This is a genomic window from Streptomyces nodosus (assembly GCF_008704995.1).
Classification (GTDB): Bacteria; Actinomycetota; Actinomycetes; order Streptomycetales; family Streptomycetaceae; genus Streptomyces; species Streptomyces nodosus.
Genome location: NZ_CP023747.1, coordinates 6,987,683 through 7,444,658, shown reverse-complemented (window position 1 = coordinate 7,444,658; position 456,976 = coordinate 6,987,683). Strand labels below are relative to the sequence as shown.

General features: G+C 71.4%; 412 protein-coding genes, 1 tRNA gene, 7 pseudogenes and 4 riboswitches (2 of these 424 cut by a window edge). Of the genes and pseudogenes, 207 read left to right on the top strand and 213 right to left on the bottom strand.

Translation table 11 applies throughout. From position 1 onward, the window contains the following. The 3 genes from CP978_RS33140 to CP978_RS33130 form a co-directional block, all read left to right on the top strand. On the top strand, positions 1-150 hold the 3' portion of the coding sequence (locus tag CP978_RS33140) for an FUSC family protein (protein WP_158508377.1). 1,035 nt of this gene lie to the left of the window's left edge; the window shows 150 of its 1,185 coding nt (coding positions 1,036-1,185); its start codon lies off the left edge, out of view; it ends in the stop codon at positions 148-150. Between the two features lie 304 nt (positions 151-454). After that, the gene (locus tag CP978_RS33135; RefSeq protein WP_052454443.1) at positions 455-871 is read left to right on the top strand and encodes an SsgA family sporulation/cell division regulator; all 417 of its coding nucleotides are present in this window, start codon (positions 455-457) and stop codon (positions 869-871) included. A gap of 242 nt (positions 872-1,113) precedes the next feature. After that, positions 1,114-2,571, top strand: coding sequence for an MFS transporter (locus tag CP978_RS33130; protein ID WP_079162440.1), 1,458 nt, complete (start codon positions 1,114-1,116; stop codon positions 2,569-2,571). 109 nt (positions 2,572-2,680) lie between these two features. Here the strand turns inward: CP978_RS33130 and CP978_RS33125 are convergent. The 6 genes from CP978_RS33125 to paaI form a co-directional block, all read right to left on the bottom strand. Further along, positions 2,681-2,753, bottom strand: a tRNA-Arg gene (locus tag CP978_RS33125). Positions 2,754-2,882: 129 nt separating this feature from the next. Next, entirely contained in the window at positions 2,883-3,857 is a 975-nt protein-coding gene (locus CP978_RS33120) for a quinone oxidoreductase family protein (protein ID WP_043447188.1), read from the bottom strand. Between the two features lie 172 nt (positions 3,858-4,029). Next, positions 4,030-4,542 (bottom strand): DinB family protein, encoded by a 513-nt coding sequence (locus CP978_RS33115; RefSeq protein ID WP_063839148.1) that lies wholly within the window; start codon positions 4,540-4,542, stop codon positions 4,030-4,032. 229 nt (positions 4,543-4,771) lie between these two features. Next, positions 4,772-5,146 (bottom strand): hypothetical protein, encoded by a 375-nt coding sequence (locus CP978_RS33110; protein ID WP_043447186.1) that lies wholly within the window; start codon positions 5,144-5,146, stop codon positions 4,772-4,774. A gap of 372 nt (positions 5,147-5,518) precedes the next feature. Beyond that, complete coding sequence (gene paaK, locus CP978_RS33105) at positions 5,519-6,865, bottom strand: phenylacetate--CoA ligase PaaK (protein ID WP_043447181.1); 1,347 nt, start codon at positions 6,863-6,865, stop codon at positions 5,519-5,521. Then, positions 6,862-7,356 carry a hydroxyphenylacetyl-CoA thioesterase PaaI gene (gene paaI / locus CP978_RS33100; RefSeq protein ID WP_043447178.1) on the bottom strand — a complete coding sequence of 165 codons (495 nt, stop codon included), beginning with the start codon at positions 7,354-7,356 and terminating at the stop codon, positions 6,862-6,864. The genes paaK and paaI overlap by 4 nt, the downstream gene beginning before the upstream one ends. Before the next feature lie 89 nt (positions 7,357-7,445). Here paaI and paaN point away from each other — a divergent pair, with 89 nt between their 5' ends. The 10 genes from paaN (at position 7,446) to paaE (ending at position 16,792) form a co-directional block, all read left to right on the top strand. Further along, the gene (gene paaN / locus CP978_RS33095; RefSeq protein ID WP_043447176.1) at positions 7,446-9,158 is read left to right on the top strand and encodes a phenylacetic acid degradation protein PaaN; all 1,713 of its coding nucleotides are present in this window, start codon (positions 7,446-7,448) and stop codon (positions 9,156-9,158) included. Continuing rightward, the gene (locus CP978_RS33090) at positions 9,151-10,404 is read left to right on the top strand and encodes a thiolase family protein (protein ID WP_043447174.1); all 1,254 of its coding nucleotides are present in this window, start codon (positions 9,151-9,153) and stop codon (positions 10,402-10,404) included. Before paaN ends, CP978_RS33090 begins: the two co-directional genes overlap by 8 nt. After that, positions 10,401-11,162 carry an enoyl-CoA hydratase/isomerase family protein gene (locus CP978_RS33085; RefSeq protein ID WP_043447172.1) on the top strand — a complete coding sequence of 254 codons (762 nt, stop codon included), beginning with the start codon at positions 10,401-10,403 and terminating at the stop codon, positions 11,160-11,162. The genes CP978_RS33090 and CP978_RS33085 overlap by 4 nt, the downstream gene beginning before the upstream one ends. Beyond that, positions 11,159-12,019, top strand: coding sequence for a 3-hydroxyacyl-CoA dehydrogenase family protein (locus CP978_RS33080; RefSeq protein WP_043447170.1), 861 nt, complete (start codon positions 11,159-11,161; stop codon positions 12,017-12,019). Before CP978_RS33085 ends, CP978_RS33080 begins: the two co-directional genes overlap by 4 nt. Further along, positions 12,010-12,843 (top strand): enoyl-CoA hydratase/isomerase family protein, encoded by an 834-nt coding sequence (locus CP978_RS33075; protein WP_043447168.1) that lies wholly within the window; start codon positions 12,010-12,012, stop codon positions 12,841-12,843. The genes CP978_RS33080 and CP978_RS33075 overlap by 10 nt, the downstream gene beginning before the upstream one ends. Positions 12,844-12,973: 130 nt before the next feature. Further along, a complete protein-coding gene (gene paaA, locus CP978_RS33070; protein WP_043447166.1) occupies positions 12,974-13,987 on the top strand; it encodes a 1,2-phenylacetyl-CoA epoxidase subunit PaaA in 1,014 nt (337 codons plus the stop codon). After that, positions 13,984-14,286 (top strand): 1,2-phenylacetyl-CoA epoxidase subunit PaaB, encoded by a 303-nt coding sequence (gene paaB / locus CP978_RS33065; protein ID WP_043447164.1) that lies wholly within the window; start codon positions 13,984-13,986, stop codon positions 14,284-14,286. The genes paaA and paaB overlap by 4 nt, the downstream gene beginning before the upstream one ends. 12 nt (positions 14,287-14,298) lie before the next feature. Further along, on the top strand, positions 14,299-15,165 hold the full coding sequence (gene paaC / locus CP978_RS33060) for a 1,2-phenylacetyl-CoA epoxidase subunit PaaC (protein WP_043447163.1): 867 nt from the start codon (positions 14,299-14,301) through the stop codon (positions 15,163-15,165). Then, entirely contained in the window at positions 15,159-15,671 is a 513-nt protein-coding gene (gene paaD, locus CP978_RS33055; RefSeq protein WP_043447160.1) for a 1,2-phenylacetyl-CoA epoxidase subunit PaaD, read from the top strand. The genes paaC and paaD overlap by 7 nt, the downstream gene beginning before the upstream one ends. After that, on the top strand, positions 15,671-16,792 hold the full coding sequence (gene paaE / locus CP978_RS33050) for a 1,2-phenylacetyl-CoA epoxidase subunit PaaE (protein ID WP_043447159.1): 1,122 nt from the start codon (positions 15,671-15,673) through the stop codon (positions 16,790-16,792). Before paaD ends, paaE begins: the two co-directional genes overlap by 1 nt. A 102-nt stretch (positions 16,793-16,894) precedes the next feature. Here paaE and CP978_RS33045 read toward each other — a convergent pair whose 3' ends face one another. Further along, positions 16,895-18,157: an amidohydrolase gene (locus CP978_RS33045; protein WP_079162602.1), complete on the bottom strand. Its 1,263-nt coding sequence runs from the start codon at positions 18,155-18,157 to the stop codon at positions 16,895-16,897. 567 nt (positions 18,158-18,724) lie between these two features. Between CP978_RS33045 and CP978_RS33040 the strand changes: the two genes are divergently transcribed. Continuing rightward, positions 18,725-19,543 carry a CAP domain-containing protein gene (locus tag CP978_RS33040; protein WP_043447156.1) on the top strand — a complete coding sequence of 273 codons (819 nt, stop codon included), beginning with the start codon at positions 18,725-18,727 and terminating at the stop codon, positions 19,541-19,543. A gap of 33 nt (positions 19,544-19,576) precedes the next feature. Here CP978_RS33040 and CP978_RS33035 read toward each other — a convergent pair whose 3' ends face one another. Together CP978_RS33035 and CP978_RS33030 are read right to left on the bottom strand one after the other, a co-directional pair. Next, positions 19,577-20,911 carry an MFS transporter gene (locus CP978_RS33035; protein WP_052454441.1) on the bottom strand — a complete coding sequence of 445 codons (1,335 nt, stop codon included), beginning with the start codon at positions 20,909-20,911 and terminating at the stop codon, positions 19,577-19,579. Between the two features lie 220 nt (positions 20,912-21,131). After that, positions 21,132-22,073: a LysR family transcriptional regulator gene (locus CP978_RS33030; protein WP_052454440.1), complete on the bottom strand. Its 942-nt coding sequence runs from the start codon at positions 22,071-22,073 to the stop codon at positions 21,132-21,134. Positions 22,074-22,196: 123 nt separating this feature from the next. On the opposite strand from CP978_RS33030, the gene CP978_RS33025 reads away from it, so the two are divergent. After that, on the top strand, positions 22,197-23,108 hold the full coding sequence (locus CP978_RS33025) for a pseudouridine-5'-phosphate glycosidase (RefSeq protein ID WP_043447154.1): 912 nt from the start codon (positions 22,197-22,199) through the stop codon (positions 23,106-23,108). 164 nt (positions 23,109-23,272) lie between these two features. Here the strand turns inward: CP978_RS33025 and CP978_RS33020 are convergent, their stop codons facing one another. The 5 genes from CP978_RS33020 to CP978_RS33000 all read right to left on the bottom strand — a co-directional run bounded on the left by CP978_RS33020 (position 23,273) and on the right by CP978_RS33000 (position 28,576). After that, positions 23,273-23,872 carry a phosphoribosylanthranilate isomerase gene (locus CP978_RS33020; RefSeq protein WP_043447152.1) on the bottom strand — a complete coding sequence of 200 codons (600 nt, stop codon included), beginning with the start codon at positions 23,870-23,872 and terminating at the stop codon, positions 23,273-23,275. 152 nt (positions 23,873-24,024) lie between these two features. Beyond that, positions 24,025-25,464, bottom strand: a complete 1,440-nt coding sequence (gene uriT, locus CP978_RS33015) for a uridine transporter UriT (protein WP_043447150.1) — start codon at positions 25,462-25,464, stop codon at positions 24,025-24,027. Between the two features lie 29 nt (positions 25,465-25,493). Beyond that, the gene (locus CP978_RS33010; protein ID WP_043447148.1) at positions 25,494-26,378 is read right to left on the bottom strand and encodes a carbohydrate kinase family protein; all 885 of its coding nucleotides are present in this window, start codon (positions 26,376-26,378) and stop codon (positions 25,494-25,496) included. Between the two features lie 438 nt (positions 26,379-26,816). Beyond that, entirely contained in the window at positions 26,817-27,605 is a 789-nt protein-coding gene (locus CP978_RS33005; protein ID WP_043447147.1) for a class II aldolase/adducin family protein, read from the bottom strand. After that, positions 27,602-28,576 (bottom strand): C-terminal binding protein, encoded by a 975-nt coding sequence (locus CP978_RS33000; protein ID WP_043447145.1) that lies wholly within the window; start codon positions 28,574-28,576, stop codon positions 27,602-27,604. Before CP978_RS33000 ends, CP978_RS33005 begins: the two co-directional genes overlap by 4 nt. Positions 28,577-28,762: 186 nt before the next feature. Between CP978_RS33000 and CP978_RS32995 the strand changes: the two genes are divergently transcribed. The 4 genes from CP978_RS32995 (at position 28,763) to CP978_RS32980 (ending at position 33,965) form a co-directional block, all read left to right on the top strand. Continuing rightward, the gene (locus tag CP978_RS32995) at positions 28,763-29,701 is read left to right on the top strand and encodes an Lrp/AsnC family transcriptional regulator (protein WP_227745577.1); all 939 of its coding nucleotides are present in this window, start codon (positions 28,763-28,765) and stop codon (positions 29,699-29,701) included. Between the two features lie 172 nt (positions 29,702-29,873). After that, the gene (locus CP978_RS32990; protein WP_107070486.1) at positions 29,874-31,529 is read left to right on the top strand and encodes an amidohydrolase; all 1,656 of its coding nucleotides are present in this window, start codon (positions 29,874-29,876) and stop codon (positions 31,527-31,529) included. A 93-nt stretch (positions 31,530-31,622) separates the two neighbouring features. Beyond that, complete coding sequence (locus CP978_RS32985; protein ID WP_052454438.1) at positions 31,623-32,960, top strand: MFS transporter; 1,338 nt, start codon at positions 31,623-31,625, stop codon at positions 32,958-32,960. A gap of 240 nt (positions 32,961-33,200) precedes the next feature. Continuing rightward, positions 33,201-33,965 carry a PIG-L deacetylase family protein gene (locus tag CP978_RS32980; protein ID WP_184750553.1) on the top strand — a complete coding sequence of 255 codons (765 nt, stop codon included), beginning with the start codon at positions 33,201-33,203 and terminating at the stop codon, positions 33,963-33,965. Between the two features lie 31 nt (positions 33,966-33,996). Here the strand turns inward: CP978_RS32980 and CP978_RS32975 are convergent, their stop codons facing one another. The 3 genes from CP978_RS32975 to CP978_RS32970 form a co-directional block, all read right to left on the bottom strand. Continuing rightward, positions 33,997-34,881 (bottom strand): polysaccharide deacetylase family protein, encoded by an 885-nt coding sequence (locus CP978_RS32975; RefSeq protein ID WP_043447139.1) that lies wholly within the window; start codon positions 34,879-34,881, stop codon positions 33,997-33,999. A gap of 83 nt (positions 34,882-34,964) precedes the next feature. Beyond that, complete coding sequence (locus CP978_RS35120) at positions 34,965-35,135, bottom strand: hypothetical protein (RefSeq protein ID WP_158508376.1); 171 nt, start codon at positions 35,133-35,135, stop codon at positions 34,965-34,967. A 76-nt stretch (positions 35,136-35,211) separates the two neighbouring features. Next, on the bottom strand, positions 35,212-35,625 hold the full coding sequence (locus CP978_RS32970) for a Fur family transcriptional regulator (RefSeq protein ID WP_043447135.1): 414 nt from the start codon (positions 35,623-35,625) through the stop codon (positions 35,212-35,214). 348 nt (positions 35,626-35,973) lie between these two features. Here CP978_RS32970 and katG point away from each other — a divergent pair, with 348 nt between their 5' ends. Then, entirely contained in the window at positions 35,974-38,205 is a 2,232-nt protein-coding gene (gene katG / locus CP978_RS32965; RefSeq protein ID WP_043447134.1) for a catalase/peroxidase HPI, read from the top strand. A gap of 98 nt (positions 38,206-38,303) precedes the next feature. Here katG and CP978_RS32960 read toward each other — a convergent pair whose 3' ends face one another. After that, positions 38,304-39,674 carry an APC family permease gene (locus tag CP978_RS32960; RefSeq protein WP_043447133.1) on the bottom strand — a complete coding sequence of 457 codons (1,371 nt, stop codon included), beginning with the start codon at positions 39,672-39,674 and terminating at the stop codon, positions 38,304-38,306. A gap of 38 nt (positions 39,675-39,712) precedes the next feature. Further along, positions 39,713-40,582, bottom strand: a complete 870-nt coding sequence (locus CP978_RS32955) for a carbon-nitrogen hydrolase family protein (RefSeq protein ID WP_079162439.1) — start codon at positions 40,580-40,582, stop codon at positions 39,713-39,715. Positions 40,583-40,661: 79 nt separating this feature from the next. On the opposite strand from CP978_RS32955, the gene CP978_RS32950 reads away from it, so the two are divergent. Next, complete coding sequence (locus tag CP978_RS32950; protein ID WP_052454437.1) at positions 40,662-41,420, top strand: FadR/GntR family transcriptional regulator; 759 nt, start codon at positions 40,662-40,664, stop codon at positions 41,418-41,420. 117 nt (positions 41,421-41,537) lie between these two features. Here CP978_RS32950 and CP978_RS32945 read toward each other — a convergent pair whose 3' ends face one another. After that, positions 41,538-42,737 carry a PP2C family protein-serine/threonine phosphatase gene (locus tag CP978_RS32945; protein ID WP_079162438.1) on the bottom strand — a complete coding sequence of 400 codons (1,200 nt, stop codon included), beginning with the start codon at positions 42,735-42,737 and terminating at the stop codon, positions 41,538-41,540. Positions 42,738-43,324: 587 nt separating this feature from the next. Between CP978_RS32945 and CP978_RS32940 the strand changes: the two genes are divergently transcribed. From CP978_RS32940 to CP978_RS32925, 4 genes are all read left to right on the top strand, one after another. Then, positions 43,325-43,609, top strand: a complete 285-nt coding sequence (locus CP978_RS32940; protein ID WP_043447132.1) for a hypothetical protein — start codon at positions 43,325-43,327, stop codon at positions 43,607-43,609. 196 nt (positions 43,610-43,805) lie between these two features. Then, entirely contained in the window at positions 43,806-44,957 is a 1,152-nt protein-coding gene (locus CP978_RS32935; protein WP_043447131.1) for a S1 family peptidase, read from the top strand. Between the two features lie 280 nt (positions 44,958-45,237). Continuing rightward, entirely contained in the window at positions 45,238-45,441 is a 204-nt protein-coding gene (locus CP978_RS32930; RefSeq protein WP_043447130.1) for a hypothetical protein, read from the top strand. A gap of 280 nt (positions 45,442-45,721) precedes the next feature. Next, the gene (locus CP978_RS32925; protein WP_174498704.1) at positions 45,722-46,525 is read left to right on the top strand and encodes a hypothetical protein; all 804 of its coding nucleotides are present in this window, start codon (positions 45,722-45,724) and stop codon (positions 46,523-46,525) included. A 90-nt stretch (positions 46,526-46,615) separates the two neighbouring features. On the opposite strand, the gene ypfJ is transcribed toward CP978_RS32925, so the two are convergent. From ypfJ to CP978_RS32900, 6 genes and pseudogenes are all read right to left on the bottom strand, one after another. Next, positions 46,616-47,494, bottom strand: a complete 879-nt coding sequence (gene ypfJ, locus CP978_RS32920) for a KPN_02809 family neutral zinc metallopeptidase (RefSeq protein ID WP_150478354.1) — start codon at positions 47,492-47,494, stop codon at positions 46,616-46,618. A gap of 222 nt (positions 47,495-47,716) precedes the next feature. After that, positions 47,717-48,496: a D-Ala-D-Ala carboxypeptidase family metallohydrolase gene (locus CP978_RS32915; protein WP_043447128.1), complete on the bottom strand. Its 780-nt coding sequence runs from the start codon at positions 48,494-48,496 to the stop codon at positions 47,717-47,719. Positions 48,497-48,644: 148 nt separating this feature from the next. Next, positions 48,645-49,028, bottom strand: coding sequence for a peptidoglycan-binding domain-containing protein (locus tag CP978_RS35975; RefSeq protein ID WP_242647139.1), 384 nt, complete (start codon positions 49,026-49,028; stop codon positions 48,645-48,647). 45 nt (positions 49,029-49,073) lie between these two features. Beyond that, positions 49,074-49,949, bottom strand: a pseudogene (locus CP978_RS32910) (lysozyme); the annotation flags it as partial. Positions 49,950-50,441: 492 nt separating this feature from the next. Beyond that, entirely contained in the window at positions 50,442-50,720 is a 279-nt protein-coding gene (locus CP978_RS32905) for a hypothetical protein (protein ID WP_179946878.1), read from the bottom strand. 415 nt (positions 50,721-51,135) lie between these two features. Continuing rightward, positions 51,136-52,071 (bottom strand): LysR family transcriptional regulator, encoded by a 936-nt coding sequence (locus CP978_RS32900; protein ID WP_043447122.1) that lies wholly within the window; start codon positions 52,069-52,071, stop codon positions 51,136-51,138. A 97-nt stretch (positions 52,072-52,168) separates the two neighbouring features. Here CP978_RS32900 and mdlC point away from each other — a divergent pair, with 97 nt between their 5' ends. The 3 genes from mdlC to CP978_RS32885 are packed head-to-tail and all read left to right on the top strand — an operon-like array spanning position 52,169 to position 56,515. Beyond that, positions 52,169-53,749 carry a benzoylformate decarboxylase gene (gene mdlC, locus CP978_RS32895; RefSeq protein ID WP_043447121.1) on the top strand — a complete coding sequence of 527 codons (1,581 nt, stop codon included), beginning with the start codon at positions 52,169-52,171 and terminating at the stop codon, positions 53,747-53,749. Between the two features lie 14 nt (positions 53,750-53,763). Then, complete coding sequence (locus tag CP978_RS32890; RefSeq protein WP_043447119.1) at positions 53,764-55,218, top strand: benzaldehyde dehydrogenase; 1,455 nt, start codon at positions 53,764-53,766, stop codon at positions 55,216-55,218. Positions 55,219-55,261: 43 nt separating this feature from the next. Further along, positions 55,262-56,515 (top strand): MFS transporter, encoded by a 1,254-nt coding sequence (locus CP978_RS32885; protein ID WP_043447117.1) that lies wholly within the window; start codon positions 55,262-55,264, stop codon positions 56,513-56,515. Positions 56,516-56,642: 127 nt separating this feature from the next. On the opposite strand, the gene CP978_RS32880 is transcribed toward CP978_RS32885, so the two are convergent. Continuing rightward, complete coding sequence (locus tag CP978_RS32880; protein WP_052454436.1) at positions 56,643-58,349, bottom strand: glucuronyl esterase domain-containing protein; 1,707 nt, start codon at positions 58,347-58,349, stop codon at positions 56,643-56,645. 337 nt (positions 58,350-58,686) lie between these two features. After that, positions 58,687-59,409, bottom strand: coding sequence for an FAD binding domain-containing protein (locus tag CP978_RS32875; RefSeq protein WP_043447116.1), 723 nt, complete (start codon positions 59,407-59,409; stop codon positions 58,687-58,689). A 253-nt stretch (positions 59,410-59,662) separates the two neighbouring features. Between CP978_RS32875 and CP978_RS32870 the strand changes: the two genes are divergently transcribed. Beyond that, positions 59,663-60,310, top strand: a complete 648-nt coding sequence (locus tag CP978_RS32870; RefSeq protein ID WP_043447114.1) for a biliverdin-producing heme oxygenase — start codon at positions 59,663-59,665, stop codon at positions 60,308-60,310. 287 nt (positions 60,311-60,597) lie between these two features. On the opposite strand, the gene CP978_RS32865 is transcribed toward CP978_RS32870, so the two are convergent. Both CP978_RS32865 and CP978_RS32860 read right to left on the bottom strand, forming a co-directional pair. Next, positions 60,598-62,136 (bottom strand): HtaA domain-containing protein, encoded by a 1,539-nt coding sequence (locus tag CP978_RS32865; protein ID WP_043447111.1) that lies wholly within the window; start codon positions 62,134-62,136, stop codon positions 60,598-60,600. Positions 62,137-62,211: 75 nt separating this feature from the next. Continuing rightward, complete coding sequence (locus CP978_RS32860; RefSeq protein WP_150478352.1) at positions 62,212-63,675, bottom strand: HtaA domain-containing protein; 1,464 nt, start codon at positions 63,673-63,675, stop codon at positions 62,212-62,214. A 125-nt stretch (positions 63,676-63,800) separates the two neighbouring features. Here CP978_RS32860 and CP978_RS32855 point away from each other — a divergent pair, with 125 nt between their 5' ends. The 6 genes from CP978_RS32855 to CP978_RS32825 all read left to right on the top strand — a co-directional run bounded on the left by CP978_RS32855 (position 63,801) and on the right by CP978_RS32825 (position 70,621). Continuing rightward, positions 63,801-64,781: a heme/hemin ABC transporter substrate-binding protein gene (locus tag CP978_RS32855; RefSeq protein WP_043447109.1), complete on the top strand. Its 981-nt coding sequence runs from the start codon at positions 63,801-63,803 to the stop codon at positions 64,779-64,781. Then, positions 64,778-65,908, top strand: coding sequence for a FecCD family ABC transporter permease (locus CP978_RS32850; RefSeq protein WP_079162437.1), 1,131 nt, complete (start codon positions 64,778-64,780; stop codon positions 65,906-65,908). Before CP978_RS32855 ends, CP978_RS32850 begins: the two co-directional genes overlap by 4 nt. Beyond that, positions 65,905-66,723, top strand: a complete 819-nt coding sequence (locus CP978_RS32845; protein ID WP_043447105.1) for a heme ABC transporter ATP-binding protein — start codon at positions 65,905-65,907, stop codon at positions 66,721-66,723. The genes CP978_RS32850 and CP978_RS32845 overlap by 4 nt, the downstream gene beginning before the upstream one ends. 1,301 nt (positions 66,724-68,024) lie before the next feature. Beyond that, positions 68,025-68,837 (top strand): hypothetical protein, encoded by an 813-nt coding sequence (locus CP978_RS32835; protein WP_043447099.1) that lies wholly within the window; start codon positions 68,025-68,027, stop codon positions 68,835-68,837. 148 nt (positions 68,838-68,985) lie between these two features. Further along, on the top strand, positions 68,986-69,726 hold the full coding sequence (locus CP978_RS32830) for a class F sortase (protein WP_043447097.1): 741 nt from the start codon (positions 68,986-68,988) through the stop codon (positions 69,724-69,726). Between the two features lie 178 nt (positions 69,727-69,904). Next, positions 69,905-70,621, top strand: coding sequence for a hypothetical protein (locus CP978_RS32825; protein WP_043447094.1), 717 nt, complete (start codon positions 69,905-69,907; stop codon positions 70,619-70,621). A 118-nt stretch (positions 70,622-70,739) separates the two neighbouring features. Here the strand turns inward: CP978_RS32825 and CP978_RS32820 are convergent, their stop codons facing one another. Next, positions 70,740-71,993: an MFS transporter gene (locus tag CP978_RS32820; protein WP_052454435.1), complete on the bottom strand. Its 1,254-nt coding sequence runs from the start codon at positions 71,991-71,993 to the stop codon at positions 70,740-70,742. A gap of 130 nt (positions 71,994-72,123) precedes the next feature. On the opposite strand from CP978_RS32820, the gene CP978_RS32815 reads away from it, so the two are divergent. Then, positions 72,124-72,402 (top strand): hypothetical protein, encoded by a 279-nt coding sequence (locus CP978_RS32815; RefSeq protein WP_052454434.1) that lies wholly within the window; start codon positions 72,124-72,126, stop codon positions 72,400-72,402. A 149-nt stretch (positions 72,403-72,551) separates the two neighbouring features. Next, complete coding sequence (locus tag CP978_RS32810) at positions 72,552-72,860, top strand: hypothetical protein (RefSeq protein ID WP_063839097.1); 309 nt, start codon at positions 72,552-72,554, stop codon at positions 72,858-72,860. Positions 72,861-72,925: 65 nt separating this feature from the next. Here CP978_RS32810 and CP978_RS32805 read toward each other — a convergent pair whose 3' ends face one another. Beyond that, entirely contained in the window at positions 72,926-73,795 is an 870-nt protein-coding gene (locus CP978_RS32805; protein WP_043447091.1) for an alpha/beta fold hydrolase, read from the bottom strand. A gap of 230 nt (positions 73,796-74,025) precedes the next feature. Between CP978_RS32805 and CP978_RS32800 the strand changes: the two genes are divergently transcribed. The 4 genes from CP978_RS32800 to CP978_RS32785 all read left to right on the top strand — a co-directional run bounded on the left by CP978_RS32800 (position 74,026) and on the right by CP978_RS32785 (position 78,023). Next, positions 74,026-74,538 carry a CGNR zinc finger domain-containing protein gene (locus CP978_RS32800; RefSeq protein ID WP_043447089.1) on the top strand — a complete coding sequence of 171 codons (513 nt, stop codon included), beginning with the start codon at positions 74,026-74,028 and terminating at the stop codon, positions 74,536-74,538. 128 nt (positions 74,539-74,666) lie between these two features. After that, positions 74,667-76,388: an MOSC and FAD-binding oxidoreductase domain-containing protein gene (locus CP978_RS32795; RefSeq protein ID WP_043447086.1), complete on the top strand. Its 1,722-nt coding sequence runs from the start codon at positions 74,667-74,669 to the stop codon at positions 76,386-76,388. 69 nt (positions 76,389-76,457) lie between these two features. Further along, entirely contained in the window at positions 76,458-77,186 is a 729-nt protein-coding gene (locus CP978_RS32790) for a L,D-transpeptidase family protein (RefSeq protein ID WP_079162601.1), read from the top strand. Positions 77,187-77,270: 84 nt separating this feature from the next. Then, positions 77,271-78,023, top strand: coding sequence for a hypothetical protein (locus CP978_RS32785; protein ID WP_043447083.1), 753 nt, complete (start codon positions 77,271-77,273; stop codon positions 78,021-78,023). Between the two features lie 127 nt (positions 78,024-78,150). Here the strand turns inward: CP978_RS32785 and CP978_RS32780 are convergent, their stop codons facing one another. Further along, a complete protein-coding gene (locus CP978_RS32780; protein WP_079162436.1) occupies positions 78,151-79,272 on the bottom strand; it encodes an alpha/beta hydrolase in 1,122 nt (373 codons plus the stop codon). Between the two features lie 216 nt (positions 79,273-79,488). On the opposite strand from CP978_RS32780, the gene CP978_RS32775 reads away from it, so the two are divergent. Together CP978_RS32775 and CP978_RS32770 are read left to right on the top strand one after the other, a co-directional pair. Continuing rightward, the gene (locus CP978_RS32775) at positions 79,489-81,780 is read left to right on the top strand and encodes an FUSC family protein (RefSeq protein ID WP_174498703.1); all 2,292 of its coding nucleotides are present in this window, start codon (positions 79,489-79,491) and stop codon (positions 81,778-81,780) included. A 182-nt stretch (positions 81,781-81,962) separates the two neighbouring features. Then, on the top strand, positions 81,963-83,408 hold the full coding sequence (locus CP978_RS32770; protein ID WP_043447078.1) for a glyceraldehyde-3-phosphate dehydrogenase: 1,446 nt from the start codon (positions 81,963-81,965) through the stop codon (positions 83,406-83,408). A gap of 91 nt (positions 83,409-83,499) precedes the next feature. Here CP978_RS32770 and CP978_RS32765 read toward each other — a convergent pair whose 3' ends face one another. The 3 genes from CP978_RS32765 to CP978_RS32755 all read right to left on the bottom strand — a co-directional run bounded on the left by CP978_RS32765 (position 83,500) and on the right by CP978_RS32755 (position 85,562). Beyond that, a complete protein-coding gene (locus CP978_RS32765; protein WP_043447076.1) occupies positions 83,500-84,381 on the bottom strand; it encodes a GNAT family N-acetyltransferase in 882 nt (293 codons plus the stop codon). Positions 84,382-84,573: 192 nt separating this feature from the next. After that, complete coding sequence (locus CP978_RS32760) at positions 84,574-84,942, bottom strand: ArsR/SmtB family transcription factor (RefSeq protein WP_043447073.1); 369 nt, start codon at positions 84,940-84,942, stop codon at positions 84,574-84,576. Positions 84,943-85,187: 245 nt separating this feature from the next. Beyond that, complete coding sequence (locus CP978_RS32755) at positions 85,188-85,562, bottom strand: roadblock/LC7 domain-containing protein (protein WP_043447070.1); 375 nt, start codon at positions 85,560-85,562, stop codon at positions 85,188-85,190. A gap of 278 nt (positions 85,563-85,840) precedes the next feature. On the opposite strand from CP978_RS32755, the gene CP978_RS32750 reads away from it, so the two are divergent. Then, positions 85,841-86,677 carry a YhjD/YihY/BrkB family envelope integrity protein gene (locus CP978_RS32750; RefSeq protein WP_052454432.1) on the top strand — a complete coding sequence of 279 codons (837 nt, stop codon included), beginning with the start codon at positions 85,841-85,843 and terminating at the stop codon, positions 86,675-86,677. Positions 86,678-86,858: 181 nt separating this feature from the next. Next, positions 86,859-87,221 (top strand): DUF488 domain-containing protein, encoded by a 363-nt coding sequence (locus CP978_RS32745; protein ID WP_043447067.1) that lies wholly within the window; start codon positions 86,859-86,861, stop codon positions 87,219-87,221. Positions 87,222-87,353: 132 nt separating this feature from the next. Here CP978_RS32745 and CP978_RS32740 read toward each other — a convergent pair whose 3' ends face one another. Continuing rightward, a complete protein-coding gene (locus tag CP978_RS32740) occupies positions 87,354-88,211 on the bottom strand; it encodes an aldo/keto reductase (RefSeq protein WP_043447065.1) in 858 nt (285 codons plus the stop codon). Between the two features lie 428 nt (positions 88,212-88,639). Between CP978_RS32740 and tgmA the strand changes: the two genes are divergently transcribed. From tgmA to CP978_RS32725, 3 genes are all read left to right on the top strand, one after another. Continuing rightward, positions 88,640-88,831 (top strand): putative ATP-grasp-modified RiPP, encoded by a 192-nt coding sequence (gene tgmA, locus CP978_RS32735; RefSeq protein ID WP_043447063.1) that lies wholly within the window; start codon positions 88,640-88,642, stop codon positions 88,829-88,831. Positions 88,832-88,847: 16 nt separating this feature from the next. Beyond that, entirely contained in the window at positions 88,848-89,825 is a 978-nt protein-coding gene (gene tgmB, locus CP978_RS32730) for an ATP-grasp ribosomal peptide maturase (protein ID WP_043447061.1), read from the top strand. A gap of 303 nt (positions 89,826-90,128) precedes the next feature. After that, positions 90,129-90,920, top strand: a complete 792-nt coding sequence (locus tag CP978_RS32725) for a DUF4232 domain-containing protein (protein ID WP_376697984.1) — start codon at positions 90,129-90,131, stop codon at positions 90,918-90,920. Between the two features lie 53 nt (positions 90,921-90,973). Here the strand turns inward: CP978_RS32725 and CP978_RS32720 are convergent, their stop codons facing one another. From CP978_RS32720 to CP978_RS32700, 5 genes are all read right to left on the bottom strand, one after another. Then, the gene (locus tag CP978_RS32720; RefSeq protein ID WP_150478351.1) at positions 90,974-93,778 is read right to left on the bottom strand and encodes a DUF5682 family protein; all 2,805 of its coding nucleotides are present in this window, start codon (positions 93,776-93,778) and stop codon (positions 90,974-90,976) included. Continuing rightward, complete coding sequence (locus CP978_RS32715) at positions 93,775-94,887, bottom strand: ATP-binding protein (protein WP_043447053.1); 1,113 nt, start codon at positions 94,885-94,887, stop codon at positions 93,775-93,777. The genes CP978_RS32720 and CP978_RS32715 overlap by 4 nt, the downstream gene beginning before the upstream one ends. Before the next feature lie 131 nt (positions 94,888-95,018). Then, positions 95,019-96,473, bottom strand: a complete 1,455-nt coding sequence (locus CP978_RS32710) for a vWA domain-containing protein (protein ID WP_043447049.1) — start codon at positions 96,471-96,473, stop codon at positions 95,019-95,021. Beyond that, positions 96,470-97,888 (bottom strand): hypothetical protein, encoded by a 1,419-nt coding sequence (locus CP978_RS32705; protein WP_043447046.1) that lies wholly within the window; start codon positions 97,886-97,888, stop codon positions 96,470-96,472. The genes CP978_RS32710 and CP978_RS32705 overlap by 4 nt, the downstream gene beginning before the upstream one ends. Continuing rightward, positions 97,858-98,358, bottom strand: a complete 501-nt coding sequence (locus CP978_RS32700) for a hypothetical protein (protein ID WP_043447044.1) — start codon at positions 98,356-98,358, stop codon at positions 97,858-97,860. Before CP978_RS32700 ends, CP978_RS32705 begins: the two co-directional genes overlap by 31 nt. A 1,023-nt stretch (positions 98,359-99,381) precedes the next feature. Between CP978_RS32700 and CP978_RS32695 the strand changes: the two genes are divergently transcribed. From CP978_RS32695 to CP978_RS32685, 3 genes are all read left to right on the top strand, one after another. Continuing rightward, positions 99,382-100,110: a hypothetical protein gene (locus CP978_RS32695; RefSeq protein ID WP_043447041.1), complete on the top strand. Its 729-nt coding sequence runs from the start codon at positions 99,382-99,384 to the stop codon at positions 100,108-100,110. A gap of 354 nt (positions 100,111-100,464) precedes the next feature. Further along, positions 100,465-100,851, top strand: coding sequence for a hypothetical protein (locus tag CP978_RS32690; RefSeq protein ID WP_311775058.1), 387 nt, complete (start codon positions 100,465-100,467; stop codon positions 100,849-100,851). 37 nt (positions 100,852-100,888) lie between these two features. Continuing rightward, on the top strand, positions 100,889-101,713 hold the full coding sequence (locus tag CP978_RS32685; RefSeq protein WP_043447036.1) for an LLM class F420-dependent oxidoreductase: 825 nt from the start codon (positions 100,889-100,891) through the stop codon (positions 101,711-101,713). A gap of 74 nt (positions 101,714-101,787) precedes the next feature. Here the strand turns inward: CP978_RS32685 and CP978_RS32680 are convergent, their stop codons facing one another. From CP978_RS32680 to CP978_RS32670, 3 genes are all read right to left on the bottom strand, one after another. Further along, complete coding sequence (locus CP978_RS32680; protein WP_043447034.1) at positions 101,788-101,994, bottom strand: DUF6417 family protein; 207 nt, start codon at positions 101,992-101,994, stop codon at positions 101,788-101,790. A gap of 70 nt (positions 101,995-102,064) precedes the next feature. Next, entirely contained in the window at positions 102,065-103,129 is a 1,065-nt protein-coding gene (gene lplAB, locus CP978_RS32675) for a lipoate-protein ligase LplAB (protein WP_043447032.1), read from the bottom strand. Positions 103,130-103,271: 142 nt separating this feature from the next. Next, on the bottom strand, positions 103,272-104,336 hold the full coding sequence (locus CP978_RS32670) for an NAD(+)/NADH kinase (protein WP_043447028.1): 1,065 nt from the start codon (positions 104,334-104,336) through the stop codon (positions 103,272-103,274). A gap of 179 nt (positions 104,337-104,515) precedes the next feature. Here CP978_RS32670 and CP978_RS32665 point away from each other — a divergent pair, with 179 nt between their 5' ends. Next, positions 104,516-105,610: a DNA polymerase III subunit beta family protein gene (locus CP978_RS32665; RefSeq protein ID WP_043447026.1), complete on the top strand. Its 1,095-nt coding sequence runs from the start codon at positions 104,516-104,518 to the stop codon at positions 105,608-105,610. Positions 105,611-105,617: 7 nt separating this feature from the next. Here the strand turns inward: CP978_RS32665 and CP978_RS35115 are convergent, their stop codons facing one another. After that, entirely contained in the window at positions 105,618-105,773 is a 156-nt protein-coding gene (locus CP978_RS35115; RefSeq protein ID WP_167748022.1) for a DUF6131 family protein, read from the bottom strand. A 406-nt stretch (positions 105,774-106,179) separates the two neighbouring features. On the opposite strand from CP978_RS35115, the gene CP978_RS35110 reads away from it, so the two are divergent. After that, positions 106,180-106,350, top strand: a complete 171-nt coding sequence (locus tag CP978_RS35110) for a hypothetical protein (RefSeq protein WP_167748021.1) — start codon at positions 106,180-106,182, stop codon at positions 106,348-106,350. A 90-nt stretch (positions 106,351-106,440) separates the two neighbouring features. Here the strand turns inward: CP978_RS35110 and CP978_RS35970 are convergent, their stop codons facing one another. Beyond that, a complete protein-coding gene (locus tag CP978_RS35970) occupies positions 106,441-106,935 on the bottom strand; it encodes an ATP-binding protein (protein ID WP_227745574.1) in 495 nt (164 codons plus the stop codon). A gap of 301 nt (positions 106,936-107,236) precedes the next feature. On the opposite strand from CP978_RS35970, the gene CP978_RS32655 reads away from it, so the two are divergent. The 3 genes from CP978_RS32655 (at position 107,237) to CP978_RS32645 (ending at position 109,268) form a co-directional block, all read left to right on the top strand. Further along, on the top strand, positions 107,237-108,109 hold the full coding sequence (locus CP978_RS32655; RefSeq protein WP_043447024.1) for a helix-turn-helix domain-containing protein: 873 nt from the start codon (positions 107,237-107,239) through the stop codon (positions 108,107-108,109). Continuing rightward, a complete protein-coding gene (locus CP978_RS32650; protein ID WP_043447022.1) occupies positions 108,106-108,357 on the top strand; it encodes a DUF397 domain-containing protein in 252 nt (83 codons plus the stop codon). Before CP978_RS32655 ends, CP978_RS32650 begins: the two co-directional genes overlap by 4 nt. A gap of 83 nt (positions 108,358-108,440) precedes the next feature. Continuing rightward, the gene (locus CP978_RS32645) at positions 108,441-109,268 is read left to right on the top strand and encodes an SAM-dependent methyltransferase (RefSeq protein WP_043450119.1); all 828 of its coding nucleotides are present in this window, start codon (positions 108,441-108,443) and stop codon (positions 109,266-109,268) included. Positions 109,269-109,397: 129 nt separating this feature from the next. Here the strand turns inward: CP978_RS32645 and CP978_RS32640 are convergent, their stop codons facing one another. Then, positions 109,398-110,207, bottom strand: coding sequence for a hypothetical protein (locus tag CP978_RS32640; RefSeq protein WP_227745573.1), 810 nt, complete (start codon positions 110,205-110,207; stop codon positions 109,398-109,400). Between the two features lie 406 nt (positions 110,208-110,613). Next, positions 110,614-111,345, bottom strand: coding sequence for a hypothetical protein (locus CP978_RS32635; RefSeq protein WP_179946877.1), 732 nt, complete (start codon positions 111,343-111,345; stop codon positions 110,614-110,616). Positions 111,346-111,792: 447 nt separating this feature from the next. Between CP978_RS32635 and CP978_RS32630 the strand changes: the two genes are divergently transcribed. From CP978_RS32630 to CP978_RS32615, 4 genes are all read left to right on the top strand, one after another. Next, positions 111,793-112,038: a ferredoxin gene (locus CP978_RS32630; RefSeq protein WP_043447019.1), complete on the top strand. Its 246-nt coding sequence runs from the start codon at positions 111,793-111,795 to the stop codon at positions 112,036-112,038. Further along, the gene (locus CP978_RS32625; protein WP_043447017.1) at positions 112,028-113,422 is read left to right on the top strand and encodes an NAD(P)/FAD-dependent oxidoreductase; all 1,395 of its coding nucleotides are present in this window, start codon (positions 112,028-112,030) and stop codon (positions 113,420-113,422) included. Before CP978_RS32630 ends, CP978_RS32625 begins: the two co-directional genes overlap by 11 nt. A 54-nt stretch (positions 113,423-113,476) precedes the next feature. Next, positions 113,477-114,712 (top strand): cytochrome P450, encoded by a 1,236-nt coding sequence (locus tag CP978_RS32620; RefSeq protein WP_043447015.1) that lies wholly within the window; start codon positions 113,477-113,479, stop codon positions 114,710-114,712. 149 nt (positions 114,713-114,861) lie between these two features. After that, positions 114,862-115,740 (top strand): universal stress protein, encoded by an 879-nt coding sequence (locus CP978_RS32615; protein ID WP_043447013.1) that lies wholly within the window; start codon positions 114,862-114,864, stop codon positions 115,738-115,740. Positions 115,741-115,782: 42 nt separating this feature from the next. Here the strand turns inward: CP978_RS32615 and ppk2 are convergent, their stop codons facing one another. Then, the gene (gene ppk2 / locus CP978_RS32610) at positions 115,783-116,589 is read right to left on the bottom strand and encodes a polyphosphate kinase 2 (protein ID WP_043447011.1); all 807 of its coding nucleotides are present in this window, start codon (positions 116,587-116,589) and stop codon (positions 115,783-115,785) included. 293 nt (positions 116,590-116,882) lie between these two features. Between ppk2 and CP978_RS36165 the strand changes: the two genes are divergently transcribed. Next, complete coding sequence (locus CP978_RS36165) at positions 116,883-117,008, top strand: hypothetical protein (protein ID WP_260421139.1); 126 nt, start codon at positions 116,883-116,885, stop codon at positions 117,006-117,008. A gap of 154 nt (positions 117,009-117,162) precedes the next feature. On the opposite strand, the gene CP978_RS32605 is transcribed toward CP978_RS36165, so the two are convergent. Continuing rightward, on the bottom strand, positions 117,163-117,564 hold the full coding sequence (locus CP978_RS32605) for a hypothetical protein (RefSeq protein WP_043447008.1): 402 nt from the start codon (positions 117,562-117,564) through the stop codon (positions 117,163-117,165). A gap of 183 nt (positions 117,565-117,747) precedes the next feature. On the opposite strand from CP978_RS32605, the gene CP978_RS32600 reads away from it, so the two are divergent. The 3 genes from CP978_RS32600 (at position 117,748) to CP978_RS32590 (ending at position 125,493) form a co-directional block, all read left to right on the top strand. Next, complete coding sequence (locus CP978_RS32600) at positions 117,748-122,154, top strand: cation-translocating P-type ATPase (RefSeq protein WP_150478350.1); 4,407 nt, start codon at positions 117,748-117,750, stop codon at positions 122,152-122,154. 335 nt (positions 122,155-122,489) lie between these two features. Continuing rightward, on the top strand, positions 122,490-123,953 hold the full coding sequence (locus tag CP978_RS35965; RefSeq protein WP_242647087.1) for a C40 family peptidase: 1,464 nt from the start codon (positions 122,490-122,492) through the stop codon (positions 123,951-123,953). A 175-nt stretch (positions 123,954-124,128) separates the two neighbouring features. Next, complete coding sequence (locus CP978_RS32590) at positions 124,129-125,493, top strand: FAD-dependent oxidoreductase (protein WP_043446999.1); 1,365 nt, start codon at positions 124,129-124,131, stop codon at positions 125,491-125,493. Positions 125,494-125,545: 52 nt separating this feature from the next. On the opposite strand, the gene CP978_RS32585 is transcribed toward CP978_RS32590, so the two are convergent. Further along, a complete protein-coding gene (locus CP978_RS32585; protein WP_150478407.1) occupies positions 125,546-127,699 on the bottom strand; it encodes an RICIN domain-containing protein in 2,154 nt (717 codons plus the stop codon). Between the two features lie 289 nt (positions 127,700-127,988). Between CP978_RS32585 and CP978_RS32580 the strand changes: the two genes are divergently transcribed. The 4 genes from CP978_RS32580 (at position 127,989) to CP978_RS32565 (ending at position 132,263) form a co-directional block, all read left to right on the top strand. After that, positions 127,989-129,224, top strand: coding sequence for a cytochrome P450 (locus tag CP978_RS32580; protein WP_043446996.1), 1,236 nt, complete (start codon positions 127,989-127,991; stop codon positions 129,222-129,224). Positions 129,225-129,299: 75 nt separating this feature from the next. Continuing rightward, the gene (locus CP978_RS32575; protein WP_043446992.1) at positions 129,300-130,244 is read left to right on the top strand and encodes an ABC transporter ATP-binding protein; all 945 of its coding nucleotides are present in this window, start codon (positions 129,300-129,302) and stop codon (positions 130,242-130,244) included. Beyond that, complete coding sequence (locus CP978_RS32570; RefSeq protein ID WP_043446989.1) at positions 130,241-131,056, top strand: ABC transporter permease; 816 nt, start codon at positions 130,241-130,243, stop codon at positions 131,054-131,056. The genes CP978_RS32575 and CP978_RS32570 overlap by 4 nt, the downstream gene beginning before the upstream one ends. Positions 131,057-131,240: 184 nt before the next feature. Then, complete coding sequence (locus CP978_RS32565; protein WP_043446987.1) at positions 131,241-132,263, top strand: LLM class flavin-dependent oxidoreductase; 1,023 nt, start codon at positions 131,241-131,243, stop codon at positions 132,261-132,263. Between the two features lie 20 nt (positions 132,264-132,283). Here the strand turns inward: CP978_RS32565 and efeB (CP978_RS32560) are convergent, their stop codons facing one another. Both efeB (CP978_RS32560) and efeU read right to left on the bottom strand, forming a co-directional pair. Beyond that, a complete protein-coding gene (gene efeB / locus CP978_RS32560) occupies positions 132,284-133,564 on the bottom strand; it encodes an iron uptake transporter deferrochelatase/peroxidase subunit (protein WP_043450104.1) in 1,281 nt (426 codons plus the stop codon). Positions 133,565-133,608: 44 nt separating this feature from the next. Continuing rightward, the gene (efeU, locus tag CP978_RS32555) at positions 133,609-135,660 is read right to left on the bottom strand and encodes an iron uptake transporter permease EfeU (protein WP_043446984.1); all 2,052 of its coding nucleotides are present in this window, start codon (positions 135,658-135,660) and stop codon (positions 133,609-133,611) included. Between the two features lie 258 nt (positions 135,661-135,918). Here efeU and CP978_RS32550 point away from each other — a divergent pair, with 258 nt between their 5' ends. The 3 genes from CP978_RS32550 (at position 135,919) to CP978_RS32540 (ending at position 139,787) form a co-directional block, all read left to right on the top strand. Then, positions 135,919-136,869 carry a TauD/TfdA dioxygenase family protein gene (locus tag CP978_RS32550; RefSeq protein WP_043446981.1) on the top strand — a complete coding sequence of 317 codons (951 nt, stop codon included), beginning with the start codon at positions 135,919-135,921 and terminating at the stop codon, positions 136,867-136,869. A 117-nt stretch (positions 136,870-136,986) separates the two neighbouring features. Further along, entirely contained in the window at positions 136,987-138,915 is a 1,929-nt protein-coding gene (locus CP978_RS32545; RefSeq protein WP_043446978.1) for an AMP-dependent synthetase/ligase, read from the top strand. A gap of 95 nt (positions 138,916-139,010) precedes the next feature. Beyond that, positions 139,011-139,787 (top strand): dienelactone hydrolase family protein, encoded by a 777-nt coding sequence (locus tag CP978_RS32540; RefSeq protein WP_043446975.1) that lies wholly within the window; start codon positions 139,011-139,013, stop codon positions 139,785-139,787. A 339-nt stretch (positions 139,788-140,126) separates the two neighbouring features. Here CP978_RS32540 and CP978_RS32535 read toward each other — a convergent pair whose 3' ends face one another. Next, positions 140,127-140,996, bottom strand: coding sequence for a universal stress protein (locus CP978_RS32535; protein WP_043446973.1), 870 nt, complete (start codon positions 140,994-140,996; stop codon positions 140,127-140,129). A gap of 157 nt (positions 140,997-141,153) precedes the next feature. On the opposite strand from CP978_RS32535, the gene CP978_RS32530 reads away from it, so the two are divergent. Both CP978_RS32530 and CP978_RS32525 read left to right on the top strand, forming a co-directional pair. Then, entirely contained in the window at positions 141,154-142,113 is a 960-nt protein-coding gene (locus tag CP978_RS32530; RefSeq protein ID WP_043446970.1) for a threonine ammonia-lyase, read from the top strand. A 214-nt stretch (positions 142,114-142,327) separates the two neighbouring features. Continuing rightward, positions 142,328-142,651: a hypothetical protein gene (locus CP978_RS32525; protein ID WP_052454427.1), complete on the top strand. Its 324-nt coding sequence runs from the start codon at positions 142,328-142,330 to the stop codon at positions 142,649-142,651. 103 nt (positions 142,652-142,754) lie between these two features. Here the strand turns inward: CP978_RS32525 and CP978_RS32520 are convergent, their stop codons facing one another. Beyond that, a complete protein-coding gene (locus tag CP978_RS32520) occupies positions 142,755-143,738 on the bottom strand; it encodes an aldo/keto reductase (protein WP_043446967.1) in 984 nt (327 codons plus the stop codon). Positions 143,739-143,981: 243 nt separating this feature from the next. Here CP978_RS32520 and CP978_RS32515 point away from each other — a divergent pair, with 243 nt between their 5' ends. Next, positions 143,982-144,818, top strand: coding sequence for an ATP-grasp domain-containing protein (locus CP978_RS32515; RefSeq protein WP_043446964.1), 837 nt, complete (start codon positions 143,982-143,984; stop codon positions 144,816-144,818). 30 nt (positions 144,819-144,848) lie between these two features. Here CP978_RS32515 and CP978_RS32510 read toward each other — a convergent pair whose 3' ends face one another. Next, complete coding sequence (locus CP978_RS32510; protein ID WP_043450101.1) at positions 144,849-145,238, bottom strand: hypothetical protein; 390 nt, start codon at positions 145,236-145,238, stop codon at positions 144,849-144,851. 213 nt (positions 145,239-145,451) lie between these two features. On the opposite strand from CP978_RS32510, the gene CP978_RS32505 reads away from it, so the two are divergent. From CP978_RS32505 to CP978_RS32495, 3 genes are all read left to right on the top strand, one after another. After that, on the top strand, positions 145,452-146,375 hold the full coding sequence (locus CP978_RS32505; RefSeq protein WP_043446960.1) for a MurR/RpiR family transcriptional regulator: 924 nt from the start codon (positions 145,452-145,454) through the stop codon (positions 146,373-146,375). 248 nt (positions 146,376-146,623) lie between these two features. Next, positions 146,624-147,010 (top strand): hypothetical protein, encoded by a 387-nt coding sequence (locus CP978_RS32500; protein WP_043450098.1) that lies wholly within the window; start codon positions 146,624-146,626, stop codon positions 147,008-147,010. A 136-nt stretch (positions 147,011-147,146) separates the two neighbouring features. Beyond that, positions 147,147-147,437, top strand: a complete 291-nt coding sequence (locus CP978_RS32495; protein ID WP_043446957.1) for a DUF1232 domain-containing protein — start codon at positions 147,147-147,149, stop codon at positions 147,435-147,437. A 6-nt stretch (positions 147,438-147,443) separates the two neighbouring features. Here CP978_RS32495 and CP978_RS32490 read toward each other — a convergent pair whose 3' ends face one another. Beyond that, entirely contained in the window at positions 147,444-149,786 is a 2,343-nt protein-coding gene (locus CP978_RS32490) for a glycoside hydrolase family 65 protein (protein WP_043446953.1), read from the bottom strand. Further along, positions 149,783-150,523 (bottom strand): HAD family hydrolase, encoded by a 741-nt coding sequence (locus CP978_RS32485; RefSeq protein WP_043446949.1) that lies wholly within the window; start codon positions 150,521-150,523, stop codon positions 149,783-149,785. Before CP978_RS32485 ends, CP978_RS32490 begins: the two co-directional genes overlap by 4 nt. 146 nt (positions 150,524-150,669) lie before the next feature. Here CP978_RS32485 and CP978_RS32480 point away from each other — a divergent pair, with 146 nt between their 5' ends. Continuing rightward, complete coding sequence (locus tag CP978_RS32480; RefSeq protein ID WP_079162434.1) at positions 150,670-151,383, top strand: nucleoside/nucleotide kinase family protein; 714 nt, start codon at positions 150,670-150,672, stop codon at positions 151,381-151,383. A gap of 138 nt (positions 151,384-151,521) precedes the next feature. Beyond that, a complete protein-coding gene (locus CP978_RS32475; protein WP_043446944.1) occupies positions 151,522-152,694 on the top strand; it encodes a permease in 1,173 nt (390 codons plus the stop codon). A 58-nt stretch (positions 152,695-152,752) separates the two neighbouring features. Here CP978_RS32475 and CP978_RS32470 read toward each other — a convergent pair whose 3' ends face one another. Continuing rightward, positions 152,753-153,139, bottom strand: a complete 387-nt coding sequence (locus CP978_RS32470; protein WP_043446942.1) for a PPOX class F420-dependent oxidoreductase — start codon at positions 153,137-153,139, stop codon at positions 152,753-152,755. Positions 153,140-153,298: 159 nt separating this feature from the next. On the opposite strand from CP978_RS32470, the gene CP978_RS32465 reads away from it, so the two are divergent. Continuing rightward, positions 153,299-154,678, top strand: a complete 1,380-nt coding sequence (locus CP978_RS32465) for a S1 family peptidase (RefSeq protein ID WP_043446940.1) — start codon at positions 153,299-153,301, stop codon at positions 154,676-154,678. 46 nt (positions 154,679-154,724) lie between these two features. On the opposite strand, the gene CP978_RS32460 is transcribed toward CP978_RS32465, so the two are convergent. From CP978_RS32460 to CP978_RS32445, 4 genes are all read right to left on the bottom strand, one after another. Then, positions 154,725-154,910 (bottom strand): hypothetical protein, encoded by a 186-nt coding sequence (locus CP978_RS32460; RefSeq protein WP_043446936.1) that lies wholly within the window; start codon positions 154,908-154,910, stop codon positions 154,725-154,727. 198 nt (positions 154,911-155,108) lie between these two features. Next, positions 155,109-155,804 carry a L,D-transpeptidase family protein gene (locus CP978_RS32455; RefSeq protein ID WP_043446933.1) on the bottom strand — a complete coding sequence of 232 codons (696 nt, stop codon included), beginning with the start codon at positions 155,802-155,804 and terminating at the stop codon, positions 155,109-155,111. 238 nt (positions 155,805-156,042) lie between these two features. Next, positions 156,043-157,419, bottom strand: coding sequence for a sensor histidine kinase (locus tag CP978_RS32450; RefSeq protein ID WP_043446930.1), 1,377 nt, complete (start codon positions 157,417-157,419; stop codon positions 156,043-156,045). A 3-nt stretch (positions 157,420-157,422) separates the two neighbouring features. Then, the gene (locus tag CP978_RS32445; protein ID WP_043446927.1) at positions 157,423-158,100 is read right to left on the bottom strand and encodes a response regulator transcription factor; all 678 of its coding nucleotides are present in this window, start codon (positions 158,098-158,100) and stop codon (positions 157,423-157,425) included. 194 nt (positions 158,101-158,294) lie between these two features. Between CP978_RS32445 and CP978_RS32440 the strand changes: the two genes are divergently transcribed. Further along, positions 158,295-158,564, top strand: coding sequence for a hypothetical protein (locus CP978_RS32440; protein WP_107070483.1), 270 nt, complete (start codon positions 158,295-158,297; stop codon positions 158,562-158,564). A gap of 114 nt (positions 158,565-158,678) precedes the next feature. Here the strand turns inward: CP978_RS32440 and CP978_RS32435 are convergent, their stop codons facing one another. The 6 genes from CP978_RS32435 to CP978_RS32410 all read right to left on the bottom strand — a co-directional run bounded on the left by CP978_RS32435 (position 158,679) and on the right by CP978_RS32410 (position 167,628). Beyond that, entirely contained in the window at positions 158,679-160,043 is a 1,365-nt protein-coding gene (locus CP978_RS32435; RefSeq protein WP_107070482.1) for a GH1 family beta-glucosidase, read from the bottom strand. A gap of 29 nt (positions 160,044-160,072) precedes the next feature. Then, positions 160,073-160,945 (bottom strand): carbohydrate ABC transporter permease, encoded by an 873-nt coding sequence (locus CP978_RS32430; RefSeq protein ID WP_079162433.1) that lies wholly within the window; start codon positions 160,943-160,945, stop codon positions 160,073-160,075. Beyond that, positions 160,938-161,936: a carbohydrate ABC transporter permease gene (locus CP978_RS32425; RefSeq protein ID WP_043446921.1), complete on the bottom strand. Its 999-nt coding sequence runs from the start codon at positions 161,934-161,936 to the stop codon at positions 160,938-160,940. Before CP978_RS32425 ends, CP978_RS32430 begins: the two co-directional genes overlap by 8 nt. 14 nt (positions 161,937-161,950) lie before the next feature. Beyond that, positions 161,951-163,264, bottom strand: coding sequence for an ABC transporter substrate-binding protein (locus CP978_RS32420; RefSeq protein ID WP_043446920.1), 1,314 nt, complete (start codon positions 163,262-163,264; stop codon positions 161,951-161,953). A 261-nt stretch (positions 163,265-163,525) separates the two neighbouring features. Continuing rightward, a complete protein-coding gene (locus CP978_RS32415) occupies positions 163,526-164,659 on the bottom strand; it encodes a glycosyltransferase (RefSeq protein ID WP_043446918.1) in 1,134 nt (377 codons plus the stop codon). Continuing rightward, on the bottom strand, positions 164,656-167,628 hold the full coding sequence (locus CP978_RS32410) for a bifunctional glycosyltransferase/CDP-glycerol:glycerophosphate glycerophosphotransferase (RefSeq protein WP_079162597.1): 2,973 nt from the start codon (positions 167,626-167,628) through the stop codon (positions 164,656-164,658). The genes CP978_RS32415 and CP978_RS32410 overlap by 4 nt, the downstream gene beginning before the upstream one ends. Before the next feature lie 198 nt (positions 167,629-167,826). Between CP978_RS32410 and CP978_RS32405 the strand changes: the two genes are divergently transcribed. Continuing rightward, positions 167,827-168,489 (top strand): maltokinase N-terminal cap-like domain-containing protein, encoded by a 663-nt coding sequence (locus tag CP978_RS32405; protein ID WP_043446917.1) that lies wholly within the window; start codon positions 167,827-167,829, stop codon positions 168,487-168,489. Between the two features lie 78 nt (positions 168,490-168,567). Here CP978_RS32405 and CP978_RS32400 read toward each other — a convergent pair whose 3' ends face one another. The 7 genes and pseudogenes from CP978_RS32400 to CP978_RS32370 form a co-directional block, all read right to left on the bottom strand. Beyond that, complete coding sequence (locus CP978_RS32400) at positions 168,568-169,377, bottom strand: SDR family NAD(P)-dependent oxidoreductase (protein WP_043446915.1); 810 nt, start codon at positions 169,375-169,377, stop codon at positions 168,568-168,570. Positions 169,378-169,532: 155 nt separating this feature from the next. Further along, positions 169,533-170,501, bottom strand: coding sequence for an aldo/keto reductase (locus CP978_RS32395; RefSeq protein ID WP_043446914.1), 969 nt, complete (start codon positions 170,499-170,501; stop codon positions 169,533-169,535). A 168-nt stretch (positions 170,502-170,669) separates the two neighbouring features. After that, on the bottom strand, positions 170,670-171,584 hold the full coding sequence (locus tag CP978_RS32390; RefSeq protein WP_043446912.1) for an SDR family oxidoreductase: 915 nt from the start codon (positions 171,582-171,584) through the stop codon (positions 170,670-170,672). 185 nt (positions 171,585-171,769) lie between these two features. Further along, the gene (locus CP978_RS32385) at positions 171,770-172,399 is read right to left on the bottom strand and encodes an MBL fold metallo-hydrolase (RefSeq protein ID WP_043446911.1); all 630 of its coding nucleotides are present in this window, start codon (positions 172,397-172,399) and stop codon (positions 171,770-171,772) included. Further along, positions 172,399-173,487 (bottom strand): S-(hydroxymethyl)mycothiol dehydrogenase, encoded by a 1,089-nt coding sequence (locus tag CP978_RS32380; protein WP_043446909.1) that lies wholly within the window; start codon positions 173,485-173,487, stop codon positions 172,399-172,401. Before CP978_RS32380 ends, CP978_RS32385 begins: the two co-directional genes overlap by 1 nt. Before the next feature lie 295 nt (positions 173,488-173,782). After that, positions 173,783-174,310 carry a MarR family winged helix-turn-helix transcriptional regulator gene (locus tag CP978_RS32375; protein ID WP_079162432.1) on the bottom strand — a complete coding sequence of 176 codons (528 nt, stop codon included), beginning with the start codon at positions 174,308-174,310 and terminating at the stop codon, positions 173,783-173,785. 45 nt (positions 174,311-174,355) lie between these two features. Next, a pseudogene (locus CP978_RS32370) lies at positions 174,356-175,570 on the bottom strand (MFS transporter); the annotation flags it as partial. Positions 175,571-175,577: 7 nt separating this feature from the next. Here CP978_RS32370 and CP978_RS32365 point away from each other — a divergent pair. The 5 genes and pseudogenes from CP978_RS32365 to CP978_RS32345 all read left to right on the top strand — a co-directional run. Beyond that, positions 175,578-175,836, top strand: a pseudogene (locus CP978_RS32365) (VOC family protein); the annotation flags it as partial. A gap of 153 nt (positions 175,837-175,989) precedes the next feature. Beyond that, a complete protein-coding gene (locus tag CP978_RS35100; RefSeq protein WP_158508375.1) occupies positions 175,990-176,316 on the top strand; it encodes a helix-turn-helix domain-containing protein in 327 nt (108 codons plus the stop codon). Beyond that, a complete protein-coding gene (locus CP978_RS36495; protein ID WP_227745571.1) occupies positions 176,252-176,683 on the top strand; it encodes a recombinase family protein in 432 nt (143 codons plus the stop codon). The genes CP978_RS35100 and CP978_RS36495 overlap by 65 nt, the downstream gene beginning before the upstream one ends. 343 nt (positions 176,684-177,026) lie before the next feature. Continuing rightward, complete coding sequence (locus CP978_RS32350; protein ID WP_052454424.1) at positions 177,027-178,817, top strand: zinc ribbon domain-containing protein; 1,791 nt, start codon at positions 177,027-177,029, stop codon at positions 178,815-178,817. Positions 178,818-178,849: 32 nt separating this feature from the next. Next, positions 178,850-179,314, top strand: a pseudogene (locus CP978_RS32345) (VOC family protein); the annotation flags it as partial. A gap of 77 nt (positions 179,315-179,391) precedes the next feature. Here the strand turns inward: CP978_RS32345 and CP978_RS32340 are convergent. Then, on the bottom strand, positions 179,392-180,261 hold the full coding sequence (locus CP978_RS32340) for a recombinase family protein (RefSeq protein WP_043450088.1): 870 nt from the start codon (positions 180,259-180,261) through the stop codon (positions 179,392-179,394). Positions 180,262-180,422: 161 nt separating this feature from the next. Next, positions 180,423-181,070: a TetR/AcrR family transcriptional regulator gene (locus CP978_RS32335; RefSeq protein ID WP_043446905.1), complete on the bottom strand. Its 648-nt coding sequence runs from the start codon at positions 181,068-181,070 to the stop codon at positions 180,423-180,425. A 153-nt stretch (positions 181,071-181,223) separates the two neighbouring features. On the opposite strand from CP978_RS32335, the gene abc-f reads away from it, so the two are divergent. From abc-f to CP978_RS32320, 3 genes are all read left to right on the top strand, one after another. Beyond that, complete coding sequence (gene abc-f, locus CP978_RS32330; protein ID WP_063839095.1) at positions 181,224-182,843, top strand: ribosomal protection-like ABC-F family protein; 1,620 nt, start codon at positions 181,224-181,226, stop codon at positions 182,841-182,843. 46 nt (positions 182,844-182,889) lie between these two features. Further along, on the top strand, positions 182,890-183,582 hold the full coding sequence (locus CP978_RS32325; RefSeq protein WP_052454423.1) for a CatB-related O-acetyltransferase: 693 nt from the start codon (positions 182,890-182,892) through the stop codon (positions 183,580-183,582). Positions 183,583-183,667: 85 nt separating this feature from the next. Further along, a complete protein-coding gene (locus CP978_RS32320; protein ID WP_043446903.1) occupies positions 183,668-184,969 on the top strand; it encodes an erythromycin esterase family protein in 1,302 nt (433 codons plus the stop codon). A 205-nt stretch (positions 184,970-185,174) separates the two neighbouring features. On the opposite strand, the gene CP978_RS32315 is transcribed toward CP978_RS32320, so the two are convergent. From CP978_RS32315 to CP978_RS32285, 7 genes are all read right to left on the bottom strand, one after another. After that, positions 185,175-188,162, bottom strand: a complete 2,988-nt coding sequence (locus tag CP978_RS32315; protein WP_043446902.1) for a Tn3 family transposase — start codon at positions 188,160-188,162, stop codon at positions 185,175-185,177. Positions 188,163-188,413: 251 nt separating this feature from the next. Next, positions 188,414-188,680 carry a hypothetical protein gene (locus CP978_RS32310; RefSeq protein ID WP_043446901.1) on the bottom strand — a complete coding sequence of 89 codons (267 nt, stop codon included), beginning with the start codon at positions 188,678-188,680 and terminating at the stop codon, positions 188,414-188,416. A gap of 164 nt (positions 188,681-188,844) precedes the next feature. Further along, positions 188,845-190,854 carry an elongation factor G gene (locus tag CP978_RS32305; RefSeq protein ID WP_043446900.1) on the bottom strand — a complete coding sequence of 670 codons (2,010 nt, stop codon included), beginning with the start codon at positions 190,852-190,854 and terminating at the stop codon, positions 188,845-188,847. A gap of 131 nt (positions 190,855-190,985) precedes the next feature. Further along, the gene (locus CP978_RS32300) at positions 190,986-193,436 is read right to left on the bottom strand and encodes a SpoIIE family protein phosphatase (RefSeq protein ID WP_043446899.1); all 2,451 of its coding nucleotides are present in this window, start codon (positions 193,434-193,436) and stop codon (positions 190,986-190,988) included. Positions 193,437-193,782: 346 nt separating this feature from the next. Then, complete coding sequence (locus CP978_RS32295) at positions 193,783-195,060, bottom strand: S1 family peptidase (protein WP_052454422.1); 1,278 nt, start codon at positions 195,058-195,060, stop codon at positions 193,783-193,785. Positions 195,061-195,280: 220 nt separating this feature from the next. Beyond that, entirely contained in the window at positions 195,281-196,810 is a 1,530-nt protein-coding gene (locus CP978_RS32290) for a glycoside hydrolase family 43 protein (protein WP_043446897.1), read from the bottom strand. A 224-nt stretch (positions 196,811-197,034) separates the two neighbouring features. Continuing rightward, a complete protein-coding gene (locus CP978_RS32285) occupies positions 197,035-197,517 on the bottom strand; it encodes a VOC family protein (RefSeq protein WP_043446896.1) in 483 nt (160 codons plus the stop codon). Between the two features lie 254 nt (positions 197,518-197,771). Here CP978_RS32285 and CP978_RS32280 point away from each other — a divergent pair, with 254 nt between their 5' ends. Both CP978_RS32280 and CP978_RS32275 read left to right on the top strand, forming a co-directional pair. Further along, complete coding sequence (locus tag CP978_RS32280) at positions 197,772-198,410, top strand: ATP-dependent Clp protease proteolytic subunit (protein ID WP_043446894.1); 639 nt, start codon at positions 197,772-197,774, stop codon at positions 198,408-198,410. A gap of 1 nt (position 198,411) precedes the next feature. Beyond that, the gene (locus tag CP978_RS32275; RefSeq protein ID WP_043446892.1) at positions 198,412-199,014 is read left to right on the top strand and encodes a ClpP family protease; all 603 of its coding nucleotides are present in this window, start codon (positions 198,412-198,414) and stop codon (positions 199,012-199,014) included. Positions 199,015-199,171: 157 nt separating this feature from the next. Here the strand turns inward: CP978_RS32275 and CP978_RS32270 are convergent, their stop codons facing one another. Continuing rightward, positions 199,172-199,612: a helix-turn-helix domain-containing protein gene (locus tag CP978_RS32270; RefSeq protein WP_043446891.1), complete on the bottom strand. Its 441-nt coding sequence runs from the start codon at positions 199,610-199,612 to the stop codon at positions 199,172-199,174. Positions 199,613-199,698: 86 nt separating this feature from the next. Beyond that, positions 199,699-200,109, bottom strand: a complete 411-nt coding sequence (locus tag CP978_RS32265) for a hypothetical protein (protein WP_043446889.1) — start codon at positions 200,107-200,109, stop codon at positions 199,699-199,701. 427 nt (positions 200,110-200,536) lie between these two features. On the opposite strand from CP978_RS32265, the gene CP978_RS32260 reads away from it, so the two are divergent. Then, on the top strand, positions 200,537-200,926 hold the full coding sequence (locus CP978_RS32260; protein ID WP_043446887.1) for a nuclear transport factor 2 family protein: 390 nt from the start codon (positions 200,537-200,539) through the stop codon (positions 200,924-200,926). A 93-nt stretch (positions 200,927-201,019) separates the two neighbouring features. Here the strand turns inward: CP978_RS32260 and CP978_RS32255 are convergent, their stop codons facing one another. Further along, a complete protein-coding gene (locus tag CP978_RS32255; protein ID WP_043446884.1) occupies positions 201,020-203,518 on the bottom strand; it encodes an ATP-dependent Clp protease ATP-binding subunit in 2,499 nt (832 codons plus the stop codon). 529 nt (positions 203,519-204,047) lie between these two features. Beyond that, positions 204,048-205,037 (bottom strand): L-glyceraldehyde 3-phosphate reductase, encoded by a 990-nt coding sequence (mgrA, locus tag CP978_RS32250; RefSeq protein WP_043446881.1) that lies wholly within the window; start codon positions 205,035-205,037, stop codon positions 204,048-204,050. Between the two features lie 108 nt (positions 205,038-205,145). Here mgrA and CP978_RS32245 point away from each other — a divergent pair, with 108 nt between their 5' ends. Together CP978_RS32245 and CP978_RS32240 are read left to right on the top strand one after the other, a co-directional pair. Then, positions 205,146-206,045 carry a LysR family transcriptional regulator gene (locus CP978_RS32245; RefSeq protein ID WP_043446879.1) on the top strand — a complete coding sequence of 300 codons (900 nt, stop codon included), beginning with the start codon at positions 205,146-205,148 and terminating at the stop codon, positions 206,043-206,045. Positions 206,046-206,124: 79 nt separating this feature from the next. Further along, the gene (locus tag CP978_RS32240) at positions 206,125-206,640 is read left to right on the top strand and encodes a mycothiol transferase (protein ID WP_043446876.1); all 516 of its coding nucleotides are present in this window, start codon (positions 206,125-206,127) and stop codon (positions 206,638-206,640) included. Here the strand turns inward: CP978_RS32240 and CP978_RS32235 are convergent. From CP978_RS32235 to CP978_RS32220, 4 genes are all read right to left on the bottom strand, one after another. After that, the gene (locus tag CP978_RS32235; protein ID WP_043446873.1) at positions 206,622-207,692 is read right to left on the bottom strand and encodes an adenosine deaminase; all 1,071 of its coding nucleotides are present in this window, start codon (positions 207,690-207,692) and stop codon (positions 206,622-206,624) included. The two genes, CP978_RS32240 and CP978_RS32235, sit on opposite strands and share 19 nt — an antisense overlap. A 74-nt stretch (positions 207,693-207,766) precedes the next feature. Continuing rightward, positions 207,767-208,159 carry a VOC family protein gene (locus CP978_RS32230; protein WP_043446870.1) on the bottom strand — a complete coding sequence of 131 codons (393 nt, stop codon included), beginning with the start codon at positions 208,157-208,159 and terminating at the stop codon, positions 207,767-207,769. 155 nt (positions 208,160-208,314) lie between these two features. Continuing rightward, positions 208,315-209,244 (bottom strand): M56 family metallopeptidase, encoded by a 930-nt coding sequence (locus tag CP978_RS32225; protein WP_150478406.1) that lies wholly within the window; start codon positions 209,242-209,244, stop codon positions 208,315-208,317. Beyond that, on the bottom strand, positions 209,244-209,615 hold the full coding sequence (locus CP978_RS32220) for a BlaI/MecI/CopY family transcriptional regulator (protein ID WP_043446865.1): 372 nt from the start codon (positions 209,613-209,615) through the stop codon (positions 209,244-209,246). The genes CP978_RS32225 and CP978_RS32220 overlap by 1 nt, the downstream gene beginning before the upstream one ends. Before the next feature lie 186 nt (positions 209,616-209,801). On the opposite strand from CP978_RS32220, the gene CP978_RS32215 reads away from it, so the two are divergent. Then, positions 209,802-210,485, top strand: a complete 684-nt coding sequence (locus tag CP978_RS32215; RefSeq protein WP_052454421.1) for a phosphatase PAP2 family protein — start codon at positions 209,802-209,804, stop codon at positions 210,483-210,485. Between the two features lie 95 nt (positions 210,486-210,580). Here CP978_RS32215 and CP978_RS32210 read toward each other — a convergent pair whose 3' ends face one another. Next, the gene (locus CP978_RS32210; protein WP_043450074.1) at positions 210,581-210,937 is read right to left on the bottom strand and encodes a YciI family protein; all 357 of its coding nucleotides are present in this window, start codon (positions 210,935-210,937) and stop codon (positions 210,581-210,583) included. 99 nt (positions 210,938-211,036) lie between these two features. Here CP978_RS32210 and CP978_RS32205 point away from each other — a divergent pair, with 99 nt between their 5' ends. After that, the gene (locus tag CP978_RS32205; protein ID WP_043446863.1) at positions 211,037-212,086 is read left to right on the top strand and encodes an acyl-CoA dehydrogenase family protein; all 1,050 of its coding nucleotides are present in this window, start codon (positions 211,037-211,039) and stop codon (positions 212,084-212,086) included. A gap of 6 nt (positions 212,087-212,092) precedes the next feature. Further along, positions 212,093-212,530 carry a glutaredoxin domain-containing protein gene (locus tag CP978_RS32200; RefSeq protein ID WP_043446860.1) on the top strand — a complete coding sequence of 146 codons (438 nt, stop codon included), beginning with the start codon at positions 212,093-212,095 and terminating at the stop codon, positions 212,528-212,530. Positions 212,531-212,609: 79 nt separating this feature from the next. Here the strand turns inward: CP978_RS32200 and CP978_RS32195 are convergent, their stop codons facing one another. Both CP978_RS32195 and CP978_RS32190 read right to left on the bottom strand, forming a co-directional pair. Next, a complete protein-coding gene (locus CP978_RS32195) occupies positions 212,610-213,476 on the bottom strand; it encodes an RNA polymerase sigma-70 factor (RefSeq protein WP_043446858.1) in 867 nt (288 codons plus the stop codon). Continuing rightward, a complete protein-coding gene (locus tag CP978_RS32190) occupies positions 213,473-214,051 on the bottom strand; it encodes a carboxymuconolactone decarboxylase family protein (protein ID WP_043446855.1) in 579 nt (192 codons plus the stop codon). The genes CP978_RS32195 and CP978_RS32190 overlap by 4 nt, the downstream gene beginning before the upstream one ends. Positions 214,052-214,234: 183 nt before the next feature. Between CP978_RS32190 and CP978_RS32185 the strand changes: the two genes are divergently transcribed. Continuing rightward, positions 214,235-215,224 (top strand): phosphotransferase family protein, encoded by a 990-nt coding sequence (locus CP978_RS32185; protein WP_227745570.1) that lies wholly within the window; start codon positions 214,235-214,237, stop codon positions 215,222-215,224. A gap of 311 nt (positions 215,225-215,535) precedes the next feature. Here the strand turns inward: CP978_RS32185 and CP978_RS32180 are convergent, their stop codons facing one another. From CP978_RS32180 to CP978_RS32165, 5 genes are all read right to left on the bottom strand, one after another. After that, positions 215,536-216,972: a glycoside hydrolase family 6 protein gene (locus CP978_RS32180; protein ID WP_227745569.1), complete on the bottom strand. Its 1,437-nt coding sequence runs from the start codon at positions 216,970-216,972 to the stop codon at positions 215,536-215,538. A 176-nt stretch (positions 216,973-217,148) separates the two neighbouring features. Then, positions 217,149-218,348 carry a glutathionylspermidine synthase family protein gene (locus CP978_RS32175; RefSeq protein WP_052454420.1) on the bottom strand — a complete coding sequence of 400 codons (1,200 nt, stop codon included), beginning with the start codon at positions 218,346-218,348 and terminating at the stop codon, positions 217,149-217,151. 3 nt (positions 218,349-218,351) lie between these two features. Beyond that, positions 218,352-218,711, bottom strand: a complete 360-nt coding sequence (locus CP978_RS32170) for a hypothetical protein (protein ID WP_144401523.1) — start codon at positions 218,709-218,711, stop codon at positions 218,352-218,354. Positions 218,712-219,236: 525 nt separating this feature from the next. Continuing rightward, a complete protein-coding gene (locus CP978_RS35095) occupies positions 219,237-219,380 on the bottom strand; it encodes a hypothetical protein (protein ID WP_158508374.1) in 144 nt (47 codons plus the stop codon). Next, positions 219,377-219,913 carry a GNAT family N-acetyltransferase gene (locus tag CP978_RS32165; protein ID WP_079162426.1) on the bottom strand — a complete coding sequence of 179 codons (537 nt, stop codon included), beginning with the start codon at positions 219,911-219,913 and terminating at the stop codon, positions 219,377-219,379. The genes CP978_RS35095 and CP978_RS32165 overlap by 4 nt, the downstream gene beginning before the upstream one ends. A gap of 287 nt (positions 219,914-220,200) precedes the next feature. On the opposite strand from CP978_RS32165, the gene CP978_RS32160 reads away from it, so the two are divergent. Then, on the top strand, positions 220,201-220,464 hold the full coding sequence (locus tag CP978_RS32160) for a GlsB/YeaQ/YmgE family stress response membrane protein (protein WP_043450065.1): 264 nt from the start codon (positions 220,201-220,203) through the stop codon (positions 220,462-220,464). 120 nt (positions 220,465-220,584) lie between these two features. Here CP978_RS32160 and CP978_RS32155 read toward each other — a convergent pair whose 3' ends face one another. The 3 genes from CP978_RS32155 to CP978_RS32145 all read right to left on the bottom strand — a co-directional run bounded on the left by CP978_RS32155 (position 220,585) and on the right by CP978_RS32145 (position 223,155). Continuing rightward, on the bottom strand, positions 220,585-221,358 hold the full coding sequence (locus tag CP978_RS32155; RefSeq protein WP_043446847.1) for a GNAT family N-acetyltransferase: 774 nt from the start codon (positions 221,356-221,358) through the stop codon (positions 220,585-220,587). Positions 221,359-221,429: 71 nt separating this feature from the next. Then, entirely contained in the window at positions 221,430-222,284 is an 855-nt protein-coding gene (locus tag CP978_RS32150) for a GNAT family N-acetyltransferase (RefSeq protein ID WP_043446845.1), read from the bottom strand. Positions 222,285-222,495: 211 nt separating this feature from the next. After that, positions 222,496-223,155 (bottom strand): chaplin, encoded by a 660-nt coding sequence (locus CP978_RS32145; protein WP_043446841.1) that lies wholly within the window; start codon positions 223,153-223,155, stop codon positions 222,496-222,498. 316 nt (positions 223,156-223,471) lie between these two features. On the opposite strand from CP978_RS32145, the gene CP978_RS32140 reads away from it, so the two are divergent. After that, the gene (locus tag CP978_RS32140; protein ID WP_043446839.1) at positions 223,472-225,040 is read left to right on the top strand and encodes an alpha/beta hydrolase; all 1,569 of its coding nucleotides are present in this window, start codon (positions 223,472-223,474) and stop codon (positions 225,038-225,040) included. 34 nt (positions 225,041-225,074) lie between these two features. On the opposite strand, the gene asnB is transcribed toward CP978_RS32140, so the two are convergent. After that, complete coding sequence (gene asnB, locus CP978_RS32135) at positions 225,075-226,916, bottom strand: asparagine synthase (glutamine-hydrolyzing) (RefSeq protein WP_043446836.1); 1,842 nt, start codon at positions 226,914-226,916, stop codon at positions 225,075-225,077. 284 nt (positions 226,917-227,200) lie between these two features. Here asnB and CP978_RS32130 point away from each other — a divergent pair, with 284 nt between their 5' ends. Further along, positions 227,201-228,298, top strand: coding sequence for a baeRF3 domain-containing protein (locus tag CP978_RS32130; protein WP_043446833.1), 1,098 nt, complete (start codon positions 227,201-227,203; stop codon positions 228,296-228,298). A 488-nt stretch (positions 228,299-228,786) separates the two neighbouring features. On the opposite strand, the gene CP978_RS32125 is transcribed toward CP978_RS32130, so the two are convergent. Beyond that, entirely contained in the window at positions 228,787-230,286 is a 1,500-nt protein-coding gene (locus tag CP978_RS32125; RefSeq protein WP_043446831.1) for a DNA-binding protein NsdB, read from the bottom strand. Between the two features lie 232 nt (positions 230,287-230,518). Between CP978_RS32125 and CP978_RS32120 the strand changes: the two genes are divergently transcribed. Together CP978_RS32120 and CP978_RS32115 are read left to right on the top strand one after the other, a co-directional pair. Beyond that, complete coding sequence (locus CP978_RS32120; RefSeq protein ID WP_150478349.1) at positions 230,519-231,658, top strand: aminoglycoside phosphotransferase family protein; 1,140 nt, start codon at positions 230,519-230,521, stop codon at positions 231,656-231,658. A gap of 287 nt (positions 231,659-231,945) precedes the next feature. Beyond that, a complete protein-coding gene (locus tag CP978_RS32115) occupies positions 231,946-233,919 on the top strand; it encodes an N-acetylmuramoyl-L-alanine amidase (RefSeq protein ID WP_043446828.1) in 1,974 nt (657 codons plus the stop codon). Positions 233,920-234,001: 82 nt separating this feature from the next. Here the strand turns inward: CP978_RS32115 and CP978_RS32110 are convergent, their stop codons facing one another. The 4 genes from CP978_RS32110 to CP978_RS32095 form a co-directional block, all read right to left on the bottom strand. Continuing rightward, positions 234,002-234,499, bottom strand: coding sequence for a hypothetical protein (locus CP978_RS32110; RefSeq protein WP_043446826.1), 498 nt, complete (start codon positions 234,497-234,499; stop codon positions 234,002-234,004). A gap of 147 nt (positions 234,500-234,646) precedes the next feature. Further along, on the bottom strand, positions 234,647-235,564 hold the full coding sequence (locus CP978_RS32105; RefSeq protein WP_043446823.1) for a universal stress protein: 918 nt from the start codon (positions 235,562-235,564) through the stop codon (positions 234,647-234,649). A gap of 126 nt (positions 235,565-235,690) precedes the next feature. After that, on the bottom strand, positions 235,691-235,933 hold the full coding sequence (locus CP978_RS32100; protein ID WP_043446820.1) for a DUF397 domain-containing protein: 243 nt from the start codon (positions 235,931-235,933) through the stop codon (positions 235,691-235,693). 164 nt (positions 235,934-236,097) lie between these two features. After that, the gene (locus CP978_RS32095; RefSeq protein WP_043446817.1) at positions 236,098-237,147 is read right to left on the bottom strand and encodes a GAF domain-containing protein; all 1,050 of its coding nucleotides are present in this window, start codon (positions 237,145-237,147) and stop codon (positions 236,098-236,100) included. Positions 237,148-237,961: 814 nt separating this feature from the next. On the opposite strand from CP978_RS32095, the gene CP978_RS32090 reads away from it, so the two are divergent. The 7 genes from CP978_RS32090 to CP978_RS32060 all read left to right on the top strand — a co-directional run bounded on the left by CP978_RS32090 (position 237,962) and on the right by CP978_RS32060 (position 246,843). Beyond that, a complete protein-coding gene (locus tag CP978_RS32090) occupies positions 237,962-239,902 on the top strand; it encodes a beta-ketoacyl synthase N-terminal-like domain-containing protein (protein WP_043446815.1) in 1,941 nt (646 codons plus the stop codon). Beyond that, positions 239,899-241,437: an amino acid adenylation domain-containing protein gene (locus CP978_RS32085; RefSeq protein WP_043446812.1), complete on the top strand. Its 1,539-nt coding sequence runs from the start codon at positions 239,899-239,901 to the stop codon at positions 241,435-241,437. Before CP978_RS32090 ends, CP978_RS32085 begins: the two co-directional genes overlap by 4 nt. A 66-nt stretch (positions 241,438-241,503) precedes the next feature. After that, the gene (locus CP978_RS32080) at positions 241,504-242,688 is read left to right on the top strand and encodes an FAD-dependent oxidoreductase (protein ID WP_043446809.1); all 1,185 of its coding nucleotides are present in this window, start codon (positions 241,504-241,506) and stop codon (positions 242,686-242,688) included. A 230-nt stretch (positions 242,689-242,918) separates the two neighbouring features. After that, positions 242,919-245,453, top strand: a complete 2,535-nt coding sequence (locus tag CP978_RS32075) for a sensor histidine kinase (protein WP_170307435.1) — start codon at positions 242,919-242,921, stop codon at positions 245,451-245,453. Positions 245,454-245,467: 14 nt separating this feature from the next. Then, positions 245,468-245,899, top strand: a complete 432-nt coding sequence (locus CP978_RS32070) for a roadblock/LC7 domain-containing protein (protein WP_158508371.1) — start codon at positions 245,468-245,470, stop codon at positions 245,897-245,899. Then, positions 245,892-246,266 (top strand): DUF742 domain-containing protein, encoded by a 375-nt coding sequence (locus CP978_RS32065; RefSeq protein ID WP_043446803.1) that lies wholly within the window; start codon positions 245,892-245,894, stop codon positions 246,264-246,266. Before CP978_RS32070 ends, CP978_RS32065 begins: the two co-directional genes overlap by 8 nt. After that, entirely contained in the window at positions 246,247-246,843 is a 597-nt protein-coding gene (locus tag CP978_RS32060; RefSeq protein ID WP_043446799.1) for a GTP-binding protein, read from the top strand. Before CP978_RS32065 ends, CP978_RS32060 begins: the two co-directional genes overlap by 20 nt. Positions 246,844-246,872: 29 nt before the next feature. On the opposite strand, the gene CP978_RS32055 is transcribed toward CP978_RS32060, so the two are convergent. Further along, positions 246,873-248,384, bottom strand: coding sequence for an acyl-CoA synthetase (locus tag CP978_RS32055; protein ID WP_043446796.1), 1,512 nt, complete (start codon positions 248,382-248,384; stop codon positions 246,873-246,875). Positions 248,385-248,483: 99 nt separating this feature from the next. Beyond that, on the bottom strand, positions 248,484-250,070 hold the full coding sequence (locus CP978_RS32050) for a phytoene desaturase family protein (protein WP_043446794.1): 1,587 nt from the start codon (positions 250,068-250,070) through the stop codon (positions 248,484-248,486). A 232-nt stretch (positions 250,071-250,302) separates the two neighbouring features. On the opposite strand from CP978_RS32050, the gene CP978_RS32045 reads away from it, so the two are divergent. Both CP978_RS32045 and CP978_RS32040 read left to right on the top strand, forming a co-directional pair. Further along, positions 250,303-251,445 carry a PP2C family protein-serine/threonine phosphatase gene (locus CP978_RS32045; RefSeq protein WP_227745667.1) on the top strand — a complete coding sequence of 381 codons (1,143 nt, stop codon included), beginning with the start codon at positions 250,303-250,305 and terminating at the stop codon, positions 251,443-251,445. 139 nt (positions 251,446-251,584) lie between these two features. Beyond that, on the top strand, positions 251,585-252,598 hold the full coding sequence (locus tag CP978_RS32040) for a Gfo/Idh/MocA family protein (RefSeq protein ID WP_043450061.1): 1,014 nt from the start codon (positions 251,585-251,587) through the stop codon (positions 252,596-252,598). Positions 252,599-252,716: 118 nt separating this feature from the next. On the opposite strand, the gene secD is transcribed toward CP978_RS32040, so the two are convergent. The 4 genes from secD to CP978_RS32020 form a co-directional block, all read right to left on the bottom strand. Continuing rightward, the gene (secD, locus tag CP978_RS32035) at positions 252,717-255,008 is read right to left on the bottom strand and encodes a protein translocase subunit SecD (protein ID WP_174498702.1); all 2,292 of its coding nucleotides are present in this window, start codon (positions 255,006-255,008) and stop codon (positions 252,717-252,719) included. 66 nt (positions 255,009-255,074) lie between these two features. Next, the gene (locus tag CP978_RS32030; protein WP_043446789.1) at positions 255,075-255,494 is read right to left on the bottom strand and encodes a hypothetical protein; all 420 of its coding nucleotides are present in this window, start codon (positions 255,492-255,494) and stop codon (positions 255,075-255,077) included. Positions 255,495-255,625: 131 nt separating this feature from the next. After that, a complete protein-coding gene (locus CP978_RS32025) occupies positions 255,626-256,285 on the bottom strand; it encodes a response regulator (RefSeq protein WP_043446785.1) in 660 nt (219 codons plus the stop codon). Beyond that, on the bottom strand, positions 256,278-257,240 hold the full coding sequence (locus tag CP978_RS32020) for a HAMP domain-containing sensor histidine kinase (protein WP_043446783.1): 963 nt from the start codon (positions 257,238-257,240) through the stop codon (positions 256,278-256,280). The genes CP978_RS32025 and CP978_RS32020 overlap by 8 nt, the downstream gene beginning before the upstream one ends. Before the next feature lie 346 nt (positions 257,241-257,586). Here CP978_RS32020 and CP978_RS32015 point away from each other — a divergent pair, with 346 nt between their 5' ends. The 4 genes from CP978_RS32015 to CP978_RS32000 all read left to right on the top strand — a co-directional run bounded on the left by CP978_RS32015 (position 257,587) and on the right by CP978_RS32000 (position 259,943). Continuing rightward, positions 257,587-257,910, top strand: a complete 324-nt coding sequence (locus CP978_RS32015; RefSeq protein ID WP_043446781.1) for a TraR/DksA family transcriptional regulator — start codon at positions 257,587-257,589, stop codon at positions 257,908-257,910. Between the two features lie 52 nt (positions 257,911-257,962). After that, positions 257,963-258,337, top strand: a complete 375-nt coding sequence (locus CP978_RS32010) for a TraR/DksA family transcriptional regulator (protein WP_043446779.1) — start codon at positions 257,963-257,965, stop codon at positions 258,335-258,337. Then, positions 258,334-259,161, top strand: coding sequence for a rod shape-determining protein (locus tag CP978_RS32005; protein ID WP_043446777.1), 828 nt, complete (start codon positions 258,334-258,336; stop codon positions 259,159-259,161). Before CP978_RS32010 ends, CP978_RS32005 begins: the two co-directional genes overlap by 4 nt. A 158-nt stretch (positions 259,162-259,319) precedes the next feature. Further along, positions 259,320-259,943 (top strand): Rv1733c family protein, encoded by a 624-nt coding sequence (locus CP978_RS32000; RefSeq protein ID WP_043446774.1) that lies wholly within the window; start codon positions 259,320-259,322, stop codon positions 259,941-259,943. Positions 259,944-260,107: 164 nt separating this feature from the next. Here the strand turns inward: CP978_RS32000 and CP978_RS31995 are convergent, their stop codons facing one another. After that, the gene (locus tag CP978_RS31995; RefSeq protein WP_043450057.1) at positions 260,108-260,860 is read right to left on the bottom strand and encodes a DUF4142 domain-containing protein; all 753 of its coding nucleotides are present in this window, start codon (positions 260,858-260,860) and stop codon (positions 260,108-260,110) included. 324 nt (positions 260,861-261,184) lie between these two features. Here CP978_RS31995 and CP978_RS31990 point away from each other — a divergent pair, with 324 nt between their 5' ends. Beyond that, positions 261,185-261,757 carry an NADPH-dependent FMN reductase gene (locus tag CP978_RS31990; protein ID WP_043446772.1) on the top strand — a complete coding sequence of 191 codons (573 nt, stop codon included), beginning with the start codon at positions 261,185-261,187 and terminating at the stop codon, positions 261,755-261,757. A 109-nt stretch (positions 261,758-261,866) separates the two neighbouring features. Continuing rightward, the gene (locus CP978_RS31985) at positions 261,867-262,541 is read left to right on the top strand and encodes an HAD family hydrolase (RefSeq protein WP_043446769.1); all 675 of its coding nucleotides are present in this window, start codon (positions 261,867-261,869) and stop codon (positions 262,539-262,541) included. Between the two features lie 34 nt (positions 262,542-262,575). Here the strand turns inward: CP978_RS31985 and CP978_RS31980 are convergent, their stop codons facing one another. Together CP978_RS31980 and CP978_RS31975 are read right to left on the bottom strand one after the other, a co-directional pair. Continuing rightward, the gene (locus CP978_RS31980; protein ID WP_043446766.1) at positions 262,576-263,340 is read right to left on the bottom strand and encodes a glucose 1-dehydrogenase; all 765 of its coding nucleotides are present in this window, start codon (positions 263,338-263,340) and stop codon (positions 262,576-262,578) included. 86 nt (positions 263,341-263,426) lie between these two features. Further along, entirely contained in the window at positions 263,427-264,200 is a 774-nt protein-coding gene (locus CP978_RS31975) for an SDR family NAD(P)-dependent oxidoreductase (RefSeq protein ID WP_043446764.1), read from the bottom strand. 247 nt (positions 264,201-264,447) lie between these two features. On the opposite strand from CP978_RS31975, the gene CP978_RS31970 reads away from it, so the two are divergent. Further along, the gene (locus CP978_RS31970) at positions 264,448-265,116 is read left to right on the top strand and encodes a TetR family transcriptional regulator (RefSeq protein WP_052454417.1); all 669 of its coding nucleotides are present in this window, start codon (positions 264,448-264,450) and stop codon (positions 265,114-265,116) included. A 45-nt stretch (positions 265,117-265,161) separates the two neighbouring features. Here the strand turns inward: CP978_RS31970 and CP978_RS31965 are convergent, their stop codons facing one another. From CP978_RS31965 to CP978_RS31950, 4 genes are all read right to left on the bottom strand, one after another. Beyond that, positions 265,162-265,818 carry a DUF5134 domain-containing protein gene (locus CP978_RS31965; protein WP_043446760.1) on the bottom strand — a complete coding sequence of 219 codons (657 nt, stop codon included), beginning with the start codon at positions 265,816-265,818 and terminating at the stop codon, positions 265,162-265,164. Continuing rightward, entirely contained in the window at positions 265,815-267,311 is a 1,497-nt protein-coding gene (locus CP978_RS31960) for a PepSY-associated TM helix domain-containing protein (RefSeq protein WP_079162424.1), read from the bottom strand. Before CP978_RS31960 ends, CP978_RS31965 begins: the two co-directional genes overlap by 4 nt. A 197-nt stretch (positions 267,312-267,508) precedes the next feature. Next, positions 267,509-268,108, bottom strand: coding sequence for a sigma-70 family RNA polymerase sigma factor (locus CP978_RS31955; RefSeq protein WP_043446758.1), 600 nt, complete (start codon positions 268,106-268,108; stop codon positions 267,509-267,511). A 177-nt stretch (positions 268,109-268,285) separates the two neighbouring features. Next, positions 268,286-269,050, bottom strand: a complete 765-nt coding sequence (locus tag CP978_RS31950; RefSeq protein WP_043450049.1) for a hypothetical protein — start codon at positions 269,048-269,050, stop codon at positions 268,286-268,288. Between the two features lie 298 nt (positions 269,051-269,348). Here CP978_RS31950 and dhaK point away from each other — a divergent pair, with 298 nt between their 5' ends. The 4 genes from dhaK (at position 269,349) to CP978_RS31930 (ending at position 272,665) form a co-directional block, all read left to right on the top strand. Further along, positions 269,349-270,341 (top strand): dihydroxyacetone kinase subunit DhaK, encoded by a 993-nt coding sequence (gene dhaK / locus CP978_RS31945; protein WP_043446756.1) that lies wholly within the window; start codon positions 269,349-269,351, stop codon positions 270,339-270,341. A gap of 35 nt (positions 270,342-270,376) precedes the next feature. After that, positions 270,377-270,973, top strand: coding sequence for a dihydroxyacetone kinase subunit DhaL (dhaL, locus tag CP978_RS31940; protein ID WP_043450047.1), 597 nt, complete (start codon positions 270,377-270,379; stop codon positions 270,971-270,973). After that, entirely contained in the window at positions 270,970-271,386 is a 417-nt protein-coding gene (locus CP978_RS31935; protein WP_043446754.1) for a PTS sugar transporter subunit IIA domain-containing protein, read from the top strand. Before dhaL ends, CP978_RS31935 begins: the two co-directional genes overlap by 4 nt. Before the next feature lie 262 nt (positions 271,387-271,648). After that, entirely contained in the window at positions 271,649-272,665 is a 1,017-nt protein-coding gene (locus CP978_RS31930; RefSeq protein ID WP_079162422.1) for a fibronectin type III domain-containing protein, read from the top strand. A 125-nt stretch (positions 272,666-272,790) separates the two neighbouring features. On the opposite strand, the gene CP978_RS31925 is transcribed toward CP978_RS31930, so the two are convergent. Further along, the gene (locus CP978_RS31925) at positions 272,791-273,567 is read right to left on the bottom strand and encodes a putative protein N(5)-glutamine methyltransferase (RefSeq protein WP_043446748.1); all 777 of its coding nucleotides are present in this window, start codon (positions 273,565-273,567) and stop codon (positions 272,791-272,793) included. 265 nt (positions 273,568-273,832) lie between these two features. On the opposite strand from CP978_RS31925, the gene CP978_RS31920 reads away from it, so the two are divergent. The 3 genes from CP978_RS31920 to CP978_RS31910 all read left to right on the top strand — a co-directional run bounded on the left by CP978_RS31920 (position 273,833) and on the right by CP978_RS31910 (position 276,343). Next, a complete protein-coding gene (locus CP978_RS31920) occupies positions 273,833-274,345 on the top strand; it encodes a MarR family winged helix-turn-helix transcriptional regulator (RefSeq protein ID WP_376697983.1) in 513 nt (170 codons plus the stop codon). 321 nt (positions 274,346-274,666) lie between these two features. Next, the gene (locus CP978_RS31915) at positions 274,667-275,251 is read left to right on the top strand and encodes an Rv1733c family protein (protein WP_043446745.1); all 585 of its coding nucleotides are present in this window, start codon (positions 274,667-274,669) and stop codon (positions 275,249-275,251) included. Positions 275,252-275,377: 126 nt separating this feature from the next. Then, entirely contained in the window at positions 275,378-276,343 is a 966-nt protein-coding gene (locus CP978_RS31910; protein ID WP_043446742.1) for an acetylxylan esterase, read from the top strand. A 108-nt stretch (positions 276,344-276,451) separates the two neighbouring features. Here CP978_RS31910 and CP978_RS31905 read toward each other — a convergent pair whose 3' ends face one another. Continuing rightward, on the bottom strand, positions 276,452-277,174 hold the full coding sequence (locus CP978_RS31905) for a class I SAM-dependent methyltransferase (protein WP_043446737.1): 723 nt from the start codon (positions 277,172-277,174) through the stop codon (positions 276,452-276,454). A gap of 305 nt (positions 277,175-277,479) precedes the next feature. Here CP978_RS31905 and rho point away from each other — a divergent pair, with 305 nt between their 5' ends. After that, complete coding sequence (rho, locus tag CP978_RS31900; protein WP_043446733.1) at positions 277,480-278,619, top strand: transcription termination factor Rho; 1,140 nt, start codon at positions 277,480-277,482, stop codon at positions 278,617-278,619. Between the two features lie 173 nt (positions 278,620-278,792). Further along, positions 278,793-279,617 (top strand): annotated as a pseudogene (locus CP978_RS31895) (D-alanyl-D-alanine carboxypeptidase family protein); the annotation flags it as partial. An 83-nt stretch (positions 279,618-279,700) separates the two neighbouring features. On the opposite strand, the gene CP978_RS35960 reads toward CP978_RS31895, so the two are convergent. The 15 genes from CP978_RS35960 to CP978_RS31825 form a co-directional block, all read right to left on the bottom strand. Continuing rightward, a complete protein-coding gene (locus CP978_RS35960; RefSeq protein WP_043446731.1) occupies positions 279,701-281,059 on the bottom strand; it encodes a glycosyltransferase family 87 protein in 1,359 nt (452 codons plus the stop codon). Further along, the gene (gene mptB, locus CP978_RS35090; RefSeq protein WP_043446729.1) at positions 281,056-282,444 is read right to left on the bottom strand and encodes a polyprenol phosphomannose-dependent alpha 1,6 mannosyltransferase MptB; all 1,389 of its coding nucleotides are present in this window, start codon (positions 282,442-282,444) and stop codon (positions 281,056-281,058) included. The genes CP978_RS35960 and mptB overlap by 4 nt, the downstream gene beginning before the upstream one ends. A 137-nt stretch (positions 282,445-282,581) precedes the next feature. Beyond that, on the bottom strand, positions 282,582-283,523 hold the full coding sequence (locus CP978_RS31885) for a glutaminase (protein WP_043446726.1): 942 nt from the start codon (positions 283,521-283,523) through the stop codon (positions 282,582-282,584). 151 nt (positions 283,524-283,674) lie between these two features. Beyond that, entirely contained in the window at positions 283,675-285,087 is a 1,413-nt protein-coding gene (aspA, locus tag CP978_RS31880; RefSeq protein ID WP_043446724.1) for an aspartate ammonia-lyase, read from the bottom strand. An 88-nt stretch (positions 285,088-285,175) separates the two neighbouring features. Continuing rightward, on the bottom strand, positions 285,176-286,189 hold the full coding sequence (locus CP978_RS31875) for an asparaginase (RefSeq protein ID WP_043446721.1): 1,014 nt from the start codon (positions 286,187-286,189) through the stop codon (positions 285,176-285,178). Continuing rightward, positions 286,186-287,646 carry an amino acid permease gene (locus CP978_RS31870; RefSeq protein ID WP_043446718.1) on the bottom strand — a complete coding sequence of 487 codons (1,461 nt, stop codon included), beginning with the start codon at positions 287,644-287,646 and terminating at the stop codon, positions 286,186-286,188. The genes CP978_RS31875 and CP978_RS31870 overlap by 4 nt, the downstream gene beginning before the upstream one ends. Further along, positions 287,643-288,320 carry a FadR/GntR family transcriptional regulator gene (locus CP978_RS31865; RefSeq protein ID WP_043446715.1) on the bottom strand — a complete coding sequence of 226 codons (678 nt, stop codon included), beginning with the start codon at positions 288,318-288,320 and terminating at the stop codon, positions 287,643-287,645. The genes CP978_RS31870 and CP978_RS31865 overlap by 4 nt, the downstream gene beginning before the upstream one ends. A gap of 198 nt (positions 288,321-288,518) precedes the next feature. Then, on the bottom strand, positions 288,519-289,352 hold the full coding sequence (locus tag CP978_RS31860) for an undecaprenyl-diphosphate phosphatase (RefSeq protein ID WP_043446712.1): 834 nt from the start codon (positions 289,350-289,352) through the stop codon (positions 288,519-288,521). 92 nt (positions 289,353-289,444) lie between these two features. Then, the gene (gene crcB / locus CP978_RS31855; protein ID WP_043446710.1) at positions 289,445-289,819 is read right to left on the bottom strand and encodes a fluoride efflux transporter CrcB; all 375 of its coding nucleotides are present in this window, start codon (positions 289,817-289,819) and stop codon (positions 289,445-289,447) included. Beyond that, positions 289,816-290,190, bottom strand: a complete 375-nt coding sequence (locus tag CP978_RS31850) for a DUF190 domain-containing protein (protein ID WP_043446707.1) — start codon at positions 290,188-290,190, stop codon at positions 289,816-289,818. Before CP978_RS31850 ends, crcB (CP978_RS31855) begins: the two co-directional genes overlap by 4 nt. Before the next feature lie 34 nt (positions 290,191-290,224). Continuing rightward, a complete protein-coding gene (crcB, locus tag CP978_RS31845) occupies positions 290,225-290,701 on the bottom strand; it encodes a fluoride efflux transporter CrcB (protein WP_079162421.1) in 477 nt (158 codons plus the stop codon). 246 nt (positions 290,702-290,947) lie between these two features. Beyond that, complete coding sequence (locus tag CP978_RS31840) at positions 290,948-291,343, bottom strand: SseB family protein (protein ID WP_043446704.1); 396 nt, start codon at positions 291,341-291,343, stop codon at positions 290,948-290,950. A gap of 139 nt (positions 291,344-291,482) precedes the next feature. Further along, positions 291,483-293,330 carry a phospholipase C gene (locus CP978_RS31835; RefSeq protein ID WP_043446701.1) on the bottom strand — a complete coding sequence of 616 codons (1,848 nt, stop codon included), beginning with the start codon at positions 293,328-293,330 and terminating at the stop codon, positions 291,483-291,485. Between the two features lie 165 nt (positions 293,331-293,495). Next, positions 293,496-294,728 (bottom strand): iron uptake transporter deferrochelatase/peroxidase subunit, encoded by a 1,233-nt coding sequence (gene efeB / locus CP978_RS31830; RefSeq protein ID WP_150478346.1) that lies wholly within the window; start codon positions 294,726-294,728, stop codon positions 293,496-293,498. After that, on the bottom strand, positions 294,725-295,930 hold the full coding sequence (locus CP978_RS31825) for an EfeM/EfeO family lipoprotein (protein WP_043446698.1): 1,206 nt from the start codon (positions 295,928-295,930) through the stop codon (positions 294,725-294,727). The genes efeB (CP978_RS31830) and CP978_RS31825 overlap by 4 nt, the downstream gene beginning before the upstream one ends. A gap of 259 nt (positions 295,931-296,189) precedes the next feature. On the opposite strand from CP978_RS31825, the gene ku reads away from it, so the two are divergent. The 3 genes from ku to CP978_RS31810 all read left to right on the top strand — a co-directional run bounded on the left by ku (position 296,190) and on the right by CP978_RS31810 (position 298,574). Beyond that, entirely contained in the window at positions 296,190-297,158 is a 969-nt protein-coding gene (ku, locus tag CP978_RS31820; RefSeq protein ID WP_043446696.1) for a non-homologous end joining protein Ku, read from the top strand. Positions 297,159-297,177: 19 nt separating this feature from the next. Continuing rightward, entirely contained in the window at positions 297,178-297,609 is a 432-nt protein-coding gene (locus CP978_RS31815) for an ANTAR domain-containing protein (RefSeq protein ID WP_311775057.1), read from the top strand. Between the two features lie 326 nt (positions 297,610-297,935). Then, positions 297,936-298,574, top strand: a complete 639-nt coding sequence (locus tag CP978_RS31810) for a vitamin K epoxide reductase family protein (protein ID WP_227745557.1) — start codon at positions 297,936-297,938, stop codon at positions 298,572-298,574. Positions 298,575-298,652: 78 nt separating this feature from the next. Here CP978_RS31810 and CP978_RS31805 read toward each other — a convergent pair whose 3' ends face one another. After that, positions 298,653-300,377, bottom strand: a complete 1,725-nt coding sequence (locus CP978_RS31805) for a GAF domain-containing sensor histidine kinase (protein WP_043446694.1) — start codon at positions 300,375-300,377, stop codon at positions 298,653-298,655. A 317-nt stretch (positions 300,378-300,694) separates the two neighbouring features. On the opposite strand from CP978_RS31805, the gene CP978_RS31800 reads away from it, so the two are divergent. Together CP978_RS31800 and CP978_RS31795 are read left to right on the top strand one after the other, a co-directional pair. Continuing rightward, entirely contained in the window at positions 300,695-301,420 is a 726-nt protein-coding gene (locus CP978_RS31800; protein WP_043446691.1) for a CBS domain-containing protein, read from the top strand. Between the two features lie 189 nt (positions 301,421-301,609). After that, a complete protein-coding gene (locus CP978_RS31795) occupies positions 301,610-302,119 on the top strand; it encodes a pyridoxamine 5'-phosphate oxidase family protein (RefSeq protein ID WP_052454416.1) in 510 nt (169 codons plus the stop codon). Between the two features lie 13 nt (positions 302,120-302,132). Here CP978_RS31795 and CP978_RS31790 read toward each other — a convergent pair whose 3' ends face one another. Next, positions 302,133-303,047 carry a universal stress protein gene (locus tag CP978_RS31790; protein WP_043446689.1) on the bottom strand — a complete coding sequence of 305 codons (915 nt, stop codon included), beginning with the start codon at positions 303,045-303,047 and terminating at the stop codon, positions 302,133-302,135. Positions 303,048-303,317: 270 nt separating this feature from the next. Between CP978_RS31790 and CP978_RS31785 the strand changes: the two genes are divergently transcribed. The 4 genes from CP978_RS31785 to CP978_RS31770 all read left to right on the top strand — a co-directional run bounded on the left by CP978_RS31785 (position 303,318) and on the right by CP978_RS31770 (position 307,575). Beyond that, positions 303,318-304,082, top strand: a complete 765-nt coding sequence (locus CP978_RS31785; RefSeq protein ID WP_174498701.1) for a DUF4142 domain-containing protein — start codon at positions 303,318-303,320, stop codon at positions 304,080-304,082. Between the two features lie 234 nt (positions 304,083-304,316). Beyond that, complete coding sequence (locus CP978_RS31780) at positions 304,317-305,609, top strand: type I glutamate--ammonia ligase (protein WP_043450025.1); 1,293 nt, start codon at positions 304,317-304,319, stop codon at positions 305,607-305,609. Then, positions 305,599-306,750, top strand: a complete 1,152-nt coding sequence (locus CP978_RS31775; protein WP_043446686.1) for an amidohydrolase family protein — start codon at positions 305,599-305,601, stop codon at positions 306,748-306,750. The genes CP978_RS31780 and CP978_RS31775 overlap by 11 nt, the downstream gene beginning before the upstream one ends. 78 nt (positions 306,751-306,828) lie before the next feature. After that, entirely contained in the window at positions 306,829-307,575 is a 747-nt protein-coding gene (locus tag CP978_RS31770) for a GntR family transcriptional regulator (RefSeq protein ID WP_052454415.1), read from the top strand. 82 nt (positions 307,576-307,657) lie between these two features. Here the strand turns inward: CP978_RS31770 and CP978_RS31765 are convergent, their stop codons facing one another. Continuing rightward, entirely contained in the window at positions 307,658-309,064 is a 1,407-nt protein-coding gene (locus tag CP978_RS31765) for a short-chain fatty acyl-CoA regulator family protein (RefSeq protein ID WP_043446684.1), read from the bottom strand. Between the two features lie 379 nt (positions 309,065-309,443). Between CP978_RS31765 and aceA the strand changes: the two genes are divergently transcribed. The 3 genes from aceA (at position 309,444) to thiI (ending at position 314,321) form a co-directional block, all read left to right on the top strand. Further along, the gene (gene aceA / locus CP978_RS31760; protein WP_043450020.1) at positions 309,444-310,727 is read left to right on the top strand and encodes an isocitrate lyase; all 1,284 of its coding nucleotides are present in this window, start codon (positions 309,444-309,446) and stop codon (positions 310,725-310,727) included. A gap of 46 nt (positions 310,728-310,773) precedes the next feature. Then, positions 310,774-312,366, top strand: a complete 1,593-nt coding sequence (gene aceB, locus CP978_RS31755; RefSeq protein WP_043446681.1) for a malate synthase A — start codon at positions 310,774-310,776, stop codon at positions 312,364-312,366. Positions 312,367-312,499: 133 nt separating this feature from the next. Beyond that, positions 312,500-312,722, top strand: a riboswitch (cobalamin riboswitch). A gap of 324 nt (positions 312,723-313,046) precedes the next feature. Further along, on the top strand, positions 313,047-314,321 hold the full coding sequence (thiI, locus tag CP978_RS31750) for a tRNA uracil 4-sulfurtransferase ThiI (protein WP_052454414.1): 1,275 nt from the start codon (positions 313,047-313,049) through the stop codon (positions 314,319-314,321). A 92-nt stretch (positions 314,322-314,413) separates the two neighbouring features. Here thiI and CP978_RS31745 read toward each other — a convergent pair whose 3' ends face one another. The 11 genes from CP978_RS31745 to CP978_RS31695 all read right to left on the bottom strand — a co-directional run bounded on the left by CP978_RS31745 (position 314,414) and on the right by CP978_RS31695 (position 328,182). Beyond that, positions 314,414-314,761: a hypothetical protein gene (locus CP978_RS31745; RefSeq protein WP_043446679.1), complete on the bottom strand. Its 348-nt coding sequence runs from the start codon at positions 314,759-314,761 to the stop codon at positions 314,414-314,416. A 220-nt stretch (positions 314,762-314,981) separates the two neighbouring features. Further along, on the bottom strand, positions 314,982-315,773 hold the full coding sequence (locus tag CP978_RS31740; RefSeq protein ID WP_043446677.1) for an enoyl-CoA hydratase: 792 nt from the start codon (positions 315,771-315,773) through the stop codon (positions 314,982-314,984). Continuing rightward, complete coding sequence (mmsB, locus tag CP978_RS31735; protein ID WP_043446675.1) at positions 315,770-316,669, bottom strand: 3-hydroxyisobutyrate dehydrogenase; 900 nt, start codon at positions 316,667-316,669, stop codon at positions 315,770-315,772. The genes CP978_RS31740 and mmsB overlap by 4 nt, the downstream gene beginning before the upstream one ends. Next, positions 316,666-317,742 (bottom strand): enoyl-CoA hydratase/isomerase family protein, encoded by a 1,077-nt coding sequence (locus tag CP978_RS31730; RefSeq protein ID WP_043446673.1) that lies wholly within the window; start codon positions 317,740-317,742, stop codon positions 316,666-316,668. Before CP978_RS31730 ends, mmsB begins: the two co-directional genes overlap by 4 nt. Then, on the bottom strand, positions 317,739-318,887 hold the full coding sequence (locus tag CP978_RS31725; RefSeq protein ID WP_043446671.1) for an acyl-CoA dehydrogenase family protein: 1,149 nt from the start codon (positions 318,885-318,887) through the stop codon (positions 317,739-317,741). The genes CP978_RS31730 and CP978_RS31725 overlap by 4 nt, the downstream gene beginning before the upstream one ends. A gap of 6 nt (positions 318,888-318,893) precedes the next feature. Continuing rightward, positions 318,894-320,417, bottom strand: a complete 1,524-nt coding sequence (locus tag CP978_RS31720) for a CoA-acylating methylmalonate-semialdehyde dehydrogenase (RefSeq protein ID WP_043446669.1) — start codon at positions 320,415-320,417, stop codon at positions 318,894-318,896. Between the two features lie 200 nt (positions 320,418-320,617). Then, a riboswitch (cobalamin riboswitch) is annotated at positions 320,618-320,791 on the bottom strand. Positions 320,792-320,830: 39 nt separating this feature from the next. Further along, positions 320,831-321,655 carry an ECF transporter S component gene (locus CP978_RS31715; RefSeq protein ID WP_043446666.1) on the bottom strand — a complete coding sequence of 275 codons (825 nt, stop codon included), beginning with the start codon at positions 321,653-321,655 and terminating at the stop codon, positions 320,831-320,833. Then, on the bottom strand, positions 321,652-323,292 hold the full coding sequence (locus tag CP978_RS31710; RefSeq protein WP_043446664.1) for an ABC transporter ATP-binding protein: 1,641 nt from the start codon (positions 323,290-323,292) through the stop codon (positions 321,652-321,654). The genes CP978_RS31715 and CP978_RS31710 overlap by 4 nt, the downstream gene beginning before the upstream one ends. Then, positions 323,289-324,449: an energy-coupling factor transporter transmembrane component T gene (locus tag CP978_RS31705; RefSeq protein ID WP_107070479.1), complete on the bottom strand. Its 1,161-nt coding sequence runs from the start codon at positions 324,447-324,449 to the stop codon at positions 323,289-323,291. The genes CP978_RS31710 and CP978_RS31705 overlap by 4 nt, the downstream gene beginning before the upstream one ends. Then, positions 324,446-325,408 carry a hypothetical protein gene (locus tag CP978_RS31700; protein ID WP_150478345.1) on the bottom strand — a complete coding sequence of 321 codons (963 nt, stop codon included), beginning with the start codon at positions 325,406-325,408 and terminating at the stop codon, positions 324,446-324,448. The genes CP978_RS31705 and CP978_RS31700 overlap by 4 nt, the downstream gene beginning before the upstream one ends. Further along, entirely contained in the window at positions 325,405-328,182 is a 2,778-nt protein-coding gene (locus CP978_RS31695; protein ID WP_107070478.1) for a prenyltransferase/squalene oxidase repeat-containing protein, read from the bottom strand. Before CP978_RS31695 ends, CP978_RS31700 begins: the two co-directional genes overlap by 4 nt. 120 nt (positions 328,183-328,302) lie before the next feature. Continuing rightward, a riboswitch (cobalamin riboswitch) is annotated at positions 328,303-328,436 on the bottom strand. A 93-nt stretch (positions 328,437-328,529) separates the two neighbouring features. Next, a riboswitch (cobalamin riboswitch) is annotated at positions 328,530-328,604 on the top strand. Positions 328,605-328,728: 124 nt separating this feature from the next. On the opposite strand from CP978_RS31695, the gene CP978_RS31690 reads away from it, so the two are divergent. Together CP978_RS31690 and CP978_RS31685 are read left to right on the top strand one after the other, a co-directional pair. After that, positions 328,729-330,150: a prenyltransferase/squalene oxidase repeat-containing protein gene (locus tag CP978_RS31690; RefSeq protein WP_043446658.1), complete on the top strand. Its 1,422-nt coding sequence runs from the start codon at positions 328,729-328,731 to the stop codon at positions 330,148-330,150. Positions 330,151-330,288: 138 nt separating this feature from the next. Further along, positions 330,289-331,209: a cobalamin-binding protein gene (locus CP978_RS31685; protein ID WP_043446656.1), complete on the top strand. Its 921-nt coding sequence runs from the start codon at positions 330,289-330,291 to the stop codon at positions 331,207-331,209. 87 nt (positions 331,210-331,296) lie between these two features. Here the strand turns inward: CP978_RS31685 and CP978_RS31680 are convergent, their stop codons facing one another. Further along, entirely contained in the window at positions 331,297-331,962 is a 666-nt protein-coding gene (locus CP978_RS31680) for a nitroreductase (RefSeq protein ID WP_043446653.1), read from the bottom strand. 430 nt (positions 331,963-332,392) lie between these two features. On the opposite strand from CP978_RS31680, the gene CP978_RS31675 reads away from it, so the two are divergent. Next, entirely contained in the window at positions 332,393-334,717 is a 2,325-nt protein-coding gene (locus tag CP978_RS31675; protein WP_052454413.1) for a glycoside hydrolase family 2, read from the top strand. A gap of 42 nt (positions 334,718-334,759) precedes the next feature. Next, complete coding sequence (locus tag CP978_RS31670) at positions 334,760-336,604, top strand: glycoside hydrolase family 76 protein (RefSeq protein ID WP_043446650.1); 1,845 nt, start codon at positions 334,760-334,762, stop codon at positions 336,602-336,604. Between the two features lie 86 nt (positions 336,605-336,690). Here the strand turns inward: CP978_RS31670 and CP978_RS31665 are convergent, their stop codons facing one another. The 7 genes from CP978_RS31665 to CP978_RS31635 form a co-directional block, all read right to left on the bottom strand. Then, the gene (locus CP978_RS31665) at positions 336,691-337,938 is read right to left on the bottom strand and encodes an MFS transporter (protein WP_052454412.1); all 1,248 of its coding nucleotides are present in this window, start codon (positions 337,936-337,938) and stop codon (positions 336,691-336,693) included. Between the two features lie 299 nt (positions 337,939-338,237). Beyond that, the gene (locus tag CP978_RS31660; RefSeq protein ID WP_043446647.1) at positions 338,238-340,169 is read right to left on the bottom strand and encodes a helix-turn-helix domain-containing protein; all 1,932 of its coding nucleotides are present in this window, start codon (positions 340,167-340,169) and stop codon (positions 338,238-338,240) included. Between the two features lie 83 nt (positions 340,170-340,252). Then, entirely contained in the window at positions 340,253-341,053 is an 801-nt protein-coding gene (locus tag CP978_RS31655) for a 3-hydroxybutyrate dehydrogenase (protein ID WP_043446644.1), read from the bottom strand. 54 nt (positions 341,054-341,107) lie between these two features. Then, positions 341,108-341,587, bottom strand: coding sequence for an NUDIX hydrolase (locus CP978_RS31650; protein WP_043446641.1), 480 nt, complete (start codon positions 341,585-341,587; stop codon positions 341,108-341,110). Positions 341,588-341,596: 9 nt separating this feature from the next. Further along, positions 341,597-343,246, bottom strand: coding sequence for an apolipoprotein N-acyltransferase (gene lnt / locus CP978_RS31645; protein ID WP_052454411.1), 1,650 nt, complete (start codon positions 343,244-343,246; stop codon positions 341,597-341,599). Positions 343,247-343,345: 99 nt separating this feature from the next. After that, on the bottom strand, positions 343,346-343,879 hold the full coding sequence (locus CP978_RS31640; RefSeq protein WP_043446637.1) for a hypothetical protein: 534 nt from the start codon (positions 343,877-343,879) through the stop codon (positions 343,346-343,348). A 100-nt stretch (positions 343,880-343,979) separates the two neighbouring features. Beyond that, complete coding sequence (locus CP978_RS31635) at positions 343,980-344,765, bottom strand: glutamate racemase (protein WP_043446634.1); 786 nt, start codon at positions 344,763-344,765, stop codon at positions 343,980-343,982. 39 nt (positions 344,766-344,804) lie between these two features. On the opposite strand from CP978_RS31635, the gene CP978_RS31630 reads away from it, so the two are divergent. Next, positions 344,805-345,998 (top strand): glycosyltransferase, encoded by a 1,194-nt coding sequence (locus CP978_RS31630; RefSeq protein ID WP_043446632.1) that lies wholly within the window; start codon positions 344,805-344,807, stop codon positions 345,996-345,998. Between the two features lie 87 nt (positions 345,999-346,085). Here CP978_RS31630 and CP978_RS31625 read toward each other — a convergent pair whose 3' ends face one another. Then, on the bottom strand, positions 346,086-347,363 hold the full coding sequence (locus tag CP978_RS31625; RefSeq protein ID WP_150478344.1) for a TerD family protein: 1,278 nt from the start codon (positions 347,361-347,363) through the stop codon (positions 346,086-346,088). A gap of 298 nt (positions 347,364-347,661) precedes the next feature. Here CP978_RS31625 and CP978_RS31620 point away from each other — a divergent pair, with 298 nt between their 5' ends. The 5 genes from CP978_RS31620 (at position 347,662) to CP978_RS31600 (ending at position 353,734) form a co-directional block, all read left to right on the top strand. Next, positions 347,662-348,102 (top strand): DUF6643 family protein, encoded by a 441-nt coding sequence (locus tag CP978_RS31620; protein WP_043446624.1) that lies wholly within the window; start codon positions 347,662-347,664, stop codon positions 348,100-348,102. Positions 348,103-348,150: 48 nt separating this feature from the next. Then, positions 348,151-348,978 (top strand): MOSC domain-containing protein, encoded by an 828-nt coding sequence (locus CP978_RS31615; protein ID WP_043446621.1) that lies wholly within the window; start codon positions 348,151-348,153, stop codon positions 348,976-348,978. A gap of 507 nt (positions 348,979-349,485) precedes the next feature. Continuing rightward, a complete protein-coding gene (locus tag CP978_RS31610) occupies positions 349,486-350,091 on the top strand; it encodes an Rv1733c family protein (RefSeq protein WP_043446619.1) in 606 nt (201 codons plus the stop codon). A gap of 122 nt (positions 350,092-350,213) precedes the next feature. Next, a complete protein-coding gene (locus CP978_RS31605; protein WP_043446615.1) occupies positions 350,214-352,655 on the top strand; it encodes a right-handed parallel beta-helix repeat-containing protein in 2,442 nt (813 codons plus the stop codon). Between the two features lie 236 nt (positions 352,656-352,891). Continuing rightward, entirely contained in the window at positions 352,892-353,734 is an 843-nt protein-coding gene (locus tag CP978_RS31600) for a DeoR/GlpR family DNA-binding transcription regulator (protein WP_043446612.1), read from the top strand. Between the two features lie 36 nt (positions 353,735-353,770). Here CP978_RS31600 and cds1 read toward each other — a convergent pair whose 3' ends face one another. Beyond that, entirely contained in the window at positions 353,771-354,895 is a 1,125-nt protein-coding gene (gene cds1, locus CP978_RS31595) for an L-cysteine desulfhydrase Cds1 (protein WP_043446609.1), read from the bottom strand. 395 nt (positions 354,896-355,290) lie between these two features. On the opposite strand from cds1, the gene CP978_RS31590 reads away from it, so the two are divergent. Together CP978_RS31590 and CP978_RS31585 are read left to right on the top strand one after the other, a co-directional pair. Next, positions 355,291-355,614, top strand: a complete 324-nt coding sequence (locus tag CP978_RS31590) for a hypothetical protein (protein WP_043446607.1) — start codon at positions 355,291-355,293, stop codon at positions 355,612-355,614. Between the two features lie 242 nt (positions 355,615-355,856). Then, the gene (locus CP978_RS31585) at positions 355,857-356,378 is read left to right on the top strand and encodes an ATP-binding protein (protein WP_079162419.1); all 522 of its coding nucleotides are present in this window, start codon (positions 355,857-355,859) and stop codon (positions 356,376-356,378) included. Positions 356,379-356,463: 85 nt separating this feature from the next. Here CP978_RS31585 and CP978_RS31580 read toward each other — a convergent pair whose 3' ends face one another. Further along, positions 356,464-356,745, bottom strand: coding sequence for an SHOCT domain-containing protein (locus CP978_RS31580; RefSeq protein WP_043446603.1), 282 nt, complete (start codon positions 356,743-356,745; stop codon positions 356,464-356,466). Positions 356,746-356,918: 173 nt separating this feature from the next. Beyond that, a complete protein-coding gene (locus CP978_RS31575; RefSeq protein ID WP_043446601.1) occupies positions 356,919-357,779 on the bottom strand; it encodes a MurR/RpiR family transcriptional regulator in 861 nt (286 codons plus the stop codon). 152 nt (positions 357,780-357,931) lie between these two features. On the opposite strand from CP978_RS31575, the gene CP978_RS31570 reads away from it, so the two are divergent. Further along, complete coding sequence (locus tag CP978_RS31570) at positions 357,932-358,768, top strand: EamA family transporter (RefSeq protein WP_043446599.1); 837 nt, start codon at positions 357,932-357,934, stop codon at positions 358,766-358,768. A 34-nt stretch (positions 358,769-358,802) separates the two neighbouring features. Here CP978_RS31570 and CP978_RS31565 read toward each other — a convergent pair whose 3' ends face one another. Together CP978_RS31565 and CP978_RS31560 are read right to left on the bottom strand one after the other, a co-directional pair. Continuing rightward, a complete protein-coding gene (locus CP978_RS31565; RefSeq protein ID WP_043446597.1) occupies positions 358,803-360,041 on the bottom strand; it encodes an ROK family protein in 1,239 nt (412 codons plus the stop codon). After that, positions 360,038-360,727 carry an alpha-ketoglutarate-dependent dioxygenase AlkB family protein gene (locus CP978_RS31560; protein ID WP_043446595.1) on the bottom strand — a complete coding sequence of 230 codons (690 nt, stop codon included), beginning with the start codon at positions 360,725-360,727 and terminating at the stop codon, positions 360,038-360,040. Before CP978_RS31560 ends, CP978_RS31565 begins: the two co-directional genes overlap by 4 nt. Before the next feature lie 94 nt (positions 360,728-360,821). Here CP978_RS31560 and CP978_RS31555 point away from each other — a divergent pair, with 94 nt between their 5' ends. Further along, entirely contained in the window at positions 360,822-361,994 is a 1,173-nt protein-coding gene (locus tag CP978_RS31555) for a methyltransferase (RefSeq protein ID WP_174498700.1), read from the top strand. A gap of 82 nt (positions 361,995-362,076) precedes the next feature. Here CP978_RS31555 and CP978_RS31550 read toward each other — a convergent pair whose 3' ends face one another. Further along, positions 362,077-362,961: a class II fructose-bisphosphate aldolase gene (locus CP978_RS31550; protein WP_043446592.1), complete on the bottom strand. Its 885-nt coding sequence runs from the start codon at positions 362,959-362,961 to the stop codon at positions 362,077-362,079. A gap of 12 nt (positions 362,962-362,973) precedes the next feature. After that, positions 362,974-363,873 (bottom strand): SIS domain-containing protein, encoded by a 900-nt coding sequence (locus CP978_RS31545; protein ID WP_043446589.1) that lies wholly within the window; start codon positions 363,871-363,873, stop codon positions 362,974-362,976. A 148-nt stretch (positions 363,874-364,021) separates the two neighbouring features. Here CP978_RS31545 and CP978_RS31540 point away from each other — a divergent pair, with 148 nt between their 5' ends. The 3 genes from CP978_RS31540 (at position 364,022) to CP978_RS31530 (ending at position 367,911) form a co-directional block, all read left to right on the top strand. Continuing rightward, complete coding sequence (locus CP978_RS31540) at positions 364,022-364,801, top strand: DeoR/GlpR family DNA-binding transcription regulator (RefSeq protein WP_043446587.1); 780 nt, start codon at positions 364,022-364,024, stop codon at positions 364,799-364,801. A gap of 96 nt (positions 364,802-364,897) precedes the next feature. Further along, entirely contained in the window at positions 364,898-366,742 is a 1,845-nt protein-coding gene (locus CP978_RS31535; RefSeq protein ID WP_052454410.1) for a glycoside hydrolase family 15 protein, read from the top strand. A gap of 62 nt (positions 366,743-366,804) precedes the next feature. Beyond that, entirely contained in the window at positions 366,805-367,911 is a 1,107-nt protein-coding gene (locus tag CP978_RS31530) for a GlxA family transcriptional regulator (protein WP_079162592.1), read from the top strand. On the opposite strand, the gene CP978_RS31525 is transcribed toward CP978_RS31530, so the two are convergent. After that, positions 367,845-368,483 carry an HD domain-containing protein gene (locus CP978_RS31525; RefSeq protein ID WP_107070585.1) on the bottom strand — a complete coding sequence of 213 codons (639 nt, stop codon included), beginning with the start codon at positions 368,481-368,483 and terminating at the stop codon, positions 367,845-367,847. The genes CP978_RS31530 and CP978_RS31525 overlap by 67 nt on opposite strands. A 344-nt stretch (positions 368,484-368,827) precedes the next feature. On the opposite strand from CP978_RS31525, the gene CP978_RS31520 reads away from it, so the two are divergent. After that, the gene (locus CP978_RS31520; protein ID WP_043446579.1) at positions 368,828-370,021 is read left to right on the top strand and encodes an MFS transporter; all 1,194 of its coding nucleotides are present in this window, start codon (positions 368,828-368,830) and stop codon (positions 370,019-370,021) included. Between the two features lie 147 nt (positions 370,022-370,168). On the opposite strand, the gene CP978_RS31515 is transcribed toward CP978_RS31520, so the two are convergent. From CP978_RS31515 to CP978_RS31505, 3 genes are all read right to left on the bottom strand, one after another. Further along, entirely contained in the window at positions 370,169-370,834 is a 666-nt protein-coding gene (locus CP978_RS31515) for a response regulator transcription factor (protein ID WP_043446575.1), read from the bottom strand. Beyond that, a complete protein-coding gene (locus tag CP978_RS31510; protein WP_107070477.1) occupies positions 370,831-372,087 on the bottom strand; it encodes a sensor histidine kinase in 1,257 nt (418 codons plus the stop codon). The genes CP978_RS31515 and CP978_RS31510 overlap by 4 nt, the downstream gene beginning before the upstream one ends. A gap of 121 nt (positions 372,088-372,208) precedes the next feature. Continuing rightward, the gene (locus tag CP978_RS31505; protein WP_043449995.1) at positions 372,209-372,901 is read right to left on the bottom strand and encodes a TetR/AcrR family transcriptional regulator; all 693 of its coding nucleotides are present in this window, start codon (positions 372,899-372,901) and stop codon (positions 372,209-372,211) included. 316 nt (positions 372,902-373,217) lie between these two features. On the opposite strand from CP978_RS31505, the gene CP978_RS31500 reads away from it, so the two are divergent. Beyond that, on the top strand, positions 373,218-373,667 hold the full coding sequence (locus CP978_RS31500; protein ID WP_043446570.1) for a nitroreductase family deazaflavin-dependent oxidoreductase: 450 nt from the start codon (positions 373,218-373,220) through the stop codon (positions 373,665-373,667). On the opposite strand, the gene CP978_RS31495 is transcribed toward CP978_RS31500, so the two are convergent. Then, a complete protein-coding gene (locus CP978_RS31495) occupies positions 373,657-374,889 on the bottom strand; it encodes a geranylgeranyl reductase family protein (protein WP_043446568.1) in 1,233 nt (410 codons plus the stop codon). The two genes, CP978_RS31500 and CP978_RS31495, sit on opposite strands and share 11 nt — an antisense overlap. A gap of 182 nt (positions 374,890-375,071) precedes the next feature. Here CP978_RS31495 and CP978_RS31490 point away from each other — a divergent pair, with 182 nt between their 5' ends. Then, positions 375,072-376,427: a dipeptidase gene (locus CP978_RS31490; protein WP_043446565.1), complete on the top strand. Its 1,356-nt coding sequence runs from the start codon at positions 375,072-375,074 to the stop codon at positions 376,425-376,427. Positions 376,428-376,604: 177 nt separating this feature from the next. Next, entirely contained in the window at positions 376,605-377,657 is a 1,053-nt protein-coding gene (locus tag CP978_RS31485; protein WP_107070584.1) for a protein kinase family protein, read from the top strand. 76 nt (positions 377,658-377,733) lie between these two features. On the opposite strand, the gene CP978_RS31480 is transcribed toward CP978_RS31485, so the two are convergent. Next, complete coding sequence (locus tag CP978_RS31480; RefSeq protein ID WP_043449992.1) at positions 377,734-378,777, bottom strand: NUDIX hydrolase; 1,044 nt, start codon at positions 378,775-378,777, stop codon at positions 377,734-377,736. A gap of 120 nt (positions 378,778-378,897) precedes the next feature. On the opposite strand from CP978_RS31480, the gene CP978_RS31475 reads away from it, so the two are divergent. Continuing rightward, complete coding sequence (locus CP978_RS31475) at positions 378,898-379,338, top strand: hypothetical protein (protein ID WP_144401521.1); 441 nt, start codon at positions 378,898-378,900, stop codon at positions 379,336-379,338. A gap of 252 nt (positions 379,339-379,590) precedes the next feature. Continuing rightward, positions 379,591-380,130, top strand: coding sequence for a phosphoribosyltransferase family protein (locus CP978_RS31470; RefSeq protein ID WP_052454409.1), 540 nt, complete (start codon positions 379,591-379,593; stop codon positions 380,128-380,130). A 225-nt stretch (positions 380,131-380,355) separates the two neighbouring features. Here the strand turns inward: CP978_RS31470 and CP978_RS31465 are convergent, their stop codons facing one another. Further along, a complete protein-coding gene (locus CP978_RS31465; protein WP_043446558.1) occupies positions 380,356-381,189 on the bottom strand; it encodes an IS5 family transposase in 834 nt (277 codons plus the stop codon). Positions 381,190-381,491: 302 nt separating this feature from the next. Between CP978_RS31465 and CP978_RS31460 the strand changes: the two genes are divergently transcribed. The 3 genes from CP978_RS31460 (at position 381,492) to CP978_RS31445 (ending at position 383,727) form a co-directional block, all read left to right on the top strand. Further along, a complete protein-coding gene (locus CP978_RS31460; protein ID WP_043446557.1) occupies positions 381,492-381,986 on the top strand; it encodes an IS5/IS1182 family transposase in 495 nt (164 codons plus the stop codon). Between the two features lie 62 nt (positions 381,987-382,048). Next, on the top strand, positions 382,049-382,648 hold the full coding sequence (locus CP978_RS31455) for an SMI1/KNR4 family protein (protein ID WP_043446554.1): 600 nt from the start codon (positions 382,049-382,051) through the stop codon (positions 382,646-382,648). Positions 382,649-383,028: 380 nt separating this feature from the next. After that, the gene (locus CP978_RS31445) at positions 383,029-383,727 is read left to right on the top strand and encodes a vWA domain-containing protein (RefSeq protein WP_043446551.1); all 699 of its coding nucleotides are present in this window, start codon (positions 383,029-383,031) and stop codon (positions 383,725-383,727) included. Positions 383,728-383,783: 56 nt separating this feature from the next. On the opposite strand, the gene CP978_RS31440 is transcribed toward CP978_RS31445, so the two are convergent. Then, positions 383,784-383,978 (bottom strand): hypothetical protein, encoded by a 195-nt coding sequence (locus tag CP978_RS31440; RefSeq protein ID WP_043446549.1) that lies wholly within the window; start codon positions 383,976-383,978, stop codon positions 383,784-383,786. Positions 383,979-384,156: 178 nt separating this feature from the next. Here CP978_RS31440 and CP978_RS31435 point away from each other — a divergent pair, with 178 nt between their 5' ends. Then, a complete protein-coding gene (locus CP978_RS31435; RefSeq protein ID WP_150478343.1) occupies positions 384,157-384,699 on the top strand; it encodes a DUF1707 SHOCT-like domain-containing protein in 543 nt (180 codons plus the stop codon). Between the two features lie 129 nt (positions 384,700-384,828). After that, positions 384,829-385,566, top strand: coding sequence for a phosphotransferase family protein (locus tag CP978_RS31430; protein ID WP_043446546.1), 738 nt, complete (start codon positions 384,829-384,831; stop codon positions 385,564-385,566). A gap of 88 nt (positions 385,567-385,654) precedes the next feature. Here CP978_RS31430 and CP978_RS31425 read toward each other — a convergent pair whose 3' ends face one another. Beyond that, positions 385,655-386,194 carry an SMI1/KNR4 family protein gene (locus CP978_RS31425; RefSeq protein WP_144401520.1) on the bottom strand — a complete coding sequence of 180 codons (540 nt, stop codon included), beginning with the start codon at positions 386,192-386,194 and terminating at the stop codon, positions 385,655-385,657. A gap of 164 nt (positions 386,195-386,358) precedes the next feature. On the opposite strand from CP978_RS31425, the gene CP978_RS31420 reads away from it, so the two are divergent. After that, on the top strand, positions 386,359-386,769 hold the full coding sequence (locus CP978_RS31420) for a VOC family protein (RefSeq protein ID WP_043446543.1): 411 nt from the start codon (positions 386,359-386,361) through the stop codon (positions 386,767-386,769). Positions 386,770-386,877: 108 nt separating this feature from the next. Here CP978_RS31420 and CP978_RS31415 read toward each other — a convergent pair whose 3' ends face one another. Next, positions 386,878-387,831: an ROK family protein gene (locus CP978_RS31415; RefSeq protein WP_043446540.1), complete on the bottom strand. Its 954-nt coding sequence runs from the start codon at positions 387,829-387,831 to the stop codon at positions 386,878-386,880. A 216-nt stretch (positions 387,832-388,047) separates the two neighbouring features. Between CP978_RS31415 and CP978_RS31410 the strand changes: the two genes are divergently transcribed. Then, positions 388,048-389,112, top strand: a complete 1,065-nt coding sequence (locus tag CP978_RS31410; protein ID WP_043446537.1) for a LacI family DNA-binding transcriptional regulator — start codon at positions 388,048-388,050, stop codon at positions 389,110-389,112. Positions 389,113-389,392: 280 nt separating this feature from the next. On the opposite strand, the gene CP978_RS31405 is transcribed toward CP978_RS31410, so the two are convergent. From CP978_RS31405 to CP978_RS31390, 4 genes are all read right to left on the bottom strand, one after another. After that, on the bottom strand, positions 389,393-390,355 hold the full coding sequence (locus CP978_RS31405; RefSeq protein ID WP_043446534.1) for an electron transfer flavoprotein subunit alpha/FixB family protein: 963 nt from the start codon (positions 390,353-390,355) through the stop codon (positions 389,393-389,395). A 56-nt stretch (positions 390,356-390,411) separates the two neighbouring features. Then, a complete protein-coding gene (locus CP978_RS31400) occupies positions 390,412-391,197 on the bottom strand; it encodes an electron transfer flavoprotein subunit beta/FixA family protein (protein WP_043446532.1) in 786 nt (261 codons plus the stop codon). 194 nt (positions 391,198-391,391) lie between these two features. After that, a complete protein-coding gene (locus CP978_RS31395; protein ID WP_043446529.1) occupies positions 391,392-391,901 on the bottom strand; it encodes a flavin reductase family protein in 510 nt (169 codons plus the stop codon). Between the two features lie 284 nt (positions 391,902-392,185). After that, a complete protein-coding gene (locus CP978_RS31390; RefSeq protein WP_079162591.1) occupies positions 392,186-392,545 on the bottom strand; it encodes a TlpA family protein disulfide reductase in 360 nt (119 codons plus the stop codon). A gap of 327 nt (positions 392,546-392,872) precedes the next feature. Here CP978_RS31390 and CP978_RS31385 point away from each other — a divergent pair, with 327 nt between their 5' ends. Next, positions 392,873-393,601, top strand: a complete 729-nt coding sequence (locus CP978_RS31385; protein WP_043446522.1) for a lysophospholipid acyltransferase family protein — start codon at positions 392,873-392,875, stop codon at positions 393,599-393,601. A 6-nt stretch (positions 393,602-393,607) separates the two neighbouring features. On the opposite strand, the gene CP978_RS31380 is transcribed toward CP978_RS31385, so the two are convergent. The 5 genes from CP978_RS31380 to CP978_RS31360 all read right to left on the bottom strand — a co-directional run bounded on the left by CP978_RS31380 (position 393,608) and on the right by CP978_RS31360 (position 398,249). Next, positions 393,608-394,300 (bottom strand): B3/B4 domain-containing protein, encoded by a 693-nt coding sequence (locus CP978_RS31380; RefSeq protein ID WP_043446518.1) that lies wholly within the window; start codon positions 394,298-394,300, stop codon positions 393,608-393,610. Positions 394,301-394,308: 8 nt separating this feature from the next. Then, positions 394,309-394,902, bottom strand: a complete 594-nt coding sequence (locus CP978_RS31375; protein WP_043446515.1) for a transglutaminase domain-containing protein — start codon at positions 394,900-394,902, stop codon at positions 394,309-394,311. A gap of 94 nt (positions 394,903-394,996) precedes the next feature. After that, positions 394,997-396,067, bottom strand: a complete 1,071-nt coding sequence (locus CP978_RS31370) for a threonine aldolase family protein (RefSeq protein ID WP_043446512.1) — start codon at positions 396,065-396,067, stop codon at positions 394,997-394,999. Next, positions 396,064-396,816 carry an SDR family NAD(P)-dependent oxidoreductase gene (locus CP978_RS31365; RefSeq protein WP_043449985.1) on the bottom strand — a complete coding sequence of 251 codons (753 nt, stop codon included), beginning with the start codon at positions 396,814-396,816 and terminating at the stop codon, positions 396,064-396,066. The genes CP978_RS31370 and CP978_RS31365 overlap by 4 nt, the downstream gene beginning before the upstream one ends. Positions 396,817-396,851: 35 nt before the next feature. Continuing rightward, a complete protein-coding gene (locus CP978_RS31360; protein ID WP_043446510.1) occupies positions 396,852-398,249 on the bottom strand; it encodes a DUF6421 family protein in 1,398 nt (465 codons plus the stop codon). Between the two features lie 444 nt (positions 398,250-398,693). On the opposite strand from CP978_RS31360, the gene CP978_RS31355 reads away from it, so the two are divergent. After that, the gene (locus CP978_RS31355; RefSeq protein ID WP_043446509.1) at positions 398,694-399,377 is read left to right on the top strand and encodes a glycerophosphodiester phosphodiesterase; all 684 of its coding nucleotides are present in this window, start codon (positions 398,694-398,696) and stop codon (positions 399,375-399,377) included. A gap of 62 nt (positions 399,378-399,439) precedes the next feature. Here the strand turns inward: CP978_RS31355 and CP978_RS31350 are convergent, their stop codons facing one another. Next, positions 399,440-399,985 carry a GNAT family N-acetyltransferase gene (locus CP978_RS31350; protein WP_043446507.1) on the bottom strand — a complete coding sequence of 182 codons (546 nt, stop codon included), beginning with the start codon at positions 399,983-399,985 and terminating at the stop codon, positions 399,440-399,442. Between the two features lie 59 nt (positions 399,986-400,044). On the opposite strand from CP978_RS31350, the gene CP978_RS31345 reads away from it, so the two are divergent. Next, positions 400,045-400,437: a VOC family protein gene (locus CP978_RS31345; RefSeq protein WP_043446506.1), complete on the top strand. Its 393-nt coding sequence runs from the start codon at positions 400,045-400,047 to the stop codon at positions 400,435-400,437. 50 nt (positions 400,438-400,487) lie between these two features. Here the strand turns inward: CP978_RS31345 and CP978_RS31340 are convergent, their stop codons facing one another. Both CP978_RS31340 and CP978_RS31335 read right to left on the bottom strand, forming a co-directional pair. Next, a complete protein-coding gene (locus CP978_RS31340; RefSeq protein ID WP_043446504.1) occupies positions 400,488-401,138 on the bottom strand; it encodes a MarR family winged helix-turn-helix transcriptional regulator in 651 nt (216 codons plus the stop codon). A gap of 35 nt (positions 401,139-401,173) precedes the next feature. Beyond that, a complete protein-coding gene (locus CP978_RS31335; RefSeq protein ID WP_043446501.1) occupies positions 401,174-402,811 on the bottom strand; it encodes an FUSC family protein in 1,638 nt (545 codons plus the stop codon). A 166-nt stretch (positions 402,812-402,977) separates the two neighbouring features. Between CP978_RS31335 and CP978_RS31330 the strand changes: the two genes are divergently transcribed. Beyond that, complete coding sequence (locus CP978_RS31330) at positions 402,978-403,526, top strand: DUF5134 domain-containing protein (RefSeq protein WP_043446498.1); 549 nt, start codon at positions 402,978-402,980, stop codon at positions 403,524-403,526. 119 nt (positions 403,527-403,645) lie between these two features. Then, a complete protein-coding gene (locus tag CP978_RS31325; RefSeq protein WP_043446494.1) occupies positions 403,646-404,581 on the top strand; it encodes a M56 family metallopeptidase in 936 nt (311 codons plus the stop codon). A gap of 45 nt (positions 404,582-404,626) precedes the next feature. Here the strand turns inward: CP978_RS31325 and CP978_RS31320 are convergent, their stop codons facing one another. Then, positions 404,627-404,872 (bottom strand): DUF2630 family protein, encoded by a 246-nt coding sequence (locus tag CP978_RS31320; RefSeq protein ID WP_043446492.1) that lies wholly within the window; start codon positions 404,870-404,872, stop codon positions 404,627-404,629. A gap of 224 nt (positions 404,873-405,096) precedes the next feature. Between CP978_RS31320 and CP978_RS31315 the strand changes: the two genes are divergently transcribed. Beyond that, the gene (locus CP978_RS31315; protein ID WP_043446490.1) at positions 405,097-405,780 is read left to right on the top strand and encodes a TetR/AcrR family transcriptional regulator; all 684 of its coding nucleotides are present in this window, start codon (positions 405,097-405,099) and stop codon (positions 405,778-405,780) included. Positions 405,781-405,832: 52 nt separating this feature from the next. On the opposite strand, the gene CP978_RS31310 is transcribed toward CP978_RS31315, so the two are convergent. After that, positions 405,833-406,297, bottom strand: coding sequence for a DUF6214 family protein (locus tag CP978_RS31310; RefSeq protein ID WP_043446487.1), 465 nt, complete (start codon positions 406,295-406,297; stop codon positions 405,833-405,835). A gap of 220 nt (positions 406,298-406,517) precedes the next feature. On the opposite strand from CP978_RS31310, the gene CP978_RS31305 reads away from it, so the two are divergent. From CP978_RS31305 to CP978_RS31285, 5 genes are all read left to right on the top strand, one after another. Then, complete coding sequence (locus CP978_RS31305) at positions 406,518-407,861, top strand: FAD-dependent oxidoreductase (RefSeq protein WP_043446485.1); 1,344 nt, start codon at positions 406,518-406,520, stop codon at positions 407,859-407,861. A 127-nt stretch (positions 407,862-407,988) separates the two neighbouring features. Beyond that, positions 407,989-408,276 (top strand): metal-sensitive transcriptional regulator, encoded by a 288-nt coding sequence (locus CP978_RS31300; RefSeq protein ID WP_043446481.1) that lies wholly within the window; start codon positions 407,989-407,991, stop codon positions 408,274-408,276. Positions 408,277-408,863: 587 nt separating this feature from the next. Then, positions 408,864-409,541 (top strand): uracil-DNA glycosylase, encoded by a 678-nt coding sequence (locus CP978_RS31295; protein ID WP_043446478.1) that lies wholly within the window; start codon positions 408,864-408,866, stop codon positions 409,539-409,541. 20 nt (positions 409,542-409,561) lie between these two features. Further along, positions 409,562-410,566, top strand: coding sequence for an N-acetylglucosamine kinase (locus tag CP978_RS31290; protein WP_052454650.1), 1,005 nt, complete (start codon positions 409,562-409,564; stop codon positions 410,564-410,566). Between the two features lie 167 nt (positions 410,567-410,733). Further along, positions 410,734-411,657 carry a sirohydrochlorin chelatase gene (locus CP978_RS31285; protein WP_107070476.1) on the top strand — a complete coding sequence of 308 codons (924 nt, stop codon included), beginning with the start codon at positions 410,734-410,736 and terminating at the stop codon, positions 411,655-411,657. A gap of 236 nt (positions 411,658-411,893) precedes the next feature. Here CP978_RS31285 and CP978_RS31280 read toward each other — a convergent pair whose 3' ends face one another. Beyond that, on the bottom strand, positions 411,894-412,922 hold the full coding sequence (locus CP978_RS31280; protein WP_043446472.1) for a lactonase family protein: 1,029 nt from the start codon (positions 412,920-412,922) through the stop codon (positions 411,894-411,896). Between the two features lie 132 nt (positions 412,923-413,054). Beyond that, positions 413,055-414,542 (bottom strand): FUSC family protein, encoded by a 1,488-nt coding sequence (locus tag CP978_RS31275; RefSeq protein ID WP_043449979.1) that lies wholly within the window; start codon positions 414,540-414,542, stop codon positions 413,055-413,057. A gap of 248 nt (positions 414,543-414,790) precedes the next feature. Between CP978_RS31275 and CP978_RS31270 the strand changes: the two genes are divergently transcribed. After that, positions 414,791-415,267 carry an Lrp/AsnC family transcriptional regulator gene (locus CP978_RS31270; RefSeq protein ID WP_043446469.1) on the top strand — a complete coding sequence of 159 codons (477 nt, stop codon included), beginning with the start codon at positions 414,791-414,793 and terminating at the stop codon, positions 415,265-415,267. Between the two features lie 64 nt (positions 415,268-415,331). Here the strand turns inward: CP978_RS31270 and CP978_RS31265 are convergent, their stop codons facing one another. Further along, positions 415,332-416,084, bottom strand: coding sequence for a LysR family substrate-binding domain-containing protein (locus CP978_RS31265; protein WP_043446466.1), 753 nt, complete (start codon positions 416,082-416,084; stop codon positions 415,332-415,334). A 58-nt stretch (positions 416,085-416,142) separates the two neighbouring features. On the opposite strand from CP978_RS31265, the gene CP978_RS31260 reads away from it, so the two are divergent. The 3 genes from CP978_RS31260 (at position 416,143) to CP978_RS31250 (ending at position 418,273) form a co-directional block, all read left to right on the top strand. Next, a complete protein-coding gene (locus CP978_RS31260) occupies positions 416,143-416,532 on the top strand; it encodes a DUF5997 family protein (protein WP_043446464.1) in 390 nt (129 codons plus the stop codon). Between the two features lie 43 nt (positions 416,533-416,575). After that, positions 416,576-417,316 (top strand): class I SAM-dependent DNA methyltransferase, encoded by a 741-nt coding sequence (locus tag CP978_RS31255; RefSeq protein WP_150478342.1) that lies wholly within the window; start codon positions 416,576-416,578, stop codon positions 417,314-417,316. Positions 417,317-417,460: 144 nt separating this feature from the next. Next, a complete protein-coding gene (locus CP978_RS31250) occupies positions 417,461-418,273 on the top strand; it encodes a hypothetical protein (RefSeq protein ID WP_174498699.1) in 813 nt (270 codons plus the stop codon). Between the two features lie 63 nt (positions 418,274-418,336). Here the strand turns inward: CP978_RS31250 and CP978_RS31245 are convergent, their stop codons facing one another. Together CP978_RS31245 and CP978_RS31240 are read right to left on the bottom strand one after the other, a co-directional pair. Continuing rightward, positions 418,337-418,540 carry a hypothetical protein gene (locus tag CP978_RS31245; RefSeq protein WP_043446461.1) on the bottom strand — a complete coding sequence of 68 codons (204 nt, stop codon included), beginning with the start codon at positions 418,538-418,540 and terminating at the stop codon, positions 418,337-418,339. Between the two features lie 762 nt (positions 418,541-419,302). Next, the gene (locus CP978_RS31240) at positions 419,303-421,216 is read right to left on the bottom strand and encodes a helix-turn-helix domain-containing protein (RefSeq protein ID WP_043446457.1); all 1,914 of its coding nucleotides are present in this window, start codon (positions 421,214-421,216) and stop codon (positions 419,303-419,305) included. Between the two features lie 203 nt (positions 421,217-421,419). Between CP978_RS31240 and CP978_RS31235 the strand changes: the two genes are divergently transcribed. Both CP978_RS31235 and CP978_RS31230 read left to right on the top strand, forming a co-directional pair. Further along, positions 421,420-421,962 carry a helix-turn-helix domain-containing protein gene (locus CP978_RS31235; protein WP_227745554.1) on the top strand — a complete coding sequence of 181 codons (543 nt, stop codon included), beginning with the start codon at positions 421,420-421,422 and terminating at the stop codon, positions 421,960-421,962. Positions 421,963-422,034: 72 nt separating this feature from the next. Then, positions 422,035-422,724, top strand: coding sequence for a hypothetical protein (locus CP978_RS31230; RefSeq protein ID WP_227745552.1), 690 nt, complete (start codon positions 422,035-422,037; stop codon positions 422,722-422,724). A 51-nt stretch (positions 422,725-422,775) separates the two neighbouring features. On the opposite strand, the gene CP978_RS31225 is transcribed toward CP978_RS31230, so the two are convergent. The 4 genes from CP978_RS31225 to CP978_RS31210 all read right to left on the bottom strand — a co-directional run bounded on the left by CP978_RS31225 (position 422,776) and on the right by CP978_RS31210 (position 428,099). Beyond that, a complete protein-coding gene (locus CP978_RS31225) occupies positions 422,776-423,963 on the bottom strand; it encodes a cytochrome P450 family protein (protein WP_043446453.1) in 1,188 nt (395 codons plus the stop codon). Continuing rightward, positions 423,942-424,181 carry a transposase gene (locus CP978_RS31220; protein ID WP_227745551.1) on the bottom strand — a complete coding sequence of 80 codons (240 nt, stop codon included), beginning with the start codon at positions 424,179-424,181 and terminating at the stop codon, positions 423,942-423,944. The genes CP978_RS31225 and CP978_RS31220 overlap by 22 nt, the downstream gene beginning before the upstream one ends. Before the next feature lie 144 nt (positions 424,182-424,325). Continuing rightward, positions 424,326-424,829 carry a GNAT family N-acetyltransferase gene (locus CP978_RS31215; protein WP_043446448.1) on the bottom strand — a complete coding sequence of 168 codons (504 nt, stop codon included), beginning with the start codon at positions 424,827-424,829 and terminating at the stop codon, positions 424,326-424,328. 279 nt (positions 424,830-425,108) lie between these two features. Continuing rightward, the gene (locus tag CP978_RS31210) at positions 425,109-428,099 is read right to left on the bottom strand and encodes a DEAD/DEAH box helicase (protein WP_227745550.1); all 2,991 of its coding nucleotides are present in this window, start codon (positions 428,097-428,099) and stop codon (positions 425,109-425,111) included. Between the two features lie 158 nt (positions 428,100-428,257). Between CP978_RS31210 and CP978_RS31205 the strand changes: the two genes are divergently transcribed. Further along, a complete protein-coding gene (locus tag CP978_RS31205; protein WP_079162416.1) occupies positions 428,258-430,846 on the top strand; it encodes a DEAD/DEAH box helicase in 2,589 nt (862 codons plus the stop codon). A gap of 194 nt (positions 430,847-431,040) precedes the next feature. On the opposite strand, the gene CP978_RS31195 is transcribed toward CP978_RS31205, so the two are convergent. Then, positions 431,041-431,463, bottom strand: coding sequence for a YjbQ family protein (locus CP978_RS31195; RefSeq protein ID WP_043446444.1), 423 nt, complete (start codon positions 431,461-431,463; stop codon positions 431,041-431,043). A gap of 122 nt (positions 431,464-431,585) precedes the next feature. Here CP978_RS31195 and CP978_RS36490 point away from each other — a divergent pair, with 122 nt between their 5' ends. From CP978_RS36490 to CP978_RS31165, 7 genes and pseudogenes are all read left to right on the top strand, one after another. Further along, complete coding sequence (locus CP978_RS36490) at positions 431,586-431,672, top strand: putative leader peptide (protein WP_359862571.1); 87 nt, start codon at positions 431,586-431,588, stop codon at positions 431,670-431,672. A 121-nt stretch (positions 431,673-431,793) separates the two neighbouring features. Further along, positions 431,794-432,672 carry an ABC transporter permease gene (locus CP978_RS31190; protein WP_043446440.1) on the top strand — a complete coding sequence of 293 codons (879 nt, stop codon included), beginning with the start codon at positions 431,794-431,796 and terminating at the stop codon, positions 432,670-432,672. Then, positions 432,645-433,400, top strand: coding sequence for an ABC transporter ATP-binding protein (locus CP978_RS31185; RefSeq protein ID WP_043446438.1), 756 nt, complete (start codon positions 432,645-432,647; stop codon positions 433,398-433,400). Before CP978_RS31190 ends, CP978_RS31185 begins: the two co-directional genes overlap by 28 nt. 72 nt (positions 433,401-433,472) lie before the next feature. Continuing rightward, entirely contained in the window at positions 433,473-434,516 is a 1,044-nt protein-coding gene (locus CP978_RS31180) for an ABC transporter substrate-binding protein (protein ID WP_043446435.1), read from the top strand. Position 434,517: 1 nt separating this feature from the next. Further along, a pseudogene (locus CP978_RS31175) lies at positions 434,518-434,664 on the top strand (alkanesulfonate monooxygenase); the annotation flags it as partial. A gap of 31 nt (positions 434,665-434,695) precedes the next feature. Next, positions 434,696-434,911, top strand: a pseudogene (locus CP978_RS31170) (alkanesulfonate monooxygenase); the annotation flags it as partial. 42 nt (positions 434,912-434,953) lie between these two features. Further along, positions 434,954-436,066 carry an NAD(P)-binding domain-containing protein gene (locus CP978_RS31165; protein ID WP_079162415.1) on the top strand — a complete coding sequence of 371 codons (1,113 nt, stop codon included), beginning with the start codon at positions 434,954-434,956 and terminating at the stop codon, positions 436,064-436,066. Positions 436,067-436,147: 81 nt separating this feature from the next. Here the strand turns inward: CP978_RS31165 and mltG are convergent, their stop codons facing one another. Together mltG and CP978_RS31155 are read right to left on the bottom strand one after the other, a co-directional pair. Next, positions 436,148-436,990: an endolytic transglycosylase MltG gene (mltG, locus tag CP978_RS31160; RefSeq protein WP_043446430.1), complete on the bottom strand. Its 843-nt coding sequence runs from the start codon at positions 436,988-436,990 to the stop codon at positions 436,148-436,150. A gap of 43 nt (positions 436,991-437,033) precedes the next feature. Beyond that, entirely contained in the window at positions 437,034-438,836 is a 1,803-nt protein-coding gene (locus tag CP978_RS31155; RefSeq protein ID WP_043446427.1) for an ABC transporter ATP-binding protein, read from the bottom strand. A gap of 141 nt (positions 438,837-438,977) precedes the next feature. On the opposite strand from CP978_RS31155, the gene CP978_RS31150 reads away from it, so the two are divergent. Next, complete coding sequence (locus CP978_RS31150) at positions 438,978-439,466, top strand: MarR family winged helix-turn-helix transcriptional regulator (protein ID WP_043446424.1); 489 nt, start codon at positions 438,978-438,980, stop codon at positions 439,464-439,466. A gap of 34 nt (positions 439,467-439,500) precedes the next feature. On the opposite strand, the gene CP978_RS31145 is transcribed toward CP978_RS31150, so the two are convergent. Beyond that, positions 439,501-440,091: a L,D-transpeptidase family protein gene (locus tag CP978_RS31145; RefSeq protein WP_311775055.1), complete on the bottom strand. Its 591-nt coding sequence runs from the start codon at positions 440,089-440,091 to the stop codon at positions 439,501-439,503. 406 nt (positions 440,092-440,497) lie between these two features. On the opposite strand from CP978_RS31145, the gene CP978_RS31140 reads away from it, so the two are divergent. The 3 genes from CP978_RS31140 (at position 440,498) to CP978_RS31130 (ending at position 444,918) form a co-directional block, all read left to right on the top strand. After that, complete coding sequence (locus CP978_RS31140; protein WP_043446422.1) at positions 440,498-442,360, top strand: ABC transporter transmembrane domain-containing protein; 1,863 nt, start codon at positions 440,498-440,500, stop codon at positions 442,358-442,360. After that, positions 442,357-444,174: an ABC transporter ATP-binding protein gene (locus tag CP978_RS31135; RefSeq protein WP_043446419.1), complete on the top strand. Its 1,818-nt coding sequence runs from the start codon at positions 442,357-442,359 to the stop codon at positions 444,172-444,174. The genes CP978_RS31140 and CP978_RS31135 overlap by 4 nt, the downstream gene beginning before the upstream one ends. 273 nt (positions 444,175-444,447) lie before the next feature. Further along, positions 444,448-444,918, top strand: a complete 471-nt coding sequence (locus CP978_RS31130; protein ID WP_043446416.1) for a DUF5709 domain-containing protein — start codon at positions 444,448-444,450, stop codon at positions 444,916-444,918. Positions 444,919-445,070: 152 nt separating this feature from the next. Here the strand turns inward: CP978_RS31130 and CP978_RS31125 are convergent, their stop codons facing one another. Next, the gene (locus CP978_RS31125) at positions 445,071-445,865 is read right to left on the bottom strand and encodes a metal-dependent hydrolase (protein ID WP_043446413.1); all 795 of its coding nucleotides are present in this window, start codon (positions 445,863-445,865) and stop codon (positions 445,071-445,073) included. A gap of 145 nt (positions 445,866-446,010) precedes the next feature. Here CP978_RS31125 and CP978_RS31120 point away from each other — a divergent pair, with 145 nt between their 5' ends. Further along, the gene (locus CP978_RS31120; protein WP_043446410.1) at positions 446,011-448,524 is read left to right on the top strand and encodes a DEAD/DEAH box helicase; all 2,514 of its coding nucleotides are present in this window, start codon (positions 446,011-446,013) and stop codon (positions 448,522-448,524) included. Between the two features lie 19 nt (positions 448,525-448,543). Continuing rightward, positions 448,544-449,416, top strand: coding sequence for an acyl-CoA thioesterase (locus tag CP978_RS31115; RefSeq protein ID WP_043446403.1), 873 nt, complete (start codon positions 448,544-448,546; stop codon positions 449,414-449,416). A 482-nt stretch (positions 449,417-449,898) separates the two neighbouring features. Here CP978_RS31115 and CP978_RS31110 read toward each other — a convergent pair whose 3' ends face one another. Continuing rightward, the gene (locus tag CP978_RS31110) at positions 449,899-450,312 is read right to left on the bottom strand and encodes a roadblock/LC7 domain-containing protein (RefSeq protein WP_043446400.1); all 414 of its coding nucleotides are present in this window, start codon (positions 450,310-450,312) and stop codon (positions 449,899-449,901) included. Positions 450,313-450,404: 92 nt separating this feature from the next. Here CP978_RS31110 and CP978_RS31105 point away from each other — a divergent pair, with 92 nt between their 5' ends. After that, positions 450,405-450,833 carry a PPOX class F420-dependent oxidoreductase gene (locus CP978_RS31105; protein ID WP_043446397.1) on the top strand — a complete coding sequence of 143 codons (429 nt, stop codon included), beginning with the start codon at positions 450,405-450,407 and terminating at the stop codon, positions 450,831-450,833. A 166-nt stretch (positions 450,834-450,999) separates the two neighbouring features. Beyond that, a complete protein-coding gene (locus CP978_RS31100; protein WP_043449966.1) occupies positions 451,000-451,599 on the top strand; it encodes a class I SAM-dependent methyltransferase in 600 nt (199 codons plus the stop codon). Positions 451,600-451,721: 122 nt separating this feature from the next. Here the strand turns inward: CP978_RS31100 and CP978_RS31090 are convergent, their stop codons facing one another. Next, the gene (locus CP978_RS31090; protein WP_043446394.1) at positions 451,722-452,636 is read right to left on the bottom strand and encodes an oxygenase MpaB family protein; all 915 of its coding nucleotides are present in this window, start codon (positions 452,634-452,636) and stop codon (positions 451,722-451,724) included. A 93-nt stretch (positions 452,637-452,729) separates the two neighbouring features. On the opposite strand from CP978_RS31090, the gene CP978_RS31085 reads away from it, so the two are divergent. Continuing rightward, a complete protein-coding gene (locus CP978_RS31085) occupies positions 452,730-453,026 on the top strand; it encodes a hypothetical protein (protein WP_043446391.1) in 297 nt (98 codons plus the stop codon). 189 nt (positions 453,027-453,215) lie between these two features. Here the strand turns inward: CP978_RS31085 and CP978_RS31080 are convergent, their stop codons facing one another. Together CP978_RS31080 and xylA are read right to left on the bottom strand one after the other, a co-directional pair. Further along, positions 453,216-453,398, bottom strand: a complete 183-nt coding sequence (locus CP978_RS31080) for a hypothetical protein (protein ID WP_043446386.1) — start codon at positions 453,396-453,398, stop codon at positions 453,216-453,218. A 265-nt stretch (positions 453,399-453,663) separates the two neighbouring features. Further along, complete coding sequence (gene xylA, locus CP978_RS31075; RefSeq protein ID WP_043446384.1) at positions 453,664-454,830, bottom strand: xylose isomerase; 1,167 nt, start codon at positions 454,828-454,830, stop codon at positions 453,664-453,666. A 195-nt stretch (positions 454,831-455,025) separates the two neighbouring features. Here xylA and xylB point away from each other — a divergent pair, with 195 nt between their 5' ends. Then, a complete protein-coding gene (gene xylB, locus CP978_RS31070) occupies positions 455,026-456,468 on the top strand; it encodes a xylulokinase (RefSeq protein ID WP_043446383.1) in 1,443 nt (480 codons plus the stop codon). Between the two features lie 17 nt (positions 456,469-456,485). After that, on the top strand, positions 456,486-456,976 hold the start of the coding sequence (locus CP978_RS31065) for an ROK family transcriptional regulator (protein WP_043446381.1). It continues 724 nt past the right edge of the window; 491 of the gene's 1,215 nt are visible here — the first part of the coding sequence; it begins with the start codon at positions 456,486-456,488; its stop codon lies off the right edge, out of view.

The following is a 456,976-nucleotide window of genomic DNA, read 5'->3' as shown; positions in this document are numbered from 1 at the left end:
ATGACCGGCCTGATCGGCGAGGGCAGCCTCACCAAGCCGGGCGCATGGCACCTCTATGGATCGCTCATGACCGACATGGAACGGCTGCTGGCCGACCTCGACCATGAACACGCCCGCCGGGCAATGCGATTGGCGTTCACCCCCGGATGAGCGTGGGCGTAGGGCCGTTAGGGAAGGCCGCCGCAGAGGACCGCTACAGCCGGGCTCCGCGCCCGGGCTCCCCGTACCGGCCCGCACATCGACGGCGGCGCAACCCAGCGGACCGTTCACTCCTCAGGGCTCCCCCGGCCCCGGCACTCCCAGCCACGGATGCCAAGTCCCGTGCAGATCAAGGAGAAAGACAGACCATGAAGCACGTCTTCGGCCATCGCACCTTCACCGCGGCTCCGGCCGCCGTTCCCCCGCAGCGGGTCGCGTCGCCTGAGGGCGTCGCCGACCCCGTGCACACCCGGCCATGAAAAGCTGCGTGGACCACATGCTCGACATGGAGCTCGTGTCCCCCCTCGGCGTAAGGGTCGTGGTACCGACCCAACTGCTCTACAGAACACAGGATCCGCTCGCCGTGGAACTCCTCTTCCACAACAGCGTCCACGGTCTGACCCCATGGATCTTCGCCCGAGACCTGCTCACCGAGGGAACACGAACACCCAGCGGGAGCGGCGATGTACGGATCTGGCCGACCGGATCCAGGCCGACCTCGCTGCTGCATCTGCTGCTGTCCTCACCGCACGGCTCCGCCCATCTCACCGCCCCGCTCCCCGCGGTCGAGCGCTGGCTGTGCCGCACCTATCGGCTGGTGCCTCCCGGCAGCGAGTCCGACGCGCTGGACCTGGACACCGACCTCGGTCGATTCCTGGACGGCGGACGCTGACGCCTGGGCGGACGGCGCACACCGTCCCAGGTGTCATCGGGCGGCCCGCACGCGACATCCCGTCACCGACGGGGAGGGCGGTGGCCCCGAACCCGGGCACCACCGGAAAATCGTTGGCCCGTCCGCACGGCGCCGGATAGCTTGTGCGCCCATGATCATTGGCGTTCTTCAGGCGCTCGTCCAGTGGCTCCTCCGCGACAGCCCCGGCACCGCGGGTGCCGGCGCGCGGCGGGCGAGCCACCATGGCTGAACACCCCCCGGCACGGTCCGAGGCACCCTACGGAGCGGCCGAGGAGCGGTTGTTCTCCCGGACCCATCGGGCCGCCACCGCCAGTTTCTCCGCGGTCATGTTCCTCACCGGGTTCGCCGCGCTCGCCGTGGTGCCCACCCTGCCGACCGCGGCCCGGGACCTGGACGGGGTGTCCCTGTTCCCGTTGGTCGCGGGCTGTTTTGTGGCGGCGAGCCTGCTGGGCGGGGTCGTGGGCGGTCACTGGGCGGACCGTTCCGGGGCACGCAGGCCACTGGCGGCGGGCATGACGCTGACCGTGGTCACCCTGGTCGTCTCCGCCGCCAGCACCTCCATCTGGCAGTTGGCGGCCGGGCGCTTCCTGGACGGGCTGGCCGCCGGCATGGTCGCGGTGTCCGTCAACACCGCCATCGGTCAGGCGTATCCCGAACGTCTGCGGCCCCGTGCACTGGCCCTGATGAGCGCCTGCTGGGTCGTTCCGTCACTGACCGGCCCCCCGTTGGCCGGGCTGGTGTCCGAGTGGTGGTCGTGGCGGGTGGTGTTCTACGGTCTGGCCGCCCTGACCCTGCTGCCTGCGCTGGCCCTGGTGGTGGTACTGCGCGGCCCGTCCTGGAAGGGAGTCCCCGAGGTACCGGACGGCCCTCCGTCTCGCCCGCCGTTGCTGCTCGCCACGGCGGTGAGCCTGGGCGCATCGCTCGGTCAGTACGGTGTGTCGGGCTGGGACGGCCGACGTCTGCTGTTCGCGGCCGGAGGGCTGCTGCTTCTCGTCCTCTGTGCGCCACGGCTTCTTCCGCCGGGTACCTGGAGGGCGTTTCCCGGGCTGCCGGCCACCGTGCTGCTGCGCGGCCTCTCCTCCGGCGTCTATTTCACCATCGAGGCGTTCGTGCCCTTGATGCTGATCGCCGAACGGGGTGTGGCGGCGACGGTGACGGGCCTTGCGTTCACCGGTGCCGCCGTGCTGTGGGCAGCCGCCTCCTGGGTGCAGGGGCGCCTGGAACACCGGCCCCGGCACCAGTTGGTCGCCGTGGGATCGCTGATCATGACGACGGCCGTCGCGCTCGCCGTGGCCGGGACCCTGCCCGGTGTGCCGGCGCTCACCGCCGCGGCGGCCATGCTCGTCGCGGCCGTGGGGATGGGGCTGTTGAACCCGTCCCTGACCGTGCTGTCGCTCTCGCACAGTCCCCTCGGGCGGCAGGGTTATGCGAGCAGTGCGATGCAGACCAATCAGAACATCGGTCAGATCATGGTGATGGCGCTGTCCTCCGCCGCGCTCAACGCCTGCCTGGGGGCCGGGACATCCGCGCCGGCCGGCTACGGTGCCGCCTTCGGACTGCTGCTCGTTCCCAGTCTTCTGATCGCTCTGCTCGCCGGGCGCACCCGCACCACCGGAACGGGACCACGAACCTCCGACCGGCCACACGCAGCGATCCCGGTCGGCGGCGAAGCGGGGTGAGGGAGGGAGTCATGGCACCAGCCGGACGAGCGGCGGTCGCACCCTCGGATGTCCGATGCGCCGATGTGAAAAACCCCGCCCCCTGGTGTGTCAGGGGGCGGGGTCGTCATGGAGCGCCGGGCAGGCCTTGCACCTGCATCTCCCCGCAGGAAGCGGGACGTCTTTCCTTGGACCACCAACGCCTGGCAGAGCAACCGGAGTTCGGCTGGCCCGCTCAAGATCGAGCATAGCCCATCCGGCGGCGTCCGACGAACGGCGTCCCGTGGTACCCGATCCCGTACGCCGGACCGTGGCGCTCTCGCGTCAGCAGGTCAGGGGCCGATCACCACGCGTCCCCGTGCCCGGTTCGCCACCGCCAGATAGGCGTCCTTACCGCTGTCCAGGCCATGGCGCTGGGCGACGGCCGGGGGCCGGAACTGACCCGACTCGAAGTACGGCGCCAACCGGCCGAGGCGGGCGTCGCTCTGGACGACGTCCAGCCGGCGGCTGTCGCACCCCAGGATGCGGGTCTCGTTGTGGTAGAGGTCGAGGAGGTCGATCTCCACGGTGCGGGTGCCCACGGCGCTGATCACCACAAGGCGTCCGCGGTGCGCGAGTGAGGCGAGGGCGGTGGGGGTGGTCACTCCGCCCACCGTGTCGAACACCACGTCCGCGCCCTTGCCTCTGGTCAGTTCCCTGACCTGCTCCCCGATGCCCCGAGGATCGCCGCCGAGTTCGACGAAGCCGTCGATGACCGATGCGGCGGGCGTCCCGTCGGCCGGCTGCGCCCGGTCCAGTCCGATCACCCGGGCTCCCAGGCCATGGGCGGTCTGAGCCACCGCGCCGCCCACACCGCCGGACACACCGACCACCGCCAGGGTCTCCCCCGGGGCCAGCTGCGCCGTTTCGACCGTGCCGAGCCATGCGGTGACGAAGTTGACCCCGGAGACCGCGGCCTCCTCGAAGCTCAGCCGTTCGGGCTTGCGCACCAGTGCGGCCACGGGAAGCGAGAGCAGTTCGGCATGGGAACCGTCGCGGGTGAATCCGATGTCGCCTCCGGTTCCCCACACTTCGGCACCGATCCAGTCACCGGGACCGTCGATCACGACACCGGAGAAGTCTCGGCCGGGGACCCGCGGAAGCACGGTTCCCTCCATCTGCCCGGCCACGTTCTTCAGATCGGAGGGATTGACGGAGGCGGCCTTGACGGCGATGACGGCCTCGCCCTCCCGGGCCGAGGGGTCCGGGAGTTCGGCGAGTGACAGAACGTGAGGGTCGCCGAAATGGTCAAAACGCAGAGCGCGCATGACGGAGCCGGCCTTTCTTCAGCACTCGCGGAGGACGGGCATCGAGTTCGGTCGATGCGATGGCGAGGTTCCGAAAGCCAACGTAGTACCCCATGTCCTGATGGGGCGTCATTTTTAAGAGGGTGTGCCGCGCCCTGGAACAGCCGATGGAATCCCTCGGCCCGACGGCCCGCTACTCGCCCGTCGTGCCGTCGACGGCTTCGCGGAGAAGGTCCGCGTGACCCACATGGCGGGCGTACTCCTCGATCACGTGCTCGAGGACGAACCGCACATCGGTGTCGCCGAACGCCCGGTTCGGCACGATGCGCGCGAGGTCCTCCGTGACCTTCGTGAACAGCTGCCGAGATTCCTCACAGGCCTTCAGATAGTCGTCGTAGACCTCACTGGCCGGTGTGGGATCGGACTCGTCGAACCATTCCTCGTCGTCGGCGGTGACATAGGTCCGGTAAGGGTGGAAATTCGCGGTCGTGGCCGCCAGCGTCCGCTGGAACCAGGCACGCTCGACCACCTGAAGGTGACGCATCAGGCCGAGCAGGGTCAACGCCGATGAGCCCAGGGGCCGTTGCCTCAGTTGCGCTTCCGAGAGGCCTTCGCACTTCCATAGAAAGGTGGCCCGGTGATAGTCGAGGTTCGAGGCGATCACCTCCAGCCATGTTCCCGACAGCCTGCGCTCGGGGCGCACCACTTTCTCGACCACACTCTCGGTCACGCCGGAATTCTCCTCGTTCGCCGTCGTCGCGCTCTTCCCGGATTCCCGGACTCCCGGGAACTCACCGTCGACAAAGGGAACGTACCCGTAAGAGCCCGCGGTGACAACGCGTTACTTTCGTCGTCACCGGTTGCCCCCGGCCCTGTTCGTGGCCGCAGCGGGCGGATGCGCCGCCGCGGTGTGCGGCGGCGCATCTCACCTGGGATCAGCGGAAGACGCCGTAGTCGAAGCCGCGCGGGCCTTCGATCACCTTGATCCAGACGCCATGGGTCTGGCGGTAGAAGTGGTGGCCGTCGTAGCGGTAGTGATGGCCGTGGTCATAGCTGGACCAGATGATGCCGGTGCGGTACCACGTGCGGTGGCCGTCCCAGCGGTGGTTGCTGTCCCACCGGTGTGCGTCGCGTCCGCCGCGGTGGTCGCCCGGCTTGGAGTGACCGTTGGAGTGGGAGACGCTCACCGCTCGCTCGGCTGCGGGGTTCGGCGCCGCCGAGGCTGCTCCGGCCACGCTCAGCAGCGCGCCGCCGGCGACTGCCGTGGTGGCGACCGCGATGGCGATCCGCCGTCCGAGGATGCGCTTCATGATGGTTTCCTCCTTGATCTTCCTGGGATCCGCTGGGATGAGGGGTCCCGGGTTGTGCCCGGGTTGACCGGGCATGCCCGACATTACACAGCAGTTGGTTTAAGTTTGAACTTCTCATGCGTGAGTTATTTCACCCGGGCGAATGAGGCAAAAGGAGGAATAGACCCCCGGCGGGTGGCCGCCCGGCGCTGCTTCGCGCCGGGACATGACTGTGCCGTCGGGGCCGTGGTCATGAAAGACCGCGGCCCCGACGGCACACAGGTGACGACCGTGGCCCCGACGGGGAGCCACGGTCGTGTCCGGGGCGGCCCCAACCATGGGGAAGCCGTACCGGCGCCTTGCTCAACATGCCCTTGCGTCAAGGGCTTCGGGTCATCCCCGGCGCAGATCCCTGATGCGGCGGATCTTGCCCACCGAGCGTTCCAGGCTCTCCGGCTCCACCACGCACACCTCGACGCTGACGCCCACTCCGTCCTTCACGCCCTTGGCGATGGTCCTGGCGGCCGCCTCCCGCTGCTGCTGACCGGTGCCGGGGCGGGCCTCGACATGGACCGTCATGTGATCCATACGGCCGCGCACCGTCAGCTGGATCTGGAAGTGCGGGGCGACCTCCGGCACCCGCAGCACGATCTCCTCGATCTGGCTCGGGAAGATGTTGACACCCCGCAGGATGATCATGTCGTCGCTGCGGCCGGTGATCTTCTCTATACGGCGGAAGGCGGGCCGTGCGGTGCCGGGCAGCAGGCGGGTGAGGTCCCGCGTGCGGTAACGGATGATCGGGAGGGCTTCCTTGGTCAGCGAGGTGAAGACCAGCTCTCCGCTGTCGCCCTCGGGCAGAAGCTCGGCCGTGAGCGGGTCGACGACCTCGGGGTAGAAGTGGTCCTCCCAGACATGCAGCCCGTCCTTGGTCTCCACGCACTCCTGCGCCACACCGGGGCCCATGACCTCGGACAGGCCATAGATGTCGACGGCGTGGATGTCCATGCGCTCCTCGATCTCGCGGCGCATCGCCTCCGTCCAGGGCTCGGCGCCGAAGATGCCCACCTTCAGGGAGCCGGCCCGCGGGTCCACCCCCTGGCGCTCGAACTCGTCGAGCAGGGTCAGCATGTAGGAGGGCGTGACCATGATGATCTCGGGCTCGAAGTCCTGGATGATCTGCACCTGACGTGCCGTCATGCCGCCCGAGGCGGGGATCACCGTGCATCCGGCCCGTTCGGCGCCGTAGTGCGCGCCGAGGCCGCCGGTGAACAGGCCGTAGCCGTAGGAGATATGGACCTTGTGGCCCGGCCGGCCGCCCGCCGCGCGAATGGAGCGGGCTATGACGTCGGCCCACATGGACAGGTCGTTGTCGGTGTAGCCGACCACGGTGGGGCGGCCGGTGGTGCCGCTGGAGGCATGGATGCGCCGGACCTCGGACATCGGGACGGCGAACATGCCGAAGGGGTAGGTGTCGCGCAGATCGGCCTTGGTGGTGAAGGGGAACCGGGCCAGATCCTCGAGGGAGCGGCAGTCGCCGGGCGTCACTCCGGCCTCGTCGAACTTCCTGCGGTACAGCTCGACGTTGTCGTAGGCGTGTCGCAGCGTCGCCTGGAGGCGGCCGAGCTGCAGCTCCCGGAGCTGCTCGCGCGTCAGGCGCTCGCCGTCGTCCAGCAGCTCGTCCGGGAGCGGCTGTCCCAGCCGGGGTCCCCGGCCCGCGGGGACCGTCAGTGCGCTGCTCATTGCGACTCCTTGTTCTTCTCGCTTCGTATGCTGCGGCTGCGTCCGCGGAACTCCGCGATCACCTCTCCCGCCTGTCCCCCGCCCTCGCCACCGTCGCCCTCGACGGCCCGCGCTTCACCTGGATCGCCCGTGATCCTCCGGACGGTGACGTCGTAGATCCCGCTGCGGCCGTACCGGGTGCGCTCGCAGGCCGTCGCCACCAGGACGTCGCCCTCGCGGGCCGGGGCGACGAAGACGATGTCGGCGGCGGCCGCGACGGTCACCGGACCGTGGCTGTTGCAGGCGCAGGCGAACGCGGTGTCGGCGAGCAGGAAGAGAAAGCCACCGTGGGCGATCCGATGCCCGTTGACCATGTCCGGCGTCACGGTCATCCGGAGCACGGCGGTCCCCTCACCATGATGCACCAGTTCGATGCCGAGACTCCGGGAAGCCCGGTCCGCGGCGAACATCGTTTCGACCGGACCGGCATCCACGTCAGTGGCCTGCGTCACGTTTTCCACCACCTTGTGTACCGACCGAACATTCGGTTAGCGTGGCTAAGAAATCAAGCATCACCACTGCCTGTCAAGAGGTGGACCGCATGCCACACCCCACTCCCGAGCCCCCCGACTTCTTCGCTCGCCACCGTGCACTGCTGGACAAGGCGGTCGCCGCCACCGTGAGCCGGGACCACTGGACCCCGTATCCCGAGTCGCCCAGCAAGTCGGTGTACGGCGAGGAGGCCCCGGGGCTCGGCGAGGCCGCCTTCCGGGATCAGCTGGGAAAGCCGTTCGTCCTGCCCGGGCACCCCTCCGACGGGACGGTGCGGGCCACCGAGACCTCCCCCTACGGCTTCCCGCTCGGGATCAGCTACCCCCGGGTGACGCCCGAGCACGCCGTGGCGGCGGCCGGAGCGGCCACGGGTCCCTGGCGCGAGGCGGGCCCCGATGTGCGCGCCGGAGTCGCCGTCGAGATCCTGTCCCGGCTGAACGCGGCCAGCTTCGAGAACGCCCACGCCGTGCAGCACACCACCGGCCAGGCCTTCGTCATGGCCTTCCAGGCCGGCGGCCCGCATGCGCAGGACCGCGGTCTGGAAGCCGTCGCGTACGCCTGGGCCGAACAGAAGCGGCACCCCGCGTCGGCCCGCTGGACCAAGCCGCAGCGCAAGGGCGACGCACTGGCGATGGACAAGAAGTTCACCCCGGTCGGACGCGGTGTCTCGCTGCTGATCGCCTGCAACACCTTCCCGACGTGGAACAGCTATCCGGGCCTGTTCGCCAGCCTGGTCACCGGAAATCCCGTGGTGGTCAAGCCGCACCCGGGCGCCGTGCTGCCGCTGGCGCTCACCGTGCGGACCGCCCGAGAGGTCCTCGCCGAAGCGGGCTTCGCCCCCGATCTCGTCCTGCTCGCCGCGGAGGAACCGGGCGAGCGGACCGCGAGCCTCCTCGCGCTCCACCCCGAGGTCCGCATCATCGACTTCACCGGCTCCACGGAGTTCGGCGACTGGCTGGAGACCAACGCCCGCCAGGCCGCCGTCTACACCGAGAAGGCGGGCCTCAACACGGTCGTCCTGGACTCCACCGCCGACTACCGCGGGCTGCTGGGCAACCTCGCGTTCTCGCTGTCCCTGTACAGCGGGCAGATGTGCACCACCCCGCAGAACCTGCTGATCCCCCGGGAGGGCATCGCCACCGACCAGGGGGTCAGGACCGCCGAGGAGTTCGCCGCGGATCTGGGCGCCGCGCTGGACAAGCTGCTCGGTGACCCGGCCCGGGCGGCCGGCACGCTGGGCGCCCTCGTCAACGACGGGGTGCGCGACCGCCTGGAGAAGGCGGCCGCACTGGGCGACACGGTCCGTCCCTCGCAGCCGGTCGAGCATCCCGAACACCCGGCGGCCACCGTCCGCACCCCCCTGGTCGTGCGGCTGGACGCGGGCACGGACGAAGAGACGTACACCCGCGAGTGGTTCGGACCCGTCTCCTTCGTCATCGCCACCGACTCCACCGAGCACAGCCTGCGGATCTTCCGCGAGACGGTGCGCGCCCACGGCGCACTGACCGCCGCCGTGCACTCCACCAGCGAGGACGTGCTGGCGGCGGCCGAGTCGGCGGCCCTGGACGCGGGGGTGCATCTGTCGGAGAACCTCACGGGCGGGGTCTTCGTCAACCAGTCCGCCGCCTTCAGCGACTTCCACGGCAGCGCCGCCAACCCCGCGGCCAGCGCCACCCTGTCCGATCCCGCGTTCGTCACGGGCCGCTTCGCGACGCTGCAGTCGCGCCGCCCCGTCGTCATGCCGGAGGCCACCCATGCCTGACGAGGTCTATCTGATCGACGGGGCCCGTACCCCGCAGGGCCGCTACGGCGGCGCCCTGGCGTCCGTACGCCCCGACGATCTGGCGGCACTGGTGGTCGCCGAGGCCGTCCGCCGCTCCGCGATCCCGGCCGAGGCCGTGGACGAGGTCGTCCTGGGCGCGGCCAACCAGGCGGGCGAGGACAACCGCGACGTCGCGCGTATGGCCGTCCTCCTGGCCGGACTTCCGCACACCGTGCCCGGTTACACGGTCAACCGGCTGTGCGCCTCGGGCCTGACCGCGGTCGCCTCCGCGGCCCAGGCGATCCGGTCCGGCGAGGCCGATCTGGTCGTCGCGGGCGGCGTGGAGTCGATGACCCGCGCCCCCTGGGTCATGGCGAAGCCGGGCACCCCCTGGTCCAAGCCGGGCGAGGTGCACGACACCTCGCTGGGCTGGCGCTTCACCAACCCCCGCTTCACCGCCGCCGATCGCGCGGTGCCCGCCGGGGCGGGCCCGGAGGCCGTGCGGACGACCCTGTCGATGGGTGAGACGGCCGAGGAGGTCGCCGCCCTCGACGGCATCACCCGCGCCGACTCCGACGCCTTCGCACTGCGCAGCCACCGCCGTGCCGTCGCCGCCCAGGAGGCCGGTCACTTCGACCGTGAGATCGTCCCGGTCCCCGTGAAGGACGGTGCGGTGGAGCGCGACGAGGGGCCGCGCCCGTCCACGACGCCGGAGAAGCTGGGCTCCCTGCGTACCATCTTCCGCAAGGACGGCATCGTCACCGCGGGCTCCTCCTCTCCGCTGTCCGACGGGGCCGCGGCCCTGGTGGTGGCGAGCGCGGCGGCCGTGGAGCGGTACGGGCTCGTACCGCGGGCCCGCATCGTGACCTCCGCCTCGGCCGGGGTGCAGCCCCATCTCATGGGTCTCGGCCCGGTTCCCGCCACCGAGAAGGCGCTGGCCCGGGCCGGCTGGGAGGTCGCCGATCTGGACGCCGTCGAGCTCAACGAGGCCTTCGCCGCACAGGCGCTGGCCGTGATCCGTCGGCTCAAGCTCGACGAGGACAAGGTCAACGCCGACGGTGGCGCCATCGCGCTCGGCCATCCGCTGGGCTGCTCCGGTGCCCGCATCCTCCTCACCCTGCTCGGCCGTCTGGAGCGCGAGGACGCCCGCCGGGGCCTGGCGACGCTGTGTGTGGGCGTGGGCCAGGGCGTGGCGATGCTGGTGGAGCGGGTGGAGCCCGCCGGCGGGCGGGGAGCAGGCGCATGAGCGGACCTGCGTACGAGACGCTGCTGGTCGAGGAGCGGGACGACCGGGTCGTGGTGACCCTGCACCGCCCCGAGGCACGCAATGCGATCAGCGGGCTCATGATCCGTGAGCTGCATGCGGTCTGCGATCTGCTGGAGCGCGATCCGAAGCTGCTGCTGCTCACCGGCCATGGCGCGGTCTTCGCGGGCGGTGCCGACATCGGGGAGCTGCTGCGGCGTGGCCGGGACGAGGCGCTGCGGGGGATCAACAGCCGTCTGTTCGAGCGGGTGCGCAGACTTCCCCTGCCGACCGTGGCCGCCGTCGACGGCTGGGCCCTGGGCGGCGGTGCCGAGCTGTCCTACGCCTGTGACATCCGTATCGCCGGTCCCGACGCGGTCTTCGGCAACCCGGAGCCGGGGCTGGGCATCCTGGCGGGGGCCGGCGCCTGCTGGCGGCTTCCGGAGCTGGTGGGCGAGTCGGTCGCCAAGCAGGTGCTGCTCGCCGGGCGGAATCTGGACGCTCGGGCGGCCCTGGCCGCGGGGCTCGTCATCGATGTGGTGCCCGCGGAGAAGCTGCTCGAGGAGGCGCATGCGCTGCTGGACCGCATGGCGCGTTCCTCGGCCCCGGCGCTGCGCCTGACGAAGCTGGTCGTCGACGCGCCGGGTGTGCACCCCCTGGCCGACGATCTGGCGCAGGCCGTGCTCTTCGAGGGCCAGGACAAGAAGGACCGTATGACGCGCTTCCTGGAGAAGAAGGAGAAGGGGAGGAGCCGGATATGAGTACTCCGACCGCGCCCGCGCTCGTCGGTGTGATCGGCGGCGGCCGGATGGGGGCCGGTATCGCGCAGTCGTTCGCGACGGCCGGCTCCTCCGTGACCGTCGTGGAGAGCGGCCGGGAGGCCTCGGCCGCCGCGCTGGGCCGGATCGCCACCGGTCTGGAGCGGGCCGCCGAACGCGGAAAGCTCGGCGAGCCCCCCGAGCGGGTGCTGGCCCGGGTCTCGACCGTGGAGTCCGTGGACGGTCTGCGGCCGGGCACCGATCTGGTCGTCGAGGCGGTTCCCGAGGACGCGGCTCTCAAGGCCGGGGTGCTCGCCGCGGCCGAGCAGGCGGTGGACGGGACGACCGTGCTGGCCACCAACACCAGTTCGCTCTCGGTCGCCGAACTGGCCTCGGCGCTGAAGGTGCCGTCGCGTTTCCTGGGCATGCACTTCTTCAACCCGGTGCCCGCCTCGGAGCTGGTCGAGATCGTGGTCGCGCCGGACACCTCGCCGCAGGCCGTGGAGTCCGCCCTGGCCTGGACCCGGGTGCTCGGCAAGAAGGACGTCGTCGTCAGGGACTCCCCGGGGTTCGCCAGCAGCCGGCTCGGGCTGGCGCTCGGTCTGGAGGCGATCCGCATGGTCGAGGACGGGGTCGCGGAGCCGGAGGCGATCGACGACGCGATGCGCCTCGGGTACAAGCACCCGATGGGCCCGTTGCGCCTCACCGACCTGGTCGGGCTGGATGTGCGGCTGGCCATCGCCGAGTATCTGCACGCGACGCTCGGGGAGCGCTTCGCCCCGCCGCAGCTGCTGCGGGACAAGGTCGCCCGGGGCGAGCTGGGCCGCAAGTCGGGGCAGGGGTTCTATACATGGCAGTGATCCCGCCGGGAACGGCCGCGTCCGACGAGGCGGGGCGCTCGGTCGGCTACACCGTCGACAGCGGTGTGGCGGTCCTCGAACTGCGCAGGCCCGCCGCGGGCAACGCGCTCGACGCGTCCCTGCGGTCCGGGCTGCTGGCCGCCGTGCGCCGGGTGGCCGGCGACGGGGATCCCGTCCGCTCGGTGCTGCTGACCGCTCAGGGCCGGAACTTCTGTGTCGGACAGGACCTCAAGGAACACGCCGAGGCCCTGGAGCTCGGTCCTGAGCAGGCGTTCGCAGTGGTGCGCGACGAGTACAACCCGCTGGTCGAGGCGCTCCACGCGCTGCGCCTTCCGGTGGTCGTGGCGATCGAGGGCGCGTGCGTGGGGGCGGGGCTGGGGCTGGCGCTCTGCGCCGACCTGCGGATCGCGTCGGCCGGTGCGCGTTTCTCGACCGCGTTCACCGGGATCGGGCTGGCCGCGGACAGCGGTCTCAGTCTGTCGCTGTCGCAGGCGGTCGGCCCGTCCCGGGCCGCCGCCCTGCTGCTGCTCGGCGACCGCTTCGACGCCGGGAGCGCCGAGCGGTGGGGGCTGGTGCACCGGGTCGTGCCGGACGGGCAGGCGAAGGACGAGGGGCTGGCGCTGGCCCGTCGGCTGGCGACCGGACCCACCAGCGCGTACGGCGAGGTCAAGGCGTTGCTGCGGGACGCGGCCGCCGGGGCGGGGCTGAGCGCGGTACTGGAGCGGGAGGCGGCGGCGCAGGAACGTCTCGGTGCCGGCCGGGATCACCGTGCCGCGGTGCGTTCCTTCCTCGCCAAGGAGAAGCCCTCCTTCGAGGGTCACTGAACGCAGGGGCGGCCGTCGGCACCGGCGGCCGCCGGCCGGCTCACCGGCCCCCGGGGCAGGGGGTTGCCGGAGCCGGGAAAATCCGGGAGACTAGGTACCGAACGAACGGTCGGTTGGGAAGCTGGTATCGATGACCACGTCACACGGCGCAGCGTCGGACGACGACAGCGCGGAGCCGCGGCTCCAGGAGCAGTTCGACGCGACGATCGCGAGGGACCAGCGGATCGAGCCCCGGGACTGGATGCCCGAGGGCTACCGCAGGACGCTGATCCGGCAGATCGCGCAGCACGCCCACTCGGAGATCATCGGCATGCAGCCCGAGGGCGAATGGATCACCAGGGCCCCGTCGCTGCGCCGCAAGGCCATCCTCTTCGCCAAGGTGCAGGACGAGGCCGGACACGGCCTGTATCTGTACTCGGCGGCCGAGACCCTGGGTGCCGACCGCGCGGATCTCACCGAGCGCCTCATCGAGGGCCGGCAGAAGTACTCCTCGATCTTCAATTACCCGACGCCGACGTTCGCCGACGTCGGGGTGATCGGCTGGTTCGTCGACGGCGCTGCCATCTGCAACCAAGTGCCGTTGTGCCGCAGTTCGTACGGGCCCTACGCCCGCTCGATGGTGCGGATCTGCAAGGAGGAGTCGTTCCACCAGCGGCAGGGCTATGAGCTGCTGCTGACGATGATGCGCGGCACCGACGCCCAGCGGGAGATGGTGCAGGACGCGGTGAACCGCTGGTGGTGGCCGTCCCTGATGATGTTCGGCCCGCCCGACAAGGACTCCCCCAACTCCGCGACCTCGATGGCCTGGAAGATCAAGCGGCACAGCAACGACGAGCTGCGCCAGCGCTTCGTCGACATGACCGTCCCGCAGGCCGCCAAGCTCGGGGTGACCCTGCCCGACCCGGAGCTGCGCTGGAACGAGGAGCGCGGCCGCCATGACTTCGGCACCCCCGACTGGTCCGAGCTCAAGCGCGTGATCAGCGGCGAGGGCCCTTGCAACGAGGAGCGCGTCGCACGGCGGCGGGCCGCCCATGAGGACGGCGCCTGGGTGCGCGAGGCGGCCACAGCCCACGCGGCCAAGCAGGCCGCCCGGTCCGGGCACACCCGGGTGAGCCAGAAGCTTCAGGAAGGAACGGCGGCATGAGCAACACCGAGGGCAGGAAGAACGGCTGGCCGCTGTACGAGGTGTTCATCCGCGGCAAGCGCGGTCTGAACCACGTCCATGTCGGCTCGCTGCACGCCCCCGACGACGCCCTGGCGCTGAGCCATGCCCGGGATCTGTACACCCGGCGCAACGAAGGCGTGAGCATCTGGGTGGTGCGCTCGGAGCACATAGCCGCCTCCACACGTGACGAGAAGGACCCCTTCTTCGCGCCCAGCGCCGACAAGGTCTACCGCCACCCCACCTTCTACGACATCCCCGACGATGTCCCCCACATCTAGGAGCAGGACGACATGAGCGACGTCACCGACGACCACCTCAACCTGTCCCTGGCCCTGGAGCACGGGGACTCGGACGCCCGCTGGGCCTTCGGAACCGGTTTCGAGGATCCGCTGCACGGTGTCGACACCGCCGTGCCGGACACGGTCGACCCCGCCGAGCTGGCGGCCCACTGCCTCGCTCTCGGTGACGACGCCCTGGTCGAGGCCCAGCGTCTGGCCCAGTGGTGCACCCTCGCCCCCGAGCTGGAGGAGGAGGTGGCCCTGGCCAACATCGGCCTCGATCTGCTGGGCCAGGCGCGGATGCTGTACGCGCGCGCCGGGCAGGTGGACGGCACGGGCCGGAGCGAGGACCGGTACGCCTACTTCCGTGACGCGGCGGACTTCCGCAATGTCCGGCTCGCCGAACTGCCCAACGGGGACTTCGCGTTCTCCATCACCCGGCTGCTGGTCCTGTCCTGCTGGCGCCTGGCCGTCTTCCAGCGGCTCGCCGCCGCCGCGCAGGACCCGGTACTGAAGGCCATCGCGGGCAAGGGCGTCAATGAGCTGGCCTACCACCGCCAGTTCGCGGCGGACTGGACGGTGCGCCTGGGCGACGGCACGGAGGAGTCCCACCGGCGGATGCGGGCGGCTCTGACGGCCGTCGCCCCGTACCTGGCCGAACTCTTCGAGTCCCGGCCGGGCTTCGGCGTCGATCCGGCGGACGTCCGGGAGGAGACCCTCGCGGTGCTGCGGCAGGTCCTGGACGCCGCGGGACTGGAGCCGCCGGAGGCCGAGACGCTGCCCGGAGGGGGCAGGACCGGCGACCACACCGAGCATCTGGCCCCGCTGCTGGCCGAGTTGCAGAGCGTGGCCCGCGCCCACCCGGAGGCGACATGGTGACCACCCTGGACGAGCGGCGCGCCCGGCACGCGGCCGAGCAGGTGCCGGACCCGGAGCTGCCGATGCTCACCCTGGCCGATCTCGGTGTCCTGCGCGGCATCGACATGACGCCGGACGGCACGGTCGTCGCGCGTCTCACCCCCACCTACTCCGGCTGTCCCGCGATGGCCGAGATGCGCGCCGATGTGTCCGCGCGGCTGCGTGCGGCCGGCTTCCCCCGGGTGGAGATCCGCACCGTCCTCGACCCGCCGTGGACGACGGACTGGATCACCGCCGAGGGCCGCCGCAAGCTGACCGAGGCCGGCATCGCACCCCCCGGCAGCGCGCCCCGGCGCACCGGCGGACCCGTGCCGCTGGAGCTGTCCGCCACGCGGCGCACGGTGGCGTGCCCCCGCTGCGGGTCGTCGGACACCGAGGAGACCTCCCGCTTCGCCGCCACCTCCTGCAAGGCACTGTGGCGCTGCCGCAGCTGTCTTGAGCCGTTCGAGTACGTCAAGGAGATCTGATGGCCCCGACCACCCCGTCGGCGGACACCCCCGGGTCCGCCGCCCCCGCACGCACGCGACGCCGCCCGGTCTTCCACCCGCTGAGGGTCGCCGCCGTGCAGCCGCTGTGCGAGGACGCGGCCGCCGTCAGCTTCGAGATACCCGAGGAGCTGGCGGAGGAGTTCGCCTACCGGCCCGGTCAGTCCCTCACCCTGCGCCGCCGGGTCGAGGGGCGCGACGAGCGCCGCTCGTACTCCATCTGCTCCCCCGTCGGCGCCCGGCCGCGCATAGGGGTGCGGATCGTGCCCGGCGGTCTCTTCTCCTCCTGGCTGGTCGAGGACGTACGCCCCGGGGACACGGTCGAGGTGATGGCCCCCACCGGCGCCTTCACCCCCGACCTCGGTGAACCGGGCCACCATGTGCTGATCGCCGCCGGCTCCGGCATCACCCCGATGATGTCCATAGCCGAATCCGTGCTGGCCGCGGACATCCGCTCCCAGGTCACTCTCTTCTACGGCAACCGCCGCACCGACACGGTGATGTTCGCCGACGAGCTCGCGGATCTGAAGGACCTCTACCGCACGCGTTTCCAGCTGGGGCACATCCTGTCCCGCGAACCGCGTGAGGCCGAACTCCTGTCGGGGCGCCTGGACACCGAGCGTCTCACCGCACTCGTCGACGGGCTGGTCGATGTGCGGGGCGCGGACCACTGGTGGCTGTGCGGTCCGCACGGGATGGTCCGCGACGCGCAGAAACTCCTCGCCGAGCTGGGCGTCCCGGCGGAACGCGTCCATCAGGAACTGTTCTTCGCCGACGACGAGACGATCCGCACGGTGCGCCACGAGGACGCCACCGCCGACGGCCCGGTCAGTCAGGTCACCATCACCCTCGACGGCCGCTCCACCACCTCCCCGCTCTCCCGCGAGACGACGATCCTGGACGGGGCGACACGGGTGCGCCCGGACATGCCCTTCGCCTGCAAGGGCGGGGTGTGCGGCACCTGCCGTGCCCTGGTCACCGACGGCAAGGCCGATATGCGCCGCAACTACGCGCTGGAACCCTCCGAGGTCGACGCCGGCTATGTGCTCACCTGCCAGTCGTTCGCCGTGTCCGACGCCCTGACGGTCGACTTCGACAGCTGAGCCGGGCGCCGCCCGTACGGCCCCACCTGGAGCGGGGCCGTGGGCACCTGCACCGCGGTGCAGCCGTTCCCTGCCGGTGTGCCCTGGTTCCCCGTCGGGAAGTCACGGTGACGCCGGTCGTGGAGCGGGTTCGAGCCAGGCGAGGGCCGCGGACGTCAGCGCGGTGACGCCGTCGGTGAGGGTGGGCCGCATGACGGGCGCGAAGAACGGTGAGTGGTTCTGCGGGATGTCGCGGTTCCTGGTGCCCGCGGCCTCGGCCTCGGCATGGACGTCGGGGTCGACGCCGCCGAGCAGCCAGTAACAGACGGGGACGTTCGCGCTGGTGCCGAAGACGCCGACGTCCTCGCTGCCGGACGACGCCCCGGGGTCGGTCAGCCTCTCATGGCCGATCACCTCACCGATGGCGGCCAGGGTGCGGACGCACGCGTCCTCGTCGTTGACCATCGGCGGGAAGGTGTGCAGGGTGCTGATCTCGGGCTCCTGCTGCGCCCCGGCGGCTACCGCCTCACCGCGTACGATCCGCTCCACCGCGCCCAGGACGGTCTCGCGGACCTCCGGGGTGTAGGTGCGGATGTTGAGCTGGAGTTCGGCCTCGTCCGGGATGATGTTGTCCTTGGTGCCGGCCCGAAGGGCACCGACGGTGACCACGGCCCGGTCCATGGAGGCGATCTCGCGGGAGACCACGGTCTGCAGCCGCATCACGGTGGCGGCCGCCATCACCACCGGGTCGATCGCCGCTTCCGGCATCGACGCATGTGCCCCACGCCCGAACATGCGCACCTTGAGCGCGTCCGTGGCGGCGAAGGCCAGACCGGGGTGGCAGGCGACGGTGCCGGCCGGGATCGCCATCACATGCTGGCCGAGGACGACGACGGGAGTCCCGAAGCGGGCGTACAGACCGTCGTCGACCATGGCCCGGGCGCCCCGGCCGAGCTCCTCGGCGGGCTGGAACACGGCCAGGACGGTGCCTGACCACCGGTCGCGGGCGCGGGCGAGGAGTGCCATGGTGCCGAGCAGGCAGGTGACATGTACGTCATGGCCGCAGGCGTGCATCACGCCCTCGTTCCTGGAGGCGTAGGGCAGTCCGGTCCGCTCGGTGACGGGCAGTGCGTCGAAGTCCGCGCGCAGCAGCACGGTCGGGCCCCGGCCGCTCGCCAGCCTGGCCACGACACCGGTCCGTCCGACGCCTTCGGTGGTCTCGTACCCCAGGTCCCTTGCGCGACGGGAGACTTCGGCGGCGGTGCGATGCTCCTCGAAGGACAGCTCGGGGTGGGCGTGCAGGTCCTGGTAAAGCGCTTCGAGGTCCTGGATCAGGGTGGCATCCAGTCCGGCCAGGACCTGTCGGGCCGTGTCGTGGGCGGACATCATGGGTGCTCCCTTCCTCCGTCGATCCGGTGGAGGGGCCGTCTCCACCGACGTAACCACACCCGTGGTGACTCGGCAGCCCGGCTGGTGCGGCGGCAGCTGTGGGGGGGGTCGGACGGACGCCGGCGGCGCCGAGCACGCCCGCGGATGCGGACGGTTCCGGTGACATCTGTCACATGGACTTCGGCGACTAGGCGCACGCGATAGTAGACGCGACCTCGGCGACATTAGGGGATTTGTCAGTTTGATGTGGGGCGTGCACAGTGCCCGGCTCGATCGCTCTCCCTTCGCCCGGCGTTTTCGCCCGCGCGGGAGCAGCACAAGGGTTTCTGACGGGACGACGGACGCCGCACAAGACGCGGGAGGCCGCCCCAGCATGCCTCCAGGCACAGGGCAAGGGCCGTCCATGCCTACGAGACCGGGTAGTACTAAGGGCCTTTGCCCTCCATGTGAAGCCCTCCCAAGAATGGCGCTCGACAGGACGTCTCCGCAGCTCAGGAGCCACGTCGGCGCGGAGCGAGCCATATCAGGGGCTCTCGACGACCAGCGAGTGAGGTCACATCACACATGGGAAAGCATCGGAAACAGGGGCACTACCGACGGATATTGATCGCTGTCGTCACCTTGGGTGCGGTGGGCGTGCCGTCCGTCGCCCTCGCCTGCACCGACTGGCACGGCAGCGGAGAAAGTCACCCCCACAGCGCTGGAGCGAAGGCGGCCGAGCACCGGTGGAACAGCGGCGACCGGTGGCACGACTGGCACGGCCACGGGAGCGAGAAGCCGACCTCGGCGCCGTCCAAGACGCCGACCGCCGCTGCGAGCACCCCGAAGGCCACGACGCCGAAGCCGCCCCGGACCACAGCGCCGAAGCCCAGGGCCACGGCGCCTTCGAGCACGACGCGGAGCACGGCTCCCGCGCCGAAGGCCGACGCAACCCCCAGCCCTTCGCCGACCACCGCCTCACCGTCCCCCACCTCGCCGAGCACCCCGAAGCCCAACGCCACCGCGTCCGGGGCCGTCGAGCGGGTCGTGGATCTCGTCAACGCCGAGCGCGGCAAGGCCGGTTGCTCCCCCCTGAAGCTGAACGCGACCCTGTCCAAGGCGGCACAGGCGCACAGCGAGGACATGGCGGCTCATCGGAACATGTCGCACACCGGGTCCGACGGGTCCTCCCCCGGCGACCGCATCACGCGGGCCGGTTACTCCTGGAGCTCCTACGGCGAGAACGTCGCCTATGGTTACGCCACCCCGGAACAGGTCATGGCGGGCTGGATGTCCAGCCCCGGCCACAAGGCGAACATCCTCAACTGCGGGTTCAAGGAGATCGGCGTGGGACTCGCCCAGCCCGGCAGCTACTGGACCCAGGACTTCGGCACGGCACGGTGAGCGGCGGCAGGGCGACGGGGGCGCCCTGCTCGCTCAGCTCCCTTTCCGTACGGGGTCGGGGGTGCGGCGACCGTCGATCGCACAGCTCGTCAGACCGACGAGGAGCAGCGCGGCGGCGGTCGCCGCGGACATCAGGAACCCGGTCCTCGCTCCATGGGCCTGGCTGATGCTTCCGCCGAGGGCGGTCCACAGTGCCTGACCGACGATGAGGGCGCAGGCGAGCGTGGTCATGACCGTGGCGGTCCTGCCTCGAGGGGTACGGCGGCTCGCGATGCTGAAGAGTGTGACGATCACGCCGCCGATCCCGCATCCCGCGCACGCCAGTGCCACGGTGACCGTCGCCACCGAGGACGCCCGGACGAGCAGGCCCGAGGCCGCGAGGACGATCGCGCCGAACACCAGCCAGCGCGCCCGCAGGGAGAAGCGCTCCGGGACGAAGGCGATCAGAATCGCGACGGCGACCGAGCCCACACTCATACCGCCGTAGACGATGCCGGTCGACAGTTCCCTGCCGTGAGCCCGCATGAACACGGTGAGCGCTGTGAGGGTCGAACCGAAGAACGCGCCGACCAGGAACATCCCCAGGGGCAGGATCATGATCCGGAGGCGGAGGACGCTCCGGGCGTCCTCGGCCGTCTCCTTGCCGGCCGTGTCGCGGGGCTTCGGCAGTGCCGCCGTCCGGTGGAGGGCGAAGGCCACCACGAACACGGCGGCGATCAGGGCCGCGACGAGAAGCGGCGCACCGGCGCCGAAGGCCGTGGCCAGCAGTCCGATCACCACGGGCCCCAGTACGAACGCGGACTCGTCCGCCACGGACTCATAGCTCATCACCAGCGACAGGATTCCGTCGCGCCGGTGGGCGGCCGGAGTCCCGGCGGTCACCAGGGTGATCAGACGTGTGCGGGAGAGCGGCGCGACCTGCGGGGCGCTCGCGCCGACGAGGAAACCGACGGCACCCACCCAGACGATCGACACCGACGCGTACGTCATCAGCACGAATCCGACCAGGCCGGCGATATTGACGGCCGCGCAGGTCAGCAGCACCCGGCGTTGTCCGTAGCGGTCGGCGAACGCGCCGACCGCGGGCCCGAGGACCGCTGTGCCGATTCCGGTCGCCGCCGACACCGCACCGCTCTGGGCGACCGAGCCCCGGACGTCCGAGACCAGCGTGAGCGTACCGACCACGGTCATGGCGAAGGGCAGCCGACTCATGAACGCGAGCGGGAAGAAACCGAATCCGACCAGGTCCAGCAGGGAGCGGACCCTGGACGACGGCGCCTGGTCGGGTGCGGGATCCCGGCGGGGCGAGGCCGGCCCGGTCGTCGTGAGGCCGTCGCGCTCCGCGGCTTTCGGCAGGGAAGTGCTCACGTTCGACTCTCTCTCGGCGTATCGGCCATCGGGAGGGTCGCGCTGACCTGCCCCGCTCAGCCGGCCGGGAGCGGACACTCCCCGGGCGACCGGACAGCGGCCCCGTACGACGCTAGGAGCCGGGTCCGTTCGGCATCAACAACCGAAAGGCGAACGAATCATAGGCTGCGTCTATCGCACCGCCGAACTGCCGCTCGTCGGCGGTACGCCCGGATCGTCGTCACGAGGCGGGGCCGCTGTGCGGCCCGGTGGTGGCCGACCGCGTTCGTTCGAGCTTTCCGGCCTCGTCCACGATCAGCTCGCAGAGCGCTCTCACATAGGGGCGGGGGTCGTCGGCGCGCCACTGCATCTCCAACGGGAGAGTCGCCGGCTTCTCCAGGGGCACGGCACGCAGGTCGTCCGAGAGATGTCCGACGGTGGACCCGGGAACGAGCGAGAAGGCCCTGGCCTCCGACAGGAGATACAGCCGGGAGCCGACGATGCGCGGCGGGCTCACCAGCACCATCGGATTGAGCCCCCGCTCGACACACACGGTCCGGACGTAGTCGTAGTACTTCGGGTTCTGTTCACGCGGCCACAGGAGCAGCGGCAGATCGTCCAGTTCCTCGAGCGATGTCCGGGCGGCGTCGGCGGACGGGTGGTTGCGGCTCAGCGCGACAAAGACCTCCTCGTCGGCGATCACCTCCGTGCGAAGCCCGTCGACCGGGTCGAGGAACCGGCCCAGTCCGATGTCCCCGTGCCCCGCGGCCAGTTGGGAGGAGACGGCTCCGGTCTCGACGGCGATGTCCTCGATGACCAGCTCGGGCAGTTCCTTCTCGGCCCGGCTGATCACCGCCGGCAGCAGCCGGTTCACCACGCTGGGTGTCGCGACGACGCGGATCGTCTTCATCCTGGATTCCTCGTACAGCCGCACCCTGCTGACCAGGCCCTCGGCCTGGGAGAGCAGCTTGCGCCCCTCCTCGGCCATCGCTTCCCCGGCCGAGGTGAGCGACACCGAACGCCGGGTGCGGTCGAAGAGCGAAAGACCGAGCGCCCGTTCGAGCCTGCCGACCTCCTGGCTCACGGTGGGCTGGGAGATGTGCAGGGCCTCGGCCGCCCGCCCGAAGTGCAGATGCTCGGCCACCGTCACAAAGATCTCGACCTGCCGCAGCGTGATTTTCATAGGTCAAGCCTATGGGATGGGTCCGAACTGATTGTGGTTCCCGGGGGATGGAGTTCGTAGCGTGAGGGAATCGGCCCCTGTGGAGGCCGGCAGAGTCACTTCGGAAGAAGGAAGTCACAGCAGATGAGTGCACCCGCGATCCGTGTTTCCGACGAGGTTCAGGAGGCCGTACGCCAAGGTCGTCCCGTTGTGGCACTGGAGTCGACGATCTTCACCCATGGTCTGCCCCGGCCGCGCAACCTGGAGGTCGCGCTGGAGGCGGAGGAGTCGCTGCGCGCCCAGGGCGTCGTACCGGCGACGATCGGCGTGTTCGCCGGGCGGCCGACGGTCGGTCTGAGCACCGAGGAGATCACCAAGCTCTCCGAGGAGGACGACGTCGCCAAGGTCAGCCTGCGCGATCTGCCCGTGGTGAGCACGCTCGGCCTGCACGGCGGCACCACGGTGGCCGCCACGGCGTTCCTGGCGCACCGTGCCGGGATCAAGGTGTTCTCCACCGGTGGCCTGGGTGGTGTGCACCACGGCGCCGCGCAGACGTTCGACGAGTCCGCCGACATGACCACGCTGGCGCAGACGCCGGTGCTGGTGGTCAGCGCGGGCGTGAAGTCGATCCTGGACGTCGCCGCGACCCTCGAACGGTTCGAGACCCTGAACATCCCCGTACTGGGCTTCGGCACCACCAAGTACCCGGGCTTCTATGTCAGCGACTCCGGGCATGAGATCGCCTACTCGGTCTCCACCCCCGAGGAGGCCGCCGCGGTGCTCACCTCCCGTGACGCTCTGGAACTCCCGCAGGCGGTACTGATCGCGAATCCGGTGGCCGAGGACAAGCAGCTGCCGCCCGCCGAGCTCGATGCGATCCTCGCGCGCGCCTGGGAGCAGGCGGAGCAGGCCGGCATCAGCGGCAACGACACCACCCCGTTCCTGCTGGACTTCATCCAGCGCGACACGGGCGGCCGCAGCCTCGAGGTCAATATCGCCGTCTACCGCGGCAATGTCGCGCTCGGCGGCCGGATCGCCGCCGCTCTCACCCGCTGAGTCGTCCCGCGATCACCCTGTGGGCCCGTCCGGCCTGACCGGACGGGCCCACAGGCGTTCCTGCCCGACTTACGCGGAGTCCGCCGCCAGCCGGACGGCACCACGTCGGCGGCCGGATCGCGGCTGTGCGGTGGGGGTGGCGCCGTGCCGCACCCACCGCGCCGTCAGGCGTTGCGTGCGGCCGCCACGAACCGGCGGATCAGGTCGGCGCTCTTGACGCCTTTCGAGGACTCGACCCCGCTGGAGACATCGACGCCCTTGGGGGCCGCCGACCGTACGGCCCCGGCCACGTTCGCGGGATCCAGGCCGCCGGCCAGGAGCCAGAATCCGCGCGGGGGCCGGTCCAGCAGCAGATCGGTGTCGAAGCGCGTGCCGTTCCCGGGCAGCGGTGCGTCGATGAGCAGGCGGTCCAGGGGGTCGGTCAGCGCCCGCGCGAGATAGACGTCCCAGGACAGGGCGCGAATGGTGCGGAACCCTTCGGCGCGGAGCCGCTCGAAGTCCTCGTCCTCCTCGTCCCCGTGGAGCTGGATCGTCGTGAGGCGAGCGGACGAGGCAGTCGCCAGCACCTCCTCGACGGGCTGCCCGCGGAACACACCGACGGTCTCCACCGTGCCGGGCACCCGTGCCGCCAGCGCGCATGCCGCCTGGGCCTCGATCAGCCGTGGGCTTCCGGGGGCGAAGACGAAACCGACGGCGTCCGCTCCGGCCTCGACGGCGGCGTCCACGGTCTCCGCGGTGCGCAAGCCGCAGATCTTGACGTACATCGAACCCTGTGCCCTCTCCTCGACGGCCCGCTCCTCGATCCGGTGGGCCTGCTGTCCACTGCCCCGCTCGTCACGACGGGGGCGCCCGGACCACTGGATCCCGGGCGCCCCCGTCCTCGACTGTCCGAAAGGCCGCCCGGGCCGGTGGTCCGTCAGCTCTTCGTCTCCGCGTCGACCGGGCGGGGAATGAGCAACGACATCAGAAACGCGAGCGCCATGATAACGGCGCCGACGAGCATGGCCCATGTGTATCCGGCATGGCTGCTCCGGCCGTTGGGGCCGATGGCGGCCTCGACGGCCGGCAGGACGGCGAAACTCAGCCCCGCGCCGAGCCCGAAGCCCGCGGAGTTCAGGCCCGGCAGAAAACCCGGGTTGCCGGGCGGGGACAGCACGACACCGAGACCGTTGAGCATGATGTTGGCCATTCCCGCGTAGACCACTCCGAGGAGCAGGGTCCCACCGACGAGGAAGGTCAGACTCCGGGTTCCGAACAGGGCGAGCCCCACGATGCCGACGACGCTGCCGGCCAGCCCGATCCGCAGGATCGCGCGATAGCCGACGACGGGCGCGAGCCGTCCCGCGAAGGGCGCGACGATCCAGCCGAGCAGCGCGTAGGGGGTCAGCAGGAGCAGCGAGGCGGCATCGGCCCCCAGCCCGAACCCCGCCCTGGTGTCCTGGGCGATCGACATGGCGATGCCGTTGACGGTCGCGATCACCCCGGCCAGGGTGAGGACGGTGGTGGCCACGGTGGCCCAGGTCGCACGGCGCTTCAGCAGGGCCGGTGAGGCCAGGGGGTGTTCGACGGTGTTCTCGATGCGCCAGAAGGCGACGGCGGCGATCAGACCGCCGAGCAGCAGCCCTCCCATGAGCATCCGGTCGGCACCGCTGCCCTTGCCCATCTCGTTGACCGCCGACTGGAAGAGGAAGACGACCGCGGCGAGGGACAGTCCTCCGTACCAGTCCATGCGGGTCCCTCGGGAGGGGCGGCTCTCCGGGACGCCACGGTGGCAGCAGGCGACGGCGAGCACCCCGACCGCGGCGATCACCCAGAACACGGAACGGAAACCGAACGCGGTCCCGAGTGTGCCCCCGCCGATCGCGTCGATACCGGCGATGCCGCCGTTGACCGCGGTGACGACTCCCATCAGGGTCCCGTAGCGCCGTGGGTCGCGGACCTCGTCCCGCAGGATCATCAGGCACACCGGCACCACCGCGCCCGTGACTCCCTGGATCGCCCGGGCGATGACCAGGACCGTCATCGTGGGTGCGAGCGCGGCCAGGACCGCCCCGACGACCATGACGATCATCATTCCGAGCAGGACCCTGCGCCGGCCGACGATGTCGCTCAGCCGCGGCAGGAACAGCCCGAAGACGGCTGTGCTGGTATAGAACGCGGTCTGGGAGAGCCCGACGGCGACCTGGTCCGTATGGAGTTCTCTCGCCATGACGACCAGCACCGGACTGAGCATGCTGGCATTGAGCTGGAAGGCCGTGCAGGCCGCGAGGAGAGCGATCATGAGTGCCGCGACGGACCTGGGTCTGTGCGGCGTTTCGACGGTCGCCTCGACCGTGTCGTGGAGCACTCGCGTCATCGGGGTCCCGTCCTTGACGTCGGATGCGACTAGTCGCAGGCGGGCTTCGCCGTGGAGCCCGGGGCGGAAAGGACCCGTGCGGCTGTGCCGTGACCGCTGACGCAGGCCTCGTACAGGTCCTTGGTCCTGAGGAACGTGGACAGGAAACCGGCGGCGAAGGCGTCACCCGCGCCGGTCAGGTCGCGGATGTGCTCCACCGGTGGCACCGGTACGACGACGGGTTCGCCGTGCGGGACGTGGACGACGGTGGGATGCGGACCGGCTTTCGCCACTACGACTGTTTTGGCGACCCTCTCACGGTTCGGGCCGGGTGCGCCGCCGGCCGAGAGCCCGAGGAATTCGGCCTCGCTCTCATTGGCGATCAGGAAATCCGGTTCCAGATCCGCCATGAGGTCCAGAAATCGACGGACCCCATAACCCGCCAGCATTCCGGTCGAGGAGGCGTCCACCGAGACGAGAACACCGCGCTTCTTCGCTCGCCGGATCACATCGACAGCCGTGGCTCCGACCGGTTCGCCGTCGAACGAGTAGGCGGGAACATGGAGCAGTTCCAGTCCTTCGAGCCATGGGTCCGGCACCTCGTCGAGCATGGTCGAGGCGCCGCGGTGCGGCAGCATGGTCCTTTCGGCGTTCTCATCGATGAGGATCACGATGGTGCCGGTGCTTCCGCGGCGCTGGACGCGGACGTCCACGCCTTCTGCCGCAAGGCCGGCCACCAGGGTGTCGCCGAGGCTGTCGTCCCCGACACATCCGATGAACCGGGTGGGTCCGAGGGCCGCCGCGCACGCTGCGACATTGGCGCCGCTGCCGCCGCGGGTATGGAAGATCTCAGCCGCCGTGTCCGTGCCGTGTTGAAGCGGCTCCGCGAGCCAGACAACGACGTCTTCGACGAGATCGCCGATGATCCCGAGCACGATAAGCCTCCTTGGCCCCTGAGCGTCGGCCGTTCAGCTGGAGAGAGCGGAAGTGCCGGCCGGCCTCGTGTGGAATGGTTGCCCCACGGTACGAATCCTGACCTGCGGAAACCATAATCAGATCCAGCACGTCTGATCGGCTTTGCCTATGAGGCACGACGGACCGGTCCGGCTGTCATGGCGCAGCCGGTTTCGAGCCCGGCCGGAACCGTGGAACAACGGCGCCGGGAGAAATTCGACGGGTCGCATTCGATTCGACGGACGAGGGCGCAGCCTCGGCCCAAGCACGGTTTTCCACCTTACGGAACGTGCGGGTGACTCAGGGTGTGACAACGCCCGCCCTCGCCTTCGGGGACACCGGGGCGGGGGCGGGCGGTCGAGGTCGTCATACGGTCCGGGGCAGTCCCGAGTGATCGGGGTCGACCCCCGTGATCCAGGTCAGTCGCGGTGGTCCGGGGCGATCCGGTCGGCCAGGCGGAGCAGGGCGGACCAGGCGAGCTCGACGGCGTCGTCGTCCTGGAAGTCGGCCTCGGCGGTGCCGGTCAGCTGCTGGGCGGTGTACTCGCACACCTCGGCGGACGGCACGGTCAGCGGTGCGCCGCCGGCCTGCGCGGTCACCTGGATCTCGCAGGCCTTCTCCAGGTAGTACATCCGCAGGAACGCCTGCCCGGGGGTCTCGCCGACGGTGAGCAGACCGTGGTTGCGCAGGATCAGCGCGGGGTGGCCGCCCAGATCGGCGACCAGGCGCCGCTGCTCGTCGAGGTTGAGGGCGACGCCCTCGTAGTCGTGGTAGCCGACCCGGTCGTAGAACTCCATGGACATCTGGTTGAGCGGGAGCAGCCCGGCCTCCTGGGCGGCCACCGCGCAGCCGGCCCTGGTGTGGGTGTGCAGCACGCACCGGGCGTCGGCGCGGGCGGCGTGGATGGCGCTGTGGATGACGAAGCCGGCCGGGTTGACCTTGTGGGGCGTCTCCTCGACGGGGTTGCCGGACAGGTCGATCTTGACCAGGTTGGAGGCGGTGATCTCCTCGAAGAGCAGGCCGTAGGGGTTGATCAGGAAGTGGTGGTCGGGCCCCGGGAGCCGCACCGAGATATGGGTGAAGATCAGGTCGGTCATCCGGAAGTGGGCGACCAGCCGGTAGACGGCGGCCAGTTCGCGACGCAGACGCCGCTCCTCCTCGGCGTCGCAGGAGCCGGTGGCGGCGGGGGCGGCGAGCAGGTCGGTCATGCGGGCACTCCTTCGGGTACGGGGGTGAGGGGCCGGCCGGTGCGGTACCAGGCGACCAGGTTGGCGGCGGGCCGCTCGACGTACGCCCGGTTGGCGGCGTCGCTGAGGTAGGCGCTGTGCGGCGAGAGCAGCAGCCGGGGGTGGGTGCGCAGCGGGTCGCCGTCGGCGGGCGGTTCCTCGGGCAGCACATCCAGGGCCGCGCCGGTGAGCCGGCCCTCGTCCAGGGCCTCCAGCAGGGCGGCGTGGTCGAGGAGTCCGCCGCGGGAGACGTTCACCAGGAAGGCGCCGTGCGGCATCCGGGCCAGTTCCCGGCGGTCGATCAGACCCCGGGTGGACGCGGTGAGCGGCAGGTGCAGCGAGAGCACATCGCTGTTCTCGATCAGGCCGTCCAGGTCAAGGGACTCGACATGGGCGGGCCAGCGGCCGGTGCGGCCCCGCGGGTCGAACCCGGCGACCCTGCCGAAGACCGGCCGGGCGAAGTCGGCCAGTCGGCTGCCGATGCGGCCCATCCCGACGATGCCGAGGGTCAACTCGCTCGTGCGCCGGGGCAGTTCCCGCCGGGTGAACTCCTGGTTCCAGCCTCCGCCGCGCACCGTCGCATCGGCCTGGGGCAGCCGGCGCACCAGGGCGAGGGCGCTGGCGAGGGCGTGGACGGCGACCTCCTCGGTGGCGGCGTCGGGAAGGTTGCACACCCATACGCCGCGGGCCCGCGTCGCCTCGATGTCCACTTGGTCGTACCCGGCGGACAGAGTGGCGATGATCCGCACCGAGGGGAGCCGGTCGAGCAGCGCGGCGTCCACCGGGGCGTAGCCGACGAGCAGGCCGACGGCGTCGGCGGCGGCCCGGACGATGGAGTCGGCGTCGGGGGCGTCGGCGATCCGGACCTCGAAGCCCGCCTCGGTGAGCAGGGTGATCCCGGGCGTCGGATCGAGGTCCTCGAGATCGGTGAAGACGGCTACGGGTCTGGGCATGCACGGGCTCCACAGATGAATCGGATGCGGTGACGGGGTGCAACTTACGTTTCGCCTGCCACCTTGTCCATGCCTGCCCGCGGAGCGGAACCGGCGGGGGCCGGCCCGGGTCTGCCGGTGGCGCAGAATGGCCGGGTCCGGTGGCATGAGATGGCCACCGGTGGCCATGGGAGAGGAAGTCACGGGGTGGATCTGGACGGCACGGGCCTGGACGACATCGACCGTGAGGTCGTGCGCGAGCTGCAGGCGGACGGCAGGCTGCAGTACGAGTCGCTGGCACAGCGGGTGGGCCTGTCGCGGCCTGCCGTGCGGGCCCGGGTGCAGCGGCTGCTGGATTCGGGGGCGCTGCGCGTGGTGGCCATCGTGCACCCGGCCGTCCAGGGCATCACCGCGTCCGGCCATGTCTCGATCGACGTCCGCGGTGAGGCCGCCCCGGTGGCGCGGGCGATCGCGGCGCTGCCGCAGGCACCCTTCGTCACCCTGACCGCAGGGCGCCGCCCGGTGGTGGCGGAGCTGCGTGCGGCGGACTTCCCGGCGCTGACCGAGGTGATGGACACGGTGCGCTCGCTGCCCGGGGTCCAGGAGGTGCAGGCACAGGTGTACACCCGGGTGGTCAAGGATCCGTATCTGATGCCCGCCGCGCCGGCCGATGTGACGCCGGACGAGGTGGACCAGCGACTGCTGGACGAGTTGCAGCTGGACGGCAGGCTGCCGTTCGCCGATCTCGCCGAGCGGGTGGGGCTGTCCCCGGGGGCGACCCGGGCGAGAACCCTGCGACTGATGGACAGCGGGGTCGCCCGGGTGGTGGCGCTGGTACGGCCGGAGCTGCTGGGGCTGGGTTTCCTGTGCGGTTTCGCGGTGCGGCTCGACGGCACCGCGTCGGGCGCGGCCGAGCGGATCGCCGCCTCACCCCGGGTGTCCTATCTCTCCGCGTGCATGGGGTCGGCGGATCTGGTGGGCACGGTGACCGCGGAGTCGCTGGACGCCGTGACCCGCACACTGGAGTCCATCCGCACCTGCGCCGGAGTGCGTTCGCTGGAGAGCTGGTTCCATCTGGAGCTGGTCAAGGAGCGCTACGACCTGGGCCGGAAGGTGCCGGGCGACGCCTCGGCCGGACTGCCCTGACCCGCCCCTCACTCACGAGCAGGCGAACGAATCGTCCGCAGGCGACCAAGGAGACAACCGAAAAGTTCTTTACGTCGAACACTGGCAATCGAAACGATTGCACCCTAGTGTCTGCGCCAACGGATCGACCGTTCTCGCCATGTCGCGCGGTCGAAACGACAATCTCCCCGCAATGGAAGCAGGCATCCCCATGCACCACAACGACCGCACGCTGCTGGTGGCCGGCGCCGCCGTGGTCGCGCCCGACGGCTCACGGGCCGAGGCGCTGGCCGTGCGCGGCGGCCGGGTCCTGCACATCGGCACCGTGGCCGACGCCCGTGCCGCCCTCGGCCATATCGACGAGGAGCTGGCGCTGGACGGCGGAGTCGTGCACCCCGGTTTCGTCGACGCCCACTGCCACCCGGTGATGTACGGGCAGGCGCTCGCCTGGGTGGATGTCCGCCCCGAGCGGGTGCCGGACATCGACACCCTGGTGCGGGTGCTCACCGAGGCCGCGCGCGAGCTGCCCGCCGGGGTGCCGCTGCGTGCCTTCGGCTATGAGCACCGCCGTCTCGCCGAGCGCCGCCACCCCACCTGCCACGATCTCGACCGGGTCACCGAGGACCGCGAGGTCTATGTGATGAACGCCTCCGGTCACGGCGGTGTCGTCAACTCCGCCTCGCTGCGGCTGCACGGCATCACCGCCGGCACCGCCGAACCGGAGGGCGGCCGGATCGGGCGCTTCGCCGGCGGCGAGCCCAACGGCGAGCTGTGGGACGCCGCCTGCGATCTGATCACCGGCCCCCATGGCATCAAGATCGGCAACCATGGCCCCAACTTCCACCTCGACGAGCCCGAGGCCGTCCTCGCCGACCAGCTGCGGCACGCCCAGGACGTCTTCCTGGCCGCCGGGGTCACCACGGTCGGCGACGCCCAGGCCTCGCGCCGCGAGGTGGAGGCCTATCTGCGGCTGCGCGACGCGGGCGACCTGCGGATGCGCGTCTCGGCGTACCTCACCTCCGCGCTGCTGGACACCGCCCTCGACCTCGGGCTGGTCAGGGCGCTCGGCGACGACCGCTTCCGGGTGCAGGGCGTGAAGTTCTACGCAGACGGCACCCTCGGCGGCTGGACCGCCTACTTCCCCGAGGGCTATGCCGCCGACTGCTGCCACCACGGGCAGCTCTACCACACCGCCGAGGAGTACGCCGAGCTGGTCGGCCGCGCCCACCGGGCCGGACTGCAGACCGCCACCCACGCCCAGTCCCCGCACGCCATCGGCATGGTCCTGGACGCCGTGGAGAAGGCCCAGGCGGACCTGCCCCGCCCGGGCATCCGGCACCGTATCGAGCACTGCGGCCTGCCCACCGACGACCAGATCCAGCGGATGGCCGATCTGGGCGTCGTCCCCGTGATGCAGCCCCAGCACCATCTGCGCACCGGCGACGGCACCCTGGCCGCGGTGGGCGAGCTCGGCCACCGCTACAACCCGGCCGGGCGCTGCGCCGAGGCCGGTGTCCCCGTGGTGTTCAGCTCCGACGCGCCGGTCGCCCCGCCCGCCCCGCTGGAGGCGGTGTACGCCGGCGCGACCCGCCGTACCGTCCTCGGCACCGTCCTCGGCGACGAGTCGCTGCGGCTGCCGGTCGCCGCCGGGCTGCACGCCCACACCGCGGCCGCGGCCCGTGCCCTGCACCTGGAGCAGTCGGCCGGCACCCTGGCCGTCGGCGCCTGGGCCGACTTCACCGTCCTCGACGCCGATCCGGCACACACCCCCGCCGAGGATCTGCGTGACATCGCGGTCCGCGAGACCTGGGTGGGCGGACGCCGCGCCTGGGCCGCCGCCGGCCGCTGACCCGTCCCCTCCCCGTTCCCCCGTCCCCGTCCCCGTCTCCTTTCCAGCCCCCGTCCCCTTCCCGGCCCCGCCCCAGACTGCCCGGAGTGACCCATGACGGCTCCTGCCACCGGCTCCGCCAACCCTCGAAGAGCGGCGCTCGCCGCGCTCGTCGGCACCTCGATCGAGTGGTACGACTTCTACGCCTTCGCCACCGCCGCCGCGATCGTCTTCAACGATGTGTTCTTCCCGGCGGACATGCCCCCGCTGCTGCGCACCCTCTCCTCCTTCGGCACCTTCGCCGTCGGTTTTCTGCTGCGGCCGCTCGGCGGCATCGTCTTCGGACACATCGGCGACCGCATCGGGCGTAAGAAGACGCTGGTCACCACGCTGCTGATGATGGGCATCGCATCCTTCTGCATCGGTCTGCTGCCCACCTACGCGCAGATAGGCGCCGCGGCACCCGCGCTGCTGATCGTGCTGCGCCTGGTGCAGGGCATCGCGATCGGCGGCGAGTGGGGCGGTGCGGTGCTGGTGGCGGTGGAGAGCGCCCCCAAGGGCAAGGCCACCTTCTTCGGCTCCTTCGCCCAGCTCGGTTCCTCGGTCGGCGCGCTGCTGTCCACGGGCGCCTTCAGTCTGATGAACCTGTTCGGCAGCTCCGCCTTCCACAGCTGGGGCTGGCGGGTGCCGTTCCTGCTGTCCGCGGTGCTGGTGGGCGTCGGCCTGGTCGTCCGGCTGCGGCTGGAGGAGTCCCCGGCCATGGCCGGGATCGAGAAGCAGCGGCAGCCCGAGGACAAGCTGCCGATCGTGGAGGTGCTGCAGAAGGACTGGCGCACCGTGCTGTTCGGCGTCCTCGGACTGGCCACCGCGACCGGCGGCTACTACCTGGTGACCAGCTATCTGCTGGCATACGCCGACGACCATGCGCATGTCTCGCAGTCGATGCTGCTCAACGGCCTCACCCTGGCGGCCTTCCTGGAGCTGGTGGTCACCCCGTGGCTGTCCCTGCTGGGCGACCGGATCGGGGCCCACACCGTGGTGATCGCCGGACTCGCGGGCGTGGTGGTGCTGGCGGTGCCGCAGTTCCTGGTGGTGCACACCGGCAGCACTCTGCTGATCTGGGGTGCGATGCTCGCCATGCGCTTCGTGATGTCGGCGCTCTACGGGCCGATGGCGGCGATCCTGGCGGAGGGCTTCGACGCCCGGGTCCGCTACACCGGGATCTCGCTGTCGTACCAGCTCTGCAATCTGGTCTTCGGCGGGTTCTCCCCGATCATCGCGGCGTCGCTCTCGGCTGCCGCCGGGGGCAGCTACTGGCCGGTGGCGGCACTGCTGATGGTGGTGTCGCTGATCGGCATCGTCAGCATCTCCCGGCTGCGGGCCCGCCGGTCCGCCCTGCTGACGGCCGGCACCGACCACGGTCTCACCGGCCGGGTGACGACGACCGTCTGACCTGCCCGCCCTGCCACCGGTCCCCGGGACTCCCTGCACGCACGGGGAGACCCGGGGACCGCCCGTGTACCGGGCCGTGCCCCTGCGAACTGCGCCGTCGCGCAGCGGGGGGCGTACGGTCTCGCTCCGCGCCTGGCGCATGCATGGGATTGACTGCGCCGGCCGCACCGTGCTCGGTTGGCGGGGCCCCGCCCGGGAAAGGGAGTCCTGGTCGCATCTCCGCCTGCCCGGGAGGTAGTCGTGCCGTTGCCCAGTCTGCTCGCGGTCTTCGCGCATCCGGACGACGAAGCGCTGGCCGCGGGCGGGGTTCTCGCCCGGCACGCCGCCTCCGGGGCGCGCACAGCCGTGGTCACCGCCACCTGGGCGCCGGACAGCCCCCGAGCCGTCGAACTGGTCGACGCGGTACGGATTCTGGGGGCGGGCGAGCCTCGGATGCTCGGGTACGCCGACCTCCGGGTCCCCCGGTCCGCGCCCGGGCGGCCGCGCTGGTGCGATGCGCCGCTCGATGAACTGGTCGAAGGTGTCGTCGGGCAGCTCAGGGAGTTCCGCCCGGAGATCGTCCTCACCCATGACGCGTACGGCGGTCTGACCGGTCACCCCGATCACCGCCACACCCACCGTGTGACCCTGCTCGCCGTGGCGGCCGCCGGGCTCGGGGGGCTCTATCCGCAGGCAGGAGCCCCGTGGCAGCCGGACGCCCTCTACTTCGCCACCCACCCCCACTCGGGTGTCACGGAACTCGGGCCGCTGCTGACCCGGGTGGGCAAATCGGTGTTGAGCGTGCCCGAGGAGATGGTCACGGCGAGGGTCGATGTGCGGCCGTGGCTCGACCGGAAATGGGCCGCCGTCCTCGCGCACCGCGGCGAGGTGGCCCGGGAGCGTCCGCTGCCCGGTCTGCTGTCCCGGCTGCCGGCCGAGACCCGGGAACGGATCATCGGCACCGAGTACTTCATCCGCGTCGGTCTCGGGGCCTCCGAGGACGGGACGAAGCAACTGGCCCTCTGACGAGGGCGCTTGCCGCGTCCGGCCCACGGGCTCATCCGGCCGGGGGCTGGATGTAGTCCTCCAGGCGTGCGACCGTGAAGTCCTGTTCCTGTATGCGCCGGAGCAGCTGGGCGAACATCTCCGTCATCGTGGTGCCCTTGAGCTCCTGGGGGCCCCGGAAGTGGGCGAGGATGATGTCACCCGGGCGCAGCTTCTTGTCCGGATCCTGGTACTGCATGTTCTTGATCTGCATGGACTCCCGCCACCAGACGATCGCCGCGGGCCCGCACTCCCGCACCGCGGTCCTGGTGTTGTGGTCGTAGGCGCCGTAGGGCGGGCGGAACAGCAGGGGTGCGGTGCCGTACCGCTCGGTGAGCACCTTCTGGTTGCCGCACACCTCTTCTTTCTGGCCCGCCTCCGAGAGGGTGTTCATGACGGGGTGGTGCAGGGTGTGATTCTGGATGTGATGGCCCATCTCGGCGAGCGTCCTGAAGTACCCGTAGTCCGACTTGATGGAGTCGTCGGTGAGGAACATGGTGATAGGTATCTCCAGGTCCCGCATCATCTCGATGAACTCGGGGTCCTTCTCCGCTCCGTCGTCGATGGTGATGAAGACGACCTTCTGCGAGGTCGGTATGTGCGAGAAGACCGGGACCGGTCCGGTGGCGGAGAGCTTGAGGGGCTTGTCGGCCGGCGGTTCCGGGGTCTCGGGCAGCGGCGTCAGGCCCCACTTCTTCCAGAGGGCGGCGGTGTCGGCGCTCGGCGCGGCGGTGCCGGGAGTCCCGGTGGTGCCGTCGGAGGGGGCGGAGGGGGACGCGGTGGCGGCCGTACCCGTTCCACTGCCCCCGTCCGCCCCGCAGCCACCGGCGGTCAGGGCCACGACGACCGCTCCCGCGAGTGCCCCGTAGAACCTGCCGGACCTGCTGTGCCGCTTCATCGCGCCGCTCTCCCCTGAGTGCCGTGCCGTCCTCGACTCCGCCTGGAACGGTACGTGATCATGCAGGGAGGGCGGCCGAGGGGTCACAGCCAGGTGCCGCAGCGGCGGACGAACCAGGTCTTCACCAGCTGGGTGAGCGTGCAGTACGCGAGCAACGTGCCGATCAGCCAGGGGAAGTAGCTCATCGGCAGCGGCTCCAGGCCGAGGGAGGCGCCGACCTGCCGTCGGAGGGGACGCGGCCCACGTCCATGCACGCCGACACCTCGTCACATCGGCGCCCGCACCCCCCACACCCGGAACCCCGACTCCCCCGCCGTACAGCCCGATCGTCTACCCGGCGCAGGAGGGGCACAGTCCGCGATAGACGACGTCGACCTCGGACACCGTGAAACCGAACCGCTCCCCCGCCGGCAGGCCGGCGAGCGGGTCGCCCGTGGGGTGGACGTCGCGGATGAGGCCACAGCCGGAGCACACCAGATGCTGGTGCGGCTGGTGCGCGTTGGGGTCGTAGCGCTTGGCGCGACGGTCGGTGGAGACCTCGGTTACCTCGCCGAGGGACACCATCTCGCCCAGGGTGTTGTAGACGGTCGCCCGGGAGATCTCGGGCAGCAGCGCAGCCGCCCGGGCATGCACCTCGTCGGCCGTGAGATGCATGTGCTCGCCGTCGAGGACCTCCGCGACGACGCGTCGCTGGGAGGTCAGCCGCCAGCCGCGCTCCCGCAGTCGCCCCAGCAGGTCACTCATGTCGGTTCACCCGTTCATCTCCCGTGTGCGATGGGCGAGCTACGGCAGACGCCTGATCCGGCCGGAGCAGGGTTTGGTGCACTTCTTGACTTGGATCGGGTCCATCGTAGGATCGTTTCCGGCGACAGCCAAGGGACGGGAAGACTCCGATCAGGCGGGAGCGGGAGACATGACAGCACCACCGCCGCACCCCCTCCCCGCCACCAGGGCCCTCCGGCCGATCGCATCCGACGCCCGCCGGTTCCCCCGGCCGGCGGGACCGGCGTCGTCCGCCGGGATGCCTGCCCCCGCCGTTCCACCGTCCGCAGTCTCTGAGCACCGTGTTCCGCCTGGTCCGGAAGGATTCCCATGTCTGAGAACCATGACCCAGTCGTCGCCGACACGACATCGCAGGACGGAGGCGGCTGCCCGGTCGCGCACGGGCGCGCGCCGCACCCGACGCAGGGCGGCGGGAACCGTCAGTGGTGGCCGGAGCGCCTCGATCTGAAGATCCTCGCGAAGAACCCCGCGGTGGCCAACCCCCACGGTGCGGACTTCGACTACGCCGCGGCTTTCTCGTCCCTCGATCTGCCGGCCGTGAAGCGGGACATCGCGGAGGTCCTCACCACCTCCCAGGACTGGTGGCCCGCCGACTTCGGCCACTACGGCCCGCTCATCATCCGCATGGCCTGGCACAGCGCCGGCACCTACCGGATCAGTGACGGCCGCGGGGGCGCGGGCGCGGGCCAGCAGCGCTTCGCCCCGCTCAACAGCTGGCCGGACAACGCCAACCTCGACAAGGCCCGCCGTCTGCTGTGGCCGGTCAAGAAGAAGTACGGCCGGAGCCTGTCCTGGGCCGACCTCTTGATCCTGGCCGGCAATGTCGCCCTGGAGAGCATGGGCTTCAAGACCTTCGGCTTCGGCGGCGGCCGTGAGGACGTCTGGGAGTCGGAGGAGGACGTGTACTGGGGCCCCGAGACCACCTGGCTGGGCGACGAGCGCTACACCGGGGACCGTGAGCTGGAGAACCCCCTCGGCGCGGTCCAGATGGGCCTGATCTACGTCAACCCCGAGGGCCCCAACGGCAATCCGGACCCGATCGCCTCGGCCCGCGACATCCGCGAGACGTTCCGCCGGATGGCGATGAACGACGAGGAGACGGTCGCCCTGATCGCCGGCGGCCACACCTTCGGCAAGACCCACGGTGCCGGCCCGGCGGAGAACGTCGGCCCCGACCCCGAGGGAGCCCCGCTGGAGCAGCAGGGCCTGGGCTGGAAGAACTCCTACGCCACCGGCAAGGGCGGCGACGCGATCACCAGCGGTCTCGAGGTGATCTGGACCAACACCCCGACGACCTGGGACAACAGCTTCTTCGAGATCCTGTTCGGCTATGAGTGGGAGCTGTTCGAGAGCCCCGCGGGCGCCCACCAGTGGCGGCCCAAGGACGGCACCGGCGCGGGGACCGTCCCGGACGCCCATGACCCGTCGAAGAGCCACGCCCCGTCGATGCTGACGACGGACCTGGCGCTGCGGTTCGACCCGGCCTATGAGCAGATCTCCCGGCGCTTCCTGGAGAACCCGGACGAGTTCGCGGACGCGTTCGCCCGAGCCTGGTTCAAGCTGACCCACCGCGACATGGGCCCGGTCGTGCGCTACCTCGGCCCGGAGGTGCCCTCCGAGACCCTGCTGTGGCAGGACCCGCTGCCCGAGGCGGACCATGAACCGGTCGGCGCCGAGGACGTCTCCGCCCTCAGGAGCCGGATCCTGGACTCGGGTCTTTCGGTGTCCCAGCTCGTGTCCACCGCCTGGGCGTCGGCGGCCTCCTTCCGCGGCAGCGACAAGCGCGGCGGCGCCAACGGTGCCCGGGTCCGCCTCGAGCCGCAGAGCGGCTGGGAGGTCAACGACCCCGACGAGCTGGCGCCGGTGCTGCGCACCCTGGAGGGGATCCAGGAGTCCTTCAACGCCGGGCAGAGCGGCGGCAAGCGGATCTCGCTCGCCGATCTGATCGTGCTGGCCGGCGGCGTGGGCGTCGAACGGGCCGCAAAGGAGGCGGGATTCGACGTCGAGGTGCCCTTCACACCGGGCCGGGTGGACGCCACGCAGGAGCAGACGGACGTGGAGTCGTTCGCCGCGCTCGAGCCGACCGCCGACGGGTTCCGCAACTACCTGGGCAAGGGCAACCGGCTGCCGGCCGAGTATCTGCTGCTGGACCGGGCGAACCTGCTGAACCTGAGCGCGCCCGAGACGACCGTCCTGGTCGGCGGGCTGCGGGTGCTGGGCGCGAACCACGGGCGGTCCAAGCTCGGTGTCCTCACCGCGACGCCGGGGGTGCTGACCAACGACTTCTTCGTCAATCTGCTCGACCTGGGGACGACCTGGACGGCGACGTCCGAGGACCGGACCACCTTCGAGGGACGCGACGCGGCCACCGGCGAGGTCAAGTGGACCGGCAGCCGTGCCGACCTCGTCTTCGGCTCGAACTCCGAACTGCGGGCGCTCGCCGAGGTCTATGCGAGCGACGACGCCGAGGAGAAGTTCGTGCACGACTTCGTCGACGCCTGGGACAAGGTCATGAACCTCGACCGGTTCGACCTGGCCTGAGCGTGAGGTCCGGGCCCGTCACAAGGACCGGCCCGGACCCCGCCGCCCGGCATGACTCGGCCCCGGCCCCCTGTGCAGGGGCCGGGGCCGGGTCGTCGTCAGCGGACCGGCTGGGGTTCGGCCGCGGGCGGCGCGCCCTCGTCGAAGGTCATCTCCGGCGGGGCCTTGCGGAAGCCCCGGGTGAGGTACACGAGGTAGCAGACGCCGAGGGCCAGCCAGCACAGGCCGAGAGTGATGGCCTTGCCGTCGAGGTGGACCAGCAGCCACAGGTCGACCACGGCGCCGACCGCGGGCAGCAGGACATAGGACCACAGGGCGGGGCGGCGGCCCGCGCGGCGCTCCCGGACGAAGGTGGCGATGACCGAGAAGTTGACGAAGGTGAAGGCGGTGAAGGCACCGAAGTTGATGAAGGACGTGGAGGTCGCGACGCTCAGCCGCAGCGCGATCAGGCCGACCGCCCCGGCCAGCAGGATGTTCACCGCGGGGGTGTGGTACTTCGGGTGCAGTCGGCCGAAGACCTTCCGCGGCAGCACCGAGTCTCGGCCCATCGCATAGAGCAGCCGTGAGGTGCTGGCCTGCGCGGCGATGCCGGAGGCGAACTGCGCGACGATCAGGCCCGCCAGGAACATGGAGGAGAACAGATCGCCGCCGACGGTCTTGGCGATCTCGAACGCCGCGGAGCTGGAATCGGTGAAGTGGTAACCGGGGTGTGCCAGCTGGGTGGTGTAGGCGACCGCGACGAAGATGCCGCCGCCGATCACCGCGATGAGCAGGATGGCGCGGGGCAGGGTGCGCTGCGGCTGCACCGTCTCCTCGGTCAGGGTGGTGACCGCGTCGAAGCCGAGGAAGGAGTAGGCCGCGATGGCGGCTCCCGCGGAGATGCCCGCGAGGGTGGTCGCATGGTTGGCGAAGGGCGTGGCGCTGACCAGTCCGGTCGCTCCGTCGTGCTGGAAGACATGCCGCAGACACAGCAGGGCGAACAGGCCGACGACCAGGATCTGGAAGATCATCAGCAGGTCGTTCACCCGCTCCGCCGTCTTGATGCCCCTGATGTTGAGCGCGGTGGTGAGCGCGATGAACCCTACGATCCACACCCAGAACGGCACCGAGGGGAACTCCGCCTGGAGATAGGCCCCGCCGATGAGCCAGATGACCATGGGCAGGAAGAAGTAGTCCAGCAGGGTGGCCCAGCCGACGAGGAAGCCGACCCGGGAGTCGATGGAGCGGCGCACATAGGTGTAGGCGGACCCGGCGACGGGGTGGGCCTTGGCCATCTTCCCGTAGCTGTGCGCGGTGAAGATCATGGCGCCCAGGGCCAGCAGATAGGCCGTCGGGACCGCGCCATGGGTGCTGTCGGCGACGACGCCGTAGGTGCCCAGCACGATGATCGGGGTCATATAGGCCAGCCCGAAGAGCACGACCGATCTCAGGGTCAGGCTGCGGGTGAGGGTGGGTGCGGGGTTGGGCATGGGCGTTCCTTGTGCCGTGGGGACGGGGAGGGCTCGGGTCAGTCGGCGATGCGCCAGCGCCTGGGGTCCAGGCGGCCGTCGTAGAGCGGGAGGTCGAGGGGGACGTCACCGTCGGTGAAGTGGCTCCACATGCGGTTGAGGCCGGCGGTGCCGTAGGTGCGTACCCGGGTGACGTCGTCCAGGTCGATGACGTCGGTCAGTACAGCGGGCCCGGAGTCGGGTGACTGGACGCGGATATGTCCCTCGGGATCGACCACCAGGCTGCGGCCGGTGCCCAGCGGGCCCGCGGTGTTCACACTGACGACATGGACCTGGTTGACGATGGCGTTGGCCTGGGCGAGGACGACCTCCTGGGCGCGGTCCACCGAGGTGGTCATCACCGGGTTGACGATCACCTCGGCGCCCATCCAGGCCAGATGGCGGCTCACCTCCGGGAACCAGGCGTCGTAGCAGATCGCGAAGCCGATGCGTCCGGCCTCCGGAAGGTCCACGACGACGAAGCGGTCCCCGGCGGTGTAGGGCTCGTACGGCCGCCAGGGGAACAGCTTGCGGTAGTGCGCGGCCAGTTGTCCCTGCGGGGAGAACACGAGTGCGGTGTTGAAGAGCTCGCCGTCCGCACCGCGCTCGCACACCGTGCCCGGAACCAGCCATACCCCCAGGTCACCCGCGAGTTCGGCCAGCGCCTTCGTACGCGGACCCTCCAGCGGTTCCGCCGCGGCGCGCAGCTGCTCCTCCGACCGGTCGGCCGGCCCGTCGGTACCGCACAGATGCAGCTCCGGATAGACGACCAGCCGCGTCTGCGGGAAGCGTGCCAGCACCCCCTGGACGTCGTCGGCGAATCCGGACAGGGGGTCCGTGGCCAGGCGGGGAGGGGCCTGGACCAGGGCGAGGGGAAGGGGTCGGGACATGCGCAGGAAATTAACTCAAGATGAGCACTTTAACAATGGGCTCATTCTGATCAATTTTGACGGCCGCTACATTGTGCGCATGGCTGGCACTCTGCACGGACCCGTCCCGGATGGCACCGAGGAGACCGTCCTCTCCCTCAACTCGCCCAAGCTGAACGGCATTCGGCGACTCACCGCGCTGGACACGGTGCGCGCCCGCATCGACCTGGCGGTCGAGCTGGGCCTGCTCTCCCCCGGCGAACGACTGCCGTCGAACGCCGCCATCGCCGAGGCGCTCGACGTCGGGGAGATCACCGTGCGTCGCGCACTCAGCTCGCTGTGTGAGGACGGGGTCCTGGAACGCAGGCGCGGCCGCAACGGGGGCACCCTGGTGGCCGAGCACCCGGCGCGGGGGACGGTCGACGCGGCCGAGGTGTACCGCGCCCAGACCGCCGAGGTGCACCATCTGATCGACGAGAGGGTGGTCGTGGAGTGCGGGATCGCCCACCTCGCGGTCCGTGGCGCGACCCCCGCGGCCCTCGCGGAGCTCGATCGGCTCGTGGAGGCCATGGACCGGGCGGAGAGCTGGGCCGAGTTCCACTCCTGCGACGAGCGCTTCCATCTCGCGGTGGCCCGCGCCACCGGTCTCGACAGCACCATGGACACCTATGGGGCCGTGCTGCGCAGGCTCTATGCGTATTTCCTGCCCTACCCCCTCGCGGCCCTGCGTGACTCCAACGACGAGCACCGGGCGCTGGTCGAGGCGGTACGCGCGGGCGACGCCGCAGGGGCCGCCGACATCGCGCGCCGGCATGTGGAGACGCTGCACCGCACGATGTTCGTGGGCCTGACCGGCTGAACCCCGAGGGCCGGCACATCCGCCGGGGCGCCCCGGCAGGAGCCTCGCCCCGCGCAGGCGCGCGCCACGCGTGCTGCCACCGGACCTGTAGGTGCTGCCACCGGACGCCACGGGGAGTCAGCCGCCCGCCATGGGACCGCCGGCCCCGGTCGGGGCGCCGCGCCCGAGCGCACCGGACTGGACCGCGTGCTCCAGCCGGTGGCTGGGGTGGGGGATGGCGATACGGCGGATGGCGATGATGGCGACGTCGTCACCGAGGTGCCCGCCGGTGTGGGCGAGCAGATTGCGCTCGACATGGTGGAGCAGCGCCTCGGGAGGGTGCCCGGCCCATCGGGCGGCGCGTTCCGAGAAGGGGTAGAAGGCGCCGTCGCGGTCGCGGGCCTCGACCGCACCGTCGGTGTACAGGAGCAGGGTGTCCCCGGGGCCGAAGGAGAGCACATCCACGGGGTACCCACCGGAGCCCTGCAGGCCGACGCCGAGGGGAGGCGCGGGGTGCAGGTCGGCCTCGGTCACCTGGCCGTCCGGGCCCAGCAGCACGGGCGCCAGATGGCCGCAACTGGTCATCCGGACCAGGGGCTCGTCGTCGGGTATCTCCAGCAGGAGGGCGGTGACGAAGCGTTCCTCCGCCTCGTCGTCCGGCTCGAAGTCGGCCAGATAGCGGGCCATGCTCCGTTCCAGGGCGCCCGCCAGCTCCGGCAGCGACGCATGCTGATGGGCGGCCTCACGGAAGGCGCCGAGCAGCAGCGCGGCCTCGCCCAGGGCGGACAGCCCCTTGCCCCGCACATCGCCGATCATCACCCGGGCGCCGCTGTCGGTGCGGGCGGCGGCGTACAGATCGCCGCCTATCTCCGCCTCGTCCTCGGCCGCGAGATAGACGCTGGCGAGCTGCAAGGTGCCGAGCCGGCTCGGCAACGGCCACATCAGGACATGCTGAGCGGCCTCCGCCACCGAACGGACCTGGGCCAGTTGGCGGGTGCGCCGGTCACGCACCACGCACAGGACCACGACCAGTACGGTCAGCACCGCAAGGGCGATCATCTGCACGATCACGGGCCGCGTGAGCAGGGTGCCGAAGTGCCAGCCGCTGAGCGCCTGGCCCGCGACGGCCATGACTCCCATGCCGCCCGTCGTCCACGGTCCCTCGAACCATGCGGTGAGCGCGGGAGCGACGACCAGCAGCGGGCCGAGGATGATGTCGGTCGGCGCCAGGATGTCCGAGGCCGTGATCAGGACGATCAGCGCAGCCGGGACCAGAAGCAGGAGGTGACTCGATTGCCACGGCTGCCCAAAGGCGGCGGAGCCTTGCCTGGAGCCCATGTCTTCCACAGTGCACCCTCCTCGGACCGGCGTGCGAGCCCTCCGGGGCAACGAACCCGGAAACATCACAGCAGGTGGGGGCGCCGGCACCGGTCGTGATGGCGGGGCGTACGACCGCTACGGTGCGCCATGCCGGGGGCACCGTCGGCAGCCCTGGCGCCGGGCACGGTGCCGCCCGGACGCCGCAGCACGAGGCGGGCGACATGGCTGAGGTGCTGGTTTCCCACACGGGCACGGGCTGACCACCGGCGTCGGCGAGTTCACCGAGCAGCTGCGGCGGGCCGGACATACGGCGAAGACACCCGGGTCACGGGCGGCCGCGACGCCGGGGTCGTCCTGGAGGGCGAGGAACGGCTCCCACGGACTGGAGCCGGCTCCGCCGGGACCCGCACGCTGCCGTCGCCCTGGGGCCGTTACGGCAGAAGCCGGACGAGTCGGGCGGGGTCCGGCCGCCGACCCGGCGTACCTGCCTGCGCGCCCACGCCCAGTTATTGCACAATTACGCAACCGAGCAAGCGCATGCCGGTCGATCCCTGTCGGGTCCGTGCGGACCGGACCGTATCGATCGGCCAGGATGGAGGATTCCCGTGCCGCAGGAGCGATTTCCGTCGACGGGCAGCACCAATCTGCGCATAGGCGCCGCGGTGGCCCGGATCGAGGGCCTCTACGCGGCTCTGCGCACCGCGGGACCCGGCATCCGCCGGGACCGACTTCTGGCCGAACTGGAGGAGGCCGCCCGGCGACTGGCCGCGATGACCGGTGCGGCGGCCCAGGGGCACGGCACGCCCCCCGCGCAGTCGCGACGCGGGCGCCGTCGTGCGCTGGCAGCCCGAGGTGCCGCCTGGATCATCGCGCGCACCGGCCGGCGCTGAGGGGCGGCTCCAGGACCGGAGGAGAGCGCTCCGCCCCCGACCCATAAGCCCGCCTTTGCGCCTGGCCGGAATCGATCGAATTGGCATGGACCTGATCGCGCAGTCTCGCTAGGCTTCCGCCCGACCCGGGTGAGAGCGCTCTCAGGTCGTGGTTGTTCCACCCCCACCTTTGCTGGAACGACGAAGGGCACCCCCTGTGAGACCCACTCGACTCCACCATCTCGCCATGGCCGCGCTCGTACTGATCGGCGGCTGGGCCGCGATGGGCGCCACGCCGGCCGGAGCGGCGACCCCCGCCGCCACCCCCACCGCTGCTCCCGGTCTGCTTCAGGCCATGCAGCGGGACCTGGGACTGACCGCCGACCAGGCGGAGGCCCGGCTGGCGGCGGAGCGCACCGCCACGACCGTGGAACCGAAGGCCCGCAAGGCCGCGGGATCCGCCTACGGCGGTTCCTGGTTCGACGCCGAGGCCGGACGGCTGACCGTGGCCGTCACCTCCGACGCCTCCGACTCCACCCTGCGCGCCGTCCGGTCCGCAGGCGCCGCGGTGCGCACCGTGGAACACAGCGAGCGACAGCTCGACGCGGTCAAGACCCGCCTGGACCGCTCGTCGGCACCCCAGGGAGTGAGCGGCTGGCACGTCGACCCGGCGGCCAACACGGTGGTCGTGGACGTCGTCCGCACCGCTTCCTCCGACAACGATGTCCGGCGCTTCCTCGCCCAGGCCCGTGAGGCCGGACCCGTCACCGTCCGCAAGGTCGCCTCGGCGCCGGAGACCTTCGCCGCGGGCACGGTCGGCGGCGACCCCTACTACACCGGCAACGTCCGCTGCTCCATCGGCTTCTCGGTGTACGGCGGCTTCGTCACCGCCGGCCACTGCGGCCAGCCCGGCGCGGGGGTGAGCGGCTGGGACGGCTCCTACATCGGCACCTTCCAGGGTTCGTCGTTCCCCGACAACGACTACGCCTGGGTCAGCGTCGGCAGCGGCTGGTGGACGGTTCCGGTGGTGCTCGGCTGGGGCACCGTGTCCGACCAGCTGGTGCGCGGCTCCGCCGTGGCCCCCGTCGGCGCCTCCATCTGCCGCTCCGGCTCGACGACGCACTGGCACTGCGGCACGGTCCTCGCGCACAACGAGACCGTCGTCTACAGCCAGGGCGCCGTGCACGAGCTGACGAAGACCAGCGTCTGCGCCGAACCGGGCGACTCCGGCGGCTCCTTCATCAGCGGTGACCAGGCTCAGGGTGTCACCTCGGGCGGCTGGGGCAACTGCTCCGGCGGCGGCGAGACCTGGTTCCAGCCGATCAACGAGATCCTCAACCGCTACGGGCTGACCCTGCACACGGCCTGACACGGCGGACCGTTCCCGCCTCGGCGCATCGCAGTTCCGGGTCCCGGCCCGGAACTGCGAACAGGCCGTTGCCGGGCGCGGGTTCCGCGGACGCGCGCAACGACGCCGCCCGCCGGGGGACTTGGCACGGGTCCGGTGGTGGCGGTGGAACGCCGGGGCCGGCGTCGAGGCGACAACGCCGGCCGTCGGTCGCGGCGTTAGGGAGCGGACCGGTGGGGCATACTCCCCCGACGGGCGTGCCGAGGTACGGCCCGGTACACCGCACCCCGAAGGAGAACCCATGCCGTGGTGGGCAATCGTCCCGGTCGTCTCGATGATCACCGGGCCCGCCGCTCTGTACATCCTGACTCGCCGCAAGCGCCGGGCGGAGGACGCCGAGGAGCGCTACGAGGAGCTCTCGCGCAGGTACACCGCGCTGCTCGAGGAGTCCACCAGGTCCGGCGAACTGCCCGAGGGCCGGGGGCGCCGCCCGGATCACCGCTGAGTCCCGCTCCCGCACACGAGGAGCGGGATTCGCGCTCCGGCCGCTCTCCTCCCTCACCGAGGAGCGGCCGGTCGGCCCCCGCACTCCCCCGGTTTCTTCCCGTCACCGGTCTCTTCCCACCCTCGCGCCTGACGCCCCGGCAGGGCTCGTCCGGGGCTTCCTTGCCGGGTTCCGGCAATGTGCGCCGCATGACTGTGTCCGGCCACAGGTAAGGCGGGCGGCCCCTCCCGGACGGCAGGATCAATGTCTGCCGGATGAGGAACGAGCTGGGGGAACCGCGATGCGCAGACTGCGTCGACTTCCCTCCGCGCCGGAACCGCACCTGATGGCGCATCTGCGGACCACGGTGTGGGGACCCGCGGAGTTCGTCGGCCTGCCGCCGCGGTGGCTGGTCGTGGAGGGGATGATCGCCGGAACGCTCGGGGCCGGGGCGATCATCGGCACCGCGCTCCTCGGCGCCTGGACCGGGACGCCCTGGCTGACCGACGGGAAGGCCGGTCTCGGCTGCGCGGTCCTGCTGGTCCTCTATCTCTCCCTGGTCGGGGCGGGACGCGCGCTGATCGGCATCGTCGCCCTGCTCGCCGTGTGTCTCGCGGTCCATGCCCCGGAGGCGTCCGCGAGCATCGTGCTGGCGCACCGGGGAGTGGTACGGCCCTCGGTGGTCCTGTCGGTCCAGGACGGTGGGGAGACGGCCGACGGGCACGGTCTCTATCTCTGCTCGGTGGCGGACCGGCACGGCGCACCGGTCAAGGTCCGCATCCGGCGGGGCTGTCTGCGGACCACCCGTCCGGGGGACGCGCTCCCGCTGCTGTGCGACCCGGAGGGGCGGGTGGCCCCGCGCAGTGCGGAGTCCGGCAGATCACTGGCCGCGCCGCTCCGTGCGCTGGGCGCCTGGGGCGCCTCACTGGTCGGCGCCTGTGTGGTCGCGGTGGTGCGCTCGCTCCGTCTCTCGCACACCGCCGCCGCCCCGTCCGCCGCCGCGCCCTGGGCGCCCGAGCCGGACGATCTACCGACCCCGGCCGTCGCCCGTCAGCCGTCGCGATGTCTGTCGGGGAGCCGGGGCCCGGGTTCGGGCCCCGGCTGACGACGAACGAGGCGGCAGGGGACGCTGCCGGACCGACCCGGCAGGGGCCTCACCGAGAGGGGCCACCCCCGGACTGCCTGCCGTACTCGGTCAGATGGCGCCGGAGAAGGTGTCGCACCGGGCCGAGGAGCCCGTGCTGTACCCGGTGGTGAACCAGTGCACCCGCTGCTGCGAGCTGCCGTGGGTCCAGCCTTCCGGGTCGACACGGCCCTGGGCGCGCTCCTGGATGCGGTCGTCACCGACGGCCGCCGCGGCCTCGAGGGCTTCCTGGATGTCGGCATCCGTGAACGGCCGCTCGTAGAAGCCGGTGGTGACGGCGTTCTTCGCCCAGACCCCGGCGTAGCAGTCGGCCTGCAGCTCCAGCCGGACCGATGCGCTCTCGGCCCCCTTGCGGTCCCCGCCGACACGGTTCATGGTGCCCAGCAGATTCTGTACATGGTGACCGTACTCATGGGCGATGACATAGGCCCGGGCGAAGGGTCCGCCCTTGGCGCCGAACTTCTCCTCCAGTTCGTCGAAGAACCCGAGGTCGAGATAGACGTTGTGGTCGGCCGGGCAGTAGAACGGGCCCATGGCGGAGGAGCCTTGGCCGCATCCGGTGCTCCAGGTGCCGGAGACCAGGTGCGTCTTTGCCTTGGTGTACGTCTGCCGCTGCTGCTCGGGGAGGGCCTCCTGCCAGTAGCTCTGGATGCTGCTGACCACGCCCACCACTCGGCACTTCTCCCACTGGTTGGCGTCGGTGCCCTTGCGGCACTTCGCCTTCAGATCCTCCCCCTGCTGCTGGGTGGTGGTGTGGGAGCCGCCGCCGCTGAGCAGGTTCGTGGGGTTGACTCCCAGAAGCAGCGCGACGATCAGGACGACGACGCCGACCGCGCCACCGCCGATCGCAAGCCCCCCTCCGGAAAAGCTGCTGCTGCCGTGGTCTTCGACCTGGGAAGCATCAAGATCCACATCGTCGCGGAATTCCATCGGTCCTTCGTCTCCCGGGAGTTGGTGCGGGCTTCATTGTGCCCGGTGAGGGCGCCGTTTCGGCGTCGCACCCGATGTGACGTCGGCCGTGTCCGTGGCGAAGGCGCCGGTGCGGCGGTCGTGGCTCGTCGACGCGGCCCCGGGAACGCGGAGGCGGACGAAGCGGTGCCCGCCCGCGCCATGACGGCGAGGACGGGCACCGGTCGGCCGGAGAGGGGCGGATCAGGCCACGCCGCTCTCCCACCACCAGGAGCCGGAGCCGTAGGAGGGGTACTGCACACGGCTGTCGACGTGCTGCCACGAGTTCGAGTACGCCTCGAGCCCGGAGAAGCCGCAGGTCTCGGCGATCCGGTAGGTCTGCAGGGTGGAGTGTCCCGAGACCACGATGTCCGCGGCCACACCGTAGAGGTGCATGCTGTTGGACGCGCCGCCCGAGGCAGCGTTGTGCGAGATGCTGCGGAAGCCGGAGTTGATGGTGATCGCGCTGTTGCCCGCCTTCTTGCGCACCGCCTCCAGCTTGTACATCAGCCGGCGGACGTTCTCCTTGACCGTCGCGGCGGCGACCTTGCCGTTGTTGAAGGCGGCGCCGTCCTTGGAGTAGAACTCGCTCCAGTTGAAGTGGGCGGTCGACCCGTCGCTCGCCTCCAGGCTGTTGAGGGCGCTCTGGGTCTGCGGGCCGACGACGCCGTCCGCGCCCAGCCCGTAGGCGGACTGGAAGCGGGTCACGGCGGCGGCCGTGGCCGGGCCGAAGGCGCCGTCCCAGGCGACGTACGTCTGCTGGGCGCTCGCGGCGGCCCAACCGCCGACGCGGATCTGCAGTTCCACCACATCGGAGCCGGAGGAACCCTGCTGGAGGGTGCGGCTCCAGCCGTAGGCGGAGGCCGAGCCCGCCGAGGCGAGATTGACGACGGACGCCACGCCGAGCGCGGCCGTCACACCTGCGGCGCTCCGGAACAGGGTGCGGCGGTCGATGCCTCGGGCGGAGGGTCGTGACTCGTTCATGAATTCTCCTCTTTCTTTCCCGGCGTGCCGGGCGGAGCAGTTCCTGCCCTGCCCGGACACGCCGAGGGGCTTCGAAGAAAAGCAGTACCGGCCGGGTGTGGGGGGTGCGCTGCCGCGGACGGTCGGGCGGACGGCGCCCTGGTGACGGTCAGGCGACCAGGGCCTGCCAGGTGTTGGCTCCGACGATGCCGTCCACGGCGAGGCGATGGCCGGACTGGAAGGAGCGCACCGCGGTGTCGGTGGCGGGCCCGAAGTCACCGTCCACGCCCAGCGCCGAACCGTGCGCGTTCAGCTGGCTCTGCACCGCCTTGACCGCGGAACCGGTCGATCCCTGCCGCACCGTGACGATGAGTGCCTGCCAGGTGGCGGGGCCGACGATGCCGTCCACGCCGAGGCCGTGCGCGGACTGGAAGGAGCGCACCGCGCTGTCGGTGCCCGCCCCGAAGGCGCCGTCCACGGTCAACGACGAACCGTGCGCGTTCAGCAGATGCTGCACGGTCTTGACCCGCTCACCGCTGGCGCCCTGCTTCACGGTGGGCCAACTGCCCGTCGACGGAGGGGTGTAGCCGCCGTTGCGGGCGAAGTTCTGCAGATCGGTGAGCGTGCCGTTGAAGGTGTCCTGGTCACCGGGGAAGGTCCCGGAGTCGGCGTACTGCCAGATCGTCTGGGCGGACCAGCCGGCTGGCAGCGTGCCCGGGCTGCTGGAGTAACGGGCCACCCACAGGGGGTTGGTGGCACCGAAGCTGCTGTTGTTGCCGGTGCAGGTGGTCCACCAGTCGGTGGTGGTGTAGATCGTGGGATAGCGTCCGGTCCTGGTGCGGACCTGGTTGCTGAAGTCCCGTATCCAGGTCACCATCGCGCTCTGGCTCAGCCCGTAGCAGGTGGCGCCGTAGGGGTTGTACTCGATGTCCAGGGCGGGGGGCAGGGTCTTGCCGTCCGCGCTCCAGCCGCCGCCGTGGCTGACGAAATAGTCGGCCTGCACCGCGCCGCTGGAGTTGCCGGGCAGGGCGAAGTGGTAGGCGCCGCGGATCAGCCCGGCGTTGTAGGAGCCGTCGTACTGCTGGGAGTAGTAGGGATTGGTGTACGTCGTGCCCTCGGTGGCCTTGACATAGGCGAAGGCGGCACCGTTGTTCTTGACGGTGGTCCAGTTGACGTTGCCCTGATAGCCGCTCACATCCAGGCCGGCCGGGCCGGTGCTGACGGCGGCGAGCGCCGAGGCGGACGGTGAGCCCGTGCCGAGGCGCTGGAGACCGGAGCCGGCGTGGTCCTGCTCCGGGTGTGTCATCCGGACGGGCTTCACCCCGTCGTCGGCGGCGGTCGCGGAGGCGGCGTCGGGCAGCAGGAGCATCAGGGACAGGGCGGCGGCCAGCAGTCCGGCGGCGCGGGTGAGCGCCAGGCCGGGGCGCCTGCCGGTGCCACCGGATCTGAACCGCGCGAAAGAGGTTGCAGTCATCGTGCTCTCCCAGGTGGGGGTTGGGGTTCGGCGAGTAGCTGCGTCAGACGATTCGGAAAGGTGTGGGGACGGGGGCGCCGGTGGGGAGCCGGCGTGCGGGCGGTCAGGCGTGGGGAGACGGGGAATGCTGCTGCGGAGCGGGCGTCAGGGACTCATGTGGATGCACACGAGCCTGAAGATGAACTGTGCATGACAACTTGACCCGCCAGGGCCGCGAGGATCCGACGGCTGGACGACAGGACACATCAACCCCTCTGGGGACGAGGGAGGTTGACGCGCGTAAACCGTAAGGGGTGCCTCGGCGTGTCCGCAACGCCCGAGGGCCGGTGACTCGCACCGGTGGCACACGAACCCCGCACACGACCGGGGGCCGAAGGGACGCTCTCGCGTCCCTTCGGCCCCCGGCGGGGTTGACGGCGATGCCGTCTATGACGACAGGAAGCACCCGATGCGAACGAACCGCCGCATCATCGACGCTTCCGCCACGACGGACTAGCGGCGACCGAAGAAGTGACCGTGGTGCCCGTAACGGCCGTGGTGGTGACCCCAGCCGAAGTGGTGACGGTGGTGGTGGCCGTAGTACCAGCCGTGGTGCCGACCCCCGTCGCGGCCGAAGCCGCCGTACAGGCCGCGGTCATGGTCGTGGTCGACCCTGACGGCGCTGGAACGGTGGCTGTCCTGAGCCAGGGCCGGCATGGCGGCAGCCCCGACCAGGGCACCCGTCGCCACGCAGGTGGCGATCAGGCGGGCCGTGGTGCGAAACACAGACATGTAGCTGTCCCCTCACATTCATGCGCACCCACCCAGGGTCGGGGCCGGTGCGCGATCCGAGTTCTCGACTGGATGCCGAGGTCCGCCACTGTGACCCCGGCCCGCGACACCGGACCGGAAAACAGATCCGCGTTACAAAACACCGACATATCCGTAACGCTCACTTGTATAGGCCATGTATATGGAAAGGGGGGCAATCCATAGGTACATCCGGACTCAGATGGTCTCCGATCAGGGCAAAGGCGACGGACGGCGCCCGGTCCCGGAGAGGCTCGCCGTCCCGGCTCCCCCCGAAAGGCTCAACGCCTACGTAACAAAGACGGGTCCTGCATTCGGGGGATCCCCGCCGACGTCGGCGGAAGCGTCGCGGAGCACTCCACCCGCAACGCGGCACGGTCGACCCGGGGGTGCGGCGCTACCGCGCACCGTAGGCCGGGAGCTGGGCCGGGCTGACCCGCTCCCCCAGCACCTCGGCCATGAAGTGGACCAGCCAGCGCTGTGCGGGGCTGCGCGAGGACTCATGGCGCGCATAGAGCGCCACCTCGATCGGTTCGCTCTCGAACGGCAGCCGCACCAGGCGTAGTTGGTGGGAGGCGGCGAAGACCTCCCCGACATAGCCGGGGACGATGGCGATCAGATCGGTCTGCTCCAGCAGATAGGGCAGCATCGAGAAGCGGGTGGCGTCCACCACGACCCGGTCCAGCAGCCCGTGCGCGGCCAGTACGGCCCGCGGCACGACATGCCCGCTGGGCCCGAAGACGGTCGCATGATGCTCGGCGGCCAGGCCCTCCGGGGTGACCGAGTCGCCGCGGACACGCGGATGACCGGCGGCGACCATGCCGACATAGCGCTCCTGGAAGAGCGGGATCCGCACGGTCCGGTGGGAGGTCAGCACCGGGGTGGCCACGAACGCGTCGACCTCGCCACGGCGCAGCTGTTGCTCGGCGTCGTCCACGTCGAGGGGACGGACGATGAACGAGACCCGCGGTGCCCGCTCGCGCGCCGCCGCCAGGAGGCGGGGCAGCAGGGTCACCTCTCCCAGGTCGGACAGGGCGAGGGTGAAGCGGCTCTGCATGCTCCCAGGGTCGAAGTCGTCGGCCCGGCCGATCGCCCCGTCGATCTCCGCCAGCGCGCGCTGCAGCGGCTCGTACAGCCGCACCGCACCCGCGGTCGGCGTCAGCCCTCGTCCGGTGCGCCGGAACAGTTGGTCGTCGAAGTGCCGGCGAAGCTTCGCCAGGCTGTAGCTCACCGTGGGTTGCGTGAGATGGAGCGTCTCGGCCGTGGTGGTGACGCTGCCGGTCTCGTAGAGGAGCACGAAGACCCGGGCCAGATTGAGGTCGAAGTTCCTCATATCGAGGGACTCTATATCGCTGGGTCACAACATCTATTGGCGTCCATGTCACGAGCATGCCTAGTGTGGCGCACATCACTCCGGGAAAGGAACGTCTGTGCCATCCGTGCGTCGCGTCGCCCATGAATTCTTGGAGCGCCAGGGGCTCACCACCGTCTTCGGCAACCCCGGTTCCAATGAGTTGCCCTTCCTCGCGGACCTCCCCGACGGCTTCCGCTATGTGCTCGGTCTCCATGAGGGTGCCGTGGTCGCCATGGCCGACAGCTATGCCCAGGCGACCGGCCGTCCCGTGCTGGTCAACCTGCACGCCGCCTCCGGCTCCGGGAACGCGATGGGCGCGCTGACCAACGCCATGGCCTCCCGGACCCCGCTGGTCATCGTGGCAGGCCAGCAGGTACGGTCCGCCGTCGGCCCGGAGGCCAATCTGGCCAATGTCGACCCCTCGGCGCTGATGAAACCTCTCGTCGGCTGGGCCGCCGAGCCGGCCTGCGCCCAGGACGTGCCACGGGCCCTCGCACAGGCCGTCTTCGAGGCGCGACTGCAGCGGCGCCCGACGTATCTCTCCGTCCCGTACGACGACTGGGCGGCAGCGACCGACGACAACGGCCCCGCGGTGCTCGACCGGCAGGTCCAGCGCGCCTCCGCACCCGCCACGGAGCAGGGGCGCCGACTGGTCGAACGGGTCCGCTCCGCGCGGCGGCCCGTGCTGGTGCTCGGCGGTGACATCGACTCGGCGGACCTCTTCGACGACGCCGTCCGGCTGGCGGAGCGTCTGGGCGGTCCGGTGTGGGCGGCGCCGTCGCTGTTCCGGCTGCCCTTCCCCAATCGCCATCCGCTCTTCCGCGGGGTCCTGCCCGCCGGTATCGCACCCGTCTGTGAGGCCTTCGAGGGCCATGACCTGGTGCTGGTGCTCGGGGCTCCGGTGTTCCGCTACCACGAGCACCTGCCCGGCCGCTATCTGCCGGAGGGCACCCGGCTGATCCAGGTGACCGAGGACGCGAGCGCCGCCGCACGGGCGCCGATGGGCGAGGCACTGGTCGCCGACCCCGGGGCGGTCGTCGATCTGCTGGTGAAGGCGCTCGACGCCCCCACGGCGCCCGGCGGCGCATATCGTCCGGCGAGCGAGCCGCTGACCGCCGAAGGGCCGTGTCTGCACCCCGAGGAGGTCTTCGCCGCGCTGCGCGACGAACTCCCCGCGGACACGACGTATGTGGTCGAGTCGACCTCGACCAACTCCTCCTGGTGGCGCCAGATGGACCTGCGCCGGCCCGGCTCCTACTACTTCCCGGCGGCCGGTGGGCTCGGTTTCGGGCTGCCGGGCGCGGTCGGGGTCGCGATGGCCCAGCCGGACCGGCCGGTCGTCGGAGTGATCGGGGACGGCTCGGCCAACTACGGGATCACCGCCCTGTGGACGGCCGCCCGGCAGCATGTCCCGCTGACCGTGGTGCTGCTGCGCAACGGGACGTACGGGGCGCTGCGCTGGTTCGGCGGTCTTCTCGGTGTGCCGGACGCCCCCGGCATGGACATCCCCGGCATCGACTTCACCCGCATCGCGGAGGGCTATGGCGTCCGCGCCCACCACGCCGCCGGGGCCGGGGAGTTGCGGGCCCTGCTCGCCGAGCGCCCGGACGGTCCCCGGCTCATCCAGGTGGACACCGCGCTCACCACCCCCTCCTGAAGAAAGGGAAACCGATGGCACTCCTGGACAACGGCGTCTGGAGCAAGAGGTTCTTCAGCGGAGGCTGGACGGACTCCGCCCTCGACCACCCGGTGGTCGAGCCGGCGACCGGGGACCTGCTGGGCACGGTCGGCCTGGCGACGGCCGAGGACGTGAACCGGGCCGCCGCCCGGGCCGCCGAGGCACAGCGTGACTGGGCGGCGGCCTCCCCGCAGCGGCGTGCCGCCGTGCTGCGTCGCGCGGGCGAGCTCTTCACCGAGCATGCCGCGGAGATCGAGGACTGGCTGGTGCGGGAGGCCGGTTCGGTACGGGCCAAGGCGGGCTTCGAGGTGGGACTCGCCCTGGGCGAGTGCTTCGAGTGCGCGGCGCTGCCGACACACCCTCAGGGGGAGGTGCTCACCTCCGAGGACGCCCGCTGGTCGCTCTCCCGTCGCCGCCCCGCGGGCGTGGTGAGCGTGATCGCGCCGTTCAACTTCCCCTTGATCCTGGGCCTGCGCTCCGTGGCGCCCGCGCTGGCCCTGGGCAATGCGGTGCTGCTCAAGCCGGACCCGCGCACCGCGGTGAGCGGGGGCGTCGTCATCGCGCGGGTCTTCGAGGAGGCCGGGCTGCCCCCGGGCGTCCTTCATCTGCTGCCGGGCGACGCCTCGGTGGGGCAGGCCGTGATCGAGGCGCCCGAGGTCCGGGTGGTGTCCTTCACCGGCTCCACCCCGGTCGGGCGGGCCATCGGCGAGCAGGCCGGACGTCTGCTGAAGCGGGTCCACCTCGAACTGGGCGGGAACAACGCACTGGTCGTGCTGCCCGGCGCCGATGTGCCCAAGGCGGCCTCCGCCGGGGCGTTCGGCTCCTATCTGCACCAGGGCCAGATCTGCATGACGACCGGCCGCCATATCGTCCATGAGTCGCTGCTGGAGGAGTACACCGCCGCGCTCGCCGCGAAGGCCGAGGCGCTGCCGGTGGGTGACCCCGCACGCGAGGACGTGGCGCTCGGCCCGCTCATCGACCGGCGTCAGCTGGAACGGGTGCACGCCATCGTCACCGAGAGCGTGGCGGCGGGCGCGACGGTCGCCGCGGGCGGTGAGATCAGCGGCAGCGGCTACCGGGCCACCGTGCTGTCCGGGCTGAGCACCGACATGCCGGCCTGGCGGGAGGAGATCTTCGGTCCGGTCGCCCCCGTCATCGGCTTCTCGACCGTCGAGGAGGCCGCCCGGATCGTCAACGACTGCGAGTACGGGCTGTCCGTCGGCATCCTCGGGGACGTCGGGACGGCGATGAAGCTGGCCGACCGGATCGACTCCGGCAAGGTCCACATCAACGAGCAGACCGTCAGCGACGAGCCCAACGCGCCCTTCGGCGGCGTCAAGGCCTCCGGCACCGGATCCCGGTTCGGCGGCGCCGCGGCCAATATCGACGCCTTCACCGAGACCCAGTGGGTCACGGTGCGCCCGGACATCGCCGACTACCCGTTCTGACCCCGCCGCTCTCCCACACCTGTCCCCTGGGGGGAATGTCACGATGACACCCGTCACCTCGCGCAGCACTCCGGCGACCCGCACCGCCGGACGCGACGCCTGGACCGTGATCCTGTGCTGGATCACGGTCATGCTGGAGGGCTACGACCTCGTGGTCCTCGGCGCCATCATCCCGACCCTGCTCAAGACCCGTCACCTCGGCATGACCGCGGGTGACGCGACCACCGTCGCCACGCTCTCCCTCGTCGGTGTGGCCATCGGCGCGGTCTGCGTCGGCCCGCTCGCCGACCGGCTGGGGCGGCGTCTGCTGCTCATCGGATCGGTGGTGCTGTTCTCGGTCTTCACCATCCTGGTGCCGCTGGCCGGCTCCGTGGCGATGTTCGCCGTCCTCCGCCTGATCGCCGGAGTGGGCCTCGGCGCCTGTATGCCGGTCTCGCTCACGATGATGGCGGAGCACATGCCGGCCGCCCGGCGCGCGCGGGCCAGCACACTGACGATGACCGGCTATCACACCGGGGCCGTGATCACCTCGCTGCTCGCCCTGCAGGTGACCGACAACTGGCAGATCCTGTTCTATGTGCTCGGCGTCGCCGGCCTCCTCGTCGCCGTCGTCCAGTGGTTCCGGCTGCCGGAGTCGGAGGCGTTCGTCCGCGCCAAGGAGGAACAGGACTCCCCGCGCGCCCCGTTCACCGAGCTGCTCAAGCCGGCCTATCTGCGCGCGGGCATCGGCGTCTGGGTCGCCTCCTTCATGGGGCTGCTGCTGGTCTACGGCCTCAACACCTGGCTGCCCAAGCTGATGAACGACGCCGGTTACCCCGTCCCCACGGCCGTCACCCAGCTGCTGATCCTCAACGTCGGCGGTGTCGCCGGTCTGGTCGTCGGCGGCTTCGTCGCCGACCGGCGGGGCATCAAGGGCACCACCCTCGGCTGGTTCGGGGTCTCGGTGGTCATGCTGGCGTGTCTGAGCGTCAAGATGGAGAACGACCTCCTGCTCGACCTGGTCGTCTTCCTCACCGGGGTGTTCGTCTTCTCGGCCCAGGTGCTGGTATACGCCTATGTCACGAACTTCTACCCGGCCGCCGTGCGCGGCACCGCGCTGGGATCCGCCTCGGGCATCGGCCGGATCGGCTCGATCGTCGGCCCGTCGATCACCGGCGCCCTGGTCACCGCCGGGATCGGCCATCCCTGGGGCTTCTACTTCTTCGCCCTGGTCGCGGCGTTCGCCTTCCTGTCCGTCCTCACCCTGCCCCGCCGGGCGGAGCCGACACCGGTGGAGGCCGTCGCACCCGCCGTCTGACACCCTCCCCGACGACCGTCACCACGGTGCGGCGGTACGGGTTCCCGGCCGGGAACCCGTACCGCCGTGGTGCCTTACCCTCTGTTTCCCCTCGCGCAGGTGCGTGAGGGGCCGCGTGCGCCGGGGATCAGCGGCCGGCGCAGGTGAGGTTGGCCGGTGCGGTGCTGGAGCTGCCGGTGACCGTGAAGCCGAAGGTGGTGATGCCGTTGGCCGCGAGGGTGCCGTTCCAGTCGGCGTTGCGCACCGTGACGGATCCGCTGGTCCCGGTGTTCACCCCGTTCCAGACGCTGCTGAGGGACTGCCCCGAGGCCAGGGACATGCCGACCGACCAGCCGTTGAGTGTGCCGGTGCCGTTGTTGCGGACCGTCACCTCGCCCTGGTAGCCACCGGCCCAGCTGTTGACGTTCTGGAAGGCGGCCGTGCAGGTGCCGTTGGTGCCACCGCCGCCCGTACCACCGCCCGTTCCGCCACCTGTACCGCCGCCCGTGCCGTTGCCCGGGTCACCCGTGCCACCGCCCGTACCGTTGCCGGGGTCGCCCGAGGTGCCGCCCGTGCCGCTGCCGCCGTCGCTCAGGGTGGGGGTCGTCCAGTCCCTCCAGGTCGACAGGTTGCCCGACTTGCTGGGGGCGATCCGGATCACACCGGAGCCGTTGCCCGTGCCCAGCAGGAACTTCTGGAGGTTCTGCTGCAACGGGGTCTTCCACTCGGACCTGACGGCGCAGTGGGTCCCGTCCTGCACATCGGACCAGTAGGTGATGTTGCTGCCCGCGCCGAGCGCCTTGTAGACCTCGGCCCCGCCCAGGGCCGCCACACTGCCCGACCTGGCGGCCAGCCAGTCCACATGAGGGTTCTCCATGATGAACAGTCCGCGCGGCGCGACCATGCCCACGATCTCATGGGTGTCCACCGGAAGGCCGTTCGGATTGCCCGTGTAGGAGCTGAACGCGTCACCCAGCCACGGCTGTTCCGAGTAGGCGCTGCTCAGCGGCTGGGCACCGCTCTCCCCGGGGATACCGCGGAGGACGGGAACGCCCGCGCTGCCCGACTCGATCGGCATGGTCAGCGCGACGCGCTGGTCGAACGCCCCGGCCACGATGGCACCCTTGCCGAACCGGGAGCATCCGGTGACTCCGGTGGCGCTCGCCTTGAGGATGGTGCCGCCCGACTGCTCGATGACATCGATGATGCGGCTCACGCCCCAGGACCAGGCCATCAGCAGGCCCGTGCTGCTCGACGATCCGTACACGCTGTAGAAGGCACCCTGCTTGTTGGTGCGTGCGGTGCCCTCCTTGCCCACCGTGTAGGGGTCGTAGTTGATGACGGCGACACCGGCGGCCTTGATGGTGGCGGTGTCCGCGCCGAGCCCGCCCAGGACGATGACGGCCGGGAAGGGGCCGCTGCCGCTCGGCAGGCTCACACTCGCCGAGAAGCTGGAGCTCTTGCCCTGGTCGGACACGTTCACCGTGATGTTGGTGGAGGAGACCGTCCCGGTGACACTGGCCGGCTTCCCGGGCTTCTGACCGTAGACGGTCTTCTCCGCCAGATTCCTGATCTCCGCCCGGCGGCACCGCCAGTCGGACTTGGTGGAGACACGGGTGCCGTTCAGCTTCTTGAAGGGGTCCGGCAGCAGGGAGTTGGAGGAGCCACCCGGGTTGGACACCGCACAGTCGGCACCGTCGTCCTCGACGCCGGCGGCCTGCACCTGGGCGACGGAGACCTGCCGGTCGGTGGCGCCCGCCTGCGGGATCAGAAAGGGGGTCGCCAGGCTCGCGGCGGCCACCAGGGCGGTGGCCGCCCAGGCCCGGGGCCGGAATCTGTACCGATGGAAGCGCATGAAAACCTCCGGAGAAACGGGCGCGGCCGACCGGGCCGGACGGACCGTGCCCGGTCGGCGGGGAGTCAGGGTATGGGAGCGCTCCCAGTCACCCTAGGAAGCGGTCCAGAGCATGACAACAGCGAGGGGAAGGCCGCCTCAGGTTGGCCGTTCTGACACTCTTTTCGATACTCCCGACGCCCACCCAAGCCCGGCGGATCACCGGAAACCGACCATGGCGGCCGTGGTCCGCGACTCCGGGCAATAGTGGAACTCGGCCACTTTCGGAGAGTTGGGCGAAACTTTCGCCGCCCTCCGGGGTGCGCGACCCCGGAGGGCGGACGGACCGACGGTGCGATCAGCGGTCGGCCGAGCGGGTCAGCAGGTCACTCACTTGCCGGTGGACCACCGCCCAGGCGGTCGCGTCCAGCGTCCCGATCGCCGTGTCGCGCAGTTCATGGAGAACCTGTTCGGCGTCCCGGTCGCACCGGGTTCCCCCGCTGAGCACCTCATAGCCCTCACGGACGGCGACCTGAAGGCGGCGCCGCTCACCGTCGTCGGCATGCACGGCGGCGGCGACCACGAACGGCGGCGGCCCGCCCGCCTCGCCCTCCAGCTTGCGGTATCCACTGGCGATCGGCTCCCGCCAGCGGAGGGAGAGCAGGAGGTGACGTTTCGCCACGACCTCGGCCAGATCGGTCTCATAGACCGCGTCCGGCCCCAGCACCGTCGCCCGGGCGTCCAGGACCAGCGCCGCGGGCAGCAGACAGCGCAGCGAGCTGCCCACGAGATTGCCGCCGACGGTGGCCGTCCGGCGCACCGCCCCGGTGCCTATGGTGGCGGCCGCCCGGCGCAGCACCTCCGGCACGCGCTCGTCGATCCGGTTCAGCACCACGGCCGCGCCCAGCACCCCGGGCTCGATCGCGTTGGCTTCCGGCAGATTGCGCAGCGACATGGCCTGTTCGGGGAAACCGTCGCGTTGCCAGGTGGCCCAGACCAGCGTCGCCCCGCCGATGGGCACCGCCCCCTCGGTCAGGCATTCCTGTGCTTCGGACACGGACCCGGGCAGACGCAACAGCACGGCAGTCGACCTGCTTTCTTGGAAGGCGGGCAGTGTGGGGAACGCGGTACCGCAGCCGTACGGCCGCCGACACGGGCGGCATTTTTCCTACGCACACAGGGGCGCGTACAGGGCTCACTCTCGATGTCGTGCGCCCCTCGGGGAACCGTTCCCCGTTGTTGCCGACATCATGTCGGTATCCAGTTGACTTAGGTAAGCCTAACCGTACAAACTTTGAACGGCCTTCGTCTTCCTCTTCAGCACTGGAGTGCTCATGGAGTCGTTCTCGACACTCATCCGCACCGCGTCTCACGAGCAGCACACCGAGGCGGAGACCTCGACCTTCATGAGCGCGTTGCTGGGCGGCAGGCTGGGAGTGGACGCATACGCGCGCTACACCGAGCAGTTGTGGTTCGTCTACGAGGCCCTGGAGGCCGATGCCGATCGGCTGGCGTCGGATCCGGTGGCCGGGCCCTTCATCCGTCCGGAGCTGTTCCGGCTGGCCGCGCTGGAGCAGGACCTGGCCCATCTGCGGGGCCCGGACTGGCGATCGGGGCTGACCGCGCTGCCCGCGACCCAGGCGTACGCCGCGCGGGTGCGGGAGTGCGCCGAGCAGTGGCCGGCGGGCTATGTCGCCCACCACTACACCCGCTACCTCGGCGATCTGTCCGGCGGCCAGATCATCCGGGACCGGGCCGAGAGGACCTGGGGCTTCGCCAAGAAGGGGGAGGGCGTTCGCTTTTACGTCTTCGAGGGGATCGCCAACCCGGCGGCCTTCAAGCGTGACTACCGGGAACTGCTCGACGCGGTACCGGCGGAGGAGCTGGAGAAGCAGCGCATCGTGGGGGAATGCAAGCGCGCGTTCACGCTGAACACCGAGGTGTTCCGGGCCCTGGGCGAGGAGTTCCCGCTGTCGGCCTGACCCGCGTCGAGGGCCGCCCCCGGAGAGACTTCCAGGGGCGGCCCTCTCTTGTGTTCCCCGGGGCGGCCTCCTGTGTTCCCCGGCCCGCCCGGAGACTCGGCAGGAGTGTCCTGCGGCGGGGTGGCCGACCGGACCCGGCGCGGCCCGGCCGAGCACTGCTGTCACCACACGGCGGCGGGCCCGTGCCGACCGCTCGGGGTCGCCACGGGCCCGCCGCCCGGCGGGAGTTGCCCCGCCTCGTTCCGGTCATGGACCCGGCCGGGACGGGCGACCGTCCCGGCGACGGATCACGCCTCCGTCCGCCGCCTGCGCATCGCGAACACCGCTGCCGCGCCCGCCGCCACGGTCGCCGCGGCCGCCGCGCCCAGGGCTCCCGCCGGTATGCCGGCACCGGTGGAGGCGAGGCTGCCGCCGATGCCGCCCGTGACGGAGCCGGTGACGCCACCGCTCGTCGAGCCGGACGTGCCGTACCCGTCGCCCGACCCGCCGCCGGACGTGCCTCTGGAGCCGCCCGCCGTGCCCGATCCGCCGTTCCCTGAGGGGAGTTCCGCCCCCTCGGTGAGCGCGACGGACAGATTCACGGTGTCGAGTTCGGTGCCCTCCTGGTAGAAACCGCTGAATGCCTCGGCCCCGGCCGCGGTCAGGGTCGCCTTGACGTCCTTCAGGGTGATGACGTCGTTCGCGGCGGTCAGATCGGACGTGCCGGACTTCAGGTCGGCCAGCACCACGTCCTGCGACTTCTCCCCCAGGCTCGCCACATCGGCGGTCAGCTCGCCGGTGGCGCCGTGGAAGCTCGCCTTCAGATCGGAGAGGGTGAGGTCGAGGGCGTACGTGCCGTTGCTCTCATGGCCCTTGAAGTTCACCGCGCCCTTGAAGGAGGCGGCGAGGGTGTCGGCGTCCGTGTCGTAGGAGCCGGTGGCGTCGACGAAGGTGAAGGCACCGTTGCCCGCGGCCTGGGTCGCCCCGCCGGACACGGTGATCTTCCCCTGGGCGACACCGCTCACCACATAGCTGCGGAAGGATTCCTTCACACCCCAGCCGAGGGTGCCGTCCACGATGTCCCCCTTGGTCGCCGCGTGGGTCTCGGAGGGGGACGGGGAGGCACTCGCCGAGGACGAGTCGCTCGGGGAGGCGGTCGGCTCCGCGGTCTCGCTCGGGCGCTCCGTCGGGGTCGCGGTGGCCGAATCCGTGGGCTCCGGGGTCGACGAATCCGTGGGCTCCGGTGAGGTCGTCCCGGTCGGCTCGGGGCTCGACGGCTGCGAGGACGTCGTCTGCTCGACCGTCAGCGGGTCACCGGCCGCATTGGCGTAGCTCGCGCTGCCGAGGGCGTCCCCCGCCTCCGGTGTCAGCGTGGTCGCCATGTCCTTCATGTCGCGGGTGACGGTGACCTTCGCGAGCGGCACATCGTCCTTGGTCGTGCCGTCCTTGGTGACATCGGCGGTGATCTCGCCGAGCGCGCTGTCGAACTTCAGGTCGGACAGGGTGATGTCGAAGCCGTGCGCCGTGGAGACGATGTTCAGGCTGCCCCGGAAGCCCAGGGAGAGGGTGTGGGCGGTGGAGTCATAGCTGCCGGCGCCCTCCACGAAGGTGAAGGCGCCGTTGTTCTCCGCCTGCGAGGCACCGCCCGCGGGCGTGAAGGTGCCGGCCGCGTAGGTGGCCACATAGGTGCGGTACGACTGCTTGATCCCCCAGGTCAGCTCATAGCCGCTGAGCGGGACCGCGGCGGCGGAGGCGGAGGGTGCGGTGGCGAGCGCGGTGGCGCCCAGGGCGGCGGCCGTCGCCACGGCGGCGGCCAGAGCGAGCGGTCTGCGCGAGATGGCGGACATGACGGTGGTTCTCCTTGGTGTGGGGTCCGCCCGGAGGTCGGGCGGACGGGGGGAAGGTTCAGGGGTGAGGGCGGGTCAGTCCTCGTGGGGTTCGCCGGCCGCTGTGCCGGCGCGGCGCCTGCGGACGGCGACCCCGAGTCCCGCGGCCACGGCCAGCAGGGCGCCCGCCCCGAGGGCGAGCGGCAGGACGGGGGCGCCGTCGTCCGTGGTGGGGCTCGCGACCGGCTCGGCCGAGGCGGTCTTCGGCGACGCCGAAGCGGGCGCGGGCGACTCGTCGGTGTCGGCCACGCTGCCCAGGTCGGGCAGGGCGGGCAGTTCGGCGTCGTCGGTGAGCGCGACGGCGAGGGAGACCGGGTCCATCTCGGTGCCCGCCGGGTACATCCCGGCGAAGGCACGGACGCCGTCACGGGTGAGCTTCGTGGGTGCCTCGGTCACCTGGACGAGGCCCTTGTGCGCGGTGAGGTCCTTCGCCGCGAAGGTCACCAACGGCACCTTCCTGCCGTGGAAGTCGCCGCTCTGCACATCGGCGTACAGCGTGCCCTCGCCGTCCGTGACGGTGACCCGGATGCCGCTGAGCCCGAGGTCCAGGTCATGGGCGCCGGTGAAGCGCACCTCGCCCGCGAAGCGCGCGTGCAGTTCGCCCTTCTGGTAGGTGCCTTCGCCCTCGGGGAAGCGGAACAGCGCGCCTCCGTCCCGGGCGCCGGAGGACAGGGTCCATGTGCCGCGGGCGATGTCCCCGGTGACATATTCACGGAAGGTGCGGCGCACACCCCAGTCGACGGCACCGTCCTCGATCGCTCCGCCCGAAGCGTCCTTCTTCTCCTCCTTCTTCTCCTTCTTCGCCTTCTGCTCCGGTGAACTGGGCTTCGAGGGCGTGGGCGAGGGCTTCGCCGTGGCCGCCGGCTGGACGTCCGCGGCCAGGCTCACCGGGTCCAGCGCTGTCCCCGCGGTGTAGTACCCCGCGAAGGAGCCGGCGCCCTGCGCGGTCAGCGTGGCGGGCAGATTGTTCAGGACGACCGAGTTGCCGTCGCCCCGCATGTCGATACCGCCCAGCGATAGGGTGGCGAAGGGGACCTGAGAGGACGTCGTGACCGCCCCGCTGTCCTTCGCCTTGCTGCTGATGTCCACATAGAGCGTGCCGGTGGAGCCGGTGATACGGACGGTGGGACGGCTGAGGGTGAGGTCCAGCTGATAGCTGCCGTCGTCCTGGCGGTGGCCGACGAAGCGCACCCCGCCCGCGAAGGACGCCTGGAAGACGCCCGTCGCACCGTCGTAGGTGCCCCTCGCCGAGGGGAAGCGGAACTGGCTGCTGCCCACGGTGCCCGCGCCCCCCATGAGGGAGTAACTCCCCTTGGCTATGGGCCCGGTGACATAACTCTGGAACGACGACTTGATGCCCCAGTCGAGCCGGCCGCCCTGCACGGTGCGGTTCGAGGCGTAGGCGGCCGACGCCGGGAGCAGGGCTCCCGCGACGGCCGCGCACAGCACGGCGAGCACCGTGCACAAGACGGTGACCAGGGCACGAGGGCGCGCGGGCATGGAAGGTCCTCCGGATACGGCTGCCGGTAGCGAATAAAGGTAAGGCTAACCTAAGCTTTGCCCGGGCAGATGCCCCACAGTGGATCGAGAGGAACGAACGGAACGTGCCACGCTTGCGCACACGAATGGCGGGAGCACTGTTGTCCGTGCTCGCCCTGACCCTGACCGCGACCGGATGCGGAGGCTCCGCGAAGACGTCCGCGGAGGCCGCCACCACGACCGTCGTGGACCGGGTCGAGCCGCTGACCGACGCCCCCCGGCCCCGCCTCCCGGTCACCGTGGACTCGGCGGACGGCACCAGGGTGACGGTCCGGAAGGCCGACCGTGTCGTGCCCCTCTCCGGCAGCCTCAGCGAGATCGTGTTCACGCTCGGACTCGGCGACCGGGTGGTGGCCCGTGACATCACCGCCACCTTCGAACAGGCGGAGAAGCTCCCGGTCGTCACCCGCAACCACGATGTCTCCGCGGAGAGCGTCCTCTCCCTCAGGCCGGACCTGGTCCTCGCCGAGGAGACCAGCGGACCCTCGGAGGCCATGGAGCAGATCCGCGCCGCGGGCGTCCCGGTCCTGGTGATCGCCCCGGCCCTGGGCCTCGAGGACGTGGGCCCCCGCATCCGGGCGGTGGCCGGCGCCCTCGGTGTGCCGGCCGCGGGGAAGGAGCTGACGGACCGCTCCGAGCAGCGGATCGCCGTCGTACGCAAGGAGGTTCCGCACGACGGCGACCGGCCGCGGGTGGCGTTCCTGTATCTGCGCGGCTCCGCCTCCTTCTATCTCATCGGCGGCAAGGGCTCGGGCGCCACCTCCCTGCTGGAGGCCGCCGGGGCGGTCGACGCCGGCGCCGACTCGGGCCTGACCAAGGACTTCACGGCCATCACCGCCGAGGCACTGGTGAAGGCCGCCCCCGACGCGATCCTCGTCATGTCCAAGGGCCTGGAGTCGGTCGGCGGCGTCGACGGGCTGGTGAAGATTCCCGGTGTGGCCCAGACCCCGGCCGGGATGGAACGCCGGGTGGTGTCCATCGAGGACGGTGTGCTGCTCAACTACGGGCCGCGCACCGACCAGGTGCTGAGGCGACTGGTGGAGCAGCTGTACGGAGCCGACAAGTGACCGTGTCCGACAAGACCGTCGGCGAGCCGGCCGGCGCACCCGCCGACAAGGCCCCCGACCGGGCGGCCGAGGCCGGGCTCTCCGTCCCGCCGCGCCACAGGAACGGCACCGCCCGGCTGCTGATCGGGGGTCTGGTCCTCGCTCTGCTCGTCCTGGTGCCGGTCGCCGCCGGAACCGGCGCCTATCCCGTCCCGGTGGGCGATGTGCTCACCACCGTGCAGCATCACCTCGGTCTGGGCGGATCGTCCCTGGACCGGGTCACCGAGTCCGTCCTGTGGAACGTGCGCTTCCCGCGCATCGTGCTCGCCCTGCTCGTCGGCGCCTCGCTGGGGTGCGCGGGCGCCCTGATGCAGGGCGTGTTCGGCAATCCGCTCGCCGAACCCGGGGTCATCGGGGTCTCCTCGGGCGCGGCGGTCGGCGCGGTCGCGGCGATCGCCCTCGGCCTGGACTTCCTCGGCACCTGGACCGTCTCGGTCCTCGCGTTCGTCGCCGGGCTCGGCACCGTGCTGCTGGTGTACGCGGCGTCCCGCTCCGGAGGCCGTACGGAGGTGGTGACGCTGATCCTCACCGGGATCGCGGTGAACGCCTTCGCGGGCGCGCTGATCGGGCTGTTCCTGTTCTTCGCGGACACGGCCGCGGTCAATCAGATCGCCTTCTGGCAACTCGGCTCGCTCTCCCAGGCGACCTGGCCGAAGGTGCTCGCGGTGCTGCCCTGTGCCGCGCTCGGGCTGGCGCTGGCCCCCTGGTACGCGCGCCGGCTGGACCTGCTGGCGCTCGGTGAGCGGCCCGCCCGGCATCTGGGTGTGGAGGTGGAGCGGTTGCGGATGGTGCTCGTCCTGGTCATCGCGCTGCTCACCGCGGCGGCGGTGAGTGTGTCCGGCATCATCGGCTTCGTGGGGCTGGTGGTGCCGCATCTGCTGCGCATGGTGGCCGGCCCCGGTCACCGTCTGCTGCTCCCGGGCAGTGCGCTGCTCGGCGCGCTGGTGCTGCTGGCGGCCGATCTGGCGGCCCGGACCGCCGCCGCCCCGGCCGAACTTCCGCTGGGTGTGCTGACCGCGCTGGTCGGCAGCCCGTTCTTCTTCTGGCTGCTGCGCCGCACCCGGCGCAGGCAGGGAGGCTGGGCATGAGACTGCCGCGTTCACGTTCCGTGCCCCCGCCCCGGCCGCTGCCCGGCGAGGTGCTGGCCGAGACCGAGTCCCTGCATGTCCGCCTCGGCGCCCGCGAGGTGCTCAGAGGGGTCGGCATCACCGTCCGGGCGGGCGAGGTACTGGCCCTGGTCGGCCCCAACGGGGCCGGGAAGTCGACCCTGTTGGGCGCCCTGGCCGCCGATCTCCCGGCCTCCGAAGGGGTCGTACGCATCCATGGGCGTCCGACCCGGGAGTGGTCGGCGCCCGAACTCGCCCTGCGCCGCGCCGTCCTGCCCCAGAGCGCGACGCTCTCCTTCCCCTTCACGGTGGAGGAGGTGGTCCGGATGGGCCGGGCACCGCACTCCGCCACGCCCGCCGAGGACGAGGCGGTGGTGGCCGAGGCCATGGCACGGACCGAGGTGACCGGTTTCGCCGTACGACCGTTCTCCGCGCTCAGCGGTGGCGAGCGGGCCCGGGTGGCGCTCGCCCGGGTGCTGGCCCAGCAGGCTCCGCTGCTGCTGCTCGACGAGCCCACCGCCGCGCTCGATCTGCGTCATCAGGAACTGGTGCTGCGGCTGTGCCGTGACCGGGCGCGAGCCGGGGACGCGGTGGTGGTGGTGCTGCACGACCTGGGCCTGGCGGCCGCGTACGCGCATCGGGTCGCGATCCTGCACGGCGGTCGGGTCGCCGCCGACGGGGCACCGTCCGAAATCTTCTCCGCGCGCCTTCTCACTGAGGTCTACGACCAGCCCGTCGAGGTGTTCCGGCACCCCCGCACCGGCGCGCTGCTGGTGGCCCCGGACCGCAGGTCGTGAACCGCCCCGCCCCTGTCTCCTGTCGGACGCGCGGCAGGGGGCACGCTCGTCAGGGGCCGATCTGCCCGCGTCCTTCGCGGGTCCGCCGGTGACGGGTGTCGCCATGCACCGGTTCGCCGATGCGAAGTGTGGGGGGAGAGTGCCACAGCCGCCCTCTACCGGCGAGGTGCCGCCCGATGTGCAGGTCTCCCCTGTGCACGATCCCCCGGCGAACCGGATGGTTCACCGGAGGCGCCCGGCGTGCTGCCCCGGCACACCAGGGCCGTCATCGGTGGCCACGGGCAATGAACCGCGTGCCGAGGGGTGCGCTCTCCGTCTCCCGGTGTACCCGGTGCGGCAGCGGCACCATGTGGCCGGACCCGTCCGACGTCATACGCGGTCCGGACCGATTCCTACAAGGCTGAGCCGGGCGCAGTCCCCTGCCCACCCCTGCCGGGTAGACGGCCGACGAGTGCGCGCAGCGGACGCATCGCCGTCTCCAGGTCACTGCTGATCTGCTCGGCGTCGCGACGTGTCTGTGCGGGCACATCGCCGAGCTCCTTGACGAGCTGCGCGTATATGGGGACCTCTTGAAACACTTACGACCTTCCGATGTCGGTGCCCGCGGCGCGGGACGGCAGCGGTTGCAGATTCTAGGTGCCCGCGCCGACATATGCGCCTCCTCCCCCCGGCGCGACCAGGCAGTTCTCCCGATCCGGCGGCGCTCCTGACGGTCCGGCACCCCTGCGGATCGCCCGCTTTCGGCGCAGGGTGCCGACGTCGGCCTCGACAACGGCCGTGCATCCGCGAACTCCCTTACGGAAAGTCCCACTTGGGGCCCGCCGGGCTCACGGGACAGGGCGCGTCGAACGTGTTCGCCTCGTGCCCCTCTCTCCCTTCCCGTTTTGCAACTGCTGCACGAAACGCCCATCTCTTCGGTAACAACGGCCGTCGCCGGGTCTGCTGGTCGTTCGTCAGTTCGCCCGCTCGAACAGGGGCGGAGTCGCCGTCGATCTGCTCCGGAATCGGCTTCCCGGAGAACCTGATATGACGTCATCGCCCTTGCGGGAACGGCTGATCGGCGTTTTCGGTGTCGCTCGGGACACGGTGTTCGCGGTGCTCGGTGCTGGCTGTTCGGGGGGCTGCCGACCGGGTGGATTTTCAGCCTGGAGACACTCCAAAAGAGTAGCGGCGGGCTCCGTTGTCGTGTCCTGCGGTGGTCGGAGGCGGTGATCGGGTTGAGGGTGATCACGTTGCTACTGCGACTCCGCTGTGCCGGCGAGGTGCCGGCCTTCGCGGTGGCGGCGAAAGGACACCCCCTGATGCGAGTGACCCGGACCATGTTCGCCTCCGCGGCGGTTGCCGCGGCCTTCGCGCTTGCCGCTCCCGCCGCGCATGCCGTGACGATGGCCGACCATCGGGCTTCGGAGGCCGCTGCTTCCCACGACGGCAAGGAGCACGACAAGCACAAGGACAGGAGAGCCGACGACGAAGGCTGGGCCGCGGGAGACGAGGACGAGGAAGGCGACCCCGGCCGCGAGCGCAAGCACCACCACAAGCACCACAAGCACCACGACGGCCCGCGCGGCGGCATCAGGGCCGGCGGCGGCGCCCTCGCCATGACCAAGGCCGACGACGACGAAGGCTGGGCCGCAGGAGACGAGGACCAAGACAGCGACGCCGGCCGCGAGCACAAGCACCACGACGGCCCGCGCGGCGGCGTCAAGGCCGGCGGCGGCGCCCTCGCCATGACCAAGGCCGACGACGACGAAGGCTGGGCCGCGGGAGACGAGGACGAGGAAGGCGACCCCGGCCGCGAGCGCAAGCACCACCACAAGCACCACAAGCACCACGACGGCCCGCGCGGCGGCATCAGGGCCGGCGGCGGCGCCCTCGCCATGACCAAGGCCGACGACGACGAAGGCTGGGCCGCAGGAGACGAGGACCAAGACAGCGACGCCGGCCGCGAGCACAAGCACCACGACGGCCCGCGCGGCGGCGTCAAGGCCGGCGGGGGTGGGCTGGCGCAGTCCGGCAACGGTCTCGCCGCGGGCTCGGCGCTGCTGCTCGGCGGTCTGGGCACAGGTGCGTACATGCTGCGCCGTCGGGGGACGTCGGCCGCAGTGGGTTCCTGATCGGTGCTTGCTCGCCGGTCGCTGAACGGTCGCGGCCGCTGTTGCTCCGGGACGGGCGACAGCGACCGCGGCCGCAGCCCTGCTGCCGGCCTCGGTCCGGCCTGCTGTAGTCCGACCACCGCCCCAGTCGACGAACAGGCAGTGTGTGATGACCCTCTCTCAGTCCGCATCGCCCGATGAACCGCACAGCAGATCTGTGTCCCGTGGCGCCGGCCGCGCGCTGCTGTGGCCGGCCGCAGCGGTGGCACTGGGCTCGCTGCTCATCCACCATTCACTGGCAAGTCCGCAGGACTCCAAGCCACCCACCCGGTCGGCCGCCGTCGCCCCGTCCCCGGCCCCGGTCCCGGCCCTCGCCGCGCCTCCGGCCCTCGACCCGACGGGGGCGGCCTCCGGGGCGACGAGGACTCCCCCGGCCCTGGTGGTTCCGCGGCCGACGCCGACGCGGATGGTGATTCCGCAGATCGGGGTCGACGCACCGTTCACCGCTCTCTCCCTGGCGGCCTCGGGTCACTTGAACGCGCCGCCCGTGAACAACAAGAATCTCGTCGGCTGGTTCAAGGACGGCGCCGCACCGGGGGAACGGGGAACGTCGATCGTGGTGGGCCATGTCGACACCAAGACCGGTCCTGCGGTGTTCGTACTGCTGCGCACCCTCAAGCCGGGCAACACGGTGGACATCACACGGGCGGACGGCAAGGTCGCCCGTTTCAGCGTCGACTCCGTCGAGACGTACGACAAGGCCACATTTCCCGACGACCGTGTCTATGCGAACGCCCCGACCCCTCAGCTGAGGCTCATCACCTGCGGTGGGGCCTACAACCGCAGCGCCCATGAGTATGAGGCCAATGTGGTGGTGTTCGCCCATCTCATGTCACTCAAACGTTCCTGAGACGCTGTGCGACCTGCTGCGGAGAGGGTGGACCGAAGCTCAAGTCGAGCAAAAGTCATGACTCGAGAGAAACTTCGGACTCCACTCATTCGTAGTATCTCTATGCCGGGCTGCCCACAACGGTTCCCGATGACTGGGCCGGCATCCCCATGCCGGCCCGCGGAGAAAGGTCCACACCATGCCGGAAAGCACGACCGCCACCACCGAACTGACGTCTCAGTACGCTGCTCAGGTGACCGGCGATCTCGAACGCAATATCAAGGAACAGGAACGCGTCGGCCAGGAGATCGCCGCTCTGCAGGAGGAGTTGGTCACCCTGCAGCACGATCACTCGGTGTTGGTCAATGTTCTGCAGGCGCTGGGTGTTTCACCGGCACCGGTGCCCGCTGCGGCCGTCCCCGACCGGGCCAGCGTGCCCACGCCTCGGAAGAAGACCTCCGACGAGCCGGTCGCCGAGAAGCAGTCGCGCACGAAGAAGGTCACCGGCGCCCCGGCTGACACGACCCCTGAGAAGCCGGCCGCGAAGGAGCCGTCGGCCAGGAAGCCCTCGACGAAGAAGCCGGGCACGAGGACCACGGGCAAGGCGGCCAAGGGCGCGGTCAAGGACGCGCCCGCGAAGGGGGGTCTGCCCACGCTGGTCGAGCTCGTCCGCGGCCATCTCACCGAGCAGAGGGAACCGCGCTCCGCGGCGGAGGTCGCCACCGCACTGGGCCAGGCCCACCCCGAGCGCAACGTCAAGGCCACGGTGGTACGCACCACCCTCGAAGGACTGGTGGCGAGGAACCAGGCGCAGCGGACCAAGCAGGGCACCTCGGTCTTCTACACCACCCCCACCGCGGCCGAGCAGAAGGCCCCGTCGGCCGAGGACGAGGCCCGGTCCGAGCAGGCCGAGTAACCGGCGCTCGCCCGGGACCGGCCCCCACGCCGGTCGTCCGGGGCTCAACCGATGGAGGCTCCGGGCCGGGTGTTGCCGGTGGTGGCGTACCGGCGCACATCGGCCCGGCCGTCGGCGTTCAGGACTGGGACGCGTTCGGAGCAAGTCCCTTCCGGCGACGCCCGTGCGAGGCGACCTGGCCCCCTTGCCGGCGGTGTTGCGCCCAACGGACCGCAGGCGGCGCCGCCAGGCCGGTCAGGGTGAACAGGGCTCCCACGACGTACCAACCGGGTCGGCCCCAGGTGATGCAGAGCGAGATCAGCAGCCAGGGCCCCACGGCCTCGGCCAGCCCGGCTCCCAGGCCGAACACGCCGAGGTACTGCCCGGTGGCGTGCTGCGGGGCGAGAGCGAAGGACACCTCGAAACCTGCCGCGGAATGCCACAGCTCGCCGACGGTATGGATCACCACCGCGACCATGAGCAGTGTCGCGGCCGGCGGGGCGGGAATCCCCGCGGCCAGCGAGATCAGCGAGCAGGAGGCCAGGAAGGCCACACCGGACCGGCGGTAGGCCGCTCCGCCGGCCGAGGGGGAGTCCACGGCGCGACTGGCCCGCACCTGGAACACCACGACGATGACGGTGCTGGTGACCATGGTGCCCGACACGAGCCAGCGTGGTGCGCTGGTGGCCGCGAACAGCCACAGCGGCAGGGCCACGGTGAGCACCTTGAACTGGACGGCCATGACGCCGTCGATGAGAGTGAGCACAAGGTAGGGCCGGTCCCGGAGCGCGATCCAGCGAGGGCCGCCGGCGGTGGCCATGGGCGCGATCGACGGCAGAAGCACCAGAACGGCCGCGGAGGCCGCGAGAGCCGCCGCATTGCCGATGACCATGAGCTGGTAGGCGGTGTGGGTGCCGACCTGGACGACCCAGCCTGCCAGCAGTGCGCCGAGGGAGATGCCGACATTGGTCACGGCACGGAGATAGGCCCGGAACTCCTGGGGCCGCTCACCTCCGTAATGCCTGATCAGTGGGGAACGCGCGGCCAGTCCCGCCGCCTTCGCGCCGGTGGCGACGCAGACCGCGAGGACGAACGTGCCGAAGCTGTCGGCCAGGACGAACCCGGCGGTGGCCAGCGCCTGGACGACCAGGGTGGTGGCATAGACACCCCGGGCTCCGCGCCGGTCCGCGAGATGACCGACGGCGATGCCCAGCGCCAGCGAGACAAGACCGGCGATACCGAGTCCCAACCCCACCTGACCTGCCGGGAGACGGACCGCCTGAGTGAAGTACAGCACCCCGGCGGTGAGATAGAGGCCGCTGCCGATGGTGTAGACGAAGTTCGAGACGGCGATGACGCGTTGCGGTCCGGCGGCCGGCAGCAGTGGGGTCATGACATGGCTCCGCGTTCTGGGCGTCAAGGGGCGGGGATGCAGGAGGCGGCAGTAAGAGCCAATGCAGCATGTTGCCTACTACCCGCAATTGCAAGTCGCTTGCAATAACTGGCCGACTTAGGATCCCGTTGTGCATGACGACGACAGAGAGCCCGTGTTCAAGCGGAGCAAGTGGGGAACGAACCGCTACGTCTACAACCCCCGAAACCCGGTGGGCCGCGCCTTGATCGTGCTGAGCCTCGGCTTCGCCGCCCTGGTGTTGCTCCTCATGCACAACCACGCCGGGCCCTTCGCCCCCACGCCGCACCCCACCGAGACCTGGAGCCGGCCCCCGGACATGTCACCCTGGATACCGCCGGTGGACGTTCCATCACCCCAACCGTCGACCGAACTCACGGAAGGCCCCTGAGGGGCGGGAGAGGAGAACCACCGTGCGGTTGCGCGATGTCACCCCGGACGACGTCGACGCCTATCACTCCGGGTCCCAAGTCACCCCCTCAGGGCCGGACACTGCCAAGATGAGTACGCGTACTCAGTCGCATCTGCCTCGGGGGCGGCATGGTGGACTGCATGCGGCGTCTTTCGGTGTGGGTGGATCTCGGGATCGCGGTGGCCCTTCTTCCGGTGTCAGCGATGCTTGTCGTCTGGCTCGGAGTGCATGTGTTGTTCTCCGGTGACGACTTCGGATCCTCCGGCATACAGACCGCCCAAGCCGCACGTCGCGGAGCATGGATCAGCGGTTGCGCGGCGGTGTTGGCAGGTGGCGGGTTGATGGGGCTGCGGTTGTGGATCGCCGGGGCGCTTCACCTGGTCGTCCTCGGTGCGGCGGCCGTCCTGTTCGCCGCAGCGGCGGCACAGCACGGCTGAACACAACGGCACCCGCCAAAGCGCCGAGCGGGGGGCTCCTTCCGGGGACGGGCCGGCCCCGCGCGTCAGGTGAGGGTGCGGCCCAGGAAGTCGCGGATGTGGTCCGTGATGGTGCCGAGGTGGCTCTCCAGGGCGAAGTGGCCGGATTCGAGCAGATGGATCTCGGCACCGGGCAGGTCCCGGCCGAACGCCTCCGCGCCTGCGGGGCCGAAGATCTCGTCGTTGGCGCCCCAGACCGCCAGCAGCGGAACCCGGGAATCGCGGAAGTACTGCTGGACCTGCGGATAGAGGTCCACATTGGTCGGGTAGTCGCGGAAGAGCGTGAGCTGGATCTCGTCATTGCCCGGCCGGTCCAGCAGTGCCTGGTCGTGGACCCAGTTGTCGGGGCTGACCAGGCTGGGGTCGGCAACTCCGTTCAGATACTGCCACCGGGTGCTCCCGACGGTCAGGGCGTCCCGCATCGGCGCCTCGGTGTCGGGGCCGGGCGTCCGGGCGTAGGCGAACACCACGTCCCAGAAGGGTTTGACGAAGCCCTCGACATAGGCGTTGCCGTTCTGGGTGACGATCGCGGTGATGCGCTCCGGGGCCTGGAGCGCGAGCCGCCAGCCGATGGGCGCGCCGTAGTCCTGCACATACATCGCGAAGCGGTCGACGCCCTGTTGCCGGAGCAGACCTGAGGTGATCCGGGTGAGGGCCTCGAAGGAGTAGGGGAAGTCCTGCGGGGCGGGCATCGCCGACTGACCGAAGCCGATGTGGTCGGGGGCGACGACGTGGTACCGGTCGGCCAGCGCCGGGATCAGATGACGGAACATGTGCGAGCTCGTCGGGAAGCCGTGGAGCAGTACCACATGGGGCGCCCGGGGATCGCCGGCCTCCCGGTAGAAGACATCGAGGCCGTCGACGGTGGCGGTGCGGTGATGGACCGTGGGGATCACGCCTCTAACCCTTCTAGAGTAGATGAGTGGTTATGAAGACAGTCGACCACACCCCACCTAACCAGTCAAGGCGATTTTGACGGTTAGCGGCAGCGTACGTCGATCTCCCCCTTCAGCCTCCGCCCGTGGGGGCCCGTCGGCGAGCGCAGCCGGCCTCGCCGGCTCGCGGCAGCGGTCGATCCCCGCAGGTAACCTGTCAAGCGAGGCAGCACGGTTAGAGGGGCGCGACGATGACCGATCGGGAGCGGCAGGAAGCGCTGCTGGACCTGCTCAACACCACACCGGTGATCGCCGGGGTGGCCCAGGACCTGCTGGCGGATCCGGAAGCCGCCAGCTCCTGGCAGCGGGCACACGGCGGCAGCGGCGGCACGGACGAGCACCGGCACCTCCGGCAGGCCCGCGACGCCCTCCAGGAGGTGGTGCGCGGCCAACGGCCCGTGGCATCGCTGGCCCCGCTGGTCGAGGGCGTCGTCTCCCGCCCGCAGCTCTCCCCCTCGGGGGTGTCCTGGGAGCTCGACCTCCCGAAGGAGCGCCGGATGGCGGTGGAGGCGGTGCTGACCTGGAGCGCGCTCCAGAAGACCATGCCCGGCAGGCTGCGGCCGTGCGCCAATCCGGAGTGCCGTCTCTTCCTTCTCGACCGCAGCAAACCCAACAGGGCCCGCTGGTGCTCGATGGCGGCCTGCGGCAACAGGATGAAGGCCAGGCGTCACTATCAGCGCACCCGGGACGGCGCGGCCGGGTGAGCCCGATCACGGAATCGCGGCGGCACCGGCCACGCACTAGCATCGGTCGGAGCACACGGGTCACAGCACGCCGGTCACCACGTCTCGAGGGACCGCCCCCGGTCAGCCATCCATGCGGGAGAATCGCCATGGCGACGCTGCTGTCCGTCAATGTGGGGATGCCCAAGGACGTCCCCTGGCAGGGCAGGACGGTCCACACCGGTGTCTGGAAGGCCCCCGTGCACGGCCCCCGGATGGTGCGGCGGCTGAACATCGACGGGGACGGCCAGGGCGACCTGGCCGGGCACGGGGGCGAGATGCGCGCCGTCCTCGTGTACCAGGTGCAGTCCTATCGGTACTGGCGGGACCGACTCGGCCGCGACGACCTCACCTTCGGCGTCTTCGGGGAGAACTTCACCGTCGACGGGCTGCCCGACGACGACGTGTGCATCGGCGACCGGTACCGCATCGGCGAAGCCGAGTTCGAGGTCACCCAGCCCCGTGTCACCTGCTATCGCGTGGGCATGCGCCTGGGCGAACCCGCCATGGCCTCCCTGCTGGTGGCCCACCACCGGCCGGGCTTCTACCTACGGGTCGTCACCGAGGGACAGGTCCAGGCCGGTGACGAGATCACCCTCACCCGAAGGGGACCGGAGGAACTCAGCGTCGCCGAGATCGACGCGCTGCTCTATCTGCCCGGCCGCGACCCCGAGAAGCTGCGCCGGGCGCTCAACATCCCCGCCCTCAGCCCGGGTTGGCAGCAGTCGTTCCGCGAACTCACCGGCGACCGCCGCCCTCGCACGGAGCCGGGCCGGCCGGGCTTCAGGGCACTGCGCGTCACCCGCATCGTCCCGGAGACCCCGGAAGTCTCCTCCCTGTACCTCGACTCCACCGACGGCACACCACTGCCCGAGGCACGGCCCGGCCAGTATCTTTCCCTCCGGGTCGCCATGGCGGACGGCACCCCCGCGGTGCGGAGCTACTCCCTGTCCTCCGCGCCCGGGGCCGGCAGCTATCGCATCAGTGTGAAGCGTGAGCCCCACGGCCGGGTCAGCGGCTATCTCCACACCAGGCTCCGTCCCGGGGACCTGGTGGAGACCGCCGGCCCTCGCGGAACGTTCGTCCTGGAGGACGGCACCCGCCCCGTCGTCCTCGTCTCCGCGGGCATCGGCGCCACCCCCGTGCTGGCCATGCTCCACCGGCTCGCCGCGGTACGGGACCCACGCCCGGTGTGGTGGATCCACACGGCCCATGACCGCGCCCACCACCCCTTCGCCGAGGAGTCCCGGGCACTCCTGGCACAACTCCCCCACGCCCACACGTACATCAACTACACCGCGGCCGACGACATCGCCCTCCGGCCCGGCGGAGCCCCCGTCCACCGGGGCCGTCTGACCGCCGATTCACCGGCCGTCGTGAGCGTCCCGGCCGACGCCGATGTCTATCTGTGCGGGCCGCCCGCCTTCATGGACGACCTCGGCCGGTATCTGCGCGATCACGGGGTGAGGCCCGAACGGATCCGCACCGAGGCGTTCGGCGCCCTCCCCGCCATCACCCCCGGTGTCGCGGCCACCGCCCCGGTCCGGCCGCATCAGCCGGCGGGCCCCGCCGGCACCGGCCCCCGGGTCACCTTCGCCCGCAGCGGGATCACCACCCCCTGGGCGCCCGCCCGCGCCTCACTGCTCGAGCTCGCCGAAGCCTGTGACATCCCCACCCGCTGGTCCTGCCGCACCGGTGTCTGCCACACCTGTGTCACCCCTCTCGTCTCCGGCGACGTCGTCTACACCACCGAGCCCCTCGAACCCCCGGAGCCCGGCACCGTCCTCGTCTGCTGCAGCCGGCCGACCACCGAGGTCGTCCTCGACCTCTAGGGAGTGGGCGGTCCCCCGGTGCCGGGGGCAGTCCCCGCTCGGCGGAGGCGGGCTGCGACGATGGAGCCCATGCGACAAGACGGTATGAGGCGGGCGGCGGCCGTGGCGGGCTGTGCCGCCCTGGCCATGACCCTGGTGGCGTGCGGCAGTTCGGGCCGGGGGGAAGCCGCCGGCAAGGGCGACCGGGCGGACCATGCACCACCGCGGAACGCGGGCCTGAAGCGGGTCCCCGGTGTCGGCGACCGGTGGTGGCGACAGGTACCGGCCGATTCCCGTCAGGTGGTCGCCGTCTACGGCGCGGGCAAGGACTCCCCCGACGCCACCGTCGAGCTCTACACCCGGCACGGCTCCCTCTGGAAGCGAACGGCCTCCTGGGCGGCGCACAACGGCAAAAAGGGCTGGACGACGGACCATCACGAGGACGACAAGCGCAGTCCGGTGGGAGTGTTCACACTGACCGACGCGGGCGGTGTGCTGGACCCCCCGCCGACCCGGATGCCGTACACCAAGTCGGCGTCGTTCCAGGCCCCCCACACCTGGAAGAAGGCGTACTGGCACGACTTCGACTATGTCATCGCCATCGACTACAACCGGGTCAAGGGCACTTCGCCCAATGACCCGACCCGGCCTCAGGGCCAGTCGAAGGGCGGCAGCATCTGGCTGCACATGGACCACGGCAGCGGCACCTCGGCGTGCGTGAGTCTGTCCGAATCGGCGATGCGGTATCTCTTGCGCACCCTCGACCCCGGGCAGCACCCGGTCGTGGTCATGGGAGACAGGGCGGATCTGAAGGCCTGATCCGGGGTTCCGGCACGATACCGATCCGGTCTCCGCCGTGCCGGGGGATGGAGCGCGGAGGTACGGCTCCCCCATACTGCCGGCATGGTCACCGTCAGCCGTACGATGGTCGTCGCGGCCGTACCGCGCGCCTGGTTCATGGGGATCGCCGCCCGGCTCGTGGGTCTGGCGGAAGAGAGCCGGGCCGAGGGAGAGCGGATACTGCTGCCGGACGGCCGGGTCGTGCCGGACATCCGGCTGGTGACGGGGCGGCATCTGCGGCCGGGAGCCGTGTACGACGCTTCCAGCGCGGACGAGAAGGTCCGCGTCACCCTCAGGGAATGGGACGGACGGCGCGGAGCCCGGCTCGAACAGTCGATCACCGCCGTGGACACCCACCTCGCCCTCGACATCGCGTGGCAGAGCCTCGAACGGCCGCAGCTCGTCGAGGTGAGCGGCGAGACCCGGCAGGAAGGCGGCCTCACGCTGTCCAGGGCGACGGGCCGGGCCAGGCTGAGGCTCGACGACTGGTGGACGGCGGCGGACACCGGCAAGGCGCCCGCCTCCACCCCCGTCCGGGCCCGGGTGGACCATGCGTGGGCGCGGGCGGAGTTCGGGGCCGCGCCCCGGCCGCACGACGCGGACGGCCGCTGGGAGATACACGTCACGATGACCGTACGGGGCCGCCGGCTGCTGCGGCCGATCGGCGCCCTCGTGCTTCCCCTGGCCCGGCGGCCGATACGACGGGCGCTGGTCCGGGCCCTGGACGACCTGGCCGAGCGGTGGAACGAGCAGCTCCCGCGCCATATGGGGCGGGACCCCGAGCAGGTGGTGGCGGCGCTCCTCGCCGGTCCCTGAACCGGCGGCCGGGTGGTACCCGGTGTCACGGTGTCGTACGGCCGACGCGTCCGTCCGGCAGCCGGACGGGGCGCCTCGCGCCGGGCCGGACCCGGGGATCCCGGGTCCGGCCCCGCACCCCGTGGTCTCAGCCGTGCAGGGCCCGGCGCAGGGCCTCGTCGGCCTGGGCGACCGCGGACTTGGCGGCCTGCGAGTCGGCGAGCCCGTTGAGCATGAGGAAGTCATGGATCATGCGCGGGTAGTGGGTGAAGGTGACGGGCACCCCGGAGGCGCGCAGCTTCTCCGCGTACGCGCGGCCCTCGTCGGACAGGACGTCGCTGTCGGTGATGACCAACGCCCTGGGCAGGCCCCGCAGTTGGGCCTCGGTGGCGCGCAGCGGGGAGGCGGTGGGCCGGGTACGGACCGCGGTGTCGGGGGCGTACTCGTCCCAGAACCACTTCATGCCCGCGGCGGTGAGCCAGCACCCGGTGGCGAAGCGCCGGTAGGACTCGGTGGTGAACGAGGCGTCGGTGACCGGGTAGAACAGCACCTGCTGGGCCAGCTTGGGCCCGCCGCGCTCCTTGGCCATCAGGGTCACCGCGGCGACCATGTTGCCGCCGACGCTGTCACCCGCCACGGCCAGCCGGGAGCCGTCGACGCCGATCTCACGGCCGTGCCGGGCGACCCACTGGGTGGCGGTGTAGGCCTGCTCGTTGGCGACCGGATACCGGGCCTCGGGCGACCGGGTGTAGTCGACGAAGACCACCGCGGCCCTGGCGCCGACGGCTATCTGCCGTACCAGCCGGTCATGGGTGGAGGCGTCGCCCAGCACCCAGCCGCCGCCGTGGAAGTACATCACCGCGGGCAGCGGACCGCTCACACCGTGCGGTCGGACGATGCGGATCGAGACGGATCCGGTGGGGCCGCCGGGGACGGTGCGGGTGGTGATGTCGGCGGGGAGCTTGGAGACCGGGTAGGCGGCCTGGAGGTTCAGCAGGGACTGACGGGCGGCGGCCGGGGTGAGGATCTGTATCGGCGGGCCGCCGGCGGCGGCGAGTTTGTCGAGGAATGCCTGGGCGACGGGTTCGAGGTCCACCGCGGGGTCGCCGCAGACCGCCTTGGGGGCGGCGGCGTCCGCCGGGGCGGCCAGTGCCGGGCCCGCCGCGACGAGCGCGACGGCGGCCAGCAGCACGGAGACACGGTGCAGGGGTATGTGGCGGGGGGCGGGGGCGGTCGTGCGGGGGGAGCGGGAACGACGGATGGCGTTCATGGACGTCCTTCGTGCGAGAGGTGGCTTCCTCCCCGAGCCTTTCCGTGCCGTCCGTCGCACGGCCCGCCGGACTGCGCCGCGGGGGTGGCCCCGTACCTCCGCCCGGGTGGCCGGCCCGGCGGTGCGGTTTGCGGGGCGTGCCGTCCGGTGCCGTCCCGTCGACGCCCCGGCGGGGCCCGCGCCGTCACCGGCCCGGTGTTCGGCCCGGCTCGTGCGATGCTGGAGCGGGAATCGGACCACGGGAGAGAGCACGGCACGGTGAGGGTCGCGGGTCGACAGGCGCGGGCGGAGTTGCGGGACCGCATCGCGGCGTCGGACCCCGGACTGCTGCGCCTGACGGCCGGGCTGCGCACCGTGGCCGCCATCGCGCTCGCCCTGGCGGTGCTGGGCCTGCTGCGGGCCGATGTGCCCCATCTGGTGGCGGCGGCCATGTCGGCCATGGTCGCGACCTTCGCCATCCGGGAGAAGCAGCCGTCCCGGCAGGCCGTGACCCTGGCGCTGGGCCTGCCCGTGGCGCTGGTCTCGGTGTCGTTGGGCGCGCTCCTGAACCCCCATCTGGTGGCCGGGGACGTCTTCTTCATCCTGCTGATCTTCAGCGCCGTCTACAGCCGCCGCTTCGGCGACCGAGGTACGGCGCTGGGGCTGATCGGCTTCCAGATGTACTTCCTCTCCCTGTTCGTCGGCGCGACCCCGCCCGCGCTGCCGGGTCTGTACGCTGCGATCGCCCTCGCCTTCCTGTCCAGCGCGGTGGTGCGCTTCGCGCTGGTCCCGCAGAAACCGGCGGGCATCCTGGACCGGTTGCGCCGGTCCTTCCGGGCCCGGCTCGCACAGCTGATCCAGGCGCAGACGGCGTTGGTCGACGCCGGCCCGGAAGACCGGGAGAAGGCGCTGGAGGCGGTCCGCCGCAGGACCGCGGCGCTGCACGAGTCCGCGATGATGATCCAGGGACGGCTGGAGCAGGGCACCGCCGACGAGACGACGGCCCGGCTCATCCAGCGTCGCATCGCCGACGCCGAGATCGCCGGTGAACGGCTGGGGCTCCTGCTGCTGACCGCGCGCAGCGCCGAGCGGGCCGACACCCTCACCCTGCATCTGCCCGGGGCCCCGCTGCCCTCGGGCGGCCCGCTGGCGGAGCCGGACGAGATCACCGCCAGGCTGCGCCGTGACCTCGAGGCGCTGCGGCTGATGGTGCTGCGGCCGGTCGCACAGCACGCGGGGGGCTCGCTGTCCCGGGTCCGCAACCGGCTGCTCGGCTACCGGGAGGAGGAGAATCTTCCGGACGCGCCCACCGCCGTCCAGGACGTCTTCCGGGGGCTCGGTGAGGCCTCGCACGCGGTCCTGGGCCTGCGGATCGCGCTGGGCGGAACCGAGGACGAGTCGGACGAGGGCCCCGCGACCACCCGCTCGCGTGAGGAGCTGGACGCGGAGAACGCCGCCATCAGCGCCGACGAGGAGGCGCACCCGGGCGAGGAGGAACGCACCGGTCTCGACCGCCCCACCACCCGTGCGGCCGTACAGGTGGCCGTGGGCTCGGCGCTCGCCATCGTCGGCGGTGAGTTCCTGTCCAGTCACCGCTGGTACTGGGCGGTGCTGACCTGCTGGATCGTGTTCATCAACACCGCGTCCACCGGGGAGATCCTGGTCAAGGGCTACCGCCGGCTGCTGGGAACCGTCCTCGGGGTGGCCTCCGGGATCGGGCTCGCGGGGCTGGTGGGGCATCACACCTGGACGGCGTTCGCCCTGGTGCTGCTGTTCATCTTCGCCATGTTCTACACGGCTCCGCTGTCCTACACCCTGATGTCGTTCTTCGTCACCGCGATGCTGGGCCTGCTGTACACCCTCCTCAACTCCTACAGCCCCGCCGTGCTGGTGCTGCGCATCCAGGAGACGGCTCTGGGGGCGGCCTGCGGGATCGTCGCGGGGGCACTGGTGCTGCCGGTCCGTACCGATCGCCGTACGAACGAACTCCTGGTCAGTGTGGTGTCCCGGCTGGCCCGGGTCACCGAGTCCGCGGTGGACCAGCTCAGCGGCGGGCCCTGGGCCGACCTCCTCGACCAGGCGCGCGAGCTGGACCGGGCGCTGGGTGATCTGCGTACCTCCACCCGCCCCCTGACCCATCCGATCACTCCCCTGCGGGCCCGCCGCAACACCGTCCTCCATGTGGTCGCGCTGCTGGAGACCTGCGCCTATCACGCGCGTTCGCTGGCGGCGACCGCCGAACTGCTGCCGGAGCAGCCCTCGATCGCGGCGGATCCCCGGCTGCGCGGAGCGGGGCGCCGCATCGTCGGGAACATCGAGGCGATCGCCGCGCATGTCACGGACGAGCAGAGCACCGCCCGGATCGAGACCGGGCCCAGCATCGCGTCCCTGCTGAAGCCGGGTCCTCTGGGAGCGCCGCGGTACGACCGGGTCACCGACCGGGTGCTGCGGCATCTGCAGCGTCTGGACGAGGCGGTGGCCGGTCTGGCCCGTACGCTCGGCGTCCCCGTCGACGCTGCCGAGCGGTGACAGGGGCCGACGGGACCGGCAGGCGACACGGCGCGGCGAATCCGCTGCTGCCCGCAGGGGGTTGGCCGGGTGCCGCTGCGCCGTGTCCCGGATGAGGGTGTCCCGCGGCGACGACGCCGCCTGAAGAGCCGAAAGAGCCACGGGTTAGCATATGAGCACCGCCTAGCTCGAAAGATGCGCCTGTGACTGTCAACGAGGACTCGTTCACCAACTGGAAGAACCGCGAGGAGATCGCGGAGTCGATGATCCCGATCATCGGGAAGCTGCATCGGGAGCGGGACGTCACGGTCCTGCTCCACAGCCGCTCCTTGGTGAACAAGTCGGTGGTCAGCATCCTCAAGACCCACCGATTCGCCCGGCAGATAGCCGGCGAGGAGCTCTCGGTCACCGAGACGTTCCCGTTCCTTCAGGCTCTCACCACGCTCGACCTCGGCCCCTCCCAGATCGACATCGGGATGCTCGCGGCGACCTACAAGGCCGACGACCAGGGTCTGTCGGTGGCGGACTTCACCGCCCGGGCGGTCGCCGGCGCCACGGGCCCCGACAAGATCGAGCGCCGGGAGCCGCGCGACGTCGTCCTCTACGGTTTCGGCCGCATCGGCCGGCTGCTCGCCCGGCTGCTCATCGAGAAGTCCGGCTCCGGCAACGGGCTGCGGCTGCGCGCCATCGTCGTCCGCAAGGGCGCGGGCCAGGACATCGTCAAGCGCGCCTCGCTGCTGCGCCGTGACTCCATCCACGGCCAGTTCCACGGCACGATCACCGTCGACGAGGCGAACAACAAGATCATCGCCAATGGCAACGAGATCGCGATGATCTACGCCGACGACCCGGCGGCGGTGGACTACACGGCGTACGGCATCAAGGACGCCATCCTCATCGACAACACCGGCAGGTGGCGCGACCGCGAGGGCCTGTCGAACCACCTCCGCCCGGGCATCGCCAAGGTCGTGCTGACCGCTCCCGGCAAGGGTGACGTCCCCAACATCGTCCATGGCGTCAACCATGACTCGATCAAGCCGGACGAGCAGATCCTGTCCTGCGCCTCCTGCACCACCAACGCGATCGTCCCGCCGCTGAAGGCGATGGCGGACGAGTACGGCGTCCTGCGCGGCCATGTGGAGACGGTCCACTCGTTCACCAACGACCAGAACCTGCTGGACAACTACCACAAGTCCGACCGCCGTGGCCGCTCGGCGCCGCTCAACATGGTCATCACGGAGACCGGTGCCGCGTCCGCCGTCGCCAAGGCCCTGCCCGACCTCGAGGCGACGATCACCGGCAGCTCGATCCGGGTCCCGGTGCCGGACGTCTCGATCGCGATCCTCAATCTGCAGCTGGCGCGCGAGACCACCCGCGAGGACGTTCTCGACCACCTTCGCCAGGTGTCGCTGACCTCGCCGCTGAAGCGCCAGATCGACTTCACCACCGCCCCCGACGCGGTCTCCAGCGACTTCATCGGCTCACGGCACGCCTCGATCGTCGACGCGGGCGCCACCAAGGTCGAGGGCGACAACGCGATCCTCTACCTCTGGTACGACAACGAGTTCGGCTACTCCTGCCAGGTCGTCCGGGTCGTCCAGTATGTCTCCGGGGTGGAGTACCCGACCTTCCCGGCCCCGGCCGCCTGATCCCGGCCCACGGCCCTTCGGCTCCGCTCTCCCGCCCTGCCGGTGGGAGGGCGGAGCCGTTCTGCCGCCCGGCACATCCGTCCGTTCGGCTCTACAGGTCGAGCCGGTGCCGGTGTGCCGTGTGCGTGGGTGTGTAGCCGAGGCTGTCGTTGATGTGTCTCATATAGGTGTTGCTGTCGGCGGTGTCGGTCAGGAGGCCGCCGAGGTCAGGACAGCGCCCGTGGGTCTGCCGGATCGACTCGGCCTTCATCCATCGGCCGAGGCCGTGTCCGCGGTGCTCGGGCAGCACACCGGTGCCGTAGTGCTGGGCATCACCCGTGCCGTTGCCGGGGACGACGAGTTCGGTGAACCCGGCGATCGAGCCGTCGGAGGTGTCGACGGCGACGACGGTGTGCAACTGGTCGCCGCGCTCGGCGATGGCCTTCGCCGCGGCCCGGACCCGGTCCACGTCCCAGGTCACGGTGGTGTGGTCGGTGTCGTCCATGGGCATGTCGTCCATGGCGCGGCGGGCGGCGGCGAAGGTCCGGGCGAGGTCGTCGGGGACGGTGCCCTGCCATGACGCCAGCCGGTAGCCGGGATGCGGACGCTCGACGATCCCGGCGAGGGCGGCGGTGTCCACGTCGGCCAGTGACAAGCGGGCGAACCTCAGGGTGAGGACCTTGCGGAAACGGCGGGCCGCAAGGAAGTGGTCGCCGGGCGACCCGGCCTCGGCCTGCGCCACGACACAGCGTCGGGCGTCGTCCCGGGCGGCGGCCACGGCGGCGTCGAGGAGCCGGGTGCCGGCCTTCTTGCGTCGCTCCACGGGATGGACATGGAGGGCCAGTTCGGCCAGGTGACCCTGTCCGGGATCGGTGAACAGACGCAGAAAGGCCGTCCCGACGGGGACTGAATCGGCGTCCGACGCCAGCCAGGCGAGACGTCGGTGGTACGGCCCGCGAGAGGGGTCGGTCAGCGGGGTGATGCGAAGCGACAAGGTGTCTCCGTCGTGAGGAGGTGGCAAAGGTCGGTACGCGGGCTCAGCTGCCGGGCACTCCTACGCATGTGCTCCACACCTCCTCGTCGACGGCGCCGGTCCCTGACACGCCGGCGGCTGGGCGAACCTAGCCGACCCTTCGGTCCTCCGGCAAAGGATTTTCACCGTCCCCTGCTGGTGCCGCGACAGGCGCTAGGAACGGCCCGGGTCGGCCGGGGTCAGGGCCGGCTGACGGTCGGCCTGGCGCAGTTCGGCCAGCAACTCGGTCTGTCCGGCGAGCAGTTCGGTCAGGATCCGGCGGGCCGCCCGCAGCAGGTCCGCGACATCGCCACCGGCGAGCGCATAGCTGACTGTGGAGCCCTCCCGGATGGACACCACGATCCCGGACCGGCGCAGCACCGCCAACTGCTGCGAGAGGCTGGACGGTTCGATCTCGATCTCGCCGAGCAGATCGCGTACCGGGACGGGGCCGCTCTGCAACAGCTCCAGGACCCGGATGCGCACCGGGTGCCCGAGCATCCGGAAGAACTCTGCCTTGGCCTGGTAAAGGGGGACCTGCATGGTGAATCGCTCGCTCCCTGCCATGTCTGACGGGCTGTGTTCCGGGCGCGGCGGCCCCCACCTGGTGCCGCGGCAGGCGACGTTCGCCCCGTCGCGACGCCCGGCACCTGCCGCCGCGTGTGCTGTCGCGGACCGATCCTGGCGGCTCCGGCTCCGCACACCCACGGGATTGCCCTGATCTGGATGTGTCCAGATGAAGAACTCTTCAAGTCGTGGGTGTGCGAAAGCACGGGGAACGCGGCTGTCTACACCTCGAGTTCGGCCTCGATGCGCTTGAGCTGGTGGCGGGCCATGGCCAGGTTGGACTTGCCCCGGTCGAGGACGAGATAGAGGAACAGTCCGTTGCCGCTGCGGCTCTTGAGCGGCCGGAGGATGTGGTACTGGCTGCCGAGCGTGATCAGCATGTCCTCGATCTCACCCGTGAGACCGAGGTGCTCCATGGTCCGGGTCTTGGCCCGGATGACGTCCGTGTTGCCCGCCGAGGCGACGGTGAGATCGAGGTCCTTGCCTCCCCCCAGGGTGCCCAGCGCCATGCCGCTGGTGTAGTCGACCAGAGCGGCCCCCAGCGCGCCCTCGATCGAGGTCATCGTCTCCTTCAGAGAGATCTCCACATTGGCCATACCCGTGTCTCCTCCTGGTCACGGCGGGGCCCGGGCGTCTTCCGACCGGGCGGTGACAGGGACCCTATGTACTGGGTGGGGCGAGCAGCCGGGTTGTTCCGAGACTGGTCGAGGGAGCTGTCAAATGCCGAAGAGGACCGGACTTTTGATCACTTTCATATGATGAAGTGACCGTTCTTCCGGTGCGGTGTCCCGCCCCGCGGACGAGCCGGGACCGGCCGGGTGACACGGGCGGCGGGGAGGTTTCACTCGCCGGCGGTACGGGAACCGGGGGACCCATGACGGGTTCCTCAGGCCCGCCCCGGGACGAACGACCCCAGCACCGCGGACTGCGGTCCCGCTGGTACGACTCGGCCGCCGGACGGCTCTGGCAGCACGGCAGCGAACTGGAACTGCTGCACCGCTCCATGGGATTCGCCGCGCTGGCCCTGGTCACCCTCGCGCCGCTGCTGATCGTCGTCGCGGCGGCCGCCCCTTTCCCGCACCGGGGCTTCGACACCTGGGTGACCGACGGCATGAGCCTCTCGGGACGTCCCGCCGAAGCTGTGGACCGCCTGTTCGCCACACCCCGCACGACCCTCAGCGCCACCAGCGCCTTCAGCGTGCTCGCCCTGGCCCTCTTCGGCCTCACCTTCGCCTCCAGCGTGCAGACGGGGTACGAGAAGATCTGGCATCTGCCGGCGGGCCGCTGGCACACCGTATGGCGCCGTACCGTATGGCTGGCGGCGCTGACCGCCTATCTCTTCGCCGAGGTGCAGAGCGGCACCGTGCTGGGGAGCGGGACGGTCCAGTCCGTCGTCCGCATCCTGCTGACCATCCTGTTCGGGGTGCTGTTCTTCTGGTGGGGCCAGCACTTCCTGCTCGGGAGCAGGGTGCCCTGGTCGGCGCTGCTGCCGGGTGCGGTGGCCACCATGCTGGGGCTGGTCGGTCTGCGCTGGTTCTCCTATCAGGTGTTCTCCCCGCTCATCGTGGACAACGCCGTCACCTACGGCACCGTGGGCACCGTCCTCATCGTGCAGTCCTGGCTCATCGGGGTGGGTTTCGTGGTGTTCGGAGGCTCCCTGCTGGGCCGTCATCTCCATGACGTCCACGCGGCGCGGCGGCGAGCGCGGTGATCAGGGTTGATCGGCGGGAGCATGAGGCCCGGTGCCGCCGGCCGGGTCCCGCGGCCGACCGGATGCCGAGGGCGATCCCCGATAGACTGGAGGGACCCGAGGACTCGCCCGGCACACGGGCGAAAGGCAGCCGTCCACCGGCTCCGCGCCGGGGCGGCCGAGGAATCCGGAGGGCCGTGTCATGGGCGCGCAGATCATCTGTCGCAGGGTCTACGACGAGAGCTCACCGCGGGACGGCAGGCGGGTGCTCGTCGACCGGGTCTGGCCACGGGGGATGCGCAAGGAGGAGGCGCATCTGGACGAGTGGCTGCGGGATGTCGCCCCGTCCACCGCGCTGCGCCGCTGGTACGGCCATGAGCCGGACCGGTTCGCCGAGTTCCGCCGGCGCTATCTCGCCGAGCTGCGCGACGCGGGGCACCGGGAGGCGGCCGGTCATCTGCGGGAACTCGCCGCTCATGACCGGCTCACGCTGCTGACCGCCACCAAGGACGTGGACCACAGCCAGGCCGCCGTACTGGCGGAGTGGCTGAGCAAGAAGCAGTGACCCCCGGGCTCCTGGGAGCCCGGGGGCCGAGTCGCCCGAACGGCGGTCACGCGACCGTCCGGCCAGGTCAGGGTGGCCGGACGGGATCGGGCGGCCGGGTCCCGGGGTGCCGGGTCCCGGCCGGCGGCCGGGTCAGAGGGCGTCCAGCTCGGCGAACTCCTCGGCGGTGAGCTCCAGTTCCGCGGCGGCCGCCGAGTCGCGGATGGTCTCCGGCCGGCTGGAGCCGGGGATCGGGACGACCACCGGGGACTTGGCGAGCATCCAGGCCAGGCAGACCTGCTGCGGGCTGACCCCGTGGGCCTCGGCGATCCTCGCGAACGGGGCGTAGGTGGAGCCCAGCTCACCCGCCCGGGAGATGCCGCCCAGCGGGCTCCAGGGCAGGAAGGCGATGCCCAGCTCGTCACAGAGCCGGAGCTCCGGCTCGCTGGAGCGGAAGGCCGGCGAGAACTGGTTCTGGACCGAGACCAGCCGGCCGCCGAGGATCTCCCCGGCCTGGCGGATCTGCTCCGGGTCGGCGTTGGAGATGCCTGCCATACGGATCTTGCCCTCGTCGAGGAGGTCCCGCACCGCGCCGACGGACTCCGCGTAGGGGACGGCGGGGTCGGGGCGGTGGAACTGGTAGAGCCCGATGGCCTCCACGCCCAGGCGGCGCAGGGAGGCTTCGCAGGCCGCCCTGATGTGCTCGGGGGAGCCGTCCAGCGTCCAGCTGCCGTCGCCGGGGCGCAGATGACCGCCCTTGGTGGCGACCAGGACCTCCGCGCCGCGCTCGTGGGAGGCGAGCGCCTTGGCGATCAGGATCTCGTTGTGGCCGACCTCGTCGGCGTGCAGGTGGTAGGCGTCAGCGGTGTCGATCAGCGTCACGCCCGCGTCGAGGGCCGCGTGGATGGTGGAGAGGGAGCGTTCCTCCTCGGGCCGCCCCTCGATCGACATGGGCATACCGCCCAGGCCGATCGCGCTGACCTCGACGTCACCGATGCGGCGAGTGTGCATGTGCTCGTGACCTCTTTCGGCTTTCGCACGGAAACGGTGCCCGGCCGGCCCGAAGGGGTGTCCCTCGACGGCGTCGGCCCGGCCTCCAGCCTGACTCTCCTCGGCCAGAAGGTCCAATACAGGAATCCGAACGCATTCAGAAGCGGGCTGTCTGAATGCGGTGGGCTCCTTCCGGATGCCGAGCGGTGATCGGATCCGCGGGGCCGGATCGCACGTCTCTTCCTGTGGAGCGCGAGGGAACGGAGGAGCCACCCGGGGTGCCGTACGGGCACAGAACCCCCGAACCCCCTCACGGTCACGCAACGTGAGGCAACCATTCACGAGTTCGATTCGTATAACTCCCTGGAAGCACAGCGGCCCTGCAGGCGGTGGTAACGCCGGAGCGTGACCATCCACTTGCTTGAGGAAGCACCGAACAAGGAGAGACGATGCGCCCGTTCGCACTCAACTATGCTCGCCAGGCCGAGGAGTCGGAGGTCAGCGCCCCCTACAGCTATGACTCCAGAAGGCAGTTGAACGTGCTCCCTGACGGACGGATCGCGGCCCGCGACTACGCCGTGTTGCGCGAATGGGGTGCCACGACCTCCACAGCGGGCTCGAAGACGCACTTCGACGACTGAGGACTGGCCGCTGACGATGACCGTGCTGATCCTCACCTGTGAACAGGATGTGACCGCGGACATGGTGGTGGCCGAGCTGGACGGAGCCGGTGTCCCGGTGGTCCGGCTCGATCCCGCGGACCTTCCCGGCAAGGTCGCCCTTTCGGGCGAGTATGTGCACGGCGCCTTCCGCGGGCATCTGTCCGCGGCCGGCCGCCTGGTGAGCACGAGCGGGCTGCGGTCCGTCTGGGTGCGCAGGCCCGGGGTGCCGGCCGCACGGGCCGACGAGTCCTCCGCCTGGCTCACCGAGGAGGCCTCACAGGCCCTGTACGGGATGCTGCACGCCACCGGTGCCCGCTGGATGAACCGCCCCGACGCGGCCCGCCGGGCCCGCCGGAAGCCCTGGCAGCTCCATGTCGCCCAGCTCAGCGGCCTGCCGGTCCCCGCCACCCTGATCACGACCTTCCCCCAGGCCGCCCGGGACTTCGCCGAGCGCTTCCCCGATCTGGTGGTCAAACCCGTCTCGGGCACCCACCCGCAGGATCCGCCCCGGGCGGTGCCCACCAGCCGTATCCCTCCGGACGCCGACTTCACCGCCGTGGCGTTCGGGCCGACCCTGCTGCAACGGCGGATCGCCAAGCGCGCCGACATCCGCCTCACCGCCGTCGGCGACCGGCTCCTGGCCGCCCGCAAACCGGCCGCTCCGGACGCCGCCGACATCGATGTCCGCTTCGCCCCTTCCATCGGCCCCTGGCAGGCGGTCGAGGTCCCCGCGCGTATCGCCACGGCGGTGCACGCCTATCTGCGCCGGACCGAACTGGCCTACGGCGCCTTCGACTTCGTGGAGGACGCCGACGGGGTCTGGTGGTTCCTCGAGTGCAACCAGTCGGGCCAGTTCGGATTCGTGGAGCTGGACACCGGTCAGCCGATCGCCCGCACCCTCGCACAGTGGCTGGCGCATCAGGAGCCGGAACCGAAGAAACGTCTTTTCGGTACCGCGCGGACGGCCCCGTGATCCGGAACCCGGGCCGCCGCCCGGACCACGGCGAGCAGGGAGGGGAGCCGCTGCCGGCGTCCTGTGACCCGCCTGTGACGAAAGATGTGGCGCGCGTCACGGCAGCACACGGTCCCTCACTGATCGACTCTGCGCATGCGCTGCGCCCCTTTAACCCCCCTGACCCTGCCCGCGGCCCTTGCGGGCCTGTTGCTTCTCACCGCGTGCGGATCGCAGACGGCCGACGCACGCGGCGACGGCCCGGCGCGGACCCGGGTGTCCGGCTCCCCCGCCGATGCCTGCGGGGCACGACCGTCCCTCACCATGGCCACACCCGACGCCCCGGAGGCCTCCGGGGACGGCGAGGTGAGGATCACCGACATGGGCGACAAGGTCCGCGGCTGCACCCGGTTCGAGGTGACCAACCGGCAGAGCGAGCCCTTCACCTTCACCATCATCTTCACCTTCCTCGGGGAGTCCGGAGGGGCGCTGGAGAACGTCGAGCGGACGGTCGCGTCGGTCGGGCCCGGGAAGACGGTGCGGCGCACCGTCATCTGGCCCGCACTGCACCCGGACGCGGGCAGCGCGCAGGTGAGAGTCCTCCAGGTCAGAAGCGTCCCCGCCGCTGAGGCGCCCTCCTCCAAAGGCCCCTGCCCACGCTCGGGGGTGCGGGTGTACGCCGATGACGGCGATGCCGCGATGGGACTGCGCGTCGTGGGGCTCCATCTGGAGAACTGCGGCACCGGCGTCGTCCACCTCAACGGCTATCCGCGGCTTCAGCTCCTGGACGAGGACCACAAGCCCGTCGAGGGGGTGGCGATCCTGCGCGGCGGCGCTTCCATCGCCTCCGGCACCGGGGCCGACGGCACGCCCGAGGCAGTGGACGTCGAACCCGGAGAGCGCGCTCATGCGACTCTGGTGTGGCGCAACACGGTCACCGGTTTCGACGGGGCGGTGAACGCCCCCTATGTCAGGGTGTGGGCGAACACCGGCGCCGCCCCGGTGACCGTGGTCCCGGAGCTCGACCTCGGTACGACGGGCAAACTGGGCGTCGGTCCCTGGAAGAAGGACGAGGACAGCGAGGCCGGCGCCCCGGGGAGGACCGGCACACCCTGATCCGCCGCCTCACGCGACGGCGGACCAGGGGCACGGGACGGGGCCCGCGGCGTTCAGGAGGCGGCGAGCAGCCGCTCCAGCGCCACCGCGGTGTCCGGATGGCGGCCTAGCAGCGCGGCGCCCCCGGGGCCGGTATCCTCCGGCTCCCATGTGCCGTCGCAGCCCAGCAGGCCCGCCACCGCATCGCAGGTGTCCGGGTGGGCGTGCAGCAGCGCGAGGCCGCGGGGGCCGCCCCCGCGCCGCGCCGGATGCCCGGCCTCCGGCACCGGCCGGGCTCGCCACGGGGGCACCCAGGCGTCCAGCGCCGCGAGCCGTCCCGGGAAGATCCGCCCGGCCTCACGGATCAGCAGCGGAGCCAGATCGGCGCCGCCGGCACGCAGGGTGCCGATCAGGGTCGGCAGCCAGGGCAGCAGCACCGGGTCCGGCAACCGTCCGAAGGCATGGGAGACGGCTTCCACGACGAAGTCGGTCAGTGACGGCACCGGCTCCAGCGCGTGGACGAATCCGCTGAGGTAGCGCGGATAGGCGGGCAGCACCAGGGGGCTGTCCAGCAACGCGTCGCAGCGCGCCCGCAGTTCCGCGCGGGACAGCAGGCCCAGATGTGCCTGCGCCGCCCACAGCAGCGCCGTCTTCGAGGGCTCCTCCGGGTGCGACTGCGCGACCGCCAGCTCCAGTTGGGTCCGGTCGCAGCCCAGGGAGAGCGCCAGGCTCTCCATGCCGAACAGAAAGCCCAGCGTCGCCGCGACCTGGCGGACGGTCGCGTCGTCGTCGGCGAACGCCGTCGGCAGCAGGGTGCAGTAGTGCGCGTACCCGGTCTTGGTGAAGGACTCGATCCACTGCGGCAGCACCGGCTCACTGGTCCGGTAGTACGTCAGCAGCCGGCGTACCCGGCGCAGCACTTCGGGTGCGCCGTCGACGCTGCGCTCGCCGCCCAGCACCTCCAGGGCACGGTTGCCCAGTTCATCGGCGAGGCGGCGGCTGCGCAGATAGAGGGTCGCGTCCTCGACGGCCTCCAGGACGTCGGCCGTCGTCGCCCGTGGTCCGTACGCGGTGCGCCGCAGGCGCTGCTCCAGAACCTGCTCGATGCTGACGCCTTCGTAGCCCAGTTCGATGAGCGCGCGCTGATGGGTGCCGAGTGCCAGGTCCCAGGACTCCTGGATCGGACGCTCACCGAGCCGTCGCTCGCCCATGATCGGCCGGGCGGCGCCCTGCGGCATCAGACGGCGCAGCATCCACAGCACATCGGAGCATCGCTCCAGTTCCGGTCGGCCGGACATGTCCAGCAAGGCGCGCTGCACGCCCCGCTGTTGCAGCTTGAGGCCGAGCGGTGCCAGCCGGTCGTGCACATCGCGGGCCAGCGGGGGCAGTGCGTCATAACCGACCTGGCCGATCCGGTCGCCGCCCATCATGATCTCCACCAGGCGGCGCACGTCCCGGCGTCCGGGCACGGTGTCCTTCTCGATGCAGGTGACGGCCGCGTCCTGGAAGTCGTACGGCGTGGGTCTGGCCCGGTCACGCATGCCGGCCAGCAGGATCGACGTCTCGAACACCGCGATGGCGTCGGCGGTGGAGGCGAGATAGCCGTTGCGGCGCGCGGCGCGCACGATCTCCACGGACCAGCCGAGCAGCTCCTCCTCGTCCAGCCGGTCGAGGACGGGGGGCCGCTGAAGGAATCCGGACAGCTCGTCCGAGGGCGGGACGTCCGGCTCGGGTACGGCCGGGACCGGGGGCTTCCTGGTTCCCGGCGGCTTCTTGGCCCCGGCCTGCCCGGCCAGGCGGTACGGCCGGACGCCGGTGCGTCTGAGGTTCTTCGCCCAGACCGTCGCGGCGATCGACACCGAGCCGGCGGCCAGGCCGAACTGCGCCTCGATCGCCGCATGGCTGGACGGGATCAGGCCGTGCTGCCACACGGTCCCGGTGCGCGGGCCGATCTCGAAGGTGTCCGCGCCATGGACCCCGAACTCCGCGACGTGGCTGACCGCGTGGAAGGCGCCGCAGACATAGAGACAGTCCTCGGGATCGGTCCCGGTGGCGGTCAGATGCTCACGGATCCGGGTCCACATATGGCGTTCCCGGTCCTCGTCGATCCGCAGCCGCCGCGCATCTCCGGGGGCCAGGCGCCGGAACAGGCTGCCGATCAGGAACATGACCTGCCGGTAGCTGTCATGGCCGCTGTCGCCGAGAGGCAGCTCGACATACTGGTGCCACCATTCCGACCAGTGGCGCACCCGGCCGTGCCGCAGCAGATGCTCCTCCAACTCGGCGAAGCGCGGGCGCAGATCGCCGATCTCCACGCCGACGGCGTCGCCGTGCAGCGCGGCCTCCTCCTCGGCCGGCGGTGCGTCGGGATCCGCCGGCTCCGCGGTCTCCTCCGCGCGCGCGTCCCACTGGAAGACATGGTCCGAGGAGCGGTCGACGAGGACCAGCTCGACGCCGGGCGTGTCCAGGGCGTAGGCGATCGCCTGGTACTCGGCGGACGCCTCGGTGATCGGTGCGACCACCGACAGCGGCGACCAGTCGGCCGGGAAGCCCTCGACATCGGTCGCGAACGCCTGCACCGCCACCGGGAGTCTGCAGTTGCGCAGTTCGGACAGGAGCGGTGCCATGTCCTCGCACAGCTCCAGATACACGGTCTTCGGTTGCTTCTCCCGCAGCCGGCGCGCCATCGCGGTCGCCGAGGCCGGCGAGTGGTGGCAGACCGGGAAGATCTCCAGTGGTTCCCGCACCGCGCGGTCGACGTCGTCGACCAGGCCCAGCAGAATGCCTTCGAGCGCGTCGGGCCCGTCGGCGAAGGCCGCGGCGGCCTCCTGCAACTGGGTACGCAGCGCGGTGAACGTCTCCTCGTGCGGGGCGCTCATGACAGGGTGGCGATCGCGTCGCGGCCGCCCTCGAGGAACTCCGGCCAGGATCCCCCGGCCTCCTTGCTGCGCGGCTCGACGACGCCGTGCAGGTACTTGTTGAGGATGGCCAGGTCCTCGGGGTCGCGGCGCGCCAGCGAGCCCACGAGCGAGGAGGCGAGTGTCCGGGCGGTCAGGGTGCGCGCGCCAAAGAAGTTGCTGTGCAGGATCGCGTCCTCCAGCACGCCGATCTGCTCGGCGGTGGACAGCGCGGACTCCAGCCTCTCGTCGTCGCTGCCGGCCGCGGCGGCGGAGGCGCGCAGATCGGCGAAGCTCTGCAGCAGCACATCCAGCAGTGTCGGCGGTACGTCCAGTTCGATCCGGTGGCGGCGCAGCAGTTCCTCGGTGCGGAAGCGGACGATCTCCGCCTCGCTCTTCTTGTTGGTCACCACCGGGATGCGTACGAAGTTGAAGCGGCGCTTGAGTGCCGAGGACAGATCGTTGACGCCCCGGTCACGGCTGTTGGCGGTGGCGATGACGGAGAACCCGGGCTTGGCGAACACGATGTTGTCGCTGTCCAGTTCCGGGACGGAGATGTACTTCTCCGAGAGGATCGAGATCAGCGCGTCCTGGACGTCACTGGTGGAACGGGTGAGTTCCTCGAAGCGGCCGATCGAGCCCTGCTCCATCGCGGTCATGATCGGGGAAGGGATCATCGACTCCCGCGACTGGCCCTTGGCGATCACCATCGACACGTTCCAGGAGTATTTGATGTGGTCCTCGGTGGTGCCGGCCGTGCCCTGCACCACAAGCGTGGAGTTGCGGGAGATCGCGGCGGACAGCAGCTCGGCCAGCCAGCTCTTGCCGGTGCCGGGGTCCCCTATGAGCAGCAGTCCACGGTCGGAGGCGAGGGTCACGATGGAGCGCTCGACGAAGCTGCGGTCACCGAACCACTTCTGGGAGATCTCCCGGTCGATCCCGTCGGCACGCTCGGAGCCCAGGATGAACAGTCGGACCATCTTCGGGGACAGACGCCAGGAGAAGGGCTTGGGGCCGTCGTCGACGGACTCCAGCCAGTCCAGCTCCTCGGCGTACTTGATCTCGGCGGGGGCGCGCAACAGGTCGGACATATCGGGCCTTTCCAGGTAAATGAGGGAGCACGAAGCTCAGCGAGGGAGCAGAAGGGGGTGTGGAGCAGAGAGGGACGCCCCGGCACGAAGCGAGTGACCGGCTTCGGCATGGGGTGCCTGAAGCCGCGTCCCTAGGTCAGAAACGTCTTGAGCTCATGGACCAGCTTGCGGATATGGCCGGAGATCACCGGCGTTCCGAGGTCCTTGAAGCGCTCCCGGAACCATGGGTTGACGCTGCCGCGGCCGGAGCTGGTGACCGAACCGACGGGGATGAATCTGGCCCCGGAGCGATGGATGGCCGCCATGCTCTCGAACAGCGGCTCGGCGCGCCATTCATAGAAGTCGGAGATCCAGACCACCACGGTGTTCCGCGGTTCGGCGATCTTCGGCTGGGCCAGGGCCATGGCGACCGTGCCGTCGGTGCCGCCGCCGAGGTCGGTCCGCAGCAGGGTCTCGAAGGGGTCGTGCACCCAGGGGGTGAGGTCGAGGGCCTGGGTGTCGTAGGCGACCAGATGCACGTCCACCTTCGGCAGCCCGGCGAAGATCGACGCCAGGATCGTGCAGTTGACCATGGAGTCGACCATCGAGCCCGACTGGTCCACGACCACGATCAGCCGCTGGGGTGTCGTCCTGCGAGCGGTGTGGCGGTAGTAGAGGCGGTCCACATACAGCCGCTCCTCCTCCGGGCTCCAGTTGGTGAGGTTCTTCCAGATCGTGCGGTCGAGGTCCAGATTGCGGAAGACCCGCTTGGGCGGCACCGAGCGGTCGATCGCGCCCACGGACGCCTTCTCGACCTGTGTGCGCAGCACATCGGCGACCTCGTCGACGAAGCGGCGTATCAGGGCCTTGGCGTTGGCCAGGGCGACACCCGACAGGTTGTTCTTGTCGCGCAGCAGTTGCTCGATCAGTGACATGCTCGGGGTGAGCCGGGCGGCGAGCCCGGGGTCGGCGAGCACCTCGCGCAGCCGCATCCGGCGGACGAGGTCGGCCTCGATGGCTCCGAGTTCGGGCCCGATCGCCGGGATGAGGCGGCTGAGGTCGGGGGTCGGGCCGCGGCCTCCCGTGCCGGTGGGGCTCACTCCGCCGGCCCTCGCACCGGGGCGGCCGCCGCGCAACTCACCGGGTGCGCAGCCGAGCGCGCGCTCCAGCCAGCCGGCGTCGGACTGCCAGCGGGCCAGTTGCCCGGCGGTGACCGTGCCGGAGCCGGAGGCGAACACATTGAGCAGCACCTTCGACACCAGTGCGGCGCGCCTGACTTCGGCGGCGCGATCGCGTGCGCCGTCCTCGTCCGCGCCGGTACCGGGCTCGGCCTCGGGAACCATCAGGCCGTCGAACTCGGCGGCCAGCTCGGGGTGGCGTTGTACCAGGGAGTCGATGGCGGTGTCCGGGTCCAGCAGCGCGGGCGGCAGACCGATGTCCTCGACGACGGCGAGACTCGCGGACTCGAGCGTCGTCTGCTCCTCCTGATCGAAGAGGCGGGCGAGCAGTCGCCAGTACAGCACCTGGCGGCGGTTCACCTCCGGATCCGCCTCGGGGTTCCCTTCGACGGTGTGCCCGGTGGGGTGAGCGGTGGTGTGATCGGTCATTTCCGCAGCAGCCTTCCGGCGCGCTCGCCCAGCACCTTCATGGCGTCGGTGGCGGCCTTCTCGGCCCTGGCACCGGCCTTGTCGGTCGTGCCTCCGGCCCAGGCACCGGCCTGGATGGTGACGCGCTTCTTCCGTACGGTCGTCTCCACGGCGAGGGGCTGGACGGTGAACACCCCGGCGTCCCAGCGCAGCAGGCCGATGCAGGCACTGGACGCCGCGACGCCCTCGGGGGTGAGCGGTCCTGCGGCCGGAACGCGGTCCGTGTCGACGGCGATGGAGTGGCCGGCGACGGTGAAGCCGACCGTGGAGTCGTCCTTCTGGACGGTGTAGCCCTCCACGAAGACGGGCACCGCGATGCGCGCGGGGTGCCGGTCCAGCGGTGCGGTCGGCGGGGCGCTCGCGGTGGGCAGGGCGACGCGGGCGGTGGTGAAGGCGTCGGCGGGCTCGCTCGGGCGTGCGTGTTCGTCGCTCCAGACGAGATCGCCCTCGGCGGTGAGGGGCATGTCGGTGATGTCCATCGACCGTCCTTCGCCGACGACCGTCAGCAGCGACATGTGCGGGCGCAGCAGTTGCCAGACGCCCGCCCCGACGACGGTGTCGGGTTTGGGCACCGAGACCCCGGCGCGCACCAGGAGGGGCGCGGCGCCGTCGGCGGGCTCGAACACCGCGTGGACCTGGGCCTGTACGGCGGTCGCATGTTCCTGCACATCGACGCCGAGGGGCAGCAGCCGGCCGGTGGCGGCGCCGGTCATCGCCGGCTCGGCGGCGCCCGGCAGGGTCAGCAGCATCGCTCTGGACCACAGATCTCCCCAGCGACGCCCGGGGACACGCTCCAGGGAGGCGCCGGGGCAGGAGGCCGCCAGTTCGGCGGAGAAGCCGTCGAGCAGGGTGGCGAGGCGACGCAGCGCCGGCTGCGGGAGCATCGAGGAGACGATCTGGGCCGCTCCCGAGACCAGGTCGTGGTCGATGCCCTGCCATCCCGCGCGGGCGAGATCGCAGAGCCAGGAGCGGGCTGCGGCCTGCAGATTCACGGCTTCCCCTGCCGTGGCCTGCGGTGCCGTGGATGCGCCGGGGGTCCGGCCGGTCGCCTCGTCGACGCGGGCCATGAGCGCGTCGTGGACGGAGCCCAGCAGGGCGGTGCGGGCGGCCGCGAGGGCGAGGAGGTGGTCCTCGTCCGCGGCTCCGGCCGCGGCCTTCTCCGCCGCCTCGGCGACCCGGGAGGCCAACGGGGTGCCCGTCAGGGCGTCGGCGAACCCGGTCAGTTCGGCGGCCCGGTCCGGACGGGGGCGCAGCAGGCCGTCGGCGAGGACCTGGTCGAAGGCGTCGACGGCCGTCAGCGCCTCGTCGAGTCCGGCCGGGGGTTCGAGGAGCGGATCGGTGCGCATCACGCCGCCGCCCTGGTCGGCGGGAACCACTGCATCTCCGGCAGGGGCGCGGTCGTCGGGGCGAGTTGGAGGTAGGCCAGATGGCGCAGGAACCGGCTGAAGACGGCTGCGGCGGCCTGGCCGTCCGCCTTGGCCGGCCGGGTGAGGGCCATCTCGGTGACGATGCCGTCCGCGCTCGGCACTCCCCCGGTCTCGACCCGGAGACCACGGGCGACACGCTCGGCGCCGTACTGCAGCACGGCCTCGCCGATCAGCGCCCGGATGTGATTGCAGAACGTGCCCCGCGCACCCCCGCAGGGCCGGTTGTTGTTGGTGCTGCACGCGAAGGCATAGGTGCCGGCGGCGACCGACGAGACATAGACCCGCTCGATGTCGGAGCCACTGGACACCACACCCTGCAGCCGTCCGTCGGCCAGCTCGACGAACGGAACCTTCGCGAGCTTGCGCGGCCGCGCGGGTGGTGTCACCCGTGCGACGCTCGACTTCTCCCAGTGCGACAACGCACGATCTCCTTTGCAGGCAGGGGGTTTCCACGCCGGATCGGCGGGACACGGCTGAACATAGTGGGGACCACTGACAACGCGTCCCGGCGGAACGCCCGCCCGGCTGCCGACCGTTCCGACGCCCTTGTGGCGTACGGGGGACGACGATGTGCCGACGCGCCCGTCCCGGCGCCCGTGAGGCCGGCAGCGCATCAACCCGACCGCCCGGCGGGCGAAGTGACGCGCCGAAAGGCTCCCAGCGGGCCGCTGCGGTGCTCGTCCCCACACCCGCCACCCGGCCGACCGGCCTGGTGCTCGGTCCGGCGCCCGGCCGACCACAGGCTCCTTCCGCCCCGCCGGCCGCGCGTTCGGTGCGGCGGAGGCCGTCGGCCCGCGCGGTGCGGCTCCGGTGCGACCGGTGCGACCGCCCGGATCCGCACGGACCGTCGGCCCCGGCGAATCTTCGGTCCGTGATCCGGCGACGCGGTGCTCCGGCCCGCCCGGCCCTCCGCGTCCCGCCTCCCTGTCCGCCCTGTCGGCTGATGCGCCCGCGTCAGGTGCGTCGCGGTCCCTCAAGGGGCCCTCCGGCCTCCGTGCCCGGTACGACCGGTCCCCCGCCGCTGCGACCGACTCCCTCCGACGCCGCCGATCCGCCGAAAGGTGCCCGGGACGCCCCTGGCCGCCTGACCGCGCAGCGTTCTTCCGGCCGGCTCGGGGAGTTCGGCGTCGCCGCGCGTGGACCCCTCCCTCGCCTTCCCCGCGACGACCGCGGCACGGCGCTTCCCCTGGATGCCTCGGCGACCGGTGCCCGTATCCCCCGGGGGTACCGGCCACCCGGACGGCTCAGCCGGGCGGATATGCGGGCAGGGCGGTGATCGCCGCCGGAAACGTGTCTCGGCCGCCGCCGAGGCGTGCAAACCGCCGGGCGATCTTCAACCGGTTCGCACACCCTGGTCCCGGGGCCAGCCGGGCCGGTCATCCGATCCCGCGGGCACACCTCCCATCCCGCGTCCCAGAACGCCAGACCAAGGAAGTACGGCAATGACAGTGACGACGCACGCGCTTATACCTGCCCTGGAAGACGCCCGGGCGGCCCACGCCGCAGTCATCGACAAATTCCGGGCGGACCTGACCGTCACCCCCACCGGCCCGCACCGTCGGACGCTGGAGCGCCATCTCGCCGACATCGAGGAGTACATGGGCCGCATCGACAACCATGTACGCGCCGTCCGTCCCCGCCGGCTGCTGGGCGACGCCACCGCGATCGTCCGCACGATCACTTCGGCCGCCGTCCGCGCGGCGCGCATCCCCCTGGAGGTCGGCACGGTGATCGCGGAGGGCGTTCTGCACGCCCGGCACCCGGTCACCGAGCGGCGGCTGTTGAGAAACATCCAGGGCGAGTACGCGATCGCCGCCCAGGCGCTGGCGGCCTGCCGGGTCGGGGAGAGCGTCGCCGCGCTCGCCGACGACGAGCGGGGCATGGAACTGATGGCCTCGCTGCGCCAGCGGGACGAGAAGCTGCTGAGGGCGCTGGAGAGCACCCTCGAACAACTCGCCCAGGCCCTGGTCGAGGCGACGGCCGAGAACATCCCCACCCCGGCGCGGTATCTGACCGACCAAGGACACGATCAGCGCTGGCCGGACGACCGTCCGTCGGCGGGCGGCCCGATCGGCCCGCACCCGACGGGCAGCGGACTGCGGGCGGCGGCCTCGGCGGTATGGGCGGGATCGATGGCCGCCGCCCAGCAGCGCATGGACACCACCGGCTGACCGCTCCGGCCTCGCGACCGCCCCGAACGCCCTCCCCGGGTGTCCCGCTCCGCCGCGCAGGCCCTGAGGGGCCGAGGAGCCGTGCCGACACCCCGCACGCGAGAGGGCCGGGCATCACCCCGGCCGTCTCGCGGCGTCGCTCTCTACAGAATGTGCTCCGCCGTACAAGAAGTTCCTCCGCACCAATGACTTTGCTCCATATGACTGGTGCATCCTCCGGCACAGTCGTAGCGTCGTGACAGATATCGGGCCGGTGCGCCCGGATCGGGCGACAAGTGGTCGGGAGCGGATATGCAGGGACACACTATGAAATCGGCGGTCACGCTCTGTGCGGCCGCGGCGTTCGCGGCAGTCATGGCAACTGCCTCCGCCGCACCGGCGGCGTCGCCTCCCTCGACGGCACAGCGCCCCGTGCTGGTCGACTGCACCTGGCAGCCGCAGGAACACCCCACCGACTTCATGCTCGCTTGCGGCGACGGGAACAGCCGCCTCTCCTCGCTCCACTGGTCCGTCTGGGGCCCGGAGTCTGCGGTGGCCACGGGGATAAACACGGTCAACGACTGCAAGCCGTACTGCGCGGCCGGCAGGTTCCACGACTACCCGGTCGTCGTGCGGCTCGACAACCCCAGGCCCTGGAAGGGGCATTCCCCGCTGCGGCAGTACACCGTGATGAACCTGATCTACACCCACGACAGCCCGGAGGGGTCCGGGCGGACGGTGAGCTACCCCCTGTGGAGCTGAGCGTCCCCGGCCCCGCCCCAGGTCCGACGGAGTCGCCGTGAAATTCGGAATCTCGACCTTCATCACCGATCAGGGCATCCGCCCGGTCCCGCTCGGCAAGGCGCTGGAGGCGCGGGCCTTCGACTCTCTGTTCATCGCCGAGCACTCGCACATCCCGGTCGACCGCGAGTCCCCCTACCCGGGCGGAGGTGAGCTGCCGGAGATCTACTACCGCACCCTCGACCCCTTCGTCGCCCTGAGCGCGATCGGTGTGGTGACCGAGCGGCTGCTGCTGGCCACCGGGATCGCGCTGATCCCGGAGCGGGACCCCTTGATGACGGCCAAGGAGGTGGCCACGCTCGATCTGCTCTCGGGGGGCCGGGCGATCCTCGGGGTCGGCATCGGCTGGAACCGTGAGGAGATGCGCAACCACGGCACCGATCCGTCGACCCGTGGGCGGCTCACCGACGAGCGGCTGGGCGCCATCACCCAGCTGTGGACCACGGAGAAGGCCGAGTTCCACGGCGACTTCGTGGATTTCGACCCCGTCTACTCCTGGCCCAAGCCGGTCCAGCGCCCCCACCCTCCGATCTATGTCGGCGGAGGCGAGGGCGCCTTTGCGCGGGTGGTGCGGTACGGCGACGCATGGCTGGCCAACGGAGTGCCGCCGGAGCAGCTCGGTCCGCAGATCGAGCGGCTGCGCTCCCTCGCCGGGCGGGATGTGCCGGTGACGGTGTACGGGGTCCCCGGCGACCAAGGGCAGGTCGAGGGCTATCTCGCCCTGGGCGTGGAGCGAGTGCTGTTCTCTCTGCCGACGGTGCCGGAGGGCGAGACGCTGGAGGAACTCGACCGGCTGGCCGAGGTGGCCGCCCGCTACCGCTGAGACCCCGCGTGGTCATGGGGTGATGTGCGGTGCCGGGGAGCGCCGGTGGCCGTCCGCCCCGAGGGGTGTGGAGGTCAGTTCTCCGAGGGGATGCGGGCCGCGATCTCCCGCGCCAGCCGCCCCGCCTCGACGGACATCGGGCCGCCTTCCTCGGCGATCGTCGACAGCAGCCGCAGCAGATCGTGCGCCTCGTCCCGGCTCAGCAGGGCCAGCCGCTCGGTCGTGCGCTCGGCGGGTACGAACGCGATGCCGTCGAGTTCGATGTGGCGGTAGTCGTCCATGGCATGGGCAACGTACCCGGCCCCGCGCCGGTCACGCCCGTACGAGCCCCCCTTTGCCCGGTGCCGGGGCTCAGGGAACGCGGGCGGTCCATTCCGGGGAGGAGAACTTGGCCGCCGCCAGCTCCTCGGCGCGCTCGCGCTCCTGACCGGTGAGACCGCCGGCGGTCAGGCCGTGGCGCGCACGGAACGAGCGGATCATACGGTCGATGACGGCCTCACGGGAGAGGCCGGTCTGCCGCCTCAGCGGGTCGACGCGCTTTCCGGCGCTGCGGGTGCCCTTGTCGGACAGCTTCTCCTGGCCGATGCGCAGCACCTGGACCATCTTGTCGGCGTCGATGTCGTAGGACATGGTCACATGGTGAAGGACCGCGCCCGGACCGCCGTCCGGGCCGACCATGCGCTTCTGCGCGGCCCCCGCGATCTTGCCGGCATCGGTGGCGATGTCGTTGAGGGGCTGGTACCAGGCCTTGATCCCCATGTCGTCGAGGGCCTCCAGGACCCAGTCGTCGAGGTAGGCGTAGGAGTCGGCGAACGACAGCCCGGACACCAGGGAGGCAGGCACGGAGAGCGAGTAGGTGATGGTGTTGCCGGGTTCCACGAACATGGCCCCGCCGCCGGAGATGCGGCGCACCACGGTCATCCCGTGGTGCCGGGCGGCCTCCGTGTCGACCTCGTTCCGCAGCGACTGGAAGCTCCCGATGACGACCGCCGGGCCTCCCCACTCCCAGACACGGAGGGTGGGCGGCCGGTGCCCCGCGGCGACCTCAGTGGTGATGACCTCGTCGAGCGCCATATGGAGGGCGGGCGACTGGGGCTGTTCATGGATGAGCTGCCAGTCGTAGTCGGACCAGTCCGTCGCCCGGGCGAGGGCGCGGCGCACGGCGACGGCGACGCCTTCCGGGGTGATGCCGTACATGACGGTGCCCTCGGGAAGCCCCGCCTCGATGCGCCGGGCGAGCTCGGCGGCATCCGTGTCCACGCCGGCGCCCTCCAGGGCCCGGTCGACGGCGAGCAGTGCCTCATCGGGTTCGAGGAAGAAGTCCCCGGCGACCCGGACGTCGCGCAGCACGCCGTCGCGGTCGTCCAGATCGACCACCACCAGCTTGCCGCCGGGAACCTTGTACTCGCCGTGCATACCGAACTCCCTTGGTCCTTCCGGTCGGGTGCCGGACAGCGGTCAGCCGCGGGCCGGGCCCGTACGGCCGTAGCGCCGTGCGAAACGCACGTCTCCGCAACGAGACCGGGGCCCGGGGCATTCCCCGGGCCGGGCCGTGCCGTCAGGGGGACGGCGGGGGCAGCTGGAGGTGGCCCATGTCGTCGGGGAACGGGCTCGCGGGCCGGAACATCGGTGAGGCCTCGCCGTCCAGTGCCGTCGCGGGGGCGTCCGTGAGCCTCATACGGTCCCGCAGCCGGCCGTAGAAATTGGCGGGGGCGAGCCTGACCAGGCGCAGCGGGCGGGGTGACGCGGCCACCCCGATCCAGTCCCCGGGATCGAGGATCCCGCGCGGCTGCCCGTCGACGCTGACCACGGCGCGCCCGGAATGGGGCAGCACACACAGCGCGACCGGCTCGTCCGCGGCGGCGATCACCGTGCGGTTGAAGGCCATGTGCGGGGCCACGGGGGTGAAGACCAGAGCGCGCATCCGGGGCGAGAGCACCGGTCCCCCGGCCGCGAAACTGTAGGCGGTCGAGCCGGTCGGCGTGGCCACGATGACTCCGTCGGCCGAGTAGGAGGCCAGCAGCCGGCCGGCGATATAGACACCCACACTGACCTGGTGGTCCCGGGCCAGCTTCTCCACCACGACGTCGTTGAGCGCGGTGACGTCCAGGGCGAGCCCCCAGGAGTCCTCCCCCGCCCCCTGCGACGGGGCCCGCTGCTCGGGCCGCGGGAGCGCCGGCCCGCGCCCGTAGCACAGCACCTCCTCCATATGGGTGGGTATCTCCAGCAGCTTGGAGGCCCGCATCATCAGCACCATGCGTTCCTCGCAGGCGGACTTCCCCGCCTGTACGGCGTCCAGCGCCCGCTCCACCTCGGCGACCGGGGTCTCGGTCAGAAAGCCGACTCTGCCCACGTCGACGCCGAGGACCCGGCTGTCGCTGTGCGCCGCGATGCGTGCACCGCGCAGAAAGGTGCCGTCGCCGCCGAGGGTCACGATGAGGTCGGGGTTGCCCGCGGATCGCGCCTCCTCATGGGCGCTGAGACGGCTGCCCTGGCCCTGCCACACATCGATGTCGACACAGCCGATGCCGTGCCGCGTGCACCAGTCGCGCACGATCCGGGCTCCGGACACCGCTTCCGGGCGGCCTCCGTGCACCACCAGCCCCAAGCGATCGATCGACATATGGACCTCCCCGGCCGCCGTCACGTCTGGAGGACTCGACATCCATCGTCACAGCTGTGGAAGGCGCCTGCCACGGGGACCGCGGCCGGGCCGGTCCCTGCCGAGCGCCCGCGGGTCGCCGTCGCGTGGTTGACCCTCGACATGGTCGAGGGCCCAGAGTTCCTGATGTGGAGAGCGAGATGCGCAGTATCGGGGAGATGGCCCGGGACAGCGGACTGGGCGTGAGTGCGCTCCGGTTCTACGACCGTGCCGGGGTCCTGATCCCCGCCTGGGTGGATCCGGTGAGCGGCTACCGCTGGTACGAGCCCGAACAGCTCGACGAGGCACGGCTGTTGGCCCGGTTGCGGCGGGCCGCCATGCCGTTGGCGGACATCCGGCTGGTGCTGGCCGGCTGGTCCGGCACCGACACGGATCTGGTGCGCACGCTGCTTCAGGCGCATCTGCGCCGTCTCGAACGGGGGTTGTCCGACGCCCGCCGTGAGGTCTCCACGCTCCGAGCCCTACTCGACTTGAGGGAGAAGAACCCCATGACATCGCTTCGCACCCCCGCCCTCGGGCTGTCCGTCCCCGCGTCCGCGCTGGCCGCCGCGTTGGACGCGGTGCGGTTCGCGGTCACCGAGGACCCCGAACTGCCCATGCTCGGCGGTGTCCTGTTCGACATCGAGGGCGAGGCACTGCACGTCGTGGCCACCGACCGCTATCGGATGGCGGTGGCCCGAGCGGTCGCGACCGGGCACGAGGGATCCCGTGTCCAGGCCCTGGTGCCCGCCCCGCTCGTGGATGCGATGCGGGCCCTGCTCACCGGCGAGGGACCGGTCCGGCTCGCCGTGGACGGCGACCGGATGACATTGGAGGCCGGGGACCGTCAGGTGGCCGGCCCGTGCCTGGACCACGACTTCCCCGACTATCGCCGGCTCCTCCGACTGCCCGCGGGCCGCCGGGCAGCCGTCGATGTGCCCGCCCTCCGGAACGAGCTGGAGACCGGGCCCGTCCGCAGGGTCGAGGCGCCGGAGAAGGGTGGGACGTCCGGCGATGTGAGCGTGCTCTCGGTGAAGGACGACGGCACGGTGGGCGTCCGCGAGGACCGCGAGGGCGGTGACCAGGACCAGAACCGCGTCGGCGTCGACCGTGCGTTTCTGCTCCAGGCGTTGGCCGCCGGTGGCCGGGACCGGCTGATCCTGGAACTCGGCGCCCCGACGGCCCCCGTCGCGATCCGCCGCCCGGACGACGAGGACACGTTCTCGGTCCTGATGCCGGTGCGTCTGGAGGACTGAGGCCGCCTCACCAGTAATGGCGCCGCCCGAAGACCGCGCGCCCCATGGAGCCGAGGAGAAACAGGACCGCTCCTACGACGACCAGGACGACCCCGATGGTCCACAGGACGGCGATATGCGCGATGAGCCCCACGATCAGCAGGACGACCCCTAGGATGATCATGATGTCCTCCCGACGGCGGCCGTGGCGGTGACCGCTCGGAGTGCGAACAGTCGATGAGGCGGACAGCGGGGAACTCGCGGAGGGCGTGCTCCGGCCGGGTGGATCGTTGTCCCATACATTCGGACAGCGAGTTCCCGGCCGGGGCCGCCCCAAACCCGTCCCACGGCGGCGATTCCAGAGGTTTCGCCGCCGAAAAGACCAGGTCAAAAGCGCCAGGCAAGGTCGGGCGGAGTAAAGTCGACAAGAAGACGTGCAGTCACAGCCCATTCCTGTCCGGGCGCGGAGCGCGGCGTCCGCTCACCCGCCGGTGGGCCACCCGATCGGCGACCCGCCGGGGTCCGACCGGCTCACCGATCGGGGCGAAACGCTCGCACACCGCCGCACCGGCCGGAGGAGATGTCCGTCCATGGCTCTTTTCCTTTTTCTGATCCTCGTGGCGATCGTCCTGGGCCTTGTCGGCGCGGTGATGAAGGGGCTCGCCTACCTCCTGATCATCGGCATCGTGGTCCTCGCGGCCGACCTCGTCCTGGTCGGCATGCGCTGGTCCCGACGCTCGCGCCGGCACGCCGCCCACTGAGCGCCGACGCCCCACCGGGGCATCCGGAGAGCCGGGGACCGAGGGGCCGCCGGTACGGCACCGGTGGGCCCCTCACCCACTCTCGGCGGCTCATCGGCGGGAAGGGATCCCGCTCCGGACCCCCCTGCCCGGAGCGGGCAGGGCTGGGCAGGTCAGGGTCGCCCATACGGCGTTCCCCCCGGTGACCGTCGACCGGTCGACCCCCCAGGAGTCCGCGATCTCCCGCACCAGCACCAGGCCCCGGCCGCATTCGTCCTCGGCCCCCGGCAGACTCCGCGGCAGGTCCCGTCCCCGGACGTCCTGATCGTGCACCTCCAGCCGGATGCCGGCATCCGCGATCCGCTGGACACCGCACAGGATGTGCGCGCTGAGCGTATGGATCACGGCGTTGGTGACCAGTTCCGAGACCAGGAGGACGGCGTCGGAGATGACCTCGGCGGGCAGTCGCCATGCGGTCAGCCACGCGTTCACGGAACGTCGGGCCACCCGGGCACTGGACCGGTGCGCGGGAAGCTCCAGCCGGTGGGCCCGGTGGGTGACCGCGCGGTCCAGGAGGTGGGGGGAGGAAGTCGTGTGGGGGGACACGGCGTTCGCCTTCCATGGGGCGGCAGACTGGGAAGGTGAGCACCGGACCGGTCTGAGTGAGACCTTCTGGCGTGGCCTGCAATTCGAACGCCAGGACGCATCAACTCCCTTGTTTTCCTGGAGAGTTGGCGTCGGCGTCTTCGCACCGGCGGTGGGGTCGCTCACACAAGTAACTATGCTCACAGTCGAGTTCACGCTGCAACCGCGCTCCCTGATAATTTCAGAATGACGGTGCGCGTCTGGCAACTTCACCAAGTCGCTGTCAAACTCGTTGTGTTGACGGTCCCTCAGGAGGTAGGGCGTGAGCGAGACTCGTTCGGGTTCCGGCACCAGTGCACCCACGGTTCTGCGCATGATCCTCGGCAGGCGGCTGCAGGAGATGCGGCAGGGCGCCGGGGTGTCGCTGGAGGACGCCGCCAAGGCCTTACGGGTGAAGTCGCTGACCGTCCGCCGCCTGGAGAAGGCGGAGGTCGGACTCAAGCCTCTCTATGTGGAGAAGCTGCTGGAGACCTACGGGGCCGGCCGTCAGGAGATCGACGAGTTCGTGGCCATGGCGGAGCAGGCCAATGAACCGGGCTGGTGGCATGCGTACCGCGATGTGCTGCCCAACTGGTTCACCGCCTATGTGAGCCTGGAGTCGGGCGCGAAGACCCTGCGGACGTACGAGCCGCACTATGTCACAGGGCTGCTGCAGACCCCTGCCTACGCACGCGCCGTGCTGCGCGGGGGCTTCCCGAACGAGGACGACCCCGGCCTGGAGCGCCGGGTGAATCTGCGGCTGCGGCGGCAGAGTCTGCTGGAGGCACCGGACGCGCCCACGCTGTGGGTGGTGATGGAGGAGGCCGTCCTGCACCGGGTGGTGGGCGGCCCAAAGGTGATGCGGGAGCAGATCGACCGGCTCCTGGAGGTATCGGAGCTGGCCCATGTCAGCCTCGACATCGTCCCGTTCACGGCGGGGGCCCATCTGGGTGCCTGCGCGCCGTTCACCTACTTCCGGTTCGAGGAGCCGGAGCTGCCGGACATCGTGTACAGCGAGATCCTCTCCGCCTCCATGTATCTGGACCAGCGCTCCGACGTCGCCGCGCATCTGGAGGCGCACAACCGCATGTCCCTGCTGACCTCGTCCATGGACAGCAAGGCACTCTTGCACCGCATGCGCAAGGAGTACTCATGAGCATCCTCGACGGCCTTGTCTACAACGGTATGCCCGCGGCGGACCTGGGCGATCAGGGCTGGGAGTGTCCGTGGAGCGGCCCCAACGGGGGCCAGTGCGTGGAGACCAAGCAACTGGCGGACGGCCGGGTGGCGGTGCGGCAGTCGACCGATCCCGCGGGTCCCGCGCTGATCTATACGCCGGAGGAGATCGCCGCGTTCGTCGCGGGGGTCAAGATGGGCCTCGCCGACCATCTGGCGGCCGGCTGAGCCTCCGGGGCCGGGGATTCGGGTCGGTCCAGGCCGCAGCCTGCCCCCCCCCACGACCGATGTACACCACCGAAAGGGAGATGATGAGCAACTCAAACGCCGCCCGGGACATCGACACCAGCAGGCCGCACTCGGCCCGCATGTACGACTACTACCTGGGCGGCAAGGACCACTTCGAGGTCGACAAGCAGGCGGCCGAGACGGTCGCGGACGCCTATCCCGGCATCTTTGTGTGCGCCCGTGAGAACCGCGCCTTCATGCACCGTGCCACCCGGGTCCTCGCCCGGGAGCACGGCATCCGTCAGTGGCTGGACATCGGCACCGGTATCCCCACCGAGCCGAACCTGCACCAGGTGGCCCAGTCGGTGGTTCCCGAGGCCCGGGTGGTCTACGCCGACAACGATCCTCTGGTACTCAAGTACGCCGAGCGGCTGATGCGCAGTACGCCCCAGGGCCGCACCACCTATATCGAGGCCGACGTCAACGCGCCCCGGACTCTGCTGGAGGCGCCCGAACTGGCGGAGGTCCTGGACCTGAGCCGGCCGGTGGCGCTGTCCCTGAACGCCCTGATGCACTTCGTCACCGACGCCCAGGACCCGTACGGCATCGTGCGCCGGCTGCTGGACTTCCTGCCCTCGGGCAGCGCTCTGGCGCTGAGCCACTGCACACCCGACTTCGACCCGGGGACCTGGGAGAAGGTCACCGCCATCTACACCGGTGCCGGGACGCCCGTACAGTTCCGCCCCCGGGACGATGTCGCCCGCTTCTTCGACGGACTCGAACTGCTCGACCCCGGGGTCACCGTCGGCCACCGCTGGCGCCCCGACGCGGGTCAGGGCGCCTCCGGCTCGGCCAAGGCGCCGACCGACGCCGAGGTCAGCCTGTGGACCGGAGTGGGCATCAAGCCGTAACGGCCGCACGACACCGGTGGGACCGGGAACGGGCCGAAGGCGGCGGACGCCGGAGGTCCGTGATCCCGGGCCCGTGGTCCCGGGACCGTGCGGCGTCCCGGTGGGGGCGACTCCGCCGCGGTACGCGCCTCAGCGCGCCTTCCAGGGGTCCCCGAGCCGGTCCTTCCGGAGCGGTACCCCCACCGGACCTGCCGCGCCCGCCCCGGTGCGGGCCCGCGGCACCGGGGCGGGCGCCGGCACCCGAGCGGCGCTCCGTCCTCGGGAGGCCGACCGCATCAGCAGGGCGGCCGCCGACCGCCGCACCCTGGCGCCCTGCCCATGTAACAGCCCCAGGACGACGGCCGCCCCCACCGCTATCAGATGCTCACGGCCGGCCAGATTGGGCACCGCGACGGACTCCCACACCATCGAGCCACCCGTCAGCGTGAACACGACGGGGGCCCGCCGGACGACGGCGAGATAGGTGAACAGGCCCACCACCGCGGCGGACGGTCCGGTGTCCAGCACCTGCCCGGCCTCGGGCGGCAGACCGATCCCCCACCGGCCGGGCCCGAGCGCGATCATCACCCGTACCGTCAGCGTGCCGGCCAGCGTGGCCGCGTACGCCACGGCCAGCGTCCGGCCCCGGCCCAGTGTCAGTTCGGCCAGGGCGAAGGCGAGGAACAGCTGGGTGATGCCCGCCCACACCGGGAGGTCGAGGGCGGGTACGTACAGCGACACCGGGGTGCGCAGCAGCGCCAGCCACAGCGGCAGATCGGCCGTGACACCGCCCAGCAGCCGCACCGCCGCCTCCCCCGTCGGCCGCTGGGCGATCGCATGGAAGAAGATCACTCCGAAGGCCGCCGTACAGGCCAGGGTGAGACCGGACAGCCCGCGGCGCAGCAGCCTCCGCACCGGATCGACGACGATGCCGTGCCACTCCCCCCGCAGGGTGCGCACGATGAAGCGCGCCGGCCGGACGCCCGGTACACCCGCACGCCCCGGCTCCCCCCGGTGCGCGGTGATCGGCGGTCCGTCCTGCCCTGTTCCCCACCCCGCCGGGCGGCTGTCCCCGGCTCTGCCAAGACGGCTCTCCACCTGTTGACGCAAGATCCCCCCACATTTTGGTAGAACACACAATCGTAGGGACAGAAACGCACCTCGGGCAGGTTGAGCCCGGCCGGCCCACCCCGCGCCGAAGCTCCTCGGCCGGTACGCCACGCCGGTGACACGAGGGCGTGCGGCCAAGCCTTAGTCTGGACCCGGGCACACCGGTCAGGGGTACCCAGACCGGAACCCCGGCCCGATTCCGGCGGGCCGGGGTTCTCGCTCTCACCTCTCTCGTCTCACGGGGGGCCTGTCCGGATCACTTGCCGGACTGACCGCCGCCGCCACCGCCCTCTTCGAAGCCGCCGCTCTCGAAGAAGGCCCCGCCACGGCGGTGGTGGTGACCGATCACACGGAAGCTGGCCACCACTCCGTGCTTGACCTTCACACCGCCGGGGATGTGGCGCAGGACGCGGATCCCGTTGGCCGAGCTGTGCGGGCCGACGGTGGCGACCGGAGCGCCGTTGTCGCAGGTGGCACCGTTGAAGACCTCGATGTGCCGCTTGCTGTCGTTGCGGACGTTGAAGCTGTTGGCCCCGAGTCCGCTGACCACGGTGATGCAGCCGTCGGGGACGGCGGCGTAGTCGCGCTCGTTGACGTGGATCCTGCCGCCTCCGAAGTCGTCGAAGTCGTCGTCGAAGCCTCCGAAGCCGCCACCGAAGCCACCGAAGCCGCCGCCGAAGCCGCCACCGAAGCCGCCCTGGCCGCCGCCGAAGCCGCCCTTGCCACCGAAGCCGCCCTGGCCGCCGCCGAAGCCACCCTCGCCACCGCGGCCCTCGCCGCCACGGCCCTCGCCGCCGCGGCCCTCATTTCCCTTGTTGTTGTCGATGTCGCCGCCCTGCTGGGCGGCGACGGGGGCGGCGGCGGCCTGCCCGGCCACCGGAGCCGCCTGCGCCGGCTCGGAAGCGGCGGAGGCGTACGTGATACCCGAGGCCACCAAGGCCGCGCCGGCCGCAATTGCGGCGGTTACAGCGATGGAACGCGTTGCCATGTCACTTCTCCTGTCTCAGACACGTCGGCTGTGAGCCGATGCGAGATTGAACGTACAGACGATCTCGATCTCCGTCATGTCGGACATGCGGACAATATGAAGAAGACTACGTTTGGAGTAATCGGGAGATCGGCTGACGCCTTGTCACCGCGCCGAGCGCCTCCACGGGAAGTCGAAGTCCTCTCTGTTGTGGGTGAGTTGAGGGGAGCACCCGGAGCGAGGGGCCGTCGGGACACGGAAGGCCGCGCCCACGGCGCCGGAGCCTTCGGAAGGCAACGGCCCGTCGCCGGCCTCGCCGGCGCTCCCCCGTCACTCCTCCGGCCCGGCTCGGCGTGCGCGGCCCCGTACGGCGTCCGAAGCTGGCGAGGGCCGGATGACCGCCGTCCGAAGTGCCCGCCGAGGAGGCGGTGTCCCGACGGACCTGGCCGCCGAAGGGGCGGAGCGTCGATGAGAGTTGTCGTCGATCTCAACAAGTGCCAGGGATACGCCCAGTGCGCGTTTCTCGCTCCGGACGTCTTCGCACTGCACGGCGAGGAGTCGCTGGTCTACGACCCCTGTGCCGGGGACGAGCAGCGGGCGCAGTTGGCGCGTGCCGTCGCCGCCTGCCCGGTGGGCGCCATCACCGCCGACGGCACGGACGACGGGGCCGCGCCGTCGGCCGGGCCCGTGCGGGGGACGTCCGATGACCGTTGAAGGGTTCTTCGAACGGCTCCGCACCGAGGGCCGGATCGTGATCGTGGGTGCCTCGCTCGCGGGTCTGACAGCCGCCGAGACCCTGCGCGCGGAGGGCTTCACCGGCTCGCTGACCATGATCGGTGACGAGCCCTACGAGCCCTACGACCGGCCCCCGTTGTCCAAGGCGGTGCTGTTGGGCAAGGCGTCCCCGCACCGCACCGATCTGCCCCGGCGCCGGGAGCTCGACGCCGACTGGCGCCTGGGGGTCGCGGCGGCCGGGCTCGACCTGGGGGCCCGGCGGGTACGGCTGGCCGACGGCGACGAGGTGGAGTACGACCGGCTGCTGATCGCGACCGGGGTACGGGCCAGACCGTGGCCGAACGAGACGGAGGCTCAGCTGGACGGGGTCTTTGTGCTGCGGACCCGTGACGACGCGGTGGCGCTGCACCGGAGGTTGGGGGCGGCGCCCCGCCGGGTGTTCGTGATCGGCGCCGGATTCACCGGCTCGGAGATCGCCTCCGCCTGCCGGTACCAGGACCTCGCGGTCACGGTGGCCGAGCGGGCGAACGCGCCGCTGGTGGGCGCCCTGGGCGGGGTGGTCGGTGCGGTGGCGGCGGAGTTGCAGCGGGAGAACGGCGTGGACCTGCGCACCGGCGTCACGGTGACCGCCCTGGAGGGCGACACCTCGGGCCGGGTGCGGGCCGCCCATCTGTCCGACGGTGGAGTGGTCGAGACGGATGTGGTGGTCGTCTCGCTCGGCGCGACCCGCAACACCGAGTGGCTGACCGGATCCGGGCTCGGCGCGGGCCCCCGGGGCGTCGCCTGCGACGCGGGCTGCCGGGCCTTCGACTTCCGGGGCATCGTGACCGACGACGTCTTTGTCGCCGGTGATGTGGCACGCTCCCCGCACCCGCTGTTCAACTACCAGTTCCTGTCCCTGGAGCACTGGGGCAACGCGGTCAGCCAGGCCGAGGTGGCCGCGCACAACATGATCAGCCCCAGTGCCGATCGCCGTCCGCACATCTGGGTGCCCGCCTTCTGGTCCTCGCAGTTCGGGGTGAACATCAAATCCGTCGGCGTCCCGACCATGGGTGACCAGATCATGATCACTCAGGGGTCGCTGGCCGAGCGCAGATTCGTCGGGGCGTACGGCTACCAGGGCCGGGTCATCGCCGCCGTGAGCTTCGACAACACCCGGTGGCTGCAGTTCTACCAGCAGCTGATCGAGACGGCCGCGCCCTTCCCGCTGGAGTACTCGACGGTGGACCGCCGGCCCGAGGGCCGTCGGCCGATCCCGGCCGACTTCCCCGATCCCTCGCTGCCGACCCACGGCCCGACCGTGACCCTCAGCGGATACTCCCCCGTCGACCGGCGTCTGGTCTTCACCCCGGCCCGCCACTGACCGCCGGTGCTCCGCCGCCCCGTCCCTCGGACCGTCACGACCCAAGGACCCGTCATGACGCACGCCTCGCTCCTGCGCCGGATCACCGACTACTCCAGTCGGGCCGACCCGTATCCGCTGTACGAGGAGCTCCGCAGAACGCCCGTGCTGCACGAGGAGGACGGCGGCCCGTACGCCGTCAGCTCGTACTGGGACATCCTCAGCCTGCTGCACGATCCGCGGATCAGCTCCGACGCCGGCAACCTCGCCGCCGCGGGGAGCGACGAGCTGGGCGAGGCGGAGGAGACGGGGCTGCCGCCGAGTTTCATCCGGCTCGACCCTCCGGAGCACGACCGGCTGCGCCGGATCGCCAACCGTCCCTTCGGCCCGCCGCACAGCCCGCACCGGATCGACGCGATGCGCGACGACCTCACCGAGATCGTCTCCGGGCTGATCGACGGCTTCGGGGACGCGAAGCGGATCGATCTCGTCGACCGGTTCGCCTACCCGTTCCCGGTGACCGTGATCTGCCGGCTGCTCGGGGTGCCCCGTGAGGACCAGCCGCGCTTCCGCGCCTGGGTCGACCCGATCGTGGCCGGTCTCGACCCGGACCCGGGCGGACACGACGAGGAGCGCCTTCGCGCCGCGCAGGAGGCACGGGTCCAGCTGGGGATGTATCTGGCCGGTCTGGTCGAGCAGCGGCGCAAGGAACCCCGTGAGGACATGCTGTCCCGGCTGGCGACGGACCGTGGCCCGGACGGCCTCATGACGACGATGGAAGTGCTCACCACGGCGGTGCTGCTGCTGATCGCGGGTCATGAGACCACGGTCAATCTGATCACCAACGGCATGCTGACCCTGCTGCGCCACCCGGAGTTCCTGCGGGCGCTGCGCGAGGACCCTGGCCTGTCCGTGGGCATCGTGGAGGAGCTGCTGCGCTACGAGCCGCCGGTGCAGTTCATCCCGCGGCGCACCTGTATCGCGGACATCGAACTGCGCGGGGTCACCATCCCCAAGGGCTCGAGGATCTGGCTCGTCCTGGCCGCGGGCAACAGGGACCCGGAGCGCTTCACGGACCCGGACCGGTTCGATCCGTACCGGAGGGACATCCAGCACCTCGGCTTCGGCAGCGGCATCCACATCTGTTTCGGCGCTCCGCTGGCGCGACTGGAGACCCAGATCGCGCTCGCCGAACTGGCGGGGCGGCTGGACAACCCCCGTCTGGTGGACGATCCCCCGCCTTATCGGCAGAACGCGGTGCTGCGCGGCCCGCGCCATCTGAGCGTCGCCTTCGACTCGGTGCGTCCCTAGTGCTGTGACGCGGCTGGCTCGCGCCGCGACAGGGCCGGTCGGCCCGAGCCGAGGACATGCGGCCCCTGCGGCCGTGGAGCGGGCGGCGGCATCCTGGCATCACTTCTTCCGCACCGCACAACCCCCTCACCAGCTCAGGAGGCAGAACGATGGTCCGCACCGTTGTCGTTGGAATCGACGGATCGCCGGAGAGCCGGGCCGCCGCCGACTGGGCGGCTCGGGAGGCGAGGCTGCGCGGGCTGCCGCTCGAGGTGGTGCATGTCTGGGAGCCCGTACCCGGCCCCCTGGCGCAGGCACCGATGCTCGGCGCCGAGACGCACCAGCACTGGACCCAGCGGATTCCCCGGGAGACGGCCGAAGCGCTGCGGGCGCGTCACCCCGAGGTCGAGATCACCGAGGAACAGCGCTCCGGCCGGCCCGCCGAGGTGCTGACGGATGCGGCGAAGGACGCCGAGCTGCTGGTCCTGGGCTCGCGCGGGATGAGCGGGTTCGGCGGTTTCCTGGTCGGCTCCGTGGGCCTGGCGGTGATCGCACACGCCGAGGTGCCGGTGGTCCTGGTCCGTGCCCCGGAGGAGGGCGCCGCAGCGGGGGCCGCGGAGCCGGCCGGCCCGGTGCTGCTCGGGCTCGACATCGCCGCCCCCGACGAGGCGGTGCTCTCCTTCGCCTTCGAGGAGGCCGCCCGCCGGAAGACCTCCCTGAAGGTCCTGCACTCCTGGAACCTGCCGTCCTACTACGCCTACAGCCTCGCCGCGGGCGTGGACCCGTACGACGAGATCGCGCGGCAGCAGTCCGAGGCGCTGACCGAGGTGCTGGCCTCGTGGCGGCAGAAGTTCCCGGGCGTGGAGGTCGTCGCCGAGTCCGGGATGGGCAGCGCCGCCGCCCATCTCGTCGAAGCCTCACGCGAGGCGTCGCTGGTCGTGGTCGGCCGCCGGGTCCGTCGTGGTGTCCTCGGCGCCCATGTCGGCTCCGTCACCCATGCGGTGCTGCATCACGCCGAGGCGCCCGTCGCCGTCGTCGCGCACGGCTGACGGGGCGCTCCGTGGCCGGACCGGTCACCGGTCCGGCCCTCGTCACAGCAGGCTCGCCGCGTGGTCGGGGACATAGGTCTGGAGATCGCGCGGCGGGCGTTCGTAGCCGGTCGACGGGGGCCGGGCCGGAAGATCCAGCACGGGCGGGGCCACCTCGTGGTAGGGCACGGTGCTCAGCAGATGGGCGATCATGTTGAGCCTGGCCCGGCGCTTGTCGTCGCTCTCCACGATGTACCACGGGGCCTCCGAGACATCGGTGTGCACCAGCATCTCGTCCTTGGCCCGTGAGTAGGCCTCCCAGCGGGTGATGGAGTCCAGGTCCATCGGCGAGAGCTTCCAGCGGCGCAGCGGATCCTCCAGCCGGCGGCGGAAACGCTCCTGCTGCACGGCGTCGCTGACCGAGAACCAGTACTTGCGCAGCAGGATCCCGTCCTCCACCAGCATCCGTTCGAAGATCGGGCACTGCCGGAGGAAGAGCTGGTACTCCTCCTTGGTGCAGAAGCCCATGACGTGCTCGACCCCGGCCCGGTTGTACCAGCTGCGGTCGAACAGCACGATCTCCCCGGCCGCCGGGAGGTGCTCGGCATACCGCTGGAAGTACCACTGGGTGCGTTCGCGCTCGGTCGGCTTGGGGAGCGCCGCGATCCTCGCCACCCGCGGATTGAGGTGTTCCGTCACCCGCTTGATGGTGCCGCCCTTGCCCGCCGCGTCCCGGCCCTCGAAGATCACGACCAGCCGGGCCCCCTCGGTGCGCACCCACTCCTGGAGCTTCACCAACTCCATCTGCAGGCGCAGCAGTTCCTGCTCGTACGCCTTGCGCGGCAGGGTCTCCGCGTCATTGCCGGTCATGCCGCCTCCACGGGTCGCCGAGGCGTGGGCGTCCCTGCCCTCTCCACCCCGGGATCGAGCACCAGGACGCAACCGTACTGACCGACGCCGCGCCGCGCACGTCCTTGTGCCCGCCCGTGATTCCGGAGCGGCCGGGACCACCGGGCCGCCCGGTTCATCGACAGTTCACCCGAGATGTGCGAGACGTACCGCCGCACGGCACCCGTCGCGCAGGAAAGGGGCGCATCGTCGGAAAGCGAACCCCCCGCATCCTGAACAGAAAGTCGACCCCCATGGGCCAGATCCTCGTATCCGTGGCGACCAAGATCGGCATCGCCCTCGCCGAGGCGATCGTTCTGCGTCTGGTGATGGAGCTGTGGACCGCGTACGCGCGGCGCACCACCGTCGCCGGCGCCACCGTCGCCCCGAACGCCGCCTGACGCGGGACCCTCGCACCGCCCGGCGCTCACACCCCGGTCCGTCCGCCGCACCACACCGCGGCGGCCGGTGACCACGCGACACCGCGGCCCCACCGGCTCCCGGCACAGGGACGCCCGTCGGCGCGGTCACCGGCGGACGTCTCGGGTGTGATCGCTAGCTGCCGGTCCCACCCTCCTGTTCGGCCGGTGCCGGGGCGCCGGCCTGGCGCGCTCTTCGGCCACGCAGCACATAGGTGGCACCCGCGACGGCCAGAGCGACCGGCCATTCCAGGGCCCCGGCCACGGCCATCGCGCCGATGCCGCCGTAGAACACCAGATCCTTGGTCACCGGTGCGCCCGGCACCCGTGACGTCGCCCGTGACGTCGCCGCCTTGGCCGAATGGGTCACGTCCTTGGCCGTGCTGGTCACATCACCCATGGTCATGTACGGGATCGTCAGCGAGGGGTGCAGCTTCCGCGTGTGAAGGTGCAGACCCGCACCCTCGTGCGTCTGGATGTCCTCGAGCTCCTTCGTGGGAGCTCCCTGCTGCTGCGTGGTCTCGGCTGTGCTGCCCATCCCCCGGCCTCCTCTCACGGAGTCGGTTGTGCTTCTTCGATTCTTGCGCGCGTCCGACGGCGTGCGCCCTGTACTCCTGGGATACCCGGCATTTCCGTCTTTACGGATATCGGATTCAAACCCATGGGACGGGGCTACTCGTACAGCCGGAGTGGAGGATCGCGGAAAAGCGGGTGATGCGCAGTGGCACTGCCGGGACGCGATCTGCTGCGTGCCCTCGCGTCATCCGCCACCGCACCGCGGAACGACACGGAACCACGGGTACGGCACTTCCAGGGCCGTGCCCATATCGCTGTAAGGGGTCTGCGGCTGGGGCAGCTCTCCCCGGCCGAGGCGGCGAAGCTGGCCGAGGACGTGGAGCGGCGGCTCGCCGAGGTGCCGGGGGTGGCCTGGGTCGCGGTGAACACCGTGCTCGGGTATGCCGTCGTCGCCACCGAGGCCCCCACCGGCACCGAGGACATCGCCGCCGCCCTGATCGATGCGGTCGAGGCCGTGGAGAAGGAGCACGGCGTCGAGCGTCCGCTGCCCGACCACCCCCTCTCCGGAGGGCCGGTCCGGCGCGCGGCGCTGGCCGTGGCCGCGCACCTGGCGGCCGTGCCCCTGGCCGCCGCCGGCGCCCTGGCCAGGCGGGCGCCCCTGCCCCCCTCGCTCGCGTCGCTCGCCACGATCGTCGACTGCCAGCCACGGCTGAGGGCCCTGGTGCAGCGGGCGGTGGGCGACGACAACGCGGGGCTGCTCATCGCCGGGCTGACGGCGCTGGGCCAGGCGGGCTCCGGTGGTCTCCTGGGGGCCGGTGTGGACGCCGTCCGGCACGCCCTGCGGGTGAGGGAGGCGAGGGCGGAGAGCGCCGCCTGGGCCGCCGCCGAGCCGCGCCTGACCGGCAGTGCCGCCGCCGGGGCCCACGGTGCCGCGCCGGCCGTGCCACCCCGCGAGCCGCCGCTGAAGCGGGGGCCGGTCGAGCGCTACGCCGACCAGGCGCTCCTGGTCGGGGCGGCGTCCTTCGCCGGGTCCCTTCTCATCACCCGGCGTTTGAGGAAGGCCGTGGGCGGCGCGCTCGCGGCGGTCCCCAAGGCCCCGCTGCTGGCCCGTGAGGCGTTCGCCTGCACCCTCGGCCGGGGTCTGGCCCGCCGGGGAGTCCTGGTGCCGAACCCCGACGCGCTCCGCACGCTGGACCGGATCGGCGTGGTGCTCCTCGACACGGACGTGCTGGCCACCGGTTCCCATCTGCTGGCCGATCTCATCACCCTCGACGCCGAGGACGTGCCCGCGGGGGAGCTGGCCGCGCGGGCCCATCGGCTCTTCGACGACTCCGCGCCCGAGCGGCTCTCCCAGGACGGCGCATGGGCTCTGGGGCCGGTCGAGCTTCTGCCCTCGGCGGCCGGGGGCGCGGCGGCCCGGGCCCGGGAACGGCTGCGACGGGACGGCGCCCGGCTGGTGCTGGGACTGTCGCACGGGCCCCGGCTGCTCGCCGTGATCAGTGTGATGCCGCGGTTGCACGACACCGCCGGCGCCTTCGTTCCCGCGGCGCACGCCGCGGGACTGACCGTGGTGGTCACCGGTGCGCACATCACCGACCCGACCGTGCGGGAGGCCGACGGGGTACGGGACACGGGCGAGCCGCTGGCCGACTGCGTACGGGGCCTGCAGAGCGGCGGCGAGGGCGTGCTGCTGATCTCCCGGGACCGGCCCGCGCTCCGGGCGGCCGACATCGGCGTGGGCGTCCCGGCCCCGGACGGTACCCAACCCTGGGGCGCCGACCTGCATCTTCCGGACGGCGACCCGGCGGCGGCCGTCCTGGTCGTGGGGGCCTGCCGCGGTGCGCGGGAGTCCGCGCACCGCGGGGTACGGCTCGCCGAGGCGTCCGCCGCCGTGGGCGCGACGGCGGCGCTGGCCGGGGAGTCGCGGCGGCCCGCGGCACGCGGAGTGATGTCCTTCAATGTGGCCGCCGCCCTCGGTCTCGCCACCGGGGTCTGGTCGGCGACACGGCTGCTGCGCCGCCCCCTGCCGCTGAACGCCGTCTCCCGTCATCCCTGGCCCGCGATGGACCCGGCCACGGTGCTCGCCGGGACCGGGGGCAGAGCCGAGGGGCTGACGACCGCGGAGGCACGGGCACGCGGCTCGTCCCTCGACGAACAGGCACCCACCCCCTCGCTGGTCCGCTCCTGTTTCAGCGAGCTGGCCAATCCGCTCACGCCCGTGCTCGGCGCGGGGGCGGCCATGTCGGCGGCGCTGGGCACCGTCCTCGACGCGGTGGTGATCGTGGCGGTCGCCGGGTTGTCCGGGTTCCTCGGCGGCTTCCAGCGGCACCGGACCGACCGGGCGATGGCGCGGCTGTGGCGTGAGTCGGCCGTGATGGCCCGGGTGCTGCGGGACGGCCGGGAGACCACGGTGCCCGCGGTGAACCTGGTCGTGGGCGATGTGGTGGCCCTGGGCGGCGGCGATGTGGTGCCGGCCGACGCGCGTCTGCTGGAGGCACGCCATCTGGAGGTGGACGAGTCGGCGCTCACCGGCGAGTCGCTCCCGGTGGCCAAGGACGTCGCCCCGGTGCTGGTGTCGGACGTCGCGGACCGCACCTCCATGGTCTACGAGGGCACCACCGTCGCGGCCGGCCGGGGCCGCGCCGTGGTCGTCGCGGTCGGCACCGCGACCGAGGCGAGCCGGGCCGCGGCGGTCGGCCGGGGTGCCGCACCCGCCGTCGGGGTGGAGCGCAGACTGGCCCGGATCACCGGCGGCACCCTGCCCGTGGCGCTGGGTTCGGCCGCCGCGGTGACGGTGGCCGGAGCCCTGCGCGGGCGGCCGGTCCGGGACACCGTGGGGGCGGGCGTGGGGCTGGCCGTGGCCAGCGTTCCCGAGGGGCTGCCCTTCCTGGTGTCGGCGGCCCAACTGGCCTCTGCCAGACGGTTGTCGGCGCGGGGCGCGCTGGTCAGGGATCCTCGTACCATCGAGGCGGCCGGCCGCACCGATGTGCTGTGCTTCGACAAGACGGGCACGCTCACCCATGGACGTATCTCTCTGGTCGCGGTCGCCGCGGACGGGGAGAGCAGGCCCGTCGAGTCCCTGCACGAGGAGCAACGCGCCGTCCTCGCCGCCGGGTTGAGGGCGACGCCCATTCCACAGCAGGGCGCACGGCTCGAACACGCCACGGACGGCGCGGTCACCGGCGGCGCCGAGGAGGCCGGCGTGGAGCGGTCGACGGAGACGTCCGCCTGGTGCTATGTCTCCAGTCTGCCGTTCGAGCCGAGCCGCGGCTTCCACGCCACCCTCGGCCGGATGGAGGGGCGGCTGCTGGTGTCGGTGAAGGGGGCGCCGGAGGAGGTCGTCGAGCGCTGCGCGACCCGCGAGGGCCTGCCCCTGGACGAGGAGGGCCGCGCGGACGTGCTGGCCGCGGGCGAGAAGCTGGCGGCCGAGGGCCACCGGATCCTCGCGGTCGCCGAACTCCGGGACGCCACCGTGGAGAAGCTCACCGACAAGGCCGTACGCGACCTGGACTTTCTGGGCTTCCTCGCGTTCGCCGACCGGGTGCGTGCCACCGCCGCCGACGCGGTGCGCAGGATGGCCGCCGCCGGGGTGCACATCGTGATGATCACCGGAGACCATCCGGGCACCGCGGGCAAGACAGCCGCCGAACTCGGCGTGCTCGACGGCAAGGGGGTGGTCACCGGCGCCGAACTCGACGAACTGGACGACCAGGCCCTCGACGAACTGCTGCCCGGTGTCGGGGTGGTGGCGCGGGGCACCCCCGTCCACAAGGTCCGTGTCGTGCAGGCCTTCCAACGCCTGGGCAGGACCGTGGCGATGACCGGCGACGGCGCCAACGACGCGCCCGCGATCCGGCTCGCGGACATCGGTATCGCGTTCGGTACGCGGGCCACTCCGGCCGCACGCGCGGCGGCCGATCTGGTCGTCACGGACGACCGGCTGGAGACGGTGCTCGCCGCGCTCGTGGAGGGCCGCGCCATGTGGGCCTCGGTGCGGCAGGCCCTGGCGATCCTGGTGGGCGGCAATCTCGGTGAGATCGCCTTCACCCTGCTCGGCGCGGCCACCACCGGCACCTCGCCGTTGACGGCCCGTCAGCTGCTGTTGGTCAATCTGTTCACGGACCTGGTGCCGGCCATGGCGGTCGCCCTGCGCCCGCCCCGCCCCGAGGCCGCCGAGCGCACGCTCCACGAGGGGCCCGAGGTCTCGCTCGGCACGGCGCTGACGGAGGAGATGCTCTGCCGTGCCGTGAGCACGGCGCTGGGCGCCACGGCCGGCTGGCTGGCCGCCCGGCTCACCGGCGGCACCGCCCGGGCCCGTACCGTGGCCCTGGTCGCGCTCGTGGGCACCCAGCTGGGCCAGACCCTGCTGGCCGGCGGCCGGAGCGCGGCGATCATCGGCTCCGCCACGGGTTCCCTGGCCGCGCTGGCGGCCCTGGTGCAGACCCCGGTGCTCAGCGAGTTCTTCGGCTGCACCCCCCTGGGTCCGGTCGCCTGGGGCATCGCGCTGTCGGCGGCGACCGCGGCCACCCTCAGCTCGCTCTTCCTCCCGGCGCTCATCAGCCGGGTACGCGCCGCGCTGCCGTTGCCGCAAGCGGCCGCCGCCACGGCGTAGTTGCGGGGGCGCCGAGGTGCGTGACCGGCGTCCGCCGAGAAAAGTCACCCCGTGTATCGGACATTTGACGCTTCGATCTTCACTCGAGCCTCACATGTTGGCTAGGTTGTCGGGCAGGCCGCACGACTTTCTCCGGCGAACCTCGCCGGGTCGCACGGCCTCCGCCGAGTCCGGTGCCCGACCAGCACCGGTGGAGCCGGGGGAAACCGACCGACCACGGGGTGAAGCGGCCCGGCTGCCCACCGGGGCACGGGCCGTGGGGCATGCCTTCCGGAACCGTCCGTCCGGGCCCGCCGGTCGACCAGGCAGGCGGTGCACGGAAGGAGCACGTCCCCATGGCGCCGGAGCGAACCTCGCGCCCCGGAGGCCCCGGCCTCCCCGGACCGCGCGACCGGGACCCCATGGCGAACGCCGGCCGTCCGCCGGGGGACGACGCGCCGAGCCAGGCCGAGGTACGGCAGCGGGTCCACGACCTCTACAACCGGGCCGAGACCGACAGCGGCACCTTCAACGCCACCCGCGCGGCGAGCGCCCGGGAGCGCGTCGCCCCCGCGTCCGGCCGGGAGGGCGCCGATCCCGCGCTGGACGGTGTGACCAGACAGTGGTTCGACGCGGCACGCGCGAACCTGGGCCCGATCCTTCCCGCGACGCTGCCCGCCGACCGCCTGCCGGGCGGGCCGTCCGGGGCGGCACGGCCCGGGGATCCGGCGAGGCGGCCGGGGGACGAGCCCGGCGCGCTTCCCCGGGGAACGGCCGACCGCGCCCGCCCGGAGCTGACCGCCGGGCCGTCCGGTGGGACACCGGCCCTGGAGCGGGGCACCGGACCCGCCGCCGCCCTGCCCGCCGTGCCGAACGGCGGGTCCGGGGTCCGTGACCCCGAGCCCGCCCGGCCCGCGTCCGCCGCCCAGCGGGGACCGTCCGCGTTGCGGGACGCCAAGAAGCAGGGCCGGCAGAAGCTGACCGCCGCCCGCGCGATGCTGGCCGCGCACGCGGCACGGCAGGGGACCGTGTCCTCAGCGCCCGAGTTCGGGACCGCCGGGGCCCCCGCGTCCGCTGTGGACCGGACACCCGGCCTGCCGGGCGAGCCGGATCGGTGGCGGCAGCCGACCGCCCTCGACCCGGACATCCCGGTCTCCGCGCTCACCTCCGCCGCTGCGGTCACCGCGGAGGCGGCGCCCGGCGCTCCCGGCGGTTTCCTCGACACCGGGACCTTCGGTGGCGTCGGCCGGTTCGACCCGGCGGTGGACACCGGCGTCCTCGGCACCGCGTCCGGGGACACGGGCGCCTTCGCCCGCCCCGACGTGTTCGGCGCCACCGGGACCGGCATCGGCACCTCCGTCGATGCCTCCGTCGGTGCCTCGGTCGGTTCTTCCAGCAGTTCCTCCGACGGCGTCTTCGCCGGTGCCGCCGGCGCCGGCACGGCACCGGCCTCGGGATATGACAGCAAGGCGGCGCAGGCGCTGGCCTTCGCCCGTGCGCAGATCGGTCTGCCCTGCCTCTGGGGTGCCGCGGGGCCGGGCTCGTACGACGCCTCGGGCCTGGTCCAGGCCGCCTGGAGGGCCGCCGGGGTCGTCCTCCCCCGGAGTGCGCAGGACCAGGCGGCCACCGGAACGGCGGTGTCCCCGACCGACCTCCGGCCCGGGGATCTGATCTTCTTCCACGACCCCGTCGACCATGTGGGCCTCTACACGGGCGACACCCAGATGATCCACGCGCCCGGCCCCGGGGCGTCCATCCGTGAGGAGTCGATCCTCTTCGCCGGGAATACCGCGATCCACAGCGCGGCACGCCCCGCATGACCGCCGGGAACCGCCCTCCGAGGGGGCTCGCAGAGGGAGCTCACCCCAAGCGACGCTTCGTCGACCCATAAGACGACCTTATGAGGCCATAGAGCAGACCCGCATACCAGGTAAGGTCCGCCTTAGTTTAAGGTTCCCGACGAGTCGTCTGTCGTCCCTCGAAGGGAACCTGAACATGCCCCGCCCCCTGCGGGTAGCCATCGTCGGAGCCGGTCCCGCCGGAATCTACGCCGCCGACGCCCTGCTGAAGTCCGCGGTGGCCACCGAACCCGGTGTGTCCATCGACCTCTTCGAGCGGATGCCGGCCCCGTTCGGCCTCATCCGCTACGGCGTCGCTCCGGACCACCCGCGCATCAAGGGCATCGTCACGGCCCTGCACCAGGTGCTCGACAAACCGCAGATCCGTCTCTTCGGCAATGTCGACTACCCGACCGACATCAGCCTGGACGACCTGCGCGCGTTCTATGACGCCGTGATCTTCGCCACGGGCGCGACCGCCGACCGGGCCCTGGACATACCGGGCATCGGCCTGGACGGCTCCTACGGCGCGGCGGACTTCGTCTCCTGGTACGACGGACACCCCGACGTGCCCCGTACCTGGCCGCTGACGGCGAAGAAGGTCGCCGTCCTCGGCGTCGGCAATGTCGCGCTCGATGTGGCCCGCGTCCTGGCCAAGACGGCGGACGAGCTGCTGCCCACCGAGATCCCGCCGAATGTGTACGACGGCCTGAAGGACAACCAGGCCCTGGAGGTCCATGTCTTCGGCCGCCGCGGCCCGGCACAGGCGAAGTTCAGCCCGATGGAGCTGAGGGAGCTGGACCACTCCCCCAGCATCGAGGTCGTCGTCGATCCCGAGGACATCGACTACGACGAGGGCTCGATCGCCACGCGACGCGGCAACAAGCAGGCCGACATGGTCGCCAAGACGCTGGAGAACTGGGCCATCCGGGACGTCGGCGACCGGCCCCACAAGGTGTTCCTGCACTTCTTCGAGTCGCCCGTGGAGATCCTCGGCGAGGACGGCGAGGTCGTCGGGCTGCGCACCGAGCGCACGGCCCTGGACGGCACCGGCGGGGTCCAGGGCACCGGGGCGTTCCGCGACTGGGACGTCACCGCGGTCTACCGCGCCGTGGGCTATCTGTCCGACTCCCTGCCGAAGCTGCCCTGGGACCTCGCGTCCGGGACGGTGCCCGACGCGGGCGGACGGGTCGTCGAGGAGAGCGGCGGGCATCTGCAGTCGACGTATGTGACCGGCTGGATCCGGCGCGGTCCCGTGGGTCTGATCGGCCACACCAAGGGCGACGCCAACGAGACGGTGGCCCATCTGCTGGACGACCGTGCGAACGGGCGCCTCCACACGCCGGTCTCCCCCGCGCCCGAGGCCGTGGACGCCTTCCTGGCCGAGCGGAACGTCCGCTTCACCACCTGGGAGGGCTGGCACCGCCTCGACGCCGCGGAGAAGGCGCTCGGCGCGGAGCAGGGCCGGGAACGCGTGAAGATCGTCGAGCGTGAGGAGATGCTCGGGGCGAGCGGCGCGTAGCCGCCGTGCGGGCCCGTCGGCCAGGACTCCTGACCGGCGGGCCCTTTCCGGGTCAGGGGTAGGCCACCAGGTTCGCCACGTTCGTGGCCGAGTTCGACGGTCCGCCGCGGTCGTTGATGACATGCCGGATCGTTCCGGTGCCGCCGAGGGACACCGTCACCATGTCGTGGAACTGGACGCCCGGGGCGGCCGGCACCTCGAAGGCGTGCTCGGCGGTCACAGCGGGGTTGACGTTGAAGTAGCAGTAGCTGCCGAGCCCGTACGCCTGGTGCGTGGTCACCGAGTCGGCGACCTTGTAGGCCGCGTAGCCCTGGGTGGAACCGTTCGTCCACGCCGCCTGGTTGGGCGGGTCGTACGGCATCTCGTTCTGATAGAAGTAGGTGCGCCCGCCGTTGGCGTTCCAGATGGTCTGATGCTTCTGGAAGTGCTCCACGAACAGGCCGTACATGGTGACGTCGGCGCCGTTGACGACAAGGCCGGTGTCCGCGGTGTTGGTCGTCCAGCCGACCCCGCTGCCGTGGTCGGCACGCCAGATCCACATATGGTCGCCGATGACGTCACGGCTGTTGACCACCAGGCTCGTGGTCGCCCGGCCGGCCCCGGCGCCGCCGATGCGGAAGTAGACGTCGTGCAGGGATGTCGGGTTCCCGGCGTGGGACGCCGACGCTCCGGAGGGTCCGACCTCCATCAGGGTGCGGGAGTTGGTGGTGCCCGCGTCGAACAGCAGACCCGCGACGCTGACGCCGTCCACGTCCGCGACGGTCATCGCGGTGACGCCGTTGTCGGGGACCAGGGTGGCCAGGCCCAGTCCGAGCACCACGGTGTCGGGGCGGGTCACCTTCAGGGTCTGGTCCAGGTGGTAGACGCCGGGAGTCACCAGGAGGTTCTTGCCCGCGGCCAGGGCGGCGTTCATCTCGGCGGCCGTCGACCCGGGCTTGACGACCTGGAAGCGGTCGAGGGGCAGCGAGGTGCCCGCCGGGCTGCCGGACGCCCAGCTGGTCCCCGTGGAGTTGCTGCGCACGGACGGCACGAACACCTTGTAGGCGCCCGCCTCGTCGACGTAGAGGAAGGGCTTCTCCCGGGTGACCGGGCTGCGGTCGACCGTGGTGTACGGAGGGTTGGGGAAGCTGGTCGCCGGCACTCCCTGGCTGCCGACGAAGACCATGTTCCAGTTGGAGCCGGTCCAGCTGCCGAGCTGTGAGTTACGGGTCAGCCACTGCTGCTGGCTGCCGGACCGCACCTGTCCGTCGATCTTGCTGTCGGCCAGATAGCCGCCGCTGGACCAGCCGCCGTCGTCCAGGGCGAGGTTGCCGCGCAGATGCACCCGGCGGTACGCGGCGGCCTGGGACACCGCCCAGCGGTCCGTGCCGCCCTTCGGGCTGACCGAGAGGTTCTCGGCGCCGCGCCAGAAGTTCTGTGTGGCGTTGCCCTGGAACCAGTCGGCCTCCGCGTGCACCGCGCCGTTGATCGTCACGGCGTCCGGGGACAGACCGAGCCCGAGCACCTGGGTGTAGAAGCCGACATTGACGTCGTTGCTGTAGACGCCCGGCTTGAACAGCACGGCGTAGCGCTGGGAGCCGAACTGGTTGGTCTCCTGCTGGCGGAAGATCGAGTCCAGCCTGCTCTGGATCGTCGAGGATGCCATGGAGGGGTCGAACACGACCACATCGGGGCCGAGGTCCACTCCGTCGGGCGGGGTGCTGGTCACGGGGGTCACCTGGAAGCGCTGGGCGGGGGTTCCGTTGCAGGTGTACTGGGTGAGCTGCACACTGTCCGCGGTCGCGGCCCCGGGGACGTCGAGGCACTTGCCGCTGTGGCGGTTGACGAAGTGGTAGGCGCCGCCGCCCTCGTCGACCGGCAGCCACTGCTGGTTGTCACCGCCGCCGTAGGTCCACAGCTGGAGCGGCGCCCCGTCGGCGGAGGACACATCGGTCACGTCGACGACCTTGGCGGCGTCGTTGTGGTTGTTGATGCGCACGTATCCGCCGCCGGTGGCGGTGAAACTCCACTGCTGGGCCGTGGTGGCGTTGCAGGTGTACTGCTGGACCGCGGTGCCGTCGGCGGTGCCGGCCGCGCGGGCGTCCAGGCACCTGCCGCTGCCGCTGTTGACGACGCCGGCCCAGCCGGCGGGCAGCGCCGCGGCGGCCGCGGCGGCGGTGGGTCCGGAGGCGAGGGTGAGCGTCGAGGCGGCGGTGGCCAGCGCCAGCGCGGCCGCCGTGCGACGACGGCCGAGGCGGCGGCCCGCTCTGAGATGACGGAGAAGCACGGTTCCTCCTGGGCCGAGCCGATGTCGGCCGGGTGGGGGGTGTCGGTGGAACGGCAGTTATTTCAGGTCGAGATTCAAGGAGTGAAGTAAGCATGACAAGGCTTTGGTACAGACCAGTGGGCGACACGGGGCGCGGGGCGGCTCGGCACCGGGCCGGACGCCCGGGCCCGGACTCCGGCCGGAGCAGTCCCGCGCGACAGGCGGTGAGGCGCATAAGAGGCTGGAGTGCATGACCGAGGAGAGCACCGCACTCACCGGCCGGGAACCCCCACCGGTACGGGACTGGCTCGCGCACGAGCTGGACGGAACGGTCTTCGACCCGGTTCTCTCGGAGCTGATGTCCGAGGGTCCGCTGACCCGCATCCGTCTTCCGCACGGCGAGGGCTGGGCCTGGCTGGCGACCCGCTACGAGGACGTCAGAACGATCACGAACGATCCCCGGTTCAGCCGGGCGGAGGTGGTCGGACGTCAGGTGACCCGGCTCGCCCCGCACTTCAAGCCGAGGCCCGGGTCGCTCGCCTTCGCCGACCAGCCGGACCACAACCGGCTGCGCCGCGCGGTGGCGGGCGCGTTCACCGTGAGCGCGATGAAACGGCTGCGGCCCCGTGCCCAGCGGATCCTCGACCCCCTGGTGGAGGAACTGGTCCGGCAGGGCCCGCCCGCCGATCTGATCGAGCGGGTCCTCGAACCGTTTCCGCTCCGGGTGGTCAGCGAGGTCATGGGGGTGCCCGCGGACGACCGGGAACAGGTGCACGGCTGGACGCGGCAGATCATCTCCACCTCCGGCGGCGCCCAGGCCGCCGAGCGCGCCAAGGCGGGGATGTACGGATGGATCACGGAGGCGATCCGGGCGCGCCGCGGCAGCGCCGGCGAGGATGTGCTGTCCCTGCTGGGGGCCGCGGTGGGACGGGGCGAGATCAGCGAGGAGGAGGCGGTCGGGCTCGCGGGCCCGCTGCAGATCGGCGGGGAGGCCGTCACCCACAACTGCGGCCAGATGCTGTTTCTGCTGCTCACCCGCCCCGGTCTGTTCCGGCTCCTCCAGTCGTCGCGCGGTACGCCCGAGTCCTGGGACACCGCGCTGGACGAGCTGCTGCGCTGGATCCCGCACCGCACCGCGGTCGGTCTGGCGCGTGTCGCACTCCAGGACGTCGAACTGCACGGACTGTGCATCCGGGCCGGCGACGCCGTCCATGTCTCGTATCTGGCCGCCAACCGCGATCCGGAGGTCTTCCCCGGACCCGATCTCATCGATGTGGGCCGTGACCCCAACCCGCATCTCTCGTTCGGCAACGGCCCCCACCACTGCACCGGCGCGGTGCTCGCCCGGCTGCAGCTCGAACTCCTGCTGCACACCCTGCTCGACCGTCTGCCGGGACTGCGGCTCGACGTCCCCGCCGAGCGCGTGCCCTGGCGCCGCCAGACCATGATCCGCGGCCCGCAGGCGCTGCCCGTCACCTGGGGGTGACGCGGCGGACGGTCCCGGCCCGGGGCGCGTCCGTCCGCGTACGGCCTCAGATTCCCCTCTGCGCAAGGAAACGTCATGATCGAGGCCCATCAGCTCACCAAACGCTACGGCGAGCGCGTCGCCGTCGACCGTCTCGGCTTCACCGTGCGCCCCGGTGTCGTGACCGGATTCCTCGGTCCGAACGGGGCCGGGAAATCCACCACGATGCGGATGCTCCTCGGCCTGGACGCGCCGACCTCCGGCTGGGGCCGGGTGAACGGCAGAAGCTACGCCGACCACCGGGCGCCGCTGCACGAGGTGGGCGCGATGCTGGAGGCGCGTTCCGTGCACACCGGGCGCAGCGCGTACCACCATCTGCTGGCCCTCGCCGCGACCACCGGGATCTCCAGGCGACGGGTGAACGAGGTGCTCGACCTGGTCGGGCTGAGCGCGGTGGCCAAGAAGCGGGTCGGCGGCTTCTCCCTGGGCATGGGTCAGCGGCTGGGCATCGCGGGCGCCCTGCTGGGGGACCCGGCGACGGTGATCCTCGACGAGCCCGCCAACGGTCTCGACCCGGAAGGGATCCTGTGGATCCGCAATCTGCTCAAGTCCCTGGCCGCCGAGGGCCGGACGGTCCTGGTGTCCTCGCATCTGATGTCGGAGATGGCGCTGACGGCCGAGCATCTGATCGTGATCGGCCGGGGGCGGCTGATCGCGGACACCTCGGTGGCGGAGTTCATCGCGCGGGCCGCCCGGGACGTGGTGCGGGTGCGCAGCGACGAGGCGGACCGGATGCGCGGTCTGCTGACCGGCCCGGACGTGGTGGTCACCGCCCAGGAGCCGGGTGTGCTGCAGGTGACCGGGCTGAGCAGTGAGCGGATCGGGCGGATCGCCGCCCTGCACGGGGTCGCGCTGGCCGAACTGACGCCGCAGCAGGCGTCGTTGGAGGAGGCGTTCATGGAACTGACCCGGGACTCCCTGGAGTACCAGGCACCGGAGCCGGGACTGGTCGGGGCGGCCGGGAGAGGACTGGCGGCATGACGACGGCATCGGCGATCCCCGACTCGGAGCGGGGCGAGGTCACCCAGCTGCGGGTGATCCGTTCCGAGTGGATCAAACTGCGGTCCCTGCGCTCCACCCTGTTCACGCTGCTCGCCGCCGTGGTCGCGATGGTCGGGCTGGGCTGTGTGTTCAGCTATGTCACCGCGGCCCGCTGGAACAGTCTGCCACCCGAGGAGAGGCTCGCCTTCGATCCGACGCTGGTCAGTCTGCGCGGCCTGTATCTGGCCCAGTTGGCGGTGGGCGTGCTCGGTGTCCTGGTGGTCAGCGGCGAGTATGCGAGCGGGATGATCCGCTCCTCGCTGGCCGCGGTGCCACGCCGCCTTCCGGTGCTGTGGGCCAAGACCCTGGTGTACGGGGCGGTGGCCTGGGTGCTGATGACGATCGCCTCGCTGGCGGCCTTCCTCGGAGGGCAGGCGGCGCTGTCCGGCCATGGTCTGGGAACGTCGCTGTCCGCGCCCGATGTGCCGCGCGCGGTGCTGGGAGCGGGGCTGTATCTGACCGTGGTGGGGCTGATCGGGGTGGCGTTCGGTGCCCTGGTCCGCAGCACGGCGGGCGGGATCGCCACCGTCTTCGGGCTGCTGCTGGTGCTTCCGGCGCTCGCCCAGGCCCTGCCGTCCTCCTGGCTCGCCAAGGTCAACCCCTATCTGCCGAGCACGGCGGGACAGGGGCTGATCCACATCCATCAGGAGCCCCACACCCTCGCGCCCTGGACCGGGTTCGCACTGTTCTGTCTGTACACGCTGGTGGCACTGGCCGCCGCCGGGGTGGCCCTGACCCGACGCGACGCCTGACACCGGCTCACTCCTCGCTCGGGCTCCGGGTGCGCGCCCGGAGCCCGCCCCGGCGCACCACGCTTCGCCTCCGTCCCCTGGCCGTCCGGTACACACTCCCGTCACGCTCCTGTGACGGTCTGCTGCGAGAATCGAACGCAGCATCGGCGTACCGCAGACACGCCGTGGATCCTGGAGGAGCGCTGTGCCGCCGGCCTCGAAACCGCTGCAGAAGCTGGGCTTTCTGACCATCGGCCTGTTCGACGAGGCCGATCCGCGCCGGGGGCACGAGTCGACGCTCGAACTCCTCGAACTGGGCGAGCGGCTCGGATTCGACAGCGCATGGGTGCGTCAGCGTCATCTGCAGTTCGGGATCTCCTCGCCCCTCGCCGTCCTCGCCGCCGCGTCCCAGCGCACCCGGCGGATCGAGCTCGGCACGGCCGTGATCCCTCTCGGCTGGGAGAACCCGCTGCGGCTCGCCGAGGATCTGGCGACCGTGGACATCCTCTCCGGGGGCCGCCTCAACCCGGGGGTCAGTGTCGGCCCGCCGACGCACTACGAGCATCTCAAGGAGGCGCTCTACCCCGGCACCGCCGACCTCGAGGACTTCGGCCATGGCCGGGTGCAGCGGCTGCTGGACCTGGTGCGCGGCGAGCCGGCCAGCGGCTTCCGCGGGGTCGAGGGCTTCGAGGTGTACTCCGACCGGGTCCAGCCCCACTCCCCGGGGCTGGGCGGGCGTCTGTGGTACGGCGCCGGCGGTCTGCGCTCGGCCCGGTGGGCGGGCGAACACGGGATGAACCTGCTGACCAGCAGCGTGGTCCGCGCGGAGGAGTCCGAGGACTTCGCCGAGGTGCAGCTCTCCCAGATCCGGGCGTTCCGGTCCCGGCACCCCGACGGCGAGCGCGCCCGGGTCTCCCAGGGGCTGGTCGTCATCCCGACCGACGGCGCCTCGGCCGGGCAGCGCGCCAGGTACGAGGAGTTCGTGGCACGGCGGATGCCGCGTACCGCGGCGCCCCAGGGGCCGGCGCGGATGCTGTTCGCGCCGGATCTGGTGGGGCCGTCCGAGCGGATCGCCGAACAGCTGTCCGCGCATGCCGCGTTCCGTGAGGTCGACGAGGTGGCGTTCGCGCTGCCGTTCACCTTCGCGCACGAGGACTATGTGCAGATCCTCACGGACATCGCGACCGTGCTGGGGCCCGCCCTCGGCTGGCGGCCGCCGGCCGGCTGAGACCCGGCCGAGGGCTGCCGTCAGGCGGTCAGCAGACCGCGTCCCAGCCAGTCCGAGGAGTCCTTCACCCCGGGCAGGGCGAAGAAGTAGCCGCCTCCGGTCGGGGAGATGTAGTCGACCAGGGGCTCGTCGACGAGCCGGGTCTGGGTGGCCTCGAACTGGCGCTGCACATCCTGCTGGTAGCAGCAGAAGACGAGCCCCATGTCGAGGTTGCCGACGGTGTCGACGCCCCGGTCGTAGTTGTAACCCCGGCGCAGGATGCGGGAGTCGTCGGTGGCGGCGGTACGGGGGTTGGCGAGGCGGATATGGGCGTCGAGCGGGATCGCCGTGCCGTGCGGGTCCTTGGCGTACCGGGGGACGTCGGTCTCCCGGGAGCCGTCCAGCGGTGCGCCGGTGTCCTTGCGGCGGCCGAACATCTTCTCCTGCTCGCTGAGCGAGACCCGGTCCCAGAACTCGACGAGCATACGGATGATCCGGATGACCTGATAGCTGCCGCCGGCCGCCCAGGCGGGCTCGTCCTGTCCGCGGTCCACCCAGACGAGCTGGTCCATCTCGCGGGCCGAGCCGACGTCGGGGTTGGCGATGCCGTCCTTGAAGCCGAGCAGATTGCGCTGGGCGCCGGTGGGGCGGGGGGTGTTCTGGAAGCCGTCGACGCGCCATCTGATCTGCAGGGCGCCCCGGGTGTGCCGGGCGATGTCGCGCAGTGCGTGCAGCACGGTGTCCTGACGGGCGGCGCAGATCTGCAGCGACAGATCGCCGTGGCACTCGACGGCCCGGAGGTTGTCGTCGGGGAAGGTACGCATCGGGGTGAGCCGGCGCGGTCTGGCCCCGGTGAGGCCGTAGCGGTCGTCGAAGAGGGAGGCGCCGACACCGACCGTGACGGTGAGCCCGCCGGCGGGGACCTCGGGGCCCAGGATGCCGCTGTCGGAGGGCGGTGCACCGACGCCCAGGTCCACCGGGGTGCCGCCGGAGGTGAGGAAACGGGCCCGCTCGGTGACGGTCCGCAGCAGATCGGTGAGTTCCTTGCGGTTCTCGGCGATGACGTCGAAGGAGACGAAGGCGGCCTCGGCCGGGGCGGGGGTGATGATGCCCGCCTGGTGGACGCCGTGGAAGGGAACCTTCGGGGCGTCGCCGTCGTCCGCGGCACGGGCCTCGGTGGCGCCGGTCTGGCTGAGGGCGAGGCCGCCGCCGGCCAGGACCGCACCGGCGGCCCCGGCGCCCAGGGCCGTCTTCATGAAGGAGCGACGGCCGGCTCCCGCGGGGCAGCCGCCCTGTGTGACGGGCGGTTCGGCGGACGGCATGCGGTGGTTCCCTCCGGTGTGTGCGTGCTGGGCGTGCGGTGCGGTCATCGGGCGGACTTCCGGATCTCCAGAAGGTCCGGGACGGGGGCGAGGTCTTCGAGGAGCTGCCCGGTGGCACCGTTCAGGCGGGCCCGGGTGGTCGCGTCAAGGCGGTCCACGGGGGTCCAGGAGCCGCCGTGGTGGGCCGCGTCGAGCAGTTGTTGCAGCCGGGCGATGTCCGCGTCGACGGTGGGGAGCAGCCGCGGGGCGCGGCTGGTCAGCAACGGCCTGAGCACGGTGAGGAGTTCGCGGGTTCCGGCCAGGTTGGCGTCCGCGGTGGCCAGTTCGGTGCCGCTGCCCTGGTCGGTGTCGCCGGTCAGCTCGAACTGGAGGGTGTTCTCCAGGATCTCGTGGGCGCGCAGCGGCAGGTCGCCCGGGTCGAAGTGCTGGGTGGGGAAGGCGGTGCGCAGTCCCGCCGCCGCGTCGGCGAGCTGCCGGGCGGGGGCCTTCAGCTGCTGTGCGGACTGTCCGTGCCACAGCCCGTACTCGATGCGGTGGAAGCCGGTGAAGTCCCGGTCGGCGACGCCGCCGGGCAGTCCGTCGGCCCGGCCGTTGATCTTCTTGTCGAAGTCCTCGAAGGTGCCGTAGGCCGCGCCCAGCGAGGAGTAGGTGCGGTGGGCGGTCAGCCAGTCGGTGCGCGCGGCGTCGAGGTGGCCGGAGGCGATGTCGTCACTGAGCCCGCGGGTCTGGGTGACCAGGACGGCCAGGCCCCGGTCGACGTACGCCTGGTACGTCTTCAGGGGACCGGTGAGGTCGCTCTCGGAGACCGGGACGACCGCCGTGGCGCCGGCGGCGCCGGAGACCCGGATCGCCCGGGAGGTGACGGCCCGTCCGCCGGTGGGGACGCAGCGCCAGGCGTAGCTTCCGCCGGCGACGGTGGCGACGAGGTCGCGGGTGGTGCCGGGGGCCAGCCCCTCGATCTCGCCGTAGACCGCATCGGTGGCCGGGTCGACGAGGTACACCTCGGAGGTCTTGTCGCCGGTGTTGTGCATCCGGAAGGTCTGCCGGCCGGGCGCGGGCGCGGTGAACCCCTTGCCGCACTCGGTCTCGGAGACGGCCACGGTCTGGGAGCCGGCCGGCCCGGCGCCGCCGAGGGCGACGATCAGTCCCGCGAGGACGGCGGGGACGGCGACGACGGCCACCGGGACCACCCAGGCGGGGCGGCGGCGCGCACCGGCGGCCGGCTCGGTCCCGGCGCCCTTCGCGGGCTTCGGGGCGGATCCGCGACGGGCCGCCGGGGTGCGGTCACCGCGGACGCCCCGGACGAACAGCGTCATCACCACGACGAGATAGAGGGCGTAGGCGACGACCTGCAGCCAGGTCATGGTCGGTGTCAGATTGAACACGCCCTGGACCAGGGTGCTGTACCAGGAGCCGGCGTCGATGCTGCCGCCGAGGTCCACGGCGTACGCCGTGCCGCCGGGCAGCACCCCGCCCTCCTGGAGGTCGCGCAGTCCGTAGCCGAGCACTCCGGCGGCGATCACGATGAGCACGACGCCGGTGGCGGTGAAGAATCTGGTCAGGTTGATCTTCAGCACCCGGCGGTAGAGGCCCCAGCACAGGGCGGCGGCGAGCACCAGGCCGATCGCCGCGCCGATCATCGGTCCGGTGGACTCTCCGGCCGCGCGGGCCGTGGTCCACAGGAACAGGGCGGTCTCCAGGCCCTCGCGGCCCACCGCGAGGAACGAGGTGATGATCAGCATGCCCGCACCCATCGCGAGCGCGCCGGTGACCTTCTCCTTGATCTCGCCGGACAGATGGCGCGCCGAGCGGCGCATCCAGAACACCATCGCGGTGACGAACGCGACGGCGATCACGCTGAGGGAGCCGCCGAACGCCTCCTGGGCGGTGGCGGACAGCGACGCGGCGGTGAAGGTCAGCACCGCGCCGAAGCTCATGGCGAGGGCGACGGCGGCCAGTACGCCGGTCCACACCTGGGGCAGTCGGGACTTGGCGTCCGCCCGTACGAGGGTCGCGACCAGGATGGAGACGATGAGTCCGCCTTCGAGCCCCTCTCTCAGTCCGATGAGAAAGCTCGGAAACGCGTCATCCCACATTGCGGCCCTTCCCCGGTATGCCCCCCGCCGACGGTCGCGCAGGTTAGCGAAGGCATGCCTTACTTGTGCCGAACCATCATGACTACAGGTGTGTAGTCATCCGCCCATGGAACTGCAAGGAAACGGCAAAAGCACCGGTAAAGCGCCCTCGTCCCCGTGCTGTACCGGCATCCGCGGGGGAGCCGTGTGATCTTTCGCACGGTCCCCGGCCGGGCATGCTCGCCCCGAGGGTCCGCAGGCACGACGGACGGAGGCGGTATGACGGCGGACAGCGGTACGAAGGTCGAGGTGCGGCCCGTCGCGGGACGCATCGGCGCGGAGATCACCGGGGTCGATCTGGCCGGCGATCCGGACGACGCGGCGGTGGCCGCGATCCGGACGGCACTGCTGCGCTGGAAGGTGGTGTTCTTCCGGGACCAGAAGCTGGACCACGCCGCCCATGTCGCGCTCGCACGGCGGTTCGGCCGGCCCGTCGCCCCCACCAGGCGCGGCAGCGTCTCACCGCCGGACTTTCCCGAGGTCGAGACCACGGCCGACCGGCTGGAGCTGGGCGGGCGCTACGGCATGGAGCACGACGAGTGGCTGCGGCGCAGACGCCATTCGCTGCTGCGGGGCTGGCACTGCGACCACGGCGCCCGCGTCGACCCGCCCGCGGCCACCATCCTGCGCGCCGAGTCCGTGCCGCCGTACGGCGGGGACACCCAGTGGTCCAATCTGGCGGCCGCCTACGCGGGTCTCTCGGAGCCCGTACGGGCCTTCGTCGACGGACTGCGCGCCGAACACCGGCTGGGCGTGGGCTATCAGCCCCGGCCCGGCGACGACGCCTATCTGCGTCATCTTCTCGGCCACCAGGTGGCGACGGACCATCCGCTGGTGCGGGTGCTGCCCGAGACGGGCGAACGCGTGCTGTTCGTCAACGGCTACTACCTCGAGCAGATCCTCGGCCTCTCCCGCGCCGAGAGCGGGCATCTGCTGCAGATGCTGCTGGAACAGGCCACCCGTCCCGAGTACACGGTCCGCTTCCGCTGGGAACCCGGCAGCGTCGCCTTCTGGGACAACCGGGCCACCGTCCATCTCGCCCCGGCGGATCTGGTCACCCCCGAGCATCCCCGGATCATGCACCGTGTGATGATCGCCGGGGACATCCCGGTGGGTCCGGACGGGAGGCCCTCGGCCCCCCTCACCGGCCCCGGAGCCGGCCAGTGGTGACATCGGGCGCCTCCTTGGCCGTTTCCGGTCCCCCGGGCGGCGGGCTGAGCTAGATTCGAGCCGCCGACCCGCATCCATCGGCACACCACCGCAGGAAAGACTCTGAGGGCGGCTCTCATGCACGACTTCACCAGCTACGGGCCTGCCGCCCCGGAGCAGGCGAGCCCGCCCGCCATCACGGGCGGGCTCGCCGACACTCTCTTCGACACGGCGCGCCGCGACCCCGGTCTGCCCCAGATCGCCCGCCGCACCGGGCCGGGCGACGGGGCCTGGAGCACCGTGACGGCGGGCGAGCTGCGGGACGAGGTGGTCGCCCTGGCCAAGGGGCTCGTCGCCTCGGGGATCCGCCCCGGCGACCGGGTGGCCGTCATGGCGCGCACCCGGTACGAGTGGACCGTCTTCAGCTGCGCGCAGTGGGCGGTCGGGGCCGAGGTCGTGCCCGTCCATCCGGCGTCCTCGCACGAGCAGGTCGAGTGGATCCTCAAGGACTCGGGCAGTGTGGCCGTCCTCGTCGAGGACGAACACGGGGCGATGACCGTCGGATCGGCGTGCGGCGCGTTGCCGCAGCTGCGGCACGTCTGGCAGCTGGACTCCGGGGCGCTGGAGGCGCTGGTGGAGCGCGGCCGTTCGGTTCCGGACGCGGCGGTGGACTCACTGCGCCGGATCGTACCGCCCGACTCGACCGCGGTGATCGCCTACACCTCGGGCACCGGGGGACGCCCCCGCGGCTGCCTGCTCAGCCACCGCGGTCTGGCGGCCTCCTGCGACACCCTGCTGGCCGGCTGGCGGCACACCGCCGCCCCGCCCGGCGAACAGCCCGCCCTCCTCGTCGTGCTGCCCCTCTCTCATGTGTACGGGCTGATGGTGCAGGGGCTGTGCCTGCGGGGCGGCCTGCTGATGGGCCATGAACCGGAACTGCGCGCGGACACCCTGGCCACCGCCCTGGAGACGTTCCGTCCCACCTACCTCCATGCGGTTCCGTCCGTCTTCGAGAAGCTCTACAAGACGTTTCTGCGCACGGCCCAGCAGTCGGGACGGGGCGCCCAGTTCGAGCGGGCGGTGCGCACGGCGCAGGACCACGCCCTGGCGGTCGAGCAGCAGCGGCTGGACATGGGCCCGGGCCCCGCCCTCGATCTGAAGCTGCAACACTCCGTGTACGACAAGACGGTGTACCGCAAGCTGCGTGCCGCGCTGGGCGGGCGGCTGTGCGGCGCCGTGTCCGGGGGCTCACCCCTGAACCGCGAACTCGGACTGTTCTTCGCCGGCATCGGGATCCCGGTGCACGACGGGTACGGGCTCACCGAGACCGGCGGGGCCATCACCGCACAGCCGGTCGGGCGGGAGAAGTCCGGCACCGTGGGGAGGCCCCTGCCCGGCGTCGACCTCCGGGTGGCACCGGACGGGGAGATCCTGGTGCACGGCCCCTCGGTCTTCGGGGGGTATCTGAACGACGCGGACGGCACCGAGGCGGTGCTGCGAGGCGGCTGGCTGGCCACGGGCGACCTGGGGGAGCTGGACCCCGAGGGATATCTGTCCCTCACGGGCCGCAAGAAGGACATCATCGTCACCAGCGGCGGCAGAAGTGTGGCCCCGGCCGCCCTGGAGGAGCGACTGCGGATGCATCCGCTCATCCATCAGGCGGTGGTCGTGGGCGACGACCGGCCCTGTGTGGGCGCGCTGGTCACCCTCGACCCGGAGTTCCTGGCGCACTGGCGCGGCGCCCAGGCCGCGCGCGGGGACCTGCCGGGACGCGAGGCGCGCGAGGAGAACGCGCTGCGGCAGGAGATCGCCCGGGCCGTCGCCGCCGTCAACGCCACGGTGTCGCGCTCCGAGTCCATCCGGGTCTTCCGGGTGCTGTCGGAGCCCTTCGCCGTCTCCAACGGGCTGCTGACACCTTCGATGAAGCTGCGCAGGGACCTCATCGCGCACCGGTATGCCGCCGAGATCGACGCCATGTACCAGTCGGCCCGCGTTCCCGGGCAGCGGGGGACGGAGGACCCGGCCACCTGGGACGACTCCGACGACGTGTTCCGCCGCACCAGATGAACCGGATGCGGTGTCGGCGGGCCGGCGTTGCGATGATGACGGCCGAAGGGCCGGCCGACCGCCCGGCCCGACGTCGAGAGGCAGGAGAACAGCGCATGAGCTCCATCCGTGGGACGTCCGTGGACATCCCCACCCAGGACGGCACGGCCGATGCCTACCTGGTGTACCCGGACGACCACAGCCCCCACCCCGCGGTTCTGCTCTACATGGACGCCTTCGGGCTGCGCCCGCATCTGAAGAAGATGGCCGACCGGCTGGCCGAGCACGGCTACACCGTCCTGGTGCCCAACGTCTTCTACCGGCACGGTCGGTCACCCGTGGTCGACCTGCCCGAGTTCATCGACCCTTCGGCGCGGCCGGACCTCTTCCAGCAGATCATGCCGATGATGCAGGAACTGACCCCGGAACGGGTCGAACGTGACTCCGAGGCCTGGCTGCGTCTGCTCGCCGACTGCCCCCAGGCCGCTAAGGGGCCGGTCGGAGTGACCGGTTACTGCATGGGCGCCCGGCTGGCCCTGCGCACCGCCGGCGCCCACCCGGACCGGGTCGCCGCGGTGGCCGGCTTCCACGGCGGGCAGCTGGCGACCGACGCCCCGGACAGTCCCCACCGGGTGGTGGACCGCATCACCGCGGAGGCCTACTTCGGCCACGCGGACCAGGACCGCTCGATGCCGCCGGAGCAGATGCAGCGGCTGGAGCAGGCGCTCACCGACGCGGGGGTGCGCCACCGCTGCGAGGTCTACCCCGGGGCGCAGCACGGCTACACCCAGTCCGACACCGCCAGCTACGACGCCGAGGCGGCGGAACGCCATTGGCGGGAACTGCTGGCGCTCCTCGAGCGCACTCTCGGGGGCGCACGGACCGCGTCGTAGTCCCCTGGACCGAGGCGTCTCCGGCCCGCCCGGACGGGCGGGCCGGGGACCCGTTCGTCCCGCCCGGACCGCGATGCGCCGACGCCCGGCCCCTCGCACACGGGCCGGCGAACGAGCCGAGACCGGGTGACGCGTCAGGCCCGTTCCCGGCTCCCGCCGGGCCGAAATCCGGCCCGCCACACGCCGACCGGTACACGCGGGCCGGCGCGCCCGTGACCGGCGCGCGGGCCCCGGCCCGCCCGGCCCCCACCGGGCCGCTGTACGGCCCGGCGTGCACGGGCGGGTGCGTGGGCCGCGGGCGGCTTCGTTCCGGTGGGCCGGGCGGGACCGGCGTCGCGGTCAGGCGGGCGGTACGACCGCCACCGGGCAGGGGGCGTGGTGCACCAGGGCGTGGGCCACCGAGCCGATCCGCGGCCCCACCGGCCGGGAGGAGTGCCGCCCCACCACCACGAGTTGGGCCCGGTCGGCCGCGGAGAGCAGCACCTGGCCCGCGCTGCCCATCTCCACCTGGGTGGTGACCGGCACCCCCGGATGGCGTTCCCGCCAGGGCCGCAGCGCCTCGTCGAGGGCCTCCTTCTCGTACGGTTCGAGGCCGCCGATCTCGTCGAGCAGCTTCAGCGAGGCGGGGCTGTAGGCGAAGACGGGCGGCAGGGTCCAGGCCCGTACCGCACGGACGGACGCTCCCCGGGCGGCGGCGGTGGCGAAGGCGAACTCCAGCGCGGGCGCGCTGTCCTCCGGCGTCCCGTGCTGGCCGACGACGATCTCACGTCCCGCCGCCTCCGCCGACGCCCGGTCGTCGGAGCGGACCAGCACCACGGGCCGCACGGACTCGGCGATCACCTGCCGCCCCACGGAGCCGAGCAGAAACCCCATCACGGCGCCGTATCCGCGGGAGCCCAGCACCAGTTCCTCGGCCTCGGTGGCCTCGGCGACCAGGGTCGCGACGGGTGGCCCCTCCAGGGCCTCACAGGCCACGCCGAGCCCCGGGTGCCGATCGGCGAGTGTGCGCCGGACCTCCTCCACGGTCTCGCCGGCCCAGCCCGCCACACTCTCCCGGTCGGCGGCCGGGGCCATCTCGTAGGGCTGCCACTGCCAGGCGTGCACGAGCCGCAGCGGCAGGTCCCGGCGTACCGCTTCGCGGGCCGCCCAGGCCGCGGCGGCCACGCTCTCGGGCGATCCGTCCACTCCCACGGTGATGGGGCGCGTCATACGTCTGCCTCCCTGTTCGTGCTCCGGTGATCACAGGCTACCGACCGGCCCGCCGGCCGGCCCCGGGCCCTTGCAGCGAGGCCCGCGGCTGCCGGAGGGTGGGGACGGCGTGACAGCCGTGTCGTGCTGAACGGAACTGTTCTGGGAGGTAGGGGCGTTGATCGGGATCGCGGACATTCGGGCGGCCGGGGAGCGGATCGCCGGGCATATCGTGCGGACACCCACGGTGGAGAGCCCGGGCCTCTCCGCGCTGCTCGGTGTGCCGGTGACCGCCAAGCTGGAACTGCTCCAGCGGACCGGGTCCTTCAAGGCGCGCGGTGCCACGGCACGGCTGCTGGCGCTGAGCGAGGGAGAGCGGGCGGCCGGGGTGGTGGCCGTCAGCGGCGGCAACCATGGGATCGCGCTCGCCGTGATGGCCGCCGCGCTGGAGGTGAAGGCGACGGTGGTGATGCCCAGGACGGCGCCCGCACGGTCCGTGGAGCTGGTGGAGGCCACGGGTGCGACGCTGCGGCTCACGGACGGGATGGACGAGGCGTTCGCGCTCACCGGGCGGCTGCGGGACGAGGGCCTGACCCTGGTGCATCCCTTCGACGATGCGGTGCTGGTCGCGGGGCAGGGCACCGTGGGTCTGGAACTCGCCGAGGACGCGGGCGAGTTGACGGACGTACTGGTGAGCGTCGGCGGTGGCGGGCTGATCTCCGGGGTGGCGGCGGCCCTGCACGCGCTGCGGCCCGGGGTCCGGGTCTGGGGTGTGGAGACCGAGGGCGCCGAGGCCATGTCCCGGGCGCTGGCGGCGGGCGGGCCGCTGCCGGTGGAGCTGTCCTCGGTGGTGACCACGCTCAGCGCGCCGTCCGTCTCCCGGCTGACGTACGACCATGTGTCGGCCCTCGTCACCGAGGTCCTGGTGGTCCCGGACGCGGAGGCGGTGCGCGGCAGCCTCGAACTCGCCGAGCACGCCAAGGTGTGGGCCGAGCCCGCGGCGGGCTGTCTGCTGCCCGCGGCCCGCCGGGTGCGCGAGCGGGTCGGCGACGGGGCCCGGCTGGGTCTGGTGGTGTGCGGAGGCAATACCACGGTGGCGGACCTCATGGGGTGGGCGGAGCGGTTCGGACCGAGGTGAGCGATCTCGCCCGCCTCCTGCTCCCCTGCGGAAGAGGCCACTTACCGCCACATCGGGGGTGAAGGTCGTCACATCGCCCGGGGTCCAACTCCGGACAACGGAGGGCATCACGGCAAGGTGGATGCGCATGTCGGTACCCTCGGCAACAATGCGGGGTGAAGATCATGCTCGCGGGCGGGAGGTTTCCGCCCGTGTTCCGAAAGGCTGACCGACCATGACGCGCTCTCGGCTGAGTTCCGGCGCCGCCGAAGTGCTGCGTCTGATCACGGATCCGCGCGTACCGGTCTTCCTGATGGTGCATGCCAACGGGCGGCGCCGCTGGGGCTGTCTGCGGCCCCGCGGCCGTCATATGGCGCTGCCCACCGACGAGTGCGACGCACTGTACGCGGCCGGGCATCTGGTGCTCGGCGATCCGGTGGTGGACCGGTCCAAGACCACCTACCGGGTGCGGGCCGCCGGCCCCGGGACGCCGCGCGGCCGGACCGCCGGATCGGGCACCTCCCGCACCTCACGCTCCGCCCACGGTCTGACGGCCTGACGGATCCACCGGCCCGGCCCACCGGCGGGGCGAAGGGCCGAGGTGCTGCCGCCGGAGGTGACCGGTCGGGGGCGTCCCGCCGACCGGCCGACTTCCGGGGAACCTACCAGCGTCCCTCGACCTGCTCCTTGATCCGCCGGTCGTAGAGGTCCTGGATCGCGTCGAGGGTCCCCTGCGGCAGCGCGGGCAGCTTGGCGACCGCCGCGTTGGCGCGTGCCTGGTCCGCGGAGCGGGCACCGGGGATCACCGTGGTGACGCCGGGCTGCTGGACGATCCAGGCCAGCGCCAGCTGTGCCGGGGTGAAGCCCTCCGGGGCGAGCGCGGCGAACTCCGCGGCCGCCTCCACTCCGGTGGCGAAGTCGACGCCGGAGAAGGTCTCCCCCTGGTCGAATGCCTCGCCGTGCCGGTTGAACGAGCGGTGGTCGTTCGCGGCGAAGACCGTGTCCTTGGTGTACTTGCCCGACAGCAGTCCGGAGGCCAGCGGCACCCGGGCGATGATGCCCACCCCGGCCTCCCGCGCGGCCGGGAGGACCTCCCGCAGCGGCTTCATGCGGAACGGGTTGAGGATGATCTGCACGCTCGCCACATTCGGGCGCGCGATCGCGGTCAGCGCCTCCTCGCAGGTCTCCACGCTGACGCCGTAGGCGGCGATACGGCCCTCCTCGACCAGGGTGTCGAGGGCGTCGTACACCTCGTCGGAGGAGTAGACGGGCGTCGGCGGGCAGTGCAGCTGGACCAGATCGATGCGGTCGACACCCAGGTTGCGCCGTGAACGGTCGTTCCAGGCACGGAAGTTGTCCAGGACGTAGTTCTGCGGGAGCTGGTCGACCCGGCGGCCCATCTTGGTCGCCACCAGCACATGGAGATCGGGCCTGCCGAGCAGGAAGGCGGCGATGGTCTGCTCGCTGCGCCCGTCCCCGTACACATCGGCGGTGTCGAAGAAGGTCACCCCCGACTCGGCGGCCGCCTCCAGCACCTTGTGGGCGTCCTTGTCGTCGACGTCGCCCCAGTCCGCGCCCAGTTGCCAGGTGCCCAGGCCGACGACCGACGCATGCTGTCCCGACCTGCTGAATTCTCGCTCTTCCATGTGATCAGTCTGTCATCCCCACCCGCCCGTCACACGGCACACCTCGACGTGCGCGCCGCACCCCGGTGTGCGTGCCCCGCCCGGCCGGGGCACGCACACCCCGGCCGCCGACGGACCGCGCCACCGGCTTCGTTATCCTCCACGCGACCAGGTTCCGCCGTGCACCCCATGGCCGGTCTCCGGCAGGATCGTTCGAGCCCGGACCATGGATCCGGTGGCCAGGCCACCGACCGAGGAGAAGAGATGCCCGTCCGTCCCCGTCTGCTGTATGTGACCGACCTCGCCTACCCGGCCCGCGGGCGGCGCTACTGCGACGAGGACATCGACCTCACCTCCCGGCTGCGCGCGGACTTCGACCTCGCCCTGTGCCATCCGCTGGACGCGGAGCCGCTGATGGACGGCTTCGACGCCGTGGTGGTGCGCAACAGCGGGCCCGTGCTCCGTCACCAGGCGCAGTACGACGCCTTCCGCGCCCGGGCCGCGGCGCGAGGCACCCGTGTGTACAACTCGCTGACCGGCCGGGGCGACATGGCAGGCAAGCAGTACCTGCTGGATCTGACCGCGGCGGGGCATCCCGTGATACCCACCGCGGACCGGCCCGGGGACCTGGACCGGCTGCCCGACACCGACACCTACGCGGTCAAGCCCAGGGCCGGAGCGGACTCCATCGGCCTGCGCTATGTGCCCCGGGACGAGCTGAAGGATCTGGACTGGGACGGCATCCTGGTCCAGCCGCGCATCGACTTCCGCTACGAGGTGTCGTTCTACTACGTCGACGACGCCTTCCAGTACGCCCTCCACGCCCCCGACCCCGAGCGGCGCTGGGTCCTGGAACCCTATGACTCCACGGAGGCGGACCTGGCGTTCGCGCGGCGCTTCGTCGACTGGAACACCCTGGACCACGGCATCCAGCGGGTGGACGCCTGCCGTACCCGGGACGGCGGGCTACTGCTGGTCGAGCTGGAGGACCTCAACCCCTATCTCTCCCTCGACCTGGTCCCGGACCGCACCCGGGACGCCTTCGTCTCCGCGATGACGGCCTCGCTCCACCGGTGCCTTGAGGCCCGGCCCGGCGCCTGACGCCTCCGGAAGCCCTCTCCACCCGTGTTCTCAGGTCCGCGGGCGGCTCTCCAGTCGCAGCTCCACATCGACCTCCTGGTCTCCCGCGACCACGCCCAGCTGGCGGACCAGGAACATCTCGTCCAGGGCGTGTCGCAGGCGCTCCACCGCAAGGGGCTCACCCTGCAGTTCCGCCTTCACCGGACCCGACAGCGGCGGTGACGACGCCATGGGCCCGGCCGTGCCGTGCGCGACCGAGGTGTCGAAGGTCCCGGCCCAGATGGTGGGGCGGGCTCCGGCGGACTCGTGCGGTGTCTCGTCGGCGGCGCGGTCCGAACCGAAGCGCCGGCAGAGCTCGGCGAACAGGCTCCCGGCATCCGCGGCGGAACAGTCACTGACCACCACCTCTACGGGCAGTGTGTGCGACAGGGGCGTGTTCACGGCCACTCCTCTCCTCGGACGACCGGCACGGGCGTACCCGTCCGCGCCACCCCCGTGCACGACGGTACGGCCGGAGCGACGGGCCCGCCTGTCGGGGCGCGGCCCGTTGCCCGCCCCTCGTACCGGGCGGCCGAGAACCCCTGGCCGGTGCGGGTCCGTGGGCTATGTTGAAATTTCCGGGTCATCTCCCGGGCACATGGAGAAGGAGGTCCGGTGCCATCGCCGCAGCAGGCCCGCGCGCAGGCATCCGCGATCACGGCCGGCAGAACCGTCCCGGTGACGGTCGCCTCGCCGGCATCCCGGCTCAGAGAGATGTTCGACGGTCAACGGCTGTCGCCCGGGCATCGCCGGATCGCCCAGTTCCTGATCGAGCACATCACCGAGGCGGCGTACCTGTCCATCACGGACCTGGCCGAGCGGGCGGGCGTCAGCCAGCCCTCGGTGACCCGCTTCGCCGCGGCCGTCGGCTTCAGCGGCTACCCCGCGCTGCGGGAGAAGCTCCAGTCGATCGCCCTGGGCACCCGGGGCAGCAGCCCCGGCACGCCGGCCGAGGAGCGCTGCAACGAACTGCAGGCGGCCGTGGACCATGAGATCCAGAACCTGGAGAACCTGCGGCGGGACTTCGCCGACCCCGACCAGGTGATCCGCCTCGGCCGGGCACTGTCCCGGTCGGCGCCGCTGACGGTGCTGGGCCTGAGGATCTCCGGTTCGCTCGCCGAGTACTTCGCCTACGGGGCCCGGCGCATCCACCCGGATGTGCGGCTGGTGACGCGGGGCGGCAGCGTCGCCTATGACGCCCTGCTCCAGTCACGGGAGGCGGGCGGCAGCTGGGTCCTGGCGTTCGGGATGCCGCGGCACGCCCAGGAGACCCTGAACGTGGTGCGGGTCGCCCGCGAGGCGGGGCTCAAGGTCGCGCTGATCACGGATCTGGGGCTGGGGCCGCTCGCCGAGGAGGCCGATGTCGTCTTCGCCACGGGCACCGGCTCCCGTCTGGTCTTCGACTCGTACGCCGCCCCCGGGCTGATGGCCGCGGCGCTGCTCCAGGCCATGACCGACGCGGATCCGGGGCGGACCCAGGCCCGCCTCGAGGAGTACGAGCAGATCGCCGACCAGCACCGGTTCTTCCTCAAGGACTGACCGCCCGGCCGGAGTTGCCGCTCCCGGGAGCCGCGACCATTCGTACGCGATGCCGCCCTTTCACCAGCGCGGAACCCCGCTCACACCGGATCTTCACCCCGATGTGCTGCTGAAACTTTTCATGCCCTTGCCCTGCGCATAGGTATATATAAATACTTCTTCCGGGTGGTGTCCCGAGGCCCGACTCCGGGCCTCAGCAGCCCCGTTGCCTCACCACCCCGAGCCGACATGACCCGGAAGTGAACATCATGGCCTTGACGACGTACTCGCCGATCAGCGCGGACTGGCCGTGCCAGGTCAAAACGCCCGGCAGCTACGACTGGGAGCGCTCGGCGGCCAAGTGGCTGCGCGAACTGGTGCCCGCCCGCTACGCCAGCTATCCGATCCTGATCCGGCACCCCGTCCTGCTCGCCCGGCATGCGCAGATCCAGGTACAGCACGAGGTCAGGGTCGCCCGGACCGCGCTGCAGACGGCCCGGGCCGAGCTGCCCGCGCTGGGTCTGCCCGAGTCGGTCATCGAGCACACCATCAGGCTGTACGCCGCCGAGGTCATGCAGCTCCAGCACATCGCCCGCAGCATACGGGCGGTCAGCCAGGCCCTGCTGGAGAGCAGCACCGCACGCGCCGGCCACTGACGGCCCGCGGCGGGACCGGGGCGGCACCGTCGCCTGCACCGCGCCCGTGCGGGGCATTCCGGTCGCTCCGGGCACGATCCACCGCGGAGCCGGGCATCCGTAGGATGAGAACGACCCCGAATGCCCGGAGCTGTGCATGGACTCCACGACCTGGACCGTGATCGCCGTCGCCGCGGTCTGCGCGACCGCGGTCCTCGGTGTGGCGCTCGCCCTGCTGCTGCGGCTGGTCCGCACCCGGCGCGCCCTGCGCCGCGCCGGACTGCCGACCGGCCCCCGCTGGATCTTCTGGGGCGCGGTCCTGTATCTGCTGCTGCCGGCCGACCTGCTGCCCGATCCGGTCTATCTGGACGATATCGGCGTCCTGCTGCTCGCCCTCAGAACGATGCGGTCCGCCCTGCCGGTGAAGGAGCCCGGACCCGGCGGCTGACCCGGGTCACGCCCGGTCGGGGCGGCGGTGCGGTGGCTGGTCGGGGGCCGGGCGGGGTCTCCTCGGCGGGATGTCGAGGGTGTGCGGCTTGTCCGCGTCGAGCACCAGCGCTACGCCGTGGTGGTGGATGGTCAGCGGTTCCCCCGTCAGCAGGGTGTAGGTGGCCGTGCCGCGGCCGATCTCCACCCGCAGCCGGCGGCCCCGCAGTTGCAGGGTGAAGGCGAGACCGCCCAGCCGCTCCGGCAGACACGGGGCGAAGCCGATGCTCTCCCCGTGGTGGCGCAGCCCCCCGAAGCCCGCCACCAGCGCCATCCAGGTACCGGCGAGGGACGCGATGTGCAGACCGTCCCGGGTGTTGTGCTCCAGGTCCTCCAGATCCATCAGCGCGGCCTCGCGCAGATAGTCGTGGGCGAGCCCCAGATGGCCCGTCTCCGCCGCGACGACCGCCTGGCAGCACGCGGACAGCGAGGAGTCCCGCACGGTGAGGGGCTCGTAGTAGGCGAAGTTGCGCGCCTTGTGCTCCGCGTCGAAGTGGGGGCCGCAGGTGTACATCGCCAGCACCAGGTCGGCCTGTTTGATCACCTGCTTGCGGTAGAGGTCGAAGTACGGGAAGTGCAGCATCAGCGGGTACTGGTCGGGACGGGTCGCGGCGAAGTCCCAGCGCTGGTAGCGGGTGAACCCGGCATGCTGTTCATGCACGCCCAGATCGTGGTTGTAGGGGATGTGCATCGCCTCGGCGGCGTCCCGCCATGCCGCCGTCTCCTCCTCGCCCACGGCCAGTTCCGCGGCCCGCCGCGGATGGCGTTCCACGGCGTCGGCCGCGGCCAGCAGGTTCGCCCGGGCCATCAGATTGGTGTAGGTGTTGTCGTCCGCGACCGCGCTGTACTCATCGGGGCCGGTCATCCCGTCGAGGTGGAAGGCGCCGTGCTGGTCGTGATGGCCGAGCGAACGCCACAATCGGGCCGTCTCCACCAGCAGTTCGACCCCGGTGTCACGCTCGAAGCCCTCGTCCCCGGTGGCCGCCGTGTACCGCACCACGGCGTCCGCGATGTCGGCGTTCACATGGAACGCGGCGGTGCCGGCCGGCCAGTACGCAGAGCCCTCCGCCCCCTCGATGGTGCGCCAGGGGAACGCGGCCCCGCGCAGCCCCAGTTGGACGGCGCGCGCCCGGGCGGCGGGCAGGGTGTTCTGCCGCCACCGCAGGGCCTCGGCGACCGCGTCGGGCGAGGTGTAGGTGAGCAGGGGCAGCACGAACATCTCGGTGTCCCAGAACGCATGGCCGTCGTAGCCGGAGCCGGTCAGCCCCTTGGCGGGGATCGCCCGCTGCTCGGCCCGCGCCCCGGCCTGCAGCACATGGAAGAGGGCGAAGCGGACCGCCTGCTGGATCTGCTCGTCGCCCTCCACCTCGACGTCCGAGCGCGCCCAGAAGGCGTCCAGATAGGCGCGCTGCTCGGCGGCGAGACCGGCCCAGCCCACGCTGCCGGCGGCGGCCAGCGCGGCGTCGACCTGGTCGCTCATCGCGGGCAGCGAACGGGTGCCGGACCATCCGTGGGAGACGACCTTCTCCACCCGCAGCCGCTCCCCCGCCGCCAGGGTCGAGGTGACGGTGAGGCGGGCCAGGTCCCCGGCCGCCTCGCTCTCGGTGGTGGTCGGGTCGGGCCCCTCGACGACATGGCCGGCGGCGGCGCCGACCCTCAGACCGCTTCTGCGGGTGCGGTGCACCAGCCGCAGCCGACCGCTCTTGGCGAAGTGCTCCTCCGCCTCCAGCGGCGCCTCGAGCACCACCGCGGCACGCGGATCGCCGTCGTGTCCCGGCAGCTGCTCGTTGGCGACCAGCTCCGACTGCACGACGATCCGCGCCGGTCCGCCGACGGCCTCGACCTCGTAGGCGACCGCGGCGACGGCACGCTGGGTGAAGGAGACCAGCCGGGTGGAGCGCACCCGGACCGTGGTGCCCGCCGGTGAGGTCCACTCGCACGTCCGGGTGAGCGTGCCGGCGCGCAGATCGAGGACGCGTTCATGGGAGCGCAGCCGGCCGTAGCGCAGATCGAAGGGCTCGTCGTCCACCAGCAGGCGGATGATCTTGCCGTTGGTGACATTGATGACGGTCTGCCCGGACTCCGGGTAGCCGTATCCCGCCTCGGCGTAGGGCAGCGGATGGATCTCGTGGACGCCGTTGAGATAGGTGCCCGGCAGCCCGTGCGGTTCCCCCTCGTCGAGGTTGCCGCGCCAGCCGACGTGCCCGTTGGACAGCGCGAACACCGACTCGCTCTGCGGGAGGACGTCCAGATGGAGCCCCCGCTCGCGCAGCGCCCAGGGCTCGACGGGGTACGAGGTCTGGGTGATCACGCCCGCTCCCCCAGTTCCGCGAGGTCCTGCACCACGATGTCGGCGCCGTGGGCGCGCAGGGCCTCCGCCTGTCCGGTGCGGTCCACGCCGACCACATAACCGAAATGGCCCGAGCGCCCGGCGTCCATGCCCGCGAGCGCGTCCTCGAAGACCGCGGCGGCCTTCGGTTCGACACCGAGGTCCCGGGCGGCGGCCAGGAAGGTGTCGGGCCGCGGCTTGCCCGGCAGCCGCCGTTCGGCGGCGACGATCCCGTCGATGCGTACGTCGAAGAGGTGCTCGGCACCCACGGAGCGCAGGATGTCACGGCAGTTGGCGCTCGAGGAGACGACGGCCGTCCGCAGTCCTGCGGCGCGCACGGCCTCGACATAGCGGACGGTGCCGTCGTACGCCTCGACGCCCCGGGTGCGGATCAGTTCCAGGAGCGTGTCGTTCTTGCGGTTGCCGAGGCCGTGGACGGTCTCCCGGCCGGGTGGGTCGCCGGGCTCGCCCTCGGGCAGACGGATGCCCCGGGAGGCGAGGAAGGTGCGCACCCCGTCGGCGCGGGGGCGCCCGTCGACATATTCGTCGTAGTCGGCGACCGCGTCGAAGCGGCGGTAGGCGTCCCCGTCCCGTCGGCGCAGAAAGTCGTCGAACGTCTGCTTCCACGCGGCCGCGTGGACGACGGCGGTTCTGGTGATGACCCCGTCGAGGTCGAAGAGGCAGGCCTGGATACCGTCCGGAAGACCGAGCTCTGTCATAGGAGCCACTTTCCCCGAAATGCGCCGCGCAGAGGGTGGCGATCGCCACATTCCGTCCTCGCTCCCCGGCGACGGCACCGGGCGCCGTCCGTGGACCGCCCCGTGACGGCGCCCCGTTCTCGCGGTCCGGCGCGGCCTCTGGTCCAATGACGGGAACCCACACACCTGACCGGCGGGCGGCTCACCCCATGACCTTCGACCATCTCCTGAAGCGAGCGGCGGCCCTGGCGCGCCCCGATCGGCGCGTGATCCTCGGCATCGCGGGCGCTCCCGGCGCGGGCAAGACGACGCTCGCCGGGCATCTGGTGCGGCGGCTGAACGGCGAGGGACCGCCCTGGGTGGCGCGGGTGCCGATGGACGGCTTCCATCTGGCCGACTCCGAACTCGACCGGCTCGGCCGCCGGGACCGCAAGGGCGCGCCCGACACCTTCGACGCGGCGGGGTATGCGGCGCTGCTGCGGCGACTGCGCGACGAGGACGAGGAGACCGTCTATGCGCCGGGTTTCGAGCGGGTGCTGGAACAGCCGCTCGCGGGGGCCGTACCGGTGCCGCCGACGGCCCGGCTGATCGTGACCGAGGGCAACTACCTGTTGCTGGAGACGGGCGCCTGGGCGCGGGTGCGGCCCGAGCTGGACGAGGTGTGGTTCTGCGAGATCGACGAACGGGAGCGCGTGGCGCGGCTGGTGGCCCGCCACAGGGAGTTCGGCAAGGACCATGACACGGCGGTGGCGTGGGTGCTGGGCACGGACCAGCGCAACGCGGACCTGGTGGCGTCGACCCGGCACCGGGCTGACCTCGTGCTGCCCGCGACCGCGCTGCCGGTGCGCGGTGAACCGCCGGCCACGAAGGCACGCACCTGAGAGCCGCACGCTCGCGCGCACCGAACCGGCTCCGGGCACCACAACCCGGCATTCACGATGAATGCGGCATAGCCCCTTAATGCCACCCAGGGGCATAAAGTGTGCACGCTTCGGGCCGTCGTGGAGAGGGGCACCCGCATGTGGCACGGGATCCGGCACGCGCTGGCCATCGCCGGGTCGATGACCTGGGAGATCACCTGGGCGCTGATCCTGGGCTTCGCCCTGTCCGCCGTGGTGCAGGCGGTGGTGCGCCGGTCGACGGTCGTACGGCTGCTGGGCGACGACCGGCCGCGGACGCTCGCCCTGGCCGCGGGGCTGGGCATGGCCTCCTCCTCGTGCTCCTACGCGGCGGTCGCGCTGGCGCGTTCTCTGTTCCGCAAGGGCGCCGACTTCACCGCGGCGATGGCCTTCGAGATCGCCTCCACCAATCTGGTGGTCGAACTGGGCGTGATCCTGGCGCTGTTGATGGGGTGGCAGTTCACCCTCGCGGAGTTCGTGGGCGGACCACTGATGATCGTGGTCCTGGCCGTGCTCTTCCGGGTCCTGTTGCGCGAGGGGCTGCTGCGCCGGGCCCGCGAACAGGCCGAGCGGGGACTGGCGGGCTCGATGGAGGGGCACGCGGCGATGGACATGTCGCTGGGCGGCGAGGGCGGTCTGTTCCGCCGACTGCTCTCCCGCGCGGGCCTCACCTCCGTGTCGCACATCTTCGTCATGGAGTGGGCGGCGATCCTGCGCGATCTGGTGGCCGGTCTGCTGATCGCCGGCGCGATCGCCGCCTGGGTGCCGGACGCGTTCTGGCGTACGTTCTTCCTGGCCGACGACCCGCTCGCGGCCAAGCTGATCGGGCCGCTGGTCGGGCCACTGGTGGCGATCGCCACCTTCGTCTGCTCGATCGGCAATGTGCCGCTGGCGGTGGTGCTGTGGAAGGGCGGCATCAGCTTCGGCGGGGTGATCGCCTTCATCTTCGCGGACCTGCTGATCCTGCCGATCCTCACCATCTACCGGAAGTACTACGGGGCCCGGATGTCCCTGTTCCTGCTGGGCACCTTCTATGCGGCCATGGCGGTCGCGGGCTATGTCGTCGAATTCGTCTTCGGCGGACTGGGTCTGGTGCCGGACCAGGCCCGCGCCAGGATCCCCGGGGAGGGTGTCCGCTGGAACTACACGACCTGGTTCAACATCGCCTTTCTGCTGCTCGCCGCGGTCCTGCTCGTACGCTTCCTGCGCACCGGCGGCCTGAGGATGCTGCGGACGATGGGCGGTGCGCCCGGCCGGGAGGAGCACGCCGGGGCGGGCGGGCAGCACCACTGACCGGCCCGGGCCCGCCACGGGCCCGAGCGGCCGGACCGAGCCCCTCGGGCCCGCCGCTTCAGGGCGTGGGCGTCAGGCGGATGCCGACAGTGCCCTTCACCCCGCGGCGCAACCGGCTGCCGAGCAGGGTGAGCCGTCCGATCAGGCCGTACTTGCGGGCGATCAGCGCGCGATAGCGGACCGTGGTGGCCGGGTCGCAGATCTCGGCGGTGGCCGGCACCTGGTCGCCGGTCGGATGTCCGCGCAGGTCGCAGGGGCCGATGAGCACCTCCGCGCGGGCTCGGATCCGTTTCACCTTCCAGGAGTCCGCGGCGGTCCAGGCACCGAGTGCGTCGCCGTCCCGCACCACCCAGACCGGGGTGGCGACGGCGGTGCCGTTTCGTCGGTAACTGGTGATCAGGAGATAGGCGCCGGTCGCGAGCCGGTCCAGCAGGGCTTCGTCCATGCGCGGCAAGTCTAGGGCGCGTTTCGCCCTCGCCCGCGGCGTGAGGTGCGCGGCGCACCGGTGAACGCCGTGGCGCGGGCGCACGTATGGAGGGAGGGCGCTCGAGACCGCAGTGCCTCGCGGCGGTGACGCCGCGCTGTTCGGGGTCGGGAGCCAGGGATGGGGCATGCACGACGACGGATCGTCCGGCGGGGGACGCGCATCGCGGCGATCGGCGGTGTGCTGCTGGGCGGTCTGATGGTCACCCAGGCCCTGGCGAGCGAACCCTCCGGCGGCCGGGGTTCCGGGGACAGCTCCGCGCGGGCCGCGTCCCGGACCGCAGCGGACCTGGTGTCGAAGCTGGGTACCGCACGGACCGCGGGCAGTTGGATCGCCGACGACGGCACCCCCATGGTCGCCGTGACCGACCAGGCGGCGGCCGACCGGGTGACGGCGGCCGGGGCCCGCCCCGCCATGGTGCACCACAGCATGGACCGGCTGAAGTCGGCCACGGCCGAACTGAGTTCGGCGCCGAGAGTGGCGGGGACCGCATGGGCCCTCGACTATGCGGCGAACGAGGTGGTGGTGCGCGCCGACCGCACCGTCTCCGCGTCCGACTGGTCCCGGATGACGGAACTCGCCCGGGGCATCGGCGCGTTCGTACGGATGGAACGCGTCCAGGGCACCTTCACGACCAGGCTGGACGGCGCCCGGCCCGTCTTCTCCACGGGCGGCCGCTGCTCGGCCGGTTTCAATGTGAGCGACGGCCGCAGCGAGTTCGTCCTGACCGCCGGACACTGCGGGCCCGACGGCACGCTCTGGTTCTCGGACGCCGAGGGCCGCACATCGCTGGGCCGGACGGTGGCCTCGGAGTTCCCCGGCGCCGGCGACTTCTCGCTCATCCGCTACGAGAACGAGCGGGACGCCCCCGGCGAGAACATCGTGGCCATCGGGGACGGGCGCGGGGTGCGCATCACGGGCTCGGCCGATCCGGTGGTCGGGGAGCGGGTCTTCCGCAGCGGAAGCACCACCGGTCTGCATGACGGTGTGGTCACCGCGCTCAACGCCACGGTCAACTACCCCGAGGGCGCGGTCACCGGCCTCATCGAGACCACGGTGTGCGCCGAAGCGGGCGACAGCGGCGGCCCGTTGTTCTCCGAGGGCGTCGCGCTCGGTGTGACCTCGGGCGGCAGCGGGGACTGCCGGTCGGGCGGTACCACGTTCTTCCAGCCGGTGACGAAGGCGATGTCGGACCTCGGGGTCCGGCTCGTCGGACAGCCGGAGACATCGGAGGGCAGCGGCGGCGGCCCCGCGTCGTCCGCCCCGGCCCCCCAGGGTGCGGCCATGGCCCCCGGGTCGGCGGCTCCGGGCGCGATCCAGGAGGTCGGCACCACCGGGAGGTTCGACGGTCTTCTGTCCTGGTTCACCGACTCGCGGAACGTGCTGCCGGGCCTGCTGATCGCCGCGGGCAGCCTGGTCGCGCTGGCCGCCACCCTCCGCTTCCGCTCGGCGCAGGAACGCGAGGCCTATCGCCGGACCTACTCCGCCACCTGGAGCTGAGCCGCGGCACAGGGGCCGAAGAGGATCAGGGCGAGCGGGCCGCCCGTCACGCCGCCTTCGTGGGGTCCGGGGAGGCCTCCGCCCATTCCAGGACGAGCCGCTGGTACTCCCGACGCTCCTGGCTGCTCAGCCTTCCGCCGCTCCGGAACCACAGGGCCCGGATCTCCTCGTTCACCTCGTCGGCGGAGCGTTCCGCGGCGGGTTCAGGAGTGGTGGACATGTCGTGAAGCATACGGGGCCCGCCGTGAAGGCGATGTGAGCAATCAGGCGCCAACCGGCATTCCGGACCGTGAAGCTGATCACGTCCCGGCGAACCGGACACATCGCCCTCCGTACACGTCCGCGTGCGGCCCGCACGGGTGTCCGTGCGGGCCACACGCACCGGCCCCGCCGCACGCTCCGGCCGCCGGGAGGACGGCCGAAGGGGCCGTCAGGTGCCCGGTTTACGGCCGTAGACGAAGACACGGTCGCCGGTCTTCAGCAGCGACCAGTACTTCTTGGCGTCGGTCTTGGTCATATTGACGCAGCCGTGCGAGCCGGGCGGGTTCCACATGCTGAGGTTCGCGGAGTGGAAGGCCTGGCCGCCGTCGAAGAACTGGCTGTACGGCATGGGCACGTGATAGATGCTCGACACATGGTCGATGTGCCGCCAGTAGATCTTCTTCAGACCGGTGCGGGTCTCGTAGTGGTCGCGGCCGGTGCGCACCGGTACGGGACCGTAGACGAGCCGGGAGCCGTCCTGGATCCAGCTGAGCTGGAGGGTCAGGTTGACGCAGGCGATACGGCCCTTGTTCACAGGGCATTTCCCGTCCTTGCCGGGCTTCTTCCCGACGGCCTTCTGCTTGATCATCAGGTCGACCACGCCCCAGGTGACGGGGCCCGCGTAGCCGATGGCCGGAGTGATGCCGTGCTTGTTCTGGAACGCCCGGATCGCCTTGCAGTCGGCGGCGGACTGCTTGCCGTCGACCGGGCGGCCCAGGAACTTCTCGATCTTCTTCTGGTACGGGCCGGTCTTCGTGGTGCAGCTCGCGGCGCCCGCGGGCGCCGTGCCGAGCGCGAGCGTGAGCGGAGTCACCAGCGCGGTCACGGCGAGCGCGGCGACTCCTCGTCTGCGTAAGTCCCCCATGGCGGGCCTCTCGTCCTCGGGTCCGCGCCCCGGCGCGGGGCACGTCCCTGTCCATCCGCGTTTCCTGTCGGATAGACCCGCCGCGGGCCCCGCTGGTTGTAGCGCGGGACACACTGCGACCAGACGGTGACATTCCGCTTCCGGACGCCGGGCACAAGGGCCCCGCGGCACCTCGGTCCGGGGCATGCGCATGCCGTCTCCACCGGTCCGGAGGGCGCCCCGTACGGCCGGAACCCTCTCATAGCTCCATGGCCGGCACACCGACCACGACCCGGGCCCCGGGACCGTTGTCCTCGATGTGCACACGGCCATGGTGGGCGGCGATCAGATCGTGGACGATCGACAGTCCGAGGCCGCTGCCGCCGGTGTCCCGGGCCCGCGCCCCGTCCAGGCGGGTGAAGCGGTCGAAGACGCGGCTGCGGTCGGCCGCCGGGATCCCGGGACCGTCGTCGGCGACCACCAGGACCGCCGTGCCGTCGTGGACGCGCAGGCTCACCTCGATCCGCTCGACGGCGTACCGCAGGGCGTTGTCCAGCAGATTGCGCACCACGCGGGCCAGCGCCTCCCCGTCCCCGTACACCCGGGCCGCGCTGACGGCGCGCCGGTCGATGACGAGGGAGGTGCGCAGCCGGGCATGGCGGACCTCGCGGAAGACGATCTCGTCCAGGTCCACCGGGCCTTTGCGCATCCGGGGCCGGGCGTCCAGGCGGGCCGTCCGGACGAGGTCGTCGACCAGCCGGGACAGCCGCTCGCTCTCCTCGATCAGCGCCGGGCCGCGGGCCTGCCAGTCGGCGGAACCGGGGTGCCGGACGGCCACCTCCAGCTGGGTGTGCAGGCTGCTCAGCGGCGAGCGCAGCTCATGGGCGGCGTCCGCGACGAACTGCCGTTGGAGCCGTGCCGAGGTGTCCAGACGGGCGAGCAGGTCGTTGAGGGTGCGCGCCAGCCGGCCGAGGGCGTCGTCGGCCGGTGGGACGTCGAGCCGGCGACCCAGATCGGAGGCGGTGATCTCGGCGGTCTGGGCGCGCAGGGCGTCCACGGGCCGCAGCGCCCGCCCGGTGAGCAGCCAGACCACACCGGTGAGCAGGGCGACCGCCGGCGGCACGCCGATGACCAGGACCGCGGTGAGCTGGGCCAGGTTGTGGTGCACCGCCTGGGTGGGGACCGCGACATACACGGTGACGGGATCGTCGGCGGCTCCCGCGAGCAGGCCGACCGCGCGCCAGCTGCCGCCCCCGCTCAGCGGCAGCCCGTGCACGGTGTGCCCCTGGGGTGCTCCGGTGGTGATCGGGGTGAAGGCGAACAGCGCGGGCTCGCCCGCGAGGTTCTGCGAGCTGGAGCGCACCGCGCCCGCGCGGTCGACGACCTGGACGGCGGTGTCGCCTTCCCCCGAGGCCGGGAGGACATGGGCGAGGCTGCCGCTGTCCACATTGCCGGCGATCACCTGGGCCCGCTGGAGCGCGGTCTGGTCCAGCCCGGAGAGCAGGCTCATCCGCAGCCACACCACCAGCAGGCAGGCGGCGCCCACCAGGGCCGCCGCGATCATCAGGGCCGCCGCGGCGGTCAGTCTCAGCCGCAGGGAGCGCCGCGCCCAGCACGCGGGAACGGGAATGCGCACCCGTCACCTCCCACTGCCCTGCAACCGGTATCCGGCGCCGCGCACGGTCTCGATCGTCTGGCGGCCGAAGGGGGCGTCGATCTTGCGCCGCAGATAGCCGATGTAGACCTCGACGACATTGGTGTCGCCGTCGAAGTTCTCCTCCCAGACGTGGTCGAGGATGTCGGTCTTGCTGACCACCTCGTCGGCGTGCCGCAGCAGGAACTCCAGCAGGGTGAACTCCCTGGCGGTCAGGGAGATCTCCTGGTCGGCCCGGTGGCAGCGACGGCGTGCCGGGTCCAGGGCGAGGTCTCCGGCCTCCAGCACCGCGGGCCGGGCGGGCGCCCCGCGGCGCAGCAGCGCCCGCAGATGGGCGACCAGCACCACATAGGAGAACGGCTTGCTCAGATAGTCGTCGGCGCCCAGGTCGAGGGCGTCCGCCTCGTCGTACTCGCCGTCCTTGGCGGTGAGGATGAGGACCGGCGTCCAGACACTGGCGGCCCGCAGGCGCTTGAGCATCTCGTAGCCGGAGATGCCCGGGATCATCAGATCCAGCACGATCGCGTCGTGCGGCTCGTGCACGGCTCTCCACAGGCCGTCGACGCCGTCGTGGGCGACATCGGCGACGAAGCCCTCCGCGGCAAGCCCGTGGGCGATCGCCGCGGCGAGCCCCCGTTCGTCCTCGATCACCAGCACTCGCATGGCTCGGCCCCTCTCCGTCCACCCTACGAAGAGACCGGCACGCCCGCGCGCCGAGCCCGTCCGCAAGGGCCGCACCGGGGCTGCCGCGGCGGTTTGTGCTGCTCTCAGCCTCTTCTCAGCGGTCCTGCCGCAGGCTGACATCACCAACGGGACACAGGTGGGCTTCCCCGCCCGCCGGACGAAGGAGAGACGCGATGACGAGCATCCGACGCAGGATCGCGCTGATCGTCGGCACGATGCTGCTGGCCGGCGCGGCGGGCAGCGGTGTCGCGATGGCCAGTACTCCTACCGTGGCACCCCCCACCGTCGCAGCCGCGTCCGTCCAGACGCACGGCGGCCACGGGGGCCATGGCTGGGGCCACGGAGGTCACGGCCACGGTTGGGGTCATGGTGGTTGGGGTCATGGCTGGGGCCACGGCGGCTACGGCTGGGGCCACGGTCACGGCGGCCACGGCAGGTGGTGACGGCGTCCGACCGTAACGGGCCGGTCCGCATCCCCGGGATGCGGACCGGCCGTTGCCGTGGGGGCGGTGGGTGCGGGCTGCTCAAGTCCGCGCCCACCGCGGGTCCTTCACGGCTCAGGCGGCCTCGCGGGCCTGGCCCCGGTGGGCGCGGACGATGTCCGCGTACCGGTGTCCGCTGCCCTTGACGGTGCGGACCTGGGTGTCGTAGTCGACATGGACGAGGCCGAAGCGCTTGTCGTAGCCGTACGCCCACTCGAAGTTGTCGAGCAGTGACCAGGCGAAGTAGCCGGCCAGCGGGGCGCCCTTGCGGGCCGCCGAGGCGCAGGCGGCGAGGTGCCCGATCAGATAGTCCTGGCGTTCGGGGTCGTCCACGGTGCCGTCGGGGCGTACCACGTCGGGGAAGGACGAGCCGTTCTCGGTGACATACAGCCTGCGGGGGCCGTACTCGTGGGTCAGGCGCAGCAGCAGGGTCTCGATGCCGTTCGCGTCGATCTCCCAGTCCATGCCGGTGCGGGGCACTCCGGGGCGGCGCACCGAACGGGCGTGCGGGGCGGGGCCGTCCGGGTCGTCGGTGACGGTGTCGGGGAAGTAGTAGTTCAGGCCCAGCCAGTCCAGTGGTGCGGCGATGGTCTCCAGGTCGCCGGGGCGTTCGGGGAGTTCGACGCCGTAGACCTCGCGCATGTCGGCCGGGAAGCCGCGGCCGTGGACCGGGTCGAGCCACCAGCGGTTGACATGGCCGTCCATGCGGAGGGCCGCGGCCTGGTCCTCGGGCCGGTCGGAGGCGGCGTGCACGGTGTTGAGGTTGTTGACGATGCCGACCTCGGCCCCGGGGGCGGCGGCGCGGATCGCCTGGGCGGCGAGGCCGTGGCCGAGGAGCAGATGGTAGGAGGCGCGGACCGCGGCGGTCAGATCGGTGAGGCCGGGGGCCATGACGCCCTCGAGGTGGCCGATCCAGGCCGAGCACAGGGGCTCGTTGAGGGTGGCCCAGTGGGTGACCCGGTCGCCCAGGCGTGCGGCGACGGCCGACGCATAGGCGGCGAAGTGCTCGGCGGTGGCCCGCTCGGGCCAGCCGCCGCGGTCCTGGAGCACCTGGGGCAGGTCCCAGTGGTAGAGGGTGACGGAGGGCTTGATGCCCGCGTCCAGCAGGGCGTCGATCAACTGGTCGTAGAAGTCGAGGCCCTTGGGGTTCACGGGGCCGTCGCCGCCCGGTACCACCCGGGGCCAGGCGACGGACAACCGGTAGGCGTTGGTGCCCAGTTGCTTCATCAGCCCGAGGTCCTCGGGCCAGCGGTGGTAGTGGTCGCAGGCGATGTCCCCGTGGTCGTCGCCCGCGATCTTTCCCGGGGTGTGCGAGAAGGTGTCCCAGATCGACGGCGAACGACCGTCCTCGGCGACGGCTCCCTCGATCTGGTACGCCGATGTGGCCGTGCCCCACAGGAAGTCGTGCGGCAGTGCGGCGAGGTCGATGCGCTCGGACACAGAAGTCCTTTCGGAATGGGGGGTGTCGGTCACTTCACGGCTCCGGCGGTGAGCCCGGCGACGAGATAGCGCTGCAGCAGCAGGAAGCCCGCGACCACCGGGACGCTCACCACGAGCGAGGCGGCCATGATCTGGTTCCAGTAGACGTCGTTGAGCGTGGAGTAGCCCTGGAGGCCCACGGCGAGGGTGCGGGTGGTGTCGTTGGTCATCACGGAGGCGAACAGCACCTCGCCCCAGGCGGTCATGAAGGCGTAGACGGCGACCGCGACGATGCCGGGGGTGGCGGCCGGCACGACGATCCTCAGCAGTGCGCCGATCGGTCCGCAGCCGTCCACCAGGGCCGCCTCGTCCAGGTCCCGGGGCACCGAGTCGAAGTACCCGATGAGCATCCAGATCGAGAACGGCAGCGAGAAGGTGAGGTAGGTCAGGATCAGTCCGCCGCGCGAGCCGAACAGGGCGATGCCGGTGGCGTTGCCGATGTTGACGTAGAGCAGGAACAGCGGGAGCAGGAAGAGGATCCCGGGGAACATCTGGGTGGACAGCACGGTGACCGTGAACACGCGCTTGCCGCGGAAGTTGTAGCGGCTGACCGCGTAGGCGGAGAAGACCGCGATCACCACCGAGCAGAGGGTCGCCGCGCCCGCCACGATCAGCGAGTTGACGAAGTACCTCGCCAGCGGCACCGTCGACCAGATGTCGATGTAGGGCCGGACGGTGAGGCCGCTCGGCAGCCAGCGGAACTTCCCGGTCACGTCCGCGAGCGGCTTGAGGGAGCTGGAGACCATCACATAGACGGGCACCAGCACAAAGCCGGCGAGCAGGGTGAGGAAGATCCGCCGGGACCAGAGGAAGGACCGCGGCGGGGCCATCGGCGAACGGGGCGCCTGCCCGGTGCTAGACATCGGCCGTCTTCCTTCCTCGGGAGGTCAGCAGCAGATAGACACCCGTGACGACGAGCAGGAACAGCAGCAGCAGGACGGACATGGCGGATCCGGTGCCGAAGTTCCAGGTGACGAACGAGGCCTGGTAGATGTGCACCGAGATGAGGTCCGCGGCTTCCGGGGCGGCCTTGCCGAACAGGACGAACGGGGTGTTGAAGTCGTTGAACGTCCACAGGAACAGGACCAGGACCAGTACCTGGTTGACGGAGCGCAGGGACGGCAGGGTGATCCGGCGGATCTGCTGCCACATCCCGGCGCCGTCCAGGGCGGCGGCCTCGTACAGCTCCCGGGGGATGTTCTGCAGCCCGGCCATCACGATCAGGAAGGCGAACGGCCAGCCCTTCCACACCGACACCACGAGCAGCGCGATGAAGCTGTTGTCGCCGATGAGCCAGAAGGACGGCTTGTCGGTGAGGTGCAGCTGGTCGTGCAGGACGTGGTTCACCAGGCCGTTGTCGTGCTGAAACATGAACACCCAGGTGATGACGGCCGCGTACACGGGCAGTGCGTACGGGACCAGGAACAGGGCCCGCAGCAGGCCCCGGCCGCGGAAGGTGTCCTGCATACAGATCGCGGCCGTCGTGCCGATCAGCCAGCACAGGCCGACCGAGAGCAGGGTGAAGCAGACGGTGACGAAGAAGGAGTGGAGCAGCGCCTCACCGACGGGCGCGTCGAAATCCACCGACATCCGGTAGTTGCCGAGTCCGGACCAGGGCGCGGCGCCCCAGTCGCGGATGTAGAACTGGGTGAGCTCCTTGAAGCTCATCACGATGCCGATCACCATCGGCACCAGGTGGACGAGGAGTTCGAGCACCAGGGCGGGCAGGAGCAGCAGATAGGGCAGTCCGATGCGGCGGATCCGCCCGGTGCGGCGCGGTTCGCGCGCCGCACCGGGAGAACCCTTCCGCGCCGTCCGCTCGCCGGGATCGGCGGAGGCGGTCGTGGAGGTCATGACGGGGTCCGCGCTCACTTCGCCGGCATCTGCTGCTGGGCCTTCTGGAGCCTGGCCTTCACCGAGTCGGTGGTCACCGCGCGGCCTCCGGCGGCGTCGCTGAACAGCTCCTTGACGGCGGTGCCGACCACCGTCTCGAACTGGGACTCGTCGGGGACCTGGGGCAGCGCCGCCGCACTGGTGGCGAGGGTCTCCTTGAGGACGACGTTGGACGCGTCGGTGAACGCGGGGTCCTCCTGCGCGGACTTGACCGGCGGGATGGAGGTGTAGGCCTTGTTGAGGATCTTCTGTTCCTCGTCGCTGGTCATGAACTTCACGAAGTCGGTGGCGCCGTCGAGGTTGTGGGAGTTCTTGAAGACGGCCAGGTTGATGCCCGCGACCATCGAGTTGACCTGGGTGCCGGTGCCGGGGGTGCCGGACTGCACGGGTATGGGCGCGATGCCGTACTGGTCCTCGCTCATGCCCTGGGCCTTGAGGTTGGAGGCCGCGGACTGCCACATCAGCATGGCCTGCTTGCCCTTGGCGAAGTCGCTCACGGACTGGTTCTGCGCGTTCTCCGCGTCACCCGTCGGGATGACCTTGTCCTTGGCCATCAGGTCGACGTACTGCTTGACGGCCGCGACCACCTTGTCGTTGGTGAAGTCGGGCTTGCCGTCGGCGGTGAAGAAGTCGGCGTCGTGCTGCTTGGCGAAGACGAAGACCTGGTGGATGTTCTCCGACAGATTGGAGCCCTCGGCGCCGAGGACGGCGATGTTCTTGGGGATCTTCTTGCCGTCGGCGACCAGTTCGGCCCAGGTGGCGGGCGGCTTGGAGATACCCGCATCGGCAAAGATCTTCTTGTTGTAGTACAGCGCATAGGCCATCGAGTACAGCGGCACGGCGGCCGGGTCCTGGCCCTCGGTGCCCGTCGAGCCCAGCGCCGAGTCGACGAAGCGGTCCTTGCCGCCGATCTTGTCGAAGTTCTTGGCGTCCCAGGGCAGCAGCGCCCCGGTGGCCTGGAGCGAGGAGCTCCAGGTGTTGCCGATGTTCAGCACATCGGGGCCCTGGCCGGAGGTGGTCGCGGTGAGGATCCGGTTCAGCAGGTCCGACCAGGGGACGACCTCCAGCTTCACCTTGATCCCGGTCTGCTTCTCGAACTTGTCGAGCTCGGGCTGGAGGACCTTCTTGTCGATCTCGATGCTGGCGCCCTGGTTGGAGGCCCAGTAGGTGAGCGTCTTCGGCGAGTCGTTGGACCCGCCCCCCGTCGACGAACCGCCTCCGCAGGCCGAGACGGCAAGAGCGAAAGACATGGTGACGGCGCCTACGGCCGCGGCTCGGATTCTGCGCATGGCTCCTGGTGTCCCTTTCCGGGAGTCGAAAAACCCGAGGAGACCCGCGGCAGCGGCACCCGTGCGGCTCCCATGGCTCCTCATGGCTTAATTTAGGACGTGAGTTAAACCTCAACACGCAGGCACGTCAAGGGTTCCGGCATCTCTCGCGGAAGTCGGTCACAAGTCTTGACGCTTCCGTTTCACAGCCGAATCGTCCACCGGCCGAAGAGCGTTCCCCCGTCGCGGCGGCGTTCACTTCTCGAACGGAGAGGCGTGGCCTCAGCGCTCCAGGAAGGCGAACAGCTCCTCCCACCGATCGGTGATCACCTCGGGGGCGAAGCGCAGCACATTGCGCCGCGCCCGCTCCCCCATGGTGTCGCGGAGGTTCTCGTCGGCCATCAACCGCACCAGATGAGCGGCGAGTTCGGTGGTGTTGCCGTGCCGGGCCAGCAGCCCGTCCTCGCCGTCCTCGACGATCTCGCGCACCCCCGGGGAGCAGTCGAACGCGACGCACGGCACCCCGCAGGCCATGGCCTCCAGCAGGACCAGGGGAAAGCCCTCGCCCCGGGAGGACTGCACCAGCAGGGAGCACCGGGCGAGCGCCCCGGTCACATCGTCGGTCTGTCCCGCCCACTCCACGGAGTCGTCCAGACCGAGTCGTGTGCACTGCCGCCGGAGCTCCTCCTCGTGGTCACCGGCACCGTGGATCCGCAGCAGCCAGCCCGGTTGCCGGGGAGCGGCCTCGGCCCAGACGTCCAGCAGCAGATCGACCCCCTTGGCATGGCTGAGCCGCCCGATGCTGGCCACCACCTTCTCGGTGCGCGGCGAGGGGACGCCGGGCAGCACCGGCAGCGGATTGGGCAGGAAACCCACGTTGTTCAGGCCCTGACCCGCCCAGAGGTCGGCGTCCTGACGGGTCAGCAGCAGCAGCCGGTCCACATCCCGGAAGTACGTCCGTACGCGCGCGAAGCGCGAGGAGCGGCGGGAGGCGTCGAAGGACTCATGGCTCATGCCGATGACCGAGTGACCGGCGGTGTCCGCGAGAGCCACCCACTCCATCGCCCAGACCTGGGTCACGATGATCACCGCCCCGGGCCGGGCGGCACGGAACATCCGCGACATGCGCGCGGCGGCGGCACGCCGGCGCGCCTGCTGCCGCCGGACGACCGGGTCGAGCCGGCCGGGCAGGAGATGCGGTCCCCGACGGCCGGGGGGACGCCGTGCGTGGAGGGTCACCGTCTCGAAGGGAGGGTCCTCACCGAGGTCCATCGGCATCTCGGGCGGGCAGATCCCGATGATCCGGACCCGATGGCCCCGCTCCGCGAACAGCCGGGCCATCTGGGTCTGCCAGCGGCCCACGCCACCGAGCTCGTTGACCTCGTTGGCGACGAAGAAGATCTCACGCCGTGTCATCGGGTCCCTCCTCCGGGGCCGAAGAAGCGGTCCACGATGCGCGTGGTGGCGTCACCGCGGTCGTACTCGGCGTACCGGTCCACGAACTCCTTGAGCCTCGTCTCGTACCGGGCGGCCAGCCCCGGCAGGTCGGCCAGTGCCGCGAAGAGTTCGTCCTCGGTGTGCGCGACCGGGCCCGGGGCCTCGTCGGGCAGGTCGAAGTAGGTGCCGCGCAGATCACGGGAGTACTCCTCCCAGTCGTAGGCGTAGAAGACCATCGGCCGGCGCAGCAGCGCATAGTCGAACATCACCGAGGAGTAGTCGGTGATCAGGGCGTCGGAGAGCAGCAGCAGCGGGGTGATGTCCGGTTCGCCGGTCACATCCGTCACGCGGTCCGTCACCGACGGCGGGAGGGCGACCCGGTTCAGATAGTGGGAGCGCACCAGCAGCGTGTACCGGTCCCCGAAGCGGTCGGCGAAGCGTTCCACGTCGAAGGGGAAGGCGAAGGTCTTCACGGCGCCGCCGGCGCGGGCGCGGAAGGTGGGCGCGTACAGCACCACGGGGCGGTCCGGGCGGATGCCGAGCCGTTCGGTGAGCCTGCTCGCTTCCGGTTCGGCCGCCCGGGGGTCGCGGGCCGCCCGGACCAGGGGGTCGTTGCGGGGGTAACCGGTGCGCAGCAGTTTCCGCTCGGGAATGCGGTAGGCCCGCGCCAGGGTGCGCACATCGTGTTCGCTGCGCACGACGAAGTGGTCGAAGCGGTCCAGGGCCTGCTGGTAGGTGCGCTGTTCCTGTTCGGACATCACCCGGTGGCCGGGCTCGTCGAAGCCCATCTTCTTCAGGGCCGAGCCGTGCCAGGTCTGGATGTAGGTGGTCTCCGGGCGCTTGGCGAGCCTGAGGGGGAAGCCCTGGTTGTCGATCCAGTACTCGGCCTGGGCGAGCGCCCTGAGGTAGCGCCAGGACCAGCGGCGGACGAGTTCGGCGTCGTCCGGGAAGCCCTCGGTGCGCGTTCCCGCGTGGGACCAGATGGCGGTCACGGGGACCCGGCGGCGGCGCAGTTCCTCGTAGATGGCCCGGGGGCTGTCGCTGTACTGCTTGCCGAGGTGGCTCTCGAAGACGACGGTGCCCCTGCGGACGGGCAGCAGACGCAGCATCCGGTGGTAGCCCTGGACCTTGCGGGTGCCGGAGGTCAGGTCCTTCTTGACGGCCCGCAGCCTGCGGTAGGTGCTCTTGGCGGTCCTGGCGGCGGTGCCGTGCAGATTGCGGTCCACCAGGGCGCGTCCGCGGCGGGCGGCGGTGCCGTGCTGGGTGAGCCGGAAGGCGAGGTGGCCCTTGGCGGACACCTGGGGTTCGAGCCGGTCGGCCACCAGCCGGGTGAGCAGGGGACGTACGGGCACGGAGCCGGCGTTCTCCAGGTCGACCCGGCCGGCCGTGATCCGGGTGGTGGTGCGCTGTCCGTCCGCCGTCAGATGCAGCCGCACGTCCCATACCTCGTCGATGACGCCCAGCGGCCGGAAGCGGCCGGACAGCGGGGCCGTGGCGCGCCAGGTAACGGTGTCGCCGCGGTGCCGCAGGGTCCGCACCGGGAACCGGAAGGTGCGCAGGCTGCGGCGGCGGGCCCGGAACTCCAGCTCGGCGGTGAGCCGGGCGTCCGGGGCGATGCTGCCCAGCGGATTGACCACCGCGCCCTCGAGCAGCACCTGGCCGCCGCGTACGGCGCAACCGGTGAGCAGATTGCGCAGGAACATCCCGGTGAGCGCTCTGCCGTGGTAACCGAGGGCGGTGACGTCCATGACGTCGCGCGCCCGGGGATCGTCCAGATGCCGGTCGCACCAGTAGACGCGGCCGTCGCGCTCGGCCAGCGGTGCGGAGATCTTGGTGCGGTTGATGAGGGTGTCCACGGCCGACATCAGATGGTCCCAGTCCTCCCGCATCAGCAGATAGGCGCAGATGGCGTGCACCCGGTCCAGCCGGGCGTACGCCTCCTCCGGGAAGTCCTGGAGATAGCCGCGGGCCAGTGCGGCGAAGCGGTGCCGGTAGCCGTCGTCGAGGAAGGGCAGATCGCGCAGATAGAGGACCAGGTCGTGCTTGAGGAACTTGATGTCCTTGTGCAGCTTGAGTTCGTCCAGGCCGCGCCGGTCCAGCACGGCGTCGATATGGCGGTGGATCTCCAGCCGGTCGCTGAAGTTGTTGATCTCATGGCGGCGGTTGCTGATCGATTTGGCTGTGCTCCTCTCCGCCACATGCCAGAAGTAGACCGTGTTGGGGATCAGGGTGATCCGCTGCGCGGCGAGATAGGCCTGCGCCGAGAACAGCAGGTCCTCGTAGTGGATGCCGCGGGGGAAGGTGAGCCCGTGCTCGGTGAGGAAGGCGCGGCGGTAGCACTTGTTGGTGGACAGCGTGTCGAAGACGAAGAGGTCCGGCAGTTCCGCGACGGACTCCACGGTGCGTGTGGACCGGTACAGCCAGGGGTACCAGGGGGTCCTCTTGCCGTGCCGGCTGTCGGTGTGCACCCGGACGCAGAGGCCGGAGACCAGATCGGCGCCGGTGCGGTCGGCCGCCTCCAGCAGGTTGCGGCAGGCGTTGGGTTCGAGGGTGTCGTCGCTGTCCAGGAACATGACATAGCGGCCGCGGGCCAGGGCCATGCCCCGGTTGCGGGGCTCTCCGCAGCCGCCGCTGTTCTGGTCCAGCCGGATCGCCCGCACCCGGCCGGGGTGGCGGGCCTGGAGTTCTCGCGCGACCTCGTAGGACCGGTCGGTCGAACAGTCGTCGGCGATGATCACTTCCACCCGGCGCAGCGTCTGGTCGAGGACGGAGCGTACGGCGGCCGGGAGGCGCGGGGCGTCGTTGTAGACGATGACGACGACGCTGATGTCCGGCTCCGCGTGCGGGGTGGGCGCCGTGTCCCCGGCAGGCCGTGGGTCGGCGCCCGGCTGTCCGTCGGCGGGGGTGAGGGCGCTGCGGGCGGTGGCCTTTTCGGAAAAGTCGTTCATCGCATGATCCAGTGGGGAGGGGTGGAGGATCCCCTTCCCGGTGGGCCGCCGGTGTACCTCCGGCGCGTCCGAGCAGACGCATTCCTTCACCTGTTCGTCTGACCCGGGGCCGGTTGACGTTCCGTCAGCCGTGGTGGACGCCGGCACCTTCCACCGGCCCGAGGGGAATCTCACGGCGACGGCGCACGTTCACCCGGCATGGCGATCATCCACAGGACCACCTTGACCCCCACCAAACTGGAGCTCCTCACCGCCTGGCTTCCCTCCCGGCCCTGGTATCCCGGTACGGACGGCGCGCCGGTGCTGTCCAGGAACGGCGGGTTCCGGCTGGACGACCCGCAGGGTGAGGTCGGAATCGAGTTCCTGGTGGTCACCGATGTGTCCGGTGGAGAGCCGGTCTCCTGCCTAGTGCCGCTCAGCTACCGCGGCGCGCCCCTCGAGGGAGCCGAGGAGGCGCTCATCGGCACCTCCGAGCACGGGGTACTGGGGCGGCGGTGGATCTACGACGGTGCACACGACCCGGTCCTGGTCGCCGAGTTGCTCGCGCTGCTGCAGAACCGTGCCGAACCCCAGGCGCAGAGCCTGAGCGACACCCCCGACCCGACCGTCGTGGTCCACTTCGACGGCACCGGCACGGAGGTCGTGGCCGGGGCGGTGCCGGCGGCCGTGGCCGAGGGGCCCGACGGCACCCGGGTCACGCTGGAGGGCGACCGGCGGCCGACCCTCCGGGTCACACGGGTACTGCGGCCCGCCGACGGTCCCCCGTCCGACGCCTCCGGCCATGTCACCGCGGGCTGGCGTGCCCCCGACGGCGGCGAACTGCGCGCGGTGTTCGCCTCGCTGGTCACCACCGGATCCTGAGCCGGGGCCGGGCCGCCGCGCATGCCCTCGGCGGGGCACGGCGGCCCGGGTGAGGCGGGCTCCGGCCGTCGACGGGGGCTACAGCGGCTCGGGGCGAGTGGCCTGCTGCCGTACCGCCTGCCGGAAGGCGGTGTTCACGGCGAGCAGACCGCCGTCCACGCACAGGGTGGTGCCCGTGATCCACGCGGCGTCCCGGGAGGCGAGGAAGGCGACGGCGGCCGCGATGTCCTCCGGTTCGCCGACCCGGCCCAGCGGATACAGCTCCCCCGCGGCGGCGAGTTCCGCCTCACGGCCCTCCCAGGCGGTGGTGCGGACCGTGCCGGGCGCCACCAGATTGACGCGGACGCCGCGCGGGGCGGCATGCCCGGCGAGGGTGCAGGTGAGCGACATCAGGCCCGCCTTGGCCGCGCTGTAGGCGTGGTTGCCGAAGTCCTGGATGCCGTTCACGGAGCCGATGTTGACGATGGCTCCGCGTCCCGAGGCCACCAGGTGCGGGAGGGCCGCGCGGCTGCAGCGGTAGGCGCCGGACAGGGTGAGGTCGATGTCCCGCGCCCACACCTCGTCCGGGTCGTCCTCGAAGAGCGGGGTGTCCGGGGTGCAGCCGTACGCGTTGTTGACGAGCACGTCCAGCGCGCCGAAGGCGCCCACGGCGTGGGCGACGGCCGCCTCCACCGACGTACGGTCCGCGACGTCGCAGCGGAAGGCCTCGGCCCACGCCCCGGACCCACGCACCGCCGCCGCGGTCTTCTCGGCCTGCGCGAGGTCCACATCGGTGACAAGCACCCGCGCGCCCTCCTGCGCGAACCGCCGCGCGGTCGCCGCGCCGATGCCGCGCGCCGCACCGGTGATCAGAACCCCGTACCCCTGAAACCGCGTCATCCGCTCCATGTCACCGACGCTAACAGCGCGGTCCCTCGGTGACATCGGTCCGTTCGCGGTCTCCTCGGGTGAGGCGCGGGTGACCGGGAACTCCTGGTCCTCGGCGGGCGGTTCGGGGCGGCGGGGCGTGGACGACCGCCCCGCCGCCCGTCCCCGGCGCGGGGTCAGTGGCCGCTGATCGGGTGCGGCCGATAGGACTCCTCCAGCGTCCGGACCTCCTTGTCGGTGAGCGCCAGGCCGACCGCCGCCACCGCGTCGTCGATGTGACCCGGCTTGGTGACCCCGACGATGGGCGCGGCCATCGTGCTCTTCCGCAGCAGCCAGGCGAGGGCAATCCGGGCACGGGGGACGCCCCGTTCGGCGGCGACCGCGGCCACCGCCTCGACCGTGGCGCGGTCGCCCTCCTGGTAGAGCCGCCCGCCGAACTCGTCGGTGCGGCTGCGTTCGGTGATCTCGTCCCAGTCCCGGGTGAGGCGACCGCGGGCCAGCGGGCTCCAGGGCAGCACCCCGACGCCCTGGTCCGCGCAGAGCGGCAGCATCTCGCGCTCCTCCTCGCGGTAGAGGAGGTTGTAGTGGTTCTGCATCGAGACGAACCGCGTCCAGCCGTTCAGCCGGGCCGTGTACTGGGCCTTGGAGAACTGCCAGGCGTACATCGAACTCGCCCCGATGTAGCGGGCCTTGCCGGCCTTGACCACATCGTGCAGGGCCTCCATGGTCTCCTCGACCGGGGTGACGGGGTCCCAGCGGTGGATCTGGTAGAGGTCGACATGGTCGGTGCCGAGCCGGCGCAGACTGTGGTCGATCTCCGTCATGATCACCTTGCGGGACAGCCCGCCGCCGTTGGGCCCGGACCGCATCCGGCCGTGCACCTTGGTCGCCAGCACGATCTCGTCACGGCGGGCATACTCGGCGAGCGCCCGTCCGACGATCTCCTCGCTGGTACCGTCCGAATAGACGTTCGCCGTGTCGAAGAAGGTGATGCCGGCCTCCAGGGCCCGGCGGATCAAGGGACGGGACGCCTCCTCGTCGAGGGTCCAGGTGTGGTTGCCGCGGTCGGGGATGCCGAAACTCATACAGCCCAGGCAGATCCGGGACACGTCGAGACCCGTCGAACCGAGCTTCACGTACTCCATGCGCCTCCTGCTTTCCCTCGGGGCGGGGCAGGACGCCGCGGACCGCACGAGCACGGCGCGACGGCGCCGTCTCCCCCGACGACGTGATCGCTGCCCACCCTAAGGCCCCGGCCGCCGCATCGGGCCGTGTCCGCCCCGCGGGTACCGGCATCCGGACGCCCCGTCACCTCACCGGTAGCCGCTCACGTCCGCCGGTCGCCCGGGGTCCTGGACCTCGACCAGATAACGCCAGGCATCGGGCCGGCTGCCGTCCCGGTCCGTGAAGCCGTACTCCCGTGCGAGCTGCCCGCTGGAGAGGGAGCCCCCGTTCCAGCGGGACACCCCGGGGTCCGCGGCGAGCGCGGCGACGGCGCGGCCGACGAAGTACGGGCTCTCGGAGATGGCGAAGTGCGGCTCGCGCTCCAGGGCGTCGCGCCAGTTCCCCTCCGCCACCCCGAACAGGTCGAGCATCAGCTCGGACCGCATCCAGCCGGGGGTCAGCGCGAGGGCGGTGGCCCCGCGCGGCCCGAGTTCCTGCCCGAGCGCGAACGCCATGCGCAGCACCGCCGCCTTGGCCAGGTCGTAGAAGAAGGAGACCCGGTAGGTGTCGCGGTTGTACTCGGCCGTGCCGTCGGTCATCTCGACGACCAGACCGCCGGGTCGGCGCAGCAGCAGGGGCAGCGCATGGTGGCTGGTGATGGCGTGGGTGTCCACGGCGAGCCGCAGCAGACGCAGCCCGCCGTCGAGGTCGTGCTCCCACACCGGGGTGTCCCATGCGAAGAGCTTCTCGCCGCCCCAGATGTCGTTGACGAGGACGTCCAGGCGCCCCTGCTCGTCGTCGACCCGGTCCACCAGGGCACGCACCTCGGCGGGGACCAGATGGTCGGTGGGTACGGCGATGCCGTGTCCGCCCGCCGCGGTCACCAATTCTGCGGTGTCCTCGACGGTCTCGGGCCGGTCGTACTCGGAGCGCCGTTCGCGGGTGCTGCGCCCGGTCACATAGACCGTGGCTCCGGCCGCGCCCAGCTCCACGGCGATCCCCCGACCCGCGCCCCGGGTCGCCCCGGCGACCAGGGCGACCTTGCCCTCCAACGACCTCGACATATGTCCGACCTCCGCGCTCGTGGAACCCCTCCGAGGAGGATGGCGCGGAAGCCGGACATCTTCTGTCGTGTTTTCCGCCCGTCGTCCGATGACGCTCCCTCAGGTGCGTCATCGGGCGTGCCTCGGGGCGCCTTCAGACGTCGCTCGAGACGTCGCTTCGGGCGGTGGTCCGGTGCGGGGCCGGATCAGTGGCCGCGGGCGATCCACTCCTCCAGGTGGGGTGCCTCGGCGCCGATGGTGGTGGTGTCGCCGTGTCCCGTGCGAACCACCGTGTCGGGCGGCAGGGTCAGCAGCCGTTCACGGATCGACTCGACGATCGTCGGGAAGTGGGAGTACGAGCGTCCGGTGGCGCCCGGACCGCCCTGGAAAAGGGTGTCGCCGGTGAACACCGTGCCGAGTCCCGCGTCGTAGAGGCAGACCGCGCCGGGTGCGTGGCCGGGGGTGTGCAGGACCGTGAGGTCGGTGCCCGCCGCCTCGATGACCTGGCCGTCGGCCAGCCAGTGGTCGGGGAGGCGGTCGGGGTGGGTCATCTTCCACAGCGGCAGATCGTCCGGGTGCAGCCAGATCGCCGCGCCCGTCCGGTCGGCGAGCGCGGGGGCCGCGTCGATGTGGTCGTTGTGGGCATGGGTGCAGATGATGGCCCGCAGCCGGCGGTCGCCGACGGCCTCGGCGATCGCGTCGGCGTCATGGGCAGCATCGATGACGACGGCCTCGTGGTCGTCGCCGACGATCCAGACGTTGTTGTCGACGTCCCAGGTGCCGCCGTCCAGGGAGAAGGTGCCGGAGGTGACCAGATGGTCGATGCGCGCGGTCATCACAGCATCACCACCGAACGCAGCACATCGCCGTGGTGCATCCGCTCGAAGGCCTTCTCGACCTCGTCGAGGGCGATGGTCTCGGTCACGAACTTCTCCAGCGGCAGCCGCCCCTGCAGATGCAGGTCGATCAGCATGGGGAAGTCGCGGGAGGGCAGACAGTCGCCGTACCAGGAGGACTTCAGGGCGCCGCCGCGACCGAAGACGTCGAGCAGCGGCAGCTCCAGCTTCATCTCGGGGGTGGGAACGCCGACCAGGACGACGGTGCCGGCCAGGTCGCGGGCGTAGAAGGCCTGCCGGTAGGTCTCCGGGCGGCCGACCGCCTCGATGACCACATCGGCGCCGAAGCCGCCGGTCAGCTCGCGGATCGCCTCGACGGGGTCGTTCTCCTTGGAGTTGACGGTGTGGGTCGCGCCCAGTTCCTTGGCCGTGGAGAGCTTGCGGTCGTCGATGTCCACGGCGATGATCTTCGCCGCGCCCGCCAGGGCCGATCCGGCGATCGCCGCGTCGCCGACGCCGCCGCAGCCGATGACCGCGACCGAGTCGCCCCGGCCGACGCCTCCGGTGTTGATGGCGGCGCCGATGCCCGCCATCACACCGCAGCCGAGGAGGCCCGCGACGGCCGGGGCGGCCGACGGGTCGACCTTGGTGCACTGCCCGGCCGCCACCAGCGTCTTCTCCGCGAAGGCGCCGATACCGAGGGCCGGGGAGAGTTCCTGGCCGGTGGAGGCGAGCGTCATCTTCTGCTTGGCGTTGTGGGTGTCGAAGCAGTACCAGGGGCGTCCGCGTCGGCAGGCCCGGCACATGCCGCACACCGCGCGCCAGTTGAGGATCACGAAGTCGCCTGGGGCGACGTCGCCGACACCCTCGCCCACCGACTCGACGATCCCGGCCGCCTCATGGCCGAGCAGGAACGGGAACTCGTCGTTGATGCCGCCCTGTTTGTAATGCAGGTCGGTGTGACAGACGCCGCAGGCCTGGATCCGTACCACCGCCTCACCGGGCCCCGGGTCCGGTACGACGATGGTCTCGACCCGGACCGGCTCATCCTTGCCTGGGGCGATCACGCCGCGTACTTCCTGCGCCATGGTGCTGCTGCCTTCCGTAGGTGTGGCGGGCGCCTCGGGCGCCTCGTCGGGGCCATGGTGGCCCTCGCACATGATCCCCGTGCGACGGGCACTTCGTCCGCAGGTGTCGCGCGCGCCGGACGACGGTCCGGCTTCCGGCGGGGGTGCGCGCGGAGCGCACCCGGGTGGGCCCCATGACACCGTGACCGTAGGCCGAACGCCTCCGACCCGCAAGATCACCGTGAGTGCCGCGGTGGCGGCGACGCGTGCCGGGCGGGAGCGGCGGGCCGGGGCCGCCCGTCGGCGGAGCGGCGGGTCAGGCCTCGGGGAGCGCGTCCGCGAGGGAACCCGGGGCGGCCTCGGCCTCCGTCTCGGCGTAGGCGAGGAAGTCGTCGACCATACGGTGGAAGAGGACGGCCAACTGCCCCAGGTCCTCGGGCGACCATGCGGCCAGCGCCGCCTGCATCCCACGGACGCCCGCGTCCCGGATCCGTTTGCTGGCCCCCTGGCCGAGCGGGGTGAGCTCGATGCGCTGGGCGCGGCGGTCGTCCGGGTCGGGGACCCGGGAGACATACCCCGCCTTCTCCAACTGCTGCACCTGCCGGGTCACATGGGAGGCCTCCACGCCGAGCCGGTGGGCCAGCTCCCCCGGGCGCAGCGGCTCCGAGTCGGAGATCTGCCGCAGCAGCACCACCGCCGCGCGGTCCAGCGGCACCCCGGCCAGTGCCATCAGCCGGTCGTGCTGCCGGGTGCGCGTGCTCAGATAGCTGACGCGATAAAGCGCTCGCTCGATCTCGCTCACTTCCGGCGAGGCGGGGTCTGAGGACGGCTGTGGAGTGCGCATACTCACCAGCCTATCATATCGTTGCCTGACTCAAGTAACTTTCTGTCACCCTCGCGGGAACGGGACCGCCGGGGCGGGCGACACCCGGACCCCGCCCCGCCGGGAGGAGCGCAGCGCGGCGAGCCCGATGAAGACCATGGACGACACTCCGGCCAGCGCGAAGGCGGTGAAGCCCCAGTCGCCGTGGTGCGTGGCGAGCAGCTGTCCGCCGAGCCAGGGGCCGAAGACGGCGCCGAAGCGGCCCATGCCGGAGGTCCAGCCGACGGCGGTGGCACGGTTGGCCGGGGGCGAGCCGATGGACACCGTGGCGTAGATCATGGTCTGTGCGCTGTTGAGGAACACCCCGGTGAGAAAGACGACCAGGAAGGTCACGCCCAGCGGCATCCGTGCGCTGAGCAGGAAGACCCCGGCGGCGGTGAGTGCGAACCAGATGGCGGAGATACGCGGGGCGCCGAAGCGGTCCGAGGCGCGGCCGGCGATCAGCATGCCCACGATGCCGCCGAGGTTGAAGAGCACCACGAAGGTCAGGGCGGAGCCGAGGTTGTAGCCCTCGTTGCGCATCAGGGTGGGCAGCCAGGTGGCGACGCCGTAGACGAGCAGCAGTCCGCCGAAGGAGGCCAGCCAGTACAGCAGGGTCTGGACCCACTCGCGGCCGCGGAACAGTTCGGCCAGGGCGTTCCAGCGGTCGCCCGGGGCGGTCCGGCCCGCGGCTGCGGGCAGTTCGATCTCATAGCGGTCGGCCAGGGCGCGGGCCTCCTCGGCACGGCCCTTGGCGACCAGGAAACTCAGCGACTCGGGCAGGGCCTTGGCGAGCACCGGGGCGAAGAGCAGCGGAAGGACGCACACCCAGAACGCGGCGCGCCAGCCGGCCGGTTCCACCAGCCACTTGGCCACATAGGCGGAGAGGATGCCGCCCGCATGGTGGGCGGTCATCAGCGCGCCGACGGTGAGGGCGACGCGGCCGCCCCGGGCGTAGTCGGAGACCATGCTGATCGCCGTGGGCAGCAGTCCGCCGAGGCCGACGCCGGCCAGGGTGCGGCCGAGGCCGAAGACCGCGACGCCGCCCGAGAGCGCGCACACCGCGGAGGCCAGGGAGAACAGCGTCAGACAGACGACCATCAGCTTCTTGCGGCCGATGCGGTCGGCCACCGTGCCTGCCGTCAGGGCGCCCACCAGCATGCCGAAGGTGGCATAGCTGCCGAGGTCGCCGGCCTGGCCGGGAGTGATCCCGAGGGCCTTCTGCTCCAGCATGTGGGGCAGGGAACCGGACGCCACCGTCGCCTTCTTCACCGACTATCTGGGACTCACGGTGAACGGGCGGCACGGTGACACGGTCTATCTGCGGACCTTCGACGACTATGAGCACCACAAGCCTGGCCGTCACCGCCCGCGACCGGCCCGGACTCGGCCGGCTCGCCCTGCGCGCCTCAGGCGAGGAGGCCCTCCACCGCCGAGTGAGGGCGATCGAGGAGGCGGGCGGTACGGGCCGCTGGGTCGAGGACGAGCCCGGCATCGGCAGGCTCTTCAACTGTTGCGTGCTTCGCTTATGGATCCTGGTTGATGCTGCGTAGCAGGGTTGTCGTGGATTTGTAGACAGCCTGATGGCGTGTCATGCGATGGTGTGGGGTTCATGCTGGTTCGGGCTGTCTGGTGATGCGGCGGTCGTAGGGTCCGTGGTCATGGAGCTTCTTCGTTTGGCGGTGGCCGCGCGCAGGGTGGGTGTGCACCCGGGGACACTGCGGCTGTGGGCGAACGAGGGCAAGGTTGCGGCGGTGTGGGTGGGCCGGGAACGGCGTTTTTCCGTTGAGGCGTTGGACGCGTTGGCGGGGAGTGCGGCGTCGGTCGAGCGGCGTGAGGCGCTGTATGTTCGGGTTTCGGGTACCAGTGGGCAGGAGTCGTCGCTGGCTGCGCAGGAGGCGGAGCTGCGGGCCTCGGCTTCGGGTGTGGTGGTCGCGGTGGTCCGGGACCGGGGCCTCGGGGTTGCGGGAGTCGCGTCCGGGGCTTGACCGGCTGCTGAAGCGGGCTGCGGCGGGGGAGTTCACTCATGTACGGGTCACGCATCGTGACCGCCTGGCCCGGTTCGGTGCGGCTTGGCTGATCGAGGTGCTGGCTCATCGCGGGGTGGCGGTCGAGGTCCTGCATGCCAGGGGTACGGCCGGGGGGATGGAAGAGTTGCTGGACGACTTCATGTCCCTGGTGGCCACCTTCGCTGGACGGATGTACGGGCTGCGCTCGCGGGAGGCGCGGCGGCGGTTGCTGGCCGAGGCCGGCGAGAGAATGGGCGCTTCTGGGTCCGGTAGGGGCATCGGAGGTCCAGGAGGCCCTGCTGCGCCCGAAGCCGAAGCTGTGCGGGCGGGGGGTGGCTGTGGCTAGGTTGACGGCGACGGCGACGTGTACCGCTTTCCGGGCCGTCGTCGAGGACGGCGGGCACAGGGTCGGGCAGCGGGTGCTGTACGAACGGGTGGGTTTCCTGGCCGGCTTGTGCCGGGACCTCACCGCCCGGCTGGTCGCGGCCCGGTGGGACGAGACATCGCTGGAGGTGCTGGCCGCTGGGGTGGACGAGCGGGGCAAGGCGCTGCCGGCCAAGGGCTGGATGGCACTGCGCCGCCTGGGCTGGAACACTCCTGGCCCGGCTTCTGCTCCTGCTCCTGCTCCTGCTCCTGCTCCTGCTCCTGCTCCTGCTCCTGCTCCTGCTGAGTGTGCTGGGGCTGGTGGGATGGTGGTGTATGTGTCGGACCGGGTGCGGCGGGCTGGTGAGGAGCAGGCTGCCCGCGCGCTGCGTCTGGCCCTGCATCATCGGGCCGTGGTCGGGGCGCTGCTGGCGACGTGGCCCGCCGATCCCTCCCGGCGTACCCGGGCGGAGTGGACGACCCTGCGGGAGGTGCTGCCCGCCGGGACGAGTGCGGCTGAGATCCGTAACCGGACCCGGCAGATCCGCGACTTCGCCCGCGCTCATGACGGGTGCCTGCCCGCGGGCCTGTGCGAGCTGGAGGAGCCCCCGGCGGTGGCCGCTGTGGTACTGCTGGCGGCGATGGACCGCCAGCAGACCTCCCTGGAACGCGTGGGCGATGCAGGGGCCCGGCTGCGGGTGAAGCTCCCGCTCTGTGCCGCGCCCGCCTCCCGCCGCGACTGGGCCTGGCACGTCATCGACCTGCGTCTGCCGGTCACCGTCGAGGCGGACGCGGCCCTGCACTCCCCGACCCTGCGCCCCACCCGCACCGGGCGTATCGCGGTGGACCTGCCGCACTCACGGCCGGTGGCCACCGGCGAAGCCACCGGACATACCGTGGCGGTCGGTTTCGACTGGGGAGTGAACACCCTGCTGACCGGCACGGTGGGCCGCCTGACCGGGGGCGGCGCCACGGCACGGGTCCTCACGGACGGCCGTCCCCTGATCTACGACGCCACCGCGATCAGCGCGAAACTGCACCGGCTGCGCACCCACCGCGAACACCTTGCAGCCAAACGCGACCACTACCGGGCACTGACGACCGGCCTGGGCACCGCGCACCGCGCCCGGGACGAACTCCTTGACCGGACGGCGTCGCTGGAGCGCGAGCATGCACGGGTCTGCGCCCGCATCCGCCACCTCAATGACGCGCTGGCCTGGTCCGCCGCCCGCTGGGCCGTCGACCAGGCAGCCGCGCTCGGCGCGTCCGTGATCTACCTCGAAGACCTGGCCACCCTGGAAACCCGCGGCAGGCGCCGGGGCAACGCCCGGCTGTCCGGGCAGATCCGCGGCACCCTCGCCGAAGCGATCCGGCACCTGGCCGCCAAGAGGGGCCTGACCGTCGCCGCGGTTCCCGCGCGCGGCACCTCCGCCCTGTGCCCACGGTGCCTGGCAACACTGGGCCACCACCCCGCCCCCGACCGGCTCGGCGAACGCGGATGGAAATGGGCTCACTGCACCGGCTGCGACCTGTCCCTGGACCGCGACCACGCCGCCGCCCGACGCATCGTCTCCCGCGGCCTGCTCGCCCAAACCCACACCCTCACCCAGCGTGCCACCGGCACCCGCACCATCCACACCACCGTCGACGGCCCCGTCACCGTGGCGCGCCGACCGAAGAAGACCACCCGCCGCATGCGCCACGCCCACCGCGCACAAACCCTCCCCGTCCAGCCGGCCGGACCAAAGACCACCCCGGCCAAAGCCCGCCCCACACCGACCCGCCGACCGAAGACCACCCGCCGTACGCCAGAAGTACGTACGGTCCCCGCCACCACCCCCACCGGGGCGGTAAAGCGTCCGGCGGGGCATGACACCCAGACACCCACCCCCTTCCCGGGGCAGGCGCCAGGTCATGGAGCACCCGCCCCCCGCCGCCCGGAACAACCCCTTCCAGGCAGCGGGAGACGGCTCTCACACGAAACCTGTCGACAGCGCACCCGCGCCGCCGAGCGGACCGGCTTCCACCACACGCACGCCACCGAAGTCCACCCCCTCACCCCGAGGTTCGGACCCCACCGTGACGGCACACGGCCACGCCGCGCCCGAAAAGCCTGAAACCCTCAGGCACACACAGAGTTTCCGAGACGCTCTATGTCACCACCGACCCCGACGGGCACGAGCACGCGCTCTACTGGGAGAGCGAGCACTACCGGGCCCCCGACGCTCTCAGACCCGCGCTGAAGAACCAGCCGCAGGCCAAGCCCGACCGGGGCGTGGGCGTGCGCCGCCTGGACCACATCAACTTCCTGGCCTCCGATGTGCTCGCCAACGCCGAGTTCCAGCAACAGATGCTGGGCGCCCGGCCCACCGAGCAGATCCGGCTGGACAGCGGCAGGATCGCGGCCCGCTGGCTGACCTTCACCGACAAGTCCTACGACGTCGTCTACACCGAGGACTGGACGGGCTCCAGCGGTCGGCTGCACCACATCGCCTTCGCCACCGACACCCGCGAGGACATCCTGCGCGCCGCCGATCTCGCCATCGACACCGGCGTGTTCATCGAGACCGGACCCCACAAGCACGCCATCCAGCAGACGTTCTTCCTGTACGTCACGATTGTCAACAATTTTGTCCTCCATATTGGCCCTGGAGTCCTAGCTCAGACACCAGCCGCAAACTAGCCGGATGATCACGTGCTCGCCGCTGTGGCGGCCTGTTCGTCGTGCTCCCGCAGCATCCGCATGACGGTGGCAGGCGAGGGGTGCTGGCCCTTCTTCTTCCCGGTGGTGATGACGAGCCGGGCCGCGATGTCGCGCAGGCTCATTTCTTGGTCGCGCAGGTGGAGGGCCATGGACAGCATGTCGTCGTCGGTGACGCCAGCGCCGCCGATGGTCTTGCCGCGCTTACGGGCGGACTCGTGGCCTTCGAGGGTGCGGTCGCGGATGTACTCACGCTCCATCCCGGACATGGCCGCGAGCACCGTGAAGACGATGCCGGAGGGGTCGTGCGAGCCTTTCAGCTCACCGGTGAGGAACTCCAGGCCGACGTCGCTCGCCTTCAGCTCCTCGGCGAGCATGGCGAGTTCGATGCCGCGGCCGAGCCGTTTGTGTTCGCGGACGACGAGGGTCACGGCGACGCCGGAGGAGCGGATCTCCCCGGCGAGCTTCACGGCGGCCTCCAGCTCGGGGCGCTTGGTGGCGCGGGTGGAGATCTTCTCGGAGAAGACCCGGGTGACCCCGGCCTCGCCGAGCGAGTCGAGTTGTGCGTCGAGGGACTGCCGGGCGGTCGATGCGCGGGCGTAGCCGAGGCGGACGTGGCCGACCGGTTCGGCGCCGGCGCGCACGGGCCCGGGCAGTTCGGTCCACGCCGAGCCTGGCTTACGTACGGCGGGAGTCGGCACGCTCAGGGCCTTGGCGAGTTGGGGCACGAGGCGGAAGCGGGCTGTGTGGTACTGGATGGCCACCTTGCCTTTGCCGGTCTGGCACGGGGAGCCCGCCGGGGCGGCGCAGGTGGACATCGGGCAGTCGTGCGATTCCACGCGCTTGAAGTCGTCGCTCACGACCCCGGACTGTTTCATGAGGGTGTTTCAGGTGTCCAGTTGTTTGCAACAACTCATGAAACATGATCGCCGCAGGTGACCGACGTCCCGGCTGGGTGTTTCATGAGCGACCGCCTACGAAACGAACTACTGCAAGCAGTGCGGAGCCGGCGAAGTCTTGCTCAGACACTGCATGCTGATGGGGGCTCGGCGAAGGCGCCGGCGGCTGCGGCGAGGGCGGCGGTTCTGGCTGCATGGCCGGGCAGTTGCGGGTCGGATGTCGTGCGGAGGAGCACCAGTTGGTGGTACAGCGGTGCGGTGGCCGCGATGAGCAGTTGCCGGGCGTCAGTGTGCGGCGGTAGTTCGCCGTGCCGGACGGCCCGGCTGACGATGATTTCGCAGCGGGCGTACCGGTCCTCCCAGAGCCGCTGTTGGGCCTCGGCGGCTTTCTCGGAGCGGAACGAGGCGGCGATCAGTGCTGCCATGATCGGTGGCTGTGCAGTCAGGGCTGTGTGGATCTCCTGGTTCAGTGCTGCCAGGTCGCTTTCCAATGAGCCGGTGTCCGGTGGCTGCCAGTCGTCATCGGACGCCGCGTCGAGAACGTCGGCGAGCAGGCCGCCGACGTCCCCCCAGCGCCGGTACACCGTTGTGCGGTGCACGCCGGCGCGGGCGGCGACGGCGTCGGTGGTGAGCCCGTCATAACCGTGTTCGCCAAGTTCGGCGACGACTGCGTCGAGCACCTGCTGACGAATACGGGCGGTGCGACCCCCGGGTCGGCGGCGGGTCGGCGGCGGAGGGGTGGCTTCCGGTCCTGGGTCTGTGGGAGTCATCGCTGAATACCTTTGCTCGGGCGTCGTCGCTATGGCAAGATCTTAAAGCAGCAGTTGTCGCACTAGTGGAGTGATCGATGCTCTTCCGAAGCGTTCGCCCGGCCGCGCAACCCTCGACGGCCGCCTCGTTCTCGAATGCTTTGGAGTCTCTGCATGCCCACACAGTTCACTGCACTCGCCATCAGCAAGTCCTTCGACGGCAGGCTCGTTCTTGACTCGGTGACCTGCTCGCTCGCCGCGGGCGAGCGCACCGGGGTCATCGGTGAGAACGGATCGGGCAAGACAACCTTGCTGCGCCTGTTCGCCGGGCGTGAACGGCCCGACCAGGGCGAGGTGGTCGTCCAGGCCACCGGCGGGGTCGGCTACTTCGCCCAGGACGAGCAACTGGCGGCGCAGGCGACGGTCCAGCAGGTCATCGACCGGGGGCTGAGCGATCTGCGTGCGGTCGAGCAGCGAATGCGCCGTCTGGAGACCGCGATGGCCGACGGTGACGAGTCCGGCATGGCCGAATACGGCGAACTGCTCACGGTCTTCGAGGTGCGCGGCGGCTTCGACGCCGACGCCCGCGTGGAACGTGCCCTGTACGGACTGGGCCTGGGGCTGGTGGGCCGTGACCGTACGGTGGGCAGCTTGTCCGGCGGAGAACGGGTCAGGTTACGACTGGCGGCCTGCCTGGCGGCGGCGCCGGAGGTGCTACTGCTGGACGAGCCGACCAACCATCTCGACGACGGTGCCCTGAGCTGGCTGGAAGAGCACCTGCGCGCACGGCGGGGCACCACCGTGACGGTCTCCCACGACCGCGTCTTCCTCGAACGGGTTGCGACCAGCCTGTTGGAGGTGGACGGCGACACGCGTCGCGTGGTGCGGTACGGCAACGGCTACACCGGTTACCTCGCCGAGAAGGCGGCTGCCCGGCAGCGCTGGGCCCAGGCGTACGACCAGTGGCGGGCCGACATCGACCGGCTCCGCGAGGCAGCCGCGACCACCGCCCGCCAGGTGGCCCCCGGCCGTCCGATGAAGGACGGCAACAAGTTGGCCTACAACCGGGCAGGCGGCCGCGTGCAGCAATCGCTGGCCAGCCGGGTGCGCAACGCCGAGGAACGGCTGCGCCGCCTCCTTGCCGACCCGGTTCCGCCCCCGCCGGAGCCACTGCGCTTCACCCCCGTACTGCGGACCCGCCGCCTACAGGGCGTCGTACTCGACGCCGCCGACATCGCCGTCACGGATCGGCTTGCCCGTACCTGCCTGTCCGTCACGGCGGGCCAGCGCCTGCTGATCACAGGACCGAACGGAGCGGGCAAGAGCACCCTGCTGCGCGTCCTGGCCGGGGACATCACTCCCGACAGCGGAAGCGTCACCTGCCGCGGCAGGATCGGCTACCTCCCCCAAGAACCGCGGCCTGAGGAACCGGCCGAGACCGTGCTGGCCGCCTTCGCCCGTGGCCGGACAGGAGAGGCCGCCGGACACGCCGGACAACTACTGTCCCTCGGTCTGTTCGACCGCGAACAGCTCGCGGTGCCAGTCGGCCGGCTGTCCACCGGGCAGCTGCAGCGTCTGGCCCTGGCGCGATTACTCAGTGCGCCATCGGATGTCCTGTTGCTCGACGAACCTACCAACCATCTCTCGCCCGCCCTCGCCGAGGAGCTGGAAACCGCTCTGAGCGGGTACGACGGCACGCTCGTCATCGTCAGCCATGACCGCGGGCTGCGTCGGCACTGGCGGGGCGCCCATCTGGCCTTACAGGCGACAGATACGTCCGCCGCCACGTGCTGAGGTCCTCCGGCCCCGCAGACATCGCTCAGGAAGGATGAAATTCGTAATGCCGCCTGTTCCCGCCGACCCGACCGTGGTGCACCCGATGCCCGAGCAGCCGCGAGTGGTGCTGCTGAAACCGCTGATCACCTCGCCGCTGATAGAGGTCGGAGACTTCTCCTACTACGACGACCCCGATGACCCGACCGCCTTCGAGACCCGCAACGTGCTGTACCACTACGGGCCGGAAAAGCTGGTCATCGGCAAGTTCTGCGCACTGGGCGAGGGCGTGCGGTTCATCATGAACGGCGCCAACCACCGCATGGACGGCCCCTCCACGTTCCCCTTCCCGATCATGGGCGGTTCCTGGGCCGAACACTTCGACCTCATCACCGGCCTGCCCGGACGAGGCGACACCGCGGTGGGCCATGACGTCTGGTTCGGCTACCGGGCCACGGTGATGCCCGGCGTCCGCATCGGCCACGGAGCGATCATCGCCTCCGGCTCCGTCGTCGTCGACGACGTCCCCGACTACGGCATCGTCGGCGGCAACCCCGCCCGCCTCATCCGCCGCCGCTACAGCGAAACCGACATCAACCGCCTCCTCGCCCTGGCCTGGTGGGACTGGCCGCTCCAGCACATCACCGAACACATCCGCACGATCATGTCCGGCAGCATCGACGACCTGGAGAACGCGGCACCCGGGCACGTGGAAACCGAACATCTGGACCCAACAACCCCCAGCGCCACGGACCGTTGAACGAACCCGGCCCAGGACGACCTGCGCGGTAACCCGCCCCCTATCCACGATCCACCATTCCAGCACCGAGAATCGAGCTGTCAGCATGCCTGCTTCGCTCCACCACAACCCGATCGCCAACTGGCTTCGCACCCACGCCGTCCCCCTCGACCACCTCGATCCCGAGGCACCACTCGACGATCTGGAGCCGCTGCGCGCCATCATCGGCGACGCACGTGTCGTCGCGATCGGCGAAAGTTCCCACTTCATCAACGAGTTCGCAGCCATGCGAGAGCGCATCCTGCGGTTCCTGGCCGAGCGCTGCGGATTCACCGTCCTGGCCTTCGAGTACGGCTTCAGCGAAGGCTTCCCCCTTGACGCGTGGGCCCAGGGTGAAGGAACGGACGACGACCTGTCGGCGCACCTCGCCGGGACAATCCCCGTGGGAGTCGACGAGCCGCTGCGCTGGATACGCCGGCACAACCGAACCACCTCAACACCGGTGCGCTTCACAGGCATTGACATCCCGGCGGCCGGTGGGTCCTTGCTTCCCGCCCTGGCCCCGGTCGCCGACTACCTGCGCCGGATCGATCCCGAAACCCTGCCGGTCGTCCAGGAGGCGATACGGATCGCCGAATCGTTCGCCGGTGGCTCCGCGGCCGTCGCCGCGCCCGCGTGGGGACGTCTGGCCACCGCCGAACAGGACGCCCTCAGCGCGACCCTGACGCGCCTGCTCATCCGGTTCCGCTCCGTCGAACCGCTGTATGTCTCCCGCGGCGACCAGCACAGCTACGACATCGCCGTGCGCCGACTCGAAGGCGCCTGCCACGCCGACTACACCTTCCGCGCCATGGCCGACCTCTTCGCCGGCAAAGGGCTGACCGCCGACACCTCAGCCCGCGACGTCTACATGGCCGAGTCGGTCCTGTGGCACCTGGGACGCTTCGAACCCGGGACCCGCGTCGTGCTGGCGGCTCACAACGCCCACATCCAGAAGACACCGGTGGCCTTCAACGGTCACCTCACGGGACTCCCCATGGGACAGCACCTGCACCGCACGCTCGGCGATGACTACTTCGCCCTAGGCCTGGTGAGCACCACCGGACATACCGCGGACATGCCCCGCGACGAGAACACGCCCTTCGGCTTCACCATCGACGCCACCGCGCTGGAGCAGGCCGAACCGGGAAGCATCGAAGCCGCCTTCGCCGACGCCGAACTCGGGCTCAGCATCGCCGATCTCCACCAGGCACGCCGGCACGAGGCAGATCGAAACACCGACCTTGCCCCGGGCCCCGACCGCATCCGGATCCAAAGCGCCTACCTCCACACCCCCATCCTTGAGGCGTTCGACGCCATCCTCCACACCTCGACCTCCACCGTTGCCGACGACCTCAAAAACATGTGACAAGGGCCAATGGCCCGGGCGGTGAGGCCGAGCCAATACACCCGGACCCAGCGCCGGAACCATCCCTCACCGTCCCGGGTGCCGAGTCCGCCGCCGTCTGGTCGGCAGTCCTGGGGGTGCCCGGCGATGTGCTCACCGTGACCGGCCCACGGTGCCCGCCGCGCGGATTCGTTCATCTAGGGGTCGGTGAGGTCGGCGAAGTCCTTCATCGCATCTCCGTGCTCGATCGGTCGGCGGCCTCCGCCGGGGTTCGGGGGCGGGGCATGGTGGCCGGCCCCAGGTCGATGCGCTTGCTCATGTCCAGGCGGAAGGTGCCGTACGGGTTGACGTTCGACCAGAACAGCGCGGTCAGGCCGCGTCGGTCCTCGTCACTCAACTTCTTCGCCCACACCGGTTCGGCCAGGACCTGCTGCATAAGCAGGGTGTTGACGTGCACGAGCGCGGACTGGAGCAGGTGCAGGGCGAGCATCGACGTCTCAGCGTGCTCCTTGTCTGGGCCGGTCAGGGCGCCGTCCTTGCCGTAGTGGAGCACGGTGTTCGCGCTGTTCCAGTTCTCCACGACCTGGAGCCCGCCGTGGATCTCGCGGCGCAGGCCGGGACTGGCCAGGTAGTCGCAGGCGAAGATCGTGCGCACGGCGCGGCCGAGTTCTTCGAGGGCCTGGTAGGTGGGGTGCTTGGGGCCACCGCGGGTGAAGCGCCGCAGTACCTGCTCTGCCTCCGCTGTCCCGAGCCGGAGCACGGTCGCGTACTTCACCATCTGGTCGTACTGCTGCTCGATCAGCTCCCAGCGGATCGGCCGCGTCAGCGAGGCGCCGAGCGCGGGCCAGCCGGGCGGGGCGTCGTCCGGGCGGTACAGGCGGATGCTGCCGATATTCTTCAGCCTCGGCAGCAGGCGGAAGTTGAGCAGTTCGGTAAAGGCGAACCCGACGACGCTCGCACCGTGGGTGTCGACGTAGTTCGACTCGATCTCGGCGTCCGTGCAGTACCGCAGCAGGCCCTCGATCATCGCGGCGACCTCGGACGACGAACAGCTCTTGAGCTGGGAGAAGATGCAGACGTTCTTCCGCTCGACGTGCCAGTAGATCATCACGCCGTTGCCGCCGTAGCGGGCGTGGTACTCGGTCATGAAGTTCGAGGACCAGGACCCGAATTTCTTCGAGTCTGACGCGCACGCGGTGCCGCGGCCCCACCATGCCGTGTCTCGGGCGGCCAAGGTGGAGTTCACCAGCCTGGTGACGGCGGCCCGCAGGTTGTCGACCGTGATGAAGTGCCGCCGGACGTGCCGCAGCGCGGCCTCACTCTCGCCGTGCTCGCCGGTCGCCACGATCGCGCGGATGCCCATGTTCGTGCCCAGGGCAAAGAGGGCCAGCAACAGGCGGCGCTGGAGAACGTCACGCTCGATGCGCTCGTACGCGGCCACCGAGGAGAACTCCTCGGTGAATCCGGTGAGAAAGTCGGCGTTCTTCAGCACGTCCAGGAGGTCCAGGACGCCCCAGCGGCGTGCAACCTCGTCCTTGAGGTCCGCCAGGCCGGTGGGCTCGGCCAGCAGCTCCAGTTTCGGAACGGTGATCCACGGCTCGCCCTTGCGAATGGTGACCTTCACCCCACCCGCGCTGCCGTCCGCGAGCGAGGCGGAGAACCGGTCCAGGCCCGCGGTCATGCGCTTCTTCAGGTCCGCGATGAACGCCCTTGGGTTCAGCGGCTGACGGATCGCGGCGTAGTGCACAGCGCGGGTGGCCTCGAAGTCGCCGGGCAGGTCGTCCTCAGGGTTTCGCCAGCGGGCGGCACCCCCGATGTAGATCTCGCGGCGGCGAACCGCGTCCCACAGCGCGACCAGGACGCACAGCTCGTAGGGGATTCGCTCGACCTTGCCCTTGTCGTCGACGACCGCCTCGCGCCATTCCTTGCGCACCACACCGTCCATGGGTGCCTCATCGCCGACGTCGTAGAAGCGGGTCTTGCCGTCGATGTCGGCGTACTTCTTCAGCAGCTTCATCGCGTCCATCACCGGCCGGTAGGCGGTGTTGTTGCAGTGGAAGCCCAGCGTATTCAGCAGCGGCGGCAGCATCTGCCGGTAGTACGAGCTGTACGACGACCGGAGCGTGGTGCGGACCTTGGCCTTGAAAACCTTCTCGTTCGCCTTTGCCTCGGCCACCAGCTCGCGCAGCGTCTTCTCCCCGACCACCGGGAACAGGGCCCGGCGGACGACCTCGTCGGGCTTGTCGACGGCAGCTGTCGCCAGCTTGAAGGGGATGCCCTCCTTGCCGCGGACTTTCTTCAACTCGGCGGTAAGCTGCCTCTCCACCCGCCGCTCGGCACGAGCGTTGATCTTGTGGACCAGAGCGACCAGCAGGTCAACCAGAGCGTCCGTGATCTCTGCCTGACGGGACGAGCACAGCGCCGCGAGCAGGGTGATCCGTACGTCCTCGCTCGTGTCGCGGAAGTCCGAGGGGTACATCTTGATCGCCCGCGCCCGCCAAGCGGCTACCAGCTTCTCCGAGCAGTCCGCGAACAGCCCGTCAGGCAGCCCGAGCATGCGCACGTCGTTAAGCTTGGTGATCTCCGTCAGGAGGGAGTCCAGGCCGACCGCGCCCGGGTCGCGCTTGAGCGTGGCCAGCAGGGCGGTACCCGCCTCGTTGTCCTCGGCCACCAGGGACAGCAGCCGAGCCGTGCCCGCCTCGCCCAGGCGGCCGATCGTGCGGACGCAGAACGTCTTCTCCCACCTGCCCCGCGCCGCGGCGAGTACCTTCTCGACCCGGGTCCGGCCCGGCGGCTCGATCTTCCGGGCCCGGCACTCCACCAGCAGAGCCTCGCGCTGCCGGTCCTCCACCAGCTCCACCGGACAGACCTCCACAGCCAGCCACTCGGTCAGCGACTTCTCGTCCGCGACCGTCGACGGCCGAAACCCCAGGGCCTCACGGATCTGCTTGCGGTGGTACTCGGCAGTCCGGCCGACCAACGTGTACTTCACGAAGTCGGTGGCCGGGACCTTCACCAGAACGGCGACGTACTCCACCGCGGCCGGCGGGACCTCATCCAGCACATCGGGGAACCGGCCCGCCAGCTCGAAGAACTTCAGCAACAGGCTGAAGCCCAGCCGGGTCGCCCCGCTCTTGTTCGCCACCAGGTCCCAGTCGCCGTCTACCAACGTCCAGTTCGCCAACAGCTCCTCTGGCGACCATCTTTGCCGCACGCCCGCCCCTTTGGCCTCGATCACTCCATCAGACCAACGACGGCGCCCAGGACCCGGAAACGGGGCGAGTCCGGCTACCCGCGACCTACTTTGCGGCTGGTGTCTGAGCTAGGACACCGGGGCCATATTGCCCGCACTTGAGCCCGATCCCGTCCCTGGTCCGTCCCCGGTCCGTCCTGGGTCCGTCCCCGGGCACGACAAGGCCCCCGGCGTTCCCGCCGGGGGCCCAGGGCGTCGTCGCGCCGGATGTACTACGGCAGCAACCCCGTGGCGGGGGCGGCCAGGTCGGTGGCGCGGTGCAACTCGTTGAGGCCCTCGAGTTGCCGGGAGGGCCGCGGAATCTCGTCCTTGTGCTGCGCCGGGATGTCGCTGCGGGCCAGTGAGTCGAGCACGGTGACCGGGTTCGCGCTCCCCGGGTCCGCGGTTCCGGCGGGGGCCGCGGCGGCCATCGGAGCGGCCAGACCCGTGACGCCGACGGCGAGACCGACCGCGGCGACGATACGTCGTGTTGAGATCATGCCCTCAGCAACGGCACCGGGCCCCGGGCGGTCACGGGACGACGTCCGTCCTCACCCGGGAGGCGCACAGGACCCCGCGCCCGACGGGCCGCGGTGTGCCGGGAGCGGGAGCCGCACGTGCGTGGTCCGGACCGCACCCGGCGCCGACGGATGCCCCCCTCCGGTCAGTTCACCTCCGCCGCCTGCCCCGGCATCCTCCGCAGCACCCGCATCAGATAGGTCTCGCGGTCGAGCGGGTCGTGGTCGGTGCGCGGGCGGTCCGGCGGCGCACCGACCGTCACCGCCGCATAGTGGTCGAACTCCGACTCCCACTCGCCCTCGCCATGGGTCGGTCCGGGCAGCGACTGCTCCAGGGCGTGCACCTGGGCCGCCGGCACCCGGCCCGTCAGGACACAGGCATCGCCGAGCAGTTCCGTGGTCCCCGGCACGGCACGCCGCCGGGCGAGCACCGGCAGCAGCGCGCCGAGCGTGTCCGCCGGGGCCCGGACCCGGAAGCGGTGCATCGGCTCGAACACCTGGGTGCCGGCGCACTGCAGCGCGCTCATCACGACCAGGGGGGTCAGGCCCCGGAAGTCCGCTCCGGTGCTGGACATGCTCTTGTCGAAGCCCTGGTGGGCATGGCTCTGGCGCGGGGAGTAGCCGGAGTGCGTCATGGTGACCGTGCAGTCGGTGACCTGCCAGCCGTGCAGGCCCTGCGTCAGGGTCTCGGTCACCGTGTCCTCGACGGCCTTGAAGAAGGCGTACGGCATCGAGCCGAGTTCGACCTCCAGGCGGAACTCCACGCCCGATCCGACCGGAGCCGGATCGATGCGCAGGCCGACGGTGGCGAGGAAGGGGTTGGGGTCCTTCTTGTTGAACTCGACGGCCGCGCCGGTGCCGACGGGCCGTTCGACGCACAGCGGTGTCGTCTCCCGGAAGGTGACCTCGAGGCCGTACTCCTCGGCGAGGGTCGTCTGGAGGACCTCCTTCTGCACCTCGCCGTAGAGGGAGACGGAGATCTCCTGGCGGATCTCGTCCTGCCGCAGACCGATCAGCGGGTCCTGCTCCGCCAGTTGGGTCAGCGCGAGATGCAGGGCTCCCCGCTCTCGCGCGCGGGCGGGCACGACGACCGTCTCCAGGGTGGGCGGGGCGAAGTGGTGCTGTGTCCCGTCCGCCCGGGGCGGGTCGCCGAAGCAGTCGCCGATGCGGATGTCCGCAAGCCCCCAGAGCTTGCCGATCCGGCCGGCCGTCACGGGTGCCTCACGGATGTCGGCGCCCCCGTCGAAGACCCCGGTCGCGGTGACCTTGCCCTCCCTGCCGTCGTGGAGCAGCAGCCGGTCACGGTTCCGTACGGTCCCGGAGAACACCCGCGCATAGGCGATCTTCTCGCCCGCGGCGCCCCGTTCGACCTTGAAGACCGTGCCGGAGACCGGCCCTTCGGGGTCGCCCTCGGCGGCCGGCAGCAGTTCCTTGATGCCTTCCACCAGCTCCGGGACGCCCGCGCCGGTGATCGCCGAGCCGAAGAACACCGGGTGGACCCGGGCGCGCCGGGTCTGCTCCACCAGGGCGGCGCGCAGCCGTTCGTACGACACCGTGTCCTGGACATAGGTGGTCAGCAGGGCCTCGTCGTGTTCGGCGAGCGCATCGAGCAACTGCCCTTCGAACCCGGGGTCCTGGGCGCCGTGGGGCCGTACCCCGGCGTCCTGTGTGCCGAGGCCGTGCGGGCGGACCATGGGGACGACCGCGCCGGTCAGCCGGGTGGCCAACGCCCGGAGCGTACGGTCGTGGTGGGCGCCACGGCGGTCGATCTTGTTGACGAAGACCAGCGTGGGAATCCGCAGCCGCCGCAGGGTCCGCATCAGGATGCGCGTCTGGGCCTGGACGCCCTCCACCGCCGAGACGACGAGCACCGCGCCGTCGAGCACGCTCAGCACCCGCTCCACCTCGGCGATGAAGTCGGGGTGTCCCGGAGTGTCGATCAGATTGACGGTGATGTCGTCCAGCGCGAACGAGACCACGGCGGACTTGATGGTGATGCCGCGCCGCCGCTCCAGCGCGAGGGAATCGGTCCGGGTGCTGCCGTCGTCGACGCTGCCGATCTCGTCGATGACTCCGGCCGTGTGCAGAAGCCGCTCGGTGAGGCTCGTCTTACCGGCGTCCACATGGGCCAGGATTCCCAGGTTCAGTGTGTGCACGAAGCGTCATGTCCTTCGGAAGGGGGGTGGTGTGTGCCTGGGTGGACATGAACGCTGTGCGCATTGCGGCTCCTCGGTCCTGACGACGGGTCAGAAGCAGTGCAGCAGGAGTCCCTCGTCGAGGCAACGGATTAACCGCCGGCCTGCGGTTCCCCCTCCAGGGCGATGTCCGCCCACACCTGCTTGCCGCCGCCGACCGGCAGGGCCCCCCAGGTCGCCGACACGGCCTCGACGAGCAGGATGCCGCGGCCCCCCGTGGCCTCCCAGCCGATACTGGTCGGCTTGACCGGTGTGCGGGGCGAGGCGTCGGCGACCGCGATACGCAGCCGCTGGTGGAAGAGGGCGAGGTCGAGACGGACCTGGCCGTCGGTGTGCACCAGGGCGTTGGTGACCAGCTCGGACACGACCAGCAGGATCGTGTCGCGTTCCTCCGACACGCCCCAGACACGCAGGGCACGCAGGGTGAAGCGGCGGGCGTGCCGCACCGCTTCGGGCACCCGCCACACCGTCCAGCTCTCGCGCCGCGGGCGTACCGCCATACCGTCGTAGCGCATCAGCAGCAGCGCCACGTCGTCGCTGCGGTTGGCGCCGGCGAGCAGGGCGTCCGCGACCGTACCGAGGTGGCCGGGGTCGGCGGCGGACAGTTCGCCGGACAGACGCGCCAGACCGTCCTCGATGTCGAGGTCGGCTGACTCGACCAGTCCGTCGGTGGTCAGGGCGAGGACCGTGCCGGGCCTCAGCGCCAGTGGGCTCATCGGGAAGTCGGCCTGGGTGAGGACGCCGAGCGGCGGTCCGCCCTCCGACTCGGGGATCTCGGTGCTGCCGTCCGGGTGGCGCAGCACCGGCGGGAGGTGTCCGGCGCGCACGCTCCACGCGGTGCCCTCCTCCATGTCGACATCGACATAGCAGCAGGTGGCGAAGAGGTCGGACTCCATCTCCACCAGCAGCCGGTTGGCGTGCGAGACGACCACGTCCGGGGGGTGTCCCTCGGCGGCGTAGGCGCGCAGGGCCGTACGCATCTGGCCCATCAGGGTGGCGGCGCCGGCGTTGTGGCCCTGGACGTCGCCGATGACGAAGGCGACATGGTTGTCGGGCAGCGGGATCACGTCGTACCAGTCGCCGCCGAGTTCCAGGCCCGCGGTGGTGGGCAGATAGCGCGCGACGGCTTCCCCACCGGGCAGCCGGGGCAGCCGGCGCGGCAGCAGGGCGCGCTGGAGCATGCTGATGAGTTCATGCTCGGCGTCGAAGGCGTGGGCGCGTACCAGTGCCTGTCCGGCGAGGCCGGCCACGGCGGTGAGCAGGGCGCGTTCGTCGGGTCCGAAGTCGTGCGGGTCGTCCCAGCCGATCAGACAGACGCCGGCCACGCTGCCCCCGGCGGGCAGCGGCAGTACGGCGAGGCCACCGGGGCCGACCTCCGCGAGCGCGGGTTCCAGGTCGGCGCCGACGGACCAGATCGCGGCGCGGCCCTCGCGCAGTGCGGCGGCGAGGGTCGGCATGGCGCGTACGGGCGCGTCGGGCCACTCCGAGCGCCACTCGCTCCGCCACAGCTGGGGCCAGGCCTCCGGTTCGGGCGGGTCCAGGACGGTGACGACCAGCCGGTCCGACTCCAGCTCGGCGAGGGCGACCCGGTCGGCCCCCAGCGGGGTGCGCAGTGCGGCGACCACGGCCCCGCCCACGTCGCGGACGGTGCCCGCGGTGGCGAGGGCCGCGGCGAGTCGCTGGATCCGGGTGACATCGCTGACGGCGGGGCGCAGCTTGGAGGCGTCCGCGACCGTGCCGACCAGCCGGGCCGGGCGGCCGTCCCCGGCGGGCAGCAGACGCCCCCGCAGCCGCAGCCACTTCGGCTCGCCGGAGGGCTGGAGGATACGGAACTCCAGCTCCCGCTCACCGATGGACCGGTGGCCGGCCTCGACCACGGACATCAGGGAGGGCAGGTCCTCCGGCACGGTGCGGGCCAGCAGGGTCTCCACCCGGCCGTCGAAGCCGTGCCGTTCCACACCGAACAGGTCCAGCGTCTCGTCGTCGACGTCGATCCGGCCGCTGCCCACGGCGAGGCTGAAGGAGCTTCCGGGCGGCCGACCGGTGCCGCCCCTGGCCGGGGCCGGTCGGGCCACGGCCCCGGCCAGGAGCCGGAGACAGGAGCGTTGTTCGTCGTCGAAGCCGTCCGGGCCGTCGCCGACGGCGACCAGACAGCCACCGGCGCCCAGCGGCACGGCGGCCAGGGAGAAGTCCCTGACGGGCAGGCGGTGCGCATCGGCGCGGGCGCCGAGGTCCCGGGCGGTGAGCCAGAGAGGCTGTCCGGTGCGGTGGGCGTCCGCGACGGGGCTCGCACCTGGGAGGGGGTAGGACTCCCGCAGCCCGTACAGCGTTCGCGGCACACCGGCCGAATCGACGAGGGACAGCGTGTCGGCGGCCCCGTCCGGCGTATAGGCGGCGGTGAGGGCCGCTCCGGCGAAGACCAGCCCCTGTTCGAGTACGCGGCGCAGGCGTTCACCTGGTTCGAGGTCCGCGACCAGGGCCTTCAGGGCAAGTTCGGCACGGAGCGTCCTCGACCCGCGCGCCGCAGCGCCCTCACTGCCCACCCTGCAATTACAGCGCTTCCCCGTCGCCGGCGCAGCCCCCTCGGACATGACGGACCGTTCGTGTCGGTCGGGTGGCACGCGGTACGAACCATGTCGACCGGTGCCCTGACCGTGTTCAGGGGAGCGACGGGGCGCCCCGTGCGCCCGCGGGTGCCGTCCGACGATCACCCGAACGGGTCGTCCGCCCCCGCCGATCCGCCACGCGGAGACGGGCCCTTCGCACCGGGTGGCGGGGCGGGCGTCGTACGGGGTGCCCACCCTGCAGGCGGGGGGATGCAGAACGCCCGCCCGGGGGACGAGTGTTGACGGCCCGGGCGGGCGTACTGCTGCCGTTACGGCGTCCCGGTCAGCGGTGCGATCCCGCTCCGCCGTGGTGCGACCGACCGTGCCGGTCGTCGGCCATGGCGGACTGGTCCGCCGTACCGCCCGCCGGGGCACCGGGGTCGGCGCCCTGCTGGGCGGAGCCGGCGGCGGTGCCGCTCTCGCCGAGGGTCGCACCGGTCGCCTGGAGGGCGGTGGTCACCGGCTGGAAGAAGGTCTCGCCGCCCCGGGTGCAGTCGCCGCTGCCGCCCGAGGTCAGACCGACCGCGCCGCCGTCCTTGGTGAACAGGGAACCGCCGCTGTCGCCGGGCTCGGCGCAGACATTGGTCCGGATGAGCCCGGTGACGGTGTCGACGCCGGACGGGCTCGTGTCGCTCTGGAAGTTGACGGTGGCGTTGAGGCCGGTGACGGTGCCGTCGTGCAGACCGGTGGTGCTGCCCATCCGGAAGACCTGCTGGCCCACCACCGCCTCCGCGGCCCGGTTGATGGGCACGATCTGCCCGTTGCCGGCGTCGACCTCGCTCGGCGCCTGGGTGGCGGGGTCGTCATAGGTGACCAGCGAGAAGTCGCCCCGGCCGGGGAAGGTGGCCTGGTCGACGGTGGCGATGGGGCTTCCGGCCTGGGAGTCGGACCACTGCCGGGCGGCGACACCGCAGTGTCCGGCGGTCAGGAAGGCGGGACTGCCGTCGCTCGCGGTGACGTTGAAGCCGAGGGAGCAGCGGACGCCGCCCCCGTTCACCTGGGAGAAGATGGCGTCGCCGCCCGAGGCGAAGGTCTTGAAGGTCCCGGTGGACTTCTTGAGGGTCGCCACCCCGGAGCCCAGGTTGTCGACCGTCGACTCCAGGAAGTTCCACCGGGAGCCGGTGACGGTGCGGTCGGCGATGACCTCGATCTCGTTGGTCCGGGGGTCGACGGACCACGCGGTGCCGGGGATCGCCGCCCGGGTCCGGAGCGTGCTGGCGGCCATCTCGAGGGTGGCGGTGCTGTTCTGCACCTGATGCGGGACCGCGCCCGCCTTTCTGACGGCCTCGACGGCCTTGCTGTCGTCGCCCACCACATTGACGACCATCTGCTGCTTGTCGGCGTTGTAGTACGAGCCTGCGAACGCGTCCCCCAGCTGGGAGGCCAGCTTGTCGGCACGGTCCGGTACATCGGCCGCCTTGAGCGTGCTCGGGGTGAAGTCGCCGGACGCGTCCGTCTGGGACGCGTTGGCGTTGGGCAGCAGCAGGGCCGCGGCTCCCACCGCCACCACGCTTCCCGCCGCTATCGCGGTCTTGCGCTTGGGCAGGCGTTTGTGACTCAACTCTGGACCTCCTGGACGAGGGTGCGTTGTCCTCGGCGGCTGCCGACTGGGGGCGCCTGGACGTCTGTTGATACGCACGCGTCACGGGAGGTGTTCAACCGTGATGGAAACTGGTTGAGCCGGCGTGTGTGAAGGTGGGAAATGAGGGGAACGAAAGGCGTCTGCCGCGGTTCCGTGGAAAAGTCCCCGGTGCGCGGCGCGCCCCCGCCCCCACCCGCTCTCAGTCCTGGGAGCCGGCCATGGGCTCGTAGTCGAACCAGTCGAAGGCCACGCGGCCCCGGGTGGCGTACATGCCGATCACCCGGCCGGTGAAGCCGGTGGCGACCTGGGTGGACAGATAGCGGCCGTCGAGTTCCGCCAGGCGCACGGGGGCCGGTCCGCCGAGGGAGAAGGTGATGGTGTCCGGTCCGCCGGCCCGGACACCGAGCCCTTCGCCCGGCGCGCTCTCGGCGCCGGTGACGGTGGGCGGCAGTACGCCGGTCGTACGGATCTCGACGGTCACGGTGACCTCGCCCGGCGGCACCTGCCGACGTGCCACGCACTGGCTCAGCGGGCCGATGCGGGCGAGCACGCTCACCGTGCCCTCGCCGACCTCGATGTCGTAGTGGTGGGCCTCGTCGATGCGCACGGAGAGACCGCCCCGGCCCGTGCCGGGGTCCATGCGGGCCTCCGCCCGGCAGTCGGGGTGCTGCTGCCGGCGGCCGAGGAGGGTGTGCCCGGGGCGGTCGAGCGTGTCCCCGGTCGCGGTCAGAATCAGCCACCCCGGCCGTTCCTTCAGCGACCAGGAGCCGTCCGGCCTGCGCCGCGGGGAGATCCAGTGGGGCGCCAGGTCCCCGGTGTCGAACTCCTCCCGTACCGGCGGCGGTTCGACGGGATGCCAGGCCGCCGGCGCCGGGTGGCGCTCGCGTACCGGCCCCACCCGGGGCCATCCGTCCACCCACTCCACCGGGGTCAGAAACGTCTCACGGCCCAGTACATGGAACTCGGGGAAGTACCCACGGGGCCGGGTGCCGAGCAGCAGCATCCACCAGGTGCCGTCGGGCGCCGACACCAGGTCGGCGTGGCCGGTGCTCTGGATCGGCAGGTCGGTGCTGCGGTGGGAGAGGATCGGATTGACCGGGGCCGGCTCATAGGGTCCGCGCGGGGAGCGGGCGCGGGCGATCGACACACTGTGCCCGTGCGCGGTGCCGCCCTCGGCCAGCATCAGATACCACCAGGCACCGATGCGGTACAGATGCGGCGCCTCGGGGTACTGCAGTCCCGTACCGGACCAGACGGGCAGCGGGCCTTCCAGGACCTCACCGGTCGCCGGGTCGATGCGGGCCACCTGGACGCCGGAGACGGCGCACCAGCAGGAGCCGTCGTCGTCCCAGGCGAGGTCGGGGTCGATGCCGGGCAGATCGACCTGGACCGGGTCCGACCAGGGGCCCTCGGGGCGTTCACCGGTGACGATGATGTTGCCTTCGCCGCCCACCTTGGTGGTGATCATGTAGAAGCGGCCGTCGTGATGGCGGAGCGTGGGCGCGTAGACGCCGTCCGAGGCGGGCAGGTCGTCCGGCAGGTCCAGCTGCTCGGTCCTGTCCAGCACATTGCCGATCTGCCGCCAGTGGACCAGGTCGCGGCTGTGGAAGAGCGGGACCCCGGGAAAGTACTCGAAGCTGGAGCACACCAGGTAGTAGTCGTCGCCGACCCGGCAGACGCTGGGATCGGGATGGAAGCCGCCGATCACGGGGTTGGTGTACGTCCGCATGGGCGGCAGTCCTTTCCGGGTCCGCGTCGGGACACGAAGGTCTCCGGATCGAAAGTTTCGACCCGGAGCCCGAACCTTACGGACCGGAACTCTAGGCGGCGCGCCGGGACGGCGACAAGACCCGGCGGAGGCCCCTTCGACGCCTGGCCGATCCCTGCCGGGTGCCGGTGCCGGACCACGGCCGGTCGACCCCGACAGGGCGGACCGGCCGTGACTCCGCGCCGCTACTCCCCCGCGTACGCCTGCTCCAGGGCGGCGATGTCGAGCCGGCCCATGGCGAGCATCGCCCCTACGGCGCGGGCCGCCTTCTCGCGGTCCGGGTCGTCGAGCATCTCGATGAGCCTCTTCGGGACCACCTGCCAGGACACCCCGTACCGGTCCTTGAGCCAGCCGCAGGCGCCCGGCTCTCCGCCGCCCTCGGTGAGGGCGGTCCAGTAGTGGTCGACCTCCTCCTGGTCGTCGCAGTGGATCTGGAAGGAGACCGACTCGTTGAAGGTGAACTTCGGGCCGCCGTTCAGCGCGACAAAGCGCTGGCCGTTCGCCACGAAGTCGACGGTGATCACCGCCCCGGCGGGGACCGGCCCGGCCTCCGTGGAGCGGGCGATCCGCCCTATGGCGGAGTTCTTGAAGATCGAGACATAGTGCCGGGCGGCCTCCTCCGCCCGGCCGTCGAACCAGAGGCAGGTGGTGAATCCGTCGGTGACCATGAAAAACCTCCTGGAGCGCGGTACCCGGATCACCTGTACCGACTACCGCTCTCCCCGAAACTCATCGCTCACGGCCGGGAGCCACCCCGACGACCTGTACGAGCGACTCGACCGCACCCGCCGGCCCGAGGAGCTGCCGGGCGCGGGGGCGCTCTGCCCGTGGCGAATCTGCCGCGGGCAGAGAAATCGCCTCCGGGGACCGTCCGAGGTCAAGAGTGGAGCCGACGGCATCCGGGCCACGACAAGGAGGACCGATGGCTCCACTCACCACGCTCTCGCCCCACGCCCAGGAGGGCGAGACACCACCCAGTCGCTTCGACGACCACCTCGCCGCCGGGCTGCTCGCCCAGCGCATCGTCTTTCTGGGCACCCAGGTCGACGAGGTCTCGGCGAACCGGGTGTGCGCGCAGTTGCTGCTGCTGTCGGCCGAGGACCCGCGCACGGACATCGGGCTGTACATCAACAGCCCGGGCGGTTCCGTCACCGCGGGGCTCGCGATCTACGACACGATGCGGCTCATCCCCAATGACGTGTCGACGCTGGCGATGGGTTTCGCCGCCAGCATGGGCCAGTTCCTGCTCACCGTGGGGGCGCCCGGAAAGCGGTTCGCGCTGCCGAACGCACGGATCATGATGCACCAGCCGTCGGCGGGCATCGGCGGCACCACGGCCGACATCGCGATCCAGGCGGAGAACCTGGAGTTCACCAAGAGGACCATCGAGCGGATCACCGCCGAGCACACCGGGCAGGACGAGGTGACCATCGCGCGGGACGGGGACCGTGACCGCTGGTTCACCGCCGAACAGGCCAAGGAGTACGGGATGGTGGACCGGGTTCTGGAGTCGCTCGCCGATGTCCGCCCGGCCGCCTCGCGCCGACGGATGGGGTTGTGACATGGGTTCGTACCCGGTTCCCTATGTCGTCGAGCGGACCGCTCAGGGCGAACGGTCGTACGACGTCTTCAGCCGGCTGCTCAACGAGCGGATCGTCTTTCTCGGCACCGAGATCGACGACGGCGTCGCCAATGTCGTCATCGCGCAGCTCCTGCATCTGGAGTCGTCGAACCCGGAGCAGGAGATCTCGATCTACATCAACTCGCCCGGCGGATCGTTCACCTCACTGATGGTGATCTACGACACCATGACGTTCGTACAGGCACCCGTCTCCACGTTCTGCGTGGGACAGGCCGCTTCCACGGCGGCGGTGCTGCTGGCCGGCGGGGACCCGGGGCGGCGGTTCGTGCTCCGGCACGCCCGGGTGCTGCTCGGGCAGCCGGCCAGTGCCGGGCGACAGGGCACGGTCTCGGACCTCAGTCTCCAGGCCAAGGAGATGCTCCGGATCCGCGCCCAGGTCGAGGAGGTCCTCTCCCGGCACACCCGTCACGAGGTGGCGACCCTGCGGGCCGACATGGACCGCGACAAGGTGTTCTCCGCCGAGGAGGCCGTGGCCTACGGTCTCGCCGACGAGGTGCTGAACCGACGGCTCGCCTTCGCCTGACGGCGGCTCCGGGCGCGCAGGAGCCTGATCCCGGCCATGCGGGTGGCCGGCGCGCGGCTCCCGGCACGGCTGCCGAAAGCCCGCGCCCGGCGCGCCCGCGGAATGCCGGCGCCCGGCCCCGGTGTACGGGCCGGGGCCGGATTCCGCCGACGGACCGTCAGGCGGCCAGGCACAGGCCGTTGCGGCGGGCCGTCGGCGACGTGTGGGGGCGTCCGACCGGCGTACGGACGGGCCGGGTGCGGGTGGGCCGCGCCAACTCGTCCTGGGCGAGCGAGAGCAGGTCCGCGAGGCCGAGCCCGAGGGCTCTGGCGGCGGCCGCGAGGACCTCCGACGACGCCTCCTTGCGGCCGCGCTCCAGCTCGGACAGATACGGCATCGAGATCCGGGCCGTCTCGGCGACGTCCTTCAAGGTGCGTTCCTGTGCGAGGCGTTCACGCCGCAGCACCTCACCGACGAGGTCGCGCCACAGGGGCTCCCTGGGCGCGGAAGGCCCGGGCGCCTGCTGCCGAGGGGGCCGGGACGCCTCCTCGGTGCGGGGCGGCGCGGTGTGCGGGCGCAACGGAATGACGCGGGCTTCATCGGGCGCATGAGTACTCACCGCTCCAGCCTAGGGACCGGGGGAGCCACGGGAAGGGCACGGAGTTCCGCCCTGGGTGAATACCACCGTGGCACGCGCACCCACCCCTAGGCGGCCGGGGTGGAGAGCGCCGGGACGAACCGCTGCATGCGTACGGCGTCCACGGACTCGGCGAGCAGTTCGTACTCCGTGGTCTCGTCGCTGATGGCGATGCGGACCAGTCTGCCCGCGGCCAGTTCGTCGGCCGCCTCCTCCTGCCGGTCGGTGTCGCCGCACCAGGCACGGAGCACTCCGGGCACATCGGGGACGGTCTCGGCGACGGGGGCGATGGAGTTCGGTGGGAAGAGGGGGTTGCCGGGCTGCGGGTCGAGCCGTTCGGCGATCCAGGAGGCGCGGTCCCGCATCCACCACAGCGCGAGGGCGAGGGTGGGGGCCCGATAGGTGCCCAGGGGAACACCGATGCGCCGGCCGCCGCATACGCCGTATGCCGTCACATGGCAAAGGAATTCGTCGTGCACGATCGTCCCCCAGTGCGGTGCTCGGTGCCGGGTCGGCCCGTGATGCCTTGCATGCGCTCACTGTGCACGTGGGCGACCGGGACACGGCGCGTGGTGACGCTTCTCGATCGTGGCCTCATCACCCTCACATCGAGTATCGCCACCCCTGACCCTCTGTCACCACGCGATTTCAGCCAGTCTCCAGGCACGTTCGCCCCCGCACATGGCCGAAACGGGACGATCCCACCCACCGGGCCCTCGCTTAGAGCTCCGAACAAAAGTGGGGCCCGGCGGGCGGCGCCCACTTTTGTTCGGAGCTCTTACCCGGGAGGTAATCGACGAGGCAGAAGGCCGCCGGGCAGGGTGGCACCTGTCGGTCCCGAGGCGCACCGTTCCTAGGAACCGGCCCTTGACCAGCACATACGACCTCGATGGAGGCTGATCCGCCATGTCCGCAGACACCAACCGCCATGAGTCCGCCGTCGCCCGTTACTTCGAGGCGTGGAACGCGGGTGACCCCCAGGCACTGACCAAGGCGGTCGCCGCGGCCTGGGCCCCGGACGGACGCTACACCGACCCGCTGGCCGACGCCCGCGGCCCCGAGGAGATCGCCGCCGTGATCGCGGGGGCGCACCAGCAGTTCCCGGGGTTCTCCTTCCGTCTGTCGGGCGCGGTGGACGGGCACCACGACACCGCCCGCTTCGGCTGGGAACTGGTCAGCGAGGCGGACGGCTCGGCCCCGGTGGCCGGCTTCGACGTGATCGTGCTGGCCGACGACGGCCGCATCCGCAGCGTCCACGGCTTCCTCGACCGTGTCCCGGCGGGAGCGGCGGACTGAACACCCTGAGGCATCGCCCCGGAACACCGGACCGGCCGGGTCCGTGCCCTACGGGGAGACCGGGCCCGGCCGGGGGCCGTCGTCCGCCGTGCGTCAGGTCTCCGGCGCGGCGGAGGGCGGCGCCGGTTCCGTCGCCTCCGGTGCCGGCCTGGGCTTGAGGCGCAGGGCGAGTTCGTCGTCCACGACATCGGCGATGACCGTGTCACCCGGGTCGAGCGTGCCGTCCAGCAGCATGTTGGACAGCCGGTTGTCGAGTTCGGTCTGGATGGTGCGGCGCAGCGGCCGGGCGCCGAACTCCGGCTGGTAGCCACGGTCGGCCAGCCACTCCTCGGCCGCCTCGGTGACCTCCAGCCCGATCTGCTGGGCGCGCAGCCGGCGCCGGGTGCCCTCGAGCAGCAGGTCGACGATCTGCACCAGGTCCTGGCGACTCAGCGAGTGGAAGACGATGACCTCGTCGATCCGGTTGAGGAACTCGGGGCGGAAGTGGGCCTGGAGCTCGGCCGTCAGATCGTCCCTGATCTCCTCGATGTCGCCCTGGTGGTCCAGGATGTGCTTCGAGGCGATGTTGCTGGTCATGATGACGACGGTGTTGCGGAAATCGACCGTGCGTCCCTTGGCGTCGGTGAGCCGTCCGTCGTCCAGGACCTGCAACAGCAGGTTGAACACATCCCGGTGGGCCTTCTCCACCTCGTCGAACAGCACGACGCTGTACGGCTTGCGGCGCACCGCCTCGGTGAGCTGACCGGCCTCCTCGTAGCCGACATAGCCGGGCGGGGAGCCGATCAGCCGGGAGACGGTGTGCTTCTCCTGGAACTCGCTCATGTCGAAGCGGACCATGCGGTCGGGGTCCCCGAAGAGCAGTTCCGCGAGCGCCTTGGCGAGTTCCGTCTTGCCGACGCCGGTGGGGCCGAGGAAGAGGAAGCTGCCGGTGGGCCGGTCCGGGTCGCCCATGCCGGCCCGGCCGCGCCGTACCGCCTGGGCGACCGCGGTGACCGCCTGGTCCTGGCCGATGACCCGCTGGTGCAGCAGGTCCTCCAGCTTCAGCAGCCGCTCGCGTTCGGTCTCGGTCAGCTGGGAGACCGGAATGCCGGTGCGTGCGGAGAGCACCTGGGCGATGTCGTCCACGGTGACGGTCGGGGTCGGTACGCCGCCCTCGCCGAGCCCTCCGAGCCGCTCCTCCAACTCGCGGATCTTCTCCTTGAGTTCGCCGGCCCGCAGGAAGTCCTCGGTGCTGACCGCCTCGTCCTTCTCCCGCTTCAGCCGCTTGAGGTCGTCCTCCAGTTCCTCGGTCTCGGTGGACTCGCCCACGCTGCGCAGTCCCACCCGGGCGCCGGACTGGTCCATGAGGTCGATGGCCTTGTCGGGCAGGAACCGGTCGCTGATGTAGCGGTCGGAGAGCGCCGCCGCGGCGTCCAGCGCCTCGTCCGTGTAGCGCACCTGGTGGTGGGCCTCGTACGAGTCGCGCAGCCCGCGCAGGATCTCGACCGTCTCCTCGACGGAGGGCTCGGGCACCATGACCGGCTGGAAGCGGCGTTCGAGCGCGGCGTCCTTCTCGATGTGCTTGCGGTACTCGTCGATGGTGGTGGCGCCGACCACGCTCAGATCGCCGCGGGCCAGCGCGGGCTTGAGAATGTTGCCGGCGTCCATGGAGCCCTCGCCCGTGGCGCCCGCGCCGACGACCTGGTGCAGTTCGTCGACGAAGAGGATGATCCCCTTCTTGGCCTCGGTGACCTCGTCGATGACCTTCTTCAGCCGTTCCTCGAACTGGCCCCGGTACTGGGATCCGGCGACCAGACCTGCCATGTCGAGGGCCACCACGCGGCGGTCCCGCAGCGCCTTGGGCACTTCCCCGGCGACGATGCGCTGCGCCAGTCCCTCCACGATCGCGGTCTTGCCCACGCCGGGGTCGCCGATGAGCACGGGGTTGTTCTTGGTGCGGCGGGACAGCACTTCCACGGTCTGTTCGATCTCGGCGGCCCGGCCGACCACCGGGTCCAGCCGCCCGCCGCGCGCCTCGTCGGTGAGGTCGCGCCCGTACTCGTCGAGGGTCGGGGTGTCGGGATGTCCGGCCGCCGCCCGCCCTTCCCGTCCGGCGCCGCCCAGCGCGCCAGGGGAGGCGCCCTCGGCCCTGAGCGTCCGGGCCAGCGGGGAGCGCGGGTCGTCGAGAAGCGCGGCGATGATGTGCTCCGGACCGATGTAGGAGGCACCGGTCGCCTGGGAGCGGGCATGGGCGGCGAGCAGCGCGCGCTTGGCGGCCGGGGTGAGCGCGGGCTCCCCGGTGCCGGTCCCGGAGGGCAGCGCCTCCCGCAGATCGGCGGCGAGCCGGTCGGGATCCGCGCCGGCCTGCTCCAGCACCTGGCGCGCGGCCGGCACCTGGGTGGCGGCCCACAGCAGATGCACCGCGTCGAGATCGGAGCCGTCCTCGGCGGCCCGTGCGCCGGCGGCGGCGAGCAGTTCGTGCGCGGAGTCGCTGAGCAGACGTCCGATGGGCACGCGCTGCACGGCCGGCGGCGAGGTCGCCGGGCTCATCCCGAAGAACCGGTCGAACAGTTCGGAGAAGGGGTCGCCTGACCCGAAGGGTGAGATCGTCACGGTTGACCACCCGTCCGGCGGCGACACACGGACGTATCACCCGCCGTAGTCGATTTGCCCGTACTCCGCCAGTCTTGGCCAGGTCGTGCCGCGTCACAACCGCTACGCCCCGCGCGGCCGTCCCCGGCGCCGTCCCGCCCGGTCGTCACCCGCCGCCGGGCCCCGGTGCCGTGCGGGGCGATGTCCTCGGCACGGGTGGGGTGTTGAGGGTTCTCGCCGTGCGTCCGGGCGGCGGCGTCGAGACCGATCCCGCCCGGCAGCCCGACACGATCCCGTGTCCGGTACGCGACCGGCCCACAGCTCGCCGGGCCGGCAGGCGCTCGGCCCGACCGCATGCCCAGCCTGATCACGTACCAGGGCACCGGCCGGCCGTGCGCGGGACGGCCGGATCACAGCGCCTGTCCGGCCACGTCGCCGGCCCAGTGAGCCTCGGGGTCACCGGGCCACCGAGTGAACCGTGGGACCCCATGATGGTGACCGCATGGCCGGCGGCCCCGAGGCACGCTCGCCCCGGGGCCGCCGGATCGGATCACGCCTTGACGGCCGCGTCGATCCGCGCCAGTTCGTCCTCGTCGAAGTCCAGGTTGCGGATCGCCGCGACGCTGTCCTCCAGCTGGCGTGCGCTGCTCGCGCCGACGAGGGCCGAGGTCACCCGGCCACCGCGCAGGACCCAGGCCAGGGCCAGCTGGGCCAGCGACTGGCCGCGGGACTTGGCGATCTCGTCGAGCGTGCGCAGCCGGCCCACCAGGTCCTCGGTGACCGCGTCCGCGGTCAGGAACGGGCTGTCGCTCGCGGCCCGTGAGCCCTCCGGGATGCCGTCGAGGTAGCGGGCGGTCAACAGGCCCTGCTCCAGCGGCGAGTAGGCGATGGAGCCCACCCCGAGCTCGTCCAGGGCGTCCAGCAGCCCCTCCTCGGGGCGCCGGTCCAGCATGGAGTAGCGCGGCTGGTGGATCAGCAGCGGGGTGCCCAGCTCACCGAGGATACGGGCGGCCTCGCGGGTCTCCTCCGGCGAGTAGTTGGAGATACCGACATACAGCGCCTTGCCCTGCTGGACCGCCGAGTGCAGGGCACCCATCGTCTCCTCCAGCGGAGTCTCCGGGTCGGGGCGGTGCGAGTAGAAGATGTCGACGTGGTCCAGGCCCATCCGCCGCAGGCTCTGGTCGAGCGAGGACAGCAGATACTTGCGCGAGCCCCATTCACCGTACGGGCCCGGCCACATGAGGTAACCGGCCTTGGTGGAGATGACCAGCTCGTCACGGTACGGCGTGAAGTCGGCCTTCAGCGCCTCGCCGAGGGCCGACTCGGCGGCACCGGGCGGCGGGCCGTAGTTGTTGGCCAGGTCGAAGTGCGTGACGCCGAGGTCGAAGGCGCGGCGCAGGATCTGCCGCTGGGTCTCCACCGGGCGGTCGGGGCCGAAGTTGTGCCACAGGCCGAGGGACAGCGCGGGCAGCTTGAGGCCGCTCCGTCCGGTGCGGCGGTAGGGCATGGCCTCGTAACGGGCGGGATCTGCCGTGTACAAAACTGCACTCCAGGGGGTCTACAGACGACGAGGTCCACTGTGGACCGTCCGTCCGACAGCGGTCCAACAGAGGAATCGGATGGGATTGAGCGTCTAGGCTTCTCAATCATGGAACTGCGCCATCTCCAGCACTTCGTCGCGGTCGCAGAGGACCGGCACTTCACCCGGGCAGCGGAACGGCTGATGGTGTCCCAGTCGGGTCTGTCCGCCTCGGTGCGCGCCCTGGAGCGGGAGCTTCAGGCCCCGCTGTTCGTGCGCACCACCCGCAGCGTCATGCTCACCGAGGCCGGCCGTGCCCTGCTGGTGGAGGCCGAACGGATCCTCGCCCAGGTGCGCGCCGCCCGTGAGGCGGTGGCCGCCGTGCAGGGCGTACTGCGCGGCACCCTGTCGCTGGGCACCGAGCAGTGCATCGCCGGTGTGGACGTCGCCCGGCTGCTCGCCCGGTTCCGGCGGCGCCATCCGGATGTGGAGATCCGGCTGCGGCAGGCGGGGTCCGGAGCGCTCGCCGAGGAGGTGGCGGCCGGCCGGCTGGACCTGGCGTTCGCGGTGCGGCCCCAGACGGACACCGACCAGCTGCGGTCCGTACCGCTGACGAGCGAGCCGATGACCGTGCTCTGCCATCCCACACATCCGCTCGCCGACGGCGGCCCCGTGACGCCGGAGGACCTGGGCGGCGAGGCGTTCGTGGACTTCCACCCCGACTGGGGGCCGCGCCGCACCACCGACGCGGTGTTCACGGGAGCGGGCGTCCAGCGGACGGTGACGCTGGAGGTCAACGACGTGCACAGCCTGCTGGACCTGGTGCACGAGGGACTCGGTGTCGCCGTCGTCCCGCGCCACTTCGGCCACAAGCGGGAGGCGTCCACCCTGGCGTCGCTGCCGTTCCGGGGCGCCGCCGAGTACGAGACCGTCGCCATGCTGCCGCCGCAGGAGGCGACCAGCCCCGCGGCCCGGGCGCTGATGGGCCTGCTGACCGCGGACGTGAAGGACGGCGTCCCGGCCGGATGACCGGCGCCCGGCTCCTCGCGTGCGGCGCGCGGCGCCACGCCGCCGGGCTCCTCGTGCCGTGATGCGCGATGGTGGACCCATGCATGCGAAGGACATCCTCATCGACGGCTTCAGCCGTATCCAGGAAGAAGTCCATGCCGTCGTCGACGGAGTCGCGCCCGAGGTGCTCAACGCCTCCCCGGCCGCCGGCGCCAACTCCGTCACCTGGCTGATCTGGCATCTCACCCGTGTCCAGGACGACCATGTCGCCGACGCCTTCGGGCTGGAGCAGGTGTGGCCGTCAGGGGGCTGGGACAAGCGCTTCGGGCTGGGTCTGCCGCGCCTGGACACCGGCTACGGGCACAGTCCTGCGAAGGTCGCCAAGGTACGGGTCGGCTCCGGGGACCTGCTGAGCGGCTACTACGACGCCGTGCACGCACAGACGCTCGAGGCCCTGGAGGGGGTGACCGCCAAGGACCTCGAGCGCGTCGTGGACGAACGCTGGGAGCCGCCGGTCACCCTGGGGGTGCGGCTGGTCAGCGTCCTGTCCGACGATCTGCAGCACGTCGGACAGGCCGCCTATGCACGGGGGCTGCCTCAGAGCGCGGCCTCGTAGCCGGGCAGGATCACGTCCCGGATGAGGGCGTTGCGCTCGTCGAACGGGATGAAGGCGCTCTTGACCGCGTTCACCGTGACCATGCGCAGGTCCTCGATCCCCCAGCCCGCCTCCTCGACCAGCAGGGTCATCTCGCGGGTCATCGTGGTGCCGGAGACCAGACGGTTGTCGGTGTTGAGGGTGACCCGGAAGCCGAGGTCCTTCAGCGCGGTGATGGGGTGCTCGGCGATCGAGGAGGCGGCGCCCGTCTGGAGGTTGGAGGTCGGGCACATCTCCAGGGCGACACGGCGGTCGCGCACCCAGCCCGCGAGCCGGCCGAGCTTGCCGTCCACGATGTCCTCGGTGATGCGCACCCCGTGGCCGATGCGCTGGGCCCCGCAGACCTGGAGCGCCTGGTGGATGCTGGGCAGGCCGTACGCCTCGCCCGCGTGGATGGTGAAGGGCACGCTCTCGCTGCGCAGGTGTTCGAAGGCGGCGAGGTGGTCGGCGGGCGGGAAGCCGTCCTCGGCGCCGGCGATGTCGAAGCCGACCACACCGGCGTCACGGAACGCCACCGCGAGGTCGGCGACCTCCCGGCAGCGGTCGAACATGCGCATCCCGCACAGCAGGGTGCCGACCCGGACCGGGGTGCCCGCGGCGGCCGCCTTCGCCATGCCCGCGGCGAGCCCCTCCTGCACGGTCTCCACGACCTCGGGCAGCGTGAGGCCGCCGTTCACCATCAGCTCGGGGGCGTAGCGCACCTCGCCGTAGACGACGCCGTCCTCGGCGAGGTCGAGCACATACTCCTCGGCGGTACGCAGCAGGCCCTCACGGGTCTGCATCACGGCGAGGGTGTGCTCGAAGGTCGCTATGTAGCGGACCAGATCGCCGGAGTTGGCCGCCTCGTAGTACCAGTCGGCGAGGGACCGGGGGTCGGTGGTGGGCAGGGTGTGGCCGACCGAACGGGCGAGCTCCACCAGGGTGGCGGGGCGCAGGCCGCCGTCGAGGTGGTCGTGCAGGACGGCCTTGGGGAGGCGGCGGACGGTGTCGCTGTCGATGCGCTGGGGGGTCATGTGCGGTGTTCCTCGGCAGATGGTTCGCTGAGCGGGTCAGGACGGGGGGGGACGGGACGGATCGGGGGGGAGGATCAGTCGGCGGGCTGGAGCAGGTCCCAGCGGTTGCCGTACAGGTCCTGGAAGACCGCGACGGTGCCGTACGGCTCGTGGCGTGGCTCCTCCAGGAAGGTCACGCCGGCCGCGGCCATCCGGGCGTGGTCGCGGGCGAAGTCGTCGGTGTGCAGGAAGAAGCCCACACGCCCGCCGGTCTGGTCGCCGACCCGGCCGCGCTGCGCCTCGTCCTTGGCCCGGGCGAGCAGCAGTCCGGTGCCGTGGCCGGCGGCGCCGGGCTCGACGACCACCCATCGGGAACCGTCCGCCCGGGGCTCGTCGGCCGCGAGCCGGAATCCGAGGGCCCCGGTGTAGAAGCGGATGGCCTCGTCGTAGTCGTCGACGACGAGGGTGACCAGGGCGACGCGTCTCATCGGACCTTCCGGGGTGCGGCGTTGTAGGGCGTTATACGTAACACGAAGCGTACGGCATCCCGTCAAGTGCTCTGGTACGAGTGCTCTGGTACGGGTCCAGGGGCCGCCGTTCACCGGCCACGGGACCGGCTGACGGGGACGGGGACGGGGACGGGTCAGCGGCCCCGCTCGCCCTGGGCGACCTCGACCTCGTGGTGGAAGCCGATGACTCCGGTCGCCGAGGCACAGGCGGAGAGCGCGGTGCAGGCGATGAGGAGCGCGGCGGTCAGGCGGGCGGCCCGATGCGATGGCCGCGGGGCCTGGAGCAGGGCGGCGACCCGCTGCGGCACCGGTCCGGTGGTGGCGGCGGGCGCGAAGGAGGGCCGCTCCTCGGGGGCCGTGCGGCTGGCGAGCGCGGCGCGGCCGATGGCGCGGGCGGTCAGCCGCCGGTCCCCGACCGCCTCGGCGGCGGCCTCGTCGGCCACCCGCTCGACCGCGAGCCGGATGGTCCCAGCCACCGGGCTCAGCCCGGGGTGGCAGTGCGCGGCGAGCTCGGCGAGCGCGAGGAAGTAGTGGTGTCCGCCGGCGTTGTGGGCCCGCTCATGGGCGAACAGCGCCTCCCGCTCGTCCGGGCCCAGTGTGCGCAGCATGCCGGTGGTGACGACGATGCGGTGCGGCCGTCCGGGGAGGGCGTAGGCGTCCGGGTGCGGGGAGTCGATGACACAGAGGTCGCCCGCGGTGACGCGCCGGTCCGCCTCGCTGGTCGCGGTGCGGAAGGCCCGGGCCTGACGCAGCACCGTACGGCCCACGGTCCACGCGCAGACGGCCAGCGCGCCCACCGAGAAAGCAGCGGCGGGCACCACGATCATGTTCGACCCGGTGCGCAGCGGGCGCACCAGCTCACCGAACGCGGCGAACAGCGGAACCTTGAGCAGACCGGTGAGGACGAAGGCGCCGAGCGCGGTCAGTGAGCAGCAGGCGAGGACGACCGCGGACCCGGTGACCGCCCAGAGCGCGGTGGTGGGGGTGAGCCGTTCCAGTGCGCGCCGCGCGAGCGGGGGCATCGCCAGGGGCAGTGCGATCGGCACCAGCAGGAGCAGGTAGATCACTGCTCACCGGATTCCAGCAGGTCCCGCAGGACGCGCTCGTCGTCCTCGGTGAGCTGGGCGACGAAGCGGGCCAGCACCGTGTGCCGGTCGCTGTCCCGGTCCAGCTCGGTGTGCATGCGCCGGGCGGTGAGTCCATGGGCGTCCTGGACCGGGAAGTAGGCGTAGCCCCGGCCCTCGCGGCGGCGGTCGACGACGCCCTTCTCGTGCAGCCGGGACAGGATCGTGGTCACCGTGGTGCGGGCGAGTCCGCCGCCGAGGCTCAGCTGCACCTGACCGGGGGTCCGGGGGGCGCCCGCAGCCCAGAGGGCGGCCATGACACTGGCTTCGAGTTCGCCCGCCGGGCGGCGCTCGTCCTTGGCTTCGGTCATGGAACCTTCCTCACCCCTCCGTCGTCTGCTTCTCCGTGGGCCGTCTACAGAATTGTAGTCTTGACGGACCCGCCCGGGACCGGCCCGTGCGTCCGTCACCCGTCCATTATGAGAGGGGCTCACGCCCATGCGCGCAGCATCGCGCACCGCACCGCCGCGCACGGTGGCCGTCCTCGGGACGCGGCCGTGAGGCGGGAGGAGGCGGCCGATGTCGCCGGTTCGGTCGCGCTGGGCGCCCTGGCGGCCTTCGCGCTGCTGGCGCTGATCGCTCGGGGGCACGGCGGCGCCCCGCTGTTCGGCGACGAGGACCTGCTGGACTGGTCGGTCGGCCACCGTCCGCCGGCGGCGGTCGCGGTGGCGCGAGCGGTGACCGACACGGGGACGGGCTGGGTGCCCTTTGTGCTGGCCGCCCTGGCGGGTCTGACGATGGGGCGCACGCCACGGCGGCGCGCCCTCGCCCTGGCCGCCTGCCTGGCGTGTCTGGCCGCGGGCCAGGCCGTGCGGTACGGGCTGATGTCCCTGGTGGCGCGCCCCCGCCCGGCCGTCGGGGACTGGGCGACCCACGCCTCCCGTTGGTCCTTCCCCTCGGGACATACGTCGACGTCCGCGATCACCGCCGGGCTGCTGGCCCTGGCGATCCTTGTGCGCGCCCCGCGCGGCCGAGCCGCCCTGCTGGCCGTCGTGCTCGCCTGGGGTGTCCTGGTCGGGCTGACCCGGGTGTATCTGGGCGTGCACTGGTTCTCCGACGTCCTGGGCGGCTGGCTGTTCGCCGGGGGCTGGCTGGGCCTGTGCGTTTTTGCCGCCGCGCGTACGGGCCCGCGTACGGGCTCCGCCCCCTCGGAGCCCGTGCCACCGCCACCGGGCCCCTGAGACGCACGCGCGCCGTTCGACGACCGCGGGGGGAACGGATCGGTCCGGGCCCTTACGCCACCGAGCGCGCGGGCCCGCGGCCGGCCCGGGCGGACTCAGTCGTCCGCCGGGTGCAGGAAGGGACGCACCTCGATCGGGAGGGTGGTGGCCCGGGCCGCCTTCCGGCCCCATTCCAGGGCCGCGTCCAGATCGGGGGCCTTGATCAGACACAGCCCGCCGAGATACTCCGGGCCCTGGATCCAGGGCCCGGAGGTGGCCCGCACCTCGTCGCCCTCGGGCCGCAGCACGGTGGCCGTCTCCGGGCCGGACAGTCCCCCGGCGAAGACCCAGGCCCCGGCCGCGCGCAGCTCCTCGTGGAAGGCCTCCACGTCCCGCATGATCCCCGCGAGCGCCTCCGCCGACGGCGGCTGTCCCCCACTGGGCTGAACCACGCTGAGCAGGTAGTACTTCATGATGTCCTCCTTGACGCCGTGCGGCTTGTTCCACCCCTCCAACGAACGACAGGGTCCCGCGGCGACACCCCACCCGACGGCAACGGGAGAATCCTCGCCATGGCCACCGCAGCACATCCTCTCCTCGACCGCGCCCGGCGGCTCGCACAGGACCTGCTCGTCCCGAACGCCGAACGGGTGGACCAGGAGGGGGTGCCCATGAGCCATGTAGAGGCGGTCAAGCGGTCGGGGCTCCTCGGGATGAGCGCACCGGTGGAGTACGGCGGCTCGGGCGCGCCCGCGGCGGTGGTACGGCGCACCGCCGAGATCCTGGCCGGGGCCTGCTGCTCGACCTGGTTCGTGCAGACGCAGCACCACACGCCCGTACTGACGCTGACGAAGAGCGAACTGCCGGTGCGTGAGCGCCTGTTGGGGCCCCTGGCACGCGGCGAGCTGCTGTCCGGGGTGGCGTACGCCCATATCCGCCGGTACCCGCGGACCCCGGTGCGTGTCACCAGGGAACGGGGCGGCCTGCGGTTCGACGGAACCGTGCCCTGGTACACCGGCTGGGGCCTGAACGACGTCATGCTGCTGGCCGGGGTCACCGACACCGGCGAGGCCCTGTTCGCCTTCGCCGAGGCCCGGGAACAGCCGGGCCTGCGCGCCTCCGGACCCCTCCGCCTCGCGGCCCTCACCGCCGCGCGCACGGTGTCACTCGAACTGGACGGACTCTGGCTGCCCGAGGAGGCGGTGGCCCTGTGTTCGCCCTATGAGCAGTGGGCGGCGGGCGACCGGTCGAAGACCGTGAGCACCTCACCGGCGGTGTTCGGGATCACCGAGGCGGCACTCGGCCTGCTGGACGAGGAGGACGCCGTACCGTTGCGCGCCCGCCTGGAGGAAGTACGGGGCGGGGCCTACGCCCTGGCCGACCGTGCGGCACCGCACGAGCATCTGGAGGAGCGGCTGGCCCTCCGGATACGGGCGTACGACCTGATGCGGACGGCCACCACGGCGGCGGTGGTCACCGGCGGCGGCCGTGCGCTGCTCCTGTCCGCCCGGGCGCAACGCCTCGCGCGCGAGGCCCTGTTCCTCCTGGTCCAGGGTCAGACGGCGGAGTCCCGCCGGGCTCATCTCGACGCCCTGACCGGCCGCCGTCCCGCCGTAGCCTAGGGCCTCATGATGCGCGCCTGGAACCTGCCGATTCTGTTCGTCCTCTGTGGCTCGGTCGTTGCCGCCGGGTCGTTCCTCGGCGGTGACCGTGTCACCGCCGCCGTGGTCCTCGTGGTGTTCGTGCTGCTCGCCACTATGCACTCCCCTCTGGTCTTCCCGAGGTCGATCGGGGCGCTGGAGGCACAGAGCCGCAGCGCGGTCGACGGCCGACCGGTCGTCTTCTGGCGACCGGGCTGCAAGTACTGTCTGCGCCTGCGCATCCGGCTGGGCCGCGGCGCCCGCCGGGCGCATTGGGTCGACATCTGGCGTGACCCGGCCGGAGCGGCGGTGGTGAGGGCGGCCAACGACGGCAACGAGACCGTGCCGACCGTCGTCGTCGGGGGCCGACCGCACACCAACCCCGACCCCGCATGGGTACGCGATCAACTCCCCGGCCCCGCCTGACCGGACACCGGGTGTTCCGGGCAGCGGGAAACCGCCCGGAACACCCACGACGCCGGATCGACGGCGGATCGACGGGAGGTCATCTGACGAGTTCGGACGGCTCGTCCAGCCGCGTCAGCTTCTGCGGGTTGCGCACCACATAGATCCGGGTGACCCGCCCGTGTTCCACCAGGAGGCTCACCGTGGCCGCCTCGCCGTCGCTCTCGACCCGGCCCGCGGGCGCGCCGTTGAGCCAGACGGTCGTCACCTCGGACGCGGGCGCCACCCGGTTCACACGCTCGAGCACCTTCGCCACCCGTCCGGCGCCGTGAACCGGAGCCGGCGCGGCCGGCGCGAGCCCGCCACCGTCCGCGATCAGGACCACATCGGGCGCCATGACCTCCATCAGCTCCTGCATCCGCCCGGTGCGCAGTGCGTCCATGAAGCGCTCCACCACGGCCTGCTGCTCCGCCCCGCTGACCCGTACCCGCGGCCGGCGGGCCGCCACATGCTCGCGGGCCCGGCGCGCGATCTGCCGTACCGCGGCAGCGGATCTGTCCGTCGCCTCGGCGATCTCGCCATAGGGCACCTCGAACACCTCGCGGAGCACGAACACCGCCCGTTCCACCGGACCGAGGGTTTCCAGGACGGTCAGCATCGCGATCGAGACACTCTCCGCGAGCTCCACGTCCTCGGCCACATCAGGACTGGTCAGCAGCGGCTCCGGCAGCCATTCGCCGACATAGTCCTCCCGGCTGCGCGACAACGTCCGCAGCCGGTTGAGCGCCTGCCGTGTCACGACCCGGACGAGATACGCCCGCGGGTCACGCACCCCCGAGCGCTCCACACCGTCCCACCGCAGCCAGGACTCCTGCACCACGTCCTCCGCGTCGGTAGCCGAGCCCAGCATCTCGTAGGCGACGGTGAACAGCAGGCTGCGATGGACGACGAACGGATCCTCGGTCATGCGGTGGACGCCGCGCCGGACCGGTCGGGGCGTGCGGCCAGCGGGATCTCGCAGACGTCGGAGAAACCCTGCGACCGGACCCCGGTCGCCACATTGGCCCTGGTCGCCAGGTTGACGAAGGCGATGTACGCGGTGAGTTCGGCCATCGCCACCGGGCCGAGCCGGTCGAGCAGGCTCGCGTACTGCGCGTCGGTGACGGTCGGCGGCGTGTTCGTCATGGACTCGGCATACCCCATCACGTCCCGCTCCAGCGAAGTGAACACCTCCGACTCGCGCCAGCACGGCACCTGACTGGCCTTGGTCAGGTCCAGGTTCTGTTTCCGGGCCTGGAAGTAGCCGATGTCGAGGCACCAGCTGCAGCCGACCTGTGCCGCGACGGCCATATGCGCAAAGGACTTCAGGGTCGCGTCGACCGCGTCCCACGCCCCTACCTCGCCGGCGAACTCCTGGACGGCCCGCGCGGCTCGGGGGCTGTTCCACATCACCTCGAGGTTCTCGGGCACCACACCGAACTGCTTGATCAGGTTCTCCTGGAGCTCCGCGGGGAGCTCGGCCTTCGGAAGACGTGGCGTCATGATGGTCTCCTTGTACGTGTGCCGGTGAAACCGTTCGACATGAAGACACCGCCGGGCCCACGCATGTGACAACGGGGCCGTGGTGGCGGTCGTCCTCGGCTCCGGCCCGTGGCCGGCAGCCGCGGCACATGGCGTCCCGGTGTCCGGTGGCACATGCGGTGACGTGTTCGGTAGGTTCCGCGGATGCAACGGCAACTCATGGACGACCAGGACCTGTCGGGGCTCGTGCGGGACGCACTGGGAGCGGGCCGCCGGGTGGTCGCGGTGGACCGGTTGCGCGGGGGAAGCAGGAAAGGGGTCTACCGGGTACGCCTCGACGGAGGCCGCACGCCGAGCGTGATCGTCTACAACTGGGCCGCCACCGAGAGTTTCTGGCCGGGTGCGCGCGAGACGGATCCGGCCGATCCGTTCACGCCCGCCTCCGGGCTCGTCCCGTTCCTGGCCGCGCGGCGGAGCTTGGACGGCCTCGGGGCACGGGTTCCCCGGGTCCTTCTGACGGATGACACCCGGCGCCGTTTCCCTGCGGACGTCGCCGTGGTCGAGGACATCCCCGGCGGCACACTCGAAGCGCTCTTCGAGACCGATCCCGGGCGCGCCGCGCAATCCCTGGCCCGCCTCGCCGAGACGGTCGAGGTGATGCACCGTCACCCCGGTGACCGGTACGGCAGAGTGGACCTGCTGGAACGGCACAGGCCCGGGTCCGAGGTGCCCTGCGAGCGGCGGGTCCTCGACCGGGCCCTGCGGGACCTCGAGGAGGCCGCCGGACGCGACGGCCGGATCGCGGCGGCCGAAGCCGCGTTGCGCGACCGTCTGCGGGAACTGGCCGACCGGGTGGACCTACGCAGGCGGTACGGGCTGATCCACGGAGAACTCGGGCCCGACCACGTCCTGGTCGATGCCGACAGGCACCCCGTCCTCATCGACATCGAGGGCCTGATGTACTTCGACGTGGAGTGGGAACACGTATTTCTCCGACTCCGTTTCGGCGGGCACTACACCGCGCTCGCCCGGCCCGGTCTCGATCCGCGGCGGCTCGACCTCTATGCGCTCGCGATGCGCCTGTCCCTGGTGGCCGGCCCCCTGCGCCTCCTCGACGGCGACTTTCCCGACCGGGCGTTCCTGAAGAGGATCGCCGAGCACAACACCGGAGCGGCGCTGGCACTCCTTCCGTAGCTGCGGCCCTGAGCTGCGCAGAACAGCTTCCGCTGGTCACTGTCACCTCCGGCATCGCCGACCGTCTGCAGGCTCTGCTCCTCCGCGGCGAGGTGCGCCGGGACTGTGCGTCTGGGTGTGCCCGGCGTGACCCGGACCGTCCGGCGCGCCTGTCTAGTGCGCCGACCCGGACCCGGCCGGTCCCGGACCGGAGGCGGCCCGCGTCCCGGAGGGGGTGTGGGCCGCCGCGCGATGCACGGCGGCCCGGCGCGGATCCGGCGGGGCGGGGGCCGGCCCGGGGTGACCGGGCCGGCCAGGGGGCCGACGTACGGTCAGGAGATGTTGCAGGACGCGCCGTTGAGCGTGAATCCGGTGGGGGCCGAGTTGGCGGAGCCGGAGCTGCCCTGGAAACCGAAGGAGGCGGAGCCTCCGGCCGGGAGGGAGCCGTTGTAGTCGAGACTGGCAGCGGTCACGGCCTTGCCCGACTGCGTCACCGTGGCGTTCCAGGCGTTGACGACCTTCTGATCGTTCGGGAAGGTCCACTTCAGCGTCCAGCCGTTGAGGGCGGAGCTGCCGGAGTTCTTCACGGTCACATCGGCGTTGAAGCCGCCCGCCCAGGAGCTGCTGACGCGGTAGCTCACCGCACAGGCGGCGCCGGCCGGCGGCTCGGTGGTGGGCGGCGGCGTGGTCGGCGGTTCCGTGGTGGGCGGCGAGGTGACCGGCGGATTGGGGGCGTTGACGGCCAGGGCGTAGGCGATGTCGGGCAGGAAGGTGCCCGCCTTGCCCGCGCAGCCGTCCGCCTCACCCGGCGGCTTCACCCAGAGGAAGGCATCGATCGCCGGGTCCCCGGTGTCGGCGGTGGGGTAGTTGCCCAGGGAGCGCCCGGAGGGGTCGCACCAGGCCCCGCCGCCCGCCGGGCCGTTGCCGTTACGGCTGGTGTCCACCACGGCGTGCAGCTGGGACGGGTTGCCCAGCGCGGCGAGGATCGCCTTGTCGTAACTCACCTCGCCTGCGGTGGTGTTGAAGTTGGAGACATTGGTGTAGAAGCCGTCGGCGTTGGTGAGCACGCCCGCGCTGCGCAGCCGGGACGCCTGCTCGGAGGCGCTGTTCCAGGTGGAGTGACCGCCGTCCAGATAGACCTTGGCCTGGGGCGCGGCGGCATGGATGGCGGCGCCCGCCCGCGAGAGCGAGGCGTAACGGGCGCTCAGCTCCTGGGAGTTGAGACAGGTGGTGAGGGCGATCGAGTCCGGCTCCAGGATGACGACCGACGGTCCGCCGCCGAGCCCGGCGGCGAAGCCGCGGACCCAGCTGTCGTAGGAGGCGAGGTCCGGGGCGCCGCCCGCGGAGGCACCGCCGCAGTCGCGGTTGGGGATCGCGTACGCCACCAGCACCGGCACCTGACCGGCGGCGGTCGCGGCCGAGGTGACCTTGCCGACGTCCGCGGTGACGGTGGAGGGGCTGTACGAGGAGAACCAGACGGCCTGCGGCTGGCTCGCGATCTTGGCGGAGATCACGGGCTGCCGGGAGTCACCGGGGTTGGCGGCGGCCCACTTGACCACCTGCGATGCGGGGTCCTTGTAGAACTGGGTACCGGCGGGCAGGCCGCCCTGTACCGCAGCGGTCTCCACCTGGGTGGCCAGCGCCGTTCCGGCCGCCGCCAGCCCGGCCGCCAGGCCCAGGGCGGCGGCCCTGAGCCCGAGTGAGGCCAGGCGGGTATGCAGGGCGCCGGGAGAGGTCCCGGGGCGGTGGGTGGGATCGGGGGGTGTCACAGTCGTCCTCCGTGCTCTCGGGTCGGAGAGTGCCAGGGGGCACGCGGATGGCCGTGGGAGCGCTCCCATGGTCGCCGACACCCTAACCGGGCTTGGCAGGTTCACGTAATCCCTCGACCCCCGTGAATATCAAGCTTCATGGGAGCGCCCCCGTGAATCGACCGCCCAAGGTCCGCTCAGTGGTCCCTCAGCCACTCGGCGACCTGCTCCGGCGACGAGCGCGGCGCGTCGATGAGATGCGGGACGAAGCGGGCCGTGCCGTCGGTGACCACCCCGTCGGACTCGCGGATCCCGATGCCGGCGGGCCTTCCTCCGATCACCCAGGAGCCGATCACCATATGGTTGCCGTCGAAGGACGGCGGCCGGTGCCACTGCTGCCACAGATACGGCCCGTCGCCGAACGGCCCCGCCTGTTCGAAGGAACGCTCATGGGTGTGGACCTTGATCGAGGCCCCTTCCCAGCCCCACAGCGGTTTGGCCACCCATTCGTCCAGACCGTGCGGACCGTCGAGAGAGGACGGCAGCAGGTTGGGATGCCCCGGATACATCTCCCACAGGACGGCCAGCAGCCCCTTGGTGGACAGCAGGGCCTTCCACATCGGTTCCAGCCATCGCGTCGACTGCGGTGCCCTGCGCAGTTGTTCGGCATAGCCGCTCTCGAACGCCCAGTCCCAGGGATACATCTTGAAGCAGGAGTCGATCGGTGCGTCGTCCACGTCGACGAAGCGCTCGAGACCGGTGTGCCAGCCGACGTCCTCCATGGTCAGGCCGACGGTGGCGAGTCCCGCCTCGGTCGCGGTGTCCCGCAGATAGGCGGCCGTGATGATGTCCTCGTCCGGCTCGTCGGCGGAGTGCGCGAAGTGCACCTGGTGCCCCAGCCGGGGTGTCAGCTCCTGCCATGCCTTCACCAACCGCTCGTGGATGGTGTTGAACTGGTCGCGCTCGGGGTGGACGTCCTCGATCCACTCCCACTGCACCACGGCGGCCTCCAGCAGGGCGGCCGGCACATCCCCGTTGTACTCGTACATCTTGGCGTCACCGGTGCCGTCCCAGGCGAAGTCGAAGCGCCCATAGATGCTCGGCGCATCGTCCTGGAGCGTCTCCCGCATGGGTTCCACCCAGTCGGGGTGGATGCCGAGCCTGGCGGTGTCCCCCCGGTCGAGGATGTGCCGGGCGGCCGCCACACACATCCCGTGCAGTTCTTCGGTGACGTCTTCCAGATACTCCACCTCCGCCGAGGTGAGCACATAGGCGGCCGACTCGTTCCAGTAGGGGCGTGTTCCCCCACCGGGCAGCGCCACCGTGTGGAACGGCAGACCCGATTCCACGACCTTCCGTTCCCAGCCCGGTCGCGGGGTGCGAGGCTCACGGCGCATCGGTCAGCCCCCCACCGTTCCGCCGTGGGCGCTGAATCCGCCGCGGACGACACTTCCCGACTTCGGGGAGACGAATCCCTCTCCGCCGCCCGCCTTGGGCAGAGTCTGGCCGACGGCCGGTACCCGACTGCCGCTGCGGGCGTACCACCAGCCGTAACCACCGGAGCCGCCGCTCTTGTTGCCGTGCTCGCAGAAACTGTCGTCGACCCGGGTCCCGGTCCGCTTGTCGGCGCAGACCCCCTGGTAGTCGGGGCCCGACGAACAGCCGCAGAGCACGAGGGCGAGGGCGACCGCGCCCACCGTGCCGACGGTCAGAGTCGTGGAGCGACGCCGCTGCGGAGCGTCGCCGGTTTGACTGGCCACAGCCAAGTCCTTTCGGTTGAACCGGACGGACGTCGAGGAGCCCCCCGGGACCGGTGCGACGGAGGCATGCATGAGCCACCGAAGCAGGATCACCCCCCTGCCCCCCGCCGCACCGGTCCGGGCGCCGACCGTGCCCTCACCGGCGGCTGCCGGGCGGCCCGAACCGGACAACGGCCTTCCCCGGCTCGTCCCGAAATCATCGGAACGATCACGGCCGAGAATCGCCTTCCCCCCTCGCGCACTGTATGACCGGGCCGTCGCACCATGCCATGCCGAGGTACGGCAGTCCGCCCCCGGACAGCCCTGCCGGAACCCGGCACGGTACGGGTTCCGTCGGGCGTCCGACCGGCCGGAACGGACGCACGGCAGGCCCCTCGTCCGGCTCGGGCACCGCATGCCCGTCTCCCGCGGCGTCGAAGGCCGGTGGGCGACCGCCCGGTTGAGCGCGACACCGACGGCCGAACTGCCAGCCGGCCCGTGCGGCGATCGTCACGGCGATCCCGTGCCGTCGGCGCCGGATGCGCATCACTCCTGCAAGTCGTCCGTTCCGCCCGGCAGTTCGGCTCCGGCCGAGTTGTCCCGGCCGTGGGGACAGGTGTCGAGCAGCCTTGACGTCTCCCAGCGCGCCGCGACACTCCCCGGCGTCGTCGTCATGGCGGCGCGCTTCATGCGGGAGACTCTTCTCCTCCGTCCCGTACGGATTTTTCGAGAAGCGTGAACGACTTCGGCGTACCGCCTGGCTGTGGCTTGCCTTCCTTGCGCCCGACAACTCGATAGCCGGCGTCGAGGTAGTACGCATTGAGGCGTGTGTTGCCGGCCAGGCAGTCCAGACGTACCAACGCTCTGCCCCCTTCGGCCACACGGCGCTCCGCGGCTCGCAGAAGTTTCCGCCCTGTCCCGGGCGGGACACTGCCGTGGTCAACCATCAGCCGGTGCACATAGCCGGCCGTCGGCGGTTGCGGCCCCCAGGCGTCCTCGTCCTCCCACCACAGCTCCCAGGCTCCGACCACACGATCGGCAGCCTCCGCGAGCCATAGCTCCCCGCTTTCCATGACCCGGCGGAAGTGATCCCCGCCCAGCTCACCAGGCCGCCACTGATCAGTGACACCCTGGGCCAGCATCCAGCGGGCGGCGTCGTCACGCAGACGCACTACAGCGGCAAGATCAGTGTCGTGAGCAAGACGGAAGCGCAGGTCGTTCACGCGGCGATCTTCGCACAGGTGTCCGCCTCCGTATCGACACGCGGCATCGCCGCGTAGAGCCCCGAGTCCGCCCGCTCCTGTAGTGGCTGCCGGGGTTGAGAGTAGTTGGGGCAAGCAACGCAAAAGCCTCCATCATCGGAAGGCGTCGCCCCTTGCCAGGCCTTCGAACCCGTGGCCGCTTCGACCTGACGGACCTTCCCCGTCAAACGGAACGGACTGTTGCCGACCACAGTGGGCAGATGCACTACTGCGGGGGTTTCACCGAACGGCAGGGAGACAAAGGGGAGATGGAGATCTCGAGCATCGTCGGCGCCATCGTCATCGGGCTGATCATCGGCGTCCTGGGCCGGCTTGTCGTGCCGGGCCGGCAGCACATCGGCGTCCTGTGGACCATCCTCGTCGGCATCGTGGCGGCCTTCATCGGATCCGGGATCGCCGCCGCCGTCGGTGTGGCCGACACCAAGGGGGTCGACTGGATCGAGTGGCTCATCCAGATCGGTCTGGCGGCGCTGGGGGTCGCGGCGCTGGACCGGGCGAAGACACACCGCTGACGGTGCCGTGGTGGCCGGGTCAGGCGGGCCGTGCCGTGCGGTCCCGCCCACCCGGGCTACCGGGTGGGCGCGGCGTCATGGCGGGGCCGTCCGAAGGCGCCGGTTCCCGTGGACGGGCGGTCAAAGGAACAGATAGGGCGTCGTGGTGGTCAGCGCCTCGAAGCCGAGGCGGGCCAGGATCGGGCGGCTCCGGTCGGTCGCGTCGACCTGAAGATGGCGGTAGCCGCGGGAGGCTGCGATCCTGGCGCGATGGGCGACCAGAGCCCGGTAGATGCCGCGGCCGCGCCAGTGGGGGACGGTGCCACCGCCCCAGAGGCCCGCGAAACCGGTGCCGGGCACGAGTTCCAGGCGGGCCGAGCTCACCGGCTCGTCGCCCGCGAGGGCCACCACGACGACGACATGGTCCGGGTCGTCGATGAGCTGGGCCTGAAGTTGGTGGCGCAACCATGTGCTGTCCGTGCCGAACGCCTTGGTGTGCACATCCGCGACGAGGTCCACGCCCGTCGCGTCGGTGACCGGCACCAGCCGTATGCCCTCGGGTGGTTCGACGTCCAGGGCCAGACCGGCGATCTCGGCGACCATCACGGTCTCCTCGGGCTCGGGGGCGAACCCGGCCGCCCGCAGCCGCTCCCCCAGGTCGGCCGGCAGGTCGTGCCCATAGAGCTTCCATTCGAACTCCCGGCCGAGTCCGGTGAAGCAGCGGATCTGCTCGGCGATCGCCTCGTCCGCGGTGGACTCGTCGAGGTCCGACCAGACGATCCCGTTCCAGCCGTGTGCGGCCCCGATCCGGCGCACCACCCGCGCACCGCGCTCGACACGGGTGCCGGGTCCCTCGGGGCGGGCGCCCTCTCGTGTCTCCCGGTCGAACAGAGCCAGTACCGCAGCATGATCCATGCTTCAACTCCAGCATCGGGCCGAGACGTCGGCAACGCGTTTTCCGCTCCTGGGCCCTGTGCCTTGAATTGCTAGCCGAGTTCCAGAGTGGTCACCCCGAATACACGGTCCGCCGCGAAGGGTCTCACCGGCCCCGTGTACATACGGGCCGTCTCGAAGGACGGGCTGAGGCCGAAGCGTTCGGCGAGGGTGACGGCCGCCGGGTTCGACAGGGGGACGTCGAGGGCCACCTCCCCTCCGGCGGCCGCGGCGGCCGTCGCCAGGAGCAGCGCCTCGGCGTCCTCGGCCGTGTCGGCGAACAGAGGTCCGATGCGCGGGCGGTCATGGGCGGGGCGGATCACCGCGCAGCCGGTCAGGCGGCCGTCCCGGAGGCGGACGAAGGCCCGGTGACCGGGAGCGCTGAGCCAGTGCTTCAGGAAGCGGGGGCGGTCGGCGGGATGGCAGGAGGCGTCGTACTCGGTGACGGCGTCCAGGTCGTCCTCGCCGGCCGGGCGCACTCCGGGCGCCGGGCGGGTGGCGGGCACCGCTCCGGCGAACCGCAGGGTGCGGTGGGCGGGTTCGAAGCCGGACCGGCGGTAGTTGTGCTGCTGGGTGACGACTCCGTCGAGGCCGATCGTACGGCTGCCGGCGTGGGCGAGGGCGGTCCTCCAGGTGGCCAGGCCCAGGCCGCGGCCGCGCAGATCCGGGCGTACGAGATAGAAGCCGAGGAAGGCGTAGTCGGCGTCGTAGTTGACGACGGAGATCGCCGAGACGGGTTCTTCGCCGACCCGGCCGATGAAGAAGCCCTCGGGGTCCTGGGCGAAGAAGGCGGGGGCGTCGGACAGTCCCGGGTTCCACCCCTCGTCGGCCGCCCAACCGCTGATCACCGACCACTCGGCGAGCGCCGCCCGGGTGACGACGAGATCCTCGGGGCCGGCAGAGGTCATCGTCGAGCTCCGTTCATCAGGGCCGGGTCCATGAGGGCCGGGTTCATGAGGGCCGGGCGGTGCGGTGATCGCCCGCTCCGACGGTCTTCTTCACGTTCCGCGGCTTCCGGGCGATGTCACGGCGCCCGGCGCTCTCCGGCTTCGAGGGCGGTGAGGGTCCCGCCGGTCGTTCGTACGACGGGACCCTCACCGACATGCGGAACCGCTCGGCTCAGCGGACCGATCCCGGACGGAAACGGCGGTACAGCACACCGCCGCCCAGGACGAGGGCCGCGCCTCCGGCGAGCGCGGGCAGGGTCGCGTCCGCCCCGGTGTGGGCGAGGGCGGCCACCGGCTGCGGGTCGATCTCCGGCTGCGCGGGCGCCGCGGGCGTGTGCACCGTCGCCGGGACGGAGGGCCGCGGCGCGGGGCGGTGGGTGCTGGAGGTGTTGGTGGAGGTGTTGCCGGCGGAAGAGTTGCCGACGCCCACCACGTCCACCGAGTTGCCGCTCACATTCACCGGGACATGGATCGGCAGCTCCACGCTGTTGCCGGAGAGCACCCCCGACGAGCCGTGCGCGCCGCCGGACGCCGAGGCGCCGCCGCCGGAGACGGATCCGTCGGAGACGGCCCCGCCGGAGACACCGCCCTGCGACGAGGAACCGGCCGCATGGGTGCCCTCGTTCGCACAGATGTTGCCCTTGGCCGCGTTGAGCAGCCCCACCACCGACGCGGTGTTGCCGCACACATTGACCGGGATGTGCACCGGGATCTGCACGGTGTTGCCGGAGATCAGTCCGGGCGAACCGGTCGCGGCACCGTTCGCCGCGGAATCGGCGTGTGCCGGGAACGTCACGGCCAGCGCCCCCGAGGCGGCGGCCGCGGCGATCAAACCATTTCGGGTAGCCCGTTTCATAGGTTCTCTGCCTTCCAGACATCGTCACGAGCATTTGCCCGCACCCGGTAAACGCAGACGAACGATCCGAGTTATGGCTTATCTGCCTTTCACCCCATCGAGTGGTGGCCGATCAATCCGGTGAAGAGGCCATCACCCGGTCGGGTCGGGCGCCGGGCCACGTGTGCGAGGGCGAACCGTACGGCATGCCGGCCGGTCCCGCCCGCCCGGAGGCGGGCCCTGCGGGGCCCGCCTATCGTGAGCGGAGGTCCGTCGCCGGAATCACCGATTCGGAGCAACCCCGGAGGCGCCGATGCAGTCCTCGCACACCAGCCCCGCGCTCAACACGGCTGCGGTCACCTCCGCGGTGCTCGTTCTGCTGGGAGCGACACTGCCGGCCGCGGTCACCGTCGACACGGACTCCGAGCTGTCCCGCTTCTACCGTCAGCGGATCACCTGGTCCGCCTGCGAGGGTGCGGACATGCCCCGGGACCTCCAGTGCGGAAAGGTGACGGTTCCCCTCGACTACGACCGGCCCGGCGACGGGACGCTCGAGCTGGCGATGGCCCGCTACCGGGCGACCGGCACGTCCCGGGGCTCGGTGCTGCTGAACTTCGGCGGCCCCGGCGGAGCCGGCGTTCCGCAGCTCGCCACCGACGGCGGCAAGAAGTTCATGCATCTGACGAACCGCTACGACGTGGTGACGTTCGATCCGCGCGGGGTCGGACGTTCCTCGCCGGTCAGCTGCGGCGAGGGGACGGAGGACGCGCCCGCGCAGCAGGCCCCCGCCGACGCGACCGATCCACGCACCGCCCTCGAACAGACGCGTGAGACGGCCGAGCGGTGCGCCAGGCACTCCGGTCCGGTCCTGCCGCACATAGGCACGGTCGACGCCTCCCGCGATCTGGATGTGATGCGCCAGGCGCTCGGCGACAAGAAGCTGAACTACCTCGGCTTCTCCTACGGCACACGGCTGGGCGCGGTGTACGCGGCCCAGTTCCCCGAGAAGGTGGGCCGGATGGCGCTCGACGGTGTGGACACCCTCACCGAACCCCTGGCCGAGCAGGGGCTGTCCGCCGCGCGGGGGCAGCAGATCGCGCTCGAGGACTTCCTCGACTGGTGCGTCAAGGGCGCCTCCTGCCCCTTCGGGCGTGACGGCCGCTCGGCCCGGGAGACGGTCGTACGGCTGGTGCACTCCCTGGACCGCAATCCGCTGCCGACGGCCGGCGGGCCGCCGTTCTCGGGGCAGGACCTGGTCGGCGCGATCGGGCAGGCCCTGTTCAGCAAGCAGCTGTGGCCCACGCTGGAGCAGGGGCTGTCCCAGTTGGTGAAGCAGAGCGACCCCGGCGACCTGATGCGTTTCTTCGCCGTCGGTACGGCCCTCCCCTACCGCGGGCACCCGTCCGGCCGGCTGGCCCGCCCCGGGGACGTACCCGCCGACAATCTGCCGGCCGCACTGGTGGCGATCAACTGCGCCGACGACCCGGACCGGCCGAGCGCCGACCGGATCACCCGGGACGTCGCCCGGCTGCGCGAGTCCTACGACAAGGCCTCCCCGGTCTTCGGGCGGTCCCGGCTCTCCCAGGTGCTGCTGTGCTACGGACGCCCCAAGGGCACGGACTTCATCCGGGAGCAGGTGAAGGACGTGCACACCCCGAAGATGCTGCTCGTCGGCACCCGTGGGGACCCCGCGACCCCGTACAGCTGGACCGTGGAGACCGCCAGGCGGCTCGGCCCCTCGGCAGTGGTCCTGGACAACCGGGACGAGGGCCACACCGGTTACGCGGCCTCCCGGTGCGTCCACGCCGCGGTGGACTCCTTCCTCCTGGACGGCTCCCTGCCGGCCGACGGCAGTTCGTGCGGCCCGGGCCGGTCGCACTGAACCGGGCCGGCCAGCCGGCCCGACGCCTCCGGCGTCAGCTGAGGGACACCTCCGGTGAGTAGAGGTCGAGCCACAGCGCCAGGTCCAGGGTGCGTTCGAGGCCCCGACGGGAGGCCTGGGTGATCTGGGGGGTGTCGCGGTGGGCGGCCCGATCCACCCGCTCACGGTCGACCAGGTCGAAGACCGGGTGGTCGGGCCGGGCGAGGAGGTCCCTGACGTGTTCCTGGAGGGCCAGCGCGTACTTGGGGTCCTGGGTCGAGGGATAGGGGCTCTTGACCCTGTCGTACACGGACTTCGGGATGAGGTCGGCGGTCGCCTCCCTGAGCAGGCTCTTCTCCCTGCCGTCGAAGGACTTCAGCGCCCAGGGGGTGTTGTAGACGTACTCGACGAGCCGGTGGTCGCAGTACGGCACCCGCACCTCGAGACCGACCGCCATGCTGGTGCGGTCCTTGCGGTCGAGCAGGATCCGGACGAAGCGGGTCAGATGCAGATGGCTCATCTGCCGCATCCGGTACTCGAAGTCGCTCTCGCCGTCCAGCCGCCGGATGTCCGTCACGGCCGTGCGGTAGGAGTCGGCGATGTACGACTCCAGGTCCAGGGCGTCGGTCAGATCGGTGCGCAGCAGGGCGGCGTCGTCGCCGAAGTGCCGGCTGAACTGCACCAGCCAGGGGAAGGCGTCGGCACGCCGGGCCTCCTCGTCGAAGAACTGGAGGTAGCCGCCGAAGACCTCGTCCGCGGACTCCCCCGACAGCGCGACCGTGGAGTGCTCGCGGATCGCCTGGAACAGCAGGAGCAGGGAGCTGTCCATGTCGCCGAAGCCCATCGGCAGGTCCCGGGCGCGGATGACACGGGCGCGTACGTCGAGGTCGGCGAGGGACTGCGCGTCGAGCACGATGTCCTGGTGCTCGGTGTCGCTGGCCTGGGCCACATCGTGCACGAAGGGAGTGTCGGGGGTGCCGCGCAGTTCGTCGGCGACGAAGTTGTCGGTCTGTCCCACGAAGTCCACCGCGAAGCTGCGCACCTTCTCGCCCTGCTCGCCCAGTTGCCGGGCGGCCAGGGCGGTCATCGCGGAGGAGTCGAGACCGCCCGACAGCAGGGTGCAGCGCGGCACATCGGCGACCAGCTGTCGGCGGACGATGTCCTCCAGCAGCGAGCGGACGGTGGCGACGGAGGTGGCGCAGTCGTCGAGGTGCGGACGGGTCTCCAGCCGCCAGTAGACCCCCCGGTGCAGGCCCTTCCGGTCGAGGGTGAGGACGGTGCCGGGCTCGACCTCGTACATGCCGTCCCAGACGGCGTGGCCGGGCGTCTTGACCATCGCGAACAGCTCCCGCAGCCCGTCGAGGCAGACCCGGGCGGTGGCCAGCGGGTTGGCCAGGATCGCCTTGGGCTCGGAGCCGAAGAGGACGCCGTCGGCGGTCGGGTAGTAGTAGAACGGCTTGATGCCCATCCGGTCGCGGATCATCACCAGCTTGTCGTGGCGGCCGTCCCAGATGGCGAAGGCGTACATGCCGCTCAGCCGCTCGGCGACCGCCTCGCCCCAGGCGAGGTAGGCGCGCAGCACCACCTCGGTGTCGGAGTCGGTGCTGAACCTGTGGCCCAGGCCGGTCAGTTCGCGGCGCAGCTCGGTGAAGTTGTAGGCCTCTCCCGAGTAGACCAGGGTGACGGCGCCCTCCGGGGTCGTCGTGGTCATGGGCTGACGTCCGCCGGGCAGATCGATGATCGCGAGCCTGCGGTGGCCGAGGGCCGCGGGGCCCTCGATCCAGGTGCCGCGGGCGTCGGGCCCCCGGCAGGCCATGGTCTCGGTCATCGCGTCCACGGTCACGGTCTCGTTCCGCAGGTCACGGTCGTAGGAGATCCAGCCGGTGATGCCGCACATGTGTCACCTCCCGCGTACGGTCCGGGAACGGCCCCTCACCTGCGGCTCCTCTGAGCCTCACGCGCTCTCGGCAAACCAGTTGCATGTGGCAGCTATACGTCGAGTGTGGCACGCGGCGACGGAGATCAGCGCATCCCCGGCCCGGTCGGCCCTGTCACCCCACCGGTTCGGCGGTGGCGTCGGCCGCGGCCACCGAAGGCCGGCGGCGGGGCGTCACCGGCGGTGATCGCTGCGTCCCGATTCCCCCGCATGCCCGGTGGGCGAATCGGCCCTAAGGTGCTCATATGGAGCACGCTCTCAGTCCCTCGACTCTCGCGGAACTGCGTCGGCCACGGCCCTACCCCGCGGTGTCGGTGCTGACGCCGACGCACCGCCGCGAGCCCGACAACGCCCAGGACCGCGTCCGGCTGCGCAATGTGCTGGCGGACGCCAAGAAGCAGTTGGAGTCCGATCCGGCGGTCACCCGTGAACTCCGGATCGATGTCACGGACCAGCTCGACCGGGCGCTCGGTGACGTCGATCTGGCGCACACCGAGGACGGGCTGATCATCTTCGCGGCGCCCGGCGAGCACCAGGTGTGGTCGCTGGCCCGCTCGGTGCCGGAACGTGTGGTGCTCTCGGACACCTTCCTGACCCGCAATCTGGTCGCCGCGCAGGCCGCCGAACGGCCGTTCTGGGTGCTGGCGCTCTCCGCGGACCGGGTGACGCTGTGGAACGGCGGCGCCGGCCATGTCACCAAGGCGCACATCGGGGACTTCCCGCTGGTCCGCGGCCAGGAGAACTTCGACGCCGAGCGCCGGGAACAGATCGGGGACACCCCGAGCACGTTCCGTGACGAGGGGACGCGCCAGTTCCTGCGTGACGTCGACACCGCGATGGCCCAGGTGCTGCGTCGGCAGCCGCGCCCGCTGTACATCACCGGTGAGCCGGCGGCGCTGGCCCTGCTGACCGAGGTCGGGGGCGTCGCGGGGACGGCGATCCACATCCCGCACGGCGGGCTGGCCGACGCCACCCCGGAGACGGTGTGGCAGACGGTCGAGCCGGTGATCGCCGCCGAGGACCGCAGGAGCATCGACACGGTCAGCCGTGAACTGGTGTCCGCTCGCGGCCGTAAGGCGTTCGCGGCGGGAGTGGACGAGGTCTGGCAGAACGCCTCCGACGGCCGCATCCGGCTTCTGGCGGTCGAGGAGAACTATCAGGTGACGGTCCGCGACGACGCCGGCGACCATCTCGTCCCGGCCGACAGCGGCGACCTCGACGCCCGCGAGGACATCGTGGACGAGATCGTCGAGCGCTGTCTGGACACGGGGGCCGATGTCCGCTTCGTCCCGGACGGCGCCCTCGGCGACGCCCAGGGCATCGCCGGGGTGCTGCGCTACTGAGACGCGGCGGGCCCCCAGGGACGCCTGTGGCATATGCCAGGAGCACCACCGGATCGGGTATTGCCAAATCCCTTACGGGGCAGCGGATGCTGTGCGACAGTCGTACCGGTCCTTCCCAAGGCTTTGGTCGTCCCCCGTATCGGAGCGCGTCATGCCGTCCCGTCTCTCAGCGGAGCGCCCCGCCCCGCTGCTGTTCCGCAGCGGGGCGGGGCACAAGGTGACGGCGGCCGGTGTTGCGCTCGGGGCGGCCTCAACGGTCGTCCGTCGGCAGAGGGAAGAGGCCCCTGCCGACGACCGTCCGGATGCCGCTCGACCCGGTTCCGCTCTTCACGAGGGGCCGCATGGCACTGGACTGCCTGCGGACCGTCATGACGGAGTCCGGTGAGAGCGGGCGTGCGGACGACGCCGCTGTGCCGGTCACCGAGGTCGTGTCCTGACGGGCGGTTCCCACGCCGCCGCGGGTCACGGCCCCTCGGTGTCGAGCTCCCTCACGCCTGCGCGGTGGTGCCGCCCCGGCGCTTCGGCAGCATCTTGGGCAGGGCCAGTTCGATCTCCTCCCTCAGGTCCTGGATCTTCGGGTAGCTGGAGTACTGCCCGGTGAGCCGGTACATCTCGCGCAACCGGTCCCAGGTGCGGTGGGAGGAGTTCGCCCCCATCGACGTCAGGGCCAGGCGTGCGTAACGGTCGGCCTGTTCGGGGTCGTCGGCGATGAAGCAGGCCGACGCCAGGGAGATGTGGTCGAAGATCTTCGACCGCTCCCGGCCGGTCCCCCGCAGCTCCAGCGCCTCCCTGGCATGGCGCTGCGCGACGGCGGCCGCACCCGGATCGTGTTCGGCGAGGGTGCGGTAGGCCAGGGCCTGCATCCCGTGCAGATCCGCCTCGTCGAACATCTGCATCCAACTGGGCGGCGGGACATCCGACTTGTCGGAGACGAAGAGGTCCTCCGCCTCGCCGAGGGTGCGCCGCATGGCCTGCGCCTTGCCCATCGAGGCCTGGGCCCAGGCCTCGATGGTGCAGTGCATGGCCTTGGTGCGCGGCAGCACCTGGTCACCGGAGCCGGACTTGGCGAGCTGCATCAGATCGAGTGCGTCGTCGGGCCGGCCGAGATGCACCATCTGACGGGCGGCGCGGGAGAGCGCCTCCCCGGCGCGGGGCCGGTCGCCGCCCTCACGGGCCGCATGGGCGGCGATGACGAAGTACTTCTGCGCCGTGGGCTCCAGACCGATGTCGTGCGACATCCAGCCCGCGAGGACGGCGAGGTTGGCGGCGACGCCCCACAGGAGCCGCTGCAGATGGTCGGGGTGACGGTAGGAGAGCATGCCTCCCACCTCGTTGAGCTGGCCCACGACGGCCTTGCGTTGGAGCCCGCCGCCGCGGGCGGCGTCCCAGGCCCGGAACACCTCGACCGAGCGCTCCAGTTCCTCGATCTCCTGCCACCCGATGGGGGCGGCCTCGTAGCGGTCGTATCCGGCGGGTTCGGCGTGCAGGGGTTCGTCGAAGCGGGGGGCATCGGCCGCCAGGGCCGGGTCGGTGTGCAGCCAGTCGTGCATGGCGCTGCTGAGTGCGGAGCCTGCGGCGAGCGCGGCGCCCGCGCCCACCAAGCCGCGTCGGTTGAGCATGAGGTCCATTCCCGTGAATTCGGTGAGGACCGCAGCGGTCCGTTCGGGCGCCCACGGCACTCCGTCGGGGTGTTCCGCATTCCCGTCGTCACGCCGTCTCCCCACGCGCCTCTGCCGGACCAGACCGAGGTCCTCGATGGTCACGACACGGCCGAGCCGCTCGGTGAACAGAGCCGCCAGCACCCGCGGCACGGGATCGCGCGGGATCTCTCCCATGTCGATCCACCGCCGCACCCGCGAGGTGTCGGTCGCCAGCTGGGGGTGGCCCATGGCCGCCGCCTGCCGGTTGACCAGCCTCGCGAGTTCGCCCTTGGACCAGCCGGCCAGGCCGAACAGGTCCGAGAGGCGGGTGTTGGTCTGTCCGCTCACGTCAAGCCCCCAGGTTCTCGGCTGAGTTGACAGTAGCCCTCTGACAGTTGCTCCGGGACTATTCGCCAGGGTTCGCCAGGGTGCGCCAGATGGTGTGCCAGTGGCCGACGGGTGTCAGGTAGGAACGCGCCATCCCGACCCGGCCGCCGCAGGGGCACTCCCCAGGGTGCGTCTGCGGCGGCCGGATCGGGGGCGCGGAACTCGCAGGCACACGAAGGGATCTGTACCGACCATGTACACAGCATCGTCCTCCGTGTCCGCCCCGCCCCGGTCGCTGCGCCCCCGCCCGGGCGTCGGCGGCCCCTACCTCGACCCCGTGCGGCCGCCGGCCCCCACGCTCGGTGCCGGGCGCGCGCGACGCGTCGCGGGCGCCGGCGCACCCCCGCTCAGCGGAAGAATCGATCTTTCCGGCCCCCAGGGCGCACAGTTGCGTACGGCGATCGCCTCGGTCCATCGCATCTGTCCGGAGTTCACCCCGGTGCAGGTGCTGCGCCGCAGCGGGCGCTCCGTGCTCGTCGTCGGCACCACCGGGCGCAGTACGGCCGTCGCCAAGTGCTTACTGGACCACTCCCCCATCTGGTCCGAGCGGTTCCGGCACGAGATAGCGGCATACCGGTCGTTCGTCCGGCACCGGCCCCCCGTGCGGGTGCCCCGGCTGATCGCGGCGGACCCGGACCACTGCACCCTGGTCATCGAGCGGACGGCGGGCCGGGTGGCGGCGTTGCAGCGGCATCCGGTGGAGGCGCCGCCCCGTGCGGACATCCGGACGGCACTGGGCGCGATCTGCCGGCTGAACGCATGGCGCCCCCCGGCGGGTACCTTCGAGGCCCCGCTGGACTACGCGGAGCGGATCGCCCGCTTCCATGAACTGGGGCTGCTCACCGACCGGGACATGGGCGACCTGCAGAAGCTGCTGCACGGGATCGCCCACGCGGCGGGCCGGCAGGGCATGGGCCAGTTCTGTCACGGCGACGCCCTGCTGTCGAACATCCTGCTGTCGCCGGCGGGTCCGGTGCTGGTGGACTGGGAGCACGCCGGCTGGTATCTGCCCGGGTACGACCTGGCGACGCTGTGGGCGATCCTGGGTGACGCCCCGGCGGCCCGGCGTCAGATCAGCCAGATCGCGCAGTCCGCGGGACCGGCATCACGCGACGCCTTCCTGGTCAACCTCATGCTCGTGCTCACCCGCGAGATCCGCGCCTATGAGACGGCCGTGCAGCGTTCGATGCACGACACGACCCCGGCGGCACCGGGAGCGGCCCACCCGGGTGCTGCGTCGTCCGGCGAGGAACAGCGGCTGCTGCTGAGGCGGTTGCACGACGACTGCCAGATGGCCCGGCGGGCCGTCCGAGCGGCGGTCGGCACGCGCTGACGGGGACGGCGGTCCGTGGTGTCCCGCAACGGCGGCGCACCACGGGCCTTCGTCGTGTGCCCACCTCTTTCGGGGGACATCCGCAACGCCTCCGCCCGATCACCGGTCTACTCCACTGACGCCCCGCAGGCCGGGCCACCGCCGCCGCAAAACTCCGTTCCAGCACCGCTGACATGGGAAATCCCCCGCCTCCGGGCATGATTGACGGATCGTCGAAGAGCCGGTACCACTGACGCACGCTCGGCCCCCGTACGCCCCATGCGTCCGACCGTCCCCAGGAGGCCCCCTTGCGCGGTCCCGCCCCTGCCCCCCACACCACCTCTCGCCGCAGACGCGCCCGCCGGACTGCGGTCGCCGCCACCTCGGCGGCACTGCTGCTGCCCCTGCTGGGCGCCGCCCCGGCCGGCCCGCCCGGCGGCTCGCCCCCGTTGCAGAGCGCCTTCGCCGCCGCGGCCGACACCTATCACGTACCGCAGAGCGTGCTGCTCGGTGTGTCGTACCTCCAGTCCCGCTGGGACGCCCATGGGGGTGCGCCGAGCGTGGCGGCCGGCTACGGCCCGATGCACCTCACCGACGCCCGCGCCGCGCTCGCGGGGGCGGCCCACCACAGCGAGGGCACCGAGGACGCCCGCGGTGACCAGGCCCGTCCCCCGTTGCTGCCCACCGCGGCGGAGCCGGCCGACTCCGCCCTTCCGGACCGGCTCACCAGCCTGCCCAGGGCCGCCGCCCTGACCGGCATCCCGGCGGACCGGCTGCGCGCCGACCCGGCGTCGAACATCGCGGGCGGCGCCGCCCTGCTCGCCGCCGCCCAGCAACACCTAGGAGCGCCGCTCAGCAAGGACCCGGCCGACTGGTACGGGGCGGTGGCGACGTTCTCGGGCGCGGACGACAGTGCCACGGCGGACGCCTACGCCCGCGAGGTCTTTCAGGTGATGCGCGAGGGTGAACGACGCACCACGGACCTCGGGCAGAGAGTGACCCTCGCCGCGCAGCCCGGTCTGAGGGCCGACACCGCGCAGTTGGGCCGTACCGGGCTGCGCGCCTCCGACACGGACGGGACCGAGTGTCCGAGGACCGTGTCCTGCGAGTGGATCCCGGCACCCTACGAGCAGTTCGGGCAGGACGACTACGGCAACCACGACGTGGGCGACCGTCCGGCCTCCCAGCGCATCAGATCCATCGTCATCCATGACACGGAGGGTTCCTGGGACGGGGTCCTCGATCTGATCAAGGATCCGACCTATGTGTCGTGGAACTACTCGCTGCGCTCCACGGACGGGCACATCGCCCAGCATGTGAAGGCGAAGGATGTGGCCTGGCATGCGGGCAACTGGTATGTCAACGCCACCTCGATCGGCATCGAGCACGAGGGCTTCCTGGCCTCGCCGGACGCCTGGTACACGGAGGCGATGTACCGCTCCTCGGCGCGGCTGGTGCGGTATCTCGCGGCGAAGTACCGCATCCCGCTGGACCGGCAGCACATCCTCGGGCACGACAATGTGCCGGGCCCGACGACCTCGACGGTCCCGGGCATGCACACCGACCCGGGTCCCTACTGGGACTGGCGGCACTACTTCGCCCTGCTCGGCAAGCCGTTCCACGCCACGGCGGGCCCCCGAGGCGGTCTGGTGACGATCCTGCCCGGCTACTCCGCGAACCGCCCCGAGTACACGGGCTGCGCGACGGCGGGCCGGCCCTGCGCGGTGCACGGCTCCAGCGAGGTCAGGCTGTACACCGCGCCGGACGAGAAGGCGCCGCTGATCAAGGACATCGGGCTGCGTCCCGGCGGTGAGGACTCCACGACCGATGTGAACGACGTGGCCTCACGGGTGTCCACCGGCCAGCAGTACGCGGTCGCGGGCCGTGACGGGGACTGGACGGCGATCTGGTATCTGGGCCGGAAGGCCTGGTTCAAGAATCCGGGGAAGCAGCCGACGGCGGTGGACGCGTCCGGCCTTGTGGTGCGTCCCAGGCCCGGCCTCACGGACATCCCGGTCTACGGCCGGGCGTATCCGGAGGCGGCGGCCTACCCGGCGGGCGTGCCGGTGCAGGATGTCTCTCCGCTGCCGTATCGGCTGCCCGCGGGGCAGAGCTATGCCGTCGGTGACACGGTGCCGGGCGAGTACTACTACGCGGTCACCTATGCTCCGGACACCCATCGGGTCGTCGTCGGCAAGGACCGGTACTACGAGATCCAGTACGGGCACCGGGTGGCGTACGTCCGGGCGGCCGATGTGCAAGTGGTGCCGTCACGGTCATAGCGCGGCACGGGGGCCGGGACCCTTCGACGGTCCCGGCCCCCGTCCTCGCTCGGGTGCCTTCGCTCCGCTTGCGCTCCGGCGCTCAGCCCTGCTGGAACAGCTCCGCGGGCAGCGGCTTCAGCAGGGCGTACAGGTCGTCGGTGATGGGGCGGTCCCACGCCGCGATGGTCACCAGGACGTTGTCGCTGCGATCGAACTGGACGCAGGAGATCCGGCTCTCGGAGAGCTTGAGGCGACGGACGATGAGCAGATTGTCGCCCTGCATCACCGGGATGTCCTCGCTGCCCACGACGGTGATCTCCTCGTCGTTCTCCAGCGCGAAGAGGAGCTGGGCCACCTCGAAGGGAATCTCGCCCTCGGCGACGTCGCGGGCGGGGGAGCCCTCGGGCAGATTGCCGATGATCATCGCGGGGCCGCGACCGCCGAACAGGTCGTAGCGCAGAAAGACGCCCTGGCAGCTGCCGTCGGGGGCGGGCAGCAGACCGGCGCCGAGATTGCCCGGCCAGTCCCCCGGATCCATGGCCAGTACGTCGAAGTCGGGTCCGGCGGGAGTGGCGCTGCGGCGGCGGAGGAAGGACATGCCGCAATGGTACGTGCCCGGGAGAAAAGCAGGCCTCAGGGTCGGCCTGCGAAGGACCGGATCACCTCACGCCGCGCGGCTTCCCCGCGTCGCGCGGCCCGACCGTGGTCCGCCGCCCGCGCCCTGGTCGCCGGGTGTCCCGGGCGGTCAACCGTCGGTGCGGGACGGCTCCGCTCCCGGTGGGACGACCGCGACCGGGCTCGCCGCATGCAGCAGTACCGCCCTGGCCACCGAACCGATCATGCGGGCCGGAGCGAGCAGCCGTCGGCGGTGGCGGCCCACCACGACCAGTTCGGCGCCCGCGGAGGCCGCGACCAGATGACCGGCCGCGTCGCCGGGCGGGGTCGAGAGATCGACCCGGACCCGCGGGTGGCGCTCCCGGTGGCCGGTGAGGAAGCCCGCCGACAGGGTGCGGATCTCCTCCTCGACGGCCTCCTCGTCGACCACCGGGGCCCCGAGTTCCCCGGGCGCCGGCCAGACCGGGAGCGGGGGCCAGGGGTAGGCGGCGACCACCTGGAGCAGGGCGCCGCGATGGTCCGCCTCCGCGAAGGCGAAGGCGAGTACGGCCTCGGCGGGGCTGTCGACATGCAGTCCGACGACGACCCGCGGCCCCGGTGCGACGGGCGGGCCCTGGTGCACCTCACGTCCGGGTTGCGGCACCACGACCACCGGGCAGTCGGTGTCCCGTGCGACCGCCTGGCCGGTGGAGCCGAGCAGCAGACTGGCGAAGCCGCCGCGGCCCCGCGAGCCGAGCACCATCAGCTGGGCGGTGTCGCCCAGTTGGGACAGGACGGCGGCCGGGGTGCCGTTCGGGCAGAGGTACTCCACGGCCGGGATCCCGGCCGGGTCCCCCAGCCGCGCCCGGGCCTGGTCGAGCACCGGGTCCGCGCCGGGCTCCGGAGGTACGGCGCCCGGGACACCGGGCCGCGCCCCGCGCCCGTACTGCCGCACATGGGCCACATGCAGCGGTGCCACCCGCAGCCGTGCGGCCGCCGACGCCCACTCCAGGGCGCGCAGGCTGTCGTCCGATCCGTCTACGGCCGCGACGACCGGCAGGGTGGTCATGGATTGCTCGCCTCCGGCACACCGCGGTTGATTCCTACGGGGCCAGCCTGACGCAGAGGCCGGTTCCGGCACGGGTGCGACGGCCGCGTGTCCGGAATTTCCGCCACCGGCGAGGGTTCGGAGGGGTCAGGTGAGGTCGAACTCCCCCTCTCGGGCTCCCGACACGAAGGCGCCCCACTCCGCGGGGGTGAAGATCAGGGAAGGGTTTTCGGGGCTGCCGCCGTTGCGCATCGCGATGAAGCCCTCGACAAAGGCGATCTGGACATCTCCGAGCCCTCGGCTGCTGGAGCGCCAGTCGGCGTTGCTCAGGTCCAGCTGCGGCTTGTCCCAGCCCGTGAGCAACTGCTGCTGGGTGGTGCTCTCGGCCACGTCCGTGCTCCTCCCGGTTCGTCGTCGGCGGTCAGCCTAGCGAGCGCGCCTCACCGCCGACAGGTCATGGAAAGAGATGCCTCCAGAAGCTTGACGGGGTCTCCGGGCGGCCGGTGGCACCGCTCCCGCGCGGCCGCCGAGCGCCCCGGGGCACCCACCGGGGCTCAGTGGTGGTTGCCGGCGTTCTCCATCCGTCGGCCCTGCGCCCCGCCCGGCAGACCGGCGGCTCCGAGCCGCTCGAACCGCTCCTGCACATTCGCCGCGAAGGCCTGCTGCTCGGCGCCCGGCCGGCCCTGCCCGGTGACATTCATGGCCACCGTGAGGACGCCGCTGATGGGCGCGCTCGGAGAGGTACGCACCGGGGTGCAGAGGAAGGTGAAGTCCTGGGGTACCGAGGAGTCATGGGTGGCGACCCGGGCGCACGACAACTGGCTGGGCCGCCCGGTGCGGAAGGCCTCGTCCAACGCGTGGAACAGTCCCAGGGACTCCAGGCCCGGCAGCACCGTCCGTCCGGGGCTGAACTGCGGGACCCTGCCGAAGGCGGCACCCTGCCTGCCGTTGGCGTAGCGCAGCAGGTGGTCGGGGCCCTCCGTGAGCATGATGGGGAAGGGAGCGCCGTCGAAGACCGCGAACAGCTCCTGCTGCTGGGCGAGGAGGCTGTCGCGCAGCCTGAACTCGGACAGCAGGGTCTCGGTCAGTTCCTGCATGCCCTCGCGCAGTCCGCGGTCCCAGGTGCGGGGCTTGAAGTCCGCGACGCACACGGTGCCCAGGATCATGCCGGTGTGGTCACGCAGCGGGGTGCCCAGATAGGAGCGCACGCCCAGGTCGTTGACGAGGGGGTTGCCCTTGAAGCGCGGGTAGTCGAACACGTCGTCGAGGGCCAGTTGGGACCCCTGGGCCACCACATGGGGGCAGAAGCCGTGGTCGCCGGGGGCCTCACGGGAGAGTTCGCTCAGATCGAAGGCGACTCCGCCGCCCTCGGGGTGCACCCGGTCCTCGGGCGAGGCGGTGGGCACATACATCCCGCGGAACATCTGCCGCTCGTCGTCGATGAAGTTGACCATGGCCAACGGTGACTGGGTGAAGCCGGCCGCGAGTCGCGCGACACGGTCGAAGGTGGCCTCCGCCTCGACGGTGTTGAGGCCGAGAATCTGCAGTCGCAGCCGGCGCTGCTCGCCCGCGAGCCGGGCCTGGTCGGATGAGAGGGGATCCATGGGGTCAGATGAAATCAGAAGCCCGGCCTTCGCGGATCGCCTCTCCCACTCAATTCCGTATCACTTGTCTCACGATCAACTCCCCACGCAGGAAAGGAAGATGGCCGACGGACCCGGGTGACCACCGCGCCTCCGGGGCCCACGAACGCCCAGTCCCGGAGCCCGTCCAGAAGACTCCGGGCCTCACCCTCTCGCGATGACTTCACGCCAATCCCGCAGCAGCGATCGAGCGGGAACCGCTCGGCGTACGACAATCGTGCGGCGGGCTGGTTTTCGACGCCGACGCATTCACCCCGGCATGCCATCGAGTGATCGAGCTTTCGTTCGACCGTCCGGTAGCAGGTACGGGTGGGGTGCGTTCTGCTCGTGTGATCCCTGTGGAACGAGTGTGTGCGATGCACCTGCGAGAGAGGGCACAGCGGGGTGGGGCAAGGAGGGTTCGCGCGGCGGGCTGCCGGCCATGAGCGGCAGCCGCGGTGTCTTTTCGGCCGGGGTGCCGGCCGGGAATTCCAGCCAAAGTCCGCATCGCTTCCGGCGACCCGCCGGCTCTCCGCGGACGGGGGGCCGCCGACCCGCTCGGGAGATTTTCCCGTCTGACGGACGAACCCGGCGGGAACAGCCGCCGGGCTCATGAGCGAACCGTCCTCTTCCGCCCGGAACCGGGTGCCTCGCGGTACGGCGCCATGAACGCCATGGCGTGTGCACGGGGCGGGCCCGGTGATGCCGTCGTGCCGGGCGGCGCCCACCGATGCCCGCGGCCGGGTCAGCCGCGCCATCGTCACGGACAGTCTCGAAACCGCGAAGGAGAAATGTCATGAGCAGGTCGGATGTGGATGCCCGGTCGGTGGCGGTGGTCGGCATGGCCTGCCGGCTCCCCGGCGCATCCGGCACCGACGAACTGTGGGCCCTCCTGGAGGACGGCCTCGACGTCCTCAGCGACACCCCACCCGAACGGTATGACGCGGACGCACTGCACTCACCCGTTCCCGCTCCGGGCCGGCTGGCCGCCCGTCGTGCCGGCCATGTCGACGGGATCGCCGAGTTCGACGCCGAGTTCTTCGGGATGTCCGCCACCGAGGCGGCGGAACTCGACCCGCAGCAGCGCCTGTTGATGATGACGGCCTGGGAGGCGCTGGAGGACGCCGGACTGCCGCCCGACCGGATCGCCGGCACCCGCACCGGTGTGTTCGTGGGCAACGCCCGCGCGGACCACCTCGAACTGGCCCTGCGCCATGGCCCGGAGAGCGCCACGGCCGCCCAGCTGAACAACTTCCGTTCGCTGCTGCCCGCCCGGCTGTCCCACCTCTTCGACTTCCGCGGCCCCAGCCTGGTCGTGGACACCGCCTGCTCGTCCTCCCTGGTGGCCGTGCACCAGGCGGTACAGAGTCTGCGCACCCGGGAGTGCCCGCTGGCCCTGGCGGCGGGGGTGAACCTCACACTCCGCCCCGACGAGGGTCTGGTGATGTCCCAGGCCGGCGGCATGGCTCCCGACGGACGCAGCAAGTTCGGCGACGCCGGCGCCGACGGCCACGCGCCCAGCGACGCGGTGGCGGTGGTCGTCCTCAAGCGGCTGACGGACGCGCTGGCCGACGGCGACCGGGTGCTCGCCGTGATCGAGGGCAGCGCCGTCGGCAACGACGGACACACCAGCGACTCGGTGCTCAACCCCTCCCTCGAGGGCCAGATCGACGTGCTGCGCTGGGCGTACGAGGACGCCGGCATCGATCCCGCCGACGTCGACTACGTGGAGGCGCACGGCTCCGGCTCGCCCGCGCTCGACCCCCTGGAGCTGACGGCGCTGGGGCAGGTCCTGGGCGAGGGACGGCCGGTGGACCGCCCGCTGCTCGTCGGCTCGGTCAAGACCAACATCGGACACGCCGAGGCCGCGGGCGGACTGGCCGGACTGATCAAGGCGGTGCTCTGCCTGCGGCACGGCCGGGTCCCCGCCAGCCTGCATCTGTCCGTGCCGAACCCGGAGGTGCCCTGGGACGAGCTGCCGCTGGTGGTGCCCGGGGCGCCCGTCGACCTGCCCGAGCTGGACCGCCCCGCCGTCGCCGGGGTCTCCGGGCAGGGCTCCTCCGCGCTCAACGCGCATGTGGTGCTCCGCAGCCCCGACCCGGTGCGGGCTCCCGCCGCACCGGCCGCGCACCGCACGGCGTACGTGCTGGTGCTCTCCGCGCGCACCCCCGCGGCCCTGGAGGCGCTCGCGCGCTCCTACGCCGCCCATCTCTCCCCCGGCGGCGCGGGATCCGGGTACTCCGTGCGCGACATCTGTTTCAGCGCGGCCACCCGCCGGGAGCACCACGCCCACCGGCTCGCGGTGGCCGGGGGGACCCATGCGGAACTGGTGGCGGCGCTCACCGGTGCCCCGGCCCCCGACGGCGGGCCGGTGTCGGCCGTCGCCGACCGCTACCGCCGGGGCGAGGACATGGACTGGGAGGAGGTGTTCGGCGCCCGCGGACGCTTCGTGCCGCTGCCCACCTACCCCTGGCAGACCCGGCCCCACCGGTCCGGCGGACAACGGGACGACTCCGGTGATCTGGCGGCCTGGGTACTGCGCGAGCACGCCCGCACCGGCTTCGACGACGCCTCCACGCTCACCGACATCGGCATCGACTCGCTGGCGAAACTGCGGATCGTGGTCGAGCTGACCAAACGGTCCCGTCTGGAGGTCGACCCGGAGGAGTTCGGCAGCCTACGCACCGTGGGCGAGCTGCGCCGCTGGACCCGCGATCTGGAGGCGGTCGCCCGATGAGCGGGCCGGGAACCCTCTATGCACGCTTCGCCCGCTCCGCCGAGCGGTACGGCGACGACACCACGGCGCTGGAGGTGGGCGAGGACCGGCTCGGCTACGCCCGGCTGCGCGAGCTGGCCGAGCGGCTCGCCGCCCGGCTGGTCGCGGCCTCCGGCGCCGTCCCGCCGCGCCGGGTGGGCCTGCTGGCGGGCCGTTCGGTGACGGCGTACGCCGGCTATCTCGCCGTGCTGCGGGCCGGAGCGACCGTCGTGCCCCTCAACCCCGAGCATCCGCAGGCGCGTACGGTCGACATCGTCAAGGCCGCCGAGGTGGAGGTCGTGCTCACCGACACCGCGGGGGCGGGCACCGGACTGGGGGTTCCCGTCCTCACGGTGCCGCCCGGCGACCTGATCCCGCTCGGGGACGGTCCCGCGCCCCGGCTGCCGGAGCCGGGGACCGGTCCAGACGACATCGCGTACCTCATCTTCACCTCGGGGTCGACCGGCACCCCCAAGGGAGTGCCCATCGCGCACCGCAACATCTGCGCCTATCTCGACCGGGTCGCCCCGCGTTACGACATCGCGCCGGGCAGCAGGCTCTCGCAGTCCTTCGAGCTGACCTTCGACGGCTCGGTGCACGATCTGTTCGTCGCCTGGGAGGGCGGCGGCACCCTGGTGGTGCCCCGGCGGGGCCAGTTGCTGTCCCCGGTGAAGGCGATCAACAAGCTGCGGCTCACCCACTGGTTCTCGGTGCCGTCGCTGATCTCCTTCGCCTCCCGTCTCGGCACCCTCGAGCCGGGCAGCATGCCCACCCTGCGATGGAGCGTCTTCGGCGGCGAGCCCCTCACCCTGGAGGCGGCCCGCGCCTGGCGGGCCGCCGCGCCCGCCGGCCGTCTCGAGGTGCTCTACGGCCCCACCGAACTCACCATCTCCTGCACGGCCTACCGCTTCCCCGACGACCCCGCCGCATGGCCCGACACCCCCAACGGGACGGCGCCCATCGGTACCGCCCACCCGTCCCTGGAGGTGCTGCTGCTCGACCAGGAGGGCCGGCCCGCCGACAGCGGCGAACTGTGCGTCCGCGGTCCGCTGCGCTTCCCGGGCTATCTCGACCCGGCGAACGACGCGGGACGCTTCCTCACCCCCGAGGGGCGGCCCTGCGGCGACGGGCCGCCGACCGGCCGGCACTGGTACCGCACCGGGGACCGGGTCATGGTGCGCGACGGCCGGCTGATCCATCTGGGCCGCACCGACCACCAGGTCAAGATCCGCGGACACCGGATCGAACTCGGTGAGTTGGAGGCCATGCTGCGCCGGCAGCCCGGGGTGCGGGACGCGGTCGTCCTCGCGGTGCACGCCGCCGACGGCGAACCGGAGCTGGAGGCCGCGGTCGAGGGCACCGGCTGCACGCCCGAGGGGCTGTTCGCGGCCCTGGGCGAACGGCTGCCGCCGTACATGCTGCCCCGCCGTGTCGCCGTGCGGGAGCAACTCCCGCTGAACACCAACGGCAAGATCGACCGGCGGGGGCTGCTCGAGGAACTCCGGCGCTCCCGCTGAACCGGCCGGGTCCGGTCACCGCACCACGCCATCCCACTCTCCGACGTTCGTTGTGAGGCAACCCCTATGTTCGACGCCATCGTGGTGGGCGCGCGCTGCGCCGGTGCGCCCACCGCCCTGCTCCTGTCCCGTGCGGGGTACCGGGTACTCCTGCTCGACAAGGAGCCCTTCGGCACCGACACGCTCTCCACCCATCTGATCCACCAGCCCGGGGTGGCCGCGCTGGCGCGCTGGGGCCTGCTGGACGCGATACGCGCCTCCGGGTGCCCTCCTCTGGACCGGGTGTCCTACGACGTCGCCGGCATCCGCCTCGAGGGGTGCTCCCGGGGCGTGGAGGGACAGCGCGCGGGGTTCGCCCCGAGGCGGCACATCCTGGACGCCCTCCTGGTGGAGGCGGCGGCCGCCGCGGGTGCCGAGGTGCGCGACCGCTGCCGGGTGACCGGACTGCTGCGGGACGAGCAGGGGCGCGTCGTCGGCGTGGAGGGCCGCCACGGCGGCCGGGCCTTCACCGAACGCGCCCGTCTGGTGATCGGCGCCGACGGGATGCGCTCCACCGTCGCCCGTCTGGCGCAGGCGCCGTACACGGTGAGCGATCCGCGGCTGACCTGCGCCTACTACACCTACTGGGAAGGCGTCCCGGCCTCGCTCGAGCTCCATGAGGGCCCGGACAGCTGGGTGGCGGCGGTGGCGACCCATGACGCGGCGACCCTGGTGCTCGCCTACTTCCCGCAGTCCCGTTTCGAGGAGGTGCGCACCGACGCCCGTCGCGCCTACCGGGAGCAGATCCGCGCCACCGCGCCCGCCCTCGACGAGCGGCTGGCCGGCAGAAAGCCGCTCGAACGGCTGCGCGGCACCGGCGACCAGCAGAACTTCTTCCGCCGGCCCACCGGCCCGGGATGGGTGCTGGTGGGCGACGCGGGGCACCACAAGGACTCCATCACCGCGCGCGGGATCAGCGATGCGTTCCTCCAGGTGGAGGACCTGGTACGCGGTCTGGACGGACGCCTCGGCGGGAATCCGGCCGAACTCGACGCGGCCCTGGCGGAGTTCGCCGAGAAGCGGGACGAGGCGCTGCTGCCCGGCTACGAGGCCACCCTGGGGGTGGCTCAGCTCACGCCGCACGAACAGCGGCTGTCCCTGCTGCGGGCCGTGGGGAGGGACCCCGAGCTGACGGCGATCTACTTCGACATGGTGGCCGGCATCGAGACGGCGAGCGCGCTGTACACCCCCAGACTCCTCGCCCTGCTCTGACCGGTCGCCGCACACACGCCGGGCCGTGGGCGGCCGTTCACGGCGACTCTCGGCCAACTGCCTTAAGGGCTTTGGCAGTTGCTGTGAACAAGTGCTGACGCTGAGCCATGATCCTGATACGGTGCAGCCTGGTCGCCGTAGTTGACGGTCAGTCAACTTCGCAGGCGGATACGTCCGACACCGAGCACCGTCCCACCGAACCAGTGATTCACTGCCGTACGAGGAATCAGATGCCAGGCACCCGCGACCGGCGTTCACGCCGTCGGTCGGCCCCGCGCAGATCTCTCCGGTTCTCGTTCGTCCTGCCCTTCGTGGTGCCCGCGCTATGTCTCACCGGGCTGTGGGGCCACACCGCGGCCGGTCTCCTCGACGAGCGCGTTCAGCTGCAGACGGACGCCGACCGCGACTCGGCCGTCGCCCGGCCGGCCCAGTCCGTGCTGACCGCCCTGCAGAACGAGCGCCGGGCGACCGCCGTCTGGCAGGCGAAGCACTCCCGCGCGGCGCGCGCGGCCCTGGACGCCGCGCGCCGGGAGACCGACGCCGCGCTCACCGCCTCCAGCGGCTCCGCGGCCTCGGGCGGCTCCGCCCTGCGACGCCGGGCGACCTCGCTCGACGAGGCGCTGGCCGCCCTCCCCGAACAGCGTGACGCGATCGACGGGCGGACCCTGTCCACCGCCGACGCCTTCCAGTACTTCACCGACACCATCGGCCGGGGCGTGCTGCTGGTGACCGCGGCCGTGCGCAGCGACGACGGATCCCTGGCGCACGGCGGGTCCGCCACGGTGTCCCTGGTGCAGATCACGGAGATGCTCTCGCGGCAGGACGCACTGCTGTCCGGCGCACTGCCCTCCGGCGGCATGTCCTCGGCCGACCGCACCCGTTTCGGACAGTATCTGGCGCTCCGACGCGAGTTCGGCGCGACGCTGACCGTGGGCGATCTGCCCGCCGGTACGGCCGCCGCCTATGCGCGGCTCACCGACGGCCGCCGGTGGACGACGCTCCGGGACGTCGGCGACTCCGTCACCGGGGCCGGTACCGGGCTGCCCGGCACGGCCTCGGCCTGGCCCGACGCGGCCGACGCGGTGCTCCCCGATCTGCAGGCGCTGGGCTCGGACTCCCTGCGCGGGCTGGCGGGCGACGCCTCGGACCGCGCCGACGATCTGCTGCTCGGCATCCTGGTGGGCACCGCCGCGACCCTGGCCGCACTCACCGGCGGCGCGGTGCTGGCGCTGCGCGCCCGCCGCGCCACTCTAGGCCGGGTCTCCGAACTGCAGTCCCGGACCGAGGACCTGACCCGTACGCTGCCCCAGCTGCTCGCCCGGATCGAACGGGGCGAGCGGGTCGACGCGGGTCCGCCCGCCCCGCAGGGCCGGCACTCCACCGACGAGTTGGAGCGGCTGGCCCGGGCCATCGACGGGCTGGGCCGCGTCGCCACGGACACCGCGATGCACCAGTCCCTGGGCCGTGAGGGCACCGAGAAGGTCTTCGCCCAGCTCATCCGCCGCACCCAGATCCTCGTCCACCGTCTCATCTCGCTGCTGGACGACCTGGAGCGCAAGCACGAGGACTCCGACCTGCTGAAGGACATCTTCAAGGTCGACCACCTCGCCACCCGGGTGCGGCGCCACGCGGAGAACCTGATGATCCTCAGCGGCTCCCTGCCGGGACGCAGGCTGACCGCGCCGGTCTCCCTCACCGATGTGATGCGCAGTGCCGTCGCGGAGACCGAGCAGTACACCCGGGTCAAGGTGAAGAACCTGCCCGCGGACCGGCGTCTGGCCGTCGCGGGCCGGGCCGTCGCGGACGTCACCCATCTGCTCGCCGAGCTGATCGAGAACGGCACGAGCTTCTCGCCGCCGGACACCCAGGTGTCGGTGAGCGCGACCAAGGTGGCCAAGGGCCTGGCCGTCCATGTCGAGGACCAGGGTCTGGGCATGCCGGCGGAAAAGATCGCCCAGGCCAACGAGTTGCTCGCCCATCCGCCCAGGGTGGACATGACGGCCCTGGGCGAGGACCCGCGCCTCGGGCATTTCGTGGTGGCCCGGCTCGCCGACCGGCACGGCATCAAGGTGGAGCTGCGCGAGTCGGTCTACGGTGGCACGCTCGTCGTCGTGGTGCTGCCCTCGGCCCTGCTGGAGGAGCACCGGTCGCCGGTCCTCGACCAGCTCACCTCGGCGGCCGCGGCGGCGGGCCACACCCTGGAGACCGCTGCCGGTCAGGCTCTGCCCGGCACCGGGGACCAGGCCCTCGCCGGTGTGGCCGGTGGTGCGGCGGCCCCGGTGGCCGCCGCTGCCGAACCGCTCGTCCACTCCCGCGTCCCGGACCACAGCGGTTTCCCCGAGTACGGAGGTGCAGGTCTGTTGCCGCCGGTGTCGGAGCACCCCGTACCGCCCCCGCCGGACCCCGCTCCACGCACCGGGCCGCCGCCCGGCCGCGAGCCCGGCCGCGGGCAGGGCGCGCCCGCCGGGCAGGCGCCCGCCCCCGAGGCGGGGCGCCCACCGACGACTCCCCGGGTCCTCCCGCAGCGGACCCGGGGAGCGAGCCTCGCGCAGCAACTGCGACGGGAGGCGGCACAGGCACAAGGCCGACGGGAGGGCGAGAGGGACCAGGGCGTCATCTCCCCGGATGCGTCGGCGCGCGCGATGATCGCCATTCAGCAGGGGCTGGAGCGGGCCCGGACGTCCCGAACGGACGGGACGGACGGAGCGGACGGCGCGGACACCCGGCCGGCCGATCCGCGCGACCCCGGCGCCAATCAACTGTGAGGGAACGTCACACAATGACTGAGCAGGTACAACCCGGTCCGCAGCTGGACTGGCTCCTCGACAGCCTGGTGGACCGGATCCCCGAGATCCGCTGTGCCATCGTGCTGTCCGGGGACGGCCTCCTCATCGGCAAGTCGAAGGACCTGCGCCGCGACGACGCCGAGCATCTGTCCGCGGTGGGTTCGGGCATGCACAGCCTGGCCCGCGGCGCCGCCCGTCATTTCCACGGCGGCGAGGTCCAGCAGACGGTCATCCAGATGGAAAGAGCGTTCCTGTTCGTCACGGCCGCGGGCAGGGGTGCCCGGCTGGCCGCACTCGCCTCCGAGGAAGTGGACGTGGGGATGATGGCTTTCGAGATGGGCACACTCGTCAAGCAGGTCGGCGAGTATCTGAGCGCCGCACCACGCGTGCAGACCCCTTCCGGCGGTCCGCTTCAGGATGCGTGAGCCCCGGTGGCTCGACGACGCGGAGGCCGGCCGGCACTTACGGCCGTACGCCATCACCGGTGGGCGCACCCGCCACAGCCGGCACACGTTCACACTGATCACGCTGGTCGTCTCGCGGTCCACGCGGGAAGCCAGGCATGAGGATCTGGAGCCCGAGTCGGCCCAGATCCTCGGCCTGTGCCGGGATCGCGCGGTGGCGGTCGCCGAGATCGCCGCACATCTGGACCTGCCGGTGAGCGTGGTGAAGATCCTCTGCGGGGATCTGCTCAACGCCTCACTCATCATCGTCCAGGCCCCGCCCGGGCAGGACGACCAGCCGAGTGTGGAACTCATCGAAAGGGTGATGGATGGTATCCGTCGGCTCTGAGCCGGTCATGCCGACCGCACTGAAGATCCTCGTCGCGGGCGGCTTCGGTGTGGGCAAGACCACCCTGGTCGGCTCGGTGAGCGAGGTGCCCCCGCTGGAGACCGAGGAACACATGACCGAGGCCAGCCTCGGCATCGACGATCTGTCCGGTGTGGAGGGCAAGTCCTCGACGACGGTCGCCATGGACTTCGGCAGGATCACCATCGCTCCGGAGCTGGTGCTCTATCTGTTCGGCACCCCCGGTCAGGACCGGTTCTGGTTCATGTGGGACGACCTGGCGACGGGGGCGCTGGCGGCCGTGGTCCTCGCGGACACACGCCGCCTGGACGCCTCCTTCGCCTCGATCGACTTCTTCGAGGCCCGGGAGATCCCGTTCGCGGTGGGGGTCAACTGCTTCGACGGGCGCCGGGACTGCACGCCCGAGGAGGTACGGGCGGCGCTGGACCTCGATCCGTCGACACCGGTCGTGCTGTGCGACGTCCGCGACCGCGCCGACAGCAAGGCGCTGCTGCTCACCGTCCTGGAGACGGCCCGGGCCCGGGCCGCCGCCCGGCTGACCTCCCTGACGGGGCCCTGACCGCCGGACGCCACGGCGGGACAGGCCGGTCAGGCCCGGGTGAAGCGGTCCCGCAGCTCCCGCTTGAGGATCTTTCCGCTCGCGTTGCGCGGCAGCCGGTCCACGAACAGCACCTGTTTGGGTGCCTTGAAACGGGCGAGCTTCTCCCGGGCGTGGGCGAGGAGTTCGGCCTCGGTCACCTCGCCGCGGCGTACCACGACCGCGGTGACCGCCTCGATCCAGCGTTCGTCGGGCAGCCCGATCACCGCGACCTCGGCAACCCCCTCATGGGTGTAGAGGGCGTCCTCGACCTGCCGTGAGGCGACCAGCACACCACCGGAGTTGATGACGTCCTTGACCCGGTCGACGATCGTGAAGTAGCCGTCCGCGTCCCGTACGGCGAGATCCCCTGAGTGGAACCAGCCGTCCCGGAAGGCCTCCGCGGTCTCCTCCGGCCGGTTCCAGTACCCCTCGCACAACTGCGGTGACCGGTAGACGATCTCACCCCGCTCCCCGTCCGGCACATCGGCCCCGGAGGCGTCGACGAGCTTCGCCTCCACGAACAGCACCGGGCGCCCGCAGGAGTCCATGCGCCCCTTGTGCTCGTCGGGCCCGAGGACCATGGCCAGCGGGCCGATCTCGCTCTGTCCGAAGCAGTTGTAGAACGCCAGCCGCGGCAGCCGCTCCCGAAGGCGTTCCAGGACCGGCACCGGCATGATCGAGGCGCCGTAGTAGGCCTTGCGCAGCCCGCTCAGGTCCCGGTCGGCGAAGTCGGGGCGGCCCGCGAGAGAGACCCATACGGTGGGCGGCGCGAAGAGACTGTCCGCGCGGCCCTCCTCGATCAGCTCGAGGAGCTGGTCGCCGTCGGGTGCGTCCAGGACGGTGTTCTGCGCGCCCACGGCAAGACAGGGCAGCAGGAAGACATGCAGCTGCGCGGAGTGGTAGAGCGGCAGCGCGTGCACGGGCCGGTCGCCGGGACTCAGGTCCAGGGCGGTGATCGCGCTCAGATACTCGTGCACCAGCGCACGGTGGGTCAGCATCGCGCCCTTGGGCAGCGCGGTCGTGCCAGAGGTGTAGAGCAGCTGCACCAGGTCCTCGCCGCGCGCCTCCTCCCCGTCGTACGGCTGGGTGGTGGCGAGCCGGGCCAGCAGGGAGTCGTCGCTGTCGCGCAGCGGCAGCACCCGGACGCCCTCGGGAAGGTTCCCGGTGAGAGCCGGATCCGCGAGGACCAGCGCACAGCCGGACTGCTCGAGGATGTACTCCAGGTCGTCCCCGGTCAGGTTCTGGTTCACCGGCACATGCACCAGTCCGGCGCGGGCGCAGGCCAGGAAGCCGATCAGATAGGCGTCGGAGTTGTGGCCGTAGGCGCCGACCCGGTCCCCGTGCGCGAGCCCGGACTCGCGCAGCATCCGGGCCGCCCGGGAGACGGCGTCGTCGAGTGCGGCATAGGTCCACGAGCGGTCCCGGTAGTGGATCGCCGTGCGCTCGGGGGTGCGCCGTGCGCTGCGCCGCAGTGTGCCGTCGACCGTGATGCTCCGTCCCGCCGTCGTCAACTGCGCCATGGAGACCGCCCCTTCGTCCGACCACTGCCTGCCGTGATCCTCCTGGGGCCGCCCGAGGGGGTCAAGTTCCCGGCCGCCCGGTGTGCGGGCCGCGGCGGTTCACCGGCCGGGAGCCGGTTCCGGCCCGGTCCGTCCGGTGTCCTCGAGGACGGCCATCGCCGCGTTGTGTCCCGGCACCCCGCTCACCCCGCCGCCGCGCACCGCTCCGGCGCCGCAGAGCAGGACATTGGCGTGCCGGGTCTCCACGCCCCAGCGGCCGGTGCCCTCCTGGGCGTACGGCCAGGCGAGCTCGCGGTGGAAGATGTTGCCGCCGGGCAGGCGCAGTTCGTGCTCCAGGTCGAGCGGGGTCTTCGCCTCGATGCAGGGGCGCCCGTCCGCGTCCAGGGCCAGGCAGTCCTCGATGTCCTCGGCGAGATGGGCGTTCAGCTGCGCCAGCGTCGACCTCAGCAGTTCCTCCCGGGCGCCGTCGTTGTCGTGCGCGAAGAGCCGGGCGGGCGTGTGGAGGCCGAACAGGGTCAGGGTCTGATGGCCCCGCTCGGTCAGGTCGGGGCCGAGGATGGTCGGATCGGTGAGCGAGTGACAGTAGATCTCCGAGGGCGGCGCGGCCGGCAGCGCTCCCGCGGCGGCCTGGGCATGGGCGGTGGCCAACTGCTCATAGCCCTCGGCGACATGGAAGGTCCCGGAGAAGGCCTCGCGCGGATCGGCCTCGGGGTCGCGCAGCGCGGGCAGCCGGGTGAGCAGCATGTTCACCTTGAGCTGGGCGCCCTCGGCCGGGGCGGGGGGTGTGTCCCCGGTGAGCCGGGCCAGTTCCTGCGGTGAGGCGTTCACCAGGACGTGCCGGGCGGCGACGGTGCCCTCTCCGTCCGCGCCCCGGTGGGTGACCTCGGCGGTGCGTCCGTCGGTCTCGATCCGCACCGCCTCCCGCCCGGTGGCGACGACCGCTCCGGCGGCACGGGCGGCCGCGGCCAGCGCGTCGGTGAGCGCGCCCATCCCGCCGACCGGCACGTCCCAGGCGCCGGTGCCGCCGCCGATGACGTGGTACAGGAAGCAGCGGTTCTGCCGCAGCGTGGAGTCATGGGCGTCGGCGAAGGTCCCGATGAGCGCGTCGGTGAGGACGACCCCGCGAACCAGGTCGTCGGTGAAGGAGGCCTCGACGGCGGCGCCGATCGGTTCCTCGAACAGCGCCCGCCACCCCTCCTCGTCGTCGATGCGGCGGCGCAGCTCCTCGCGGGTGGGCAGGGGTTCGGTGAGGGTGGGGAACACCCCCCGGGCCACCCGGCCGGTCATCGCGTAGAAGCGCTGCCAGGCCTCGTGCTCCCGGTCGGATCCGGTGAGCCGGGCGAAGGCCTCCCTGGTCCGGCGCTCGCCGCCGCCGACGAGGAGTCCGGTGGGGCGTCCGTCGCGCTCGGCCGGTGTGTACGAGGACACGGTGCGCTGCCGCGTCCTGAAGTCCAGTCCGAGGTCCCGCACGATCTTCCCGGGCAGCAGGCTGACCAGGTACGAGTACCGCGACAGCCGTGCGTCGACCCCGGCGAACGGCCGGGTGGACACGGCGGCGCCCCCGGTGTGGTCCAGCCGCTCCAGTACCAGCACCGAGCGCCCGGCCCGGGCGAGATAGGCGGCGGCCACCAGTCCGTTGTGGCCCCCGCCGACGATCACGGCGTCGTATCCCTCGTGTCCAGGCATGCTCCTTGGTAGCACGCGTGATCCACCTCGGCCAGAGCCACGGAACGACGCGTTCGCCTCCCGGCGATCGCGGTACACGCCCCGGCGTGCGCCCGGCAGTGCCGCGTGCGAGGCTGAGTGCGCGGCCCGGGAGGCGCCTGCCCCAAGGGGCGGCGCGGTGCCTGCCCGGCCTCCACAGCCGCGCCGTGGCGGAAGGTGCGGCAGCCGCCGGGAGGTGGTGGCCTTGCGACTGGTGGCGTCGCGGCACCGAACCCGCGACCCGGAGCGCTGGTCCACGATGTGCGGTCGTCCGCGGCTGATCACCGGGGGGCTGCTGCTGTTGCCGGTGGCGCTGCTGATGGCGGACAAGCTCTCGGGCCAGGGGGTCCGGCTGGCACCGCTGATGGTGGCGGCGCCCGCCCTGGCGGCGGTGTTCTGCTCACCGGCCGGCGTGCTGGCGGTCACCCTGGTGACCGTCCCCTGTGTGGTGCTGACGGCGAAGGTGAATCTGGTGGTCGGCTGGGCCAACTTCTACGCCCAGCTCGGTGCCCTGTTGCTGATCAGCCTGGGTGCCGTGGGCGCCAGCCGGATACGGGAGCGAAGAGAGAACCAACTGGCGCACACCCGGGCGGTCGCCGAGGTGACACAGCGTGTGCTGCTGAAACCGCTGCCGCCCCAGCTGGGCGATCTGTCCCTGGCCTCGGTCTATGTGGCGGCCGACGAGGAGGCCTCGGTCGGCGGGGATGTCTACGGGGTCGCGGACCTCGGGGGACAGGTGCGGATCCTGATCGGTGACGCCCACGGCAAGGGGCTGGCGGCGCTGGAGACCGCCAGCTATGTGGTGAGTGCCTTCCGCAGAGCCGTCCGCCGGCGGTGCTCGCTGTGCGCCATGGTGACCGATCTCGAGGAGGACTTCACCGACGACCTGCGCGCTTCCTCGGTGGACCGGCGGGAGGACGCGGGCCGGTACCTGGCGCTCGAGGAGTTCGTCACCGCCGTGATACTGGAGGTGCCCGACAAGGGCGACGGCCCGATGCTCATGGTCAACCTCGGTCATCCGCCGCCGCTGCTCATCGACGGAGGGCGTGTCGTCCCGCTCGAGCCCACCGCCCCGGCGCCGCCCCTCGGGCTGGGTGATCTCGGCTGTGACGGCCCGCGCGCCGACACGGTGGACTTCCCGCCCGGCGCGACGGTGCTCCTCTACACCGACGGTGTCATCGAGGCCCGCAACCGGGCCGGAGACTTCTACCCCCTGGCCGACCGGCTCCCCACCTGGGCACAGCTGCCGCCCCAGGCGCTGATCGAGGCCGTCCACACCGATCTGCGCCGGCATGTGGGAAGACGGCTCGGCGACGATGTGGCCCTGGTCGCGATCCACCGCGCGAAGGCCGACTGACCGGCGGCATGGGCCGGGGCGTTCTCCCCCTGTACGGTGGCGGACGCCGTCCAGGCGAGCGGGATGTCCGAGCACCCGCGGTCGCCGGACGGTGCGGACGGACGACGTAGGCATGGATGTGGACGAGGTGGAACACGGAATGAGCGAACCCCTGCGGATCGGCATCCTGGGCGCGGCGCGGATCGCCGAACGGGCGCTCGTCACCCCGGCCCTCGCGGGCGGCCACCGGCTGGTGGCGGTGGCCGCCCGCGACCGGGACCGGGCACGGGCGTTCGCCGACGCCCATGGAGTGGAGCGGGTGGTGGACTCCTACGCCGCGCTCCTCGCCGACCCGGAGGTCGAGGTCGTCTACAACCCGCTCGCCAACGGACTGCACGGCCCGTGGAATCTGGCGGCGCTGAACGCCGGGAAGCATGTGCTCAGCGAGAAGCCCTCGGCGAGCAACGCCGAGGAGGCGGCCGAGGTGCGCGACGCCGCCGAGAAGTCGGGCACGGTCTTCATGGAGGCCTTCCACTACCTCTTCCACCCGGTCACCCGGCGGCTGCACCAGCTGCTGGCCTCCGGCGAACTCGGCGAGCTGCGGCATGTGGAGACCGTGGTGGCCATGCCCGCACCGCCGGACGACGATGTGCGCTGGTCGTTTCCGCTGGCGGGCGGCGCGCTGATGGACCTGGGCTGCTACGGGCTGCACGCCCAGCGGGTGCTGGCGCCGTGGGCGGGCGGCGCCCCCGAGGTCGTCTCGGCGCGCGGCGGCGAACGGGACGGGGCGGGGAGCACGGACGCCGCGGGCGTCGACGCATGGCTGGACGCGGAACTCGCCTATCCGAACGGGGCGACCGGCTCCGCGCGCTGCTCCATGGTGGACGACCGCTGGCGGGCGACCTGCCGGATCGTCGGCACCCGGGGCGAGGCCACGGCGCTCGACTTCGTGCTGCCGCACCAGGAGGACCGGGTGGTGGTGCGCACGGAGAGCGGCGAGCGGACGGAGGAGCTGGGCCGACGGTCCTCGTACGCGTACCAGTTCGACGCGTTCGCCGCCCATGTGCGGCACGGTGAGCCGCTGCCGCTCGACGCGGAGGACGCCTCGGCGACCATGCGGCTCATCGACGCCTGCTACACCGCGGCGGGATTCACGCCCCGGCCGCGCAGCTGAACCATCTGCCCGGCGTACCCCGGTCGGACCTCCCGTCCGGGGTACGCCTCCGGCCTTCGGCCCGGCCCGGCAGCCGATGCCGCTGCCGCTGCCGCTGCCGCTGCCGCTGCCGCGAGGGTCAGGCCGTGCCGGTGGCCGCCACCTCCTTGCGCCGGGACTTCGGTGTCTCACGCGCCTGGAGTTCCACGGCCAGGGGCGAGCCGATGAACATCGAGGAGTAGGTGCCCACCACGATGCCGATGAGCAGTGCGAGGGCGAAGTCGGTGAGGGAGTCGCCGCCCAGCAGGGCGAGTGCGGCGAGGATGAACACCGCGCCCATACCGGTGTTGACGGTCCGCGGCACCGTCTGCAGCAGCGCCAGGTTGGTGACCTGACGGAACGGGGTCTTGCGGTCGCGGCGGCGCAGGTCCCTGATGCGGTCGAAGACCACGACGGAGTCGTTGACCGAGTAGCCGATGACGGTGAGCACGGCCGCCAGGAACGTGCCGTCGACGGGCTTGCCCAGCCAGCAGAAGACGCCCACAAGGATGAGCACGTCGTGGACCAGGGCGATGACCGCGGCCGAGCCGAAGGTCCAGCGGAACCGTGCGGCGAGATAGAGCAGCTGGGCGCCCAGCGCCACCGCCACCGCGATCAGTGCGCCCCGGCGCAGCTCGTCGCCGAGGCTCGGTCCGATCAACTCGTCGCGGAGCTTGTCCGTGGTGCCCCCGACGCTGCTGACCGCCTCGGTGACCTTGGCCTCCTCCGCGTTGCTCAGGTGTTCGGTGCGTACGGTGAGGTTGCCGTCCCCGGAGGCCTGCACGACGGCGTGCGGGAACCCGGCGTCGGCGAGCGCGGTGCGCGCCCGGTCGCTGTCGACGGGGGTACTGGTCGAGTATTCGATGAGACGGCCGCCGGTGAATTCGACGCCGAACTCCATCCCGCGCACGGCGATGCCCGCTGTCGCCAGGACGAGGGCCACGCCTGACACGGCCAGCCAGCGCCGGGAGTGGCGCATCAGATCGGGGCTGCGGCGCATGATCCACTCGCGGACCGCACCGGCCTTGGCGATGCCGGTGAGCGCGGGGCGTCGTCGTACGGACAGCCGGCCGGCGGCGAACTCGGCCAGCACCCGGCTGATGACCAGGGCGCTGAACATGGAGGCCAGGACGCCGATGCCCAGGGTGACACCGAAGCCGCGGACCGGTCCTGAGGCGAGGAAGAACAGCAGTCCGGCCGCGATGAGCGTGGTGATGTTGGAGTCGGCGATGGCGCTGAACGCGTTGCGGAATCCCGCCGTCAGAGAGGAACGCACCGTCGGGCGGGAACGCTCCATGTACTCCTCCCTGGCCCGTTCGAAGACCAGGACGTTGGCGTCCACGGCCATGCCGATGGCCAGGACGAAACCGGCGAGTCCTGGGAGGGTCAGGGTGGCGCCGAGCGCGGCCAGGGCGGCGTAGGAGACGACTCCGTAGCAGACCAGGGCCACGGCGGCCAGAAAGCCCATCAGTCGGTAGATGACGATGATGTAGAGGGAGGTCAGCAGGGTACCGACGGCGGCGGCCCAGGCACTGGCCTCGATGGCCTCGGCGCCCAGGGTGGGGCCGACGGTCCGCTGTTCCACCGTCTCCACGGGAACCGGCAGCGCACCCCCGTTGATGAGCAGGGCCAGCTCCCGGGCCTCCTTGTCGTCGAAGGAACCGGTGATCTGGGTGGATCCGCCCGAGATACCGGAGCCGCAGGCGACGGAGCCGTCGACCTGGGGCGAGGAGATGACCTTGTCGTCCAGCACGATCGCGATACGACGCGCCGGGTCACCGAGGCCGTGGCAGGCCGCCTCGCCGGTCAGACGGGCCCACCCGTCCCGGCCCGCGCCCCTGAAGTCGACGGTGACATGCCATCCGGCGCCGCCCTGGTCGTCGAACCGGGCGTCGGCGCCCTTGACGTCCTCACCGGTCAGCGAGGCCGCCTTCAACCGCAGGGACTGGCCGGACTCGTCGGGGAGCACGCGTTCCCGGGACGGGTCGTTCTTCTTCGCCGCTGAGGCGCCGGTCGTGGTGTCCTCGGTGTCCTTGTCGGACGCGCCGAGGACGGAGTGGAAGGTGAGCTGGGCGGTGCGCCCGAGGACGTCCGCGGCCTCCTTCGGGTCCTGCACCCCGGGCAGTTCGACGATGATCCGGTTGTCGCCCGAGCGGGCGATGGTGGGTTCGGCGACCCCGAGCGCGTCGATACGGCCGCGCAGGACCTCCACCGTGCGGTCGGTGGTCTCGGCGTTCGCCTTGGTGGTGGACGTGGAGCGGGTTTCGAGCACGATCTGGGTGCCGCCCCGCAGATCGAGCCCGAGACGGACCGGCACGGTGGCGGCGATGTACAGCGACAGAGCGAGGACGGCGAGGGCGAGGATCGCTCTCGCACGTTGGGGATGGCGCAAGGGAAGGCCTCCAGAAGGCACGCCGCAGCCCCGCAGGTGCTGCGGACGGAGAGAGGTGAGGGGGTCTCAGGTGCCTGGAGGAGGGGGTGGTGCCCGCCCGCACCGGGGTGCCGCGTCCCGGGTGCCGGTGCGGGGGTCGGCGAACGAGGGCAGGTTCCGTGCGGCGGCCCGGGGGGCGACGACGACGCACCGCAGTATCGCCACGGCGTGCGCCGGCGGCGCCGAACGCTCCCCGCGGACGCCGCGCTCGGTCCTGGCCGGGGCGACGCGGGAGGCGACATATCCGTCGTCGGCGGACGGGCCGCGGTCGCCGCTGTGCAGGACCGCCGCCGCATAGGCCGTCGCGGTGCCGGTCGGCGGGAGCGGTGCGCTGTCGGTTCCGGCCGCGCCGACGAGCGACAGCAGCGCGGCCAGCAGTACGCCGATCACCGCCGCCGTGGAGGGACGGCCTCCGGCGCGCGGGGCGGTGCGCTGTGACCGGTGCATCCACCGCCCCTTCTCGTCGTCGCGTCGTTCTCGCTGTCGGTGCTCCGGCGACGGTGCGGGTCCTCGCCGGTGAGGAACCTGAGGCCCCGGCTGGGGAGAGTGGGCCGCCAGGGCCTCAGGGGACCACGGTCTCAGGGTTCGATGAGACCGGCCCGGATCGCGTACCGGGTGAGCTCCAGACGGTCCCGCAGACCGAGTTTGTGCAACAGGTTCGCGCGGTGCCGCTGGACGGTCTTGATGCTGATGAAGAGGATCTCGGCGATCTCCTTGGAGGAGTGTCCCTCGGCGACGAGCTTGAGGACCTCCTCCTCACGGGCCGTCAGCACCTGTTCGGGGGCCTCCTCGCCGTGGCGTACCCGGTCGAGGTAGTTGCGGATGAGGGCGGTGACCGCACCGGGGTAGAGGAAGGGCTCGTCGCGCATCGCGGCCCGGCAGGCGGCGACCAGATCACGGTCGGCGACGGACTTCAGGACGTATCCGCTGGCTCCCGCCTTCAGCGCCTGGAAGAAGTACTGCTCGTTGTCGTGCATCGTCAGCATCAGGATGTGCAGGCCCGGTTTGAGCGCGACCAGTTCGCGGGTGGCCTGCAGCCCGGTCAGCCGGGGCATGGTGATGTCCAGGACGGCGAGGTCGATGTCGTGGGTGCGGGCCAGCTCGATGGCCTCCGCGCCGTCGCCCGCCTCGGCGACCACTTCCAGGTCCGGTTCCCGGTCGAGGATGAGCCGCACTCCGCGACGCACCAGGGCGTGGTCGTCGGCGAGCAGGATGCGGATCTTGGACGGGTCAGACATGCTTACGAGTGCTTCCTGAGAGGGGTACGGTCAGCCGGATCAGTGTGCCGGTCCGGTTCCCGGGAATGATGTCAAGCCTCGCTCCGATCTGCAGCGCCCGCTCCCGCATGCCGCGGATCCCGGCACCCTCGTAGGAGGCGGCCATCCCCCGTCCGTCGTCGCTGACGGTGAGCACCACCGTGCTGTCACTGTGGCCGAGGCTCACCTCGACGCGCTCGGCGTCCGCATGGCGGGCGACATTGGTCAGGCTCTCCTGGGCGACCCGGTAGAGCACCAGCTCCGTCTCCGGGTCCAGCGCGGGCAGGTCGGCCTCGAAGGTGCGCCGCACCCGCAGCCCCGTATGGGTGGCGAAGTCGGTGGTCAGCGAGATCAGCGCGCTCACCAGACCGAGGTCCTCCAGAACGCCGGGACGCAGCCGGCGGACCAGCCTGCGGACCTCGTCCAGGCTCTCCCTGGTGATCTCCTGCACCTGCTGCAGCTCGCCGCGCAGCGGTTCGTCCGCCTCGTCGGCGGACCGCTTCAGCGCCAGCAGGATGGCGGTCATGCTCTGTCCGACCTCGTCGTGCAGCTCCTGGGCGATACGGCGCCGCTCGGCCTCCTGGGCCTTCAGGACACGGGCGCTGCTCGAGGCCCGTTCGGACTCCAGCCGGTCGAGCATGGCGTTGAAGGTGCGGATCAGCTCGGCCACCTCGCCGTGTCCGTCGGCCGGCAGTCGCTGGCCGGGACGCAGCAGGTCAACCGTGGTCATCAGCCGGGTGACCCGGTCCAGAGGAGCCAGTCCGACGCGCAGCAGCACCGCGTTGGCGACCAGCATGACGGCCAGGCCGCCCACCAGGATGATCGCCTCCGTCAGCACCACGGGAACGGACACGGTCACCGGAGCCCACAGGAGCAGTGCTGTGGCCGTACCCAGCACCACGGCATTGAGTCCGAAGATCCGCCAGAACAGCGACACCGGGGTGATGCCTCGCTTCCCCTTCTCGACAAGGTTTGCCTCTACTGTCGGTCATCGCGCACCCCAGGTGTGAGCTGCGGCCACTGGTCTCGACCCAGCCTGCCCGCCAGCCTGCCCCCGATCGCCCGCCGAGTCGATGGGGCCCGGCCCCCATTTCGGGTGGTGCGCCGTACCCATGACCCCGTCGGATGGTCCCTGCGACCCCCCACAGATGGGTACCGCGCCCGATAGGTATTCGACGCCCGGACGACCAGGCTGGAAGCAGGATCAAGCGGCCTATCCCCCGCACCGCCGCGGCGTGCATGTTCCCTGCACGCCGCTCGTTCTCGTCAGAAGGGATCAGGGCATGCCCCTCGATACGCCCCGCACCGAACCCCGTCCCGAGCGGCTGACCGCTCACGAGGCCCGCCAGCGTCTCGAGCACGCACGCAATGCACGGCTGACCCAGATGCAGGCCATCGGCGAGACCGGCCAGAGCGCGGACGACCACATCATGTCCTCGCAGAAGGAGGCCATCGAGCGGGTGCTCAAGGAGATCGAGGAGGCGTTCACCCGTATCGAGGACGGCACCTACGGCGCCTGTCTGTCCTGCTCCAACCCCATCCCGGCGGAGCGGCTGGAGATCCTCCCGTACACGCGGTTCTGCGTCGCGTGCCAGCGCCGCGCCTGACCGCGACGTCCCGACGTCCAGCCTCAGTCTCCCGCCCTGCCCAAGGGGTGAAGTGGTGAACAACCCGATCATCAGTGACCGCGACACCGGTCTGTCCGCCGAGGACCTCACCGCACTGCGCGAGAATCTGCATGAGCAGCGTCTCTTCCGTCAGGAGCAGCTCCAGCACATCGCGGCCGCCACCACGACCCGCGCCGACGACCTCCTCGACCAGCGGGCCGCGGGGCAGGTCGAGGTGCGGGTCAAGCTCGCCGCCTCCGCGCGCATGGTCCTCAGCGATGTGGAGGCGGCCCTGGAGCGCATGGACGGGGGCCGCTACGGCCTCTGCCATCTCTGCCAGGGGCCGATCGCCCGGGACCGACTGATGATCGTGCCTCAGGCCCGCTACTGCGCCCGCTGTCAGCAGGTCAGGGAGGCCGGCCGGTGAGCTTCGCACGCCGTCCCCACCCGAGCACCGCCGCGCACAGGGCATGGCCCCTGTGCCGGCGGTGCTCCGGCATCGCCCTCGACATGGGCAGCGCCCGCACCCGTATCTGGGTCTCCGGCCGGGGCATGATCCTGGACGTCCCCACCGTGACCTTCCCGGGCACCGGCGCCGTGCACCCCGTCCGGCGGGGCGCCATCGTCGACACCCCGGGTGCCGCCCGGATGCTCGACCGCCTGCTCAGCCGTCATCTGCCGCGTTTCCGCCGACCCCTGGTCATCCTCGCCACTCCGGTGCTCGACGGCGTCGCCTACCGCGCCGAGGCGCGCGCCGCCGTGGAGGTCCTCAGGCCGCGCGCGGTGCTGACCGTTCCCGCCGCGCGCGCCGTGGCACTCGCCGGGGGCGCGGACCTCTCCCGCCCGCTGCTCGTCGTCGACATCGGCGCCCACATCACCGAGGTCGTGCTCCTGTCGGAGGGGGCGGTGGTCGACGCCCATCGCGCGGCCCTGGGCACCGGTGACATCGACGGCGCCGGCACCACCCACACCGGGATAGCGGATGTCGTCATCGACATGGTGGCCACCATGCTGAGGCAGGACCGCACCTCACTCACGCTCGACGCCCTCCAGCGGGGCGTTCTGCTGGCCGGTGGGGGCGCCCTGCGCCCGGACATCACCTACCGGCTCACCGGCCGGCTGCACACCTCGGTCCGGGCGGTTCCCGCCCCGCACACCGCCGCCGTCCGCGGCGCCGCCAAGCTGCTCGAATCCACGCACGCCCACCCGTCGGCCGCCGGGTCGATCCCCCGGGCCGCACATTTCGGCTAGGGGTGTCCCAACGCGGCGAGCGTGCGTGACAGACGCCGCGACGCCACGGACAGGTGGCAGACACCCCCGAGGACGCGGCGCCTCCGCTCGGCCCGCACCGGTCCGGTCGTGGGACGCCGGTGCCGGTCCGGGCGGTGGCGCGCGAAAGGAGACACATCGTGGCCAGCGAAATACCACCCGCCCAGCCGCCTCCCGAGGAACCCCGGCGGGTCCTGCTGTGGCGGTGGCGGCGCAGCCCGCTGCGCCGGTCCGGGGACCTGGTGCGGGCGTGGCTCGGTCTCGGCCTGCTGCTGACCCTGCTGGGCGCCGTGCCCACCGCCGTGCTGCTGGCCGGCAAGGCCGCGCACCGCCATCTGCATCAGACCGCCGAGCAGGCGGCACTCAGCGGGCACCACACGGACGCGGTGCTGCTGCACGACGCCCTCCGCCACCCCGAGCCGGGATCGGCGGAGGCGAACGCGACCCGGTATCCGGCCAAGGTCCGTTTCATGGACCCCGGAGGGCAAACCCGGACCGGTGAGGCCCATGTCGAGCCCGGGATCTCCTCCGGGAGCACCGTCCGGGTGTGGGTCGACGCCCATGGAGAGATCACGGATCCGCCCCTGACGGGCGAGCAGATCCGCACCCACGCCCTCGGCTGGGCCACCCTGGCGGGCATGGCGGTGACCCTCTTCGGCGCCCTCTTCTACGGGGTGTGCAGGCGCAGGCTGGAGCGCCGGAACCTCCGCGCATGGGACGCGGAGTGGGCCGAGACGGCCCCGCGCTGGACCGCCTCCACCTGATCCGCCACCGGTACGCGGGCACCGGCGCCCGGCCGACGGCCGCCGACGGCAGGACCGCCGCTCTTCTCACCGCCCGGCGTGACGACACCGCCGAGCCCTCCCCTGTCTTTGCCCGTCTTTGCCCGTCCCGCGGCTGCGGGACGGGCGAGGACGGCGCCGGAGGATCAGCTCCGGGGGGAGGTGACCGGGTCGGGGGTCTTCGGGGCGGCGGTGTTCACATTCAGGTCCGGACGCGGGGTCAGGACCACGACGGGGGAGCCCGGCTGCGGCGGGGGCGGGGTGACCTGCTCCGCGGGGAGCTGCGGCGGTGAGGTCTGCTGGAAGTTGACCTGCTCGAAATTGACCAGGCCGGTCTTCTCCAGAACCGTGATGTGGTCCAGCACGGTGTCATTGGCCAGGTCCGCCAGCTGACGCACCAGGGTGTTCCTGGTGGAGGCCCGTACCTTGGCGATGACCGAGAAGATCTGACCGTGGGTCACCCGCATGATGTTGACCGCGGTGGAGTCGAACTCCTTGCCCTCGCTCCCGTCCACGGTCGCCACGAACTGCTGCTGCTGCGGGGTCGCCTGGTTGGGCAGGTCGATACCGAGTTCGGGGGCGATCTTGCGGCACATCTCGTCGAGCCCGCCGTGCCCGACGACCAGATGCTTGCCCACCTCCTTCATCTCCTCGGTCGTCCCCCTCTTCATCGCCATCTCGCCCAGCGGGTACTCCCACAGCCCGGCCGAGCGCACCTTGACCACGAAGTCCCGGTCGGCCTCGGTCAGGGGACCGTAGGGGGTGTCGGCGATGATGCGCTCCGGCGCGGCGGCGGTCTTCTCCACCCCGAGCATGACGGGGTAGGCGAGCGCGGCGGCGGTCAGCGTCAGCGCGCCGACCACCAGAGCGGTTCCCGCCGCGTTCCGCGAGATGGGCATCATTCCTCCTGCACATGGGTGACGCGGGCATCAGTCAGGGAGTACGGATGCGCGACCGCGAACGATCATTGCGCGGGGCGAAACATGCGCGCAAGGCGCGTGATGCGCATCACGCGGGCCTCGGGGCCGGTCGGGCCTCCGGGCCTCCGGGCCTCCGGGCCTCCGGGCCTCCGGGCGAGGCATACGCCCGGGCACTCCTCCGATTGGAGCCTCCCGGAACGCCGGACACCGCCCGCCGTGGTTTCGTGCCCTTGGGGCGCATCCGTCCGTCGGAGGCGGAGGAACCGGGCGAGCGCAGGGGCAGGCGCGGCGAATCGAGGAGAGATGACCACGTACAAGGTGGGCTACATCGTGGGAAGCCTGGCCACCCGGTCGATCAACAGGACGCTCGCCAGGGCGCTGATCCGGCTGGCTCCTCCCGAGTTGCAGTTCAACGAGATCCCGATCAAGGATCTTCCGCTCTACAGCTACGACTACGACAGCGACTTCCCCGCCGAGGGCAAGGCGCTCAAGGACGCCATCGCCGCCGCCGACGCCATCCTCTTCGTGACCCCGGAGTACAACCGCTCCATCCCGGGTGGCCTGAAGAACGCCATCGACTGGGCCAGCCGTCCCTGGGGCGAGAACTCGTTCACCCATAAGCCGTCGGCCGTGATCGGGGCCTCACCGGGGGCCATCGGCACGGCCGTCGCCCAGCAGAGCCTGCGCGGCGTCCTCAGTTACTGCAACTCCCCGCAGATGAACGCCCCGGAGGCATACATCAGGTTCAAACCGGAGGTGTTCACCCCCGAGGGCGAGGTCACGGACGCCCACACCCAGGAGTTCCTGCGCAGGTTCATGAAGGAGTACCGCGATCACATCGTGCGGGTGCTCACCGTTCTGCCTCCGCGACTGTGATCTCCTCCCTCCCCTCCACCGCAGGACGACCGGCCGCGTCACCCGGCGCGGTGCCGGCGGCGCTTCCGGCACCGGACCGATCGCATCGAAGGAGCAAAGGAGAACGGGCATGGCTGGACCGCTCGCCGTACTCTTCGACATCGACGAGACCCTGGTCCACACCGGGGGCGCCGGGGCGCGCAGTTGGGCCTGGGCGTTCGACCGGCTGCACGGGGTCTCCGCCGACATCGGCCGGCACAGCTCCGCGGGGGAGACCGATCCGCAGGTCGGCCGGGAGACCTTCCGTGCGGTGCTGGGGCGCGATCCCGACCATGACGAGATGGTGCGGCTCTACGCCGCCTACCTCTGGCATCTGGCGGAGGACATCTGGTCCTCGGAGAGCTATCACGTGATGGAGGGCGCCGAGGACACCCTGCGCCGGATCGGACGCACGGGTGCCGTACTGGGTGTGGTGTCCGGGGCGATGGAGGGCTCCGCGAGGCTGAAGATGGAACCGGCGAAGCTGGGCCGCTACTTCGTCTTCGGCGCCTACGGCTCGGACTCCCCCGACCGGGACGAGGTGACCCGGCTGGCCGTGGACAAGGCCGCCCGGCTGCACGGGCGTCCCCTCTCCCGTTCCGAGGTGTATGTCGTGGGGGACACTCCGCGGGACATCGAGGCCGCGCACGCCGCGGCCGCGACCGCGGTCGGGGTCGCCAGCGGCCACTACACCGTGGAGGACCTCGAGGACGCCGGGGCCGACCATGTGCTGCGGTCGCTCTCGGAGCCGTTCCCCGGGGTGTGACCGGCGGCGGCCCGCCCCGGGGAAGGGCGGCTGCTCAGTGCCCCATCACATAAGCGACCGTGGGCCCGGCGGTCCAGCCGCCGTCCACGGCGAGCTCCGCGCCGGTGATGTAGGACGCGGCGTCGGACAGCAGGAAGACGACCGCCGCCGCGATCTCCTCGGGGGTGCCCACTCGGCCCATGGGGGTGTTGGGGTAGTTGCCCTCGCCCGGACGGATGCCGGTGGCCTCGGTCATCGGGGTGTACGTCATGCCGGGGTGGACGGAATTCACCCGGATGCGCTCGGTGCCGAGCTCCACGGCCGCCACCTTGCTCAGGCCGCGCACCCCCCACTTCGAGGCGCCGTATCCGGCGGTGAGGGCCAGGCCCATGAGTCCCGCCGCGGAGGAGATGTTGACGATGGAGCCCGCTCCCCGTGCGCGCAGCGCGGGGACGACGGTCTTCATGCCGATGAAGACGCCGGTGAGGTTGACGTCGACGACCTTGCGGAAGTGCTCCACCGACTCGTCGGCGAACGGGACTCCGGTGGATATCCCGGCGTTGTTGACCAGGCCGTCCAGTCCGCCGAACTCGTCACGGGCGAAGTCGACGGCCTCCTGCCACTCCTGCTCCGAGGTGACGTCGTGGTGCCGGTAGCGGGCGCGTTCCCCCAGTTCCCGCGCGGTGCGGACGCCCTGGTCGTCGAGGACGTCGGTGAGGAGGACGTTCGCTCCGGCCGCCACGGCCTGCCGCGCGGCTTCGGCTCCCAGTCCGCGGGCGCCTCCGGTGATGAGTACGGTCCTGCCCTCAAGGGCGTTCATGGAGATTCCTTCGTGGTTCGTGGCGATGGCCCCGGGTGCACGGGGTGGCGGGCGCACGGCGCTCCGCCGGTGTGTGTGTCGTCGCCTCACATATGGGTGCCGCCGTCGATCCGCACCTCGGTGCCGGTGACGAACGCCCCGTCGTCCGAGGCCAGCATGGCGACCACGCCCGCGACCGCGTCCGGGGCCGCGAAGCCCCCGCCACCGAGCGCCGGCATCAGATGGGCGAAGAGCTGCATGTCCGCGTCCTCGGGCAGACCCGGTCCCCGGCCGTCCGTCATGTCGCTGGAGATGGAGCCGGGGGCGACGGCCACGGCGCGCAGTCCACGCTTGGCGTACTCGGCGGCGATGGCGTGGGTGAAGGACTGGATGCCGCCCTTGGACGCCGCGTAGGCGGCCATATAGGGGTGGGCGAAACTCGCCGATGTGGAGCTGAAGTTCACCACCACGCCGTGCCCGGACTCCAGCAGTGCGGGCAGTGCCTCCCGGGTCATCAGGAAGGTTCCGGTCAGATTGACCGCGATGACCCGGTTCCAGAACTCCAGCGTCGTCGCCTCCGTACGGGCGGAGCGCAGGATGCCCGCGGCGTTCACCAGGACGTCCAGTCCGCCGAACCCGGCGACGGCCGTGGCCACCGCGGTGCGCACCGAGGCCTCGTCGGCTATGTCGGCGGTGAGCGTCGTCAGACGGTCCGCGGTGCCGTCCTCCTGCGCACGCCGGGCGGTCCTCTCCAGCCCCGCGGCGACGATGTCGACCGCGGCCACCCGTCCTCCCTCGGCCAGCAGGCGGTGCACGGTCGCCTGCCCGATACCCGATCCGGCGCCGGTGACCAGGATCCGTCGCCCTTCGAAACGCTGCATCTGTCGTCCGTCCTCTCTGTGACCCCCGCTGTCATCTGCACCGTACGACTCGAATGGCACAGCGTGCCACATAGGCGTGACGTGCCATGTGACACATTGCGCCATGCGGCATGTCGTGCCATATGGGTGTCCGCCGTAGTACCCTGGGGCGAGCGCGCCGGCATGGGACCGGACACCCGCGTGGAGGAAACGCACCGCACGGAGGGGGACACCCGTCCGTGGCCCGGGTGCAGGAGGACATGCAGCCGTGACTCCCCGGTCGGCACCCGTCGAGGCCGCTCCCCGCCGCCCCCTGACGGAGCGCCGGAAGGCGGGCACACGACGGGATCTCGCCCGGGCCGCCTGCCGGCTGTTCGCGGAGCGCGGCGCCGACGCCACGACGGCCGAGGAGATCGCCCGCCAGGCAGGGGTCGGCCTGCGCACCTTCTACCGGTACTTCCGCACCAAGGAGGACGCCGTGGAGCCGATGCTCGCGGACGGCGCCCACCGATGGCTCGCCCTGATCCCGGGCGGCCCCGAGGAGGGCCTTCCGGGCCCCGAGGCGCTGCGCGAGGTCGCGGTCACGGCCCTGACCCCAAAGGACGCGGAGGCGACGGAGGCGATGCGGCTGACCGGCGGGCTGCTGCGCGCCGCCGACGACGATCCCGCGCTGCGCACGGTCTGGGCACGCATCAATCTCGACGCCGAACACCGGCTGGTGGCGGTGCTCGCCGAGCGGGCGGGACCCGAGGCCGATCCGCTGACCGTGCGCATGCTGGCCGCGGGCGCCGCCGGCGCCATCCGTGTGGCCGTGGAACAATGGGCGGCCCGACCGGACGGCCCGACCACCGGCCCCGGTTCCCCCTCCGACCTGGTGGCACGCTCCATGCTCCGCCTCACCGGCGCCGTCGCACCGGAATCGACGTCGACGGAGTGAACCCGACGGCTCCCGACGAGCTCTGAGCGAGCGCCGCCCCTCCGGTCACACGAGCAGGACGAACATCACCCCCATGCCCAGGGCCATCGCCGCGTGACAGGCGGGTTCAAGAGCCTCGGTGCGGCTGACGAGTGCGGCGGTGCCGGGCGGTGCCGCCGGAGCGGCGACGCGGCCTCGGTCGAACGCCTGGGCGAGCCAGCGCAGTCCGAGTGCGACAAGGGCGACGGCCAGCAGGCCGGCCGTCCACTGATCGCCCGCCCGGGACAGGGTCATCGCACTGGCCGCACCCGCGCCCGACATGTCCATCCCCGGCATGTCGTGGCCTCCCCCACTCACACCGGACGACCCGGCGGATCCGTTCATCACGGCCGACATCCAGGCCATGGCCGCCATCATGACGATGTGCGGCAGCGCCGCCGGCAGTGCGGCCGCATGTGCGCCCGATGCCCAGGAACGCACCGCCGCGGCAGCCGTGAACCACAGTGCCCCGGCCGAGAAGACGACGATCCCCGGACCGGCCGGGAGATCCATGCCCCAGGGCCAGGCCATCGCGACCATCAGGATGCCCATGACGGCGTGCAGGGCGTGGCCCACCCGGTTCGTCGGCGCGCGGCCCGACGTCGCCGTCAGCCACAGCGCGTGGAGGGCGGGGACGATGAACAGCGCGGTGAGGATCCACCTCAGTCCTATCGCGTTGATCATGCGGCCACCTCTGTGTGCCCGGTGCGGCTCCGACGCCTTGCGCCGACGATCAGGTCGATGACGAGGAAGCCCAGCAGGGGCAAGCCGAACAGCGGTATGTAGTAGCCGATCACGGCGATCAGCAGCACGGCGGGTGCCAGGAACCAGCCCGGCAGCCTCCGCCACGCCCCTCGCACGGGCGCGCGGCCGAGCGCGAAGCCCTCGCCGCGGGTGGGCCTGCGCAGCCACCACATGCGATATCCCCAGAGGATCATGCCGATCAGAGCGATGGCGAGCAGCGCGAGCACGATCTGGTTGGCGAGGCCGAAGAGGAGGCCCATGTGCGCGTCGATGCCCCAGCTGGTCATCTTGGCCAGGAGGGGGTAGTCGGCCCAGTTCGCACGGTCGGTGATCTTGCCGGTGGCGGGGTCGACGGCCACGGAGTCGTGTCGTTCGGGCCAGCTGCGGGTGTTCTCCTCGACCAGATATGTGGTTCCGGCCTTGTTCGGCGGCTTCACATCGAGTACGCCGTTCAGTCCGGCCGCGTGGGCCGACGCCACGACCGCGTCGATCCCCACGTCCTTCGTCTGCCCGGCTCCGGTGCCGGACCTCGCCTCGGTGGTGTGTTCGGGCAGGGTGGTGGACACCGCCGGTGTGGGCCCGGCCAGTGCCGACTGGATCGTGCCGATGCTCGCTCCGGCGTGCACGGACCAGGTCATGCCGGTGGCGGAAAGGCCCAGCAGACCGACCGAGGTCCACATGCCGGCCGTGGCGTGCCAGGACATGGTGCGCCGGCGTCCCTTCGCCCCGCTCCGGGGGACGAACACGCGCCGCAGCCGCTGGCGTGAACGGGGTGCCGTCAACCAGAGGGCGAGCCCGGCGAGAACCTCGACCCACAGCCAACTGGCCGCGATCTCACTGTAGTTACGGCCGAACTCGCCCAGGTGGAGATGACGGTGCAGACCGTCCACCCACGATCGCACCGGAAGCCACCACCGCGCGAACGTCCGCTCCTGCCCCAGCACTTCGCTGGTGTACGGGTTCACGAACGCGGTCTGCGTGAAGTTGTCGGGCAACCCCGGCTCGTCGAAGACGACACGGGTGCTGTCCGTACGGCCGAGCGCGGGCGTCACCGAGAGCAGCGTCCCCTCGGGGACCGCCTTGCGCGCCGCGGCCACCTGGACGGACAGCGGATCGGGCTCGCCGTGCGGGGTGACCCTGAGCTCATGGCGGTACACGACCGCCTCGATCTGCGGCGTCGCCGTGTAGAGCAGGCCGGTCACCGCCGCGACGAGCAGGAACGGACTGATCACGATGCCCGCGTAGAAGTGCAGCCGGAGCAGGAGCGGACGCAGGCCGCTCCACGACACTCGGGGTCTGTGCCCTCCCGACAAAGTGCCGGTCCCCTCGGCCCGGTCGGGCTCGGCACTCGCACGGTCAGTCTCCGGTGCGTTCACCTCATGGTCCCCCGCGGATCTGTCCGTAGCAGCTCGCGGTGTGTGGCCATCCACCATAACGGGCCTTTCTGTAGCGGAACGTCGTCCACCGCTTTCAGCGGTCCGATGTAGTCGTCGGACGGACCGGCGGATGAGTTCCATCCGTTTCGACATGAGTGACCTCATGCCGAAACGGGAGGCGGCCGGGGCCGGGCCGGCGTCGTACGCGGCCGCCGTGCTGAGCGGCGGCGAACGGCATCCGGCCCGGCGAAGGGTCAGGCGGCGACCGAGCCGGACGTGCCGTCCGGCACCGACGGGGCATCCGTGAGGCACCGCGCCAAGGAGCGGCGCGCCCGCGACACACGGGACCGCACCGTCCCGACCGGGCACCCTCGCAGCGCGGCGACCTCCGCGTAGGACAGGCCGAGGAGCTGCGTGAGCACGAACGCCTCACGGCGGTCCTGGGACAGCGCGTCGATCAGCTCGGTGAGGGCGAGGCCCTCGTCGAAGCCGGGCAGTCCCTTCGGCTGACTGCGTTCGGCGGCGAGTTGCCAGTCGGCGGTGTCGGCGACGCGCGGCCGCACCGCGGCGTGCCGCAGGCTGTCGGCCACCACCCGCCGGGCGATGGACAGCAGCCAGGTGCGGGCCGATGAGCGGCCCTCGAACCGGTGCAGGCTCGACAGGGCACGCAGGAAGGTGTCCTGGGTCAGGTCGTCGGCCGCTTGCGCGTCCTTGGCCAGGTAGGTCACGAACCGGCGTACATCGAGCTGGAGCGCCTGTACGAACCGTTCGCTCGCGTCGCTGTCACCGCGTGCGGCGGCGAGAGCGATGGCGGTGACCGTCTCGTCGGTCAGGACAGGCAGGGCAGGATTCATGGCCCGAGGTCCTTTCTCGGTTCCCGTACACCGCTCGCTCGGCGGGCCGTCGGACAGGCGTCGCTGCGCGGCACTCAGGAGCGCGTACGGGACAGCGGGAAAAAGCCGTGCCGCGGATGCGCGTGCACGGAGAGCACGTCCGGCGGCAGTCGGCCGCAGGACGCGTGGAACCGGCTGTCATACGACAGCGGGCGCTCCAGGAGGACCTCGGGTGGTCAGGGCGTGGACGAGCAGCCGGGACCGCAGGCGCCGCACGACGACAACGGTGCGGCGGACCGGTGAAGTGGTGTCGGTGACCGGCAGGGCGGCCAGGATCAGGCGAAGTGGCACGAAGGCCCGGTCGGCGACCGCCCGCAGCACGCGGAACGCGGCGCGCTCGCCCTGCGCCAGCCACACACCGCACAGCAGCGCGGCCACCATGTGCGCGGCCAACATGCCCCACGAAGCCGTGCCCGACGCCGCGCCCATGTGATGCATTCCGGCCATGCCCGGCATGCCCGCCATGCCATAGGGCATCGCGGCGCCGCTGTGCGCGGTCGGCATGGGGAGGGTGTGGGTCAGACCTGCCTGAACCGCCAAGTCGTAGGCGCGTGCCGCCGCATCGGGCGACGGGTCGCCGCACAGCAGCAGACGAGCCCACTGCTGTGAACTCGCCGACGGCGCACCGGACGCCGAGGAGGGGCTCGCGAGCGACTGCGCCAGGCTGAACGCCATATGCAGACAGGCCTGCACCGCGAGCGTCAGCACGATCACGGTCCGCCTTCGCCGTTCCCCGGCGGCGAACACCCAGCCGGCCAGCCCCGTACCGGCTGCGGCCAGCGACAGAACCGGCCAGGACAGCGGGGCTCCGGACATCAGCACATGGCCCAGGGCCGCGAGCACGACGCACACGGCCGCGAACATCGCGGCGCGCGCGGCGCGTGACACCCGGCTGACGGACACGGTCACATCCTGGCACCGTCCGTACGCGCCGTACGGCACCGGGTGAGGGAGACGTCCGACTCGCCACACGTGACCTTCGGTGCCGCAAGGCCGATACTGCCGATAGGCAGCGTCACGGCTGCCTCGCCCCATACACCTGATGACCCCTCATGAACATCGGCGTCCAGTCAGTATCAGTACCCGCCGGAGACCGCCCGCGACCGCTGTGAACCGCCGACGTCAAAAGCCGCCCTCACACATTCTGACCAGCCGCAACGCAGGTCGGTGACGTGCCTGCCAGGCTCCGCAGGAGGTATCCATGAAGATGTTGATCAATGTTCCGGAGACGGTGGTCGCGGATGCGCTGCGGGGCATGGCGGCCGCGCATCCCGAACTGACCGTCGACGTCGAGAACCGGGTGATCGTACGGCGTGACGCCCCGGTCGCCGGCCGGGTGGCGCTGGTGTCCGGCGGTGGGTCCGGGCACGAGCCGCTGCACGGCGGCTTCGTCGGCCCGGGCATGCTGTCCGCGGCCTGTCCCGGTGAGGTGTTCACCTCCCCCGTGCCGGACCAGATGGTGCGTGCCGCGGCGGCCGTGGACAGCGGCGCCGGGGTGCTGTTCATCGTGAAGAACTACACCGGCGACGTGCTGAACTTCGACATGGCGGCCGAACTCGCCGAGGACGAGGGCATCCAGGTCGCCAAGGTGCTGGTCGACGACGACGTCGCCGTCAGGGACAGCCTCTACACGGCGGGTCGGCGCGGCACCGGTGCCACCCTGTTCGTGGAGAAGATCGCGGGGGCGGCGGCGGAGGAGGGGCAGCCGCTGGAGCGGGTGCGGTCCATCGCCCGGCAGGTCGATGAGAGCTCCCGCAGCTTCGGTGTCGCCCTCAGCGCCTCCACCACACCGGCGAAGGGCAGCCCTACCTTCGATCTCCCGCCGGGGGAGCTGGAGTTGGGTATCGGCATCCATGGCGAGCCGGGGCGGGAACGGCGGCCGATGATGACCTCGCGGGAGATCGCCGACTTCTCGGTGCAGGCCGTGCTGGACGACATGGAACCGCGCAACCCCGTGCTGGTCCTGGTCAACGGGATGGGCGGCACCCCGCTCCTGGAGCTGTACGGCTACAACGCCGAGGTGCAGCGGGTGCTGATCGAGCGTGGGGTCCCCGTGGCCCGCACCCTGGTCGGCAACTACGTCACCTCCCTCGACATGGCCGGAGCCTCCGTCACCCTGTGCCAGGTGGACGAGGAACTGCTGCGGCTGTGGGACGCGCCGGTCAGCACACCGGCGCTGCGCTGGGGCAGGTGAGTGAGGTCAACGTCCGTACCACCGAAGGGGATCCAGTGCTCGACGCCGACTTCTTCCGCCGCTGGATGACGGCGGCCGCCGCGTCCGTCGACCGTGAGGCGGACCGGCTGACCGCGCTCGACTCGCCGATCGGCGACGCCGACCACGGCAGCAATCTGCGACGCGGGTTCCGCGCGGTGACGGCCACCCTGGAGAAGGAGGCGCCGGACACCCCCGGCGCGCTCCTCCAATTGGCGGGCCGTCAGCTGATCTCGACGGTGGGTGGCGCGTCCGGCCCGCTCTACGGCACCCTGCTGCGCCGCACCGGCAAGGCCCTCGGGGACGCCCCGGAGGTCGGCGAGGAGCAGCTGGCGGGGGCGCTGCGGGCCGGTGTGGAGGCGGTGATGGCACTGGGTGGCGCCGCGCCCGGTGACAAGACCATGATCGACGCTCTGGTGCCCGCGGTGGACGCGCTCGGCACCTCGTTCGAGGCGGCGAGCGCCGCCGCCGAGGAGGGCGCCGTCGCCACGACGCCCCTGCAGGCCCGCAAGGGCCGGGCGAGCTATCTGGGCGAGCGCAGCATCGGTCACCAGGACCCCGGCGCCACCTCGTCGGCCCTGCTGATCGCCGCACTGGTGGAGGCGCGCCGATGAGTGAGCGTTCCGGGCAAGTCGTCGGCATCGTGCTCGTCTCGCACAGCGCCGCCGTCGCCGAGTCGGTAGCCGAGCTGGCCAAGGGGCTGGCGGGTGGTGGCGGTTCGGCACCCGTCGCTGCGGCGGGCGGCACGGCCGACGGCGGGCTCGGCACCAGCGCCGAGCTGATCACGACCGCGGCCGCCACCGTGGACCGGGGCGCGGGGGTCGCCGTGCTCATGGATCTGGGAAGCGCCGTCCTCACCGTGAAGGCATTGCTCGCGGAGGGCGACGAACTCCCGGAGAACACCCGGCTGGTGGACGCGCCCTTCGTGGAGGGCGCGGTCGCCGCGGTGGTCACGGCCTCCGCGGGAGCGGACCTGGCCGCGGTGGAGGCGGCGGCGCGGGAGGCGTACACCTACCGGAAGGAATGACCGGACCGGAGGGACACGGCGCCGGAGGGACACCCGGCGCGCCGTGCGGCCGGGGGCCAAGCCGAAACCGATCGACCCCCGGCCGCGCTCACCGGCGCGGGATCAGCGACGACAGCGGACCGCGCCGTCGGCCCGAACCGTCCATGAACTGCCTTGGAAGGCAAGGACGTTCACGCCGCGTCGGAACCAGGATACGAACCCCGGACACCGTCGGACGCAGGCGCCCCTCCCCCGATGTCCACTTGCCGTGAACGCGTCAGCCATGGGATACAGGTACAGACCAATCCCGTCCAGGGGAGGCGGACCGTTGCGACGCGCTCTGATACCGGTGATCTGCGGTGCGGCTCTGCTGCTGACGTCCTGCGCCTGGGGCGGCCCGGGCGACGACACCGGCGGGCGGCTGCCCGCGGCCCCGATGGGGGTGACTGCCGTGGCGGGCAGCGCCACCAGCGTCCATGTGATGTGGAACCGGACACCGGACGGACCGGAGATCGCCACCTATGAGGTGTATCGCGATCACACCAGGGTCAAGGAGGTGCCGGGTTCCGAGCACATGGTGGACGTCACCCGGCTCACCCCCGCCACGTCCTACGCCTTCACGGTGCGGGCCCGGAGCACCGACGGCGCCCTCGGCCCGGCGAGCCGGACGGTGCGCGCGAGCACCCCGGCCGCCGTCGCCGCCGACGAGCGGGCCCCCACCCGGCCCGGGCATCCGACCGGCAAGGCCCTGGGGAGCCGGGCGGTCCAGTTGTCCTGGGAACGGTCCACGGACGACCGGGGTGTGACGTCGTACGACATCCAGCAGGGCGGCTCGAAGATCCACAGCGTGGGCGGCGGGCAGACGGCGGCCGTGGTCACCGGGCTGCGGCCGGGGACCCGCTACTCGTTCACGGTGCGGGCCAGGGACGCGGCCGGCAATCTCTCCCCGGCGAGCGGGACGGTGCAGCTGACCACCGCCCCCGGCTCCGACGACGCCGAGGGCACCGCACCGACCGGGTTCCGGGCGACGACCCACCGTACCGACGGCGCGTACTACCTGGACCTGTCCTGGGTGCCGCCGGACGTCGACGGGGTCGTCACGGAGTACCAGATCCATCTGGACGGACAGCCCGCCACCTCACTCGTGTGGGGCGGCACGGCGCCGCGGGCCACGGCCACCCACAGCTTCTATGTGGGCCGCGAGACCGGGGCCACGCACCGCGTGCGGATCCGCGCCAAGCTCCCGGACGGCACCTGGGGCGGCTTCTCGGCGGAGCGGACGGTGACGACCGGCGGCTGAACCCGCAGGGACGAGGCGGATGGACGAGGCGGGACAGCGCCCGGGGACGACGGCGGGCCCGCCCTGTCGCGGCGCGGGCAGGGGCCGCCGTACGGACCCGCAGCCGCGCGCCGGGCCACCGGGGTCTAACGCCGGGTGCCGATCAGTACATGGGCTGACAGTTCCGGCGAGACCGCGCGCCGCACGTCGAGGCCACTCTGTGTGAACGCCTCGACGGCGAGCGGGACCTGGCGTGCGCTCGTCTCGACGAGCAGACAGCCGCCGGGGGCGAGCCACCGGGAGGCCCCCGCGGTGACCCGGCGCAGCACGTCCAGGCCGTCCACCCCGCCGTCGAGGGCGACGAGGGGCTCATGGTCACGGGCCTCGGACGGCAGCAGCGCCACCTCGTCCGTGGGCACATAGGGGACGTTGGCGGCCAGGACGTCGACACATCCGCGCAGTGCGTCCGGGAGGGCCGCGAACAGATCGCCCTCATGGACCCGGCCGCCGTACGGGGCGAGATTGCGGCGGGCACAGCGCACTGCGGCCGGATCGATGTCGGCGGCGTGCAGTTCGGGCCCGTCGAGCGCCGCGGCGAGGGCGGCGCCGACCGCGCCGGAGCCGCAGCACAGGTCCACGACCAGCGAGGCGCCGCGCCCGAGGGCGACGGCCTGGGCCACCAGGAACTCGGTGCGGCGGCGGGGCACGAAGACGCCCGGTTCCACGGTGATGTGCAGTCCGTGGAACTCGGCCCAGCCCAGGACCTGTTCGAGGGGCAGTCCGGCGACCCGCCGGTCGACCATGGCGGCGGCCTCGTCGGCCGTGCGGGCGGTGGAGAGGATCAACTCCGCCTCGTCCTCGGCGAAGACACAGCCGGCGGAGCGAAGCGCGGAGATGACTCCGGGAAGCGAAAGTGGTGGCATGGAGCCGAGATGCCTTTCGGTTGACCGAAGGGCGCCCTCGCGGTCACCTAGGGGCGGTGATCCGCGCCGTCCTGAGGAGAGAGCACCCGATCCGACACAGCGGTAATGGGTCTCACCTCCTCGGCCACGTCCGGCCGGGGCGGTCCACGGCCAGGACGGTCACCTTAGCAGGAGGACGTGGGGCCGGAGGACTCCTCGGCCGGGCCGGCTCCGGCGGCCCCACAGGCAAGTTGTACGGTACAACCACCAACGGTGAGGAGGTCCCGTGAAGGCAGTCGAGAGGCCGGACGAGGCCGCTGTCCCGGAGCGCGAGGCGGCCGGGCCGCGCACCGTCGAGGCGGCCGTCGAGACGATCCACCGCGAGATGACCACGTTCGCCCGCCGCGCCCGCGCCTCGGCCGGCCGGATGCATCCGGAGCTGTCGCTGGTCTCGTACACGCTGCTCGGACATCTGGAGGAGAGCGGCGGCTGCCGGGCGACCGATCTGGCCGCCCACTACGCGCTGGACAAGTCCACGGTCAGCCGGCAGGTGGCCGCCCTGGAGCGGGCCGGGCTGATCGGACGGCGGCCGGATCCGGACGACCACCGGGTGCAGATGCTGGAGCTGACCGCGGCGGGCACCCGGATCCTCGCCCAGGTGACCGAGAGCCGCCGGGAGGCCTTCCGGGAGCGGCTCGCCGGCTGGCCCCGGGAGGACCTGGAACGCTTCGCGGACTATCTGCTGCGCTACAACGCCGCCGCGGCCACCGCACCACCGAGGCCCTCCGGAACGGCCTGACCCGCCACGGAGAAGCCTCCGGCGGACCGCGGACGGCTCCTCGGACCTCGGGCAAGGAGGCCGGGTCGGGTTTGGTGACCGTATGGCCGGGAACGTCGCCGGGGAGGAGAATCGACACAAAAGCCGCATCGCGTCGGAGCATCCCACGCCGCGTACGGAGGGGCCCCCGAAGGGCCGTCCCCCGTCCGGGAACCGACGAGAAGCGACGAGGCCGGGTGTCCGGCGGTTCTCGGGCGGCGGGCCCATCACGGGCTCCGCAGTGGCCCGGGCGGCGGACCGGCCGCCCCTCCACAGGCGGGACGTGGCGGCAAGGAGGTCGAGATGCGAACCCGGGTGCGCGGCTGGCGCTGGCGCCACAATCCGCTGCGCCGCCGGTCGGACGTCGTCGAGGCATGGACGTCTCTGTTTCTCACCGCCCTGCTGTGCGCCGGGGCGCCGCTCGCCGGTACGGCCGCGGGATGGTCCTCGTACGACCGTGCGCACGCGGTCCAGGTGACTCAGCGCGCCGAACGCCGTCAGGTGCCCGCGGTCCTCCTGCAGAACGCCCCGGCCGCGGTGCCCTCGCCCCAGAGCAGCAGGCAGCCCCTGTACGGGGTGAAGGTGCGCTGGACCGAGCCGGGCAAGGGCACCCGGACCACGGTCGCGCAGGTCCCGGCGGGTTCGCGGTCCGGGGAGCGGGTGGAGGTGTGGCTGGACGCCGGAGGCCGCGGTGTGACCCCGCCCGCGACCGACGCCATGGTGTGGCAGCACGCCGCGACCACGGGTGTGTGGGCCGCGGGCGGAGTGGCCGGGAGCGTTCTGCTGGCCCGGGCCGTGATCGGCCGGGTCGCCGAGCGGCACCGCATGGCGGAGTGGGAGGACGAGTGGGCCCGCACGGAGCCGGAGTGGCGGCGCCGGATGGCCTGACCGGGGCCCGGCGTCCGGATTCCTCCTGAGTCACCCCCTCGGTCCCCCGATTCGAGGTCTGGTCGGGCGTGGGACGGCCACCGTACGGTGTGTTCGCTCGTGTCCCCGACGCCCGAGGTGGTCTCCATGGCCCTGTTCGACCTGCCGCTCGACGAACTCCGCGCGTACCGCAGTGCCTCCCCGGAGCCGGCGGACTTCGACGCGTTCTGGACGAAGACGTTGCAGGAGGCCCGGGAGCACGAGCTGGACGCCCGGTTCGAGCCGGTCGTCACAGGGCTGCGGACGGTCCAGGTGTACGACGTCACCTTCGCCGGGTTCGGCGGCCACCCGGTCAAGGGCTGGCTGACCGTGCCGGTGTCCGTGGACGGACCGCTGCCCACCGTCGTGGAGTTCATCGGTTACGGCGGCGGGCGGGCCCTGCCGCACCAGCATCTGCTGTGGGCCTCGGCGGGCTTCGCGCACTTCGTGATGGACACCCGGGGACAGGGCAGCACCTGGAGCGTCGGGGACACCCCTGACCCGGTGGGCAGCGCCCCGGCCTTCCCCGGGTTCATGACGCGCGGGGTCGAGGACCCCGAGTCGTACTACTACCGGCGGGTGTTCACCGACGGGGTACGGGCGGTCGAGGCGGCCCGTGCGCACCCGCTGACCGATGCCTCCCGCACCGCGGTCACCGGGATCAGCCAGGGCGGCGGTGTCACCCTCGCGGTCGGCGGTCTCATATCGGACCTGACGGCGGTGGCGCCGGACGTGCCGTTCCTGTGCGACTTCCCGCGCGCGACCACCGTCACGGACCAGAACCCCTACCGGGAGATCGGCAACTATCTCAAGGCGCACCGCGGCCGCACCGAGCGGGTGCGGGAGACCCTGGCATACTTCGACGGAGTGCACTTCGCCGCGCGCGGCCGGGCGCCCGCGCTGTTCTCGACGGCGCTCGAGGACCAGACCTGTCCCCCCTCTACGGTGTTCGCCGCGTTCAACGCCTGGGCGCACGAGGAGAAGGCGATCGAGGTGTACGAGTTCAACGACCACGAGGGCGGCGGCCCGCACCAGGAGGCGGTCAAGCTGCGCTGGCTGACGAACCGCCTCTGACAGATCGTCAGGCGGCCCGACGCCCTGTACGGCGCGTTGTAGGCGGCCGCACCGGGGCGGGGAAGCAGCGGTCCTGCGGCCGGACTTCCCGGCCCCGTGCGGCGGTGCTCAGCCGGTGGCGACGATCAGCCGGCAGCGCGGGCTTCCGTCCGGCCGCCGGCCGAGAGCGGGCAGCGCCCGGTGCTCCACCGAGAAGCCCGCGCGTCCCAACTCCCGGAGCACATCGCCGAATCGGAACGTCCGGTAGTACATGACGAACTGCGGCCGCCGGACCGCGTTGCGCACCCGCATCACGGTGTCGAAGCCCGACAGTGCCCAGTACAGGGGCGAGTCGGGGCGCGGCGGGGCGCCGATCGGGAAGACGAACCGGCCGCCCGGCCGCAGCACGGAACGCACCTGGGCGAACAGGCCGGGGAGTTCCCGCGGCAGGAAGTGCCCGAAGGCGCCGAAGCTCACCACCAGGTCGAAGGCCGGGCCGAAGGGCAGGGCGCGGGCGTCCCCGCGCACCCAGGCGGTACGCGGCGGGCCCGCGGAGCGCGCCCGGTCCCGTCCGACCGCCAGCATCCCGGCGCTGAAGTCGAGGCCGGTGACGCTCTGCCCGCAGACCGCGCGCAGGACGTCCAGCCCCGCGCCCGTACCGCAGCACAGGTCGAGCCCGTGTGCGAAGGGACCCATCGGTGCCAACGCCTCCGCCACGGAGTCCAGAACGACATCCGGGGTGCGGAACGGTGTGTGGTCGAACTTGGGCGCGAGCAGGTCATAGCCTCGCTCGACCGAGGACAGCGCCTGAACGGCCAGCTCGCGCAGGGTGGGACCGTACGGGGAGAACATCGCCTCCAGCTTAGGGTCGGAAACCCACCCCACGCACCGCACCCATGTCGGCACAGTGAGTGGTACGGTGTGCCCAGCACTTGTCTGCGCCCCACTGTGGGTGCCGGTGCCAGTTCCCTCCGAGTTCGTCGCGTCGCCCGTCGCCCCGGCGAGGCGCGTCGACTTCCCTACACCACCTCGTGAGCAGTGGGTTCCCGCTGTCCTCGAGGCGATGTTCTCCGCCGTACCGAGGCGTGTTCCGCGCCGCCTCTCCGGCTCGCTCTCCCTCCCCCTTTTCCTGACGTCCGTCCGTGAAAGGACCTCGTATGACCACCACCCTCGAGCGCCCCGCCGTACCGCGGGAAGTCCCCGCCCGGACCGTCACCGGCGTGCTCGACGTCGACCGGACCGGCAAGGGCCGGCTGCGCGCCACGCACTGCCTGGCCTCGCCCGGGGACCTCCAGGTCTCCCCCGCCCTCGTCCGCCGCCACGGGCTGCGCAAGGGCGATCTGCTCTCCGGCCTCCACGACGGGCGCTCCCTCACCGAGGTCGAGCTGATCGACGGCCGCACGCCCGACGAACTGCGCGGCCGACGCCACTTCCATGACCTCACCCCCCTGCACCCACGGGAGCGGCTGCGACTGGAACACCCGGCGTCCGGCCTGGCCGGGCGGCTGATCGACCTGATGGCGCCCGTCGGCAAGGGGCAGCGCGGGCTGATCGTGGCGCCGCCCAGGACCGGCAAGACCGTGCTGCTCCAGCAGATCGCCGCGGCCGTCGCCGGCAACCACCCCGAGTGCCGGCTGATGGTGGTGCTGCTGGACGAACGGCCGGAGGAAGTCACCGACATGCAGCGCTCGGTGCGCGGAGAGGTGTACGCCTCCACGTTCGACCGGCCGCCGAAGCAGCACATCGCGCTCGCCGAGCTGGTCGTGGAACGCGCCAAGCGGCTCGTCGAACGGGGCGAGGACGTCGTCATCCTGCTCGACTCGCTGACCCGGTTGTGCCGGGCCCACAACAACACCGCCGCCCCCGGTGGCCGCACCCTCAGCGGCGGTGTCGACGCGGCCGCCCTGCACGGCCCCAAGCGACTCTTCGGCGCGGCACGGCTGGCCGAGGAGGGCGGCTCGCTCACCATCCTGGCCACCGCCCTGGTCGAGACCGGCTCCCGCGCCGACGAGTTCTTCTTCGAGGAGCTCAAGGGCACCGGCAACATGGAACTCCGGCTGGACCGCGCCCTCGCCGAGCGGCGGATCCACCCCGCCGTCGACATCCCCCCGTCCGGCACCCGCCGTGAGGAACTCCTGCTGTCCCCGGCCGAGTCGACGGCCGTACGAGGACTGCGGCGCGCCCTGCGGTCCCGCGAGGGCCAGGGGGGCCTGGAGACCCTGCTGCAACGGATGCGCGCCACACCCGACAACGCGGCCTTCCTGCGACGCGTCCAGCCCACCCTGCCCGCCGACTGACCGGCCGCGCCCGGGCCGCGCCCGGGCCGCGCCCGGGCCGCCCCGCGGACGACACACGGCCCACACCGGCATCCGGCATCCGGCATCCGGCATCCGGCATCCGGGTGCACACTCCGCCACTCGGCTCAGGTCGGCCGGGCGTGAGTGCCCCGACCGTTCCTACGGTGTTCGGTATGACCAACGGATTCTCGCTCCGCGCCGTCGTCCTGTGCTGCGCGCTCGGCATGGCCTGGGCGCTGGCCCTGCCTCCGCACCCGGCCACCGCCACGGGCACCGCCGTCTCCGCTGTGCCCGGGCCCACGGCCTCGCCGCTGTCGCTGCTGAACGCCTCCGGGACACAGGTGCGGGGGCACCCGGGATCCCCCGCGGTCCCGGAGGTGTCGGCACTGTCCTGGGTGGTCGCCGACGCCGACACCGGAGAGGTGCTGGCCGCGCATGACGCGCACCGTCCGCTGCCGCCCGCGAGCACCCTGAAGACGCTGTTCGCGCTGACGGTGCTGCCGACCCTGCCCGGGGACACCCGGCACACCGTCACCCGGGAGGACCTGGCAGGCCTCGGCGAGGGCAGCAGCCTGGTCGGGGTGCGCGAGGGGCTCACCTACCGGGTGAGCGACCTGTGGAGGGGGGTCTTCCTGAACTCCGGCAACGACGCGGTGCATGTACTGGCCGCGCTCGACGGCGGGGTGGCCGGCACGGTGCGCAAGATGCAGGCCAAGGCCCATGCGCTGGGCGCCCGGGACACCCATGTCGTCTCACCCGACGGGTACGACGCGCCGGGGCAGGTGTCCTCGGCGTACGACCTCGCGGTGTTCGGGCGGGTCGGGCTGCAGAACCCGGACTTCGCACGCTACTGCGGCACCGCCTCCTCGGACTTCCCGGGCGACAGCGGGACCTACCGCATCGCGAACACCAACCGCCTGCTGACCGGCGCCAACGGGGTCACGGTCTACCCCGGGCTGATCGGTGTGAAGAACGGCTACACCACCAAGGCGGGGAACACCCTGGTGGCCGCCGCCCGGCACGGGCAGCGCACCCTCGTGGTGACGGTGATGAACCCTCAGAAGGGCGGCGGTCTGGCCGTCTACGAGGAGGCCCGCTCGCTCCTCGACTGGGGGTTCGCCGCCTCCGGACGCGTCACCCCGGTCGGCTCGCTGCTTCCCGAACGGCCGTCCGTCCGCTCCGGCGCCACCACGGTGCCGGCGTCCAACGGCGCGCACGGCACCGGGTCCCACTGGCCGGAGGGGGCGGCGCTCGCGGGCGCGGTCGGGGTGGGCGTGGGGGCGGCGGTCGCGCTGGTCCTGCGGCTCAGGAACGCGCGGATCCGCGGCTGACCGGCCGGCAGCCCCAGCAGCAGCCCCAGGGTGATCCAGACATAGACGTTGCTGCCGAGGAAGCCGTCGATCCCGGACGCGTCGTCGAACCACAGCCAGACCACACTGCTGCACAGCAGTGCGTACAGGACGCCCGCGGTCCGCAGCCGGCGGGCGCGGACCAGTACGGCGAACGACGGCAGCAGCCACACCAGATGGTGCACCCAGGTGATCGGGCTGATCAGACACGCGACCAGGCCGGTGAGGGCGAAGGCGGCCCGCCAGTCACCGGCCCGCAGCGCGCGACGGGTGCGCCACACCCACACCGCCAGCACCAGGAGGACCGCCAGCGCCCACGCGGCCCGGCTCGGTTCCTCCGGTGCGGCGAGCCGGGCGAGGACGCCCTGCAGCGACTGGTTGGACACATAGTCGAGGCGGCCGACGCGTGAGGTGTCCCAGAGGGCGTGCGTCCAGTAGAACCGGGAGGCGTCCGGGGCCGCCCACGCCGCGAGCAGGGTGGCGGATCCGGCGACGGCGGTCGCGAGGGCGGCGGCCCGCCATCTGCGGGCGAGCAGCAGCAGTCCGATGAAGACCACCGGGGTGAGCTTGACGGCCGCCGCGAGTCCGATGCCGGCCCCGGCCCAGCGCGTCCGTCCGGTGGACAGCAGCCAGGCGTCGGCGAGGACGAGCGCCAGCAGCAGAAGGTTGACCTGCCCGAAGCTGACGGTGTCCCGGACTGGTTCGAGGAGGGCCAGCGCACAGCCCGCCAGGGCCCAGCCGAACCAGCCGTGACGGCGCAGTTCCGGGCCGAGCAGGATCCACAGGACGACGGCGGCCGCGGCGAGGTCCAGCAGCAGGGCGCCCACCACGGCGGTGTGCAGCCCGACGAACGCCATCGGCAGCATGCTCAGGGCGGCGAACGGCGGATAGGTGAAGCCGTAGGCGGTGCCCGGCACCCGGTAGTCGTAGACATGGCCGCCGTGGTGGACCCAGGCGTCCACGGTCCCGTGGTAGACGCGCAGGTCGAACCAGCCGCGCAGCAGCGGCACCGTCGCGGTGAACACGGTGACGGCGAGGGCGAGTCCGAGGACGAGGAGGAACCGTCCGCGCTCGGTGCGCGGCGCCCTCATGCGGCCCGTCCCAGCGCCGGTTCTTGGGCGGCTTGGTGCGCCTGCCACAGCACCACCACGCCGAGGACGCCTCCGGAGACGGCCAGGACCAGCTGGGCGAGGTCGGGCGGGCCGCCGCTCGGCAGTACGCCCAGGGCGAGCACGGCGGTGGCGGCGGCCACCCGGTGGCGCACGGAGGCGCTGGGGGCCGCGGCGGCGATGAGGAACAGCCCCCACAGGGCGTACCAGGGGCGGATCGCGGGACCCAGGACGGCGATGGCGGCCAGACTCAGTCCCAGCGCATAGACCGGTCCCGGCCGCAGCTTCAACCAGATGAACAGCAGGGCCGCCGCGGTCGCGAGCAGTCCGGCCGTGTGCCAGACGGGGGTGGCGAGGGGTGCGAGGTCGCTGCCGAGCCCTTGGAGGAGCCGGCCGGTGACGCGGCCGAGGAGGCTGGTGGGTGACCAGTTGTGCGGGGAGACGGGTGTCTTCAGGGCCGCGATCCAGCCGTAGCCGGTGCCCGCGGCGGCGGTGGCCAGGACCGTGGTGGCGAGCGCGACCGCCGTGGTCATGACCGTCGCCCGCACCAGGCCGGCGTGCCGGCGCAGTGCGATCACGGCCAGCAGGCCCAGTGCGGCCGGGGCCTTGACCAGCGCGGCGAGGGTGACGAGGACGACGCCGAGGAGCCACAGCCGGCCCTGGGAGGCGAGCAGTCCGACGCCGAGCAGCCCCAGCATGATGGCGTCGTTGTGGGCGCCCGCCACCAGATGCAGCAGCACCAGCGGGTTGAGGGCGCCCAGCCACAGCGCGGCGGCCGGGTCGGCGCCGCACCGCCGGGCGAGCCCCGGCAGTGCCACCGCCATCAGGGCCACCCCGAGGAGGGCGACCAGCCGCATGCCGAGCAGTCCGGCGGGCAGTTCGCCGTGGGTCAGACCGACGAGCGCGCCGGCTATGACGAGGAAGACCGGGCCGTAGGGGGCCGCGGTGTCCCGCCACACCGGGGCGACCTCGCCGGCCAGGGGACCGCCGAGCCGCGCGGGCCCATGGGCGTACACGTCGATGTGGGCGTCCACCATGGCGCCCTGGGCGAGGTAGCTGTAGACGTCCCGGCTGAACAGGGGCGGCGCGAGCAGCAGGGGTGCCGCCCAGACCACGAGGACCATCAGCAGGGCGCGCGTGGTCGGCGGCTCCGGGCCCCGTATCACCTTGCCGAGCAGCGCCCATGCGGCGATCAGCAGCACGACACCGAAGTACACCCCCACCAGGCCGAGGGCGGCGCGCCCGGACTCGGGGGAGAGGAGATCCGCGACCGGCAGGGCCCCGGCGGTCTCACCGCCCAACGCGAGGAAGGCGGTACCGGCCAGGCCGAGTGCCTGGCAGCGGCGGAGATCGACGGGGAATGCCAAGGCCAACACTCGGCCAGCCTGTCAACGCCGGGTGGCCGGAAGGCGACGCCCGTCCCTCGCCGGGACAACCTGCGCATGACCGCCGTGTGATCGGCGGCCATGGGGTCCCGGAACATGGCGTACGGCGCCATGGGGCCTCAGAACACGGACAGCCCCGTGAGGGTGGTGAAGCGGTCGAGTGCCGCGACCCCCGCCACCGAGTTGCCGCGCTCGTCGAGGCCGGGGCTCCATACGCACAGGGTGCAGCGGCCGGGGACGACCGCGATGATGCCGCCGCCGACGCCGCTCTTGCCGGGCAGCCCCACCCGGTGCGCGAAGTCGCCCGCCGCGTCATAGGTGCCGCAGGTCAGCATCACCGCGTTGACCTGCTTGGCCTGGCTGCGGGTGAGCAGCCGGGTGCCGTCGGCGCGGATGCCGTGCCGGGCCAGGAAGCCGGTGGCGAGGGCCAGGTCCGCGCAGGACGCCTCGATGGAGCACTGCCGGAAGTACTGGTCGAGCAGCACCGGCACCGGGTTGCCGATGTTGCCGTAGGAGGCCATGAAGTGGCCGAGTGCGGCGTTGCGGTCTCCGTGGGCGGCCTCGGAGTCGGCGACCTCCTTGCTGAAAGAGAGCTGCGGGTTGCCGCTCTCGGCGCACAGGAAGTCCAGCAGGGTGCCGGCCGCGTCCCCGGTACGGGTGTGCAGCCGGTCGGTGACGACGAGGGCGCCCGCGTTGATGAAGGGGTTGCGCGGGATGCCGTGCTCGTACTCCAGCTGGACCAGGGAGTTGAAGGGGTTGCCCGAGGGCTCCCGGCCCACGTGCTCCCACAGTTCGTCGCCCTCGCGGGCCAGGTCGAGGGCGAGGGTGAAGACCTTGGTGACGGACTGGGTGGAGAACGGCTGCCGCCACTCCCCCACCCCGTAGACCGTGCCGTCCGGTTCGGCGACCGCCATGCCGAAGCGGCCCGGGTCGACGGCGGCGAGTGCGGGGATGTAGTCGGCGGGACGGCCGCGTCCGGGCCGTCGCTCCAGCTCTTCGGCGATGCGTTCCAGCACGGGCTGGAAGGTCCGGGACGGCAGGGGCGCGGTCATGCCGCCCATGGTGCCGTCCTCCGGGGACAGACTGCTCACCTGGGTAGTGCCTCGGGGATCGTGCGACGGACGACGCGTCGCGGTGGTCGTGTTGCGCGCGCCCCGGGGCGGCGGCCTGAGGCCGCCGCCCCGGGGCGCGTCGTTCCGGCTCGCGGCCGGGTCAGATCCGCGGGGATCCGTTGCCCGCGAGCACCTCGGGCCGCAGCAGGGCCTGAAGCCGCTCGGCCGGCAGCAGGCCCTTCTCCAGGACGAGTTCGGCGACCCCGCGGCCCTCGGCGAGGGCCTCCTTGGCGATCTCGGTGGCGGCCTCGTAGCCGATGTACGGGTTGAGGGCGGTGACCAGTCCGATGGAGTTCTCCACGGCGGCCCTCAGCTGGTCCTCGTTGGCGGTGATCCCGGCGACGCAGCGCTCGGCGAGCGTGCGGCAGGCCCGCTCCAGATGGGTGATGCTCTCGGACAGGGAGTGCAGGATGACCGGCTCGAAGGCGTTCAGCTGGAGCTGGCCGGCCTCGGCGGCCATGGTGATGGTGACGTCGTTGCCGATCACCTCGAAGGCGACCTGGTTGACGACCTCGGGGATCACGGGGTTGACCTTGCCCGGCATGATGCTGGAACCGGCCTGCACCGGCGGCAGGTTGATCTCGCCCAGGCCCGCGCGCGGTCCGGAGGACAGCAGCCGCAGGTCGTTGCAGCTCTTGGAGAGCTTGACGGCGATCCGCTTGAGCACCCCGGACATCTGTACGAAGGCCCCGCAGTCCTGGGTGGCCTCCACCAGGTTGGCGGCCGTGACCAGCGGAAGGCCGGTGATGTCGGCGAGGTGGCGGCGGGCCGACTCGGCGTATCCGGCGGGGGCGTTGAGGCCGGTGCCGATCGCGGTGGCGCCGAGGTTGATCTCATGGATCAGTTCGACGGCCTCCGCGAGCCGGCTGCGGTCCTCCTCCAGCATGACCGCGAACGCCGAGAACTCCTGTCCCAGCGTCATCGGCACCGCGTCCTGGAGCTGGGTGCGGCCCATCTTCAGCACATCGCGGAACTCCACGGCCTTGGCGGCGAAGGCGTCCTGGAGCACGGCCATCGCCTGGAGCAGACCGCGCACCGCGAAGACCGTGGCGATCTTGACGGCGGTGGGGTAGACGTCGTTGGTGGACTGGCCGAGGTTGACGTCCTCGTTGGGGTGCAGGTGCTGGTACTCGCCCTTGGCGTGACCGAGCAGTTCCAGCGCCCGGTTGGCGACGACCTCGTTGGCGTTCATATTGGTCGAGGTGCCGGCGCCGCCCTGGATGACATCCACGACGAACTGCTCGTGCAACTTGCCGTCGCGTATCTCCCGGCAGGCCTCGACGATCGCGGCGGCCTTCTCCGGCTCCAGCAGCCCGAGCTCCTGGTTGGCGAGCGCGGCGGCCTCCTTGACCGCGGCCAGGGCCTCGATCAGGTGCGGGTACGTGGAGATGGGCGTCCCGGTGATGGGGAAGTTCTCCCTGGCGCGCAGGGAGTGGATGCCCCAGTACGCGTCGGCGGGTACGTCGCGGTGGCCGAGCAGGTCGTGTTCGCTGCGGTGGGCTGCGGAGCTCATGGCTGTGCTGGTCCTCTTCTGAGGGGGATCGGGTCGGGCGTGGGGGTGGGGTGGGGGGATCGCGGGCGGCTCGGGCGGAGCCGGGGCCTCACGGCGGATCGAGGGCGCGGACCGGCCGGACGGCACCGACCGGCTCCCCGCCGCCGAGCAGCGGTTCGCCCGCGAACTCGGTGAGCAGGGCCGGGTCGACACCGGCGCGGGCCAGGGCCGCCGCGGCGACCGGTGTCCGCGCCCGGTTCGCCCCGTCGGCGATCTTCATGGCGACGGCCCGGCCGTCCGGCAGCGCGGCGGCCTGGACGCCCTCGAAGCCGTCCTTGGACAGCAGTCCGGGCACCGCGCGCATCAGCGCGGCGACATCACGCCCGGTACCGGAGGCCATCTCCGCATGTTCTCGCATCGCGTCCGCCACCCGAGCCTCGGGGGTGCCGTCCGGTGCCGTGGTGATCCGGGCCACGGCGCGGGCGAGCCCGTGCAGCGAGAGGGAGAACAGGGGCGCACCGCAGCCGTCGACGGTCACCGCGGCGACCGGCTGTCCGGTGAGGTCCTCGACGGTCGCGGCGACGGCGCGCTGCAGCGGGTGGGCCGGATCGAGGTAGTCGGCCGTCGGCCAGCCGTTGAGCACACAGGTGTAGAGCATGGCGGCGTGCTTGCCGGAGCAGTTCTGGGCGAGCCGGGACGGCGGGCGTCCCTCGCGCACCCAGATGTCGCGCACGATCGGGTCGTAGGGCAGGTCGGGGATGTTGCGCAGCTCGTCCTCGGTGAGCCCGGCGCGTTCTAGGATGCGCCGGGTGCCGGTGAGATGCCGCTCCTCGCCCGAGTGGCTGGCCGCGGCCAGCGACAGCAGTTCTCCGTCCAGCGGCAGCCCGGCCCGCAGCATCGCCACCGCCTGGACCGGCTTGAGCGCCGAGCGCGGGTAGAAGGCGGCCTCGATGTCGCCGAGCTGGAACTCCACGGTTCCGTCGGCGCCGAGGACGACGACGGAACCGTGGTGGATGCCCTCGACGACCCCGCCGCGGACGAGATGGGCCACCGGGGCGTGCAGGGGCTCCCGGATCACGGGAGCCCCTGCCGCAGGGCTTCCGTGCGGAGCCGCCAGGTTCATTCAGTCACCTTGGTGGCGGACGCCTTGCGGGCGACCTGGCCCCGTACCGCGAACCAGCCGGCCACCAGGGCCGCGACGATCAGCGGCAGGCAGAGCACGGTGGTGCGGCCGGCGCCGCCGTCGGCGTACATCAGGGCGAACACCGCGACCAGGAAGCCGAGGGTGACGATCTCGGTCCAGGGGGACCAGGGCAGACGGTAGCCGGGGCGGGTCAGCTCGCCCTGCTGGGTCTTCCGCCAGAACAGCAGATGACAGAGCATGATCATGCCCCAGGTGGACAGGATGCCGATCGCCGCGAAGTTCAGCACGATCTCGAACGCGTCCGCCGGGACCACGAAGTTGAGGCCGACACCGAGAACGCAGATGCCGCTGGTGAGCAGGATGCCGCCGTAAGGGACCTGGGTACGGCTCATCACTCCGGTGAACTTCGGCGCGGAGCCGGACATCGCCATGGAGCGCAGGATGCGGCCGGTGGAGTACAGGCCCGAGTTGAGCGAGGACATGGCCGCGGTGAGGACGACGAGGTTCATCACGCCGCCGGCCGCCGGGACGCCTATGCGGGACAGGACCGTGACGAAGGGGCTCTCACCGGCGGTGTACTTGTTCCAGGGCAGCAGCATCGACAGCAGGACGACGGAGCCGACGTAGAAGAGGCCGACGCGCCACATGATCGAGTTGATCGCCTTCGGCATGATCTTCTCGGGGTTCTCGGTCTCGCCCGCGGCGACGCCGACCAGTTCGACGGAGGCGTAGGCGAAGACGACGCCCTGGATGATCAGCAGCATCGGTAGCAGACCGCTGGGGAAGATGCCGCCGTGATCCGTGATCAGGGAGGGGCCGGGGGTGCTGCCGCCCACCGGGTGCTGGGTGACCAGCAGGAAGATGCCGATCACCATGAAGACCACCAGGGCGCCGACCTTGATGATGGCGAACCAGAACTCCAGTTCGCCGAAGATCTTCACCGAGATGAGGTTCACGGTGAGGACCACGACCAGGGCGATGAGCGCGATCACCCACTGCGGGATGTCGGAGAACATTCCCCAGTAGTGGGTGTAGGTGGCCACCGCGGTGATGTCCGCCACACCGGTGGTCGCCCAGTTCAGGAAGTACATCCAGCCCGCGGTGTAGGCGCCCTTCTCGCCGAGGAACTCCCGGGCGTAGGAGACGAAGGCGCCCGAGGAGGGCCGGTACAGCACCAGTTCGCCGAGGGCGCGTACGACGAGGAAGGCGAAGACGCCGCAGACCGCGTACGCGATGAAGAGGGAGGGGCCGGCGCTGGCGAGGCGGCCGCCGGCGCCGAGGAAGAGGCCGGTGCCGATGGCTCCGCCGATGGCGATCATATTGACGTGCCGGGCCTTGAGTGACTTGCTGTAGCCCGCGTCACCGGCATCGACATGGCGGGAGGACGTTCCTGTCCCGGCCTGACTGGACTCTTCCTGAAGGGATTGCTCGCTCACGCCTCGGTCGTGCCTTCCGTGGGGGGTTCCGTGCGCCGGGGGCGCACGATGTCGGTGAGGGTGGTCTCGACGCCGTCGAGGTGATGGGTCATCGCCTCGACCGCGTCCTGTTCGGAACCGTCGATCAGCGCCTCGACGATGGCCCGGTGCTCCCGGTCGGACCGCTCCCGTCGGCCTCCCACCTCGTTGAGGAAGGCGGACTGGCGGGCGAGTGCGTCCCGGATCTCCTCGATCACCCGGCGGAACACCGGGTTCTGGGCGGCTTCGGCCACACCGAGGTGGAAGAGACTGTCCATCGCCACCCACGCCGTGGTGTCCGTCTCACGCTCCATCCGGTCCAGGATGTGGGCCAGACGGTCGAGGTCCTCCGGGGTGCGGCGGCGCGCCGCGTACCGGGCGACCGGGATCTCGACGTGGCGCCGGACCTCCAGCAGATCGCTGGCCGCGTAGTCGCCGAAGGTGGGGTCCTCGACGGTACGGGCGACCACGAAGGTGCCCTTGCCGGACTTGGAGACGGTCAGTCCCATGGCTCCCAGGGCCCGCAGAGCCTCACGCAGCACGGGACGGCTGACGCCCAGACTACGACACAGCTCCGCCTCGGAGGGGAGCTTGTCGCCTATCGCATAGTCGCCACGCTCGATGGCGTCGCGAAGGTGGGTGAGCACCGCTTCCATGGCGCTGACGCGCCGCGGTCCGCCACCTGTCTGGCTGTCTGACAGGTTCACGTGGTGATCTTCCGGGTAACGGGACGAGGCTGTCAAGGGGTGCAGAAAATGAACGTCGAGGGGCCGTACGGCCCGGACTTCGGCCGCACGGCCCCTGGCTGACCTGCGGAGATCACCTCGGTACGGGCCCCGCGGGCATTCCCTCGGTCAGCTGAGCACCCCGGTGGAGAGCAGACCCAGGAGTGCCACACCCACCACGAGCCGGTAGATCACAAAGGCGTTGAAGGAGTGCTTGGCGACATACTTCAGCAGCCAGGCGATCGAGGCGTAGGCCACCACGAACGACACCACGGTGCCGACGGCCAGCGGTGCGGCTCCCACGCCCGCGCCCAGGGCGTCCTTCAGCTCGTAGATGCCGGCGCCGGTGAGGGCCGGGATGCCGAGGAAGAAGGACAGCCGGGTGGCGGCGACCCGGTCGAGGTCGAGGATGAGCGCGGTCGACATCGTGGCGCCGGAGCGGGAGAAGCCGGGGAAGAGCAGGGCGAGGATCTGTGAGCTGCCCACCAGCATCGCGTCCTTGAACGAGGTGTCGTCCTCGCCGCGCTTGTGACGGCCCATCTGGTCCGCGCACCACATCACCCCGCTGCCGACGATCAGCGAGCCGGCCACCACCCACAGCGAGGCGAGCGTTCCCTCGATGAGGGGCTTGGCCGCGAGGCCCACGACGACGATGGGGATCGTGGCGCAGATCACCCACCAGGCGAACTTGTAGTCGTGGTGGTACCGCTCCTCACGGTTCACCAGGCCCCGGAACCAGGCCGAGACGATGCGCACGATGTCCTTGAAGAAGTACAGGAGGACGGCCGCGATGGCGCCCACCTGGATGACGGCCGAGAAGCCGACGACGGACGTGTCGTCGACGGGGATCCCCATCAGACCCTCGGTGATCTTGAGATGGCCGGTCGAGGACACGGGGAGGAATTCGGTCACCCCCTCCACCACTCCGAGGACGACGGCCTGACCGACACTGATGACGCTCATGGGATCCAGTTCTGAGGAAGGTTGGTCGACAGCGCTGTAGACAGAAGTCTTGCAGGGAGGTTTCTACTATGCGCGGGTTAACAACCGCCGACTCAGCCCCACAGGGCCCGGGCGAATGCGGCTCCGGTGAAGGCCGCGCCCAGCCCCGCCGTCACACTGGCGATGACGTTGGCGGCGGCGAAGAACCCCGCCCCGTTCTCCGTCAGCCGCAGCGTCTCATAGGAGAACGTCGAATAGGTGGTCAGCGCACCGCACAGCCCCATACCCAGAAGAAGCTGCAGGTGGGGCGGGGCATGACCGGCCGCGGCCGCACCGGTGAGCAGCCCGAGGACGAGGGAGCCACTGACATTGACGACCAGGGTGCCCCAGGGGAAGACCGTGTCGTGCCTCAGCTGCACCGCACGGTCGGTGAGATAGCGCAGCGGCGCCCCGACCATGGCCCCGAGGATCACCAGCAGCCAATTCACAACGAGTTCTCACCTTTCCCGCGCGCTTGCGGATCGTCCCGCCCGATGTAGCGGATGACCTCGCAGTCGTCCAGGGTGACCAGCCCCTCGGCGACGAGTTCGTCGAGCTGCGGCAGAAAGGCACGGACGCGTTCCTCGGTGTCGACGATGACGACCGCCACCGGCAGGTCCTCGCTGAGGGACAGCAGCCGCGAGGTGTGGACGAGCGTAGAGGCGCCGAAGCCCTCGATCCCGTGGAAGACGCTCGCCCCGGCGAGACCGGCGCCGTGCGCGCGGTGCACGATCTCCGCGTAGAGGGGTTTGTGGTGCCAGCGGTCGTTCTCGCCGATGAGGACCGTCAGCCGTAGGGCCCTGCCGTTCAGTCGTGTCATGGCCGCCTCCGCGGAGCGCCGGTCGGGGTCTGGGTCATCGTTGTCTCCGGGCCAGGGCTTGCCGGGTGGCGGTCATCGCGAGCCACACCACGGCGAGGGCGCCCAGCACGGTCGCGAACAGATAGGCGAGCGCGGTGCGGGGGTGGCCCGTGTCCACCAGTCTCTGGATGTCGACGGCGTAGGTGGAGAAGGTGGTGAAGCCGCCGAGCACCCCGGTGCCGAAGAAGGGGCGCACCAGCCGGTGGGCCGCCCACACCTCGGTGATCACGACCATGAAGACGCCGATCACGGCGCAGCCGGCGAGGTTGACCACGAAGGTGGTCCAGGGGAAGCCGCCGGTCACGGTGGGCCACAGCAGCGAGGCGGCGTAACGGGCCGTGGCACCGAGGGCACCGCCGAGGGACACCACGGCCACCACGGGCCCCTGACCGTGCCAGGACGACGGCCGCCGGATGCGCCCGGGCATCAGGGAACGGGTCCGCTCGGCACTCTTGGGGTGCGGGACTCTCATGGGGTGTGCTTCTCCTACTCGCCGAACCGGGTCATGCCCGGACGGGCATGCTCGAACGCAAGTAGGGACCGTTGGCGGCGACGGTGCCGCGGTTGGGTGCGGCGGGCCCCACCGCCGCGCCGCGGAGATGATCGCGGCCGGGACAGCGTAACTCTGATCGCGGCCGCCGCGCACTCCGTCCCGGCCCTGCGCCCGGGGCGTCCCGTCCCCCGGGGCCGGCCCGGCGGCGGTGCGGCGGGGCTGCCCCTACCGGGCCAGCAGGGTGCGGACCCCGTCGGAGTTGAGGGTCAGTCCGTGCGGGGAGGCCGCGTCTATGGAGAGCGTCAGGTCGCCGGTGGGCCACTGGGAGGCGAGCGCGCCGAGCGGCACCAGGCGGTAGCGGGAGACGAAGGGCAGCAGGTCGGACATCTCCGTCTCGGAGGTGAACACCGGCACGGTCTGCTCGCCGTCGGGCTGCTCCAGGACGGGGAGGGCCACGGTGGTGGGGTTGGTGGCCTCCTCCTCGGTGACGTCGTCGGGGACGGGGACGAGCACCTCGCTCCCGGCCAGGGTGTCCAGCGCGTCCGAGTCCGCGGCGTCCACCGCGAGGGTGTCCAGTGCTGCCTGAGCGGCGGCCGGGCGGTTCTTGTCGGGCGTGTTCATGGCAGACCCCCAGAGAGATATGGGTGGGAGCCGCCCGGAACCGTCGGCTCCGAGCGCGCCCCCGACGCGTACCCCGCCGTCGCGGGGCCATGCGTACCGTCCCGGCGGAAATGCCGCCCCGCGCCGTCCCGCGCCGCTGTCAGGCCCCGGCGCGTGACCTGCGGCGCAGCATCAGATACGTGCCGGTCGCGCCGACGGCGACGACCGCGCCCGCCGCGATGCCCACCGTGACCGCGGGGAACGAGGCGGCGCCCGTGTCCTGGGCCGTGCTCTGCATCCCGGGACCCGGGGTGATGCCGGTGACGACCGGCTTCACCGGGCGGATCGGGCCGACCGACTTCACCGATCCGTCCGTGTTCAGCAGCACCTGCCGGTGGTTGGGGTGCCGGAAGTCGAACATGCCCGCGAGGGAGCCGGCGGTGGCGTCGAAGGAGTGGTCCCCGATCCGTCCGGTGCTCCAGTTGTCCTCGACGAACCGGATGATCGAGGACTGGTCCGTCTGTGTGTGGTCGATGTGATTGACCTTGCTGTACGGGGAGACCACGAGCAGTGGCTGGCGGGTGCCGGGTCCGCAGCGGTCCGGGTAGCCGCCGGACGCCGGCGGGCCCGCCTGGCAGGCGGGGCTGTCCATGGCCTTGCCGTTGGAGCCGGTCGAGGTGTCCTGGGAGCCGTTGCGCGGCTCGGCGTAGGCGTGGTCGTACCAGCCGTCGGAGTCGTCGTAGGCGATGACCACGGCCGTGGATCCCCACTGCGGCGACTGCTGGATCGCGTTGATCTGCCGGACCAGGAAGTGCTGCTCGTCGAGGGGGTCGGAGTAGCCGGCGTGGCCGTCCTGGTACTGGGGGGCCTTGACGAAGCTGACGGCCGGCAGTTTCCCCGCCCTGAGCGCCGCGTCGAAGTCGGTCAGGTCGTAGTTGTGGTTGGCCTGCCCGTCGTGGCCGATCTCGTCGACGTTCCCGGGCGGCAGATGGTGCGGGTTGGATGTGGACCTGTAGTACTGGAACGGCGAGTGGTGCGGGCTGTAGTCGACGACCTCGGCTCCGCCCACATTGGCGTGCGCGGTGTCGCACCGCGCGTAGTGGCCCGGCCGGCCGTCCCACGCACCGGACGGCCGGAAGCCGCCCTGGAACCAGCCCCAGCTGATCTTCTCGGAGTTGAGCACATCACCGATGTTGCGGCCCTGCATGGCGGCGACCGCGTCCTTGCTGGTGTGGTTCTTGCCCGAGCAGTCGTCGTAGGCCGGGTCGGGGTCGTTGACGAGGGTGCCGACGCCCCGGGCGTCGGGCGACTGGACGGTGTACGGGTCCGGGGTCGCGGTCCGAACGGGGTTCTCGGTGCCGGTGGCGGGATCCATGGAGACCACGCCATGGGTCTGACCGGAGATCAGATTGAGTGCGCCCGGGGTGGAGGGGCCGTAGACCGAGCTGAAGGAACGGTCGCTCAGGGAGTAGTGCTGGGCGTAGTTCCACAGTGCGGTGACCGTGTTGCCGTCGTAGTGGTCCATCACCAGCCCCGGCTCGCCGAACAGGGTGCCGGAGCACTTTCCGGAGTCGGTGTTCTGGACGAACCTGTCGTTGCGTCCACCGTTGTAGGCGTACTGCTCGGGGCCGTAGCCATGGTTCTGGTCGCAGGTCAGGGCCTGTGACGGGGCGAGCCGCTTGGGCGTGTACTGGTTGGGGTTCTTCGTCAGCAGGCCGGCGGTGCGCAGATTGTCGATGTCCTCGGGGGTCTTCCGGGACGCCGTGAATCTCGTGCCGTCGGTGTTCGCGGCCTCCGGATAGGTCGCGAAGTAGTGGTCGAAGGAGATGTTCTCCCCGAAGAGGACCACCAGATGCTCGATCGGCGTGGCCGTCGTGGTGCGGGGACGGCCGGCGTCCGCGGCGGCGCCCCGGACCGGTGCGCCCGCGGCGAGCGCCACCAGCGCCACCGCGCCCGCCAGCGCACCGAGGCTCCTGGTCGTCGTTGCTCGTCTTCCCCTGCTGATCATGCGGTTCACCTTCCGGACACAAACGTCTTCCCCCTACGGTCAGCATGCTCCGCCGGGCGCAGGGCACTTCGCCTCGAGGGCGGTGACCGGCCGGTGAACACCGGGTCAAGGAGGCCCTACCAAGCCTTGACCGTCCGTCGGCCCGGCGGGATCGGGGCTGCCGGATCAGTCGCCCAGCAGCGTCCGTCCGTACCAGTCCTCGCGGTCCCGTACGCCCGGCAGTGCGAAGAAGTAGCCGCCGCCGAACGGCTTGACATAGTCGGTGAGGGGCTCACCGGCGAGCCGGCGCTGCACGGTCTCGAACTGACGGACGAGGTCCTGCTGGTAGCAGCAGAACAGCAGGCCCATGTCGAGATTGCCGTTGCTGTCCAGGCCCGCGTCGTAGTTGTAGGCGCGGCGCAGGATCCGTCGGCCGGCGGTGTCCGGGGTGCGCGGGTCGGCCAGCCGTATGTGACTGTCCAGCGGGACGACATCGCCCTTGGGGTCGCGGGGGTAGTCGGGGATGTCGTGCTCGGCGTCGCCGTCGAGGGGCGCCCCGGACTCCCGGGACCGGCCGATCATCCGCTCCTGCTCGGTGAGGGCGACCCGGTCCCAGAACTCCACCAGCATCCGGATCAGTCGTACGACCTGATAGCTGCCGCCCACGGCCCAGTCCGGCTCGCCCGTGCCGTGTCCCACCCACACCAGGCGGTTCATCTCGCGGGCGTCGGCGGGGTCCGGGTTGGCCGTGCCGTCCTTGAAGCCCAGCAGATTGCGCGGGGTGCCCGAGGGGCGGGGCGGGGAGGTGAATCCGTCGAGACGCCAGCGGATCTGGAGGGCGCCGCGGGTGTGCCGGGCGAGGTCGCGCAGGGCGTGCAGCACGGTGTCGACGTCGTCGGCGTGCAGTTGGACGCTGAGGTCGCCGTGGCACCACTCAGGCTTGAGGTCGTCGTCGGGGAAGGCGGGCATGGCCGTCAGCCTCCGCGGGCGGCGGGCGGCCAGGCCGAAACGGTTGTCGAAGAGCGAGGCTCCGACGCCGACGGTCACCACCACCTCGCCGGGCGGCAGCCGGCCGCCCAGGATGCCGGAGTCGGCGGGCGGCCCGGTGACCCCCACGGGAGAGGGAGTCCCGCCCGAGGTCAGAAAGCGGGCGCGGGCGGTGAGGGTGCGCAGCAGATCGCCGAGTTCACCGCGATCGGCGGCGGTCACGTCGCAGGCGGCGAACGCGGTGACCCGGCGCGGGACGGCGAGCACCGACCGCTGGTGGACCCCGTGGAACGGCGTGGTCGGCGGGACGTCCGTGCCGTCCGCGGTGGTCGGGGCGGCCGCGCCGCCGCCTGCGGCGAGCCCGGCGCCCGCCAGGGCCGCCCCGCGCAGAAAGCCGCGCCGCCCGACCCCGCCGCCCGGGGATGTGCTCATGCCGTCCTCCGCGGGTCGCAGAGCGTCGCCACCGGGGCGAGCCGTTCGACGAGGTCGCCGAGGACGGCGTCGAGCTGTCGGCGGCGGGTGCGGTCCAGTCGGTCGAGGGGGATCCAGCGGCCCTGGACGCGGAGGCCGTCCAGGGTGCGCTGCGCCCGGTCCAGCTGCCGGTCGAGGGCGGGCAGCCCCGGGTAGCGGGTGACGAGCAGGGGCCGCAGCCGGGACAGGACGGCGCGGGTGCCGTCGAGGGCCGCGCGGGCGGTGGCCAGGTTGCTGCCGCTGCCGTAGTCGGTCCGCCCGGTCAGCTCGAACTGCACGGTGTCCTCCAGGATCTCGTGCGCCCTGAGGCCCAGCTGTGCCGGGTCCATCCGGGTCCCCGCCCAGTCGGCCCGCAGCGCCCGTACCTCCTCGAGGAGCGCGGCGGCCGGGGCGCGCAGGCTGCCGGCGGACCGGCCGTGCCACAGTCCGTACTCGATGCGGTGGAAGCCGGCGAAGGAGGGGTCGTGGACGCCGCCCGGCAGCCCCGCGTCCGTTCCGTCGATCCGCCCGCCCGCGTCACCGAAGGCGCCGTAGGCCGCGCCGAGCCGCTGATAGGCGAGATGCGCGGGGAGCCAGGCGGTGCGGGCCCCGTCGAGGTCCCCTCGGTCGATCGCGTCCTCGAGGCGTCCGGTCAGCCGTACGACCTCGTCCAGGCCCGTGCCGACCCACTTCTGGTAGTCGATCGCGAGCGGGATCAGATCGTGCGCGGTGACCGCGGCGGCCGCGGGCCCGGACTTCCCCGTGGTGATGCGGACCGTGGGCCCGGTGACCGCGCCGGTGTCGTCCGGCAGGCACATGAAGGCGTACGCCCCCTTGCCGAGGCGGACGGTCAACGGCCGTGCGGTGCCGGGGGCGAGGCCCTCCAGCTCTCCGTACACGGCCCGGTCGCGGGGGTCCACCAGGTACACCTCGGCGGGGCGGCCGGAGGTGTTGCGCAGATCGAACACCTGAAGGCCCGCGACCGGCCGGTCCCAGCCGCGGCCGCAGCCGCTCGGCGAGACCTCGACGGTGGTGTGCGGCAGCCCGTCGGCCGCGGCCCGCACGCGCCGGGCCTCGCCGAGCGTGGTGACCAGCAGCGCGGCCACCAGCAGCAGGACGACCCCCACGAGGCCGCCCGCGGTCCGGGCTCGGACCCGCCGCGAGGCGAGAGCGGGCACCGGCATACCTCCGCGCCTCCCCGGACGACGTACGAGCGTGCTGACCCGCCCGATGGCGGGCAGGGTCGTCTCATGCTAGGCGGCGTGACGGACCCGCACGGGGCTCCGCCGGAACGGACACCGGGAATTCCCCCGTGGTTCACCGGACGCTTGCCGTCCGAGGGCCGCGACGCGCGCGATCGGGTCCGTTCGGGCCGTCTCACCGTGCCGGGTGCCCGAGCGCTTCGTAGGCTGGTGTCCTCGGGGCACGTCATGGAGGTTCCTGATGCCCCGGAGCATCTGGTCGGGAGCGATCAGTTTCGGTCTGGTCACCATTCCGGTCGCCGTGGTGCCCGCGACCGAGGACCACAGTGTCCGCTTCCACCAGTACCACCTGGAGGACATGGGCCGGGTCCGGGTCCGCAAGTACTGCGAGAAGGAGGACCGCGAGGTCCCGTCCGAGGAGATCGGCAAGGGCTATGAGGTCTCCCGCGACCAGGTGGTCCCGGTCCTCGACGAGGAACTGCGGGAGCTGCCGCTGCCGACGGCGAAGACCATCGAGATCGTCGCGTTCGTGCCGGCCGAGTCCATCGATCCCCTCCGCATCGGCGAGGGCTACTACCTCCAGGCCTCCGGCGCGGTCGCCGCGAAGCCGTACGCCCTGCTCCGCCAGGCGCTGGAGCGGACGTCGAAGGCCGCGGTGGCGAAGTTCGCCTGGCACGGCCGGGAGCGGCTCGGGCTGCTGCGGGTGCGCGAGGAGGCGCTGGTGCTGCACGCGATGCGCTGGCCGGACGAGATCCGGGACCCGGGCGGCCTCGCTCCGCCCGAGGTGCGGCTCTCCGACGACGAGATCACCGAGGCCGAGCATCTGATCGACCGTATGACCCGCGACGACCTCGGGGGCCCGGACTTCGCCGATCACTACACCGAGGCGCTCGCCCAGGTCATCGAGGCCAAGCGGGAGGGGCAGGCACCGCCCGAGGTCCCGGAGCCGGAGGCCGGGCCGGGCAAGGTGCTGGACCTGATGGCCGCGCTCCAGGAGTCGGTGGCCCGGGCCAAGGCCTCGCGCGGCGAGGACACCGAGGCCGAGGTGCACGAACTGCCGCGGAAGAAGGCCGCCGCCCGGACGACGGCACGGAAGGCGGCGGACACCTCCGCCGCATCCGGCGAGAAGGCCGCGGCGAAGAAGGCCGCGAAGAAAGCCTCGAGGAGGTCCACGGCCAAGAAGACCACCCGCCGCCCGCGTACCGCCTAGGCGGGGCCGGGCCGGTCCCATGCGTCCACGGCGCCCGCCCGAGCAGGAGTTCGGGCTCGGCCACTCGCTCATCCGGGGGCACACCATGGCGTTCTCTCCGCTGTCCACGCGGTACTCCCCGCATCTGCTGTCCGCCACCGAGCTGGCGCGGGAGAACGAGCGGCTTCAGGAGGAGAACGCGCAGCTCCGCCGGGCCATGACCTCCCATGCCACCATCGACCAGGCGATGGGCGCCGTGGTCGTGCTGGGGCAGCTCGCGCCGGAGGAGGCCTGGCGGGTGCTGCGTGCCGTCTCCCAGCACACCAACACCAAGCTGCGGGTGGTCGCCGAACACATCCTGAAGTTCGCCCGGGGCGGCTCCCTGCCGGGGCCCGAACGGGAGGAACTCCGCCAGGAACTCGAGCGCTTCGGGGTCCGCTCGGGCAAGGACCCCTCGCTCCGCGCGCCCTGAGGGGAACCTCGACCGGGATCCGCGTCGGCGGCAGGTCGTGAGGTCGGGGGCCACGGGACGGGGCGGCCGTCGCGTCGGGGTCAGGCCGTCGCGTCGGGGTCCGGCCGTCGTGTCGGGGTCCGGCCGGTACCCGGTCCGGGACCTTCGGCCCAGGTTCCGGCGGAGAGGCGCCCTCTAGCGTTCACGGCCATGGAGAACGACAAGAGCCGGCGGTCCCGCGGGCCGCACGACCCGGGACGCCGGCCGCTCGCGCACCGTGGACCGCTCCCCCGCCCCATGACCCGCCTGTGTCGGTTCCGGGTGCCGCGCACGTCCGGGTGCGCCGCATGATCGACCGGTCCTCCGTCGCACTCCGCGTCGTCCGGCGTCCTGCTTCGACGCGCGGGGACCGCCGGGCCGGCTGGGTGATGGTGCTCACCGGGGTCATCGGCTGGCTGGCCGCCTTCCAGCTGACCGTCGACGACTGGCGCGTCCTGAAGGACCCGGCCTACCAGCCGCCCTGCAACATCAGCCCGGTGGTGAGCTGTGGCAGCGTCATGTCCAGCCCGCAGGGCAGCCTGTTCGGCTTTCCCAACATGCTGCTCGGGCTCGGCGCCTTCGCCGCGGTGGCCGCCCTCGGCGTCGCCGTGCTGGCCGGCTCCCGGCTGCACCGGCTGCTCTGGCTCGGGCTGAACGCAGGGGCGGTGGCGGGCGCGGTGCTGGTCCACTGGCTGATCTGGCAGTCGCTGTACGAGCTCGACAAGCTGTGCCCCTACTGCATGGTCGTCTGGGTGATCACCATCGCCCTGGTCTGGTACGTCACCCTGCACAATCTGGAACGCGGCGTGATCCCGGTGCCCGCGCGCGGACGGCGGGCCCTGGACATCGTGCTGGACACCCACTGGATCCTGCTCGGCGCCTGGTACGCGCTCATCGCGCTGCTGGTCCTGACCCGGTTCTGGTCGTACTGGAGCGGCCTGCTCTGAACGCCTGGACCCGACGGGCAGGCCCTGCTTCACGGCCGGCCCGGCCCAGTGGGGTTCGTCCCCCTCGGTGACGGGCCGTCAGGCCTTCCCCACGGGCGCGTGCCACGCCAGGATGGTGCCCCCGTCGGCCGGGCCGGTCAGCTCCATGTCGCCGCCCAGTTGCCGGGCGCGTTCCGCCATGTTGCGCAGACCGCTGCGGCGGCCCCCCGCGGGAATGCCCACCCCGTTGTCGGACACCGTCAGCCGTACCTCGGTCCCGTCGGTCTCCAGCACCACATCGACCCGGGAGGCGTGTGCGTGCCGGGCGACATTGGTCAGCGCCTCGGAGAGCACCGCCATCACCTGGTCGGCCGTCTCCCGGGACACATCGGTGTCCAGCAGTCCCTCCATGCGCAGGCTCGGCGCGAAGCCGACCAGCGGGGCCGCCTCACCGACCGCGCGGACCGCCCGCGCCCGCAGTCCGGGGCCGGCCGCGCCGTCCTGCGCCCGCAGCCCGAAGATGGTGGACCTGATGATCTTGATGGTCTCGTCCAGGTCGTCCACCGCCCGCAGCACCCGGCCCGAGGCCTCCGCGTGGTCGATGAACCGCCCCGCGCTCTGCAGGGTCATACCGGTCGCGAACAGCCGCTGGATCGCCAGATCGTGCAGGTCCCTGGCGATACGGTCGCGGTCCTCGAGCACCGCGATCTGCTCGGCGTCCTTGCGTCGTTCGGCCAGCTCCATGGCGACCGCGGCCTGCGCGGCGAAGCCCTGCAACGGCTCGGTCTCCTCCTCGGAGAACGTGGGCCGGCCCGTCGCGCGGACCAGCAGCACGACACCGCGCACACCGTCTCCGGTACCGATGGGGACGGCCACGGCGGGTCCGAGCCCGACGAACCTCGGGGGGCCCGACGAGACCCGTTCGTCGCTGGAGATGTCCGCGCTGGTGACCGGGGCGGCGCCGGCGAAGGCCCGCCCGGTCAGGCTGTCGTCCACAGGCAGCACCAGACCCTGGTGGGTCTCCGCCTCCTGCCCGATCGCCAGTTCGACCGTGAGTGCGTCGGTGTCCGCCATCGGCACCGCGACCACGGCCAGGGCGGCCCCGGTGATCTCCCGGGCCCGTTCGGCGATCAGCCCGAGGACCTCGCCCCGCTCGCTGCCGGACATCAGACGCCGGGTGATCTCCGCGATCGCCCGCAGCCACCGCTCGCGCAGCCTCGACTCCTCGTACAGTCGGGCGTTGTCGATCGCCACACCGGCGGCCACCGCCAGCGTCGACAGGACCGACTCGTCCTCCTCGTCGAACTGCGCCCCGCCCCGCTTCTCGGTCAGATACAGATTGCCGAAGACCTGGTCGCGGACCCGGATGGGAACACCGAGGAAGGTGTTCATCGGGGGATGGTGGGCCGGGAAGCCGTAGGAGCCGGGGTGCTCGGAGAGCTTGGTCAGCCGCAGTGGTTCGGGGTGCCGGATCAGCTCGCCCAGGATGCCGTGGCCCTCCGGGTAGGCGCCGATCCGGGCGATCTGCTCCTCGTCCACCCCGACCGTCAGAAAGTCCGACAGCCGTCTGCCGTCCGGTCCGATCACGCCGAGGGCCGCGTACCGGGCGTCGACCAAGGCCGCCGCGGCCTCCACGATGCTGCGCAGCGCCTGTTCCAGGTCCAGTTCCCGGCCGACCGAGAGGACCGCCTCCAGCAGGCTGTGCACCCGGTCCCGGGTGCCGCGGGCGGCGTCCAGGCGGGCGTGCAGCTCCTCCAGCAGCTCGTCCAGCCGCAGTTGCGGCAGCCGCACGCGGGCCTCGCGAGCGTCCTCGGAGCTCTCCACCGGTGGTCCTTCCCGTCCCTGTCCGACATCTCGAAAGCGGCCGTCCAGGCCAGGGGCCACGGTATCCGGCCCGGTCCGCGCACCGACACGGAGGACCGGATTCACCGCCCGGGGGGAGAGAAGCCGGCCCGGCGGACGGGGCCCGGCCCCTGGTGGCCCATCGGAGCGGGGCGGAACGGCCCCGTTCCGGGGCCGGGTCGGTCCCTGCACCGCGCGCGGCCGTGCCGGGAAGCTGGGACGACGGGAGGAGGCGAGCCGGTCCGTGCAGGTGCCGCCGTGGCCCGTGAGCCCGGTGCGACGAAGGAGGAGAGGCCCCCGTGAAGACCCAGAGCATCGGCGAGGTGATGACCAGTGAGGTCGTCCGGGCACACCGGGACACGGCGTTCAAGGAGATCGTGCGGTTGCTCGACCGCCACCGGATCAGCGGGCTGCCGGTCGTGGACCGCGACGACAAGGTGCTCGGGGTGATCTCCGGGGCGGATCTGGTGCGCGGGCAGATGGCCCGGGGCGAGCAGGGCCGGGGCCACCGGTTCCGCCTTCCGGCCCTGCGACGCGCCGCCGGGGCCCCGGCGGAGGAGGCCCGGGGCACGACGGCGGAGGGGTTGATGACGACGCCCGCCCTCACGGTGCATCCGGAGCAACGCGTCCAGGACGCGGCACGGCTGATGGAGCGCCATCGGGTGGAGCGGCTCCCCGTGGTCGACGAGGAGGACCGTCTCATCGGCATCGTCACCCGCCGTGACCTGCTGCGGGTCTTCCTCCGTACGGACGAGGAGATCCGCGGTCAGGTGGTCGACGACGTTCTGGTGGCCTCGCTCGGCCTGTCCCCGGACGCCGTGGCCGTCTCGGTCCGCGACGGGATGGTCACGCTGGAGGGGCTTCTGGAGCGGCGCAGCGAGATCCCGCTGGTGGTCCGGTCGGCCTGGCGGGTGGACGGGGTCATCGGTGTCGTCAACAGCCTGGCCTTCCGGGTCGACGACGGCCCACCCCCCGCGAGGCTCCCCTCGCGGGGGGTCTCCTCGAACCGGCTGCCGGAACGCTGACCGTGCCCTCCCCGGCCGGAAGGCGCCGGGACCGGGCCGGCGGGCGAGGCAGCCGTGCGGACAGGGCCGGACGGCGGTCGTGCCAGGGCCGTTCGGCCCTGGTGCAACCGGCGTCCGGCCGTTTCACTGGTCCGATGCCATCCCACCACCGCTCCCGGCGGTAGGTGACGACTTCTACGGACGTCCGCCATGCCCCTCGACAACACCGAACCGGCCCCCGTGGCACCGCGCCGGAGCACAGAGCTCGGCAGCGCCGAGGCGCTGCGGCTGCTGGGCAGCGTCTCCCTGGGGAGGATCGTCTTCACCCACCGTGCGCTGCCGACCGTCCGTCCGGTCAATCATGTGCTGGACGAGGGTCATATCGTCATCCGCACCCATGAGGGCGCGGCCCTGACCTCCTACACCCGGCACAACGGCGGTCCCGGGGTCGTCGTGGCGTACGAGGCCGACGCGATCGATCCCGAGACGCATCTGGGCTGGAGCGTGGTGGTCACCGGGTACGCCGAACTCGTGACCGATCCGGGCGAGCTGGAGCGCTATCGCTCGATGCTGCGTCCCTGGGTGGACCGGACCATGGACCACACGGTGCGCATCCGGCCCGATCTGGTCACCGGAGTCCTGCTCACGGCGATCGACGGCACCGAGGAGCGCGGCACGAGCCCGGCGGATCCGTCCGGGCAGGCAGGGCCTCGCACCTGACCCGGGGGTCGCCTCAGTCGTGCGGAACCACCGCGACCGGCACGGCCGCATGCCGGAGCACCGCCTGGGTCACCGGCCCGATGTGGGTGCCGACCGGGAGCGGGCGTCCGGCACGGCCGACGACCAGCAGCGCGGCGTCCCGGGAGACATCGGCCAGATGTGCGCCGGGGTGTCCGATGACCGTCTGCTCGGTGACCTCGACACCGGGGTACTTCTCCCGCCAGGGCCGCAGCAGGTCCATGGACCGCCGCTGAACGCGGTCGGCGGCCTCCTCGGCCTCTCCCCCGTCCCGGGTTCCGGCAGCGGTGTCCGGGGCCGGATGCCCCGACGGGCTTCCTCCGTGGACGACCCGAAGAGCGGCGGCGCGCCGGGACGCGGCGTCGAAGGCGAACTCCAGTACGGCCTCATGGGGTCGTTCCAGATCCAGGCCGAGCACCACGTCGTGCCGGGCGGCCGCCTCGGAGGGTGCCTCGGAGCCGGCGAACGGGGAGATGCCCGGCGCGCCGTCGCGCACCAGGACGACCGGTCGCCCGACCCTGGCCACGACCCCCTGTCCCACGGAGCCGAGCAGGATCCCGGCGGCTCTGCCCAGGCCCCGCGACCCGAGGACCAGCAGCTCGGTGTCCTGTGCGGCCGTCACCAGAGCGGCCACCGGCTCCCCGGCGAGGGGCTCGGTGACGATCCGCAGGCCCGGGTGACGGCGCTTCAGGATCACCTCGGCCTTGGCCAGAAGGCGTACGGACCACCGCCGGTCCGGCAGCGGCACGGTGGCCCCGGCGAGCGTCGCGGCGGACACCCGGGGCGGCTGCCCCCAGGCGTGCACGAGCCGTAGCGTGGCCCCGCGCAGCAGGGCCTCTCGGGCGGCCCAGTCGGCCGCGGCCAGGCTTTCGCGCGAGCCGTCCAGGCCGGCGGTGACGGTACGGGACACGAGCGGGCCTCCCGGGGAGGGACCAATGAGTGTGACCAAAGGCCGTGACCAAGGGCCGTGAATCCACCCTCGTCCCCCGCGGCTCCGGAGCGACAGGGTCGAGGGGCCCCTCCCCGCAAGCAACCGGCCCCTGTTCTTGCCGTTGCCCCCCTCAGACCGCCGATGTGACACATGCCACAGAGTCGCGCGGAAGTTGTTCCCGGAGCGCTGACGGATCGGCGCGGCCCGTCCGTACCCCCTTGAGTACACGTTTTCGCGTCTGGAGGCACTATGCGTATCTCGCGCAACCTGGCAGGGACCGTCGTCCTGGTCGGCGCGCTGGGCCTGACCCTGACCGCCCTCGCCTACCCCGCCATGATCGGCGTCGAGACCACGTCCAGTTCCACGGACCGGATCATCGCCAACACCCGCTACGGCCCGCTCACCGAGGCCGACCGCGACTTCGTCGTCAAGGTCCGCTCCGCCGGGCTGTGGGAGTACCCCCTCGGCGAACTGGCGCTGAAGAAGGGCTCCACGCCCGAGATGAGAGAGGCCGGCAAGCATCTGATCGTCGGCCATGCCGGACTGGACGCGATGTGCCGCAAGATCGCCCCGGAGCTCGGCATCACCCTGCCCAACCAGGCGACCCCGCAGCAGCAGCAGTTCGTGGCGACCTCGGCGGCCGAGTCCGGCAAGGAGTTCGACTCCACCGCCGCCAACATCATGCGGGTCACCCACGGTCAGATCTTCTCGGTCATCGCCAAGATCCGCGCCACCACCCGGAACACCCTGGTGCGTCAGCTCGCCGACCTGGCCAACGACACCGTCCTGGACCACATCACCGTGCTGGAGAAGACCGGCACGATCAACTTCGAGCAGGTCAACCTGCAGCAGACCATGCCGCCCAAGCTCCCCGCGGACCAGGTCACCCCGCCCCCGCCCCAGCCGGGCTCCCCCATGGTGGTGCTCACTCCTCGCCCCGACCTGAACGTGAACACCGCGGCCCCCACGTCCCCCGAGTCCCCCGCGCCCAGCCCGAGTCCGGAGATCGGTTGATCCCGGCCCCGGGGAACCCGCGCCCGAAGGCCGGCCTCCGGACAGGAAAAATCTGTTCCCATGAGCCGAGTGACCGTGGTGCGGCCCCGTGCCGTGCGCTCCGTCTTCGGCGCAGGGTGCGGGCCTAGGCCTCGATGTCGCAGTCGTCTGTCCCTGTTGGCGCCCTGCCTCATATGAGGCAGCATCGAATGGGACATCCCGGGGCGCCACGTCGCGGAAGCGAAAAAGGTGGACATGGGTTCTTCATCCACGGTGTTCGTGGCGACCAGTGACCTGTCCGGAATCACCCGCGGGCGTGCCGCGCCGGGCCATGCCGAGGAGGGTGTGCTGCGGCGCGGTGTGGGGTGGGTCCCGGCCGATCTGGCATTGACGGCCTTCGGCCAGATCGCTCCCAACCCGTTCGGCTCCACCGGCGATCTGAGGCTGGTGCCCGACGGTTCCAGCGGTGTCGACCTCCCCGCCCGCGGCGATGTGCCGGGGGTACGCCTGTATCTCGCCGACCAGACGCTGCCGGACGGCACCCCGTGGCAGAACTGCCCGCGGGCCTTCGCCCGGCGGGCGCTCGAGGACCTCCGCCGGGCCACCGGGCTGGAGGTGACGGCCGCCTTCGAGCACGAGTTCATGCTCCCCGGACTCGACGGCGGCGCCCCGCTCTCGTTCGCACGGTTCCGGTCCGCGGAGCCGTTCGGCAGCGAACTGGTGGCACTGCTGGACCGGACGGGCCTGGAGCCGGAGACCTGGCTGCCCGAGTTCGGAACCGACCAGTTCGAGATCACTCTGCGCCCGGCGGACGGCATGACGGCCGCGGACCGTGCGATCGTGCTGCGGGAAGTGGTCCGGGACCTGGCGTCCCGGCACGGACACCGCGCCACGTTCGCCCCTCTGCTCGACCCGGACGGCACCGGCAACGGCGTGCATGTCCATCTCTCCCTGCGCGACGCCGGGACCGGGCGTCCGGTTCTGTACGACCCCGCCCGCCCCGCCGGGCTCTCCACGCTCGGCGGCCGCTTCTGCGCGGGCATCCTCCGGCACGCCCGCGCGCTGCTCTCCTTCACCGCGGGCAGCCCCAGTTCGTATCTGCGACTGGCTCCCCACCGCTGGAGCTCCGCCGGTGTCTTCCTGGCCGAGCGTCATCGTGAGGCGCTGCTCCGCATCTGCCCGACGAGCGGCCTCGGCGGCGGCGTCGAGGCCGACCAGTACAACCTGGAGTTCCGTGCCGCGGACGCGACCGCCAACCCCTGGCTGGTCCTCGGAGTGCTGGTACGAGCCGGGCTCCAGGGGGTGAAGGAGGACTACGCCCAGCCGCAGGTGTGGCCCGAGGGCGCCGGGCCGGACCTCGTCGGTGTTCCCGCCCTGCCGCGGAGCATGGAGGAGGCCCTGCTCGAGCTGGACAAGGACGCCGTGGTGTCCGGCTGGTTCCCCGAGGAGCTGCTGGAGACCCATCGCTCGGTGAAACGGTCCGAGCTCGCGGTGGTCTCCGGTCTGGACGAGCGGGACGTGTGCGGGCGGGTCGCCGATGTCTACTGAGCTCTCCGAGGGCATCGCCGCGCTGCCGCTGGTGGATCACCATGTCCACTCCGCGCTGGCCTCGGCCGTGACCCGCGAGCAGTTCGAGAGGCTGATCACCGAGTCCGACCGTCCCCTTCCGGCCGGGGTCACCTCGTTCGACTCCCAGACCGGGTTCGCGATACGGCGCCACTGCGCGCCGCTCCTCGGTCTTCCCGCCCGTGCTCCGGCCGACGCCTACTGGGCGGCACGGGCCGGGCACACGGCCGAGCAGCTGTCGGACCTCTTCCTCGGCGCCGCGGGGGTCTCCGACTGGCTGGTCGACACCGGCTTCAAGGGGGACGAGCTCATACCGCTCGGCACGCTCGCCGACCGGCTACGGCCCGCACGGGCCTCCGAGATCGTGCGGCTGGAGACCGTCCTGGAGGAGGTCGCACAGGCGAGCGGCGCCGCCGGGCTCGCCGAGGGCTTCCGGACGGCACTCGCCCGGGCCACGGCATCGGCCGTCGGGGTGAAGTCCGTGATCGCGTACCGGCACGGCCTCGACTTCGCCCCCGGCCGTCCTTCCTCCGCCGAGGTCGAACGCGCCGCCGGTGCCTGGCTGCGCGAGCTGGAGAGGGGCGCTCCGGCCCGGGTGAGCGATCCGGTGCTGCTGCGGATGGCGCTGTGGGCGGGCGTGGACACCGGTCTGCCCGTGCAGTTGCATACCGGCTACGGCGACCCCGACCTCGACCTGCGCCGCTGTGACCCGCTGCTGCTGGTGCCCTGGCTCAAGGAGATCGAGGGCACCGGGACCGATGTCGTCCTGCTGCACTGTTATCCCTTCCACCGCAACGCGGGGTTCCTCGCCCAGGTGTTCCCCCATGTCCACTTCGACGTCGGTCTCGCGGTGAACCACACCGGCGCCGCGTCCACCGCGGTGGTCGCGGAGAGCCTGGAGCTGGCGCCCTTCACCAAGGTGCTGTACTCCTCCGACGCCTGGGGGCCGCCGGAACTCCACCATCTGGGCGCCGTGCTGTGGCGCCGCGGCACGACCCGGGCTCTGCGCGGCTGGGTCGAGGAGGGCGAGTGGACCGAGGCCGACGCGCTCCGGGTGGCCACCCTGATCGGGCGCACCAACGCACAGCGTCTCTATGGATTGCCCCATGACTCCTCTGACTGACCCGGCCCGGTAGGAAGCCCCGGCGTCCGCGCGCGAGGGATACTTGCATACCAAATTTTGGCATGTAACGATCACTCGATGAACCCCCCTCACCAAGCACCCACCCGCACCCCCGAACGATCACCGGTACGGGGCGGTCCGCGGCTGTCACCCGTCGCCCGGGACCGTGCGCGCACCCGGACGTCGGACCTCGTCCACGACGAGCTGGTCTCCGCGATCCGTGAACTGCGGCTCGCCCCCGGGGCCGCCCTGTCCGAGACGGACCTCGCCGGCCGGCTGCACGTCAGTCGCACCCCGGTGCGCGAGGCCCTGACGCGGCTCGTCGACGCGGGACTGGTGCATGTCGTGCCCCAGGTCGGCACACGGGTGGGACGGATCCGCCTGCACGACGTGGAGGAGGCACGCTTCGTCCGCGAGAGCCTGGAGGTCGCGGCCTTCGAGGCGGCCTGCTCCCGGCCGGCGCCGGACGTCACGGTGCTGCGCGAACTCCTCGAACGTCAGGAACACAGCCGCCGCACCGAGAACCATGACGCGTTCTTCGCCGCGGACGAGGCGTTCCACGGCGAGATCTTCGCGATCAGCGGCCATCCGGGGGCGTGGCAGGTGGTGCTGCGGACGAAGCTCCAGCTCGACCGGCTGCGCCGGCTCTCGCTGCCCGACTCCGCCGTGATGGGCGAACTCATCGACGAACACCGGCTGATCGTGGACGCGTTGGAGAACTCCGATCCGGCGGCCGGTCGCGCCCTGATCGCCCGGCACGCCGGACGCGCCCTCGCCTGCGGCCCGGCACTGCGCGCCGAGTATCCGGGCTACTTCACCGACTGAGCCGGAGGGCTGCGGGCGGAGACCGCCGCGGCGTCGCACGCCGGCCTCGCCGCTCACCACCGACCGGGCTCCGTACCGGGCGTCAGGTCTCCGGACCGGCCACGGGGTACGGCACAAAGGTGCTGGTGTGCTGGTCGATGCGCAGCGGGTGGCCGAGGGGCGGTGCGGCGCGCTGGGGGCAGTCCAGGCGTTCGCAGACGCGGCAGCCCATGCCGATGGGGGTGGCGGCGGAGGCGTTGGTGAGGTCGAGGCCGTCGGAGTAGACGAGCCGGTGGGCGTGGCGGATCTCGCAGCCGAGGCCGATGGCATAGGTCTTGCCGGGTTCGCCCCATCCGCCGCGGTGTCGGGTGACGGCCCGTGCGGTCCATAGATAGCGCTGACCGTCCGGCATTTCGGCGATCTGGACATGGATACGCCCGGGCGCGGCGAACGCCTCGTAGACGTTCCAGAGCGGACAGGTGCCGCCGGCCCGGGAGAAGTGGAAACCGGTCGCCGACTGCCGCTTGGAGAGGTTGCCGGCCCGGTCCACCCGGACGAAGGAGAAGGGCACACCGCGCAGGCGGGGGCGCTGAAGGGTGCTCAGACGATGACAGACGGTCTCATAGCCGAGGCCGAAGCGGTCGGTGAGGCGTTCGATGTCGTAGCGCACCTCTTCGGCGGCCGCGTGGAAGGCACTGTAGGGCAGGATCAGGGCCGCGGCGAAGTAGTGGGCGATGCCGATGCGCGCCAGGGCGTGGGCCGGTGAGCCGGGCGGGAAGTCCTCGGCGGCCTGGCGGTCGAGTCCGTCGCCGTACTCGAGCAGGGCGAGCTGGGTGGCCATCCGGAAGGCGCGCTGACCGGGGCGCAGACGGGTGGAGAGGTGCAGGGTCCGGGTCGGTTGGTCGTAGTGGTGCAGATGGTCGCCGCTCTCGCCGTCCAGCCGGACGTCATGGCGGCCGGCCAGGCGGGCGGCCAGGGCCCGTACGACCTCGCCCGGGCGGATGCCGATCTCATGGGCGAGTTCCTCCGCCGCGAGGTCGGTGTCATGGAGGTAGTTCTGGCGGCGGTAGAAGAAGTCCCTGATCTCCTCATGGGGTGAGCGGGGCTGTTCGGGGCCGGTCCCGCGCCCGTCCGTGGCCCCGGCGAGACGCTCCCCGAGCAGCTGGTTGCGGCGGCCGAGGTCGAGCAGGGTGCGGGCGACCCCGGGCAGGCGCGAGGCGAGTTCGGTCAGGTCGGCTGCGGAGATCCGGGACTCGGCGAGTTCACCGGCGAGCGCCTCGCGGAGGTCGGCCACCAGGCGCGAGGTGTCGCGTTCGGAGAAGAAGCCCGGGTCGACCCCGAAGGTCTCGGTCAGTCGCAGCAGGACGGGCACGGTGAGGGGACGGGAGTCGTGCTCCATCTGGTTGAGATAGCTGGGCGAGATACCGAGGACGCGGGCCAGTTCCGCCTGGCTCATCCGGCGTTCCTCGCGCAGGCGTCGCAGCCGCACCCCCGCATAGGTCTTGCTCACCCGATCGACCTCCGTCTCCGGCTCCCCGTCAGCGTATGCGATCGGGCCCTTCCTCGATCCTTCGCAAACTTGGCAAATGACGGACGGAAGATTCGCAAAAGTTGGCATGCTTCCACGGTTGCTGGCACTGAGTGCCAGTGCGAAAGTTTAAGTGCGGCCGCCGGACACCGACGACCACCGACCGGAACCGAAGCGCGACATATGCCCTTGCATCAGGGGATACCAGCGATTGCGAGGCACACCCGAAGGGGTTGCCCACCTTCGCGTCGCCGCGTGCCGACGAGGCCGCACCCCAAGATTGGCGGCACAGAGTGCCATCTCGATGCGTCCCTCTGTGGGCGTTGGCAGCCGTTGGCAGACCGAGGAGAGGGTGACCGTCATGGCAGAGGCGAGGACACAGGCGGCCGAGGAACTCGCACGGCGCTGGGCCACCGACCCGCGCTGGCAGGGCATCGAACGGACCTATGGCGCCGAGGACGTGATCCGGCTCTCCGGCAGCGTCCGCGAGGAGCACACCCTGGCCCGGCGCGGCGCCGAGCGACTGTGGCGGCAGCTGCATGAACTCGACTACGTCCACGCGCTCGGGGCCCTCACCGGCGGCCAGGCGGTCCAGCAGGTCAAGGCCGGTCTGCAGGCCGTCTATCTGTCCGGCTGGCAGGTCGCCGCCGACGCCAACCAGGCCGGCCACACCTACCCCGACCAGAGCCTGTACCCGGCCAACTCCGTTCCGCAGGTGGTCCGTCGGATCAACAACGCGCTGCTGCGCGCCGACCAGATCGCCACCGCCGAGGACGCCGGCGACACCACGGACTGGCTGGTGCCGATCGTCGCCGACGCGGAGGCCGGCTTCGGCGGCCCTCTGAACGCCTTCGAGCTGACCAAGGCGATGATCGCGGCGGGCGCGGCCGGGATCCACTTCGAGGACCAGCTCGCCTCGGAGAAGAAGTGCGGCCACCTGGGCGGCAAGGTGCTGGTGCCGACCTCCCAGCACATCCGCACCCTGAACGCGGCCCGGCTGGCGGCGGACATCGCCGACGTCCCCACGGTCGTCGTCGCCCGCACCGACGCTCTCGCAGCCACCCTGCTGACGAGCGACGTCGACGAGCGGGACGCCGAGTTCGTCACCGGCGAGCGCACGGCCGAGGGGTTCCACCGGGTGCGGGGCGGCATGGCTCCGGCGATCGCCCGCGGGCTCGCCTACGCCCCGTACGCCGACCTGCTGTGGGTCGAGACGGGCACGCCCGACCTGGCGCAGGCCCGCGAGTTCGCCGAGGCCGTCCACGCGCGGTACCCGGACCGGATGCTGGCGTACAACTGCTCCCCGTCCTTCAACTGGAAGGCCACCCTGGACGACGACCGGATCGCCAAGTTCCAGCGCGAGCTGGGTGCGATGGGCTACACGTTCCAGTTCATCACGCTGGCCGGCTTCCACTCCCTCAACCACGGCATGTTCGACCTCGCCCGCGGCTACGCCGAGCACGGCATGACCGCCTATGTCGACCTCCAGGAGAAGGAGTTCGCCGCCCAGGCGCACGGCTTCACCGCCGTGCGGCACCAGCGCGAGGTCGGCACCGGCTACTTCGACCTGGTCTCCACCGCCGTCAACCCCGCGTCCTCCACCACCGCCCTGACCGGTTCCACGGAGGAGGCCCAGTTCCACTAGGCCACGGCGCCCCCGCTCCCCCTCCCTCCTTCCCTCAGGAGAAGCGATGACCACCACTGCTCTGCCCCGCCCCGTCCGCGTTCTCGCGCCGCTGGGCGACCGTCATGGGGAGATCCTCACGCCCGCCGCCCTGGACTTCCTCGGTCAGCTGGTCGCGGCCTTCGGCCCGCGCCGCCGGGACCTGCTGAAGGAACGCCTCCGCCAGGTGATGCGCCTGACCAGTGGCACCCCGCTCGACTTCCCGATGGTCACCTCCGCCGTCCGCGCCGACGACTCCTGGCGCGTCGCCCCGCCCGCTCCCGGCCTGCTCGACCGACGCGTGGAGATCACCGGGCCTCCGGAGCGCCGTATGACGGTCAACGCCCTCAATTCCGGGGCCCGGGTGTGGATGGCCGACTTCGAGGACGCAACCGCTCCCACCTGGGAAAACGTCATCGACGGCCAGCTGAACCTGCTGGCCGCCGTCGAGCGGCGGATCGACTTCACCTCCGAGGAGGGCAAGGAGTACCGGCTCGGCGACCGGCCCGTCACCCTCATGGTCCGGCCGCGCGGCTGGCACCTCGAGGAGGAACACCTGGAGCACGAGGGCCGGCCCCTGCCCGCCGCCCTGGTGGACTTCGGCCTGTACTTCTTCCACTGCGCCCAGCGGCAGATCGACGCCGGGTACGGCCCGTACTTCTATCTGCCGAAGCTGGAGAACCGCTACGAGGCCCGGCTGTGGAACGACGTCTTCGTGCTCGCCCAGGAACTGCTCGGCATCCCCCGGGGCACCGTCCGCGCCACCGTCCTCATCGAGACGATCACCGCCGCGTTCGAGATGGAGGAGATCCTCTACGAGCTGCGGGAGCACAGCGCCGGGCTCAACGCGGGCCGCTGGGACTACCTGTTCAGCGTGATCAAGACGTTCGGGCACCGCACCGACTTCCTGCTGCCGGACCGTGCCAAGGTCACCATGACCGCGCCCTTCATGCGGGCGTACACCGAGCTCCTGGTGCGCACCTGCCACCGGCGCGGCGCCCACGCCATCGGGGGCATGGCCGCCCAGGTGCCCAGCAGGGATCGGAGGGCCGACGAGGCGGCGCTCGCCAAGGTACGGCTGGACAAGGAGCGGGAGGCCGAGGACGGCTTCGACGGATCCTGGGTCGCCCATCCGGCACTGGTGCCCGTGTGCCGTGAGGTGTTCGACGGTGTCCTCGGCGACCGGCCGCACCAGATCGACCGGACGCGGGACGACGTCGAGGTGACACCGGCGGAGCTGCTGTCGGTCCGCCGGATCGCCGGACCGCCCACGGCGGAGGGTGTGCGCCTGAACATCGCGGTCGCACTGCGCTACTTCGCCGCCTGGCTGCGCGGGCAGGGCGCCGTCGCCCTCCACGGCCTCATGGAGGACGCGGCCACCGCCGAGATCGCCCGGGTGCAGATCTGGCAGTGGCTGCGGCACCGGGTGATCGACCGGGAGACGGTCCTGCGGCTGCTCGACGAGGAGACCGCGGCCCTGGGCGCCGAGGACCCCTGGGCGCCGGTGGAGGAAGTGCGGTCGCTGTTCGAACGCACCGCGCTCCGCGGCGAGCTGCCCCCGTTCTTCACCCCGGAGGCCTACTCCCGTCACCTCGTGCGGCGCGCGGAGCTCGCGTCATGAGCGGGCGGATCCGGCGGGTCGGTATGATCCGCAGCCAGGACCGGTCCGGCTTCGCGGTCAACGCCCTTCTGCTGCCGCATTTCACGGGTCGACACAACATCTGGGGTGATGTCACCCAACCTCATCTAGATGTAGTGTTGCTCCTGCTGGTGGTTCGCCGGGCACTCAGGTGTCCGGCGAGGCAAGAGGGAACCCGGTGGGAATCCGGGACTGCCCCGCAGCGGTGAGCGGGAACGACCGCCGTCATACGCACTGGGCCCCCTGAGAAGGGCCTGGGAAGCGACGGTCAGTAGGAGTCTCGTACGACACGAGACGGGCCCGCGAGTCCGAAGACCTGCCACCGGCGCGTACACCGAGAAGCGGTGCACGCGCTCCGAGGCTCCGAGGGAGGGCCGCGTGGCAGACGCAGGCCCCGGGTCGGGCGTGACCGTTTCCCGCCACTGCCCCGGCGCCCCGCCGTGCCCGCCGCGACGCTCCTCCCCTCCCGGTCCTCGGAACCGACACGGGAACGAGCGAGAGGAGGCGGCGACCGTTGAGCGGCCTCGTGTATTTCTCCAGTGTCTCGGAGAACACGAACCGCGGACGAGAACCACGACTTCTTCTCCGGCTCCGGCTCGTCCTATGTGATGGGCACGGCGGAGGACACCGCCGACGACGACTGGAACTTCTGAGAGGCTCTCATGTCCGGCAATGCCGGTGTGCCCGCGCCCCGGGCCACCTCCCCCTCCTACGGCCCCTGTGTGCTGCTCAAGCACGGCGAGATCTTCCTCAAGGGCCACAACCGTCACTGCTTCACCGAGCGGCTGCACGACAATCTGCGGGTCGCGCTGCGCGGGATCGGCGGCTCCACCTGGATCAAGACCGCCCAGAACGTCACCGTGCTGGGCGGACAGGTCCCCCAGGAGGCGCTGGTGGAACGGGCGCGCAGGGTGATCGGCTTCAACTCCGTGGAGCCGGCCCAGCGGGTGCCCAGCACCCTGGAGGAGATCACCCGGGCGGCCGTCGAGGCGCTGCGCACGCTGAGCGCCGAGCGGCCGGGGCGCGGTTTCGCGGTCCGGGTGAAGCGGCGGGACAAGCAGTTCCCGCTGACCTCCTCCCGGATGGCGGCGCATCTGGGGGCCCGTGTCCTGGAGGAACTTCCGGGCCTGCATGTCGACCTCACCCGGCCGGACATCACGCTGGCCGTCGAGATCGACCGCAAGGAGACCTATCTCTCCTGGACCCGATACCCCGGTCTGACGGGCCTGCCCGTCGGGTCCAGCGGGCGTGCCCTGGTGCTGCTGTCCGGCGGCTATGACTCCCCGGTGGCCGCCCACCGTGCCATGCGGCGCGGTCTGTCCTGCGAGTTCGTGCACTTCAGCGGGGCTCCTTACACCAACCCGGCGTCGGTCTACAAGGCGTATGCCCTCGCCCGGGAGCTGAACCGCAGCCAGCCGCCCGGCCGGCTGCATGTCATCGCCCTCGGCAAGGCCCAGAAGCAGCTGGCGGTGGCCGGTGCGGGACGCCTCCAGGTCGTCGCCCAGCGGCGGCTGATGGTGCGCACCGCCTCGGCGCTGGCCGCCCGGACGGGGGCGCAGGCCCTGGTCACCGGCGACAGCCTGGGGCAGGTGGCGAGCCAGACGCTGGCCAATCTGGTGGCGGTGGACGAGGCGTCCGCCCTGCCGATCCTGCGTCCGCTGATCGGCTGGGAGAAACAGGAGATCATCGACGAGGCACGGTCCATCGGCACGGCCGAGATCTCGACCCTGCCCGACGAGGACTGCTGCCGGCTCCTCGCCCCGCCCCGCGCCAGCACCCGGGCCGGGCTGCCCCAGCTGCGCGCGGTGGAGAAGCGGCTGGACCTCGACGAGGTGACGGCGGCCCTGCTGGACAACGTCCAGGTGATGCTGCCCGGCGAGGACGCCGACGCCGCCCCCGAGGTCTCCCCCGGCTGCCCCGCGCCGACGCCCGCGTAACCCTCCTCGGCTCCGGCCGGCACCGCCCGCCGGTCCGGCCCGCCCACCAGGCGCCGGGCGGACCGGCGCGTCAGGGGCGCGACCGGTTCTCCTCACCGGGCGGCGTCCCGGTGCCGGCGCAGCAGGGTCGCTATCGCGCAGCGCAGACAGTCGCCTCCCTCGTCGCGGTGCGCCGCCTCGCCCGGGGGAGAGTGTTCCGGGCAGGCGGTCGGCACCGTGCCGTCCTGCTCCCGGCACCGCACCGGATCCCCGACCAGCCGTTCCAGCTCCGTCAAGAACTGTTCGGTCCGCCTCACCTGCTGGGTGAGCACCCTCACTCGGGCGCTCTGCCCGCCGATCTGCCGTCGGCTGGCGACCAGTTGGTCGTACGTCTCCGGGGTGAGGACGACCGCCTCACGGCCGTCGAGGGTGATGCGGTGCGCCTGGACATGTCTGGTCACTGTCTTCCTCCACTGCTCGCCCGGACGGTCCGGGGCGGCTCGGCCGGTCCGCTGTGTCCTGCCCGTTCTCCGGCACATGTCGGTGCCGGAGAACGTCAGAGGGCCCCCGGATGGTTCCGAAGGGCCCTCTGACGTCGGGAAGAAGCCGGTGCGCGGCCGAAAAGGCCCGCCTGGTCGAGGCGGTCGCGGACGTCGGCTCGGACGGGCGCCGCACCGGGGCTCAGCGGTGGCGGAACTCCGGCGGTCGCTTGTCCGCGAAGGCGCCCATGCCCTCCTTCTGGTCCTCGGTCGCGAACACCGCGTGGAACAGGCGCCGTTCGAAGCGGACCCCTTCGGCGAGGGTGGTCTCGAAGGCCCTCCCGACGGCTTCCTTGGCCATCATCGCCACCGGCAGCGACATGCCCGCGACGGTGTCGGCGACGGCCAGGGCCTCGCCGATCAGCTCGTCGGCGGGCACCACCCGCGAGACCAGCCCGGAACGCTCGGCCTCCGCCGCGTCCATGGTGCGCCCGGTCAGGCACAGCTCCATGGCCTTGGCCTTGCCGACCGCCCGGGTCAGCCGCTGGGAGCCGCCGATGCCCGGGATCACACCGAGCTTGATCTCGGGCTGACCGAAGACGGCGGTGTCGGCGGCGAGCAGGATGTCGCAGAGCATGGCGAGTTCGCAGCCGCCGCCGAGGGCGTATCCGGCGACGGCGGCGACGGTCGGGGTGCGCAGTTGTCCGAGCCTGTCCCAGGCGGCGAACCAGTCGGCCAGATACATGTCCATATAGCCCTGCGGACGCATCTCCTTGATGTCGGCGCCGGCCGCGAACGCCTTGGCCGAGCCGGTGATCACGATGCAGCCGCAGTCCGGGTCCCGGTCCAGGGCCTCGGTCGCGGCCACCACCTCGTTCATGACTTGGAGGTCGAGTGCGTTGAGGGCCCCCGGGCGGTTGAGGGTGAGCAGGGCGGTGCGGCCCTTGCGTTCGACGAGGATCGTCTCGTACCCGTCGGCGGGTTCTGTGGTCATGACGGCTGTTCTCCGCTCTGCTCTCTGATGGTGCGTACGATGCCGGAGAAGTCCTCCGTGGCGCCGACCCGTTCGGCGTAGTCGGCGTACAACTCGGCCGCGCGGAGTCCGAGTTCGGTGTGCACCCCGCCGGCGCGGGCCGCGTCGGCGGCGAGCCCGAGGTCCTTGGCCATCAGGGAGGCGGCGAAGCCCGGACGGTAGTCCCGGTTGGCGGGGCTGGTGGGCACCGGGCCGGGGACGGGGCAGTTGACGCTGAGCGCCCAGCACTGCCCGGACGCGGTGGAGGCCACGTCGTACAGCGCCTGGGCGGACAGGCCGAGGCTCTCGCCGAGCACGAACGCCTCGCTCACGGCGATCATGGAGATGCCGAGGATCATGTTGTTGCAGATCTTGGCCGCCTGGCCGGCGCCCTCGCCGCCGCAGTGGACGACCCTGCTGCCCATGGCCTCCAGCAGGGGCCGCGCCTCGGTGAACTCCGGTTCCCCTCCCCCGGCCATGAAGGTGAGCGTGGCGGCCTCCGCGCCCACCACTCCGCCGGAGACGGGGGCGTCCAGGGACCGCATTCCGGCGGCGACGGCGCGTTCATGGGCGGTGCGGGCGTCTGCGACGTCGATGGTGGAGCAGTCGACGAAGAGGGTGCCGGGCCGGGCCGCGGGCAGCACGGTGTCGTACAGCTCGAGGACATGGCGGCCCGCGGGCAGCATGGTGATCACCACCTCGGCGTCCGCCACGGCGTCGGCGGCGGAGGCGGCCGGTTCGACACCCGCCTGGGCGGCGTCGTCGAGGGCGGCGGGCACCAGGTCGTGGCCGCGCACCCGGTGGCCGGCCTTGACCAGGTTGGCGGCCATGGGGGCGCCCATGTGCCCGAGCCCGATGAAGGCGAGGGTGGGGCTCATCGAGGTGCCTCCGAGGTGGTGTCGGGTCCGGCGAGCCCCAGTTCACGGTCGCCGAGGGGGGCGAAGAAACGTTCCACGTCGGCGTCGGTGACCTCGGCGAGGGTCGCCGGGGACCAGCGCGGGTTGCGGTCCTTGTCGATGATCTGGGCGCGGATGCCCTCCACCAGGTCGGGGGAGGTCAGGGTCGCGCAGGAGACTCGGTACTCCTGGTCGAGGACCCGCTCCAGGGTGCCCAGGTCACGGGCGCGGCGCAGGGCGGCCAGGGTGACCTTGAGCGAGGTGGGCGACTTGGTGAGCAGGGTCCCGGCGGCCTCCTTGGCGTCCGGGTCGCCGTGGGCGAACAGCCGCTCCACGATCCCCTCGACCGTGTCGGCGCCGTAGCACGCGTCGATCCACTGCCGCTGCCCGGCCGTCTCCCCCGGGGGCGGCGGCTGCACATGGCGGGTGAGCGCCTCCTGGACGGGCAGCTCGGCGAGGTCGGCGAGCAGTTCCGGGAGCGCGGCGGACGGGACGTGATGGTCGGCCAGTCCGCACAGCAGTGCGTCGGCCGCGCCGATCTGCGCGCCCGTCAGCGCCAGATGGGTGCCCAGCTCGCCCGGGGCGCGGGCGAGCAGATGGGTGCCGCCGACATCGGGGACGAAGCCGATGCCGGTCTCGGGCATGGCGATCCGCGACCGTTCGGTGACGATCCGGACGTCGCCGTGCGCGGAGACGCCGACGCCGCCGCCCATGACGATGCCGTCCATGAGGGCGACATACGGCTTGGGGTAGCGGGCGATACGGGCGTTGAGGTGATACTCCTCGCGCCAGAACGTGGCCGCGGCGGCGCCGTCGCCGTCGCGGGCGTCGTCATGGACGGCGCGGATGTCGCCGCCCGCGCACAGTCCGCGCTCCCCGGCGCCGTCGATCACCACGGTCCCCACGGCCGGGTCGTGTTCCCATGCGGTCAGCGCCTCGTCGATGCGGCGCACCATGGCGAGGTTCAGGGAGTTGAGGGCCCTCGGCCGGTTGAGGGTGATGCGGGCGGCCCGTCCTGCGGTGTGCAGCAGGACGGGTTCCTCGGTGGCGGTCATCCGAACGCCTCCGTCAGTCCACGGGCCACGATGACGCGCATGATCTCGTTGGTTCCTTCCAGGATCTGGTGCACTCGCAGGTCACGGACGATCTTCTCGATGCCGTACTCGCTGAGGTAGCCGTAGCCGCCGTGGAGTTGGAGTGCGCGGTCGGCCACGGTGTACCCGGTGTCGGTGGCGAACCTCTTCGCCATGGCGCACAGATACGGCGCCTGGGGGTCGCCCGCGTCGAGTGCCTGGGCGGCCTGCCGCACCAGGGCGCGGGCGGCGGTCAGTTCGGTCGCCATGTCGGCGAGGCGGAAGCGCAGCGCCTGGGAGTCGAGCAGGCGCCGGCCGAAGGCCTCCCGGTCGGCGAGGTGGGCGAGGCTCCGGTCGAGGGCGCTGCGGGCGCCGCCCAGGGAGCAGGCGGCGATGCCGAGGCGGCCGCCGTTCAGGCCGTTCATCGCGATCCGGAAGCCCTCCCCCTCACGGCCCAGGAGCCGGTCGGCGGGCAGGCGTACGCCGTCCAGGACGACCTGGCGGGTGGGCTGGGCGTTCCAGCCCATCTTGCGTTCGTTGGGGCCGAAGGTGATGCCCGGGTCGTCCTTGTCGACCAGGAACGCGGAGACCCCGCTCGCGCCGGCGCCGCCGGTGCGGGCCATGACCACATAGACCTGGGAGGCGCCCGCCCCGGAGATGAACTGCTTCACCCCGGTGAGCACCCAGTGGTCGCCGTCGCGCACGGCCCGGGTGCTGAGGGCCGCCGCGTCCGAGCCGGCGCCCGGTTCGGTCAGGCAGTAGCTGGCGAGGTCGTCCGTCGCGCACAGCCTCGGCAGCCATCGTTCGCGTTGGGTGTCGTCACCGTAGCGGTCGATCATCCAGCCGACCATGTTGTGGATGGAGAGATAGGCCGCGATGGCGGGGCAGCCGGAGGCGAGGGTCTCGAAGATGAGGACGCCGTCGGTGCGGCTGAGTCCGGAGCCGCCGTGCTCCTCGCGGACGTAGATCCCGCCGAGGCCGAGCCCGGCGGCCTTGCGGAGCACATCGACGGGGAAGTGCTTGTCGCGGTCCCAGTCCAGGGCGTGCGGGGCCACATGGTCCTGGGTGAAGTCGAGGGTGGCCTCGACGAGGGCCTGCTGGTCCTCGGTGAGCAGGGTGCTGGTCATGGTCGCTCAGCCCATCGTGGGAATCGTGAAGCTGGCGCCTTCGCGCAGCCCGGCGGGCCAGCGGGAGGTGACGGTCTTGGTGCGGGTGTAGAAGCGGATGGAGTCCGGGCCGTGCTGGTTCAGATCGCCGAAACCGGAGCGCTTCCAGCCGCCGAAGGTGTGATAGGCGACCGGCACCGGGATGGGTACGTTGACGCCGACCATGCCGGTGTCGACGCGCCGGGTGAAGTCGCGGGCGGTGTCCCCGTCGCGGGTGAAGAGGGCGACGCCGTTGCCGAAGGGGTGTTCGCTGGGCAGGCGCAGGGCCTCCTCGTAGTCGGCGGCGCGGACCACGGACAGCACCGGGCCGAAGATCTCCTCCTGGTAGATACGCATCTGCGGGGTGACCCGGTCGAAGAGCGAGGCTCCGGCGAAGAAGCCGTTCTCATGGCCGGGGAACACGAAGTCCCGGCCGTCCACGACGAGTTCGGCGCCTTCCTCGACTCCGAGGTCGACATAGGAGCGGACCCGGTCCAGGGCGTCCCGGCCGACCAGCGGACCGAAGTCGGCCTGGGGGTCGTCGCTGCGGCCGATGCGCAGGGTGCCGATGCGTTCGGTGAGGCGTGCGACCAGGGCGTCGGCGGTGGCCTCGCCGACCGGGACGGCGACCGAGATCGCCATGCAGCGCTCGCCCGCCGAGCCGTATCCGGCGCCGATCAGGGCGTCCACGGCCTGGTCCAGGTCGGCGTCCGGCATCACGATCATATGGTTCTTGGCGCCGCCGAAGCACTGGGCCCGCTTGCCATGGGCGGCGGCGGTGGCATAGACGTGCGCGGCGATCGGCGTGGAGCCGACGAAGCCGAGGGCGGCGACGCGCGGGTCCTCCAGGAGGGTGTCGACGGCTTCCCGGGCGCCGTTGACCACATTGAGGACGCCGGGCGGCAGGCCCGCCTCCAGGAAGAGCTCGGCGAGCCGCAGCGGGACGGAGGGGTCACGCTCGGACGGCTTGAGGATGAAGGCGTTGCCGCAGGCCAGGGCGGGGGCGGCCTTCCAGAGGGGGATCATGGCGGGGAAGTTGAACGGGGTGATGCCGGCGACGACGCCGAGGGGTGCGCGCAGCGAGTGGACATCGATGCCGGTGCCCGCGTTGTCGGTGAACTCGCCCTTGAGCAGATGCGGGATACCGGCGGCGAACTCCACGACCTCCAGGCCGCGTTGGATGTCCCCGCGGGCGTCGGCGACCGTCTTGCCGTGCTCGGCGGACAGCAGCCGGGCCAGCGCGTCCTTCTCCTCCTCGACGAGCTGGAGGAAGCGCAGCAGGACCCGGGCGCGACGCTGTGGGTTCCACTCGCCCCACTCGCGCTGTGCCTCGACGGCGACGGCGATCGCCGCCTCGGTCTCGGCCCGGTCGGCGAGCGGCACCAGGGCCTGGACCTCGCCGGTGTTGGGGTCGTACACATCGCCGTAGGACCCCGAGGTCCCCGGGGTGTGCTTGCCGCCGACGAAGTGGGTCAGCTCGCGGACATCGGTGTGATCAAGTGGACGGATCATGGGTGCCTGCTCTCGTCAGGTGATCCGGGATGGCGCGGCGTACCGGCGCACGGGTGATGTGCGCGGCTCGCGCGGAACGCGTATGGCGTGGGAACCCTCAGGGGGTGACGGTGGGATTGCCTCTCGGGCAGTGCCGGTCGAGTCCGCCGGGGTCGTGAATGCGCACCGGTGCCATGCGTGTCAGCTCCATCCTCGTGGACAACACGGAACGTCCCGCGGCCGGTATCCTGACTCCCGGATCAGCGCGCGCCGTCCGCCTTCCCGACATCCTGCTCGTCAGTGGCGTCCTGCTCGACGGCGTGCTCCCCGGTCACAGTGGCGGGACCGTGCCGGAATCACACCGGCTTCCCTGCACCGCGGGCCTTTCCCTCCACTATATAGTTGGGCTTCCTAGTAATTCCATTAGTCCGCGCTCACCCGGTTCCGGAATCCGTCGGCCGGGGCTCCGTGAACCGCACCGGTGCCCGGAAGCGGGCACGGCGGGCGGCGCGCCGGAAGGTGGTCAGCACCGCCGGACCGACCAGTAGCACACACACGAAGTTGGTGACCGCCCGCCCGGTGTCCCAGCCCAGCGAAGTGGCCAGGTCGAAGGCGACATAGCGGTGCCACTGCTCGGTGAAAGGCAGCCCCGGGAGATAGGCGATGGAGCTGTTCGGGTCGAGGGAGAACGGCCAGAAGGAAAGGTTGAGCAGAAAGCCGAAGAGATAGCCGGAGAGCGATCCGTAGCCGGCCAGCATCAGGACCTCACGCCGGCCGCTCGCCCTGGGCAGCAACCCGGCGAGCATCCCGACGAAGGCGCAGCCGAACATCTGGTACGGCATCCAGGGCCCCACTCCCCCGGTGATCAGCGCCGAGGCGAACAGCGAGGTGCAGCCGAGGACGAAGCCGAAGCCGGGCCCGTAGACCCGTCCCGCCAGCACCAGGACGAAGAAGACGGTCTCGATGCCGGCGGTTCCGGCTCCCAGGGGGCGCAGGGCCGCGTTCACGGCGGAGAGGACGCCCAGCATGGCGAGCGCCTTGGAGTCGATGCCGCCCTCGGCGATCTCGGACAGCACCACGGCCAGGACCAGCACCAGCAGCACGCCGAAGATCAGCGGCGGGGCGTAGGCGGAGCCGAAGGTGCCCGGTGCGACGACGAACGGCCAGAAGAACGCCACGAGGCCCAGGAACGCGGCCAGTGTCATGACCACACCGGCGCGGGGAGTCAGCCGGATGGCGGTCCCGGTGGCTGTGCTCATGGGTGTGTTCCTCCCTCACTCTCGCCGGTCAGGGCCCGAGCGACCTGATCGACCGTCAGGAAGGGCAGCGGGAAAAGGATCTTCGCCGTCTGCGGGGCGAACGTCGGTGAGGAGACGATGACTTCGGCCGTCGGTCCGTCGGCCACCACGTCGCCCTCGGCCATGACGACCACCCGGTCGGCGGCGCGGGCGGCGAACTCGACGTCATGGGTGGAGATCACGACCGCCCGGCCCTCGGCGGCGAGGGTGTCGACGATGCCGATCAGCTCCGTCTTGGCACGGTAGTCCAGGCCCCGGGTCGGCTCGTCCAGGAGGACGACCCGGGGCGCGGCGGAGAGCTGGACGGCGAGGACGAGCGCGAGCTTCTGCCCCTCCGACAGGTCCCGCGGGTGGGTGGCGTCGTCGATGCCGGGCGCGAGCCGGTCGAGGAGGGCGCGGGCCTTCACCAGGGTCCCCGATTCGGCGTCCGCCTGGTCGAGTTCCTGGCGGACGCTCTCCAGATAGAGCAGATCTGCGGGGGTCTGCGGGACCAGTCCGACGAGTCGGCGGGCCTCCGCGGCCGACACGGTGTGCGGGTCCGTCCCACCCTGGCCGTCGGTGACTTTCACCGTCCCGGCCCGGCGCGGGCCGGAGCCCTGCAGGGCCCACAGCAGGGATGATTTGCCTGATCCGTTGCGGCCCATCAGCGCGGTGACCTCACCTGCGTGCAGATCGAGGTCCACCTCACGGACGGCGGGAACATCCCGGTAGGCGACCGTGACGCCGCGCCCTGCCAGCAGCCTCGGCCGGTCCTCGGCGACCGCCCGTACGGGGGGCGCGGCACGGCCGGCCAGCCGGGCCCGGAGCGGGGCCGCGGCACGGCGTGCGTCACGGATGGACAGCGGCAGCGGGGACCAGTCCGCGGTCCGGCCCAGCTCCACGATCGGCGGCGCGATCGTGGAACGGAGGAGGATCTCCTGGGGTGTGCCGATGCGGGCACGGCCGTCGCCCGGCAGATGGATGACGCGATCCGCGTACTGGACGACCCGCTCGAGGCGGTGCTCGGCCATCAGGACGGTGACGCCGAGGTCGTGGACCAGCCGGGTGACGGCCGCCAGGACCTCCTCGGCCGCGGTCGGGTCCAGGGCGGAGGTCGGCTCGTCCAGCACCAGTACGCGGGGGTGAGCGGTGAGGACCGAGCCGATGGCGACGCGCTGCTGCTGGCCGCCGGAGAGTTCATGCAGGGCGCGGTGGCGCAGATCGGCGAGGCCGAGCAGGTCGAGGGTCTCCTCGACCCGCTTGCGCATGGCCGCCGGCGGGATCGCCAACTGCTCCATCACATAAGCGAGTTCCTCCTCGACGGTGTCGGTGACAAAGCCGTCGAGGGGGTCCTGGCCCACCACCCCGACGACATCGGCGAGTTCGCGGGGCGGATGGTGTGCGGTGTCGCGGCCGTCGACGGTGACCCGGCCGTGGAGGGTGCCGCCGGTGAAGTGCGGCACCAGACCGTTGACGGCGCCCAGGAGCGTGGACTTGCCGACGCCGGTGTGGCCGACGACCAGGCAGAGTTCGCCCTCCTCCACCGTGAGGTCGAGGTCGCGCAGGGCGGGCTCGGGGGCGTCGTCGTAGTGGACGGTGACCTGGTCGAAGGTGATCACTGGGTGTCGGCTCTCTGGACGGGGCCGGGCGGCGGCGCGAGGAAGCCGGCCGTTCCGGCGAGGAGGATCGCGGCGGTCGGCACCAGTGGCAGCCGGGGCCAGGTCAGCGGGTAGAAACTGGGGTTGAGCTGGGCGGGGTCGTAGCCGAGGTCGCTGAAGAGCAGGACGGCGGACAGCACCCCGCTCCCGGCGACGGCCCACTCCGGCAGGCGCCAGGGGTCCGGGCGGTAGGTGGTGCGGGTCACGCGCCGGCCGCCCAGCCGCAGGCCCGCCACGCACAGGGCGGCGCCCGACGCCATCGCGGGCAGCCCCAGAAAGGTGGGCGCCGTCGCGTCGAGCAGTCCGTACGCCCCGGCGCACAGACCGCACATGCCGAGCAGCATCAGCGCGCCGGTGCCCCGGCGGGAGCGGCGGGTTGCGGTGCCCGCCCGGCCGTAGCCGCGCGAGTCCATGGCGGCGGCCAGCCTGAGCGAACGCTCCAGGGCGTCCTCGAGGACCGGGACCACGATGCCGCGCAGCGCCTTCACGCCCTTCGCCCCTCCGGCCCTCAACTTCATGGCCCGGGCGACGCGTTGCACGCTCTGCACCAGCTGCGGGGCCACACTGATCGCGACGGTGACGGCCACCCCGAGCTCGTACAGGGCGCCGGGCAGCACCCGCAGCGCGCGCTTGGGGTTGGCGAGGGTGTTGGCGGCGCCGATGCAGCACAGCATGCAGGCCAGCCGCAGCCCGTCGGTGCCCGACGACAGCAGGGCCTCCAGCGACACCGGCCCGCCGATCTCGATGCCCGCGTACCAGTCGGGGGTGGGGACGCGCGGGAGGGAGAAGAGGAAGTGGTCGTGCGGGGTGACACCGGTGGCGAACACGGCCCGGAAGACGACCCTGATCGCCACCACGGTCAGGGCGAGGTACAGGTAGTACTTGAAGCCGCGTGCCCAGGGCGCCTCCGTCCGCCGTGCCGTGACCACATGGCCGAGCACGGCGAGCACCAGGAAGAGCAGCAGGGGGTTGTCGGTGCGGCTGACCGCGGTGGCGAGGGAGAGCGCCCACACCCACCAGGCCACCGGATGCAGGATGCGCGGCAGTCGCCGGCCGCCCCGGTCCGGCGCCGGGTCGGGCCGGGCCGCCTCCACGGTCGTACGGGCCACCGCGGTCACTCGGTACGACGGCGCCGGCGCGCCATGAACGCCGTCGCACCGCCGATCACGACCACAAGGCCGGCGCCCGCGGCCACCGGCAGGACCGAACCGGAGTCGTGCGGGGCGTCCTTCGCGGGGGCGGCGTCGAGCACCTTGGGCTCCGGGCTAGGTGCGGCCACGGCCGACGGGCTCTCGGTGGTGCCGGTCGACTCACCGGGTGTCGGGGACGGTGTGGGACTCGCGGTCCTGCTGGGCTTCGGCTTCTTCGCGGGCCTCTCCTCGGGCTTCTGCTCGGCGGGCTTTTCCTTCTTCGGCTCGGCCGAGGGGGTCCTGGAGGGTGCGGTGGTCGTGCGCTCCGGAGCCGGGCCGGTGTCCACTCCGGGCGGCAGCGGCGGTGCCTTGGCCGTGGAGGCGGGCTTGCCCGTGTCGCCCTGGGGCTGGGTGTTGTGGGCGCGCAGCTGGTCGGGGGTGACCTTCGGGCGGCCCTCGGTGCCCTCGAGATCGGTGCCGCCGAAGACCCACAGGTCGACGCTGCCGGGTTCGGGCTTGTAGAGCATGGCGCCGAGTTGGCTGTACGCCCAGTCCTTGTCACCAGGGTCGGCGTGCCAGTACGACCAGTAGGCGGAGGCCGGCGGGGTGAGCACGCAGTCGTCCTCACCGGGAGTGGGGTACTGCTTGCCGTTCTGGTAGCCGCTGTAGCCGATGCGGCAGATGAACGCGGGACCGTCGTGGCCGGTGCCGGTGGTGCGCCAGCCGCCCTGGTTGAGCAGTTCGTAGCCGGTGGTGGGCGTCGTGCCGCAGGAGCGGTAGATCGGGCCGCCCCAGTGGCTGAAGTCGACGGCGAGGACGGCGCCCGAGGTGGTCGTGCAGCGTCCCATCGGCTGGGGGGCGGCGGCCGCCGGGCCGCCGGTCGCGGCGACCGCGGCGGCGGTGAGGCCCAGCGCCGCCGCGGTCCGCACCAGGCGTACGGTCGTCATCGTCCGGTTCCCGTGTCCGCGCGGCGGCGGGCGAGCACCACGGTGCGCCAGCCGGCCAGCACCAGCAGCGCGGCGATCGTGGAGAGGGCACCGATCTGGGCGCCGGTCGAGGCGAGGGCACCGCCGCCGCTGCCGCCGTCGGCGATCGTCCCGCCGTCGCCGCCGCCCGTGTCACCGGGGGTGATGATCTCCGGGGCGCTGCCGCTGGGGCTCGGCGTCGGCTGGGGAGACGTACCGATCAGGCCCCGCTCCAGCTCGCCGAAGGAGATGCCGGTGGCACCACCGACCGCCTGGGCGGAGGCACGCAGGTCGGAGCCCTGCTGCCCGTCCTTGGCGACATTGAAGCCGCCGTCGCTGTTCTGCTGTGAGGCGAGGAACGTACGGGCCTCGGCGATCTGGTGGGCGTAGGTGCCGGCGTCCAGCGAGAGTCCTTGCACGGCGAGGGCGGCGGAGTTGACGGAGTCGCCGGCCGCGCCCGGGAAGCCGCCGTCGGCCAGCTGCCGGGACGCGATCCAGGCCAGCGCCCGTTCCACGGCCTTGTCCGCCTGGGCGCCTCCGGCCAGGTCGAGGGCCATGGCGGCGATGGCGGTGGAGTCGACGTCGGAGTCGTCGGTGGACGGGATCAGGCTCGGAAAGGCCCCGCTGGGCTGCTGAAGGCTCTCGAGGTAGGCGAGCGGCTGCTCGGCCGCCTCGGTCTCGCCCGCGCGCAGCTGCGCCATGACGGCCAGGGACTGGGAGAAGACGGACGGCGCGTAGGTGTAGGCGCCCTTGGCCGCGCAGGAGCGGTCGGGGGCGGTGCTCGGCCCGTCGCAGACCGCCTTGTCGAGTTCCGCGATCAGGTCGTGGCCGGCGAAGTGGCGCGGGTCGCGGCCCACCGACTCGGCGAGCAGCGCGGTCTTGCCGAGGGAGCCGCCGGCGGTGTATTTGGTGCCGACGCCCGTCCAGTCGTTGACGGTGCGGCCCTCGCCGTCCTTGCCCTGGTGGTCGAGGAAGTCGACGATGCCGCGCAGCTTGGCGTCGTTCAGGCCGGTGGCGGCCAGCGCATAGGCGCCGTCGATGGTGAGGCCGAAGTCGGCGCCGTCCGAGTCGGGTCCGGCGGTGTAGTACTGGCCCTGCTTCAGGTTGGCCGCCTTGGTGAGGTAGGCGACGCCCTTCTTGAGGTCGGGTCCGGTGCCCGGCGCGGGGGTGGTCGGGTTTCCGGTGGGGCCGGTCGGCGTGCCGGTGGTGGGCGGCTCGGTGGGTTCGGACTTCTTCGTGGTGAGGGTGACCAGGCTGGTGCCGGTGCCGGCGAGGACGGCCGGCGAGGTCGGATAGACGACCGGGTCGGTGGCGTCCTCCTCGAAGCCGAAGCCGCCGCTCTCCAGTTGCTGCCGGGACAGCCATGCGACCGCCACGTCGGCGCGGTCGGTGTCCCCGAGGGCGCTCAGCGCCTGGGCGGCGTACGCGGTCGCGGTGATGCTGCCGCTGGGGGAGCCGGTGTAGCCGGGGAAGGCGCCGTCCTCGCGCTGGGACTTGGTCAGAGAGGTGCGGGCCCGGGCCACCGCGTCCTCCTGGCCGCCCGCCTGGTGCAGCACCAGGGCGACGAGTCCGGTGGTGGCGGGATCGCCGTCGCAGTACTCGCCGGGGCGGATGAGGATGCTGGTGACGCCGCCGTCCTTGCACTGGAGCTGGGTGAGGCGCGCCACGGTCTCGGCCGGGGGTGTCTGCCCGGCCCGCAGCAGGGCCAGCACGGACAGCGCCTGACCTTCGGCGTAGGTCGCGCCCCGGAAGTCGCCCTTGGCGGTGCAGCCGGGGGTCGGCTCGTCGGACTCGGGGCCCGCCGGGCAGACGTTCTTGGTGAGGTCGCCGATGAGGTCGTGGCCGCCGACGGCGTGCGGGTCGCCCTCGGTGCTCTCCGCGAGGAGGGCCAGGCGGGCTGCGGCGGTGGCGTCGGGGGCCCGGTCGGGGCCGTCGGGGTAGGCGAAGTCCTCGGTGTGGGCGGCGAGGAAGTCGGTGACCTTGTCGAGGGTGGCGCTCTTGCCGTCCACCGCGGCGAGGGCGTACGCGGCGTCGGCGGTGAGTGAGTAGTTCGGGGTGTCCGCGCCGTCGTCGACGATGCGTTCGCCGTCGGTCAGGCCGCCCTTGAGCCAGCGTGCTGCGGCGGTCGTGTCGATCGTGCCGGGAGCGCCGGTGGGTGTGCTGCCCGGGTCGGGCGCCTGGGGGCCGCCTGCGCGTACGTCGTCGGGGCTGAAGGCGGGCCTGCCGGTGGTGCCGCCGGGGTTCGTGGCGCCGAACACCCAGGCGTCGACGTCGCCGTCCTTGAGCTTGCGGCTCATGGCGCCGTACTGGCTGTAGGTCCAGTCGTCCTGGCCCGGGGAGGCAATCCAGTAGGACCAGTAGGCCGAGTAGGGCGGCGTCAGGACACAGGACTCCTTGTCGGGAGTCGGGTACTGCGTACCGGAGTTGTAGGAGGTGTAGCCGATGCGGCAGATGAAGGCGGGGCCGTCGTGCTGGGTGCCGGTGGTGCTGAAACCGGCGTCGTGCAGCAGCTCGTAGCCGGTGGTCGGCGTGGGGTCGCAGCCGCGCTCGACCTTTCCGCCGAACGGCCCGAAGTCGACGGCGACCACGGCGCCCTCGGTCGCGGTGCAGTCACCGGCCCCGTCGGCCGAGGCGGGTGTCGTCGTGAGGAACGTCACGCAGGCCGCCGGCAGCACCAGCAGAGCCGTTACGAACGACACCACGCGCCGTGGGATCGTTGTCGCCGTTCGCCCGATTCTTCGCCTACCGGTCCTCATCACGGCCCCCTCGTGCCTGCGCGCGCGGGCGAAGACGTGGCAGAGGGCCTCCGCCGCCTGGGGTGTCCCGGTGGACCGGAGGCTGGTCGCACCACGCCGTAGTCCGCGACGGCGTCTGTTGCTGAAGAACACGCTCCAGGCATTCCGGCTCGCCCGGCGGAACCGGGCCCACGGTTGCGGGTCAGCGCCGGATTTCGACCGGCTTCCCCTGGAACTTGTCGTGTGACAAGCGGATTTGAGCATGCTTCACGACCGACGTCAAGACGGTCCAGGGCAGGCCCCGGTGACGTCCGGGGTGGCCGCTGGCGACGGCCGTGCACCTCGGGTACCGTCCCGACTGCCGAGTGGGGGAACCCGGTGGGAGTCCGGGGCTGACGCGCAGCGGTATGGGGCGGCAAGGGCCGTTCCGAGCCCGAATGCCCAAGCGGTGAAGCACCTTTGGAAGCCGGTCCACGCGTTTCCGGACGGCGGCCGCACCCGCTGCTCCGCAGGTCGCCAGGGCCCGGCACCGGGACGGGCCGGCGTCCTTCATCCAAGGAGCAGGCCATGTCCCATGCAGCAGTGTCCCCGTCCGTCCGACGCTCCGCCCTCACCGCGGCGGCCACCCTGGGCGCCTTCGCGCTGAGCGTGCTGCCCGCGGCCGCGACCACCACCCCGGCGCAGATCGCCACCTCGAAGACGATCGGCGCGGGCTATCTCAAGTCCCTCCAGGCGGCGGACGGTTCGTACGCCGGCTCCGGACTGTCCAACGAATGGGCGTTCAGCGCCCTCGCCGCCGCCGGCACCGCCGCCGTGGACATCACTCCGGGCGGCGACACCGGCAAGAACGCGAGAACCGTCTACCGGGCCCTGCTGTCCACCAGCGCCTGGCCCTCCACCTCACCCGTCGTCACCGACTACGAGCGTGCCACGCTCAACGCCTACGCCGCCGGGATCGACCCCGCCCGCATCTCGGCCTCCCGCAATCTGATCGCCGACATCTACAGCTACTGGGGGACCTCCGAGACCGGCTACTTCGGCCCGGCCGCCAACTTCAACGGCACCGTGTTCGCCGCGCTCGCCCTGAACGGCGCCAGGACCCAGTCGGGGCAGATCCGGATACCGCAGGCGCTGCGCGACTCGATCGTCGGCACCGTCCGCGCCAACCAGCACAACGACGGCGGCTGGAACTACAGCAAAGCCGAGGGCGATCCGGCCCAGCTCGGCGCGGCGAGCGACGTCGACATGACCGGCGCCGCGATGGCCGCCCTGTGTGTCTCCGGCGTGCCGAACACCGATGCCGCCGTCGTCAGGGCCAAGGGCTTCCTGAAGGGCAAGCTGGTGGCCAACAGCGGCGCCTTCAACACGATGTTCGGGACCAACACCGACTCCAACGGGTGGGCCGTGTCCGGCCTGAACGCCTGTGGGATCAACCCGCAGACCGGTGACTTCCTCACCTCCATGGGCAAGACCCCGGTGGACTTCCTGATCGCGCAGCAGTTCAACCCGGGCGGCGGTTTCCGGTATCTGCCCGGTGACACGAACCCGTCGGCGTACGCGTCGATCGACGCGCTGCGGGCGGTGGCCGGCGGCGGCTTCACCGCCGACCCGCCCGTGCCGACCACCGCGGGCGCCCCACGGTGGGTGAGCCAGGGCTCCCTCACCTCCGGCTCGGCGGCACGGCTGGCCCTCACCGTGGACGACGGGGCCGGACATCTGAAGGCTTGCTCGGTCGCCCTCACCCCGACGGGCTCGACGACCACGCTCGGCGCGGTCCTGGACGCGGCCATCGGCGCGGCCACCCCGTCCGGCTGCGTCACCGGCGTGACCCCGTCCTCCGGTACGGGCACCGTCACCTCGCTCAACGGCAAGGCCGGCAGCGGCTCGAACACCTGGAAGGTCAGCATCGACGGCTCGGCCTTCACCTCCGCCGCGCGGGAGACGACCGTGAGTGTCGGCGACACGATCGCCGTGCGCTGGGGCGCCTGACGGTGGCATAGGCCCGGGACCCGCCCCCGAGCGGGTCCCGGTGCCGCGTCAGGCGCCGTCCGGCCGGTCACAACGACGCGTGCCGGGCGGCGCTCCTCGACGGGCGAACACCGCCCGACGCGGCACTAGAGTCGACATATGCGCATCGTCTCCCTGCTGCCGGCCGCGACCGACATCGTCGCCGAACTCGGGCTGTCGGCGCAGCTGGCCGGCCGCACCCACGAGTGCGACTGGCCGCCGGGCGAGGTGGCCCGGGTACCCGTGGTGACCGGGGCGGACCTGGACCAGGACGCCCTCACCAGCCGGGAGATCTCGGAGGCGGTCGGCGGTTCGGCGCACTCCGGTTCGTCGCTGTACACGCTCGACACCGACGCGCTGGCCGCGCTGCGCCCCGATGTGGTGCTCACCCAGGATCTGTGCGAGGTGTGCGCCGTGTCGTACGAGAAGGTCAGCCGGGCCGTACGGCTGCTCGATGCGGACACCCGGGTCCTCAGCCTGGAGCCCCGCACCCTCGACGACGTACTGGAGTGCCTGGTCACGGTCGGTGAGCTGCTCGGCGTGCGCGACCGCGCGGAGCGGCGCCGGGCCGAGCTGGAGGCCCGCCTCCTACGGGTCCGCACCGCGGTCGCCGGCCTCGACCGGCCCCGGGTCGTGGCGATCGAGTGGCTGGATCCGCTGTGGCCCGCCGGACACTGGGTCCCCGAGCAGATCACCACCGCCGGGGGCCGTCCGCTGCTCGCCGAGCCCGGCGAGCACACCGGGCCGACGACCTGGGAGGCGGTACGCGCCGCACAGCCGGACGTGGTCCTGGTCCTGCCCTGCGGCTTTCCACCCGAACGCACCCTGCAGGAAACCGAGTTGCTCACCCGGCTGCCGGACTGGACCGACCTGCCCGCCGTCCGCTCCGGCCGTGTCTGGGTCCTGGACGGACCGTCCTACTTCAACCGCCCCGGCCCACGGGTGGTACGCGGGGCGGAGGTGCTGGCGCAGATCCTGCACGGCGTAGGCACCGGAGAGGCGGTCACACCGGCCGAGGCCCGCCCTTTCCCCGGCCGGTGACGACGGACCGGCCGGAACGCCGTCCGGGTGAACTGCCGGGTGCGCCCCGCTGTGCACCGGCTGCGGTCGTTCTCGACCGTCGAGCAGTCACATTCCGATGAAGCTCACTGTCTCCGTCATGTCTGCCCGCCCGGTGCGCAGTTGTGGCACGCCCTCCTTCTCGAATCCCACCGCGACACCGCAGAACAGTACGAGCCCGTCGTCGGCCCCGACCGCCCGGTTGACGGTCTCGCGATACATCGTCCACATCACCTGGGGGCAGCTGTGCAGCCCTTCCGCCCTCAGCAACAGCATCACCGTCTGCAGATACATCCCCGCGTCCCCCCACTGCCCGGGCCCCATCGTCCGGTCGAGGTAGCAGAACAGCACGACCGGCGCCCCGAACGCCCCCGAGTTCAAGGCGGCGATCTTCATCGGCCTTTCCGGGTCGTCGCGCTCGATTCCCAGCGCGCTGTACCGCTGGGCGGCCGCGGCGGTGAAGCGGTCCAGATACGGTGAGGTCAGTTCGGCCGGGTACATCGGATACTCGCGATCGTCGCCCTGGTCTCCCGCCCGTGCTCTGGCCGTCGCGCGCCTCTTCAGTTCGGCCAGGGGCTCGCCCGTCACGGCATACACATGCCACGGCTGGAGGTTCCCGCTCGACGGAGCCCGCGTCGCCGCGGCCAGCACTCGTTCCAGCACCTCTCGGGACACCGGCTCGTCACTGAACGCCCGTACGGCCCGGCGACTGTCCACGGCCTCATACACATCCACGTCTTCTCACCCTCTCACTCGACGACGACCAGTCTCTCCACCGTCCCAAGCCCGCCCGAGAGGCACCCGGTGCACCTGGCCGGCCGACCGCGCCGGGCGTCGGTCGGCCTTCCAACTCCGGTACTTGTCCGTCCCGTTGACGTCCCTTGTGCTCGGCACTACCGTCTGAGAGCGCTCTCACGTCGCCTCCGCCCAAGCCTCCCCCTGCACCGCACCGGGCGGAATCACGACCCCTACCGGCAATCCCTCCGGCGAGTCCGGGCCTCCGCCATCGCGCGGGAGCGGACGGACCTGCCGCGCCTCATGTCCTGCAATGTCATGCACAGGACATTACCTACAGGACATCACCCCCTATCCCCCACAGCACCCAACGGGAGTGACAACCGTGGCGAGACGCCCAACCCCCTGGAGGTTCCCGCTCCCCCGCCGAATGCGGGCCCTGCGGCGCCTGACGGCCTGCGGCGCGGCGCTGATCGTGGCCGCCGGCGTGCTGGTCACGCATGACGCGACGCCGAGCAGTGCCGCCACCGCGGCCTGGGCCCCCAAGCCCGCGCCGATGACGACGCCCTGGACCAACCAGGTCCCGGTCGACGCTCCGCTGCCGGAATACCCCCGGCCGCAGCTCACCCGCCCCGACTGGCTTAACCTCAACGGCATCTGGGACTTCGCGGTCACCTCCCGCGACGCCGGGCAGCCCGCCGTCTTCGGTGAACAGATCCGGGTGCCCTTCGTCCCCGAGTCCGCGCTCTCCGGCGTCCAGCGCAAGATCACCCAGAACGACCGGCTCTGGTACCGGCGCACCTTCACGGTGCCTTCGGGCTGGCAGGACCGACGCGTCCAGCTCAACTTCGGCGCCTCCGACTGGGAGACCAACGTCTGGGTGAACGGGCAGCAGGCAGGAGCCGTCCACCGCGGCGGCTACGACGCCTTCACCTACGACATCACCCCCCTTCTCAACGGCGGCACCAACACGATCGTGGTCTCCGCCTACGACCCGACCGAGACCGGCGGCCAGGCCATCGGCAAGCAGCGCATCCAGGACGTCACCCCGCACCCCGGGCACAGCATCGTCTACACCGCCTCGTCGGGCATCTGGCAGACCGTCTGGCTGGAGCCCACCGCGGCGGCCCGCATCACCCGGCTCGACATGGTGCCGCGCCTGGAGGACGACACCCTGCGGGTGACCGTGCGCGCCGCCGGAGCCGACGGGGCGAGCGTCAAGGTCACCGTCTCCTCCGGCGGTACGACCGTCGGCAGCGCCACCGGCACGGTCGGCACCGAGTTCGCGGTACCGGTGCCCGCCGCCCGTCTGTGGACCCCCGAGGACCCCTTCCTCTACGACGTCACCGCCGAGCTGACCGGCAGCGCCGGCGGCGACCGGGTAGGCAGTTACACCGGAATGCGGTCCATCGCCGTCAAGGACGTGAACGGCGTGCGCCGACCGGTCCTCAACGGCCGGTTCGTCTTCCAGACGGGCACCCTGGACCAGGGCTTCTGGCCGGACGGCATCCAGACCGCGCCCACGGACGACGCCCTCCGCTTCGATCTCCAGAAGCACAAGGACCTCGGCTTCAACATGGTCCGCAAGCACATCAAGGTCGAACCCCAGCGCTGGTTCTACTGGGCGGACCGGCTCGGGCTGCTGGTGTGGCAGGACATGCCCTCCATGGACAGCTCCAAGAGCCCGGACGGCGCGGCCCGCACCCAGTGGGAGAACGAGTACCGCGCCGTCATCGACCAGCACCGCAGCTCCCCCGCGCTCATCCAGTGGGTCGACCAGAACGAGGGCTGGGGCCAGTACGACCAGGCCCGCATCGCCGACATGGTCAAGGCCTACGACCCCTCCCGCCTGGTCGACAACATGAGCGGCGTCAACTGCTGCGCCGCCCAGGACGGCGGCAACGGCGATGTGATCGACAACCACAACTACGTAGGCCCCGGCAACACCCCCGCCGAATCGGTGCGTGCCTCGGTGCTCGGCGAGTACGGCGGCCTCGGCTACCGGGTTCCCGGCCATGAGTGGTACCCCGGCGGCGGCTGGGGCTACGAGGACCAGCCGAACCAGGCCGCCCTCAACGACCGGCTGGTCGGGCTGCTGGACGGTATGCGGGAGAGCTCCATGCCCGCGGCCGGTCTTTCGGCGGCCGTCTACACCCAGATCACCGACGTCGAGAACGAAACCAACGGCCTGATGACCTACGACCGGCAGGTCGTCAAGGTGGACCAGGCCCGCGTCCGCGCCGCCAACCAGGCGCTCATCGCGGCCTCCCGCACCGCCGGCGCGCCGGTCGCCCTGCCGGTGGGGCAGTATGTGTCGATCCGGGTCACCACCAACGGGTACACCAACCGCTACGTCCGCCACTACGACGGGCTCGGCTACACCGAGGTGGTGGACGCGGGCAGCGGGACCGTACTCAAGCAGGACGCCACCTGGAAGGTGACACCGGGGCTGGCGAACAAGCTCTGCTACTCCTTCGAGTCCCGCAACTACCCGGGCGAGTACCTGCGTCACCGCGACTTCCGCGTCCGGCGCGAGGGCGGTGGCGACACCGTCTACCGGGAGGACGCGACCTGGTGCCCCGTCCGGAGCGGCAGCGGCATCCGGCTGTCGGCGTCCAACTTCCCCGGGAAGTACCTGCGGCACATCAGCTCCGAGCTGTGGCTGGCCGAGGCGGGCGGCCCGCACGACTGGGACAACCCGGCCACCTTCACCGAGGACACCACCTGGGCGATCGAGGCGCCCTGGGCCCCCTGAGCCCGGCCACCGCCCCGACGCGAAGAGGACGGACCCGACAACATGTCCATACATCGACAACGCCTGCTGTGCGGGCTGGTGACCCTGGTGCTCGCCCTGGCCGGGTTGCTCGCCCTGCCCTCACCCGCCCGGGCCGCGACGCCGGTGTGCGCGCTGGCCTGCGACACCCTCGACCCCTCCAAGGCGGCCCAGGAGTCCTTCCCGGTTCCCGACCTGAACATCAACGGCCGCGTCCTGCGGCTGCATGTCTCCGAGGCCGACGACATGGCCTGGGCCAGTATCGACAACGGTGTCACCGGTGACGCGGTCTGGCTGGACCGCTCCTGGGACCGGGGCGCCACCTGGGAGGGACTGCTGGGCAAGGCCGGCATCCCCGCCACCTGGACCGGCACGCGCACCCTCATGTACAACGTCACCGACCCGGTGGGGCACCGGCGCGGCTGGATCCGGGCCTGCGGCGACGCCAACGCGGTCACCTGCACCGACTGGTTCCGCCCGCAGGTCTGCGACGGCTCCTCCTGCGACGGCGCGGACCCGGCCACCGCGGCAGGCGACGAGCAGCCGGTACCGGCCACGACCCTGTTCGGGCGCACCATCACCCTGCACATGGACCAGCGGGGCGGCATGGCCTGGAGCGTCATCGACAACGGCGGCGCGGGCGACGAGATCTGGCTGGACCGCTCCTGGGACGAGGGCGCTACCTGGCCCGAGGGCTCCTCACTGGGCCGCACCTCCGTGCCGTCCGGGCGGACGGGTACCCGGACGGCCATGTTCGCCACCCGCGACCCGCACGGACTGCTCTACGGCGGAGCGGTCCGCGCCTGCGGCCGTGAGGCGGCGCACCAGGAGGGCAGTTGCACGGCGTGGGCCAGGCCGGTACCCAGCCGGGCCACCGCGGCGGCCGATGCGCTCATGGCCTCGTACCGGACCGACGAGGGCTGGTGGCGGAGCAGTTGGTGGAACTCGGCGGTGGCGCTCACCGCGGTGGTCGACTACGCCCAGCACACCGGGCGGCACGACTACGACTGGGCCGTCGCGCGCACCTTCGAGCAGAACAACGGCGTCTTCCCGGCGGGCGGGCGCAGCTCGGACCCGGTCGAGGGGCACTTCATCAGCCGGGCCGTCGACGACGCGGGCTGGTGGGCGGTGGCCTGGGTGGCGGCCTACGACCACACCCATGAGCGGCGCTATCTCGACGAGGCGGTCACCATCACCTCCTACCTCCAGCAGTACTGGGACCCGGGCACCTGCGGCGGCGGTATCTGGTGGGACCGGGAACGCACCTACAAGAACGCGGTGACCAACGGCCTGTATCTGTGGCTGACGACGGCACTGCACCAGCGGCTCACCGGTGACACGCTGTGGGGCGGACGGGCGCGCACGGCGGCCGACTGGTACCTGGACAGCGGGCTGATCAACGCCTCCGGTCTGGTCAACGACGGGCTGACCTCGGGCTGCGCCAACAACGGGCAGACCGTGTGGAGTTACAACCAGGGCCTGGCCATCGGCGCCTTCACCCAGCTCTGGCGCGGCACCGGCGAGAGCCGGTATCTGACCACCGCCCGGCGCCTGGCCGACGCGGCACTGTCGGCGCCGGAGCTGACCCGCGACGGGGTGCTGACCGAGTCCTGCGACATCGGCACCCGCACCTGCGACGACAACCAGAAGCAGTTCAAGGGCATCTTCGTCCGGCACCTGGCCGACCTGGCGGACGCCACCGGCTCGACGGCCTACCGGGCGTACCTCGCCACACAGGCCGACTCCCTGTGGCGCACCGACCGGGACCCGCTGAACCGGCTCGGCCAGCGCTGGGCGGGCACCGGCCCGAACCAGTCGGACTGGCGCACCCAGGCCAGCGCCCTGGAGGCCCTCACCGCGGCGCAGTAGCGCCCACCGTCACGCAACGGCCGGTGGGGTCCGCCCCACCGGCCGTTGCGTCGTACCCCGGCCCGCTCCGGACGCGGCTTCGGCGATCATGCGGGTGGCGCAGTCGGAGTCGGCGGCTCCACAGATGTCAGCTGTCCCTCCGGCGCGCGCAGCAGGCGCAGGCCGGCGAGGCTCTGGAGTGCCATCGCGGCGGCGGCCGTGACGGCGACCGCGAAGCCACCGCGTGCCCCGAGTGCGTCGATCACCCAGCCGCAGGCCGCCACCGCGGCGGCCGAGCCCGCCGCGCTCGCCGAGCCGAGCCAGGAGAACGCCTGGGTCAGTACGGCCCGGTGGACGGTCGACTCGGTGAGCACGGAGAAGAGCACCAGCAGGGGCTGGATCGTGGCACCGGTCAGGACCACGACCACTCCGAGTCCGAACGGTGAGCGGACCATGAGCAACAGCAGCGTGCCGAGCATCAGCGCACCGCAGGCCGCTGCCAGATGCACCGAGGGTGCGGCACGCCGGCGGCGCAGCCCGTACAGCCAGCCGACCAGCAGGCCGCTGCAACTGGAGACGGTGAAGACCGGAACTGCGGCGCTCGGTGCATCGTGCTCCACCACGAAGGCGGTCACCGACACCTGCATGGCACCGAAGAAGACCCCGAGGGCGAGATTGAGGCCCATCAGGACGAAGACCGCGCCGCACCGCAACGAGCGGCCCGCACGGGTGTGCGCGGCGCTGTCGGCCACCGGTGAGGGCGCGCTGCCTGGCTGCATCGCCAGGGCCAGACCGCCAGCCACCGACAAGGAGGCAGCCAGCACCATCGCGACGGTGGGACGGCCGGCCGCTGCGAGTGCGCTGACGAGCGTCGGGCCCACAAGGTAGGCCACCGCGTTGCTGATGGACTCCAGAGCGAAGGCGGTGGGCAGTTCTGCCGCTCGGTCGGTGCGCAGCAGCGCCGCCCAGCGTGCCGCGGACATCGCGCCGAGCTGGGGAACACCGGCCCCGACCAGCGCACCGCCCAGGGTCAGGAGGGCCGCGGAGGCATCGGCGGCGACCAGGGACACGAGGACGGCCACCGCGAGGGCGTGGCCGAGCAGTGCGGGCGGCAGGACCCTGGTCTGCCCGAACCTGTCCACGAGTCGGGCCAGTTGTGGCGCCACGAGCGCGTCGGTCACCGCGAACCCGCCGCCGGCCAGGCCGGCCGCGGCGAAGGTGCCGGTGTGGCTGTGCACGAGCCAGACGATGCTGAGGCTGGTCATCGCGATGCCGACGCGTCCCAGCGATGCCGGCAGGAAGAAGGCTGCGGCACCCGGGGTACGCAGCAGGGAACGGTAGTTCGCCGAGGGCACGGCGAGTCCTGTCCGCTGCCCGGTGGGACGGCTCCGCCTGGGACGTCGGTGCCCGAATTCACCGTCCCGTGGTCGCCGCCTGAAACCGTCCAGTTCTGGCGCGGAGAGGGGGCACGCGCCCCGCGCCGACTCCATCACCGGGCAGAAATCTCGATGTGGTGTGGACGGCCATTGTCGACGCCGGGCCCAGTGATGTCCATCACCGGTGGCTGTCGCGAGGGGTCACGGAACCGTGATCCGGTCCGGTGCGGCCCGGCCGGCGAGGATGGTTCCGGTCATCCCGCCCGCCGGGCCGCCGTTCACCGGCCGTCCCCCGGTGGCGTCGCCAACCGGTGGAGCCGCAGGGCCAGTTGTATCTCCAGGGCGCGGGCGGGGCTTCCCCAGTCGTCGCCGAGGAGACGGCCCACCCGCTCCAGGCGCTGCGCCACCGTGTTCACATGGACATGGAGTTCGTCCTTGGTGCGTGCCGGGCTCATCCCGCAGGCGAAGAAGGCGTCGAGGGTGCGTACCAGGTCGGTGCCGCGCCGTTCGTCGTAGGCGATGACCCGGCCGATCGTGCGCTGGACATAGCCCGTGATGTCGCGGTCCCCGGCGAGCAGCAGTCCCAGGAAGCCGAAGTCCTCCGCGGCGGCCCCGTCCCCGGAACGGTCCAGCAGGCGCAGGGCGTCGAGGCAGCGCCGCGCCTCCGCATACGCCGCGGCCACCGCGTCGAGGCGGCCGGAGAGCCGCTCGAGGGGCGCGGACGCGCCGACGGTGACCTTGTCGTGGACGGCGGTGCCCAGTTGGCGGGCGGTGCGGCGGGCGAGGTCCGTCGCGCTGTCGCCCGGTCGGAGCGGCAGCAGCAGGACCGTGCCGCCGTCGCGGGCGGCGGCGAGCCCCTGTCGGGTGGCCGCCAGATGGGAGGCGGCGGACCACAGCCGGCGGCGCGCGGCGGCTTCCTGGTCGGCGTCGGCTGTGGTGCCGTCGAGGCGGGCGGCGAGCACCACATGGGTGGCGTCGAGGTCGGCGCGCAGCCGCACGGCGCGCTCGCGCAGCAGCCGGGGATCGTGGTCGCGGGCGTCGAGGAGGTCATCCAACAGCTCGCCGCGCACCCGCTGTTCGGCGTCCGCGGCGGAGCGGCGGGCCAGCAGCAGCAAGGAGGTGACCATCGCGGCGCGCTCCAGGGTGCGCTGGTCGACGGGGTCGAGCCCCGGATGGCCGCGGAGCACCAGTGCGCCGAGCAGTTCGCCGCCGGCCGCGACGGCGGCGATCCAGTCCTCCGCGTGCCGCACGGCGTGGCCCTCGGCTCGGGACGTCTCCAGGGCCGCGGCGGGGGCGGCGTCGGCCTCGGCGAACTCGACCGTGCCGTCGAGGACTTCGGAGACGGCTGCGGCCACGTCGTGGACGCCGCCACCGCGCAGGACGAGTTCGGCGAGCCGGTCGTGGACGTCCGAGGCGCGTTCGACGGCCGCGCTGCGGTCGCGGATGATCTCGTTGGCGCGGGCGAGCCGGTCGAGGGCCGAACGGGTCTCGGTGAGCAGGTTCGCGGTGTCGATGGCCGCGGCGGCCAGTGCGGCGAAGGAGCCGAGCAGGGCGGTCTCCTCGCGTGCGAAGACGCGAGCCCTGCGGTCGGCGGCGAAGAGCACCCCGATGACCTGGGATCCGATCATCAGGGGTACGCCGAGGATCGCCACGAGCCCCTCGTCGAGCACTCCCGTGTCGATGGTCCGGGTGTGCTGGAAACGTTCGTCCTCGAAGTAGTCGGGGGTCACATAGGGCCGGGCGGTCTGGGCGACCAGCCCGCCGAGCCCCTCCCCCATGCCGAGCCTCAGCTGCTGGAACCGTGCGGCGACGGAGCCCTCGGTGACCCTCATATAGGTGTCGCCCGCGTCCTCGTCGTTCAGGGTGAGATAGGCGACGTCGGTGCGCAGCAGTGACCGGGCGCGCTGCACGATCGCCTGGAGCACGGCGTCGAGGTCACGCAGCCCCGCCAGGTCGTGGGCGGTCTCGAAGAGCGCGGACAGCTCGGCCTCACGGCGGCGTCTGCCTTCCATCTCCGCGCGCACCCGCAGCGCGAGCCGCTTGGCCCGTGCCAGTGCGTCGACGGTCCCGGCGGGCAGGCCCTCGGCGCGGGCCAGCAGCACCGGTTGCTCATAGGCGTCGGCCGAGGCGCCCCGGGCCAGGAGCTCCAGGAAGGGCGCCTCGACATCGACGCCGGGGCGCTCCGCGGGTTGTGCATGATCGCGAGACATGGCCCCAGGATGACCCAGACCCGGGCCGGGTCGCCCGGCCCTGTGGACAACTTCTGTCATGCCCTCGCCCGGCGTGCTCTCGTTCAGTGTGCCGTCCAACCGCCGTCCAGGACCAGCGAGGCCCCGGTGACGAAGGACGCCTGCGGGCTGCAGAGATAGGCCACCGCCTCGGCGACCTCCGCCGGTTCGATCAGCCGTTTGACGGCGCTGTCCTTCAGCAGCACCTCGGCGACCACGCGTTCCTCGGGGATCGCATGGGCCCGTGCCTGGTCCGCGATCTGCTTCTCGACCAGGGGGGTGCGCACATAGGCCGGGTTCACACAGTTCGAGGTGACCCCATGGGGGGCGCCTTCCAGGGCGGCGGTCTTGGACAGCCCTTCGAGACCGTGTTTGGCGGCCACATACGCCGACTTGAACGGGGAGGCGCGCAGGCCATGGACCGAGGACACATTGACGATGCGGCCCCACCCCTGCTCGTACATATGGGGAAGGGCCCCGCGAAGGAGCCGGAACGGAGCTTCGAGCATCACCGTCAAGATGGTGTGGAAGACCTCGGGCGGGAACTCCTCCAGGGGGCGGACCAGCTGGATCCCCGCATTGTTGACCAGGACATCGGTTCCGGCCGCGGCACCTTCGGCCGCGTCCAGGTCGGTGAGGTCGAGGACCTGCGGGCGGACGGTGCCCAGGAGGCCCCGGGCGGCGTCGCGGAGCGCGTCCAGGCCTGCGGCGTCCCGGTCGACCGCCCTCACCTCGGCGCCGGCGGCGGCCAGCCGCAGCGCGCAGGCGCGGCCGATGCCGCCGGCGGCACCGGTGACGAGGGCGGTGCGTCCGCCGAGGTCGAGCGAGGGGACGGGCGCGGCCGGGAGGGGATGGGGCGCGGTCATGGTTCGACCCTAGGCTGGCCCCCTACCCCTCCCCATATGGTTACCGCACATACTTCACAGCGGATTCGTGGGGTCGAACCATGTGGGTGCATCCGACAGCGACTGCTTGATCCGAAGCAGTCCGAACTCATTGAGCTCCGGCAGCGCATCCACCGTGAACCAGCCGACCTCCAGCGACTCGTCGTCGTTGACGCGGGCCTCGCCGCCGACGGCCCGGCAGCGGAAGGTGATGTCCATGTACTGGCACTTGTCGCCGTTCTCGTATGTCACCGGCTCCAGGGCCTGGACCAGGACGACCCGCTCGACGACGCACCGTACGGCCGTCTCCTCCTGCACCTCGCGCACGGCACAGGCCGCCGGCTGCTCCCCGGGCTCGGGGATGCCTCCGATCACCGACCATCTGCGGGTGTCGGAACGGCGCCCCAGCAGCACCCTGCCGTCGTCGTCGAAGACGATGGCGGTGACACCGGGGAGCCAGAGCAACTGGCGACCGGCGGAGGCCCGGATGGTCCGGATGAAGTCGGGAATAGCCATGCTCCGACCCTAGCGGGCCGCCTCCGTCACCCGCTGTTGTTCGGCATGGATCTCCCGGTCGGCGCGGCGGCGCACGGCGGACACCGCCGCCCGGCCCAGCCCGCCGGCCGCGACCAGCACCAGAAGCAGTTCGGGCAGGGTGCCGAGCCGGGTGGCGGGTGTCTCGGAGGAGCGCAGCGGCACCTTCTGGACGAGCGAGGCGGCCACGAACATCCCGGTCCGCTGGGTGATCGTCCCGTCCGGCAGGATGACGGCGCTGACACCGCTGGTCACCGGCACGGTCACGGTGCGGCTGTGCTCCACCGCCCGTACCCGGGACATGGCCAGCTGCTGGTAGGTCATCTCGCTGCGGTCGAACGTGGCGTTGTTGCTGGGGACGGAGAGCAGCTGCGCGCCGTCGGTGACGGTGCTGCGCACGGCCCAGTCGAAGGCGGCCTCGTAGCAGGTGACGAGCCCGACCTTGGCGCCCGCCATGGTGAACACGCCCGGCTTGTTCCCCCGGCTGAAGTCCTGGCGGACCATGGACGTCCAGTCCTTGTTGATGGCGCCGAGGAGCGGGCGCAGCGGGAGGTACTCGCCGAAGGGCTGCACCTGCCGCTTGTCGTAGGTGTTCACCGGCCCCTTGTCGGGGTCCCAGAGGATCTGCTCGTTGTAGAGCTTGCCGCCGCGCTCGACCACGGCGCCGACGGACAGGGGCACGCCGATCGCGTCGGCTGCGCCCTGGATCACGGCGGCGGCGTCGGGGTTGGCGAAGGGGTCGATGTCGGAGGAGTTCTCGGGCCACAGCACCAGGTCGGGCCGGGGGACCTTCCCTGCTCTGACCTGCTCGGCAAGCCGTATGGTCTCCCGTGCGTGGTAGTCGAGGACGGCCCGCCGCTGGGCGTTGAACTCGAGCCCGGCACGCGGCACATTGCCCTGGACGACGGCGACGGTGGCGGTGCCGTTCTCGGCCTTGTCGCTGACCAGGGAGCGCGCGGCGAGGGCCCCCAGCACGGGGACGACAAGGCTGAGCAGGGCGGTCACCGCCGCGCCGCGCCAGGGTGCACCGCCGTCTCCTCGCCGGTGGGCCACGACGACCCGCACCGTCTCGTACAGCCCGAAGCCGCAGAGCACGACCGCGAAGCCGAGCACCGGGGTACCGCCGACCGCGGCGAGCGGCAGGAACACACCGTCCGCCTGGCCGAAGGCGACCTTCCCCCAGGGGAAGCCGCCGAACGGCGCCCGCGCGCGGGCCGCCTCTCCCGCGATCCACACGGCGGCGGCCCACACCGGCCAGGCGGGCAGCCGGGAGACGAGTGCGATGCCCGCGCCGACGAGCGCGACGAAGATCGCCTCCACCACGACCAGTGCCAGCCAGGGGCCGGAGCCGACCTCGACCCCGGTCCAGACGAGCAGCGGCAGAAGAAAGCCGAGGCCGAAGAGATAGCCGAGGCCGAGGCCCGCCTTCCAGCTTCGGTCGCGCAGGGTCCAGCCGAAGAGGGCGAAGGCCGGGAGGGCCAGCCACCACAGGGTCCGGGGCGGAAAACTGACATACAGCAGCACTCCGGAGAGCGCCGCGGTGGCGGCCGGGACGAGGCGCTGCATCCGGCGTGCCCCGGAGGGTGCGGCCGGGGGTGCAGGCTGTTCCGGCCTACCCACGGAGGTTGCGGTGACGGTCACCCGGGGAGTGTACGGTGCGTGACCGAATCGCCGACAGCTCGGTGAGTCCGCACGCCTCGGACGCTCCCGCCCGTCCCGCCGCCGTGGCGCTTGGGTGGATCAGTGGGTGGCGCCGGGCAGGCTCGGGTGGAGCCGGGCGCGGATGACCCGTACCGCCGACTCCGCGTTGTCCACGGTGATCGTGAAGACATGGCCGTCCCAGAGGCGCAGGGCGACCGCCTCACCGCGCCGTACGACGACGGCGGTGCCCTTCTCGGGCCGCCAGCGATAGCCCCAGCCGCCCCACTGCCGCGGGGTGACCCGGGGCACGAATTCGGCACCGGCGACCAGCGCGAGGGGGATACGGCGTCGTGGCACCCCTATATGGCCGCAGCGCACTTCGAGGCAGTCCTTGTCGACCTTCACGGCGACATGGACGAAGGCCAGCGTGCCGAACAGGACCAGCAGCCCGGCCGCGATACAGCCGACCACGGACATGACCAGGGGAACCGTGCCGGACGTCCAGGCGGAGTCCACGGCCAACTCGATACCGAGCGCCATACAGGCCGCGCCGCCGAGCGCCAGCAGCCACTGTGCGCGGTTGGTCGCGCGCCCCGTCCAGACCTCGGGGTCGCCAGGGGGGTGCTCCCTCATGCCATGAGGGTACCGAGGTTCCGCAGCGCGGGCACCAGGTCGCGGAGAGTCACTCGTCCGGGCGTACCTGGGTGGCGCGACACCGAAACCGGGTCCTGCTTCAGCGCGCCGGGCTGACCTCCTGCAGAAGCCTGCCCTCGGCGTAGTCCAGTGCCTCCGCGGGCAGCACTCCCGCACGACCGCTCAGCATGATCGTCAGACCGCCCGTGGCGGGAGCCTCGGGCGCGGATGTCTCCTCGATGCGGCGCAGCGCCTGCGCGACCACCGCGCCGGCGGTCCCGTGCAGGATGAGCGGCGCCCGGCCGGGCCGCTGCAGAGCCGCGCGGATGCGGTCGGCGACCAGTTCGTAATTGGTGCAGCCGAGCACGACGGTGGTGACGTCCTCGGGGGTGAGCGCGGCCGCCGCGGCGATGGCGGCCTCCACCCCCGCGCCGTCCGCGTGGTGCACGGCGTCGGCGAGCCCGGGGCACGGCACCTCGGTGACGGTCACCCCGTCGGCGAAGTCCCGGATGAGTCCGCGCTGGTAGGGGCTGCCCGTGGTGGCGGGCGTGGCCCAGATGGCCACGGGTCCGCCGCCCGCCGCGGCCGGCTTGATCGCCGGGACCGTGCCGATGATCGGCAGATCCGGTTCGAACCGGGCGCGCAGCGCCGGCAGCGAGTGCACCGACGCGGTGTTGCAGGCGACGATCAGGACGTCGGGGCGGTGCACGGCGGCGGCCTCGGCGACGGCCAGGGCCCGTTCGGTGATGTCCTGTGGAGTGCGCGGTCCCCAGGGCATCCCGTCGGGGTCCCAGGAGAGTACGAGATCCGCATCGGGCCGCAGACGCCGTGCCGCCGCGGCGGCGGGAAGCAGGCCGATTCCGGAGTCCATGAGCGCGATCTTCACCCGGTCACGATAGTCGATGGGCGCGCGTCGGCCCGCCCGGTGGGGCAGACTGCGCGGGTGAGCGCCATCGTGTGGATCGCCGCCGCATCACTCGCCGCCTGGCTGTGGCTGCTGCTGTGCCAGGGCTTCTTCTGGCGCACGGACGTCCGGCTGCCGCCCCGTGCGGATCCCGGGGACTGGCCGTCCGTCGGGGTGGTGGTGCCGGCCCGGGACGAGGCCGCGGTACTGCCGCAGAGCCTTCCGTCGCTGCTCGCCCAGGACTATCCCGGGCACGCCGAGGTCTTCCTGATCGACGACGGCAGTACGGACGGGACCGGGGAGCTGGCCCGGGAGCTGGCGAAGCGGCACGGCGGGCTGCCGCTCACGGTCGGCTCCCCCGGCGAACCCCCGGCGGGCTGGACCGGCAAGCTGTGGGCGGTGCGCCATGGAATCGGCCTGGCACGCGCGGGCGCACCCGAGTATCTGCTGCTGACGGACGCCGACATCGCCCATGCCCCCGACAGTCTGCGCAATCTGGTCTCGGCGGCCCGTACCGGCGGCTTCGACCTCGTCTCGCAGATGGCCAGGCTGCGGGTGGAGAGCGTCTGGGAGCGGCTGGTCGTCCCCGCGTTCGTCTATTTCTTCGCCCAGTTGTACCCCTTCCGGCGGATCGCGGTGCGGGAATCACGGACGGCCGCCGCGGCGGGCGGCTGTGTGCTGCTGCGCGCCGACGCCGCCGAACGCGCCCGGATCCCCGACGCGATCAGTCAGGCCGTCATCGACGATGTGGCGCTGGCGCGGGCGGTCAAGGACAGCGGGGGCCGGATCTGGCTGGGGCTCGCTGAGGGCGTCGACAGTGTGCGCCCCTACCCTCGGCTGCACGATCTGTGGCGGATGGTCTCCCGCAGCGCCTACGCCCAGCTGAGGCACAGTCCGCTGCTGCTCGCCGGCACGGTGCTCGGACTCGCGGTCGTCTATCTGGTGCCGTCCGTGGCGTTGATCGTGGGGGTCGTCACGGGGAACACGGTGGCCCTGGTGCTGGGCGGGCTGGCGAAGGCGGTGATGACGGTGACCTATGCCCCGATGCTGCACTACTACCGTCAGCCGCCGTGGCTGGCGCTGCTGCTGCCGGTGACCGCGTCGCTGTATCTGCTGATGACCGTCGACTCGGCGGTGCAGCACTACCGGGGGCGCGGCGCGGCCTGGAAGGGCCGCACCTACGCACGTCCGGACGCGGCGTTCGAAGAGCAGTGAGCCGCGGCGGTCAGGCTCCGGGCCCGGACCTCGGGCTCGGGCGGCGGCGGTCCGGTCGCGCTCGCCGACCGGACCGGTCCTTTCGGGTCACTTTCTGCCGGGGGTCCAGTTCATGCCCCAGCCATAGGCGCGGTCGATGGTGCGCTGGGGACTGACGCCGCGGTCCGGGACCAGATAGCGGGCCTCCCGCTGGACGACCAGATCGCCGGCGGTGTTGGTGATCAGGGCGAGCGCGCACACCGTCGAGGGGACCGTGCACTCGTCCAGGGAGAATTCCACGGGTGCGCCGTGCTGCGGCTGGAGGGTGACCGTGGCGTGCAGATCGGCGAAGGAGCGGGCGCCCTCGTAGATGGTCACGAAGATGAGGATGCGCCGGAACTTCTGGCTCTGGTCGAGGTTGACGGTGAGGTTCTCGCCGGTGTCCACCGCGCCGGTGCGGTCGTCGCCGTCGAGGTGGATGTACGGCGGCCGGTGCAGCGATCCGAAGGCGTTGCCGAGCGCCTGGACGACACCCTTGCTGCCGTCCGACAGCTCGTACAGGGCGCACAGGTCGAGGTCGAGGTCCGCGTGCAGAGCGATCGACCGGCCGAGTTTGCTGCCCCAGCCGGAGAACTGTTTGCGCATCTTCCAGTTGAGGTTCACCCGCATGGCGCCCGAGGTCCCGCCCTGCTTGGCCAGCGAGACGGAGGGGGCCTGCTTGGTGAGGGTGACCTTGCTGAGGCTGACCGCGGCCGGGGGCGCCGACGGCGGGACGGGGGGCGCCGGTGGAGCGAGCACGGTGGCCGTCGCGGGCACCGGCGCGTCGGGGCGGGCGGCGGGCGCGGGCGGCTGCGCCGCGTGCTGCGGCTCGTCCACGGTGATCCCGTAGTCCGTGGCCAGGCCCTCGAGTCCGCTGTCGTAGCCCTGTCCGACGGCGCGGAACTTCCAGGCGCCCTGGCGGCGGTAGAACTCCCCCAGCACGAACGCGGTCTCGACGGTCGCGGCGGGGTCGAAGCGCGCCACCTCCGCGCCGTCCCGAGCGTCGAGCACACGGATGGCGAGGCCGGGCACCTGTCCGAAGGTCCCTCCGTCGGCGGAGGCGGCGATCACCACCCGCTGGACCTCGCCTTCCACGCGGGCCAGGTCGACCAGGAGCGTGTCCGTCACCTGACCGCCCGCGTCCCGCTTGCCCTCATGACGCACCGCGCCGGAGGAGTGCGCGGGCTGGTTGTAGAAGACGAAGTCCGTGTCGTCACGGACCTTTCCGTCGACCAGCAGCAGCGCCGAGGCGTCCGCGTCGGGGACGCCCGGTCCGGGGCGCCGGCTCAGCTCGACCCGCAGCGCGGTCGTCGGAACCTGGAGGTTCGTTCCCTTCGCCATCGACATGTCCGTCCCCCTCGTGGGTCGCCGCACCGGGACCGAGGTCCGGTCCGGGGCGGTCCGTTGGCATCCGTACCGGCCAACCTAATCCTCCCCGGTGCCGAACTCGCATGACCCGCCCGGAACACTGGTGTTCAGCTCCGGGTAACCGGATCGGAACTCGGCCTTACAGGATCCAAACCTCGATTGCTGCCCTTTTTTGCCAAGTTCGCTCGCATTGGGGATCCCACGTCACCCCGGACACGAAAAACAACCCTCTAATCGGTCTCCCCAACCAGCACATCGTGGGCTTAACTTATGTGCCATGACCTCCCCCCGCTCCACCTATGGCGGCGGTTACTACTCCGCTTCGCCCTTCCCGGACACTCCGATCTATGACTCGCTCGTGGCCGAGCGTGGCACCCCTCAGATCGCTCCGATCCGGGTCCCCTCCGCGTACGAGACTCCGGGCCACAGCAACCTGCCCGCTCTGCCGTCGTCGCTTCCCGCGCTGCCGGCCGCCCCCTCCCCTCAGCCGCCGTCCTACGGCTACCAGCAGGCGCCGCAGCCGGCACCGGTCCATCAGGCCCCCACCGCGTACATCCCGCAGCAGACGGGCCCGCGCGGCTATCCGGCCCAGCAGCAGATGCAGCCGCCGCGCCCGGCGGGCACGGGGTACGAGGCGATGCGCCCCGCGGCGCCGCGCCCGGTGCAGGCCCCGTACCAGGACCCGTACAACAACGGGCAGCAGTACCGGGGGTACTGATCCGTCCAAGGGGATGAGGCCATCGGCTCCCGGTGGCACGATGGCCTCATGCCGAACACGGTGCTGCACTCGATTCACGTCCACCCGGTCAAGGCGCTGCGCGGCCGGGCGCTCCGGGAGGCCGTGGTGGAGCCATGGGGGCTGTCCGGGGACCGGCGCTGGGCGCTGATCGACGAGGCGGGCCGGGTCGTGACCCAACGCGAGGAGCCGCGGCTGGCGCTGGCCGCCGCGGAGCCGCTCCCCGATGGCGCCGTCCGGATGTCCGCCTCCGGCCGGGAGCCGCTCACCGTCGCCGTGCCCGATCCGGTCGGTACGACGACCGCGCACTGGGCGGGGGAGAAGATCGAGACGGTGCCCGCCGGCCCCGAGGCGAGCGACTGGTTCAGCGCGTATCTCGGTCGGCGGGTGACCCTCGTCCATCTCGACGATCCCGCCACCCGCCGTCCCCTCGACGACCCGCCGTACGGGCGGCCGGGCGAGACCGTCAGCCTGGCCGACGCCTACCCCCTGCTGCTCACCACGCTCGCCTCTCTCGACGCCCTCAACTCCCTGATCGAGCATGGCGATCACCCCGGCGAGGGCCCCCTGCCGATGAACCGGTTCCGGCCGAACGCCGTGGTGGCGGGAACGGCGCCCTGGGCGGAGGACGGCTGGCAGCGGGTCGCGATCGGGAAGGTCGTCTTCCGGGTCACCAAGAAGTGCGGGCGCTGTGTCGTGACCACCACGGACCAGTCCACCGCCGAACGCGGCAGGGAGCCGCTGCGCACCCTCGGCCGCCACCGGCGCATCGACCGCGAGCTGATCTTCGGACAGTATCTGGTGCCGGAGGCGCCCGGAACGGTCCGCGTCGGCGATCCGGTCACACTCCTGGACTGACGCCCCGGCCCGCCCGGCATTTCACCCTCCCCCGGCCCCTCCCGGGCCCGCAGCTCGAGCTGCGCCCGGCCGACCCGGCCCAGGGCACCCCGTTCCCGGCCCGAAGAACGCCAACTTCCCACCGCCGGGCCCGTCTTCCGGCTCCGCGTTCCCCGCCCCGGCCCCGACTTCCGGCTCCCGGTTCCCGACATCCGGCCCCGACTTCCGGCATCCGGCCCCCACTTCGGCCTCACCTCCGCTCACTTCTTCCCTACCCACGTCCCGCTTCCGGTTTCCGGCCGTGCTTCCGCGGTTTTTCCGGAGCCGGAAATCAATCCGGTCGAAAAAGATCTCCGATTCGGCGGCCGGGACGGGAACTGGATGAGGAGAACGAACGTTGACTCTGCATGAGAATTCCCTGAGGGACGCGTGTGGCCTGAGCAAGGTGATGTCGCTCTCTCTTCCGTCCCCGCGGGGACGAGCGGCGGAGTGCTGGGGTATCACGGACGCGGGAGGGGGTGCCCGGCGATGCGAGCGATCAGCGGTCTGTGGCGCTGGCGGCACAATCCTCTGTGCCGCCGGACCGATCTGTCCGAGGCCTGGGTGGCCCTGGTGTCCCTCGTCATGGTCCTGGTCGTCGCGCCCCTCATGGGGATCGTGATCGGAGCGGTCGCCGAGCACATGCTGCAACAGACCGTGCGGGACCAGCAGTTCGCCCGCCATCAGATCGCGGCCACCGTGGTCAAGAAGCTCAACCGCGTCCCCCTGGACCCGGATCCGAGGTCCGCGACCCCACGCGATGCACACAGCCGTGTGCTCGCCCGCTGGACCGCCCCGGACGGCACCACACAGCAGGCCACCGTGCTGTCCGCCCTCAGATCCCCTCAGCCGGGGGACCGCTTCACGCTCTGGACCGACGACCACGGCCGCATCACCACCGCCCCGCTGGACGGCTCCACCGCGACGGCACACGCCGTGCTGACGGGCATCGGGACGGCCGCGCTGACCGCGGCGCTCGTGGAGGGCGGCCGACGGCTGATCGTCCGTCGGATGCTCCGCGCCCGCTATGCACGCTGGGACCAGGCATGGGACAAGGCGGGCCCCGACTGGGGTCGTACCGGCACGGGCAGTTGACCGCCCGCGGACTCCGGTCCACCGACCGCGTCCGCGCACGCTACGGTTGACCGGCCGGGCCGTTCGGCCGTCCGGTATCTTCGCGAGAACCCGCGTTGGACGAGGTGGGGGCACAGCAGCGCATGGCACAGGGCACGGTCCAGGTGACGCACACCGGCACGTCTCGGTGGCGGCGCCGCACGGGCGAGTACACATCACTGGCCGCCGCTCTGGAGGCCGCGGGCGACGGCGATGTCCTCACCGTCGCTCCCGGCACCTACCGGGAGAACCTCGTCCTCCAGCGGGCGATCACCCTGCGCGGGCCCGAAGGCTCCCCCGGCGCCGTGCGCATCGCTCCGGTGGACGGGGTGCCACTGACCGTGCGGGCCTCCGCCGTGGTCCAGGACCTGCACATCGAGGGCCAGGACTCGGCCGCGCCCGCACTGCTCGTCGAGGAGGGTGCGCCGGAGCTGGTGGACCTACGGGTCATGACGCGGTCCTCGGCCGGCATCGAGGTCCGTGGCGGCGGGCGCCCCACGGTGCGGCGCTGCACGGTCGACAATCCGGCCGGGGTCGGCATCGCGGTCGTGGCCGGCGGTGGCGGTGTGTTCGAGGAGTGCGAGGTGGTGGCGTCGGCCCGGTCGGGCGTCACGGTCCACGACGGCGGCCACCCGCGGCTGGAGCGCTGCCGGGTGCACCACTCCTCCGGGGCGGGGCTCTCGGCGACCGGGGAGAACTCCTCGCTGGAGGCCGTCGGTTGTGAGGTGTACGAGGTGCGGGGCTCCGGTGTGCAGATCACCGGGCGTGCCACGGCGCATCTGACGGACTGCGAGGTGCACCGCACGACCGCGGACGGCGTCACGCTCGACACGGACGCGGTGCTCACCCTCGCCGACTGCCGTATCCACGACATCCCCGAGAACGCGGTGGACCTGCGCTCCCGCTCGGTGCTCACGCTGACCCGCACGACGGTGCGGCAGTTCGGCCGCAACGGCCTGTCGGTGTGGGACCCGGGCACTCGGGTGGACGCCCATCAGTGCGAGATCTCCGACAGCACCGGCGACTATCCGGCGGTGTGGATCAGCGACGGCGCGACCGCGGTACTGGAGTCGTGCCGGGTGCACGATGTTCCGGACGCCCTGTTCGTCCTCGACCGGGGTTCCCGCGCGGACGTGGTGGACAGCGATCTCACCCGGGTGCGTAACACCGCGGTCTCCGTGAGCGACGGCGCCACCGCGCAACTGGACGACTGCCGGATCCGGGAGGCGGCGACGGGCGCCTGGTTCAGGGACCACGGCAGCGGCGGCACGCTGTCCGGCTGCACCCTCGACGACACCCGCACGGGCGTGATCGTCACCAAGGGCGCCGATCCCACCATCGAGCGGTGCACGGTGGGCTCCCCCTCGGACGCGGGCTTCTATGTCTCGGCGGACGGCCGGGGCAGCTTTCTGGACTGCCGGGTCGTCGACAGCGACGGCTACGGCTTCCATGTGATCGACGGCTGCCGCGCCACGCTGAAGAAGTGCCGTACGGAGCGGTGCGCGCGCGGGGGCTATGAGTTCGCGGACGGCGGTCCGGGGGCGTCCGGCAGCGGAGCGGTCGTGGAGGACTGCACCAGCGACGAGAGCGGCGGGGTGCGGCGGCCCGCGGCGGCCCAGGAGACCGCCGTGCAGACGTCGAGCCCCTCGTCCGGGCTGCTGAGCGCCATCCCCGGCCAGCGCACCACCGAGCAGGAGTCCCTGGTCACGGCCGCCCCGGAGCCGGAGCGTTCGGCGCGCACCTCCCAGGCGGTGCTCGGTGAACTCGACGCGCTGGTGGGCCTGGAGAGCGTCAAGCGCGAGGTGCGCGCCCTGACCGACATGATCGAGGTGGGCCGCCGGCGGCAGCAGGCGGGTCTGAAAGCGGCGTCGGCGCGGCGGCATCTGGTGTTCACGGGCTCCCCCGGCACCGGCAAGACCACGGTCGCCCGGCTCTACGGAGAGATCCTGGCCTCGCTCGGCGTCCTGGACAAGGGTCATCTGGTCGAGGTGTCCCGGGTCGACCTGGTCGGCGAGCACATCGGCTCCACGGCCATCCGCACCCAGGAGGCCTTCGACCGGGCACGCGGCGGGGTGCTGTTCATCGACGAGGCGTACGCGCTGTCGCCGGAGGACTCCGGGCGTGACTTCGGGCGTGAGGCCATCGACACCCTGGTGAAGCTGATGGAGGATCACCGGGACGCGGTGGTGGTGATCGTCGCCGGCTACACGGCCGAGATGGAGCGCTTTCTGTCGGTCAACCCCGGTGTGGCGTCGCGGTTCTCACGGACCATCCCCTTCGGGGACTACGGAGCCGAGGAGCTGCTGCGGATCGTGGAGCAGCAGGCCGAGGAGAACGAGTACCGGCTGGGCCCCGGGACCGGCGAGTCACTGCTGAAGTACTTCACGGCGCTCCCGAAGGGGCCCACCTTCGGCAACGGCCGCACCGCGCGGCAGACCTTCGAGGCCATGGTGGAGCGCCATGCGGGCCGGGTCGCCCAGCTGACGGAACCGAGCACGGACGACCTGACCCTGCTCTACCCGGAGGACCTGCCGGAGCTGCCCTGACCCAGGCCCCGGCTGCCGGGCCCCGCTCGCTTCGGCGAGCCACGAAGATCATGACCGCGGCGGGCTCACGGTCACGGTGGGGTGAGCACAGTCGGGCGCATGGGCGGTGGCACCGCGCGGCGGGACCCGTGCGAGGATGAGAGGTCCTGGGCGCCGGTGGCGGGAGCAGGACCTTCCTGACATCGATATGGACGCACCAAGCCGGAACACATCGGACGAAAGGGAGCGAAGCGGACGTGAGTGAGAATCAGAACCTCCTCGCGGAGCAGCGCCGCGCCCTGATAGTGGACGAGGTGCGACGACGGGGCGGCGTCCGTGTGAACGAACTGACCCGCAAGCTCGGCGTGTCCGATATGACGGTCCGCCGCGACCTCGACGCGCTCGCCCGTCAGGGAGTGCTGGAGAAGGTGCACGGCGGGGCGGTGCCGGTGCTGGAGGCGAGCACCCATGAGCCCGGGTTCGAGGCCAAGTCGGGCCTGGAGCTGACGGCCAAGGAGGACATCGCGCGGGCCGCGGCCGAGCTGGTCGCACCGGGCACGGCGATCGCCCTCTCCGGCGGTACGACGACCTATGCGCTGGCCCACCATCTGCTGGATGTGCCGGATCTGACCGTGGTGACCAATTCGGTGCGGGTGGCGGACGTCTTCCACTCGGCACAGCGCGCCTCCGGCCGGCGGCAGGGCGCCGCCACGGTGGTCCTGACGGGCGGGGTGCGCACCCCGTCCGATTCGCTGGTGGGCCCGGTGGCCGACCAGGCGATCGCCTCGCTCCACTTCGATGTGCTGTTCCTCGGCGTGCACGGGATATCGATGGAGGCGGGCCTGTCGACGCCGAACCTGGCGGAGGCCGAGACCAACCGGCGGCTGGTGCAGTCCGCACGACGCGTCGTGGTGGTGGCCGACCACACCAAGTGGGGCACGGTGGGCCTGAGTTCGTTCGCCGCGCTGGACCAGGTCGACACGCTGGTGACCGACGCGGGGCTGCCCTCCGGGGCGCGGGCGGAGATCGCGGAGCAGCTCAGACGGCTGGTGGTGGCCGGGGAGCCCGAGGAGACTCCCGAGGACACCACGGAGCTCTGACGGACCGGCCCGGCGCAGGGCCCCGCCTTGCCGGGGTCAGTCCGGCCAGACCCCCGTCGCCAGCAGCGACTCGATGGCGGCCGTGTACGGGGCGATGTCCAGACCCTGCTCGGCGAGCCAGCCGTCCGAGTAGTACTTGTCCAGATAGCGGTCGCCCGGGTCGCAGAGCAGGGTCACCACGCTGCCGGTACGGCCCTGGGCGACCATCTCCGCGACGATCTTCAGCGCACTCCACAGGCCCGTGCCGGTGGAGCCGCCCGCCTTGCGGCCGATGACCCGTTCCAGGGCGCGTACGGCGGCGACGGCGGCCGCGTCCGGGACCTTCATCATCCGGTCGACGGCGCCGGGCACGAAGCTGGGCTCCATCCGGGGCCGGCCGATGCCCTCGATGCGCGAGCCGCGGTCGCAGGTGACCTCCGGATCGCCGGTCGTCCAGCCCTCGAAGAAACAGGAGTTCTCGGGGTCGGCGACACAGATACGGGTGTCGTACTGCATGTAGTGCACATAGCGCGCGATGGTCGCCGAGGTGCCACCGGTGCCGGCCGTGGCCACGATCCACGCGGGCTCCGGGAACCGCTCCAGCTCCAGCTGGCGGAAGACGGACTCGGCGATGTTGTTGTTGCCGCGCCAGTCCGTGGCCCGTTCCGCATAGGTGAACTGGTCCATGTAGTGGCCCCCGGTCTCCGCCGCGAGGGCGGCCGAGGCCTCGTACATCTTCCGTGAGTCGTCCACGAAGTGGCAGCGCCCGCCGTGGAATTCGATCAGGCGGCACTTCTCGGCGCTGGTCGTGCGCGGCATCACCGCGATGAACGGCACACCGATGAGACTCGCGAAGTAGGCCTCGGAGACGGCCGTCGAGCCGCTGGACGCCTCGATCACCGGACGCCCCGGCCGGATCCAGCCGTTGCACAGTCCGTACAGGAACAGGGAGCGGGCGAGGCGGTGCTTCAGGCTGCCGGTGGGGTGGGTGGACTCGTCCTTGAGATAGAGGTCGACGCCCCACTCCTCGGGCAGCGGGAAGCGCAGCAGATGCGTGTCCGCCGAGCGGTTCGCGTCGGCCTGGACCTTCCGGACGGCCTCCTTGAGCCAGGCACGGTACCCGGCGTCGCTGCGGTCGACGTCCTGCGTCTCACCGGGGCGGGTGATCTGGGGAGTGCTCACCGCGGGGGCTCCTTACCGGGGGTGTGCCGACGCCGGGTTCACTCGGCCGGACGCCCCGATGATAGACACCTTTCGCACGCTTCTCACCTGCATAAACGCATCTTTGAGCGCCCCAAAGGCACCCTGGGACGGGTGGCGGCGATCGACAGGGGGCGCATCCATGCGAATGCGCCGACACCCGGTGCGGACCTCGCCGGGGACTCTGGTGCGGGACGCCGGGCGGGGGCAGACTGCAACGGCGGGCACCGCCCGTCGGCACGGCCGGGCACCACACGGACGCCGCCGTACGGGATACACGGTGGAGCAGACCGGACGCGATCAGGTCCACGCCGGGGATCGCGGTCCACGAGGGATCCGGACCGGACACAGCCGAACACGCAAGGGGACGGGGCATCATGGCGGAGCCGGAGTTCGCGGCCACAGGCGTGCGGATCGAGAAAGGGCTGCGGTCGCTCACCCGGGCCGGGGAGGTCCGGATCAGCGAGGGCAGACTGCGCCTGCTCACCAGCTACGGCAGCGAGATAGACAGCGCGCCCGTGGGGGCGGTACGCGCCTCGAAGCCCTGGTTCGCGGCCGAGGACCGGGCGTTGGCCGATGTGAACGGGACACGCTACTCACTGACCCTCGGCGACCACGACCCCGCGCCGGGGCAGCCGGGGCCGCCGTCGGCACGTCGTTTCATCGAGGCGGTCCGCAGGGCGGCGGGGCGCAACGGCTGAGCGGGTACGAGTTGCGGGACATCACCCGCTGCGCCACTCTGATCTCACATCACTCTGGGTTTACCGGCGCTCACGCTGAAGAACCAGCCCGCCGGTCAGGACAGCGGGCGGCCCCCGTACGAAGCCGTTCCGCAGCAAGCGGCCGGAGCACTCAGCCGCACAGCAGGCGGCTTGTACGCCCGGCCCTCCTGCTGGATCCGATCTCCGTCGTCTTCCGGACCTCACTTCGGGGAGTCGCAGCCGTGATCAGTCAGCCAAGCAGGCACTGCACGGTGGAGCTCCAAGCCCTGCCGTGGCGGATCGGTCAGGTCCGCAGAATCGTATCGGCGCAGTTGCGCTACTGGCATCTCGATCTCTTGATAGACCGGGCGTCGCTCGGTGTGACGGAGCTGCTGACCAACGTCCATCTGCATGCCCAGCCCGACAAGACGTGCACCGTGGCGATGGAGCTGCTGCTCGACCGTCTCACGGTGTCCGTGCACGACCACGACCCCCGGCTGCCGGAGGTGCGCGAGGCGGATCTCTACGCCACCTGCGGTCGCGGTCTCGCGATGGTCGCCGCGATGTCCGACGGCTGGGGCGCGCGCCCCGACGGCGACGCGGGCAAGGTCGTCTGGTTCGTGCTTCCCGCGCCGGCGGCACCGGCCCGGCCGCTGCCGGACCTCAGACCGTACGAGAATGCCCTGGGCACCCCGGCCCGTGCGCTCGCGGTGGAGGAGCGCAGGGTGCGGCAGGCTCCCGCCGAGTCCGCCGTCGTCGGCTGACCGACCGGGGGTGCCCCCGCCCGGTTCCTTCCGGACGGGGGTCCCCGCCCGGGTCATGGCGTGGCGGCGGACGCCGGGCGGGGGTTCATACGACGCCGTCCTTGCCGCCGAACCGTTCGTCCAGGACGGCCAGTCGGCGCCGGTAGTCGTCCTCGTCGATCTCCCCGGAGGCGAAGCGGCGGCCGAGGACGGCGATCGGCGCGTCGCCGGTGGCCCGGCCGTCCCCGCCACCCCAGGGGGCGCCGCGGCCGAGCCGGACGGTGCGGCGCAGCACGCTCACCACGCCGACCACGACGACCGCCCAGATCAGCGGGAAGAACAGGATCCACGGTCCAGGACCGTGGCCCCCGTGGGCGAGTGTCTGCATCTCGGGTCATCTCCTCGGTGGGTTCTGCGGTGACACCCCGAGAGTGGCGCCGGATGGGGGGCTGGGTCGTCGTACGGCGAGCGGCGGTACGCCTACCTCCCCGGGAGTACGCGGGCGGCCGGCCCCTGCTCCGTACCGCGACACCCAAAAGCCGTGCCGATGCGGACGGCAGGTCAGTAGGCGTGGTCGGCGGTGACGTCGGCGGACAGATGCAGATGACGGCGGGCCTGTTCGGGGCGGAGCGCCATCAGGGTGTGGGTGAGGGTGTCCACGGCCGCGAGGTGCGCGATGCGGCTGGCGGACGTCTCCAGACCGAAGACCAGGTCCTGCCCGCCGGCGACGAGGACATGGGTGCCGGCCTCGCTGAGCGGTGAGCGCGCATAGCTGGTGAGGGCGACGACGGCCGCTCCGGCGGCGCGGGCACGGCGGGCGGTGTCCACGGTGCTGCGGGTGGCGCCGGTGTGGCTGATCGCGAAGCACACGCCGTCCGGGGGGAGTTGGGCGGCGGCGAGCTGCGCGGTGAGCGCGTCGGCCGGGGCGTCGACGAGACAGCCGAGGGCGCGCAGCCGGTAGGCGACGTCGTAGGCGACGGCGACGGACAGGCCGGCCGCGGCCACGACGACGCGCGGCGCGGAGTCCAGTGCCGCTGCCGCGGCGGCGACGACAGCCGGGTCCAGGGTCGCGGCGAGGCCGTCCAGGGCGTCGCGGGAGGCGCGGACGGTGTCGGCCAGGGCACGCGCGGCCGGGTCGTCGCCGTCCGCCGCGGGCGGGGTCGGGGCGACGGCTCCCCGGGCCGCCTCGATCTTCAGTTCCTGGAAGCCGCGGAAGCCGAGCCGCTGGCAGGCGCGTACCACGGTGGACGGCGCGGTCCCGGCGAGGGCGGCGACATCGCTGACGCTGAGGTGGACCAGCGCCGGCCCCTGCTCCAGCGCCACCCGCGCCACCCGGGCCTCGGTGTCCGGGAGCTCCGGCAGCCGGACCCTGATCCGCGCGGCGAGCGGGCCCCCTGATTCGGTTGCGGAATTCTGTTCCATATGCCTAGCCTATCGCGGAATCGAATTCCAGACCGACTCACGCCTCCGGCACACAATTCCCGCCGCACGTCCCTCCGCCCTGTCCGCCCCTCCTCCCCCACTCCGTGCTCACCTCCGCCTTTCCCTGCCGCCCCCTCAGGAGCCGCCTCGTCATGCCCGTCTCCGCCTACGCCGCCGTCCTCGCGGCGGCGGTGCTGCACGCCGTCTGGAACTCGATGGCCCATCGCATCCCCGACAAGCTGGTGGCATTCGCCCTGATCAACTGCGCCTACACCCTCGGCGCCGGCCTCCTCGTCTGTCTCACACCGCTTCCCGCGCCCGCCGCCTGGCCCTTCATCGCGGCCTCCGCCGTGCTGGAGGTGACCTCCCAGCTCTTTCTGCTCCGCGCCTACCAGTTGGGGGACTTCGGCCAGATGTATCCGCTGGCCCGGGGTCTCGCGCCGCTGCTCGTCGCCGTCGCCTCGGTCGCCTTCCTGGGCGCCGGGCTCTCCCCGCTCCAGTGCACCGGCGTGCTGCTGGTCTCCGGCGGGCTCGCCGCCCTCGCCCTCGCCTCCGGACGCATCGGCCGGGCCCAGCTGCCCGCCCTGGGCGCGGCGGCCTGCACCGGCGTGATCATCGCCGGGTACACCCTCGTCGACGCCACCGGGGTACGGCAGGGCAGCGACGTCCTGGCGTACATCGCCTGGTTGTTCCTGTGCCAGGGGCCGGTGCTGCCGCTGCTCGCCCTCGCCCGCCGCCGTACGGCGCTCTGGGCCCAGCTCCGGCCCGTCTGCGGCACCGGACTGACCGGCGGATTCCTCTCACTGGCCGCCTACGGACTGGTCATCTGGGCACAGGCGCGCGGCGACGCCACCACCGTCGCCGCGCTGCGCGAGACCGGGATCCTGGTCGCCGCCGCCATCGCCACACTGCTCTTCCGGGAGCCCTTCGGCCGCCTGCGCCTGGCGGCGAGCGCGGTCGTCCTGACGGGTATCGGGCTGCTGACCTGAAGCCCCTCGGGCGTCCCCGGGCCGCCGGACCGGCTCAGGCCAGCGCGGTCAACGGGTCGTCCAGCACCGGCTGCCAGGCCAATTCGGCCGCCCCCACCAGGCTGTTGTGGTCCAGCGTGCACGCCAGGATGGGAACACCCCCGCTGCGGCCCCACAGACTGCGGTCGGCGACGACGGCGCGGAGGCGTTCGGGGTCGGCGTCGAGCAGGGTGCGGTGCAGTCCGCCGAGGATGATGCGGTCCGGGTTCAGGATGTTGACCAGCCCGGCGAGGCCCAGGCCCAGCCGGTCGATCAGCAGCTCGACGGCGGCGCGCACGGCGGGGTCGGTCCGGTACCGGGTACGGATCAGGTCGTTGGACTGCTGGAGCAGCGAGACCTCGGGGCCGGCGTCGCGGCCCGCGGCCTCCAGGAAGGCCAGCGGGTCCGCCTCCACGTCGAGACAGCCGCGGCTGCCGCAGTGACAGGGACGGCCCTCGGGGTTGACGGTGAGATGGCCCACCTCGAGCGCGAGCCCCGAACTGCCGGTGTGCAACCTGCCGTCGAGCACCAGCGCACCGCCCACCCCCCGGTGCCCGGTGGCCACGCACAACAGGTCCCGGGAGCCACGACCCGCGCCGTGCCGGTGCTCGGCGAGCGCGGCGAGGTTGACGTCATTGGCGGCGAAGGCGGGCCCGGTGATGCCCGCGGCCCGCACCCGCTCGGCGAAGATCTCCCGCACGGGTGCGCCCACCGGCCAGGCCAGGTGCAGGGGGTTGAGCGCGAGGCCCTCGGGTTCGGCGACCGCGGACGGTACGGCGAGTCCGGCGCCCACACAGTGCCGCCCGGTCTCGTGCAGCAGTTCGGCGCCCGCCTCGACCACCGAACCGAGCACCTTCGCGGGATCGGGGTCGACGGTCTCACAGCCGGGCGCGGTCGCGACGATCCGGCCGCCGAGCCCCACCAGGGCGGCACGGAAGCCGTCCGCGTGCACCTGGGCGGCGAGCGCGACCGGCCCGTCGTCGGCGAGTTCGAGCCGGTGCGAGGGCCGGCCCTGCGCGCCCGCGGCGGCGCCCGGGTGGGCGTCGACGCGGATCAGCCCCAGCGCCTCCAGTTCGGCGGCCACCGCCCCGGCGGTGGCACGGGTGACGCCCAGTTCGGTGGTGAGCACGGCACGCGTGGGCGCACGTCCGGTGTGCACCAGTTCCAGAGCGGGACCGAGCGCTCCGCGCCCCCGGTCCAGCCGCGTCCGCGCGTTCCCTTCCCCTGCCGCCCTCAGGCCCGCCTTGCCAGTCATGAGGGCGAGTCTCCCATGATCCGCTCCGGGTCCGGTCCGAGACCGCTGACCCGCAGCGTGATGTTCAGCCGGCCCGTCAGCCCGAGCGCGGCGGGTGCCGTCCCCGGGTGCACCCTCGGCACCCCGTGGTACGCGAACCGCGCCGGACCGCCGAAGACGAACAGGTCGCCGCTGCGCAGCTCGACATCGGTGAAGGGGCGCGCCCGGTTCTCGGTGTTGCCGAAGCGGAAGACGCAGGAATCGCCGAGGCTGAGCGACACCACGGGGGCGCCGGACCGCTCGTCGTGGTCACGGTGCATGCCCATACGGGCATCCGCGTCATAGAAGTTGATCAGGGCGATGTCGTAGGGCTCGGAGGGCAGGAACTCCGGGCCGAGAGCGGCCTCGACCGCCTCCGGGCCCAGTGCGGCCAGTCGGCCGGGCAGCGGTTTGACGGGGGCACCGTCGCCGTCGACGACGGTGCGGGCGTAGCCGTACGGGTACCAGTGCAGGCCGAGGCAGACCTGCCGGGCGGTCATCGTGCCGCCGCCCGGGGTGTGGACGGTGCGCAGTCCGGCGGGCGGTCGGGCCCACTCCCGGCAGGCCCGCAGAAGCCGGAGCTGACGGTCCGTGTCCAGCCAGTCCGGCACCTGGACGGCGCCGGGTGCGACCTCCCTGCGGCTGCGCGGGAACAGCTCGGCGTCCATGGCCCCATCATCACGCATCCGGCGCGGGCGGCGGAGGGGTGCGCACCCGGCCGGACCAGGGGCCCGGCCGGGGCTCGGCTAGCCTGGACGCACCATGAACGACCGTGTGACCACGCCCTGGGGCGCCTGTGAGCTGACCCGTTTCCCCGAGGATCCCCGCGACCGGCTGCGCGCCTGGGACGCGTCCGACTCCTATCTGCTGCGGCATCTCGCGGCGAACGACACGCCCCTGGACGGTGCGGTCGTGGTCCTCGGCGACCGGTGGGGCGCGCTCACCACCGCGCTCGCGGCTCACCGTGCGACGCGGACCGTCCCGGCAGGGGGCGCCCTGACGCAGATCACCGACTCCTTCCTGGCCCATCAGGCCGCCCGCGCCAACCTCGCGCGCAACGGTGTCGAGGAGGACGCCGTCCGGCTGCTCACCACCCAGGACGAGCCGCCGTCCCGCATCGATGTGCTGCTGGTCCGGGTGCCCAAGAGCCTTGCCCTGCTGGAGGACCAGCTGCACCGGCTGGCGCCCGGGGTGCACGAGGGGACGGTGGTGGTGGGCACCGGGATGGTGAAGGAGATCCACACCTCGACGCTGAAGCTGTTCGAGCGGATCCTGGGCCCGACCCGCACCTCGCTCGCCGAGCAGAAGGCCCGGCTGATCTTCTGCACCCCCGAGCCGGGACGTGACCGGGGCGCCGACCCGTGGCCGTACCGCTATCGGCTGCCGGACGGCATCGGCCCGTTGTCCGGCCGGACCGTCACCAATCATGCGGGCGTGTTCTGCGCGGACCGTCTCGACGTAGGGACCCGGTTCTTTCTGCGGCATCTCCCGGTGACCCGGGGCGGGTCGCGGATCGTGGACCTGGGCTGCGGCAACGGGGTGGTGGGGCTGGCCGCCGCGCTGGCCGACCCCGGGGCCGAAGTGGTGTTCGTCGACGAGTCGTACCAGGCAGTGGCCTCGGCCCGGGCGACCTACCGGGACAACGCCGACGGGACGGCGGAGTTCCGGGTGGGTGACGGCCTGTCCGGGGTGCCCGACGCGAGCGTGGACCTGGTGCTCAACAACCCGCCGTTCCACTCCCATCAGGCGACGACCGACGCCACCGCCTGGCGCATGTTCACCGGGGCGCGGCGTGCCCTGCGGACGGGCGGCGAGCTCTGGGTGATCGGCAATCGTCATCTGGGCTATCACATGAAGCTGCGCCGCCTCTTCGGCAACAGCGAACTGGTCGCGAGCGACGCGAAGTTCGTGGTGCTGAAGGCCGTCAAGCGGTAGCCGGCCGGGACGGGCGAAGGCCCGGGTCCGGTGTCGCGTGTCGCGTGTCGCGTGTCGCGTGTCGCGTGTCGCCGGCGGCGGGCTACGGGGATCCGTGCGACGGCGCGGGGGCGCCATCCGATCGCAGTACCGTGACCAGATGGGTGACGGTGTGGACCATCGCCTCCCGCCCCACGGTGAGATAGCCGCGTGAGTCGACCGCCTCGGGGTGTGCGGCGAGGAACTCCCGGATCGCACCGGTCATGGCGACATTCAGCGCGGTACCGATGTTGACCTTCGCCATGCCGCCGGCGACGGCCGCCCTCAGCTCCTCGTCCGGCAGCCCGGAGGAGCCGTGCAGCACGAGCGGCACATCGAGCGCGGCGCTCAACCGCCCGAGCAGTCCGTGGTCGAGGGCGGCGGTGCGGGTGGCCATCGCATGGGTGCTGCCGACGGCGACGGCCAGGGCGTCGACACCCGCGTCGGCCACGAAGGCGGCCGCCTCCCGGGGGTCGGTGCGCGCGCCGGGCGTGTGCGGGTCGGGCGGGGGCTCGCCGTGCTTCCCCCCGATCTGCCCCAACTCCGCTTCGATCCACAGCCCTTGGGCGTGTGCCCAGTCGGCGGCGGCGCGGGTGGCGGCGAGGTTCTGCGCATACGGCAGCCGGGCCGCGTCGTACATCACGGAACTGAAGCCAGCGCCCGGGGCCTGCCGGAGCAGGGCGTCGCTCCGGACATGGTCGAGATGGAGGGCGACGGGGACGGCGGCGTGCCGGGCGGCGTCGGCGGCGGCTCGGGCGAGCGGCAGCAGGCGTCCCTGGCGGAACTTGACGGCGTTCTCGCTGATCTGGAGCACGACGGGAGCCTGGGCCGCCTCCGCGCCCGCGATCACGGCTTCGACATGTTCGAGAGTGATCACATTGAACGCGGCGACGGCACCACGTGCCGCCACGGCGGCGGCGATCAGCTCACCGGTGTGGGTGAGGGGCACGGTCCCTCCCTCTCAGCGGGCGCTCTGGTCGGCGGGGGCGAGCACCACCGAACGGGTCAGATGCCGCGGCCGGTCGGGGTCGAGGCCCCGGGCGGCGGCCAGGGCGACGGCGAGCCGCTGGACGCGGACCAGTTCGGCGAGCGGGTCGAGCCCGCCGGACACCCACAGCCCTCCGGTCTCCCCGACCTGCCGGGTGAGCCCCTCGGGGGCCTCGCCGAGCATCCAGGTCGCCCGTCCACGGGTGGTGATGCTGATGGGGCCGTGCCGGTACTCCATCGCCGGATAGGACTCGGTCCAGGCCAGCGAGGCCTCGCGCATCTTCAGCCCGGCCTCGTGGGCGAGCCCCACGGTCCAGTCGCGGCCCAGAAAGGTGAACTGGTCGCAGTCGACGAGCCCTTCGGGCAGCGGGGTGCCGAGCGCGGTACGGGCGTCGGCGACCACGGTGTCCGTATGCCGGCCGAGGTGGGCGCGCAGCAGGGTGAGGGCGGTGGTGGCGAACCGGGTCTGCACCACGGAGCGTTCGTCCGCGAAATCCAGCGCGATCACCTCGTCGGCCCGCTCCCTGACGGGGGTGGCCGGATCGGCGGTGATCGCGGTGGTCCTGGTGCGGCCGCGGAGGTCGCCCAGGAGATCGAGCACCTCGGTGGTGGTGCCGGACCGGGTGAGGGCGACGACCCGGTCGTACCGGCGCCCCCGCGGGAACTCGGAGGCGGCGAAGGCGTCCGTCTCGCCCTGGCCCGCCCCCTCGCGCAGCACGGCGGCGGACTGCGCCATGAAGAACGAGGTCCCGCATCCCACGATCGCGACCCGCTCCCCCGCCGCCGGCAGCGCATCCCGGTGTGCGGGAGCGCGCTCGGCGGCACGGCTCCAGCACTCAGGCTGGCTGTTCAGTTCGTCCTCGACATGCGTCATACCGCACCCCTCCCGCCAGCATTGCGTGTTTCTGCAAGATAGGGCCTCCTTTCGAGCACAATCAAGCATCGCGACGGAAGACGGCTGGGTTAAGGTCGAGCGCCGAAGATCGGGAGAGAAGGCCGGGAGAAGGGATCGGAGAGTGGGGATGTCGCGCGACGCCCGCTGGAACACCCTGCTGGAACTGCTCGTGCAGCGGGGCCGACTGGACGTCGAGGAGGCGGCGGCCGAGCTGGAGGTGTCGGCCGCGACGATCCGCCGGGACTTCGACCGGCTCGCCGATCAGCAGATGCTGGTGCGCACCCGGGGCGGGGCGGTGGTGCACGGCGTCTCCTACGAGCTGCCGCTGCGTTACAAGACGGCCCGGCACGCCTCGGAGAAGCAGCGCATCGCCGAGGCGGTGGCCGGGCTGATCGCGCCCGGTGAGGCGGTGGGGCTGACCGGGGGCACCACCACCACGGAGGTGGCCCGCGCCCTGGCGGTGCGCGACGACCTGACCTCGGGCTCCCCGGCGCTGACCGTCGTCACCAATGCGCTGAACATCGCCAATGAACTGGCTGTGCGCCCCCAGTTCAAGATCGTGGTGACGGGCGGGGTCGCACGCCCGCAGTCGTACGAGCTGATCGGACCGCTCACGGACGGTGTGCTCGGCCAGATCACCCTCGATGTGGCCGTACTGGGTGTGGTGGCCCTCGATGTGGCCCACGGTGCGGCGGCGCACGACGAGGCGGAGGCCGCGGTGAACCGACTGCTGTGCGAGCGTGCCGAGCGGGTCGTGGTGGCGGCGGACTCCAGCAAGCTGGGGCAGCGCGCGTTCGCCCGGATCTGCGGGACGGAATCGGTGGACACACTGGTCACGGACGCGGCGGCAGGGACGGACACGGTACGGCGCTTCGAGGAGGCGGGCCTCCGGGTGATCGTGGTCTGACCGCGGTTCCACGCCCGTCCGCTCCCCGTGCCGCCCGAGGCCCCTGCACCTAAGCTGAGAGCCGCGGCGGGTGCGCCGGGTGTCAGGGAGGCTGTCATGGCCGATTCGTCGTCCGACCAGTGCAACCAGTACGTGCCCGGGGACACCCGGTATCTGCCGATCGCCGAGCACGGGCTGATCGGTGACCTCCGCAGCGTGGCCCTGGTGGGGTCGAACGGCACCATCGACTGGTACTGCGTCTCGGCCTTCGACGCCCCGAGCGTCTTCGCCTCGATCCTGGACGCGGACCGGGGCGGCTCCTTCGAGCTGACCGCGACCGTGCCCGGCCGGACCAAGCAGTTCTACTTCCCCGACACCAACATCCTGATCACCAGGTTCTTCACCGAGGACGGCGTCGGTGAGGTGCAGGATTTCATGCCCATCGGCGAGAAGGCGGTCGAGACGGAACGCCACCGCCTGATCCGGCGGGTCCTGTGTGTGCGCGGCTCCCTCCCCTTCCGGGTGCAGGTCTCCCCGCGGTTCGACTACGGGCGGCAACCGCACACCCTGCAGCTGCACGGTGATATGGCGCTCTTCGAGTCCGTCGGCCTGTCGCTGGCCCTGACCGCCACCGTCCCCCTGGAGGGCGACGACCGGGACGTATGGGCGGACTTCAAGCTCGCCGAGGGCGAGTCGGCGGTGTTCGCGCTGGACCAGGTCGACAGCAATCTCCCTCCGCTGATGTGTGCGCGCGCCGAGGCGGAGCGCCAGTTCGCCACCACGGTGGCGTACTGGCGACGTTGGCTGTCCTCCTCCCGCTACCGCGGCCGGTGGCGGGAGATGGTGCACCGTTCCGCCCTCACTCTGAAGCTGCTCACCTACGCGCCGAGCGGCGCGATCGTGGCCGCGGCGACCACCAGCCTGCCCGAGCAGATCGGCGGCGAACGCAACTGGGACTACCGGTATGTATGGGTGCGCGACGCGGCCTTCTGCGTCTACGCCCTGCTGCGCCTCGGCTTCACCGGCGAGGCGCAGGCGTTCATGAACTTCGTGACCCGGCACATCATCCACGGCGAGGGAGGACCGTCGGGACCGCTGCAGATCATGTACCGGATCGACGGCAGCACCGACCTGCCCGAGCAGGAACTCGACCATCTGGAGGGCTATCAGGGCTCCGCACCGGTGCGGGTCGGCAACGCCGCCGCCGACCAGCTCCAACTCGACATCTACGGCGCCCTCATCGACTCGATCTACCTCTACGACAAATGGGCGCAGCCCATCTCCAGCGACCAGTGGGACGACGTCTGCAAGCTGGTGGACTGGGTCTGCAAGCACTGGGACCAGCCCGACGAGGGCATCTGGGAGACCCGCGCCGGCCGCAAGAACTTCCTCTACTCCCGGCTGATGTGCTGGGTGGCGATCGAGCGCGCCATCCGGGTCGCCAACCACCGTGGTCTGCCCGCCGATCTGCCCCGCTGGCGGCAGAACCGCGACACCATCTACCGGCGGATCATGCAACGGGGCTGGTCCGAGACGCGCAAGGCCTTCGTCCAGAACGAGGACGACGATGTCCTCGACGCGGCGCTGCTGATGATGCCGCTGGCCAAGTTCATCGCGCCCACCGACCCCAAGTGGCTGTCCACGCTGGACGCCCTCACCCAGGACCTGGTCTCCGACTCGCTGGTCTACCGGTACGACCCCCTGGTGAGCCCGGACGGCCTGCGGGGCGAGGAGGGGACGTTCTCGATCTGCTCGTTCTGGTACGTGGAGGCCCTGACCCGGGCGGGCCGTCTGGACGAGGCACGCCTGGCCTTCGAGAAGATGCTGACCTACGCCAACCATCTGGGCCTGTTCGCCGAGGAGATCAGCCACACCGGCGAGCAACAGGGCAACTTCCCCCAGGCGTTCACCCACTTCGCGCTGATCAGTGCCGCCTTCAACCTCGACCGGGCCCTGGGCTGAGGAGCAATCGGCCGACGCCCCCCGGTTTGCCCCGCGCTCGCTCCAGGAACAAGGCTGCCCCTATGACCGTCGTGCCGTCCCCCCATCTGCCGCCCGCCCCGCACCGTCCGCACCGGGTCCTGATGGTGCTCTTCGACGGTGTCCAGGTCCTCGACGCCACCGGCCCTCTGGAGGTCTACGGCGCCGCCAACGCGTACGGCGGCGACTACCGCATCACCACGGCCTCCCTGGACGGCAAACCGGTGACGGCGACGGCCGGGGTGCGGCTCATGCCCGATCTCGCGCTGGACGAGGTGGACCTCCCGCTCGACACGCTCATGGTGCCCGGCCGTCCCGACTGGTGGGCGGCCGTCTCCGACACCCCGCTGGTGACCGCCGTCGCACGGCTGGCGGCGGCCTCCGGGACGGTCGCGTCGATCTGTGCGGGGGCGTTCCCCCTGGCCGCCACCGGACTGCTGGAGGGACGGCGGGTCGCCACCCACTGGCGGCTCGCCGCCGACCTGGCCGCGCGCTACCCCGGCCTCACGGTGGACAGCGACGCCGTCTTCGTGCGCGACGGACGCTTCGTCACCTCCGCGGGCATCACCGCGGGCATCGACCTGGCGCTGTCGCTGGTGGAGGCGGACCTCGGCGCGGACGTGGCGCGGGCGACCGCCAAACACCTCGTGGTGTTCATGGCCCGGCCGGGCGGGCAGTCCCAGTTCTCGGTGCGGCAGAGCGCCCGGTACGGCACCGACTCAGTGCTGCGCCATGTCCTGGACGCGGTCACGGCCGATCCCCGCGGAGACCACACCCTGACGGCGATGGCCCGGCGCGCCGGGGTCAGCGAACGGCATCTCACCCGTCTGTTCCGGACCGAGACCGGTATGACCGCGGCGCAGTTCGTCGAACGGATCCGGCTGGAGGCCGCCCAGGCCCTCCTGGAGAGCGGCGGCGACCCCCTCGACTCGGTGGCCCGTGCGAGCGGGTTCGGATCGGTGGAGACGATGCGCCGGGCCTTCCGGCGGATCCTCGGGGTGACACCGGGGGCGTACCGGGACCGGTTCCGCACCACACGGCGGCAGGACACACAGGTCCCGGGAAACCCATGGCCGCCGGCCGGTCACTCGGGCCAGTCGGATCCGAGGATGACGTCGACGAAGTTCTCCCGCTCGAACCCGGGCACATAGCGCTCCAGCACATCGGCCTTGACATTGCCGAACGTCGTCCGGGGACGGTGGGCGATGCCGTCCGTGAACGCCTTCAGGATCTGCCGTTTGAAGTCGGGCCGCGGATGCGCGGCGACTACCTCCTCGAGCGCCCGGTCACCGATCTCGTCGAGGCCGAGGCCCAGCACATCGGCCTCGACGCCCGCGGTGACCAGGGCGACCTCGGGCGCCATGTGCCAGGGGATCTCGGGGGTGGTGTGCAGGGCGATCCCCTCCCACACCAGTTGCGCGTCGTCGGGTCCGATGCCGTGCCGGCGGAGGAAACTCCGGGCCTCGTCGGCACCGTCGATCTCGAAGCGCTGGTCGTCACGGCGGTAGCGCTCGGTCAGGCCCAGGTCGTGGAAGAGGGCGCCGACGTAGAGGAGTTCGGGGTCGGCGTACAGCCCGCGGTTCAGTCCGCGCAGCACACCCCAGAAGTAGACGCGCCGGGAGTGGTGGAAGACGGTGGGGGAGGCCGCCTCCCGGACGAGTTCGGTCGCCTCCCGAGCGAGCTTGCTGTCGGGTACGCCGATGCCGGCGATCTTGGCCGGAATGGTGTCCATGATGTCCTCCGATGTACTCCGGTACGGGGCGGGCAGGACTCCGGGCCCGGGCGGGCGGTCGGTCACCGGTGCCGCCGTGCCTTCGGCGGTCCCGGCCCGGTCCCGGTGGCCACATGTCCCAGTCAACGCCCGTCCCGCCCTCGGGCGCGGCGGTCGCGCGGGACACGCGACCCTCGGATCGGGACACCCTCCCGTCCCGGCGGCAACCGGCGACGGACCGAAACCAGGGCCCGCCCGTTTCCGCAGGTGTCGCCTCCGCTTCCCTTGCCGGGGTCCGGGCGCCCTCCTACCCTTACTTTGTGCCGCAGATAAACAAACTGGCCCCGCACAGTGTCGTGCCGGGCGACGACCTGACCAGACTCCGGATCGCCATCACCGCCTTCTTCGCCCTCGACGGCTTTGTCTTCGCCGGATGGGTGGTCCGGATCCCGGCGGTCAAGGAACAGATCGGGGCGTCGGCCGGCGACCTCGGGCTCGCGCTGCTCGGGGTCTCCGCCGGAGCGGTGATCACGATGACACTCACCGGACGGCTCTGCCGCCGCTTCGGCAGTCACCCCGTCACCGTGGTCTGCGCCGTCCTGCTGTCCCTGAGCGTGGCCCTGCCCCCGCTGACCCACTCGGTGCTCGCACTGGCGCTGGTGCTGCTGCTCTTCGGAGCCGCGTACGGCGGTATGAACGTCGCGTTCAACAGCGCCGCCGTCGATCTGATCGCCGCGCTCCGACGGCCGATCATGCCGGTCTTCCATGCCGCGTTCAGCCTGGGCGGCATGGTGGGCGCCGGACTCGGCGGGCTGGTCGCGGGGTTCCTGTCCCCCACCCGGCATCTGCTCGGGCTCACCGTGATCGGTCTGCTGGTGACCGCCGCCGCCGGACGCACCCTGCTGCGTCATCAGCCTCCGGCACCGGCGGACCTCGCTCCCTCCGAGGGACGCACACCCCGCCTCCCGAAGACCCGGGGCCAGGGCCGGGGCCGGGGCCTGGTGACCGTGTTCGGGCTGATCGCGCTCTGCACCGCGTACGGAGAGGGCGCACTGGCGGACTGGGGCGCCCTCCACCTGGAGCAGGACCTGGACGCCCACCCGGGTGTGGCCGCGGCCGGATACTCCTGCTTCGCGCTCGCCATGACCGTGGGCCGGCTCACCGGCACGGCGCTCCTGCAACGCCTCGGACCGGTCCGTACGGTGATGGCGGGCGGTGCCACGGCCGCGGCCGGCATGCTGCTGGGTTCGCTCGCCCCGTCCGTGTGGGCGGCTCTGGCCGGTTTCGCCGTCACCGGCCTCGGCCTCGCCAATCTCTTCCCGATCGCCGTCGAACGGGCCGGGGCCCTCGCGGGCGCCGGCGGGGTCGCCGTCGCCTCGACGCTCGGCTACGGCGGAATGCTCCTCGGCCCGCCCGCGATCGGGTTCATGGCGGACTGGTACTCGCTGCCCACCGCGCTCACCAGTGTGGCGGTGCTGGCGGCGGTGGCCTCCGTGATCGGCTGCGCGATCGGGATCGGGGCGCGCCGCGCGGCCGCCGTGCGTCCCTGAGTCCAGGGTCGCCGTCCGCCGTGGGGCCGTCGTCCGCCACGGTTCCGCCGTTTGCCATGGGTCCGCGGTCCGTCACAGGTCCGCGGTCCGCTTCGAGTCCGCCGTCCGCCACGGGCCCGCGGTCCGCTTCGGCCGCGGCGCCGCCGCTCAGCCCAGCCAGCCGGGTCGTACCAGTCCCGACTCATAGGCCAGCACGACGAGTTGGGCCCGGTCGCGGGCGCCCAGCTTCACCATGGTGCGGCTGACATGGGTCTTCGCCGTGAGCGGGCTGACGACGAGACGGCGGGCGATCTCGTCGTTGGACAGGCCGATGCCGACCAGGGCCATCACCTCCCTCTCCCGCTCGGTGAGTTCATCGAGCGGGACGGCGCCGGCCGGCTCCTTGGAGCGGGCCGCGAACTCGGCGATGAGCCGCCGGGTCGCCCCCGGCGAGAGCAGGGCGTCGCCGTCGACCACCGCGCGTACCGCGCGCAGCAGTTCGTCCGGCTCGGTGTCCTTGACCAGGAAGCCGGAGGCACCGGAGCGGATCGCCTCGAAGACGTACTCGTCGAGCTCGAAGGTGGTGAGGATGACCACCTTCACATCTTCCAGGTCCGGTTGCCCGGTGATCCGGCGGGTCGCGGCGAGCCCGTCGAGCAGCGGCATACGGATGTCCATCAGCACCACGTCGGGCCGTAGTTCGCGCACCCCGCGCAGCGCCTCCTCGCCGTCGGATGCCTCCCCGGCGACCTCGATGTCGGGCTGCGCGGAGAGCAGCGCCTTGAACCCGGCCCTGACCAACAGCTGGTCGTCGGCGAGCAGTACCCGGATCAACGGTCCTCCCTGTCTTCGGGGGTCGCCCCGCGCTTTTGGGGTTCCTCGGGCGACACCGTCAGCGGCAGTACCGCGATCACCCGGAAACCGCCGCCGGGGCGGGGCCCCGCCTCGAGCGTCCCGCCGAGCGCGGCGGCCCGCTCCCGCATACCGGCGAGTCCGCTGCCGCTGCCCCCGGCGTCGGCACCGCTCGCGGGACCGTCGTCGTCGACCCGGAGGCGCAGTACACCCGCCGTGCCGTCGAGGTGCACCCGCGCCTGCCGTGATCCCGAGTGCCGTACCACATTGGTGAGGGCCTCCTGGACGATACGGAACGCGGCGAGGTCGGTGCCCGGCGCGAGCCTCGGCGACTCGCCCTCGACCGTGACCGTGAGACCCGCGTGCCCGGCCTGCTCGACCAGCTCCGGCAGCCGGTCCAGGCCGGGCGCGGGCGCGCGGGGCGCGTCACCGGGAGTGCGCAGCGTGTCCAGCACCTGGCGTACCTCCCCGAGCGCCTCCTTGCCGGCGGCCTTGATGGTGATGAGCGCGGTGCGCGCCTGCTCCGGGTCGGAGTCCAGGAGCGCCAGGCCGACGCCCGCCTGGACGGTGATCACGGAGATGTTGTGGGCGAGGATGTCATGGAGTTCGCGGGCGATGCGGAGCCGCTCCTGGTCCGCACGACGCCGCGCCGCCTGGGCGCGTTCGGCCCGCTCACGCGCCCACTGTTCACGCCGGACGCGCACCAGTTCCGCCAGCGCCACGAGCGCCGCCACCCAGGCGGCGACCACCAGCTCCTGACCCCAGGAGGCGGCCGTGTCGCCGGGCGGCGGCAGCCACCGGTACAGCCAGTGCGCGACCAGGACGTGCCCGGCCCAGAACATCCCCACGGCCGCCCAGGCGGCCCTGCGGTGTCCGGCGACCAGGGCGCTGAAACAGCCGACCGCGACGGTGAGCAGGACCGGTCCGAACGGGTAACCGGCGCCCAGATAGACCATCGCTGCCGCCGCCGTCACGAACACCACCAGGACGGGATGCCGCTGCCGCCACAGCAGCGCCCCCGAGGCGACGAGCACCAGTACGAAGGCGAGGGCATCGAGGGGTGCGCGGCCCCCGCGCTGGTGGTGGGCGGAGAAGTGGGTGCCGACGACCACGAAGGCGGTGAGCAGCACGGTGCTGCGCCAGGGCAGGCGGAATCCGCGGGGCTCCTCGCCCCAGCGGCGCCACCACGGCGGGCCGTGCCATGGCCGCCGGTCCTCTGTGCTCTGCTCCTCCATGAGGTTCACGCTAGACGCCCCTGACCGGGGACGACGTCAGCCGGACGAGGTGATCACGGGTACTCCCCGGGGAGTACGTCCGGGTGCCGGCCTGCCGGTCCGGTACCCGACGGCCAGGCGCCTAGGGGAAGACCAGGCCCACACCGTGGGCGAGTTGGGTCACCGCGTGCCGGAAGAAGGCCTCACGGTCCTCCACCACCTTGTTGAACTGCCCGAACACCTCGAAGCCGACCAGTCCGTACAGCTGCGCCCAGGAGGCCACCATGGCGGTGACCACCTCCGGCGGCAGGTCGGGGGCCAGCTCGGCGGCCATACGGCGGGCCTCCGGCTGAAGTTCGGCGGGCACCGGGGTGAGGGCCACTCCGCGCCGCCGGTGTGCGTCGCGCACGATGCCGATCAGCAGGAGCCCCACCCGGGCGGCGGGCGGGACGGTCGTCTCGGGCGCCGCATAGCCGGGCACCGGCGAACCGTAGATCAGCGCGTACTCGTGCGGATGCGCGAGCGCCCAGCGGCGTACGGCCTCGCACACCGCGACCCAGCGCCGGACGGGGGCGACATCGCCGGTCGCGGCGTCGGCGGCCTCGGCGGCCTCGCCCAGGGAGTCGTAGGCGTCGATGATCAGCGCGGTGAGCAGGTCGTCGCGGCTGGGGAAGTAGCGGTAGAGCGCCGAGGACACCATGCCCAGCTCGCGGGCGACGGCGCGCAGCGACAGTCTGGCGGCGCCTTCCGCGGCGAGCTGTCTGCGTGCCTCGTCCTTGATGGCGGCGGTGACTTCGATCCGGGCGCGGGCGCGGGCTCCTCGTGCAGTGCTCATGCGGGCAGTGTCGCACAGGAACGTGAGCGGTGCACGCAAAAGAGAGCGGCGCTCTCAGGAAGGAGCAGCGCTCTCCAGATCGACCGAAGTCGCACCCTGCACCCCGACAGCCCCCTTGCGGAGCAGCGCTCACCACCCCAGGAGCCGGGTTACGGCGACAGCGTCAACCTGAAACGAGAGCGCCGCGCGCCAATGTGAGCACCGCTCTTGCTTTGGATCGCCCCTCACGCCCATACTTGCCTCGGACGAGAGCACTGCTCTCGAAGGAGCACCGCCACGACCACCGGCACGCCACCACACCCCGAAGGAAGTCGCCATGTCCACGCACGTCCAGAAGCCTGGCTGGATCACCGTCCATGTCGTCAACCGGGCCGTGGCCTGGTTGACCCGCCGCGGCATCAGCGTCTGGGGCTCACGGGTCCTGGCGGTCCGGGGCCGTAAGAGCGGCGCCTGGCGCACCACCCCCGTGAACCTGATGACCGTGGACGGACAGCAGTACCTGGTCGCCCCCCGCGGCCACGTCCAGTGGACCCACAACATGCGGGCGGCCGGCGGGGGCGAACTGCATCTCGGCAAGAAGGTGGAGGCGTTCACCGCCACCGAGGTCGCCGACGACGACAAGGTTCCGCTGCTGCGCGCCTATCTGAAGCGGTGGAAGGCCGAGGTCGGCGTCTTCTTCAACGGCGTCGGCCCCGACTCCCCGGACGAGGACCTGCGCCGTGTCGCCCCCGACCACCCGGTCTTCCACATCACCGTCACGAACTGACGCCGTCGTCCGCGGTGCCCGGGTCCAGCGCGGTCAGCCCGCGCTGGACGAACGGCCGGTTCCGCACCATCTCGCCCAGGGACGTGGTCCCCTGGGTGATGTCCTTGAACGCCTTCCAGGCGGGACGGAAACCGGTCAGGGCCGCGTGGAACAGTCCGGGCCTGCGCTCGAAGACCGCCAGCAGCCGCTTGCCGACGCTCATCTCGACGCCCAGCCCCGCCTTGATGGCGAACGCGTAGTTCAGCGCCTGCCTGCGCGTGTCCACCGCGTCGTGGGCCTCCGCGATCCGCACCGCCCACTCCCCCGCGAGCCGTCCCGACCGCAGCGCGAACGAGATCCCCTCACGGGTCCACGGCTCCAGCAGCCCCGCCGCGTCCCCGCACACCAGCACCCGCCCGCGCGACAGGGGCGAGTCGTCGGCGCGGCAGCGGGTCAAGTGCCCGGAAGTGATGCTCGGTTCGAAGCCGGCTAGCCCGAGCCGGGCGATGAAGTCCTCCAAGTACCGCTTGGTGGTGGCACCTTCACCACGGGCGGAGATCACACCGACCGTCAGTGTGTCGCCCTTCGGGAAGACCCAGCCATAGCTGCCCGGCATCGGACCCCAGTCGAGCAGGATCCGGCCCTGCCAGTCCTCGGCGACGGTGTCCGGTACCGGGATCTCCGCCTCCAGGCCCAGATCCACCTGGTCGAGCTTCACCCCGACATGGGCTCCTATCCGGCTGGCGCTGCCGTCCGCGCCCACCACGGCACGCGCCAGCAGTGTCTCCCCGCCCTGCAGCACCACGGCCACGGTGCGCCGGTCCGGCACCGCCGAGCCGTGCTGCTCGACCCGTGAGACCGTCACTCCGGTGCGCAGTTCCGCCCCCGCCTTCTGGGCGTGCTCCACGAGCTGCTGGTCGAACTCGGGCCGGTTGACCAGCCCGAACAGCGTGTGCTTGGAGCGGCGGGTGCGGGTGAAACGCCCGTTGTTGGAGAAGGTGACCGCGCGCACCCGGTCGCGCAGCGGCAGTTCGAAGCCGGGCGGGAGTGAGTCGCGCGAGGGTCCGATGATGCCGCCGCCACAGGTCTTGTAGCGGGGCAGCTCCGCCTTCTCCAGCAACAGCACTCTGCGCCCCGCCACCGCAGCCGCATAGGCGGCAGATGCTCCCGCGGGTCCCGCGCCCACCACGACGACGTCCCACACCCGTTGCACGTCGTCCGCCGAAGAGTTCTCGCTGCTCACGATGGCCTACTGCTCCCGATCCAACCGCCTGCCGCATCTGACTCCCGCATCCTACGGCGACGGCGTCCGAGGTCGCTGTGGGAGGATCGGCAGCGTATGCGCCCTGCACACCAGTACGCGCCTACTCATACACCCGAAGCCGTACCCATCCGTAGAACGCCGGACCCACAAGGAGAGTGCCCATGTCGTCGCGTCCAGTCGCCGAGGCCGTCGCCTCGCTGATGCCCAGAGCGAAGGAGGAACTCACCGAGCTGGTGGCCTTCCGATCGGTGGCGGACTTCGACCAGTTCCCCAGGAGCGAGAGCGAGGGCGCCGCCGGCTGGGTCGCCGACGCGCTGCGCGCCGAGGGGTTCCAGGACGTGGCGCTGCTGGACACCCCCGACGGCACCCAGTCGGTGTACGGCTTCCTGCCCGGCCCCGAGGGGGCGAAGACGGTCCTGCTGTACGCCCACTACGATGTGCAGCCGCCGCTCGACGAGGCCGGCTGGTCCACCCCGCCCTTCGAGCTGACCGAGCGTGACGGCCGCTGGTACGGCCGCGGCAGCGCCGACTGCAAGGGCGGCATCATCATGCATCTGCTCGCGCTGCGCGCGCTGAAGGCGGACGGCGGCGTGCCCGTGCACATCAAGGTCATCGCCGAGGGCTCGGAGGAGCAGGGCACCGGCGGTCTGGAGCGGTACGCCGAGGAGCACCCGGATCTGCTCGAGGCCGACACCATCGTCATCGGCGACGCGGGCAACTTCCGGGCCGGCCTGCCGACGGTCACCGCCACGCTGCGCGGCATGACCCTCGTACGGGTCCAGGTGGACACGCTCGAAGGCAATCTGCACTCGGGCCAGTTCGGCGGGGCCGCGCCCGACGCGCTGGCCGCGCTGGTCCGCGTACTGGACTCGCTGCGGGCCGAGGACGGTTCGACGTCCGTCGACGGGCTGGACTCCGAAGCCCGGTGGGAGGGCGTCGAGTACGCCGAGGAGCAGTTCCGCAAGGACGCCAAGGTGCTCGACGGGGTGGAGCTGATCGGTTCCGGTTCGGTCGCCGACCGGATCTGGGCGCGCCCGGCCGTGACCGTCCTCGGCATCGACTGCCCGCCGGTCGTGGGTGCGACGCCCTCGGTCCAGTCGAGCGCCCGTGCGCTGGTCAGCCTGCGGGTGCCGCCGGGCACGGACGCCGTCGAGGCGACCAAGCTGCTCCGGGCCCATCTGGAGGCGCGCACCCCGTGGGGTGCCCAGGTGCTGACGGAGCAGCTCGGTCAGGGTCAGGCGTTCCGGGCCGACACCACCAGCCCGGCGTACGCGGCGATGGCCGAGGCGATGGCGGTCGCCTACCCGGGCCAGGAGATGCAGTACGCGGGCCAGGGCGGCTCCATCCCACTGTGCAACACCCTGGCGGCGCTCTATCCGCAGGCGGAGGTCCTGCTGATCGGCCTGAGCGAGCCGGAGGCGCAGATCCACGCGGTGAACGAGAGCGTGTCCCCCGAGGAGCTGGAGCGTCTGTCGGTCACGGAGGCACTGTTTCTGCGCAACTACGCGGCGAGCTGAGCAATTCCGCCCGCGGCAAGGGGTCCGTCCACGCCATGACCCCTTGCCGCTCCCGCCCCGGGGCGTGCCCCTGCCGCCCCATGGCACCGCCCCTCGTGGTGCGGGAGCGGAACCCGTCGCGGACATGCTCCGGTATTCGGCCGACAGGCACCGTGCCCGGCGCCGAGAATGGCGGGCGTGCCTCCTGACGCGCGCCTCGCCGCCCACCGCGACATCGGCGACGCCCTCGCCGCGACCGACGATCGCGAACTCGCCGCGCTGGTCGAGTCGGGCACACCACTGGGCACCGGGATCGGCGGGCGCTCCCTGCTGATCGAGGTGGCCGGCAGACGGGTCTTCGTGAAGCGTGTGCCGCTGACGGATGCCGAGCAGCGCCCCGGGAACGTCCGCTCCACCGCGAATCTCTTCCGGGTGCCGGTCGTCTGTCACTACGGCCTCGGCAGTCCCGGCTTCGGGGCCTGGCGTGAGCTGGCGGCACACACGATGACCACCGGCTGGGTGCGGTCCGGGCAGTTCTCCGGCTTCCCGCTGCTGCACCACTGGCGGGTGCTCCCGGACCCGCCGCGGCCGCTCCACGAGGAACTCGCCGATGTGGAACGGGTCGTGGCCTACTGGGGCGGGGCGCCCCAGGTGCGCGAGCGGATCGAGGCGCTGCGCACGGCCTCCGCGAGCGTGACGCTGTTTCTGGAGTATGTGCCGCACCACCTGCACGACTGGCTCGGCGCCCGGCACGCCTCGGGCGACCTCGACGGCGCGCTCGCCCTGGTCCAGCGGCAGCTCATGGCGACCGCCGACTTCCTCCAGGTGCACGAACTCCTGCACTTCGACGCCCACTTCGAGAATGTCCTCACCGACGGGCGGCGCCTCTACCTCGCCGACTTCGGTCTCACGCTCTCCCCCCGTTTCCTGCTGACCTCGGAGGAACGCGCTTTCTACGACCGGCACCACGGCTACGACCACGCGTATATGGCCGCCCAGCTGGTGAACTGGCTGGTGACCGCGCTGTACGGATACCGCGGCGAGGAACGCGACGCGTTTGTGCGGGCCTGTGCCGAGGGGCGGCGCCCGGAGGGTGCCCCGTCGGCCGCCGCCGGGATCATCATGCGTCACGCCCCGCTCACCGCCGTCCGCGCCGGCTTCAGCCACCGCCTCCGCTTCGAGAGCCGGAACGCCTCCTACCCGTACGAGGCACTGCGGGACGCCTACCGGAGGCCGACCGACTCCGTGTAATGACACCAAGGTCGCCCGGTGGCGGACGCTTCGGCTTCCCCTTCGGTCCCCTGCCGCTGGCGGCTCCTCTGTACTGTCAGCCGACCGGTGTGCCCGCCTCCAGATACAGCGCCGCGCCCCGCTCACGGGCCCTGAGCGCCCAGCGGAGCCGTTCATAGCGCACCGGCGGAAGAAGACCGGCCGCCTCGGCCTCGGTGGCGAACCGCCAGCCCCTCAACTCGGGCCCGGGCAGCAGCAGGCGGCCGGTCTCGGTGCTGTCGAGACGGCCGCCGTCGAAGAGCAGTCGCAGTCCGCCGTAGCCGGGGGGCACGGGCGGCTCCCAGTCGACGACCAGGAGCCTGGGGACCTCACCGAGCGTGATCCCGGTCTCCTCGGCGACCTCCCTTATGCCGGCCCGGGCGGGAGCCTCACCGGGTTCCACGACTCCGCCGGGGAACTCCCAGCCCGCCTTGTAGGTGGGATCGACCAGCAGCACCCGGTCCTGCTCGTCGAAGAGCAGCACGCCCGCCGCGACGGTCTCGGCGGTCGGCTCGGGTGTCTGCACGATGTCGCACACCGGCGCGGCCCCGGTGCGTACCGCCTCGGCGATCCGCAGGGCGGCCTCGTGCGGGGTCAGGTCGCCGGTGTCGAGGGGATAGGCGTCGGCGGTGAGCCAGGAGGCGAGGGCGGCGCGATAGGGCTCGATGTGGTCGAAGGCCCACTGGCGGACCCGTATCTCACCGTCCGGGAGGTCGGGCGGAACCTCCCGGTCGGCTATACGCTCGCGCAGGATCGTTTCAGCCGGGGCGAGAAGCACATGACGTACGGGGATGCGCCGGGCCGCGAGGCCGCCGAAGATCTCATCGCGATAGTCCTGGCGCAGCAGGGTCATCGGCACCACGAGGACCCCGCCGAGCTCGGCGAGCATCGCGGCCGCCGTATCGATCACCAGCCGTCGCCAGATCGGGAGATCCTGGAAGTCGCCGACCTCGGCGAGGCATTTCGGCGGCAGTAGATGCGGGAGTGCTCCACCGACGACCTCAGGGTCGAAGAGCGTGCTGTTCGGGATCAGCTCGATCAGTTCCCGCGCGGTCGTGGTCTTCCCCGCGCCGAACGCCCCGTTGATCCAGATGATCACGATTCCCCCTCTTCTGTTGGCCCCCTGTGGCTTGCCCGCTTCACCCTGCCACGGAAACCCGGGCTGATGAACGCGGCACAGAGCCCCCACCGACCACCACTGCCGGGGCCCTGCTCGCCTCTGGTGCGCGACGCCGTGAACAGCGATTCTTTACGCATGATGCTTCCGCCCGTTCAAGAGAGGACCGAGTTGATCGAGGTCGTCCGCATCACCGACCCGATGAGGCACATCGGCGCGAGCGACCTGGTGGGTGACGATGTTGCGATCTGGCAGGCAGCTCAGGTCAGCGACGCCCTGACGTTGATCAGCTCTGCGCCGGACAGTGAACTGCACCGCTGTTTCACCCCGGGCTGGGGTATCCGTGCTCATAGCGCCACCGACCTGCTCTTCCAGATCGCCTTCTGTTTCCACTGCCATGGCGCCCGGCTGTGGGGGCCGGGCGTGCCCGCCGAGTTGGATAGGATCCACGGCTTCGACCCGGACAGCCCTCCGGCCCTTGAACTGCTTCAACGGTTCCGGGGCTCCGCGCCCGGCCGACTGAGAAGGCTCCTCCGACGCAGTTGAGAGGCGTCACGCCTTCCCGCTCGAGATACGGATCACGAGCCGGCCACCTTCAGCACGCGATGCTCGACTTCGACCCGTCGGCCGCGGTCGCGGTCGACTCGGGCGAGGAGTTCCGTAAGTCCACCCGGTCATTTCCGGACCAAGGACCGCGTACCGGCGCCAGCGTCCGCTGAACATGAGCGAGCGGGCCGCCTGGCCCCTCGGGCAGATAATGGGTTGTCGGGACGCAGTCGGAACGCGACACTCGCGATAATGACCCACCGAGCCCGGGACCTGGCCCTCAGTCATTTCCAGTGGATCGACGGCCACGCCGACGTCTGGAAGATCTTCCGAGACCCGGAGGCGCTCACCGGCGTAGTCAGAGGGCTCGCGGCGACATTCGAAGGTGAAGGAATCACCGCTGTCTGCGGCATCGAGTCCCGCGGCTTCCTGCTCGGCGCCGCAGTCGCTGTCGAACTCGGTGTCGGCTTCATTGCCGTGCGCAAGCAGCACGGTCTGTTCCCCGGTGAGAAACTCACCAGGCAGACACCCCCTGACTACCGCCGTCTTCGCCACGAACTCCGCATCCAACGCACCTCGCTCACACCGAGCGACCGAGTGTTGATGGTCGACGACTGGGTCGAGACCGGCAGCCAAGCGCTGAGCGTCAAGGCCATGGTCGAAGAAGTCGGAAGCCACTGGGGCGGCTGTGCCGTGATCGTCGACCAGGCATCCGAAGCATGCCGGCGAACGCTGGACGTGCGCAGCCTGGTCACGGCAGCCGAGCTCCCCGAATGGAACCCGCAGCGGTGAAGAGGGGCATGCCGAGGTCGACCAGCTGGGGGCCGTCGGTGGAGCTCGGTTGAGGCTGGTGAGCTTGGCTATGACGGCGTTGAGACTGACCTGGGGTCTTTCGACCTCACGGAGCCATCCGTTGACGCGGGCCTCGGTGATGCGCTCACGGAGGCTGCCACCGGCTCGCCAACCCGCCTCTCCTCATCGAACACTTAGTGAGCGTTTGGTTCTCCAATGTCTGTTTCATTTTGCCTGGCTGTCACGCCAGTTGGGTGTGGTCTCGTTGGTCAGGCGGCGGGTCATGAGGTTGATGGCGGCCAGTTGGATCATGGCGGCTGATCGGTGGGGGTGGGTTTCGTAGTCGCGGGCCAGGCGGCGGTGGTGCATGAGCCAGCCGAGGGTGCGTTCGATGACCCAGCGGCGTGGCAGGACGTGGAAGCCGCGGACGTTGGGGGCGCGTTGGACGATCTCGAGGTCGATGCCGAGGCGGGCGGCGTGTTCCACGGCTTTGGTCTTGTAGCCGTTGTCGGCCCAGGCTTTGGTGACGGTGGGGTGTTGTTCCGCGACTCTTGCCAGGAGCTGGGTGCCGGCCGCGGAGTCGTGGACGCTTGCGGCGGTGACAGCGACGGCGAGCAGGAGGCCGAGGGTGTCGGTGACGATGTGTCGCTTGCGTCCGATGATTTTCTTGGCCGGGTCGATTCCTTGGCTGGTGAGAGGGACGGTGGCGGAGGTTTTGATGCTCTGGCTGTCGATCAGGCAGGCGCTGGGCTCGCTCGGGCGGCCTTCGGTCTGGCGGACTTTGCTGCGTAACAGGCCGGTGAGCTGGTCGAAGATGCCGTCGGCTTCCCAGTGGGCGAAGTAGCCGTAGACGGTCTGGTGGGGCGGGAAGTCGTGGGGCAGATAGCGCCAGGGGATGCCGGTGCGGTCGACGTAGAGGACGGCGTTCATCAGCGTGCGCAGGTCGTGGGTGGGTTTGCGGATGCCGTTGCGGGCCTGGCGCCAGGCTTCGAGGGTGGGGCGGATGAGTTCCCAACGGGCGTCGGACAGGTCGCTGGGGTAGGGCCGTGAGGGCTGCATGACGTTCTGTGTATGCGGTGGCATTTGGCGTGAGCAGGGCGTGTGCGGGGGTGTCCGGTGCACTGGGGCGTGCGTTCTCAATCTCGCTTGAATCGGTAGGTTTCTAAACGAGACAGGAGTTCTTGTAAGGAACCCGACGCATAGCTGGTCTGCCGATTGTCGCAGAAGCCATTTTTCCGGCGGATCGCTTGGTTGAGTGCTCGGCCTGGCCGCTGATATTCACTATGAACCGGTCGATAAGCGAACCAAACGCTCACTTAGAGGTCGTCTCAACTGGCTTGAGAACTAGGCTGACCGTCGTGATGGCCATGGTAGAGCGGCTGGTGCCGGACGCGTTGTGGGAGTTGTTCCAGCAGGTGGTTCCGGCGGCACCGGTGCGGCGGCAAGGCGGAGGGCGACGTCGTTACGGGGACCGACAGGTGTTGGCTGCCATCGTGTTCGTGGCCAAGACCGGTTGCACGTGGCGGCGGCTGCCGTCGGGCTTCGGGCCGTCCGGGTCGACCGCGCACCGTCGTTTCACCGAGTGGAGCAGAGCTCGAGTGTGGGGCAAGCTGCACCGCCAGGTCCTGGACGAGCTCGGCGCACGGGGCGGACTGGACTGGTCGCGGTGCGCGATCGACTCGGTGAACATGAGGCCCTCAAAGGGGGACCTGACGGGTCCGGATCCCGTAGATCGTGTGGCATGGCTGTCCGGGTGCCGCCGCCTGCATCGCCGCTACGAGCGCAAGGCCGACCATTTCCTGGCATTCTCCGGCATCGCCGCGGCTCTGATCTGCTATCGCAGGCTGACAGCCTGACCAGTGTGACCTCCGAGCTGGGATGATCCTGCTGCAAAGACGACACAACAGCGAGGAACGTCATGACCGATTACTTGCCCGCAGTCATGGCAATGCTCGGCCAGGCCCAGAACCGCTACGCGAACCCATCCGCCTGGGACCGCCTCCACGCAGAACTCGGCATCCGGCTGCCGACCGACTACCAGACCCTCGTGGACGCGTACGCTCCCATCCAGCTCAACGGCCACCTGTCCTTGCCCCACCCCGCGACCACACGCTGGAATCTGGGCGACTGGATACGGGACACGGCCCGTGCCTGGTCCGAGGTTTCCTGGGAGGACCTTGACCCGGACGAGGATCCACGCTTGCTCTTCGGACTCACGGAGTTGAGCTTCGGTACCCGCAACGGACTGTGGCCGATCGCCAGCACCGACCGAGGCGAAACCCTGTTCCTCATGGCTGCGGACGGCATGCTCTCCGGGATCCTGGTCGAAGACGGCGAAGGCGGTTGGGCACAGTACGAGATGAGCTTCGCCGAATGGCTCTACCGCTACCTCGTCGGCGAAGACATGGCCGGCCCCAACACCTCAGCCTTCTATCCCGGCCCGGTACAACTGCGCCGTCTTCCGATGACCGCAGACGAACGGCCAGAGCGCTGGAGCGGGCCTGAGCGCGGCATGTAACCCTGCCTGCCACGACAGTCACAGACGCCCATCACGTCACATGGAAAGCCAAACGGGACGACCACTAAGGCCAGTTGGGGGATGCTCCTCAGCTCGGTGTGTCCCTCAGCAGTCCGGTCAACACCTCCATGGCACGCCTCAGATGACCCTAGGGCGACGCGCCCGCGCTCCTCGCCCTCATCCCCCGGCTCCGCCGGGTCCTCAACATTGCCGACGACAAGGTTCGGGACGCCAGCCGCGCGTAGCCTTGCGACAGTCCAGTCGGTGTCCTCGATGACGTCGTGGAGCAGCCCGGTCACTGGCAACTGCCCACCTCACCCTCGCCGTCTGGGGCACCCTGGCACGATCACCCAACCGCCCCCGAAACAAGGAGCGCCCGAGTGCTCATCAACCCCAGTCGCGTCCCCGCAGGCCTGGTCAATCTCACCAAGACCGCCGCCGTCTCCCTGCACAAACAGGGCCTGGCCGGGCAGAGGGCCGCCGTCTACCTGGTTCTCGACCGGTCCCGCAGCATGAGCCGCTACTACCGTGACGGCTCGGTGCAGCACCTTGCCGAGCAGGCGCTGGGCCTGTCCGCCAATGTGGACGACGACGGGATCGTCCCCACGGTGTTCTTCGACAGCGACGCGCACCCTGCGATCGAGATCAGCGTCGATGACTATCAGGGCAGCATCGACCGCCACCACAAGGCTCTCGGCCGCATGGGCTCCACCAACTATTTCGCGGCCATGGACGAGGTCATCGAGCACTACCTCAACTCCGGCAGCACCGATCCCGCTTTCGTGATTTTCCAGACGGACGGCGGCCCGAACTCCCGGCGTGCCGCGGAGCAGATGCTGTGCAAGGCCGCCCGGCTGCCGCTGTTCTGGCAGTTCGTGGGCTTCGGCCCCGACCGGTTCGACTTCCTCCGCAAGCTCGACAACCTCGAGGTGCCCAAGAAGCGGGTCGTCGACAACGCCGGATTCTTCCCCGTGGGCGACAACCCGAAGCAGATGTCGGACGCCGATCTGTACGACCAGCTCATGGACGAGTTCCCGGACTGGCTGGCCGCAGCACGGGCCGCCGGAATCCTGCAGTGACCGCGCCGCCGGGCCCCCGCCGTCGGGGACTCCGGCGCCACAACACAGGCTTCCCGTCAGCCGTTCTGCCCCAGCGTGCCCTCCTCCACGTCGAGGCCCTCATGGGTGAGGGTGTGATCGACGGCGCCGAGCGTGTCCTTCACCTTCAGATCGCCGAGCCTCTCGTGATCGGCGGCGTGGGACGGACTGACGGCGGCCACCACGAATCCGGTGGCGAGGGACGCAAGGGCGAGAATGCTGCGCTTCTTCATACCTGCTCAACTCCGGAACCGTGCGGGGGTCACGCCCACGGGCGGCGAAGCCACGGACGCGGGTTCGAATCCATGCAGGTGGCACGTCTCCTGAAGTGCCGGTTTCCCGCCGGTCGGCCACCCCCACCCGAGCGCTGAGCGTCCCAAATCATTGCCGACACGGCAGTAGGCTGAAACGGTGGCCCCCTTACCGGAAGACTCACCGCAACTGATCGGCGAAGACGCCCGCGACACGGCCGTGCAGCGCCTGCAGGAGGCGTACGCCGAAGGGCTCATCTCCCATGAGGAGTTGGACGAACGCCTCCACCAGGTGCTCATCGCCAAGGCGCACGGCGAGCTCGTGTCGGCTCTGGCCTCGCTCCCGGCGGAGCACCCGAACACCACGTCAACGATCGCCGCCGCCGGCGGACGGATCCAACGGCGTGGCTTATGGCGGGTACCTCGCCTCCTCAAGGTCGAGTCCGCATTCGGAAGGGTGCATCTGGATCTGTCCCAGGCGATCATCGAGCATCCGGTCGTCGACATAGAGCTGCAACTCGGAACCGGTGGGGCCAGAATCACGGTGCCTCGCGACGCGGTCGTCGACATCGAAGGCGTACGCACCGAGTGGAAGGACCTGCGCTACAGGACCCCGCGGCGTTCCCTCCCCGGCGGGCCGAAGATTCGGATCTCCGGGACCATGGGATTCGGACGATTGAAGATCCGTCACGCCCGGCGCTGAATCTCCATCCGTCACGTCCGCCCCAAGTGTCGCGCACAAGGCCGTCGGGTGGCGGGACATGGCCAGCCGCGCTATCGCACGCGGTAAATCCGGCGACGTCGACAACCGTCCCCGGGATACTGGTCGCTCATGGATGAGGTCAAAGTCGTCGTCGCCCACTCCGAGCGCACGACCCTGCGCGTCGGCGACGTGTTCCTGAAGGTGGACGCCGATCAGGCGCGCATCGACGTCGAGGTCGAGGCGATGGCCCTGGCGCCGGTCCCGACCCCAAAGGTCCTGTGGCGCAAGCCGCCCGTGCTGGCGATCGCCGCGGTCCCGGGGAAGGCGCTGGGCGAGCTCGGCGAGCCGTCGACCGCGTCGCCGGCGGCGTGGGCCGCGGCGGGTGCGGCCATCCGGAAGTTGCACGATGCGCCGTTGCCGCCCTGGCCCGGCCGGCGCCTCGACGATTTGGCGGCGGATCTCGACGGCGAGTGCGAGCGGCTCGTGACCAACGCCGTCCTGCCCGCCGACCTGGTCACCCGCAACCGCCGGGTCGCCGAGGCCGCACTCCGGCCATGGACCCCCGTGTTCACGCACGGCGACCTGCAGATCACTCATGTGTTCGTCGACGATGACGAGATCACGGGCATCATCGACTGGTCCGATGCAGGCCAGGGTGATGCCCTGTTCGACCTTGCCATCCTGACGCTCGGGCATGAGGAGCACCTCGACGACGTCATCGCCGGCTACGGCACCGATGTCGACCTCGAGGTGATCCACGGGTGGTGGTCGTTGCGAAGCCTGCTGGCGGTTCGCTGGCTGGCCGAGCACGGTTTCGACCCGTTCGCGCCGGGCTGTGAGGTCGACGTGCTGAGATCCCGGATGTGAGACCGCGCGGAGCTGGCTCGCGCCCCGTTCGGCCGGCATCAACGGGAACTGGCACACCGTAATCCCGGAGGTCCGGAAGCCTCCTTTGTCAGGAGTCGCAACACGCATCGGACTGGTACCGAGCGCCCGTGCTGGGCCAGCCGCGGTCCATGAAAGGCGGCCGGTCGCGGCGGTCGAAACAGCGCACCAGGAAGTCACAGAAGGTGCCTGCGGTCTCGAACCAGTCGCTGCACTCGCTGCCGACGACGACGCGCCACTCGTCAGGATCCGGCTCGACCGGACGGAAGAAGTACTCACTGCCGTGTTCGTCCGAGCCCCAGGAGATGAGACCTCCGGGATCGGGGTGAAAGGGATACGGATACAGCTCCGGGGCCCCGAGACGTGCACGACGCCAGTCCTCCGACGACCACAACCGGTCCAACTCGGCCTGGCCGGCTACCAGAGGCCGACTCAGCGACAGGTAGCCGTCGATGCTCCCCGGACCGTAGAGGTCCAGGAACGCCTTGTAGTCCGAAGGCAGCTCCACCCCGAGGTAGTCCTCCGACGCCGTCCACAGACGCGCCCTGGCCCGGCCCCACGGCTCCGGTTCGCCGAGCAGCGCTCTCAGGCGACCGAGCGACGACGCCATACCTCCCCGTCCTCCGAACAAGATCTGCCGATGCTGCACCATCTCCTCCTGCCCGGCACCAGTCGCCGTACCCCGGCGGAACGGGTGGGATCGAGAGGACCCCGGGGGCCCGGCGCTACCGTAGCCAAGGTCGACTGCCTGACAGCACCGAAGGAGCATGCTGCATGAAGATCGTAACGTCACAGAAAGTCACAGCGTTCTTGATGTTCGAGGGCAACGCCGAGGAGGCGATGGCCTCCTATGTCTCGCTCTTCGACGACGCCGAGGTCGTCAGCATGACCCGCTATGGCGCCGAGGGTCCCGGCAAGGAAGGAAGCGTGCAGCACGCGACGTTCTCGCTCGCCGGCCAGCAACTCATGTGCATCGACAGCCCGCTGAAGCACGACTTCACCTTCACTCCCGCGATCTCGCTCTTTGTGCAGTGCGAGAACGAGGCCGAAATCGACCGTCTCTACACGGCCCTCGTCGAAGACGGCACGGAGCTCATGCCGCTGGGAAACTACGGCTTCAGCACCAAGTTCGGCTGGATCAACGACCGGTTCGGCGTCTCCTGGCAACTGAACCTGCCCGCGTAGGCCGATCAGCCCGGTCCCCCATCGGCAACGCCGCACCGCGACTCCCTGCGGGCGCCCAGGTCGAGGGACAGCCGTTCAAAGCCACCGCCGCCCGGCCCCGGCGCGGGCTCAGACCCCCGCCGCCAGCGTGCCGGTCCGCTGCCCCAGGGCTGCCGCCGCCGCTCCCACCAGGCCGGCGTCCGTGCCCATCTGGGCCGGGGCGACCTCCAGGTTCCGCACGAAGGAGAGGGTGGCGTAGTCGGCCAGGGCCTTGCGGAGGGGCGCGAGGAGCACCTCTCCCGCCTTGCCCACTCCCCCGCCGATCACCGCGATGTCGATCTCGACGAGCGTCGCGGTCGCGGCGATGCCGGCGGCCAGTGCCTGGGCGGCCCGTGCGAAGGAGGCCACGGCCACCGGATCACCGGCACGGGCGGCGGCGGCCACCGCGGCGGCCGAGGTGTCCCCGTCGGGGCCGGGCAGCCAGCCGCCCTCCAGGGCGCGGCGGGCGATGTTCGGCCCGCTGGCGAGGCGTTCCACACAGCCGCGCGCCCCACAGGGGCAGGAATCGCCGTCCAGGTCGACGCTGATGTGCCCGATATGCCCCGCGTTGCCGGTCGGCCCCGGGTGCAGGCGTCCGCCCAGGACCAGACCGCCGCCGACGCCGGTGGACACCACCATGCACAGCGCGTTGTCATGGCCGCGGGCCGCGCCCTGCCAGTGCTCCGCGGCGGTGATGGCCACTCCGTCGCCGATCAGTTCGACGGGCAGCCCGCCCGTCACGGCCCGGACCCGCCCCACCAGCGGATAGTCCCGCCAGCCCGGTACGTTGACCGGGCTGACCGTCCCCGCGGAGGCGTCCACGGGACCCGCGCTTCCGATGCCGACGGCACCCGTCCGTTCCCAGAGAGGAGAGGACTCCAACTCCGCCATGACGTCCTCCACGGCCCCCATCACGGTGTCGCCGTCCTCCTGGGCGGGCGTCGGACGCTGCGCGCACAGCAGGATCCGGCCGTGGCCGTCCACCAGCCCTCCGGCGATCTTGGTTCCGCCGATGTCGAGCGCGGCCACGAGGTCGGTGTGCATCAGTGTCAGATCTCCCAATGCGTCAAGTCGTACGGGCCCGGCGAACGGTGGCCGCCGCGGTTCGGGTCGCTCCGGCCGGGCACAGACCGAGGGCGCCCCTGGGGGAAGGCGCGGGCCGGAGATTGCGGAGGACAGTCTCCCTTGCATCTGACAACGTTGTCCAGGCTCTATGCTCGACGCCATATCCTCTTACCATCCCGGGACCGCGGCATCCCCGTGGACGACAGGACAGGACTGCGCATCGTGCCCGACACCGCCCGCCCACCCGTGAACCGCTACGGCAACCGTCCCACCATGAAGGATGTGGCAGCACGCGCGGGGGTCGGTCTGAAGACGGTCTCGCGCGTGGTCAACGGCGAGCCCGGGGTCACCCCGGACACCGAGCGCCGGGTCCAGGAGGCCATCGACGCACTGGGGTTCCGCCGCAACGACAGCGCCCGGGTGCTGCGCAAGGGCCGCACCGCCAGCATCGGCCTGGTCCTGGAGGATCTCGCGGACCCGTTCTACGGACCGCTGAGCCGCGCGGTCGAGGAGGTCGCCCGGTCCCACGGTGCCCTGCTGATCAACGGCTCCAGCGCGGAGGATCCGGACCGCGAACAGGAACTGGTACTGGCGCTGTGCGCGCGCCGGGTGGACGGGCTGGTCGTCATCCCGGCGGGCGACGACCACCGCTATCTGGAGCCGGAGCTCAGGGCGGGGGTCGCCACGGTGTTCGTGGACCGTCCCGCCGGCCGGATCGACGCCGATGTGGTGCTCTCGGACAGTTTCGGCGGGGCCCGTGACGGGGTCGCCCACCTCATCGCGCACGGTCACCGCAGGGTCGGATTCATCGGCGACATGCCGCGTATCCACACCGCGGCGGAGCGGCTGCGCGGCTACCGGGCCGCCATGGAGCAGGCGGGCATACCCGTCGAGGACTCCTGGATGTCCCTCGGTGTCACCGATCCCGAGCGGGTGCGGCGGGCCGCCGAGGAGATGCTCTCCGGTCCGGACCCGGTCACGGCGATCTTCGCGGGCAACAACCGTGTGACGGTCACCGTCGTCCGTGTCCTGGCCCGGCACAGCCGCCCGGTCGCCCTGGTCGGCTTCGACGACTTCGAGCTGGCCGATCTCCTCAGACCCGGCGTCACGGTGGTCGCCCAGGACGCCGCCGCCCTCGGGCGCACGGCCGCCGACCGTCTCTTCCGCCAGCTCGACGGCACCCTCCTGGCCCCGGAGCGCGTCCAGTTGCCCACCCGGCTGATCACCCGCGGCTCGGGCGAACTGCCGCCCGCAGTCTGAGGAACCCCTCCGGCCGGACACGCCCGTCGAGCACGGGGGTCCTCGGCCGTACTCGCCGGTCCAGCAGAGGGAATCCCCGGCCGTACGCGCCGGTCGAGCACAGGGAGCCCCCGGCCCAACGCGCCCGTCGAACACAGGGAATCCCCGGCCGAACGCGAGCCGCTGTCCCGGCGACCGCCTCCGGGGCGGACGCGACCGGCCGGTCCCGGGACGGCGAAGGCCCTCATGGCTGGCGCCGGGCAGCGGCAGCCATGAGGGCCTTGTGTTCGGGGGAAGAGGCTCAGCCCTTGCGGATCTTGATCTCCTCGGTGAGCTGCGGGACGACCGCGAAGAGGTCACCCACCACGCCGTAGTCGACCAGGTCGAAGATCGGCGCCTCGGCGTCCTTGTTGATCGCCACGATCGTCTTCGAGGTCTGCATACCCGCGCGGTGCTGGATCGCGCCCGAGATGCCGGCGGCGATGTACAGCTGCGGGGAGACACTCTTGCCGGTCTGGCCGACCTGGCTGGTGTGCGGGTACCAGCCGGCGTCCACGGCGGCGCGCGAGGCGCCGACGGCCGCGCCGAGGGAGTCGGCCAGCGCCTCGATGACCGCGAAGTTCTCCGCGCCGTTGACACCGCGGCCGCCGGAGACCACGATCGCGGCCTCGGTCAGCTCCGGACGGCCCGTCGACTCACGCGGCGTACGCGCGACGACCTTGGTGCCGGTGGCCTGGTCGGAGAAGGTGACCGACAGGGCCTCCACCGTACCCGCGGCCGGAGCGGCCTCCACCGCGGCCGAGTTCGGCTTGACGGTGATGACCGGGGTGCCCTTGACGACCCGGGAGGTGGTGGTGAAGGAGGCGGCGAAGACCGACTGGGTGGCCACCGGACCCTCGTCGCCCGACTCCAGGTCGATGGCGTCGGTGATGATGCCGGAACCGATCCGGACCGCGAGGCGGGCCGCGATCTCCTTGCCCTCGGTGGAGGAGGGCACCAGGACGGCGGCCGGGGACACCTGCCCGTAGGCGGCCTGCAGCGCATCCACCTTCGGCACCACCAGGTAGTCGGCGTACTCGGGGGCGTCATGGGTGAGGACCTTCACCGCGCCGTGCTCGGCGAGCGCCGAGGCGGTGTTCTCCGCGCCGGAACCGACGGCGACGGCGACCGGCTCGCCGATGCGGCGGGCCAGGGTGAGCAGCTCCAGGGTCGGCTTGCGGACGGCGCCGTCCACGTGGTCGACGTAGACGAGAACTTCAGCCATGGAAGTGGATCTCCTTGCGGATTACGAAGTCTGAGGGGCGGTCGGGCTGAGGAGCCTTAGACGAACTTCTGGCTCGCGAGGAACTCGGCGAGCTGCTTGCCGCCCTCGCCCTCGTCCTTGACGATGGTGCCGGCGGTGCGGGCCGGACGCTCGGCCGCGGACTCGACCTTCGTCCAGGCGCCCTCGAGACCGACCTCCTCGGCCTCGATCTCCAGGTCGGACAGGTCCCAGGACTGAACCGGCTTCTTCTTGGCCGCCATGATGCCCTTGAAGGACGGGTAGCGCGCCTCACCCGACTGGTCGGTGACCGAGACGACGGCGGGGAGCTGTGCCTGGAGCTGCTCGGAGGCGGTGTCGCCGTCCCGGCGACCCGTGACGGTGCCGTCCTCGACGGAGAGTTCGGACAGCAGGGTGACCTGCGGGACGCCCAGGCGCTCGGCCAGCAGCGCGGGGACGACGCCGCCGGTGCCGTCGGTGGACGCCATGCCGGAGATCACCAGGTCGTAGCCGGCCTTCTCGATCGCCTTGGCCAGCACCAGCGAGGTGCCGATGATGTCGGTGCCGTGCAGGTCGTCGTCCTCGACGTGGATCGCCTTGTCGGCGCCCATCGAGAGCGCCTTGCGCAGCGCGTCCTTGGCGTCCTCCGGACCCACCGTCAGCACGGTGACCTCGGCGTCGTCCGCCTCGTCGGCGATCTGCAGCGCCTGCTCGACCGCGTACTCGTCGAGCTCGGAGAGCAGACCGTCCACGTCGTCCCGGTCGACGGTCAGGTCATCGGCGAAGCGCCGGTCGCCAGTGGCGTCGGGCACGTACTTCACAGTGACAACGATCCTCAAGCTCACGCCGGCTCTCCTACTGCATCGTCATTTCTGGGCTGCCTTCTTGCAGGCAGCATAGGCGTCCGAAGCCGCTGATCCCGGCCGGGGCGACCCCGCGCTCCGAACGAAATATTACTCGCCAGTACACCCAGTGCCTGCCCACTGAGCAAGCGCTTTGAACTGTGACCTTGGCAACGCTGTGTAACCGGTCCGTGGATTCAGTCGCGAAGCCCGTTGAAGCGTCCCTGGTGGTAGAGCAACGGGCGTCCGGCCCCGCCGGATTCGCCGAGGACCACCTCGGCGACGACGAGATGGTGGTCTCCCGCGGGGATCCGCGCCACCACCCGGCAAACCAGCCAGGCAAGCACCTCGTCCAGGACGGGAACGCCCTCGGGGCCTTCGCTCCAGGCGGTGGGCGCGCCGAAACGATCGGCGCCGCTTCTGGCGAAGGTACCGGCCAGCGCCTCCTGGTGTTCACCGAGTATGTGCACGCCGACATGGTCGGCCTCGGAGATGACGGCCCAACTGGAGGAGCCGGCTCCGATGCCGAACGAGACGAGCGGGGGCTCGGCGGAGACGGAGGTCAGGGAGGTGGCGGTGAATCCGACCGGAGTCCCGTCCCGCTGGGCGGTGATCACGGCGACTCCCGCCGCATGGCGCCGGAAGACGGAGCGCAGCAGCTCCGGGGAGCCGAGCCGGAACGCGGCGAGGTCGGGCGTGGCCGTCATGGAGTCGTCCTTCTCACGAGGTGACGTGGGGCCCCCTCGGGTACGAGTCTGCGAAGGGGGAGGGTCCGTGGCTGCTCAGCTCGACGGACAGCGGGCACTCGCGGTGCGGGCCAGGGCCACCGGGACATGCTCGACGAGAAGGACTTCAAGGGGCATACAGTCAGACTGACGATACGTGCCGTGTGCAGTCAAGTGCGTCCGGGCATCTGGGAGATGCATCACCCGCTGTCGCACCGTCATCTCGTCGGTCATCGGAAGGACCCGGTCACCGGGCCGAGGCGGCGTCAGAGGGCGTCACCGAGCGCAGCGATCACATCCGCCGTACGGGGCTGCCCCGCCGCCCGCCGCACGATCCGCCCGTCGGCGTCCAGGACGAGCACGGTGGGCGTCTTGAGGATGCCGAGCGTGCGCACGAGTTCGAGTCGCTGTTCGGCGTCGATCTCCACATGGGCGACGCCGGGCACCATGCGTGCCACCTCCGCGAGGACGCGCCGGGTCGCCCGGCAGGGGGCGCAGAAGGCACTGGAGAACTGGACCAGCGTGGCCCGCTCGCCGAGCCCCTGGCCCAACTCCGCGGCGCCGAGCCGTCGTCCGTCGTCCCTGCCGTGCACTCTTGTTCTCCCGCTCCGCCGCCGGTGCGGCATCCGTATCCGCCCGGCCTCGTCGGCACGGGCATGTCCCTCCGCGCCACCGGCCCGGCCGTCCTCCTGGGCAGCGTTCACAGGGGCTCGAACATTCCCGCGTGCGCGCGGTACCGCGGCCGGACCCGCACCCCCGTGCCGCGGAACGCCCGATGTAATGGTGCACGCGGGTGACGTGACGAGGATCTCGCCGCTCACCGGCACCAGGACTGGCCCCCCGTCCGTTCTTGGGGCACGATCTGCGACATGCCGTGAAACCTACGGCAGCGTAACTTCGTGTCTTCCCGCCGGGAATGCTTTCCCAGGCCGAGAGAAGGGCCTGTCCCGCCCATGGCTGAGCTTGTGTACCGTCCCGTCGTCGGTCTCGCCCTCACGATGTTCAAGGCATGGGATCTGAAGATCGACTGCAAGGGGTCGGAGAACATCCCGCGCTCGGGCGGTGCGGTGCTGGTGAGCAATCACATCAGCTATCTGGACTTCATCTTCAACGGCCTGGCGGCGCTCCCCCAGAAGCGTCTGGTCCGCTTCATGGCGAAGGAGGCCGTCTTCCGGCACAAGGTGTCCGGGCCGCTGATGCGTGCCATGAAGCACATCCCGGTGGACCGCAGGCAGGGCGAGGCCGCCTATGCGCACGCGCTGGACTCACTGAGGTCGGGCGAGATCGTCGGGGTCTTCCCCGAGGCCACGATCTCGCAGTCGTTCACCCTGAAGAGCTTCAAGTCGGGGGCCGCGCGGCTGGCCCAGGAGGCGGGCGTCCCGCTGGTCCCCATGGCGGTGTGGGGCACCCAGCGGCTGTGGACCAAGGGGCATCCGCGCAACTTCCGGCGCAGCCACACCCCGATCACGATCCGGGTCGGCGAGGCGGTGGAGGCGACGCGCGACACCTATGCGGGCGCGCTCACCCGCCAGTTGCGCGAGCGGGTCCAGGATCTGCTGGAGGCCGCACAGCGCGCCTACCCCGCCCGGCCCAAGGGGCCGGACGACACCTGGTGGATGCCCGCCCACCTCGGCGGGACGGCGCCGACCCCGGAACAACTGCGCGCCGCCGAGGCGCACTGAGGCCCGTCAGGCGGGTGCGTGGACGGCGATCCGCGCTCCGGGGCTGAACTTCTCCAGCAGTTCGGAGAGTTCGACGCCGGCCCGCTCCAGGTCGGCCACCGGCATCGGGGCCAGTCCCTCCAGCAGGAAGATCGCCGAGGTGGACTCCTCGGTGAGCCGGGTGCGCGGCCCCTGCCGCCAGTTCCAGCGGCGGCAGGTGACACCGGCCTCGTCGCGCCAGACCACCTCGCCGGCATCGGGGTGCTCGACGGCCTGCTCGCCGCCCGCCACGGTCATGAACTCCTCGTCGCCGGTGGCCCGAACCAGGCGCATGGCCCCCTGGACCAGGTCGAGATCCTCGCCGCCGACCGGGATCAGATGGGCGACGCTGATGGCGTTGTAGACGTCGACGAGCACATTGATCCGGGGCAGACCGCCGTCCGACAGTGCCCTTCTCGCCAGCCCCTCGGCCGAGTTGCGGGTGCGGGACGGCTTGGACCCGAAGGCGGTGTACAGCGCACGCCAGGCCGCCATGTGCGGGTCCTCGTGCGGGGCGCGCCCGTCCAGGCGTGCCGCCAGCCGGCGGGCCGCGTCGTCGAGCAGGGCCGAGGTGCCTTCGGTGCTGGGGCCGTTGACGAGCCCATGGGCCTCGATCGCGACATGGGTGAAGCCGGGCGCGAGGGTGCGCACCTCGTCGGACACGGTCAGGGTGAGGGTCATCGCCTGCCTCAAAGTGCGGTGGGGAGCGTCTTCCAGAGAGCCGGACGGTCGGGCGCGGCCCTGAGGGCGCTCAGCACGGCCGGATGAGGTTCATCATACAGGACTGGATAGTCCACCTCATTGAACTTCCTGTCGGGGACCCAGGCCAGCCGCTCACCGTCGAGGGAGAAGCGGGCGTCGACACCCGGTTTGTTGCCACGGGGATCCTGTCGGTGCCAGGAGCCGTGGAACCGCACGGCCACCAGACCGTGCACGGCATGACCGTCGCCGTCGTCATGCATCAGCCGCTGATAGCACAGCGCGGTCGGGATGTCCTCGGCGCGCAGCAGGGCGGCCAGGGCGTGCGCCTTGGCGTGGCAGATGCCGGTGCGCAGCTCGATGACGTCGGAGGCACGCCAGGTGACGCGTGGATCGCCACTGTCGGCGGAGTGCGCGAGGGAGTCACGGACGAACTCATAGGCGGCCTGCGCATAGGCATACGAGTCCGCCGCCTGGCGGGCGAGGCGTGCGGCCGCCTCCCGCACCACCGGATGATGGTGGTCGATGGCGTCATCGGCGGCCAGATAGGCGGAGAGGTCCGGGTTCCGCTGGATCAGTTCCATGCCCGCAGAGCATAGGAACGCGGCCGACCGCCAGTCAATGACTTTTCGGTCGACCGCATATCTATGCAGAGAGGTGGGGTGCTCGGGGGTGCCCCTATCGGGCCATCTCCTCCTTGAGGGCCGCCACGAACCGGTCCACGTCGTCCTCGGTCGTGTCGTAGGCGCACATCCAGCGGACGTCGCCGGCGGCCTCGTCCCAGAAGTAGAAGCGGAAGCGCTTCTGCAGGCGCTCGCTCACGTCGTGCGGAAGACGCGCGAAGACGGCGTTGGCCTGCACCGGGTAGAGGATCTCCACCCCGTGGACCGCGCGGACGCCCTCCGCCAGCCGCTGCGCCATCTCGTTGGAGTGGCGGGCGTTGCGCAGCCAGAGGTCCTTGGCGAGCAGGGCCTCCAGTTGCACCGACACAAAGCGCATCTTCGAGGCGAGCTGCATGGACAGCTTGCGCAGATGCTTCATACGGCCGACGGCGTCCTGGTTGATGACGACGACCGCCTCGCCGTACAGCGCGCCGTTCTTCGTCCCGCCCAGGGAGAGGATGTCCACGCCGACCGCGTTGGTGAACGTCCGCATCGGCACGTTCAGGGCGGCGGCCGCGTTGGCTATCCGGGAGCCGTCCAGGTGCACCCTCATCCCGTGCGCATGGGCGTGCTCGCAGATCGCGCGGATCTCCTCGGGCGTGTAGAGGGTGCCCAGCTCGGTGCTCTGGGTGATCGAGACCACCTGCGGCATCGCGCGGTGCTCGTCCTCCCAGCCGTACGCCTGCCGGTCGATCAGCTCGGGGGTGAGCTTGCCGTCCGGGGTGGGCACGGTGAGCAGTTTCAGACCGCCCATGCGTTCGGGGGCGCCGCCCTCGTCGACGTTGATGTGGGCGCTCTCGGCGCAGATCACCGCGCCCCAGCGGTCGGTGACCGCCTGGAGCGCGACGACGTTCGCCCCGGTGCCGTTGAAGACCGGGAATGCCTCCGCCGTGGCACCGAAGTGGCCCCGGATGATGCCCTGGAGGTTGTGGGTGTACGCGTCCTCGCCATAGGCGACCTGGTGCCCGCCGTTGGCCACGGCCAGCGCGGCGAGCACCTCCGGGTGGACCCCGGCGTAGTTGTCGCTCGCGAAACCGCGGACCTGCGGGTCGTGATGACGACGCGCGTCGGTCTTGGGAGGGTTCACGGCCTCTCGGTGAGCCACAGACGGTTTCCGTTCACTTCGGCGGCGGGCTTCTCCCAGACCCCGGCGATGGCCTCGGCCAGGTCCCGGACATCGGTGAAGCCCGCGAACTTCGCGTTGGGGCGTTCGGCGCGCATCGCCTCGTGCACCAGTGCCTTCACGATCAGGATCGTAGCCGCAGAGGTCGGACCGCCCTCACCCGCCGTCTTGCGGAAGCCGTCGGCCATGGCCAGCGTCCAGGCCTCGGCGGCGGCCTTCGCCGCCGCGTAGGCCGCGTTGCCCGCGGCCGGCTTGGCCGCGCCGGCGGCGCTGATCAGTACATAACGGCCGCGGTCGCTGCGCTGGAGCGCGTCGAAGAAGGCGAGCGAGGTGTGCTGCACGGTGCGGATCAGCAGCTTCTCCAGCAGATCCCAGTCGTCGATGCCGGTGCGGGTGAAGGCGGTGCCGCCACGCCAGCCGCCGACGAGGTGGACCAGTCCGTCCACCCGGCCGAAGTCCCGCTCGATATGGGCGGCCCAGTCCCGGACCGACTGGAGGTCGAGCAGGTCGGCCTTCTCTCCGACGACGGTGGCGCCGCCGTGGGCGTAGCGCGCCGCGTCCACGGCCTCCGCCAGCCGCTCCGGGTTGTTGTCGGAACCGACGACGACGGCCCCGGCGTCCGCGAGCCGCTCCAGTGTCGCCCGGCCCGCGGGTCCTCCCGCGCCGGCCACGGCGATCACCGCGCCGCTCAATGGCCCGTTCCCATTGCCCATCTTCGCCTCCTGCCGAGCGATGTCGGTGCCGTCGCTCATGCGGCGACCTGCTCGGCGCTCTCAGCGGTGATGCCCTTGGTCGAGGCGATCACGGACTTCAGCTTCTTCTGGAGCGCCTCATAGAACATGCTCAGCGGAAACTCGTCCGGAAGCACGTCGTCCACGAGCTTACGCGGCGGCTGGGACAGATCCAGCGCGTCCGGGCCCTTCGCCCAGCGGGATGCGGGATGCGGAGCGAGATAGGTGGAGACCAGCTCGTACGCCTTGAACCAGTGGACCAGCTTGGGCCGGTCGATGCCCTCCCGGTACAGCGTCTCGATCTCGCCGCACAGCTGGTTGGTCACCTCGGGGGCGCGCCGCCAGTCGATGGTGAGCTTGTTGTCGGTCCAGCGGACGACGTCGTGCCGGTGCAGATAGGCGAAGAGCAGCTGACCGCCGAGACCGTCGTAGTTGCGCACCCGCTCACCGGTGACCGGGAAGCGGAACATCCGGTCGAAGAGCACCGCGTACTGGACGTCGCGGCCCTGCGGGAAGCCGTCGGCCTCCAGTCGCACGGCCTCCTTGAAGGCGGTGAGGTCGCAGCGCAGCTCCTCCAGTCCGTACATCCAGAACGGCTGACGCTGTTTGATCATGAACGGGTCGAACGGCAGGTCGCCATGGCTGTGGGTGCGGTCGTGGACCATGTCCCACAGCACAAAGGCCTGCTGGCAGCGCTCCTGGTCGTGGACCATGGCGAGGATGTCCTCGGGCAGCTCGAGACCGAGGGTGTCCACGGCGGCCGAGGTGACCCGACGGAAGCGGGCGGCCTCGCGGTCGCAGAAGATGCCGCCCCAGGTGAAGCGCGCGGGGGCCTCGCGCACGGCGACGGTCTCCGGGAAGAGAACGGCCGAGTTGGTGTCGTAGCCCGCGGTGAAGTCCTCGAAGGTGATGCCGCAGAACAGCGGGTTGTCGAAGCGGGTGGCCTCCAGCTCGGCCAGCCAGTCGGGCCACACCATGCGCAGGACGACCGCCTCGAGGTTGCGGTCCGGGTTGCCGTTCTGCGTGTACATCGGGAAGACGACCAGATGCTGGAGCCCGTCCCGGCGGTCCGCGGCGGGGTGGAAGGCCAGCAGCGACTCCAGGAAGTCGGGCACCCCGAAGCCCTCCACGGCCCATCGGCCCAGGTCACGGACGAGCGCCTGGTGGTAGGCGGCGTCGTGCGGCAGCAGCGGGGAGAGCTCCTGGACGGCGTCCGTCACCCGGCGGACGGCGAGCTCGGCCTCCGCACGGGTCGGGGCCCCCTCGGTGTCGAAGGCGATCGAGCCGTCCTTGTTCTGCCATGGCCGGATCTGTTCCACGGAACTCTTGAGAACGGGCCAAGCCGGATGCTCCACCACCCTGCCCTGCGAAGGAACCTGCCCCTCCGAACCCGTCTGCACAAGAATTTCCGTCATCGCTCGACCTCCACGGGAGAAACTCACGTAGACACACCGTATGTGTACGAGCTTTCACTCAGCAAGTAGGAGATCAGAAGATTGTCCTGCGTCACCCCGCGTTCACCGACCTTTTTCCTGTCGGGCACTGCGGACGCGAGGGGTTCCACGCTCATCGGGGGATGTCCTCCGGGGCACGGGACGGCGTGGTCCGGCCGATGGATTCCGGTCAGCGGACTCCGGCCGACGGTCCCCCGGCCGACGGTCAACACCCGTATGACGCGCCCACCCAGGGATGACACGCGGTTGGCGGTGCGGTCCCGATTTCAGGCGGCACCGGGCGCCCATTGCCTCACGCACGAGCGGGTCCGGGGCGAAGCCGGGCGATTAGGCTGCGGCCGTGCCGCGCCGTTCGAGGAGCGCCGCGCGGCAACCGAGCCGCCGTCGACGGAAGCGAGTTGAACCTTGAACTTCCTCACCATCGGTCATCGCGGAGTCATGGGTGTCGAGCCCGAGAACACGCTCCGGTCCTTTGTCGCCGCGGAGCGCGCGGGCCTCGACCTGATCGAACTCGATCTGCATCTCAGCAAGGACGGCGCTCTCGTGATCATGCACGACGCCGAGGTGGACCGTACGACCGACGGCACCGGGCCGATCGTCGAGAAGACCCTCGCCGAGCTGCGCGCGCTCGACGCGGGACGCGGTGAGCGGGTCCCGGTGTTCGACGAGGTCCTGGACGCGGTGAAGGCCCCGCTCCAGGCTGAGATCAAGGATGTGGCGGCGGCACGGGCGCTGGCCGAGGTGATGCGCCGCCGGGACCTGACCGGCCGGGTGGAGGTGTCCTCGTTCCACGACGAGGCCATCGTCGAGGTCGCCCGACTGGTACCGGGCGTGCGCACCGCGCTGATCGCCGGCCGCTACGGGACCGATGTGGTGGAACGCGCCGTCGAGGCCGGAGCCGGCACCGTCTGCCTCAACATCCGCCGGCTGACGCTGGAGGTCGTGGAACACGCGCGCAAGGCGGATCTGAGGATCCTCGGCTGGGTGGTGAACACCCAGGACCAGCTGCGACTGGTCCGCGCCCTGGAGCTGGACGGCGCGACCACCGACTATCCGGAGATCAAGCGCACCGGCCGGTTCACCGCCTGACCGGCCGGGCCCGCCGCGCGCCCCTCGCCCCGGGTGCGCCGCCGGGCCGCCGCGCGCAGGGGTCAGACCAACGGCTTGACCAGCAGCTCGAACTGCAGATCGTCGCGCTGCGGAATGCCGAAGCGCTCATCGCCGTACGGGAAGGGGGTCATCCGTCCCGTACGGCGGTAGCCGCGCCGCTCGTACCAGGCGATGAGGTCGTCCCGTACGGAGATCACGGTCATATGCATCTCGGAGACGCCCCAGGTCCGGCGGGCCATCCGCTCCGCCTCGGCGATGACCGCCTTGCCCAGCCCCGCGCCCTGGAGCGCGGGGCTCACCGCGAACATGCCGAAGTAGGCGTGTTCGCCGCGGTGTTCGAGCTGGCAGCAGGCGACGATCGTGCCGTCCCGCTCGACGGTCAGCAGCCTGCTGTCGGGCGACTTGACGACCTCCAGCACCCCCTCGGGATCGGTGCGCTGCCCCTCGAGAAGGTCCGCCTCCGTGGTCCAGCCGGTCCGGCTGGATTCGCCGCGGTACGCCGACTCGATCAGCGCGACCAGCGCATCGGCGTCGGCGTCGGTGGCGTCGCGAAAGGTCAGGCCGGTCGCGGCGGTGGCACTGTCCATGGGGTGAGTTCTCCGATTCGATGGCACGGCGTGGGCACCGACGAGGGTAGTGCCCATGCATGGTCCATATTCTGAGCAGCCGCACGCTGCTGCGTCCGACCGACCCGGAGCGCTCCCGTGCCTTCTACGGCGAGGGACTCGGGCTGCCGGTCTACCGGGAGTTCGGTACGGGGCCGGAGCGCGGGGTCGTGTACTTCCTCGGGGGTGGTTTCCTCGAGGTGGCGGGGCGCGGCGATGTCCCGCCCTCCCCCGCGCTGAAGCTCTGGTTGCAGGTACCGGACGTGACGGCCGCGCACCGGGAGCTGACCGCCGCCGGGATCGGGATCGTCCGCCCGCCGGTGAGGGAGCCCTGGGGCCTGATCGAGATGTGGATCGAGGATCCGGACGGTACCCAGATCGTGCTGGTGGAGGTCCCGGCCGACCACCCCCTGCGCTACCGGCCGGGGATCTGAGGCCGTCCGGTGAGGTGCGGCTCGCCCCGCCGGGGTTCTTCCGACGCGGGTCAGCCGCGGGCCGTGCCGAGCCGGCCTTCCAGCTGGATGAGCAGTTCGCCGAGCAGCGCGGCCAGTTCGTGCCGTCCGTCCTCGTCGAGCCCGGAGAGGGCGGACGCCTCGTAGGAGAGCTGTTCGGGCAGCACCCCGTCGACCAGGTCGCGGCCGGCCTCGGTGAGGCGGACATGGGCGACCCGGCGGTCGCGGGTGTCGCCGCGCCGCTCGACCAGGCCGCGCTCGCTCAGCTGTTTGAGGCGTTTGGTGACGGCGGCGCCGGAGGAGAAGGTCTCGCGGGCGATCTCGCCGGGTGTCAGTTCATGGTCCGCACGGCGCAGCGTGCCGAGGACGTCGAACTCCGGGCGGGTGAGCCCGACGCGGCGCAGCGGGGCGTCCTCGGCCTGTTGGAGCAGTGCGGCACAGCGGTTGACCCGGCCGATGATCTCCATGGGCCCGGTGTCGATGTCGGGGCGGACGGCCTGCCACTGCCGCACCACGGCGGCGACGATGTCACCCGCCGGTTCCCGTCCGGCCGGGCTGCTTCCCCCGGGGCGCGCCCCGGACCGCGGTCCGACGGCCGTGTCGCGCCCGGTGTTCCGGCCTTCCGCGCCGGCGCCCGTACCGCCGTCCGTGGCTCTCCGCCCGGTCGCACGGTTGTCCGTCATCGCCGTCCGTCCGTTCGCTGCCGTCCTGCCCGCCGTCATGCCCGTGCGCCTTCCGAGGTGTGCAGTCCCTGCCGTCGTACCGTCGCGGCGAGCGTACGATGCCCGGCCTGTTCGGCGCGCAGCACCCGCTCCTCCGGCAGGGCGCGCAGCCACCATTCGCCGGCCGCGGCGTCGGCGGCGGCGCGCAGGTCCACGACGGCGGCGGACAGACCACGGCGCGCGGCCTCCAGATCGCGCGGTGCGGGGTGCTCCGCGGCCACCACGGCGGCGGCGCGCTCCCGGGCCCGTTCCACGGCGCCGAGGGCGTGTTCGATGCGGTCTGAGGCGCGGCGGTTGGTGACCGCGATCGCGGCGGCGAAGCCGACCAGCGCTCCGATGAGGGTGTCAAGGACCCGGTCGGTGATCAGCTCTCCGGGTCGCTGATAGGTGGCGAACTCGGTGATGAGCAGCGCCATCGGGGTCACACAGACGCTGCCGAGCCAGTAGTTGCGGCTCATCAGTGCCTCGGCGCCGAAGCTGAAGGCGAGGCCGAAGAGCACGAGGGCCAACTGGTTCAGATGGGCGATCGGGGCGACGGCGGCGAAGAGCAGCACCCCGGCGATGTTGCCGACGACGCGCTGGACGCCTCGGCGCCAGGTGAGGGTGACATTGGCCTGGTAGAGCGCGGCGGCGGTGACCAGCGCCCAGTAGGGGCGGCCGACGCCGCAGGCGAGCGAGACATAGCCGGCGAGGGCACAGCCGAGTGCGGTGCGCAGGGTCAGGGGCGCGAGCGGGCCGAGCCGGTGGCGCAGCGGGCGTCGCGGGGAGTCGAGTTCGGCCTCCACGCCGAGGAGTTCCTCGGCTGCCTCGCCGAGGTCGTCCGGCTGCGGGACGGGGCCGGTGCCCCGCAGTGCGCGGGCCCAGACACGCAACTGCTGCGGATCGGTGTCGGCCGGTGCCGCGAGAGCGACCTCGGCCCGGACGACGAGTCGCTCCAGGGCGCGCCGGGGTGCGGAGCGGGCGCCGGTGGACAGCAGCGACTGCCAGGCGGTGTGGACGGCGGCCGCCGCGTCGGCCCGTGCGGTGGCGGTCCCGGTCGCGGTGTATGCGGCGGCGGCACTCAGGGCGTGGGCGGTGGCCCGGCGCTCCGGGCCGTGCGGCCGCAGGAGTCCAGGGGCCATGCCCACGATCCAGGACCAGGCACCCGCGGCGGCGGCCAGGGCGATATGGCCGGGGACCTGGCCGGTGGACTGCGGGACGAACAGGGAGGCGGAGGTGATGAAGGTGAAGATCACATTGCCCGGCGGTCCGATCCTGGTGGCGTCGCAGAGTGTCTTCTGCAGGGCCGCGAGCAGGGCGCCGACGGTCACCAGCACGATCGCATGCGTGGTGAGCGACGCGGTGAGCAGGGCGAGGGCGAGGCCGCCGACCATGCCGAGGACCACCAGGGCGAGCGCCCGGGCCCGGGCCGCATAGGGGCGGTTGTGGGCGTAGAGGGCGCAGAGCGAGCCCGCCATCGTGTACACGGCCAGGTCGAGACGGCCGAGCGCCAGCAGCGTCACATTCGGCGGGGCCGCCGCGACGACCACACTCAGCGCGGGCTTGAACCAGATGTCGGAGGGACTGCCGGGACGCAGGAGACCTGACAGGGGTAGCGGGCGCACACGGGAGGTTCTGGGGGTCTCACTGCTCATACCCATGAGCTTAGCAGGTGTTTTACTCGTAAATCATTCCCTCGTCGCCACCCCGGCCTGCGTCGCGCCCCTCGCGCTCCCCCGAGTACCCCTGTGCGCTCGCGTGCGCACCGTCCGTGACGGGCATGCCCCTGCGAGGGAGACCGTCGAGCGGGGGAGGTGCGCGGTGCACGGTCCTGCTTCACTCGGCTGGCTGCTCGTCGCGCTGTGCGCGGTGACCGGTGCCTACTGTCTGCTCCGCATGCGCAGCGCCGTCGAGGAACAGCGCCGGGCCGCGGGCGGCGAGGCACTGATGGGCTTCGGCATGGCGGTGATGGCCGTGCCTGCGGCGGTCGCCGTGCCCCCGTCCTGGGCCTGGACCGCCTGTGCGGCGGTCTTCGGCGCTGCGGCCCTGCGGGCGCTGTGGGCGGCCCGCACCGATGCACATCATCTGCACCATCTGGCGGAGACCTCCGCGATGGTCTATATGGCGGTGACGATGGGGGCCTCCGGCGGGCACCACGCCCACGGCGGTGGCGTGCCGGCGCTCACGGCGGTGTTCCTGCTCTACTTCGCGGGCTATGCGCTGCTCTCCGGCGTCCGGCTGGTGCCGGTCGCGGCGGTGAGCCCGGGCGGAAGCGTGCGCACCGTCGGCTGGGGCGACCGGCCGGAACTGGCACGGGCCTGCCGGCTGTCGATGGCGATAGCGATGCTGGCGATGCTCATGACGCTCTGACGGGGTGTCGCACCGGAGTGCGTCGCTCTCTACGGCCGACGCCGGACTCAATCGTGGCGTACGTCACTTTGCCGCGACGGGAGGTATCCGGGCGGCGCCCTGCTCATAGGCTTCGCCTCATGATGGTCCCCGCGGCACTGTTGCTGCTCGGCGGTTTGACCGCCCTTCTCGCCCCGCGGCTGCTGGCCCGGGCGGACTGGCCGGACCGGGAACCGGTGGTCGCCCTGTGGGTGTGGCAATGCGTGGTGATGGCCGTACTGGTGTGCTGCGTCCTGTCGATGGCGCTGAGCGCCGCCGCGGCCTGGACGGCCGTGCGAGGTCATCTCTTCGCCCCCGCGCCGCACTCGGTCGTGGACGCCTACGCTCTGGGCACCGGCGCCCAGTGGGCCGCGACCACCGCGGTGGCCCTGGCGTGCGGCGGGGCGTGGACCGCGGCGATGCTGGTCCGGGAGATCGCCGGGGCGCGGGTGCGCCGCCGCCACCGCCGTGCCGAACTGCGCCTGCGGGCCCCGCTGTTGCCCGGCGAGAGGGCCGACAGCGAACGACTGGTGGTCCTGGAGGGCGAGCGCCCGGACGCCTGGTGGCTGCCCGGCGCCCCTCCCCAACTGGTCATCACCACAGCGGCGTTGCGCCGACTGAAGGGCAAGCAGCTGGACGCGGTGCTGGCCCATGAGCAGGGGCACGCACGGGCCCGGCACGACTGGCTGCTGCACTCCTCCGCCGCGCTGGCCAACGGTTTTCCGCAGGTGCCGGTCTTCGCGGCGTTCCGTGACGAGATGCACCGGCTGGTCGAACTCGCCGCGGACGACATGGCCTCGCGCCGTCACGGCCGCCTCACCACCGCGCTGGCGCTGGTGGAACTCAACGAGGACCGGGGGGTGTTCGGGCCCTGCCCCACTCCGCAGGCCCATCTTCCGCAGCGCGTCGACCGTCTTCTGACTCCCCCGGACCGGCTGCCCCCGGCACACCGACTGCGGCTGACGGCGACCGCGGCACTGGTCCCGGTGCTTCCCGTACTGGTGGCATTGACCCCGGGGCTGCGGGCTCTGGGTTAGCACCGGACGCCTGCACCGGGCACCTCATGGGGGCGTCCCGGTTCCTCAGCCCTTGTAGTCCTCGACCTGGGCGGCGGGGCGGACGCGCGCCTCGTTCGGGTTCTCGCCGAACTCGGCCTTCGCGCGGCGCTGACGCAGCAGATCCCAGCACTGGTCCAACGCGCGTTCGAGCTCGGCGAGCCGTTCCTGTTCCGTCGCACTGTCGATCCGGCCGGAGGACAACGCGTCCCGCAGACCGCGCTCCTCGTCCACCATGGCCGCGATCCTGGCCATGATCTGCTCTTCAGCCATGTGCGTCACGCCTCCTCGGGGAATGGAGCCCCCACCAGCGACGGTACAGCGGTCCTACCGCTCAGGGCTGTGGATCACGGTCCTGAGCGGTAGGACCGGCATCCGTCCTGGACCATCCCCCGTGTGGCCCAGGACGGACCCCACCCCGGAACCGACCCATGGGAAACGGGTCCGAGACGCCCCGAGTATAGTTGGCTGGCAGCCAGTCAACACAGGAGTCCAGCATGACGCCGCGCAGCGCCTCGGTCAACGAAGAACTGCGGCGGCGGTCCCGTGAGCGGCTGCTGCAGGCGGCGCTCGAACTGGTCGGCGAGCGCGGCTATGACGCCACGACCCTCGGCGACATCGCGGATCGGGCCGGCTCCGCCCGGGGCCTGGTCTCGTACTACTTCCCCGGCAAGCGGCAGCTCCTCCAGTCGGCCGTGCACCGGCTGATGCACCGCACTCTGGAGGAGGCGCTGGAGCGGGAGCCGCACACCGAGGACGGCCGGGAGCGGCTGGCCCGGGCGATCGACGCCGTCCTGGGGCTGACCGTCCACCACCGGGTGCTCATGCGCGAGCACATGGCGGGGATCCTCCAGGCGGAGGGGTTCGTGCAGTGCCCCGAACAGCAGCGGCTGGCCGAACTGCTGCGGGACACGGTCGCGCGGCGCGGTTCGAAGGACATCGACACCGACTACCCGATGCTGCGGGCCCTGTTGATGGGCGCGGTCTACGCCGCACTGGTCCCGGGCGCCCCGATGTCGCTGCCCGTGCTGCGGGAGGAGCTGTTCGAACGGTACGGCCTCGACGAGGAGATGGGCACACCGCCGGACCCCGAGGGGGCCGAGGAGGCGTACGACCCGGATCTGTCGCGGTTCTTCGCCCCCCAGGACCGCACCCCGAAGAGGCCGGCCGACCGGAAGTGACCGACCGGAAGTGACCGACCGGATCTGAGTCGACCTCAGGCAAGGCATCTGCTCAGCAACGGGTGTGACGAGGCGTCAGGAATCCGGCCTCCCGCGCGCCGGCGATCAGTTTCAGCGCTCTGCGGCGGCTGCGTCCCGTCGCACACATCACCGCATACACCGGATCGTCATTCTCCTTCTGGGCCGCGAGATACTCCTCGGCGACCAGTCGCAGCCCCTCGATGCCACGGGGCCATGGGGGCCGGTCGCCCGTCACGGGCGCCTCGGCGGGCTCGCGGGCGGGGCCGGGTTCCATGGCACACGCCCGGAACAGCGGTTCCTCGATCCAGTCGGCGAGCACCGCGAGGTCGTCCAGCGACAGCGGCGGCTGGGCCCGCACCTCCTCGATCGCCACACAGTCGTCGGCCACCACCGCGAGGACCTCGATCCGGCCCCCTTCGGGCAGATCGAGCCGGGCGGTGAACCATCTGGTGACGTTTCCGTGCTCCCGCACTTCCCATGCGGGCCGGACGGACACCGCCCCATCCGATCGAAAATGATCAGAAAAATCCTCAAAGGACACTTCGAGCACACACGTAACGTAAGCGATTGATCACATACCATGCGAAAGCCACGCACGGCAGGAGCGCGCACCGCACCCCGTCGGCCCAGCGCCGCACCCGCACGCCCTCCCTTCACACCGTGCGCGGTGCAATGCTGGAGCCACCAGCGAATCTCCTCAACGAGGGAGTTCCGCCGTGCTGCATATCGCCGTCGTCGGCTCCGGGCCCAGCGGGGTCTACACCGCTCAGAGCCTTGTGGAGCAGGATCCAGAGGTACGCGTCGACGTCCTCGACCGTCTGCCGTGCCCGTACGGTCTCGTGCGGTACGGCGTGGCACCCGACCACGAGAAGATCAAGTCGCTGCAGAACAATCTGCGCGCGGTCATGGAACACGAGCGGATCCGGTTCCTCGGCGGCGTCGAGGTGGGCGCGGACGGGGTGTCACCGGCCCGGCTGCGCGAGCTGTACCACGCGGTGGTCTACTGCGTGGGTGCCGCGACCGACCGGCACCTCGGCATCCCCGGCGAGGAACTGCCCGGCAGCTGGTCGGCGACCGAGTTCGTGTCCTGGTACAGCGCGCACCCGGACTCCGTGGCCCACGGCTTTGTGCACGGCGCCCGCACGGCCGTGGTGATCGGCGTCGGAAACGTCGCGGTCGACGTGACCCGGATGCTGGCGCGCGAAGCGGCGGAGCTGAGCCCCACCGACATGCCGCAGGGGGCGCTCGCCGCACTGGCCGACAGCAAGATCACCGAGATTCAGATGGTGGGGCGGCGCGGCCCCTCGCAGGCCCGTTTCACCACCAAGGAGCTGCGCGAACTCGGCGCGCTGCCGGACACCGAGGTGGTCGTGGACGAGGCGGAGGCGGCGCTCGATCCGGCCTACGTCGACCCCTCCGGGCTGCCGGCCGTCCAGCGCCGCAATGTCGAGGTGCTGCGCGGCTGGGCCGCCGCACCGCCACGGCGCGCCCCGCGCCGGATCAGGCTCCGCTTCTTTCTGCGCCCGGTCGAACTCCTCGCCGAGGGCGGCCGGGTGGGCGCGGTGCGGTTCGAACGGACGGTCCCCGACGGACAGGGCGGGGTCACGGGCACCGGGCGGTACGAGGACATCGAGGCACAGGTGGTACTGCGCTCGGTCGGCTATCGCGGAGTGCCGCTGACCGGACTGCCGTTCGACGCGGCAAGCGGCACCGTGCCGCATCGGGCGGGGCGGGTGCTGCGCGACGGGGCCGTCGCTCCGGGCGAGTATGTGGCCGGGTGGATCAAGCGGGGCCCGACGGGCGTCATCGGCACGAACCGGCCGTGCGCCAAGGAGACGGCGGCCTCACTGCTGGAGGACGCGCCCTCGCTCGTGGCACGCGCCGTTCCCGGCGATCCGCTCGCGGCCCTGAGGGCGGACGGGGTGGCGCCCGTCGAATGGGCGGGGTGGCAGTCGATCGAACGGGCCGAGGCGGAACTGGGGGCGTCGCTCGGCCGAGGGGTGGTCAAGCTGCCGGACTGGCAGTCCCTCCGGGCCGCCGCGAGCGACCACGCACCGTAGGCTCAGTCCCGGCAGGGCCCCGCACCCGGTCGCTCCGGGCTCCGACGGGAACGTCATACCGGATTGTCGGCACTGCTCCCCAACGAGGTAGCTTTACCCCTAGGGGTATTTCCTGAAGGAGTGGACCGTGGACCTGGACCTTGCGGGCGCCGAGCTACGAGCCGTGCTGAACCGACTGCGTCGGGCGCAGGGCCAGATATCCGGGGTGATCCGGATGATCGAGGAGGGCCGAGACTGCGAGGACGTCGTCACTCAGCTCGCCGCCGCGTCCCGCGCCCTCGACCGGGCGGGCTTCGCGATCATCGCGACCGGCCTGCAGCAGTGCCTGATCGACGGCGAGGGCGAGCTCAAGTCGCCCGAGGACCGCGAGCAGATGCGGGCCCGGCTGGAAAAGCTGTTCCTGTCGCTGGCATAGACGGGCGCCGTGGCCGCGGCGCCACCGGTGTGAAGCACCCGGCCGCACCCCGCACGGCCGTCACACCCGGTCGGCAGGCGGGACGCACACCCCTCGCGGCCGCCCGAGGGCCGCGTCCGTGCGCTGCGGTGGTAGAACGCACGGACGCGGTGCGGCACGGCGCGGGCCAGCGCTCTCGAGTGCCGCGGGAGGGGGCCGGCAGACGCACCCGCCCCCTGATGAGCACGCCCGAACCGCGTGGCGGACATGCCCAGTCCTGTGTGCCGGGCCCTCTTCCCGGTCGCGGTACGAGCGGATGGGCGTGACTGCCCCGGAGGCCCGGCTCGATGCGACCGGCGCGAAGACGCCGTCCCGACGAGGATCGTGCCTCCGCACCCTTCGGTGCACGGGGCCCAACGGCCCCAGTCCGGGGGCCGAAGGTCCCTCAGGGGGAGCGGTCGGAGCGGGAGGCGGCGAGCTCGAGCGGGAGTCGACGTACGGTCAAAAGCGTTCATGCCGTGGCCTTTTCCTCAACCACGCGGTCGTTCCCGGTCCCGGATGGGCCACCGGTTGATCGTCGCCATACGACCGGCAGTAGGGTGACGCCCGTGGCACCACGACCGTTGCATGAGATCGTCGAACCCGGCTGGGCGAAGGCCCTCGAGCCCGTGGCCGGAAGAGTCGCCGAGATGGGGGACTTCCTGCGTGCGGAGATCACCGCCGGGCGCACCTACCTCCCGGCGGGACCGAACGTCCTACGGGCCTTCCAGCAGCCCTTCGACGAGGTCCGCGTCCTGATCGTCGGCCAGGACCCCTATCCCACACCGGGGCACGCGGTGGGGCTGTCGTTCTCGGTCGCCCCGGAGGTACGACCGCTGCCGGGCAGTCTGATCAACATCTTCCGGGAGCTGAACACCGATCTGGGCCTGCCCCAGCCGTCCAACGGCGACCTCACTCCCTGGACCCAGCAGGGCGTGCTGTTGCTCAACAGAGCGCTCACCACGGCCCCGCGCCGTCCTGCGGCACACCGCGGCAAGGGCTGGGAGGAGGTCACCGAGCAGGCCATAAGGGCCCTGGCCGCGCGCGGAAAGCCGCTGGTGTCCATCCTGTGGGGGCGTGACGCCCGCAATCTGCGGCCGTTGCTCGGCGAGTTGCCGTCGGTCGAGTCGGCGCACCCGTCCCCGATGTCCGCGGACCGGGGCTTCTTCGGCTCACGTCCGTTCAGCCGGGCCAACGACCTGCTGATCAGACAGGGCGCACAGCCGGTGGACTGGCGTCTGCCGTGACCCCGCAGGGCTCCCCGGACATGCCCACGGCGGGCGGGCGGGGCCCCGTGCCCGAAGCCGTGCTCGCCGTGGACTCCGGGGGGTCCGGTCTACGGGTCGCCCTGGTCCCGCTCGGCGGTCCGGCCTCCGCGTCCGCCCCGCTCGCCTCGGGGGAGCCGGTCCGTACGGGGGCCCGCGGTATCGACGCGGGGCATCTGCTGGAGCAACTTCTGCCGATGGCACGGCGGTTGCTAATGAACGCGGGCGGAGCCACGGTGCCAACCATCGCGATCGGGGCGGCCGGCATGGCCACCCTGGGCGACGATCTGCGGGCCACGCTCCCCCGGGCGCTGGCCCATGAGCTCGGTGTCCGCAGGATCGCGCTGGCCGCGGACGCCGTGACCGCCTACGCCGGCGCGCTCGGGGAGCGCCCGGGTGCGGTGATCGCGGCCGGCACCGGGGTGATCGCGCTGGGCACGGACCTGGGGAGCTGGCACCGGGCGGACGGCTGGGGGCATCTGCTGGGCGACTGCGGCAGCGGTGCCTGGATCGGACGTGCCGGTCTCGAGGCGGCGCTGCGTGCCCATGACGGCCGGCCCGGGGGCTCGGAGAGTCTGCTGGCGCGGGCGGAGGCGGTGTTCGGCCCGGCCGACGCGCTGCCCGGCGCGCTGTATCCGCGTACCGACCGGCCCGCGGTGCTGGCCTCCTTCGCGCCCGAGGTCGCCTCCTGCTCCGCCGACGACCCGGTGGCGGCCGGCATCCTGGCTGCCGCGGCCCGGCATCTGGCCGAGTCGGCGGCCACCGTGTGCCCTGCCACGGACGAGCCCCTGGTCGCCCTCACCGGGGGCCTGTTCCATCTGGGTGAGCCCCTTCTCGGTCCGCTGCGGGAGGAGTTGACGCGGTGCCTCCCCCGGGCGCGCCGGGTCCCCGCACAGGGCAATCCGCTGGATGGTGCCGTACGCATCGCACTGGCTCTCGCCGCCGATGATCTCAAACTACCCTGCGACGGACGGATGCTGCATCTCGCGACCGACGGGGGCGGCTGACTACCCTTGTCGGGAGAAGGGACTTGATGTCGGCGCACGACGGAAAAGTCAGACCGTATCGATCACTTCTCATCCGCACGTAACCCATCAGACAAAACCGGACGGAAACCGCTCACCTGCACCCTCCCCGAACAGGAGGTCCCACAAAGTGAGTAGCATGCGGCGCCATGAGCTCCCCCACTGGGCCGGCATCCGGCCTGCCTGTACGAATGCCGAGACCGCGTCAGCCCGGGCGACACCGTCGCCCGGAACCTTTGGCGGCTCCCGAGGGCGCGCCCGCACTCGTCCTCGTGGTGCCGGGCACTCCCAGCGCCGACACGCGCAGCCTGGCCGAGGAGGTCGTGAGCATCGCGCGTTCCGAGCTGCCCGGCCTCGATGCCCGGATCGCCTATCTGGACGGGGACGACTCCGAGTTCCCCACGCTGCAGTCGGTCCTCGCGCACACCTCCGAGGAGCGCACCGCCCGCTATGAGCAGGCCGTCGCCGCCGGTACGGAGGCCAAGGAGCCCGAGGGTCCCGCCGCCGTGGTGGTACCGCTGCTGGCAGGGCCGGACAGCGCGCTGCTGCGCCGGATCCGCCAGGCCGTCATGGACAGCCGTGTCGCGGCCGAGCTGACCGATGTGCTCGGCCCGCACCCGCTGCTCGCCGAGGCGCTGCACGTACGCCTGTCCGAGGCCGGTCTGGCCCGTGCCGACCGCGCCCGCCTGTTCACCGTGGCCACCGCCGCGGACGGCATCATCCTCGCCTCCGTGGGAGGCGACGAGGCCGTTCAGGCTGCCGGGATCACGGGCATGCTGCTGGCCGCCCGGCTGGCCGTGCCGGTGATCGCGGCCGCGCTGGACCAGGAGGGCTCGATCGCGAACGTCGCCGAGGAGCTGCGCTCCTCGGGTTCGCAGCAGCTGGCGCTCGCGCCGTATCTGATCGGCCCCGAGCTGGAGGCCGGGCTGCTGGACGCCGCCGCCGAGGAGGCGGACTGTGCCGTCGCCGAGGCGCTCGGCCCGTACCCGGCCATCGGCAAGCTGGCGCTGGCCAAGTACATGACGGCGCTGGGGATCGCCCCGCAGCAGCCGCAGGGCACGCCGGCCCACTGAGCCCCGCAGTACCGCATCCGTACGACCAAGGGCCCGCTCCTCTCCGGGAGCGGGCCCTTCGCCTTCACCCGGCACAGCCCGAGGTGCAGAGAGCCACGTACGCGTCGGGAGACACCCCCGCACGCCGGAAGGACCGTACCCACCGAAGCGCTACGGATCCGGAGCCCCCGTGCACGGTCCGGCCGGAAGCCGCCACAGGACGTCTCCGGGCCTCTCCGGCCCTCCGCGCCTTCCCCCTAGCCGAGGACGACGCAGGAGGCCGCCGGTGCCTCCACCGAGCCGCTCCGCCTCGGCACGCCCGTCCCCGGGTCCACGGCGAACCAGGTCACGTCCCCGGAGCGCTCGTTGGCGACGTACAGAAACCCCTGCGCCAGGGTGATCGCGCGCGGCCAGACACCCCCGCACGGCACCGTGGCCACCCGTCGGAGCTCCTCCCCCTCGACCGCGAACGCGGAGAGCACATCCGGCCCGCGTGTGGCCGCCCACACGAAGCGTCCGTCGGGCGAGGCGACGATCCCCGACGGATAGGCCTCGTCCTCGGGACCGTCCGGCAGCACTGGCGTCTCGTCCACCGGTTCCAGCAGGCCGGCCGTGCCGTCCCAGCGGCAGACGGTGACGGTCGGGGTCAGCTCGTTGAGGACGTACGCGCGGTCACCGTCCGGGTGGAAGGCCAGATGGCGCGGCCCCGACCCGGGGCGCAGCGCGGTCTCGCGGTGCACGATGAGGGCGCCGCCCTCCAGCGCGCACACCCGGACGGAGTCCGTGCCCAGGTCGACGCTGACGATCCACCGGCCGCCGGGGTCGGGCTGCACCTGATGGGCGTGCGGGGACCCCTGCCGCTCGGGGACCGGGCCCGAGCCCCGGTGCCGGAGCACGGCGGGCGGGCCGTCCACGAGGGTGCCGTCGTCGTGCAGCGGCACGGCGGTGACGCTGCCCGAACCGTAGTTGGCGGTCAGGACATGACCGGCGTGCAGGCTCAGATGCGTGGGCCCGCTGCCGCCGACGGGGACGGGCGGGCCGGTGAGCACCGGCCGGTCGCCGTCAAGGCGGTATGCGGCGACCGCGCCGTGGTCCGTCTCGCTGACGGCGTACAGCATGTCCCCGGACAGTGCGAGATACGACGGGTCGGGCTCCTCGTCCACGGCGGCCAGCACGCTCAGCGCTCCGCCGTCCGGGTCCACGGCCGCCGTGAGAACGCCGCGCCCTCCCGCCGTCGTGAACGAGCCGATGTACGCCCGCTGTCCCCGCCCGCCGCCGCTCGCCACTGCCGTCCCCTCTCGCCGACCTCTGCCGGGACGACGGTAACAGCAGGTCTGAACCACGAAGGGGGTTCTGTTCGAAGGGAGTTCGAGGGGAATTCGACGGGGCGCCCGGAGACGTCCCGCCTGCCGCCGTGGTCAGGCCCGGGACGGCGACGAGCCGCTCAGGGGCGCGGCCAGTGCCAGCAGGGCGTGCTCCAGACCGTGCAGATGGCCGAGGGCCTGCTCGGCGCCCGGGTGGTGGCCGGGGGCGCTTGCGCGGGCCGTGAGGGCGCGCTCGGGCACCGCGCCGAGCAGGGCCTCCAGCGCGGTCTCGACGCGTCGGCACGCGGCGGTCAGCCGGGCATCGTGCGAGGCGTCCTGGTCGGCGGCGACGGCGGCGAGGCCACGCGTCCGCAGGGCGCACTCGTCGAGCAGGGCCAGCACCCGGCGGGCACGCTCCTTGCGGACCCGCAGCGGGTTCAGCGGGTGCACCAGCGGCGCGAGCGCCAGGCGTACCCGGCCCAGCAGCGCCTCCAGCTCCGTCACCGGGAGCGCGGGGTCCGCCCCGGTGTCGCCCGCGAGCCGCCGGGTCGCCACGGCGGTGCAGTCGTGCACGGCGTGCAGGGCCCGGCGCACCCACTGGTCGGTGACCGCATGGGTGGTGATCGGCAGCACGAGGGTCACGGCCAGCGTGGCTCCCAGCGCACCGATGCCCGTCTCGACGACGCGCAGGCCGAGCAGCCCCGGGTGCAGGACGCCCAGGAGCCCGTACAGCAGGCCCGCCATGACGGTGACGAAGAACATCATCCAGCTGTACGAGGGAGCCGCCGTGTAGAAGATCCCGAACACACAGACCGCGATCAGCGCGGCCGTGGGCGCGGGGGCGCCGTGCAGCGGAACGGCGATCAGAAGTCCGGCGACGATGCCGGTCACCGTGCCGAGGAGGCGCCGGAAGCCGCGGACCAGCGTCTCGCCGCGCGAGGCGGTGTTCACAAAGATCCACCAGGCGGTGCCGACGGCCCAGTACCAGCGGTCGTGCGACGCCACCTGGCCGACGGCGACCGCGAAGGCGCAGGCGGCCGTCACCTGGAAGGCCTGACGGGTGGCGGGCCGGGCCAGGCCACGTCCGCCGAGCGGGGCGGGAGCGGCGGGCGACGGCGTACGGCGCTCGACGCACCACAGGCCGAACCGCACCGTCGACGCGGCGGCGAGCGACAGCGCGACGGACGCGAACAGTTCCGGCATCCGGTCCGCGGTGGCGTGCAGGAACTGGGCGGTGAAGAACATCATGAACGCGAACACACCCAGCGCATGGCCCCGCGGACCCCAGCGCCGGGCGTATACGCCGGCGAAGACCACCGCGAGCCAGGCCGTGTCCCGCACGGCCGGCAGCTCGTGCACCGTGGTCGCGAGCGCCAGCACCGGCAGACCGGCCACGGGCAGCAGCGCGGTGGTGAGCGCCTGACCGCGCACGGTCCGGTCGGCGACCGTGAACAGCGCGAGTAGGGCCGCGAGCCCGCCCGTGATCGAGGCGGGCAGGGAGAGCCCGGCCGTCTCGCACAGGGCCACGGCCAGGCCGATGCCGAGGACCGCGCGCAAGGAGGTCCGCAGCCGGAACAGCCCCGGGTCAGGAGCCGTGAACATCTTTTTCACCGTCGGGAAGTCCGCCCCCACTACATGGCGGCACGCCTCCATGGCGGCACGCCTTCAGGAACATGGAAATGGCGCCGCGGGCACGGATTCCGGCTCCTTCACCGGGCCTGCGCTGCGCGGCGCCATTGATGGACACAAGGAAAACATCAGCGGGGCAATGGCTCAAGTCGTGCTCGATCCACTGGGCCATTGGTACAGTCGGGGAAGATCGACTCAAGAGGCAGGGAGGCCGACGGACCATGGCCGTGGACGAGCTCGACACCCGCATCCTGCGGCTGTTGCTCGAACAGCCGCGCACCAGCGTGCGGGAGTACGCGCGCATCCTGGGCATCGCCCGCGGCACTCTGCAGGCCCGGCTGGACCGGTTGGAGCGGGACGGGGTGATCACCGGCACCGGTCCCTCGCTGTCCCCGGCGGCGCTCGGCCACCCGGTGCTCGCCTTTGTGCACATCGAGGTCACCCAGGGCCATCTGGACGATGTGGGCGACGCCCTCGCGGCCGTGCCGGAGATCGTGGAGGCGTTCTCGATCACCGGGGGCGGCGATCTGATGACCCGGGTCGTGGCGCGGGACAACGGACATCTGGAGGACGTCATCCAGGCGCTGATCAGCCTGCCCGGGGTGGTCCGTACCCGCACGGAGGTGGCGCTGCGGGAGCGCGTTCCGCATCGGCTGCTGCCGTTGGTGGAGTCGATCGGCCGGGCCCGCGCTCAGTGACCGGGCCGCTTCGGCCGGGCGCGTGCGTGCCGGGGGGTCGCAGCCGGGCGAGGTGGCCGGCTGCCTAGGAGCGGCGGCGGGGCCTGCCGCGTCCGGTGCCCCGGGAGGTGCCACCCGGTTTTCCGCCCGTGGTCTTCCTCGCCGCGGGCTTCTTCCGTGCCGCGGTCGTGTCGGGGCGCTTGCGCTTGGGCTCCGCCGCGGGGGCGGTGCGCCCCCGGGTGCTGTTGACCGTCCGCCCGCGGACGATCCCGATGAAGTCCTCCACCAGGTCGGTGGTCGCCTCCTCGGGCCAGGCCAGGGCGACACCCGACTGCGGCGCGTCGACGACCGGGCGGTAGGTGAGGTCCCGGCGATGGTGGAGACGGGCCAGCGACTGGGGGACGACGAGCAGGCCCACCCCGGCCGCCACCAGTTCGACGGCGTCGGCCGTGGTGGCGGGGCGTTCGAAGGCGGGCTCCCCGGGTGGGCGTTCCCAGCCCAGGACGTCGTCGAGGGGATGCAGGACGACCTCGTCGGCCAGGTCCTCCAGGGACACCTCCTCCGCCGCCGTGACCAGATGGTCCTTGGGCGCCACGACCACGGTCGTCTCGCTGTAGAGGGGGATCGCGCTGAACACCGTACGGTCGACGGGGAGCCGTACGAGTCCCACGTCCGCTGCGCCGTCCCGCAGCACGTCGGACGCCTCGGCGGCCGGCACCTGGGTCAGGGTGAGGGGGACGTCGGGCAGGCGCTCGTTCCAGATCCGCACCCATTTGGCGGGCGTCACCCCGGGGACGTACGCGAGCCGGAACGAAGGGGATGTTTCCGAGCCTGTCACCCCGCAAGGCTACCGGGCGTGGTCGGGCGTCCCTCACCCGGCCGATAGTCTGGACCCCATGAAGTCGCAGCACAGCACCCAGACGATGAAGCCCGCCACCGCGGCGAAGAAGCTGGGTGTGTACCTCCCCGCCACCCCCGCCGAGTTCCAGGAGGGGGTCGTCTCGCGCGCCGAGCTGAACGAGCTCCAGGCCGATCCGCCCGAGTGGCTGCGGGACCTGCGCCTCAACGGCCCGCACCCCCGCCCGGTGGTCGCGGCCAGGCTGGGCGTCTCCATCGCGGGTCTCGCGCGCGGCGGGATCACCGAGCCTCTGACCACCGAGCGGATCGAGGCGCTGAAGCAGGAACGGCCCGAGTGGCTGGAGAAGGAGCGCGCCACCCAGGCGGACGTCCGCAAGGAAACGGCGCGCATCAAGAAGCGGAACGCCGAACGCGCCGCGCAGGCATAAATACGTCGACAGCACCGCCCCTCGCCCGGCAAGGTAGCCGGCCATGACGAGCAGTGAGCTGTGGAGCCGTGCAACCGCCGAGCGCTACGACGCCGAGGAGACCGAGATGTCCTCGGCCCCCGTGCTCGGACCGACTGTCGCCTTCCTCGCGGAACTCGCCGGGGACGGCCGGGCACTGGAGTTCGCCGTCGGCACCGGCCGGGTGGGCGTCCCGCTCCGGCAGCGCGGCGTTCCCGTCGTGGGCGTGGAACTGTCCGAGCACATGGCGGCGGTCCTGCGCCGCAAGATCGACGAGGACACCCTCCCGGTCGTCATCGGGGACATGGCCACGACCGCCGTTCCCGGCGAGTTCACCCTGGTCTATCTCCTCTACAACACGATCACGAATCTGCTCACCCAGGACGAACAGGTCGAGTGCTTCCGCAACGCCGCACGCCATCTGGCACCCGGCGGCAGATTCGTCATCGAGCTGGGCGTGCCGCCACTGCGGTTCCTGCCGCCCGGGCAGGTCGCGGTGCCCTTCGACGTCTCCGAGCGGCACCTCGGCTTCGACACCTTCGACCTGGTGGACCAGATCCTTGTCTCGAACCACCTCACCCGCGACGGCGAGGACGGCCGCTACCGCCGTAGCAACTCCCGGCACCGGTACGCGTGGCCGGCCGAGCTCGACCTGATGGCCCGGATCGCTGGGCTCGACCTGGAACGACGCGTCGCGGACTGGGACGGGGCACCGTTCGTCCAGGACTCCGCGAAGCACATCTCCGTATGGCGCAAGCCGTCCTGAGACCGTCCCCGCATCGCTCCCGCCTCCTGGTCGCGCCACTGAACTGACCTCCCCGGCCGCAGCCGTATATTGGCGCGGGGAAAACGTCGGTGCGGTGCTGGGGGGCGGGCGCTCTTGCGATCAGGTGGAACACGTCGAGCGGCCGTGGCCGCCTTGCTCTGCGCCGTTGCGGTGCTGGTCCTCGGCGCGTGCGGGACACAGGTGGCCGGTGAGGGGGACGGGCGGGCACCCTTGCCGGCGGCGACCGAGCCGATCCCGTGGACCACGATGCAGCCTTCCACGGTCACCGGGGTCCGTCTCAGCGGCGACCGCCGCACGCTGTTGCTCGACACCCAGGTGCCCAGTGGCGCCCACGCATGTGTGCGCAAGCTCAAGGCAGTGCTCACCAACCCGATGACGGACGTCGTGCGGGTGCAGATCACCTTCACCTCGCCGTCCGGGGACAGGGCCTCCGGATGCACCGAGGAGAGCCCGGCCACGGTGAAGGTCCGACTGCCCGAGGCCCTGGGCGACCGGAACGTGATCGTCGACAACTACACGCTCTTCACCGCCGACGGTGCCGAGCCGCCCGCGCTGCGGTTGTGCGGGGAGCTGGGCTGCACTCCGCCGGCCACCGGCTGCACCGCCGCCTCCTACGATCAGGCGCTGATGGCGATCGGCGCGCCCGCGCACACCTACCGGAGCTCGGAGGAGTGCGACGGGAAGTGGCTGGTGCTGGACTTCTCCTGGCGCACCGGCCCGGCCTGCGCCGGCTCGACGGAGCCTGGCTGTTCGTCCCGGCTCGGCGACCGCTGGTTCTTCCGGGCGAAGAAGTCGGGCTGGGAGCCGATCATCCGGACCTCGGCCGGAGGCTGCCAGGACGTGCAGCGCAAGGAGCCCGCCTTCCCGACCTCACTGTGCGCATCGCTGGCTCCGCTGTCCCCCTCACTCGCCCCGAGTTATCCTCCGGCGTCCTGATCGTCGCCGGTCGGTCCCCGGCGTCGGCATCGGCGGTGGTTGTGAACAACACGGCCGGGAGTCCTACGTGACCGGGGCGGGGTCGGCAAGGACCTCCGGGTCGGTGGTCCACTCCTTGCCTCCACCGGACGGCAGGAGCCAAGCCACCGGGCGGGGCCTGTCGCCATCGGGAGCGATGGCTCGCAAGGTTCCGCGTCTGCCGGTCGCGGTGTCCTCGACGTCCCGGCCGATCCAGGGGTGCTCGTAGTGAAGGGCAGAAGCGGTCATGAGTGGGGCTCCGAGGCAGTCTCCGGGCTCGTGGCTCGGGGATGGAAGCTGTCCTCCCAGCCGGGTGCGTCGCGCCATGCGCTGCGAGCTATGCAGCGCAGAGCCCACCCCAGGGCGTTGATCTGCGAGCTGGAGGGGTCGTTGTCGGACAGGACCCGCTTTTTGTCCCACTCCGCGAAGACGTCACCGACGCCGGCCGCCCATCTCCGTTCGTCGGTGCAGCCTGTCGCATTCACATGGGTCAGGCACGTGCGGATGAAGTGGGACAGGCGGGCATCGCGCTCTTGTTCCCAGGTGAAGCCCGGGAGGCGGAAAGCGAAACGTAAAGGACTTGGCTCCTGGTCAGCCATGGGTGGGTTGCTCCTGCGGCTTGAACTGGCTGGGGTCTGGAGGGCGCTGCATTTCCGGTTTGGCCGAGACAGGCCGGGAAAGAGATCGGTGCGGATCGTCCGCTGTTCACCAGAGCCGGATCGCCGCTGACTTGTCGGCGCCTCGTGCCCATGAGCGCTGGTGCTGAAGCCTCGTTGACCTTCGATTCCCGGCGTGCATCGATAACGTTAAGCATGTGTTCGCTGTGACGCCACGGCAAGCCTGCACAAACTGACTGGCCGACCCTATCGGCGATGCACCATCTCGCGTCATTCCAACGCGGCCGTGCACCTTCTTCTTTCAGGTGTTGACGGGCGTGCACACCCCGTCTCCTTCGGTTGCGAACCCACAACTCCGCAAAGGGCGGAAGGCAGTTCCATCTCGCGTGGATCGTCAGGCGGCGCGCAAGGGCTCACACTGCTGATCGGAGGTGGTGATGGGGCGTCCCTCGACCACGTGCAGCGAGAACATCAGGTCGCGTACCCCGGTCAGCGTCCTGAAGTCGCGCTGCATGTGCTTTTCCAGAGCGCGTAGATGGGAGCGGACCGTCACCTCGGAGAGTTCCAGTTGGCGCGCGGCGGGCTCCACGTGCGTATCGAAGCTCAGCCACGTCTGCGCGGTGGTCAGCAGATCGCGCCGGTCCTCCTGAGCAGGCTTGAGCAGGGTCTCGGACCAGGCTCGTACCTGCGGTGCGGCCAGCAGTTGCGTCAGCCGCGGGGCGCCGGAGGTGGGCGGGTGCGGCGGGGCCGAGGCCTCGCGCTGCGTGACCAGCTCCATGGCCAGAGCGACAGCGATGCGGTCACTTACTGAATTGAGGTTCATGCGTAACAGTTCGGCAGCTCGTGCGACGCGGCGCTGGATCGTGTTGCGGTGCAGTTGCAGCCGGCGAGCGGCCACCGTGTAGGGGTGAGCGAGCGCCGTCGGCAGGGCTTCGCGCACGGACCTCCACTGCCCCGGATCCTCCATCAACGGCACGAGCAGGTAGCGGGCCCAGTGTTGCGCTTCCGGCTGCGGCAGCAGGGTGACGAGTTCGGAGGCGTGTACGGACAGAGCCACCGAGTCGGGTTGGAGGGCGGCGAACTTCTGAGCGGTGATCGCCTCGTGCAACGCGTCGGCGAGCAGCCCCATGGAGTAGATGCCGCTGCCTCCCAGGGAGCAGTGGGGCCCAAGTGCATGAACCAGGCTCGTGAGTTCGTCGGAGACTGCGCTGCTGATGTCGTGGCCCGCCGGGATCGGGTGTGCGATCAGGACGCGACGGTCGTTGTTCCGGTCGCTGACCACGATTGAGTGTCGGCCCATGGCAGCATCGCAGCGGCGGACGGTGGCGTCCTGCCGCCCGGGCTGCGTCTCGATGACGAACACCCGCGCGGTCTCGGCTTCCAGAAGGCCCGGGGCCAGGTTGGCCATGACTCTTCTCGCCTTGGCGACCTCGCCGTCCAGGAGGAGTTCGAAGGCGGCAGTGCGGGCGGCCCGGGACGCGTCGGAGGCTGCGCGATACTCCCGGGTCGCCTGATCCACGAGGCCGAGAAGCTTCGCCGCGTACCGCAGCAGTCTCAGGTCGGCCTCGTCGAAGGGGGTGCGCCGAGCGACGGCCAGCACGGTGTCGGCGGCCGAGACGGGGGACAGGGAGACGAGCTGGGTGTGCGGGCCGCAGGCCCCTTGCGCGGTGGCTCCGTCGACGGACTGACGGATGACGGCCTGCGCGAGGTGCTCGGCAGCGGTGGCAGGAGCCGCGACGAGAACGCGTTCTGGCTCGCTCACCAGGACCTGCGCCTCGAGGACGCGGGCCAGCCAGTCAACGATGCGCTGCAGCGCCCGCGGGTCGGCGAGCTGGGTCGGCAGTTCTTGCACCAGCGCGCCGAGCTGGGTCGCGCGCCGCTCGGCCAGCGTCAGGCGCAGTCGCTGGATCTCCTCGTGCACGCCCTCCCATGTCTCGGCGGCGGCGGTGGTGATCAGTAGGGGGATGCTCAGCCGCGCCGCCTCGTCGACCACGGCCTGGGGGAAAGGCCGGCGCGCCCCAGGCGCGACACGCACGACGAGCCCGACACTGGCGTCGCGACTCATCCGCTTCAGCAACAGGTCCAGGACCGTGGTGATGCGACCCCGCAGGACGAATGAGTCGGCACCGGTGATCAGGATGAGCGAGCCCTCGGGCAGCGTGGCAGGCACTCCGCCCTCCAGCAGCAGCTCGGGGGTCACGGTCAGCACGCCGGTGACTTCCCTGGAGGCAGCGGGGGCAGAGCCGGGCGCAACCAATGTCAGTTCAAGTTCGGGCTTGTCTGCGGGCAGGGAGCCCAGTGTCGGCATGGGGACACTCCTTGGAGCGGGCTGGGCCTCACGACCTGTACGCACAACACAGCACAGGGTTATCGATCGTGCTCGTGATCCTGCCTTGGCGTGTACAGGTCTGTCAATTAAAGTACACAAGACGTGGAAGCAGAGAGAGACACGGTTGTGAGCAGATATCAAGTGGGCACCCTACGGGCCACGCCCGGCTGCCGTGATGTGCCATGAGGCGCATCGGTCGTCCCTCGCTGGCGGAGAAGCTCACGGCCCTCATGTCCTCCCGCCGGGACGCCGGAGGCCGCCCGTACACGTCGCGTTCCCTGTCCGCTGCCGTCGAGGCGCTTCCGGGCGACCATGCATCCGTCTCCCATGCCTCGGTCAACAAGCTGGCCAATGGCAGCCAGGACAACCCCACGGCGCACACGGTCGTGGCGGTGTGCAAGGCACTGGGCGTCCCGCCGGCCTACCTGCTCCCCCATCATGCCTACAGCGACCTCGAGGCCCTGCAGACCTTCGAGGACCCCCGCGCGCGGCATGTCCTCGCGCTGCTCAGCGGCCTGTCCCACAGCGCGCTCGACGACGTCGTCGCGGAGTTGGAGCGCCGTCGCGCCGAGCAAGGACTCGAACCAGTACAACGCCGTGACGACGCAACGGAAGAAGCTCCTCCTTCCCAGGAAGAGCCGACGGAGGCACCCGGACGCGGGCGCCGTCGGCGAAGCAGCAGAGAGGCCGCAGAGTATGCGGCAGACTCCTTAGAAGGGCTTTAAGTGGACGGCATAGTCTTCGGGACGTGCACCGTGGCCGGCTTGGTGGTCACTGCACTCTGCACACGGAGAGCTGTGGGCAATCCACGTGTCTCCACCTGGGCCATCGCATCGGCATTCGGCGTGTGCACGCTGGGAGTTCTCTTCGCGGTGCCGACCGTCGCACAGGCGACCGAGAGCGTCACAGGAATCGACAACGTGGCCAAGTTGATCGCGCACATCTGCGCCATCCTGTGGTGCGCCTTCCTCCAAGTCACCATGGTGGACCTGGCCTACCGCCCCGAGTACCTGCGCTCGGCAATATTCCAGCGCGGCTTCGCCGCGGTCGTCTACCTGGCGATCATGGTGCCGCTCTTCCTGGCCACCAACGGGCCCGACGTGGAGTTCACCACCTCCTACGCCGGTGCCCCGAAGGTCTCCACCTACCTGCTGATCTACCTCTCCTATGTGCTCATCACCTGTGGTGAACTCGCGTTCATGTGCGGCAGAACGGCGCGCCGCAACTGGGGCATCCGGCCCTGGAGCGGCACCGGGTTCGGCCTGTCCGCCGCGGCCGCGGTCCTGGGCATGGCGTACGCCTGTTCCAAGGGCAGCTACATCCTCACCTACACCCTGGGGGCTCCCTGGTCGCTGCAGGCTGAACAGGCGCTGAGTCCGGCGCTGGCCGGGATGGCCGTCCTGTGCCTCTTCACCGGTCTGACACTTCCCATGATCGGCGTCCTGCGAGAACGGCTCCGGCAGAAGAAAGCACTCGCTGCCGACTGAGCCTGTGGTCCCGCTCATCGAGCAGGACCACAGGCTTTCAGTGCCAGACCTTCACGCGGACAGACATGCCCGGTAGCGCACCGGGAGCTCCTTCAGGCCCCGGGCGCGCAGGGAGCGACGCCAGTTCGGGGCATCACCGTCCGCCTCGAGATGCGTGAAGCGCTCCAGCAGCGCGCGCAGCGCGATCTCGGTCTCGGTGCGGGCCAGCGGCGCGCCCAGGCAGTAGTGGATGCCGTGGCCGAGGGCGAGATGCCCGCCGGCGTCCCGTTCGATGTCCAGCCGGTCCGGATCGATGAACCGGTTGGGGTCGCGGTTGGCGGAGGACAGCGACAGCAGTACGGTCTCCCCGGCCGGCACGGTCACCCCACCGATCGTGATGTCCTCGACGGGGAAGCGGCGGATCGCCAGCAGCGCGGGTCCCTCGTAGCGGGACAGCTCCTCCACAGCCGCCGGGATCTTCGAGGGATCCTTGCGTAGCGCGGCGAGCTGCTCGGGGTGCTGCACCAGCGCCCACACCGCATTGCCGATGAGCTGCACGGTGTTCTCGAACCCGGCGAACAGAATGAGGAAGACCAGGCTCATCAGCTCGTCCTCGGACAGCCGGTCGTCCTCCGCGTCCCGGACCGCGATCAAGTCGGACAGCAGATCGTCCTCCGGGCTCTGCCGCTTGTGCGCGACGAGGTGGCCGAAGAACTGCAGCATGGCGACGACGGCTTCCTTGGCAGCCGTCGGCTCGTTCGGGTCCGGAGCGATCAGCGCCTGCGTCCACCCGCGGAAGTCGCCGCGGCGCTCGCCGGGAACGCCCAGCAGCTCGCAGATGACCGTGATCGGCAGCGGCGCCGCGTAGGCGGCGATCAGATCGGCGCTGCCCTCCTCTCCCAGCACGTCCAGGAGCCGGTCGGCGGTCGCACGGATCGACGCTCGCAGCTGCTCGACGCGGCCCGGCGTGAAGGCCTTGCCCACGAGCCGCCGAAGCCGCGTGTGGTCCGGCGGATCCATGTTCAGCAGGTTGGCATCGAGAGCCGGCGGCAGCTGCAGACCGTGGTAATTGCCTTCCCGCGCATGCTTCTTGTCCAGCGACAGACGCGGATCGGCCAGCCAGGCCCGCACGTCCTCATAACGGGTCACAATCCAGGCCGGTTGCCCGTCCGGCCCCTGGATTCGGTGCACCGGCGACGTGCTCCGCAATACCTCGTAGCCGCCGTACGGGTCAGTGATCAAGTCGTCAGCAAGATCCATGCCGTCACCCTACTGGGGCAGCACCGCGCCCCGTGCTCGCGCCAGCGGCGGAAGAAGGCGTAGACCCGGGCCCATGCGGGGCAGTCCGCGGGCATCGCCCGCCATGAGATCCCGCCCGCGACCAGGTAGCGGATCGCGTCCGACAGCTGCCGGTGGCAGTAGCCCTCGGGCCGTACACCCCGCCCCTGGAACCAGGCCGGCACGTACAACAAAGACAACGGGGCCTCCGGGAACCACTGGGACTGGGATCGCACCCCCGAGCTACCAGGAGACCCTGCTTTCACGCGCGGAAACCGCCGCAGTCACCCGATCGAGACTCCGTTCGATCGACAGCCTTCGAGATCGGTACGTGCAACAACCACTTACGTGTCGGGATGCTCCGGCAGGGCGAGCCAGTCCGACCAGGAGATCTCGCGGCCGAGGAAGCGCGGCTGCTCGAAAGGCCAGTCGGCGGCGATCCACTGCGGCACCAGCGCGTCGAGGGCCTGCTCGACCTTGCTGCCCACCAGCTCGTCCACCACCCACCAGGAGATCTCGCCGTCCGCGCCGGCCCTCTCCGGTGGGTCGATGTAGACACAGCCGAGCAGAGCTGTCTCCGCCGCGTCGAACAGCGCGTAGTTGAAGGACTGGTGGGCGGCGATCTCCTTCTCGTGCCGCAACAGGTCGGCCTGGTCGGCCTCGTAGGTCATGGTGGCCGCGGGCCAGCCCCAGGCCGGGCCGAAGATGGTCCACAGCCGCTCGCGCGAACCCATCACAGCCGGATGGTCGAGCGGGGTGTCCGCCTCCCGGATCGGCCGCAGGTGATGACCACCGCCCGGCAGCGGTACCAGGACGGGGTGGACGAAGTCATCGGGAAGCCAGCTCATGGCGCCCGACCGTAGCAGCGCGCGGCCGTCCGCTCTCCTGGATTTTCCCCGCACACCGCCAGGCCCCGCTCTCATGCAGGGCAGGGCCCGCGATCACCCGAGGGGCCAGGACACAACGGCTGGGAGAAGTAGGCCAACGCCGCCCTCGCCAGGCTCCGCGTCCCTGCCCAGCGCGTCTTCGCCGAACTCGGGCGCCGGGGGCGGGTGCTCCCTGTTGAGGATCAGCCCGAACCGCAGTACCGCCGCGCTTCACGCCCTCCTCGCGCACAGAAGCGATCTTCACTTGCACAAGGGCAGATCGGAAACGCCGAGCACGAGCGCCGCGGTGAGGATCTGCGGTGGCTTCGTCGACATCAGCTGCTGCTGGTCGAGCAGTGCGAGACGTTTCCGAAGCCGTACATCGAGCTCGACAGCCTTGCGGTGGAGGCTCTCGGAGGACTCCTTGGGCTTCTCGCCCCTCCGTTCCTTCTCGGAGGCCGCCGCAGCGTCGAGGAGCAGCCGCTCGCTCTCCGAGGTCAGGCGCTCGGTCACCAGTTCCCGGGTCTTGGTCAACTCTGCCAGGCGACGGGGCTGGACCTCGGCCAGGTATTCGGGAAGCTGGTTGGCGATGATCCAGCTGGTTGCCTTGTCTTCGGCGTCTGCGAGCCAGGGAAGTCCGCATGCGATGTCGGTCGCCGCGCCCTTGGGCGCCGCGGCGCAGTCGAGGTAGGGCGCGGGGCCGGCCGGGTGCACGGTGCCGTGGCTGTCGACGTGGGCGTAGGCGAAACGCCGGGCCACCGACTCACCGGTGGCGTCCGCGACTTCTTCGACAACCCCGACGAGGAGGTGCGGTTCTTCGAGGGTGGCTGAGACGAGCACGGTGCCCTGGTTGAGGGCGCCCCCGACGTTCCGGATGGTTTCGCTCATGACGGCGTCGTGCAGCGGGTGGCCGGGGGCGAGAAGCTCGGCGCGGTCGTCAGGCTGGACGTGGCTGAGGTCGAAGGTGACGCGGTCGTACTTGGTGGCAATCGGTCCGTTGCCTGCCGAGCGAATGTGCTGGGGCACGTTGGTTATCTCGTAACGCCCCTGTTCGCGCTTGACGATCCGGCCGCCGAGCCGGGTGAAGGCCTCCTTGAAGGCCGATTCGATGTGGTGCGACTGAAGACGCCGGGCGCGGGCTTCGTCCATCGCGGCGCGCAGGGCTCGAAGATCGGCATCCGAGAGGTGCTCTGAAGCGAGTGCACGCTCGTCCAGGAGGCCCTTGAGGCCGTCTCCGACGGTGGTGTCGATGACCTCGTACATCCTGGCCTTGACATCCGGCTGCTCACCGTACTGGATGGCATCGAGCAGCAAGTCCCGCAGCGGGGTTTCGGCGAACGCCTCTCCCAGGACGTCGAAGACCTTCCCGCCGTACGTCTCGCGCATCTGGTCGAGCTTCTCCAGCAGGCGCGTGAATACCTCGCCCTCACGGGTGTTGGAGGCGACGAGGTTCCAGAGCTGGCAGACCTCCTCCTGCCCGATGCGGTGGATGCGGCCGAAGCGCTGCTCGATGCGGTTGGGGTTCCAGGGCAGGTCGTAGTTGACCATCAGGTGTGCGGCCTGCAGGTTGAGTCCCTCGCCGGCGGCATCGGTGGCCAGCAGGATCTGAACGTCGCGGTTCTTGGTGAACTCCTCGGTGATCTGCCGCCGTTCGGACCGGCGTACGCCGCCGTGTATGGCCCTGACGGCAGCGGGCTTGCCCAGAAGCGACCCGATCTTGCCCTGCAGATAGTGGAGCGTGTCGCGGTGCTCGGTGAAGATGATGAGTTTCCGAGGCCGGCCATCGGCGTCTGTCACCAGCGCGTGGTCCCGGAGGAGGGCGGACAGCTCGGTCCACTTGCGGTCCGTACCTGACTCTCGGACCCGCTGCGCCGTCTTCACCAACGCCCTCAGCTCGATGAGCTCGACATTGAGCTCGTCGACCGTCCGCGCCGCCGTCGCGGCATCGAGGAGTTCCTCCTCGGTCTCCTCGATTTCTTCGGCGCTGAGGTCGTCATGGTCGAAGTCGGCGAGGCCGATGGTGGGCATGCTCTCGCGCCAGGTACCGTTGAGGATCTCCTGCTTCTTGCGCTCCAGGCGCTCGGCTCGCCGCACGAGGCTCCTGTAGATCGCCTCGGGGCTGGAGGCCAGACGTCGCTGCAGAACGGTAAGCGCGAAACCGACAGTGTTCTTGCGTTTGCCACCGATGCGGTCGGCGCGGTTCATCCCCTCGCGGACATAGTGGGTGACGTCCTCGTAGAGGTCGTACTCAAGTGCCGTGAGTTCGTAGGGGACGGTCTCCGCAATGCGCTCGGGGAAGAGCTTCCTGCCCTCGAAGGTGAGCAGGTCTTCCTTGATCATGCGCCGCATGATCCCGCTGACGTCGACGCTCCTCTTCTGCCTGCCCTCGAACCGGTCACGGTCCAGCAGGGTGAGGAAGAGCTGGAAGTCCTCCTCCTTTCCCGAGTGCGGGGTCGCTGTCATCAGGAGCAGGTGGCGAGTGATCTCGCCGAGCATCTCGCCGAGCTGGAACCGTTTCGTCTTCTCCACCTTGCCACCGAAGTAGTGGCCACCCATGCGGTGCGCCTCGTCAACGACGATCAGGTCCCACTCCGTCTCCTGAAGCTGCGCCTTCAGGTGCTCGTTACGAGAGAGCTGGTCCATGCGAGCAATCAGAAGCGGGTTGGTCTCGAAGACGTTGAGATGGAGCTGGGAGTCGATGAGCTGGTTCGTGAGCAGGTCGAAGCGGAGGCCGAACTTGAAGAAGAGCTCGTCCTGCCACTGATCGACCAGGCCTCCCGGAGCCACGATGAGGCACCGCTTGACATCATCGCGCAGCAGGAGCTCCTTGATGTAGAGCCCGGCCATGATTGTCTTTCCTGCGCCCGGATCGTCGGCGAGCAGGAAGCGCAGTGGTGTACGGGGCATGAGCTCGCCGTACACGGCGCGGATCTGGTGCGGGAGCGGCTGAACGTCGCTGGTCGCCACGGCGAGCATCGGGTCGAACAGACCGGCCAGTGAGATCCGCTGAGCCTCGGCGACCAGCTTGAAGTCACCTGCGTTCGCGTCGAAGGCGCGACTGCCGCTGCGGGCGACGCTCAGCTTGTCCTCGTCCTTCCGGAAGACGACCCGCTGGTCGAGGCCGCCCGCGGCGGTCTTGTAGGTCAGCTCGAGCGCGTTCGCACCGTGCCACTGGGCGGCGACGACCGTGACGACCTCCGCCGGCTTGAGTCCGTCGATCCGCAGACCCGGCTTGAGCTCCTCGAGCAGCACGTGCAGAACCTCCTGGTTGACAGCCTGCGAACGCTACTCGGACGTTCCGGCGATTTCATGATCCCGTCGACTTCGTCAACCGGGGTCGCTAATCTTCGCAGAGGTCATGCGAGTCGGCGGGGGCAATGGAGCGAGAAGAACGTCAGCACCTTCGTGGTGTGGTGGAGCAAGTCAGCGGGTGGCGCAAGCTCGCGGCGGGGATCGCCGCAGAACGTGACACCGTCGACGCAGCGGCGGAAGGCGCCGCCAGACAGCTCCTCGGCCGAGTGGCCTCCCCCGGGACCGGAGCCACCACCCCATGGCGCGCACTTCAGGTCTCGCCGTCCGATGTCGGCCTGGTGACCTCCCTGGCCTGCCGCCAGGCTCTTCCGGCTCTCACGACCAATGCCCGGCAGGGCATCCACCAGTTGACCAACGACGCCGGCCGGGCGCTGACGGCCGTCCGGGCGCTGTTCGGCGCCCGCCGGATATGGTCGAGCAAAAGCCGCAAGGACGAAGCAGGGCAAGCTGCGACATACCTGATATCCCTCCACGAGCGGGCTACCAGCACCCGGCTCGTCACCGAGCTGGAAGGCCTGGCAGCATGGGACAGGAAGGCTGTCCCCCCAACCGGGATCTCGGCCATCCTCGATGACACGGTCGGCTTCGCCCAGCTCCTCGGCGGCCGAGCCGAACTCGTCGAGCGGCATGAACTGGACGTCACCAGGACCGCGATCAGCGCGATCGATCAGGCCCTACAACGCGAGGACGAGTTCAGAACGGCAGTCAATACCGCCGCCGATGCCGTCCGACAGGCCGAGACTCGCAAGCTGGTCACCGAAATGCCCGTTGAGCGGCTCAAGGACGCGACCAGCGGCCAACTGCGCATCACGGCGCTGCTCGATGCCGGGATCCGGAACGTGCAACAGGTCCTCGACCAGAAATCACGGATTCGATCGTTCCCCGGAGTCGGTGAGACGACGGGCAACCGGATGGTCGGCGCCGCACGCACCATCTGGCAGACCACGCTGGACGAGATGCCGGTCCGGATCGACATCAAGAACCGGTCCCGCGACACCACCAAGCTCCTCAAGGCGATGCGGGCTTGGGCCGCGGCACGCTCGATCCACAGCGCGACAGCCGACCTCGCTGCCGCCGACGCGGTTCGGCCGCTCCTCCAAAGCCTTGATTCCAAGACCTCCCACGTGGTTCTCGTCCCCCAGGCTCGGACCGTCGCCGAGTTGCGTACCGCGCTGGTGGCCGTACAGCGCCGCGGGGCGATGCTCAACGACGGGGACGACGCCGCAGGCGGTGATCCCTGGGAGGATTTCATCGCCCGCCCGGCCGACTACTACGCGATGCTCGCGGAGCTCGGATTCCTGGCCGACGACGCCGAGAAGAGCCACGGCGACCTACCGACCGAAATCGTCGACGCGGTCAGGGAACTCAAGCTCGACACCAGCCGTCTGAAGGCGTCCCTTCGTGGATACCAGTCATTCGGTGCCCGCTTCGCGATCGTGCAACGGAAGGTCATCATCGGCGACGAGATGGGCCTGGGAAAGACGGTCGAGTCACTCGCCGTACTCACCCACTTGCGCGCCAAGGGCTCCTCCCACTTCCTGGTCGTGTGTCCAGCCGCTGTCGTGACCAACTGGGTGCGCGAAGTCCGGGCCAAGTCCGATCTGCGCGCGTATCGCCTGCACGGGCCCGGTCGCGACGACGCGCTGAAGTCCTGGATCCGAAACGGTGGAGTCGCGATCACCACCTACGACATCCTCGGCTGGCTGGAAGGCCGGATCCCCGAAGGCGTCGAGCTTGCGTGCCTGGTGTTCGACGAAGCGCACTACATCAAGAATCCGGACGCCCAGCGAACCCGGCGCTCCACGGCCCTGATCAAGAGCGCGGAGCGAGCGATCCTACTGACCGGCACCCCGCTGGAGAACCGGATCGAGGAATTCCGCAATCTCGTCGGCTACCTCCGGCCTGACCTGTCGGTCAGTGCCTCGGAAATCGCTCCTCGCCAGTTCCGGAAGCAGGTGGCACCGGCCTACCTGCGGCGCAATCAGGAAGATGTCCTCACCGAGCTCCCGGAGCGGTTCGAAGTCGACGAGTGGATGCCGATGTCCAGCGCCGACGAGCAGCACTACCGAGCGGCTGTCATCGAGGGCAACTTCATGGCCATGCGCCAGGCCGCGCTACGAGCCGGCGCCAAGTCCGAGAAGATGCGGCGCCTCATCGACATCGTCCAGGAGGCAGAGGACAACGAGCGCAAGGTGCTGGTCTTCTCATACTTCCGTGACGTCCTCGACGAAGTGGCGTCGGTCCTTCCGGGGAAGGTGTTCGGGCCCCTTACCGGCTCCGTTCCCGCCGCGAGGCGACAGAGCATGGTTGATGAGTTCTCCCAAGCCCACCACGGGGCAGTCCTCGTCGCGCAGATCGTGGCAGGCGGCGTCGGTCTGAACATTCAGTCGGCATCGGTCGTCGTGATCTGCGAGCCCCAGCTCAAGCCGACGACCGAATGGCAAGCCATCGGCCGCTCCCACAGGATGGGGCAGCTGGAGTCGGTACAGGTACATCGCCTGCTCTCCGAAGAGGGCGTCGACCAGCGCATCATCGAGATCCTGGCGCGCAAGAACCAACTCTTCGCGGAGTTTGCCCGCGTCTCTGAAACCGCCGACAGCGCCCCGGAAGCGTTCGATATCACAGACGCTGAGCTGGCGCGGGAGATCGTGGCGGCCGAGCGCGAGCGCCTCCTCAGCGGCGGCTGAAGGACGCGAGACACGGAGCCGGCCACAGTCGGCCTATCCACAGGGTCGGTGGCGCCCGAGGCCTCCCAGTCGTCCGCCCAGCCGACAGTGTGCGCGCCGACTGAGGCGGCGGCAGTGAACACGTTCTGCCGCTGACGCTCCGCGGACGACGTCGCCGGCTTTACGGGCGGCACGGCCCCCGCGAACGATCTTGGTCAGCCGAGGAAGCTCAGCCGCACCTGACGGTTCGGGTTGTCCTTGTTCGTGTCCACCAGGCACACCGACTGCCAGGTCCCGAGTTCCAGGCGGCCGCCGATGACCGGCAGGGTCGCGTGGGGGGCGACGAAGGCCGGAAGGACGTGGTCGCGGCCGTGGCCGGGGCTGCCGTGGCGGTGCTGCCAGCGGTCGTCGCCCGGCAGCAGCGTATGGAGGACGGCGAGCAGGTCGTCGTCGCTGCCGGCGCCCGTCTCGAGGACGGCCACACCGGCCGTGGCATGGGGCACGAAGACGTTCAGGAGGCCGTCCCTGCCGCCCGCCACCTCACGGAGAAAGGCCTCGCAGTCCCGGGTGAGATCGAGGACCGTCTCGGTGGAACCGGAGGTGATGTCCAGGACGCGGGTGCTGAAGGAATCGGGCATGTCTCCATCCTCGCCCATGCACGCGTGCCCGCATCCGGCCGACCGTCCGCCCGGTGGTACCGAGGGTCCAGTCCGCGAGACACCGTTGACCGGGCGCGGGCCCGCTGGCTACGTTCACCGGCATGTCGCGTTCAGTCCTGCTCACCACGCGCGGTCATGTCGACCTGCTGCGGGTGGCCTCCGCCGCGTGTTGTCGCCGCGGCCTCTGACGCTCTCTTCGCCTTTCTCCCTCCTCGCCTTCGTGCGCCCTTCCGCACCCGTCACGTGCCTCTGACGCAGGGGCGCCCAGGCGTGTCCCTTCACGGTCGCTCACCTCCTCAGGGAGCACTCTTGAGCATCAGCCAGGCACCACCCGGCACCCCGTCACCCGACATCTCGGTCGAGTCCCGGGCCGAGAACGTCCCGCCCGAGCTCGAATCCCTCGTCCCCGCCTCAGCCCGACGCGCCCGGGTCCCCCGCTGGCTGCGCCGCGCCCTGGGGCTGGTCCTGTTGCTCGCCGTCTGGCAACTCCTCAGCGCCACAGGCGCGTTGCCCTCCGATGTACTCGCTCCGCCCGGCCGGATCGTACGGGTCGCCGGTGATCTCGTCGCCGACGGTTCACTGCCCTCGGCGATGGCCACCTCACTGCAACGGGTCGCGGTCGGACTGCTGATCGGCGCTCTCGTCGGCACCGGACTCGCGCTGGTCTCCGGCCTGTTCCGCATCGGCGAGGACCTCGTGGACCCCGCCCTCCAGATGCTCAGGACGGTCCCGTTCGTGGGGCTGATCCCGCTGTTCATCATCTGGTTCGGCATCGGCGAGGCCCCCAAGACCGCGATCATCGCTCTCGGCGTGACGTTCCCGCTCTATCTCAACATCTACGCCGGCATCCGCGGAGTGGACGCCCGGCTGATCGAGGCGGGCGAGTCGCTCGGCCTCTCGCGCCGGGGGCTGGTCCGGCATGTGGTCCTGCCGGGTGCGCTGCCCGGCGCGATGACGGGCCTGCGCTTCTCCCTCGGCATCGCCTGGCTCGCGCTGGTGTTCGCCGAGCAGATCAACGCGGACACGGGGATCGGCTTCCTCATGGTGCAGGCCCGTGACTTTCTGCGGACCGATGTGATCGTGGTCTGTCTGATCGTCTATGCCTTCCTCGGTCTGCTCGCCGACTTCGTGGTCCGCTCCCTCGAAAGGCTGTTGCTGCGATGGCGACCGACATTCACGGGCCGGTGACCGGCGGGGAGACGACCCCGGCACCTGTCGTACGAGTCGAGGGGCTCACCCGCTCCTTCGACGGGCGGGCCGTTCTCGACCGCCTCCGACTCGAGGTGCGACCGGGCGAGTTCGTGGCCCTGCTGGGCCGCAGCGGCTGCGGCAAGTCCACGCTGCTGCGCATACTCGCCGGCCTGGACCGGGAGATCGAGGGCACCGTTCTCGTCCCGCGCCGCAGGGCGGTGGCCTTCCAGACACCCCGTCTGATGCCGTGGAAGAAGGTGTGGCGCAATGTGCTGCTCGGCCTGCCCGGCAAGCCCGGACGGGGCGTCGCGGAACGGGTGTTGGACGAGGTGGGGCTCGGCCGTCGCACCAACGCCTGGCCGAGGACGCTCTCCGGCGGTGAGGCGCAGCGTGTCTCCCTGGCCCGTGCCCTGGTGCGCGAGCCCGATCTGCTGCTGCTCGACGAGCCGTTCGGCGCGCTGGACGCGCTCACCCGGATCAAGGCCCAGCGCCTGGTCGGTGAGGTGTGGCAGCGCCGTGGTTGTGCTGTGCTCCTGGTCACGCACGACGTCGAGGAGGCGGTGCTGCTCGCCGACCGCGTCCTGGTGATGGACGGCGGTGTCATCGCCCATGAGACGACGGTCGGCCTGGACCGCCCGCGCGACATCATCGGGCCCGCCTTCGCCGAGCTGCGCGCCGGGCTTCTGGAGCGTCTCGGTGTGGCATCGGTCTCCGAGGCGGCCTGAACACTCGCCTCGCCCTGCTGCGCCGATTCCCGGTGCGCAAGCCCCCATTCCAAGGACACGAACGGATCCGCCATGCGACGACGACTGGTCCCGACCACCCTGCTGGCCCTGTCCCTGCTGTCCCTCTCCCTGCTGCTCACGGCCTGCGGAGCCGACTCCGCGGCCGGTGCCGCGACCCGTGGCGGCACCGACGGCCGGGGCTCGCTCACCCTCGACGTCGGTGACCAGAAGGGCGGCTCGGAGGCCGTCCTGCACGCCGCTGGGGAACTGGACCATCTCGACTACACGATCAAGTGGTCCACCTTCACCTCCGGACCCCCGCTGCTGGAGGCCGTCAACGCCGGGGCCGTCGACATCGGGGGCGTCGGCAACACGCCGCCGGTCTTCGCGGCGGGCGCCGGCTCGAAGATCACGGTGGTGGCCGCCTGGCACGGCACCTCCAAGGGCGACGCCATCCTCGTACCGAAGGACTCGGAACTGACCGCACCCTCGCAGCTCAAGGGCAGGTCCATCGCCGTCGCCCAGGGTTCGTCCGCGCACTACCAGCTGATCGCCTCGCTGGAGAAGGCCGGGCTGAAGCTCAGCGATGTGAAGGTGAAACACCTTCAGCCGGCCGATGCGCTGGCCGCGTTCACCGGCGGCAAGGTGGACGCCTGGGCGGTCTGGGACCCGTACACCTCCCAGGTCCTGCAGGCCGGGCAGGGCCGGGTGCTCACGACCGGCGACGGCATCACCAACGGGCTCTCCTTCCAGGTGGCGGCGCCGAGTTCCCTGAAGGACAAGAGGAAGGCCGCCGCCGTCAAGGACTATCTGGGGCGGCTGCGACGGGCCCAGGACTGGGTCCATGCGCACCCCGAGGCATGGGCCGAGGTGTGGGCGAAGGACACCGGTCTGCCGTACGAGGTGGCGCTGGCTTCGGTGAGACGCACCAACGCCTCCCGGGTGGCGGTCGCCGTGGACCAGCCGCTGATCGACTCCGAGCAGCAGATCGCGGACACCTTCGTCGCCCTCGGGCTCATCCCGCGCACGGTGGATTTCGCCGCCTTCGTCACCACCCGGTTCAACGGGAACCTGCCGCCCTCGACCTCCGCGCCCCGTATCGCGAAGGAGTCCTGACATGACCGTCCGCGTCCACTGGTTCCTGCCCACGGGCGGGGACGGGCGCACCCTGGTGGACCGCCATGCGTACGCGCCCGATGAACTCGGCGGCGCCTCGCGGGTCCGGGGGGTGCGTCCGCCGGACATCGAGTATCTGACCCAGATCTGCTGAACGTGTTTCCTCCCCCCGGGCCGCCGGCTCCGCTCGAGGAGGGCTGGAGATGTATCCGAATCTCTGGGCGGGCGTGGGGCTGGTGCGGGGCGGCGCGGGCACGGCGCTCGTCGGCAGCCATGCGGAGGTCGGGGCGTACTGGTTCGGGGAGGGCGTGATCCCTGAGCGGGCGGCCCGGGGGCTGCTCCAGGCACCGGCGACGGAAAGTGGCGCCCCGCTCCTGGTCGCGGGCGGGCGCTGACCGCCGGGGAAGATCCCTGGCGCCGGTGTGGTTGGTGGAAGCGTGAACGACATCGGGGTACATGACGGAGTACGTGACGTCGACGTGGTCGTCACAGGCGCTGGTCAGGCCGGACTGTCCAGCGCCTATCACCTGCGGCGCACCGGTTTCCGGCCGGACCGCGACTTCGTGGTGCTCGACCGCTCCCCCGCTCCCGGGGGCGCCTGGCAGTTCCGCTGGCCCTCGCTGACCTACGGCAAGGTGCACGGGATGCATGCGCTGCCCGGTATGGAGCTGACGGACGCGGATCCGGCGCGTGAGTCGTCCGAGGTCATCGGCGCGTATTTCGACGCCTACGAGCGCGCCTTCGATCTGCGGGTGCGGCGGCCCGTGGATGTGCGGGCCGTGCGCGAGGGCGATGACGGGCGGCTGCTCGTGGAGACGTCGGCCGGGGCCTGGACCGCACGGGCGCTGATCAATGCGACGGGCACCTGGGACCGGCCGTTCCGACCCCGTTACCCCGGTCAGGAGACCTTCCGGGGGCGGCAGCTGCACACCGCGGAGTATCCCGGGCCGGAGAAGTTCGCCGGGCAGCGGGTGGTGGTGGTCGGCGGGGGTGCGTCCGGTACCCAGCATCTGATGGAGATCGCCCCGTACGCCGCCGCGACGACCTGGGTGACCAGGCGTCCGCCGGTGTTCCGTGAGGGCCCGTTCACCGAGGAGGTGGGGCGGGCGGCCGTGGCGCTCGTGGAGGAACGGGTGCGGCGGGGACTGCCGCCTCAGAGTGTGGTCTCGGTGACCGGGCTGCCGCTCAGCGACGCGGTCCGGCAGGCCGTCGCGGACGGTGTTCTGGACCGGCAGCCGATGTTCGATCGGATCGTGCCGGACGGCGTGGAGTGGGACGACGGGCGGCATGTGGACGCCGATGTGATCCTGTGGGCCACCGGCTTCCGGGCGGCGATCGGCCATCTCGCGCCGCTTCGGCTGCGTGAACCGGGCGGGGGTGTCCGGGTCGAGGGCACCCGGGTGGTCTCCGACCCGCGGATCCATCTGGTCGGCTACGGCCCTTCGGCGAGCACCATCGGCGCCAACCGGGCAGGACGTGCCGCCGTACGGGACATCCGGCGGCTCCTGGTCGGCGGACCGGACCGGGAGAACGTGGAGAACGTCGCCTGAGCCCCGTGCCGCTCGTGTCGCCACCTGACCCCACGGTCCCGGGCTCGCTCTCCTCGCCACCGGGTCTCGCCGTCCGGGCTGTCAGCTCGACGGCGAGCTCCCCGCACGCAGCCGGTTGAACTCCGCGACATTGCGCAGATGCTCCTCGTAGGTCGCCGAGAACCTGGTGTCGCCGGGCTTGACCGTGACGAAGTACAGCCAGTCGCCGGGTGTCGGGTTCAGCACGGCGCGCAGCGCCTCGGTGCCCGGGCTGGCGATCGGCGTCGGTGGCAGGCCCATGTGTCGGTAGGTGTTGTAGGGGCTGTCGATCTTTGTGTCGGCCACGCTGGTGTCCAGGGTGAACCGGTCCTTCGCATAGTTGAGGGTGGCGTCCATCTGCAGTGGCATGTCCCGCTCCATGCGGTTGAGGATGACCCGGGCCACCTTGCGCATGTCCTCGCCGGTGGCCGCCTCGGACTGCACGATGCTCGCCATGGTGACGGTCTGGTAGCCGCTCATGGCGTTGCGCTGGGCGCCCGCGGTGAGCGAGCCGAGGCTGAATCTCTTGTTCGCGGTGTCGACCATGTACCGCAGTACGGACTCGGGACTCGCCTTCCGGCGGATCGGATAGGTGGCCGGGAAGAGATAGCCCTCGGGGTTGCCCTGGGCGGCGGCCGGCAGCGGGAGATGGGCCTTGACCAGAGACTTCATGGTGGAGCCCGGCGGGAGGTCGAGGGCCTTGTCGACGGCCCGGTAGATCTGGCCGGCGCGCCAGCCCTCCGGGATGACGAGGGAGATGTACCGGTTCTCCTCGTTCCTCTGCAGCATCAGCAGCGGAACCGCGACGGCGGTGGCCGCCACGACGGCTCCGATCACAACAAGAGTGGCCCGCCTCCGGCGTGTTCCACGGGGGGTCTGTTTCCCTGACGGAGTGTTGGTCTGCATGCGGGAACGATAACCCGAAAAACATAATAATTCCGACATCTCGTCATCTTGCGGTCTCCAGTCGGGCATCCCGTCGGACCAGGGCCGCATAGCGTCCGCCCAGCTCCAACAGCTCCTCGTGGGTGCCCCGTTCGACCGCGCGCCCGGAGTCGAGGACGACGATCTGGTCGGCGCCCCGGACGGTGGACAACCGGTGGGCGATGGTGAGCGTCGTACGGTTGGCGGACAGGGCGTCGATGGCCTCCTGGACGGCGTGCTCGGTACGGGTGTCCAGTGCGCTGGTCGCCTCGTCGAGGATGAGGACCGGCGGGTCGCGCAGAATGGTGCGCGCGATGGCCAGCCGCTGCTTCTCCCCGCCCGAGAAGCGGTGACCGCGCTCGCCGACGACCGTGTCGTACCCGTCGGGCAGGGATGCGATGTGGTCGTGGATCTGGGCCGCCCTCGCCGCCGCGTGCAGCTCCTCGTCCGTGGCGTCCGGCTTGGCGAAGCGCAGATTGTCGGCGACCGAGGCATGGAAGAGATAGGTCTCCTGGGAGACCACTCCGACCGCGCGGGCGAGCGTGTCGAAGTCGAGGTCCCGTACGTCGACGCCGTCGAGCACGACCCGGCCGCCCGTCACGTCGTACAGCCGCGGCACCAGGTAGCTGAGCGTGGACTTCCCCGAGCCGGTGGGGCCGACCACGGCGAGGCTGCCGCCGGCCGGAACGGTGATGTCGATGTCCTCGAGTATCGGGGCGCTGTCGAGGTCGTAGTGGAACTCGACGCCCTCGAAGCGGATCTCGCCCTTGACCTCGTCGAGATGGACCGGGTCGGCGGGCTCGTTGATGTCGATGGGCAGGTCGAGGTACTCGAAGATGCGCTGGAAGAGCGCCAGCGAGGTCTGGATCTGGACGCCGGTGGACAGCAGGCTGACCGTCGGCCGGAACAGGCCCTGCTGCAGCGAGACGAACGCCACGAGCGTACCGATGGAGACGGACTGGCCGCCCAGCTGGAGCGCCATGCCGGCGGCCCAGTAGATGACGGCGGGCATGGCGGCCATGACGATGGTGATCACGGCCATGCGCCAGCGGCCGGCCATGTTCGACCTCACCTCCAGGTCGACGAGGCTCTCGGACTCGCCCGCGAAGGACTTGGTGAGCGAGTCGGCGCGGCCCATGGTGCGGCCGAGCAGGATGCCGCTGACGGAGAGGGACTCGGTGACCGTGGCGGCCATGACCGCCATCTGCTTCTGGCGCTGGGTGGCGATCTTCCTGCGCTCGTTGCCGACGCGACGGCTGATCCAGACGAACAGCGGCAGCAGAAGCAACGAGACGACGGTGAGCCGCCAGTCGAGAGCGATCATCGCGACGACGGTGGCGATCACGCTCGTGAGATTGGAGACCAGGGAGGTCGCGGTGGAGGTGACCGTCGCCTGCATACCGCCGATGTCATTGGCGATACGGGACTGGACCTCGCCGGTGCGGGTGCGGGTGAAGAAAGCGAGGGACATCCGCTGCAGCCGCCCGTAGACAGCGGTCCGCAGGTCGTGCATGACGCGCTGGCCGACCGTGGTGGAGATCAGGGTCTGCAGCACGCCGAAGACGCTGTTGACGACGGCGCTCAGGATCATGCCGAGCGCCAGCAGGCTCAGCAGTCCGGTGCGGCCCTGCGGGATGGCGACGTCCAGGGTCTCCCGCAGCAGGAACGGGGTGACGACGGAGACCAGCGAGGAGGCGCCGACCAGCAGGCCGACGACCGCGAGCCGGCCGCGGTAGGGCTTGAAGAGCCTCAGGATGCGGCGCACCTGCGGCGGCTGCTCCGGCGAACCGCCGGGTGACGGGGTCCAGGTGGATCGATCGGGACGCATGAGCTCCTACGGGGGTGAGGTGGCGGCACGGGGAATCCGATGCCGCCGGCCGCGGGACGACGGCGGCGGAACGATGTCCGACGGAGTCTAGCTCATTGTTACCTATATTCACAATGAGCCTGGTCCTGATAGTGTGCGCGCATGACCACCCCCGACCCCGACGGCCTGCTCGCCGAGCAACTGCTGCGGTTCACCCGGCGTGTGCACCGCATCCAGAAGCGTCATCTGGAGCAGCGCGATCTGGGCATCACCCCGGCCCAGTCCCGGCTGCTGCGCACCCTCGTGCACTTCGGATCACCGCCGCGCATGGCGGATCTCGCCGAGCGTCTGGAGGTGGTGCCACGAGCGGTGACGACTCTGGTCGACGGTCTCGAGGCGAGCGGCAGGGTGCGCCGGGTGCCCGATCCCGCCAACCGCCGGGTGACAAGGATCGAGGTGACCGACGAGGGCTGGACGGCGCTGCGCGAGTTGCGCCGGGCACGCAGGACCGCGGCCGAGGAGATCCTCGCTCCGCTGACTGAGGAACAGCGCGAGATACTCGGGGGCCTGCTCGACACCCTGATCGACGGCGGTGACCTCCCCGGCGCGACCGGCCGGGAACGTCCCTCGGGCCGACCGGAGCACCCTTGAGGGCGAACCGCGGCGAACGTCGGCCGTCGGGGCACTAACCCATCAAACGCGCACGGTCTCCCATCACCACCACCGGACGCCGGTCCGGGTCGAGCGTGCGCAGCAGGTACTCCATACCGGACGCGGGCAGAGTGACACAGGCGGCCGTGCCGTCACCGTGGTCGAGATGCAGCCAGATGCCGCCGCCCTTCCGCTGTCCGAGCGGCCGGGTCGGATCGTTCGGCGGGGTGCCCCTGACCCGGTTGTAGTCGATGGCGATGACGTAGTAGAAGTCCCTCCGGTGCGCCTCGCCCCAGCTCCCCGGCACCTCATAGGACCGGCCCTGGTCATAGGGGAGGCGGGTTCCGGGGTCCGGAAGGACGCCTCCCGCGTCGCTGAGCGTGAACACACCCACCGGGCTGCGCAGATCGTTCTCCTGATGGTCCGCCGCCCAGCCCCGCCTCCCGTTGTGCCCTCGCCAGCGCCCGAGCGCGACCCAGGAGGAGCCCTCCTTCACATAGAACACCGCTGTGGAGTCCGGCGAGTTCTCGCCGTCGCCGTACACCACCAGGGCCTGACCGCTGCCGGACGGAACACTCCGTCGGATCCGCTCACCGACTCCCGGAATGCGGCCCCTGTCGGCCATGGGAGCCGGGGCCGGCGGTCGAGCGGCCCGGCCGCTCGACGCGGTACCGCGCGGCCGGCGGTGTTCTTCATCGGGTGAACTCGCGCACGCGGAGAGGGACATCAGGAGCACACCGCAGGCCGCCGTCACGGCCCACGAGCGCCCCGCGCCGTACACTCCGCCCGTCCACATGAGACATATAGTCACATCATATTTCGTGCTATTACGGCATACGCCTGCTCTGTTCGCGTGTCGGCAGCAAGGGCCGATTCTTGTCGCGCGGTCCGGAAAACCGGTTGCCTCCGGCCGCGATCAACGCGACCCTGTCACGGTTTGTTATGGACACTCGCGGACGGCCGCGGGCCCGGCCCCGGCTCAGCACCGCCCCGCGACCCGGTCCATCCCTGACACGAGCCACTGGGACGTCATGCAGATTCAAGACCTTCCGTATTCCGACCCCGGCGTGCCGGACACACGTTCAGGGCCCCGGTTCCTCTGGTGGCTCGGCCGGAACCAGCTGGGCGGACAATGCAGGGCCCTCCTCTGGGGGCTGTTGCACTTCCTGTCCGTCTGCGGGCTGCCCTTCTGCGTCGGACTCGCCGTCCAGGCCGTCGTCGAACGCTCGGGCGCACGGCTCGTCCAGACCGGCGGGCTGCTCCTGCTGTGCGGGGCGGGCATCGCGCTGGGCGACACCATGCTGCACCGCGCCGCGGTCACCAACTGGATCACCGCCGCCGCACGCGTCCAGCAGCTTCTGGCCCGCAGAACGGCGATGCTGGGCTCCGCCCTGACCCGGCGAGTCGCGGCCGGTGAGGTCGTCGCGGTGTCCACCGGAGACGTCGAGAAGATCGGCTGGTTCGTGGAGGCCGTCTCCCGCTTCGGCGCGGCCGCACTGACCGTGGTGGCGGTCTGCGTCGGGCTCGTCGTGTACCAGCCCGCGCTGGGCGTGGTCGTCGCGGTGGGAGTTCCGGTGCTGGCGCTGGCCGTGCTGCCGCTGCTGCCCCGCGCGACCCGGCGGGCCGACGTCCAGCGGCAGAAGGCCGGCCGGGCCACCGAACTGGCCTCGGACACCGTCGCGGGCCTCAGGGTGCTGCGCGGCATCGGCGGTGAGGAACTGTTCCTCGACCGGTACCGCAGGGCCTCGCAGGAGGTCCGCACCGCGGCGGTGCGCAGCGCCCGGATGTGGTCGCTGATCGCGGGGATCCAGGTGCTGCTGCCGGGACTGCTGATGATCGCGGTCGTCTGGCGGGGCGTGCACCTGGCCCAGGAGGGCCGGATCGCCGTCGGTGAACTGGTCACCGTGTACAGCGCGGTCATGCTGCTCACCTACCCTCTTCGGCACTTCGAAGAGATCGCCATGGCCTACTCCTTCTCCCGGCCGTCGGCCCAGCGCGCGGCCCGTGTGCTGTCGCTGGATCGCGCCACGGACGCCGCGGGCTCCCGCGACGGGCATCTGCCGGACGGGGACCTGTACGACCCCCTCACCGGACTGCTCGCACCCTCCGGTCTGCTCACCGCGGTGGTCTGCGGCGACCCCGACGCAGCGGGCGTGCTCGCCGAACGGCTGGGCGGACACCCCGCCGAGAAGAGCGCCTCGGTGCTCCTGGGCGACGTCCCCCTGGACGAACTGCCGCTCGATGCGGCCCGGACCGCCGTCCTCGTCCAGGACAAGGACCCGGTGCTGCTGTCCGGCTCGCTGCGCGCACTGCTCGACGTCCCCTCCTCGGGCGAGGTCGGTGCCGAGGAGGCGCTGGCGGCGGCGCAGTGCGGCGACGTCCTGGACGCGCTGACGCAGGCGGCACCGGAGGCCGGGGACCCCTTGGACGCACGGATCACCGAACGCGGCCGTTCCCTGTCCGGCGGACAGCGCCAGCGGCTCGCCCTGGCCCGTTCACTGATCACAGACCCGCAGGTGCTGGTGCTGGACGAGCCGACGTCCGCCGTCGACTCGCACACCGAGGCACGGATCGCGGAGGGGATCAGAAAGCTGCGGACGGGCCGCACAACGGTCGTGTTCACCTCCTCGCCGCTGCTTCTGGACCGCGCCGACCGGGTCGTGCTGGTGCACGAGGGCGAGGTCGCGGCGGTGGGGCTGCACCGCAAGCTGGTGCACGACGACCCCCGGTACCGCGAGGTCGTCACCCGCGAGACCGAGGACGAAGACGACGGGCACGGAGCCGGGGCCGGGTCCGGGTCCGGGTCCGGGTCCGAGGACAAGGCCGCCGCACGGAACGGAGCGGTGGCCGAAGGCGTACTGGCCGGACTGGAAGAGATCGAGGAGACCGCATGATCGGCGTGGCGCCACCGGTGTACGACCCGGCGGCCCCGACGGTGGCGAACACCCTGCCCGTCGGCGCCCCCGCGACCGTGCGCGGCTATGTGAGCGAACTGTTCCATCGGCATCGGCGGGCCTTTGTGCTGCTGATCGCCGTGAACACGGTGTCGGTCATCGCCTCGATGGCGGGCCCCTATCTGCTGGGCGGGCTGGTCGAGCGCGTGTCGGAGGGGGCCCGGGAGCTTCATCTGGAGCGCACCGCCGCACTGTTCGTCCTCGCCCTCGTCGTCCAGGCCGTGTTCGTCCGGCTGGTGCGGCTGAAGGGCGCCGTGCTCGGTGAGCGGATGCTCGCCGATCTGCGCGAGGACTTCCTCGTGCGGTCGGTGAAGCTCCCGCCGGGCGTCCTGGAGCGGGCCGGGACCGGTGATCTGCTGTCCCGGATCACCACCGACATCGACCGGCTCGCCAACGCGATGCGTGAGGCCGTGCCGCAGCTGTCGATCGGTGTGGTGTGGGCCCTGCTGCTGCTCGGCGGACTGACCGTCACGGCCCCGCCGCTCGCTCCGGCCGTGCTCGTCGCGGTACCGCTGCTGGTGATCGGCTGCCGCTGGTACTTCAAACGCGCCCCGTCGGCGTACCGCTCCGAAGCCGCCGGATACGCCGCCGTGGCCGCCGCTCTCACCGAGACCGTGGACGCCGGACGGACCGTGGAGGCGCACCGTCTCGGCGACCGGCGCATCGCGCTCTCCGACCGGCGGGTCGAGCAGTGGACGGCCTGGGAACGCTACACGCTGTGGCTGCGCTCGGTGCTCTTCCCGGTGGTCAGCATCACTCATGTCACGGTCCTGTCCTCGGTTCTGATGATCGGCGGGATGTTCGTCCTGCAGGGCTGGATCGGTGTCGGCCAGCTGACCACCGGTGCGCTCATCGCGCAGATGCTGGTCGACCCGGTGGGCCTGATCCTGCGCTGGTACGACGAGCTGCAGGTCGCCCAGGTGTCACTGGCCCGGCTGGTCGGAGTCCGCGACATCGCGCCGGACGAGGGCAATGCGTCACTGGCGCCGAAGGGCCGTGATGTCGAGGCGGACGAAGTCCGCTTCGGTTACCGCGCAGGAGTCGATGTGCTGCACCGGGTCTCCCTGGAGGTGGCGCCCGGCACCCGGCTGGCCCTGGTGGGACCGTCAGGTGCGGGCAAGTCCACACTGGGCCGGCTGCTCGCCGGGATCTATGCGCCCCGGGCCGGCCGGATCACCCTCGGTGGCGCGGAACTTTCCCGGATGCCCGCCGAGCGCGTCCGCTCCCATGTGGCCCTGGTCAACCAGGAGCACCATGTGTTCGTGGGCTCCCTGCGCGACAACCTGCTGCTGGCGCTCCCCCACTCCCGGCTGCAGGCGGACGGCGGCACCCCCGCCGACACCGTCGACACCGAACTGTGGGCCGCGCTGGCCGCGGTGGACGCGGACGGCTGGGCGCGCGCCCTGGACGACGGGCTGGACACCGAGGTGGGGTCCGGCAGTCTGGCCCTGACTCCGGCGCAGGCGCAGCAGATCGCGCTCGCCCGGCTGGTGCTCGCCGACCCGCACACCCTGGTCCTGGACGAGGCGACCTCCCTCCTCGATCCTCGCGCGGCCCGTCATCTGGAACGCTCCCTGGCCCGTGTCCTGGACGGCCGCACGGTCGTCGCCATCGCGCACCGGCTGCACACCGCGCACGACGCCGACCTGATCGCCGTCGTGGAGAACGGGCGGATCAGCGAGCTGGGCAGCCATGACCAGCTGGTCGCCGCGGACGGGGCGTATGCGGCGCTGTGGCGGTCCTGGCACGGCTGACGCGGCCCGCCGGAGCGGTGGGAGGTTCCGGGGCCGGCGCACGGCCGCCCGCCGGTCCGCCCCGGACGCTTCCCCCATCGATGTGCCGTGCCGCGTTCTCGCCGGGGGCTGCCGTTGCGCGGGGCCATCGCCGGGTGGAAGGCTGGATGTGGCACCGGTACGGGGGCCGTGCCGCAGCCATCCGGTCCGGAAGGACGTGGTCGGCACCCATGGTCCCCCTGTCCGCCGTTCCCACGGCGGCACCCGGTTCCGCCCCAGCATCTGGAGGTACCCGTGGACAGCACCGACGGTTGGGGAGACGAGGTCTACCAGCCCGACGGTTCCGAGGTGCAGGACGACGCGGGGCTGCTCGACGCCGAGGACACTCTGCTCTCCGACGGGGTCGGCGACCCGCTCGACCGGGGCTGGTCGCCGCCGGAACGGCCCTGGGCGGTCGAGCACGAGGGCGTGACCGCGGCCGAGGGACACCTCGGCGAAACCCTGGACCAGCGCCTGGCAGAGGAGCTCCCGGACATCACGGCCCCGGACGGCGACGACATCGGGGACCGGTCGGACGGGGACGGTGAGCCCCTGGACAACGAGGTGGGCGATGCCCGCTCCGGACGTCTCGTCGCCCCCGACGAAGGGGCGCACGACGACGAGGAGAACGGGCTGATCGCCACCGACGTCGGCATCGACGGTGCGGCGGCCTCGGCCGAGGAGGCGGCCGTGCACATCGTCGACGAGGACATCGTGTCCCGCTGAGTCGGCGGGGGCGCCCTGCCGAGCCGGTGCCGCCTCGGTCCGGCACATGCCGGGACCAGTCGTGCGAAGGGCGACGACGGTCCCGACGAACGCGGTGACGGTCCCGACGGCCGGGGCCGGAGCAGCACCCCATGGCCGCCCTCCCGCGCCACTCAGACGACGTTCAGCGCCACCACGGCGCCCACCCCGCCGATCAGCATGAAGGCCGGCATCAGCACCTTCAGCTCGACCCAGCTTCCGGCCCGGAACCGCATGCCCTTGGGCGTGCCCACCGGGTACCAGCGCCTGCGGCCCAACGGTATGGGCCACAGGATGGGGCAGCCCGAGACGGTCAGCGCGTCGCCGAGGCAGTGCATCAGGGCGCCCAGGATGATCGGCAGCCCGAGCCACAGATACTCCAGGCCGGGCGAGGAGAACAGCCAGTCCGCACCCTTGCCCGGTTCGTCGAGTATGCCGGCGAGGATCCAGGCGCTCGTCGCCGCGAGCAGCCACACCAGCACATCGCTGCTCGAACCGCGCGCCGCCCGCCACAGCAGCCCCTCGATCGCCAGCACCATGTGCACGAAGAGGATGGCCAGCACCGCCCAGCGGCCGCCGGCGATGGCCAGCACCGAGGTGCCCGCACCGATCAGCACCGCCCACAGCCAGGTGTGCGTCAGCGTACGGTGACCGCCGGAGCGGCGCGGGTCGCCCGGCATCCTGGTCGCCTTGTAGGCGGCGTAGGACAGTTTGTCGACGATCTCGCACAGGCCGTGGGAAATGGGCCCGAAGGCCCGTGAGATGGTGGCCGCCTTGTGGTCGAGGTCCGGCGCCAGCGCGGCACCCGCGCAGATCAGTGCGCCGACCAGGACGACCGGCCAGGGCATCGGGTGCCCCGTCAAGGCGGCCACCGCCCCCACCCCGAGCCAGGCCGTGGCCCCCGACAGCGAGTGCGCTGGTCCCATCATGACCGCTTTCCGCCCCATTCCTCTTGTCGTGCCGCCCAGTTGTCCCGGTGCGATGACAGTTCGTCGGCGCCACAGCGTAGCGTTCGTGATCTTCCGATCGGCAGCCGATTCCCCCATCGGGTGTCCGGGCAGGCAAGATGGGGACGTGACCCTCATCGATCAGCTCCCGCGGACCGCAGACCCCGACGCCCTGTACGAAGCCTTCGAGGCGTGGGCCGGGGAGCGCGGCCTCACGCTCTATCCGCACCAGGAGGAGGCGCTGATCGAGGCGGTCTCGGGGGCGAACGTGATCGTGTCGACCCCCACCGGATCCGGGAAGAGCATGATCGCCGCGGGCGCGCACTTCGCGGCCCTCGCCCGGGACGAGGTCACCTTCTACACCGCGCCGATCAAGGCGCTGGTCTCGGAGAAGTTCTTCGAGCTGTGCAAGCTCTTCGGCACCGAGAACGTGGGCATGCTCACCGGGGACGCCTCGGTCAACGCCGACGCTCCCGTGATCTGCTGCACGGCCGAGGTCCTGGCGTCCATCGCGCTGCGCGACGGCCGGCAGGCCGATGTCGGCCAGGTCGTGATGGACGAGTTCCACTTCTACGCCGAGGGCGACCGCGGCTGGGCGTGGCAGATCCCGCTCCTGGAGTTGCCGCAGGCGCAGTTCATCCTGATGTCGGCGACTCTCGGCGATGTCTCGATGTTCGAGCAGGATCTGACCCGCCGCACCGGCCGCCCGACCGCGGTGGTGCGCTCGGCCACCCGTCCGGTGCCGCTCTCGTACGAGTATCGGCTCACCCCGCTCACCGAGACGCTCACCGATCTCCTGGAGACCCGGCAGGCCCCCGTCTACATCGTCCATTTCACCCAGGCGCAGGCCGTGGAGCGGGCTCAGGCGCTGATGAGCATCAATATGTGCTCGCGCGAGGAGAAGGACGAGATCGCCGCGCTGATCGGCAACTTCCGCTTCACCACCAAGTTCGGCCGCAACCTCTCCCGTTACGTACGGCACGGCATCGGCGTCCACCACGCCGGCATGCTGCCCAAGTACCGCCGCCTGGTGGAGAAACTGGCCCAGGCCGGTCTGCTGAAGGTGATCTGCGGCACGGACACCCTGGGGGTCGGCGTCAACGTCCCCATCCGCACCGTGCTGTTCACGGCGCTGACCAAGTACGACGGGAGCCGGGTGCGCACCCTGCGCGCCCGTGAGTTCCATCAGATCGCGGGCCGCGCCGGGCGCGCGGGCTTCGACACGGCGGGCCTGGTCGTGGCGCAGGCGCCGGAGCATGTCATCGAGAACGAGAAGGCGCTCGCCAAGGCCGGCGAGGATCCGAAGAAGCGCCGCAAGGTGGTACGCAAGAAGGCCCCCGAGGGCTTCGTCGGCTGGACGGAGAACACCTTCGAGAAGCTGATCGCCGCCGACCCGGAGCCGCTCACCTCCCGCTTCCGGGTCACCCACACGATGCTGCTGTCGGTGATCGCCCGGCCGGGCAACGCCTTCGAGGCGATGCGGCATCTGCTGGAGGACAATCACGAACCGCGCAGGCAGCAGCTGCGGCACATCCGGCGTGCGATCGCGATCTACCGCTCGCTGCTGGACGGCGGCATCGTCGAGAAGCTCGACGAGCCGGACGCCACCGGTCGGATCGTGCGCCTCACGGTCGACCTGCAGCAGGACTTCGCGCTCACCCAGCCGCTGTCGACGTTCGCGCTGGCCGCGTTCGAACTCCTCGACCCGGAGTCCCCGTCCTACGCCCTCGACATGGTGTCCGTCATCGAGTCCACGCTGGACGACCCGCGGCAGATCCTGGTGGCCCAGCAGAACAAGGCGCGCGGTGAGGCCGTGGCCGCGATGAAGGCCGACGGGGTCGAGTACGAGGAGCGCATGGAGCGGCTCCAGGACGTCACGTACCCCAAGCCGCTGGAGGAGCTGCTCTTCCAGGCCTACAACACGTACCGCAAGAGCCATCCGTGGGTCGGCGACCATCCGCTGTCGCCGAAGTCGGTGATCCGCGACATGTACGAGCGGGCGATGTCCTTCACCGAGCTGGTCTCCTTCTACGAGCTCGCCCGCACCGAGGGCATCGTGCTGCGCTACCTGGCCGGCGCCTACAAGGCCCTCGACCACACCGTGCCGGACGATCTGAAGTCGGACGACCTGGAGGATCTGATCGCCTGGCTCGGCGAGATGGTGCGCCAGGTCGACTCCAGCCTGCTGGACGAGTGGGAACAGCTGGCGAATCCGGAGGAGGTCACGGCCGAGGAGGCGCAGGAGAAGGCCGACCAGGTCAAGCCGATCACCACGAACCCGCGCGCCTTCCGCGTGCTGGTCCGCAACTCCCTGTTCCGCCGTGTGGAGCTGGCCGCGCTCGATCAGATCGAGGAACTCGGCGAGATGGACGCGGAGTCCGGCTGGGACGCCGAGGCGTGGGGCGCGGCCATGGACAGCTACTGGGACGAGTACGACGATCTCGGCACCGGCCCCGACGCCCGCGGCCCCAAGCTGCTGATGATCACCGAGGAGCCGGAGAACGGGTTGTGGCGCGTGCGGCAGACCTTCGCCGATCCGAACGGCGACCACGACTGGGGCATCAGCGCGGAGATCGACCTCGCGGCCTCCGACGCGGAGGGCCGTGCGGTCGTCCGGGTCACGGGCGTCGGCCAGCTGTGAACACAGGAGAGACCCACCCATGACGAACCCGGCCGAGAGGCTTGTCGACCTGCTCGACCTGGAGCAGATCGAGGTCAACATATTCCGTGGCCGCAGCCCGCAGGAGTCCCTGCAGCGGGTCTTCGGCGGCCAGGTGGCCGGCCAGGCCCTGGTCGCCGCCGGCCGCACCACGGACGGCGAACGGCCGGTGCACTCGCTGCACGCGTACTTTCTGCGCCCGGGCATCCCGGGCGTGCCCATCGTGTACCAGGTCGAGCGTGTCCGGGACGGGAGGTCCTTCACGACCCGCCGGGTCACAGCTGTGCAGCAGGGCCGCACGATCTTCAATCTGACCGCCTCCTTCCACAAGGCCGAAGAGGGGGACTTCGAGCACCAATTGCCGCCGGCCCGCACGGTGCCGGACCCGGAGTCGCTGCCGACGGTGGCACAGGAAGTCAGGGAGCATCTCGGCGAACTGCCCGAGGCACTGGAGCGGATGGCCCGACGCCAGCCCTTCGACATCCGCTACGCGGACCGGCTGCGCTGGAGCGACGAGGAGATCAAGGCCGCGGAACCACGCAGCGCCGTCTGGATGCGTGCCGTGGGCCCGCTCGGGGACGACCCGCTGGTCCACACCTGCGCGCTCACCTACGCCAGCGACATGACGCTCCTGGACGCCGTCCGCATCCCCGTCGAACCGCTGTGGGGGCGACGTGGCTTCGACATGGCGTCGCTGGATCACGCGATGTGGTTCCACCGGCCCTTCCGCGCGGACGAGTGGTTCCTGTACGACCAGGAGTCCCCGATCGCGGTGGGGGGACGCGGCCTCGCCCGGGGCTGCATCTACGATCTCCGGGGCCGGCTGCTGGTCTCGGTCGTCCAGGAGGGCCTGTTCCGCAGACTCGACGGATGACGGCGCGCCTCTGCGAAGCCCGGCCCTCCTGACCGGTGCCGGGCCCGCGCGTCCGGCGCCACCGCACCCACGCTTCTGCGCCGGGGCCGTCCGGATCTGCCCCGTGGCCCCATGGGCTCGCGGCCGGACTGGGCCTCCCTGCCGATCGGGGTCCCGGGCCGCCAGAGGTCAGGGACCCTGTGCACGGCCCGGCTCCCGGCCGGCCGCGGTCGCCGCGACCGGGCGGCCGCGGCACCGCAGGTGCTCTTGTCGACGGTGGACGTGACAGTGCGTCCGGACATGGTGTGTCTCCCCCGTGTCGCTGACGGGCACCGTGTGAACCCGCCTGGAAAGAACCGTAGCCCGGTCGCCGGATTCCCGTTTCTGCCTGTGGACAACTCACCACATCGCGCTCTTGCGCAGGTCAGAGGCAGAAACGTGACGGTGCTTCAGGGGACGACGGGGCCCCGGTCACAGCGCGGCCGTCGCGGAGGACCCTCCGGTCAGAGGTCCGTCCGCGGTGTGCTTTCCCGTTCCCGTGATTCCACGGCGAGGTGCTCCCCGACCCGATTCACCAGCAGCGTCATCTCGTAGGCGATCTGGCCGATGTCGGCCTCGGCGGCGCTGAGCACGCACAGACAGCTTCCCGCGCCGGCCGCGGTGACGAACAGGATCGCGTCATCGAATTCGATCATGGTCTGGCGCACCCGTCCCGCACCGAAATGACGGCCCGAGCCCTTGGCCAGGCTGTGCAGCCCGGACGAGACCGCGGCGAGATGCTCGGCGTCCTCGCGCCGCAGCCCCGTGCTCGCGCCGGTCACCAACCCGTCGCTGGACAGCACCAGCGCGTGCCGTATGTGGTCGATGCGCTCGGCCAGATCGTCCAGTAGCCAGCCGAGTTCCGTGTTCTGCGCCATGGCTCTCTCCCCGTAGCCTCGCTCCCCCTGGCCGGAGGATCCGATCAGCCAGCCTTCCCCACTGCCGTCGTCCGAGCAAGCACGATGGGGCCATGGCACAGAAGATGGCTGACGACGAGTGGCGTTCCTTCGTCCTGCACGGCACCCGCACCGGAAAACTCTCCACGGTCAGCGCCGACGGCAGTCCCCATGTGGCGCCGATCTGGTTCCTGCTGGACGGTGACGAGGTGGTCTTCAACACCGGGAAGGAGACGGTGAAGGGAAGAAACCTGGCCCGGGACGGCCGGGCCGCCCTGTGCGTGGACGACGACCGTCCGCCCTACGGCTTCGTGGTAATGCGGGGGCGGGCGGAGTTGTCGGAGGACCTCAGCGAGCTACGGCACTGGGCGACCCGGATCGGCGGTCGCTATATGGGCGAGGAGCGGGCGGAGGAGTTCGGCGCGCGCAACGGGGTCCCGGGGGAACTTCTGGTCCGGCTGCGGATCGACAAGGTGCTGGCGTACTCGGAGGTCGCCGGGTAGCGCACGGCCGGTCGAGTCGGGTGTGCGGGACCGTGCGTACCACCCCGCACACCCGACGGAACGGCTCAGTGCGTCGGCATGCCGCCTGTGCGATCGAGGGCGTCGTCGGCCCCGCTGCCGCGCCCCTGCCGCGCGGCGTTCACGGAAGTGCGGAATCATGCGGCACATGAGTGACGACCCCACCCATGTCCGGGAGTTCTTCGGTGCGCGCGCGGCCGGCTGGGACACGAAGTTCCCCCACGACGGCCCGGCCTACGCCGCCGCGGTCCGTGATCTCGGGCTGCGCGAGGGCGACCGTGTGCTGGACGCGGGCTGCGGCACGGGCCGGGCGCTCATTCCGCTACGCAAGGCCGTGGGCGCCTCCGGAGTGGTCCTGGGGACCGATCTGACCCCGGCGATGCTGGAGGCTGCGCGGCGGGCCGGGCGGGACCGCGACGGCCGGCTGCTGCTCGCCGATGTGACCGCGCTCCCCCTGCGCACGGAGTCCCTCGACGCGGTGTTCGCGGCGGGGCTGATCTCCCATCTCCCGCACCCGGCGGACAACCTGCGGGAGTTGGCACGCGTGGTGCGGCCCGGCGGTCTGCTCGCGCTGTTCCATCCGATCGGCCGGGCAGCGCTCGCGGCCCGCCAGGGCCGGCAGATCACCCCGGACGACCTGCGGGCCGAGCCCCGGATCGGCCCGCTGCTGGCCACGTCCGGCTGGCGGATGACGTCGTACGTCGACGAGGACGGCCGCTTCCTCGTTCTGGCGGTCCGTGAGGGCTGAGCCTCAGTCGCCGCGCCCCACCTCGGCCACCAGTGTGTCGGGGGCGTCGAACATGATGTTGTGCCCCGCACCGGGCACGGTCACCACGCACGCGCCCGCGGCCTCCAGACTCTCGCTGCCGCTCAGCTTTCCTCCGAGCTCGCCCTGGCAGTGGAGGTCCCCGACGGCCGGACGGGACAGCCCCTCACACCGGGAACGGGGCGGGTGCCCAGGTCGGCGATGCGGTAGCCGTTCGGATAGCTCTTGATCTCCCAGTTCTGCCGCGCGAAGTGGGGAGCGCGGCGCGGCGGCATGAGGCGGACCAGACGGCCGCGGGCGCGGACCGCCCGGCGCACCAGCGTGCGTGCGGTGTCGCTCGGGGGCTCGTAACGGAAGGCCTTGAGGAGCGGGTCGTCAAGGAGGGAGAGCGTCGTCAGGCGCAGCAGCGGGGCCAGCGGTCGCGGATACCAGGAGGCCATCAGTCCCAGGGTGGCGTCCGACACCCGGCAGGCACCCGGGTCCCAGGCGAAATGGGACTCCTCATAGGTGTCGAGGCAGTCCTCGAACTCCTCGTACGTCTCCGGGACGTCCTTGATGCCCATGTGCCGCCCGAGGGTGCGGTAGTACACGGCGGAGGCGACGGTCTCATGGCGGGACAGCCGACGCCAGCCGTAGGCGTCGATCCACCGTTTCGGCATCACCACAAAGGTGCACAGCACATACCGCATGTCGTCGTCGCCGATGTCGTAGCTGCGGTGCATCTGGTTGATGCGACGGATCGCGGTGCGGCCCTCGTCGCTGTCGAAGCCGTGCTCCACCACGGTGTCGAGGAGCAGCGTGGTGTCGTCATAGCGTCTCTGCGTACGGTCCGTGAGTTCCGCGGTCCCCGCGAGCAGCCGGCCGATGCTCGGGACGGCGTAGGTGCGGTAGAGGGCCAGTTCCAGGGCGCGTGTGTAGTCCCAGGGGAACTCGTACGCGCTGCTGAGCCGGTAGATCTCCAGCGCGTCCCTGGCGGGGTCCAGGCGCCGGATCTGTTCCAGCCGTTCGAACCGCCTCATGTGCCGTCCCCCTTCTCCGCCGAAACCTCGACCCTACGTCGAGAGACGGTCGACGCAGGGTTGCGGCACTCTCCCCGTGGGAAATGGCCCGTCATGTTCGATTCGATACGTAAAACGTTCGGCACCTTCGTCAAAAACCTCCGTCCGGAGGCCGCCGCGGGCGGGGAGAAACGCTCGCACAACCTGTTCGAGGCGGCCGCCGCCTATACGTCGGCATCCGCCGAGGACGACCAGGACCGGATGGACGAGGCGGCGGGATGGGTGTCCCCCGAGGCCCTGTCGTTCGGCATGAGCGAGCTGGCCCGGCGGGCCGTGGTCACCCTGGCGCGGGAGCGCGGCGAGTCGCCTCAGGCCGTCGCACGCGCGCTCCTGGGCCTGCCCGCCTCCTGATCGGGCGCGCCCTCGGCCGTACCGCCCCGCCTGTCTGTCCCGCTCGTCCGTCCGGGGCGTCCCTTCCCGCCGGACGGACAGCGGGAACGCGAGGGGCGCCGCCCGCGGACCGTACCGTCTGCGGGCCTACGGGCGGCGATGCGGTCGGCTCCTGCGCGCCGACGGGTGGCGCGGCCGGGCGTCAGGCCCTCAGCGGTCGAGCTCCTTGCGTGCGACCCGGCGCAGCCGGCGCCGCTGGGAGGGGTCCAGGGTGAGGTATGCCGCCGCCGGGACCCCCAGCACGATCAGAACCACGGCCCACCAGGGCAGCCAGATCCACAGGATGAGTCCGACCAGCACTCCCCCGGCGGCGATCTTCGCGTTCTTCGACATATGTCGCCTCCTTCGCGGCCACGGCCGCTCGCGGGCCTCGGCGGCACCGCTCTCTGTCCTGAGAACGGGTGCGTGCGGCGCGCGGTTCCGGTCCTGACCCCTGAGAGAACCCTGAGCCGTGTCCCCCAGTCGTCCCTGAGAAGAGACACTGGGCAGGCCGGTCATGGCGCGGCCCCCGCGCGGGAGGTGCACGGACTCATGGCGGAGAGCACATGAGTCCGTAACGTCCGTGCGGGGGCCGCCGTTCGGTGAAGGACCGCAGCGATCAGCCGCGTGCGCCCAGCAGATGGTCCATGGCGAGCTGGTCCAGGCGCTCGAACGCCATGCCGCGGGCAGCGGCCGCGTCCACGTCGAACTCCTCGAACGCGCTGCGGTCCGCGAGCAGCGCCTCCAGCCCGTCCGCGGCGGTCGGCTGGGCCAGCTCGTCCAGACGGGAGGCGCGGAGGGCCTCCTGGACCTCCGGGTCCGCGCGGAAGGCCGCGGCACGCTCCTTCAGGATCAGGTAGTTGCGCATGCAGCCCGCGGCCGAGGCCCACACGCCGTCGAGGTCCTCGGTCCGCGGCGGCTTGAAGTCGAAGTGGCGCGGACCGCTGTAACCGGCGCTCTCCAGGAGGTCCACGAGCCAGAAGGCGGCCCGCAGATCGCCCGCCCCGAAGCGCAGGTCCTGGTCGTACTTGATGCCGGACTGGCCGTTGAGGTCGATGTGGAAGAGCTTGTCCGCCCACAGGGCCTGCGCGATGCCGTGCGGGAAGTTGAGGCCGGCCATCTGCTCGTGGCCCACCTCCGGGTTGACGCCGTACAGCTCCGGGCGCTCCAGCTTCTCGATGAACGCCAGGGCGTGGCCGACGGTGGGCAGCAGGATGTCGCCGCGCGGCTCGTTCGGCTTGGGCTCGATCGCGAAGCGCAGGTCGTAGCCCTGGGAGGTGACGTACTCACCGAGCAGGTCGAAGGCCTCCTTCATACGGTCGAGGGCGACTCGCACGTCCTTGGCACCACCGGACTCGGCGCCCTCACGGCCGCCCCAGGCGACATACGTCTTCGCGCCCAGTTCCGCGGCCAGGTCGATGTTGCGGATGGTCTTGCGCAGGGCGTAGCGGCGCACGTCCCGGTCGTTCGCGGTGAACCCGCCGTCCTTGAAGACGGGGTGCGTGAACAGGTTGGTGGTGGCCATCGGCACGGTCATGCCGGTCGCGTCGAGGGCCTGCCGGAAGCGCTTGATGTGCCCCTCGCGCTCGCTGTCCGACGATCCGAAGGGAATCAGGTCGTCGTCGTGGAAGGTCACCCCGTGGGCCCCGAGCTCGGCGAGGCGCTGCACGGTCTCCACCGGGTCCAGGGCTCGCCGGGTGGCGTCGCCGAACGGGTCCCGTCCCTGCCAGCCGACGGTCCACAGGCCGAAGGTGAACCTGTCCTCGGGGGTGGGCTGGTAGCTCATGCCACGGCTCCTTGCTCGCTGAAGACTATTTCGTCATGGCGCTTAACAAATTAGTATGCGAAGGCATCTCTGGGAAGAGACGATGTGTCCCCGCACGGAGACTTCGTACGGTGACGACGCGTGCACGCCGGTCCTGCCCGGTCCGCGGCACGCCCCACAGGCCGGATCCGCGAGCCGCGGAAGAGGGAGAGCCCGATGTCAGCAGCCGAGGGTCCGCTCGTCGTCGGGGTGGACTCGTCCACCCAGTCCACCAAGGCCCTGGTCGTCGACGTGGCGACCGGACAGGTGGTGGCGAGCGGCCAGGCGCCGCACACCGTGTCCTCGGGCGAGGGCCGCGAGAGCGACCCCCGCCAGTGGTGGGACGCCCTGTGCGAGGCCCTGCGCCAGTGTGGTGAGGCGGCCCACGAGGCCGCCGCGGTGTCGATCGGCGGCCAGCAGCACGGCCTGGTCACCCTGGACGCGAACGGCGACCCGGTGCGCCCGGCGCTGCTGTGGAACGATGTGCGCTCGGCGCCGCAGGCCCGCCGGCTGGTGGAGGAGCTCGGCGGTCCCAAGGCCTGGGCGGACCGTACGGGAAGCGTCCCCGGCCCGTCCTTCACGGTCACCAAGTGGGCCTGGCTGGCCGAGAACGAGCCGGAGGCCGTGCACGCCACCGCGGCCGTCCGCCTGCCCCACGACTATCTGACGGAACGCCTCACCGGGGAGGGCACGACCGACCGTGGCGACGCCTCCGGCACCGGATGGTGGGCGTCCACGACGGAGTCGTACGACGAGGAAACCCTCGCGCACGTGGGCCTCGACCCGGCGCTGCTGCCGCGAGTGGTGCGCCCCGGCGAGGTGGCCGGCACGGTGCACACCCATGATCTGCCGTTCTCCAAGGGCACCCTGGTCGCGCCCGGCACGGGTGACAACGCGGCCGCCGCGATGGGCCTCGGACTGCGCGCCGGCGTTCCGGCCCTGAGCCTGGGCACCTCCGGCACGGTGTACGCGGTCTCGAAGCGGCGCCCCGCCGACCCGACCGGCACGGTGGCGGGCTTCGCGGACGCGCACGGCGACTGGCTGCCCCTGGCCTGCACCCTGAACTGCACCCAGGCCGTCGACCGGATCGCCACCCTGCTGGGCCTGGACCGTGAGGCCGTCGAGCCCACCACGGGGGTGACGCTGCTCCCCTACCTGGACGGCGAGCGCACCCCGGCCCTGCCGCACGCCTCGGGACTGCTGCACGGCCTGCGGCAGGACACCACGGCCGGACAACTGCTGCAGGCGGCGTACGACGGAGCGGTGCACTCCCTGCTCGGCGCGCTCGACCTGGTCCTCGACGCGGACGCGGACCGCTCGGCGCCACTGCTGCTGATCGGCGGCGGCGCACGGGGCAGGGCCTGGCAGGACACCGTGCGGCGGCTCTCCGGGCGCCCCGTCCAGGTGCCCGAGGCCAAGGAACTGGTCGCCCTCGGCGCAGCCGCACAGGCCGCCGGACTGCTGACGGGCGAGGACCCGGCCGCCGTGGCCCGGCGCTGGGACACCGCCCGGGGGCCGGTCCTCGATGCCGTGGAGCGGGACGAGGCGACGCTGACCAGGATCGCCGGGGTACTCTCCGACGCGGCGCCGCTCCTGGAGCGGGAACCGGAACGGCGCTGACGAGATCCGGGGGAGGCATGACCGCACCGCTGCACGAGGCTCATCCGTCCGGGCCCGGCCCTGGGCTGCCCAACACCCAGCAGGGCATGCGCCGGCGCAATCTGGCGCGGGTCATGCACACCGTGAGCGCCGAGGGGCCACTGTCGCGCGCCGCGGTCGCCGCCCGTATCGGGCTGACCCGGGCGGCGGTCTCCACCCTGGTCGACGAGCTGATCCGTGCGGGGCTGCTGGAGGAACTGGGTCCGGAGCGTCCCGGCCGGGTCGGGCGCCCCGGGTCGGCGCTGGCCGTCAGCGGGCGCGGTCCCGCCGGGATCGGCGCCGAGATCGGCGTCGATCACCTCGCGGTGTACGCGGTCGATCTGCGCGGTGCCGTGCGGGCGCGGGCGGTGCGGCAGGGCACCAACCGGGGCCGCCCGCCGCAGCCGGTGCTCGCCGAACTGACCGCTCTGGTGGAGCAGGTCGTGGCGCGGGCGGAACGGGAGGGGCTGCGGCCGACGGGGCTCGCGGT

Bases quoted from the DNA above. Each gene is read 5' to 3' on its own strand.
- CP978_RS33135 (WP_052454443.1), top strand. From the start codon at position 455: ATGAAAAGCTGCGTGGACCACATGCTCGACATGGAGCTCGTGTCCCCC.
- CP978_RS33130 (WP_079162440.1), top strand. From the start codon at position 1,114: ATGGCTGAACACCCCCCGGCACGGTCCGAGGCACCCTACGGAGCGGCC.
- CP978_RS33120 (WP_043447188.1), bottom strand. From the start codon at position 3,857: ATGCGCGCTCTGCGTTTTGACCATTTCGGCGACCCTCACGTTCTGTCA.
- CP978_RS33110 (WP_043447186.1), bottom strand. From the start codon at position 5,146: ATGAAGCGCATCCTCGGACGGCGGATCGCCATCGCGGTCGCCACCACG.
- paaK (WP_043447181.1), bottom strand. From the start codon at position 6,865: ATGAGCAGCGCACTGACGGTCCCCGCGGGCCGGGGACCCCGGCTGGGA.
- paaN (WP_043447176.1), top strand. From the start codon at position 7,446: ATGCCACACCCCACTCCCGAGCCCCCCGACTTCTTCGCTCGCCACCGT.
- CP978_RS33090 (WP_043447174.1), top strand. From the start codon at position 9,151: ATGCCTGACGAGGTCTATCTGATCGACGGGGCCCGTACCCCGCAGGGC.
- CP978_RS33085 (WP_043447172.1), top strand. From the start codon at position 10,401: ATGAGCGGACCTGCGTACGAGACGCTGCTGGTCGAGGAGCGGGACGAC.
- CP978_RS33080 (WP_043447170.1), top strand. From the start codon at position 11,159: ATGAGTACTCCGACCGCGCCCGCGCTCGTCGGTGTGATCGGCGGCGGC.
- CP978_RS33075 (WP_043447168.1), top strand. From the start codon at position 12,010: ATGGCAGTGATCCCGCCGGGAACGGCCGCGTCCGACGAGGCGGGGCGC.
- paaA (WP_043447166.1), top strand. From the start codon at position 12,974: ATGACCACGTCACACGGCGCAGCGTCGGACGACGACAGCGCGGAGCCG.
- paaB (WP_043447164.1), top strand. From the start codon at position 13,984: ATGAGCAACACCGAGGGCAGGAAGAACGGCTGGCCGCTGTACGAGGTG.
- paaC (WP_043447163.1), top strand. From the start codon at position 14,299: ATGAGCGACGTCACCGACGACCACCTCAACCTGTCCCTGGCCCTGGAG.
- paaD (WP_043447160.1), top strand. From the start codon at position 15,159: ATGGTGACCACCCTGGACGAGCGGCGCGCCCGGCACGCGGCCGAGCAG.
- paaE (WP_043447159.1), top strand. From the start codon at position 15,671: ATGGCCCCGACCACCCCGTCGGCGGACACCCCCGGGTCCGCCGCCCCC.
- CP978_RS33045 (WP_079162602.1), bottom strand. From the start codon at position 18,157: ATGTCCGCCCACGACACGGCCCGACAGGTCCTGGCCGGACTGGATGCC.
- CP978_RS33040 (WP_043447156.1), top strand. From the start codon at position 18,725: ATGGGAAAGCATCGGAAACAGGGGCACTACCGACGGATATTGATCGCT.
- CP978_RS33030 (WP_052454440.1), bottom strand. From the start codon at position 22,073: ATGAAAATCACGCTGCGGCAGGTCGAGATCTTTGTGACGGTGGCCGAG.
- CP978_RS33025 (WP_043447154.1), top strand. From the start codon at position 22,197: ATGAGTGCACCCGCGATCCGTGTTTCCGACGAGGTTCAGGAGGCCGTA.
- CP978_RS33020 (WP_043447152.1), bottom strand. From the start codon at position 23,872: ATGTACGTCAAGATCTGCGGCTTGCGCACCGCGGAGACCGTGGACGCC.
- uriT (WP_043447150.1), bottom strand. From the start codon at position 25,464: ATGACGCGAGTGCTCCACGACACGGTCGAGGCGACCGTCGAAACGCCG.
- CP978_RS33005 (WP_043447147.1), bottom strand. From the start codon at position 27,605: ATGACCGACCTGCTCGCCGCCCCCGCCGCCACCGGCTCCTGCGACGCC.
- CP978_RS33000 (WP_043447145.1), bottom strand. From the start codon at position 28,576: ATGCCCAGACCCGTAGCCGTCTTCACCGATCTCGAGGACCTCGATCCG.
- CP978_RS32990 (WP_107070486.1), top strand. From the start codon at position 29,874: ATGGAAGCAGGCATCCCCATGCACCACAACGACCGCACGCTGCTGGTG.
- CP978_RS32985 (WP_052454438.1), top strand. From the start codon at position 31,623: ATGACGGCTCCTGCCACCGGCTCCGCCAACCCTCGAAGAGCGGCGCTC.
- CP978_RS32975 (WP_043447139.1), bottom strand. From the start codon at position 34,881: ATGAAGCGGCACAGCAGGTCCGGCAGGTTCTACGGGGCACTCGCGGGA.
- CP978_RS32970 (WP_043447135.1), bottom strand. From the start codon at position 35,625: ATGAGTGACCTGCTGGGGCGACTGCGGGAGCGCGGCTGGCGGCTGACC.
- katG (WP_043447134.1), top strand. From the start codon at position 35,974: ATGTCTGAGAACCATGACCCAGTCGTCGCCGACACGACATCGCAGGAC.
- CP978_RS32960 (WP_043447133.1), bottom strand. From the start codon at position 39,674: ATGCCCAACCCCGCACCCACCCTCACCCGCAGCCTGACCCTGAGATCG.
- CP978_RS32955 (WP_079162439.1), bottom strand. From the start codon at position 40,582: ATGTCCCGACCCCTTCCCCTCGCCCTGGTCCAGGCCCCTCCCCGCCTG.
- CP978_RS32950 (WP_052454437.1), top strand. From the start codon at position 40,662: ATGGCTGGCACTCTGCACGGACCCGTCCCGGATGGCACCGAGGAGACC.
- CP978_RS32945 (WP_079162438.1), bottom strand. From the start codon at position 42,737: ATGGGCTCCAGGCAAGGCTCCGCCGCCTTTGGGCAGCCGTGGCAATCG.
- CP978_RS32930 (WP_043447130.1), top strand. From the start codon at position 45,238: ATGCCGTGGTGGGCAATCGTCCCGGTCGTCTCGATGATCACCGGGCCC.
- CP978_RS32925 (WP_174498704.1), top strand. From the start codon at position 45,722: ATGCGCAGACTGCGTCGACTTCCCTCCGCGCCGGAACCGCACCTGATG.
- ypfJ (WP_150478354.1), bottom strand. From the start codon at position 47,494: ATGGAATTCCGCGACGATGTGGATCTTGATGCTTCCCAGGTCGAAGAC.
- CP978_RS32915 (WP_043447128.1), bottom strand. From the start codon at position 48,496: ATGAACGAGTCACGACCCTCCGCCCGAGGCATCGACCGCCGCACCCTG.
- CP978_RS32905 (WP_179946878.1), bottom strand. From the start codon at position 50,720: ATGTCTGTGTTTCGCACCACGGCCCGCCTGATCGCCACCTGCGTGGCG.
- CP978_RS32900 (WP_043447122.1), bottom strand. From the start codon at position 52,071: ATGAGGAACTTCGACCTCAATCTGGCCCGGGTCTTCGTGCTCCTCTAC.
- CP978_RS32890 (WP_043447119.1), top strand. From the start codon at position 53,764: ATGGCACTCCTGGACAACGGCGTCTGGAGCAAGAGGTTCTTCAGCGGA.
- CP978_RS32885 (WP_043447117.1), top strand. From the start codon at position 55,262: ATGACACCCGTCACCTCGCGCAGCACTCCGGCGACCCGCACCGCCGGA.
- CP978_RS32880 (WP_052454436.1), bottom strand. From the start codon at position 58,349: ATGCGCTTCCATCGGTACAGATTCCGGCCCCGGGCCTGGGCGGCCACC.
- CP978_RS32870 (WP_043447114.1), top strand. From the start codon at position 59,663: ATGGAGTCGTTCTCGACACTCATCCGCACCGCGTCTCACGAGCAGCAC.
- CP978_RS32865 (WP_043447111.1), bottom strand. From the start codon at position 62,136: ATGTCCGCCATCTCGCGCAGACCGCTCGCTCTGGCCGCCGCCGTGGCG.
- CP978_RS32860 (WP_150478352.1), bottom strand. From the start codon at position 63,675: ATGCCCGCGCGCCCTCGTGCCCTGGTCACCGTCTTGTGCACGGTGCTC.
- CP978_RS32855 (WP_043447109.1), top strand. From the start codon at position 63,801: ATGGCGGGAGCACTGTTGTCCGTGCTCGCCCTGACCCTGACCGCGACC.
- CP978_RS32845 (WP_043447105.1), top strand. From the start codon at position 65,905: ATGAGACTGCCGCGTTCACGTTCCGTGCCCCCGCCCCGGCCGCTGCCC.
- CP978_RS32835 (WP_043447099.1), top strand. From the start codon at position 68,025: ATGCGAGTGACCCGGACCATGTTCGCCTCCGCGGCGGTTGCCGCGGCC.
- CP978_RS32830 (WP_043447097.1), top strand. From the start codon at position 68,986: ATGACCCTCTCTCAGTCCGCATCGCCCGATGAACCGCACAGCAGATCT.
- CP978_RS32825 (WP_043447094.1), top strand. From the start codon at position 69,905: ATGCCGGAAAGCACGACCGCCACCACCGAACTGACGTCTCAGTACGCT.
- CP978_RS32820 (WP_052454435.1), bottom strand. From the start codon at position 71,993: ATGACCCCACTGCTGCCGGCCGCCGGACCGCAACGCGTCATCGCCGTC.
- CP978_RS32810 (WP_063839097.1), top strand. From the start codon at position 72,552: ATGGTGGACTGCATGCGGCGTCTTTCGGTGTGGGTGGATCTCGGGATC.
- CP978_RS32800 (WP_043447089.1), top strand. From the start codon at position 74,026: ATGACCGATCGGGAGCGGCAGGAAGCGCTGCTGGACCTGCTCAACACC.
- CP978_RS32795 (WP_043447086.1), top strand. From the start codon at position 74,667: ATGGCGACGCTGCTGTCCGTCAATGTGGGGATGCCCAAGGACGTCCCC.
- CP978_RS32790 (WP_079162601.1), top strand. From the start codon at position 76,458: ATGCGACAAGACGGTATGAGGCGGGCGGCGGCCGTGGCGGGCTGTGCC.
- CP978_RS32785 (WP_043447083.1), top strand. From the start codon at position 77,271: ATGGTCACCGTCAGCCGTACGATGGTCGTCGCGGCCGTACCGCGCGCC.
- CP978_RS32780 (WP_079162436.1), bottom strand. From the start codon at position 79,272: ATGAACGCCATCCGTCGTTCCCGCTCCCCCCGCACGACCGCCCCCGCC.
- CP978_RS32775 (WP_174498703.1), top strand. From the start codon at position 79,489: ATGCTGGAGCGGGAATCGGACCACGGGAGAGAGCACGGCACGGTGAGG.
- CP978_RS32760 (WP_043447073.1), bottom strand. From the start codon at position 84,942: ATGCAGGTCCCCCTTTACCAGGCCAAGGCAGAGTTCTTCCGGATGCTC.
- CP978_RS32755 (WP_043447070.1), bottom strand. From the start codon at position 85,562: ATGGCCAATGTGGAGATCTCTCTGAAGGAGACGATGACCTCGATCGAG.
- CP978_RS32750 (WP_052454432.1), top strand. From the start codon at position 85,841: ATGACGGGTTCCTCAGGCCCGCCCCGGGACGAACGACCCCAGCACCGC.
- CP978_RS32745 (WP_043447067.1), top strand. From the start codon at position 86,859: ATGGGCGCGCAGATCATCTGTCGCAGGGTCTACGACGAGAGCTCACCG.
- CP978_RS32740 (WP_043447065.1), bottom strand. From the start codon at position 88,211: ATGCACACTCGCCGCATCGGTGACGTCGAGGTCAGCGCGATCGGCCTG.
- tgmA (WP_043447063.1), top strand. From the start codon at position 88,640: ATGCGCCCGTTCGCACTCAACTATGCTCGCCAGGCCGAGGAGTCGGAG.
- tgmB (WP_043447061.1), top strand. From the start codon at position 88,848: ATGACCGTGCTGATCCTCACCTGTGAACAGGATGTGACCGCGGACATG.
- CP978_RS32725 (WP_376697984.1), top strand. From the start codon at position 90,129: ATGGCCACACCCGACGCCCCGGAGGCCTCCGGGGACGGCGAGGTGAGG.
- CP978_RS32720 (WP_150478351.1), bottom strand. From the start codon at position 93,778: ATGAGCGCCCCGCACGAGGAGACGTTCACCGCGCTGCGTACCCAGTTG.
- CP978_RS32715 (WP_043447053.1), bottom strand. From the start codon at position 94,887: ATGTCCGACCTGTTGCGCGCCCCCGCCGAGATCAAGTACGCCGAGGAG.
- CP978_RS32710 (WP_043447049.1), bottom strand. From the start codon at position 96,473: ATGACCGATCACACCACCGCTCACCCCACCGGGCACACCGTCGAAGGG.
- CP978_RS32695 (WP_043447041.1), top strand. From the start codon at position 99,382: ATGACAGTGACGACGCACGCGCTTATACCTGCCCTGGAAGACGCCCGG.
- CP978_RS32690 (WP_311775058.1), top strand. From the start codon at position 100,465: ATGGCAACTGCCTCCGCCGCACCGGCGGCGTCGCCTCCCTCGACGGCA.
- CP978_RS32680 (WP_043447034.1), bottom strand. From the start codon at position 101,994: ATGGACGACTACCGCCACATCGAACTCGACGGCATCGCGTTCGTACCC.
- lplAB (WP_043447032.1), bottom strand. From the start codon at position 103,129: ATGCACGGCGAGTACAAGGTTCCCGGCGGCAAGCTGGTGGTGGTCGAT.
- CP978_RS32670 (WP_043447028.1), bottom strand. From the start codon at position 104,336: ATGTCGATCGATCGCTTGGGGCTGGTGGTGCACGGAGGCCGCCCGGAA.
- CP978_RS32665 (WP_043447026.1), top strand. From the start codon at position 104,516: ATGCGCAGTATCGGGGAGATGGCCCGGGACAGCGGACTGGGCGTGAGT.
- CP978_RS35115 (WP_167748022.1), bottom strand. From the start codon at position 105,773: ATGATCATCCTAGGGGTCGTCCTGCTGATCGTGGGGCTCATCGCGCAT.
- CP978_RS35110 (WP_167748021.1), top strand. From the start codon at position 106,180: ATGGCTCTTTTCCTTTTTCTGATCCTCGTGGCGATCGTCCTGGGCCTT.
- CP978_RS32650 (WP_043447022.1), top strand. From the start codon at position 108,106: ATGAGCATCCTCGACGGCCTTGTCTACAACGGTATGCCCGCGGCGGAC.
- CP978_RS32645 (WP_043450119.1), top strand. From the start codon at position 108,441: ATGAGCAACTCAAACGCCGCCCGGGACATCGACACCAGCAGGCCGCAC.
- CP978_RS32635 (WP_179946877.1), bottom strand. From the start codon at position 111,345: ATGGCAACGCGTTCCATCGCTGTAACCGCCGCAATTGCGGCCGGCGCG.
- CP978_RS32630 (WP_043447019.1), top strand. From the start codon at position 111,793: ATGAGAGTTGTCGTCGATCTCAACAAGTGCCAGGGATACGCCCAGTGC.
- CP978_RS32625 (WP_043447017.1), top strand. From the start codon at position 112,028: ATGACCGTTGAAGGGTTCTTCGAACGGCTCCGCACCGAGGGCCGGATC.
- CP978_RS32620 (WP_043447015.1), top strand. From the start codon at position 113,477: ATGACGCACGCCTCGCTCCTGCGCCGGATCACCGACTACTCCAGTCGG.
- CP978_RS32615 (WP_043447013.1), top strand. From the start codon at position 114,862: ATGGTCCGCACCGTTGTCGTTGGAATCGACGGATCGCCGGAGAGCCGG.
- ppk2 (WP_043447011.1), bottom strand. From the start codon at position 116,589: ATGACCGGCAATGACGCGGAGACCCTGCCGCGCAAGGCGTACGAGCAG.
- CP978_RS32605 (WP_043447008.1), bottom strand. From the start codon at position 117,564: ATGGGCAGCACAGCCGAGACCACGCAGCAGCAGGGAGCTCCCACGAAG.
- CP978_RS35965 (WP_242647087.1), top strand. From the start codon at position 122,490: ATGGCGCCGGAGCGAACCTCGCGCCCCGGAGGCCCCGGCCTCCCCGGA.
- CP978_RS32590 (WP_043446999.1), top strand. From the start codon at position 124,129: ATGCCCCGCCCCCTGCGGGTAGCCATCGTCGGAGCCGGTCCCGCCGGA.
- CP978_RS32580 (WP_043446996.1), top strand. From the start codon at position 127,989: ATGACCGAGGAGAGCACCGCACTCACCGGCCGGGAACCCCCACCGGTA.
- CP978_RS32575 (WP_043446992.1), top strand. From the start codon at position 129,300: ATGATCGAGGCCCATCAGCTCACCAAACGCTACGGCGAGCGCGTCGCC.
- CP978_RS32570 (WP_043446989.1), top strand. From the start codon at position 130,241: ATGACGACGGCATCGGCGATCCCCGACTCGGAGCGGGGCGAGGTCACC.
- efeB (WP_043450104.1), bottom strand. From the start codon at position 133,564: ATGCCGTCCGCCGAACCGCCCGTCACACAGGGCGGCTGCCCCGCGGGA.
- efeU (WP_043446984.1), bottom strand. From the start codon at position 135,660: ATGTGGGATGACGCGTTTCCGAGCTTTCTCATCGGACTGAGAGAGGGG.
- CP978_RS32550 (WP_043446981.1), top strand. From the start codon at position 135,919: ATGACGGCGGACAGCGGTACGAAGGTCGAGGTGCGGCCCGTCGCGGGA.
- CP978_RS32545 (WP_043446978.1), top strand. From the start codon at position 136,987: ATGCACGACTTCACCAGCTACGGGCCTGCCGCCCCGGAGCAGGCGAGC.
- CP978_RS32540 (WP_043446975.1), top strand. From the start codon at position 139,011: ATGAGCTCCATCCGTGGGACGTCCGTGGACATCCCCACCCAGGACGGC.
- CP978_RS32535 (WP_043446973.1), bottom strand. From the start codon at position 140,996: ATGACGCGCCCCATCACCGTGGGAGTGGACGGATCGCCCGAGAGCGTG.
- CP978_RS32525 (WP_052454427.1), top strand. From the start codon at position 142,328: ATGACGCGCTCTCGGCTGAGTTCCGGCGCCGCCGAAGTGCTGCGTCTG.
- CP978_RS32520 (WP_043446967.1), bottom strand. From the start codon at position 143,738: ATGGAAGAGCGAGAATTCAGCAGGTCGGGACAGCATGCGTCGGTCGTC.
- CP978_RS32515 (WP_043446964.1), top strand. From the start codon at position 143,982: ATGCCCGTCCGTCCCCGTCTGCTGTATGTGACCGACCTCGCCTACCCG.
- CP978_RS32500 (WP_043450098.1), top strand. From the start codon at position 146,624: ATGGCCTTGACGACGTACTCGCCGATCAGCGCGGACTGGCCGTGCCAG.
- CP978_RS32495 (WP_043446957.1), top strand. From the start codon at position 147,147: ATGGACTCCACGACCTGGACCGTGATCGCCGTCGCCGCGGTCTGCGCG.
- CP978_RS32485 (WP_043446949.1), bottom strand. From the start codon at position 150,523: ATGACAGAGCTCGGTCTTCCGGACGGTATCCAGGCCTGCCTCTTCGAC.
- CP978_RS32480 (WP_079162434.1), top strand. From the start codon at position 150,670: ATGACGGGAACCCACACACCTGACCGGCGGGCGGCTCACCCCATGACC.
- CP978_RS32475 (WP_043446944.1), top strand. From the start codon at position 151,522: ATGTGGCACGGGATCCGGCACGCGCTGGCCATCGCCGGGTCGATGACC.
- CP978_RS32470 (WP_043446942.1), bottom strand. From the start codon at position 153,139: ATGGACGAAGCCCTGCTGGACCGGCTCGCGACCGGCGCCTATCTCCTG.
- CP978_RS32465 (WP_043446940.1), top strand. From the start codon at position 153,299: ATGGGGCATGCACGACGACGGATCGTCCGGCGGGGGACGCGCATCGCG.
- CP978_RS32460 (WP_043446936.1), bottom strand. From the start codon at position 154,910: ATGCTTCACGACATGTCCACCACTCCTGAACCCGCCGCGGAACGCTCC.
- CP978_RS32455 (WP_043446933.1), bottom strand. From the start codon at position 155,804: ATGGGGGACTTACGCAGACGAGGAGTCGCCGCGCTCGCCGTGACCGCG.
- CP978_RS32445 (WP_043446927.1), bottom strand. From the start codon at position 158,100: ATGCGAGTGCTGGTGATCGAGGACGAACGGGGGCTCGCCGCGGCGATC.
- CP978_RS32440 (WP_107070483.1), top strand. From the start codon at position 158,295: ATGACGAGCATCCGACGCAGGATCGCGCTGATCGTCGGCACGATGCTG.
- CP978_RS32430 (WP_079162433.1), bottom strand. From the start codon at position 160,945: ATGTCTAGCACCGGGCAGGCGCCCCGTTCGCCGATGGCCCCGCCGCGG.
- CP978_RS32425 (WP_043446921.1), bottom strand. From the start codon at position 161,936: ATGACCTCCACGACCGCCTCCGCCGATCCCGGCGAGCGGACGGCGCGG.
- CP978_RS32420 (WP_043446920.1), bottom strand. From the start codon at position 163,264: ATGCGCAGAATCCGAGCCGCGGCCGTAGGCGCCGTCACCATGTCTTTC.
- CP978_RS32415 (WP_043446918.1), bottom strand. From the start codon at position 164,659: ATGACACGGCGTGAGATCTTCTTCGTCGCCAACGAGGTCAACGAGCTC.
- CP978_RS32410 (WP_079162597.1), bottom strand. From the start codon at position 167,628: ATGAACGACTTTTCCGAAAAGGCCACCGCCCGCAGCGCCCTCACCCCC.
- CP978_RS32405 (WP_043446917.1), top strand. From the start codon at position 167,827: ATGGCGATCATCCACAGGACCACCTTGACCCCCACCAAACTGGAGCTC.
- CP978_RS32400 (WP_043446915.1), bottom strand. From the start codon at position 169,377: ATGGAGCGGATGACGCGGTTTCAGGGGTACGGGGTTCTGATCACCGGT.
- CP978_RS32395 (WP_043446914.1), bottom strand. From the start codon at position 170,501: ATGGAGTACGTGAAGCTCGGTTCGACGGGTCTCGACGTGTCCCGGATC.
- CP978_RS32390 (WP_043446912.1), bottom strand. From the start codon at position 171,584: ATGTCGAGGTCGTTGGAGGGCAAGGTCGCCCTGGTCGCCGGGGCGACC.
- CP978_RS32385 (WP_043446911.1), bottom strand. From the start codon at position 172,399: ATGACCGCGCGCATCGACCATCTGGTCACCTCCGGCACCTTCTCCCTG.
- CP978_RS32380 (WP_043446909.1), bottom strand. From the start codon at position 173,487: ATGGCGCAGGAAGTACGCGGCGTGATCGCCCCAGGCAAGGATGAGCCG.
- CP978_RS32375 (WP_079162432.1), bottom strand. From the start codon at position 174,310: ATGCGCACTCCACAGCCGTCCTCAGACCCCGCCTCGCCGGAAGTGAGC.
- CP978_RS35100 (WP_158508375.1), top strand. From the start codon at position 175,990: ATGGAGCTTCTTCGTTTGGCGGTGGCCGCGCGCAGGGTGGGTGTGCAC.
- CP978_RS32350 (WP_052454424.1), top strand. From the start codon at position 177,027: ATGGTGGTGTATGTGTCGGACCGGGTGCGGCGGGCTGGTGAGGAGCAG.
- CP978_RS32335 (WP_043446905.1), bottom strand. From the start codon at position 181,070: ATGACTCCCACAGACCCAGGACCGGAAGCCACCCCTCCGCCGCCGACC.
- abc-f (WP_063839095.1), top strand. From the start codon at position 181,224: ATGCCCACACAGTTCACTGCACTCGCCATCAGCAAGTCCTTCGACGGC.
- CP978_RS32325 (WP_052454423.1), top strand. From the start codon at position 182,890: ATGCCGCCTGTTCCCGCCGACCCGACCGTGGTGCACCCGATGCCCGAG.
- CP978_RS32320 (WP_043446903.1), top strand. From the start codon at position 183,668: ATGCCTGCTTCGCTCCACCACAACCCGATCGCCAACTGGCTTCGCACC.
- CP978_RS32310 (WP_043446901.1), bottom strand. From the start codon at position 188,680: ATGATCTCAACACGACGTATCGTCGCCGCGGTCGGTCTCGCCGTCGGC.
- CP978_RS32290 (WP_043446897.1), bottom strand. From the start codon at position 196,810: ATGCGGACGTACACCAACCCCGTGATCGGCGGCTTCCATCCCGATCCC.
- CP978_RS32285 (WP_043446896.1), bottom strand. From the start codon at position 197,517: ATGGTCACCGACGGATTCACCACCTGCCTCTGGTTCGACGGCCGGGCG.
- CP978_RS32280 (WP_043446894.1), top strand. From the start codon at position 197,772: ATGGCTCCACTCACCACGCTCTCGCCCCACGCCCAGGAGGGCGAGACA.
- CP978_RS32275 (WP_043446892.1), top strand. From the start codon at position 198,412: ATGGGTTCGTACCCGGTTCCCTATGTCGTCGAGCGGACCGCTCAGGGC.
- CP978_RS32260 (WP_043446887.1), top strand. From the start codon at position 200,537: ATGTCCGCAGACACCAACCGCCATGAGTCCGCCGTCGCCCGTTACTTC.
- CP978_RS32245 (WP_043446879.1), top strand. From the start codon at position 205,146: ATGGAACTGCGCCATCTCCAGCACTTCGTCGCGGTCGCAGAGGACCGG.
- CP978_RS32240 (WP_043446876.1), top strand. From the start codon at position 206,125: ATGCATGCGAAGGACATCCTCATCGACGGCTTCAGCCGTATCCAGGAA.
- CP978_RS32235 (WP_043446873.1), bottom strand. From the start codon at position 207,692: ATGACCCCCCAGCGCATCGACAGCGACACCGTCCGCCGCCTCCCCAAG.
- CP978_RS32230 (WP_043446870.1), bottom strand. From the start codon at position 208,159: ATGAGACGCGTCGCCCTGGTCACCCTCGTCGTCGACGACTACGACGAG.
- CP978_RS32220 (WP_043446865.1), bottom strand. From the start codon at position 209,615: ATGACCGAAGCCAAGGACGAGCGCCGCCCGGCGGGCGAACTCGAAGCC.
- CP978_RS32210 (WP_043450074.1), bottom strand. From the start codon at position 210,937: ATGAAGTACTACCTGCTCAGCGTGGTTCAGCCCAGTGGGGGACAGCCG.
- CP978_RS32205 (WP_043446863.1), top strand. From the start codon at position 211,037: ATGGCCACCGCAGCACATCCTCTCCTCGACCGCGCCCGGCGGCTCGCA.
- CP978_RS32200 (WP_043446860.1), top strand. From the start codon at position 212,093: ATGATGCGCGCCTGGAACCTGCCGATTCTGTTCGTCCTCTGTGGCTCG.
- CP978_RS32195 (WP_043446858.1), bottom strand. From the start codon at position 213,476: ATGACCGAGGATCCGTTCGTCGTCCATCGCAGCCTGCTGTTCACCGTC.
- CP978_RS32190 (WP_043446855.1), bottom strand. From the start codon at position 214,051: ATGACGCCACGTCTTCCGAAGGCCGAGCTCCCCGCGGAGCTCCAGGAG.
- CP978_RS32185 (WP_227745570.1), top strand. From the start codon at position 214,235: ATGCAACGGCAACTCATGGACGACCAGGACCTGTCGGGGCTCGTGCGG.
- CP978_RS32175 (WP_052454420.1), bottom strand. From the start codon at position 218,348: ATGCGCCGTGAGCCTCGCACCCCGCGACCGGGCTGGGAACGGAAGGTC.
- CP978_RS35095 (WP_158508374.1), bottom strand. From the start codon at position 219,380: ATGAAGCGCGCCGCCATGACGACGACGCCGGGGAGTGTCGCGGCGCGC.
- CP978_RS32160 (WP_043450065.1), top strand. From the start codon at position 220,201: ATGGAGATCTCGAGCATCGTCGGCGCCATCGTCATCGGGCTGATCATC.
- CP978_RS32155 (WP_043446847.1), bottom strand. From the start codon at position 221,358: ATGGATCATGCTGCGGTACTGGCTCTGTTCGACCGGGAGACACGAGAG.
- CP978_RS32150 (WP_043446845.1), bottom strand. From the start codon at position 222,284: ATGACCTCTGCCGGCCCCGAGGATCTCGTCGTCACCCGGGCGGCGCTC.
- CP978_RS32140 (WP_043446839.1), top strand. From the start codon at position 223,472: ATGCAGTCCTCGCACACCAGCCCCGCGCTCAACACGGCTGCGGTCACC.
- asnB (WP_043446836.1), bottom strand. From the start codon at position 226,916: ATGTGCGGCATCACCGGCTGGATCTCCTACGACCGTGACCTGCGGAAC.
- CP978_RS32130 (WP_043446833.1), top strand. From the start codon at position 227,201: ATGGAGCACGCTCTCAGTCCCTCGACTCTCGCGGAACTGCGTCGGCCA.
- CP978_RS32120 (WP_150478349.1), top strand. From the start codon at position 230,519: ATGTACACAGCATCGTCCTCCGTGTCCGCCCCGCCCCGGTCGCTGCGC.
- CP978_RS32110 (WP_043446826.1), bottom strand. From the start codon at position 234,499: ATGTCCTTCCTCCGCCGCCGCAGCGCCACTCCCGCCGGACCCGACTTC.
- CP978_RS32105 (WP_043446823.1), bottom strand. From the start codon at position 235,564: ATGACCACCCTGCCGGTCGTCGCGGCCGTAGACGGATCGGACGACAGC.
- CP978_RS32095 (WP_043446817.1), bottom strand. From the start codon at position 237,147: ATGGATCCCCTCTCATCCGACCAGGCCCGGCTCGCGGGCGAGCAGCGC.
- CP978_RS32090 (WP_043446815.1), top strand. From the start codon at position 237,962: ATGAGCAGGTCGGATGTGGATGCCCGGTCGGTGGCGGTGGTCGGCATG.
- CP978_RS32085 (WP_043446812.1), top strand. From the start codon at position 239,899: ATGAGCGGGCCGGGAACCCTCTATGCACGCTTCGCCCGCTCCGCCGAG.
- CP978_RS32080 (WP_043446809.1), top strand. From the start codon at position 241,504: ATGTTCGACGCCATCGTGGTGGGCGCGCGCTGCGCCGGTGCGCCCACC.
- CP978_RS32075 (WP_170307435.1), top strand. From the start codon at position 242,919: ATGCCAGGCACCCGCGACCGGCGTTCACGCCGTCGGTCGGCCCCGCGC.
- CP978_RS32070 (WP_158508371.1), top strand. From the start codon at position 245,468: ATGACTGAGCAGGTACAACCCGGTCCGCAGCTGGACTGGCTCCTCGAC.
- CP978_RS32065 (WP_043446803.1), top strand. From the start codon at position 245,892: ATGCGTGAGCCCCGGTGGCTCGACGACGCGGAGGCCGGCCGGCACTTA.
- CP978_RS32060 (WP_043446799.1), top strand. From the start codon at position 246,247: ATGGTATCCGTCGGCTCTGAGCCGGTCATGCCGACCGCACTGAAGATC.
- CP978_RS32055 (WP_043446796.1), bottom strand. From the start codon at position 248,384: ATGGCGCAGTTGACGACGGCGGGACGGAGCATCACGGTCGACGGCACA.
- CP978_RS32050 (WP_043446794.1), bottom strand. From the start codon at position 250,070: ATGCCTGGACACGAGGGATACGACGCCGTGATCGTCGGCGGGGGCCAC.
- CP978_RS32040 (WP_043450061.1), top strand. From the start codon at position 251,585: ATGAGCGAACCCCTGCGGATCGGCATCCTGGGCGCGGCGCGGATCGCC.
- CP978_RS32030 (WP_043446789.1), bottom strand. From the start codon at position 255,494: ATGCACCGGTCACAGCGCACCGCCCCGCGCGCCGGAGGCCGTCCCTCC.
- CP978_RS32025 (WP_043446785.1), bottom strand. From the start codon at position 256,285: ATGTCTGACCCGTCCAAGATCCGCATCCTGCTCGCCGACGACCACGCC.
- CP978_RS32015 (WP_043446781.1), top strand. From the start codon at position 257,587: ATGCCCCTCGATACGCCCCGCACCGAACCCCGTCCCGAGCGGCTGACC.
- CP978_RS31995 (WP_043450057.1), bottom strand. From the start codon at position 260,860: ATGCCCATCTCGCGGAACGCGGCGGGAACCGCTCTGGTGGTCGGCGCG.
- CP978_RS31990 (WP_043446772.1), top strand. From the start codon at position 261,185: ATGACCACGTACAAGGTGGGCTACATCGTGGGAAGCCTGGCCACCCGG.
- CP978_RS31985 (WP_043446769.1), top strand. From the start codon at position 261,867: ATGGCTGGACCGCTCGCCGTACTCTTCGACATCGACGAGACCCTGGTC.
- CP978_RS31980 (WP_043446766.1), bottom strand. From the start codon at position 263,340: ATGAACGCCCTTGAGGGCAGGACCGTACTCATCACCGGAGGCGCCCGC.
- CP978_RS31975 (WP_043446764.1), bottom strand. From the start codon at position 264,200: ATGCAGCGTTTCGAAGGGCGACGGATCCTGGTCACCGGCGCCGGATCG.
- CP978_RS31965 (WP_043446760.1), bottom strand. From the start codon at position 265,818: ATGATCAACGCGATAGGACTGAGGTGGATCCTCACCGCGCTGTTCATC.
- CP978_RS31960 (WP_079162424.1), bottom strand. From the start codon at position 267,311: ATGGTGGATGGCCACACACCGCGAGCTGCTACGGACAGATCCGCGGGG.
- CP978_RS31955 (WP_043446758.1), bottom strand. From the start codon at position 268,108: ATGAATCCTGCCCTGCCTGTCCTGACCGACGAGACGGTCACCGCCATC.
- dhaK (WP_043446756.1), top strand. From the start codon at position 269,349: ATGAAGATGTTGATCAATGTTCCGGAGACGGTGGTCGCGGATGCGCTG.
- CP978_RS31935 (WP_043446754.1), top strand. From the start codon at position 270,970: ATGAGTGAGCGTTCCGGGCAAGTCGTCGGCATCGTGCTCGTCTCGCAC.
- CP978_RS31930 (WP_079162422.1), top strand. From the start codon at position 271,649: ATGGGATACAGGTACAGACCAATCCCGTCCAGGGGAGGCGGACCGTTG.
- CP978_RS31925 (WP_043446748.1), bottom strand. From the start codon at position 273,567: ATGCCACCACTTTCGCTTCCCGGAGTCATCTCCGCGCTTCGCTCCGCC.
- CP978_RS31915 (WP_043446745.1), top strand. From the start codon at position 274,667: ATGCGAACCCGGGTGCGCGGCTGGCGCTGGCGCCACAATCCGCTGCGC.
- CP978_RS31910 (WP_043446742.1), top strand. From the start codon at position 275,378: ATGGCCCTGTTCGACCTGCCGCTCGACGAACTCCGCGCGTACCGCAGT.
- CP978_RS31905 (WP_043446737.1), bottom strand. From the start codon at position 277,174: ATGTTCTCCCCGTACGGTCCCACCCTGCGCGAGCTGGCCGTTCAGGCG.
- rho (WP_043446733.1), top strand. From the start codon at position 277,480: ATGACCACCACCCTCGAGCGCCCCGCCGTACCGCGGGAAGTCCCCGCC.
- CP978_RS35960 (WP_043446731.1), bottom strand. From the start codon at position 281,059: ATGAGGGCGCCGCGCACCGAGCGCGGACGGTTCCTCCTCGTCCTCGGA.
- CP978_RS31885 (WP_043446726.1), bottom strand. From the start codon at position 283,523: ATGGGCGGCATGACCGCGCCCCTGCCGTCCCGGACCTTCCAGCCCGTG.
- aspA (WP_043446724.1), bottom strand. From the start codon at position 285,087: ATGAGCTCCGCAGCCCACCGCAGCGAACACGACCTGCTCGGCCACCGC.
- CP978_RS31875 (WP_043446721.1), bottom strand. From the start codon at position 286,189: ATGAACCTGGCGGCTCCGCACGGAAGCCCTGCGGCAGGGGCTCCCGTG.
- CP978_RS31865 (WP_043446715.1), bottom strand. From the start codon at position 288,320: ATGGAAGCGGTGCTCACCCACCTTCGCGACGCCATCGAGCGTGGCGAC.
- CP978_RS31860 (WP_043446712.1), bottom strand. From the start codon at position 289,352: ATGAGCGTCATCAGTGTCGGTCAGGCCGTCGTCCTCGGAGTGGTGGAG.
- CP978_RS31850 (WP_043446707.1), bottom strand. From the start codon at position 290,190: ATGACACGACTGAACGGCAGGGCCCTACGGCTGACGGTCCTCATCGGC.
- crcB (WP_079162421.1), bottom strand. From the start codon at position 290,701: ATGAGAGTCCCGCACCCCAAGAGTGCCGAGCGGACCCGTTCCCTGATG.
- CP978_RS31840 (WP_043446704.1), bottom strand. From the start codon at position 291,343: ATGAACACGCCCGACAAGAACCGCCCGGCCGCCGCTCAGGCAGCACTG.
- CP978_RS31835 (WP_043446701.1), bottom strand. From the start codon at position 293,330: ATGATCAGCAGGGGAAGACGAGCAACGACGACCAGGAGCCTCGGTGCG.
- efeB (WP_150478346.1), bottom strand. From the start codon at position 294,728: ATGAGCACATCCCCGGGCGGCGGGGTCGGGCGGCGCGGCTTTCTGCGC.
- CP978_RS31825 (WP_043446698.1), bottom strand. From the start codon at position 295,930: ATGCCGGTGCCCGCTCTCGCCTCGCGGCGGGTCCGAGCCCGGACCGCG.
- ku (WP_043446696.1), top strand. From the start codon at position 296,190: ATGCCCCGGAGCATCTGGTCGGGAGCGATCAGTTTCGGTCTGGTCACC.
- CP978_RS31815 (WP_311775057.1), top strand. From the start codon at position 297,178: ATGCGTCCACGGCGCCCGCCCGAGCAGGAGTTCGGGCTCGGCCACTCG.
- CP978_RS31810 (WP_227745557.1), top strand. From the start codon at position 297,936: ATGATCGACCGGTCCTCCGTCGCACTCCGCGTCGTCCGGCGTCCTGCT.
- CP978_RS31795 (WP_052454416.1), top strand. From the start codon at position 301,610: ATGCCCCTCGACAACACCGAACCGGCCCCCGTGGCACCGCGCCGGAGC.
- CP978_RS31785 (WP_174498701.1), top strand. From the start codon at position 303,318: ATGCGTATCTCGCGCAACCTGGCAGGGACCGTCGTCCTGGTCGGCGCG.
- CP978_RS31780 (WP_043450025.1), top strand. From the start codon at position 304,317: ATGGGTTCTTCATCCACGGTGTTCGTGGCGACCAGTGACCTGTCCGGA.
- CP978_RS31775 (WP_043446686.1), top strand. From the start codon at position 305,599: ATGTCTACTGAGCTCTCCGAGGGCATCGCCGCGCTGCCGCTGGTGGAT.
- CP978_RS31770 (WP_052454415.1), top strand. From the start codon at position 306,829: ATGAACCCCCCTCACCAAGCACCCACCCGCACCCCCGAACGATCACCG.
- aceA (WP_043450020.1), top strand. From the start codon at position 309,444: ATGGCAGAGGCGAGGACACAGGCGGCCGAGGAACTCGCACGGCGCTGG.
- aceB (WP_043446681.1), top strand. From the start codon at position 310,774: ATGACCACCACTGCTCTGCCCCGCCCCGTCCGCGTTCTCGCGCCGCTG.
- thiI (WP_052454414.1), top strand. From the start codon at position 313,047: ATGTCCGGCAATGCCGGTGTGCCCGCGCCCCGGGCCACCTCCCCCTCC.
- CP978_RS31740 (WP_043446677.1), bottom strand. From the start codon at position 315,773: ATGACCACAGAACCCGCCGACGGGTACGAGACGATCCTCGTCGAACGC.
- mmsB (WP_043446675.1), bottom strand. From the start codon at position 316,669: ATGAGCCCCACCCTCGCCTTCATCGGGCTCGGGCACATGGGCGCCCCC.
- CP978_RS31730 (WP_043446673.1), bottom strand. From the start codon at position 317,742: ATGACCGCCACCGAGGAACCCGTCCTGCTGCACACCGCAGGACGGGCC.
- CP978_RS31725 (WP_043446671.1), bottom strand. From the start codon at position 318,887: ATGACCAGCACCCTGCTCACCGAGGACCAGCAGGCCCTCGTCGAGGCC.
- CP978_RS31720 (WP_043446669.1), bottom strand. From the start codon at position 320,417: ATGATCCGTCCACTTGATCACACCGATGTCCGCGAGCTGACCCACTTC.
- CP978_RS31715 (WP_043446666.1), bottom strand. From the start codon at position 321,655: ATGAGCACAGCCACCGGGACCGCCATCCGGCTGACTCCCCGCGCCGGT.
- CP978_RS31700 (WP_150478345.1), bottom strand. From the start codon at position 325,408: ATGACGACCGTACGCCTGGTGCGGACCGCGGCGGCGCTGGGCCTCACC.
- CP978_RS31695 (WP_107070478.1), bottom strand. From the start codon at position 328,182: ATGAGGACCGGTAGGCGAAGAATCGGGCGAACGGCGACAACGATCCCA.
- CP978_RS31690 (WP_043446658.1), top strand. From the start codon at position 328,729: ATGTCCCATGCAGCAGTGTCCCCGTCCGTCCGACGCTCCGCCCTCACC.
- CP978_RS31685 (WP_043446656.1), top strand. From the start codon at position 330,289: ATGCGCATCGTCTCCCTGCTGCCGGCCGCGACCGACATCGTCGCCGAA.
- CP978_RS31675 (WP_052454413.1), top strand. From the start codon at position 332,393: ATGCGGGCCCTGCGGCGCCTGACGGCCTGCGGCGCGGCGCTGATCGTG.
- CP978_RS31670 (WP_043446650.1), top strand. From the start codon at position 334,760: ATGTCCATACATCGACAACGCCTGCTGTGCGGGCTGGTGACCCTGGTG.
- CP978_RS31660 (WP_043446647.1), bottom strand. From the start codon at position 340,169: ATGTCTCGCGATCATGCACAACCCGCGGAGCGCCCCGGCGTCGATGTC.
- CP978_RS31655 (WP_043446644.1), bottom strand. From the start codon at position 341,053: ATGACCGCGCCCCATCCCCTCCCGGCCGCGCCCGTCCCCTCGCTCGAC.
- CP978_RS31650 (WP_043446641.1), bottom strand. From the start codon at position 341,587: ATGGCTATTCCCGACTTCATCCGGACCATCCGGGCCTCCGCCGGTCGC.
- CP978_RS31640 (WP_043446637.1), bottom strand. From the start codon at position 343,879: ATGAGGGAGCACCCCCCTGGCGACCCCGAGGTCTGGACGGGGCGCGCG.
- CP978_RS31625 (WP_150478344.1), bottom strand. From the start codon at position 347,363: ATGTCGATGGCGAAGGGAACGAACCTCCAGGTTCCGACGACCGCGCTG.
- CP978_RS31620 (WP_043446624.1), top strand. From the start codon at position 347,662: ATGACCTCCCCCCGCTCCACCTATGGCGGCGGTTACTACTCCGCTTCG.
- CP978_RS31615 (WP_043446621.1), top strand. From the start codon at position 348,151: ATGCCGAACACGGTGCTGCACTCGATTCACGTCCACCCGGTCAAGGCG.
- CP978_RS31610 (WP_043446619.1), top strand. From the start codon at position 349,486: ATGCGAGCGATCAGCGGTCTGTGGCGCTGGCGGCACAATCCTCTGTGC.
- CP978_RS31605 (WP_043446615.1), top strand. From the start codon at position 350,214: ATGGCACAGGGCACGGTCCAGGTGACGCACACCGGCACGTCTCGGTGG.
- CP978_RS31590 (WP_043446607.1), top strand. From the start codon at position 355,291: ATGGCGGAGCCGGAGTTCGCGGCCACAGGCGTGCGGATCGAGAAAGGG.
- CP978_RS31580 (WP_043446603.1), bottom strand. From the start codon at position 356,745: ATGCAGACACTCGCCCACGGGGGCCACGGTCCTGGACCGTGGATCCTG.
- CP978_RS31575 (WP_043446601.1), bottom strand. From the start codon at position 357,779: ATGGAACAGAATTCCGCAACCGAATCAGGGGGCCCGCTCGCCGCGCGG.
- CP978_RS31570 (WP_043446599.1), top strand. From the start codon at position 357,932: ATGCCCGTCTCCGCCTACGCCGCCGTCCTCGCGGCGGCGGTGCTGCAC.
- CP978_RS31565 (WP_043446597.1), bottom strand. From the start codon at position 360,041: ATGACTGGCAAGGCGGGCCTGAGGGCGGCAGGGGAAGGGAACGCGCGG.
- CP978_RS31560 (WP_043446595.1), bottom strand. From the start codon at position 360,727: ATGGACGCCGAGCTGTTCCCGCGCAGCCGCAGGGAGGTCGCACCCGGC.
- CP978_RS31555 (WP_174498700.1), top strand. From the start codon at position 360,822: ATGAACGACCGTGTGACCACGCCCTGGGGCGCCTGTGAGCTGACCCGT.
- CP978_RS31545 (WP_043446589.1), bottom strand. From the start codon at position 363,873: ATGACGCATGTCGAGGACGAACTGAACAGCCAGCCTGAGTGCTGGAGC.
- CP978_RS31540 (WP_043446587.1), top strand. From the start codon at position 364,022: ATGTCGCGCGACGCCCGCTGGAACACCCTGCTGGAACTGCTCGTGCAG.
- CP978_RS31535 (WP_052454410.1), top strand. From the start codon at position 364,898: ATGGCCGATTCGTCGTCCGACCAGTGCAACCAGTACGTGCCCGGGGAC.
- CP978_RS31530 (WP_079162592.1), top strand. From the start codon at position 366,805: ATGACCGTCGTGCCGTCCCCCCATCTGCCGCCCGCCCCGCACCGTCCG.
- CP978_RS31510 (WP_107070477.1), bottom strand. From the start codon at position 372,087: ATGGAGGAGCAGAGCACAGAGGACCGGCGGCCATGGCACGGCCCGCCG.
- CP978_RS31505 (WP_043449995.1), bottom strand. From the start codon at position 372,901: ATGAGCACTGCACGAGGAGCCCGCGCCCGCGCCCGGATCGAAGTCACC.
- CP978_RS31500 (WP_043446570.1), top strand. From the start codon at position 373,218: ATGTCCACGCACGTCCAGAAGCCTGGCTGGATCACCGTCCATGTCGTC.
- CP978_RS31490 (WP_043446565.1), top strand. From the start codon at position 375,072: ATGTCGTCGCGTCCAGTCGCCGAGGCCGTCGCCTCGCTGATGCCCAGA.
- CP978_RS31470 (WP_052454409.1), top strand. From the start codon at position 379,591: ATGACCCACCGAGCCCGGGACCTGGCCCTCAGTCATTTCCAGTGGATC.
- CP978_RS31465 (WP_043446558.1), bottom strand. From the start codon at position 381,189: ATGCAGCCCTCACGGCCCTACCCCAGCGACCTGTCCGACGCCCGTTGG.
- CP978_RS31460 (WP_043446557.1), top strand. From the start codon at position 381,492: ATGGCCATGGTAGAGCGGCTGGTGCCGGACGCGTTGTGGGAGTTGTTC.
- CP978_RS31455 (WP_043446554.1), top strand. From the start codon at position 382,049: ATGACCGATTACTTGCCCGCAGTCATGGCAATGCTCGGCCAGGCCCAG.
- CP978_RS31440 (WP_043446549.1), bottom strand. From the start codon at position 383,978: ATGAAGAAGCGCAGCATTCTCGCCCTTGCGTCCCTCGCCACCGGATTC.
- CP978_RS31430 (WP_043446546.1), top strand. From the start codon at position 384,829: ATGGATGAGGTCAAAGTCGTCGTCGCCCACTCCGAGCGCACGACCCTG.
- CP978_RS31425 (WP_144401520.1), bottom strand. From the start codon at position 386,194: ATGGCGTCGTCGCTCGGTCGCCTGAGAGCGCTGCTCGGCGAACCGGAG.
- CP978_RS31420 (WP_043446543.1), top strand. From the start codon at position 386,359: ATGAAGATCGTAACGTCACAGAAAGTCACAGCGTTCTTGATGTTCGAG.
- CP978_RS31415 (WP_043446540.1), bottom strand. From the start codon at position 387,831: ATGCACACCGACCTCGTGGCCGCGCTCGACATCGGCGGAACCAAGATC.
- CP978_RS31405 (WP_043446534.1), bottom strand. From the start codon at position 390,355: ATGGCTGAAGTTCTCGTCTACGTCGACCACGTGGACGGCGCCGTCCGC.
- CP978_RS31395 (WP_043446529.1), bottom strand. From the start codon at position 391,901: ATGACGGCCACGCCCGACCTCGCCGCGTTCCGGCTCGGCTCCCCGGAG.
- CP978_RS31390 (WP_079162591.1), bottom strand. From the start codon at position 392,545: ATGCCGCACCGGCGGCGGAGCGGGAGAACAAGAGTGCACGGCAGGGAC.
- CP978_RS31385 (WP_043446522.1), top strand. From the start codon at position 392,873: ATGGCTGAGCTTGTGTACCGTCCCGTCGTCGGTCTCGCCCTCACGATG.
- CP978_RS31380 (WP_043446518.1), bottom strand. From the start codon at position 394,300: ATGACCCTCACCCTGACCGTGTCCGACGAGGTGCGCACCCTCGCGCCC.
- CP978_RS31375 (WP_043446515.1), bottom strand. From the start codon at position 394,902: ATGGAACTGATCCAGCGGAACCCGGACCTCTCCGCCTATCTGGCCGCC.
- CP978_RS31365 (WP_043449985.1), bottom strand. From the start codon at position 396,816: ATGGGCAATGGGAACGGGCCATTGAGCGGCGCGGTGATCGCCGTGGCC.
- CP978_RS31360 (WP_043446510.1), bottom strand. From the start codon at position 398,249: ATGACGGAAATTCTTGTGCAGACGGGTTCGGAGGGGCAGGTTCCTTCG.
- CP978_RS31350 (WP_043446507.1), bottom strand. From the start codon at position 399,985: ATGGACAGTGCCACCGCCGCGACCGGCCTGACCTTTCGCGACGCCACC.
- CP978_RS31345 (WP_043446506.1), top strand. From the start codon at position 400,045: ATGGTCCATATTCTGAGCAGCCGCACGCTGCTGCGTCCGACCGACCCG.
- CP978_RS31340 (WP_043446504.1), bottom strand. From the start codon at position 401,138: ATGACGGACAACCGTGCGACCGGGCGGAGAGCCACGGACGGCGGTACG.
- CP978_RS31335 (WP_043446501.1), bottom strand. From the start codon at position 402,811: ATGAGCAGTGAGACCCCCAGAACCTCCCGTGTGCGCCCGCTACCCCTG.
- CP978_RS31325 (WP_043446494.1), top strand. From the start codon at position 403,646: ATGATGGTCCCCGCGGCACTGTTGCTGCTCGGCGGTTTGACCGCCCTT.
- CP978_RS31320 (WP_043446492.1), bottom strand. From the start codon at position 404,872: ATGGCTGAAGAGCAGATCATGGCCAGGATCGCGGCCATGGTGGACGAG.
- CP978_RS31315 (WP_043446490.1), top strand. From the start codon at position 405,097: ATGACGCCGCGCAGCGCCTCGGTCAACGAAGAACTGCGGCGGCGGTCC.
- CP978_RS31290 (WP_052454650.1), top strand. From the start codon at position 409,562: ATGCCCACGGCGGGCGGGCGGGGCCCCGTGCCCGAAGCCGTGCTCGCC.
- CP978_RS31285 (WP_107070476.1), top strand. From the start codon at position 410,734: ATGAGCTCCCCCACTGGGCCGGCATCCGGCCTGCCTGTACGAATGCCG.
- CP978_RS31275 (WP_043449979.1), bottom strand. From the start codon at position 414,542: ATGTTCACGGCTCCTGACCCGGGGCTGTTCCGGCTGCGGACCTCCTTG.
- CP978_RS31270 (WP_043446469.1), top strand. From the start codon at position 414,791: ATGGCCGTGGACGAGCTCGACACCCGCATCCTGCGGCTGTTGCTCGAA.
- CP978_RS31260 (WP_043446464.1), top strand. From the start codon at position 416,143: ATGAAGTCGCAGCACAGCACCCAGACGATGAAGCCCGCCACCGCGGCG.
- CP978_RS31255 (WP_150478342.1), top strand. From the start codon at position 416,576: ATGACGAGCAGTGAGCTGTGGAGCCGTGCAACCGCCGAGCGCTACGAC.
- CP978_RS31245 (WP_043446461.1), bottom strand. From the start codon at position 418,540: ATGACCGCTTCTGCCCTTCACTACGAGCACCCCTGGATCGGCCGGGAC.
- CP978_RS31240 (WP_043446457.1), bottom strand. From the start codon at position 421,216: ATGCCGACACTGGGCTCCCTGCCCGCAGACAAGCCCGAACTTGAACTG.
- CP978_RS31235 (WP_227745554.1), top strand. From the start codon at position 421,420: ATGAGGCGCATCGGTCGTCCCTCGCTGGCGGAGAAGCTCACGGCCCTC.
- CP978_RS31225 (WP_043446453.1), bottom strand. From the start codon at position 423,963: ATGGATCTTGCTGACGACTTGATCACTGACCCGTACGGCGGCTACGAG.
- CP978_RS31215 (WP_043446448.1), bottom strand. From the start codon at position 424,829: ATGAGCTGGCTTCCCGATGACTTCGTCCACCCCGTCCTGGTACCGCTG.
- CP978_RS31195 (WP_043446444.1), bottom strand. From the start codon at position 431,463: ATGCCCGATTCCTTCAGCACCCGCGTCCTGGACATCACCTCCGGTTCC.
- CP978_RS36490 (WP_359862571.1), top strand. From the start codon at position 431,586: ATGTCGCGTTCAGTCCTGCTCACCACGCGCGGTCATGTCGACCTGCTG.
- CP978_RS31185 (WP_043446438.1), top strand. From the start codon at position 432,645: ATGGCGACCGACATTCACGGGCCGGTGACCGGCGGGGAGACGACCCCG.
- CP978_RS31180 (WP_043446435.1), top strand. From the start codon at position 433,473: ATGCGACGACGACTGGTCCCGACCACCCTGCTGGCCCTGTCCCTGCTG.
- mltG (WP_043446430.1), bottom strand. From the start codon at position 436,990: ATGCAGACCAACACTCCGTCAGGGAAACAGACCCCCCGTGGAACACGC.
- CP978_RS31155 (WP_043446427.1), bottom strand. From the start codon at position 438,836: ATGCGTCCCGATCGATCCACCTGGACCCCGTCACCCGGCGGTTCGCCG.
- CP978_RS31150 (WP_043446424.1), top strand. From the start codon at position 438,978: ATGACCACCCCCGACCCCGACGGCCTGCTCGCCGAGCAACTGCTGCGG.
- CP978_RS31145 (WP_311775055.1), bottom strand. From the start codon at position 440,091: ATGGCCGACAGGGGCCGCATTCCGGGAGTCGGTGAGCGGATCCGACGG.
- CP978_RS31140 (WP_043446422.1), top strand. From the start codon at position 440,498: ATGCAGATTCAAGACCTTCCGTATTCCGACCCCGGCGTGCCGGACACA.
- CP978_RS31135 (WP_043446419.1), top strand. From the start codon at position 442,357: ATGATCGGCGTGGCGCCACCGGTGTACGACCCGGCGGCCCCGACGGTG.
- CP978_RS31125 (WP_043446413.1), bottom strand. From the start codon at position 445,865: ATGATGGGACCAGCGCACTCGCTGTCGGGGGCCACGGCCTGGCTCGGG.
- CP978_RS31115 (WP_043446403.1), top strand. From the start codon at position 448,544: ATGACGAACCCGGCCGAGAGGCTTGTCGACCTGCTCGACCTGGAGCAG.
- CP978_RS31110 (WP_043446400.1), bottom strand. From the start codon at position 450,312: ATGGCGCAGAACACGGAACTCGGCTGGCTACTGGACGATCTGGCCGAG.
- CP978_RS31105 (WP_043446397.1), top strand. From the start codon at position 450,405: ATGGCACAGAAGATGGCTGACGACGAGTGGCGTTCCTTCGTCCTGCAC.
- CP978_RS31100 (WP_043449966.1), top strand. From the start codon at position 451,000: ATGAGTGACGACCCCACCCATGTCCGGGAGTTCTTCGGTGCGCGCGCG.
- CP978_RS31090 (WP_043446394.1), bottom strand. From the start codon at position 452,636: ATGAGGCGGTTCGAACGGCTGGAACAGATCCGGCGCCTGGACCCCGCC.
- CP978_RS31085 (WP_043446391.1), top strand. From the start codon at position 452,730: ATGTTCGATTCGATACGTAAAACGTTCGGCACCTTCGTCAAAAACCTC.
- CP978_RS31080 (WP_043446386.1), bottom strand. From the start codon at position 453,398: ATGTCGAAGAACGCGAAGATCGCCGCCGGGGGAGTGCTGGTCGGACTC.
- xylA (WP_043446384.1), bottom strand. From the start codon at position 454,830: ATGAGCTACCAGCCCACCCCCGAGGACAGGTTCACCTTCGGCCTGTGG.
- xylB (WP_043446383.1), top strand. From the start codon at position 455,026: ATGTCAGCAGCCGAGGGTCCGCTCGTCGTCGGGGTGGACTCGTCCACC.